Source organism: Pelomonas sp. Root405 (genome assembly GCF_001425165.1).
Lineage (GTDB): Bacteria > Pseudomonadota > Gammaproteobacteria > Burkholderiales > Burkholderiaceae_C > Pelomonas.
The window spans coordinates 902,187-1,345,529 of record NZ_LMDU01000001.1; the positions used below are offsets into that span (position 1 = coordinate 902,187).

At 68.5% G+C, this 443,343-nt stretch carries 427 protein-coding genes, 7 tRNA genes, 1 pseudogene and 1 riboswitch (2 of these 436 running past the window's edge); of the genes and pseudogenes, 215 read left to right on the forward strand and 220 right to left on the reverse strand.

The window, feature by feature from the left end; genetic code table 11:
• The 10 genes from accC to ASC81_RS04025 form a co-directional block, all read right to left on the reverse strand.
• On the reverse strand, positions 1–894 hold the 5' portion of the coding sequence (accC, locus tag ASC81_RS03980) for an acetyl-CoA carboxylase biotin carboxylase subunit (protein ID WP_056262971.1). The gene continues 456 nt to the left of window position 1, outside the view; only the first 894 of its 1,350 coding nucleotides appear in the window; its start codon is at positions 892–894; its stop codon lies off the left edge, out of view.
• A gap of 125 nt (positions 895–1,019) precedes the next feature.
• Positions 1,020–1,484 carry an acetyl-CoA carboxylase biotin carboxyl carrier protein gene (accB, locus tag ASC81_RS03985; RefSeq protein ID WP_056262974.1) on the reverse strand — a complete coding sequence of 155 codons (465 nt, stop codon included), beginning with the start codon at positions 1,482–1,484 and terminating at the stop codon, positions 1,020–1,022.
• A 58-nt stretch (positions 1,485–1,542) separates the two neighbouring features.
• Positions 1,543–1,992 carry a type II 3-dehydroquinate dehydratase gene (aroQ, locus tag ASC81_RS03990; protein WP_056262976.1) on the reverse strand — a complete coding sequence of 150 codons (450 nt, stop codon included), beginning with the start codon at positions 1,990–1,992 and terminating at the stop codon, positions 1,543–1,545.
• Between the two features lie 135 nt (positions 1,993–2,127).
• Positions 2,128–2,649: a TlpA disulfide reductase family protein gene (locus ASC81_RS03995; RefSeq protein ID WP_056262979.1), complete on the reverse strand. Its 522-nt coding sequence runs from the start codon at positions 2,647–2,649 to the stop codon at positions 2,128–2,130.
• Positions 2,646–3,242 (reverse strand): hypothetical protein, encoded by a 597-nt coding sequence (locus ASC81_RS04000; protein WP_056262982.1) that lies wholly within the window; start codon positions 3,240–3,242, stop codon positions 2,646–2,648. Before ASC81_RS04000 ends, ASC81_RS03995 begins: the two co-directional genes overlap by 4 nt.
• Positions 3,239–3,955 carry a monofunctional biosynthetic peptidoglycan transglycosylase gene (mtgA, locus tag ASC81_RS04005; protein ID WP_056262984.1) on the reverse strand — a complete coding sequence of 239 codons (717 nt, stop codon included), beginning with the start codon at positions 3,953–3,955 and terminating at the stop codon, positions 3,239–3,241. Before mtgA ends, ASC81_RS04000 begins: the two co-directional genes overlap by 4 nt.
• A complete protein-coding gene (aroE, locus tag ASC81_RS04010; protein ID WP_056262987.1) occupies positions 3,955–4,779 on the reverse strand; it encodes a shikimate dehydrogenase in 825 nt (274 codons plus the stop codon). The genes mtgA and aroE overlap by 1 nt, the downstream gene beginning before the upstream one ends.
• Entirely contained in the window at positions 4,776–5,630 is an 855-nt protein-coding gene (locus tag ASC81_RS04015; RefSeq protein WP_056262991.1) for an energy transducer TonB, read from the reverse strand. The genes aroE and ASC81_RS04015 overlap by 4 nt, the downstream gene beginning before the upstream one ends.
• 2 nt (positions 5,631–5,632) lie before the next feature.
• Entirely contained in the window at positions 5,633–7,657 is a 2,025-nt protein-coding gene (locus ASC81_RS04020) for a ribonuclease catalytic domain-containing protein (RefSeq protein WP_056262992.1), read from the reverse strand.
• An 18-nt stretch (positions 7,658–7,675) separates the two neighbouring features.
• Entirely contained in the window at positions 7,676–8,266 is a 591-nt protein-coding gene (locus ASC81_RS04025) for a YqiA/YcfP family alpha/beta fold hydrolase (protein WP_056262995.1), read from the reverse strand.
• Between the two features lie 124 nt (positions 8,267–8,390).
• Between ASC81_RS04025 and ASC81_RS04030 the strand changes: the two genes are divergently transcribed.
• Positions 8,391–11,081 carry a zinc-dependent metalloprotease gene (locus ASC81_RS04030; protein ID WP_235533563.1) on the forward strand — a complete coding sequence of 897 codons (2,691 nt, stop codon included), beginning with the start codon at positions 8,391–8,393 and terminating at the stop codon, positions 11,079–11,081.
• A gap of 69 nt (positions 11,082–11,150) precedes the next feature.
• Here ASC81_RS04030 and ASC81_RS04035 read toward each other — a convergent pair whose 3' ends face one another.
• Positions 11,151–12,071 carry a DUF707 domain-containing protein gene (locus tag ASC81_RS04035; protein WP_056263001.1) on the reverse strand — a complete coding sequence of 307 codons (921 nt, stop codon included), beginning with the start codon at positions 12,069–12,071 and terminating at the stop codon, positions 11,151–11,153.
• Positions 12,072–12,165: 94 nt separating this feature from the next.
• On the opposite strand from ASC81_RS04035, the gene ASC81_RS04040 reads away from it, so the two are divergent.
• Positions 12,166–13,632, forward strand: coding sequence for an MFS transporter (locus ASC81_RS04040; RefSeq protein WP_162245853.1), 1,467 nt, complete (start codon positions 12,166–12,168; stop codon positions 13,630–13,632).
• 8 nt (positions 13,633–13,640) lie between these two features.
• Here the strand turns inward: ASC81_RS04040 and ASC81_RS04045 are convergent, their stop codons facing one another.
• The 3 genes from ASC81_RS04045 to ASC81_RS04055 are packed head-to-tail and all read right to left on the reverse strand — an operon-like array spanning position 13,641 to position 16,875.
• Positions 13,641–14,354 carry an HAD family phosphatase gene (locus ASC81_RS04045; protein ID WP_082536241.1) on the reverse strand — a complete coding sequence of 238 codons (714 nt, stop codon included), beginning with the start codon at positions 14,352–14,354 and terminating at the stop codon, positions 13,641–13,643.
• A complete protein-coding gene (locus ASC81_RS04050) occupies positions 14,345–15,985 on the reverse strand; it encodes a mannitol dehydrogenase family protein (RefSeq protein WP_056263005.1) in 1,641 nt (546 codons plus the stop codon). The genes ASC81_RS04045 and ASC81_RS04050 overlap by 10 nt, the downstream gene beginning before the upstream one ends.
• The gene (locus ASC81_RS04055; protein ID WP_156391724.1) at positions 15,985–16,875 is read right to left on the reverse strand and encodes a DUF707 domain-containing protein; all 891 of its coding nucleotides are present in this window, start codon (positions 16,873–16,875) and stop codon (positions 15,985–15,987) included. Before ASC81_RS04055 ends, ASC81_RS04050 begins: the two co-directional genes overlap by 1 nt.
• Before the next feature lie 186 nt (positions 16,876–17,061).
• On the opposite strand from ASC81_RS04055, the gene ASC81_RS04060 reads away from it, so the two are divergent.
• The gene (locus tag ASC81_RS04060; protein WP_056263010.1) at positions 17,062–17,463 is read left to right on the forward strand and encodes a PaaI family thioesterase; all 402 of its coding nucleotides are present in this window, start codon (positions 17,062–17,064) and stop codon (positions 17,461–17,463) included.
• On the opposite strand, the gene mpl is transcribed toward ASC81_RS04060, so the two are convergent.
• Genes mpl through ASC81_RS04075 form a run of 3 tightly spaced genes read right to left on the reverse strand, consistent with a single transcriptional unit; the run spans position 17,464 to position 21,101 of the window.
• On the reverse strand, positions 17,464–18,825 hold the full coding sequence (gene mpl / locus ASC81_RS04065; protein WP_056263012.1) for a UDP-N-acetylmuramate:L-alanyl-gamma-D-glutamyl-meso-diaminopimelate ligase: 1,362 nt from the start codon (positions 18,823–18,825) through the stop codon (positions 17,464–17,466).
• A 26-nt stretch (positions 18,826–18,851) separates the two neighbouring features.
• Complete coding sequence (gene hemL / locus ASC81_RS04070) at positions 18,852–20,138, reverse strand: glutamate-1-semialdehyde 2,1-aminomutase (protein ID WP_056263015.1); 1,287 nt, start codon at positions 20,136–20,138, stop codon at positions 18,852–18,854.
• Positions 20,139–20,156: 18 nt separating this feature from the next.
• Positions 20,157–21,101, reverse strand: a complete 945-nt coding sequence (locus tag ASC81_RS04075) for a bifunctional hydroxymethylpyrimidine kinase/phosphomethylpyrimidine kinase (RefSeq protein ID WP_056263017.1) — start codon at positions 21,099–21,101, stop codon at positions 20,157–20,159.
• Positions 21,102–21,283: 182 nt separating this feature from the next.
• Here ASC81_RS04075 and ASC81_RS04080 point away from each other — a divergent pair, with 182 nt between their 5' ends.
• From ASC81_RS04080 to ASC81_RS04110, 7 genes are all read left to right on the forward strand, one after another.
• A complete protein-coding gene (locus ASC81_RS04080) occupies positions 21,284–21,436 on the forward strand; it encodes a rubredoxin (protein ID WP_056199756.1) in 153 nt (50 codons plus the stop codon).
• Positions 21,437–21,512: 76 nt separating this feature from the next.
• Positions 21,513–21,917 carry a PleD family two-component system response regulator gene (locus ASC81_RS04085; protein WP_056263019.1) on the forward strand — a complete coding sequence of 135 codons (405 nt, stop codon included), beginning with the start codon at positions 21,513–21,515 and terminating at the stop codon, positions 21,915–21,917.
• Between the two features lie 11 nt (positions 21,918–21,928).
• A complete protein-coding gene (locus tag ASC81_RS04090) occupies positions 21,929–22,294 on the forward strand; it encodes a response regulator transcription factor (RefSeq protein WP_056263022.1) in 366 nt (121 codons plus the stop codon).
• Between the two features lie 9 nt (positions 22,295–22,303).
• Entirely contained in the window at positions 22,304–22,834 is a 531-nt protein-coding gene (locus tag ASC81_RS04095) for a chemotaxis protein CheW (protein ID WP_056263025.1), read from the forward strand.
• Positions 22,835–22,906: 72 nt separating this feature from the next.
• Positions 22,907–25,279 (forward strand): methyl-accepting chemotaxis protein, encoded by a 2,373-nt coding sequence (locus tag ASC81_RS04100; protein ID WP_056263028.1) that lies wholly within the window; start codon positions 22,907–22,909, stop codon positions 25,277–25,279.
• Positions 25,280–25,317: 38 nt separating this feature from the next.
• Positions 25,318–31,359, forward strand: a complete 6,042-nt coding sequence (locus ASC81_RS04105) for an Hpt domain-containing protein (protein WP_056263031.1) — start codon at positions 25,318–25,320, stop codon at positions 31,357–31,359.
• 8 nt (positions 31,360–31,367) lie between these two features.
• Positions 31,368–32,405: a GGDEF domain-containing protein gene (locus ASC81_RS04110; RefSeq protein ID WP_056263033.1), complete on the forward strand. Its 1,038-nt coding sequence runs from the start codon at positions 31,368–31,370 to the stop codon at positions 32,403–32,405.
• A gap of 10 nt (positions 32,406–32,415) precedes the next feature.
• Here the strand turns inward: ASC81_RS04110 and ASC81_RS04115 are convergent, their stop codons facing one another.
• A complete protein-coding gene (locus ASC81_RS04115; RefSeq protein WP_056263036.1) occupies positions 32,416–33,858 on the reverse strand; it encodes a deoxyribodipyrimidine photo-lyase in 1,443 nt (480 codons plus the stop codon).
• Between the two features lie 23 nt (positions 33,859–33,881).
• Between ASC81_RS04115 and ASC81_RS04120 the strand changes: the two genes are divergently transcribed.
• From ASC81_RS04120 to ASC81_RS04145, 6 genes are all read left to right on the forward strand, one after another.
• The gene (locus tag ASC81_RS04120) at positions 33,882–34,460 is read left to right on the forward strand and encodes a YqgE/AlgH family protein (RefSeq protein ID WP_056264300.1); all 579 of its coding nucleotides are present in this window, start codon (positions 33,882–33,884) and stop codon (positions 34,458–34,460) included.
• 159 nt (positions 34,461–34,619) lie between these two features.
• A complete protein-coding gene (ruvX, locus tag ASC81_RS04125) occupies positions 34,620–35,015 on the forward strand; it encodes a Holliday junction resolvase RuvX (protein ID WP_056263038.1) in 396 nt (131 codons plus the stop codon).
• A complete protein-coding gene (gene pyrR / locus ASC81_RS04130; RefSeq protein ID WP_056263040.1) occupies positions 35,012–35,500 on the forward strand; it encodes a bifunctional pyr operon transcriptional regulator/uracil phosphoribosyltransferase PyrR in 489 nt (162 codons plus the stop codon). The genes ruvX and pyrR overlap by 4 nt, the downstream gene beginning before the upstream one ends.
• Before the next feature lie 79 nt (positions 35,501–35,579).
• Positions 35,580–36,542 carry an aspartate carbamoyltransferase catalytic subunit gene (locus ASC81_RS04135; RefSeq protein WP_056263041.1) on the forward strand — a complete coding sequence of 321 codons (963 nt, stop codon included), beginning with the start codon at positions 35,580–35,582 and terminating at the stop codon, positions 36,540–36,542.
• A 70-nt stretch (positions 36,543–36,612) separates the two neighbouring features.
• The gene (locus ASC81_RS04140; protein ID WP_056263043.1) at positions 36,613–37,917 is read left to right on the forward strand and encodes a dihydroorotase; all 1,305 of its coding nucleotides are present in this window, start codon (positions 36,613–36,615) and stop codon (positions 37,915–37,917) included.
• Positions 37,914–38,633: a 1-acyl-sn-glycerol-3-phosphate acyltransferase gene (locus ASC81_RS04145; RefSeq protein ID WP_056263046.1), complete on the forward strand. Its 720-nt coding sequence runs from the start codon at positions 37,914–37,916 to the stop codon at positions 38,631–38,633. The genes ASC81_RS04140 and ASC81_RS04145 overlap by 4 nt, the downstream gene beginning before the upstream one ends.
• Here ASC81_RS04145 and ASC81_RS04150 read toward each other — a convergent pair.
• Together ASC81_RS04150 and ASC81_RS04155 are read right to left on the reverse strand one after the other, a co-directional pair.
• Positions 38,617–39,378 carry a hydroxypyruvate isomerase family protein gene (locus tag ASC81_RS04150; RefSeq protein ID WP_235533564.1) on the reverse strand — a complete coding sequence of 254 codons (762 nt, stop codon included), beginning with the start codon at positions 39,376–39,378 and terminating at the stop codon, positions 38,617–38,619. The two genes, ASC81_RS04145 and ASC81_RS04150, sit on opposite strands and share 17 nt — an antisense overlap.
• Positions 39,375–39,998 (reverse strand): DUF4254 domain-containing protein, encoded by a 624-nt coding sequence (locus ASC81_RS04155; protein ID WP_056263048.1) that lies wholly within the window; start codon positions 39,996–39,998, stop codon positions 39,375–39,377. The genes ASC81_RS04150 and ASC81_RS04155 overlap by 4 nt, the downstream gene beginning before the upstream one ends.
• 41 nt (positions 39,999–40,039) lie before the next feature.
• Between ASC81_RS04155 and ASC81_RS04160 the strand changes: the two genes are divergently transcribed.
• Positions 40,040–40,990, forward strand: coding sequence for a glycosyltransferase family 9 protein (locus tag ASC81_RS04160; protein WP_056263052.1), 951 nt, complete (start codon positions 40,040–40,042; stop codon positions 40,988–40,990).
• On the opposite strand, the gene gpmA is transcribed toward ASC81_RS04160, so the two are convergent.
• On the reverse strand, positions 40,975–41,718 hold the full coding sequence (gene gpmA / locus ASC81_RS04165; RefSeq protein WP_056263055.1) for a 2,3-diphosphoglycerate-dependent phosphoglycerate mutase: 744 nt from the start codon (positions 41,716–41,718) through the stop codon (positions 40,975–40,977). The two genes, ASC81_RS04160 and gpmA, sit on opposite strands and share 16 nt — an antisense overlap.
• A gap of 88 nt (positions 41,719–41,806) precedes the next feature.
• Here gpmA and ASC81_RS04170 point away from each other — a divergent pair, with 88 nt between their 5' ends.
• From ASC81_RS04170 to ASC81_RS04185, 4 genes are all read left to right on the forward strand, one after another.
• A complete protein-coding gene (locus tag ASC81_RS04170) occupies positions 41,807–42,217 on the forward strand; it encodes a rhodanese-like domain-containing protein (protein WP_056263058.1) in 411 nt (136 codons plus the stop codon).
• 25 nt (positions 42,218–42,242) lie between these two features.
• Entirely contained in the window at positions 42,243–42,503 is a 261-nt protein-coding gene (gene grxC / locus ASC81_RS04175) for a glutaredoxin 3 (RefSeq protein WP_056263063.1), read from the forward strand.
• Between the two features lie 126 nt (positions 42,504–42,629).
• Positions 42,630–43,106 (forward strand): protein-export chaperone SecB, encoded by a 477-nt coding sequence (gene secB, locus ASC81_RS04180; RefSeq protein ID WP_056263066.1) that lies wholly within the window; start codon positions 42,630–42,632, stop codon positions 43,104–43,106.
• Positions 43,107–43,184: 78 nt separating this feature from the next.
• A complete protein-coding gene (locus ASC81_RS04185) occupies positions 43,185–44,195 on the forward strand; it encodes an NAD(P)H-dependent glycerol-3-phosphate dehydrogenase (protein ID WP_056264306.1) in 1,011 nt (336 codons plus the stop codon).
• 2 nt (positions 44,196–44,197) lie between these two features.
• Here ASC81_RS04185 and trmL read toward each other — a convergent pair whose 3' ends face one another.
• Complete coding sequence (gene trmL, locus ASC81_RS04190; RefSeq protein ID WP_056263069.1) at positions 44,198–44,668, reverse strand: tRNA (uridine(34)/cytosine(34)/5-carboxymethylaminomethyluridine(34)-2'-O)-methyltransferase TrmL; 471 nt, start codon at positions 44,666–44,668, stop codon at positions 44,198–44,200.
• 36 nt (positions 44,669–44,704) lie between these two features.
• Positions 44,705–45,460 (reverse strand): ComF family protein, encoded by a 756-nt coding sequence (locus tag ASC81_RS04195; RefSeq protein WP_056263071.1) that lies wholly within the window; start codon positions 45,458–45,460, stop codon positions 44,705–44,707.
• Positions 45,461–45,546: 86 nt separating this feature from the next.
• On the opposite strand from ASC81_RS04195, the gene ASC81_RS04200 reads away from it, so the two are divergent.
• The 7 genes from ASC81_RS04200 (at position 45,547) to ASC81_RS04225 (ending at position 51,349) form a co-directional block, all read left to right on the forward strand.
• On the forward strand, positions 45,547–46,407 hold the full coding sequence (locus ASC81_RS04200; RefSeq protein ID WP_056263074.1) for a methyltransferase domain-containing protein: 861 nt from the start codon (positions 45,547–45,549) through the stop codon (positions 46,405–46,407).
• A 214-nt stretch (positions 46,408–46,621) separates the two neighbouring features.
• Positions 46,622–47,758 (forward strand): cytochrome c oxidase subunit II, encoded by a 1,137-nt coding sequence (coxB, locus tag ASC81_RS04205; protein ID WP_056264309.1) that lies wholly within the window; start codon positions 46,622–46,624, stop codon positions 47,756–47,758.
• 27 nt (positions 47,759–47,785) lie between these two features.
• Positions 47,786–49,444, forward strand: coding sequence for a cytochrome c oxidase subunit I (gene ctaD / locus ASC81_RS04210; protein ID WP_056263077.1), 1,659 nt, complete (start codon positions 47,786–47,788; stop codon positions 49,442–49,444).
• 5 nt (positions 49,445–49,449) lie between these two features.
• The gene (locus tag ASC81_RS27720; RefSeq protein ID WP_235533565.1) at positions 49,450–49,560 is read left to right on the forward strand and encodes a cytochrome oxidase small assembly protein; all 111 of its coding nucleotides are present in this window, start codon (positions 49,450–49,452) and stop codon (positions 49,558–49,560) included.
• A gap of 1 nt (position 49,561) precedes the next feature.
• Entirely contained in the window at positions 49,562–50,176 is a 615-nt protein-coding gene (locus ASC81_RS04215; RefSeq protein WP_056263080.1) for a cytochrome c oxidase assembly protein, read from the forward strand.
• Positions 50,173–50,415, forward strand: a complete 243-nt coding sequence (locus tag ASC81_RS04220) for a DUF2970 domain-containing protein (RefSeq protein ID WP_056263081.1) — start codon at positions 50,173–50,175, stop codon at positions 50,413–50,415. The genes ASC81_RS04215 and ASC81_RS04220 overlap by 4 nt, the downstream gene beginning before the upstream one ends.
• A gap of 49 nt (positions 50,416–50,464) precedes the next feature.
• On the forward strand, positions 50,465–51,349 hold the full coding sequence (locus ASC81_RS04225) for a cytochrome c oxidase subunit 3 (protein WP_056263084.1): 885 nt from the start codon (positions 50,465–50,467) through the stop codon (positions 51,347–51,349).
• Between the two features lie 59 nt (positions 51,350–51,408).
• On the opposite strand, the gene ASC81_RS04230 is transcribed toward ASC81_RS04225, so the two are convergent.
• Positions 51,409–51,627, reverse strand: a complete 219-nt coding sequence (locus ASC81_RS04230; RefSeq protein ID WP_056263087.1) for a DUF2909 domain-containing protein — start codon at positions 51,625–51,627, stop codon at positions 51,409–51,411.
• A 30-nt stretch (positions 51,628–51,657) separates the two neighbouring features.
• Between ASC81_RS04230 and ASC81_RS04235 the strand changes: the two genes are divergently transcribed.
• Genes ASC81_RS04235 through ASC81_RS04255 form a run of 5 tightly spaced genes read left to right on the forward strand, consistent with a single transcriptional unit; the run spans position 51,658 to position 55,603 of the window.
• Positions 51,658–52,365 (forward strand): SURF1 family protein, encoded by a 708-nt coding sequence (locus ASC81_RS04235; RefSeq protein ID WP_056263090.1) that lies wholly within the window; start codon positions 51,658–51,660, stop codon positions 52,363–52,365.
• Between the two features lie 16 nt (positions 52,366–52,381).
• Complete coding sequence (locus ASC81_RS04240) at positions 52,382–53,014, forward strand: hypothetical protein (RefSeq protein WP_156391726.1); 633 nt, start codon at positions 52,382–52,384, stop codon at positions 53,012–53,014.
• Positions 53,011–54,099: a heme A synthase gene (locus ASC81_RS04245; RefSeq protein ID WP_056263095.1), complete on the forward strand. Its 1,089-nt coding sequence runs from the start codon at positions 53,011–53,013 to the stop codon at positions 54,097–54,099. Before ASC81_RS04240 ends, ASC81_RS04245 begins: the two co-directional genes overlap by 4 nt.
• A gap of 2 nt (positions 54,100–54,101) precedes the next feature.
• Positions 54,102–55,004 carry a heme o synthase gene (cyoE, locus tag ASC81_RS04250; RefSeq protein ID WP_056263098.1) on the forward strand — a complete coding sequence of 301 codons (903 nt, stop codon included), beginning with the start codon at positions 54,102–54,104 and terminating at the stop codon, positions 55,002–55,004.
• Entirely contained in the window at positions 55,001–55,603 is a 603-nt protein-coding gene (locus tag ASC81_RS04255) for an SCO family protein (RefSeq protein WP_082536243.1), read from the forward strand. The genes cyoE and ASC81_RS04255 overlap by 4 nt, the downstream gene beginning before the upstream one ends.
• A gap of 80 nt (positions 55,604–55,683) precedes the next feature.
• Here the strand turns inward: ASC81_RS04255 and rpoH are convergent, their stop codons facing one another.
• From rpoH to ASC81_RS04285, 6 genes are all read right to left on the reverse strand, one after another.
• Positions 55,684–56,607 (reverse strand): RNA polymerase sigma factor RpoH, encoded by a 924-nt coding sequence (gene rpoH, locus ASC81_RS04260; protein WP_056263100.1) that lies wholly within the window; start codon positions 56,605–56,607, stop codon positions 55,684–55,686.
• 157 nt (positions 56,608–56,764) lie between these two features.
• Positions 56,765–57,265: a chemotaxis protein CheW gene (locus ASC81_RS04265; RefSeq protein WP_056263103.1), complete on the reverse strand. Its 501-nt coding sequence runs from the start codon at positions 57,263–57,265 to the stop codon at positions 56,765–56,767.
• A gap of 46 nt (positions 57,266–57,311) precedes the next feature.
• On the reverse strand, positions 57,312–60,491 hold the full coding sequence (locus ASC81_RS04270; RefSeq protein WP_056263105.1) for a CHASE domain-containing protein: 3,180 nt from the start codon (positions 60,489–60,491) through the stop codon (positions 57,312–57,314).
• Between the two features lie 73 nt (positions 60,492–60,564).
• A complete protein-coding gene (locus ASC81_RS04275) occupies positions 60,565–63,132 on the reverse strand; it encodes an ABC transporter permease (protein WP_056264313.1) in 2,568 nt (855 codons plus the stop codon).
• Positions 63,133–63,161: 29 nt separating this feature from the next.
• Entirely contained in the window at positions 63,162–64,109 is a 948-nt protein-coding gene (locus ASC81_RS04280; RefSeq protein WP_056263108.1) for a PA2778 family cysteine peptidase, read from the reverse strand.
• Positions 64,106–64,507, reverse strand: coding sequence for a PA2779 family protein (locus tag ASC81_RS04285; protein ID WP_056263111.1), 402 nt, complete (start codon positions 64,505–64,507; stop codon positions 64,106–64,108). The genes ASC81_RS04280 and ASC81_RS04285 overlap by 4 nt, the downstream gene beginning before the upstream one ends.
• A gap of 140 nt (positions 64,508–64,647) precedes the next feature.
• Here ASC81_RS04285 and ASC81_RS04290 point away from each other — a divergent pair.
• Positions 64,648–64,721: transfer RNA gene (locus ASC81_RS04290), tRNA-Gly, on the forward strand.
• 191 nt (positions 64,722–64,912) lie between these two features.
• Here the strand turns inward: ASC81_RS04290 and ASC81_RS04295 are convergent.
• The 5 genes from ASC81_RS04295 to ASC81_RS04315 form a co-directional block, all read right to left on the reverse strand.
• A complete protein-coding gene (locus tag ASC81_RS04295) occupies positions 64,913–65,593 on the reverse strand; it encodes a hypothetical protein (protein ID WP_056263115.1) in 681 nt (226 codons plus the stop codon).
• A 16-nt stretch (positions 65,594–65,609) separates the two neighbouring features.
• On the reverse strand, positions 65,610–66,209 hold the full coding sequence (locus ASC81_RS04300) for a DUF1349 domain-containing protein (protein WP_056263116.1): 600 nt from the start codon (positions 66,207–66,209) through the stop codon (positions 65,610–65,612).
• A gap of 36 nt (positions 66,210–66,245) precedes the next feature.
• Complete coding sequence (locus ASC81_RS04305) at positions 66,246–67,184, reverse strand: diguanylate cyclase (RefSeq protein WP_369820836.1); 939 nt, start codon at positions 67,182–67,184, stop codon at positions 66,246–66,248.
• Positions 67,181–69,802, reverse strand: a complete 2,622-nt coding sequence (locus tag ASC81_RS04310) for a response regulator (protein ID WP_056263119.1) — start codon at positions 69,800–69,802, stop codon at positions 67,181–67,183. Before ASC81_RS04310 ends, ASC81_RS04305 begins: the two co-directional genes overlap by 4 nt.
• A gap of 120 nt (positions 69,803–69,922) precedes the next feature.
• Positions 69,923–71,599 (reverse strand): bifunctional UDP-sugar hydrolase/5'-nucleotidase, encoded by a 1,677-nt coding sequence (locus tag ASC81_RS04315; RefSeq protein WP_056263121.1) that lies wholly within the window; start codon positions 71,597–71,599, stop codon positions 69,923–69,925.
• Between the two features lie 411 nt (positions 71,600–72,010).
• On the opposite strand from ASC81_RS04315, the gene ASC81_RS04320 reads away from it, so the two are divergent.
• A complete protein-coding gene (locus tag ASC81_RS04320; RefSeq protein ID WP_056263123.1) occupies positions 72,011–75,346 on the forward strand; it encodes a carboxypeptidase regulatory-like domain-containing protein in 3,336 nt (1,111 codons plus the stop codon).
• An 86-nt stretch (positions 75,347–75,432) separates the two neighbouring features.
• On the opposite strand, the gene ASC81_RS04325 is transcribed toward ASC81_RS04320, so the two are convergent.
• Positions 75,433–76,917 carry an NAD-dependent succinate-semialdehyde dehydrogenase gene (locus ASC81_RS04325; RefSeq protein ID WP_056263126.1) on the reverse strand — a complete coding sequence of 495 codons (1,485 nt, stop codon included), beginning with the start codon at positions 76,915–76,917 and terminating at the stop codon, positions 75,433–75,435.
• A gap of 107 nt (positions 76,918–77,024) precedes the next feature.
• On the opposite strand from ASC81_RS04325, the gene alaS reads away from it, so the two are divergent.
• On the forward strand, positions 77,025–79,649 hold the full coding sequence (alaS, locus tag ASC81_RS04330) for an alanine--tRNA ligase (RefSeq protein WP_056263127.1): 2,625 nt from the start codon (positions 77,025–77,027) through the stop codon (positions 79,647–79,649).
• A gap of 46 nt (positions 79,650–79,695) precedes the next feature.
• On the opposite strand, the gene ASC81_RS04335 is transcribed toward alaS, so the two are convergent.
• From ASC81_RS04335 to ASC81_RS04355, 5 genes are all read right to left on the reverse strand, one after another.
• Entirely contained in the window at positions 79,696–81,825 is a 2,130-nt protein-coding gene (locus ASC81_RS04335; RefSeq protein ID WP_082536245.1) for a Cache 3/Cache 2 fusion domain-containing protein, read from the reverse strand.
• 86 nt (positions 81,826–81,911) lie between these two features.
• Positions 81,912–82,436: a chemotaxis protein CheW gene (locus tag ASC81_RS04340; RefSeq protein ID WP_056263130.1), complete on the reverse strand. Its 525-nt coding sequence runs from the start codon at positions 82,434–82,436 to the stop codon at positions 81,912–81,914.
• Positions 82,437–82,463: 27 nt separating this feature from the next.
• Positions 82,464–84,596 (reverse strand): chemotaxis protein CheA, encoded by a 2,133-nt coding sequence (locus ASC81_RS04345; RefSeq protein WP_056263132.1) that lies wholly within the window; start codon positions 84,594–84,596, stop codon positions 82,464–82,466.
• A 25-nt stretch (positions 84,597–84,621) separates the two neighbouring features.
• Entirely contained in the window at positions 84,622–84,984 is a 363-nt protein-coding gene (locus ASC81_RS04350) for a response regulator (protein WP_056199337.1), read from the reverse strand.
• A 38-nt stretch (positions 84,985–85,022) separates the two neighbouring features.
• Positions 85,023–85,490: a hypothetical protein gene (locus ASC81_RS04355; RefSeq protein WP_056263135.1), complete on the reverse strand. Its 468-nt coding sequence runs from the start codon at positions 85,488–85,490 to the stop codon at positions 85,023–85,025.
• Positions 85,491–85,688: 198 nt separating this feature from the next.
• Between ASC81_RS04355 and ASC81_RS04360 the strand changes: the two genes are divergently transcribed.
• The 7 genes from ASC81_RS04360 (at position 85,689) to ASC81_RS04390 (ending at position 93,099) form a co-directional block, all read left to right on the forward strand.
• Entirely contained in the window at positions 85,689–86,846 is a 1,158-nt protein-coding gene (locus ASC81_RS04360; RefSeq protein WP_056263139.1) for a response regulator, read from the forward strand.
• Positions 86,843–87,490, forward strand: a complete 648-nt coding sequence (locus tag ASC81_RS04365; RefSeq protein WP_056263141.1) for a response regulator transcription factor — start codon at positions 86,843–86,845, stop codon at positions 87,488–87,490. Before ASC81_RS04360 ends, ASC81_RS04365 begins: the two co-directional genes overlap by 4 nt.
• 199 nt (positions 87,491–87,689) lie before the next feature.
• Positions 87,690–88,907: an efflux RND transporter periplasmic adaptor subunit gene (locus ASC81_RS04370; protein WP_200960043.1), complete on the forward strand. Its 1,218-nt coding sequence runs from the start codon at positions 87,690–87,692 to the stop codon at positions 88,905–88,907.
• The gene (locus ASC81_RS04375) at positions 88,904–89,602 is read left to right on the forward strand and encodes an ABC transporter ATP-binding protein (RefSeq protein WP_235533566.1); all 699 of its coding nucleotides are present in this window, start codon (positions 88,904–88,906) and stop codon (positions 89,600–89,602) included. Before ASC81_RS04370 ends, ASC81_RS04375 begins: the two co-directional genes overlap by 4 nt.
• 13 nt (positions 89,603–89,615) lie before the next feature.
• A complete protein-coding gene (locus ASC81_RS04380) occupies positions 89,616–90,785 on the forward strand; it encodes an ABC transporter permease (RefSeq protein WP_056263150.1) in 1,170 nt (389 codons plus the stop codon).
• Between the two features lie 2 nt (positions 90,786–90,787).
• The gene (locus ASC81_RS04385; protein WP_200946688.1) at positions 90,788–92,104 is read left to right on the forward strand and encodes an ABC transporter permease; all 1,317 of its coding nucleotides are present in this window, start codon (positions 90,788–90,790) and stop codon (positions 92,102–92,104) included.
• A 128-nt stretch (positions 92,105–92,232) separates the two neighbouring features.
• On the forward strand, positions 92,233–93,099 hold the full coding sequence (locus ASC81_RS04390) for a DUF4394 domain-containing protein (protein ID WP_056263151.1): 867 nt from the start codon (positions 92,233–92,235) through the stop codon (positions 93,097–93,099).
• Between the two features lie 172 nt (positions 93,100–93,271).
• On the opposite strand, the gene fliR is transcribed toward ASC81_RS04390, so the two are convergent.
• The 13 genes from fliR to fliF all read right to left on the reverse strand — a co-directional run bounded on the left by fliR (position 93,272) and on the right by fliF (position 104,353).
• Positions 93,272–94,036, reverse strand: coding sequence for a flagellar biosynthetic protein FliR (fliR, locus tag ASC81_RS04395; protein ID WP_056263153.1), 765 nt, complete (start codon positions 94,034–94,036; stop codon positions 93,272–93,274).
• A gap of 12 nt (positions 94,037–94,048) precedes the next feature.
• Entirely contained in the window at positions 94,049–94,318 is a 270-nt protein-coding gene (gene fliQ, locus ASC81_RS04400; protein ID WP_056263155.1) for a flagellar biosynthesis protein FliQ, read from the reverse strand.
• A gap of 1 nt (position 94,319) precedes the next feature.
• Entirely contained in the window at positions 94,320–95,069 is a 750-nt protein-coding gene (gene fliP / locus ASC81_RS04405; RefSeq protein ID WP_056263157.1) for a flagellar type III secretion system pore protein FliP, read from the reverse strand.
• Positions 95,059–95,382: a flagellar biosynthetic protein FliO gene (locus ASC81_RS04410; protein WP_056263160.1), complete on the reverse strand. Its 324-nt coding sequence runs from the start codon at positions 95,380–95,382 to the stop codon at positions 95,059–95,061. The genes fliP and ASC81_RS04410 overlap by 11 nt, the downstream gene beginning before the upstream one ends.
• A gap of 64 nt (positions 95,383–95,446) precedes the next feature.
• Positions 95,447–95,893, reverse strand: a complete 447-nt coding sequence (gene fliN, locus ASC81_RS04415; protein ID WP_056263162.1) for a flagellar motor switch protein FliN — start codon at positions 95,891–95,893, stop codon at positions 95,447–95,449.
• Complete coding sequence (gene fliM, locus ASC81_RS04420; RefSeq protein ID WP_056263165.1) at positions 95,883–96,887, reverse strand: flagellar motor switch protein FliM; 1,005 nt, start codon at positions 96,885–96,887, stop codon at positions 95,883–95,885. The genes fliN and fliM overlap by 11 nt, the downstream gene beginning before the upstream one ends.
• Positions 96,888–96,894: 7 nt before the next feature.
• Positions 96,895–97,479 carry a flagellar basal body-associated FliL family protein gene (locus ASC81_RS04425; RefSeq protein WP_056263168.1) on the reverse strand — a complete coding sequence of 195 codons (585 nt, stop codon included), beginning with the start codon at positions 97,477–97,479 and terminating at the stop codon, positions 96,895–96,897.
• 139 nt (positions 97,480–97,618) lie between these two features.
• A complete protein-coding gene (locus ASC81_RS04430) occupies positions 97,619–98,899 on the reverse strand; it encodes a flagellar hook-length control protein FliK (protein ID WP_056263171.1) in 1,281 nt (426 codons plus the stop codon).
• A 14-nt stretch (positions 98,900–98,913) separates the two neighbouring features.
• Positions 98,914–99,369 carry a flagellar export protein FliJ gene (gene fliJ / locus ASC81_RS04435; RefSeq protein ID WP_056263173.1) on the reverse strand — a complete coding sequence of 152 codons (456 nt, stop codon included), beginning with the start codon at positions 99,367–99,369 and terminating at the stop codon, positions 98,914–98,916.
• Between the two features lie 70 nt (positions 99,370–99,439).
• A complete protein-coding gene (fliI, locus tag ASC81_RS04440; protein ID WP_056263176.1) occupies positions 99,440–100,870 on the reverse strand; it encodes a flagellar protein export ATPase FliI in 1,431 nt (476 codons plus the stop codon).
• Positions 100,857–101,636 carry a FliH/SctL family protein gene (locus tag ASC81_RS04445; protein ID WP_056263179.1) on the reverse strand — a complete coding sequence of 260 codons (780 nt, stop codon included), beginning with the start codon at positions 101,634–101,636 and terminating at the stop codon, positions 100,857–100,859. Before ASC81_RS04445 ends, fliI begins: the two co-directional genes overlap by 14 nt.
• 12 nt (positions 101,637–101,648) lie before the next feature.
• Positions 101,649–102,644, reverse strand: coding sequence for a flagellar motor switch protein FliG (gene fliG / locus ASC81_RS04450; RefSeq protein ID WP_056263180.1), 996 nt, complete (start codon positions 102,642–102,644; stop codon positions 101,649–101,651).
• Between the two features lie 14 nt (positions 102,645–102,658).
• Entirely contained in the window at positions 102,659–104,353 is a 1,695-nt protein-coding gene (fliF, locus tag ASC81_RS04455; protein ID WP_056263183.1) for a flagellar basal-body MS-ring/collar protein FliF, read from the reverse strand.
• A 146-nt stretch (positions 104,354–104,499) separates the two neighbouring features.
• Between fliF and fliE the strand changes: the two genes are divergently transcribed.
• The gene (gene fliE / locus ASC81_RS04460; protein ID WP_082536246.1) at positions 104,500–104,826 is read left to right on the forward strand and encodes a flagellar hook-basal body complex protein FliE; all 327 of its coding nucleotides are present in this window, start codon (positions 104,500–104,502) and stop codon (positions 104,824–104,826) included.
• Positions 104,827–104,990: 164 nt separating this feature from the next.
• Here fliE and ASC81_RS28150 read toward each other — a convergent pair whose 3' ends face one another.
• The 8 genes from ASC81_RS28150 to ASC81_RS04500 form a co-directional block, all read right to left on the reverse strand.
• Positions 104,991–105,485: a GspH/FimT family pseudopilin gene (locus ASC81_RS28150; protein ID WP_056263185.1), complete on the reverse strand. Its 495-nt coding sequence runs from the start codon at positions 105,483–105,485 to the stop codon at positions 104,991–104,993.
• On the reverse strand, positions 105,482–106,210 hold the full coding sequence (locus ASC81_RS04470; protein ID WP_056263187.1) for a flagellar brake protein: 729 nt from the start codon (positions 106,208–106,210) through the stop codon (positions 105,482–105,484). Before ASC81_RS04470 ends, ASC81_RS28150 begins: the two co-directional genes overlap by 4 nt.
• 175 nt (positions 106,211–106,385) lie before the next feature.
• Complete coding sequence (locus tag ASC81_RS04475) at positions 106,386–106,685, reverse strand: flagellar protein FliT (protein WP_056263190.1); 300 nt, start codon at positions 106,683–106,685, stop codon at positions 106,386–106,388.
• A gap of 37 nt (positions 106,686–106,722) precedes the next feature.
• On the reverse strand, positions 106,723–107,157 hold the full coding sequence (fliS, locus tag ASC81_RS04480; protein ID WP_235533567.1) for a flagellar export chaperone FliS: 435 nt from the start codon (positions 107,155–107,157) through the stop codon (positions 106,723–106,725).
• Between the two features lie 219 nt (positions 107,158–107,376).
• Positions 107,377–108,795 (reverse strand): flagellar filament capping protein FliD, encoded by a 1,419-nt coding sequence (gene fliD, locus ASC81_RS04485; RefSeq protein ID WP_056263196.1) that lies wholly within the window; start codon positions 108,793–108,795, stop codon positions 107,377–107,379.
• A 105-nt stretch (positions 108,796–108,900) separates the two neighbouring features.
• Positions 108,901–109,779, reverse strand: a complete 879-nt coding sequence (locus ASC81_RS04490; RefSeq protein WP_056263199.1) for a flagellin — start codon at positions 109,777–109,779, stop codon at positions 108,901–108,903.
• A gap of 170 nt (positions 109,780–109,949) precedes the next feature.
• Positions 109,950–110,819 carry a flagellin gene (locus tag ASC81_RS04495; RefSeq protein WP_056263200.1) on the reverse strand — a complete coding sequence of 290 codons (870 nt, stop codon included), beginning with the start codon at positions 110,817–110,819 and terminating at the stop codon, positions 109,950–109,952.
• Between the two features lie 338 nt (positions 110,820–111,157).
• Complete coding sequence (locus tag ASC81_RS04500) at positions 111,158–112,024, reverse strand: flagellin (protein WP_056263203.1); 867 nt, start codon at positions 112,022–112,024, stop codon at positions 111,158–111,160.
• Between the two features lie 434 nt (positions 112,025–112,458).
• Between ASC81_RS04500 and ASC81_RS04505 the strand changes: the two genes are divergently transcribed.
• From ASC81_RS04505 to ASC81_RS04540, 8 genes are all read left to right on the forward strand, one after another.
• Positions 112,459–112,920: a hypothetical protein gene (locus tag ASC81_RS04505; protein ID WP_056263206.1), complete on the forward strand. Its 462-nt coding sequence runs from the start codon at positions 112,459–112,461 to the stop codon at positions 112,918–112,920.
• Positions 112,921–113,139: 219 nt separating this feature from the next.
• Positions 113,140–113,460 (forward strand): flagellar transcriptional regulator FlhD, encoded by a 321-nt coding sequence (gene flhD / locus ASC81_RS04510; protein ID WP_056263208.1) that lies wholly within the window; start codon positions 113,140–113,142, stop codon positions 113,458–113,460.
• Between the two features lie 52 nt (positions 113,461–113,512).
• Complete coding sequence (gene flhC, locus ASC81_RS04515; RefSeq protein WP_056263210.1) at positions 113,513–114,049, forward strand: flagellar transcriptional regulator FlhC; 537 nt, start codon at positions 113,513–113,515, stop codon at positions 114,047–114,049.
• A 22-nt stretch (positions 114,050–114,071) separates the two neighbouring features.
• A complete protein-coding gene (locus ASC81_RS04520) occupies positions 114,072–114,824 on the forward strand; it encodes a trans-aconitate 2-methyltransferase (RefSeq protein WP_056263213.1) in 753 nt (250 codons plus the stop codon).
• Between the two features lie 89 nt (positions 114,825–114,913).
• Entirely contained in the window at positions 114,914–115,771 is an 858-nt protein-coding gene (gene motA, locus ASC81_RS04525; protein ID WP_056263214.1) for a flagellar motor stator protein MotA, read from the forward strand.
• Positions 115,772–115,888: 117 nt separating this feature from the next.
• The gene (gene motB, locus ASC81_RS04530; protein ID WP_082536247.1) at positions 115,889–116,869 is read left to right on the forward strand and encodes a flagellar motor protein MotB; all 981 of its coding nucleotides are present in this window, start codon (positions 115,889–115,891) and stop codon (positions 116,867–116,869) included.
• Positions 116,870–116,934: 65 nt separating this feature from the next.
• Positions 116,935–117,315, forward strand: a complete 381-nt coding sequence (gene cheY / locus ASC81_RS04535) for a chemotaxis response regulator CheY (RefSeq protein ID WP_369820837.1) — start codon at positions 116,935–116,937, stop codon at positions 117,313–117,315.
• A 15-nt stretch (positions 117,316–117,330) separates the two neighbouring features.
• Positions 117,331–117,969 carry a protein phosphatase CheZ gene (locus ASC81_RS04540; protein WP_056263220.1) on the forward strand — a complete coding sequence of 213 codons (639 nt, stop codon included), beginning with the start codon at positions 117,331–117,333 and terminating at the stop codon, positions 117,967–117,969.
• A gap of 42 nt (positions 117,970–118,011) precedes the next feature.
• Here ASC81_RS04540 and ASC81_RS04545 read toward each other — a convergent pair whose 3' ends face one another.
• The gene (locus ASC81_RS04545; RefSeq protein WP_056263222.1) at positions 118,012–118,770 is read right to left on the reverse strand and encodes an ABC transporter substrate-binding protein; all 759 of its coding nucleotides are present in this window, start codon (positions 118,768–118,770) and stop codon (positions 118,012–118,014) included.
• A gap of 174 nt (positions 118,771–118,944) precedes the next feature.
• Here ASC81_RS04545 and flhB point away from each other — a divergent pair, with 174 nt between their 5' ends.
• The 6 genes from flhB (at position 118,945) to ASC81_RS04575 (ending at position 126,898) form a co-directional block, all read left to right on the forward strand.
• Positions 118,945–120,120, forward strand: a complete 1,176-nt coding sequence (gene flhB, locus ASC81_RS04550; protein WP_056263225.1) for a flagellar biosynthesis protein FlhB — start codon at positions 118,945–118,947, stop codon at positions 120,118–120,120.
• A gap of 107 nt (positions 120,121–120,227) precedes the next feature.
• Complete coding sequence (gene flhA / locus ASC81_RS04555) at positions 120,228–122,318, forward strand: flagellar biosynthesis protein FlhA (RefSeq protein ID WP_056263228.1); 2,091 nt, start codon at positions 120,228–120,230, stop codon at positions 122,316–122,318.
• Positions 122,315–123,991 (forward strand): flagellar biosynthesis protein FlhF, encoded by a 1,677-nt coding sequence (gene flhF / locus ASC81_RS04560; RefSeq protein ID WP_056263231.1) that lies wholly within the window; start codon positions 122,315–122,317, stop codon positions 123,989–123,991. Before flhA ends, flhF begins: the two co-directional genes overlap by 4 nt.
• Positions 123,992–123,999: 8 nt before the next feature.
• On the forward strand, positions 124,000–124,779 hold the full coding sequence (locus ASC81_RS04565) for a flagellar biosynthesis protein (RefSeq protein ID WP_156391728.1): 780 nt from the start codon (positions 124,000–124,002) through the stop codon (positions 124,777–124,779).
• 17 nt (positions 124,780–124,796) lie between these two features.
• A complete protein-coding gene (locus ASC81_RS04570) occupies positions 124,797–125,510 on the forward strand; it encodes an RNA polymerase sigma factor FliA (protein ID WP_056263236.1) in 714 nt (237 codons plus the stop codon).
• Between the two features lie 41 nt (positions 125,511–125,551).
• A complete protein-coding gene (locus ASC81_RS04575; RefSeq protein WP_056263237.1) occupies positions 125,552–126,898 on the forward strand; it encodes a methyl-accepting chemotaxis protein in 1,347 nt (448 codons plus the stop codon).
• Positions 126,899–127,036: 138 nt separating this feature from the next.
• Here the strand turns inward: ASC81_RS04575 and ASC81_RS04580 are convergent, their stop codons facing one another.
• From ASC81_RS04580 to ASC81_RS04590, 3 genes are read right to left on the reverse strand one after another with little or no spacing between them, the layout of a single operon-like run.
• Positions 127,037–128,884 (reverse strand): GGDEF domain-containing protein, encoded by a 1,848-nt coding sequence (locus tag ASC81_RS04580; RefSeq protein WP_056263241.1) that lies wholly within the window; start codon positions 128,882–128,884, stop codon positions 127,037–127,039.
• Positions 128,884–131,106: a bifunctional diguanylate cyclase/phosphodiesterase gene (locus ASC81_RS04585; RefSeq protein ID WP_056263242.1), complete on the reverse strand. Its 2,223-nt coding sequence runs from the start codon at positions 131,104–131,106 to the stop codon at positions 128,884–128,886. Before ASC81_RS04585 ends, ASC81_RS04580 begins: the two co-directional genes overlap by 1 nt.
• 10 nt (positions 131,107–131,116) lie before the next feature.
• The gene (locus ASC81_RS04590; RefSeq protein WP_056263244.1) at positions 131,117–131,485 is read right to left on the reverse strand and encodes an Hpt domain-containing protein; all 369 of its coding nucleotides are present in this window, start codon (positions 131,483–131,485) and stop codon (positions 131,117–131,119) included.
• A 196-nt stretch (positions 131,486–131,681) separates the two neighbouring features.
• On the opposite strand from ASC81_RS04590, the gene ASC81_RS04595 reads away from it, so the two are divergent.
• The gene (locus tag ASC81_RS04595) at positions 131,682–133,013 is read left to right on the forward strand and encodes an ATP-binding protein (RefSeq protein WP_056263245.1); all 1,332 of its coding nucleotides are present in this window, start codon (positions 131,682–131,684) and stop codon (positions 133,011–133,013) included.
• Positions 133,014–133,026: 13 nt separating this feature from the next.
• Here ASC81_RS04595 and ASC81_RS04600 read toward each other — a convergent pair whose 3' ends face one another.
• The 10 genes from ASC81_RS04600 to ASC81_RS04645 all read right to left on the reverse strand — a co-directional run bounded on the left by ASC81_RS04600 (position 133,027) and on the right by ASC81_RS04645 (position 145,296).
• On the reverse strand, positions 133,027–133,647 hold the full coding sequence (locus tag ASC81_RS04600) for a response regulator (protein WP_056263247.1): 621 nt from the start codon (positions 133,645–133,647) through the stop codon (positions 133,027–133,029).
• A 20-nt stretch (positions 133,648–133,667) separates the two neighbouring features.
• Positions 133,668–136,121, reverse strand: a complete 2,454-nt coding sequence (locus tag ASC81_RS04605) for a PAS domain-containing protein (RefSeq protein WP_056263250.1) — start codon at positions 136,119–136,121, stop codon at positions 133,668–133,670.
• A 19-nt stretch (positions 136,122–136,140) separates the two neighbouring features.
• The gene (locus ASC81_RS04610) at positions 136,141–137,325 is read right to left on the reverse strand and encodes an EAL and HDOD domain-containing protein (protein ID WP_082536322.1); all 1,185 of its coding nucleotides are present in this window, start codon (positions 137,323–137,325) and stop codon (positions 136,141–136,143) included.
• A 97-nt stretch (positions 137,326–137,422) separates the two neighbouring features.
• Positions 137,423–138,301 (reverse strand): AraC family transcriptional regulator, encoded by an 879-nt coding sequence (locus ASC81_RS04615; RefSeq protein ID WP_056263254.1) that lies wholly within the window; start codon positions 138,299–138,301, stop codon positions 137,423–137,425.
• Between the two features lie 34 nt (positions 138,302–138,335).
• Positions 138,336–139,043, reverse strand: coding sequence for a hypothetical protein (locus tag ASC81_RS04620; protein ID WP_056263256.1), 708 nt, complete (start codon positions 139,041–139,043; stop codon positions 138,336–138,338).
• A gap of 25 nt (positions 139,044–139,068) precedes the next feature.
• Complete coding sequence (locus tag ASC81_RS04625; RefSeq protein ID WP_082536249.1) at positions 139,069–139,926, reverse strand: alpha/beta hydrolase; 858 nt, start codon at positions 139,924–139,926, stop codon at positions 139,069–139,071.
• Between the two features lie 179 nt (positions 139,927–140,105).
• A complete protein-coding gene (gene flgL, locus ASC81_RS04630; RefSeq protein ID WP_056263258.1) occupies positions 140,106–141,317 on the reverse strand; it encodes a flagellar hook-associated protein FlgL in 1,212 nt (403 codons plus the stop codon).
• A 16-nt stretch (positions 141,318–141,333) separates the two neighbouring features.
• Positions 141,334–143,316 (reverse strand): flagellar hook-associated protein FlgK, encoded by a 1,983-nt coding sequence (gene flgK, locus ASC81_RS04635; protein ID WP_056263260.1) that lies wholly within the window; start codon positions 143,314–143,316, stop codon positions 141,334–141,336.
• A 10-nt stretch (positions 143,317–143,326) separates the two neighbouring features.
• Positions 143,327–144,199 (reverse strand): flagellar assembly peptidoglycan hydrolase FlgJ, encoded by an 873-nt coding sequence (gene flgJ, locus ASC81_RS04640; protein ID WP_056263262.1) that lies wholly within the window; start codon positions 144,197–144,199, stop codon positions 143,327–143,329.
• Complete coding sequence (locus ASC81_RS04645; RefSeq protein ID WP_200946715.1) at positions 144,199–145,296, reverse strand: flagellar basal body P-ring protein FlgI; 1,098 nt, start codon at positions 145,294–145,296, stop codon at positions 144,199–144,201. Before ASC81_RS04645 ends, flgJ begins: the two co-directional genes overlap by 1 nt.
• Before the next feature lie 226 nt (positions 145,297–145,522).
• Between ASC81_RS04645 and ASC81_RS04650 the strand changes: the two genes are divergently transcribed.
• Positions 145,523–145,921, forward strand: coding sequence for a hypothetical protein (locus ASC81_RS04650; protein WP_056263267.1), 399 nt, complete (start codon positions 145,523–145,525; stop codon positions 145,919–145,921).
• 128 nt (positions 145,922–146,049) lie between these two features.
• A complete protein-coding gene (locus ASC81_RS04655; protein WP_056263269.1) occupies positions 146,050–147,318 on the forward strand; it encodes an amidohydrolase in 1,269 nt (422 codons plus the stop codon).
• Here ASC81_RS04655 and ASC81_RS04660 read toward each other — a convergent pair.
• From ASC81_RS04660 to flgB, 8 genes are all read right to left on the reverse strand, one after another.
• Entirely contained in the window at positions 147,308–148,006 is a 699-nt protein-coding gene (locus ASC81_RS04660; RefSeq protein WP_056263270.1) for a transporter substrate-binding domain-containing protein, read from the reverse strand. The genes ASC81_RS04655 and ASC81_RS04660 overlap by 11 nt on opposite strands.
• Positions 148,007–148,133: 127 nt before the next feature.
• Positions 148,134–148,802: a flagellar basal body L-ring protein FlgH gene (locus ASC81_RS04665; protein ID WP_056263273.1), complete on the reverse strand. Its 669-nt coding sequence runs from the start codon at positions 148,800–148,802 to the stop codon at positions 148,134–148,136.
• Positions 148,803–148,923: 121 nt separating this feature from the next.
• Positions 148,924–149,706: a flagellar basal-body rod protein FlgG gene (gene flgG, locus ASC81_RS04670; RefSeq protein ID WP_056263275.1), complete on the reverse strand. Its 783-nt coding sequence runs from the start codon at positions 149,704–149,706 to the stop codon at positions 148,924–148,926.
• A gap of 14 nt (positions 149,707–149,720) precedes the next feature.
• Entirely contained in the window at positions 149,721–150,446 is a 726-nt protein-coding gene (flgF, locus tag ASC81_RS04675) for a flagellar basal-body rod protein FlgF (RefSeq protein ID WP_056263277.1), read from the reverse strand.
• A 25-nt stretch (positions 150,447–150,471) separates the two neighbouring features.
• A complete protein-coding gene (gene flgE, locus ASC81_RS04680) occupies positions 150,472–151,818 on the reverse strand; it encodes a flagellar hook protein FlgE (protein ID WP_056263280.1) in 1,347 nt (448 codons plus the stop codon).
• 30 nt (positions 151,819–151,848) lie between these two features.
• A complete protein-coding gene (locus ASC81_RS04685; RefSeq protein WP_056263282.1) occupies positions 151,849–152,490 on the reverse strand; it encodes a flagellar hook assembly protein FlgD in 642 nt (213 codons plus the stop codon).
• Positions 152,490–152,906, reverse strand: coding sequence for a flagellar basal body rod protein FlgC (gene flgC, locus ASC81_RS04690; protein WP_056263284.1), 417 nt, complete (start codon positions 152,904–152,906; stop codon positions 152,490–152,492). The genes ASC81_RS04685 and flgC overlap by 1 nt, the downstream gene beginning before the upstream one ends.
• A gap of 13 nt (positions 152,907–152,919) precedes the next feature.
• On the reverse strand, positions 152,920–153,333 hold the full coding sequence (gene flgB / locus ASC81_RS04695; RefSeq protein ID WP_056263287.1) for a flagellar basal body rod protein FlgB: 414 nt from the start codon (positions 153,331–153,333) through the stop codon (positions 152,920–152,922).
• Between the two features lie 144 nt (positions 153,334–153,477).
• Between flgB and flgA the strand changes: the two genes are divergently transcribed.
• From flgA to ASC81_RS04710, 3 genes are all read left to right on the forward strand, one after another.
• Positions 153,478–154,173, forward strand: a complete 696-nt coding sequence (gene flgA, locus ASC81_RS04700) for a flagellar basal body P-ring formation chaperone FlgA (RefSeq protein WP_162245854.1) — start codon at positions 153,478–153,480, stop codon at positions 154,171–154,173.
• Between the two features lie 138 nt (positions 154,174–154,311).
• The gene (gene flgM, locus ASC81_RS04705; protein ID WP_082536323.1) at positions 154,312–154,647 is read left to right on the forward strand and encodes a flagellar biosynthesis anti-sigma factor FlgM; all 336 of its coding nucleotides are present in this window, start codon (positions 154,312–154,314) and stop codon (positions 154,645–154,647) included.
• Between the two features lie 4 nt (positions 154,648–154,651).
• A complete protein-coding gene (locus ASC81_RS04710) occupies positions 154,652–155,044 on the forward strand; it encodes a hypothetical protein (protein WP_056263292.1) in 393 nt (130 codons plus the stop codon).
• A 51-nt stretch (positions 155,045–155,095) separates the two neighbouring features.
• On the opposite strand, the gene ASC81_RS04715 is transcribed toward ASC81_RS04710, so the two are convergent.
• The 5 genes from ASC81_RS04715 to ASC81_RS04735 form a co-directional block, all read right to left on the reverse strand.
• Positions 155,096–155,869, reverse strand: a complete 774-nt coding sequence (locus tag ASC81_RS04715; protein ID WP_056263294.1) for an SDR family NAD(P)-dependent oxidoreductase — start codon at positions 155,867–155,869, stop codon at positions 155,096–155,098.
• A 113-nt stretch (positions 155,870–155,982) separates the two neighbouring features.
• A complete protein-coding gene (locus ASC81_RS04720) occupies positions 155,983–156,567 on the reverse strand; it encodes a TetR/AcrR family transcriptional regulator (RefSeq protein WP_056263296.1) in 585 nt (194 codons plus the stop codon).
• Positions 156,568–156,655: 88 nt separating this feature from the next.
• Positions 156,656–157,087, reverse strand: coding sequence for a DUF1841 family protein (locus ASC81_RS04725; protein ID WP_056263299.1), 432 nt, complete (start codon positions 157,085–157,087; stop codon positions 156,656–156,658).
• A gap of 17 nt (positions 157,088–157,104) precedes the next feature.
• Positions 157,105–158,952, reverse strand: coding sequence for a glutathione-regulated potassium-efflux system protein KefC (gene kefC / locus ASC81_RS04730; protein ID WP_056263301.1), 1,848 nt, complete (start codon positions 158,950–158,952; stop codon positions 157,105–157,107).
• A gap of 73 nt (positions 158,953–159,025) precedes the next feature.
• Positions 159,026–159,676, reverse strand: coding sequence for an NAD(P)H-dependent oxidoreductase (locus tag ASC81_RS04735; RefSeq protein WP_082536250.1), 651 nt, complete (start codon positions 159,674–159,676; stop codon positions 159,026–159,028).
• A gap of 51 nt (positions 159,677–159,727) precedes the next feature.
• Here ASC81_RS04735 and ASC81_RS04740 point away from each other — a divergent pair, with 51 nt between their 5' ends.
• Positions 159,728–160,183 carry a MaoC family dehydratase gene (locus ASC81_RS04740; protein WP_056263304.1) on the forward strand — a complete coding sequence of 152 codons (456 nt, stop codon included), beginning with the start codon at positions 159,728–159,730 and terminating at the stop codon, positions 160,181–160,183.
• A gap of 45 nt (positions 160,184–160,228) precedes the next feature.
• Positions 160,229–161,134, forward strand: coding sequence for a DUF808 domain-containing protein (locus tag ASC81_RS04745; RefSeq protein WP_056263306.1), 906 nt, complete (start codon positions 160,229–160,231; stop codon positions 161,132–161,134).
• Positions 161,135–161,141: 7 nt separating this feature from the next.
• Here the strand turns inward: ASC81_RS04745 and ASC81_RS04750 are convergent, their stop codons facing one another.
• The 5 genes from ASC81_RS04750 to ASC81_RS04770 all read right to left on the reverse strand — a co-directional run bounded on the left by ASC81_RS04750 (position 161,142) and on the right by ASC81_RS04770 (position 166,263).
• Positions 161,142–161,981: a ScpA family protein gene (locus tag ASC81_RS04750; protein WP_056263308.1), complete on the reverse strand. Its 840-nt coding sequence runs from the start codon at positions 161,979–161,981 to the stop codon at positions 161,142–161,144.
• Positions 161,982–161,993: 12 nt separating this feature from the next.
• The gene (locus ASC81_RS04755; protein ID WP_056263310.1) at positions 161,994–162,197 is read right to left on the reverse strand and encodes a DUF3460 family protein; all 204 of its coding nucleotides are present in this window, start codon (positions 162,195–162,197) and stop codon (positions 161,994–161,996) included.
• A 14-nt stretch (positions 162,198–162,211) separates the two neighbouring features.
• Entirely contained in the window at positions 162,212–163,864 is a 1,653-nt protein-coding gene (locus ASC81_RS04760) for a SulP family inorganic anion transporter (protein ID WP_056263312.1), read from the reverse strand.
• Positions 163,865–163,987: 123 nt separating this feature from the next.
• Positions 163,988–166,042: a methionine--tRNA ligase gene (gene metG / locus ASC81_RS04765; protein WP_056263314.1), complete on the reverse strand. Its 2,055-nt coding sequence runs from the start codon at positions 166,040–166,042 to the stop codon at positions 163,988–163,990.
• A 41-nt stretch (positions 166,043–166,083) separates the two neighbouring features.
• On the reverse strand, positions 166,084–166,263 hold the full coding sequence (locus tag ASC81_RS04770) for a hypothetical protein (protein WP_056263317.1): 180 nt from the start codon (positions 166,261–166,263) through the stop codon (positions 166,084–166,086).
• A 613-nt stretch (positions 166,264–166,876) separates the two neighbouring features.
• Between ASC81_RS04770 and minC the strand changes: the two genes are divergently transcribed.
• The 3 genes from minC to minE are packed head-to-tail and all read left to right on the forward strand — an operon-like array spanning position 166,877 to position 168,836.
• The gene (gene minC, locus ASC81_RS04775) at positions 166,877–167,704 is read left to right on the forward strand and encodes a septum site-determining protein MinC (protein WP_056264322.1); all 828 of its coding nucleotides are present in this window, start codon (positions 166,877–166,879) and stop codon (positions 167,702–167,704) included.
• A gap of 39 nt (positions 167,705–167,743) precedes the next feature.
• Positions 167,744–168,559, forward strand: coding sequence for a septum site-determining protein MinD (minD, locus tag ASC81_RS04780; RefSeq protein WP_056263319.1), 816 nt, complete (start codon positions 167,744–167,746; stop codon positions 168,557–168,559).
• A gap of 13 nt (positions 168,560–168,572) precedes the next feature.
• Positions 168,573–168,836: a cell division topological specificity factor MinE gene (gene minE / locus ASC81_RS04785; RefSeq protein WP_056263321.1), complete on the forward strand. Its 264-nt coding sequence runs from the start codon at positions 168,573–168,575 to the stop codon at positions 168,834–168,836.
• A 5-nt stretch (positions 168,837–168,841) separates the two neighbouring features.
• Here minE and ASC81_RS04790 read toward each other — a convergent pair whose 3' ends face one another.
• Both ASC81_RS04790 and ASC81_RS04795 read right to left on the reverse strand, forming a co-directional pair.
• Complete coding sequence (locus tag ASC81_RS04790; RefSeq protein WP_056263323.1) at positions 168,842–169,081, reverse strand: VF530 family DNA-binding protein; 240 nt, start codon at positions 169,079–169,081, stop codon at positions 168,842–168,844.
• Positions 169,082–169,255: 174 nt separating this feature from the next.
• The gene (locus ASC81_RS04795) at positions 169,256–169,846 is read right to left on the reverse strand and encodes a lysophospholipid acyltransferase family protein (RefSeq protein WP_056263325.1); all 591 of its coding nucleotides are present in this window, start codon (positions 169,844–169,846) and stop codon (positions 169,256–169,258) included.
• A 124-nt stretch (positions 169,847–169,970) separates the two neighbouring features.
• On the opposite strand from ASC81_RS04795, the gene ASC81_RS04800 reads away from it, so the two are divergent.
• Positions 169,971–171,641, forward strand: coding sequence for a serine hydrolase (locus ASC81_RS04800; RefSeq protein ID WP_056263327.1), 1,671 nt, complete (start codon positions 169,971–169,973; stop codon positions 171,639–171,641).
• On the opposite strand, the gene ASC81_RS04805 is transcribed toward ASC81_RS04800, so the two are convergent.
• Complete coding sequence (locus tag ASC81_RS04805) at positions 171,625–171,903, reverse strand: 2Fe-2S iron-sulfur cluster-binding protein (RefSeq protein WP_156391736.1); 279 nt, start codon at positions 171,901–171,903, stop codon at positions 171,625–171,627. The two genes, ASC81_RS04800 and ASC81_RS04805, sit on opposite strands and share 17 nt — an antisense overlap.
• 55 nt (positions 171,904–171,958) lie before the next feature.
• A riboswitch (FMN riboswitch) is annotated at positions 171,959–172,109 on the forward strand.
• An 85-nt stretch (positions 172,110–172,194) separates the two neighbouring features.
• Here ASC81_RS04805 and ASC81_RS04810 point away from each other — a divergent pair.
• The 3 genes from ASC81_RS04810 to ASC81_RS04820 all read left to right on the forward strand — a co-directional run bounded on the left by ASC81_RS04810 (position 172,195) and on the right by ASC81_RS04820 (position 174,299).
• A complete protein-coding gene (locus ASC81_RS04810) occupies positions 172,195–172,686 on the forward strand; it encodes a 6,7-dimethyl-8-ribityllumazine synthase (protein ID WP_056263328.1) in 492 nt (163 codons plus the stop codon).
• A gap of 49 nt (positions 172,687–172,735) precedes the next feature.
• Positions 172,736–173,227: a YgjP-like metallopeptidase domain-containing protein gene (locus ASC81_RS04815; RefSeq protein WP_056264328.1), complete on the forward strand. Its 492-nt coding sequence runs from the start codon at positions 172,736–172,738 to the stop codon at positions 173,225–173,227.
• 133 nt (positions 173,228–173,360) lie between these two features.
• Positions 173,361–174,299 carry a tRNA-dihydrouridine synthase gene (locus ASC81_RS04820; RefSeq protein ID WP_056263330.1) on the forward strand — a complete coding sequence of 313 codons (939 nt, stop codon included), beginning with the start codon at positions 173,361–173,363 and terminating at the stop codon, positions 174,297–174,299.
• Here the strand turns inward: ASC81_RS04820 and ASC81_RS04825 are convergent.
• Entirely contained in the window at positions 174,287–175,525 is a 1,239-nt protein-coding gene (locus ASC81_RS04825) for an MFS transporter (RefSeq protein ID WP_056263333.1), read from the reverse strand. The genes ASC81_RS04820 and ASC81_RS04825 overlap by 13 nt on opposite strands.
• Between ASC81_RS04825 and ASC81_RS04830 the strand changes: the two genes are divergently transcribed.
• A complete protein-coding gene (locus ASC81_RS04830; RefSeq protein WP_156391738.1) occupies positions 175,524–175,772 on the forward strand; it encodes a hypothetical protein in 249 nt (82 codons plus the stop codon). The two genes, ASC81_RS04825 and ASC81_RS04830, sit on opposite strands and share 2 nt — an antisense overlap.
• A gap of 12 nt (positions 175,773–175,784) precedes the next feature.
• On the forward strand, positions 175,785–176,741 hold the full coding sequence (locus ASC81_RS04835; protein WP_056263336.1) for a LysR family transcriptional regulator: 957 nt from the start codon (positions 175,785–175,787) through the stop codon (positions 176,739–176,741).
• Here the strand turns inward: ASC81_RS04835 and ASC81_RS04840 are convergent.
• Both ASC81_RS04840 and ASC81_RS04845 read right to left on the reverse strand, forming a co-directional pair.
• Complete coding sequence (locus tag ASC81_RS04840; RefSeq protein ID WP_056263338.1) at positions 176,722–177,381, reverse strand: peroxiredoxin; 660 nt, start codon at positions 177,379–177,381, stop codon at positions 176,722–176,724. The two genes, ASC81_RS04835 and ASC81_RS04840, sit on opposite strands and share 20 nt — an antisense overlap.
• Positions 177,382–177,479: 98 nt before the next feature.
• Positions 177,480–178,172 (reverse strand): hemerythrin domain-containing protein, encoded by a 693-nt coding sequence (locus ASC81_RS04845; protein ID WP_056263341.1) that lies wholly within the window; start codon positions 178,170–178,172, stop codon positions 177,480–177,482.
• A gap of 120 nt (positions 178,173–178,292) precedes the next feature.
• Between ASC81_RS04845 and ASC81_RS04850 the strand changes: the two genes are divergently transcribed.
• The gene (locus ASC81_RS04850) at positions 178,293–180,752 is read left to right on the forward strand and encodes a winged helix-turn-helix domain-containing protein (RefSeq protein WP_056914112.1); all 2,460 of its coding nucleotides are present in this window, start codon (positions 178,293–178,295) and stop codon (positions 180,750–180,752) included.
• 391 nt (positions 180,753–181,143) lie between these two features.
• Here ASC81_RS04850 and ASC81_RS26870 read toward each other — a convergent pair whose 3' ends face one another.
• The gene (locus tag ASC81_RS26870) at positions 181,144–182,097 is read right to left on the reverse strand and encodes a hypothetical protein (protein ID WP_156391740.1); all 954 of its coding nucleotides are present in this window, start codon (positions 182,095–182,097) and stop codon (positions 181,144–181,146) included.
• Between the two features lie 211 nt (positions 182,098–182,308).
• Here ASC81_RS26870 and ASC81_RS04860 point away from each other — a divergent pair, with 211 nt between their 5' ends.
• On the forward strand, positions 182,309–183,397 hold the full coding sequence (locus ASC81_RS04860) for a hypothetical protein (protein WP_056263346.1): 1,089 nt from the start codon (positions 182,309–182,311) through the stop codon (positions 183,395–183,397).
• A 33-nt stretch (positions 183,398–183,430) separates the two neighbouring features.
• On the opposite strand, the gene ftrA is transcribed toward ASC81_RS04860, so the two are convergent.
• The gene (gene ftrA / locus ASC81_RS04865) at positions 183,431–184,426 is read right to left on the reverse strand and encodes a transcriptional regulator FtrA (protein ID WP_056263348.1); all 996 of its coding nucleotides are present in this window, start codon (positions 184,424–184,426) and stop codon (positions 183,431–183,433) included.
• A gap of 63 nt (positions 184,427–184,489) precedes the next feature.
• Between ftrA and ASC81_RS04870 the strand changes: the two genes are divergently transcribed.
• Genes ASC81_RS04870 through ASC81_RS04880 form a run of 3 tightly spaced genes read left to right on the forward strand, consistent with a single transcriptional unit; the run spans position 184,490 to position 187,460 of the window.
• Positions 184,490–184,882: a rhodanese-like domain-containing protein gene (locus ASC81_RS04870; RefSeq protein ID WP_056263349.1), complete on the forward strand. Its 393-nt coding sequence runs from the start codon at positions 184,490–184,492 to the stop codon at positions 184,880–184,882.
• Between the two features lie 26 nt (positions 184,883–184,908).
• Positions 184,909–187,119: an alpha/beta fold hydrolase gene (locus ASC81_RS04875; protein WP_056263350.1), complete on the forward strand. Its 2,211-nt coding sequence runs from the start codon at positions 184,909–184,911 to the stop codon at positions 187,117–187,119.
• Positions 187,116–187,460 carry a translation initiation factor Sui1 gene (locus ASC81_RS04880; RefSeq protein ID WP_056263351.1) on the forward strand — a complete coding sequence of 115 codons (345 nt, stop codon included), beginning with the start codon at positions 187,116–187,118 and terminating at the stop codon, positions 187,458–187,460. The genes ASC81_RS04875 and ASC81_RS04880 overlap by 4 nt, the downstream gene beginning before the upstream one ends.
• Before the next feature lie 4 nt (positions 187,461–187,464).
• Here the strand turns inward: ASC81_RS04880 and ASC81_RS04885 are convergent, their stop codons facing one another.
• A complete protein-coding gene (locus ASC81_RS04885; protein WP_082536325.1) occupies positions 187,465–189,012 on the reverse strand; it encodes a BCCT family transporter in 1,548 nt (515 codons plus the stop codon).
• 150 nt (positions 189,013–189,162) lie between these two features.
• A complete protein-coding gene (locus ASC81_RS04890; protein ID WP_056263355.1) occupies positions 189,163–189,657 on the reverse strand; it encodes a hypothetical protein in 495 nt (164 codons plus the stop codon).
• Between the two features lie 137 nt (positions 189,658–189,794).
• On the opposite strand from ASC81_RS04890, the gene dbpA reads away from it, so the two are divergent.
• From dbpA to ASC81_RS04905, 3 genes are all read left to right on the forward strand, one after another.
• Positions 189,795–191,195, forward strand: a complete 1,401-nt coding sequence (dbpA, locus tag ASC81_RS04895) for an ATP-dependent RNA helicase DbpA (RefSeq protein ID WP_056264330.1) — start codon at positions 189,795–189,797, stop codon at positions 191,193–191,195.
• Between the two features lie 118 nt (positions 191,196–191,313).
• Positions 191,314–192,171: a hypothetical protein gene (locus tag ASC81_RS04900; RefSeq protein ID WP_056263357.1), complete on the forward strand. Its 858-nt coding sequence runs from the start codon at positions 191,314–191,316 to the stop codon at positions 192,169–192,171.
• Positions 192,172–192,286: 115 nt separating this feature from the next.
• A complete protein-coding gene (locus ASC81_RS04905) occupies positions 192,287–192,514 on the forward strand; it encodes a hypothetical protein (protein ID WP_056263359.1) in 228 nt (75 codons plus the stop codon).
• A 22-nt stretch (positions 192,515–192,536) separates the two neighbouring features.
• On the opposite strand, the gene ASC81_RS04910 is transcribed toward ASC81_RS04905, so the two are convergent.
• From ASC81_RS04910 to ASC81_RS04935, 6 genes are all read right to left on the reverse strand, one after another.
• Entirely contained in the window at positions 192,537–194,306 is a 1,770-nt protein-coding gene (locus ASC81_RS04910; RefSeq protein ID WP_056263361.1) for a glutamine--tRNA ligase/YqeY domain fusion protein, read from the reverse strand.
• 61 nt (positions 194,307–194,367) lie between these two features.
• Positions 194,368–195,183 carry a hypothetical protein gene (locus ASC81_RS04915; RefSeq protein ID WP_056263363.1) on the reverse strand — a complete coding sequence of 272 codons (816 nt, stop codon included), beginning with the start codon at positions 195,181–195,183 and terminating at the stop codon, positions 194,368–194,370.
• 10 nt (positions 195,184–195,193) lie between these two features.
• Complete coding sequence (locus tag ASC81_RS04920) at positions 195,194–195,448, reverse strand: hypothetical protein (RefSeq protein WP_056263365.1); 255 nt, start codon at positions 195,446–195,448, stop codon at positions 195,194–195,196.
• Between the two features lie 51 nt (positions 195,449–195,499).
• Positions 195,500–196,288, reverse strand: coding sequence for a LytTR family DNA-binding domain-containing protein (locus tag ASC81_RS04925; RefSeq protein WP_056263367.1), 789 nt, complete (start codon positions 196,286–196,288; stop codon positions 195,500–195,502).
• On the reverse strand, positions 196,285–197,355 hold the full coding sequence (locus ASC81_RS04930) for a sensor histidine kinase (protein ID WP_056263369.1): 1,071 nt from the start codon (positions 197,353–197,355) through the stop codon (positions 196,285–196,287). The genes ASC81_RS04925 and ASC81_RS04930 overlap by 4 nt, the downstream gene beginning before the upstream one ends.
• 80 nt (positions 197,356–197,435) lie before the next feature.
• Positions 197,436–198,980: a helicase HerA-like domain-containing protein gene (locus tag ASC81_RS04935; RefSeq protein ID WP_056263371.1), complete on the reverse strand. Its 1,545-nt coding sequence runs from the start codon at positions 198,978–198,980 to the stop codon at positions 197,436–197,438.
• 76 nt (positions 198,981–199,056) lie between these two features.
• Here ASC81_RS04935 and ASC81_RS04940 point away from each other — a divergent pair, with 76 nt between their 5' ends.
• The 15 genes from ASC81_RS04940 (at position 199,057) to ASC81_RS05010 (ending at position 210,454) form a co-directional block, all read left to right on the forward strand.
• On the forward strand, positions 199,057–199,779 hold the full coding sequence (locus ASC81_RS04940) for a YebC/PmpR family DNA-binding transcriptional regulator (protein ID WP_056263373.1): 723 nt from the start codon (positions 199,057–199,059) through the stop codon (positions 199,777–199,779).
• Positions 199,779–201,065, forward strand: a complete 1,287-nt coding sequence (gene purD, locus ASC81_RS04945) for a phosphoribosylamine--glycine ligase (RefSeq protein ID WP_056263378.1) — start codon at positions 199,779–199,781, stop codon at positions 201,063–201,065. The genes ASC81_RS04940 and purD overlap by 1 nt, the downstream gene beginning before the upstream one ends.
• On the forward strand, positions 201,062–201,712 hold the full coding sequence (locus tag ASC81_RS04950) for a 1-acyl-sn-glycerol-3-phosphate acyltransferase (protein ID WP_056263383.1): 651 nt from the start codon (positions 201,062–201,064) through the stop codon (positions 201,710–201,712). Before purD ends, ASC81_RS04950 begins: the two co-directional genes overlap by 4 nt.
• Positions 201,709–202,644, forward strand: coding sequence for an oxygen-dependent coproporphyrinogen oxidase (gene hemF, locus ASC81_RS04955; protein WP_056263385.1), 936 nt, complete (start codon positions 201,709–201,711; stop codon positions 202,642–202,644). The genes ASC81_RS04950 and hemF overlap by 4 nt, the downstream gene beginning before the upstream one ends.
• Complete coding sequence (nadD, locus tag ASC81_RS04960) at positions 202,641–203,228, forward strand: nicotinate (nicotinamide) nucleotide adenylyltransferase (RefSeq protein ID WP_162245855.1); 588 nt, start codon at positions 202,641–202,643, stop codon at positions 203,226–203,228. The genes hemF and nadD overlap by 4 nt, the downstream gene beginning before the upstream one ends.
• On the forward strand, positions 203,229–203,996 hold the full coding sequence (rsfS, locus tag ASC81_RS04965; protein ID WP_056263387.1) for a ribosome silencing factor: 768 nt from the start codon (positions 203,229–203,231) through the stop codon (positions 203,994–203,996).
• Positions 203,996–204,463, forward strand: a complete 468-nt coding sequence (rlmH, locus tag ASC81_RS04970; RefSeq protein WP_056263389.1) for a 23S rRNA (pseudouridine(1915)-N(3))-methyltransferase RlmH — start codon at positions 203,996–203,998, stop codon at positions 204,461–204,463. Before rsfS ends, rlmH begins: the two co-directional genes overlap by 1 nt.
• On the forward strand, positions 204,456–205,058 hold the full coding sequence (locus ASC81_RS04975; RefSeq protein WP_056263391.1) for a nucleoside triphosphate pyrophosphatase: 603 nt from the start codon (positions 204,456–204,458) through the stop codon (positions 205,056–205,058). Before rlmH ends, ASC81_RS04975 begins: the two co-directional genes overlap by 8 nt.
• Positions 205,059–205,119: 61 nt before the next feature.
• Complete coding sequence (gene rng / locus ASC81_RS04980; RefSeq protein ID WP_056263394.1) at positions 205,120–206,607, forward strand: ribonuclease G; 1,488 nt, start codon at positions 205,120–205,122, stop codon at positions 206,605–206,607.
• Between the two features lie 77 nt (positions 206,608–206,684).
• On the forward strand, positions 206,685–207,968 hold the full coding sequence (gene tolB, locus ASC81_RS04985) for a Tol-Pal system beta propeller repeat protein TolB (RefSeq protein ID WP_056263396.1): 1,284 nt from the start codon (positions 206,685–206,687) through the stop codon (positions 207,966–207,968).
• A 99-nt stretch (positions 207,969–208,067) separates the two neighbouring features.
• Complete coding sequence (pal, locus tag ASC81_RS04990) at positions 208,068–208,607, forward strand: peptidoglycan-associated lipoprotein Pal (protein ID WP_056263398.1); 540 nt, start codon at positions 208,068–208,070, stop codon at positions 208,605–208,607.
• Positions 208,607–209,377, forward strand: a complete 771-nt coding sequence (gene ybgF / locus ASC81_RS04995; protein WP_056263402.1) for a tol-pal system protein YbgF — start codon at positions 208,607–208,609, stop codon at positions 209,375–209,377. The genes pal and ybgF overlap by 1 nt, the downstream gene beginning before the upstream one ends.
• Complete coding sequence (locus tag ASC81_RS05000; protein ID WP_056263403.1) at positions 209,377–210,168, forward strand: ThiF family adenylyltransferase; 792 nt, start codon at positions 209,377–209,379, stop codon at positions 210,166–210,168. The genes ybgF and ASC81_RS05000 overlap by 1 nt, the downstream gene beginning before the upstream one ends.
• Before the next feature lie 61 nt (positions 210,169–210,229).
• A tRNA-Lys gene (locus ASC81_RS05005) sits at positions 210,230–210,305 on the forward strand.
• Between the two features lie 73 nt (positions 210,306–210,378).
• Positions 210,379–210,454, forward strand: a tRNA-Lys gene (locus ASC81_RS05010).
• A 96-nt stretch (positions 210,455–210,550) separates the two neighbouring features.
• Here the strand turns inward: ASC81_RS05010 and ASC81_RS05015 are convergent.
• From ASC81_RS05015 to ASC81_RS05025, 3 genes are all read right to left on the reverse strand, one after another.
• The gene (locus ASC81_RS05015) at positions 210,551–211,339 is read right to left on the reverse strand and encodes a glycoside hydrolase family 19 protein (RefSeq protein ID WP_056263404.1); all 789 of its coding nucleotides are present in this window, start codon (positions 211,337–211,339) and stop codon (positions 210,551–210,553) included.
• A gap of 104 nt (positions 211,340–211,443) precedes the next feature.
• Positions 211,444–212,229, reverse strand: coding sequence for an ABC transporter substrate-binding protein (locus ASC81_RS05020; protein ID WP_056263405.1), 786 nt, complete (start codon positions 212,227–212,229; stop codon positions 211,444–211,446).
• Between the two features lie 26 nt (positions 212,230–212,255).
• Positions 212,256–213,800, reverse strand: coding sequence for a glycine betaine ABC transporter substrate-binding protein (locus tag ASC81_RS05025; RefSeq protein WP_056263408.1), 1,545 nt, complete (start codon positions 213,798–213,800; stop codon positions 212,256–212,258).
• A gap of 126 nt (positions 213,801–213,926) precedes the next feature.
• On the opposite strand from ASC81_RS05025, the gene ASC81_RS26875 reads away from it, so the two are divergent.
• The gene (locus ASC81_RS26875) at positions 213,927–214,130 is read left to right on the forward strand and encodes a hypothetical protein (protein WP_156391744.1); all 204 of its coding nucleotides are present in this window, start codon (positions 213,927–213,929) and stop codon (positions 214,128–214,130) included.
• 60 nt (positions 214,131–214,190) lie between these two features.
• Here ASC81_RS26875 and ASC81_RS05030 read toward each other — a convergent pair whose 3' ends face one another.
• The 9 genes from ASC81_RS05030 to ssuE all read right to left on the reverse strand — a co-directional run bounded on the left by ASC81_RS05030 (position 214,191) and on the right by ssuE (position 229,598).
• On the reverse strand, positions 214,191–222,692 hold the full coding sequence (locus tag ASC81_RS05030; protein ID WP_156391746.1) for a GH36-type glycosyl hydrolase domain-containing protein: 8,502 nt from the start codon (positions 222,690–222,692) through the stop codon (positions 214,191–214,193).
• 181 nt (positions 222,693–222,873) lie between these two features.
• A complete protein-coding gene (locus ASC81_RS05035; RefSeq protein WP_056263413.1) occupies positions 222,874–223,209 on the reverse strand; it encodes a thioredoxin domain-containing protein in 336 nt (111 codons plus the stop codon).
• Positions 223,206–224,204, reverse strand: coding sequence for an alkaline phosphatase D family protein (locus ASC81_RS05040; RefSeq protein WP_056263415.1), 999 nt, complete (start codon positions 224,202–224,204; stop codon positions 223,206–223,208). The genes ASC81_RS05035 and ASC81_RS05040 overlap by 4 nt, the downstream gene beginning before the upstream one ends.
• Positions 224,205–224,264: 60 nt before the next feature.
• The gene (locus ASC81_RS05045; RefSeq protein ID WP_082536254.1) at positions 224,265–225,041 is read right to left on the reverse strand and encodes an ATP-binding cassette domain-containing protein; all 777 of its coding nucleotides are present in this window, start codon (positions 225,039–225,041) and stop codon (positions 224,265–224,267) included.
• A gap of 2 nt (positions 225,042–225,043) precedes the next feature.
• Positions 225,044–225,814, reverse strand: a complete 771-nt coding sequence (gene ssuC / locus ASC81_RS05050) for an aliphatic sulfonate ABC transporter permease SsuC (RefSeq protein ID WP_082536255.1) — start codon at positions 225,812–225,814, stop codon at positions 225,044–225,046.
• Between the two features lies 1 nt (position 225,815).
• A complete protein-coding gene (gene ssuD, locus ASC81_RS05055) occupies positions 225,816–226,988 on the reverse strand; it encodes an FMNH2-dependent alkanesulfonate monooxygenase (RefSeq protein ID WP_056263418.1) in 1,173 nt (390 codons plus the stop codon).
• Complete coding sequence (locus ASC81_RS05060; protein ID WP_056263421.1) at positions 226,985–227,932, reverse strand: aliphatic sulfonate ABC transporter substrate-binding protein; 948 nt, start codon at positions 227,930–227,932, stop codon at positions 226,985–226,987. Before ASC81_RS05060 ends, ssuD begins: the two co-directional genes overlap by 4 nt.
• Positions 227,929–228,915, reverse strand: coding sequence for a sulfonate ABC transporter substrate-binding protein (locus ASC81_RS05065; RefSeq protein ID WP_056263422.1), 987 nt, complete (start codon positions 228,913–228,915; stop codon positions 227,929–227,931). Before ASC81_RS05065 ends, ASC81_RS05060 begins: the two co-directional genes overlap by 4 nt.
• Before the next feature lie 131 nt (positions 228,916–229,046).
• Positions 229,047–229,598 carry an NADPH-dependent FMN reductase gene (ssuE, locus tag ASC81_RS05070; protein WP_056263425.1) on the reverse strand — a complete coding sequence of 184 codons (552 nt, stop codon included), beginning with the start codon at positions 229,596–229,598 and terminating at the stop codon, positions 229,047–229,049.
• A gap of 139 nt (positions 229,599–229,737) precedes the next feature.
• Between ssuE and ASC81_RS05075 the strand changes: the two genes are divergently transcribed.
• Positions 229,738–229,965, forward strand: coding sequence for a DUF3606 domain-containing protein (locus ASC81_RS05075; protein WP_056263428.1), 228 nt, complete (start codon positions 229,738–229,740; stop codon positions 229,963–229,965).
• Positions 229,966–229,991: 26 nt separating this feature from the next.
• Here ASC81_RS05075 and ASC81_RS05080 read toward each other — a convergent pair.
• Positions 229,992–230,066, reverse strand: a tRNA-Arg gene (locus ASC81_RS05080).
• 101 nt (positions 230,067–230,167) lie between these two features.
• Between ASC81_RS05080 and ASC81_RS05085 the strand changes: the two genes are divergently transcribed.
• On the forward strand, positions 230,168–230,515 hold the full coding sequence (locus ASC81_RS05085; RefSeq protein WP_056263431.1) for a GFA family protein: 348 nt from the start codon (positions 230,168–230,170) through the stop codon (positions 230,513–230,515).
• A 26-nt stretch (positions 230,516–230,541) separates the two neighbouring features.
• Here the strand turns inward: ASC81_RS05085 and ASC81_RS05090 are convergent, their stop codons facing one another.
• The 5 genes from ASC81_RS05090 to ASC81_RS05110 form a co-directional block, all read right to left on the reverse strand.
• Positions 230,542–230,901, reverse strand: a complete 360-nt coding sequence (locus tag ASC81_RS05090) for a hypothetical protein (RefSeq protein WP_156391748.1) — start codon at positions 230,899–230,901, stop codon at positions 230,542–230,544.
• Between the two features lie 76 nt (positions 230,902–230,977).
• Entirely contained in the window at positions 230,978–231,313 is a 336-nt protein-coding gene (locus ASC81_RS27730; RefSeq protein ID WP_235533568.1) for a hypothetical protein, read from the reverse strand.
• A gap of 140 nt (positions 231,314–231,453) precedes the next feature.
• Positions 231,454–235,407: a translocation/assembly module TamB domain-containing protein gene (locus ASC81_RS05100; protein WP_056263435.1), complete on the reverse strand. Its 3,954-nt coding sequence runs from the start codon at positions 235,405–235,407 to the stop codon at positions 231,454–231,456.
• Positions 235,404–237,218 (reverse strand): autotransporter assembly complex family protein, encoded by a 1,815-nt coding sequence (locus ASC81_RS05105; RefSeq protein ID WP_082536256.1) that lies wholly within the window; start codon positions 237,216–237,218, stop codon positions 235,404–235,406. Before ASC81_RS05105 ends, ASC81_RS05100 begins: the two co-directional genes overlap by 4 nt.
• Positions 237,215–238,405, reverse strand: a complete 1,191-nt coding sequence (locus tag ASC81_RS05110; RefSeq protein WP_056263438.1) for a VWA domain-containing protein — start codon at positions 238,403–238,405, stop codon at positions 237,215–237,217. The genes ASC81_RS05105 and ASC81_RS05110 overlap by 4 nt, the downstream gene beginning before the upstream one ends.
• A 114-nt stretch (positions 238,406–238,519) precedes the next feature.
• Between ASC81_RS05110 and ASC81_RS05115 the strand changes: the two genes are divergently transcribed.
• The gene (locus tag ASC81_RS05115; RefSeq protein WP_156391749.1) at positions 238,520–239,797 is read left to right on the forward strand and encodes an EAL domain-containing protein; all 1,278 of its coding nucleotides are present in this window, start codon (positions 238,520–238,522) and stop codon (positions 239,795–239,797) included.
• Here the strand turns inward: ASC81_RS05115 and ASC81_RS05120 are convergent.
• The 5 genes from ASC81_RS05120 to ASC81_RS05140 are packed head-to-tail and all read right to left on the reverse strand — an operon-like array spanning position 239,794 to position 245,093.
• Complete coding sequence (locus tag ASC81_RS05120; RefSeq protein WP_056263443.1) at positions 239,794–241,428, reverse strand: M28 family metallopeptidase; 1,635 nt, start codon at positions 241,426–241,428, stop codon at positions 239,794–239,796. The genes ASC81_RS05115 and ASC81_RS05120 overlap by 4 nt on opposite strands.
• Positions 241,425–243,410 carry a S9 family peptidase gene (locus ASC81_RS05125; protein ID WP_056263445.1) on the reverse strand — a complete coding sequence of 662 codons (1,986 nt, stop codon included), beginning with the start codon at positions 243,408–243,410 and terminating at the stop codon, positions 241,425–241,427. Before ASC81_RS05125 ends, ASC81_RS05120 begins: the two co-directional genes overlap by 4 nt.
• Positions 243,407–244,015, reverse strand: coding sequence for a GNAT family N-acetyltransferase (locus ASC81_RS05130; protein ID WP_056263447.1), 609 nt, complete (start codon positions 244,013–244,015; stop codon positions 243,407–243,409). The genes ASC81_RS05125 and ASC81_RS05130 overlap by 4 nt, the downstream gene beginning before the upstream one ends.
• On the reverse strand, positions 244,012–244,239 hold the full coding sequence (locus ASC81_RS05135; RefSeq protein WP_056263450.1) for a hypothetical protein: 228 nt from the start codon (positions 244,237–244,239) through the stop codon (positions 244,012–244,014). The genes ASC81_RS05130 and ASC81_RS05135 overlap by 4 nt, the downstream gene beginning before the upstream one ends.
• Positions 244,239–245,093, reverse strand: coding sequence for a MoxR family ATPase (locus ASC81_RS05140; RefSeq protein ID WP_056263451.1), 855 nt, complete (start codon positions 245,091–245,093; stop codon positions 244,239–244,241). Before ASC81_RS05140 ends, ASC81_RS05135 begins: the two co-directional genes overlap by 1 nt.
• A 100-nt stretch (positions 245,094–245,193) precedes the next feature.
• Between ASC81_RS05140 and ASC81_RS05145 the strand changes: the two genes are divergently transcribed.
• The 7 genes from ASC81_RS05145 to ASC81_RS05175 all read left to right on the forward strand — a co-directional run bounded on the left by ASC81_RS05145 (position 245,194) and on the right by ASC81_RS05175 (position 255,357).
• Positions 245,194–245,838: a cytochrome c gene (locus ASC81_RS05145; protein ID WP_056263453.1), complete on the forward strand. Its 645-nt coding sequence runs from the start codon at positions 245,194–245,196 to the stop codon at positions 245,836–245,838.
• A 145-nt stretch (positions 245,839–245,983) separates the two neighbouring features.
• Positions 245,984–247,192: an HD-GYP domain-containing protein gene (locus ASC81_RS05150; protein WP_082536257.1), complete on the forward strand. Its 1,209-nt coding sequence runs from the start codon at positions 245,984–245,986 to the stop codon at positions 247,190–247,192.
• 78 nt (positions 247,193–247,270) lie between these two features.
• Positions 247,271–248,839: an ABC transporter substrate-binding protein gene (locus tag ASC81_RS05155; protein ID WP_056263456.1), complete on the forward strand. Its 1,569-nt coding sequence runs from the start codon at positions 247,271–247,273 to the stop codon at positions 248,837–248,839.
• A gap of 76 nt (positions 248,840–248,915) precedes the next feature.
• Complete coding sequence (locus ASC81_RS05160; RefSeq protein ID WP_056263458.1) at positions 248,916–250,835, forward strand: carboxypeptidase-like regulatory domain-containing protein; 1,920 nt, start codon at positions 248,916–248,918, stop codon at positions 250,833–250,835.
• A 143-nt stretch (positions 250,836–250,978) separates the two neighbouring features.
• Positions 250,979–252,958, forward strand: a complete 1,980-nt coding sequence (locus ASC81_RS05165) for a TonB-dependent siderophore receptor (protein ID WP_056263459.1) — start codon at positions 250,979–250,981, stop codon at positions 252,956–252,958.
• 24 nt (positions 252,959–252,982) lie between these two features.
• Complete coding sequence (locus ASC81_RS05170) at positions 252,983–253,543, forward strand: YfiR family protein (RefSeq protein ID WP_056263462.1); 561 nt, start codon at positions 252,983–252,985, stop codon at positions 253,541–253,543.
• The gene (locus ASC81_RS05175) at positions 253,540–255,357 is read left to right on the forward strand and encodes a bifunctional diguanylate cyclase/phosphodiesterase (protein ID WP_056263464.1); all 1,818 of its coding nucleotides are present in this window, start codon (positions 253,540–253,542) and stop codon (positions 255,355–255,357) included. Before ASC81_RS05170 ends, ASC81_RS05175 begins: the two co-directional genes overlap by 4 nt.
• A gap of 16 nt (positions 255,358–255,373) precedes the next feature.
• On the opposite strand, the gene ASC81_RS05180 is transcribed toward ASC81_RS05175, so the two are convergent.
• The 3 genes from ASC81_RS05180 to ASC81_RS05190 form a co-directional block, all read right to left on the reverse strand.
• Positions 255,374–257,491 carry an ATP-binding protein gene (locus tag ASC81_RS05180; protein WP_162245857.1) on the reverse strand — a complete coding sequence of 706 codons (2,118 nt, stop codon included), beginning with the start codon at positions 257,489–257,491 and terminating at the stop codon, positions 255,374–255,376.
• A 107-nt stretch (positions 257,492–257,598) separates the two neighbouring features.
• A tRNA-Ser gene (locus ASC81_RS05185) sits at positions 257,599–257,688 on the reverse strand.
• A 28-nt stretch (positions 257,689–257,716) separates the two neighbouring features.
• The gene (locus ASC81_RS05190) at positions 257,717–258,541 is read right to left on the reverse strand and encodes a symmetrical bis(5'-nucleosyl)-tetraphosphatase (protein ID WP_056263468.1); all 825 of its coding nucleotides are present in this window, start codon (positions 258,539–258,541) and stop codon (positions 257,717–257,719) included.
• A 134-nt stretch (positions 258,542–258,675) separates the two neighbouring features.
• Here ASC81_RS05190 and ASC81_RS05195 point away from each other — a divergent pair, with 134 nt between their 5' ends.
• The 3 genes from ASC81_RS05195 to ASC81_RS05205 all read left to right on the forward strand — a co-directional run bounded on the left by ASC81_RS05195 (position 258,676) and on the right by ASC81_RS05205 (position 261,598).
• Complete coding sequence (locus ASC81_RS05195) at positions 258,676–259,980, forward strand: hemolysin family protein (protein ID WP_056263469.1); 1,305 nt, start codon at positions 258,676–258,678, stop codon at positions 259,978–259,980.
• Positions 259,977–260,711 carry a SapC family protein gene (locus ASC81_RS05200; RefSeq protein ID WP_082536260.1) on the forward strand — a complete coding sequence of 245 codons (735 nt, stop codon included), beginning with the start codon at positions 259,977–259,979 and terminating at the stop codon, positions 260,709–260,711. The genes ASC81_RS05195 and ASC81_RS05200 overlap by 4 nt, the downstream gene beginning before the upstream one ends.
• Positions 260,712–260,911: 200 nt before the next feature.
• Positions 260,912–261,598 carry a long-chain N-acyl amino acid synthase gene (locus tag ASC81_RS05205; RefSeq protein WP_156391751.1) on the forward strand — a complete coding sequence of 229 codons (687 nt, stop codon included), beginning with the start codon at positions 260,912–260,914 and terminating at the stop codon, positions 261,596–261,598.
• Here ASC81_RS05205 and ASC81_RS05210 read toward each other — a convergent pair.
• The gene (locus tag ASC81_RS05210; RefSeq protein ID WP_156391753.1) at positions 261,541–262,068 is read right to left on the reverse strand and encodes a hypothetical protein; all 528 of its coding nucleotides are present in this window, start codon (positions 262,066–262,068) and stop codon (positions 261,541–261,543) included. The two genes, ASC81_RS05205 and ASC81_RS05210, sit on opposite strands and share 58 nt — an antisense overlap.
• A 61-nt stretch (positions 262,069–262,129) precedes the next feature.
• Complete coding sequence (locus ASC81_RS05215) at positions 262,130–263,563, reverse strand: phosphatidylserine/phosphatidylglycerophosphate/cardiolipin synthase family protein (protein ID WP_056263477.1); 1,434 nt, start codon at positions 263,561–263,563, stop codon at positions 262,130–262,132.
• 571 nt (positions 263,564–264,134) lie between these two features.
• Here ASC81_RS05215 and ASC81_RS05220 point away from each other — a divergent pair.
• The 4 genes from ASC81_RS05220 to ASC81_RS05235 all read left to right on the forward strand — a co-directional run bounded on the left by ASC81_RS05220 (position 264,135) and on the right by ASC81_RS05235 (position 266,764).
• Complete coding sequence (locus tag ASC81_RS05220) at positions 264,135–265,616, forward strand: sigma-54 dependent transcriptional regulator (RefSeq protein WP_056263479.1); 1,482 nt, start codon at positions 264,135–264,137, stop codon at positions 265,614–265,616.
• Positions 265,617–265,624: 8 nt separating this feature from the next.
• A complete protein-coding gene (locus tag ASC81_RS05225) occupies positions 265,625–265,921 on the forward strand; it encodes a BON domain-containing protein (RefSeq protein ID WP_056263482.1) in 297 nt (98 codons plus the stop codon).
• A gap of 70 nt (positions 265,922–265,991) precedes the next feature.
• A complete protein-coding gene (locus ASC81_RS05230; RefSeq protein ID WP_056263483.1) occupies positions 265,992–266,300 on the forward strand; it encodes a hypothetical protein in 309 nt (102 codons plus the stop codon).
• The gene (locus ASC81_RS05235) at positions 266,300–266,764 is read left to right on the forward strand and encodes a hypothetical protein (RefSeq protein ID WP_156391755.1); all 465 of its coding nucleotides are present in this window, start codon (positions 266,300–266,302) and stop codon (positions 266,762–266,764) included. Before ASC81_RS05230 ends, ASC81_RS05235 begins: the two co-directional genes overlap by 1 nt.
• On the opposite strand, the gene ASC81_RS05240 is transcribed toward ASC81_RS05235, so the two are convergent.
• Together ASC81_RS05240 and ASC81_RS05245 are read right to left on the reverse strand one after the other, a co-directional pair.
• Positions 266,761–267,537 (reverse strand): DUF2334 domain-containing protein, encoded by a 777-nt coding sequence (locus ASC81_RS05240; protein WP_156391757.1) that lies wholly within the window; start codon positions 267,535–267,537, stop codon positions 266,761–266,763. The two genes, ASC81_RS05235 and ASC81_RS05240, sit on opposite strands and share 4 nt — an antisense overlap.
• A complete protein-coding gene (locus ASC81_RS05245) occupies positions 267,534–268,787 on the reverse strand; it encodes a glycosyltransferase (protein WP_056263489.1) in 1,254 nt (417 codons plus the stop codon). Before ASC81_RS05245 ends, ASC81_RS05240 begins: the two co-directional genes overlap by 4 nt.
• Here ASC81_RS05245 and ASC81_RS05250 point away from each other — a divergent pair.
• The gene (locus ASC81_RS05250) at positions 268,782–269,972 is read left to right on the forward strand and encodes a DNA topoisomerase IB (protein WP_235533570.1); all 1,191 of its coding nucleotides are present in this window, start codon (positions 268,782–268,784) and stop codon (positions 269,970–269,972) included. The genes ASC81_RS05245 and ASC81_RS05250 overlap by 6 nt on opposite strands.
• Here ASC81_RS05250 and ASC81_RS05255 read toward each other — a convergent pair.
• On the reverse strand, positions 269,938–270,606 hold the full coding sequence (locus ASC81_RS05255) for an HAD-IIIA family hydrolase (protein WP_082536261.1): 669 nt from the start codon (positions 270,604–270,606) through the stop codon (positions 269,938–269,940). The genes ASC81_RS05250 and ASC81_RS05255 overlap by 35 nt on opposite strands.
• Positions 270,607–270,693: 87 nt before the next feature.
• On the opposite strand from ASC81_RS05255, the gene ASC81_RS05260 reads away from it, so the two are divergent.
• Genes ASC81_RS05260 through ASC81_RS05275 form a run of 4 tightly spaced genes read left to right on the forward strand, consistent with a single transcriptional unit; the run spans position 270,694 to position 274,151 of the window.
• Positions 270,694–271,866, forward strand: coding sequence for a glycosyltransferase family 1 protein (locus ASC81_RS05260; RefSeq protein ID WP_056263491.1), 1,173 nt, complete (start codon positions 270,694–270,696; stop codon positions 271,864–271,866).
• Positions 271,850–272,383 carry a phosphatase PAP2 family protein gene (locus ASC81_RS05265; protein ID WP_056263493.1) on the forward strand — a complete coding sequence of 178 codons (534 nt, stop codon included), beginning with the start codon at positions 271,850–271,852 and terminating at the stop codon, positions 272,381–272,383. The genes ASC81_RS05260 and ASC81_RS05265 overlap by 17 nt, the downstream gene beginning before the upstream one ends.
• Complete coding sequence (locus ASC81_RS05270; RefSeq protein WP_056263495.1) at positions 272,383–273,525, forward strand: putative zinc-binding metallopeptidase; 1,143 nt, start codon at positions 272,383–272,385, stop codon at positions 273,523–273,525. Before ASC81_RS05265 ends, ASC81_RS05270 begins: the two co-directional genes overlap by 1 nt.
• Positions 273,522–274,151, forward strand: coding sequence for a hypothetical protein (locus ASC81_RS05275; protein WP_056263497.1), 630 nt, complete (start codon positions 273,522–273,524; stop codon positions 274,149–274,151). The genes ASC81_RS05270 and ASC81_RS05275 overlap by 4 nt, the downstream gene beginning before the upstream one ends.
• Positions 274,152–274,165: 14 nt before the next feature.
• Here the strand turns inward: ASC81_RS05275 and ASC81_RS05280 are convergent, their stop codons facing one another.
• Positions 274,166–274,756: a hypothetical protein gene (locus tag ASC81_RS05280; RefSeq protein ID WP_056263498.1), complete on the reverse strand. Its 591-nt coding sequence runs from the start codon at positions 274,754–274,756 to the stop codon at positions 274,166–274,168.
• 101 nt (positions 274,757–274,857) lie between these two features.
• Positions 274,858–275,313: a response regulator gene (locus ASC81_RS05285; RefSeq protein ID WP_082536262.1), complete on the reverse strand. Its 456-nt coding sequence runs from the start codon at positions 275,311–275,313 to the stop codon at positions 274,858–274,860.
• A gap of 115 nt (positions 275,314–275,428) precedes the next feature.
• Here ASC81_RS05285 and ASC81_RS05290 point away from each other — a divergent pair, with 115 nt between their 5' ends.
• The 8 genes from ASC81_RS05290 (at position 275,429) to ASC81_RS05325 (ending at position 280,470) form a co-directional block, all read left to right on the forward strand.
• A complete protein-coding gene (locus ASC81_RS05290) occupies positions 275,429–275,938 on the forward strand; it encodes a hypothetical protein (RefSeq protein ID WP_056263502.1) in 510 nt (169 codons plus the stop codon).
• Positions 275,939–276,057: 119 nt separating this feature from the next.
• Positions 276,058–277,032 carry an SDR family oxidoreductase gene (locus ASC81_RS05295; protein WP_082536263.1) on the forward strand — a complete coding sequence of 325 codons (975 nt, stop codon included), beginning with the start codon at positions 276,058–276,060 and terminating at the stop codon, positions 277,030–277,032.
• A gap of 221 nt (positions 277,033–277,253) precedes the next feature.
• The gene (locus tag ASC81_RS05300) at positions 277,254–277,523 is read left to right on the forward strand and encodes a GlsB/YeaQ/YmgE family stress response membrane protein (RefSeq protein WP_056263506.1); all 270 of its coding nucleotides are present in this window, start codon (positions 277,254–277,256) and stop codon (positions 277,521–277,523) included.
• A gap of 31 nt (positions 277,524–277,554) precedes the next feature.
• A complete protein-coding gene (locus ASC81_RS27470; protein WP_200946691.1) occupies positions 277,555–277,983 on the forward strand; it encodes a hypothetical protein in 429 nt (142 codons plus the stop codon).
• A gap of 7 nt (positions 277,984–277,990) precedes the next feature.
• Positions 277,991–278,485: a phage holin family protein gene (locus ASC81_RS05310; RefSeq protein ID WP_162245858.1), complete on the forward strand. Its 495-nt coding sequence runs from the start codon at positions 277,991–277,993 to the stop codon at positions 278,483–278,485.
• Complete coding sequence (locus ASC81_RS05315) at positions 278,439–279,365, forward strand: lipocalin family protein (RefSeq protein ID WP_056263510.1); 927 nt, start codon at positions 278,439–278,441, stop codon at positions 279,363–279,365. Before ASC81_RS05310 ends, ASC81_RS05315 begins: the two co-directional genes overlap by 47 nt.
• Positions 279,352–279,900, forward strand: a complete 549-nt coding sequence (locus ASC81_RS05320) for a DUF421 domain-containing protein (protein ID WP_056263511.1) — start codon at positions 279,352–279,354, stop codon at positions 279,898–279,900. The genes ASC81_RS05315 and ASC81_RS05320 overlap by 14 nt, the downstream gene beginning before the upstream one ends.
• Positions 279,901–279,963: 63 nt before the next feature.
• Positions 279,964–280,470, forward strand: a complete 507-nt coding sequence (locus tag ASC81_RS05325) for a hypothetical protein (RefSeq protein WP_056263513.1) — start codon at positions 279,964–279,966, stop codon at positions 280,468–280,470.
• A gap of 51 nt (positions 280,471–280,521) precedes the next feature.
• On the opposite strand, the gene ASC81_RS05330 is transcribed toward ASC81_RS05325, so the two are convergent.
• The 4 genes from ASC81_RS05330 to ASC81_RS05345 form a co-directional block, all read right to left on the reverse strand.
• Positions 280,522–280,977, reverse strand: coding sequence for a PA2169 family four-helix-bundle protein (locus ASC81_RS05330; protein ID WP_056263515.1), 456 nt, complete (start codon positions 280,975–280,977; stop codon positions 280,522–280,524).
• 116 nt (positions 280,978–281,093) lie between these two features.
• Positions 281,094–283,346 (reverse strand): ATP-binding protein, encoded by a 2,253-nt coding sequence (locus ASC81_RS05335; RefSeq protein WP_156391759.1) that lies wholly within the window; start codon positions 283,344–283,346, stop codon positions 281,094–281,096.
• A gap of 154 nt (positions 283,347–283,500) precedes the next feature.
• Entirely contained in the window at positions 283,501–284,664 is a 1,164-nt protein-coding gene (locus ASC81_RS05340; RefSeq protein WP_056263518.1) for an AI-2E family transporter, read from the reverse strand.
• 143 nt (positions 284,665–284,807) lie between these two features.
• Complete coding sequence (locus ASC81_RS05345; protein WP_056263519.1) at positions 284,808–285,116, reverse strand: BON domain-containing protein; 309 nt, start codon at positions 285,114–285,116, stop codon at positions 284,808–284,810.
• 367 nt (positions 285,117–285,483) lie between these two features.
• Between ASC81_RS05345 and rpoN the strand changes: the two genes are divergently transcribed.
• Positions 285,484–286,992, forward strand: a complete 1,509-nt coding sequence (gene rpoN, locus ASC81_RS05350) for an RNA polymerase factor sigma-54 (protein ID WP_056263520.1) — start codon at positions 285,484–285,486, stop codon at positions 286,990–286,992.
• A gap of 88 nt (positions 286,993–287,080) precedes the next feature.
• On the opposite strand, the gene ASC81_RS05355 is transcribed toward rpoN, so the two are convergent.
• Positions 287,081–288,256, reverse strand: coding sequence for a hypothetical protein (locus ASC81_RS05355; RefSeq protein ID WP_056263523.1), 1,176 nt, complete (start codon positions 288,254–288,256; stop codon positions 287,081–287,083).
• Positions 288,257–288,436: 180 nt separating this feature from the next.
• Here ASC81_RS05355 and ASC81_RS05360 point away from each other — a divergent pair, with 180 nt between their 5' ends.
• A complete protein-coding gene (locus ASC81_RS05360) occupies positions 288,437–288,967 on the forward strand; it encodes a hypothetical protein (RefSeq protein ID WP_056263525.1) in 531 nt (176 codons plus the stop codon).
• A gap of 144 nt (positions 288,968–289,111) precedes the next feature.
• Positions 289,112–289,621: a hemerythrin domain-containing protein gene (locus ASC81_RS05365; RefSeq protein ID WP_056263528.1), complete on the forward strand. Its 510-nt coding sequence runs from the start codon at positions 289,112–289,114 to the stop codon at positions 289,619–289,621.
• Between the two features lie 26 nt (positions 289,622–289,647).
• Here ASC81_RS05365 and ASC81_RS05370 read toward each other — a convergent pair whose 3' ends face one another.
• Positions 289,648–290,076: a CBS domain-containing protein gene (locus tag ASC81_RS05370; protein WP_056263530.1), complete on the reverse strand. Its 429-nt coding sequence runs from the start codon at positions 290,074–290,076 to the stop codon at positions 289,648–289,650.
• Positions 290,077–290,210: 134 nt separating this feature from the next.
• Between ASC81_RS05370 and ASC81_RS05375 the strand changes: the two genes are divergently transcribed.
• The 4 genes from ASC81_RS05375 (at position 290,211) to ASC81_RS05390 (ending at position 293,874) form a co-directional block, all read left to right on the forward strand.
• A complete protein-coding gene (locus ASC81_RS05375) occupies positions 290,211–290,762 on the forward strand; it encodes a hemerythrin domain-containing protein (RefSeq protein ID WP_156391761.1) in 552 nt (183 codons plus the stop codon).
• Positions 290,763–290,974: 212 nt separating this feature from the next.
• Positions 290,975–292,822, forward strand: a complete 1,848-nt coding sequence (locus tag ASC81_RS05380) for an ATP-binding protein (RefSeq protein WP_156391763.1) — start codon at positions 290,975–290,977, stop codon at positions 292,820–292,822.
• A gap of 115 nt (positions 292,823–292,937) precedes the next feature.
• Positions 292,938–293,132, forward strand: coding sequence for a CsbD family protein (locus ASC81_RS05385; protein WP_056263534.1), 195 nt, complete (start codon positions 292,938–292,940; stop codon positions 293,130–293,132).
• A gap of 73 nt (positions 293,133–293,205) precedes the next feature.
• On the forward strand, positions 293,206–293,874 hold the full coding sequence (locus ASC81_RS05390) for an OmpA family protein (RefSeq protein WP_056263536.1): 669 nt from the start codon (positions 293,206–293,208) through the stop codon (positions 293,872–293,874).
• Between the two features lie 3 nt (positions 293,875–293,877).
• On the opposite strand, the gene ligD (ASC81_RS05395) is transcribed toward ASC81_RS05390, so the two are convergent.
• The 5 genes from ligD (ASC81_RS05395) to ASC81_RS05415 are packed head-to-tail and all read right to left on the reverse strand — an operon-like array spanning position 293,878 to position 297,926.
• On the reverse strand, positions 293,878–294,756 hold the full coding sequence (gene ligD, locus ASC81_RS05395; RefSeq protein ID WP_056263538.1) for a non-homologous end-joining DNA ligase: 879 nt from the start codon (positions 294,754–294,756) through the stop codon (positions 293,878–293,880).
• On the reverse strand, positions 294,753–295,427 hold the full coding sequence (locus ASC81_RS05400) for an HAD-IIIA family hydrolase (RefSeq protein ID WP_056263542.1): 675 nt from the start codon (positions 295,425–295,427) through the stop codon (positions 294,753–294,755). Before ASC81_RS05400 ends, ligD (ASC81_RS05395) begins: the two co-directional genes overlap by 4 nt.
• Entirely contained in the window at positions 295,418–296,185 is a 768-nt protein-coding gene (locus ASC81_RS05405; RefSeq protein WP_056263544.1) for an SDR family oxidoreductase, read from the reverse strand. Before ASC81_RS05405 ends, ASC81_RS05400 begins: the two co-directional genes overlap by 10 nt.
• Before the next feature lie 36 nt (positions 296,186–296,221).
• Complete coding sequence (locus tag ASC81_RS05410; protein ID WP_056263545.1) at positions 296,222–296,683, reverse strand: hypothetical protein; 462 nt, start codon at positions 296,681–296,683, stop codon at positions 296,222–296,224.
• 58 nt (positions 296,684–296,741) lie between these two features.
• Positions 296,742–297,926 carry a zinc-dependent alcohol dehydrogenase gene (locus ASC81_RS05415; protein WP_056263548.1) on the reverse strand — a complete coding sequence of 395 codons (1,185 nt, stop codon included), beginning with the start codon at positions 297,924–297,926 and terminating at the stop codon, positions 296,742–296,744.
• A 100-nt stretch (positions 297,927–298,026) separates the two neighbouring features.
• Between ASC81_RS05415 and ASC81_RS05420 the strand changes: the two genes are divergently transcribed.
• The 4 genes from ASC81_RS05420 (at position 298,027) to ligD (ASC81_RS05435) (ending at position 302,728) form a co-directional block, all read left to right on the forward strand.
• A complete protein-coding gene (locus tag ASC81_RS05420) occupies positions 298,027–298,362 on the forward strand; it encodes a hypothetical protein (protein WP_156391765.1) in 336 nt (111 codons plus the stop codon).
• A gap of 105 nt (positions 298,363–298,467) precedes the next feature.
• Positions 298,468–299,382, forward strand: a complete 915-nt coding sequence (locus ASC81_RS05425) for a Ku protein (RefSeq protein ID WP_056263553.1) — start codon at positions 298,468–298,470, stop codon at positions 299,380–299,382.
• Positions 299,383–299,384: 2 nt separating this feature from the next.
• The gene (locus tag ASC81_RS05430) at positions 299,385–300,173 is read left to right on the forward strand and encodes a tetratricopeptide repeat protein (protein ID WP_056263555.1); all 789 of its coding nucleotides are present in this window, start codon (positions 299,385–299,387) and stop codon (positions 300,171–300,173) included.
• Complete coding sequence (gene ligD, locus ASC81_RS05435) at positions 300,170–302,728, forward strand: DNA ligase D (protein WP_056263557.1); 2,559 nt, start codon at positions 300,170–300,172, stop codon at positions 302,726–302,728. Before ASC81_RS05430 ends, ligD (ASC81_RS05435) begins: the two co-directional genes overlap by 4 nt.
• 8 nt (positions 302,729–302,736) lie before the next feature.
• Here the strand turns inward: ligD (ASC81_RS05435) and ASC81_RS05440 are convergent, their stop codons facing one another.
• The 3 genes from ASC81_RS05440 to ASC81_RS05450 all read right to left on the reverse strand — a co-directional run bounded on the left by ASC81_RS05440 (position 302,737) and on the right by ASC81_RS05450 (position 304,727).
• Positions 302,737–303,741 (reverse strand): aldo/keto reductase, encoded by a 1,005-nt coding sequence (locus ASC81_RS05440; RefSeq protein WP_056263558.1) that lies wholly within the window; start codon positions 303,739–303,741, stop codon positions 302,737–302,739.
• Positions 303,742–303,882: 141 nt separating this feature from the next.
• A complete protein-coding gene (locus ASC81_RS26430) occupies positions 303,883–304,233 on the reverse strand; it encodes a DUF3072 domain-containing protein (RefSeq protein ID WP_082536267.1) in 351 nt (116 codons plus the stop codon).
• Between the two features lie 116 nt (positions 304,234–304,349).
• Positions 304,350–304,727 carry a hypothetical protein gene (locus ASC81_RS05450; RefSeq protein ID WP_056263560.1) on the reverse strand — a complete coding sequence of 126 codons (378 nt, stop codon included), beginning with the start codon at positions 304,725–304,727 and terminating at the stop codon, positions 304,350–304,352.
• 238 nt (positions 304,728–304,965) lie between these two features.
• Between ASC81_RS05450 and ASC81_RS05455 the strand changes: the two genes are divergently transcribed.
• Complete coding sequence (locus tag ASC81_RS05455; protein WP_056263562.1) at positions 304,966–305,853, forward strand: DUF4394 domain-containing protein; 888 nt, start codon at positions 304,966–304,968, stop codon at positions 305,851–305,853.
• 48 nt (positions 305,854–305,901) lie between these two features.
• Here ASC81_RS05455 and ASC81_RS05460 read toward each other — a convergent pair whose 3' ends face one another.
• From ASC81_RS05460 to prfB, 5 genes are all read right to left on the reverse strand, one after another.
• Positions 305,902–306,717, reverse strand: coding sequence for a hypothetical protein (locus tag ASC81_RS05460; RefSeq protein ID WP_156391768.1), 816 nt, complete (start codon positions 306,715–306,717; stop codon positions 305,902–305,904).
• Between the two features lie 614 nt (positions 306,718–307,331).
• Positions 307,332–307,407: transfer RNA gene (locus tag ASC81_RS05465), tRNA-Thr, on the reverse strand.
• 39 nt (positions 307,408–307,446) lie between these two features.
• The gene (locus tag ASC81_RS05470) at positions 307,447–308,457 is read right to left on the reverse strand and encodes a class 1 fructose-bisphosphatase (RefSeq protein WP_056263566.1); all 1,011 of its coding nucleotides are present in this window, start codon (positions 308,455–308,457) and stop codon (positions 307,447–307,449) included.
• A complete protein-coding gene (pepN, locus tag ASC81_RS05475; RefSeq protein WP_056263567.1) occupies positions 308,454–311,120 on the reverse strand; it encodes an aminopeptidase N in 2,667 nt (888 codons plus the stop codon). Before pepN ends, ASC81_RS05470 begins: the two co-directional genes overlap by 4 nt.
• 82 nt (positions 311,121–311,202) lie before the next feature.
• A protein-coding gene (gene prfB, locus ASC81_RS05480) for a peptide chain release factor 2 (protein WP_156391770.1) occupies positions 311,203–312,307 on the reverse strand; the annotation gives its coding sequence in 2 pieces (ribosomal slippage) (positions 311,203–312,225 and positions 312,227–312,307; 1,104 coding nt in all).
• Between the two features lie 96 nt (positions 312,308–312,403).
• Between prfB and ASC81_RS05485 the strand changes: the two genes are divergently transcribed.
• Both ASC81_RS05485 and ASC81_RS05490 read left to right on the forward strand, forming a co-directional pair.
• On the forward strand, positions 312,404–314,575 hold the full coding sequence (locus ASC81_RS05485; RefSeq protein ID WP_056263570.1) for a S9 family peptidase: 2,172 nt from the start codon (positions 312,404–312,406) through the stop codon (positions 314,573–314,575).
• Positions 314,568–314,819, forward strand: coding sequence for a DUF4212 domain-containing protein (locus ASC81_RS05490; RefSeq protein WP_056263572.1), 252 nt, complete (start codon positions 314,568–314,570; stop codon positions 314,817–314,819). The genes ASC81_RS05485 and ASC81_RS05490 overlap by 8 nt, the downstream gene beginning before the upstream one ends.
• A 12-nt stretch (positions 314,820–314,831) precedes the next feature.
• On the opposite strand, the gene ASC81_RS05495 is transcribed toward ASC81_RS05490, so the two are convergent.
• Positions 314,832–315,746: an alpha/beta fold hydrolase gene (locus ASC81_RS05495; RefSeq protein WP_056263574.1), complete on the reverse strand. Its 915-nt coding sequence runs from the start codon at positions 315,744–315,746 to the stop codon at positions 314,832–314,834.
• Between the two features lie 43 nt (positions 315,747–315,789).
• Between ASC81_RS05495 and ASC81_RS05500 the strand changes: the two genes are divergently transcribed.
• From ASC81_RS05500 to ASC81_RS26880, 6 genes are all read left to right on the forward strand, one after another.
• Positions 315,790–316,317 (forward strand): GNAT family N-acetyltransferase, encoded by a 528-nt coding sequence (locus tag ASC81_RS05500; RefSeq protein ID WP_056263576.1) that lies wholly within the window; start codon positions 315,790–315,792, stop codon positions 316,315–316,317.
• Between the two features lie 152 nt (positions 316,318–316,469).
• On the forward strand, positions 316,470–318,167 hold the full coding sequence (locus ASC81_RS05505) for an acyl-CoA synthetase (protein ID WP_056263577.1): 1,698 nt from the start codon (positions 316,470–316,472) through the stop codon (positions 318,165–318,167).
• A gap of 49 nt (positions 318,168–318,216) precedes the next feature.
• Positions 318,217–318,816, forward strand: coding sequence for an ECF-type sigma factor (locus ASC81_RS05510; RefSeq protein ID WP_162245859.1), 600 nt, complete (start codon positions 318,217–318,219; stop codon positions 318,814–318,816).
• Positions 318,813–321,446 (forward strand): serine/threonine-protein kinase, encoded by a 2,634-nt coding sequence (locus ASC81_RS05515; protein ID WP_056263581.1) that lies wholly within the window; start codon positions 318,813–318,815, stop codon positions 321,444–321,446. The genes ASC81_RS05510 and ASC81_RS05515 overlap by 4 nt, the downstream gene beginning before the upstream one ends.
• Before the next feature lie 65 nt (positions 321,447–321,511).
• Positions 321,512–322,294 carry a hypothetical protein gene (locus ASC81_RS05520; RefSeq protein WP_056263583.1) on the forward strand — a complete coding sequence of 261 codons (783 nt, stop codon included), beginning with the start codon at positions 321,512–321,514 and terminating at the stop codon, positions 322,292–322,294.
• Positions 322,295–322,311: 17 nt separating this feature from the next.
• Positions 322,312–323,283, forward strand: a complete 972-nt coding sequence (locus ASC81_RS26880; RefSeq protein WP_056263586.1) for a MaoC/PaaZ C-terminal domain-containing protein — start codon at positions 322,312–322,314, stop codon at positions 323,281–323,283.
• A 101-nt stretch (positions 323,284–323,384) separates the two neighbouring features.
• On the opposite strand, the gene ASC81_RS05530 is transcribed toward ASC81_RS26880, so the two are convergent.
• The 4 genes from ASC81_RS05530 to ASC81_RS05545 form a co-directional block, all read right to left on the reverse strand.
• Complete coding sequence (locus ASC81_RS05530) at positions 323,385–323,999, reverse strand: hypothetical protein (protein WP_056263587.1); 615 nt, start codon at positions 323,997–323,999, stop codon at positions 323,385–323,387.
• A gap of 3 nt (positions 324,000–324,002) precedes the next feature.
• Positions 324,003–324,722 carry a hypothetical protein gene (locus ASC81_RS05535; protein WP_056263588.1) on the reverse strand — a complete coding sequence of 240 codons (720 nt, stop codon included), beginning with the start codon at positions 324,720–324,722 and terminating at the stop codon, positions 324,003–324,005.
• A gap of 4 nt (positions 324,723–324,726) precedes the next feature.
• Complete coding sequence (locus ASC81_RS05540; protein ID WP_056263589.1) at positions 324,727–324,954, reverse strand: helix-turn-helix transcriptional regulator; 228 nt, start codon at positions 324,952–324,954, stop codon at positions 324,727–324,729.
• 122 nt (positions 324,955–325,076) lie between these two features.
• Positions 325,077–325,625: a DUF2975 domain-containing protein gene (locus ASC81_RS05545; protein WP_056263590.1), complete on the reverse strand. Its 549-nt coding sequence runs from the start codon at positions 325,623–325,625 to the stop codon at positions 325,077–325,079.
• An 85-nt stretch (positions 325,626–325,710) separates the two neighbouring features.
• Between ASC81_RS05545 and ybaK the strand changes: the two genes are divergently transcribed.
• The 5 genes from ybaK to ASC81_RS05570 all read left to right on the forward strand — a co-directional run bounded on the left by ybaK (position 325,711) and on the right by ASC81_RS05570 (position 328,201).
• Positions 325,711–326,199 (forward strand): Cys-tRNA(Pro) deacylase, encoded by a 489-nt coding sequence (ybaK, locus tag ASC81_RS05550; protein ID WP_056263593.1) that lies wholly within the window; start codon positions 325,711–325,713, stop codon positions 326,197–326,199.
• Between the two features lie 32 nt (positions 326,200–326,231).
• Positions 326,232–326,705 (forward strand): MgtC/SapB family protein, encoded by a 474-nt coding sequence (locus ASC81_RS05555; RefSeq protein ID WP_056263595.1) that lies wholly within the window; start codon positions 326,232–326,234, stop codon positions 326,703–326,705.
• 96 nt (positions 326,706–326,801) lie between these two features.
• Positions 326,802–327,134, forward strand: coding sequence for a hypothetical protein (locus tag ASC81_RS05560; RefSeq protein ID WP_156391774.1), 333 nt, complete (start codon positions 326,802–326,804; stop codon positions 327,132–327,134).
• Positions 327,135–327,170: 36 nt separating this feature from the next.
• Complete coding sequence (gene plsY, locus ASC81_RS05565) at positions 327,171–327,833, forward strand: glycerol-3-phosphate 1-O-acyltransferase PlsY (RefSeq protein WP_056263597.1); 663 nt, start codon at positions 327,171–327,173, stop codon at positions 327,831–327,833.
• Positions 327,830–328,201, forward strand: coding sequence for a RidA family protein (locus ASC81_RS05570; RefSeq protein ID WP_056263598.1), 372 nt, complete (start codon positions 327,830–327,832; stop codon positions 328,199–328,201). Before plsY ends, ASC81_RS05570 begins: the two co-directional genes overlap by 4 nt.
• On the opposite strand, the gene ASC81_RS05575 is transcribed toward ASC81_RS05570, so the two are convergent.
• Genes ASC81_RS05575 through ASC81_RS05585 form a run of 3 tightly spaced genes read right to left on the reverse strand, consistent with a single transcriptional unit; the run spans position 328,198 to position 331,832 of the window.
• The gene (locus tag ASC81_RS05575) at positions 328,198–330,204 is read right to left on the reverse strand and encodes a DEAD/DEAH box helicase (protein WP_056263600.1); all 2,007 of its coding nucleotides are present in this window, start codon (positions 330,202–330,204) and stop codon (positions 328,198–328,200) included. The two genes, ASC81_RS05570 and ASC81_RS05575, sit on opposite strands and share 4 nt — an antisense overlap.
• 55 nt (positions 330,205–330,259) lie before the next feature.
• Positions 330,260–331,462: a M56 family metallopeptidase gene (locus ASC81_RS05580; RefSeq protein WP_082536268.1), complete on the reverse strand. Its 1,203-nt coding sequence runs from the start codon at positions 331,460–331,462 to the stop codon at positions 330,260–330,262.
• On the reverse strand, positions 331,455–331,832 hold the full coding sequence (locus ASC81_RS05585) for a BlaI/MecI/CopY family transcriptional regulator (protein WP_056263604.1): 378 nt from the start codon (positions 331,830–331,832) through the stop codon (positions 331,455–331,457). The genes ASC81_RS05580 and ASC81_RS05585 overlap by 8 nt, the downstream gene beginning before the upstream one ends.
• Positions 331,833–331,965: 133 nt before the next feature.
• On the opposite strand from ASC81_RS05585, the gene ppk2 reads away from it, so the two are divergent.
• Positions 331,966–332,862 (forward strand): polyphosphate kinase 2, encoded by an 897-nt coding sequence (gene ppk2 / locus ASC81_RS05590; protein WP_235533571.1) that lies wholly within the window; start codon positions 331,966–331,968, stop codon positions 332,860–332,862.
• Between the two features lie 21 nt (positions 332,863–332,883).
• Complete coding sequence (locus ASC81_RS05595; RefSeq protein WP_082536270.1) at positions 332,884–333,228, forward strand: glutaredoxin family protein; 345 nt, start codon at positions 332,884–332,886, stop codon at positions 333,226–333,228.
• 94 nt (positions 333,229–333,322) lie between these two features.
• Here ASC81_RS05595 and ASC81_RS05600 read toward each other — a convergent pair whose 3' ends face one another.
• Positions 333,323–333,607, reverse strand: a complete 285-nt coding sequence (locus ASC81_RS05600) for a hypothetical protein (protein ID WP_056263607.1) — start codon at positions 333,605–333,607, stop codon at positions 333,323–333,325.
• A 145-nt stretch (positions 333,608–333,752) separates the two neighbouring features.
• Positions 333,753–334,388 carry an L-threonylcarbamoyladenylate synthase gene (locus ASC81_RS05605; RefSeq protein ID WP_056263608.1) on the reverse strand — a complete coding sequence of 212 codons (636 nt, stop codon included), beginning with the start codon at positions 334,386–334,388 and terminating at the stop codon, positions 333,753–333,755.
• A gap of 140 nt (positions 334,389–334,528) precedes the next feature.
• Here ASC81_RS05605 and ASC81_RS05610 point away from each other — a divergent pair, with 140 nt between their 5' ends.
• Positions 334,529–335,143, forward strand: coding sequence for a Sua5/YciO/YrdC/YwlC family protein (locus ASC81_RS05610; protein WP_056263611.1), 615 nt, complete (start codon positions 334,529–334,531; stop codon positions 335,141–335,143).
• 26 nt (positions 335,144–335,169) lie between these two features.
• Here the strand turns inward: ASC81_RS05610 and ASC81_RS05615 are convergent, their stop codons facing one another.
• From ASC81_RS05615 to ASC81_RS05625, 3 genes are all read right to left on the reverse strand, one after another.
• Positions 335,170–336,030, reverse strand: coding sequence for a 3',5'-nucleoside bisphosphate phosphatase (locus tag ASC81_RS05615; protein ID WP_056263613.1), 861 nt, complete (start codon positions 336,028–336,030; stop codon positions 335,170–335,172).
• 67 nt (positions 336,031–336,097) lie between these two features.
• Positions 336,098–337,816, reverse strand: coding sequence for a single-stranded-DNA-specific exonuclease RecJ (recJ, locus tag ASC81_RS05620; protein WP_056263614.1), 1,719 nt, complete (start codon positions 337,814–337,816; stop codon positions 336,098–336,100).
• 85 nt (positions 337,817–337,901) lie between these two features.
• Positions 337,902–338,777 carry a hypothetical protein gene (locus ASC81_RS05625; RefSeq protein WP_056263616.1) on the reverse strand — a complete coding sequence of 292 codons (876 nt, stop codon included), beginning with the start codon at positions 338,775–338,777 and terminating at the stop codon, positions 337,902–337,904.
• Positions 338,778–338,838: 61 nt separating this feature from the next.
• Here ASC81_RS05625 and ppk1 point away from each other — a divergent pair, with 61 nt between their 5' ends.
• Both ppk1 and ASC81_RS05635 read left to right on the forward strand, forming a co-directional pair.
• Positions 338,839–340,899 (forward strand): polyphosphate kinase 1, encoded by a 2,061-nt coding sequence (gene ppk1, locus ASC81_RS05630; protein WP_056263618.1) that lies wholly within the window; start codon positions 338,839–338,841, stop codon positions 340,897–340,899.
• Positions 340,900–340,904: 5 nt separating this feature from the next.
• Positions 340,905–341,366: a histidine phosphatase family protein gene (locus tag ASC81_RS05635; protein WP_056263619.1), complete on the forward strand. Its 462-nt coding sequence runs from the start codon at positions 340,905–340,907 to the stop codon at positions 341,364–341,366.
• Between the two features lie 221 nt (positions 341,367–341,587).
• Here ASC81_RS05635 and ASC81_RS05640 read toward each other — a convergent pair whose 3' ends face one another.
• Positions 341,588–341,992, reverse strand: a complete 405-nt coding sequence (locus tag ASC81_RS05640; RefSeq protein WP_056263621.1) for a GFA family protein — start codon at positions 341,990–341,992, stop codon at positions 341,588–341,590.
• 85 nt (positions 341,993–342,077) lie between these two features.
• The gene (locus tag ASC81_RS05645; protein ID WP_056263623.1) at positions 342,078–343,571 is read right to left on the reverse strand and encodes a Ppx/GppA phosphatase family protein; all 1,494 of its coding nucleotides are present in this window, start codon (positions 343,569–343,571) and stop codon (positions 342,078–342,080) included.
• 59 nt (positions 343,572–343,630) lie between these two features.
• Between ASC81_RS05645 and ASC81_RS05650 the strand changes: the two genes are divergently transcribed.
• Both ASC81_RS05650 and ASC81_RS05655 read left to right on the forward strand, forming a co-directional pair.
• Entirely contained in the window at positions 343,631–344,494 is an 864-nt protein-coding gene (locus tag ASC81_RS05650) for a dienelactone hydrolase family protein (RefSeq protein ID WP_056263625.1), read from the forward strand.
• 63 nt (positions 344,495–344,557) lie between these two features.
• Complete coding sequence (locus ASC81_RS05655; protein WP_056263627.1) at positions 344,558–345,346, forward strand: ZIP family metal transporter; 789 nt, start codon at positions 344,558–344,560, stop codon at positions 345,344–345,346.
• A 32-nt stretch (positions 345,347–345,378) separates the two neighbouring features.
• Here ASC81_RS05655 and ASC81_RS05660 read toward each other — a convergent pair whose 3' ends face one another.
• The 4 genes from ASC81_RS05660 to ASC81_RS05675 form a co-directional block, all read right to left on the reverse strand.
• On the reverse strand, positions 345,379–345,813 hold the full coding sequence (locus ASC81_RS05660) for a universal stress protein (protein WP_056263629.1): 435 nt from the start codon (positions 345,811–345,813) through the stop codon (positions 345,379–345,381).
• A gap of 66 nt (positions 345,814–345,879) precedes the next feature.
• Positions 345,880–346,713, reverse strand: coding sequence for a sulfurtransferase (locus ASC81_RS05665; RefSeq protein WP_056263630.1), 834 nt, complete (start codon positions 346,711–346,713; stop codon positions 345,880–345,882).
• On the reverse strand, positions 346,710–347,612 hold the full coding sequence (locus ASC81_RS05670) for a DMT family transporter (protein WP_056263631.1): 903 nt from the start codon (positions 347,610–347,612) through the stop codon (positions 346,710–346,712). The genes ASC81_RS05665 and ASC81_RS05670 overlap by 4 nt, the downstream gene beginning before the upstream one ends.
• Positions 347,612–348,724, reverse strand: a complete 1,113-nt coding sequence (locus ASC81_RS05675) for an aromatic ring-hydroxylating dioxygenase subunit alpha (protein ID WP_056263632.1) — start codon at positions 348,722–348,724, stop codon at positions 347,612–347,614. Before ASC81_RS05675 ends, ASC81_RS05670 begins: the two co-directional genes overlap by 1 nt.
• Positions 348,725–348,952: 228 nt before the next feature.
• Here ASC81_RS05675 and xseB point away from each other — a divergent pair, with 228 nt between their 5' ends.
• From xseB to dxs, 3 genes are read left to right on the forward strand one after another with little or no spacing between them, the layout of a single operon-like run.
• Positions 348,953–349,210, forward strand: a complete 258-nt coding sequence (gene xseB, locus ASC81_RS05680; protein WP_056263633.1) for an exodeoxyribonuclease VII small subunit — start codon at positions 348,953–348,955, stop codon at positions 349,208–349,210.
• Positions 349,207–350,106, forward strand: coding sequence for a polyprenyl synthetase family protein (locus ASC81_RS05685; protein ID WP_056263634.1), 900 nt, complete (start codon positions 349,207–349,209; stop codon positions 350,104–350,106). Before xseB ends, ASC81_RS05685 begins: the two co-directional genes overlap by 4 nt.
• A gap of 11 nt (positions 350,107–350,117) precedes the next feature.
• On the forward strand, positions 350,118–352,028 hold the full coding sequence (gene dxs, locus ASC81_RS05690) for a 1-deoxy-D-xylulose-5-phosphate synthase (protein ID WP_056263636.1): 1,911 nt from the start codon (positions 350,118–350,120) through the stop codon (positions 352,026–352,028).
• Here dxs and ASC81_RS05695 read toward each other — a convergent pair.
• On the reverse strand, positions 351,994–352,884 hold the full coding sequence (locus ASC81_RS05695) for a LysR family transcriptional regulator (RefSeq protein WP_056263638.1): 891 nt from the start codon (positions 352,882–352,884) through the stop codon (positions 351,994–351,996). The genes dxs and ASC81_RS05695 overlap by 35 nt on opposite strands.
• A 70-nt stretch (positions 352,885–352,954) precedes the next feature.
• Here ASC81_RS05695 and lysA point away from each other — a divergent pair, with 70 nt between their 5' ends.
• The 4 genes from lysA to ahpF all read left to right on the forward strand — a co-directional run bounded on the left by lysA (position 352,955) and on the right by ahpF (position 357,766).
• Positions 352,955–354,199 (forward strand): diaminopimelate decarboxylase, encoded by a 1,245-nt coding sequence (lysA, locus tag ASC81_RS05700; RefSeq protein ID WP_056263640.1) that lies wholly within the window; start codon positions 352,955–352,957, stop codon positions 354,197–354,199.
• A 50-nt stretch (positions 354,200–354,249) separates the two neighbouring features.
• Positions 354,250–355,380 carry an HD-GYP domain-containing protein gene (locus tag ASC81_RS05705; RefSeq protein WP_056263641.1) on the forward strand — a complete coding sequence of 377 codons (1,131 nt, stop codon included), beginning with the start codon at positions 354,250–354,252 and terminating at the stop codon, positions 355,378–355,380.
• 112 nt (positions 355,381–355,492) lie between these two features.
• Complete coding sequence (gene ahpC, locus ASC81_RS05710; RefSeq protein ID WP_056263643.1) at positions 355,493–356,056, forward strand: alkyl hydroperoxide reductase subunit C; 564 nt, start codon at positions 355,493–355,495, stop codon at positions 356,054–356,056.
• A 141-nt stretch (positions 356,057–356,197) separates the two neighbouring features.
• On the forward strand, positions 356,198–357,766 hold the full coding sequence (ahpF, locus tag ASC81_RS05715) for an alkyl hydroperoxide reductase subunit F (RefSeq protein ID WP_056263644.1): 1,569 nt from the start codon (positions 356,198–356,200) through the stop codon (positions 357,764–357,766).
• Here the strand turns inward: ahpF and rarD are convergent, their stop codons facing one another.
• Positions 357,767–358,642, reverse strand: coding sequence for an EamA family transporter RarD (gene rarD, locus ASC81_RS05720; protein WP_056263647.1), 876 nt, complete (start codon positions 358,640–358,642; stop codon positions 357,767–357,769).
• Positions 358,643–358,811: 169 nt separating this feature from the next.
• Here rarD and ASC81_RS05725 point away from each other — a divergent pair, with 169 nt between their 5' ends.
• Positions 358,812–359,081, forward strand: a complete 270-nt coding sequence (locus ASC81_RS05725; RefSeq protein WP_056263649.1) for a MoaD/ThiS family protein — start codon at positions 358,812–358,814, stop codon at positions 359,079–359,081.
• A gap of 3 nt (positions 359,082–359,084) precedes the next feature.
• Positions 359,085–360,161: a hypothetical protein gene (locus ASC81_RS05730; protein WP_056263651.1), complete on the forward strand. Its 1,077-nt coding sequence runs from the start codon at positions 359,085–359,087 to the stop codon at positions 360,159–360,161.
• On the opposite strand, the gene ASC81_RS05735 is transcribed toward ASC81_RS05730, so the two are convergent.
• Entirely contained in the window at positions 360,148–361,017 is an 870-nt protein-coding gene (locus tag ASC81_RS05735) for an ADP-polyphosphate phosphotransferase (protein ID WP_056263654.1), read from the reverse strand. The genes ASC81_RS05730 and ASC81_RS05735 overlap by 14 nt on opposite strands.
• 70 nt (positions 361,018–361,087) lie before the next feature.
• On the opposite strand from ASC81_RS05735, the gene ASC81_RS05740 reads away from it, so the two are divergent.
• On the forward strand, positions 361,088–361,834 hold the full coding sequence (locus ASC81_RS05740; RefSeq protein ID WP_162245860.1) for an ABC transporter substrate-binding protein: 747 nt from the start codon (positions 361,088–361,090) through the stop codon (positions 361,832–361,834).
• 12 nt (positions 361,835–361,846) lie between these two features.
• On the opposite strand, the gene ASC81_RS05745 is transcribed toward ASC81_RS05740, so the two are convergent.
• Genes ASC81_RS05745 through ASC81_RS05755 form a run of 3 tightly spaced genes read right to left on the reverse strand, consistent with a single transcriptional unit; the run spans position 361,847 to position 363,437 of the window.
• Entirely contained in the window at positions 361,847–362,536 is a 690-nt protein-coding gene (locus ASC81_RS05745) for a pseudouridine synthase (protein ID WP_235533572.1), read from the reverse strand.
• Complete coding sequence (locus tag ASC81_RS05750; protein ID WP_235533573.1) at positions 362,533–362,901, reverse strand: YchJ family protein; 369 nt, start codon at positions 362,899–362,901, stop codon at positions 362,533–362,535. Before ASC81_RS05750 ends, ASC81_RS05745 begins: the two co-directional genes overlap by 4 nt.
• A 20-nt stretch (positions 362,902–362,921) precedes the next feature.
• Positions 362,922–363,437 (reverse strand): GNAT family N-acetyltransferase, encoded by a 516-nt coding sequence (locus ASC81_RS05755; protein ID WP_056263664.1) that lies wholly within the window; start codon positions 363,435–363,437, stop codon positions 362,922–362,924.
• Between the two features lie 73 nt (positions 363,438–363,510).
• On the opposite strand from ASC81_RS05755, the gene ASC81_RS05760 reads away from it, so the two are divergent.
• The gene (locus tag ASC81_RS05760; protein WP_156391778.1) at positions 363,511–363,780 is read left to right on the forward strand and encodes a hypothetical protein; all 270 of its coding nucleotides are present in this window, start codon (positions 363,511–363,513) and stop codon (positions 363,778–363,780) included.
• A 23-nt stretch (positions 363,781–363,803) separates the two neighbouring features.
• Positions 363,804–366,176 (forward strand): UvrD-helicase domain-containing protein, encoded by a 2,373-nt coding sequence (locus tag ASC81_RS05765; protein WP_056263669.1) that lies wholly within the window; start codon positions 363,804–363,806, stop codon positions 366,174–366,176.
• A gap of 8 nt (positions 366,177–366,184) precedes the next feature.
• On the opposite strand, the gene ASC81_RS05770 is transcribed toward ASC81_RS05765, so the two are convergent.
• On the reverse strand, positions 366,185–366,997 hold the full coding sequence (locus ASC81_RS05770; RefSeq protein ID WP_056263670.1) for a class I SAM-dependent methyltransferase: 813 nt from the start codon (positions 366,995–366,997) through the stop codon (positions 366,185–366,187).
• Between the two features lie 89 nt (positions 366,998–367,086).
• On the opposite strand from ASC81_RS05770, the gene ASC81_RS05775 reads away from it, so the two are divergent.
• Positions 367,087–367,509 (forward strand): PaaI family thioesterase, encoded by a 423-nt coding sequence (locus ASC81_RS05775; RefSeq protein WP_056263672.1) that lies wholly within the window; start codon positions 367,087–367,089, stop codon positions 367,507–367,509.
• A gap of 10 nt (positions 367,510–367,519) precedes the next feature.
• Here the strand turns inward: ASC81_RS05775 and ASC81_RS05780 are convergent, their stop codons facing one another.
• From ASC81_RS05780 to ASC81_RS05795, 4 genes are all read right to left on the reverse strand, one after another.
• Positions 367,520–369,763, reverse strand: a complete 2,244-nt coding sequence (locus ASC81_RS05780) for a PhoX family phosphatase (protein WP_056263674.1) — start codon at positions 369,761–369,763, stop codon at positions 367,520–367,522.
• An 89-nt stretch (positions 369,764–369,852) separates the two neighbouring features.
• Positions 369,853–370,662 carry a BPSS1780 family membrane protein gene (locus ASC81_RS05785; protein ID WP_056263677.1) on the reverse strand — a complete coding sequence of 270 codons (810 nt, stop codon included), beginning with the start codon at positions 370,660–370,662 and terminating at the stop codon, positions 369,853–369,855.
• A 2-nt stretch (positions 370,663–370,664) separates the two neighbouring features.
• Positions 370,665–371,654: a homoserine kinase gene (locus ASC81_RS05790; RefSeq protein WP_056263679.1), complete on the reverse strand. Its 990-nt coding sequence runs from the start codon at positions 371,652–371,654 to the stop codon at positions 370,665–370,667.
• Positions 371,655–371,696: 42 nt separating this feature from the next.
• The gene (locus ASC81_RS05795) at positions 371,697–371,990 is read right to left on the reverse strand and encodes a hypothetical protein (protein ID WP_056263681.1); all 294 of its coding nucleotides are present in this window, start codon (positions 371,988–371,990) and stop codon (positions 371,697–371,699) included.
• Between the two features lie 35 nt (positions 371,991–372,025).
• Between ASC81_RS05795 and polA the strand changes: the two genes are divergently transcribed.
• The 4 genes from polA (at position 372,026) to ASC81_RS05815 (ending at position 376,689) form a co-directional block, all read left to right on the forward strand.
• Positions 372,026–374,794 (forward strand): DNA polymerase I, encoded by a 2,769-nt coding sequence (gene polA, locus ASC81_RS05800; protein ID WP_056263683.1) that lies wholly within the window; start codon positions 372,026–372,028, stop codon positions 374,792–374,794.
• A gap of 78 nt (positions 374,795–374,872) precedes the next feature.
• Positions 374,873–375,226: a type II toxin-antitoxin system prevent-host-death family antitoxin gene (locus tag ASC81_RS05805; protein WP_056263685.1), complete on the forward strand. Its 354-nt coding sequence runs from the start codon at positions 374,873–374,875 to the stop codon at positions 375,224–375,226.
• Between the two features lie 172 nt (positions 375,227–375,398).
• Positions 375,399–376,019 carry an AAA family ATPase gene (locus ASC81_RS05810; RefSeq protein WP_200946695.1) on the forward strand — a complete coding sequence of 207 codons (621 nt, stop codon included), beginning with the start codon at positions 375,399–375,401 and terminating at the stop codon, positions 376,017–376,019.
• 34 nt (positions 376,020–376,053) lie between these two features.
• Positions 376,054–376,689 (forward strand): response regulator transcription factor, encoded by a 636-nt coding sequence (locus ASC81_RS05815; RefSeq protein WP_056263686.1) that lies wholly within the window; start codon positions 376,054–376,056, stop codon positions 376,687–376,689.
• On the opposite strand, the gene ASC81_RS05820 is transcribed toward ASC81_RS05815, so the two are convergent.
• The 3 genes from ASC81_RS05820 to xdhA are packed head-to-tail and all read right to left on the reverse strand — an operon-like array spanning position 376,686 to position 381,045.
• On the reverse strand, positions 376,686–377,258 hold the full coding sequence (locus tag ASC81_RS05820; RefSeq protein WP_056263689.1) for a peptidoglycan recognition family protein: 573 nt from the start codon (positions 377,256–377,258) through the stop codon (positions 376,686–376,688). The two genes, ASC81_RS05815 and ASC81_RS05820, sit on opposite strands and share 4 nt — an antisense overlap.
• Positions 377,255–379,573: a xanthine dehydrogenase molybdopterin binding subunit gene (gene xdhB, locus ASC81_RS05825; protein ID WP_056263691.1), complete on the reverse strand. Its 2,319-nt coding sequence runs from the start codon at positions 379,571–379,573 to the stop codon at positions 377,255–377,257. Before xdhB ends, ASC81_RS05820 begins: the two co-directional genes overlap by 4 nt.
• On the reverse strand, positions 379,570–381,045 hold the full coding sequence (gene xdhA / locus ASC81_RS05830) for a xanthine dehydrogenase small subunit (RefSeq protein ID WP_056263693.1): 1,476 nt from the start codon (positions 381,043–381,045) through the stop codon (positions 379,570–379,572). The genes xdhB and xdhA overlap by 4 nt, the downstream gene beginning before the upstream one ends.
• A gap of 39 nt (positions 381,046–381,084) precedes the next feature.
• Here xdhA and guaD point away from each other — a divergent pair, with 39 nt between their 5' ends.
• The 3 genes from guaD to ASC81_RS05845 all read left to right on the forward strand — a co-directional run bounded on the left by guaD (position 381,085) and on the right by ASC81_RS05845 (position 384,631).
• Entirely contained in the window at positions 381,085–382,392 is a 1,308-nt protein-coding gene (guaD, locus tag ASC81_RS05835; RefSeq protein ID WP_056263695.1) for a guanine deaminase, read from the forward strand.
• A 97-nt stretch (positions 382,393–382,489) separates the two neighbouring features.
• On the forward strand, positions 382,490–384,418 hold the full coding sequence (locus tag ASC81_RS05840; protein ID WP_056263698.1) for a S9 family peptidase: 1,929 nt from the start codon (positions 382,490–382,492) through the stop codon (positions 384,416–384,418).
• Between the two features lie 18 nt (positions 384,419–384,436).
• Positions 384,437–384,631 carry a hypothetical protein gene (locus ASC81_RS05845; protein WP_056263700.1) on the forward strand — a complete coding sequence of 65 codons (195 nt, stop codon included), beginning with the start codon at positions 384,437–384,439 and terminating at the stop codon, positions 384,629–384,631.
• Positions 384,632–384,636: 5 nt separating this feature from the next.
• On the opposite strand, the gene ASC81_RS05850 is transcribed toward ASC81_RS05845, so the two are convergent.
• The 5 genes from ASC81_RS05850 to ASC81_RS05870 form a co-directional block, all read right to left on the reverse strand.
• Positions 384,637–384,912 carry a DUF5985 family protein gene (locus tag ASC81_RS05850; RefSeq protein ID WP_056263703.1) on the reverse strand — a complete coding sequence of 92 codons (276 nt, stop codon included), beginning with the start codon at positions 384,910–384,912 and terminating at the stop codon, positions 384,637–384,639.
• Positions 384,909–385,169, reverse strand: coding sequence for a DUF5985 family protein (locus ASC81_RS05855; RefSeq protein WP_200946697.1), 261 nt, complete (start codon positions 385,167–385,169; stop codon positions 384,909–384,911). The genes ASC81_RS05850 and ASC81_RS05855 overlap by 4 nt, the downstream gene beginning before the upstream one ends.
• 1 nt (position 385,170) lies before the next feature.
• Complete coding sequence (locus tag ASC81_RS05860) at positions 385,171–385,473, reverse strand: hypothetical protein (protein ID WP_056263706.1); 303 nt, start codon at positions 385,471–385,473, stop codon at positions 385,171–385,173.
• 204 nt (positions 385,474–385,677) lie between these two features.
• Positions 385,678–386,448 carry an ABC transporter substrate-binding protein gene (locus ASC81_RS05865; RefSeq protein ID WP_156391782.1) on the reverse strand — a complete coding sequence of 257 codons (771 nt, stop codon included), beginning with the start codon at positions 386,446–386,448 and terminating at the stop codon, positions 385,678–385,680.
• Positions 386,449–386,504: 56 nt separating this feature from the next.
• Complete coding sequence (locus ASC81_RS05870) at positions 386,505–387,059, reverse strand: NUDIX hydrolase (protein WP_056264355.1); 555 nt, start codon at positions 387,057–387,059, stop codon at positions 386,505–386,507.
• Positions 387,060–387,093: 34 nt separating this feature from the next.
• Between ASC81_RS05870 and maiA the strand changes: the two genes are divergently transcribed.
• Entirely contained in the window at positions 387,094–387,729 is a 636-nt protein-coding gene (maiA, locus tag ASC81_RS05875) for a maleylacetoacetate isomerase (protein WP_056263710.1), read from the forward strand.
• Entirely contained in the window at positions 387,719–388,450 is a 732-nt protein-coding gene (locus ASC81_RS05880) for a polyphenol oxidase family protein (RefSeq protein WP_056263712.1), read from the forward strand. Before maiA ends, ASC81_RS05880 begins: the two co-directional genes overlap by 11 nt.
• Here the strand turns inward: ASC81_RS05880 and ASC81_RS27735 are convergent.
• The gene (locus tag ASC81_RS27735) at positions 388,370–388,648 is read right to left on the reverse strand and encodes a hypothetical protein (RefSeq protein WP_082536276.1); all 279 of its coding nucleotides are present in this window, start codon (positions 388,646–388,648) and stop codon (positions 388,370–388,372) included. The genes ASC81_RS05880 and ASC81_RS27735 overlap by 81 nt on opposite strands.
• Before the next feature lie 173 nt (positions 388,649–388,821).
• Here ASC81_RS27735 and phaC point away from each other — a divergent pair, with 173 nt between their 5' ends.
• The 15 genes from phaC (at position 388,822) to ntrC (ending at position 405,527) form a co-directional block, all read left to right on the forward strand.
• A complete protein-coding gene (phaC, locus tag ASC81_RS05885; RefSeq protein WP_056264358.1) occupies positions 388,822–390,432 on the forward strand; it encodes a class I poly(R)-hydroxyalkanoic acid synthase in 1,611 nt (536 codons plus the stop codon).
• Positions 390,433–390,556: 124 nt separating this feature from the next.
• Positions 390,557–391,741, forward strand: a complete 1,185-nt coding sequence (locus tag ASC81_RS05890) for an acetyl-CoA C-acetyltransferase (protein ID WP_056263714.1) — start codon at positions 390,557–390,559, stop codon at positions 391,739–391,741.
• A gap of 31 nt (positions 391,742–391,772) precedes the next feature.
• Positions 391,773–392,510: an acetoacetyl-CoA reductase gene (phbB, locus tag ASC81_RS05895; RefSeq protein WP_056263715.1), complete on the forward strand. Its 738-nt coding sequence runs from the start codon at positions 391,773–391,775 to the stop codon at positions 392,508–392,510.
• Positions 392,511–392,716: 206 nt separating this feature from the next.
• Positions 392,717–394,651: a methyl-accepting chemotaxis protein gene (locus ASC81_RS05900; protein WP_056263716.1), complete on the forward strand. Its 1,935-nt coding sequence runs from the start codon at positions 392,717–392,719 to the stop codon at positions 394,649–394,651.
• Positions 394,652–394,791: 140 nt separating this feature from the next.
• Positions 394,792–395,244: a hypothetical protein gene (locus ASC81_RS05905; protein WP_056263719.1), complete on the forward strand. Its 453-nt coding sequence runs from the start codon at positions 394,792–394,794 to the stop codon at positions 395,242–395,244.
• Between the two features lie 115 nt (positions 395,245–395,359).
• The gene (locus ASC81_RS05910) at positions 395,360–396,181 is read left to right on the forward strand and encodes a TIGR00266 family protein (RefSeq protein ID WP_056264360.1); all 822 of its coding nucleotides are present in this window, start codon (positions 395,360–395,362) and stop codon (positions 396,179–396,181) included.
• Positions 396,182–396,300: 119 nt separating this feature from the next.
• A complete protein-coding gene (locus ASC81_RS05915) occupies positions 396,301–397,284 on the forward strand; it encodes a hypothetical protein (protein ID WP_056263721.1) in 984 nt (327 codons plus the stop codon).
• Complete coding sequence (locus tag ASC81_RS05920; RefSeq protein ID WP_056263722.1) at positions 397,281–398,057, forward strand: polysaccharide deacetylase family protein; 777 nt, start codon at positions 397,281–397,283, stop codon at positions 398,055–398,057. Before ASC81_RS05915 ends, ASC81_RS05920 begins: the two co-directional genes overlap by 4 nt.
• Positions 398,057–399,067 carry a sterol desaturase family protein gene (locus tag ASC81_RS05925; RefSeq protein WP_200946719.1) on the forward strand — a complete coding sequence of 337 codons (1,011 nt, stop codon included), beginning with the start codon at positions 398,057–398,059 and terminating at the stop codon, positions 399,065–399,067. The genes ASC81_RS05920 and ASC81_RS05925 overlap by 1 nt, the downstream gene beginning before the upstream one ends.
• Before the next feature lie 6 nt (positions 399,068–399,073).
• Positions 399,074–399,919, forward strand: a complete 846-nt coding sequence (locus tag ASC81_RS05930; RefSeq protein WP_056263727.1) for an EI24 domain-containing protein — start codon at positions 399,074–399,076, stop codon at positions 399,917–399,919.
• A gap of 5 nt (positions 399,920–399,924) precedes the next feature.
• Positions 399,925–400,716 (forward strand): molybdopterin-binding protein, encoded by a 792-nt coding sequence (locus tag ASC81_RS05935; protein ID WP_056263729.1) that lies wholly within the window; start codon positions 399,925–399,927, stop codon positions 400,714–400,716.
• 165 nt (positions 400,717–400,881) lie between these two features.
• Positions 400,882–402,297: a type I glutamate--ammonia ligase gene (gene glnA / locus ASC81_RS05940; protein ID WP_056263731.1), complete on the forward strand. Its 1,416-nt coding sequence runs from the start codon at positions 400,882–400,884 to the stop codon at positions 402,295–402,297.
• A 96-nt stretch (positions 402,298–402,393) separates the two neighbouring features.
• On the forward strand, positions 402,394–402,897 hold the full coding sequence (locus ASC81_RS05945; RefSeq protein WP_056263734.1) for a hypothetical protein: 504 nt from the start codon (positions 402,394–402,396) through the stop codon (positions 402,895–402,897).
• Positions 402,898–402,929: 32 nt separating this feature from the next.
• On the forward strand, positions 402,930–404,027 hold the full coding sequence (glnL, locus tag ASC81_RS05950; RefSeq protein ID WP_056263736.1) for a nitrogen regulation protein NR(II): 1,098 nt from the start codon (positions 402,930–402,932) through the stop codon (positions 404,025–404,027).
• A gap of 33 nt (positions 404,028–404,060) precedes the next feature.
• Positions 404,061–405,527, forward strand: a complete 1,467-nt coding sequence (gene ntrC / locus ASC81_RS05955; protein ID WP_056263738.1) for a nitrogen regulation protein NR(I) — start codon at positions 404,061–404,063, stop codon at positions 405,525–405,527.
• Here ntrC and ASC81_RS05960 read toward each other — a convergent pair.
• The 5 genes from ASC81_RS05960 to ASC81_RS05980 all read right to left on the reverse strand — a co-directional run bounded on the left by ASC81_RS05960 (position 405,524) and on the right by ASC81_RS05980 (position 412,358).
• Positions 405,524–407,245: a bifunctional protein-serine/threonine kinase/phosphatase gene (locus ASC81_RS05960; protein ID WP_082536278.1), complete on the reverse strand. Its 1,722-nt coding sequence runs from the start codon at positions 407,243–407,245 to the stop codon at positions 405,524–405,526. The two genes, ntrC and ASC81_RS05960, sit on opposite strands and share 4 nt — an antisense overlap.
• Positions 407,245–408,057 carry a formate/nitrite transporter family protein gene (locus tag ASC81_RS05965; RefSeq protein WP_056263740.1) on the reverse strand — a complete coding sequence of 271 codons (813 nt, stop codon included), beginning with the start codon at positions 408,055–408,057 and terminating at the stop codon, positions 407,245–407,247. The genes ASC81_RS05960 and ASC81_RS05965 overlap by 1 nt, the downstream gene beginning before the upstream one ends.
• A gap of 162 nt (positions 408,058–408,219) precedes the next feature.
• Positions 408,220–408,549, reverse strand: coding sequence for a nitrite reductase small subunit NirD (nirD, locus tag ASC81_RS05970; RefSeq protein ID WP_056263741.1), 330 nt, complete (start codon positions 408,547–408,549; stop codon positions 408,220–408,222).
• Positions 408,550–408,569: 20 nt separating this feature from the next.
• Positions 408,570–411,104 carry a nitrite reductase large subunit NirB gene (nirB, locus tag ASC81_RS05975; protein WP_056263743.1) on the reverse strand — a complete coding sequence of 845 codons (2,535 nt, stop codon included), beginning with the start codon at positions 411,102–411,104 and terminating at the stop codon, positions 408,570–408,572.
• A gap of 297 nt (positions 411,105–411,401) precedes the next feature.
• Positions 411,402–412,358, reverse strand: a complete 957-nt coding sequence (locus tag ASC81_RS05980) for an MBL fold metallo-hydrolase (protein ID WP_056263745.1) — start codon at positions 412,356–412,358, stop codon at positions 411,402–411,404.
• 60 nt (positions 412,359–412,418) lie between these two features.
• On the opposite strand from ASC81_RS05980, the gene def reads away from it, so the two are divergent.
• Both def and ASC81_RS05990 read left to right on the forward strand, forming a co-directional pair.
• Entirely contained in the window at positions 412,419–412,958 is a 540-nt protein-coding gene (gene def / locus ASC81_RS05985; protein WP_082536279.1) for a peptide deformylase, read from the forward strand.
• A gap of 73 nt (positions 412,959–413,031) precedes the next feature.
• Positions 413,032–414,942 (forward strand): DUF6600 domain-containing protein, encoded by a 1,911-nt coding sequence (locus ASC81_RS05990; protein ID WP_056263748.1) that lies wholly within the window; start codon positions 413,032–413,034, stop codon positions 414,940–414,942.
• A gap of 12 nt (positions 414,943–414,954) precedes the next feature.
• On the opposite strand, the gene ASC81_RS05995 is transcribed toward ASC81_RS05990, so the two are convergent.
• On the reverse strand, positions 414,955–415,599 hold the full coding sequence (locus ASC81_RS05995; protein WP_056263751.1) for an arylesterase: 645 nt from the start codon (positions 415,597–415,599) through the stop codon (positions 414,955–414,957).
• Between ASC81_RS05995 and ASC81_RS06000 the strand changes: the two genes are divergently transcribed.
• The gene (locus tag ASC81_RS06000) at positions 415,598–416,269 is read left to right on the forward strand and encodes an ABC transporter ATP-binding protein (RefSeq protein WP_056263753.1); all 672 of its coding nucleotides are present in this window, start codon (positions 415,598–415,600) and stop codon (positions 416,267–416,269) included. The genes ASC81_RS05995 and ASC81_RS06000 overlap by 2 nt on opposite strands.
• A 44-nt stretch (positions 416,270–416,313) precedes the next feature.
• On the opposite strand, the gene ASC81_RS06005 is transcribed toward ASC81_RS06000, so the two are convergent.
• The 4 genes from ASC81_RS06005 to msrB are packed head-to-tail and all read right to left on the reverse strand — an operon-like array spanning position 416,314 to position 418,500.
• Entirely contained in the window at positions 416,314–417,117 is an 804-nt protein-coding gene (locus ASC81_RS06005; RefSeq protein ID WP_056263754.1) for a peptidylprolyl isomerase, read from the reverse strand.
• A 59-nt stretch (positions 417,118–417,176) separates the two neighbouring features.
• Positions 417,177–417,452, reverse strand: a complete 276-nt coding sequence (locus ASC81_RS06010) for a BolA family transcriptional regulator (RefSeq protein WP_056263756.1) — start codon at positions 417,450–417,452, stop codon at positions 417,177–417,179.
• Complete coding sequence (locus tag ASC81_RS06015) at positions 417,449–418,081, reverse strand: septation protein A (RefSeq protein WP_056263757.1); 633 nt, start codon at positions 418,079–418,081, stop codon at positions 417,449–417,451. Before ASC81_RS06015 ends, ASC81_RS06010 begins: the two co-directional genes overlap by 4 nt.
• Positions 418,078–418,500: a peptide-methionine (R)-S-oxide reductase MsrB gene (gene msrB, locus ASC81_RS06020; protein WP_056264366.1), complete on the reverse strand. Its 423-nt coding sequence runs from the start codon at positions 418,498–418,500 to the stop codon at positions 418,078–418,080. The genes ASC81_RS06015 and msrB overlap by 4 nt, the downstream gene beginning before the upstream one ends.
• Before the next feature lie 183 nt (positions 418,501–418,683).
• On the opposite strand from msrB, the gene ASC81_RS06025 reads away from it, so the two are divergent.
• The 6 genes from ASC81_RS06025 (at position 418,684) to ASC81_RS06050 (ending at position 425,550) form a co-directional block, all read left to right on the forward strand.
• On the forward strand, positions 418,684–420,330 hold the full coding sequence (locus ASC81_RS06025) for a 3-(methylthio)propionyl-CoA ligase (protein WP_056263759.1): 1,647 nt from the start codon (positions 418,684–418,686) through the stop codon (positions 420,328–420,330).
• Between the two features lie 86 nt (positions 420,331–420,416).
• A complete protein-coding gene (locus tag ASC81_RS06030; RefSeq protein WP_056263761.1) occupies positions 420,417–421,670 on the forward strand; it encodes a branched-chain amino acid ABC transporter substrate-binding protein in 1,254 nt (417 codons plus the stop codon).
• A 136-nt stretch (positions 421,671–421,806) separates the two neighbouring features.
• The gene (locus ASC81_RS06035; RefSeq protein ID WP_235533588.1) at positions 421,807–422,766 is read left to right on the forward strand and encodes a branched-chain amino acid ABC transporter permease; all 960 of its coding nucleotides are present in this window, start codon (positions 421,807–421,809) and stop codon (positions 422,764–422,766) included.
• Positions 422,766–424,061 (forward strand): branched-chain amino acid ABC transporter permease, encoded by a 1,296-nt coding sequence (locus ASC81_RS06040; RefSeq protein ID WP_056263764.1) that lies wholly within the window; start codon positions 422,766–422,768, stop codon positions 424,059–424,061. Before ASC81_RS06035 ends, ASC81_RS06040 begins: the two co-directional genes overlap by 1 nt.
• Positions 424,058–424,843 (forward strand): ABC transporter ATP-binding protein, encoded by a 786-nt coding sequence (locus ASC81_RS06045; protein WP_056263766.1) that lies wholly within the window; start codon positions 424,058–424,060, stop codon positions 424,841–424,843. Before ASC81_RS06040 ends, ASC81_RS06045 begins: the two co-directional genes overlap by 4 nt.
• A gap of 11 nt (positions 424,844–424,854) precedes the next feature.
• On the forward strand, positions 424,855–425,550 hold the full coding sequence (locus tag ASC81_RS06050) for an ABC transporter ATP-binding protein (protein WP_056264370.1): 696 nt from the start codon (positions 424,855–424,857) through the stop codon (positions 425,548–425,550).
• Positions 425,551–425,766: 216 nt separating this feature from the next.
• Here ASC81_RS06050 and ASC81_RS06055 read toward each other — a convergent pair whose 3' ends face one another.
• Positions 425,767–426,804, reverse strand: coding sequence for a LacI family DNA-binding transcriptional regulator (locus ASC81_RS06055; RefSeq protein WP_056263768.1), 1,038 nt, complete (start codon positions 426,802–426,804; stop codon positions 425,767–425,769).
• Positions 426,805–427,106: 302 nt separating this feature from the next.
• On the opposite strand from ASC81_RS06055, the gene kduD reads away from it, so the two are divergent.
• From kduD to istB, 8 genes and pseudogenes are all read left to right on the forward strand, one after another.
• The gene (gene kduD / locus ASC81_RS06060) at positions 427,107–427,868 is read left to right on the forward strand and encodes a 2-dehydro-3-deoxy-D-gluconate 5-dehydrogenase KduD (RefSeq protein ID WP_056263770.1); all 762 of its coding nucleotides are present in this window, start codon (positions 427,107–427,109) and stop codon (positions 427,866–427,868) included.
• A gap of 8 nt (positions 427,869–427,876) precedes the next feature.
• On the forward strand, positions 427,877–429,682 hold the full coding sequence (locus tag ASC81_RS06065) for a hypothetical protein (protein WP_156391786.1): 1,806 nt from the start codon (positions 427,877–427,879) through the stop codon (positions 429,680–429,682).
• A 53-nt stretch (positions 429,683–429,735) separates the two neighbouring features.
• Positions 429,736–432,318, forward strand: coding sequence for a TonB-dependent receptor (locus ASC81_RS06070; RefSeq protein ID WP_056263772.1), 2,583 nt, complete (start codon positions 429,736–429,738; stop codon positions 432,316–432,318).
• A 2-nt stretch (positions 432,319–432,320) separates the two neighbouring features.
• A complete protein-coding gene (locus tag ASC81_RS06075) occupies positions 432,321–433,508 on the forward strand; it encodes an alginate lyase family protein (protein WP_056263774.1) in 1,188 nt (395 codons plus the stop codon).
• A gap of 26 nt (positions 433,509–433,534) precedes the next feature.
• Positions 433,535–435,271, forward strand: a complete 1,737-nt coding sequence (locus ASC81_RS06080; protein ID WP_056263776.1) for a transporter — start codon at positions 433,535–433,537, stop codon at positions 435,269–435,271.
• Between the two features lie 443 nt (positions 435,272–435,714).
• A pseudogene (locus ASC81_RS26445) lies at positions 435,715–436,116 on the forward strand (IS21 family transposase); the annotation flags it as partial.
• A 97-nt stretch (positions 436,117–436,213) separates the two neighbouring features.
• A complete protein-coding gene (locus ASC81_RS27335) occupies positions 436,214–436,381 on the forward strand; it encodes a hypothetical protein (RefSeq protein ID WP_162245831.1) in 168 nt (55 codons plus the stop codon).
• Positions 436,374–437,165, forward strand: a complete 792-nt coding sequence (gene istB, locus ASC81_RS06090) for an IS21-like element helper ATPase IstB (protein WP_056263780.1) — start codon at positions 436,374–436,376, stop codon at positions 437,163–437,165. The genes ASC81_RS27335 and istB overlap by 8 nt, the downstream gene beginning before the upstream one ends.
• Positions 437,166–437,609: 444 nt before the next feature.
• On the opposite strand, the gene ASC81_RS06095 is transcribed toward istB, so the two are convergent.
• From ASC81_RS06095 to infC, 8 genes are all read right to left on the reverse strand, one after another.
• A tRNA-Pro gene (locus ASC81_RS06095) sits at positions 437,610–437,686 on the reverse strand.
• A 35-nt stretch (positions 437,687–437,721) separates the two neighbouring features.
• A complete protein-coding gene (locus ASC81_RS06100) occupies positions 437,722–438,252 on the reverse strand; it encodes a MerR family transcriptional regulator (RefSeq protein WP_056263783.1) in 531 nt (176 codons plus the stop codon).
• Between the two features lie 35 nt (positions 438,253–438,287).
• Positions 438,288–438,659, reverse strand: a complete 372-nt coding sequence (locus ASC81_RS06105; RefSeq protein ID WP_056263785.1) for an integration host factor subunit alpha — start codon at positions 438,657–438,659, stop codon at positions 438,288–438,290.
• Between the two features lie 22 nt (positions 438,660–438,681).
• Positions 438,682–441,111, reverse strand: a complete 2,430-nt coding sequence (pheT, locus tag ASC81_RS06110; protein WP_056263787.1) for a phenylalanine--tRNA ligase subunit beta — start codon at positions 441,109–441,111, stop codon at positions 438,682–438,684.
• Between the two features lie 10 nt (positions 441,112–441,121).
• The gene (pheS, locus tag ASC81_RS06115; protein ID WP_056263789.1) at positions 441,122–442,165 is read right to left on the reverse strand and encodes a phenylalanine--tRNA ligase subunit alpha; all 1,044 of its coding nucleotides are present in this window, start codon (positions 442,163–442,165) and stop codon (positions 441,122–441,124) included.
• A gap of 87 nt (positions 442,166–442,252) precedes the next feature.
• The gene (rplT, locus tag ASC81_RS06120) at positions 442,253–442,609 is read right to left on the reverse strand and encodes a 50S ribosomal protein L20 (protein WP_025564000.1); all 357 of its coding nucleotides are present in this window, start codon (positions 442,607–442,609) and stop codon (positions 442,253–442,255) included.
• Between the two features lie 27 nt (positions 442,610–442,636).
• Positions 442,637–442,840, reverse strand: coding sequence for a 50S ribosomal protein L35 (gene rpmI, locus ASC81_RS06125; RefSeq protein WP_056263791.1), 204 nt, complete (start codon positions 442,838–442,840; stop codon positions 442,637–442,639).
• 120 nt (positions 442,841–442,960) lie between these two features.
• Positions 442,961–443,343, reverse strand: partial view of a translation initiation factor IF-3 gene (infC, locus tag ASC81_RS06130; protein ID WP_082532663.1) — the 3' portion only. It continues 163 nt past the right edge of the window; only the last 383 of its 546 coding nucleotides appear in the window; the start codon falls outside the window, past its right edge — the gene reads right to left on this strand; it ends in the stop codon at positions 442,961–442,963.

The following is a 443,343-nucleotide window of genomic DNA, read 5'->3' on the forward strand; positions in this document are numbered from 1 at the left end:
CGGATGCTCGACCTGCACGCGCGTGTTCATCTCGATGAAATAGAACTCGCCGTTCTCGTACAGGAACTCGAAGGTGCCGGCCCCGCGATAGCCCATCTTCTTGCAGGCGGCGGCGCAGCGGTCACCGACGCGCTCGATGCTGCGGCGGGGAATGCCGGGTGCCGGCGCTTCCTCGATGATCTTCTGGTGGCGGCGCTGCATGGAGCAGTCGCGCTCGCCCAGCCAGACGGCGTTCTTGTAGGTGTCGGCCAGGATCTGGATCTCGACATGGCGAGGGTTCTCGAGGAACTTCTCCATGTAGACCTCGGGATTGCCGAAGGCCGCACCCGCTTCCGCGCGGGTCGTCTGCACCGCGTGCACCAGGGCTGCCTCGGTGTGCACGACGCGCATGCCGCGACCGCCGCCGCCGCCAGCCGCCTTGATGATGACGGGGTAGCCCACCGAGCGGGCGATCTTGATGATCTCCTTCGGGTCCTCGGGCAGGGCGCCCTCTGAGCCCGGCACGCAGGGCACGCCGGCCCGGATCATGGCCTGCTTGGCCGAGACCTTGTCGCCCATCAGGCGGATGGACTCGGGCGTGGGACCGATGAAGGTGAAGCCGCTGCGCTCGACGCGCTCGGCAAAGTCGGCGTTCTCGCTCAGGAACCCATAGCCGGGGTGGATGGCCTCGGCGTCGGTGACCTCGGCCGTCGCGATGATGGCCGGCATGCTGAGGTAGCTTTGCGCCGACGGCGCCGGGCCGATGCAGACGGCCTCGTCGGCCAGTCGTACATATTTGGCGTCGCGGTCGGCCTCGGAGTAGACGACGACGGACTTGATGCCGAGTTCACGGCACGCCCGCTGGATGCGCAGCGCGATCTCGCCTCGATTGGCAATAAGAACTTTTTTGAACATGGTCACTCGGCGCGATCGCCCCCGTTCGCTGCGCGAACTGCGCGATTTGCCGTGCCTGCGGCACGTCCGCGCTGCGCGCGACCGCCTCGATTGGCGATAAGAACTTTCTTGAACATCAGAAGTCCTTACTCAATCACGAACAGCGGTTGTCCGAACTCGACCGCTTGGCCGTTCTCGCACATGACCTTGGTGATCGTGCCGCTCTTGTCGGCCTCGATCTCGTTCATGATCTTCATCGCTTCGATGATGCAGATGGCCTCGCCTTCCTTGACCTGCTGGCCGACGTCCGCAAACGGCTTGGCGTTGGGGCTGGATGCGCGGTAGAAGGTGCCGACCATGGGCGACTTGACGATGTGGCCGGTCTCGACAGGCGCGGTCGGCGCCGCCGCTGCGACGGGGGCGGCCGTGGCGACGGGTGCCGCCGACGTGGCGACCGGCGCGGGGGCGGGCGCATAGACGGTCTGCGCGACGGCGGCTGCCGGGTCGGCCTTGACGATGCGGACCTTGCCGTCTGCCTCGGTGATTTCCAGTTCGGAAATGTTGGATTCCGAGACCAGGTCGATCAGGGTTTTGAGCTTGCGCAGGTCCATCTTGGCTCCAGGCTGTTGTTGTTGTGGTGGAAGAAAGAAGGCGGAGGCCCGCGGCCGGTCAGGCGCGGGCAGCTGCCAACGAATCGAGAGCGTGGCGCAGCGCGAGGCGATAGCCGTTCGCGCCGAGGCCGCAGATGACGCCCACCGCCAGCTCACTCAAATAGCTGTGATGGCGGAAGGCCTCGCGGCGGTGGATGTTGGACAGATGGACTTCGATGAAGGGCAGGTTGACGGCCGCCAGCGCGTCGCGGATGGCCACGCTGGTGTGGGTGTAAGCCGCCGGGTTGATCAGGATGAACGCCGTGCCGTCGCTTCGGGCGGCCTGGATGCGATCCACCAGAGCCCCTTCATGGTTGCTTTGAAAGCTGCTCAGCGTGGCGCCAGCTTCTTGAGCGATCTTGCTCAGTTCAGCATCGATCTGCGCCAGAGTCTGCGCGCCGTAGACCTCCGGCTCGCGGCTGCCGAGCAGGTTGAGGTTGGGGCCATGCAGGACGAGAACTTGCATCAAACGCGTGTCAGCACATCAACCCGGAGGTTAGAGAACTGCCACTAAATTGAGGAAGGGCGAACTTTACGCGTTTTACCGCCGGATTCGCGGCGGATTGGGGAATTCTCGGGCGGCGCTGTCCGGCGCCGTCAGCGCTCAGCTGCTCGCCAGTTTGCGCAGATCTTCCAGCGTCGTCACGCCCAGGCGCCGCCAGCTGATCTCGCCGGTCTCGTCGAAAACGACTGAGAAGGGCAGGCCGCCGGCCGGGTTGCCCAGTTCCCGCACCAGCCCCAGACCCTCCGGGCCGGCCAGTGCGACGGGAAAGTCCAGCGGCGTCTTCTTCAAGAAGGTGCGGACCGGATCAGCCTGGTCCACTGCCAGGCCCAGCACCTGCCAGCCCTTGCCTTGGGCCTCCTTGTAGAACTGATTGATCTCCGGCAATTCCTTGATGCAGGGCGGGCACCACGTCGCCCAGAAATTGATGAGCAGCGGCCGGCCGCGCCAGCGCGCGACGTCCAGCTCGTTGCCGTCCAGACCGGCGAAGCGCCGCGTCCAGAAGGCCTGTGCAACGGCCGAGGCGACCGGCGGATTGAGCTGGCGCCAGGCGAAGCCGGCACCCAGGGCGGCAGCGCCGACGCCGGCCCCGGCCAGGATCAGGCGGCGGGTGACAGGGTTCATGTCTCGGAGGACTCCAGCAGGTTCTGCAGCGCGGCCAGGTCGCCGCGCTCGGTCAGGCCACGCGAATCCGGCTTGAGGGCGCCGCGCAGGTCATCGAAGTCCAGGACGGTCAGGCACAGCGTGACCCGCTCGCCGAGGGCGGCACAGGGCGCATCAAGAATCAGCATGTCCACCGACCGGCCCGTGCCCCGGCCGGCCGTCGTTTCCGCCACGTCGAAGCTGATGCCGCGGTCCAGCAGGGCGATCTCGGCGGCCTTGCTGTCGTCGCAATAGAGCTGCAGGTGGACGTTGGACAGGCGCGTGGCCGTGCCTCGCCAGGCGGCGCCGGTCAGGTGAGGGCGGAACTCGGCCAGCCGTGCCATCCACTGGGCGGCCAGTTCGCGCAGTGCGCGCAGTTCGGCCGGCTGGGTGTCGGCATGGAAGATGGCGATGTGCTCGCGCACGGCGTCCTCGACCTCGTCGTTGCCGGGCAGGGCGGCACGCGGCGCACCCAGGTCACGGGCAGCGCGCTGCTTGGCGGGACCCCAGTCCATGCCCTCGTCGACGATGAGGCGGGCGGCCACGGCCGCGATCTCTTCGGTGATGTCATTCATGGCAGTTGCGCATCGTTCATGCGCCCGGTGATGACGGCAGCCCGGCCCATCACATAGGCCGACCCCGGCTGGCGCTCGAAGCGCTTGGGCGCCGGCAGCATGACCGCCAGCCGCGCCGCCTCGAAGTTGCCAATGCGGGACACATCCATGCGGAAGTAGTGCCGCGCCGCCGCCTGGGCGCCGAACAGGCCTTCGCCCCATTCGACGCTGTTCAGGTAGATCTCCAGGATGCGCTGCTTGCTCAACAGCCCTTCCAGCATCAGCGTCAGGATGAGTTCCTGCCCCTTGCGCAGCAGCGTGCGCTCGCCGGACAGGAACAGGTTCTTGGCCAGTTGCTGCGTGATCGTCGAGCCGCCGATGACCTTGGGCGGCCGCTTGGCCTTGCGGGCCTCTGCCCGGGCCTGCGCCTTCTCGTTTTTCTGCCAGGCGCCCTTCAGCGCATCCCAATCGACGCCGCCATGCTCGGCGAAGCCATCGTCCTCACTGGCGATGACGGCGCGCTTGAGCGTCCTGGGCAACTGTTCGTCGTCCACCCAGGCCTGGGCCCAGGCGACCTGCTGTCGCTCACCCAGCAGCCGGATGGCCTCGCTGCGCTGGAAGCTGGTGGACTGCGGCGCCAGCACATTCATCAGCGCGATGCGGCCGGCAAACCAGAGCTGCAGGCACAGCACGGCCAGCGCCAGCACGGCGAGCAGGCGGCCGGCGTGGCGCATCACAGCGCGGTCCTCATGGCCTTCAACACCGGTGCCGTGTCCGGCCGCACGCCGCGCCAGAAGAAGAAGGCTTCGGCGGCCTGCTCGATGAGCATGCCCAGCCCGTCGCGGGGCTCGGCGCCGTGGGTGGCGGCCCAGTCGAGGAAGCCCTGCGCTTTCGGGCCGTACATCATGTCCAGCGCCAGCGCGCCTCGTGCCAGCACGCGGGCGTCGACCGGCGAGCCGGCGCCGGCCAAGCTGGTGCTGGTGGCGTTGACGACGATGTCCTGCGCGGCCGGGGCGTCCGTCAAGGTGCCGGCGGACAAAGGCACGCCGAGGTGGGCATGGTTGGCGACCAGCGCCTGCGCCTTGTCGAGCGTGCGGTTGACGATGGTGATGCGTGCCGGCGCGGCGGCGATCAGGCTGCCCAGCACGCCCGCCGCTGCACCGCCGGCGCCGACGAGCAGCACCTGCACCCCGGCCAGCGAGCGCCCGGCGTTGCGCTGGATGTCGTTGACCAGGCCGGCACCGTCGGTGTTGTCGCCGGTCCAGCCTCCAGCCGAGGTCTCGTCGAAGCGCAGCGTGTTGACCGCGCCGCCCAGCTGTGCGCGCTCGGTGCGCTTTGCCGCCAGTGCGAAGGCGTCGAACTTGAAGGGCACGGTGATGTTGCAGCCCCGGCCGCCAGCGGCGGCGAAGGCGCGCAGCGTGGCCTCGAACGCGTCCAGCGGCGCAAGCAGCCGCTCGTAACTCAGGCGCTGCCCGGTCTGCTCCGCGAACATCGCGTGGATGTCGGGCGAGCGGCTGTGTGCCACCGGGTTGCCGACGACGGCGTATCTATCAGTCATTGCACTTGTCCCTGCAAGGTCGTTTCCAACCCGTCGTCGCGCGTGAACTTGAAGCGCGACGTGATGACCAGCACCTCGGCGCCGCGCAGCATCTCGCTGCTGAAGTTGCCAAAGGGCGAAGCGGCCTGCACGATGGCAATGGCGCGGCGGTCCAGCGTCGCGTTGCCGCTGGACGCCACCACTTCGGTCTCGATGACACGGCCCTTGTGGTCGATGTGGATGTTCATGGTGAGCTCGCCATACAGCTTCTTGCCGCGGGCCTCGGGAAAGTCCCGCGTGCCGCGTTCCTCGATGCGGCGCCGCAGGCCGTCGTAATACTGCGCATAGACCACCTCGCGCGTGGCGGGGCTGACGTAGCGCTTGCGTGGCCGGGCGCTCTCGTCGTTGACGCGCTTCTCGATCTCGGCCAGCAGGTCGACCAGTTGGCGGCGCTTCTCGGCCAGCGCGCGTTCGGCCTCGTCGGTCTTCTCGCGGCGCGGGTCGGGCGGGGGCAGCAGGGCCAGCTCCCGCCGCACCTGGGTCAGCAACTGCTGCTGCTGCTGTTGCAACTGGGCGATCTGCGAGTGCTGGGCCTCTGCTGCATCACCGATCTCGCTGTGTCGTGCGGGTGGCAGCGGTGACGTGGCCCGACCGGTCTCCACATTGCCGCCGCCGGCCAGGTTGGCCTGGGCCAGCGCCTGGGCCTTGACGGGTGCCTCGTTGGAGCGCGTGTTGACGAGCACGACTTCCAGCGGCGTGTCCTGGAAGATGCGGTTGAACGCCTCGGGTGCGGCGACGCGCAGGCTGAGCAGCGAAGCATGCGCGCCGAGCGAAATGCCCAGCGCGATCTGCAGCGTGGTCAGCTTGCGCATCGTCAGGGCGCCGGAGCCGCTTCCGCCTCCGACTCATTGACGTCGATGGCCAGCGCGATCGGTGCCGCGGCCGCCTCCAGTTCGTCCTCGTCAGCTTCGGGCTCCTCGGCTGCGGGCGCCTCATCCAGCCGCTCGACCAGCGTGGCGTGCACATCCAGCGTCATCTCGTCCAGGCCGGTGATGCGCACCTTCACATGACTGCCGCGCGGCAGGCTGTCGCAGCCCAGCGCCTTGAAGACCAGCGGAAGGTCGTCGGCGCGCACCAGGCCGTCCTTCATGACCGTCGCGGTCAGCTCGGTCGTGCTGTTCTGCTGCAGCCAGCGCAGCGTCCAGAAGCGCTCGATGCCGTTCTGGAAACCGTTGTAGGCCGCATAGGCCGCCTCGAACTGAGAAATGATGGAGAAGAGCTGGGCATCCTTGGGCTTGAACGGCGCGGCGAGCGCGGCAGTGCGGCCATGGCGGGCGCAGGCAATGATCTGCCACTGGTTCACCAGGTCGACATAGCGGCGCAGCGGTGAGGTCGCCCAGGTGTACTGCGCCACGCCCATGCCGGCATGCGGCAGGGCCTTGACGCCCATGCGCACCTTGATGCCTGGCGCGAGGCTGGCCTGGCTGCGGTAGATGCCCGGCAGGCCCAGCTCGGCCAGCCAGCCGCCCCAGGCGGAGTTGGCCAGGATCATGGCTTCGGCCACGATCAGGTCCAGCGAGCTGCCGCGGGCGCGCATCGTGATCTCGACCGATTCGGTGCCGTTGGGCGCTTCCATGCGCTCGCCGGCCAGGCGGAAGTTGTAGTCCGGCCGGTTGAAGTTCTCGGGCTTGCCGCGAACGACCTCGCGCTGCGCCTTCAGATGCCTGGCCAGGCGCCAGGTGAAAGCCAGTTCCGGCGCGAAGGCGTAGTCGGCCGCTACCTCGCCCGACAGCGTGGCGTCGGTGACGATGCCGTCGAGCTTGTCGTGGCGCAGGTTGGCGGCGATGTGCACGCGCTCCAGCCGGGTCTCGCGCGCGGTGATCTCCAGGGTCGCCTCGTCCAGCGTGAAGTAGATGGACACGGCCGGGCAGTCGCGGCCTTCGATCAGCGTGTAGGCCTGCACCACCTCGTCGGGCAGCATGGTCAGCTTCCAGCCCGGCATGTAGACGGTGGACAGGCGCTCGCGGGCCACCTTGTCGACGGCCGAATCGGGCGTGATGGCCAGGCCGGGTGCGGCGATGTGCACGCCGAAGGTGACGGTGCCGGTGCCGAGGCCCTGCACCGACAGGGCGTCGTCGATCTCGGTCGTCTGCGAGTCGTCGATGGAGAAGGCCTGCGCGGTCGACAGCGCCAGGTCGTCCTTGACCTCCGGCGCGGTCAGCGCGGGGAAGCCCGTGCCCTTGGGGAAGTTCTCGAACAGGAAGCGCTTCCAGTGGAACTGGTAGGCGCTGGTGATGGCGCCGGCGCCCTGCAGCAGGTCCAGCGGCGCCTTGTGCGCCAGCTTGCTGGCCTCGACGACGGCCTTGTATTCGGGCCCGTTCTTGTCGGGCTTGAAGAGGATCTTGTAGATCTGCTCCTGGATGGGCGCCGGGCAGCTGCCGGCGGCCAGTTCCTGGGCCCAGCCCTCGATCTGCAGCGCCTGCTGGCGTTTGCGCTCGATGCCGAGCAGGGCGGCCTTGACCGTCTCCTCGGGCGCCTTCTTGAACTGGCCCTTGCCGGCGCGGCGGAAGTAATGCGGCGCCTCGAACAGCCGCATCAGCGCAGCGGCTTGCTGCACGACGCCAGCCTTGGCGTCGAAATAGTCGCGCGCCAGGTCGGCAAAGCCGAACTCGCCTTCGGGCGCGAACTCCCAGGCGAGGTCGAGATCGATGTCGTCGGCCATCGCGCGTGCCTCGCTCAACAGCGCGGCGGGCGCCGGCTTGTCGAACTTCAGCAGCACATTGGCAGACTTGACCTTGACCCGCTTGCCCGAGTCCAGCTCGACCTGCAGCGAGGCATCGGCCTCCGACATCACCCGGCCGGCGTGAAATTTCCCGGCGTCATCAAACAGCGCAAACATAGGAGGGCGATTGTCGCCTCAGGCTTGCAGGTGTCTGAGCAGACCAGGCAGGTGGTCTTCGAAGTCGGTGAGGCCATGGTCGCTGCCTTCCAGCACCTCGCCGTCGCAACCGGCGTATCGCGCCAGCATCTCGCGCCAGTCCAGCAGTTCGTCGCCCTTGGCGATCAGGGCGTAGTAGCGCAGCGGATGGGTCAGGCGCGCCGGTGGCGCGAGCGCCGCCAGCTCGGCGACATGCTGGGCGGTGAACTCGAACTTCAGCTCGGGGTCGTGCCAGGCGGTCAGCGTGCCGATGTGGCGCGCCAGGTCGCGAGCGGGGTCGACGGCCGGGTTCAGCACGGCCACGCGCCAGCCGCGGTGGGCGGGCTGCTCGGCGAGGGCGGTGGCATAGAAGCCACCGAGCGAGCTGCCGATGACGGCGGCGCCCGAGGCAGGCCAATCGGCGACCAGGCCGGCGACCAGGGCCATCGCTTCGAGCGGGGAGGGAGGCAGCTGCGGGCAGGCGAAGGTGAGGCCGGCTTGGGTGGCCGCCCACTCGGCCATTCGACGCGCCTTGGCCGAGTTCGGCGACGAGCGGAAGCCGTGCAAATAGAGCAGATGCGTGAAGTCCATGACGGAAGTTTTGAGTGAAGTTTTGTGCGCCCACGACGGGGGCGGAATCCGATTGACGCCAGTGTCGCCGCCGTCCACAGTGCCTGCCTTTTAGCAATCCCTCGGACCGTCACACATGATCCCGATGCACCGCACCGCTCTGGCCGCCGCCACCCTGCTCGCGCTGGCCGCGGTTGCCCAGGCCCAGACTCCGCCCGCGCCCAACGGCGCCGCCTCGGCCCCCGCCGGTGCCGCAGCGCCCGGCGCGGCGGCCCGCCCGCCGGCCGATCCGACGGCGCCCAAGCCCTTTGCCGACATCATCAAGGGCGCGAAGGAACAGCCCGGCCTGTTCCCGATCTGGCGCAAGGACGACAAGGTCTGGATCGAGATCCCCAAGGAAGCTTTCAACAAACCCTTCCTGTTCAGCGCCAACGTCGCCAACTCCATCGGCGAGCGTGGCCTCTACGCCAGCCAGATGCTCGGTGACGAGATCGCCGAGTGGCGCCGCATCGGCAACCAGATCCAGCTGATCGCGCTGAATACCAAGTTCCGCTCCGACGACGCGTCAAGCAAGCTGGCCATCGAGCAGTCCTTCTCGCCCAGCCTGATCGCCGGCGCACCGGTGGCCAGTGCCGAGCACCCCGACCGCAAGTCCGTGCTGGTCGACGCCAGCGGCCTGCTGCTGGGCGACATCCCCGGTTACTCGACGCGCCTGGAGATGGCCTTCCGCCTGCCCTACGCGCCCGACCGCGCCAACTCCTTCATCCAGGACACGCGGGCCGACGCCAAGGTCACGACGCTGACCTCGCGCGTGCACTTCGCCACGCCGCGCATCCCGGCGCCGTCGCTGGTGCCGGCCCCCGTGCCCGTGCCCACGCCGCCGCAGGCCACGCCGGACCCGCGCTCGATGTTCTTCAGCTTCGTCTACAGCTTCCGGGCCCTGCCGGAGCAGCCGGCCGCCGTGCGCCGTGCCGACCCGCGCGTGGGTCATTTCATGGAGAGCTACAGCAACTTGGGCGACGACCTCAAGGCCAACCCGCGCGTGCACATGGTGGCCCGCTGGCGCCTGGAGAAGAAGGATCCGAGTGCAGCCCTGTCCGAGCCGGTGCAGCCCATCGTCTACTGGATGGACAAGAACATTCCCGCCAAGTACCGCGAGTCCGTCAAGGCTGGCATCCTGGAGTGGAACAAGGCCTTCGAGAAGATCGGTTTCAAGGACGCCATCCAGGCCAAGCAGCAGCCCGACGATGCCGACTGGGACAACATGGATTCGACGCACGCGTCGATCCGCTGGTTTACCGGCTCCGACGTCGGTTTCGCCATCGGCCCCAGCAACCGTGACCCGCGCACCGGCGAGATTCTCGACGCCGACATCGGCATGAGCGACGTCTTCGGCCGCGGCTCGCGCCGCCTGGCGACGGATGACGTGGTCGGCTTCCACGACCACAAGCATGACCACAGCCACACTGCCAGCTGGATGGGCGAGCGCAGCCGCGTTGCACTGGCCGAGCAGTCGTGCACCTACATGGCCGACCAGGCCACCGAGTTTGGCTTCGCGCTGGACCTGCTGGCCTTGCGTGACGGCATGGACATGAACGGCCCCGATGCCGAGGCGCTGGCCCAGGCCGTCATGAAGGACGTGATCATGCATGAGGTCGGCCACACGCTGGGCTTCAAGCACAACTTCCGCTCGTCCACGACCATCACCCAGGCGCAGCTCAAGGACAAGGCCTTCACCGAGGCCAATGGCATCTCCAACTCGGTGATGGACTACAACGCCTACAACCTGCCGCTCAAGGGCGAGCCCAAGGCCAGCCTCGTGGCCACCACGCTGGGCGCCTATGACTACTGGGCTGTCGAGTACGCCTACAAGCCCATCGCCCCTGAACAGGAAGCCGCCGAACTCGCCCGCATCGCCGCGCGCTCGACCGAGCCGCAGCTGGCCTTCGGCGACGACTTCGACCAGGGTGTCGGCGGCCCCTACGACGGCTTCGACCCGCGTACCAACCAGCGCGACCTCGGCGACGACCCGCTGGCCTATGCCAAGAAGCGCCTCAAGCTCAGCCAGGAGCTGTGGGACCGCGTGCAGTCCCGCAAGCCCGAGGCCGGTGAAGACCCGCTGCGCGCCCGCCGCTCGGTGGTCGAGTCCTTCCGGCAACTGGGCATGACGGCCAACAACGTCAGCAAGTATGTCGGCGGCATGCACGCCGAGCGCATCGTGCCGGGCGTCACGCCGGGCCAGGCCTTCAAGCCGGTCGCCAACGCCCAGCAGCGCGAAGCCCTGCGCTTCATCGCCAGCGGTCTGCTGTCGAGCGACTCGTTCAAGTTCCGCCCCGAGTTCATCGCCAACCAGGCGCTGGACTACAACGAGTGGGATCGCGGCCTGCCGCTGTCCATTCCCGACAGCGTCAGCGCGTTGCAGGGCCGGGTGCTGGACCGCTTGATGTCGCCCAGCACGGCACGCCGCCTGATCGACCAGGGCGGCTATCTGCCCGAGGCCGAGCGCAAGAGCGCGGTGTCGCTCAGCGAGGTCTATGCGACCTTGCAGGGCGCCATCTTCAGCGAACTCAAGACCGGTGCCGAGATTGACCGCATGCGCCGCAGCCTGCAGCGCGAGTACCTGCGTCGCCTGCAGGCCCAGCTGAACCGCTCGACCAATGGCGCGACGGTCTATGCCGACGCCTTCTCGATGGCCCGCTATCACGCGACCCAGCTGGCCAGCCAACTGCGCGTGGCCTCGGCCAAGCCCGGGCTGTCGGTCGAGACGCGCGCCCACCTGGCGGAGACGCAGGACATGCTCAACAGCATGCTGAAGGCGGCGCTCGTGCGCAGCTGAGATCGGTTCGCGCCGATCCATCAAAAAGGCCGGCAGCGATGCCGGCCTTTTGCATGGTCAGTGCACAACTCAGCCGGCGGTGGCGCGCGCCCCGGCGAGCCCGCCCTGCCGCGGCCGGTCGGCCTGCGGTGCCGGCGTCTGCGGCGCCAGCGTGCCGCCGCGGCCGAGGTGCATGGCGCCCTTGCGCGCCTCCAGGGCCTGCACCAGCGCGGCATTCACTGCAGCGGGCAGCGGCCAGCGGTAGCGGTGGCCCTGCGCCAGCGTGCGCATCGGCCCCCAGGGAGCAAAGCTGCTGTGCACCTGGGCCAGCTCCTGCTTGGGGTCGATGCCCATGCCGCGCAGGCGCTCGTAGAACGGCCCGCCGTTCACGTCCATCGGCTTGGTGTGCTGCATCGGCACGGCGTCGACGATGGCCAGCTTCTCGTCCGTGTCGGCCAGCATGGAGGACCACGCGTAGTCGATGCCCCAGGTACAGCGCGTCAGCGTGAAGGTGGGCAGCAGGCGCTCCAGCAGCGCATGCGAGAAGCAGGGCGCCATCACCTCGACGAAGTTGACGCGCCGAACCCGGCAGGCGGCGTTGCGGACGTTGACCAAGTGGTTGCTGTGGCTGCCCAGCGCGATGGCCGGCTGCGCCAGGGCCAGCTCTTCCTCTTCGCAGTACTGGAAGAAGCGCGACACCGCGCCGGGTTCGAAGATCAGGTCGTCGTCGAGCATCAGCACATAGCGGTAGGGTCGCCGTGCCATCAGCACATGATGCAGGCCCTGGTAGGCCTCGAACTTGTTGAGCCCGCCGGGGAGATGCCATTCCGCTTCGGCGCCGGGCGCCTCCTCGGCCCTCACGTCGCCCCAGGTGTTGACGCAGCAGTCCCAGTTGCGGTGCGGGTCCTCCGCCAGCAGGCGTGGGTGCAGCGAGCTGCGGCCGGCGCGCACGAAGACCAGGTAATTGCGCGCGGCGGAGGCGGTGGTGGGGCGGGGCTGGCTGTCGTTCATGGTGGTCGACCGAAGGATGCGGGACCGGGCTTCGGCAACCTGCGTGCCGCCCCGGCGCCGGAATGCCGTTTGCCGGGCGGTTCGGATGAGCTTGATGCCCAGCCCAGAGATCACCGCGCCGGCGCTGGTTGCCGGCAAGCGCGCCCTGGTGGCAGATGCCGCCTGGGCCAGCATGACGGGGGCCTTGTCGGGCGGCGTCGTGCTGGTGGCGTTTGCGTTGGAGCTGGGCGCCGGGCCGCGTGCCATCGGCCTGCTGGGCGCTATTCCCTTCATCGCGCAGGCGGCCCAGCTGCCGGCCATGTTTCTGGTCGAGCGCATCCGCCGTCGCAAGCTGATCGGCATTCCAACGATCACGCTGGCCCGGCTGCTCATCCTGCTGCTCGCCGTGCTGCCGATGCTGCCCGGCTCCGAGCCGCGGCTGGCGCTGTTGCTGCTGGCGCAGGCGCTGATCTCGGTGCTGAGTTCGGCAGCATCCTGCGCCATCAACGCCTGGTTCCACCAGCTGCTGCCGCCGTCGGAGCTGGGCGTGTTCTTTTCGCGCCGGCTGCTGTGGGCCACCGGCCTGGCCTGCATCTGCACCCTCGGGGCCGGGGCGCTGGTCGAGCACCCGCCGCTGGATTCACGCATGCTGGCCTTCACGCTGTGCTTTGCAGGGGCCGGGATCGCGGGGCTGCTGAGCTCGGCCAGCCTCTATCGCTGCCCCGAGCCCGTGATGGACGCCGGCGGGCCAATGCGCCGCATGCGCGACCAGTTGCGCGGTCCCTTCATCGACCGCGATTTCCGCGGCCTGCTGCTGACGCTGGCCAGCTGGAACCTCGCCAGCAACCTGGTGGCGCCCTTCCTGACGGTCTATCTGATGCGACAGCTCGGCTTCGGCCTCAGCCAGGTGACGGCGCTGTGGGTCATCAGCCAGGTCTGCAACGCCGCCACGCTGCTGGCCTGGGGCCGCGTGTCGGACCGTCTCTCCAACAAGTCAGTGCTGGCGGTGGCCGTGCCGCTCTGCTTCACCTGCACGCTGGGCCTGGTGTTCGTGCCGGCCAGCGCGTCGCCGCCGGTGCAGTTCGGCTTCCTGGCCGTCTTGCATGCGTTGATGGGCATCGCAGGCGGCGGCATCGGCCTGGCCACAGGCAACCTCGGCATGAAGCTGGCGCCGCGCGACCGGGCCACCAGCTATCTGGCAGCCATCGGCCTGGTCGGTGCCGTGGCCGGCGGGCTGGCGCCGCTGGCCGGGGGCTCGCTGGCGCAATGGTTCAGTGAACGCCAGCTGTCGCTGCTGGTGCGCTGGGTATCGCCGGGCGCCACGCGCGAGGTGTCGGTGTTCAGCTTCGCGCACTGGGAATTCCTGTTCGCCATCTCCGCGCTGCTGGGCCTTTATGTGATGCACGCGGTGTCGCGCATCCGCGAGGGCACGGAGGTCAGCGAGCGCCGCGTCATCCAGGAATTCGGCCTGGAGGCGCTGCGCACGGTGAACCAGGTCTCCACCGTGGGCGGCGTGCTGGGCAACCTGTTCCCGTTCGGCCGCCTCTCCGAACGCCGACGCCGCCAGCGCGAAGCGCCCTGACGGAACGGTCAGGCGGCGGCTGCCCCGCCGGCGCGGCTGCGCTCGGCCAGGCAGGGCAGGATCTCGCGCAGCGAGCCGATCACCATCACCGCCGCGGCCTGCATCTCCGCTGTGGCGGGCAGCAGGTCGGGCACCATCACCACCGGCATGCCGGCGGCGACGGCGGCACGCACGCCGTTGTAGGAATCCTCGAACGCCAGGCAACGATGCGGCGCGACGCCCAGGTGCCGGGCCGCCGCCAGATAGAGGTCGGGATGCGGCTTGCCGCGCGCCACGTCGTCACGCGTGAGCACGGCGTCCAGCCGTGGCAGCAGGCCGGCCACGTCCAGGTGGTGATGCGCGCGGCGGTGGCCAGAGGAGGTGGCGACTGCCCGCGGCAGGCCCAGGCGATCGAGTTGGTCGAGCACGGCGCCGACGCCGGGCTTGCGCTGCAGCCGCCCGGCGGCCACGGCGGCCTCCAGCAGCTGCGTGGCGCCGGCGAACAGCGGCTCGACGGGCTCGGTCGAGCCATAGTGGGCGGCCACCAGCGAGCGGCAGACGTCGGCAGGCACGCCAATCATCTGGCGCCGCAGTGCCACCGGCATGTCCAGGCCCAGCGCCTCGGCCGCGTCCTTCATCGCGTCGAGGGCCAGCGTCTCGCTGTCGAGCAGCAGGCCGTCCATGTCGAAGATGACGGCGTCGAAATCGGGCAGGCTGGCGGAGGCAGGCGTGGTCAATGGCATGGCGTCAATTCTGCGTCCAGAGATCCTGCAAGGGCAGCGCGCACGGTGGCCAGCGCGCCATCGCGCTGCAGGCGTTGCACGGCTTCGCGCAGGCCGGCCACCACTTGCGGCTGGCGCGGCAGGTCGTCGCCGAATATCTCCCGCAGGCCCAGCAAGCGATTCACCAGGCGGGCCGCGTCATCGCCGGCTTCGCGGCCGATGCGGCCCAGCGTGTCGCCCAGGCTGTCTGACTTCAGCAGGACGCCGCCTTGCGGGTCGCCCAGGCTGTCTGACTTCAGCAGGACGCCGCCTTGCGGGTCGCGGCCGCTGGCACACCACATCCACGCGGCCACGGCCAGCAGGGTCAGCGGTGCAGGCCGGCCGCTTTCGAGGTTGAGGCGCAGGCCGGCGAGCAGGCGCGAGGCCAGCTTGCCTGAGGCGTTGCGGCCGACGCGTTCCAGTTGGTGGGCGATGCGCGGGTTGCGCCAGCGCTCGACCAGCTCATGCGCATAGACGCGGATGTCGGGGCCGCCGGGCGGCAGCGTCGGCCGTTGCTCGTCGATGAGCAGGCGCAGCGCGTAGCGGCGCATCAGCGGCTCGGCCATCACCTCGGCCACCGTGGCGCAACCGGCCAGCAGGCCCAGGCAGGCCAGGGCCAGGTGACCGCCGTTGAGCAGGCGCAGCTTCGCGGCCTCCCACGGCGCGACGTCGTCGACGAAGACGGCACCGGCCGCTTCCCACAACGGGCGCGGGCCCTCGAAGTGCTCGATCACCCATTGGCTGAACGGCTCGGTGCTCACCGGTACCGCATCGGTCAGGCCGAGCATGGCGTCGGCACTGCGGCGGTCCACGTCGGTGGTGACGGGCACGATGCGGTCCACCATCGAGGATGGGAACTGCACGTTGCGTGCGATCCATTCGGCCAGGCCGTCGTCCTGCGCCGCCGCCATGTCCAGGCAGACCTGGCGCAGCTGCCGGCCGTTGACGGGCACGTTGTCGCAGGAGACCAGCACCGGCGGCGCCAGCCCCGCCATGCGCCGCATCGCCAGCCCGCGGACTAGCAGGCCCGGCACGGTGCGCGGCCAGGGGCGGTGGCAATCGGCGCGCACCGCGTCGTCCTGCCAGTCCAGGCGACCGCTGCGGGGATCTGCGCAGTAGCCCGTCTCGGTCACGGTGAGCGTCACCAGGCGCAGCTGCGGGTCAAGCAGCACCTGCCGCAGGCGCGCAGCATCCCATTGGGCATGCACGGCCTCGCGCAGGCTGCCCACGACCTCGGCCCGCAGGCCCTGGGGGCTGCGCACCAGCACGGTGTAGAGGCCTTGCTGCTGCTTGAGCGCCGGCAGGGCGCTGCCGGTGCGCAGGCTGGCCGCGACGATGCCCCATGCGGGCAGGTGCACAGCGGTCATCTCGGCCTCGATGGCGCGCTGCGTCAGCACCGCCTGGTGGGCGCGGTGGAAGGCGCCGCAGCCCAGGTGCAGGATGCCGGTGCGCAGTTCGCCCACATTAAAGCGTGGCCGTGCCACGCCCGCCGGCAGCCTGCCGAGCAGCGCGGGTGAGAGCCGGGGGCGCAGCAGCAGCGGTGCCCGCGGCGGGCGGATGGCGTCCTGGAGCTCGGCTGCGGAACGGGGTTGGTAGACGGGCAGGGCAACCATCACACGCCCTCCTGCAGGGTGCGCCCGCGCGTGGCGTGCGCCGGCGTGCCGGCGACCGGGTAGGCCGGCCAGCCGTCGGCAGGGGCCTGCGCCTGCACCATCCAGGGCAGCAGCGCCGGGTTGCCGGGCAGCAGGTACTGCCAGCCGTCGACGAGCAGGGCGGTCAGCTCGGACGGGCCGAGCAGCAGCGGCTTGAGATCGGGCCCGAAGGCCTGGAAGACGCGGTGCACCTGCTCGCAGCCGTACTCGGCCAGCAGCCGGTCCGATTCAGCCAGCACCCGCGCGGCCAGGGTCGCGTCGCGGAAAGCGCCCACCGGTCGGGTGTGGCACACCGGCGTGGCATCGATCACGCCCATGTTCTGGTAGTCCAGCAGCCGCGGCCAGACCGAGTCCAGCCCCCAGCCCCAGCCTGTCGTGCTCAGCGAGAAGGTCGGCAGCAGCCGGTCCAGCGTCGGGCCGGAGAAGCAGGGCGCCATGATCTCCACGAAACCGGTGCAGCGCGCCGTGCAGCGCCGGTTGCGCATGGTGCTGTAGTGGGCGTAGTAGGAGTCCTCGTCGAGCGCCGGGGCGGACAGCGACCAGCCCAGGGCGGCCGTGGTGGCAAAGAAGCTGTCGATGTTGCCGGCATCGGTGAGCAGGTCGTCGTCGGGCAGCCAGATCTGCTCGTAGTCCCGCCAGCCATCCCAGCGCGTCAGCAGCTCGTTCAGGCCGGCCCACTTGGGGCCGACGATGACGTCGCTGGTGCTGCAGCCCTCCAAGGCTGCCTCGGGCAGCGGCTCGAAGGGGCAGAGGTGCAGGTCCCAGCTTCGCTCCTCGGCGCCGTCGAGCCAGCGCGGGTGCAGGGAATTGCGGCCGACACGGGCCACGACCAGGTGTCGTCGTCGTCTCATTCCAATCCTTGGCAGTCTTGCTGCTGCTGCCATGGCAAGCGCTGTTCCAGCGGTCTGCGCCGCCATCGCGCAGGCAAGCGGCCTCGCTTGCCGCAAGACTTGCGGTCTGGATGTGTATCGGCAGGGTGGGTGCCTGGGCCGCTGCTACGCTTTGACGCGTTAGACGACTCGCTGGAGGCGAACCCTATGAAAGACTTCAACCAGCTCGGCGCTGCTCATCTGCCGGGCTATCTGGGCATCGTCATCGTCAGCACGGAAGGTGCCGAGGTCCAGGCCGAGCTTGCCGTGCGCCAGGAACTGATGGCGCCGAACGGCTACCTCCACGCAGGCAGCATCGTGACGCTGGCCGATACCTGCGCCGGCTATGGTTGCCTGGCCAACCTGCCCGAGGGAGCGGTCGGCTTCACCACCATCGAGCTGAAGTCCAACCATCTCGGCACCGCACGGGACGGCACCGTGGCCTGCACGGCCAAGGCCGTGCACCTCGGTCGCACGACGCAGGTCTGGGATGCGGTTGTCACCCACAAGGACACGGGCAAGACCATGGCCTTGTTCCGGTGCACGCAGATGGTGCTGTACGGGAAGTGACTAGCGAGTCAGGGCAGCCAGCAGCTTCTGGTGGATACCGTCGAAGCCGCCATTGCTCATGCAAAGCAGATGGTCGCCGGGCTTGGCGACCTTGACGACCGCGGCGATCAGCGCATCGACATCGGCGCCGACGAAGGCCTGCGCACCCATCGGCGCCAGCGCTTCCTTGGCATCCCAGCTCAGACCCTGCTGATTGCAGAAGGCCAGGTCCGCCTCTTCCAGTGCCCAGGGCAACTGGGCCTTCATCGTGCCGAGCTTCATCGTGTTGGAACGCGGCTCGAAGATGGCGAGGATGCGCTCGGCCGGCGCGATGCGGCGGCGCAGGCCGTTGACGGTGGTGCGGATGGCGGTGGGGTGATGGGCGAAGTCGTCGTAGACCTTGATGCCGCCCGCTTCACCGCGCAGTTCCATGCGACGACGCACGTTCTGGAATTCGGCGAAAGCTGCGGCCGACTGCTCGGGCGACACGCCGACATGCTCGGCCGCGGCGATGGCCGCCAGTGCGTTGAGCTGGTTGTGCTCACCGATCAAGCTCCACTCGACCCGCGCCACCTTGAGGCTGCCGCGCAGCACGTCGAAGGCTTGCGGCTCGCCGCGGGCGCGCAGCATGCCAGCTTCTTCCTTCTTGGCGCCGAAGCGCTGCACCTCGCTCCAGCAACCGCGCGCGATGACGCGCTGCAGCGCCTCCTCTCGCGCGTTGACGACCAGGCGGCCGCTGGCCGGCACGGTGCGCACGAGGTGGTGGAACTGGGTCTCGATGGCGGCCAGGTCCGGAAAGATGTCGGCGTGGTCGTGCTCGAGGTTGTTCAGCACGGCCGTGCGCGGCCGGTAATGGACGAACTTGCTGCGCTTGTCGAAGAAGGCGGTGTCGTACTCGTCAGCCTCGATCACGAAGGCCTGGCCTTCGCCGAGTCGCGCGGAGACACCGAAGTTCTGCGGCACGCCGCCGACCAGAAAACCGGGCTTCAGCCCCGCGTGCTCAAGGATCCAGGCCAGCATGGACGTGGTCGACGTCTTGCCATGCGTGCCGGCGACCGCCAGCGTGTGGCGGCCCTGCAGCACATGCTCGGCCAGCCATTGCGGGCCGGAGGTGTAGGGCAGGCCCGCGTCGAGGATGGCTTCCATCAACGGGAAGCGCTCGCCGCGCGTGACGACATTGCCGATGACGAAGACGTCGGGCTTGAGCGCCAGCTGCTCGGCGCCGAAGCCGGTGATGAGCTCGATGCCCAGGGCTTGAAGCTGGGTGCTCATCGGTGGGTAGACGTTGGCGTCGCAGCCGGTGACCTTGTGGCCGGCTTCGCGCGCGAGTGCCGCCAGACCGCCCATGAAGGTGCCGCAAATGCCGAGGATGTGAAGGTGCATGTCAGTGGCGCCGCGGGCGCGAAGGATCAGCGCAGGGCCGTGCGCGCCGCCGCGAGCGTGGCGTCGATGTCGGCCTGGCTGTGGGCCGCCGACACGAAGCCCGCCTCGTAAAGGGCCGGCGCCAGATAAACGCCGGCGTCCAGCATCGCGTGGAAGAAGCTGTTGAAACGGGTCTTGTCCGTGGTCATCACGGTGGCGTAGTTCTGCGGCAGCTCGGGCATCAGGAAGAAGCCGAACATGCCACCTTCGCTGTCTGCGCTGAACGGCACGCCGTTCTCGGCGGCGACTGCGCTGAGGCCGTCAATCAGCTGGCAAGTCTTGGCAGACAGGGCCTCGAAGAAGCCGGGCTTCTGGATCTCGCGCAACGTCGCCAGTCCGCAGGCCGTGGCCACCGGGTTGCCCGACAGCGTGCCGGCCTGGTAGACGCCGCCCAGCGGGGCCAGGTGTTGCATGACCTCGCGCCTGGCACCGAAGGCGGCGAGCGGCATGCCGCCGCCGATGACTTTGCCGAAGACCGAGATGTCCGGTGCGAAGCCGGGGATGAGCCTGGCGTAATGCGCCTGGGCACCGCCCAGGGCGACGCGGAAGCCGGTCATCACTTCGTCCAGCACCAGCAAAGCGCCATGCGCCGTGCACAACCGGCGCAGCGCGCTCATGAAGGGCAGGGACGCGCGCACGAAGTTCATGTTGCCGGCAATCGGCTCGACGATGACGCAGGCGAGCTGGTCGCCGTATTGCGCGAATGCGGCTTCGAGTTGCTCGACGTTGTTGTATTCGAGGACGACGGTGTCGGCGGCGGCGCCCGGCGTGACGCCCGCGCTGGTGGGGTGGCCGAAGGTCGCGAGCCCCGAGCCCGCTTTCACGAGCAGCGCGTCGGTATGGCCGTGGTAGCAACCCTCGAACTTGATGAACTTGGCCCGACCGGTGGCGCCGCGCGCCAGGCGGATGGCGCTCATCGTCGCCTCGGTGCCCGAGCTGACCAGGCGAACCTGATCCATGCTGGGTACGAGCTTCAGGATCTCCTCGGCCAGCTCGATCTCGCGCTCGGTCGGCGCGCCGAAGGAAAAGCCTTCGGCCGCGGCCTTGGTCACGGCTTCCAGCACGGCCGGGTGGCCGTGGCCCAGGATCATTGGCCCCCAGGAGCCGATGTAGTCGACATAACGCTTGCCTTCGGCGTCATAGATGTAGGCGCCTTCGCCGCGGGCGATGAAGCGGGGCGTGCCACCGACGGCGCGGAAGGCGCGCACGGGCGAGTTGACCCCGCCGGGGATGACGCGCGAGGCGCGTTCGAAGAGCTCGGTATTGCTGGCCATGAAGAACGAATCAAGAGGTCAATGCATGCGGCGCGGCGTCTTCGGCGGCGCCTCGGGCTCGGGGTCGGGCTCGAAGTCTGGGGGCTCGCCGCCTTCCTCGTCCGCCCCGGGCAGGGCCCAGAAGAAACGGTCGGGGATGACATTGCCCATGCCCGGCCGGAAGCCGGCGTCGAGCGACTGGTCTAGGAAGGAGAGGGCCTCGCTGACGGCGGAGTGCAATTCAGCCCCGACCGACAACAGGGCCGCCAGCGCCGCCGACAGCGTGTCGCCGGCACCCACGAAGGCGGTCTCGAAGCGCTCGAACTTTTCGCCGGTGATGGGGCCCTGCGCGTTGGCCAGCACGTTGTCCACGTACTGGTTGGGCAGCTGCATGCCGGTCACCAGCACATGCTGGGCGCCGGCCTGCGCGGCCGCCACCGCCAGCTCGCGCGCCGAGGGCGCCCGCTCGTTGTCCCAGTCTGGCAGCAGGAAGTCGGTCATCGTTTTGTGGTTGCCCACCAGCACGGCCGTCTGCGGCAGCACCAGCTCGCGCAGCGCGTCCAGGTATTGCTGCTGCTCGTCCTCGTCGATCCAGGCGACCGAGGGCAGATAGGTGACCAGTGGCACGTCCGGGTAGTCGCTGAGGACCTCGGCGACGGCGCTGACGGCTTCTGCATTGCCGAGGAAGCCAACCTTCCAGGCCGTGATGGGCACGTCCTCAAGGATGTGGCGGGCTTGCTCGGCAACGGTGTCGGCGTCGAGGTTCTCGTGCTCGAAGACCTCGGCGGTGTCGCGCAGCACGACCGCGGTGACAACGGGCAGGCAGTGCGCGCCCATGGCCGCGATGGTGGCCACGTCGCCAGCCAGGCCACCGGCACCGGACGCGTCGCTGGCGTTGAAGCTCAGCACGCAAGCCGGCGGCGGGCTTTCCTGTTCGGATTCATCGACCACGGGGTCGGCGGGTAGGGGGGGTGTTGGGCTCATGGGGAGGTCGTCGCGGGCGCGGCCTAAGAGCTGCCGCAAAGCGTGGAGTCTGCCGCTAAAAGGGCGCTTCTGAGGCGCTGGGCACAGGCGTTTGCCCTCAGCATTGCGCTCTCGGGCCCTGGCTAGAATGATTCGATTGTAGTGAGCAAACTCTAAGCACCGTGAGCGAACCCAGTACCTGGATGTGCCTGATCTGCGGATGGATCTATGACGAAGCCGCAGGCGATCCGGAGCACGGCATCGCGCCGGGCACCGCCTGGGCCGATGTGGACATGAACTGGACCTGCCCCGACTGCGGTGCCCGCAAAGAGGATTTCGAGATGGTGCGCATCTGACTCTGACTTGGCCTCGCAAGCCTCAAAGGGGGCCGAAAGGGCCGGGCCCCGAGCTGAAGTTCCGAGGAGACGACGTTTGAACGATCAAGTTTCCGGTGCAGGACCCACGCGTATCCTGGTCATCGACGACAGCAACACCATCCGCCGCAGCGCGGAAATCTTCCTGAAGCAAGGCGGCCATGAGGTGGCTCTGGCCGAGGACGGCTTCGACGCGCTGGCCAAGCTGGGCGACTTTCATCCCGATCTCGTGTTCTGCGACATCCTGATGCCGCGCCTGGACGGCTACCAGACCTGCGCCATCATCAAGCGCAACCCGGAGTTCTCGGGAGTGCCGGTGATCATGCTGTCTTCGAAAGATGGCCTGTTCGACAAGGCCCGCGGGCGCATGGTGGGCTCGCAGGACTACCTGACCAAGCCTTTCACCAAGGACCAGCTGCTTCAGGCGGTGCTGCAGCACCGCCGCCAGGAAGCACGTACCTAGAGAGAACTGCCATGAGCATCCATAACATCCTGCTGGTTGACGATTCCAAGACCGAACTGCATGCGCTGTCGGAAATGCTGGTCAAACGCGGCTTTGACGTGCGCACCGCCGAGAACGCCGAAGAGGCGATGAAGCGCCTGGCCGAGGCCAAGCCCGACCTGATCCTGATGGACGTCGTCATGCCCGGGCAGAACGGCTTCCAGCTGACCCGGGCCATCACGCGCGACGAGCGCTATGCCGGCGTGCCCATCATCATGTGCACGAGCAAGGGCCAGGAGACCGACAAGGTCTGGGGCATGCGCCAGGGCGCGAGCGACTACGTCGTCAAGCCCGTCAAGGCCGAAGAACTCCTCGCCAAGATCAAAGCCCTCGGCTAAGGCACTCGCATGGCCAACAAGACCGCCCTCCGCGAACTCCAGCAGCGCCTTGCCGAGCGCATGCAGGCTGCGCGTGAGCAGACGCTCATCGCGAACTGGCTGGCTGTGGAGTGCGCGGGCGTCGGCCTGCTGTTTTCGCTGAAGCAGGCCAGCGAGATCTTCGCACCCGTGCCGATCAAGCCCGTGCCTTATGCCAAGCCCTGGCTGGCCGGCGTGGCCAACCTGCGCGGTGGCCTGTTCACGGTCGTCGACCTCGCCGTCTACCTCGGCCTGCGCGAGCCGTCTTTGAACCGCGGCGTGGCCGCACAGAGCCGCTTGGTATCGCTGGGCAGCGACCTGAATCTGAACTGCGCGCTGCTGGTTGACCGGCTGGCCGGTCTTCGCAGCGACGAGCAACTGCCGCTGGCGCCGCAGCAGCCGGCCGGGCCGCTGCCTCGTTTTGCTGGCGCCCTGCGCCGCGACGAGGCCGGCCGCAGCTGGCAGGAAATCAATCTCGAAGCGTTGGCGCGGCAGGAAAACTTCCTGCACATCGTTGCGTGATGGACGCTTCGTTTTCAAACTTCAAGCCGCGTGCAGACGCGGACATCACAAACACTGAAGGACGAGGGTGAGATGAGCCTGCTGGACAAAATCAGGGGAAAGTCCGAAGCCGATGAGCTGCCGCCGGCAGCACCGGAGGCTGTCGACACGACCATCGATTCGCGCAGCGGTATCGGCTTCGATGCGCCCCGCAACATGGACTCCACGCTAGCCGGCGTCGACCTGCCCACGCGCAGCGAGGCGTATGCGCGCACGGAGGCGCCGTCCATCATCTCGCCGGCGGTGCCGACCGAGCCAGGCCCGAACAGCGAGTTCCCGCCCAGCACGACGATGAATTTCGCGCCGACGACGCAGGCCGCCGACCCGACGATGCTGCCGCCCCCGCCAGCCACCGGGGCCGAGCAGTTGGGCGACCTGTTCGGCCGCCACCGCCAGCGCGTGCTGACGGGCCTCGTCGTTGCCGGCCTGATTGGCACGGCCGTCTCGGTCAGCATGGTGCTGGTCAGCTCCAACCGCAGCGCCGCCCAGGTGCGCGCGACCGGCCAGGCGCTGATGCATTCTCAGCGCATGGCCAAGTCCGTCTCCGCCGCGCTGGTGGGCAACCCCGCCGCCTTCGCCGAGCTGCGCGAGTCGGTGGGCACGCTCAGTGGCGTCGTCAACAACCTGCGTACTGGCGAAGGTGAGCTGGCCGTCGCGCCCGCTGCCGTGCTGCCGACGCTGGAGGCCCTGACGCCCCTGGTCGAGCGCGCCGAGAAGAACGGCAAGGTCGTGCAGGCCCAGGAAAAGATCCTGACCCAGGTCGGCACGGCGCTGCGCGCCATCAACCGCCAGTCCAGCGACCTGCTGGAAAGCGCCGAGGCCGTGTCATCTCAGGCCCTGCAGATCGGCTCTTCCGCGGGCGAGGTTTCCGCGGTCGGTCAGCTCGTCATGCTGACCCAGCGTATCGGCAAGAGCGCCAACGAGTTCCTGACCCAGGAAGGCGTCAGCCCCGAGGCCGTGTTCCTGCTGGGCAAGGACCTGAACTCCTTCAAGCTGATCACCGAAGCGCTGATCAGCGGCAGCCCCGAGCTGCGCCTGAACGCTGCCCGCGACCCGCAACTGAAGGAACGCCTGCAGACGCTGCTGACGCAGTACGAGCAGACGCGTACCCAGGCCTCCGCCATTCTGGGCAACCTGCAAGGCCTGGTGTCGGCGCGTGAAGCACAGACGGCCATCCTGAACGACTCGGAACCGCTGCGCAAAGGCCTGGAGCAGGCCGCGGCCGACCTGGAAAAGTCCGGCGGCGGCGGCTGGGGTCTGTTCCTCTTCATGATCGCTTCGCTGGCCGCCCTGCTCGGTGGCGCGGTCGGTTTCCTGCGCCTTTACGTGGCCGACCAGTCCGAGCGCGCTGCGCTTGCCGAAGCGTCGCGTCGCGAAGCCGAGGCGCAGGAGCAGGAAGCCAAGCGCGTCAACGACGCCAACCAGGCCGCGATTTTGCGTTTGATGAACGAGCTGGCCAGCGTCGCTGAAGGTGACCTGACGCAGCAGGCGACGGTGACGGAAGACATCACGGGCGCGATTGCCGACTCGGTGAACTACACGGTGGAAGAGCTGCGCAACCTCGTGGGCCAGGTTCAGGCCACGGCGGCCCGCGTGACCGACACGACCGGCGCCGTCGACCAGACGTCGACCGACCTGCTGGCGGCATCCAAAGAGCAGCTGCACGAGATCCGCGCGACCGGCGAGGCCGTGCTCGGCATGGCGAGCCGAATCACCGACGTGTCCGCCCAGGCGCAGACAACGGCCGAGGTGGCGCGCCAGAGCCGTCAGGCCGCCGAGCAAGGCCTGTCGGCGATGCAGAACAACATCGCCGGTATGAACGCCATCCGCGACTCCATCCAGGAAACGTCCAAGCGCATCAAGCGCCTCGGCGAGTCGTCTCAGGAAATTGGCGAGATCACCGAGCTGATCTCAGACATTACCGAGCAGACCAACGTGCTGGCCTTGAACGCGGCCATTCAGGCAGCGTCCGCCGGTGAAGCAGGCCGTGGCTTCTCGGTCGTTGCGGAAGAGGTGCAGCGCCTGGCCGAACGCTCCGGCGACGCGACGCGCCGGATTGCCGCGCTGGTCAAGACCATTCAGACCGACACCCACGACGCCGTCGCCGCCATGGAGCGTTCGACGCGCGGTGTGGTGGAAGGTACGCAGCTGTCCGACGCGGCCGGCAAGGCGCTGGAAGACATCGACAGCGTGTCTCGTCAGCTCGACGAGCTGATCGGCAAGATCTCGTCCCAGGCCCAGCAGGAAGCCGCATCCGCCAACGAGGTGGCCTCCAACATCCAGCACATCTTCGCGGTGACGGAGCAGACATCCGAAGGCACGCGCTCCACCGCCCAGATGGTGCATGAGCTGTCCCGCTCGGCCGAAGCCCTGCGCACGTCCGTGTCCCGATTCAAGGTCGCCTGACCGGCCCCGAACAGCGCATCGAGCGAGAAAGCCCACGCATGGACAGCTCCCTGCGAGACTCCGAACTCCCGGCCGACCTGAGCCCACTGGCCTGGGTTCAGGAGGAATTGCGCCGCTCCCTGGAGACGGTGCACAAGACCCTGCGGCGCCTGGTGCGCGAAGGCAGTGACAACCGGCTGTCGGCCTTTGGTGGAGATGCCCAGCCCAGCCTGCCCCTGCAGCAGGCGGCGGCGCAGTTGCACCAAGTCAGCGGCGTGTTGTCCCTGGTCGGCCTGCCGGCTGGCGCCACGGTGCTGCGTGCCGCCGAGGCGGCCGTCACCCGTTTGGCCGAGCGGCCGCTCGAGGTCGAACTGAGTACCGTCGAGACCATCGAGCGCGCCGACTTTGCGCTGCTGGCCTATGTCGCCCGGCTGCTGGCCGGCAACAAGACCTCCTCGCTGGCCCTCTACCCCAGCTATCGCACGCTGCAGCAGCTCAACGGCGCCGAGCGCATCCACCCGGCCGACCTCTGGCAGTACGACTGGGCCTGGCGCAGCATCGCGCCCGAAACCGGCGTGCTGCCGCGCGCGGTCGACGCCGTGCGCGCGCCCTTCGAATCGGCCCTGCTGCGCCATATGCGCGAGCCCAGCTCCGCACATGCGGCCAACCTGTCCGGCCTGTGCGCCGGCCTGGCCGCCACGCTGCCTGCGGGCAGTTCGCGCACGCTGTGGCAACTGGCCGCTGCGGTCTTTGAGGGCCAGGCGCTGAGGCTCATCCCCAGCGACGGCTACACCAAGCGCCTGGGTTCCAAGCTGCTGCATGAGCTGCGCGTCGTCGAGCAAGGCGATCAGGCCGATCCGCAGCGGGAACGCCTCGCCCAGGACCTGCTGTTCTTCTGCGCCCAATGCCGCCTCACCCGCGGCGCTGGCCCGCGCCTGACGGCCGTGCACGAGGCCTATCGCCTCAGCGACGAGCAGGCCGGCGACTATGAAGACGCCAGCCTCGGCCGCATCGACCCCGCCTGGGTGGCCCAGGCCAAGCGCCGCGTGATCGCCGCCAAGGAAAGCTGGTCCAGCGCCGCCGAGGGCGACCAGCACCGGCTGACCGGTCTGGACGAACAGTTTGCTGCGCTGTCCGACTCCCTGACACGCCTTTTCCCCAGTGGCGAGGTGCTGGCGCAGACGCTGCAACGCGCCGTTGTCGCGACGCTGCGTTCCCGCAGCACGCCGCCGCCGGCGCTGGCGATGGAAGTTGCGACCAGCCTGCTCTATGTCGAGGCCGCACTGGAAGACGCCGCTTTCGACCAGCCCGAGCAGGCCGACCGCGTGCGCCGCCTGGCGCGCCGCGTCGAGGCCGTTGCCCACGGTCAACCGGCCGAGCCGCTGGAAGACTGGATGGAGGATCTGTACCGCCGGGTCTCCGACCGCCAGACCCTGGGCAGCGTCGTCCACGAGCTGCGCGCCAGCCTGTCCGAAGTCGAGAAGCAGTGCGACGAATACTTCCGCGACCCGGCGCGCCGTGAACTGCTGATCCCCGTGCCCGGCCAATTGCAGGCCATGCGCGGCGTGCTCAGCGTGCTGGGCCTGGACCAGGCCGCCCAGGCAACCGTGCGCATGCGTGACGAGGTGGACAGCCTGGCCGGCACGGAGATCGATTTCGAGCGGGCTGGCGCCCGTGGCGTCTTCGAGCGCCTGGCCAACAACCTTGGCGCCCTCGGCTTCCTCATCGACATGCTCAGCGTGCAGCCCCAGCTGGCCAAGCGCATGTTCCAGTTCGATGAGGCCACTGGCCGCCTGGACGCCGTCATGGGCCGCCGTGAAGGCGCCGTCGAGCTGCCTGACTTCGAAGCCAGCGGCTTCCATGTCGATCTCGAGCCGGAAGTCGCGCCCGCGATGGACAAGACGCAACCTCTGCGCATCGACTTCGGCAGCCTGGACCTGCCCGATCTCAGCCTGCCCGACGTCGACCTGTCCCAGCCTGCGCCCGCCCCGGCGCCCGCCCTGGTGTCCGTCTCAGCGCCCGCGCCTGCCGCGCCCAGCGTCGCCGACGACCCGGAGATGCGCGAGATCTTCCTGGAAGAAGCCGACGAGGTCATCGCCAACGCGCGCGCCGCGCTGGCGGAACTGCGCGAGCAGCCTGCCGAGCACGGCCAGCTCACCATCGTTCGCCGTGCCTTCCACACGCTCAAGGGCAGCGCCCGCATGGTCGGGCTTGACCCCTTCGGCGAAGCTGCCTGGGCCTGCGAACAGCTTTACAACGCGCGCCTGTCCGAGGCCTCGCCGCTGGCCGACGCCGCCCTGCTCGATTTCACGACCGAGGCGCTCGACTACTTTGCCCACTGGCGTGACCAGATCGCCGGCACCGAGGCAGGTCACAGCCTGCCTGACCCGGTGCGCCGCAGTGCCGACTCGCTGCGACTGCACGGCCAAGCCCTGCCGCTGGGCTGGCCCGTCGAAGCCGACGGCATGGACGTTGCGGACGGCGCGGCCCTGCCGGACGTCGTCGAGCACGCGCCCGAAGCCCTGGCCGAAGCGGCCGCGCAGCCCGTTGCTGCCGCCAAGCCGGTGGAATTGGAAGAGGCCCCGGCGCTGGTGCCGGACTTCGTCCTCGAACTGGGCGAGCCGGCCACCGTCGAAGAGATCGCGGCCCTCGGCCTGCCCGACGTCACGCTCGATTTCGCTCCGACGCAACTGCCCGAAGAAGAGACCATCGACTTCGGCACCCATCCGCCGACCGAACCTTTGCCGCTGGCTGCCACTCCGCACGAGGAGCAGACGCTGGCCAACTTCGGCCTGACGCTGGACCTTGACGAGCCCGAGATCGTGCTGCCGGCCGAGCCGTTGGACGACCTGGGCGATCTGCCCAGCCGGCCCGAGGAGTCGACGCTCGCCCTGCCCAGGCTGGTCGTCGACAACGAATCTGCGGCGTCCCAGGCGTCGCCTGAGATTGAACCGGACGACCCCGACACCGACGAAGGCTTCAAGCTCATCGGTCCGCTGCGCATCAGCATCGCCCTGTTCAACATCTTCCTGAACGAAGCCGACGAGCTGTCGCGCAAGCTCTCCATCGGCCTGGCCGAGTGGGCTGCCGAGCTGAGTGAGCCCGTGCCCTCCAGCTGCGAGGTGCAGGCCCATGCCTTGGCCGGCAACGCCGCCACGGTCGGCTATGAGGAGCTTTCCAGCCTGGCTCGCGAGCTGGAGCACGCCCTCGGCCGCGCCCAGCGCGCCGTGCGCTACGAGGCGGCCGACGCCGAGCTCTTTGTGCGCGCGGCCGACGACATCCGCCGCCTGTTGCATCAGTTCGCTGCCGGCTTCCTCAAGCCCCACGATCCCGAGTTGATCGTCCGCCTGCACGCCTACGAGCCGCAGGAAGAAGCTTTCACCGCGGACGCGTCGCTGGACGACGACCTGCCGGTGCCCGCCTTGCACGACACCGTGGCCGGTGGCCTGGACGCGCTGCCCACCGAGCCGGGTCAACTGCTAGAGCCGGTCGTCGATCTCAGCGATGCCGCGCCCGCCGAGCCATTGGCTGAACCGGTTGCCCTGTTCGAAGCCGAAGCGGCACCCGAACCAGTGCCTGAGGCCGTGGCCGAACCCGAACCTCAGCCTGAGCCGGTCGTCGAGCCCGAGCCAGAGCCCGTGCTTGCCGTGTTGCCCGACCTGGGGCCCGAGCCGGAGCCCGGACTGCCGGACAACATCGAGCCGGAGCTCTATCCGATCTTCGAGGAGGAAGGCCGCGACCTGCTGGAGCAGCTGCACGGTGCGTTGCGCGACTGGCTGGCCCATCCTGGCGAGCTGGGCCGCTCCGACGCCTGCATGCGGGCGCTGCACACCTTCAAGGGTGGCGCTCGCCTAGCCGGCGCCATGCGCCTGGGCGAACAGGCCCATCACCTCGAATCCGCCATCGAAGCGCTGCTGCGTGCCGGCAGCGCCGACCGCGCGCAGGTGCAGGCCTTGCAGCACGAGGGCGACGCGCTCGAGCATGCCTTCGAGGCACTCGGCCGCAGCCTGACGGCCGCCGCCGCGCCGGTTCCCGAGGTTGTCGTCGCCCCGCCGCCGGCAGCGGCCGTCGCCGAGGTGCCGGCCGCCAAGGCGCCCGAGACCCTGGAAGCGCGCGCGCCTGTGGCCGCTCAGCCAGCTGCGCCTGCCGTCACCGACAAGCCAGTCGAGCCGGTCCGCGAGATCGATTGGAGCCGCTTCACCGACACCGCCGAAGTGGCGGCCGGTAGCGACAACCTGGCCATCGGCCAGGCCTTGGTGCGCGTGCGCGGCAGCTTGCTGGAACGCATGGCCACGCAGGCCGGCGAGGTCAGCATCCGCCGCGCGCGGATGGAGTCCGAGCTGGCCCAGATGAAGGTCGCGCTGCTCGACCTGGACGACAACCTGGAGCGCCTGCGCGCCCAGTTGCGCGAGCTGGAACTGCAAGCCGAAGCCCAGATGCACACCCAGCAGGAGCTGGCGCAGCAGGGTGGTCGCGAGTTCGACCCGCTGGAGTTCGACCGCTACACCCGTTTCCAGGAACTGACACGCATGCTGGCCGAGTCGGTCGGCGACGTGGCCACGTTGCAACGCACGCTGGGCCGCAACGTGCAGACCGGCGAAGACGAGCTGGCCGCTCAATCGCGGCTGACGCGCGAACTGCAGGACGACCTGCTGCGCACTCGTCTGGTGGACTTCGATTCCATCGGCGAGCGCATGCACCGCGTCGTGCGCCAAGCCGCGCGCGACAGCGGCAAGCAGGTCAAGCTGGAGATCACCGGCGGCCAGACCGAGCTGGACCGCTCGGTGCTGGAGCGCACGGCGGGCGCCTTCGAGCACCTGCTGCGCAACAGCGTCGCCCATGGCATCGAGACACCCGAGGTGCGCACGGCGGCTGGCAAGGACCCCGTCGGCACGCTGCGCATCGAGGTCAGCCAGCACGGCAATGAAGTGCTGCTGAACTTCGCGGACAACGGCGCCGGCCTCAACCTGCAGCGCATCCGCGAGCGCGGCCTGCAGCTGGGCCTCATCGCGGCTGACGCCGAGCCGGATGACGCCTTGCTCAAGCGCCTGATCTTTGCGCCCGGCTTCTCGACTGCCAGCCAAGTCACCGAGCTCAGCGGCCGTGGCATCGGCATGGACGTCGTGCGTGCCGAGGTCGGCACGCTCGGCGGCAGCATCGAGACCACGTCGACGGCCGGTCAGGGCACCAGCTTCCTGCTGCGCCTGCCGCTGACCACGGCGCTGACCCAGGTCGTGCTGCTCAAGAGCGCCGACCAGGTCGTCGCCGTGCCCGCGGCGCTGATGGCCTCCGTGCAGCGCGTGCCGGTCGACGCCGTCGAGGCGGCCTACGCCACCGGCAAGCTGCAGCATGGCGGCGCCGAGATGCCGTTCTACTGGCTGGGCGGCCTGCTCGGCCACGCCGGCCGCGGTTACGTCCATGGCAAGCACACGCACGTCGTGCTGGTGCGCAGCGCCCAAGGCGCGCTGGCCCTGCACGTCGACGAAGTCGTTGGCAACCAGGAAGTCGTCGTCAAGAACCTCGGCGCCCAGCTCAATCGCGTGCCCGGCCTGGCCGGCATCAGCCTGCTGGCCTCGGGCGAAGTGGCGCTGATCTACAACGTCGTGGCGCTGGCCGACTGGTATGGCATCGACGCCCAGGCGCGCTTGGCGGCCGCGCACGTCCAGTCGCAGTCACCGACAGCGCAGATCGCCGCGCCGGTCGTCGAGACGGTCTCGCAGGCGCCGCTCGTCATGGTGGTCGACGATTCGCTGACGGTGCGTCGCGTGACCCAGCGCCTGCTGGAGCGCGTCGGTTTCCGCGTCCTACTGGCCAAGGATGGCCTGGATGCGATGGAGAAGCTGTCCGGTGACGAGCTGCCGTCGGTGGTACTGTCGGACATCGAAATGCCCCGCATGGATGGCTTTGACTTGGTGCGCAACATGCGCGCCGATTCACGCCTGGCCCCGCTGCCCGTCATCATGATCACTTCGCGCATTGCCCAGAAGCACCGCGACTACGCCGCCCAGCTCGGGGTCGACCACTACCTCGGCAAGCCGTATGACGAGGAACAGCTGCTCGGTCTGATTCATCAGTACACGCAGCAAGCATTGGCGGCCTGAGCACCGAGATGTCACAGGTTGTCGACCACCTCGCCGAGCTGACCGGTTTTCGCGACAGGGACGTCATGGACGTCACCCTCGTCATGGCGTTGCGCGACCTGCTCGAACCCGAGTCGGTCGCCATCTACCGAAGCATTGGCGAGCCCGGCGAGGAACGCTGGCTGACCCGTGCCCATCTGCGCGCTGGCGACGCCGTTGCATCCGCCGATCCCCTGTGGGCCAAGCCCGCCAACCTGCCCAAGGGGACCGACCACCCACTGCGCCTGGAGGCCATGCGCACCCGCAGCGTGACCCAGGTGGCCCAGGGCGGCCAGTGGCTGTATCTCTTCCCGATTGCCACCGACCGCGATGTCGTTGGCGTCATCGAGATCCTGTCCACGCGCCGCCTCGGTACGGGCGCTCAGCGCATGGTCAGCAGCGTGCTGCGGATTTATCACAACTTCCAGGGCCTGCTCGACTACTCCGAGCGCGACACGCTGACCGGCCTGCTCAATCGCAAGACCTTCGACGAGAGCTTTCTCAAGGTCCTGTCGGACATCCCGACCCGCCCCGACGCGAAGCACGAGGCCGAAGACCGCCGCCACGAGACGGCGGTGCAGCACTATGTGCTCGGCGTCATCGACATCGACCATTTCAAGACCGTCAATGACCGCTTTGGCCACCTGATTGGCGATGAGGTGCTGCTGCTGCTGTCGCGCCTGATGCGCGGCTCCTTCCGCTTCCACGACATGCTCTACCGCTTCGGCGGCGAGGAGTTCGTGGTGCTGATGCGCTGCGACGAGGAAATCCACGCCGGCGAGGCCTTCGAGCGCCTGCGGCTGAATACCGAGCGCTACGCCTTCCCGCAGGTTGGCCGCATCACCGTCAGCATCGGTTTCACCGAGGTGCGGCCGGGCGACGGCCCTGCCGACGCCTTCGAGCGCGCCGACAAGGCCGTCTATCACGCCAAGGGCCATGGCCGCAACCAGGTCCACAACTACGCGGCCCTGGTGGCCAGTGGCGTGATCAAGGAATCGGCCCAGCTCAGCGACGTCGAGCTGTTTTAAGCCGGCCGGCTCAAGACGAGCGGCTCTTGACGACGGCGTAGCGGGCCAGCGTGCGTTCCCGCGCGACGGCGTGGTCGACGATGGGGCGCGGGTAGGCGTTGCTCTGCATGGCCAGCGGCGCGCGCGCCCATGGCTCGTGGATGGCCTTGGCCGGCAGCTCGGCCAGTTCGGGGCAGTAGCGGCGGATGAAGCGACCCTCGCTGTCGAACTTCTCGCTCTGGCTGACGGGGTTGAAGATGCGGAAATAGGGCTGGGCATCACAGCCGCTGCTGCTGGCCCATTGCCAGCCGCCGTTGTTGGCCGCCAGGTCGAAGTCGATAAGCTGCAGGGCGAAATAGGCCTCGCCGCGCCGCCAGTCGATGCCAAGGTCCTTGGTCAGGAAGCTGGCCGTCACCATGCGCAGGCGGTTGTGCATATACCCGGTCTGGTTGAGCTGGCGCATGGCCGCGTCGACCAGCGGATAGCCGGTGCGGCCCTCGCACCAGGCGGCGAACATGGCGTCGGCCTGCGCACCCGTCTCCCAGCGGATGGCGTCGTACTCGGGCCGGAAGGCGCCGGTCATCGCATGCGGATGGTGGTGCATGACCTGGTGATAGAAGTCGCGCCAGATCAGCTCCGACAGCCAGATCTCCGCGCCATGGTCGCCGCCCTGCATCAGCTGGTGGGCGATGCGCGCCAGGCGGCGGATGGACACGGTGCCGAAGCGCAGGTGCACGCTCAGATAACTCGGCCCCTTGACGGCGGGGAAGTCGCGCGCCTTGTCGTAGTCGGCGATGCGGTCGAGAAAATCGTCCAGCAGCGCCTCGGCGCCGCGGCTGCCCTGGCCGACGTGCCCGGTCAGCCCGGCCGGCTCGAAGCCGATGTCTTGCAGCGCCGGCACGCCGGCGGCCAGCGCGGTCTTGGCGAGCGCCTGCGCATGGCGCTCGACCGGGTAGCTGCTCAGGTAGAACCCGTCGACCTTGCGCAGCCAGGCATTCTTGTAGGGCGTGAACACGCCATAGGGCCCACCGGCGGCCGTCATCACCTCGCGGCGCTCAAAAATGACATGGTCCTTGAAGGTGCGCAGTTCCGCGTTCGTGGCCTTCAACAGGTCGGCCACCTGGGCATCGCGCATCAGTGCCTGCGGCTCGTCGTCATGGTTGGCGAACACCGCCTGCACGCCCAGTTCGGCGGCCAGGCGCGGCATCTCGTCCGCTGCAAAGCCATGCCGCACGATCAGTGCGCCGCCAAGCTTGCGCAGGTCCTCGTCCAGCACCTGCAACGCACCGAGGATGAACTCGACACGCCGGTCCGCGCGCGGCAGGGCGTCGAGGATGTCGCGGTCCAGGACGAAGGCGCAAAACACCTGCCGCGCGCTTTTCAGCGCTTGGTAGAGGGCCGCGTTGTCGTCAACGCGGAGGTCGCGACGGAACCAGACCAAGGCACGGTCGAGGCGGTCAGGGGAGGAATTCATACCCAAAGAATAAAATGCCGCCCATGCCTGCCGACCGGATCGTCCTGACCAACCAATTCCTCATCGCCATGCCTGGCATGGCCGACGAGGCCTTCGCAGGCACGGTGGTCTACCTCTGCGAGCACAACGACAACGGCGCCCTCGGCCTCGTCATCAACAAACCCATCGCGTTGACGCTGGGCAACCTGTTCGAGAAAGTCGAGCTGAGCCCGCCGGCCGACCCGCTCGCGGGCAGCCCGGTCTTCTACGGTGGCCCCGTCCAGACGGATCGCGGTTTCGTGCTGCACGAGCCGCTGGACGAGGAGGGCGGCCACTACAACGCGACGCTGGCCGTGCCCGGGGGCCTGGAGATGACCACCAGCCGCGATGTGCTGGAGGCGCTGTCCAACGGCGCCGGGCCGAAGAAGATCCTCGTCACGCTGGGCTACAGCGGCTGGGCCGCCGGCCAGCTCGAAGAAGAAATCGGCCGCAACGGCTGGCTGACCGTGGACGCCTCGCCTGCCATCATCTTCGACACGCCAGCAGAACTGCGCTACGAGCGCGCCTTGGCGCTGTTGGGCGTGGACCCGCGCATGCTGAGCTCGGACGCGGGGCATGCATGAGCCCCTCGCCCGGTCTTGCCCCGCTGAACGCGGGCCAGCCCAGTCGGTCCCCCGAGGGGACGGCGATTGACCGGGCTCGGAGCCCGGTCAACATCGCCCAACGGGCCGGCTTGGGGCGGCCCGGCGCTCGGCCCCAATCCAGCCGTCTGGGCTGCTGAGATGGCAGCAACCCTCTCTGCGGCCCATCAGTCCTTTCTTGCTTTTGATTTCGGCACCCGCCGCATCGGCGTGGCGTCCGGCACGCGCCTGCTGGGTGCCGCTGAGCCCCGCGCAACGGTCAAGAGCGGCGACTTCGCGGCAATCGCCGCGCTGATCGAGACCTGGCAGCCCGACGCCCTCGTCATCGGCGTGCCGCGCTACCCCGACGGTGCGCCGCATGTGATGACGACCAAGGCCCAGAACTTCGGCCGCCGCCTGGCCGGGCGCCACCATCTGCCGGTCTTCGAGGTGGACGAGCGCTACACCAGCGTCGAGGCCGAGGCCGAGGGCGCCCACGATGTGGACGCCGCCGCCGCCGCCCTCATCCTTGAACAATTCTTCCGGGAACACCCATGAGTGAACTGCTGCTTGACGCCGAGGCCCTCTACCTCGAACTCAAACGCGGCGTGCAGCGACTGCTGACCGCCGACACCGCCTTGGTGGGCATCTGGAGCGGCGGCGCCTGGCTGGCCGAGCGGCTGGCCGTGGACCTGGGTCTGGCGGACGCCGGGGTCATTTCCAGCGTGCTGCACCGGGACGACTTCGGCTCGCGCGGCCTCGCCAAGGCCGACCACACCTCGCTGCCCTTCAACGTGAACGGGCGCGACATCCTGCTGATCGACGACGTGCTCTACACCGGCCGCACGACGCGCGCCGTCATCAACGAGCTGTTCGACTTCGGCCGCCCGGCCAGCGTGCAGCTGGCGGTGCTGGTGGACCGCGGCGGGCGGCAACTGCCCATCGAGCCGGCGTTCTCGGCCGCGCGTGTCACGCTGTCTGCCGACCAGCATCTGCGCCTGGCGCGCACCGACGACGGTCGATTCGCATTCGAGGTGAAGTGATGGCCCCCATGTTCACTTCATTCACTGCCCCCCGAGGGGGCGTCGGCCTCCTTTGGGGCGGCCCTGCAGGAGTCCGCTGATGCTGTCCAAACGCAACCCCCAGCTCAACAAGCACGGCGAACTCATCCACCTGCTGTCCATCGAAGGCCTGCCGCGTGCGGTCATCGAGCAGATCCTCGACACGGCGGGCAGCTTCCTGTCGGTCAATGACCGCGAGGTCAAGAAGGTGCCGCTGCTGCGCGGCAAGTCGGTGTTCAACCTGTTCTTCGAGAACAGCACGCGCACCCGCACCACCTTCGAGATCGCCGCCAAGCGACTGTCTGCCGACGTCATCAACCTCGACATCGCACGCAGCTCCACCGCCAAGGGCGAGACGCTGCTGGACACGGTCGCCAACCTCAGCGCCATGCATGCCGACATGTTCGTCGTGCGCCACAGCGAGAGCGGCGCGCCTCATCTGATCGCCCAGCACTGCGCACCCCACGTGCATGTCGTCAACGCCGGCGATGGCCGTCATGCCCACCCGACGCAAGGGTTGCTGGACATGCACACGATCCGGCACTTCAAACAGGACTTCCGCCAGCTGACGGTCGCCATCGTCGGCGACATCGTGCATTCGCGCGTGGCGCGCAGCGACATCCACGCGCTGAACATCCTGGGTGTGCCCGAGATCCGCGCCGTCGGCCCCAAGACCCTCGTGCCCGGCGACCTGCGCGACATGGGCGTGCGCGTCTGCCATGACATGGCCGAAGGCGTGAAGGGCGCCGACGTGATCATCATGCTGCGCCTGCAGAACGAGCGCATGAACGGCGGCATGCTGCCCAGCAGCGGCGAGTTCTTCAAGCACTTCGGCCTGACACCCGACAAGCTGGCGCTGGCCAAATCCGATGCCATCGTGATGCACCCGGGGCCCATCAACCGCGGCGTGGAGATCGCATCCGAGGTGGCCGACGGCAAGAGCAGCGTGATCCTGCCTCAAGTGACATTCGGCATCGCCGTTCGCATGGCCGTGATGGCCATCCTTGCAGGGAACGAAGCATGAGCGGCGCCGGGCCGCTCCCAAGCCGCTCGCTCCCCCTCGGGGGGACGGCGTGTAACGCCAAGGGGGCAATATGAAAATTCTCATCAAGGGCGGCCGCCTCATCGACCCGGCCTCCGACCTCGACCGCCTCGGCGACGTCGCCATCGCCAACGGCCGCATCGTTCACCTCGGTGACGTCAGCGAGTTCACGGCCGACCGCACCGTGGACGCCAGCGGCCTCATCGTCGCGCCCGGCCTCGTCGACCTTTGCGCCCGCCTGCGCGAGCCCGGCCACGAGCACGAGGGCCTGCTGGAAAGCGAACTCGCGGCGGCCGCAGCCGGCGGCGTGACCAGCCTGGTCTGCCCGCCCGACACCGACCCGGTGCTCGACGAGCCCGGCCTGGTCGAGATGCTGAAGTTCCGCGCCCGCAAGCTCAGCCGTTGCCGCCTCTTCCCGCTCGGTGCGCTGACGCGCCAACTGGGCGGCACCGCGCTGACCGAGATGGCCGAGCTGACCGAGGCCGGCTGCATCGGCTTCTCCCAAGCCGAGGTGCCGATCAAGGACACGCTGGTGCTGAGTCGCGCGCTGCAGTACGCGGCCACCTATGGCTACACGGTCTGGCTGCGCCCGTTGGATGCCTACCTCGGCGGCGGCGTTGCGGCCAGCGGTGCGGTGGCCACGCGGCTGGGGCTGTCGGGCGTTCCTGTCAGCGCCGAGACCGTGGCCCTGCATACCCTCTTCGAGCTGGTCCGCGCGACCGGTGCCCGTGTCCATCTGTGCCGCCTGTCCAGCGCCGCCGGGGTCGAGATCGTGCGCGCCGCCAAGCGCGAGGGCCTGCCCGTGACGGCGGATGTGTCCATCAACTCGCTGCACCTCAGCGATGTCGACATCGGCTACTTCGACTCCGCCATGCGCCTGACGCCACCACTGCGCCAGGGTCGCGACCGCGATGCGCTGAGGGCAGGCTTGGCGGACGGCACCATCGACGCCCTCGTGTCCGACCACATGCCCGTGACGACCGATGAAAAGGCCGTGCCCTTCGCCGAGGCCACGCCGGGCGCGACCGGGCTGGAGCTGCTGCTCAGCCTGGCGCTGCGCTGGGCGCACGACTCCAAGCTGCCGCTGCAGCGCGCGCTTGCCGTCGTCACCGCCGAGCCGGTGCGCGTGCTCGGCAGTGCGCTCGGCTCGCTGTCGGCCAGCGCGGGTCGCCTGGTCGAAGGCGGCGTGGCTGATGTCTGCGTCTTCGATGCGGCCGCGAGCTGGGCGGTCACGCCCGGGGCGCTGGCCAGCCAGGGGAAGCACACGCCATTCGCATTCTCGTCCAGCGGCTTCGAGCTGCCGGCGCGCGTGCGCTGCACGTTGGTGGCCGGCCACATCGCCTACGAAGCCGCATGAGGGCCGTCTGGCGTCTCGTGCGCCTGCTGCCCCACGTGCTGCACGGCCTGTGGATCGTGCGCCGGCACTTCGGGCATATGACGGCTGCGCAGCGCCATGAGCGCATCCAGTGGTGGTCGGCCAGGACGCTGCGCATCCTCGGCATCGAACTCAAGGTCTCGGGCCAGGCCTTGCCTCACGGTCATCTGCTGGTGGCCAACCACGTGTCCTGGCTCGACATCGCCGGCGTGCACGCGGTGCTGCCGCAGGCGCGCTTCGTGTCCAAGGCTGACGTCAAGCATTGGCCGGTCGTCGGTGCCCTGGTCGTGGGCGCCGGCACCCTGTTCATCGAACGCACCAGCAAGCGCGATGCGCTGCGCGTCGTGCACCAGACGGCCGAGGCGCTGCAGGCGGGTGACTGCGTCGCCGTCTTCCCCGAAGGCACGACCGGTGCCGGCCCCGAACTGCTGCCCTTCCACGCCAACCTGCTGCAGGCGGCCGTGGCCACGGGGGCGCCGGTGCTGCCGGTCGTGCTGCGCTGGCATGAGCCGGGCGAGCGCTTCAGCACCTCGGCGCGCTTCATCGGCGACATGACGCTGGGGCAGAGCCTGTGGGCCATTGCGTCGGCACGCGGGCTGGGGCTGGACGTGCAGATCCTGCCAAGCGTGTCGACCACCGGCCAGGATCGCCGCGCCTTGGGCGAAACGCTGCGCAGCGCGATCAGCGCGCGGCTTTGAGCCAAGCCAGGCCGGCCGAGGTCGCGCCGCGGGGGCGGTACTCCAGGCCGATGGCGCCGGGCCAGGCGCGCTCATCCAGCAGCGCGAACTCGTCCGCGTATTCGCCGGCCAGCGGTTCATGGCGGCCGGCCACGCCGGCGACCTGCACATGGCCCAGCCGGCCAAGGTCCAGCGCCCGCGCCAGATGGCTCAGGGACTCGCCGCCCTCGGCGACGCGGCAGTGGTAGAGGTCGAGCTGCAGTTGCACGCATCGCGAATTGAGCTCGTCGAGGAGCGCCAGCGCCTGCGCCTGGCGGTGCAGGAAGTAGCCCGGCATGTCGCGCCGGTTGATCGGCTCGACGATCAGCGGCACCGGTGACTGCCCGGCCGCCCAGGTGAGGTTTGCCAGCCAGGTGCTGCGCGTTTCAGGCGTGTCGTCGGCCAGGCCCGACAGCAGATGCACCCTTGCTGCGCCCAAGCGGGCAGCGAGATCGAGGCCGCGCAGCGTCGCGTCGCGGAACGCGGCCTCGCGGCCGGGCAGGGCCGCAAAGCCGCGCTCACCCGCCGCCCAGTCGCCGGCGGGCGCGTTGATCAGCACGACGCTCAGGCCGGCCAGCCGCGCGGCCAGGGCGTCGATGTCATGCAGATGCGGTTGCTGAAGCTCGACCGCGGCAAAGCCATCGGCGCGTGCGGCCTGCATGCGGTCGAGGTAGGCGTGCTCGGTGTAGAGCCAGTCGAGGTTGGCCGCAAGCTGTCGAGCGGTCACTGCGATTCGGCCACCAGCGCCGGATTCAGGCGCGGGTCGTTGTACATCTTGAACTGGCGGTAGACCTTGAAATAGGCGCGGCCTGCGCGGGCGTCGGCCAGCAGCTCGTCGTAGCAATGGCCGAGGTCGGCGCGCTGCTGGATGAGGCGCACCAGGCGTTCGCTGCAGGCCTGGCGATGCGTGTCGTCGAGGTCGTCGCGTTGGGTCAGCTCGCGCATCGCGGCGATCTTCAGGCCGAGGATGGAGATGCGGTCCAGCATCGAGCCGGCCGTCTCGCTGTTCAGCCGCGCGCCCGGCGGCACCATCGAGCGCGGCAGCGCGCTGGCGAGAGTCGCCGGGTCGACCAAGCCGAGGGCCGACAGCAGCAGCTCGTCGATGCGCTCGATGGCGTCGTTACGGGCCTGGTTGTGGCGGTCGATGGCGCGCTTGTTCGCGACGATCTCCGCGTCCGCAGCCTGGGTGCGCCGGGCCAGGTCTTCCTGGGCCCAGAGACAGCGGTTGTGGAAGTGGTTGGCGGCAATGCAGCCGCGCAGACCGCGGGGGTCGACGGGCACAGGCGCGGTGACAAGGGCCGCGTCGTGGGTGGCGATGACCTCGGCAGAGGAGGGCAGTGAATTCATGATTGAAGTGGAAAATCTCGTGCCACTTGGATGATCTGCCGATGATAGAAGCCCGCCCGTTGATCGTCCGCCTGCGCAATTTCGTCGGCGACACGGTGCTGAGCCTGCCGGCGCTGCGCTTGCTGGCGCAGCATGGCTACAGGCTGGAGCTGGTCGGCAAGGGATGGGCGCGAGAACTGCTGGAGGCCGAAGGCTGGGCGTTGCACGTGCGGCCCAAGGACTTGCGCGGCCGCATCGCCCAGCTGCGCGAATTGCGGCGGCGCTGTCGGGCCGGGGACGCTGGCTTCGACCAGCGCTCCAACACCTTGCTCTTGCCCTATGCCTTCTCGGCCGCACTGGATGCGCGCCTGGCCGGGCTGCAGGCCGAGGGCCATGCGAGCGATGGCCGCAGCTGGCTGATGAAGCGCAGCCACCCGCGCCGCGAGGACCGGCACGTGCTGGTCGAGTATTGGGAGCTGGCCTGCGACTTCCTCGGCATCGAGGCCGAGCCGCCCGGCGACATCGGCATGCAGGTCAGCGCGGCGCAGCGCGAACAGGCGCGCGCACTGTTGGCGGCCCATGGCATCGCACCGGGGCGCTTTGTGCTGATCTGCCCGTTTGCGAACGGCCGCGTCGAGTTGCTCGACCGCAGCTGGCCGGCCTTTCCGGACTTCGTGCAGCGCTTGCGGGCGCGCGACCAGCAGGTTGTCATCGTGCCGGGGCCGGCGGAGGTGGAGGGCGCCAGGCAGCTGTATCCGGAGGCGACCCGGCTGGAGGAGGTTGCGCTGGGCGTCTACAACGCGCTGCTGCAAGAGGCCGGCGTCGTCGTGGCCAACGACACCGGACCGGCCCATATGGCTGCCGGCGTCGGCGCCAGGCTGATCAGCGTGCTGGGGCCGACCGACCCCGCTCGCTGGGCGCCCTGGGGCTCGACGGTGACCGTCCTGCGGCGCTGGCCGGAATGGCCCGGCGCCGCAGAGGTTCTGTCAGCCGTGGATCAGGCCTTGCCCTGATTGGCCACCGCCGCAGCGGCCTTGGCTGCCGCTTCGGCGTCGCCGAGGTAGTAGCTCTTGATCGGCTTGAGGTCGGCGTCCAGTTCGTAGACGAGCGGGATGCCGTTCGGAATGTTGACGCCCACGATGGCGTCGTCCGCGATGTTGTCGAGGTACTTGACCAGCGCGCGGATGCTGTTGCCGTGGGCGGCGATGACGACGCGCTGGCCGCTCTTGATCGTCGGCGCAACGGTCTCGTTCCAGAACGGCAGCACACGGGCCACGGTGTCCTTCAGGCATTCGGTCAGCGGCACGTCGTTCGGGTCGAGTTGGGCATAGCGCACGTCGCTGCGCTCGCTGCGCGGGTCGGTCGCCTCCAGCGCCGGCGGCGGCGTGTCGTAGCTGCGGCGCCAGATCAGCACCTGCTCATCGCCGTACTGCTTGGCCATGTCGGCCTTGTTCAGCCCCTGCAGGGCGCCGTAGTGGCGCTCGTTGAGGCGCCAGGCGTGGCGCACTGGCAGCCAGGTGCGGTCCATCTGGTCCAGGCAGTGCCACAGCGTCCAGACGGCGCGCTTGAGCACCGAGGTGTAGGCGATGTCGAAGTCATAGCCCGCTTCCTTCAGCAGCCGGCCAGCCGTCTTGGCCTGTTCGACGCCGGTCGGCGTGAGGTCGACATCGGTCCAGCCGGTGAAGCGGTTTTCCAGGTTCCAGGTCGATTCGCCGTGGCGGATGAGGACGAGCTTGTACATGGGCTGATGGCACGCAGGTGGTGGGAGGCGCCGGATTATCCGACCCAGCGATAATCGCCGGCTTCGTTGAATTACACGGGATGCTTGCTTGAACTTCCTGATCGAGAACTGGTTTTTGATCGTCGCCGCGCTGGTCTCCGGCGGCTTGCTCATCTGGCCCCTGGTGGTGTCGGGCTCACAGGGCGCGGCGGTCGCCCCCGCGGAAGCGGTGCAACTGATCAACCGCGAGAAGGGCGTGCTGATCGATGTCAGCGAGCCCGAGGAATTCGCCAAGGGGCATGCGGTTGGCGCGCGCAATATCCCCTTCGGCCAGATCGAGGGCCACAAGTCGCTGCCCTCCAACAAATCCCTGCCGCTGGTGCTGGTGTGCCCCACGGGCGCACGTGCCGGCCGTGCTGCGGGCATGCTGCGCAAGCTGGGCTACGAGAAGGCCCGGGTGCTTGCCGGCGGCCTCAGGGCCTGGCGGGAGGCTAGTTTGCCGGTGGAAAAAAGCGCATAGGCGCGTTCCGCCCGAGGAGATCGAGATGGCTGCCGTGAAGATGTATACGACCCTGGTTTGTCCGTTCTGCGTGCGCGCCAAGATGCTGCTGAAGCAGCGCGGCGTCGACCAGATCGAGGAGATTCGTGTCGACCTCAACCCCGGCGAACGCCAGGCCATGATGGACCGGACCGGCCGCCGCACGGTGCCGCAGATCTTCATCGGCGACACCCATGTCGGGGGGTGCGACGACCTCATCGCGCTCGACCAGAAGGGCGGCCTGCTGCCCTTGCTCCAGGCCGCCTGATTTCAAGCCCGGGCAAGCCCCCACATTCCGGGATCAGGCTTGTCACGAGGCCTCGCCCATAATCCGCCACCGCCCGCAGCGCGCCGCCTGCGGGCTTTTGTTTGACGCTCCGTTCGAAAGAATCCCATGGCCGACGAGATCCAAGCCGCCGCCCCCGAAGGCACCCCCGTGTTCCAGATCCAGCGCATGTATCTGAAGGATCTGTCGCTTGAGCAGCCCAATGCGCCCCACATCCTGCTGGAGCAGCAGCAGCCGCAGGTCGACATCAACCTGGCGCTGTCGGCCGAGAACGTCACCGACGGCATCTTTGAAGTCTGCGTGACGGCCACGGTCAACACCAAGGTCGGCGACAAGACGCTGTTCCTGGTGGAAGCCAAGCAGGCCGGCATCTTCGAGATCCGCAACGTGCCCCAAGACCAGGTCGAGGGCATCCTCGGCATCGTCTGCCCGCAGATGGTCTACCCCTATCTGCGCGCCATCGTGTCGGACGTCTGCACCCGCGCCGGCTTCCCGCCCGTGCTGCTGACGGAAGTGAACTTCCAGGCCATGTTCGAGGCCCAGCAGGCCCAGCGCGCTGCCCAGGGCGGCCAAGCCGTCAACTGAGGACCGAGGCCCTGCCTCGCGACGACGCCCCGCCCGTGCGGGGCGTTTTACTTGGGTGAAACTCCGCGCATGACCACGATGAAGATCAGCGTGCTTGGCGCCGGGGCCTGGGGCACGGCCCTGGCCATTCAGGCGGCCAATGCGGGGCATGCGGTGACCCTTTGGGGCAGGGATGCGGCGGCCATCGAGCGGATGAGCGCCAGCCGCCGCAACTCGGCCTATCTGCCCGACAGCGAACTGCCAGCCTCCCTGGCGCTGACGGCCGACCGCGCGCTCGCCGTTGCGCACGCCGCCGACGGCCTGACCATCATCGCCACACCGATGTCGGGCCTGCGCGAGACGCTGGCGGCGCTGCCATCGACGCAGCGCGTGCTGTGGCTGTGCAAGGGCTTCGAGGCGGGCACCGGCCGACTCGGCCATGAGATCGCGCGTGAACTGCGCCCCGCGGGCCAGGGCGCATCGCATGTGGGCGTGCTGTCGGGCCCCAGCTTTGCGCAGGAGGTGGCCGCCGGCCGACCGACGGCGCTGGTTGCTGCCAGCGAGGACGCGGCGCTGGCCCAGGCCGCCGTCGACGCCTTCCACGGCGACAGGCTGCGCGTCTACACCTCCAACGACCCGGTCGGCGTCGAAGTGGGCGGCGCGGTCAAGAACGTGCTGGCCATCGCGGTCGGCGTCTGCGACGGGCTCAGCGCGGTTGCGCCCGATGCGCCGGGGCTGAACGCGCGTGCCGCGCTGATCACCCGCGGCCTGGCCGAGATGCTGCGCCTGGGCCTGGCGCTGGGCGCCCGGGCCGAGACCTTCATGGGCCTGTCCGGCCTCGGCGACCTGGTGTTGACGGCGACGGGTGACCTGTCCCGCAACCGCCGCGTTGGCCTGATGCTGGCGCAGGGCCTGGCGCTGCCGCAGATCCTGCAGCAGCTCGGCCATGTGGCCGAAGGTGTCTACAGCGCGCCGACGGTGCTGGCGCGCGCTCGCGACGCGGGCGTGGAGATGCCCATCACCGAAGGCATGGTGGCCCTGCTGCAGGGTCGCCTGCGCGCGGCCGAGGCGGTCGAACTGTTGATGGGGCGTGACGCCCGCGCCGAATAGGATCAGGCCCCGCCGGCGTAGCCGTTCTGCCGCCAGGCTTCGAACACCGCGACCGCGACGCTGTTGCTCAGGTTCAGGCTGCGCTGGCCTTCACGCATCGGCAGCCTGACGCGTTTTTCGAGCGCAAAGCCGTCGCGCAGCGCCGAGGGCAGGCCAGTCGTCTCGCTGCCGAAAACCAGCCAGTCGCCGGGCTGCCAGGCCACCTCGCCAAAGGGGCGGCTGCCACGCGTCGTGAAGGCGAACATCCGCGCCGTGTCGGGCGACTCGGCGGCGAGGAAGGCGGGCCAGTCCGCATGCCGCTGCACGCGGGCGTACTCGTGGTAATCCAGGCCGGCGCGTTGCAGCAGCTTGTCTTCCATCGAAAATCCTAACGGTTCAATCAGATGCAGACTGCAGCCGGTGTTGGCCGCCAGCCGGATGACGTTGCCGGTGTTGGGCGGGATCTCCGGGTGGACAAGGACGATATGGAACATGGGCCGCAAGTATCCCTGTGGCCTGCGGGCGAGGCTTTACCCGTCTCCCGGTTCCGGCGTGCGCGCGACCACCCAGGCCTGCACGCTCATGACGCCCGCCTGCAGCAGCACGGCGGCCAGCTCGAACATCGTGGCGCCGCTGGTCATGACGTCGTCGAGCAGGGCGACGCTGCTGCCTCTGAGCCGCGCTGCGCGCAGCGGTTCCACGGCGAAGACGCCGCGGACATTGGCGGCGCGAGCTTCCAGCTTGAGCCTCGCCTGGCGTTCGTTGTGGCGCACGCGCAGCAGCAACTCGGGGTCGCAGCGCAGGCCGCGCCGCCGCGCCAGCGCCCGCGCCAGCTCATGGGACTGGTTGTAGCCGCGCTCGCGCAGGCGCTCGCTCGACATGGGCACCGCCAGCAGCCAGTCGGGCTCCTGGACCTCGGCCGCGTTCAACGCCGAGTTCAGCCGCTCCAGCAAGCTCTCGCGCAGGTCCAGTGCCTGGTGGTACTTGAAGTGCTGCAGCAGGCCGTCCCAGGGAAAGCGGTAGTCCAGCGCCGCGACGCTGCGGTCCAGCGGCGGGGGCTCGCGAAGACAGCGCCCGCACTGCGGCCTGGGCCTGTCGGCGAGTTCGGGCGGCAGGCGCGCCGCGCAGGTCCAGCAGCGCGCCTGCGGGGCAGCGTAGAGGGCCAGGCAGCCCTCGCAGATGGTCTGGTGACTCCAGGCGCGGCAGACGGCGCACTGGCCGGCGCAGCGCAGCAGCACTTTCTCGATCAATGCGGGCTTCATTGCCGGCAGGGCGCGCTCGGGCATCGCCTCAATATACTGACCGGCCCATGAGCGAGCCGGCATCGACCCCTACTTCAAACAAGGGGCCAAGGCCTCAGGACCTCGATGCCGTGGCACTGCGTCATCAGGCCCGGCGCCTCGCGCTGGCGCCGCAGCCGCCCTGGCTGCATGCCGAGGTCGCACGCCGGATGGCGGAGCGGCTCGGCTTCATCAAGCTGCAGCCGGCGCGCGTGCTGGATGCGTCGCCCGCACTGGGCGCGAGCGGGGAGCTTTTGCGCCAGGCCTACCCCAATGCGCAAGTGCTGTGGCATGAGGCCGATGCCACGCTGGCGGCGCGGGCTGCACAGAACTGCCCGCAGAGTTGGTGGCAGAAGCTGCGCGGCAGCCCATCTGACCAAGTCGACAGGTTGCCGGCGCGGCCCGAGGTCGACCTGCTGTGGTCCAACATGGCGCTGCATGCCAGTGCCGACCTGCCCGCGCTGCTCGGCGCATGGCAGGCCAGCATCGCCGTTGGCGGCTTCGTCATGTTCTCCTGCCTGGGGCCGGACAGCTTTGTCGAATTGCGCCATGTCTATGCCCGTACAGGCTGGGGTCGGCCTGCGCCGGACTGGTGGGACATGCACGACATCGGCGACCTGGTGCTCAAGGCCGGCTTCGCCGACCCGGTGATGGACCAGGAGACGCTGCGGCTGACCTGGACCAGCCCCGAGAGCCTGCTGGCTGACCTGCGCGCGCTGGGCGGCAATCTCGCGCCGACGCGTTTTGACGGCCTGCGCGGGCGCGCCTGGCATCAGCAGGTGCTGGCCGAACTCGGCACACTGCGCGACGAAACCGGGCGGCTGGCGCTGACGTTGGAGCTGGTCTTCGGCCATGCCTTCAAGACCGCGCCGCGGCTGGCCGTTGCCCCAGAAACCCATGTGTCCATCGATGCAATGCGTGCCACGCTGCGCCGCGGAAAGACCAGCGGCTGAAGGCTGTGCGCCGCCCCGAGCCGGGCGTCTCGTAGGCTGGGCTAAAATCCCGCGCCGCATAGAGAGACGGGCGCAAAACCCGGCTCAATCCACGGATCTTGCTTCCGAAATCCGACCTTTGGGCTGGACGAGCAAGGGCCGCTCTTCAAAGAACCAAGTGACAACCATGACGATGATGAACGCACGAGTGCAGGGCGCCTCACGCGCTTTGGCCATGTGGGCCACGGCGGCGTTGGCCCTGGCAACGGGCCCGGCCTTCGCGGTGAACGACCTCAAGGGCGGCCCGGGCGTCAATCAGCTCGATCTGCACGAGCCGGTCACGCGCATCGCTGCCGAGCAGATGTGGTTGCACAACTTCGTGCTGATCGTCTGCGTCGTCATCTTTGTCGCGGTGTTCGGCGTGATGTTCTATTCGATCTTCAAGCACCGCAAATCCAAGGGCGCGGTGTCGGCCAACTTCCATGAAAGCGTGGCCGTCGAGATCGCCTGGACCGTGGTGCCCCTGCTGATCGTCATCGCCATGGCCCTGCCGGCCACCAAGGTGGTTGTCGCGATGAAGGACACCACCAACGCCGACCTGACCATCAAGGCCACCGGCTACCAGTGGAAGTGGGGCTATGACTACCTCAAGGGCGAGGGCGAGGGCATCGGCTTCCTGGCCACGCTCGACGCCGCGCAGCGCGAAGCCTCGGATTCCGGCCGGCCCGAGCCGGTGGACGACTACCTGCTGAAGGTCGACAACCCGCTGGTCGTGCCGGTGGACAAGAAGATCCGCATCATCACGACGGCCAACGACGTCATCCACGCCTGGATGGTGCCGGCCTTTGGTGTGAAGCAGGATGCCATCCCCGGCTTCGTGCGTGACACCTGGTTCAGGGCCGAAAAGGTTGGCGACTTCTACGGCCAGTGCGCCGAGCTGTGCGGCAAGGAGCACGCTTACATGCCCATCCACGTCAAGGTCGTGTCCGCCGAGGACTACACCAAGTGGGCGGAAGGCAAGCTGAAGGAAATCGCGGCCAAGGCCGATGACCCGAACAAGGTCTGGGAGCAGGCCGCCCTGATTGCCCGCGGCGAGAAGGTCTACACAGCCAACTGCGCGGTCTGCCACAAGGCCGACGGCACGGGCGCTGGCCCGATCAAGGCACTGGCCGGCTCACCGGTCGTGCTGGACGCCGACAAGTCCAAGCAGATCGCCATCCTGCTCAACGGCATCGTCGACAAGGGCATGCCGGCCTGGAAGCAGCTCAGCGACACCGACATCGCCGCCGTGATCACGTACACGAAGAACAGCTGGTCCAACAAGACGGGTCAGATCGTGCAGCCCGCCGAAGTGCTGGCCGCGCGCAAGTAAGTCGAACACCGAAAAAGAGGAATCCAAATGAGTGCAGTGCTTCCCCCCCACGGTGTTCACGCGGGCCATGACGGCCACGCCCACGACGATCACCACGACCACCACGACCACCACGCACCTGCCGGCTGGCGCCGCTGGGTCTTCGCGACCAACCACAAGGACATCGGCACGCTCTACCTGCTGTTCTCGTTCGCGATGCTGATGGTCGGCGGCATCCTGGCCTTGTGCATCCGCGCCGAGCTCTTCCAGCCGGGCCTGCAGTTCTTCAACCCCGAACTCTTCAACCAGTTCACGACCATGCACGGTCTGATCATGGTGTTCGGCGCGATCATGCCGGCCTTCGTCGGCTTCGCGAACTGGATGATCCCGCTGCAGATCGGCGCGGGTGACATGGCCTTTGCGCGGATGAACAACTTCAGCTTCTGGCTGCTGATCCCCGCAGCCCTGATGCTGGTCGGCAGCTTCTTCATGCCCGGCGGCGCTCCCGCTGCCGGCTGGACGCTGTACGCGCCGCTGACGTTGCAGATGGGCCCGTCGATGGACGCCGGCATCTTCGCGATGCACATCATGGGCGCCTCGTCCATCATGGGCTCGATCAACATCATCGTCACCATCCTCAACATGCGCGCCCCTGGCATGACGCTGATGAAGATGCCGATGTTCGCGTGGACCTGGCTGATCACGGCCTACCTGCTGATCGCCGTGATGCCTGTGCTGGCCGGCGCCATCACGATGACGCTGACGGACCGCCATTTCGGCACCGCCTTCTTCAACCCGGCGGGCGGCGGCGACCCGGTCATGTACCAGCACATCTTCTGGTTCTTCGGCCACCCCGAGGTCTACATCATGATCTTGCCGGCCTTCGGCATCATCAGCCAGATCGTGCCGGCCTTTGCCCGCAAGCGCCTGTTCGGCTATGCGTCCATGGTGTACGCGACGGCCTCCATCGCCATCCTGTCCTTCATCGTCTGGGCCCACCACATGTTCACCACCGGCATGCCGGTGACCGGTCAGCTGTTCTTCATGTACGCGACCATGCTGATCGCCGTGCCCACGGGCGTGAAGATCTTCAACTGGCTGGCGACCATGTGGCGCGGCTCGATGACCTTCGAGACGCCGATGCTGTTCGCCGTCGGCTTCATCTTCGTGTTCACGATGGGCGGCTTCACCGGCCTGATCCTGGCGATGGCGCCGGTCGACATCCAGCTGCAGGACACCTACTACGTCGTGGCCCACTTCCACTACGTGCTGGTGGCCGGCTCGCTGTACGCGCTGTTCGCGGGCGTCTACTACTGGGGCCCGAAGTGGACCGGTGTCATGTACTCCGAGACGCGCGGCAAGATCCACTTCTGGGGCTCGTTGATCTTCTTCAACGTGACCTTCTTCCCGATGCACTTCCTGGGTCTGGCCGGCATGCCACGTCGCTATGCCGACTACCCGATGCAGTTCACCGACTTCAATGCCCTCGCGTCGGTCGGCGCCTTCGGCTTCGGTCTGATGCAGGTCTACTTCTTCCTGTTCATCGTCGTGCCGATGATGCGCGGCAAGGGTGAGAAGGCAGCGCAGAAGCCTTGGGAAGCTGCCGAGGGCCTGGAGTGGGAAGTGCCGTCGCCGGCGCCGTTCCACACCTTCGAAGAGCCGCCCAAGCTGGACGCCTCGGCCACCAAGATCGTCCACGGTCACTGATCGCGATGACACCCGAGCAGCGCAAGAGCAACCGCCGGCTGGGCCTGATCCTGCTGACGATCGCGCTTGCGTTCGGGGTCGGGTTCATTGCCAAGATCGTGCTGCTCTCACCCTGACATGCGTCTTCTGGCCGCCCTGCAACGCGACAACCATCAGCTGCTGAAGAAGCTGGCGGTCATCGTCGTGCTGATGTTCGGCTTCAGCTACTCGCTCGTGTATTTCTACGATGCGATCTGCAGGGCGCTGGGCATCAATGTGCTGTCGCTGGCCGAGCGTCAGGTGGTGTCGGCGGACAAGGGGCTGGCCAACGGCAATGGCCAGGTCGACTACAGCCGCGAGATCACCGTCGAGTTCGACGCCAATGCGCGCGGTCCCTGGGACTTCAAGCCGGCGGTGCGCCACATGACGGTGCACCCCGGACAGCTGAGCCAGGTCATGTACGAGTTCCGCAACAAGCAGGACCGCACGATGGCCGCGCAGGCGATCCCCAGCTACGCGCCCATGCAGGCCAGCGCGCATTTCAACAAGCTGGAATGCTTCTGCTTCAACGAGTACACGCTGAAGCCGGGCGAGACCAAGCAGTGGCCGGTCGTGTTCGTCATCGACCCCAAGCTGCCCAAGGATGTGAAGACCATCACCCTGTCCTATACCTTCTTCGAGGTGGCGGGCAAGGGCGGGTTCAAGGTTGGCGAAGCGCAAGGATTGCGTTCAGGTGCGGGAGCCGCGCTGTGAGCAAGCCGGGCCAGGATTTCAAGGAGGCACTGGGCCGCAAGGCCTCGTTTCGCCAGACGATCTCGGCCGTGGCCTGGAGTTTTTTCGGCGTGCGCCGGGGCAAGGATCATGAGCAGGACATGGCCAAGCTCAACCCCGTGCACGTGATCATTGCGGGCGTGCTTGGCGCGGCCCTGTTTGTATTGGTGCTGGTGCTGCTGGTCCGTTGGGTCATCAGCAGCGGCGTGGCCGGGGCCTGACGGCCCGGTCGCAACAGAGTTCAGAACGAGCGAGTACTAGGAGAACAACATGTCGGCAGCGACTACCCCGGGCAAGACCCCGTACTACTTCGTCCCGGCGCCCTCGTGGTATCCGGTGGGGGCCGCCATCGGCCTGTTCTTCGTCATCCTGGGCGCGGGCCAATGGATCAACGGCCATGGCTGGGGCATGTATTCCCTGTTCGCCGGCCTGGCGGGCTGGGCCTTCGTGCTGCAGCAGTGGTTCCGCGAGGCCATCCACGAGAGCGAGACAGGCCTTTACAGCGACCGCATCGATGTCTCCTTCCGCTGGAGCATGGGGTGGTTCATCTTCTCGGAGGTGATGTTCTTCGCCGCCTTCTTCGGCGCGCTGTACTGGGCGCGGGTCTACTCGGTGCCGTCGCTGGGCAGCCTGGAGAACGCGCTGCTGTGGCCCGACTTCAAGGCCATCTGGCCGAGCACCGCAGCCGGTTTCACCGCCGCGCCGGGCGGCACCGTCGAGCCCTTCTCGACCATCGGCCCCTGGCCGCTGCCGACCGTCAACACCGCGCTGCTGCTGACCTCGGGCGTGACGCTGACCATCGCCCACCATGCGCTGATCGCCGGCCACCGTGCCAAGACCATCAGCTTCATGTGGATCACCGTGGCGCTGGGCATGATCTTCCTGTTCGTGCAGGGCTTTGAGTACGCCCACGCCTACCAGGACCTGAACCTGAAGCTCAACTCCGGCGTGTTCGGCTCGACCTTCTTCATGCTGACCGGCTTTCACGGCTTCCATGTGTTCGTCGGCATGCTGATGCTGCTGTTCATCACCATTCGCCTGCACAAGGGCCACTTCACGGCCGACCGCCACTTCGGCTTCGAAGGCGCGGCCTGGTACTGGCACTTCGTCGACGTGGTCTGGCTGGGCCTCTACGTTGTCGTCTACTGGATGTAAGTCGCGCGATCCGCGGCACAAAGACAAAGCGCCGCGAAAGCGGCGCTTTTTTGTTGGCTTCAGCGGCTCAGCGGCACGCCGGTCGGCTGTATCCAGCCCATCCACCAGCAGAACAGAATGATGAGAAACAGCGCGATCGACACGGCCACGCGGACCGCCAGCGCACGCGCCATGTTCGGGCTGCGCTTGTCGCCGCGCCCCTTGCGAAGCATGAAGAAGCCCGCCGTGCCCAGCGCGCCGAGGATGCCGATGAAGGCGATCAGGATCACGAAGTTCATGGGCGGGCATTATCCGCTCGGGGCCTGGCCATGCTGAGCCGCCGCGGCTGGCTGGTGTTAGTAGCGGCCGTGCTGAGCGCCGCACTGACGGCGCGCCTGGGCTTCTGGCAACTCGACCGCGCCGCCTACAAGCTTGAGCTGCAGTCGGCCATCGACGCGCAGGCCGAGCGGCCCGCCCTGGGCAATGCCGAGCTGGACGGCGCCGAGTTGCACCGCCGCGTCGTGCTGCGTGGTACCTGGGCCACCGATCACGCCGTCTGGCTCGACAACCGTCCCATGGACGGCCGCGTCGGTTTCTTCGTCGTGACGCCGCTGCGCCTGGCCGGCCGCGCCGATGCCATCCTCGTGCAGCGTGGCTGGGCGCCGCGTCATTCGGTCGACCGCAAGCTGCTGCCGCCGCTGACAACGCCGACGGGCGAGGTCGAGGTCGTCGGCCGGCTGGCGGCGTCGCCGTCGCGGCTATATGAGCTTGGAGAGGGCTCGGTCGGGGCGATCCGGCAGAATCTCGACCCTGTCGCCTTCGGCGCCGAGGCGGGCCTCAGCTTGCTGCCGCTGACGGTCGTGCAGACGTCGGCGAGCGTTGACGACGGGCTGTTGCGCCACTGGCCTGCGCCGGAACTCGGCCTTCACAAACACTATGGCTATGCCTTTCAATGGTTTGCGCTCTGCGCGCTGATCCTGGTCCTCTATGTCTGGTTCCAAATCGTCCGCCCCCGGCTCCGCCAGCAGCAGCCCTGAACCGCTGAGCTTCTCGGTGCACAGCCTGCCCGACCCGCGTGCTGTGCCTCAACAGCGCGCCGGCCGCTGGAAGATGCTGCTGGTGCTGGCGATGTGCGCCGCGCCCGTCGTGGCCTCCTACTTCACCTTCTACGTCGTCAAGCCCAGCGGTTCGGCCTATGGCGAGCTGATTGCGCCGGCGGTCGACATGCCCTCCGACCTGCCGCTGACCGACCTCCAGGGCCGCACGGTCACGCCAGCCTCGCTGCGCGGCCAGTGGTTTCTGACGGTGGTCCAGGGCTCCGACTGCCCGGCGGCCTGCGAGCGTCAGCTCTTCGTGCAGCGCCAGCTGCGCGAGATGCTGGGCAAGGAGCGCCCGCGCGTCGACAAGCTCTGGCTCCTCCCCGACACCGGCACGCCGCGCGCCGAGGTGCTGGCCGCCGTTGGCCAGAAGGGCGCCGAAGTCACCGTGCTGCGCGTGCCGGCCGACCGGCTGGCCGCATGGCTCAAGCCGGCCGAGGGCCGCAGCCTGTCGGACCATTTCTTCATCATCGACCCGATGAACCGCTGGATGGAGCGCGCGCCGGCCGAGCCTGAGCCCAAGAAGCTGCAAGCCGACCTCAGCAAGCTGCTGAAGGCCAGCGCCAGCTGGGACACCGCCGGCCGATGAACGACATGCTCCTTCCACTGGGCCAGGTCGCAGCCATCGGCGGCGCGGTCGCGCTCGGCCCGCTGATCTGGTGGCGCCAGCGTTCGCGCAGCGCCACGCCCGCCGGCCGCCTGCGCGCGCTGACGGCGTTGACGCTGTTCCTGACCTTCGACCTCATCGTCTTCGGCGCCTTCACGCGCCTGAGCGATTCCGGCCTGGGCTGCCCGGACTGGCCCGGCTGCTACAGCTCGGCCAGCCCGTTCGGCGCGCGCGAGCATATCGACGCCGCGGAGGCCGCGATGCCGACCGGCCCGGTCACCCATGGCAAGGCCTGGATAGAGATGATCCACCGCTACCTGGCCAGCGGCGTGGGCCTGCTCATCCTCGTCATGACGGTGCTGAGCTGGCGGCTCAAACGCCACGGTCGCGCGCGTGCGCCTTCGGCATGGCTGCCGACGCTGACCCTCGTCTGGGTCTGCGTGCAGGGCGCGTTCGGTGCGCTGACCGTGACGATGAAGCTCTTCCCGGCCATCGTCACGCTGCACCTGCTGTTTGGCATGGGCCTGTTGATGCTGCTGGCCTGGCAGCACGAGGCCTATGAGCCGCGCCCGCTCTCCGTGCCGGCGCAGCTGCGCGCCGCCGTTCTGACGGTGCTCGTGTTGACGCTCCTCCAGGTCGGCCTGGGCGGCTGGGTCAGCACGAACTACGCGGTGTTGGCCTGCGACGAGTTCCCCACCTGCCACGGCGGCCAATGGTGGCCGCAGATGGACTTCGCCCAGGGCTTCCAGCTCTGGCGCGAGCTGGGTCAGCGCGCCGACGGCAGCTGGCTGGGCTTCGAGGCGCTGGCCGCCATCCACATGGCCCACCGCATCGGTGCAGCGGTCGTCTTGTCGGCCATCCTTGCGCTGGCCTGGGCGCTGCGTCGGCGGGCGCCGGGTTGGGCCAAGCTGCTGCTGGCCGGTGCCGGCTGGCAGCTCGCCTCGGGCCTGTCCAATGTTGTGCTCGACTGGCCCATCATCGCGGCCCTGGCCCACACCGCCGGCGCCGCCGTGCTGCTGGCCCTGCTCACCACCTTGTTCGCGCGCCTGCAGAAGGCCTTGCCCTGACCATGTCGACCTCCACCGCCAGTGCCCTGATGCACAGCCCGCGCTGGCAGCAGTTCTACCAGCTGACCAAACCGCGCGTCGTCCAGCTCATCGTCTTCTGCGCCGCCATCGGCATGGCGCTGGCCGTGCCCGGCCTGCCCGACCTGCCACAGGCGCTGACCATGCTGGCCGCCGTCGCCGGCATCTGGCTGGTGGCCGGCGCGGCCGCGGCTTTCAATTGCCTCATCGAGGACGGCATCGACGCGCGCATGAAGCGCACGGCCTGGCGCGCCACCGCCAAGGGCGAACTCAGTCGCACGCAGACGCTGGCGTTCTCCGCGCTGCTGTGCGCGGCCGGTATGGCGCTGTTGGGGGTCTATGTGAACGCGCTGACGATGTGGCTGACGTTTGCCACCTTCGTCGGCTACGCGGTTATCTACACCGTCATCCTGAAGCCGATGACGCCGCAGAACATCGTCATCGGCGGCGCCTCGGGCGCGATGCCGCCGGTGCTCGGCTGGGCTGCGCTGCGCGGCGACCTCGGCCCCGAGCCCTGGCTGCTCTGCCTCATCATCTTCCTGTGGACGCCGCCGCACTTCTGGGCGCTGGCGCTCTACCGCGTCGAGGACTACGCGCGCGCCGGCCTGCCGATGCTGCCCGTCACCCATGGCAACGACTACACGCGGCTGCAGATCCTGCTCTACACCTGGGTGCTGTTCGCCGCCACGCTGCTGCCTTTCCTGAGCGGCATGAGCGGCTGGTTCTACCTGGTCAGCGCTGTTGTGCTGGGCCTGGGTTTCTGCGGCTATGCCTTCCGGCTGTGGCGCGCATATTCGGAGGCGCTGGCAAGGCGGACCTTCTGGTTCTCCATCTGGCACCTGTCGCTGCTGTTCGCAGCCTTGTTGATCGACCACTACCTCCCATGAGCACTCGTCGCTTCGCTGTTGCCGCGCTGGGCGCCCTTGCCTTGTCGGCCTGCCAGAAGGCCGGGCCTGACAAGCTGGCATTCAAGGGCATCGACCTGACCGGCGCCGAGTACGCCAAACAGCTCAACCTGACTGACCAGGACGGCCGTGCGCGGTCCCTCGCCGACTTCAAGGGCAAGGTGCTGGTGGTTTTCTTCGGCTACACGCAATGCCCCGACGTCTGCCCGACGACGATGGCCGAGGTCGCCGAGGTGAAACGCTCGCTGGGCGCTGACGGCGACAAGGTGCAAGGGATCTTCGTCACCGTTGACCCGGAGCGCGACACAGCCGCCTTGCTGAAGGCCTACCTCGCCAGCTTCGACCCCGGCTTCATCGGCCTGCGCGGCAGCGAAGAGCAGACCAAGGCAGTCGCCAAGGAGTTCAAGGTCTTTTACGCCAAGGTACCGGGCAAGACGCCCGACACCTACACGATGGATCACACCGCCGCGAGCTTCATCTTCGATACCGAAGGCCGCGTGCGCGTCTACGCCCGCTACGGTTCGGGCGCGCAGCCGCTGGCAGACGACATCAAGCTGTTGCTGGCTGAACGCAAAGTTTGAGCGGGGTCGGCCTGACCCGCATTCGCCCAAAAGCAAACGGCCCCGCGGGGCCGTTTCTCATGGTGACGCTGAAGTGGAGGTCAGGCGGTAGCGACCTCGGTCAGCGCCTTCTTCATCTTCTTCATCGCCGCCACTTCGATCTGGCGGATGCGTTCGGCCGACACGCCGTACTCCGCCGCCAGCTCGTGCAGCGTCATGCCGCCCGAAGAATCGTCATTCACCTTCAGCCAGCGCTCCTCGACGATGCGGCGGCTGCGCGGGTCCAGCACGTCGAGCGCGCGGTGGATGCCGTCGCCCGCCAGTTCGTCGCGCGAACGCGCCTCGATGACGCGCGTCGGCTCATGGCTTTCGTCGGCCAGATAGGCAATCGGCGCAAAGCTCTCACCGTCGTCGTCCGTCTGCGGCTCAAGAGCCACATCGCCGCCCGACAGGCGCGTTTCCATCTCCAGCACCTCTTCCCGCTTGACGTTCAGCGTGCTGGCGACATGCGCCACTTCGGCGTCGGTCAGCGTGTTGCGGTGCGTGGCAGGGTTGCTCTCGGCGGCCTTGAGCTGATGCTTCATCGAGCGCAGGTTGAAGAACAACTTGCGCTGTGCCTTGGTCGTGGCGACCTTGACCATGCGCCAGTTCTTCAGGATGTACTCGTGGATCTCGGCCTTGATCCAGTGCATGGCGTAGCTCACCAGACGCACGCCTTGGTCCGGGTCGAAGCGCTTGACGGCCTTCATCAGGCCGATGTTGCCTTCCTGGATCAGGTCGCCTTGCGGCAGGCCGTAGCCAACGTACTGGCGGGAGATGGACACCACCAGGCGCAGGTGCGACAACACCATGCGACCGGCAGCTTCCAGGTCGCCCTTGTCACGCAGGCTGCGTGCCGCAGAGTCTTCCTCTTCGGCGGTCAGCAGCGGCAGGCGGTTGACGGCGGAGATGTAGGCGTCCAGATTGCCCAGCGAGGGCACGAGGGCCCAAGGGTCGCGGACGGCAATGACAGAAGAAGCAGACATCGGCTTGAATCCTTGCAAACCGCAGCGCGAAATGCCGCGGTGAGAGGATATTAGCACTCCAATCCATCGAGTGCTAAGGCCGGCGCTGTCGGTGCTGCAACGCAGTGTTTCTAGGGCTGAAACAGTTTGCGGGCGCTAACTTGAGTAGCCGCCCCGCTCAGTCAACCAAGCCGAAATCCGGGCTGCGGATCATCGCCTCGATATCCAGCAGGATCAGCATGCGCTCGCCGAGCTTGCCCAGGCCGGTGATGAAGCGGGCGTCCAGTGCGGCGGGCACCTCGGGACGGGGCTTGATCTGGTCGGCGGTCAGCTCCAGCACGTCGGACACGGAGTCGACGACAACGCCGACGATGCGGCCGCCAACGTTCAGCACGATGACGACGGTGAAGGCGTTGTACTCGCCGGCCTGGCCCAGGCGGAGGCGCAGGTCCAGGATGGGCACGATGACGCCGCGCAGGTTGACGACGCCCTTGACGAAGGCGGGGGCGTTGGCCACACGGGTGGGCGGCTCGTAGGAGCGGATCTCCTGCACGCGCAGGATGTCCAGGCCGTACTCTTCCTCGCCGATGCGGAAGGTCAGGAACTGACGGCCGTTGGTGGATGCCTGGGCCTGCACGGCCTGGCCACCTTGGCTGGGAACGAGGTCTGTGGAGCTCATCGGGCGCTGCTGCGTATTTAGGGCTGGGGACTGGGGGGCTGGGGCTTCATTCTGCCCGCTTGCCCTCCGGGGCCTGTGCCAACAATTCGTCAACCAGGGCGAGCAATTCGCGCACGTCGAGCGGCTTGGTCAGGTAATGCTGCGCGCCTGCAACCTGGGCTGCGGCGATCTGCTCCGGCTGGGCGTTGGCAGACACGACGACGACCGGAGGCAGCGCACGGCCGAGCTCGCGCATGCGGCTCAGCAGGGTCAGCCCGTCACCGTCGGGCAACTGCCAGTCCAGCAGCAGCAGCGCCGGCGGTCGCTGCAGCAGCGCGCGCACGCCGGCCTCGACGGTCGGCGCCACCTCCAGCTCGATGCCGGGGCGCTGGTCCAGGATGCCGCGCATGACCTCGGCATTCAACGGGTTGTCTTCCACATAGAGCAGATGGCGCTGCGGCCCGGCGCGCGGGCCGGTCGGCTCCTCAGGACGCACCTCCTCGTTGACGGGCGCGGTGGCGCTGGCTGCGGGCAGCCGCAGCACGAAGCAGGCGCCCTCGTCGACCGCCTCGGCGCGCAGGCCGCCGTCCATCATCTCCGCCAGGCGCTGGCTGATGACCAGGCCGATGCCGGTGCCCGGCAAACCGCTGCGTTCGCGACCCAGGCGGTTGAACGGCTGGAACAGGCCGGCCCGTTGCTCGTCGCTCAGGCCCATGCCGGTGTCGCGCACGGCGATCTCGACCCAGCCCGGCTCGGGGCTCGCCGCTTCGATGCTGATGCTGCCGCCGGCGCGGTTGTACTTGACCGCGTTGCTGAGCAGGTTGGTCAGGATTTGCGTGACGCGGGTCGGGTCGCCGACGAGGCGCGTGGCGTCGGGGTCGATGCGCTGGCTGACCACCAGCCCGCGCTCCGACGCCAGCCCCTGCAGCAGGGCCAGCGACCGCGCCAGCAGCGGTGGCAGCTCCAGCGCCACCGGCTCCAGTCGCAGCGAGCCGGCCTCGATGCGGGAGAGGTCCAGCGTGTCGTTGATCATCTCCAGCAGATGCCAGCCAGCCTGGGCGATCTGCTGGGCGCGGCTACGCTGGCCCGGCGCCAACGGCTCGCTGGTGTCCATCTGCATCAGCTGCGTGAAGCCGAGGATGGCGTTCATCGGCGTGCGCAGTTCATGGCTCATGCGCGACAGGAACTCGTTCTTCGCCTGGTTGGCCGCGACGGCGGCCTCACGAGCGCGGTCGAGCTCCTCGATGCGCAGCTGGTCGGTGATGTCCTCGACGACGCCGACCAGCCGGTGCGGCCGGCCGTCCGCGCCGCGCAACAGACTGACGAGCACGCGTGCGTGGGCGTGGCTGCCGTCGGGGCGGACATAGCGCTTCAGGCGCCGGTAGAACGGGATTTCGCCGCGCATCAGCCGGCGCGCCAGGCGGATGTCCTCGCGGCGGTCATCGGCATGGGTCACGTCGATGGAGCGCCTGCCGATCAAGTCCTCGGCCGAATAGCCCACCAGTTTGCAGAAGTGCGCGTTGACCTCCTGAAAGCCGCTGTTCAGGTCGGTGAAGGCGATGCCGATGGGCGCTGTCTCGAAGATGCTGCGGAAGCGCTGCTCGCTCTGGCTCAGCGCCCGCTCGCCCAGCGCCCGGTTGGCCACTTCACGCTCCAGCGCCGCCGTGCGCTCGCTCACCAGCGCCTCCACATGTTGGGTGCGGCCCGACATCAGCAGCAGCAGCGCGCCCACCATCGCCGTAGCCACCAGGCCGACGAGGGCAAACGCCCAGCTGCGGCCCGCCGGCTGCAGCAGGCCGGGCAGGTCGTAGACGCGCACCTCCCACTGGCGGCCGCCGAAGTCCAGTGGCAGCTTGACCAGCGGCAGCCCCGTACTGCTGCCGCGCTGCACGGCTTCGCAGCCGAGGCGGCCGCCCAGGCGCGGGAAGGCCGCGCCCGGCTCCAGGTCGACGAGGCAGGCGCCCAGGTGCTCCGGCCACTCCGCCGCCAGGCGCGACAGCAACAGGTCGGGCCGCAGCGTTGCAAAGACGACGCCGTCCAGGGACTGCTGGCTGGGTGCTGCCTGGCCGCGGTACAGCGGCTGGTAGACGACGACGCCGACGGTGGTTTCCTTGTCTTGCGACAGCTGGAAGCCCGCTGACGCCACCGGCCGACCCAGCGGCGCGGCCTTTTCTATGGCGGCGCGCGCACTCGGAATCGCGCGCACATTGACACCCAGCGCGCCGGCATTGCGCGACAGCGGCTCGATGAGGCGGATGGCCAGCATGTCCTCGTCCGTCGGCGGGCGCAGGTCACCCGCGCGCAGCCGGTCCCGAGCCCGGTAGCCACCCGGGAAGGCGTCGGCCGCAGCGGCGGCGTTGAAGCGCTCGACGTCGGCACGGGGCACGCGCAAAGTCAGCCCCAGCGCGATCAGCGAGCTGTCGCCCGTCAGGAAGCCGCTCGTGGCGCGCGCGAACTCTTCGCGCGTGGGCCGCGGCTTGACCTTGACCAGGCCATGCACGCCCTCCAGCGCCAGCAGCGGCTCGCGCAGCCGGCCGGCCAGCGACTGGGCCGCGCTGGTCGCATCACGTGTGAAATCGGCGCGGTTGCGCTGGCGGTCCCATTCCAGCGTCGCGGCCACGCCCAGGCCGACCAGCAAGGTCGTCAGCAGCATCGGCAGGGCCACGCTGAAACGCCGCGACGCCCAAGCGGAGCGCGGCTGGCCGATCAGCGCCAGCGTGATCGGCGTGGCGATCAGCATGCCCATCACGTCGCCCGTCCACCAGACGGTCCACACCAGGCCAGTCTGCGCGGCGGCGATCACGCCGGTGGCCTTCAGCAGCAGCGTCGCGCAAGTCGGGCTGATGACACCGGCCAGGGCGGCGGCCGCCAGATAGGCCAGGATCTCGCGGGGCGAGGCCAGCACCAGCGGCCGGCCGCACCAGCGCCGCAACAGCAGCGTGCCCGCCGCCGCCTGGGCCGCCGCGCCGCAGCCGATGCCGATGCCCAGCAGCAGCGCGCTTTGGCTCATGTCGGCCAGCATGGTGGCCTGCACGACGAAGGAGCCCAGGGCCACCGCCGGCAGATAGCGCAGGCCCCAGACCAGCAGAACGGCCAGGCCCCAGCCGGCGGCCGGGTAGATGGGGGCCACCTCGTAGGGCGGCAGCACCATCAGCAGGCCGAGCCGGCCGAGCAGGTAGTAGACGAGCGTGACGCCCGCCGACAAGGCCAGGTAGCGACCCGCCGCGCGGGCGTCCACAGCGGTCACTGGTGCACCCTTCGGCCTGCGGCCTTGCCCGCCAAGCGGGAGCGAGCTTGCTGGGGGCGACCCGGCGCCGCGCTCATTCGACCTGCGCCTCCCGCAGCGTCTGCACGACCGGCCGTTTCAGCACCCCGCGCAGGCTCCACCAGCCCGCGCTCCAGGCCAGCAGCGCGCCGCAGAGGGCACTGACCACCGGCACCCAGGGCTTGATCTGCCAATCGAACTCGAAGACATAGCGTGCCAGCAGCGCCGCCAGCACCAGTGCCACCCCGCCCGCCAGGAAGCCGGCCAGCGCGCCGACACCCAGCAGCTCGGCGCGCTGCACCTGGGCCAGCAGCGATGACGGCGCGCCCAGCGCCCGCATCAGCGCGAACTCGCGTGTGCGCGCCTCGCGCGTGCTGCCCACGGCGGCCAGCAGCACGACCAAGCCGGTCGCCAGCGTGAAGCTGAACAGGAACTGCACGGCCTGGATGACCTGGTCCAACACGCGCTGCACCTGGTTCAGCTGCGCCGACACGTCGATGACAGTGAGGTTGGGGAACTGTCGGGCCAGCGCACGGTCCAGCTGGCTGTTGACGGGCGTGCGGTAGGCGGCGATCTGCGTGGCCGGCAGGTCGGGCAGGGCGGCGGCCTCGAACAGCACGAAGAAGTTGACCCGCATCGACGACCAGTCCACCTTGCGCAGATTGGTGATGCGGCCCTGCACCGGCTGGCCGGCGATGTCGAAGGCCAGCTGGTCGCCGAGCTTGAGCCCCAGCGTCTGCGCCAGGCCTTCCTCGACGCTCATGCCCATCTCGCCGGGTGCCGCCGAGCCCCAGCGCCCGCTGACGATCTCGTTGTGCACCGGCTGTTCGGCGGTGTGGCTGAGGTTGAACTCGCGCTCGGCCAGGCGCTGGGCACGGTCCTCGGAAAACTGCTTGCCCTGCACGGCCTCGCCATTGATGGCGGTCAGGCGGCCGCGGATCATCGGATACCAGTCGAAGTCCTTCACGCCGGCGTCGACCAGCGTCTGGCGCACGGCCTCGCGCTGGTCCGGCTGGATGTTGATGATGAAGCGGTCCGGCGCGGCGGCCGGCGTGGCCTGACGCCAGCTGTCGATGAGGTCGGTGCGCAGCAGCACCAGCAGAGCCAGCGCCAACAGGCCGACGGCCAGCGACGAGACCTGCATGACGGCGAAGCCTGGCCGCGCCGCGACCTGGCGCGTGGCCAGCAGCAGCCAGCGCGGCACGCCGGCGCCGCTGACATTGGTCGGCACGATGCGGCGCAGCAGCTTGACGGCGACGAACGCCAGCAGCGCGAACAGCAGCATCGCACCGGCAAAGCCGGCCGCTGCGATGGCGCCCAGCTTCACGTCGCCGGCCAGCACGACGAGGATGGCCGCCAGCCCCGCCACGCCCGCGGCCAGTACCAGCACCGAGCCGGCCTTGGGGGCGCCAAGGTCGCGGCGGATGACGCGCAGCGGCGGCACGGCCGCCAGCTGCAGTACTGGCGGCAGGCCGAAGCCCAGCAGCAGCGACAGGCCCAGGCCCAGGCCGAGCAGCGCCGGCCAGATGCTGGGCGCCGGCAGCGCCACATTGATCAGGCCGGCCAGCAACGACACGAAGACCTGGTGCAGGCCCAGGCCGATCAACACGCCGGCCAGGCTGGCAGCCAAGCCGGCGAGCAGGAACTCCAGCCCATAGGCCCAGGCGATGCGCCGCTGCGGCTGGCCCAGCACGCGCAGCATCGCGCAGGCATCCAGGTGGCGTGCCGCAAAGTCGCGCGCGGCCAGCGCCACGGCCACGGCCGCGAGCAGGGCCGACAGCATGGCCACGAGGCGCAGGAAGCGCGCGGCGCGGTCCAGCGTCTGGCGCATTTCGGGGCGGCCGGATTCGAGCGACTCCAGGCGCACGCCGCGCAGCTTGTCCCGTTCGACCAACTCCTCGGCGCCGCTGACGAAACGCTTGACGGCGTCAGCCGTTGCGCCCGGGCCCGGCACCAGGGCCAGCCGGTAGGTGAGCCGGCTGGCCGGTTGCACCAGGCCGGTGGCGGGCAGGTCGGCCTCGGTCAGCATGACGCGTGGCGCGAAGTTGATGAAACCGCCGCCGCGGTCGGGTTCGGTCTCGATAAGGGCGGTCAGCTTGAGGCGGCTGTCGCCGAGCAGCAGCATGTCGCCGAGCTTGAGGCCGAGGGTGTCGGCCACGGCCGGGTCGGCCCAGACCTCGCCGGCGGCCGGTGCGCCGCTGCGCCCCGGCAGGGACTCGCGCAGCGTGATGCGGCCCCGCAGCGGATAGCCCGCGCTGACCGCCTTGACCGACACCAGGCGGCTCTCGCCACCCTGCGCCTCGTCGGCGCGCGCCATGCTCGGGAAGGCCGCGCTGCGCACGGTGGTCAGCTTGAGCTCATTCGCCAGGTCGACGATGGCCTGCGGCGTCGGCTGGTCGCTGGCGACGACGGCGTCACCGCCAAGCAGCTGGGCAGCGTCGCGGCGCAGGCCCTGGTCGAGGCGGTCCGACAGGAAGGCGACCGCGCAAAGTGCCGCGACCGCCAAGGCGACCGCCAGCATCAGCAGGCGCAGTTCGCCGGCCCGCCAATCCCGCAACAGCTGTCGCCAGGCGATCAACAGGGTGGCGGGCGGACGTTGGGCGGCTACAGCAGGGGACGTCATGCGCGCGACTGTAGCCGCGCGCGGCTGCGTCACTGCGTCTCGGTAGCGGCCAGTGTGGCGCGTGCCGCACTGCGCCAAGCCGGCTCGGCGGCGTCCGCCCGCTGCACGGCCCGCTCGGCCGCCGCGCGGGCGCCCGTTCGATCACCGGCGGCCAGCCGCAGCCGCGCGAGGTTGTTCCAGGCCACGGCACTGCCGTGCTGCCGCGCGACGGCCTCGAAGGCGTTGCTGGCGCCGGCCGCGTCATCGGCCGCATGCAGGGTGTTGCCCAGGCCGATGCCGGCAAGCGCGTTGCCCGGCCAGCGCGCCAGCAACGTGCGATAGGCCAGGGCCGCCCGGCCCGGCGGCGCGACACGCTCGAAGCCGACCGCGGCGTCCAGCGCGTCCGCCTCGGTCGCCGTGGCCGGCAGCCGGTCCGGCGGCAACACGGCGATGGCCCAGCGGCCGGCGCGCGCCCACGTGTATTCGAAGGTGCGCAGTGGCAAGGTCTGGCGTCGCGTCGTGCCGCTGCGCAGCACCAGTTCGCGCTGCGCCAGGTCATAGCCCACAACGACCGCGTAATGCCATCGCGGCGCGAAGTCCAGGCCGAGGTTCTGCAACACGATGACGGCATGGCCAGCGGCCACCTCGCGCAGCAGCGCCTGCAGTTCGGGCGGCAGGCGCGTTGCGACAGCGCCCTGGCGGCGCGCGCCGCCGAGCATCTCCAGCTGCAGGCTGCCGGCGCGTGAAGGCAGGAAGACGGCATCGGCCAGCCGGTTCGGGTCGGCGGGCAGGCCGGCGTCGGCCAGCACGGTGGCAAGGGCCGCCGGGCCGCAGTGGTCACGCGTCTGCGCGTAGAACGGCACCTCGTCGCGCTCGGCGGTGAGCGGCAGGTCGGTGGGGCGCTCGGCCAGCAGGGCGGCCGTTTGCGGCGGCGTGAAGAAGGCCGCGCAGCCGCTCAGCAGCAGCGCGGCCAGTGCAGCTGCCAGCCGGGCGATCAACGCACCGAGCGCGTGAACGGGAAGATCTTCGTCAGGCCGAGGATGTCGGTCACCAGCAGGATGATGAAGACCGTGAACAGCACCCCCACGATGTCGGCACTGCCGGCAGGGGCCTCGTCGATCTGCGTGAGCATCTGCTGCGCCTCGGCATCGGTCAGCGCATCGACGCGGGCGCGCATCTCGTCGGTGGACACGCCGCGGGCCTGCAGCATCGCGGCCAGGTCGGCGCGGTCCAGCGCCTCATGCAAGCGGGCATGCGCGGCGCTGCGCTCGGGCTGAAGTGCTGCAGCCGCCTGCTCGGTGCTGATCAGCGCCGTCGGCGCGGCCTGGGCCATGCTGCCAAAGACCAGGGATGCAGCCAGGACCGAGGTGAGGATCTGTCGTGCCTTGTTGTTCATATCGATGTCCTGCCGTTCGGCGGTTGTTGGGGCACGGATGCTAGAGCGCGCCCGCCCTGCGGCGCAACGCTGCGGACAGGTTGCGGCTTCGTCCTACAACGGCTGACCGGCTTGGCCATCACGTAAACTCGCGCCCCATTGCGGGTGTAGTTCAATGGTAGAACTTCAGCTTCCCAAGCTGACTACGTGGGTTCGATTCCCATCACCCGCTCCAAATGCGAGACGGCCCCTTCAAGGGCCGTTCCGCATTTGGAAAGGGTCTTGGGATGAGAACCCACCGGGGTTCGTTCAAGGACAGCCAGTGGCTGTCCTTGAACGTGCCGCAGGCACGGGCCGAGCGCGAGCGAGGCCGAGGAATCGGTCACAGCCGATTCCGCGCATTCCCTTCACCCCCGCCGAACCCGCTCAAGGCTGGCCCTGCCCATCCCGCCCAGCTCCCACAGTACCACCCTCCGTCAAGCCGCCGCCCAAGCCGGAACCGCCGTCGGCTTGCCTTGCCCCCCTGGCTTTTCCGGCCGCATCCCCGGCGCCGCTCCTTCCGCGCGCGTTGCCCGTCGCGGGCCGCAGCGGCCCCTGCCGGGGCACGAGCACATCGGCCGGAACCGCATCAAGGTCCAGCACCTCCCGGATGAAGGTCCGCAGCGACACCACCAGCGCGCCAGTCTCGACGTTGCGACCCGCCACCATGTCGCCGGCAACCTGCGCCGCCAGACGCACCTGCTCAGCCGTGCCAAGCAGGATGACATCGGACAGGGCCGCTTCGACCGCGTCACGCAGGCGCCGGCGCCGCTCGGACCCGGGTGAGTCGATCCCGGGTGTCCCGCGTTCAAGCTGTGCGGTCCGCAGCTCCCGGAGGTGACTCGGGTCGACGCTCAAGTCACCGGTGAATGAGCCGCCAAGCGTTTTGTAGGCCGCGATGAGCGTCTTCAAGCGTTCGTTGATCTGGCGGTTTGCGCGTTCACGCCGCTGCTGCACGGTCTGCATCAGCAGCAAGCGGATGCTGACGGCCACAAGTGACACCACGGCAAGACCGATGAGCGTGGTCAATGCGCCTTCCCAAGAGCTGAAGTCCAGGATGCCTTTCATTTAGAGGGTCCGAGCCTCATGTGCCCATCGCGCGCCAGTCGTTCGCCCCGAACTGCAGCGCCTGTACCCGACACCCGAACCCCGGCCCGACCGGGCTGCAGGCATACACGCCCACGTCGATCTCATCGGGGCAGTCGTGCAGATGCGCGATGCGCAGCTGCTGCCACGTCGTGCCGTTCGCCGAAGACTCGACGCAAAAGTCGGCGCCGCGTCGACTGAGGCGATACCAGAGCCGGTTCAGCGTCGAGTCAACGTCTTGAGTGGCCCAGTCGGAGTAGCCGAGATTCGTCACGACCGAGCCGAGGCGGCTGGGGCCGTCGGGCTCGTATTCCACGGAGGCCTTGATCCAGGTGTCAGCGCTTGCCCGGCACATGACGCCGCATTGGTCGTACTGGGCATTGGGCGTGAACCAGAGCCAGGCGGTCAGGCTGAAGTCGCCCGTCACCGCCACGAAGAAGAAGTGGCCGTTGTCGCGCCTGAAGCCGTAGTGCGTGCGCTGCCAGTAGTCGGTGTCGGGGCGTGTCGTGATTTCGAGGGCGTCGCCCACATGCCAGGCGGCTGGCTCGTTGGACCATCTGAATGGGGCGAGCGTGTCGCTCAGAAGATGCTGGACCATGCGCGGTTGAGAGGGTTGCAGACGCTTGGTCTATTGTCAGCCGTCCACCCAGCTCACACGCCCGCGCCCCGCCGCCTTGGCCAGATACAGCGCCCGATCCGCCGCCTCGACCAGCCCCTGGGCCTGCGTGCCCGCGGCCACACCGAGGCTGATGGTCAGGCAGCCTTCCACGCCCGGATGCGGCAGCGCCTGCGCGCGCACCGTGTCCTCCATCAACTGCGCCACGCCGATGGCGCCGGCCAGGTCGGTGTCGGGCAGCAGGCAGACGAATTCCTCGCCGCCATAGCGCGCCAGCAGGTCGCTGGGCCGGCGCAGGCAGGCGCGCAGGGCGGTGGCAACGCGGCGCAGGCAGTCGTCGCCGGCGAGGTGCCCCAGCGCGTCGTTGTAGCGCTTGAAGTGGTCGACGTCGGCCAGCACGATGGCCAGCGGCGCGCGGGTGCGCTGGGCGCGGCGGGCCTCGGCGACGAAGCGTTCGTCGAAGTGGCGCCGGTTGTGCACGCCGGTCAGGCCGTCGATGAAGGCGAGCTCGCGCAGCAGGTCGGACTGGGCCTTCAGCGTCAGCTGGGTGCGCACCCGGGCACGCACGATGCTGGGATTGAAGGGCTTGGTGATGAAGTCGGCCGCGCCAGCGTCCAGGGCGCGGGTCTCTTCGTCGGGATGGTCCTGCGAGGTGACGAAGATGACGGCGATGGCGCGCAGCAGCGGGTCGGCCTTCATCTCGGCGCACAGCTGGTGGCCGTCCATGCCGGGCATCTGCACGTCCAGCAGCACCAGGTCGGGCTGGCGGTCGCGGCAGAGCTGCAGGGCGCGTGGCCCGTCGGTGGCCATCAGCACCTGGCAGTCGGCCGCGAAGACGCGGTGCAGGGCCTGGATGTTGACGGGCTGGTCGTCGACGATGAGCAGGCGCGGACGGCGGCCGCTGGGTGCATGTCCCGGCTGCAGCGGGCTGCGGTCGGGCAGGGACAGCTGCATCATGGCCGGGCCTCCAGCGTGGCGCGCAGGCGGCGGCACAGCGTCAATGCGGTCGGAAAGTCGAGGGCGGCCATGGCGTCGTCCAGTTCGGCGGCAGGCTCGGCCGGCAGCTGACCGCGCAGAGCCTGATGCGCGTCCAGGGCTTCGAGATCAGCGCCATCCAGCAGCGTGGCGAGCGTATCCAGGCGCTGCGTCAGGCTGCCCGGCGCGGCGGGCTTGTCGGCCTCGGCATGACTGTCGTGCAGGGCCTGGCGGGCAGACAGGTTCGCGGCCAGGCGGTCCAGCGCGGCGAGGTCGACCTGACGGCGTTCGAGAAAGCGGCTGCGCCAGTCGGCATCGGGCTCAGCGGCGTGTTCACCTTCGGCAGCCAGTGCGGCCAGTTCGCCTGCACCCAACATGGCCGCCAAGCCGCGGTAGCCGTGCAGGCCGCGCGTGGCGGTGCGGCCGCCCTCGGCCAGCGCCCGGGCCAGCTTGCGGTCCTGCTCGTGCAACGCGGCGAGCGTGCGCTCGAAGAGTTCGACCCGGCCCGACATGCGCGCCAGCGCCTCGGCCAGCGCGATGCCGGCGCGGCCGGCGTCGGCCAGCAGCGCGGGCGGCAGCGTCGCCGACGCAGCCTTGCCTGGCACCGGCGCGGCGCCGCAGCGGCGCCTGAGCACGGCGACCAGGGTGTCGGGGTCGAAGGGCTTGCCGATGTGCTCGTCCATGCCAGCGTCCAGACAGGCCTGGCGTTCGGTGTCGAGGGCGCCCGCCGTCATCGCGACGACGGGCAGGCTCAGGCCGAGCTGGCGGCGCAGCAGCCGGGTGGCAGTGATGCCGTCCATGACGGGCATCTGCACGTCCATCAGCACGGCGTCGAAGCCGCGCTGGCCGCGCGTTTGCGCCAGCAGCGTCAGCGCCTGCTGGCCATCGCCAGCGAGCGTGACGGCGGCACCTTCGAGTTCAAGCAACTCGCGGGTGACCTGCTGGTTGCCGGGGTTGTCTTCGACGACAAGCAGTTGCAGGCCAGCCAGGCGCTGCTGCGCCGGTTCGGGCGGACAGCCGTCGTTGCTGCGCGCCTGCAGGGCGGCGTCGACGGCCTGGCTGAGCATGGCCGCGGTGACGGGCTTGACCAGAAAGCCGTCGAGCAGGGCCTGCTCGGTGGCGCTGCGCTGCGCCAGATGCTCGCGGTCATGACTGGTGACCATGAGGATCAGCGGGCCGGCGCCGAGCTGCTGGCGCAGGCGCACGGCGGTCTGCCAGCCGTCCATGCCGGGCATGACCCAGTCGAGCAGGATGACCTCAGGCGGCTGCGCTGCGGCCAGCGCCAGGGCCTCGGCGCCGCCGGCGGCCGAGCGGACCTGCCAGCCGAGCGACCCGGCCAGGCTGCCGATGACGCGGCGCGCCTCGGCGTGGTCGTCGACGACGAGGGTTTGTCGCGCTTGAAGCGGTGCCGGTACAGCTTCGTCGGCAGGCAGCGGAAAGCTCAGTGAGAAGCTGAAGCAGCTGCCGCGGCCGGGCGTGCTTTCGACATGGATGTCGCCGCCCATCAGCCGCACCAGGCGGCGGCTGATGGCCAGGCCCAGGCCGGTGCCGCCAAAGCGCCGTGCAGTCGAGGCTTCCGCCTGCGTGAAGCCCGAGAAGATGCGCTTCAACTGGTCGGGCGGGATGCCGATGCCGGTGTCGCGCACGGCAAAGTCCAGCACGACGCCGCTGGCTGTCTGCGAGACGCGGTTGATGCGCAGCACGACCTCACCGGCCTGCGTGAACTTGAGCGCATTGCCGGTCAGGTTGATCAGCACCTGCTGCAGGCGCAGGGCGTCGGCCAGGATGACGGGCGGCAGCGCGGGGTCGAGGTCGAAGAGCAGCTCGATCTCGCGCTTGTCGACGTTGGCGGCAAGGATGACGGAGAGGTCGCGCAGCAATTCGTCGAGCCGCGTGGGGTGCGGGTCCAGCCCGAGCCGGCCGGCCTCGATCTTGGAGAAGTCGAGGATGTCGTTGAGCAGGCCCAGCAGGCCGCGCGCGGCGCCCTCGCTCTTGACGGCATAGTCGCGCTGGCGGGCGTCCAGCGGCGTCTTCTGCAGCAGCCGCAACATGCCGAGCACGGCGTTCATCGGCGTGCGGATCTCGTGGCTCATGTTGGCCAGGAAGTGCGTCTTGGCCTGCGATGCGCGCTCGGCGGCGAGGCGGGCCTGGGCCTGGGGCGTCAGGTCCAGGCAGGTCAGCACCAGGCCCCCGTCGGGCAGTGGCGCGGTGCGGGCTTCGATGAGGCGGCCGCCGGTCCGATACGTTTCCAGGCGATTGGCCCGCTGGTCGCGGCCCAGGGCCAGCGCAGCATCGACCGAGGCGCGAGCCTGGTCGCCCTCGCCATAGTCGCCGCGCGCGGCGAAGAAGAGCACGAGGTCGTCGAAGCGCAGCGGTGGTTCTTCGAACAGCGAGGCCGGGACGTTCAGCAGGCGCTCGAACTCCGCGTTATGCACCAGCAGCCGGCGCTCGGCGTCGAAGACGGCCAGGCCGCATGGCAGGTGGGCGATGACATCGCGGATCAGCGGACTGGCTGCGCCCCCCGGGCCCGACAAGGACGTGCCCGCACCAGGGCCGGGCCGCGGCTCGGCATCAGCGCCACCCTGCATGTCCCATGCCATCGCTCCCCCGAACTGCTGGAGCCCGGCGAGCAATGCCAGGCGCTTCGAGTCTAGGACGGGCTCGCCAGGCGGCTGATGCGGGGTAGCTACAAGGGGTTACAGGTTTGCCCTAGGACCGACTCATTCGCGAACGATGCGGCCCGGCGCGGTCTGCAAGATGGCGTCGGGCGTGTCGCGCAGCATCTGCACGAGCGCGTCGATGTCGGTGCCGAGCACGGCGCGGTCCTTGCCATGCTTGAAACCGGCCTGGTCGTCACCGCCCTCCGACAGGAAGTTGTTGACGACGACGCGGTAGTTGCGTGCCGGGTCAATCGGCTCGCCGTTGATGCGCGGGTTCACCAGTTCGCCCATGCCGCCTGGGCCCTTGCGCCATTGGTAGCGCAGCGTGGACGAAGGTTGCAGCATGCGCGGCGCGGCGTTGCCCTTGGGCAGCTGGCGCTGAAGGATGTCGAGCAGTTGCTGGCCGGTGAGCGTCAGCGCGACCAGTTCGTTGCCGAACGGCTGGATGGCCAGCAGGTCGCTCATCGTCGTGGGCTTGCCGGGCGTGACGATCAGGTCGGTGCGAATGCCACCTGGGTTCATGAAAGCGACGTCGGCCGGGCCCTGCTTGCGCGCAAAGGCGAGCTGGCTGTCGGCAATCAGGTTGCCGAGCGGGGCGTCGCCGTGGGGCTCCTTGGGGAAACGGACTGCACCGTGGGGCAGCGTGGCGACCGGCTTGTTGCGGGTGGCCTCGGTCAGCGCCGCGGCTTGTGCGACGAGCGCGGCCAGTGCGGGGTTGGGCGCGTACACCGACTGCAGCACCGGGTGATTGACGGCCTGGGCGTCGAGCACGCGGCCGCTGGCGTCGAGCTTGAGGCGGCTCTCGGTCACCCAGCCGCCATAGCTGCCGGCCTGGACGACGAGGCGGCCATTGATCTTGCAGGTGTAGGCCTGATGTGTGTGGCCGCCGATGATGACGGCGTAGGCGGGGTCGAGGCGCTTGGCGATGTCATGCACGCGGCCCGTCAGCGTTGGACAGGCATAGGTGGGGTCGTTGGCGCCGGCGTCGCGGCCCTGCACGCCGCCCTCGTGCATGACGGCGACCAGCACCTCTGCGCCCTCGGCCTTGAGCTGGGGTACCAGGGCGTTCAGCGTGTCGACCTCGTCGGCGAAGCGAATGCCCTGGATGGCCCTGGCGACGATGACCTTGGGCGTGTCGCGCGTCGCGACGCCGGCGATGGCGACCTTCCAGCCGCCGGTCTGCTTGATCACGTGGGTCGGCAGCAGCGGCTTGCCAGTGTTGGCGTCCAGCACGTTGGCGCCCAGGAACGGGAACCCCGGACCCTTGTAGCCCGGCCACAGGCAGCCGTTCGCGCCGCATTCGCCGCGCGCCTGACGCAGCAGTTCGGGCAGCCCGGCATCAAGCTCGTGGTTGCCCAGGGCACTGGCCGCGATGCCGAGTTCAGACAAGGCCGCCAGCGTCGGCTCGTCGCGCAACAAATTCGAGATCAGCGGCGACGCGCCGATCAGATCGCCACCGGCAACGAGGAGGGCGTCGGGGTGCTTGGCTTTCAACTGGGCCAGCGCGGTGGCCAGGTGCGCGACACCGCCCGCCGCCTGGGGCTTGACCTCGCCCGTGGCGGGGTCGGGCAAGCGCGGCATCAGTGGCGTCGGCTTGGCCGGCTGGATGTGACCGTGGAAGTCGTTGATGGACAACAAAGTCAACTCGCCGGTCTTGGCCGGCTGCTGCGTGGCGCAGCCGGCCAGCAAGGCGGCCAAGGCAACGGCGCCGAGATGGAAGTAGTGAGTCGAGGCCATGGCAGAGGTCATTTGGGAGGGCGCGATCTTAGAAGTGCGCGCATGCGACCAGTTTGTCGCGGTTTTGCGACAGCGCGGCGACGACGTTCGGGCGTTTACATGCGCAGTTAGGCGCACTAGATTGGTGCAGGGCGGGCCAACATCACGGTAATTTCTCCTGCCGCGGCGAATTAAGTCACCGAACGGAATGCACCCCCGCGGTGCGCCGGCTGGGAGCGGACGTCTAGAAATGGCCACTTCTGACTTACCCGTAAAGTTCTGTCACGGAAAGTCATGACAATTCGCTGATCGTTGCGGCGGCGTCTTCTTGCGCGCTTGCCACGCAACCACGCCCACGTCGCATGACGTTTGCATGACAACTTTCGACACATCAGCCGCGCCGCTGCTGCGCGCACAACAGGAGTGATTGGGATGAGCAACAGGTTTGGGTCCGGATTCCCGCTGTCGGCGCTGTGCGCCGCCGTCGCTATCGTGGCCGCAGCGCCGGTGATGGCGCAGAACACGACGGCCGCCATTGGTGGCCGGGTGCTCGGCTCTGGTGGCGTGCCGGTGGCCGGCGCCACGGTGACCATTCTTCACCGCGAGTCGGGTTCGTCCAGCACGCAGGTGACCGATGCAGATGGCCGCTACTCCGCGCGCGGTCTGCGCGTCGGCGGCCCGTACACCGTCACGATCAGCAAGGGTGCGGACCGTGACGTCCGTGAAGACGTCTACCTGCAGCTCGCCGAAACGACTGCGGTGGACTTCATGCTCGGCGGTAACCAGCTGGCGACCGTCGTCGTGACGGGCAGTGCCTCTGCCAACAGCAAGTTCAGCAGCGACACGATGGGCAGCGGCACCCAGCTGGGTCGCCAGGAACTGGAGGCCTACGCCTCCATCCAGCGCAGCCTGCAGGACTACGCGCGGCTGGACCCTCGCCTGAGCCAAACCGACAAAGAACGGGGCGAGATCTCCGCCGCCGGCCAGAACTCGCGTTTCAACTCCATCACTGTCGACGGCGTGTCGATCAACGACAAGTTCGGCCTGGAGGCCAACAACCTGCCGATGAACAAGCAGCCGATCTCCATCGAGGCGATTCAGGCGGTGCAGATCAACCTGTCGAACTACGACACGACCCAGAGGGGCTACACAGGCGCCAACATCAACGCCGTCACCAAGTCGGGCACCAACGAGTTCAAGGGCAGCGTCTATTACGTCTTCCGCGATGACAGCATGGCGGGAGATCGGTACACCCGCACCAACGGCGGCAGCTACTCCGGCCCACCGGCTTTTAAGGAAGAAACGAAGGGCGCCAACCTGGGCGGTCCCATCATCAAGGACAAGCTGTTCTTCTTCGCCAACTACGAAGAATTGAAGAGCAGCCGCAATGCCCCGAGCTTCGGCCCCAAGGGTAGTTCGCTGACCAACATCGACATTTCCCCCGAGCAGATCAAGGCTGCCCAGGACGCCGGCAAGGTCTACGGCATTGATATCGGCAGCACAGACGTGCCGTCCGACGTCAATCTCACGTCAAAGGACCTGGTGCTGAAGCTGGACTGGAACATCAGCGATTCGCACCGCTTCAACATCCTCTACACGAAGTCGGAGGAGTCGGAGCCGCAGTTCACAACCTTCAGTGCTTCCACGCTGTCGATGTCCTCGCGCTTCTACAGCCAGAACAAGACGCTGGAGAACGTGACCGCTCAGCTGTTCTCGGACTGGACCGACAACTTCAGCACGGAGCTGAAGCTTTCGTCGAGCGACTACACGTCGGCGCCGCAGAACAACAGCAACATGCCGCAGGTCAGCCTGACGTGGACCACGCCGTCGACGATCGGCAACCCCAGCACCTTCCGCACGCTGATCTTCGGTACGGAGAACAGCCGCCACTTCAACAACCTGGCGACGAAGACGCAAAGCGCGTTCTTCGCGGGCACCTACTTCATGGGTGACCATGAGATCAAGTTCGGCTTCGACTACGAGAAGAACGACATCTTCAACGCCTTCTTGCAGAACACCAAGGGCACCTACGTCTTCCAAAGCGCAAACCCGGTGGGCGACTGGCTGGCCGGCACACCGTTCAGCTACACGCTGCAGTTCCCTCTTGCCGGCAAGACGCTGCAGGACGGCGCCGCAAACTGGACATTGAACACGCTGGGCGTTTTCCTGCAAGACACCTGGAAGGTCAATCGCAACCTGAACGTGACTGGCGGCGTCCGTGTCGAGCGGGTCGACACGCCGGATGCGCCCATTGCCAACCCGACCGCCAGCACGCTGTTCGGTCGCAGCAACACCAACGTGCTGAACGGTACGCAGCTTGTTCAACCGCGCGTGGGCTTCAACTGGAAGCTGGACCTGTTCGACAAGAAGAAGTCGCAGGTGCGTGGTGGCGCGGGCTTGTTCCAGGGCGGTGCCATGAACGTGTGGCTGACCAACCCGTTCCAGGGTACTGGTATGGCCACGGTCAACCTGTCGTGCGCCAGCGGTGGCAGCAACCCCTGCCCGACCACGCTGAAGTACTCGGCGAACCCCGACGCACAGCCTAACGTGCAGGGCACGACGCCCGCGGCCAAGGTCGACTTCATCGATCCCGATGTGAAGCAGCCCTCGGTCTGGAAAGCCAACCTGGCCTTCGACACCGAATTGCCTTGGTACAACCTGACCTTCGGTGTGGACTGGCTGCATACCAAGGTCAAGGACGCCATTTACTACAAGTCCCTGAACCTCGGCGCGCCTACCCGAACGGCGCCGGACGGCCGCAACATGTTCTGGAACGCGTCGGGTGTGAACCCTCTGTGCTGGGCTGCGGGCAGCACCACTGTTGCATGCCCGACCGGCACACCCGCCGCGCGTTTCCAGGACGGAGCCAACCGTGCTTATGTGACCGAGCCGACCAGCCACATCACCTCGGTGGCGCGTACGACCAAGGGTGGCGGCAATGCCGTGACGCTGTCGCTGTCGCAGCAGGTCTCTCCAGCGTTGAGCTGGAACCTTGCCTATACCCGCACGTCGGCCACGGAAGTCAGCCCGCTGACCTCGTCGACCGCGCATTCGAACTTCCGCGGCACCGCGGTCTTCAATCCGAACGAGGACGTTGCATCTGACTCGTCCTACCTGATCCGTGAGCGCGTCAACGCCGGCGTCAACTTCAGCAAGGCCTTCTTCGGCAAGTACAAGACCACCTTCGGCGCCTTCTACGAAGGCCGCGACGGCAAGCCCTACAGCTGGACCTATGGCAGCGACTACAACGGTGACGGCATCGCCGGCAATGACCTGATGTACGTTCCCAAAGCCCCGGGTTCGGGCGAGGTGCTGTTCCGCTTGCAGGGTACGGGCAGCAGCAACACGGTGGCCAACTCGTCGGCCGCCGCTGAAACGCTGTTCTGGAGCATCGTCGAGGGTGACGCGGGTCTGAGCAAGTACAAGGGCCGTGTGGTGCCGCGCAATTCGGCGCGTTCCAAGTTCAGCAACACCATCGACGTGCGCCTGAGCCAGGAAGTGCCCGGCTTCTTCTCCGGACACAAGGGCATCATCTCGCTGGACATCCTGAACTTCGGCAACCTGGTCAACAAGCGCTACGGCCGCATTGACGAAATCACCTTCACCAGCAACGGCGGCAACCGTCGCGCCTTCGTCAACACCGCTGGCATCGACCCCACCACCGGCAAGACCATCTACGCCGTCGGTACGCCGTTCGACTACGTCACCAAGAACAACAAGGGCGAGTCGGCCTGGGCCATGCAAGTCACGGCCAAGTACGAGTTTTAAGCACCGAGCAAGAAAGACAGGGCCGCCTCATCGGCCCCGTCAATGCAAGGGGGCCCCACAAGGGCCCCCTTTTTTGGTGCGGTCCCCTATTTCTGAATGTCGCCCAGGCAGATGTACTTCACCTCGACATAGTCCTCGATGCCTTGGCGAGCGCCCTCACGGCCCAGGCCGGATTGCTTGACGCCGCCGAACGGCACCTCGGCGGTCGAGATCAGCCCGGTGTTGACGCCCACCATGCCGTACTCCAGCGCCTCGCTGACGCGGAAGATGCGGCCGATGTCGCGGCTGTAGAAGTAGCTGGCCAGGCCGAACTCGGTGGCGTTGGCCAGCTGGACGGCATCGGCCTCGGTCTGGAACTTGAACACCGGCGCCACCGGGCCGAAGGTTTCCTCGCGCGAGCACAGCATCTGCGGCGTCGCGTCGGCCAGCAGCGTGGGCTCGAAGAAATGGCCGACGCCGCCTTCGACGCGCTTGCCGCCGGCCAACAGCTTGGCGCCGAGCGCGATGGCATCCGCGACGTGGGTCTCGACCTTCTGCAGCGCCGCTTCGTCGATCAGCGGGCCGACGTTGACGCCACTCTCGAAGCCGTTGCCCGTCTTCAGCGTCGCCACCTTGGCCGCCAGCTTGTCCAGGAAGGCGTCGTAGACACCCGCCTGCACATAGATGCGGTTGGCGCAGACGCAGGTCTGGCCGGCGTTGCGGTATTTGCTGGCCAGCGCGCCATCCACCGCCGAATCCAGGTCGGCGTCGTCGAAGACGATGAAGGGCGCATTGCCGCCCAGCTCCAGGCTGAGCTTCTTGACGGTCTGCGCGCACTGCCGCATCAGGATGCGGCCGACTTCGGTGGAGCCAGTGAAGGACAGGTGGCGCACGACGTCGCTCTCGCACAGCACCTGGCCGATCTCGATGGACTGCTGCGAATCAGCGGTCAGCACGTTCAGCACGCCGGCGGGCATGCCGGCGCGCTGGGCCAGCTCCGCGGCGGCGAGCGCCGTCAGCGGCGTCGCCTCGGCGGGCTTGATGATGACGGTGCAGCCGGCGGCCAGGGCCGGTGCGACCTTGCGCGTGATCATCGCCAGCGGGAAGTTCCAGGGCGTGATGGCCGCGCAGACGCCGACCGCCTGCTTGATGACCAGGTAGCGCTTGGTCGGGTCGGTCGTCGGGATGGTTTCGCCGTAGACGCGCTTGCCTTCCTCGGCAAACCAGTCGAGAAAACTCGCGCCGTAGATGACCTCGCCGCGTGCCTCGGCCAGGGGCTTGCCCTGCTCGGCCGTCATCAGCCGCGCCAGGTCGTCGGCGTGCTTGACCAGCAGCTGCTGCCAGCGCACCAGCACCGCAGCCCGCTCCTTGGCGGGCTTGGCGCGCCAGGCGTTCAGCGCGTTGGCGGCGGCAGCGATTGCTTCTTGGGCGTCCGCACGGCCAAGATTGGGCACCTGGGCCAGCTCGCGGCGGGTGGCAGGGTCGGTCACGGCAAAGCTGGTGCTGCCGCCCACCCATTCGCCATTGATCAGCGCCTGGCTGCGCAACAGGCCGGGGTCGTCCAGTGCATCCAGCGGGGAATTCGCGTCCATCGGGGCTCTCCAGTCGAATTGCCCGGCACTCTAACGCTGGCCAGCCATGCCCCCTCCCTACAATCGCCCCTCTTTGTCACCGACCATTTCACCCAGGAAGCCCCGGAATGAAAGCCGCCGAGATCCGCCAAACCTTTCTGAAGTTCTTCGAGTCGAAAGGCCACCAGATCGTCGCGTCCAGCCCTGTCGTGCCGGGCGATGACCCAACGCTGCTGTTCACCAACGCGGGCATGAACCAGTTCAAGGACGTGTTCCTGGGCTTCGACAAGCGTGCCTACTCGCGCGCCACCACCAGCCAGAAATGCATCCGCGCAGGCGGCAAGCACAACGACCTGGACAACGTCGGCTACACCGCGCGCCACCACACCTTCTTCGAGATGCTGGGCAACTTCAGCTTCGGCGACTACTTCAAGAAGGATGCGATCAGCTATGCCTGGGAGCTGCTGACGGTCAACTTCGCGCTGCCGGCCGACAAGCTCTGGGTCACCGTCTACAGCGAGGACGACGAGGCCTACGACATCTGGAACAAGACCGTGGGCGTGCCCGCCGAGCGCATCGTGCGCATCGGCGACAACAAGGGCGCGCGCTACATGTCCGACAACTTCTGGATGATGGGCGACACCGGCCCCTGCGGCCCCTGCACCGAGATCTTCTACGACCACGGCCCCGACGTGGCCGGCGGCCCCCCGGGCTCGGCCGAGCAGGACGGCGACCGCTACATCGAGATCTGGAACAACGTCTTCATGCAGTTCAACCGGACCGAGGACGGCGTGATGCACCCGCTGCCCAAGCCGTCGGTGGACACAGGCATGGGCCTGGAGCGGCTGGCGGCCGTGCTGCAGCACGTGCATTCCAACTACGAGATCGACACCTTCGTGAACCTGCTGGCGGCCGCCAAGTCGGCTGTTGACGCAGCTGGTGGCGGCGACTGCGACAAGGACAGCCCGTCGCTGAAGGTCATCGCCGACCATATCCGCGCCTGCTCGTTCACGGTCGTCGACGGCGTCATTCCCGGCAACGCCGGCCGTGGCTACGTGTTGCGTCGCATCGCCCGCCGTGCCATCCGCCACGGCTACAAGCTGGGCGCTCGCACGCCGTTCTTCCACAAGCTGGTGGCCGCACTCAGCGCCGAGATGGGCGAGGCCTATCCCGAGTTGCGTCAAGCTCAAGGACGCGTGACCGAAGTGCTGAAGGTGGAGGAAGAGCGCTTTTTCCAGACCATCGCCACCGGCATGGAGATCCTCGAAGCGGCCCTCGCCAAGGGCGGCAACGTCGACGGCGACACCGCCTTCAAGCTGCACGACACCTACGGCTTCCCGGTCGACCTGACCGCCGATGTCTGCCGCGAGCGCGGCGTGGCGGTGGACGAGGCGCGCTTCAACGAGCTGCTTGAAGAGCAGAAGAACCGCGCCCGCGCTGCCGGCAAGTTCAAGATGGCCCAGGGGCTGGCCTACAGCGGCGCGCCGACCGAGTTCCACGGTTACGACGGCCTCGTCGTCGAGACGGCAACGGTCACGGCCGTCTACGTGGATGGCGCGCAGGTCGAAGAAGCTCGCGCCGGCGACGACGCCGTCATCGTGCTGGACCGCACGCCCTTCTATGCCGAAAGCGGCGGCCAGGTCGGTGACGCCGGCGAGCTGCGCAACGGCACGACGCGCGTCGTTGTAGGCGACACGCTGAAGATCCAGGCCGATGTGTTCGGCCACCATGGCCAGGTGGTGGAGGGCTCGGTCAAGGTCGGCGATGTGCTCGTCGCCCGCGTCGACACCGAGCGCCGCGCCAAGACCGTGCGCAACCACAGCGCGACCCACCTGATGCACAAGGCCCTGCGCGAAGTGCTGGGCGCCCACGTGCAGCAGAAGGGCTCCCTCGTGAACGCCGAGCGCACGCGCTTCGACTTCGCGCACAACGCGCCGGTGACGGCCGAGCAGATCCGCGAGATCGAGGCCATCGTCAATGCCGAGATCCTCGGCAACGCTGGTGCGCAGGCGCAGGTCATGGCGCTGGACGACGCGCAGAAGTCGGGCGCCATGATGCTGTTCGGCGAGAAGTACGGCGACACGGTGCGCGTGCTCTCCATCGGCAGCTCCAAGGAACTTTGCGGCGGCACGCACGTGAAGGCGACCGGCGACATCGGCCTGTTCAAGATCGTGGCCGAAGGCGGCGTCGCTGCGGGCATCCGCCGCATCGAGGCCGTCACCGGCGACAACGCGCTGGCCTATCTGCAGTCGCTCGAAGCCACCGTCCAGTCCGCCGCACAGGCCCTGAAGACGGCCCCGAGCGAACTCGAAAGTCGCCTGCATGCGGTGCTTGACCAGATCCGCGCGCTGGAGAAGGAACTCTCGGCCGCCAAGAGCAAGCTGGCGTCCGCCCAGGGCGACGAGCTGATGGCCCAGGCCGTCGACGTCAAGGGCATCAAGGTGCTGGCCGCCAAGCTCGAAGGCGCCGACGCCAAGACCCTGCGCGAGACCATGGACAAGCTCAAGGACAAGCTGAAGACGGCGGCCATCGTGCTGGCCGCCGTGGACGGCGACAAGGTTCAGCTTGCGGCCGGTGTGACGGCCGACAGCATTGGCAAGGTCAAGGCCGGCGAGCTGGTCAACTTCGTTGCCCAGCAGGTGGGTGGCAAGGGCGGCGGCAAGCCCGACCTCGCCATGGCCGGCGGCACGCAGCCGGCGGGCGTGGCAGCTGCGCTGAACAGCGTCGCTGCCTGGGTGGCCGAGCGGGCCTGAGGCGCGCAGCCGGACGAAGCAAGGCCCGCATCAGCGGGCCTTTTTTCTAGAAGGTCTCCCAGTCGCCTTCCGCGGTGGCTGGGGCCGGAGCCGGTGGGGCGGGTCGAGGCGCGGCGACGGGGGCTGGCTTCGCAACCGGTTTCGGCGCCGGCGCAGCAGCGCGCGGCGCGGTGGTGGCTTTGGGCGCCGGCTTGGGTGCGACGGTAGGAGCGGCCTTGGGTGCTGGGGCGCGCGGCGCCGATGCGCGGTGCGGCTCGCTGCCCTCGACCCGGAACACGGCCACCGCCTCGACCAGGCGCTGGGCCTGTTCCTTCAGGCTCTCGGCGGCCGCCGCAGACTCCTCCACCAGCGCGGCGTTCTGCTGCGTCATCTGGTCGAGCTGCACGACGGACGTGTTGACCGAGGCGATGCCCTCGCTCTGCTCGGTGGCGGCCGAGCTGATCTCGCCAATGATGTCCTGCACCCGCTGCACGCTGGAGACGATCTCGCCCATCGTCGTGCCCGCCGTCTGCACCAGTCGGGCGCCGTTCTCGACGCGCTCGACGCTGTTGCCGATCAGGGCCTTGATCTCCTTGGCTGCCTCCGCGCTGCGCCCCGCCAGCGAACGCACCTCGCCGGCCACGACCGCAAAGCCGCGGCCCTGTTCGCCGGCCCGGGCGGCTTCCACAGCGGCGTTGAGCGCCAGGATGTTGGTCTGGAAGGCAATGCCATCGATGGTGCCGATGATGTCGGCGATCTTCTTGCTGGCCGTGTTGATGTCGTCCATCGTCGTGACGACCTGGCCGACCACCTCGCCGCCGCGCGTTGCCGCCGACACGGCCGACTGGACCAGCTGATTGGCCGTGCGGGCCGAGTCGGCCGTCTGCCGCACGGTGCCCGTCAACTGGCTCAGCGATGAGGCGGCGTTCTGCAGATTGCTGGCGGTCTGCTCGGTGCGCTGGCTGAGGTCCAGATTGCCCGTGGCGATCTCGCTGCTGGCGGTGCCGATGCTGTCGACCGAATTGCGCACGGTGCCAATGGTCGTGGCCAGCCGCTCGCGCATGCGTTCGGTGTCCTGGATCAGCGCGCCGATCTCGTCGTTGCGGCTGCTGCTGACCGACTGGCTCAGGTCGCCCTCCGCAATGGCGCCGACGCCGCGCTGCAGCGAAGCCAAAGGCTGCGCGACCCAGCGGCGCATCATCCACAGCAGTCCGAAGCCCAGGCCCACGGCCGTCAGCGCCAGCGCACCGCAGAAGAACCACAGCATGGTGCGGCCGGCCGCACCCGCCTCGCTGTGCGAGACCTGGGCGACGACCCAGTAGCCGGTCTTCTCGCTCTTGCGCGCGATGGCGAAGTTGTCGCTCTGGCCATTGCCGAGCACGTCCGGCACATCGTCAAGCACCACGGCATTGGCGGTCTGTTCGGCCAGCAGCTTCTCGAAGCCCGGCGCGACGCTGGACAGCAGCTTGCCCTTGGCGGTCGGATGGGCCGCGAGCAGGGCCTTGGACGGGTCCTTGGGCATGGCGACGATGTAGGTGCCGCCGTGCTTGAAGAACTTCGCGCTGGTGGCCATGCGGTCCATGGCGGCCTCGAAGGCGTCGAGGTCGTAGCCAACGAAGAGAAGGCCCACGACCTTGCCCGCGTCGCTCTTGATCGGCTCGTAGTGCGTCATGTAGGCGCGGCCAAAGAGCATGGCGCGCCCCGTGTAGGGCTTGCCGGCGGCGACGGTGGCATAGGCCGGGTGTTGCTTGCCCAGCAGCGTGCCCATGGCGCGCTCGCCCTTCTCGTTCTTCAACGAGGTGGTGATGCGCTCGAAGTCCTCGCCCTTGGAAGCAAACACCGTGGCCACGCCGCCGGTCACCGCCGTGAACTTGTCGACCTGCGTGAAATTGGCATTGAGCTTGGGGCCCCAGTCACGCAGCTCGCCGGTGGCCTCGTCCAGGGTGAAGCTGGGCCCGAATTCCTGGCGAAATGACCCGAAGCTGCGCTGGATCTGTTTGGCAGCGACATCGTCCATGGCCTGCATCGCGTCGACGAGAGAGGCGGCCTTGTCGCCCACCCAGGTCTGCACCTGTTCATTGGTCGAGCGCTTGAGCAGTGTGCCGACGACGAGGCTGACGCCGAGCAGCACCGCCGCCACGGCGACGGCGCCGGTCAAGGAAACCTGGCGGGCGATGGAGTTCACGGACTGGCTCATGCGTTTTTCTCCAGAAGCCGAAGCGGGCAATGCTGCGCGGCCCCGCGCCGTTGCGGGGTACGTTCAAAGGAATCGGTCCAGCGTCGTCAGGCGGCGATGGCTGCGTCCATCAGGCCCATCTCGGCGCTGCTCATCAGGCCCTCGATGTCCATCAGGATCAGCATGCGGTCGGCCACCGAGCCGATGCCGGTGATGAAGCTGGTGTCCACCGAGGCCGAGCTCAGTTCGGGCGCCGGCTTGATCGCGTCGCGGCTCAGTTCCAGCACGTCGGATACCGAGTCGACCACCGCGCCGACGACGCGGTTCTTCACGTTCAGCACGATGACGACGGTGAAGCTGTTGTACTCGGCGCTCGGGCAGTTGAGCTTGAGGCGCAGGTCGACGATGGGCACGATGACGCCGCGCAGGTTGACCACACCCTTGATGAAGTCCGGCGCATTGGCGATGCGCGTGGGCTGCTCGTAGGAACGGATCTCCTGCACCTTCAGGATGTCGATGCCGTACTCCTCGGAGCCGAGGCGGAAGGTCAGGTACTCGCCGCTCTTCGGGCCGTGGGCCTTGGTGCTGACGGCGCCGGCTTGGCGCAGGGCGGGAACGTTGCTGGCTTCCATGCGGACCTCTTCAGTTGTTGTTTGGGTTCAGTGGCGCGAACGGCGCACCAGGCTGCCGACGTCCAGGATCAGCGCCACGCGACCGTCACCCATGATGGTCGCGCCGGAGACGTCGTTGACCTTGCGGTAGTTGGCTTCGAGGTTCTTCACGACGACTTGCTGCTGACCGAGCAGTTCGTCCACCAGCAGCGCGACGCGGCCACCTTCAGCCTCGACGACGACCATGATGGAGCTGACGTGCTCGAAGTCGAAGCGCGGCACGTCGAAGACCTTCTCCAGCTCGATGACCGGCATGTACTCGTCGCGCACCTCGACGACGCGGCCGGAGCCGGCCACCGTCTTGATGGTGTCGGACTGCACCTGGAAGGACTCGACCACCGAGGACAGCGGCAGGATGTAGCACTCGTCGCCGACGCCCACGCTCATGCCGTCCATGATGGCCAGCGTCAGCGGCAGTCGCACGGACACCTTCATGCCATAGCCCTCGGCCGAGTCGATCTCGACCGTGCCGCCAAGCGACGTGATGTTCTTCTTGACCACGTCCATGCCGACACCGCGGCCGGACACGTCGGTGACCACATCGGCCGTCGAGAAGCCGGGCGCGAAGATCAGGCTCCAGCATTCGGCGTCGGTCATGCTGTCCGGCGCATCGATGCCCTTCTCGCGTGCCTTCTTGATCAGCTTCTCGCGGTTCAGGCCTCGGCCGTCGTCGCGCACCTCGATGACGATGCTGCCGCCCTGGTGGGAGGCGACCAGCGTGATGGTGCCCTGCTCGGGCTTGCCGCGCGCCTCCCGGTCCTCCGGCATTTCGATGCCGTGGTCGCAGCTGTTGCGCACCAGGTGGGTCAACGGATCGGTGATCTTCTCGACCAGGCTCTTGTCCAGCTCGGTGGCTTCGCCCTGGGTGACCAGCTCAACCTTCTTGCCCAGCTTGGCGGCCAGGTCGCGCAGCATGCGCGGGAAGCGGTTGAAGACCGTCGACATCGGAATCATCCGGATCGACATGACCGACTCTTGCAGGTCGCGCGTGTTGCGCTCCAGGTCGGCCAGGCCCGAGGTGAGTTGCTGGTACAGGCCGGGGTCCAGCTCGCGGCTGTTCTGGGCCAGCATGGCCTGGGTGATGACGAGTTCGCCGACGAGGTTGATGAGCTGGTCGACTTTCTCGATGGACACGCGCAGCGTCGTCTGGTCCATGGCCGCAGGCTTGGAATCCGCCTTGGCAGCGGGCGTGGCTGCGCGGGTCGGCACGATGGCCGCCGACGGGGCTGCCTCGGGCGCAGGTGCGGCCGTGCTGGCGGCGTCGGCAGGCACGCCGGGGGCGTCGTCAAAAAAGCCATAGCCCGGGTCGACGGAGGGCGCCTCTGCCGGCGGTGCGCCGGGCGCGCCGTCATAGAAGCCGAAGCCCGGGCCGAGGGGGATCAGCTTGACCTGTTCACGGGCGACGTGGAAGGTGAAGAGGTCCAGCAGGTCGTTGTCGGTCGAGCTGGTCAGCACCTTGAAGCGGCGCATCCCGTCGGAGCTCTGGCCGGCGTCGAGCGGCTCGATGTTGCCGAGGTCGGTGATTTCCTTGAACAGCTCGACGAGGTTGTCGGCCAGGCTCAGGTCGGTCAGCGGGCCGACTTGCAGTTCCAGCAGGCGCGCGCCGGGCTTGCCGGCCGCAGCGGGTGCGGCGGCTGCGGGTGCTGGTGCCGCAGCGGCCTTGGGTGCGGGCGCGGCTGCGGCCGGCGCGGTGCCGCCACCGCCTTCGACAAAGCTCTTGATGTTGACCAGCAGGTCGGTCGTGTCGATGAGGTCGCCGGCCGAGCCCTGATGGCGGGCCAGCTGGGCGCGCAGTGCGTCGCCCGACTGCAGCAGCACGTCGACCATCGCCGCATTGGGCTGCAGCTCATGGCGGCGCAGCTTGTCCAGCAGCGTCTCCATCTGGTGGGTCAGCTCGGCAACGTCGCTGAAACCGAAGGTCGCCGCGCCGCCCTTGATGGAGTGGGCGCAGCGGAAGATGGCATTGAGTTCTTCGTCGTCGGCCGCTTCGACGTTCACGTTGAGCAGCAGCTGCTCCATGTTGTCGAGGTTCTCGCCGGCTTCCTCGAAGAAGACCTGGTAGAACTGGCTGAGGTCGATGCCAGCACTGATGCTGGCGCCTTCGGTGGTCATGTCGCCCATGGCTGATGCTCCCGGTGAACGAACTTCAGCGAATGACCTTGCCGATCACTTCGATCAGCTTGGCCGGGTCGAAAGGCTTGACCAGCCAGCCGGTGGCGCCGGCAGCACGCCCGGCCTGCTTCATCGCGTCGCTGGACTCGGTGGTCAGGATCAGGATGGGCGTGGTCTTGAACTTGGGGTTCTCGCGCAGCTTCTTGGTCAGGCTGATGCCGTCCATGCGCGGCATGTTCTGGTCCGTCAGCACCAGGTCGAAATCACGCTGGCCGGATTTTTCCCAGGCGTCCTGTCCGTCCACTGCTTCCACGACGTTGAAGCCGGCGTTCTTGAGCGTGAAGGCCACCATCTGGCGCATCGAGGCCGAGTCGTCGACAGCGAGGATTGAGTGCATTTGAGTTTTCTCCGAGGGGACGTGTTGCCTGGGGGGATTCAGAAAAGTTCGATGGAGCCAGCGTCCATCTCGTCTTGCGTGACCGGGTTGGGGCGCAGCGGCGCGATCTCGACGACGGCCGCGCCGTCCTCGTCGTCCATGCCGAAGGTGTCGCGCGCCAGTTGGTCGGCGCAGTTGCGCAGCCGCTGGCTGGTGTGGGCGATCAATTGAGTCGCCATGTCCTGGAATTGCAGGGCCGTGATCGCGCCGGCGATGTCCTGCATGATCTGCTTGAGCCCTTCGGAGGCGGGCGTGCCGTCACTCGTGCTGAGCAGCGTCATGGCCTGGCCGGACGCGCTGTAGAAATGGGTGGAAAGGGCTTCACCGGCGTCGTCGAGCAGGCGCTGCAGGCGCTCAAGGTCGTTGGTCACCGTCATCAGGTGATCCTGCAGTTCCGCGGCCGCCAGCAGCGGCATGGCGGCCACGGCTCCATCGAATTCGGCGGCGGTGGATTGTTCTGTCTGCATCGTGGCTCCGCGAGGGGATGCTGCTTCTTTTCCCAATGCCCTGTAGATACTCTCAGGGCAAATGCATCATGGCATGTTCACCCGTTTTTCGGCGGCTGTCGACCTGGAGATGTCGCGAGAACGAGCCGTATTACCGGTCTGAACCGCGTTGACCGTGGCGCCAACCTTGAGCCCTGGCGCGCGGCATACTGCGGCCCCATGACGATTTCTGGTGTGGAGCAGGCGTCCCGCGTCCTGCGCGTGCTGCATGTCGAGGATTCCGATCTCGACCATCAACTCATCTTGGCCCAGCTGACGCGCGGCGGGCTCAAGGTCGAGATCGAACGGTTGGACTCGCTGCCCGCCGTGCTGGCGGCGCTGGACCGGCCACGCGACGCCATCATCTCGGACTACAACCTGCCCGGCTACACCGGCCTGGACGTGCTGGAGGCCGTGAAGGCGCGCCAATTGACGACGCCCTTCATCCTGGTCTCGGGCGAGATCGGCGAGGACACGGCCGTCGCGGCCATGCGCAATGGCGCGTCGGACTACCTGCTGAAGAACAACCTGAACCGCCTTGCGCCGGCGCTGCTGCATGCCATCGACGCCGCCGAGAACGAACGCGCCCGGCGCTCGGCCGACCTCGAACTCGTCAAGTCCAAGCAACGCCTGCACGAACTGGCTGGGCACCTGCAGACCAGCGTCGAGCTGGAGCGCGCGGCCATCGCCCGCGAGATCCATGACGACGTCGGCGGGTCGCTGACAGCCGTCAAGTTCGACCTGGCCTGGATCGACCGGCATGCGCAAGAACCCGAAGTGCGTGCACGGGTCGCCGCGGCGCTGGAGACGGTCAACTCGGCCATCGACGCCAGCCAGCGCATCATGCACAACCTGCGGCCCGCCATCCTGGAGCAGGGGTTGGTCGCGGCACTGCAGTGGATGACGGCGCGTTTCGAGCGCCGCACCGGCATCGAGGCCGGCCTGCGCCTGGGGGACGAGCGCCTGGCTCTGCCGCCCGGTGTGCCGCTGGTGGCCTACCGGACCGCGCAGGAGGCGCTGACCAATGTGTCCAAGCATGCGCTGGCGACACGCGTCGACGTGGAGCTCAGCCTGGACGCCGGCGTGCTGACGCTGGAGATCCGGGACAACGGCCGGGGCATGGCGCCCAAGGACCTGGCCAAGGAGAGATCCTTCGGCATCCGCGGCCTGCACGAACGGGCCGCGACCGTGGGCGGCTGGGTTGACCTGGCCAGCCCGCCGGGCGGCGGCACCAGCCTCATCCTGACCGTGCCGCTGGCGCAGGACGCCATCGATGCGCTGGACGATTCGACCGACTTCGGCAAGGACGTCGGCAACTCCATCTGGGGTCGTGTGTGATCAAGGTCATCCTCTGCGACGACCACGGCCTGATCCGCCGCGGCATCCGCGACACGCTGGCCGATGCGCAGGACATCGAGGTCATCGGCGAGGCTGGCGACTACACCGAGCTGCGCGGCCTGCTGCACACCCTCGGCAAGGACAACCCCTGCGACGTGCTGGTGCTGGACATCAACATGCCTGGCCGCTCGGGGCTGGATGTGCTGCATGTGCTCAAGGATGAGGGCAACGCGGTGCGCACCCTCATCGTGTCGATGTACCCGGAGGACCAGTACGCGATCCGCGCGCTGAAGGCCGGCGCCTATGGCTATGTCAACAAGGGCGGCGACCCGGCAACGCTGGTGCAGGCCGTGCGCACGGTGGCCCAGGGCCGCAAGTACGTGACGCCCGAGATCGCGCAGATGCTGGTCGAAAGCCTGACCGCCCCCGTGACCGAGCAGGCCCACCACAAGCTGTCCGACCGGGAGCTGCAGACCCTGGTCATGATCGCCTCGGGCAAGCGCCTGTCCGACATCGCCGAGGAGCTGATGCTCAGCCCCAAGACCGTCAGCGTCTATCGCGCCCGCATGCTCGAAAAACTCGGCCTGACGAACAACTCCGAGCTGACGGTCTACGCCATCCGCAACGGCCTGGTGTCCGACTGACACCCGGCGCCCCCCGCCGTTCATCCGGCTGGATGTCGATTCGCCCGAGCCGGCTGCCACTCATCGATTGATGTCATCCGGTGGCAACAGCCGCTGCACAATCGCGCCGGTTTCCAGCTGGCGGCCGTTCTGGCCGGTGTTCGCAGACCCTTGAGGTCGGGCGGGCGAGACTTTCAGGGGGCGTGTCATCGATACCGGATTGTTGAAGGAGCTGCGCATCGACGGTGCGCATCGCGAGGACCACGACGGCGGCCCGCCCCGGTGGATCTGGGGCCTGATTGCCACCATCGCCGTGCTGGCCCTGCTGGCCGGCGCGGCCTGGTGGTATTGGGCAGGCAACAAGCCCGTCGCCGTGCAGACCACCACCGTGCGCGCCAACGGCCAGGGCGCCTCGCCCAATGCCGTGTTGCAGGCCACCGGCTATGTGACGGCGCGCCGCATGGCCACGGTGTCGGCGCAGATGACCGGCACGCTGACCGAGGTGCTCATCGACGAAGGCGTCAAGGTCAGAAAGGGTCAGGTCTTGGCCCGGCTCGACGACACCGGCCTGCGCGCCGGCCTGGCCGCCGCCGAGGCGCACATCCGCACGGCCGAGGCCAATCTCGGCCAGCTGCGCGCCCAGCTCGCCCAGGCCCAGGCCGACGAACGCCGCCAGATGGAGCTCAACGCCAGCGGCATGACGACGCGCCAGTCCCGCGAGCAGGCGGCCACGGCCGTCAAGACCGTGGCCGCGCAGTTGGAGGCGGCGCAGCGCCAGGTCGAGGCCGCCCAGGCCCAGGCGCGCCAGGCCAAGGTCAACTTTGATTACGCCACCGTGCGCGCGCCCTTCGATGGCGTCGTCACGGCGCGAGCCGCGCAGGTCGGCGAGATCATCTCGCCGCTGTCTGCGGGCGGCGGCTTCACGCGCACCGGTGTGGGCACCATCGTCGACATGGACTCGCTGGAAGTGAGCGTCGATGTCAACGAGGCTTACATCGCCCAGGTCAAGCCCGACATGCCCTGCGAGGCCGTGCTCGACGCCTACCCGGACTGGAAGATCCCGGCCCGCGTCGTCACCGTCATCCCGAGCGCCGACCGCGGCAAGGCGACGGTCAAAGTGCGCGTGGCACTGGAGCACAAGGACGAGCGCGTCGTGCCCGACATGGGCGTGCGTGTGAGCTTCCTGGCCGCCAAGCCCAAGGTCGACGCCAAGCCGGTGCCCGGCGTGCTGCTGCCGGCCGAAGCGGTCGTACAGCGTGAGGGCGCACAGGTCGTGTTCGTCGTGCAAGAGAACCGCGCCGAACAGCGTGCGGTGCAGCTGGGCGCGGACGTGGGCAAGTTCAAGCTGGCAACCGCCGGCGTGAAGGCGGGCGAGGCGGTGGTCCTCGCGCCGCCCGCCGAGCTGAAGCAGGGTTCAACCGTCTCCAACAAGGAATGAGCATGAGCACGTTGATCGAAGTCCGCGACCTGTCCAAGGTCTACATCCGCGGCAAGCAGAAGGTGGAGGTGCTGCACCACATCGACCTGGACGTGCAGCAGGGCGACTTCCTGGCGCTGATGGGCCCGTCAGGCTCTGGCAAGACGACGCTGCTCAACCTGATGGGCGGCCTGGACGCGCCCACGGGTGGTGCCATCACCGTGGGCGGCGAGCGCATCGACCAGCTCGGCGGCGCGGCGCTGGCCAAGTGGCGTGCGTCCACGGTCGGTTTCGTCTTCCAGTTCTACAACCTGATGCCCATGCTGTCGGCGCAGAGGAACGTCGAGCTGCCGCTGCTGCTGACCAAGCTGTCGGCGGCGGAGCGCAAGAAGCGCGCGGCCATCGCGCTGCAGCTCGTCGGCCTGGCCGACCGCGCGGCTCACAAGCCGACCGAGCTGTCGGGCGGCCAGCAGCAGCGCGTATCCATCGCGCGGGCCATCGTGTCCGACCCGACGCTGCTGGTTTGCGACGAACCCACCGGCGACCTGGATCGCCAGTCCGCCGAGGACGTGCTGACGCTGCTGCAGGCGCTCAACCGCGAGCATGGCAAGACCATCGTCATGGTCACCCACGACCCGCGCGCCGCGGCGCGTGCCAGCCGCACGCTGCACCTGGACAAGGGCACGCTGGTCTCGGCCGCCGAGGCCATGGCCTGAAAGGCTGGACGCCATGAAATACCTCCACCTCATCTGGGCGGCGCTGTTCAGGCGCAAGCTGCGGACCTTCCTGACGCTGGTGTCCATCGTGACGGCCTTCCTGCTGTTCGGCCTGCTGGACGCCGTGCGCGTCAGCTTCGACCAGGTGGGGCAGAGTGCCAACGGCGCGCAGCGCCTGCAGACGGGCGCCAAGCTCAGCTTCATCCAGCTGCTGCCGATGTCGTTGGGCGGGCGCATCACGCAGATCGACGGCGTCAAGGACACCACCTTTGCGAACTGGTTCGGCGGCGCCTACCAAAAGCCCGAGAACCAGGTCTTCAGCTTCGCCGTCGCGCCCAACTACCTCGATATCTATCCGGAAATGGAAGTCTCGGCCGAGCACCGCAAGGCCTTTGCCGAGACCAAGGATGGCGCCCTTGTCGGTGAGGGCCTGGCCAGGCGCTTCGGCTGGAAGGTGGGCGACCAGGTACCCATGCAGTCCACCATCTTCCCGGACAAGAACGGCAGCCAGAACTGGCCGTTCAAGATCGTCGGCCTCATCCATGTGTCCGACAAGAAGGCCGGCGCCTGGTTTGACCAGATGTTCCTGCTGAACTGGAAGTATTTCGACGACACGACGCCCTGGAACCAGGGCCAGGTCGGCTGGTACGTGACGCGCGTGAACGACGTCAACCAGGCCGACCGCGTCGCCAAGGCCATCGACGCGATCTCGACCAACTCCGCCCACGAAACCCGCACCCTGACCGAGCAGGCCGCGACCGCCGCCTGGGTGAAGCAGCTGGCTGACATCAACCTCATCGTCACGTCCATCATGGGCGCGGTGTTCTTCACACTGCTGCTGCTGGCCGGCAACACCATGATGCAGGCCGTGCGCGAGCGCACCAGCGAGATCGCCGTGCTGAAGACGCTTGGCTTCTCGGGCCAGAGCGTGCTGGCCATGGTGCTGGCCGAGGCGGTGCTGCTGCTGCTGATCGGCGGCTGCATCGGCCTCGGGCTGGCCAGCATCGTCGGCCCGGCGGTGGGCGCGGCCAGCAATGGCGCGTTGAACCTGCCCGCGGCGGGCGCGGCGAGTTGGGGCATAGGCGTCGGGCTGATGCTGGCCTTCGGCCTGCTCGTCGGCGCGCTGCCGGCGCTCAATGCGATGCGGCTGAACATCACCGATGCGTTGGCGGGGAGGGCCTGATCATGAAATTCCTGAAGAACGTCGGGCTCGTCCTGCTCACCCTCATCGTGCTCGCCGGCTGGGTGGTGCTGCCCTGGCAGGGGGCAGTCGGCATCGCCGTGCTGCTGGCGCTGTGGCTTCTGCTGTTCCGCAGCGGCGCGCAGACGCGCTCCGTGGCGTCGGTGGGCATCAGCACGCTGAGCCAGCGCATCGGTTCATCGGCCGTCATCGTCGTCGGCATTGCCGGCGTCGTCGGCGTGCTGGTGGCACTGCTGGCGATGGCCGAGGGCTATGCGCAGACGCTGCGCAACTCCGGCTCGCTGGACACGGCCATCGTCATGCGTGGCGCGTCGGCGGCCGAGGTGACGTCGTCGCTGAGCCGCGAGGACATCGTGCTGATCGAGCAGGCCCCCGGCATCGCCCGCAACGACAAGGGCGAGCCTGTCGTCTCGGCTGAAACCGTCGTGGCGGCCAACCTGCCGGTCAAGGGCGCCAAGGCCGACGAGGAGGGCAGCGCCCAGGTGCGCGGTGTCAGCGCGGCGGCCTTTGCGGTGCGGCCGCACATGAAGATCGTCGAGGGGCGGATGTTCCAGCCGGGCCTGCGCGAACTCGTCGTCGGCAAGGGCGCGGCGCGCCAGTTCGCGGGGCTGGGCGTCGGCGCCACGCTCAAGCTCGGCAACCAGCCGTGGACGGTGGTGGGCGTGTTCGCGTCGGGCGATGCGATGGAGTCCGAGCTCTGGGCCGACGCCAACGTCGTCAACGACACCTACCAACGCGGCAGTGGCCGCAACTCCGCCACCGTGAAGCTGGCCAGCCAGGCCGCTTTCAAGGACTTCAAGGCGGCGCTGGAGGCCAATCCGCAGCTCAAAGTCACGGCCAGCACGACGCTGGACTTCTTTGCCAAGCAGTCCGAGGGCATGACCAAGATGCTGCGCATCATCGGCATGACGGTCGGCGCCATCATGGCCGTGGGCGCGGTGTTCGGCGCGCTGAACACCATGTTCGCCGCGGTCGCGACACGGGCGCGCGAGATCGCCACGCTGCGCGCCATCGGCTTCCGCGGCCTGCCGGTCGTCGTCGCGGTGATGCTGGAGACGACCTTGCTGGCCCTGCTCGGCGGGCTGATCGGCGGTGCCGTGGCCTGGCTGCTGTTCAACGGCTTCGAGGCGTCGACCATGGGCGCCGGTGCGGTCGGCAAGCTCAGCTTCAACCTGGCCGTGTCGCCGGCCTTGCTGTGGGAGGGCATCAAGTGGGCGCTGGCCATCGGCTTCGTCGGCGGCCTGTTCCCGGCCGTGCGCGCCGCCACGCTGCCGGTGACGACGGCGCTGCGAGAGCTGTGACGCGCCGATGACGCCAAGCCCCTGACTTGCAAGTTAGGGGGAGGGCGCCGGATCGTGCATCCGTCACGGCCCGGGGTTCCGTATGCGTGTGGGTTTCGTCCCACCCCATTCCCAACCCTGGAGCCACCATGACTTCCACCGTACGCACCGCCCTTGCCGCCGCGGCCCTCATCGGCTGCGCCGCATCTTCCCAGGCCGTCACATTGATCGGCCTGAACAGCCAGAACCAGCTCAGCCGCATCGATACCGCCAACATCGGCGGCGCGATGAACATGGACATCACCGGCCTGATGGCCGGCGACCGCCTGGTTGGCATCGACACCCGTCCCAAGGACGGCAAGGTCTACGGCGTCAGCCTGTCCAACCAGCTCTACACGGTTGACGAGATGACCGGTGCGGCGACCCTGGTGGCCGCCTTGAGCGCGCCGGTCATCCAGGCCAACCTTGGCTATGGCATCGACTTCAACCCGGTGGCCGACTTCGGCACCGCCGCATCGCTGCGCCTGGTCAGCTCGGCTGGCGACAACTTCGCCGTCAACGCCGCCACCGGCGCCGTCGGCAACGCGGCCAACAAGATCGCTGCCGGTTTCACCGGCGTGTCCTACACCAACAGCATGCTGATGCCCACGGCCGCGCCGGCCAGCACGGCGCTGTACTACATCGACAGCAATACCGACATGCTGGCGATGGCGCCGTCGGCCTTCAATACGCCGACGATCACGATGGTGGGTTCGCTCGGCGTGGACGTGCTCAAGGCCAACGGCTTCGAGGTACTGGGCAACGGCATGGCCTATGCCGCGTTGACCGTCGACGGCGCTTCGCTGACCACCGGCATCTACAGCATCAACCTGGGCAGCGGCGCCGCCACGCTGATGGGCACCTACAACGGCACGCTGTCCGGCTTGAGCGTCAGCGCCGTGCCGGAGCCGGGCACCTACGCCATGATGGCGCTGGGCTTGCTGGGCTTGACGGTGCTGCGCCGCCGCCGGTCCTGAACTTTGCATTGGCACGGCGCGGCCGTCGTGCCTTCACTGGGCCGATCGCCGGGCCGCTCCCAAGCCGGCCCGTCTGGCGATGTGCTTGCGGCTCGACGCCGCAAGCATCCCCGTCCCCTCGGGGGACCGACTGGGCCCGCCCGCGTTCAGCGCAGCGGGGGCAGACGAGGGGCTAGCTGAAAGCGGCCAGCAGGCGCTCCAGCGCCACCGTGAAGGGCGTCTGCATCAGCGGCAGCGTCGCCACCATGCCGATCAGACCGACGCTGACGGTCAGTGGGAAGCCGACCGAGAAGACGCCGATCTGCGGCGCGACGCGCGAGATCACACCCAGCACGAGGTTGACGAACATCAGCATCGTGATCAACGGCAGCGCGATCCACAGACCGATGCTGAAAATCTCGGCGCCCCATTTGTGCGGCGTGGCCGCGCGCAGGAAGGCAAACGGCTCACCGCCGACCGGAAAGGCGTGGAAGCTCTGCACCAGCGCGTTGATCAACAGCAGATGGCCGTTGATCGCGATAAACAGGAAGGCCACCATGCTGCCGAAGAAACGCGCGCTGGCCGTCCCCTGGGCGCCGGTGCTGGGGTCGAAGAAGCCGGCGAAGTTCAGGCCCATCTGCAGGCCGATCAACTCGCCCGCGAACTCCAGCGCGGCAAACACGATGCGTACCGCAAAGCCCATGGCCAGGCCGATCAGGAGCTGCTGGGCGACCAGCAGGGTCAGCGCCGGCAGCGAATCCAGCGGCGTGACCGGGATGGGGGGCAAAGAGGGCTGGGCGGCAAACGCGATGAAGAACGCCAGGCCGATGCGCAGCCGCAGCGGGACGTTGCGCTGGCTGAACGTCGGCATGCCGGCGAACAGGGCCAGCGTGCGGATGAAGGGCCAGAGGATGGGAGTGAGCCACTCCAGCAACTGGGCTTCGGTGACGCTGAACATCGCGAGCCGAGGTCAGCCGACGACGGACGGAATCGTCATCAACGTCCGCTGGATGTACTCCACCAGCGTCGTCATCATCCACGGCCCCGCGATGGCCAGCGTCAGCACCGTGGCAACGACCTTGGGCACGAATGACAGCGTCGCCTCGTTGATCTGCGTGGCGGCTTGGATGACGCTGACGACCACGCCGACGAGCAGCACGACGATGAGCACCGGTGCGGCCACCAGCATCAGCATGTAGAGGCCTTGCTGGCCGAAGGTGAAAACTTGTTGTGCGTCCATATCAGGTCACGAAGCTCGCGGCGAGCGAGCCGAGCAAAAGGTTCCAGCCGTCCGCCAGCACGAACAGCATCAGCTTGAAGGGCAGGGCGACGAGCACCGGCGACAACATCATCATGCCCAGGCTCATCAGCACGCTCGCCACGATCATGTCGATGACGAGGAAGGGGATGAAGATCAGGAAGGCGATCTGGAACGCGCTCTTGAGCTCGCTGGTGACGAAGGCCGGCACCAGCACCTTGAAAGGCACGTCCTCGGCCTTGACGCTGGCATCCAGTTTGGCCAGCCGCGAGAACAGGGCCACGTCGGCCTGGCGCGTCTGCTTGAGCATGAAGCTGCGCATCGGCACCTCGGCGCGTGTCAGCGCCTGGTCGAACTGGATCTGGCCGGTGCTGTAAGGCTGCCAGGCCTCGGCATACACCCGGTCCAGCGTCGGGCTCATGACGAAGAAGGTCAGGAACAGCGACAGGCCCACGATCACCTGGTTGGGCGGCGCGGCCTGCGTGCCGAGGGCCTGGCGCATCAGGCTCAGCACGATGGCGATGCGCGTGAACGCCGTCATCATCAGGATGACCGCGGGCAGGAAGCCCAGCGCCGTGAAGAACAGCAGCGTCTGGATGGGCACCGAGTAGCTCGCGCCGGCGCCCTGACCGACCAGCAGCGGCAGCGTGGCCGGTGGGGGTGTCTGGGCCTGGGCCAGGGCAGCGCCAGCCGCGACCAGCAGCGTGGCGCCAAGCAGAGACTTAAGCCGCATCGCCGCGCTCCTTGCTGAGCAGCTTGGCAAAGGTGGCCGGTGCGACCGGCTCGGCCTGCGGCGGCATGACATGCAGCGTGGTGATGTTCTGTGCCGTGGCGCCCAGCACCAGCCAGCGGCGGTCATCGCCCTGGCCGACTTCGACGACAAGCAGGCGCTGGTTGGGCGCAGTAGGCAGCTGGGCCACGACGCGCAGCACGCCGGCCGCTGCCGAGCCGCCCAGCGGCGTGCGCTTGAGCAGCCACAGCGCGACCGGGATCAACGCGACGATGCCGAGGAACCACAGAAACGGAAGCAGGCCGGAGGTGTTCATGCCTCGGCATTCTGCGGACGGACTTGAGGCGCCGAACCCCCTAAGTGGCGGCAAAAACCCGTGGTTATGCGGCCTTGCTGAGGCGGCGCATGCGCTCCGAAGGCGTGACGATGTCGGTCAACCGGATGCCGAACTTGTCGTTCACGACCACCACCTCGCCCTGGGCGATCAGGTAGCCGTTGACCAGCACGTCCATCGGCTCGCCGGCCAGCGCGTCCAGTTCCACGACCGAGCCCTGCGCCAGTTGCAGGATGTTCTTGATCGGGATGCGCGTCCGGCCCAACTCAACGGTCAGCTGGACGGGGATGTCCAGGATCATGTTGATGTCGTTGCCCGGGCCCATGCCCGTGGTCGGCGTGAAATTGGCGAAGCTGGGCGTGGACACCTGCTCGGGCGCCACCTCGGAGACGACTTCGTTGGCGGGCGCGGGCGTGGAGGCTTCGGCCAGGGCCGCAGCCCATTCCGCCGCCATCGCGTCCTGTTCTTCTTGGCTGGGTGAATCAGGGCTCATGTTTGGCTCCCAACCAGCTCTCTTGAGAACCGGTCAGCATCTTGTCGATCTTGAGGGCGTAGCGGCCGTTGGAGGTGCCGTAGTGGCAATCAAAGATGGGCACCCCATCCACCTTGGTCTGGATCATCGGGTCAAGGTCCAGCTCGATGAAGTCACCCGGCTTGAAGGCCAGCAACTGCTCGACGGTGGCCGGCGCGCTGCCCAGTTCGGCCACCAGCTCCACCTCGGCGGACTGAATCTGCGTCTTCAGCAGGTTGATCCAGCGGCGGTCGGGCTCGGAGGAGTCGCCGACTGTCGTCGAATACAGCACGTCGCGGATGGGCTCCAGCGTCGAGTAGGGAATGCAGAAGTAAATCGTTCCGCTGGTTTCGCCGATCTCCAGCGTGAAGGACGTCGACACGACGATCTCGCTTGGCGTGGCGATGTTGGCGAACTGGGGCTGCATCTCCGAGCGCTGGTACTCCAGCTCCAGCGGATAGATGCCCTTCCAGGCCTTGTGGTACTCGGCGAGGATGACCTCGACGATGCGCGTGATGACGCGCTGCTCGGTGGGCGAGAAGTCGCGGCCCTCGATGCGCGCGTGGAACTTGCCGATGCCGCCGAACAGGCTGTCGATGACGGCGAACACCAGCGTCGGGTCGCAGACGATCAGCCCGCTGCCGCGCAGCGGCTTGACCGACACGATGTTGAAGTTGGTCGGGACGACGATCTCGCGAAGAAAGGCGCTGTACTTCTGCACCTTGATGCCGCCGATGGCGACTTCCGGGCTCTTGCGGATGAAGTTGAACAGGCCGACGCGGATGTTGCGTGCGAACCGCTCGTTGATGATCTCCATCGTGGGCATGCGCCCACGAACGATCCGTTCCTGGCTGGCGAGGTTGTATTCGCGTATGCCGCCGACCTGCTCCTCTTCGGCTTCGAGCTTCTGGCTCTCGCCGGTGATGCCCTGGAGCAGTGCATCGACTTCGTCTTGCGAAAGGATCTGCTGGTTCATGGATCGCTTACTGCACGATGAAGTTGGAGAACAGGACTTGCGTCACCGGGCTTTCGACCCGCGCCTTCTTCTTCTTTTTCTTGGGCGCGCTGGCGGCGCCTTCGTCGTCGTCATCCAGCTCGATGCCCATCGGGCGCACGGCCTCGCGCATGATGTCCTTGGCAAGCTTGTCCTTGCCCTCGCGGGTCAGCAGCTCAGCGGCCGTCTTGTGCGCCAGCACCATCAGCACATTGCTGCGGATGGCCGGCATGTAGGCCTTGATCTGGTCGGCGACCTTGGGGTCGTCGACCTGCAGCGTCACGCCGATCTGGGCAAAGCGGTCCACATCCTTGTCGGCCAGGTTGACGGTGAAAGAGTCCAGCGGCACGAAGGTGGGCGGGTGGTCGCTCTTGGGCTTGGCCTTGGACGCGGGCGCTTCGACCTGCTCGCTGCCGTCCTCGCTGTCCTCGTCCACAGGCTTCTTCTTGAGCAGCATCAAAGCCGCAGCACCGCCGACCAGCACGAGCACAAGCACGGCGGCCAGGATGATGATCAGCTTCTTCTTGCTGCCCCCTTTGGGCGCGGCAGTTTCAGCAGCCGGCGCAGTCGCCATGAGCACTCCTTGAGACTTCCATCGCCCACTGCAGGCAATGGGCACCTTTGCGCTGGATTATTGACCCGGCATCCGTCGCGCAAGCCTCGATCAGCGAGCGCCAAGCGTGCCTAATCCGGGTTAAGCGCCGGCATCAGCTTCAGGCAAAGGTGTCGAGCAGGCCCACGCTGCGCCGGGCGGGTGCCGCGCCACGCGTTGCGACACCGTCGCCGTCGCTGCGGCCGGCACGGCGGTCCGCACCGTCAGCACTGCGGGATTCAGCGTCGCCGCGCTTGTCCTCACCCTTGGCGGCCTGCTGGAAGACGCCGCCGCCCGACAGCGTCAGGCCCTGGCCCTGCAGTGCCGCGGCCAGGTCGGGCAGGCTCTGCTCCAGCGCCTGGCGCGTCTCGGCCTCGGCGGCGTGGAAGGAGACATGCGCCTGGCTGCCGTCGACCACGATCTGCACCGATACCGGGCCCATGTCGGCCGGGTTGAGCTGCAATTCGGCCTGCTGCACACCGTCCACGGCCAGCAGGCTCACCTGGGCGCCGAGTTCGGGCGCGAAGGCGCTGCTGTGCACGGGCGCCTGCACCTGGCCATTGGCGCCGACCGGTGCAGCCGTGGGCGCAGCCACCGGCAGGGCCTGGCCCAGCACGGCGGCAAAACTGAGGGTGGGCGCTTCGCCGGCCTGCGGTGTGCTGGGCCCGGCGCCGGAGCCGTTGGACGAGGTGGCCTGCAGCGCGTCGTTGCCGGCGCTGCGTGTGGCGGTCTTGTCGGCAGCGGCAGCGGCCAGGTCGACGCTCTTGGCGCGAGGTGTCTCCGCGGCGCGTGCCGCGGGCGCATCGACAGGCCTGCGCTCGCGCGCTTGATCGTCGGCTGTGGCGTTGCCGTCGCGGTCCATCGGTGGGCGTTCTTCGTCGACCACGCGGCCGGTGCGAGCGGCTTGCAGGCCATGGATGGCAGCGTCGGCGTCGTGCGCCAACTGCGGTGCCGGCACGGCCAGGCCGATGAGCTGGGTGAATTCGGCCAAGCCTGCCGTGGCCATGGCCGTGTCCTGGGTGGCGTCGACCGCCACGGTGGCGTCGTCGTTGTCGTCGCTGACCTTGGCCTCATCGGCCGGCTTGGCCGCCTCGGGCGCGCGGCTTTGTGCCGGCGCGGCTGGCTTGGGTTGTGCGGCGTTGGCCTGCGCGCGCCGCGCGGCCATGGCAGTGGCCGATGTCGCGCTGCGGTCGGTGGCGGGTTCATCGGCCGCGTCGGGCCGGGTCGGCACCGGGTCGGTGTGCTCGGCCGGCGGCGGCAGGTCCGGCTGGATGTTCAGGATCTGCGCAAACGTGGGGCCGGCGCTGGCGGCGGTGCCTGACAAGGCGGGCATGGCGGGTTGCGGCGCTGCGGGCGGCAGGCCGGCCGGCTTGGGCGTGAGGGCAGTGGTATTGCTGAGCATGAGTCCCCAACTCCTCAGGCGTGGGCCATGCGGCGCAAGTGGGCGCGCGCGGCGAACTCGTCGTTGGCGCGCTGTTCGCGTCGCTGGTCCAGCTTGGCCGCCTCGGCCTGGCGGCGCGCGATCAGCTGGCGCAGCGCGGCCACGCGCAGTTCGGCCAGGCGCAGCGCCTCGCGGGCGCGGTCCTGGCGCTGGTCGGCATGCTGGGCGACACGGCCCTGCGTGTCGACGGCCTGGTTCAGGCGCTGTCCAAAGCTCTGGTAGCAGCCGACGATGTCCATCGTGGCGGATTGCGTGAAGCTGTCCGTCCAGCGTTGCTGGTAGTCCTGGCGATAGCCAGACAGCTCACCATGCTGCGCGCGCGCGGCTTGCGCCTGGCTGCAGGCGGCATGCAGAACCTGTGCGGCGGTGTCGCGCTCGCTTTCGGCGCGTTCCAGCAGCAGGCCCAGGGTGTCTTTGGCGGGTGCACTCATCTCAAACTCCAGCGCAGCACCCGGCCGGTGGCTGGGTGCTCAGTCGATATCGGCCGCCCGAAGGAAAAGTTCAGGCGCCTTGGACCACGGCCTGCAATTGGCTGACGCTGGCGTGAAGAAGTGCCGGGCTGTGCATGTCCTGCTGCAGCAGCCGCGTCATGTCGGCATGCAGGCGAACGGCCGTATCCAGCTCGGGGTCACTGCCCGGGGCATAGGCGCCAAGCTGGATCAGGTCGCGGGCCTTGTTGTATTTCGCCAGAAGCTGGCGAAACCGACGCGCGGAATCGACCTGGTTTTGGGGTGCAACACTGGTCATCACCCGCGAGATGGAGCGCTCGATGTCAATGGCCGGGTAGTGGCCGGCCTCGGCGAGGTCGCGTGACAGCACGATGTGCCCGTCGAGGATGCCGCGTGCCGCGTCGGCAATCGGGTCCTGCGGGTCGTCGCCCTCGGTCAGCACGGTGTAGAAGGCCGTGATCGAGCCCTCGCCCGGCAGGCCGTTGCCGCTGCGCTCCACCAGCTGCGGCAGTTTGGCGAAGCAGCTCGGCGGATAGCCCTTGGTGGCGGGCGGCTCGCCGATGGCCAGCGCAATCTCGCGCTGTGCCATCGCATAGCGGGTCAGGCTGTCCATCAGCAGCAGCACGTGGCGGCCCTGATCGCGGAAAAATTCCGCAATTGCGGTGGCGTAGTGCGCGCCCTGCATGCGCATCAACGGCGGCGCGTCGGCGGGCGCTGCAACGACGACGCTGCGCTTGAGGCCCTGCTCGCCGAGGATGTCCTCGATGAACTCCTTAACCTCGCGACCGCGCTCGCCGATCAGGCCGACGACGATGACATCGGCCTGCGTGTAGCGCGCCATCATGCCCAGCAGCACCGACTTGCCGACGCCAGTGCCGGCAAACAAGCCCAGGCGCTGGCCGCGGCCGACGGTCAGCATCGCGTTGATCGCGCGCACGCCGGTGTCCAGCGGCACGCGCACCGGGTCGCGGTCCATCGCGTTGATGGGGCGCCGCACCATGGGTTCGTTGTGGATGTTGCCAAGTTCACCGCCGCGGTCCAGCGGATGGCCGTGCGGGTCGACGACGCGGCCGAGCAGGCCGTCGCCCATCGGCAGGTGCAGGCCACGGTCCTCGCCGCGGCGCCAGGGGTGCAGCGGCTGGCCCAGTTGAGGGGCCAGCGGCGGCAGGTGGCGCGGCACGACGCTGGCGCCGCTGGACAAGCCCTGCACCTCGTCGGTGGGCATCAGGTAGGCACGGTCGCCCGAGAAGCCCACCACCTCGGCGTTCACCGGTGCCGAGCCGCGGCGCGGGTTGTTGCCGCTGCTCGGCATCTGGATGCGGCAGACCGAGCCCAGCGGCACCTTGATGCCTGTGGCCTCAAGCACCAGGCCGGCCACGCGCACCAGCTTGCCGTGGCACTCCAGCGGCGCGGCGTTGGCGGCCAGGGTTTCGAGGTCGGCGAGGTGGCGCTGCCAGCGCTCGATGCGCTCAGTCGTCGCCATCCTCGCCTCCGCGGCGGTCTTCCCAGATCGAGGTCTGGCCGATGGCCGACACGGCCTGCAGCCAGCGCGCGGCGATGGTGGCGTCGACGCTGGCGATATCGGCATCGACCTTGACGCCGCCGCGCGCCACCTCTGCGTCGGGAATGAGCTGGGCCTCGCGGGCCTGCAGTTCCGGGCCGGCGCCTTGCTGCACGAGGGCGAAGTCATCGGGATGCACGCGCAGCCGGACATGGCGGGCCGACAGCTGCAGCGCCTCCACGGCGTCATGCGCGACGCGGGCGATCAGCTCGGGGCGCTGGGACAGCTCGCTGCGCACGACCTGGCGCGCCAGCTCGACGGCGATGCGCGCGATCGACGCCGCCATGTCGCCCTCAAGCGCCTGCATCTCCGCATCGAAGTTGCTGACCACCGCCCCGATCTGCCGGCTCATCTGCTGGGCGAAGCTTTGCTTGAAGGCATCCAGCGCGGCCATGCCGTCGCGGTAGCCGTCCTGGTAACCGCTCTGTCGGGCGGCGTGCAGCAGCTCCTGCACGCTGGGCTCGGGCGGCGGCGGCTGCACCGGCGCCGCGCTGGGTGCGGCCGCCGGCGCGGGGCCGGGGCGCATGGGCGCGAAAGGCGACGGCGCGGTGTTGCCGAGGTTGTCCAGGTTCCAGGCCTTGGCGCCCTGCAGCTCCTCGCCGGGAATGAAACGGGCGTAGGTGCCGCGGCGGTCGGTCTCGCGGCGGTCGGGCGGCGGGACTTGCCTGGGAGGAGGGCGGGTGGCCATAGGCGACTGAGCTTAGACGAACTGGTCGTCGCCGCCGCCCGCCAGCACGATCTGGCCCTCGTCGACGAGGCGCCGCACGATCTTGAGCATTTCCTTCTGCTCGGCCTCGACCTCCGACAGCCGCACCGGGCCGCGGGTTTCGAGGTCTTCGCGCAGGGTTTCGGCGGCGCGCGTGGACATGTTGCGGAAAATCTTCTCGCGCAGGTCGGCGCTGGAACCCTTGAGCGCGACGATGAGGCTTTCGCTCTGCACTTCCTTGAGCACGGCCTGGATGCCCTTGTCGTCGATCTTGTTCAGGTCGTCGAAGGTGAACATGTTGTCCATGATCTTCTGCGCCAGGTCGGAGTCGGCCTCACGGATGTAGTCCAGCACCGAGGACTCCACGCTGGAGCCCATCATGTTGATGATCTCGGCCGCCGTCTTTGCACCGCCGAGCGAACTCTTCTTCATGCGCTCGCCACCGGCCAGGATCTGGCTCATGACCTCGTTGAGGTCCTTCAGCGCAGTTGGCTGGATGCCATCCAGCGTCGCGATGCGGATCAGCACCTCGTTGCGCCCGCGCTCGGGGAACAGCTTGAGCACCGAACTGGTCTGGTCGAAGTCCAGGTGCGCCAGGATGGCCGCGATGATCTGCGGGTGCTCGTTGCGCAGCAGCTCGGCCACGCTGGCGGCGTCCATCCACTTCAGGCTTTCGATGGACGACACATCGCTGCCTTGCAGGATGCGGTCCAGCAGCAGGTTGGCCTTGTCTTCGCCAAGGGCCTTGCGCAGCACGGCGCGCACGTACTCGTCGGTGTCCGTGACCAGGGTGCTCTGGGTCTCCGCGACAGTGTCGAACTTGTCGAGCACCTCTTCGACCTGGGCGCGCTTGATGACCTTGAGCTTGGCGATCTGCTCGCCCAGGGCTTGCACTTCCTTGGGCGACAGATGCTTGAAGACCTCGCTGGCTTCTTCTTCGCCCAGCGACATCAACAGGATTGCTGCGTTCTCTATGCCCTTGTCGTCCATGGTTCAGCCCTGAATCAGCTGGCGGTCTGCCCCGCCATCCAGTCGCGCATGATGTTAGCGACTGCGACTGGATTGTCGCGGGCCAGCGAGCGAGCGCGGTCGAGCTTGGCGTTGTGCAGTGGCGCTTCCAGCCTGGGCATGCCCGTGGCGCCCGGCAGCAGTTCGGTGTCGTCGACCACTTCGTCGACGGTTTCGGGCTTTTCCTCCGGCGGCAGCGGCGCAGCGGCCTTGATGGCGGGACGGATCATGCCGAACACGGCAATCAGCGCGATGGCGACGAAGGCCAGCGGCACGATGGCACTGCGGGCGATGTCCAGCAGCCACGGCTGCTTCCACAGCGGCACGTCGGCCGGCTCGGTCTTGTCGACGACGAAGGGCGCGCTGATGACCTTGACCGAATCGCCGCGCTCGGTGTTGAAGCCCATGGCTTCCTTGACGAGCTCGGTCAGGCGCGTGACCTCCTCGGGCGGCACCGGCTGGGTGCTGGTCTTGCCCTTGGCGTCGGTCACCGTGCGGTGGTTGACGACGATGGCGGCGTTCAGGCGCTTGACGTTGCCCACGGCGCCGCGCGTCACGCGCACGGTCTTGTCGACTTCGTAGTTGGTGACCTGCTCGCGGCGCGTGTTGCCGTTGTTTTGCGCACCCTGGGCAGCTTGCAGCGGTGCGGCGGCGCCGTTGATGGGAGCGGCGGCCGGCACCGGCGGCTGGTTGGTGGCAGCGCCCGGCACCCCGGTGGGTTGGGCGGCGTTGGCGCTGTTGGACTCGTTGCTCTGGCTGGAGCGCACGGCGGCCTGGGCGTTCGGGCCCTGGTTGGGGCGGTATTCCTCGGCGGTGGCCTCGGTCTGCGAGAAGTCGACGTCGGCGGTGACCGTGGAGCGCAGGTTGTCGCGGCCGACGACCGGCTCCAGCAGCTCGAAGATGCGCTTGTTGAAGCCGGCTTCGACCTGTTGCTTGTATTGCAGCTGCTGGCCGTCCAGGCCGGTGGCGACATCGGCGCCGGTCTGGGAGAGCAGGGCGCCGCTCTGGTCCAGCACGCTGACGGCCTTGGGCGTCAACTCGGGCACGCTGCTGGAGACGAGATGCACGATGCCGGCGATCTGCGCACGGTCCAGCGCGCGGCCGCCGCGCAGCGTCAGCATGACGCTGGCGCTGGGCTTTTGCTGCTCGCGGAAGAAGCCGTTCTGTTGCGGGATGGCCAGGTGCACGCGCGCATCGGCGACGTCGGACATGGCGGTGATCGTGCGGGTCAGCTCGCCTTCGAGGGCGCGCTGGAAGTTCAGGCGCTCGTTGAACTGGGTCTGGCCGATGCTGGATTTGTCCATCAGCTCGAAGCCGACCGTGTTGCCATTGCCGCCCTTGGGCAGGCCCAGTGCGGCCAGCTTCATGCGCAGCTCATACACCTGGCTGGCCGGCACGAGGATGGTGCCGCCGGCCTCATGCTTGTAGGGCACCTGCAAGGCCGCCAGCTGGCCGATGACGGCGCCGCCGTCCTTGTCGGCCAAGCCGGAGAACAGCGGCCGGTAGTCGCCCTGCGACGACCACAGCGTGATGGCCAGCACCGCGCCGGCCAGGGCGGCCAGGCCGGCGCCCATGCTCAGCTTGCTGCGCATCGGCAGGCCGGAGAGGCGCTGGACGAAGTTGGGCTGCGCGTCGACCGGTGTGATCATCACCGGGGCGGCGGCTGGGGGGGCGCTCAGGGCGTTGTCCATCGAGGGCGAGACTGCAGGGGAGGCCGGGGATCGGCCGATGCCGCAAATTATTCGTGCCGGCCCCCTCAAGAAAGCGCCGAAGTGGCCGACTGCGCCCATGCATCTCCGCGCTTCTGGCGCGCGACTCGGTGCCAAAGTTCGGCCCCATGGACATGAAGCTGCGCCCCTTCGACTTTGCCCAGGCCGCCGCCCGTGCAGGGCTGGCGGTGAACGGGCAGCCCTTGTCGGTCAAGCCTCCCGCTACATCAGGCGCCAGCTTCGGCGATGCGATGACGCAGGCGCTGAAGAACGTCAGCGCCCAGCAGTCCGAGGCGGCGCGCATGCAGCGCGAGGTGCAGCTGGACAACCCGACCGTCAGCCTGGAAGAGACCATGGTCTCCATGCAGAAGGCGCAGATCGGTTTCCAGGCGACGCTGCAGGTGCGCAACCGCCTGGTGTCGGCCTACTCTGAAATCATGAACATGCAAATCTGACGGCTATTGGCCAAGCGGTTATCGGGCCGAGCGCCGGGCCGCTCCCAAGCCGGCCCGCCCTGGCGATGTGCTTGAGGCTCAATGTCGAAAGCATCGCCGTCCCCTCGGGGGACCGACTGGGCCGCCCGCGTTCAAGGCGGCAGGACCAGGCGAGGGGCTCACATTCAGCAACTGCTGTTTTTGCGGGAGTCGGTCCCGCAGATCTGCGGCCGGCCCAGCGGGTTGAGGTCGATGCGCAACTGCTGGTTGCGGTTGTTTGACAGGCCGATGCGCGTCCAGTCCAGCGCGCGGCCCATGCCGGCCTGGAACGTGACGCTCTGGCCAGACTGCAGCAGCGTGCCCTTGTACTCGTGGTGGGTTTCGCCACCCAGCTCGCAGCGCGGCTGGCCGGTGGCGCAGTCGCAGGGCGTCTGGCGGCTGACGCCCCAGCACCATTGGGCGCCGCTGCTGAAGCTCACATACATGTTGCGCCCTTCGTCGACACTCAGCGTGCGCGCGCGGCGCAGGTCCAGCTCCAGCAGGCTGGCCACGTGGCGCAGGCGCTCGCGGGCCAGGTAGTCGACATAGCTCGGTACCGCAGCTGCCGCCAGGATGCCGACCACGGCAACGACAAACACCGCCTCCAGCAGCGTGAAACCGCGCGCGCGATCCGCCCTCATGGATCCAGCTTCAACAAGCGACGGCGCTTTTGCGTCTGGTCTACGTAGACTTGCAGCGAGCGCGCAGCGTTGGCATCCAGTTCGACGAACGAGCAGCCGAGCTGCTGTGCGCCGCTGGCATCGCCGCTGATCGGGCTGACATGGTGGGGCAGCAGGGCGATGCGCAAGGCGCTGATGCGGTCCAGCTCCAGCACCAGGCCATGGGCAACCTGGCCCACTGGCGGCCCGGCGAAGTCGGCCGGCAGGGCCAGCGCGAGGCCGCCGATGCTGATGTCAAGCACGCGTGCCGCATGCCCGGCGTGCGCGCCGCCCGGCAGGATGACGCGCGGGTAGGCGCTGCCGGCGGGCTGCACACGGTAGGACTGGCGGCGCTGGAAGCGGTAGAGCCGGCTTGGCATGGTGCCGCGCAGCACGGTGCCTTGTTCGCCACTGACGAGGACGGGGGCCTCCAACTCGAACTGCAGTTTGATGGTGCCCAGGTAGGCCACGGCCGTGATCTCGGCGCCGGCGACCAGCGTCTGGCTGATGCCTTCCGGGTCGGCGCCGATTTCCAGGCCGATGAGGTCGGCCTCGGCATCCACTGCGCAGATGCGGCTGGACAGGCTGCCTTGCGGGCCGCTCAACAACACGCCGGCGCCCTCGCGCTGCAGCTGCTGCAGATAGGCCGCGATCTCGGCGGTGGAGGTGACGCGCAGGTCCTCGGGAGTGGCTTCAGTGGCGCTCATGCAGGCGATGGTAGCCGCGCGCAGGCGGTATCAGGTATTCGGGCCGAGCGCCGGGCCGCTCCCAAGCCGGACCGCCGGGCGATGTGCTTGCGGCTCAATGCCGCAAGCGTCGCCGTCCCCTCGGGGGACCGATCAGGCGCGCCCGCGTTCAGCGCGGCGAGACTGAGCGAGGGGCTCAATGGACCAGTCGGCTGCTGCCCTTGAGCACATGGTCCAGATCCTCCAGCCACGGCTCGGCCAGGTGGCGGATCTCGGCGTCGTTGAGCAGGATGCGCTGCATGATGCGCGTCTTCAGCTGCGACTCGTTGCCGCCCAGCTGGTTGTGGTTGGCCGCGGCCTTGAGCTGGGAGATCAGCAGCACGCAGGCACCTTCGAGCTTGACGACTTCGTCCCAGTTGCCCGTGCGGGCGGCGGACAGCATGTCGGCGCTGGCTTGCTCGATGGCTTCGTAGTAGTTCAGAAGTTCAGAGTTCATGTCGGGGGCACCGGCTAATTCTTTGGGAAACGGGGGCTCAGGCGGCGCGGGCGGCGTCGCTGCCGAGCGCGGCCGGTGTCTGGGCGATGGCGCCCCAGGCTTCGCGCACGGGGCTGAGGAGGCGCTGGCACTCCTCGATGGCGGCCAGGTCGCCGTGCAGGTTGGCCTGGGTCAGGCGCATGCAGACATAGCCATAGAGCTCGCGCAGGTCGACGGCCAGCTGGCCGGCGGACAGGTCCAGCCCGGCACGCAGGCCTTCATCGAGGATGCGCACGGCGCGCGACAGCGAGCGGTTCTTCAGCTCGACGTTGCCGGCGGGAATGGCTTGGGCGGCCTGGTTCATCGCGTCGAACACGCCGTCGAACAGCATGGCGACGAGGCGATGCGGGCTGGCGGCCTGGACATCGGTCTCCAGGCCGACTTTGGCGTAGAGGGTGGCGCGCTGGTTGCGGGCTGCGAAGGGGGAGGACATGTTGCCGTACATGGGGTGTCTGGGTTGGCGTCGTCGTGTTGACTGTTTTTCGGCCTTCCCGGGGGTGAACTTGAGCCGGCCTTCGCCGGAACTTGCCACGAACTGTGCGGCTATTCCGCCCTATTGCAAAGCCCGGCTGCGCTGTGCGGGCCCAGCGCACAAACGACAACGGCGACCGAGGTCGCCGTCATGGGTTTTTGCGGCGGCTGCCGCGCGGCCTCACTTGTTCAACAGGGCCAGCTGCTGGGTGACGTAGTTGGACAGGCCGTTGAGCTTGCCCATCTGCGTGTCCAGCGCCGAGTAGCGCGCGCGCAGGCGGGCCTCGGTGATGGCCGCCCGGTCTTCCAGCCGGTCCATGCTCTTGCTGTTGTTGTCGATCAGCTTCTGCAGCCCGGCCTGCTTGCTGGTGATGCGGCCATCGGTGCTGAGCGCGCCGTCGACATAGCTGCGGATGCGCTGCGCAAAGCCGTCGTTGCCGCTGTTGGTCCCGTCCAGGCCCATGAACAGGGTCTTCAGGCTGTCGAGGTTGCCCAAGGCGGTGTTGAGCTTGGTTTCCGAGGTCTTGAGATTGCCGTCGCTGCCGGGCTCCAGGCCGATCTCGGCCAGGCGGCCGATGCTGCCGGCCAGCGAGGTGGTGCCACCGATGATGCTGCGCAGCTGGTTCTGCAGGCCCACGGCGGTCGCGTCGCCCTGCAGCGTGCCGGCGGTCTTGGCGGCGGAGTCGTACTTGGTCTGTTCGCGCAGCAGCGCATTGACGGCGTTGTAGGCCGTCGTGAAGTCGCTGATGATCTTCTTGATCGAGTCCTTGTCCTGGCCGACGGACACGCTGGCCGGGATGGTGGTCGTCTTGAGCAGCGTGATGTTGAGGCCGTCGATGGCCTCCTTGAGCGTGTTGGACTCGGAGCTGATGTCGATGCCGTTGATCAGCGCGCGGGCGTTCTGCGCCGGCAGCGTCTGGATCAGCGATGTGACGCCGATGCGTGGGTCATAGCCCAAGTCGGCCAGGCCGGGGTCGGCGTCGATGCGGAAACCGTTGGTCTCGCCGGTGGCGGTGGAGCGCATGGTCAGGCGGGAGCCCGACGCATCATTGACGATGGAGGCGGTGACACCGGCGCCCGCCGCGTTGATCGCGTCACGGATGCCGGCCAGGGTGTCCTGGCCGGGGCCGATATTGATCGTGACCGGCGTGGCGCCGGCCTTGTCGGTGAACGTGGCATCGCCGTTGCCGTCGGTGCCCCAGGCGCCGAGGGTGATGGTCAGGCTGCCCTGGCCGACGGTGGTGGTCGAGTTGGCATAGGGCGTGCCGCTGACCAGCGTCTGCGCGTTGGCCAGTTGGTTGACCTGCACCGTCACGTTGCCGATGGCTGCACCGGCGCCGGCGCTGACGGCGACGGACGTCGTGTCGCTGGAAGTGGCCAGGGTGCCGCCCCAGGTGGCCGGTGCGGTGAGCTTGGACGCGGCGTCGCGCAGGGCGGCCAGCGAGCTTTGCACCTTGCCGAAGACGGACAGTTCGGTCCGCAGGCCTTCCGTGCGCCTGGCAAGCTGGGTGATGGGGGTTCGTTCGGCGGCGACGAGCTTGCTCACCAGCGACTCGACGTCGAGGCCGCTGCCGATGCCGGCGGAGGTGATGGTTGCCATGCTGCTGAAGGAAGTAGGAAAAGCCGATATGCAAGAGCGATATCGGCTTGGGTTTCCGGAACTTTAGGCCCCGGAGAGAATTTTTTGTCGAGACCCTTGCGGGCCTCAACGTTGCAGCAGCGACAGCACCTGCTGCGGCAGCTGGTTGGCCTGGGCCACCATCGCGTTGCCGGCCTGCTGCAGGATCTGGGCCCGACTCATGTTGGCCGTTTCCTGCGCGAAGTCGGCATCCATGATGCGGCTGCGGGCGGAGGTCTGGTTCTCGACGGCCACCTGCAGGTTGGAGATTACCGCGTCGAAACGCGACTGGATCGCACCGTAGGTCGCCCGGGTGTTGTTGATCGTGTCCAGCGCCAGGTCGATGTTGTCCATCACGACGCCCAGGGCGGTGAAGTCCGCGGTGTTGTCGATCAGCGCCGGGAAGGGCGCCGCACCGGCGCCGAGCAGCGCGACGACCGTCGGGTCCTGCGTCAGGTCCAGGGCCGCGACCGTGATGGAGTCGTTGCTCGTGGTGTTGGCGCCGATCTGGAAGGTCTGGCCGGTGCCCGCCGCCACGCCTGCCGTGTCGGCCAGGATGGGTTTGCTGTTGAAGGTGGTCGCATTGACGATCCGCCAGATTTCCGAGCCGAGCTGCTCGAATTCCTTGTTCAGCGAATCCTTGTCGGAATTGCTGTTCGTGGAATTGCGGGCCTGCACGGTCAGCTCTCGCATTCGCTGCAGGTTGTCGCCGATCTTGCCCAGCGCCCCTTCTGCGGTCTGCGCCAGCGAAATGCCGTCATTGGCGTTGCGGATGGCAACGTTCATGCCGCGGACTTGCGTGTTCATGCGCTCGGCAATGGCCAGGCCCGCCGCGTCGTCCTTGGCGGAATTCACCCGCAAGCCGGACGACAGGCGCTGCATCGACACCGCCAGCGATTGCTGGGAGGAGTTGAGGTTGCGCTGAGCGTTCAGCGAGTTGATGTTCGTGTTGATGGTTTGTGGCATCGCGCACTCCTGGATTCGGTCGCCGAGCCGGCTAAGTGGTGCCGAGACTCGATGGACCGAATTCTGAAAGTGCGCCGGTTTGCCGAAAGCCCGATCAAAGGCCTAAACCACCGCCAATCCGAAACGCCGCGCCGCCACCTTTTGAGGTGCGGCGCGGTTTGCTGCGGGCTTCAGCCGCGCAGCAGGGCCAGCACCTGCTGGGGCAGCTGGTTGGCCTGCGCCACCATGGTGTTGCCGGCCTGCTGCAGGATCTGGGCGCGGCTGAGGTTGGCCGTTTCTGCCGCGAAGTCGGCGTCCATGATGCGGCTGCGCGAGGCGCTCTGGTTCTCGACGGCGACCTGCAGGTTGGAGATCACGGCGTCGAAGCGGTTCTGCGATGCGCCGAGCGTGGCGCGCTCGCCGTTGACCTTGTCCAGCGCCAGGTCGATGTTGGCGATGACGGTGTCGATCGTCGCGCCCACGGCGGTGTTGTCGATGACGGCCCGGCCCGCGCCGGTGTTGTCGGTGCCGGCGACGGTGGTGATCGTGGCATCGGTCGTCATGTCGGTGGTGACGATGTCGATGCGGTCATTGCCGGTGGTGTTGGCGCCGACCTGGAAGGTCTGGGTGCCGGCGGCGGCGGTGGCCAGCACGGCCTTGCCGTTGAAGGTGGTGCCGCCCAGCACGCGCTGGATTTCCTTGGCCAGTTCGCCGAACTCCTTGTCCAGCGAGTCCTTGTCGGCGTTGGTGTTGGTCGCGTTGCGGCCCTGCACGGCGAGTTCGCGCATGCGCTGCAGCGCGTCGCCCACCTTGGACAGCGCGCCTTCAGCCGTCTGCGCCAGGGAGATGCCGTCGTTGGCGTTGCGGATGGCGACTTGGGAGCCGCGGACCTGGGCGTTCATGCGTTCGGCAATCGCAAGGCCTGCCGCGTCGTCCTTGGCCGAGTTGACACGCATGCCGGAGGACAGGCGCTGCATGGAAACGGCCAGGGACGACTGCGACATCGCCGTGTTGCGTTGTGCGTTCAGGGAAGCGATGTTGGTGTTGATGATTTGAGGCATGACTCAATCCTTTCGTTGACGAACAAGTCCGGTGCGAAGCCGGTCAAAAGCGGTTGCAACTGGCCTCCCCAAAGGGGAAAGCCACGTCCGCGTCCTGCCCTGTGCGCCCATGCGCTGATCGGGGCCGGCTGACCGGACCACGTGGTCCTCGAATGTTTTCGCGAACCCGTTGGACTGGTTATCGTCGACTGATGGATTGACTTGAATCCTTTTGCATGTCGCTCCGAAAAACGCCACCCGCGGCGGCGGGCGTGCGTCAAGGAGCTTGTGCTGGAGGGGTGAGGATTTCTGCCTTCGTGACGGGCAGTTCACTCAGGGCCAGCGGTGCTGGCCCGGCGTCATCGAAGCAAGGAGAGGACCTGCGACGGGATCTGGTTGGCCTGCGCGATCATGGCGTTGCCGGCCTGCTGCAGGATGCTGGCGCGTGACATATTGGCCGTTTCCTGGGCGAAGTCAGCATCGGTGATGCGGCTCTTGGCGGCGCTCTGGTTCTCGACCGAAATCTGCAGGTTGGAGATGACGGCGTCGAAGCGGTTCTGCGAAGCACCCAGCGTAGCGCGCTCGCTGTTGACCGTGTCCAGCGCGGAGTCGATGTTGGTGATGACCGTGTCGATGGCGGCGCCACCGGCGGTGTTGTCGATCACGGCACGGCCAGCACCGGTGTTGTCGGTGCCGGCGACGGCAACGACATCGGCGTCGGCCGTCATGTCGGTCGTGACGACGTCGATGCGGTCATTGGAGGTCACGTTGGCGCCGACCTGGAAGGTCTGGGTGCCGGCAGCCGAGGTAGCCAGGATGGCGCGGCCGTTGAAGGTCGTGCCGCCCAGCACGCGCTGGATTTCCTTGGCGAGTTCGCCGAATTCCTTGTCGAGCGAGTCCTTGTCGGCGCTGGTGTTGGTCGCATTGCGAGCCTGCACTGCCAGTTCACGCATGCGCTGCAGCGAGTCGCCCACCTTGGCCAGCGCGCCTTCAGCCGTCTGGGCCAGCGAGATGCCGTCGTTGGCGTTGCGGATGGCGACGTTGGAGCCACGCACCTGAGCGTTGAGGCGCTCGGAGATGGCGAGGCCGGCGGCGTCGTCCTTGGCGGAGTTGACACGCAGGCCCGAGGACAGGCGCTGCATCGAGACGGCCAGGGAGGCCTGCGAGGTGGACGCATTGCGCTGCGCGTTCAGCGACAGCAGATTGGTGTTGATGACCGAGGCCATGATGTTTCCTTTTGCTAGATATACCGGCAAGCCGCCGGACGAAGACTCGAGTGCCCGGGTTTGGCACCCGTGCTATCCACTCCGGCGCACCTTGGCAGGCACGCCGTTGCAGCGACGCCCGACGCCAGTCAACCTCTGAAGCTGTGCCACCACCAGGGGGCGGTGTCACAACACTTCGGCCTTCTAGCCGGACCACGAGGCTGAGTAGCCCCGTTGCAATGGCTATCGGTGCGGCGCAGAAGTTTCTTTAGCGCGATTTGTCAAGAGCGTGATCTTTTGAATAAAAGGAGTTGCAGGTGCCTGTTCGTTGGATCGACCGCCGGCGAGAAAAGCGGCGGTGATTGACCAGGCTTTTCATCAGATCGACCGGCCCGGCGCTTCCTAAAGTGCGTTCCATCCCGGCCGAACCCCTGCGCCGGACCTGGAGCCCCGCCATGCGCGCCTCGTCGACGACAGCCCGACCCAAGAACGCCCACCGTCCCGTCGCGGTCCCGGACAACTCGCCGGCCATGCTGCTGGCGCGCGCCCGCAATACCGCCTTCGCCGAGGCGGCCAAGGGCAACCTCGGCGGCGGCCTGGGCGTGCTGTATGACGCGCTGCAGGATGAGCCGATGAGCCACGACCTGCTGTCCGACATGGCGGCGCTGCTGCTGGCGGCCGGCAAGCTGGACCACGCGGTGGCCTATGCCGAGCGCGCGCTGCAGGCCAGCTCGCTGCACGGCCCCAGCCTCTACACGCTGGCCTTTGCGCTGTCGGGCCGCGGCGAACATGATCGCGCCATCGGCGTGCTGACCGAACTGCAGTCGGGCGCCGGCCGCGTCAGCCTGCAGGCCGAGGCGCCCGAGCTGGTGCCCGTGGCCATGATCGAACTGGAACGCCTGCGTCGCGAGCGCTGATTTCCGCGACGCTTTTCACACCCGGGGCCCCGGCCAGCGCAAGCTGCCGGGGCTTCTGCTTTTGGCGCCGACGCGCTTGTAGGAATTTCGCTGACAAGGCCTTCATGCCGCGGTGACAGCGCGTACCGACGCAGCCTGATATCGGGAAAGAAGAGGGGTCAACACAATCCGTTTCACTGATCCGCAACACCCCATCACCTCTCTGAAACGGAAGCCGCCATGAACACCGACCAAATGCTCGCCGAGATCCGTGAAGCCAATCTGTCCTATCTGATGCTGGCCCAAAGCCTGATCCGCGCCGACCGCGAGCAGGCCCTGTACCGCCTGGGCGTCAGCGAAGACACGGCCACGCTGATCGGCACGCTGAGCCCGGCGCAGATCATGAAGATCGCTTCCGGCAACACGCTGCTGTGCGCCTTCCGCATGAGCGATGACCTGGTGTGGGGACTGCTGACCAACCACAGCAAGCCGGGCGCCAACGAATCGGTTTCGCGCCTGCATGCATCGATCCTGATGGCCGGCCGCCACGAGCACGCCTGATCCATCGCCCGATTCGCTGCCAACCCGTTCACAGATTCCCCGGAGCCACACCATGCGCGTCAAGAGCATCCTCACCGAAGCCAAGCAGATCGACCGTGCCGTCCAGCTGATCCACCTCGGTGCGCGCCTGCAGGTGCTGGAATCGGAAACCGACCTGTCTTACGAGCGCCTGCTGCGCCTCTACAAAGAAGTGAGCGGCAAGTCGCCGTCCAAGGGCCAGTTGCCCTTCTCGACCGACTGGTTCATGACCTGGCAGCCCAACATCCACGCCAGCCTCTTCCTGAATATCCACGAGTACCTGAACAAGGCCGCCGAGATGGATGAGATCGACACCGTCATCAAGGCCTACCAGCTCTATCAAGAGCAGACCACGGCCCAGGGCCTGGAAGCCATGCTGTCCGTGACGCGTGCCTGGCGCCTCGTCAAGTTCGTCGACAACGGCATGCTGACGCTGACCAAGTGCTCCAAGTGCAACGGTCATTTCGTCACCCACCCGCATGAAGTGGCGCGCCATTACGTCTGCGGTCTGTGCAACCCGCCCGCCCGCGCCGGCAAGGGCCGCGCGCAAGGTTCCATTCAGATGCACTGATCGCCGGGGCGAAACTCTCGCCATGTGGATCACCCGTTGGCCGCTGCCCGCTCTGTTGAGCTGGCTGGCGGCCTGGTTCGTTTATGCGGCTGCGTTGGCGGCGGGGTTGTCGCCCGGCCCGGCGCTCGCCGCGGGCGCTGCCGTCGGTGGCGTGCTGGGCTGGCTGCAGCAACAACGCTGGCGGCGGCTCATCGTCGCGCTGGGTTTTCCGGCGTCGGTTCTGGCCCTGGGCTGGCAGGGCGGCACCTCCGGACTGCTGTGGCTGGTGCCACTGGCGCTGCTGTGGTGGTTGTACCCGCGCCGCAGCTGGTCTGAAGCGCCCCTGTTCCCGACACCGCGTGGCGCCCTTGAGCGACTGCCGAGCCTGGCGCCGCTGCCGCCCGGCGCTCGCGTGCTGGACGCCGGCTGCGGCGTGGGCGACGGCTTGCGTGAACTGCTTCACGCCTATCCGCAGGCGCGCGTCGAGGGCGTGGAATGGAGCCGGCCGCTGGCCTGGCTTGCAAGCGTGCGGGTGCGCAGCGCCACGGTGCGCCAGGGCGACCTGTGGGCCGACGACTGGGCGCCGTTCGCGCTGGTCTACGTCTTCCAGCGCCCCGAGTCCATGCCGCGCGTCTGGGCCAAGGCCTGCGCCGAGCTGGCGCCGGGGGCCTGGCTGGCCAGCCTGGATTTCGCCGTGCCCGACGTCACCCCCGCGGCCAGCTGGCAGTTGCCCGGCGGCCAGTACGTGCGGCTTTACCGCCCTGCGCGGAAAGCAGCGTCAAAGCCGCCCAATTGACACGTTCACCCCGGGCACGGCGCGGCATACTTTCTTCAGCCCCCCGGCATCGGGCCGATATGGCCTGAAACCTCCCAACGCCTCACCCCATGTTCGTTCTCATCGGCTGGGCCATCCTGATGGTCTGCATCTTCGGCGTGTTCATCGGACACGGCGGGAACATCAGCGTCATCCTGACTGCGCTGCCGTTCGAGATGATCACCATCTTCGGCGCCGCCCTCGGCGCCTTCCTGGCCAACAACCAGATGAAGGTGATCAAGGCGACGGTGGCCGGCCTGGGGCGTTGCTTCAAGGGCAGCAAGTACAGCAAGGCGCGCTACATGGAGCTGATGGCGCTGATGTACGACATCCTGCAGAAGGCCCGCAAGGAAGGCCTGATGTCCATCGAGAAGGACGTCGAGGACCCGCACAACAGCCCGCTGTTCCAGAAGTACCCCGTGGTCGGCAACGACCACCACGTCACCGAGTTCATCACCGACTACCTGCGCATGATGGTGTCGGGCAACCTCAACGCGCACGAGATCGAATCGCTGATGGACAGCGAGATCGAGACCCACCATCAGGAAGAACACGCCGCCGTTGCCGCGCTGCAGCGACTGGCCGGCGGCCTGCCGGCCTTCGGTATCGTGGCCGCCGTGCTGGGCGTCGTGAACACCATGGGCTCGGTCGGCCAGCCACCGGCGGTGCTGGGCGGCATGATCGGCTCGGCCCTCGTCGGCACCTTCCTGGGCATCCTGCTGGCCTACGGCTTTGCCGAGCCGCTGGCCGGCCTGCTGGAGCAGAAGGTGGAAGACGCCGGCAAGGAATTCCAGTGCATCAAGACCACGCTGCTGGCCAGCATGCAGGGCTATGCCCCCCAGGTCGCCATCGAATTCGGCCGCAAGGTGCTGTTCTCCGATGTCCGGCCGTCGTTCACCGAGCTCGAGAGTCACGTGAAAAAGAAGTGATGGAGCCAATGAAATGCAACCACGGAGGCACGGAGGCACAGAGGCAATGCGTCTTTGTCTTTCTCCGTGCCTCTGTGCCTCTGTGGTTGCATTTGCCTTTTGCAAAGGCTGATCCAGATGGCCGGTGACGCGAAAAAGCTCCAGCCCATCATCATCAAGAAGGTGAAGAAGGGCGGCCATGCGGTGCATGGCGGTGCGTGGAAGATCGCCTACGCCGACTTCGTCACGGCCATGATGGCCTTCTTCCTGCTGATGTGGCTGCTGGGCTCCACCACCGAGGGCGACAAGAAGGGCATCGCCGAGTTCTTCCAGTCGCCGCTGCGCGTGTCCATGCTGGGCGGCTCGGGCTCGGGGGACTCCTCCAGCGTCGTGCGCGGCGGTGGCAAGGACCTGACGCGCGAGACCGGCCAGGTCAAGGAAGGCGAGAGCGCCGCCCGGCGCGCCAGCTACACGCTGCGCGCGCTCAAGGAAGAGCAGCGCAAGGCCGAGAAGTCCCGGCTGGAGCAGCTCAAGGCCAAGGTCGAGGAAGTGCTGGCCGAGAACCCCAAGCTCGCCGCATTAGGCGGCCAGATCCGCCTGGACATGACCAAGGAAGGCCTGCGCATTCAGATCGTCGACGAGGGCAACCGGCCGATGTTCGACAGCGGCAGCGCCGTCGTGAAACCCTATATGCGCGAGCTGCTGCGCGAGCTGGGCAGCGTGCTGACCGAGGTGCCCAACCGCCTCACCGTCGAGGGCCATACCGACGCGCAGCCTTTCTCCGGCGGCTCTGCGGGCTACAGCAACTGGGAGCTGTCGGCCGACCGCGCCAACGCGTCGCGTCGCGAGCTGGTGGCCGGCGGCCTGTCGGAGGCGCGCATGCTGCGTGTGCAGGGGCTGGCCGCAAGCAAGCTGCTCGATGCCAAGGACCCCAACGGCGCGCTGAACCGCCGCATCAGCATCATCGTGATGAACCGCGATGCCGAGGATGCCGTGCTGAAGAACGTGCCGGACGACCCCGAACCCGAGCCCGACACCCCGCCCGCGGAGGCTGGCGCCACGCAAGTGCCGCCTCCCGGGAAAATGCCGCAAACTCAAACACCGGCGCCGGCGCGCTAGAACTAGACTGCGCGCTGACCCCTGAATACCGCCAGCTCTGAGAGAGGACCGCCATGAGCGCTGACATGAAATTTCTGGTCGTCGACGACTTCTCGACCATGCGCCGCATCGTGCGCGGCCTGTTGAAAGAGATCGGCTACAACAACTGCGAAGAGGCCGAGGACGGCGTCGAAGCGCTGAACATGCTCAAGGGCGCCAAGTTCGATTTCGTCGTCAGCGACATCAACATGCCCAACATGACGGGCTTCCAGTTGCTCAGCGCGATCAAGGCTGATCCCAACCTCAAGCACCTGCCCGTACTGATGGTCACCGCCGAGGCCCGCAAGGAAGACATCGTGCTGGCCGCCCAGTCGGGTGCCGCGGGCTACATCGTCAAGCCTTTCACCAAGGCGACGCTGGAAGAAAAAGTCCTGAAGATCATGCAGAAGCTGGCCGCTGCGGCCTGACCCGGGAGCACAGCCATGTCGATGGAACAGTTGGCCAAGTTGGCCGCCGGCAACAACGATCCGTTGCTGGTCTCGCCCGAGGTCTTTCAGCAGCTCGGCACCATCACCCGGGTGCTGCACGACACGATGCAGCAGCTGGGTGTCATGCCCAAGCTGCAGCTGGCGACCGACGGCCTGCCCGACGCCCGCAGCCGCCTGAGCTACATCGCCACCAAGACGGCCGCGGCCGCCGAGAAGGTGCTGAACTCCGTCGATGCCGCCAAGGCTGACCATGCCGAGATCTCGGCCGCCACGCGCGCCATGGCCGATGCCATCGTCGCCGACCCGGTCAAGGCCGTCGCCAGCGGCATGGTGCTCAACTTCGTCAAGGAAGTCGAAAGCCGCACCGCGCGCATCGACAACCACCTGACCGACATCATGATGGCGCAGGACTTCCACGACCTCACCGGTCAGGTCGTCGCCAAGGTGGTCACGCTGGCCAACGACCTGGAAGACAGCCTCGTCAAGCTGCTGGTGCAGGTCGTGCCGCCCGAGCAGCGCGAAAAGGTCGACCCCAGCATCCTGCAGGGCCCGGTCGTGAACCCCGCGGGCCGCACCGACGTGGTGGCGGACCAGGGCGAGGTCGACGACCTGCTGGCCAGCCTCGGCTTCTGACGCGCCGCGTCCCGTCCAAAGCCGGCCTTGTGCCGGCTTTTTTCATTCGGCCGGCGCGTCGGTCGGCAATTCGCGGATGGCCTGGTTGAGCCTGTCCATCATTTGGGGCTCGACCTGCTGCGAGCAGGCGAGGTAGCGCAGCTCGCCGCGCGGCATGTCGGCGAACTCGATGCGCACCAGCGGCAGCGGCGCGAACTCGGCGTCCTTGCGCAACCAGCCCAGGTCCTCCTCGTCAATCAGCATGTAGTCGACGCGGCGCGCACTGACCATGCGAGCCAGCTGCAGCGGCGTCAATTGCGCGCGCACGACCGGCCTGGCGGCGGCGGTGAGGTGCTGGTCCAGTTGCTGGCCGTAGGACACGCCGTCCAGCATGCCCGGCTGCAGCGTGCTGTCTGAGAACAGCTGGGCCACGCGCGGCAGGCTGCGGATTTGCGCGGCCACGCTGGCGTGGGCCAGCACCACATGGGGCCTGTCGCGGTGGATGGGCAGCGAGAAGCGCGCGAAGGCCGCGCGCTCCGGGTTCTTGTACAGACCCGGCGAGCACAGGGCCGCCTGGTTGGCCTGCAGATGCTGCAGGGTGCGCCGGATCGGTACCTCGGCATAGTGCGCGGCGATGCCGGCACGCTTGAGCAACCGCGCCGTCCGCTCCATCAGGAAGCCTGCCGGCTTGCCATCCTGGGTGTAGCTGTAGGGTGGCTTGTCGCGGTACTCGATGACCAGCGGCGCCTGCGCTGCGGCGTTGCCCACACCGGCGCAAGCCGCGGTCAACAGCGCGAGCGGGCGGATCCAGTGGCGGGGCATGCGTGAAGCGTAAACCTGCCCGTCCGGGTGTTGGCGCCTTGAAGGCGGCAATCCTGCACACCTCGCCCCAGTGGAAGGGCCAGGGCCACGATCAGGCGGCCAACCACACCGCTTTTCTCGCTCAAGTCCCGGGCGCGGCCTCGAACAATCCTGCCCTAGCGCAGCAGTAGCAACATGGCCGACCAAGACGCACAGGATCGCAACTTACCCGCCTCGCCCAAGAAGATTGAAAAATCGCGGGCCGAGGGCCAAGTGCCGCGTTCTCGCGACCTGCCGCATTTCGCGATGATGGTCGCGGGCGGCGCGGCCTTGGCCGTGGGCGGTCCGCAAATGATCGAGAAGCTGCGTCAAACGCTGATCACCGGCCTGCACTTCGACGCCAGCCTGCTGGCCCGCCCGGGCTTCATGGGCGAGCGCATGGTCGAGATGACGCTGGCCTTTGCGCTGGTGGCGGGCCCGATCGCTGCGTTGCTGATGCTGGTGGGCATTGCCAGCAACCTGGCCAGCGGCGGCTGGAACTGGACGATGAAGCCGCTGAGCCCGAAGTTCACCAACTTGAATCCGCTCACCGGCATTGGCCGGCTGTTCAGCGGCCAGGGTCTGGGCACCGCAATGAAGGCCGTGCTGCTGGCGCTGGTGCTGGGGGTCGTCGGCGCCATGGTGCTCAAGGACAGGCTCGCCGCCTATGTGAGCATCATGTCCGTGCCGCTGCCGTCGGCGCTGGCCTACGCCGGGCAGCAGCTGATGGGCGCCCTGGGCGTGCTGGCCATCGCGCTGGCGGTATTTGCCGCCATCGACGTGCCGCTGCAGCGCCAGCTCTGGCTGCGCCGCATGCGCATGAGTCGCGAAGAGGTCAAGCAGGAGATGAAGGAGGTCGAGGGCAACCTCGAGGTCAAGGCCAAGATGCGCGCCATCATGCGCGACATGGCCAAGCGCCGCATGCTGGCCGCCGTGCCGCAGGCCGACCTGGTGGTCATGAACCCGACCCACTATGCCGTTGCCTTGAAGTACGAGGAAGGCAAGATGGCCGCGCCCAAGGTCATCGCGAAGGGCGCCGACCTGCTGGCCATGAAGATCCGCGACCTGGCCAAGGAGAGCAAGGTGCCGGTGCTGCAGCAGCCCGTGCTGGCCCGCGCGCTCTACGCCCACGCCAAGGTCGACCACGAGATCCCCGCCGCGTTGTTCGGCGCCGTGGCCCAGGTGCTGGCCTATGTCTACCAGTTGCGCGCCGCGATGGCCTCGCGCAATGCGCCGCGCCCCGATGTACCGCATCCGCACGTGCCGCCGGAGCTCGACCCGCACAACAAGCCGGGCTGGTCGCCCGACCCTGAGCAAGACTTCACGGCGTGAGCGCGGGACACCCGGCCGGGTGAGAACAGCCCGGTTTTCCCGCCGCTTCTCCGCCTCAAGTTTTGCGGGCAGCCACGAAGAATGGCGGTGACACCGGACCCGCCCGCATGAACCAGCTCACCGCCAAACTCCAAGCCCTGCTCGGCCCGCGCGCCGGCATCATCGGCGCGCTCGGCGCGCCCATCGCCGTGCTGCTGGTGCTGGCCATGATGGTGCTGCCGCTGCCGCCCTTTGTGCTGGACCTGCTGTTCACCTTCAACATCGCGATGGCGGTGATGGTGACGATGGTGGCGGCCAACATGATCAAGCCGCTGGACTTCGCGGCCTTCCCGACCGTGCTGCTGCTGACCACGTTGATGCGCCTGTCGCTGAACGTCGCGTCCACGCGCGTGGTGCTGCTGGAGGGCCACACCGGCACGGGCGCGGCGGGCAAGGTCATCGAGGCCTTCGGCCACTTCCTGATCGGCGGCAACTTCGCGGTCGGCCTGATCGTGTTCGCGATCCTGGTGGTCATCAACTTCATCGTCGTCACCAAGGGCGCCGAGCGCATCGCCGAAGTCGGTGCGCGCTTCACCCTGGACGCCATGCCCGGCAAGCAGATGGCCGTGGACGCCGACCTGAACGCCGGCCTCATCAACGAGGCGGAGGCCAAGCGTCGCCGCTCCGAGCTGGGCGACGAGGCGGACTTCTTCGGTTCCATGGATGGTGCCAGCAAGTTCGTGCGCGGGGACGCCATCGCCGGCATGCTGATCCTGGTCATCAACATCGTCGGCGGCTTCATCATCGGCGTGGCGCAGCACAACCTGTCCGCCAGCCAGGCCGCCAACAGCTACATCCTGCTGGCCGTCGGTGACGCGCTGGTGGCGCAGATCCCGGCGCTGCTGATCTCGGTCGCCGCCGCCATGGTGGTGTCGCGCGTCGGCACCGACAAGGACATCGGCAGCCAGATCGGCAAGCAGGTGTTCGGCTCGGCCAAGTCGTTGGCCATCACGGCCGGCGTCATCGGCGCGCTGGGCCTGATCCCGGGCATGCCGCATGTCGTCTTCCTGCTGATCGCCGCCGGCCTGGGCTACCTGGCCTACTGGCTGCGCAGCAAGGAGCAGGCCGCAGAAGCCGCCAAGGCCGTCAAGCCCATCATGCCCAGCAGCGAAGGCGCGGGCGAGGCAAGCTGGGAAGACCTGGTGCCGGTGGACACGCTGGGCCTGGAAGTGGGCTACCGCCTGATCACGCTGGTCGACAAGAGCAAGGAAGGCGACCTGCTGAGCCGCATCAAGGGCGTGCGCCGCAAGTTCGCGCAGGAAGTCGGCTTCCTGCCGCCACCCGTGCACATCCGCGACAACCTGGAGCTGCGCCCCAGCCAGTACCGCATCTCGCTGCGTGGCGCCGTCGTCGGCGAGGCCGAGGCCTTTCCGGGCATGTGGCTGGCCATCAACCCCGGCCACGCGACGCAGAAGCTGCTGGGCACCCAGACCACCGACCCCGCCTTCGGCCTGCCGGCGGTGTGGATCGAGGAGCGGCAAAAGGAGATGGCCCAAATGAGCGGGTTTACGGTGGTTGATTGCTCGACTGTCGTGGCCACCCATCTTTCACACTTGATGCAAGTGCACGCGGCCAAGTTGTTGGGCCGCGTGGAGACGCAGGCACTGGTCGAACACCTCACCAAGCAGGCGCCCCAATTGATCGAAGACGTGATTCCCAAGATGGTCAGCATCGCCACCCTGCAACGCGTTCTCCAGCTGCTGCTGGAAGAGGGCGTGCATGTGCGCGACATGCGCTCCATCGTCGAGTGCCTGGCCGAGCATGCGCCGGGCGTCACCGACCCGCAGGAGCTGGCCCGCCGCATCCGCACCCATATCGCCCCGGCCATCGTGCAGCAGATCTACGGCAGCACCAAGGAGCTGGACGTCATCGCGCTGGAGCCCGAGCTGGAGCGCCTGGTCACCCAGGCCCTCAACTCGCCGCATGGCGCCGCGCTGGACCCCGGCGTGGCCGACACGCTGGCCCGCAGTGCCGCCGACAACGCCCAGAAGCAGGAAGACCGCGGTGTGCCCGCCACGCTGTTGGTGCCCGACCTGATCCGCGCGCCCATGGCCCGCCTGCTCAAGCGCGCCGCGCCCCGGCTCAAGGTGCTCGGCCACAGCGAGATTCCTGAGACCCACACCATCCGCATCGGCTCCATCATTGGAGGTACAGCATGAACGTCCGCAAATTCACCGCGAGGACATCGCGCGAAGCGCTTGCCCTCGTCAAGCAGGCCTTCGGGGCCGACGCCGTCGTGCTGTCCAACAAATCGGTGCCGGAAGGCGTCGAGGTGCTCGCGATGGCGCCGGAAGGCATGGGCCAGATCGAGCAGATCGCCCACACCGCGCCGCGCACGGTGGCCCGCCCGGCCGCCCAGCCGCAGGCGGCCGCCCCAGCGCAGCTGCCGCAGCGTGCGCCGTTCTCGGAGCGCGCCCGCCAGGAACCCAGCTTTGGCGCCCCTGAAGTGCAGGGCGACGTCGAGCAGCTGGCCATGAGCACGCTGAGTTTCCAGGACTATGTGCGCGAGCGCGTGCTGCGCCGCCGCCAGGCCGAGCTGAGCGGTCAGCCGGATCCCGTCAGCGCGCCTGCGCCGCTGCCGCAACGCCAGCAGCCGCCCGCTGCGTCGCTGGACGCTGCGCGCGCCCAGCGCGAGCAGCGCGCCGCCGAAGCCATGGCCGCGCTGGCGCCCAAGCGTGCCGCCCAAGCGCCGGCCCAGCCTCAGCCGCAAGGTCGACAGTCCCGCCCCGTGCCGCCGGTGCTGCGCGACGAGATCCGCATCCCGACCGCCGCCGCGCAACAGCGCACCGTGCCCCAACTCAGCGACATCGGCGGCATGGTCGCCGAGCCCCTGCCGCTGCCCGGCCAGCCCACGCAGGTGCAACGCAGCCAGATGGACATGGCCGACGAGCTGCGCCAGATGCGCGGCCTCATCGAGGAGCGCTTCTCCTCGCTGGCCTTCATGGAAAAGCTGCAACGCCAGCCCGTGCAGGCGCGCCTGACGCAGAAGCTGCTCGAGATCGGCTTCAGCCCGGCACTGGTGCGCAAACTGGCCGAGAGCTGCCCGTCCGACTTCAAGGCCGGCTCGGCCACCGACCCGGCGGATGAGACTGCCTGGGCCGCCCATGTGCTGTCGCGCAACCTGCAGACCGACGAGGCCGCCCCGGCCATCGAGGACCGCGGCGGCGTGTTCGCGCTGATCGGCTCCACCGGCGTCGGCAAAACCACGACGACCGCCAAGCTGGCTGCCCACTTCGCCACCAAGTACGGCGCCGGCCAGCTCGGCCTCATCACGCTGGACGCCTACCGCATCGGCGCCCATGAGCAGCTGCGCGCCTATGGCCGCATCCTCGGCGTGCCGGTGCACACCGCCCACGACCGCGCCTCGCTGGACGACCTGCTCGACCTGCTGTCCAACAAGAAGCTGGTCCTGATCGACACCGCCGGCATGGCCCAGCGAGACAGCCGCACGCAGGAACTGCTGGAGATGCTGGCTCACCCCAGCATCAAGAAGCTGCTCGTCATCAACGCCGCCCAGCAGGGCGAGACCATTGAAGACGTCGTCAACGCCTGGAAGGGCGCCGCCTGCGAAGGCGTCGTGCTCAGCAAGATCGACGAGGCCGTCAAGCTGGCCCCGGCGCTGGACACGCTGATCCGCCACAAGCTCAAGGTGCTGGGCGTGGCCAACGGCCAACGCGTGCCCGAAGACTGGCACCGCCTGCCCAGCGTGGCCCTCGTGCAGCGCGCGCTCAAGAGCGCCGCCTCGGGCGCCTGGCGCATGGACAACGCCGACGTCAACCTCATCTTTGCCGGCGCGCCGCTGGCCAACGCTGGTCTGAGGGCGGTCCACTGATGTCGTCGATGCTGCAAGACCAGGCACATGGGCTGCGGCGGCTGTTCGCCGCGTCCAAGACGCGCTTCGTGCCCGTCGTCAGCAACCCGCGCGTCATGGGCGCCGGCGTGCTGCTCGAAGGCCTTTGCGCTGCCTTTGCGGAACTGAACCTCAAGACCCTGGTGGTCGACGCCGGGGTGCATTCGCCGCAGCCCTCGGAGCTGGCCCAGGTCGACCTGTCCAACTGCATCGAGCGTCTGTCGCCGAAGGTGTCCTACCTGGCCGCGCGCGGCCTGCCGCTGCGCCACATCAATGCGAACGGCTCGGCCGCGGCCTTCCTGGAGGCGGTGGCCGCGGCGGCGCCCGACGTCGACGTCATCCTGCTGCATGCGCCGGCCGCCGAGCTTGCACGCATCGTCGCGCAGCGTGAGGTGCGCCCGCTGCTGCTGGCCGATACCGACCCGGCCAGCGTCACCGAAGCCTATGCCGGCATGAAATGGCTCACACAACGCGCGGGGTTGATGGTCTACAGTCTGCTGATGGCCTGCCACCCTCAGTTGCGCGTGGCCACCCGCATTGCGCAACAGCTCCATTCCTGCGCCGATGGCTTCCTCGGCTCGGTATTGCGTGACTGGGCCTGTCTGGACCCGCGGGCTTCCCAACATGCTCCGCTCACCCCCGAGCTGCGTCATCTGGCTCGCGAGCTCTTGCTTGCGGCCCCCCCGGGCGCGGCTGTCGACGCCGCCTCCGACGCGATCCCGCTGCGCCCGGCGCGCACGGCGTCCAACCCATTCGTTGCAGCGCATTGAACTCGCCGGAGTCTGTCATGTACACGCCCAAAGGCCGCCTCGACAACAACACGCTGATCAAGCAGTACAGCCCGTTGGTCCGACGCCTGGCGCACCAGATGATTGCCAAGCTGCCGGCCAACGTCGAAGTGGACGACCTGATCCAGGTCGGCCTCATCGGCCTGACCGACGCGTTGTCGCGCTTTGACGCCGAGCAGGGCGTGCAGTTCGAGACCTTCGCCACCCAGCGCATCCGCGGCGCCATGCTCGACGAGCTGCGTGGCGGCGACTGGATGAGTCGCGGCACGCGCCGCCAGCAGCGCGAGATCGAATCCGCGGTGCACAAGGTCGAGCAGCGCCTCGGCCGTGCGCCGCGCGAGGACGAGATCGCCGCCGAGATGGGCCTGCCATTGGCCGAGTACCAGGACCTGCTGTCCAAGGTGCGCGGCACCCAGCTGGTCTATCTCGAAGACATGTCCGGCGACGACGGTGACAACGACTATCTCGACCGCCATGTGGCCGACGACAACGCCAACCCCGTCGCGCAGTTGCAGGACCACCGCATGCGCGAGGCGCTGGTGGCGGCCATCAAGAACCTGCCCGAGCGCGAGCAGTTCGTGATGAGCATGTACTACGAGCACGACATGAATCTCAAGGAGATTGCGGCCGTGCTCAAGGTCACGGAGTCCCGCGTCTGTCAGCTGCACAGTCAGTCCATTGCAAGGTTGCGCGTTAAGCTGCGTGACTGGTAATTTGCGGGGCTGAGCCCCGCTATACAAGCGGGGACAAACGCATGTTCGGATGGATCAAGGGGGGCGCATCGCCCGCCGTTGCCGTGGCCGAAGAGCCGAGCCGGCGTGAGGACGGTGCAGCGCTGAACGTCGTCAAGCGCCTGGCCCGCTCCATCTCCACAGTGGGCAAGGACGCCGCCGAAGTGCGGGGCGCCCTCGAAGACACGCAGCGCGTCGTGCAGGCCCAGGGCCAGGCGATGCAGGCCCTGGCGCAGCAGCTCAACCAGATCGGTCAGGCCCAGGCGGCCATCGCCACCGCCACCGCCCAAAGCGCGGCCGCCGTGCAGCGCGCGCGCGGTGCCCTCGGTGTCGTTGGCGGCGAGGTCGTCGGCATGGCCACCACGCTGGCCCAGGTCTCCGACGCGGCGGCCGAGATCACCAAGATTTCGCTGCAGACCCGGCTGGTGGCCTTCAACGCCGCGGTTGAGGCCAAGCATGCCGGCGATGCGGGCCGCGGCTTCGCCGTCGTTGCCGAGGCCGTCAAGGCGCTGGCCGGCCAGGTCGAGTCCTCGTCCAAGGCCATCGTCAGCGCGATCTCCAGCCTGCAGGACCGCATCGACCGCTTCAGCGCCGAGCTGACCGAGAACAAGGACAAGCCCAGCCCCATCCACGCCGCCTTCCATGAAGTCGAGGAGGATGTGCAGCGCATCTCCGTGTCGGCCGCCGAGAGCGGCCAGCAGATGAGCCTGCTCAACGAGCGCGCGCATGAGCTGGAGCGTGAGGTGATGGAAGCCTCGCACGGCCTCAAGGTGGCTTTCGACGGCAGCGACCGGTTCCTGCGCATGTCGGAGGAGCTCGTCGAGCAGATCGCCGAAAGTGGCGTCGAAGTCGACGACATGCCTTTCATCCGTGCCGCGCAGCAGGCGGCCGAGGAGATCAGCGCGCTGCTCGAAGACGCGCTGCGCAGCGGTCAGATCAGCCAGGCCGATCTCTTCGACGAGAACTACCGCCCCATCGAAGGCACGAACCCCCAGCAGCACGCGACGCGCTTCTGCCAGCTGACCGACCGCCTCTTCCCCGCCGTGCAGGAAAAGACGCTGGCCTTCAGCGACAAAGTGGTGTTCTGCATTGCGGCCGACCGCAAGGGCTATATCGCGACGCACAACCGCAAGTATTGCCAGCCGCAGCGCCCGGGTGACACGGTCTGGAACACGGCCAACAGCCGCTACCGCCGCATCTTCAATGACCGCACCGGCCTCGCGTCGGCGCGCAACACGCGGCCCTTTCTGCTGCAGACCTATCGCCGCGACATGGGGGGTGGCCGCTTCGTCATCCTGAAAGAGGCGGCGGCGCCGATTGTTGTGGCCGGCAAGCACTGGGGCGGCCTCCGCCTCGCGTTCAACTTCTAGACACGGCCGCTCGGCTGGCGCTTCGGGCCGCTGGCTGCGTTGCTCGTCCTTGCGGGCGCGAGCCCGCGGCGTCCTCGCGCCTTGCCAGCGACCCGCCTCGCCAGCCGCTCGGCCGCGTCTATCGGCAGTCTTCGGCTCTCACTCGGCCACGCACGCCCGGTTCTTGCCGGTGTGCTTGGCTTCGTAGAGGGCCACATCGGCGCGGTCGAGTGCGGCTTCGAGGGTCTCGCCCGGGCGGTACAGGGTCACGCCAGCCGAGAAGGTGACGAAGACGTCCTTGCCCTCGTGGTTGAACAACGCCGCCGACAGCGAACGCTGCAGGCGCAGCAGCACGGCCTGGGCTTCGTCCAGCGGCGTGTTGGGCAGCATCAGCACGAACTCCTCGCCGCCGTAGCGCGCCACCATGTCGCCGGGGCGCAGCGAGGCCTGGGTGCGCTCGGCCAGCGACTTGAGCGCGATGTCGCCGGCATGGTGACCGAGGCTGTCGTTGAGCTTCTTGAAGTTGTCGATGTCCAGCAGCGCCAAGGCGACGCGGGTTGACTCGCGCTCGGACTTCGCTTGCTCGATGCCAAAGGCCTGGATCAGGCCACGGCGATTGGCGACCTGGGTGAGCTGGTCGGTGTGGACCTCGTTGGACAGCCGGCGAAGTTCGCCCTCCAACTCGTCCACGCGCTGGGTCAATGCGGCGGCGCGGTCGTGCTCCAGCGTCAGGCGTTGCTGGGTCTGCGCCACGAGCCCCTGCACGCTGCGGCTCTCCTCGACCATCTCACGCACGGTGCCAGCCAGGCTTTCCAGCGAGTCGGCCTGTTCGATGGCCTCGGCGTAGCGGCCGACGCTGGTCTGGAACCGGTCGGTGTGCTGACCCAGCTCGCCCAGCTCGGCCAGCATGCGCTGGATCAGGCCCTTGAGCGAGTCGCGTGCCCGCGATCGCTCATCACGCAGCGCGCGCTGGCGCTCGCGCGTGCCGGTCAGCAGCTCGGACACGGTGCGCACGCCGCGACCCGACAGGCCTTGCGACAGCGCGTTGTTCATCGCTTCGGCCTGCCCGCGGGCCCAGGAGTCGTCCTCGGCCAGGTCGACCAGGCTGGCACTCAATTCGCGGCACAGGCCGCCGAGTTCGTCGAACAGATGGCGGCGGTGGTCCAGCAGGTGGCGGGCACGCAGGCACAGCGCGGCCATCTGCGTGGCGCGCTCGGGGTTGGCGCCGCCGCTCTTGAGCTCGGCCTGCGCGGCCTCCAGCTCGCGCATCAGTGCGTCGGCCGGCGTGGCCTCGGTCTGTGGCGAGCGCAGCGCGTGGCGTACGGTGGCATTGAGTTCGCCGCTGACATCGGCCCAATGCGGGCTGGCGTCAGCCGGCGTCGGCGCGTCGCGCAGGTCGGTGCGGCTCAGCTCTCCGAATCCGGTGCTTTCGCGGAACCCCGACTCGGCGAAGGTGCTCTCCGAGAAGAACTGGCTGGGCGTGCCGCCTTCCTCGTCGGTCTCCACGCCGCTGCCGTCGCCGTCCTTGTCCCAGCTGGCCACGAGCTGGCCCAGCCGCTTGACGAGCTTGCCGCTGTCACTGCGGCCCAGCTCCAACACGCGCTGGATGCCGTCTTTCTTGCGCGCCAGCGTCCAGTGCTTGCCACCCCGCTCCAGGCCGCGCACCAGGCGTTCGATGGCCTGGGCCAGCGTCTCGGCCTGGGCCGCGGGGCCGGCGACGTCAAGCAGCTTGTCGATCTGGCGCTGCAGCTCGTCGAGCTTCTGGTCGCGCAGTGCGGTCTGCAGATCCTGGCGAGCGGCGCCGGAGGGCAGGGCCAAGGCGATCAGCTTGGACATCAGCTGCTGCAGGCGTTCCGGCACGGCGCCATTGGGCGCGGCCGCGGGTTCGCCGCCGCCCTCGATGGCGTAGGCCCGCGCATAGTTCTCGGGGGTCGGTTCCAGCCGGGCCTGCGCGAGGCGTTGCAGCGCGGCCTTGGCCAACTGGGCCGGCGGCAGTTGCGAACGCATCAGCGTTGCCCGCGAGACGCCGCGTCAGTGCTGCCGTCGGCCTGCGTGATCCAGGGCGCCTTGCGCGGCAGCACGGTCTGCGCGATCCAGCGCTCCAGCTCGTCGGCCGGCAGCGCCTTGCTGAACAGGAAGCCCTGCATCAGCGAGCAGCCCAGGCGGTGCAGCACTTCCATCTGGCGCAGCGTCTCGACGCCTTCGGCGATGACACGCAGGCCCAGCGCTCGGGCCAGCGCGATGATGGCGGTGACGACCGCCGAACTCTGCGGCGTGATGCCGAGATCGCGCACGAAAGTGCGGTCGACCTTCACTTCCGAGATCGGCAGCGTGGTCAGGTAGGCCAGCGACGAGTAGCCGGTGCCGAAGTCGTCGATGGAAATCTCGACGCCGACTTCGTTGAGGCGGTGCAGAGACGGGATGACGTTCTGCAGGTCCTTCATCAAATTGTTCTCGGTGATCTCGAGCTGGATCGACCGGTGCGGCACGCCGTAGGCGCTGACGCACTGGTGGATGTGCTCGACGAGATCGGTGCGTTCGAACAGCCGGCTGGGCAGGTTGACGGCGATGGAGTCGCTGAAGCCGAACTGCAGCTGCCACAGCTTGGCCTGGCGGGCGGCTTCCTTCAGTGCCCATTCGGACAGCGGCACGATGAGGCCGGTCTCCTCGGCCAGCGGGATGAAGTCGGCCGGCGGCACCAGCACATTGCCGCGCTGCCAGCGCATCAATGCCTCGGCGCCCACCATGCGGGCGGCGCGCACATCGATCTTGGGCTGGTAGTGCAGCACGATCTCGTTGCGCTCCAGCGCCTTGTGCAGCGCGCTTTCCAACTCCAGCTTCTGCTTGCCGTGCCCGGCCAGCTGCGGCGAATAGATGGCCGAGGCATTGCGGCCCTGGCTCTTGACCGCGTACATCGCCACGTCGGAGTTGCGCAGCAGGTCGGCCATGGTCTGGCCATCGCGCGGATAGATGGCGATGCCGACGCTGGCGGTGACGAAGCATTCCTGGCCGCCGACGAAGATCGGCTCGCGCAAGGCGTCCAGCACGCGCTGGGCGACGCGCTCGGCGTCGCGCTCGTCGGTCACTTCGGGCAGCAGGGCGACGAACTCGTCTCCACCCAGGCGACCGACGGCTTCGAGGCCGCGGTGGCTGCGGTTGCCCATGCCGTCGAGCACGCCTTCGAGGATCTGGTCGGAGTGGCGCACGCAGCTGCGCAGGCGGCGCCCGACCTCGACGAGCAGCTCGTCGCCGGCCGCATGGCCCAGGGTGTCGTTGATGACCTTGAAGCGGTCCAGGTCGATCAGCAGCAGGCCGACCTCGTGGCCGCCGCGGCGTGCGCTCTCGATGGCACGCTCCACGCGGTAGATCAGCTGGCGGCGGTTCGGCAGGCCGGTCAGCGCATCGAAGTGCGCAAGCTGGCGGATGCGGTCCTCGGCCTGGCGGCGGTCTGTCACGTCCTGCAAGATGCCGGTGTAGCCGTTGACGCCGCCCTGCTCGTTGAATTCCGGCTCGGCCTCGATGTGGACGACGCGCTGGCGGCCGTCGGGCAGCGTCAGCGGCAGGTCGGTGACCAGCACCGACGTGTGGGCGACCACGTCGCGCAGCAGGCGCAGGAAGACATGGCGGTCATCGGCCGGCACCATGCGCATGACGCCGATGAAATCCAGCCTGTCCTGTGGGCCGCGGCCAAACACGCGCAGGCCTTCCGCGGAAATCGCAAAGCTGGCCTTGGTGTCGCGCCACCACTCGAAACTGCCCATGCGGGCCAGGTCCTGGGCGCGGGCCAGCTTGGCCTTGCTGCGCTCCAGTTCGATCCGCGTGCGCGAGCTGCGCAGCAAATAGCGCAGCCGGCCGTCAAGCAGGCTCCATTGCGGCGACTTGACGAAGAAGTCGGTCGCACCGGCCTGGTAGGCGCGGTTGATGGAGGCCTCGTCGTCCAGGCCGGTCAGCATCAGTACAGGCAGGGATTCGAAGCCGGGCGTGGCGCGCAGCAGCGAGCAGGTTTCAAAGCCGTCGAGCTCGGGCATCAGCGCATCCAGCACGACGACGTCGGGTGTGCGTGCGGACAGCAGGCCAAGGGCCTCGCTGCCGCTGGCGGCCTCGGTGACTTCGAAGCCGCGTTCGCGCAGGGCCGCGGCGGTCAACAACAGATTGACCTCGTCATCGTCCACCAGCAGCACACGCGGGCGCGGCGGCAGATCGTCGAGGGCTTGACCGGGTGGCAGCATGAGGCTGTTCTTAAAGCAGCGCGGCCAAGGCCGTGCGTACCTGTTGGATGTCTTGGAGCATAGCGTCCAACTGTTCGGACAGACCCTGGACCTGGCCGTCGCGGACCATGGTTTCGATCTCTGCACAACGCGCAGACAGTGCCATGGCGCCAAGGCTGGCCGATGACGACTTCAGCGTGTGGCTGACATGCCGCACGACTGCGAGGTCAGGGGTGGCGCCTTCGCGGGCACGGGCAAGGTCGGGAAGCAAACGGTCCAGTGAGTTGGAGAAGGCGATCACGACGCGCTCCAGCAGCTTGTTTCCACCACTCGGGTCAAGCTCCCGCAGGCGGCGGATCGCCTCGAGATCGAGCAGGGCTGCGGGATGGGGGGCGGTCATGGGCAAGCGGCGGGTCTAGGGACTCGGCATGCTGCAAATGTAGCTTGGCTGGGTGGGGGGGCAAACGCGAAGGAATGCACAGATATGGCGGGCCGCTAGGTGCTTATTGACATTCGGGCGCCACGGCCGGCGCAAGCGTTGCGCGAGCGCCGTCTCGACGCTCGATGCGCGAGATGCGCTGCCTACAATGCCGCGCATGAACAGCCTCAGCGACGACAGCGCGCTCTCGCCGCGCGGCCCCGAGCGGCGTCTGCCGATGAGGCTGCTGGTGCTGGGGCTGGCGGCGGTCTCGCTGCTGATGCTGGTGCTGGGCGGGCTGGTGGTGCTGGCCCTGATGCGGGTCTGGGGCGGTGATGTCGGCATCGTGCACGCCGCCCTGGTGCTGACGGCTTTCTTCACCGGAGTCATGGTGCTGGTCGCGGCAGCTCTCGGTTGGCATGTCGGCGTGCGCCTGACGCGCCAGCGACTGGCCGAGCCACTGCGCGACGCACGCCAGCAATTGCTGATGCAGGCCCAGCTGCAACGCGACTGGCAATGGGCCACCGATGCCGAACATCGCCTGGTGCGCTGGCAGGCGCCCCAGGGTGTGCCGTCGTCCAGCTGGGTGGGTGCCGGTGCCAGCACCCAGCAGCTATGGGACCGCTTCGAGGCCGCCGAGCCTGCCGCGCAGCTGCGCGAGCGCCTCGACGCCCATCAAGCCTTTGCCGACCTGGAACTGGCGGCCCCCGACGGCGCCACGCGCTGGCGATTGCGCGGCCTGCCCTGCATCGACGCCCATGGGCGGTTCGCCGGCTACCAGGGCACGGCCCGGCCGGACGAAGTCGCTGCGCTGGCGACGACAGTACAGACGCCGCCCGATCTCGCCGCCGAGCACGAGTCCTTCAGCTACACGGTCTCGCATGACCTGCGCGCGCCGTTGCGCGTCGTCGAGGGCTTTGCGCGCATCCTGAAAGAGGACTACGGCGGTCGCCTGGACCGCGTTGGCAACGACCACCTCGACCGCGTCATGGGTGCTGCGGCGCGCATGAACAGCATGATCGACGCACTGCTGTCGTTGAGCCAGCTGTCGACGCGGCCGCTGGCCAGCCAGCCGGTCAACCTCTCCCAGCTGGCCGAGTATGTGATGGAGGAGTTGAGGCGCGCGGCGCCGCAGCGCGAGCTGGTGCTCAACATCGAGCCGGGCCTGAGCGTGCAAGGCGACCCGACGCTGCTGCGCATGGTGCTCGAGAACCTGATCGGCAATGCCTGGAAGTACAGCGCCAAGGTGCCATGCACGGAGATCAGCTTCGGCTGCGTGCAGCAGGCCGGCCGGCGCGTCTTCGTCGTCAGCGACAACGGGGCCGGTTTCGACATGCGTTTTGCCGAACGTTTGTTCGGCGTCTTCCAGCGCCTGCACAGCGCCAGCGACTTCCAGGGCACCGGCGTGGGTCTGGCGCTGGTGCGGCGCATTGTGCGCCGCCATGGCGGCGACATCTGGGCCGAGTCGGCCGTCGGCGAAGGATCGCGCTTTTACTTCACGTTGGGCTGAGCGAGCCGAGGGCCTACTTGGCGCCGGGGCGGGCCAGCAGTTCGACGGCGTCGACGATGCGCCGGGCCTGCTCGGGCAGGCTGTGGCCATCGGCCGATGCCAGGCTCATCAGGCGGGCCAGCGCTTCGTCGCGCGGCAGCGAGTAGCGGTGCATCAGCACACCGACGGCCAGTGCCGTCATGTCCAGCTGCTGCGGCAGCTCGGAGGGCGCGGCAAAGGCTTCTGCGAGCGCCGCAGGCGCGGCCGGCGGGCTGGTCATGACCGGCGTCGTCGAGCGCGCAAAGGCGGCCTCCACGGCGGGCACGATCTGCGAGATGTCCAGCGGCTTGACGAGGTAGGCGACGGCGCCGAGCTCCTTGACCTTGGCCACGGTCGCCTCGTCGGCGAAGGCGGACAGGAACATGAAGGGCGTCTGCAGGAACTCGCGAAGATAGGCGGCGACGTCGAACCCGGTCAGGCCTTCCATGCGGATGTCGAGCAAGGCCAGTTCGGGCCGGTGTTCGCGCGCCAGCAGGATGGCGTCGTCGCCGTTGTCGGCGTCGATGACCTCGAAGCCCGCCTGCGTGAGCCCGTAGCTCAGCGTCGCCAACACCAGACGGTCGTCATCGACGACCAGGATCTTGCCCTTGCTCACCGCGCCCCTTCAACCGTCAATCAAGAACTTGATTTTGTGGCCGGATTGTGAACCACGCTCGGCGGAATCAGCTCCAGGCGGCAGACGACGTCATCGCCCTGCTGTTCCAGGCTCAGGATGGCGCTGCGCCGCGGCAGCAGGGCGCGCACCAGGCCCAGGCCCGACACACCGCTCTTCACGTTCTGCAGCATGAAGCCCTCGGGCAGGCGGCCCGGGTTGACGATCTCGACGGTCACGCCAGCCGGGTCGCAGATGAGCTGGCAGCGCACCTGCGCGCCGTTGCTGTGGCGCAGCGCATTACCCAGCAGCTCGTTCAGGCTCAACGCGATGGGAATGGCCTCGGCCTCGGGCAGGCACCAGTCGTCCATCAGCGCGCCGCCCTCCGCTGTGCTGGTAATGACGCGGCCCTGCATGCGCTGCACCGAGCCGACGATGGCGTCGAACACGCGCTTGAGCACCAGCGGGCCCGTGGCACCGACCTGCAGGCCGTAGACCTGGGCGATGGCCTGCACCTGGCCGACGGCCTCCTTCAGCACGCCCGCCACCTCGGGCCGGCGCGCGGCGATCTGCTGCAGCAGGCCGGCCACGCCCTGCAGGTTGTTCTTGATGCGGTGGTGCACCTCACGCACCAGCAGCTCGCGCTGGGAGATGGCCGCCTGCAGCCGCGCCTGTTCGGCGGCGCGCTGTTCGGTCACGTCGCTGGCGACGAGCAAAAGCAGCTCGGGCGTGTCGTCGCCGCTGACGCCGGCCAGGTGCAGCAGACGCGCATCCCAGATGCGCGTCGTGGCGCCGGCGGGCACGTGGTACTCGCGCTGCACGACCGCCTGCGATTCGAGCGCCTCGCGCATGTCGGCGACGACCTGCGCGCCCTGCTCGGCGCCGAACAGCTGGGCCGGCGTGCCACCCAGCAGTGCGGCTTCGGGCCGGCCGGCCAAGGTGGCTGCGGCCTGGTTGAGCTTGACGACGCGCAGGCTCTGCGCCTCGTGCAGCGTGATGGCCAGCGGCGCGCCCTCGATGATGCGGGCCAGCGAGGCCTGGGCCATGCGGCTCTGCGCCTCGGCCTGGCGGCGGCGGTCGATGTCGAGCAGGGCATAGGTCAGCTGGGTGCCACCGTCCTCGCGCGGCGTCTGCACTGCATTGCCGATGACCCAGAACTCGCGTCCGTCGCGGCCGCGCAGCTTGCACTCGAACACCTCGGCGCCCGGCTCGGCATGGAAGGCATGTTCGTTGTCCTCGGGCGCCAGCACACCCATGGGCTGGCCCTGCACGTCGTCCAGCTCGCAGCTGAACATGCGGCGCGCCGAGCGGTTCATCCATTCGATACCGTCCGGGCCGACGGTGACGATGCCCACCAGCACCGAGTCCAGCACGGCGCGTTCGCTCTCGGCGCGCAGCAGCAGTGCGCTTTCGGCCTGGGCCTGTGCCGTCACGTCCAGCGTCACCACCGACGTCGAGCGGCGGCCGCCGGCCAGCAGCCCGGGCGCGACGCGCGTCAGCAGCCAGCGCCGGCCCAGCTCGGGGTGGCGCACGGCGTAGCGCACCTCGACGGCGTCGCCGCGCTTGAGCGCACGCTGCAGGCGCTCGAATTCAGGCAGCGAGGTCGGCTCGACGATGTCGCGGCTGATGCCCTGCAGCGAGCCGGGGGCGCCACCGGGCTGCTTGGCACCGGTCTTGAACGGCGAGCCCTTGCGATGGGCCTTGAGCCAGCCAGCCTCGGGCTGGAAGGTGGCCAGGCCGACAGCGGCCGTGTCCATCAAGGCGTCGAGCTGCTGGTGGGCGAGGTCGCGTTCATGCAGCGTGCTGTGGTCCTCCAGCACCGCCAGCAGCAGCGAGCGGCCGGCATTGCGCCACAACCGCAGCCGCGCCTGCAGCCAGCGCGGCTGGCCGTGGGGGTCGACGAACTCGGCCTCGGTGATCAGCGGCCCGTCCTGCAGGCGCTGTGCAGTCAGCGCCGGCAGCGGCGTGCCATGGTGCCAGCCGAGCAGGGCCTGCAACAGGTCGGGCAGATCGTTCAGGTGCCGTGGCGAGCCCGGGCACAGGGCGGCGAAGGCGGCGTTTTGGCGCAGCATGCTGCCGTTGCCGGCGTCCGCGAGCAGCGCCGGCAGCGGCATCAGGGCCAGCCATTCCTGCAGCGGCGGCTCGCCGGGGTCGGCGGCGTTCAGGCGCGCGTGCAGCAGCCAGTTGGGGCGCTCGCGCAACAGGTGCAGCGTGACACGCTGGCCGTCCGCGAGCTTGAGCGGCGGCGCGGGCGGCGGTGCTCTGCCGGCGTCGATGGCCTGGGCGGCCTCGCGCAGCCAGCCCTCCAGCCGCGCGCCCGCCGCATGCCGCAAGAGCCGCCAGCCTTCGGCGGCGTCAGCGCCAAGCCAGTCGCGTGCCGCGGGGTTGGCGCGCAGGGCCGACAGGTCCGACCGCAGCGTCAGAACCGGGTCGGCGACGAGGTCGAGCAGGGCGGCGGAGGCGGGCGGGCCGAACATGTTCAGCCGGGACGCAGGCTCATTCGAGCTGCGAGGCCTTGTGCAAGGCCCTCAGCACGCAGGCATTGATCTCGCCCGCGCCCAGCATCAGCGCCTCGGCGCAGTCGCGGTAGTCGAACACCGACCCCGACTCCAGCGCGCGCACCAACTGCAGATAGGGCTGGTAGGGGCCCTCGTCCTCGACCAGCGCCTGGCGCACGCGGTCGGGCACCGGAATGCTTTGCAGCAGCTTCTCGAAGGGCTGCTTAAGCATGTGGTCAAGCAGCGAGAACAGGCCGCAGATGAACATCTCATCGCGCTGCTCGCGCTCGCTCATGTTCTGCGCGAACTCTTCCATCAGCAGGCCGCGCCGCAGCGCGCCGAACATGATGGGTCGCATGCTGTGGTCCTTGCTGGCCGTCGTCAGGAGCAGGGCCAGCCAGCGCTTCATGCGCGCATAGCCCAGCAGCATGATGGCGTGGCGGAAGCTCGACACCTCGACCGGCAGGCCGAAGGCGGCGGAATTCAGGTAACGCAGCAACTTGAAGGCCAGGCTGGGGTCGCGCTTGAGTGTCTGCTCCAGGCGCTCGACGTCTTCACCCTGGTCCACGCGCGACATCAGCTCGACGATGACCTGCAGGTCGGCGGCCACCTCGGGCTTGGCGGCATTGGGCACGGCCTCGAAGGGGCCGTCCATCGGCCAGCCGATGACGGCGCTGGCGCCGGCGTTGAAGCTGGCATCGATGGCCTCGGCACCGTGCACGCCGGCGTGCACCGGCAGCATGCCGGCCGGGGCCGCCTGGCCGGGTTCGACCACCACCTGCTTGAACACGGTGGCAATCTCGGTGGGCAGGGTCGCCTGGGGCAGGCCCTTGAGCAGGCCGCTGTGGCCGGCGGCCTTCAAGGCGGCCAGCGAGGCGCCGTGCTCGGGGTCGGCCGCGATGAAGGCGGGCACCTCGATCTGCGTCGGCTCAGCCGGCGGCTGGGTCAGCAGGGCGGCCAGCAGGGCCTCGCCCTGGGGGCTGATGACGGCGCCACCCTTCGGCCAGGTGGCGGCCAGCGCGCCGAGCAGCTCGGCATGGTCGACCTTGGCGTCAGGCCGCAGCGGTACCAGCGTCAGCCGCGTGCCGGCAATGGCGCGCTGCCGGTCGATGACGGGCGCATAGCCCAGGGCGATGCCGGGCAGGATGGCGTGATCGAGGGCGGCTGGGATGTTGTCGGACATGGCGCGGCGCTGGGTGCGATGAATGCGGCAGTCTGCCATGAGCGCTGCCGGGCCATGGCGGCGATTCGTGACGAATTCGACCCCCTGGGCCCAAGGCTCAAGGCTGCGTGGGCCTGTCCAGGCCGTGCGCGCCGCTGCCGCCGAGTGGTGGGCCGCTGCGCTCGGCCAGCTCGCGCCAGCTGACTTGCTGGCGCCAGGCGTGGTCGATGCGGCCTTCCTGGACGCTGCTGTGCTCGGCAAAATAGCGCGATGGCGAACCGCCATAACAACGGCGCCAGACCTTGGCCAGGTGCGACGAATCGCTGAAACCGGCGATCTGGGCCACCTCGGTCAGCGAACGGCCGCTGCCGTACAAGGCCGCTGCCCGCTGGATCTTCACCGCCAGGCTGAACTGCCGGACGCTGATGCCCAGGGCTTCGACAAAGCGGCGCGAAGCAAGCGTTGCGGACATGCCCACCTGCCGGCCCAGCGCGGCCAGGCTCTGGCCCGGGTCGATCCGCAGCGAGGCCATCATTTGCAATGCGCGCGCGTCGGGCGGCAGGTAGCGCGCCACGCCGTCGGCCAGGCTGCTGATCTGAAGCTGCATGGCCGCGTGGAGTTGCCGCCCCGTCAGTGCGCGCATGGCAAAGGCCTGGGCGCACGACAGCAGCCCGGCGAACCGGTGCTCATCGAGAACCAGCACCGGCTCGGCCAGCGCCCCGCGGCTGAAGGTGCTGTAGCGCGTGTGCGAAGGCTCCAGGTCGACCAATGCCGCCGGGCGCGCGCCGGAATCCATGCGCCGCGCCACGAAGGGCCGCACGGCGAGCAGGCGACCGCGCCACTGCTTCGCGCCGACCGACACGGTCAGCGGTTCTTGCGTGAGCGCGCAGGCAATCGTCACCGAGTGCCGGCAGACGTGGGAGTGGATGGCCGGCGCGGTGTAGATGAAGCAGTCGCCCAGCAAGCCCAGGCGTGTCTGCGATTGAGGGTCAGGCATGGGGCGCCGATGCTCGGGCAGTGCGCGGCATGTGTCAACGCCGCACGGCACCGCGCTCGACGTCGAAGCGTGCCTGTGCGCGCATGGCCTTCTGCTCCATGCTGAGCGATGCGGTCGTCTCGTCGCGCATCAGCTCCAGCAGCCGACGCGCGACGGCATCGTCCTCGGCATAGAGCTGTCGGCCCGCTTCGGCCCCGAAGTGGCTGGTCCGCAGCGCCTGCAAGGTGGTCAGCTGGGCCAGCCCTTCCTCGGGCACCAGCGGCGCCTCGTCGGGCGGGAATGCTGCCCGTTGCGCGGCCTGGTAGTCGTCCATGCGGGCGAGCAGCTCGCGGGCGCGCGCCGCAGCGGGCGCGGGCAGCCCGGCCAGCTCGGCGTCGAGGCGCGCGGTGCGGTCGGCCCCCTCGTGCAGGGCGAGCAGCTCCTCGATGCGCAGGCGCAGCAGCTGGTCTTGCACCAGCCGGCCGTGGGCGTCGACTCGGAACGCGCCCTGGCTCGCGCCGGGTGTTGCGGCGGCCAGGCCCGCTGCCGGAGCAGGGGGCTCGCTGGTCAGCAGCAACGGGGCCGACCCCGTCGCTTGCTGCGCTGCCACCGCGCTGGCGGCCGGCGGAGCGGCGGCTGTTGCGGGAGCGGCAGCTGACTGTGGTTCGTCGGCGTCCCGGGCTTGCCAGCCCAGCACGCCCAGAACAGCAGCGGCGACCGCAACGGCGAGGATCAGCGGCCGTCGAACATGCTTTTCAAGCATCGAGCATCACCCGCTGCCGGGGCCGTCAGTACGGGCAGTTGTCGTTGTAGCGGTCGAAGACCGCCGACGTGGCGTAGGCGTCATGCGCGGCGCCGCACAGGAAGGGCGAATAGCGCGTGTCGGCATCGACGAAGCGCTTCATCCAGGCCACGCCGTAGCGCCCGATGGGCGTGTTGGTGCTGTTGGGCGCGAAGTGGCTGGCGCCGTTCAGTTCCGCATAGGCCTTGAAGGTCGTGGCCGGCAGGCTGGCGTAGAACGGCCGGGCGTGGCTGGCGACCCGCGCGACGCTGTCGCCATCGGCGCCGACGATCAGCGTCGGCACACGCACGCCGTCAAAACGGGTCGAGGTGTTCCACGGGGTCAGCGGCAGTGCGGCCTTCAGCGTCGGGTTGTTCTGCGCTGCGATCAGGGCGCCGCCGCCGCCCATGGAATGCCCGGCCACCGCCAGCTTGCTGCTGTCGACCCGGCTGCGCACGGTGCTGCTGGCGCTGTTGAGCACGTGGTTGAGCGCCGCCATCAGCTGCGTGGCGCGGCTGGCCGGCTGGTCATACGTGCTGTTGGTGTTGATGGTGATCACCACCAGGCCGTGCGTGGCCAGGCGCCGGCCCAGCCAGGCGATGGACGACTCGGTCGCCGTGAAGCCCGGGCTCATCGCCACCACGCCGTATTGGCCGCTGGTGGTCGGGTAGTAGATGGTGCCGCCACCGAACCCGCGCGGTGAGAACACGCGGCTGCTCGATACCGCGAAGGGGCCTGCGGTGACGTTGAGGCTGGACGACGTCGGGGTCGGGCCGACCTGCGCCGAGGCCGCGGTGGCCAGGGCGCTGACGGCGGGAACGATGACGGCACGCAGAACGCGTCCCAGCAGGGCTTGCGGTTTCATGAAGTCTCCTAGGGTGGTGTGGCGGCCAAGGCGAGGCAAGGCAAGGCGCAAAGCCCGGCACGCGCCGGCAGTCTAGGAATCGACCACCGCATCGCCTTGTACGGAACGCACCCGCGTCCCCCTAGAAGTGCCTGAGAAAAACCCGCACGGCCGCCCCGCACCGGGGGCCGCGCGCTGGCTCAACCCTGGATGTACTGGAACAGCGACATGCGCTGCACCAGCGCATACGTCTTCAGCGCGGTGTCGTAGCCGGTTTGCTGGTTCTGGAACTCGGAGATGCCCTTGACCATGTCCAGGTCCTCGGCGGCGCTCTTTTCCTCGGCGTTGTATTGCTTGAGCGCGGCCAGGCGCGTCTCGGTGCCATCGAGGTTGTTCAGCCGCTCACCGATCTGGCTGCGCACGTTCTGCAGGCTGCCCATGGCGGCATCGATGTCGCGCATCCGGCCGGTGTTGCTCTGTGCGATCTGGGCGTTGTTGCGCAGCGGCGTCTTCAGCTCGGTGATGGCGCGGTCCAGCACGTCGAAGAGCTTGAGCGAATTGGTGGCGGGTGCGACCGAGAAGTTGTCGCCGTCGGCCGGCGTGCCCGTCACGGCCAGGCTGATGCCGTCGAAGACGATGTTCTGGCCCGACTTATAAGGGCCGCCCGCCACGCCCGCGCCGGTGTCGGTGTTGGTGACGCTGTAGGTCTGGGCCGGCGCGGTGCCGGCGATGTCGATGCGGTAGTTCTGGCCGGTGACCAGCGTCGGGTTGGTGACGCGGCCGGAGTCGATCCAGGCCGAGGCCGGCTGGCCGGTGATGGCGTTGGCGTTGGCGTCGGTGACGAAGCTGCCGTTGCCGCTGCGCGCCTGCTCCCAGGCGGCGCGGCCGTCGATGCTGAGCTGGAAGCTGTCGATGTTGCCCGTCTGAATGCTGCCCGCCACGCCGACGTACGTGACGCCGCCGGCCTGGTCCAGGAAGGGCGGATTGGCCGAGCCCTGGCCGGAGAACAGGTAACCGCCACCGCCGTCCGGGCGGTTGGCGATGGACAGCAGCTGGTCACGGATGCCCTGCAGCTTGTTGGCCAGGCCCTGGCGCTCGGCGTCGGAATAGCTGGCGTTGCCGGCCGAGACCATGGCCTCGCGCGCCTGCTGCATCAGCTCGTTGGCATCGCCCAGGGCCGACTCGGCCAGCGTCATGCTGTTGCGGCTGGCCTCCAGCGCGCGCTGGTTGGCGTCGACGCGGCCCATGGTGGCCAGCGCCCGCTCGGCGCGCGCGGCGCCCGTGGGGTCGTCGCTGGCCATGGCGATGCGCTTGCCCGAGGTCAGCTGCAGCTGCTGGTGCTGCAGCGTCTGCTGGCGGCGCTGCAGGTTGGCGATGGACGCGTCGAAGAGGTTGGCGGTGGCGAGTCTCATGGTTTACCTCGGGCGTTCATCGGGCGGCAATGCGCATCAGTTCATCAAACAGCGTCTGCGCTGTCTGCAGCACCTTGGCGGCGGCCTGATAGCCCTGCTGGAACTGCATCAGCCGCGCGGCTTCCTCGTCGAGGTTGACACCGGCCTGGCCAGCGCGAATGGTCTCGGCGTCGCTGGCGACACTGACCGACACGCCGGACAGGTAGTTGGCGCTCTGCACGCGGGCGCCGATGTCGCTCATCGCCGCTGCGTAGGCATCGTTGATCGTCGAGCCGGCCGTGATGCCGCCGCCGGCCAGCAGCTGGCGGCCGACGAAGCCCTCGGTCTGGATGTTGAGGAAGGCCTTGGCATTGCCGTTGTTGGTGCTGACGTAGACCGTCGGGTCCAGCGAGATCCGGTCGCCCAGGCGCGGCACGCCGTTGGTGCGCAACTCGAAGCCGAGGTCGATGCCGGCCGCCGGTTCGTTGCCGATGGCCTGGCCCGGGCTCCAGCTGCCATTGAGCACGGTGCCGTCGGCCAGCGTGAGCGTGTACAGCACATTGGCCGGGTTGGCCGGGTCGGGGCCGCCGAAGTCGAGGGTCAACGGCGCCTTGGTCGCGTCGAAGCTGCCGTTGACGGCATAGATGCTCTCGACGCTGACCGTGCCGGTGTTGTTGACCGCGGCCGACGCCGTCAGCGGCGCCGCAGCGGCGATGCCGGACGGGTTGTCGAGCACGCGGCGCATCTCGATGGCCGCGGCGCCGACGGGCTCGATCAGGAAGCTCTCGCCCGGGTTAGGCGGCCCCGGCGTGAAGGCGATCTGGAAGCCGTCGATGGTGTCGCCATCGGCGACGGTGCGCACCAGGCCGTCGGACAGGCGTGTCAGCTCGTAGGCGCCGGGCGCGCTGGAAGTCAGCTTGTAGCTGCTGGCCTGCAACTGGCTGGCGTTGACGATGGTGGCCTGCACGCCATTGACGAAGCCGCCGCCGGGGTTGCGCAGGTTGCTGGCTGCCGGCATGACCTTCGGCGTCGCGACATTGAAGATGTTGCCGCCCTTGCCCGGCGGGTTGGACAGGTCCAGGCCGAGGCCGTTCTGCTCGTTGACGCGCGTGCCGATGGCGGCGGCGAGCTGGCCGAGCAGGTTCTTGGCGTCCTGCAGGTCCTTGTTCTGGAAGGCGAGCAGGGCGGTCATCGAGCCGCCGGTCAGCACGCTCTCGTCCAGCGGCCGGCTCAGGCCGCCTTCGTTCAGGGCCAGCACGGCGCGCTGCGGGTCGTAGGCATCGCCGGAGATCTGCAGCGATGAGGCCTGGCTGCCCAGCACCAGGCGCTGGCCGCCGCCGATGAATACGCCGACGGTGCCGTCGTCGGCCGCCAGCGTCGTCACGGCCACATGCTCGCCCAGCTGGGAGATGAGCAGGTCGCGCCGGTCGAGCAGGTCGTTCGGCGTGTGGCCGGCGCCGCGCGTCTTGGAGATCTGGTCGTTGATGCCGGCGATCTGCTGGGCCAGTTGGTTGACGATGCCGACGGTGGCCTTGAGGTCGCTGACAACGCCGGCCTGGATGTCGGCGAGCTGGGCGCCGGCGTTGGCAAAGCGCACGGCCATCTCGTTGGCGCGGCCCAGCGCCACCTGGCGGGCGGCGGGGTCGTTGGGCCGGCTGGTCACGTCGACCATGGCGTTGAGGAACTGGCTGGCCGCATAGCCCAGGCCGTCGGTGCCGGGCTGGAAGACCTTCTCCATGCGTGAGAGCTGCTCGGCGCGCGTCGCGTCGGCCGAAGCGGTGGCCTTGGAGCTGGCGGCTTCCTTGGTGAGGAACTCGTTGTGCGAGCGCACGACGGTCTTGACGTCCACGCCTTTGCCGAAAAAGCCCGCGCCGGTGAACTGGCCGGCCGACGGCGTCAGCACGACGGACTGGCGCGAATAGCCTGGCGAGTTGGCGTTGGCGATGTTCTGGCCGATGGTCTGCAATGCCGCCTGATTGGCGAACATCGCGCGGGCGCCGAGGGTGAGCAAGCCGGCCATCGTGTCGTCCTTATGCCATCAACGTGCTTTGCACGCGTTGGGTGGTTTGGATGGTTCTCGCAATCTTTTCGGCATAAGCCGGGTCGGTCGCGTAGCCGGCCTGCTGCAGGCCGCGCGCGAAGCCGGCGGCGTTGCCGTTCTGGGCTTGGGCGACGACCTTGGCATAGCGGTCGTTGCTGCCCAGCAGCTTGGCGTAGTCCTTGAAGGCCTCGTCGTAGCTGCCGTAGGCGCGGAACTTGGCCGTGACCTTGACCGCCTGGCCGTTGATGACCTCGGTGGTGCGCACGTCGACGGTTTTGCCCTTCCAGCCTGGCGTCGCCTTGATGCCGAAGATGTTGTGGCTCTTGGTGCCGTCGGCGCCCGTGATCTCGCGCTTGCCCCAGCCGCTCTCGTGCGCCGCCTGGGCCACCATGAAGCTGGCCGGGATGCCGGTGGAAGCCGACGCCGACTTGGCCGCGGCGTCGTGCTGCTGGATGAAGCTCTGCACGTGGTTGGGAATGCCCTTGGTGGCCAGCGCCGGCAGGGCCTGGGCCAGCGTCGTCCGGCTGGCTTGCCGAACCTTCTCGGGCGACAGGTCCTGGATGCCCATCTGGCGGGCCAGCTGCTTCTGGATGGCCTCCGACAGGCCGCCCGGCAGGCCGCTCATCTTGCCGGCGAACTGCGTGTCCAGCATCTCGCTGCCGAGCTGCGTCGCGTTGTTGTCGAGCATGCCGCTGGCCAGCGTCGAGGCGCGCATGCTCTTCATGACTTCCTGCATGAACAGCGATTCGAACTGCTTGGCGGTCTCGCGGATCTGGGCCTTGGGATCGCGCGAGGCGGCGGCCTTGAGCGCGTCGAGGCTGCCAAGGCCCTGGCCGGCAATGGACTGGAAGGACGAGGACATCAGATCACCTCAAGCTCGGCATTCAGGGCGCCCGCGCTCTTCATGGCCTGCAGGATCGCGAGCAGATCCTGGGGCGTGGCGCCGAGCGAGTTCAGCGCCTTGACGACATCGGCCAGGCGCGCGCCGGCGGCCAGCTGGATCAGGCTGCCGGGCTCCTGGCGGATGGAGATGTCGGCCTTCTCGGCCACCGTCGTCTGCCCACCGGACAAGGCATTGGGCTGGCTGATGATGGGCGTGGAGCTGATGGTCACCGACAGGCTGCCATGGGCCACGGCGCAGGCGGACAGCGTGACGGCCTGGTTCATGACGATGGAGCCGGTGCGGGCATTGATGACGATGCGGGCCGCGGCGGGTGCCAGGTCGATGGCCAGGTTCTCGACGTCGGCCAGGAAGGCGACGCGGTCGTCCGGCGTGGCGGGCGCCTTCACGCGCACGACGCGGCCGTCCAGCGCCTGGGCGATGCCGGCGCCCTTCGCCTTGTTGATGGCCTGGGCAACCGCGCGGGCGGTGGCGAAGTCGCTGCTGTTGAGGTCGAACTGGATGCTGTCGCCCTGGGCCAGCGGCGTCGGCACCGAGCGCTCGACGAGGGCGCCTGCCGGGATGCGGCCCGCGCTGAGGTGGTTGATCTGCACCTTGGACCCGCCGGCCGAGGCGCCAGCGCCGCCCACCACCAGGTTGCCCTGGGCGATGGCGTAGACCTGGCCGTCGGCGCCGCGCAGCGGCGTGGCGATCAGCGTGCCGCCGCGCAGGCTCTTGGCGTTACCGATGGACGAGACATTGATGTCGAGCTGCTGGCCGGGCTGCGCAAACGCCGGCAGCGAGGCCGTCACCATGACGGCGGCGATGTTGCGCGGCTGCATGGTCACGCCCTGGGGCAGCAGCACGCCGAACTGCTGCAGCATGGCGGTCAGGCTCTGGCCGGTAAAGGGCGCCTGCGTCGTCTGGTCGCCAGTGCCGTCCAGACCGACGATGAGGCCATAGCCCGTCAACGGGTTGGAGCGCACGCCGGCGATGGACGCGACTTCCTTGATGCGCGCGGCTTGCACCGGGGAAACCGGGGCCAGCACGACGGCCAGGGCGAGGAGGAGGGCTTGCAGGTACTTCACTCGGCAGATTCTGCGGATGCTTGAGCCCGCCGAGCCATGGAAAAGGCCGCAGACAGCCCCGCTTTTCAGAACCCTGGCCAGCCGGTGCCGGGAGGGCAGGGCATTTTTCACGCTGTAAGGGTGGGCGCCGCTGCACGACCACTGGCCACCTGTGAAGCGCTGAGGGCCCCAGTCAGCACAGCAACCCTGTCACTACCCAACTCTTTGGAGATTTGAAATGAAACGTCTTTCACTGCTGACCCTCGTGCTGGCCACCACGCTGACCGCCCTGTCCCTGCCTGCCCAGTCCCAGGGCCTGACCCGCGAACAGGTCAAGATGGACCGCGACAGCTTCCTGGCGCTGATGCGATGGGACGAACTGACCGGCATGTGGGTACTGAAGTCCGGCATGGAGCCGCCGAAGGGCGTCATGTCGCGCGCCGAAGTCCTTGAGATGCGCGACCAGTTCCTGCGCATGAATGTCTATGACGACACCGTCGGCAGCTGGGTGCCCCTGAAGGCGCCGCGCAATATGAGCATGCTGACACGTGAGCAGGTCAACATGGAGACGCTGCGCTTCTTGATGATGTATCGCTACGACGAATCGCGTAACGAGTGGATCAGCCGCATGCGCTGAGACGCCGCGTTCGCACCCCGTCGGGCAGCCCCTGCCGGGGCCCGATATGCAACGCCGCGTAAGGCGTCTGTTGGGTCGCCGAGACGACCCATGCACAGGCTGGCCGCCGAGGTCTACCATCGACGGCCATGAGCCCCCAGCCCTCACTGAGCGACCGAATCGCCGCGCTGACGGCGGCGCTGGAATCCCAGGTCATCGCCTGGCGGCGCGACCTGCACCAGCATCCCGAACTGGGCAACCGCGAGTTCCGCACCGCGTCCCTCATTGCCGAGCATCTGCGCTCGCTCGGCTTTGACGATGTGAAGACCGGCGTGGCCCACACCGGCGTCGTCGGCCTGCTGCGAGGCGGCAGGCCGGGCGGCGTGGTGGCGCTGCGGGCCGACATGGACGGCCTGCCGGTCACGGAAGAGGTGGAGCTGCCCTTTGCCTCAAAGGCGCGTGCGGTCTGGAACGGCGAGGAGGTGGGCGTCATGCATGCCTGCGGGCATGACTGCCATGTCGCCATCCTGATGGGCGTGGCCAGCATCCTGGCCAGCCTGCGCGCCGACATCCCCGGCACCATCAAGTTCATCTTCCAGCCCGCCGAGGAAATGCCGCCCGAGGGCGAGGAGGGCGGCGCGGCGCTGATGATCAAGGAAGGTGTGCTGGAGAACCCGACGCCCAGTGCCATCTTCGGCCTGCACGTCACCTCGCGCCAGCACTCCGGTGTCATCGGCTACCGGCCGGGGCCGACGATGGCGAGTTCCGACAAGCTCAAGATCACCGTGCTGGGCAAGCAGACGCATGGCGCGGCGCCCTGGCTGGGCATCGACCCCATCGTCACGTCGGCGCAGATCGTGCTGGGCCTGCAGACCATCGTCAGCCGCACGCTGGACCTGAACCGCGAGCCGGCCGTCGTCACCATCGGCGCCATCAAGGGCGGTGTGCGCGAGAACATCATCCCGGACTCGGTGGAGATGCGCGGCACCATCCGCAGCTTCGACGAAGGCATGCGCGACGCCATCCACGAGCGCATCACGACGCTGGCGGAAGGCATCTCGGCGGCGTCGCGCGCGACCTGCAAGGTTTGCATCACGAAGAACTATCCCGTCACGCGCAATGACCCGGTGCTGACCGAGCAGATGGTGCCCACACTGACGCGCGTCGCGAGCACCGGCCCGCGACCCATGGGCATCGAGGTGGTGCCCAAGGCGACGGGCGCGGAGGACTTCTCGTTTTTCCAGCGCCTCATCCCGGGCCTGTTCTTCTTCGTCGGGGTGACGCCGCCGGACATCGAGCCGACCAAGGCTTATTCCAACCATTCGCCGCGCTTCGTCGTCGACGAGCGCGGGCTGGAAGTGGGCGTGCGGGCTCTGGCCAACTTGGCTGTCGACTATCTCTCGGCCGTCAAGGCTTGACGGCGCTGGCCGCCCAGGGCGAGCTGCGCAGCCTGGCGGACTCACCGCTGGCCTCCATCTGTTGCAAGACCCGCGTCAGCTGCGGCAGCAGCGCGCGGTGGCGGCCATTGAGCAGCGCGTAAAGCGGCATGGCGTGCAGGGCGGCCGGCAGACGGGTGAGGCCCTGGAGGTGGTGCGCGTCGATGTCGGGCTCGCCTGTCGTCGATGCGAACAGGGCCAGGTCGATGGCGCCCATGCGCAGCAGCCGCAGCAGGTCCAGCCGGGTTGTGGCCTCGACGCGGCGTGGCGCGCCGGCCAGCAGCTTTTCGAGCGCGACGACGCCGCGCGGGAAGCCGACACGCCAGGCCACGGCCTCGGCGAGCCCGATCGGCGCCGCCTCGCCTCGCCGCACATAGCCGATGACCTCCATCGTGGCCAGCGGCACGGGCACGAGCAACAGGGAGGGGTGTTCCTCGGCTACCGCGCGGATGCGCATCACCTCACCGTCCAGCAGACCTTGCTCGGTCATGACCAGCGAGCGGCGCAGCGGCAGAGGCTCGAAATGCACCTCGTGGCCCAGCGACGCCAGTGCCTGCTTGAGAAGCGCGCGGGCGGCAGGTGACAGGCCGCTGTGGTCGTTCGCATCGGTGGCGAAGCGCAGCGGCGTCGGCGCGGCCACACCGCGCGGGGCGGCCAGGAGCGCAAGCATCGCCGCAGCGGCCTGACGACGCCGACAACCCGCCATGGCTGCCCCCCGCTACTCGGCGCCTATGGGCGCTCTCGACTCCCCGCTCTGATATTAGGAGGTCTCTTCCGGCAGCGGCGCGATAACTCGCTCAGCTCGGCGCAATATTCAGGAAGAAGCGCGACAGCCAGCCCACGGCGTGGGCGTCAGCGGCGGCGCCGCGGCCGCGTTGCTCGATGCGGACATTGGCGACCGACGTGGACGAGACCGCATTGCCCTGGCCGATGGAGCGCGGGTCGACCTGGCCGGAAAAGCGCAGCACGTCGACGTTGCGGTTCACGCCGATCTGCTTCTCGCCGCTGATCATCAGGTGGCCGTTGGGCAGCACGCCGGTGACGACGGCCGTGATGGCGCCGGTGAACTCGTTGGTGTTCTGATTGCTGCCCTTGCCCTTGTTGTCGTTGGCCGAGGTGGCCTCGGCGGTGGCGCGGGCGAAGGCCTTGGGCGAGATGCCGGGCACGGCGCTGATGCCGGCGGACAGGCCGCCGCTCTTGCTCAGCTCGCTGCTGCTGGTCTGCGAGGCCGACACGCGTTCGGTGATCTGGATGGTCAGCGTGTCGCCGACCAGGCGGGCGCGGTGGTCCTCGAACAGCGGGCGGTAGCTGGCGCCCTGGTAGATGGCGCCGTTGCTGGCGGCGACGGGCTGCACCTGGGGCAGGTTGACGACAGGCGTGTGCGCCAGCTGGACCTGGGGCTCGGGGTAGGGCGTGGCGCAGCCGGCGAGCAGGGCTGGAAAAAGGATGGCGGCAAGGTACTTCATGACGGGTTCTCCGTGGATCAGGCCGCGCAGCCGGCCGCTTCTCGAGCGGCAGCCATGGAACCGGCTTTGCCGGGCCATCGGCTGCGCCCCCTGGGGGGAGCGCGCGAGCGCAACGGGGGGGTCAAATCTGGGCCAGTTTTTGCAGCATCTGGTCCGACGTCTGCACCGCTTTGGAATTGAGCTCGTAGGCGCGCTGGGTCTGGATCATCTGCACCAGCTCCTCGACGACGTTGACGTTGGACGTCTCGACAAAGCCCTGCTGCAAGGCGCCGATGCCGTTGTTGTTGGGCGAGCCGGTGTTGGGCGTGCCGCTGGAGGCGGTCTCGGCGAACAGGTTCTGTCCCTTGGGGTCCAGGCCGGCCGGGTTCACGAAGGTGGCGAGCTGCACCTGGCCCACGGTCTGCGGCGCGGTCTGGCCCGGCAGCGTGACGCTGACGGTGCCGTCGTTGCCGATGGTCAGGCTCTGGGCGTTGTTCGGGATCGTGATGCCGGGCAGCACGGTGTAGCCATTGCTGGTGACCATCTGGCCGTCGGCGTTGAGCTGGAAGCTGCCGTCCCGCGTGTACGAGGTCGTGCCGTCGGGCATCTGCACCTGGAAGAAGCCGTCGCCCTTGATGGCCAGGTCGAGGTTGTTGCTGGTCTGCTGCAGGTTGCCCTGGGTGTAGATGCGCGCGGTGGCGACGGGTCGGACGCCCAGGCCGACCTGCAGCCCAGTCGGCAGCGTGGTCTGCTCGGTCGTGTTGGCGCCGCTCTGGCGCATGTTCTGGTAGATCAGGTCCTCGAACACCGCGTGCGAACGCTTGTAGCCGTTGGTGGCGACGTTGGCGAGGTTGTGGGAGATGTTGTCCAGCTGAACCTGCTGGGCTTCCATGCCGGTCTTGGCAATCCAGAGCGAGCGCATCATGGTTAAGTACCTCTTTACTGGCTGCCGAGCAGCTTGGCGGATTGCTGTCCCTGGGTCTGGGCGATCTGCAGCAGCTTCATCTGCTGCTCGAATTGGCGACCGGCGGCGATCATGGCGACCATGGTCTCGACCGGGCTGACGTTGGAGCCTTCCAGCGCACCGTCCTGCACCCGCGCGGCCGGGTTGGCGGGCAGGTCGCCCTCCTGGGCACGGAACAGGCCGTCGTCGCCGCGGGTCATCGGCACCTCTGGCGTGACCAGCTTGAGCCGGCCCACCGTGGTGGGGCGCTGGTTGGGCTGCTTGGCGCTGATGGTGCCGTCGCTGCCGATCTCGACCGAGCTGTTGGGCGGCACATTGATGGGACCGCCGTCGCCCAGCACCGGCATGCCGTTGCGCATGACCAGCAGGCCTTCGGCATTGACGTCCAGCGAGCCGGCGCGGGTGTAGGCCTCGGTGCCGTCGTTGGCCTGCACGGCCAGCCAGGCATTGCCCTGCATGGCGACGTCGAGGCTGCGACCCGTGGGCGTCAGCGGCCCTTGCGCGTCGTTGTAGCCAATGGTGGTTTCCAGCGCGAAGGCGCGCGTGGACGCGCCGTCGCCCTGCACCGGCACGGCGCGGAAAGCCTGCAGCTCCGCCCGAAAACCATTCGTGGTGACGTTGGCGAGGTTGTGCGAGAGCACGTCCTGCCGCTGCATGGCGGCTTTGGCGCCGGCCATCGAGAGGTAGATCATGCGGTCCATCGCGCGTCCTCAGCCGTTGTCGTGATCAGCGCAGGTTCACGATCGTCTGCAGGACCTGGTCCTGCGTCTTGATCGTCTGCGCATTGGCCTGGTAGGCACGCTGGGCCGTCACCATGTTGACAAGCTCGGCGGTCAGGTCGACGTTGCTTTCCTCCAGCGCGCCGGATTGCATCGCGCCCATGTTGCCGTCACCCGGCACGCCGACGACGGCGTCGCCCGAAGCGACGGTGCGGATCCAGACGTTGCCGCCCATGGTCTGCAGTCCTTGCGGGTTGCGGAAATTGGCAAGCTCGATCTGGCCGGCCGGCTTGCTCTGGCCGTTGGAATAGCGGGCCTGGACGATGCCGTCGTTCGCCACCTGGATGCCGGTCAGCTGGCCGGGCGCGTAGCCGTCCTGGGTCAGGTTGGTCACCGCGAAGCTGCTGCCGTTCTCGGTGGCGCCGGCCAGGTTGAGCTGGATGCCGGGAATGGACAGGGTCGGGTTGCCGCGTGAGCTGACGCCGGCGGGCACCGTCATCGTGATGTCGCCGGGTGGCGTCGTGGCGCTGCCGGTGATGCCGGAAGGCGCGCCGCCGGTGGGCGGGAAGGTGATGGTGGTGAAAGGCGCCGTCGGGTTGCCGAAGGCGTCCAGCGCGATGGCGCCGCCTGCGGCGTCGGTATCGAACGGCGTGCCATTGGCCGTCGCATAGACGTTCCAGACGTCGTTGGGCGGCACGGCGCCACTGGGGTCGGCCGCGCGCTGGAAGTAGAAGGTCACCGCGACGTCCTGGCCCTTGGCGTCGTAGACGGTCATCGACGTGGCGTTGTTGTAGGTGGCGCTGTCTTTCAGGTCCATGCCCACGCCGGTGCCGCCGCCGGGGGCGGTGCTCTTCAGGCGCGAGTCGAGGTTGAACTCCATCGTCACATTGGCGGTCGTCGCCGGCGGGATGCCACCGGTGGGCAGCTGCAGCGGCTGGGCGGTGCCCGGCTGGATGACGCCAGCGCCGTTGGCCGGGTAGCCCATCAGCTTGAGCTGGTCGTTGTTGACGATGAAGCCGTCTTTGCTGACCTTGAACTGGCCGTTGCGGCTGTAGCGCGTCGGGTTGACACCGTCGCTGACCTGGAAGAAGCCGCCGCCGTTGATGGCGAGGTCCATCGGGTTCTCCGTCACCGTGATGTTGCCCTGCGTGAACTGCTGGGCGACGGACTGCAGGCTGGTGCCGATGCCGATCTGGTTCTGTCCTGCACCGTTGAGCGCGGCCGCATAGACGTCGGAGAACTCGGCCCGCGAGCCCTTGGCGCCGTAGGTGCCGGAGTTGGCGATGTTGTTGCCGATGACGTCCAGGTTCTTGGAGGCGGCATTGAGACCGGAAAGGCCTTGCTGGAAGCTCATGGGGAGTCCTTGCTGTCGTGCGGGGAAAAGTTAGTTGACTGCCGAGACGGCCGTGTAGTCCACGGGGCCGAGGCGCGCGAGGTTCAGCTTGAGGTTGCCGCCCTCGCTGTAGACGGCGTCGACCTTGTCGTAGGCATAGGTCGTTGCCGCGACGGCGGCGGTGCCGTTGGTGGCGGTGATGCGGTACTTGACCTCGGCGCCCTCGGCGGCAGCCGAGCCGGCGTTCCAGGCGAAGGTCTGGCGGCCCGAGCCTTGCGCGCCGAGCTGCTTGGTGTCGATGACATTGCCAGCCGGGCCGAGGATCTCCAGCTTCACGTTCTGCGCCGCACCGGCGAGTTCATAGCTGCCCTCGGCGATGCCGGCGTCGACCTGGATCTTGTCGCTGGGCACGCTGACCTCTCGGCCGACGAGGGAGATGGACTGCAGCGCCTGCATCTGGCCGAGCTGGCCGCCCAGGCTCTTGATGCTGGTGTCCAGCGTCGACAGGCTCGTGACCTGCTGGATCTGCGCCATCTGGCTCGTCACCTGGGCGTTGTCCATCGGGTTGAGCGGGTCCTGGTTGTTCATCTGCGCGACGAGCAGCTTCAGGAAGCGGTCCTGGGTCTCGGCGGCGTTCTTGGCGGAGACGGTGGGCGCGCCCGTCGTGCTGCCGTTGAGTGCGGTGATGTCCATCAGCTTTGCCCAAGTTGCAAGGTCTTGAGCAGCAGGCTCTTGGCCGTGCTCATCACCTCGATGTTGTTTTGGTAGGAGCGCGAGGCCGAGATCATGTTGACCATCTCTTCCACCGTGTTCACGTTGGAATAGGTCACGTATCCGTCGACGTCCGCCTGCGGATGCTTGGGATCGTGGATGCGGCGTCCGGGCGTCTGGTCCTCGCTGATGTTGGTCACGCGAACGCCGGCGTTGCCGCTGTCGTTGCCCGCGCCCATCAGCGCCGTCTGGAAGACGACCTGGCGTGCCTTGTAGGCCTGACCGTCCGGCCCGGCCACGGTGTCGGCGTTGGCCAGGTTGCTGGCCACCACGTTGAGGCGCTGGCTCTGCGCGCTGACCGCGCTGCCGGCGACGTTGAAGATCTGGAACATCGACATGGTCTAGTTCTCCTCAGCCCTGGTTGTGCGACTTCATCGCGTCGAGCGTCGTGCGCACCGAACCGCTGATGAAGCGCAGCGTGGCCTCGTACTTCACCGAGTTGTCGGCAAAGCTGGCGCGTTCACGGTCCATGTCGACGCCGTTGCTGTCCAGGCTGGTCTGGGACTGCAGCGCGTACTGCTTGCCGCTCTCGCCGCGGGCGCCGGCCAGCGGGGCCATGTGGCCGCGCTGCGTCGTCTGCAGCGCGCCAGGCGTGCCGACCTGACCGGTGGCCTCGCGCAGCGCGCGGGCAAAGTCGATGTCGCGGGCCTGGTAGCCCGGTGTGTCGGCATTGGCGATGTTGCTGGCGAGCAGGCGCTGGCGCTCCGCCCGCAGCGTCAGGGCCTGGGTCTGGAAGTTCAGCGTGTCGGTCAGTCGGTTCAGCATCTGGGGCCTCTTTCGAGGTTGGTGGCCGGGATGGCTCTTGCGCAAATTGTCTGGAGCGGGCCGGAAAACATGAGCGGGATTAGCGGGTGCAAAGCCGCTCATTTCCGATCTAGCAAAGCCGGCCCCATCTCTAGAGTGGCGGCCATGCTTCGCGCCACCCTGCTCCTTGTCTGCCTGCTCGCTGCCCTGCCTGGGTGGGCGCAGACCGTGCTCGATCCAGCCGTGCTGGAACGCGTGCGCGTGCTGGCCGAAACGGCCGCCCGCGTGGCTGCACCGCCCAATACCCGCGTCGCTGTCGAGATCGGCGCGCTGGACGCCCGCCTGCGCCTGGCGCCCTGCCGCCAGGTCCAGCCCTATCTGCCGCCGGGCATGGCCGTCTGGGGCAAAAGCCGCATCGGCCTGCGCTGCACCGACGGCGTGGCGCGCTGGAATGTGACGCTGCCCGTGCGTGTGGCCGTGCTCGGCCGCGCCGTGGTGGCCGCCAGCCCGCTGCCGGCTGGCGTGAATTTGTCTCAAGAACATCTGGCGCTGGCCGATATCGACATTGCCGCCGAACCCGGCGCCGTCTTTACCGACCCGGACGTGCTGATCGGGCGCACGCTGGCCCGGCCGCTGGGCGCCGCCGACGCCGTGCGTGCGCCGGCGCTGAAGTCCCGCCAGTGGTTTGCCGCTGGCGAGACGGTGCAGGTTCGCGTCGCCGGCGAAGGGTTTGCCGTCGCCTCGGAAGCCAGGGCCATGAGCGCCGGCATCGAAGGGCAGGACGTCAAGGTGCGCTTCGAGAGCGGCCGCGTCGCCAGCGGACGGGCTGTCGGCGAGCGCCGGGTGGAGCTGCTGTTGTGAGCAAAGCACCACGAATCTCGGCAACTGGCCGGAAAAACCCGCCAGTTCCCGCTCAAGTTCCTAGGCCAGGGGCCGATACAAGGGGAAACTCCCCTGCAATGCCCCATGCGGGGTCTGCCCCGCACCCTGGAGAAGCTCATGAAAATCGGTAACAGCCCTGACGGCAGCGCCAGCCCCACGAAGGCCGAGCAGCGCCCCGCCGCGCGCAAGCCCGAGGCCGCCGGGTCGAACGACATCGTCCGGCAGACCCCGACCGCCGCCGCCCCGGCGCCCAGCGCCCAGGTGGCCATTTCCAGCACCGCCAAGCTGGCCGCCAGCGGCGCCGGCGACGACGGCAGCTTCGACGCCGCCAAGGTCGACCGCATCTCCAAGGCCATCAGTGAGGGCAAGTTCACGATCAACGCGAACGCCATCGCGGACAAGCTGGTCGCGAATGCGCAAGAATTGCTCAGCGCGCGCGCCAACAAGCACTAATCCAATGACCGCCATTGCCTCGCCCACACCGCTCAGCCCCGAACTCGAACAGCCTTTGCTGGCTGTCGAAGCTGCGCTGAACCAACTCGGCGACGCCCTGGCCCGCCGCGACGCTGGCGCGATCGAGCAGCACGCGGCCGAGCTGCACCAGCACCTGGCCCGCGCCGTTCAGACCTTCAGTGAAGCCGCCCGCACCGGCAGCGTGCCGGCCGCGCTGCGCAACCGCCTCGTGCGCGCCGGTGGCTTGCTGGCCGCCCAGCGCGAAACGCTGGCCCGCGGCAATGCCTCGCTGGACCGCGCGCTGGATGTGCTGATCCCGAGCGAACCGACGGGCCTTTATGGCGCCGGCGGCAAGGCCGAGCGCCGCAGCACGGGCGGCGGCAGCTTCCAGGCCTGAGCGCCTACCGCCCCCGACAAGGCCACCTCGCGAGGTGGCTTTTTCACGCCCTCAATTTCGGCCGGCCATCACACCGCCGTCCACATCCCAGACCACACCCGTGATCCAGCTCGCCTGCCCCGACAGCAGGAAGCCGATGGCGCCCGCCACATCCTGCGGCTGGCCGACGCGGCCGAGCGGGTGGAAGGCGTCGAAGCTGCGCAGCGTCGGCTCGACCTGGTCCTTGGCGATGAAGCTTTCGTAGATCGGCGTCGCCACGACCGCCGGCGCCACCGCGTTGACGCGGATGTCGTGCGGCGCCAGCTCCATCGCCAGATGCTGGGTCAGTGCATGCAGGCCGGCCTTGGCCATTGAGTAGGCCGACGACGGCGTGGCCGCGATGGCCTGCTTGGCCCACATCGAGCCGATGAAGACCATGGCGCCCGGGCGCTTCGTCTCGACCCACTGGCGTGCGATGGCCTGCGTCAGGAAGAAGCTGGCGCGGTTGAGGGCGTGATAGGCGTCGTAGTCGGCCGCCTCATGGGCAAGGAAGGGCTTGGGCACGAACACGCCGGCGGCGTTGACGAACAGGTCGACGTCGCGATGCGCGCCCTGCAGCGCCTCGGTGACGGCCGCCAGGCCGGCGGGCGTCGTGATGTCCGCGGCAATCGTCGCCACCCGGTCCGCGGCGTTCAGCCGCTCGGCGACAGCCTGTAGCTTGGTGGCGCTGCGGCCCACCAGCACCACGCGGGCGCCCTGACCGAGCAGGTCGGACGCGACCTGGGCGCCGATGCCGCTGCCGCCGCCGATGACGAGGAGCTTGCGACCTGTGAACTGTTGAGTCATGGAATCTCCTTTAGCTACCTACCAATTGGTAGGTATACGGGGCGGAAAAAGCCCGTGACGGCACCCCCGCCGCCAACGGGTGCCAGGCTGGATCGGGAAAGGGGCCGGGGCGCCTAGCGCCAGCAGAGGTCGAGCATGGCGCGGCCGACGGTGGATGGGCCCTGGTCGTTGGCCAGGCCGCGGCCGACGACCATCGCGCCTTCCAGCGCGCAGAGGTAGGCGCGCGCCAGCGCTTCGGGCTGTGCCGCCGGGTCGAGCGCGCCCTCGCGCTGGCCGAGTTCGAAGCCCTCCTGCAGCCAGCGCAGGTTGATGCCGAAGAAGCGCGCCACCTCGTCGCGCACGCTCTCCGGCAGGTCGTGCGCCTCGGCGCCCAGCATGCCGCAGACGCACAGGCGCCGCTCACGCGCGAAGGTGCGGTCGAACAGCTCGGCATAGGCCACCAGCCGATCGCGCGCGCGGGCATGGTGGCCTTCGATGCGCAACAGCTCCTCGCGGAAGCGGTGGGTGTAGCGCTGCACCACCATCGTCGCCAGGTCGGCCTTGGCCGGGAAGTGGTGATGGATGCTCGGCTTCTTGATGCCGATCAGCTGCGCCACATCGTCGTAGGAGAAGCCGTTGTAGCCTTGCTGCTGCAGCAGGCCTTCGGCGGCGTCGACGACACGTTCGGCGGCAGGGCTCAGTTCGGAGAAGTGCTTCATGGCGGGCCGGCGATCAGCCGGCACAGAGTCGATGGCGGCAATTTACCTACCAATTGGTAGGTTCGTCAAGCGACTTTGCGAAGCGAGTTCAGGTGGTGGCCTTGCGCCGCACCGAGTCCAGGTAGGCATGGCCGTCCGGCGGCAGGCCACTGCGCTGCGAGGCCCAGATCATTTCGCCTAAAGCGTCCATGGCCGCGTGGTGCGCCTCGTGGCGTGAGTTGCGCTTGGCGCTCAGCAGGTCGACCGCCTGGCGGATGCCCGACGGCTGGTCGATGGCGTGCTGTTCGGTGATGGTCAGGTGCATGGACAGGTGCAGGAAGGGGTTGGTGCGCCCTTCCTCCACCGTGTAGACCTTCTCCAGCGCGGCGGCCTCGTCGGCGAGTTCCTCGTGGTACTCCGGGTGCTCGGCGATCCAGTCGGCCGCGATGGCCTCCATCGGAATCAGCGGCAAGCCATCGCGCCATTTGCGGTAGGTGGCGCAGAAGAAGCGCCGGACTTCGAGCTGGGACGGGGCGAACATGGTCTCAATTGTCGCTTCTAGGTCGGGCCGGCGTCCTGCCTGTCCCAGCCGCCGCGCTGGGCTTTGCGGTGCGCATCCTCGGCCTCGCGTTCGGCGGCCATCAGTTCCTCGAACTGCTGGCGACCCAATCGGGCGGCGGCGATCAAAGCGCCTTCGTCGCCCTGCAAGGGCACCATGCGGTCGAGCACCTCGATGTTGTGGCGCCTGAAACGCATGGCCTGCCGGCGCGCGGCATGCGGTTCCATGCCGGTCAGCTCCAGCACGCTGCGGGCGCTCATCAGCGCGGCGTCGAAGGTCTCGCGTTCGATGTGGCGAACGCCGGCTTCATGCAACTGGTAGTAGTGCTGCACATTGCGTGCGCGGGCCACGACGGTGAGTTGCGGAAAATGCTCGCGCGCCATCTCGGCGAGCTTGATGCTCTGGGCAATGTCGTCGATGGCGATGACGAGGATGCGCGCCGTCGCCGCACCGGCGGTCTTGAGCATGTCCAGCCGTGTCGCATCGCCGTAATAGACCGTCCAGCCAAAGCGGCGCAGGCTTTCGATGGCCTCGGAGTCATGGTCCAGCACGGTGGCCTCGATGCCATTGGCGCGCAGCATGCGGGCCACGACCTGGCCGTAGCGGCCGCTGCCGGCAATGATGATGGGCGAGGGCGGTGGCGGCGGCGCCTCGGCGCGCTTGTTGAGCCCGCGGCGCGCGAGTTTCTGCGACATCAGCCGGTCGCCGCCGGTCAGCAGCAGCGGGGTCAGCGCCAGCGACAAGGCGACGGCCGCGACCAGCGCCGAGTTCTGCGCCGCGTCGATCATGCCGTTGCCCTGCGCGAGCTGGAAGACGACAAAGCCGAATTCGCCGCCCGGCGCCAGCAGGATGATGAAGGCCGGCCGCTCGACCAGCGGGATCTTCATCAGCTTGGACATGACGGCCAGCACGACGATCTTCAGGCTCAGCAGGGCCAGCAGCAGCGCGGCGACGAAGCCGGGCTGAGCGGCCACGGCCTTGAGGTCCAGCCCCATGCCGACCGCGATGAAGAACAAGCCAAGCAGCAGGCCCTTGAACGGCTCCAGGTCGGTCTCCAGCTCGCGCCGGTATTCGCTCTCGGCCAGCAGCACGCCGGCCAGGAAGGCGCCCAGCGCCATCGACAAGCCTGCCACCTGCATCAGCGACGCCGTGCCCAGCACCAGCAGCAGCGCGGCGGCCGTGAAGATCTCGGGCGTCTTGCTGTGCGCAATCCAGCGCAGCGCCGGGCGCAGCAGCAGCCGGCCGCCGAAGATGATGACGACGATGGCGCCGATGGCCTTGGCCGCGGCCAGCCAGGTCTGCCCATCGCCATCGTCCGGCGCGCCGCTGATCGCCAGCACGGGCACCAGGGCCAGCACGGGAATGGCAGCGATGTCCTGCAGCAGGGCGACGGACAGGATGCTCTCGCCCGCGGTCGTGCGCCCGAGATTGCGCTCTGCCAGCACCGCCAGCGCCACCGCGGTCGACGACATCGCCAGGCCCAGGCTGACGACGACGGTCAGCCGCCACGGGTAGCCCAGCGCGATGCCGACCGCCGCCAGCGCCGCCGCGCAACCCAGCAGCTGCACGCTGCCCCAGCCGAAGATCGGCCGGCGCATGGCCCACAGTCGCTTGGGCTCCAGCTCCAGGCCGACGAGGAAAAGCATCAGCACGACGCCCAACTCGGCCACCTCCGCAATGGCTGCCGATTCGGGCACCAGCCCCAACACAGGTCCGACGACAAGGCCGGCGACGAGATAACCCAGGATGGACCCCAGCCGAAGCCAGCGCGCCAGCGGGACGGCGACGACGGCGGCGCCGAGAAAGACGAGCGGCAGCTGTAGCCACGCGCCGTGGCCGGCGCTCATTGGTGCACCCTTCGCGCTGCGCACTGTCCCGCCAGGCGGGAGCGAGCTTGCTTGGGACGGCCCTGCGCGGCGCTCATACCGCACCTCCCAGCGCCGAGAAGAGCGGCGGTCGTTCGTCGAGCTCGACGTCGTCCTCGTCTCCGACGGGGGCGGATGCGACGTGCTCGCACCATTCGGGGTAATGCGCCAGCCGCTTCACGAACAGCTCGGCATGGGCGGTGATCTGCGCATCGGTTGCGCGGTGAGCGGCGTGCAGGATCTGCGGCGGCAGGTAGTTCATGCCGCAGGTGCGCGCCGACTGCAGATACGGCAGCAGGAACTCGTCGATGGCATGGTGGTTGTGGCCGCCCGGCGCATAGGCCTCCGCGCCGCCGCCGGTGGATGCCACCAGCCAGAAGTCCTTGCCATGCAGGGCCGTGCCGCCCGGCCCGTAAGCCCAGCCCAGGCGCGGCACTTCGTCCAGCCAGAGCTTTTGCAGCGCCGGCATGCTGTACCAGTAGATGGGGTGCAGCATGACGACCAGCTTCGCCGTCTCCAGCGCCCGCTGCTCAGCGTCGATGTCGATGTGGAAGTCCGGGTAGAGGCGGTAGAGGTCGCGCAGCTCGACCCGCTCCGCTGCAGGCGAGGCGCGCAGCGCGTCGAGCACGGTGCGGGTCGCATGGGAGCGGGCCAGGTCGGGATGGGCGGCGAGGACGAGGATGTCGCGGGGGCTACTGTCAGGCATGGTCGGCTAGGGTAACTTCAGCGCACGACAGCTTCATCGTGATCAGCCCCAATGCGCATCTTCGAGACCCTTGCCGATCTTCAAGCCCTGATCGGCCAACCGCTGGGCCACAGCGACTGGATCACCGTCGACCAGGCCCGCGTCAACGCCTTCGCCGAGGCGACGGAGGACCGGCAGTGGATCCACGTCGACCCCGAGCGCGCCAAGGCGGGGCCGTTCGGCGGGCCCATTGCGCATGGCTTCCTGACCTTGTCGCTGATTCCGTACTTCTTCGAAACCGGCTTTGCGGTGCGCGAGACGCGCATGGTCGTCAACTACGGCCTCAACAAGGTGCGCTTCACGAAGCCGGTGCCGGTTGGCAGCCTGCTGCGCGCGGGCTTCAAGCTGCTGGCGATGGATGACGTGGCCGGCGGCGCGGTGCAGCTGACGGTGGAAGTGGCCGTCGAGGCCGAAGGCGCGGCCAAGCCGGTCTGCGTGGCGGAGAGCCTGGCGCGGCATTACCGGTGAAATAGCGGGATAGCATCGCGGCCGTTCCAACGACCGCACTGCACCATGGCCTCCAGCCTGCTCGTACTGCTCGACGACATCGCCACCATCCTCGACGACGTGGCGGTCATGACCAAGGTCGCCGCCAAGAAGACCGCCGGCGTGCTGGGCGACGACCTGGCGCTCAATGCCCAGCAGGTCACCGGCGTCAAGGCGGACCGCGAACTGCCGGTGGTCTGGGCGGTGGCCGTGGGCTCACTGCTGAACAAGGCCATCCTCGTGCCGGCAGCGCTGGCGATTGCGACCTTCGCGCCCTGGGCGATCACGCCGCTGCTGATGATCGGCGGCGCCTTCCTGTGCTTCGAGGGCTTCGAGAAGCTGGCGCACAAGTTCATGCACAGCAATGCCGAGGACAAGGCCCACCACCAGGAGCTGGTGCAGGCCGTGGCGAATCCTCAGGTGGACATGGTCCAGTTCGAGAAGGACAAGATCAAGGGCGCCGTGCGCACCGACTTCATCCTGTCGGCCGAAATCATCGTCATCTCGCTGGGCACGGTGGCCGACAAGCCGTTCATGTCGCAGCTCGCCGTGCTGGTGGCCATCTCGTTGGCGATGACGGTGGGCGTTTACGGTCTGGTGGCCGGCATCGTCAAGCTGGACGACGCGGGGCTGTGGCTGTCGCAGCGCGCCAGCGCCGCCTCGCGCGCCCTTGGCCGCGGCCTGCTGGCGATGGCGCCGTGGCTGATGAAGACGCTGTCGGTGGTCGGCACCGCGGCGATGTTCCTGGTGGGCGGCGGCATCCTGGTGCATGGCATCCCGGCGCTGCATCACGTGGTGGAACAGTGGGTCGCAGGTCAGTCCTGGGGCGTGGCCGCGCTGATCGAGAACGCCGCCAACGGCCTGGCCGGTATCGTCGCCGGCGCGCTGGTGCTCGCCGCCTGGACCGGCGTGCAGAAACTGCGCGGGAAGTAAGCCGCGCTCAGTTGGCGCTGTAAGCCAGCCGCACGTAGATCGGCGCGAAGGCCTCGGCCTGCGTGATCTCCAGCAGGCGCTCCTTGGCCAGCTCCAGCATGGCAATGAAGGTGACGACGAGAACGGCCTGGCCCTTCTCGACGTCGAAAAGCTTTTCGAACTCGACGAAGCGCTGGCCCTGCAGGCGGCGCAGCACGATGCTCATGTGCTCGCGCACCGACAGCTGCTCGCGGCTGATCTTGTGGTGCTGGTTGAGCTTGGCGCGCTTGAGGATGTCCAGCCAGGCGTCGCGCAGGTCGGCGGTGGACACGTCGGGAAAGTTCGGCGCCAGCGACTGTTCGATGTGCACCTGCGCACGCAGGAAGTCGCGACCCAGCTGCGGCAGGCGGTCCAGCCGCGCGGCGGCCAGCTTCATCTGCTCGTACTCCAGCAGGCGCCGCACGAGTTCGGCGCGCGGGTCTTCGGCCTCCTTGCCGTCCTCGCTCTTCTTGGGCGGCAGCAGCATGCGTGACTTGATCTCGATCAGCATCGCGGCCATCAAAAGGTACTCGCTGGCCAGCTCCAGGTTGTGGCGGCGGATCTGCTCGACATAGCTCAGGTACTGGCGGGTCACATCGGCCAGCGGAATGTCGAGGATGTTGAAGTTCTGCTTGCGGATCAGATACAGCAGCAGGTCCAGCGGGCCCTGGAAGGCTTCGAGGAAGACCTCCAGCGCATCCGGCGGGATGTAGAGGTCCAGCGGCATCTGGAACAGCGGCTCGCCGTACAGGCGCGCCACCGCCACCGCGTCGACCACCTCGGGCATGTCCGAGCCAGCCGATGCAGCCTGGCTGGATGCCTCAGCCATGACCGTCAAGGCTTACTTGCCGGAGGTCTGGTAGACGTAGGGCTGCTGCGGCACCTTGGCGTCGTTGAAGCCGGCCTGGGCGGCGCGGTCCTGGGGCTTGTCCCAGAGCAGGGCGCGGCCGGCGCGCTGTTCGGCTTCCAGCGTGGGGCGCTGGGCCTTGAGCTGGTCGATGAACTGAGTGATCTCGGACTTGTAGGGCTTCCAGAACAGGGGCATGGCGGTCTCTTGGGCTAAGGCGGGGATTTTAGATCGGCGATGCCGGGCACGATCGCCGCATCGCCCAGCTCGCCGGCCAGGCCGCTGCGGTGCAGCAGATCAAGCGGTTGGGCGTTGACATGGGCCAGCACCAGCGCGGTACCGCGCTTGAGCAGTGCGCGGTGCAATTCGCGCAGCGCTTCGGCGCCTGAGCTGTCGATGATGACGAGACGGTGCATCTCCAACACCAGGGCCCGTGTGCCGGCGGGCAGTTGTTCGGGCAGCGGCTCCAGCTTGCCGACGGCACCGAAGAACAAGGCGCCGTAGAGCTCGTAGGCCACCACGCCCTCGGGCAAGGGCTGGTCCAGCACCGGTTTGAGCGTGAACAGTTGGCCCATGCGCCAGACGAAGAAGACGCAGGCGCTGATCAGCCCCACCTCCACCGCGACGGTCAGGTCGGCCATCACGGTCAGCACGAAGGTGCCGAGCAGCAGCGCTCGGTAGGTGGCATGGAAGCGCCGCAGCCGTGCGAACTCATGCCATTCGCCCATGTTCCAGGCCACCACGAGCAGGATGCCGGCCAGCGCGGCCAGCGGCACATGCACCGCCAGCGGCGCGGCGGCCAGCAGGATGAGCAGCAGCGTCAGCGCGTGGACGATGCCGGCCACCGGGCTGCTGCCGCCGGCGCGGATGTTGGTGACGGTGCGGGCGATGGTGCCCGTGGCCGGCAGGCCGCCGAACAGCGGTGCGGCGAGGTTGGCCAGCCCTTGCGCCATCAGCTCCTGGTTGGGGTCGTGGCGGGGCAGGTCGGGCGTGAGCTTGTCGGCCACGCGGGCGCAGAGCAGCGACTCGATGGCGCCCAGCAGCGCCAGCGTCACCGTCGGGATGACCAGTTGCTGGGCGGCGGCCCAGCTCAGCTCGGGCCAGGCCAGCGCTGGCAGGGTGCGCGGGATGGCGCCGAAGCGGCTGCCTATCGTTTCCAGTGGCAGATTGAGCAGCGCCGTCACTACCGTGGCGCCGCCCAGTGCGACCACCGTGCCGGGCAGCAGGGCCAGCCAGCGGCGCGTGCCGGTGAGTGGGCGCTCGCGGTCGATGTTCTTGGGCCAGAGCAGCACGACCGCCATGCACGCCAGCGCCAGCGCCGGGGCCCCGGGGTTGAGCGTGGCGGCGTGGGCGTACAGCGCGCCGATCTGCCCGAAGAAGTCGGCCGGCATGGCCGCAATGCGCAGGCCCAGGAAATCCTTCAGCTGTGCCAGCGCGATCAGCACGGCGATGCCGTTGGTGAAGCCGGTGACGATGGCCACCGGGACATAGCGCACCAGCCCGCCGAGACGCAGCGCGCCCATCGCGAACAGCAGCACGCCCGCGCCCATGGTGGAGAGCAGCAGGCCCGCCAGGCCGTGGCGCTGCAGGATGCCGTAGACCACCACGATGAAGGCGCCGGCCGGGCCGCCGATCTGCACGTTGGAGCCGCCCAAGAGCGAGATGAGCAGCCCGGCGACGATGGCCGTGGCCAGGCCCTGCTCGGGCCGCAGCCCGGAGGCGATGGCGAAGGCCAGGGCCAGCGGCAGCGCGACGATGCCGACGGTCAGGCCGGCGCCGATGTCGGCGATCAGCCGTTCGCGCGGATGGCCCCCCAGCAGCGCGAGGCTGCGGGGACGGAAGGGGTGCAGTCGGGGCAGGGGCATGGGGTCTCCGAAGTGGGGGCGGACGCGGTGGGCGTCGCCTTCGGAGGGCCGCAGTGATGGCGCTGCGCGATGAAGCGCCGGCGCCGCGACAAACCCAGGGGTCCTCGCGGCGCGTGCATGGGTTCAGCGCACCCGCATGCCGGGTTGGGCACCGGCGTGGGGCTCAAGGACAAAGATGCCGGGCGTGGTTTTCTCATCGGCGTGGCTCGCAGCAAGGACCATGCCCTCGCTGATGCCGAACTTCATCTTGCGCGGCGCCAGGTTGGCGACCAGCACGGTCAGCTTGCCTTCCAGGTCTTCGGGCTTGTAGGCGCTCTTGATGCCGCTGAAGACATTGCGCATGCGGCCTTCGCCGGCGTCCAGCGTCAGGCGCAGCAGCTTGTCCGAACCCTCGACATGCTCGGCCTTGACGATCAGCGCGATGCGCAGGTCGACCTTGGCGAAGTCGTCGATCTTGATTTCGGCGGCGATGTCTTCGCCGCCGGGGATGACGGCGGGTGCCGGCGGTGCTTCGAACAACAGCTCGACCTTGGCGAGGTCGACTCGCTGCATCAGATGCTGATAGGCGCCGATCTGGTGCCCGCCCAGCGCCCGGGCGCTGTCGCTCCACTTCAGAGGCTCGACCTTCAGGAAGGCCTCGACCTGCGCCGCCAGCGCGGGCAGCACCGGCTTGAGGTAGATCGTCAGCAGCCGGAAGGCCTCGATGCAGACGCTGCAGACGTCGTGCAGGGCCGCGTCCATGCCCTCCTGCTTGGCCAGCTCCCAGGGTTTGTGCTGGTCGACGAACTCGTTGACCTTGTCGGCCAGGGCCATGATCTCGCGCAGGGCCTTGCCGAACTCCCGGGCCTCGTACAGCTCGGCGATGGCGCCGCTGTGGCCGCGCAGTGCGTCCAGCAGCATGCGGCCTTCCACACCCAGGTCGCCACTCAGATGGCCGCCGAAGCGCTTGCTCAGAAAACCCGCCGCGCGCGACGCAATGTTGATGTACTTGCCGACCAGGTCGCTGTTGACGCGGGCCGCGAAGTCCTCGGGATTGAAGTCGATGTCCTCGACCTTGGCATTGAGCTTGGCGGCGATGTAGTAGCGCAGCCATTCTGCGTTCAGGCCGAGGCCGAGGTACTTCAGCGGGTCCAGGCCGGTGCCGCGGCTCTTGCTCATCTTCTCGCCGCCGTTGACGGTCATGAAGCCGTGCACGAAGACGTGGTTGGGCGTCTTGCGGCCGCTGAAATGCAGCATCGCCGGCCAGAACAGCGTGTGGAAGTAGGTGATGTCCTTGCCGATGAAGTGCACCTGCTCGACCGACTCGTCCGCCATGAAGGCGTCGAAGTCCTTGCCAAGCTTGCCGAAGTAGTTCTTCAGCGAGGCCAGGTAGCCGATGGGCGCGTCCAGCCAGACGTAGAAATACTTGCCCGGCGCGTCGGGAATCTCGATGCCGAAATAAGGTGCGTCGCGGCTGATGTCCCAGTCGCTGAGGCGGTTCTTGCCTTCCTCGTCGGGCTCGAACCACTCGCGGATCTTGTTCAGCACCTCGGGCTGCAGACGGCCGGGTTCCTGCGTCCACTGCGTCAGGAAGTCGACGCAGCGCGGGTCGCTCAACTTGAAGAAGTAATGCTCGCTGCTCTTGAGTACCGGCGTCGCGCCCGACAGTACCGAATAGGGGTTCTTCAGCTCGGTGGGCGCGTAGACCGCGCCGCAGACCTCGCAGGAGTCGCCGTACTGGTCCTTCGCACCGCATTTGGGGCACTCGCCCTTGATGAAGCGGTCCGGCAGGAACATGGACTTGGCCGGGTCGAAGAACTGCTCGATGGTCTTGGTGGTGATCAGCTCGTTGTGCCGCAGCGCGAGATAGACGGCCTTGGACAGTTCATGGTTCTCGGGCCCGTCGGTGGAGTGCCAGTTGTCGAAGCTGATGTGGAAGCCGTCGAGGTACTGCTGGCGGCCGGCCGCGATACCGGCGACGAAGTCCTGGGGTGTCTTGCCGGCCTTTTCGGCCGCGATCATGATCGGCGCGCCGTGGGCGTCATCCGCGCAGACGAAGTGCACCTGCGAACCTGCCATGCGCTGAAAGCGAACCCAGATGTCGGCCTGGGTGTACTCCATGATGTGGCCGATGTGGAAACCGGCGTTCGCATAGGGCAGGGCGGTGGTGACGAAGAGCTGGCGGGGCTGACGGGACATGGGACGCTTGGTCGACAGGAGCGGGCGGGGAACCCGGAATTTTAGGTTTGCGGCGCGGCGGGGTCGGTGGGGGCGGGTGCAGCCTCGCCATCGGCCTGGGGTTCGTCGGGGCTGCCGTCGTCGGGCTTGCCACTGGCCTTGCGCTGACGCTTCTCTTCAGCCTTGCGTTTCTTGGCCAGCTCGCGCTGGCGTTTTTCATAGCTGTAGTTCGGTGCGGCCAAGTGCGATCTCCTGCAAACGCCCGCACGTGCGGGCCAGGCCAATGTAACCCGCAGCCCTCGCTCCGAAGCGCCCCTACTTGGCAGCGAAAGCTACACAGGGCCTCAAGGACCGCCTCTAAGTCACTGATCCGTAACACTTCTGTAAGCTATCCACCGAGTCTGTGGAAAACTTTGTGGAGAACTCCCCTCCATCGAAGCCAAGCCCTTGTGTGATGCGGCTCCCCTTAGGTTGCTGAATTTTTGAGCACCCACAACTGTCCTATATGAATCAACCACTTAGCGTGAGACCCTTCGCCAGTGAAAGCGTTGTCGGACCAAGGGTCCAAAACGCTTGACGCTTGCCAGATTTGGGGATAAGTCAAGCCGCCTCGTGCGGATGTCACGGGTCTGGATGACAGGCAGCGGGCGTTTGTCCCCGCCAACTGTGGACAAGTCTGTGGGCCGCATGACGACAGCGCCGCTAAGTGCTTGATCGGCCAACGTCGCCGCTGCGCTGCCCGTTTTTGAGGCGCTGCCCGAGCGCCCGTTGCGGGCAGGCCCCGAGAAGGCGCTGCGAGGCCGGCGGCTAAACTCGCGCCCTTTTGAAGAGGCGGCAGCGGCGCAGATGGTGGACATGACGAGGGAAGGTGGCGGGCGCAGGAGCGCCGCGCGTACCGGCACTTTCGAATTGAAGTCGCGCCGCTTCAGCCTGCTGGGCTTGGTGCTGCACAGTGCCGACATCGCCGAAATTGCCGCCGACTGGGCCGCGCGCGCCGGTGCCGGCGGCTTCGAGCATGAGCCCGTCGTCATCGACCTGAGCGGGCTGCCCCGCGCCGCCGCCCCCGCGACCGCGCCGCCGGTGGAAGGCCAGGCGCCGCTGGCACTGGACGGCCCGGCGCCGGTCGACCTGCGATCTATCGTCGAGCTGCTGCGCGCCAGCCAGCTGCAGCCAGTGGCAGTCGCCGGCGCCACCGCCGAAGAACTGGCCCTGGCCCTTGAGCTGGGCCTGGCCGATGCGGCCGACGAGCCCGCCGCCGAGCGCGCTGTGCCGGCGCCTGCCGACACCGTGCGCGAAGTGGTGCGCGAAGTCATCGTCGAGAAGATCGTCGAAAGGCCGGCCGCGTCCGCGCCGACCTTGATCGTTGATAAGCCGCTGCGCTCCGGCCAACGCATTTATGCCAAGGGCGGCGACCTCGTCGTGCTGGCTCTGGTCAACCATGGCGCCGAAGTCATTGCCGACGGTAGCGTGCACGTCTACGCGCCGCTGCGCGGCAAGGCGATTGCCGGTGCGCGCGGTGATACCTCGGCGCGCATCTACGCCCAAAGCCTGGAGGCGGAGCTGCTGTCGATTGCCGGCATCTACCGCACGACCGAAAACCCGCTGCCGGCCGACGTGGCGGGCAAGCCGGCCCAGGTCCTGCTGGATGGCGAGAAGCTTCTGATGCTGCCGCTCGCTCTCTGAACACCGATTGAACCGAACGAACACACAGGAAAGCTCCAGATGACCAAGATCGTCGTCGTCACCTCCGGCAAGGGCGGGGTCGGCAAGACCACCACCAGCGCGAGCTTCGCCACCGGCCTCGCGATGCGTGGCCTCAAGACCTGCGTCATCGACTTCGACGTCGGCCTGCGCAACCTTGACCTGATCATGGGCGTCGAACGCCGCGTCGTCTACGACCTGATCAACGTCGTCAACGACGAGATCAAGCTGACCCAGGCCCTGATCAAGGACAAGCAGCTCGACAAGCTCTACATCCTGGCCGCCTCGCAGACGCGCGACAAGGACGCGCTGAAGCAGGAAGGCGTGGAGCGCGTGCTGAACGAGCTGAAGGCGATGGAGTTCGACTACATCGTCTGCGACTCCCCCGCCGGCATCGAGACCGGCGCGCTGATGGCCATGCACTACGCCGACGAGGCGCTGGTGGTGACCAATCCCGAGGTCTCCTCGGTGCGTGACAGCGACCGCATCCTGGGCATGCTGAGCAGCAAGACCAAGCGCGCCATCGAAGGCGGCGATCCGGTCAAGGAGCACCTGCTCATCACGCGCTACAACCCGAACCGGGTCGAGGGCGGCCAGATGCTGAGCCTGGACGACATCCACGAGATCCTGCGCACGCCGCTGATCGGTGTCATCCCCGAGAGCGAGAGCGTGCTGCAGGCCTCCAACCAGGGCACGCCGGCCATCCACCTGCAGGACACCGACGTGGCCGAGGCCTACAAGGACGTCGTTGCGCGCTTTCTGGGCGAAGACAAGCCGATGCGCTTCACCGAGGCCGTGAAGCCCAGCTGGTTCAAGCGCGTCTTCGGCGGCAAGTGAGGGAGGCCGCACCATGGGATTCCTGAACTTTTTCCTCGGCGAGAAGAAGAGCTCGGCCAGCGTGGCCAAGGAGCGCCTGCAGCTCATCCTCGCGCACGAGCGCAATGGCCGCAGCAGCAGCCCTGACTACCTGCCGCAGCTGCAGCGCGAGTTGGTGGCCGTCATCAGCAAGTACGTGTCGATCAACCCCGACGACATCAAGGTGCACATGGAGCGCCAGGGCGACTTCGAGGTGCTCGAAGTCAAGATCGAGTTGCCGGAGACCGGCGGCCGCTAACGCCTCTACCGCGCGGCACGGGCCTGCTCGCGCCGCATGAACAGGTAGAGGCCCTCCACCTTCGCCCGCGCCCAGGGCGTCTTGCGCAAAAACTTCAGGCTGGATGCCACGCTCGGGTCGATGCGAAAGCACTTGATCTCGATGCGCTGGCCCAGTTCTTCCCAGCCGAAATGCTCGACCAGTGCAATCACGATGGCCTCCAGCGTGAGGCCGTGCAGCGGATCTTTGGAAGGGTTCGTTGGCATAGGCTGTACTGCGCGAAGTAGGTGGTTTCTGTATTCGGGCCGAGCGCCGGGCCGCTCCCAAGCCGGCCCGCTGAGGCGATGCTTGCCGGTCGATCCGGCAAGCATCGCCGTCCCCCAGGGGGACCGACCAGGCTCGCCCGCGTGCAGCGGTGCGAGACTGGGCGAGGGGCTCGTCTATTCGTGGGTGAACTGGTCAGAGTTCTTGCCCCTGTACTGCGCGTAGTAGCGCTTGATCTCCGCCATGTCGGCGTCGACGTCGCCGGTCGGCCGGAAGATCGGACCGAGGCCGGCGAGCTTGCGCGGGTAGTCCATGTAGGCCATGACGATGGGCAGCTCCGCCGTGACGGCGATCCAGTAGAAGCCGGTCTTCCAGTAAATGGTCTTGCTGCGCGTGCCCTCGGGCGGCACGATGAGTTGCACCGGGCCGTCGGCGGCCCGCAGTGCCGCTGCAGAAGCGTCAACGAGGTTGTTGGACTTGCTGCGATCCACCGGGATGCCGCCCAGCCAGCGCATCAGCCCGCCGAAGGGGAAGCGGAAGATCGACGCCTTGCCCATCCAGTAGGGTGTCAGCCGCAGCGCGAACGCGGTGAACAGCGTGTACGGCAGGTCCCAGTTGCTGGTGTGCGGCGCGGCGATGAACACGCTCTTGCGCGCCTCGGGCAGCAGCTCGCCCTGTACGGTCCAGCCCGCCAGCTTCAGCCAGGTGACCGAGAGGCCCCGCAGCACGGTGCTGACGACCGGCGTCGTGAAGATGGTGCGGTGCATGCGCGCAATTATCCGGGGCCCATGCCGCTCATGCCCCGTATCGTGCAGCCTGTCGCAGCGATGTTTGTCACGGCTCAAGGCTGCGGCGATGCTGCGACGGTTTCAACCCACTGACGAAGAGAGCATGCGCAACCCAAACCTTCCCGTTGCCGTCCTGTTGGCGCTTTTGATCGGTGCGGCTCAGGCAGGCCAGCCCGCCACGCCGGCCGCGATGGCGGCCTATGCCGACAAGCTGCTCGATGAGAGCAAGATCAATCGCGACGGCCCAGGCCTCACCGTGCTGGTCGCGCGCGGCGACCAGCTGCTCTACAAGGGGGCGCGCGGCATGGCGAGTATCGAACTCGGCGTGCCCATGCAGCCGGACCAGCTGCTGCGCATCGGTTCGGTCACCAAGCAGTTCGCCGCGGCCACGCTGCTCAAGCAGATCGACGAGGGCAAGGGCAAGCTCGACGACCCGCTGTCGAAATACCTGCCCGACTATCCCAACGGCAGCAACATCACCCTGCTGCAGCTGCTCAACCACACCTCCGGCGTGAAGAGCTATACCGGCATCTCCGGCTATATGCGCAACCAGATCCGCCGCGACCTCAGCACGGCTGAGCTGATCAGCGAGTTCAGGGACCAGCCGGTCGACTTTGCGCCGGGAGAGAAGTGGGCCTACAACAACTCCGGCTACGTGCTGCTCGGCGCCGTCATCGAGGCCATCTCCGGCAAGACCTGGCACCAGGCGCTGGACGATGCGCTGCTCAAGCCCGCCCAGGTTGGCAACATCCACTACCAGGCGGGGGACAAGCTCTTCAAGGGCATGGCCCAGGGCTACACGCTGAACGGTCAGCGGGAGGTCGCGCCCGCCGGCATCCTCAGCATGACCCAACCGCATGCCGCGGGCGCGCTGATCGGCAATACCGAGGGCCTGTGGCGCTGGAACCAGGCGCTGCACGGCGGCAAGCTGATCAGCAAGGCGAGCTACGAACGCATGGTGACGCCCGAAGGTGTGGCCAAGCCGCGCCACTACGGCTTTGGCATTGGCACCGGCACGCTGCGCGGCCAGACCATGCTGGGCCACGGCGGCGGCATCCATGGCTTCGTGTCGCAGCTGAGCTATCTGCCGCAGAGCCAGACGACGGTCGTCATCCTGCGCAACAGCGACGGTTCCGGCCAGCCGCTGGACACGATCGCGCGCAAGCTGGCCGCCTTCGCCATCGGCGAGCCTTTTGCCGAGCCCAAGGCGGTGGCGGTGCCCGCCGAGCAGCTCAAGGCGGCCGAAGGCGTCTATGCGCTGGACGACAAGCAGACCCGGACGCTGCGCGTGAAGGACGGCGCGCTGACCAACCGGCGCAGCGGCGGCGGCATTGCTGCGCTGATCCCGCTGGGCAACGACCGCTACGCCTTCCCCGACTCGCTGACGCAACTGCACCTGGAACGCGGCGCCGACGGCAAGGCCGTGGCCGTGCGCTTGCTTAACAACGGCGAGACCGAGGGCGCGGAGCGTTGGGCGCGCAGCGGCGATCTGCCCGCGGACCAGGGCTTCATCACACTGAGCCCCGAGCAGCGGCAGGCCTTGCTGGGCGACTACAGCGCGCCGCAGTTCGCCATCAAGGTCTTCATCGACGACAAGGGCGTGCTGCGAGGCCAGGCGCCGGGCCAGCCGTCCTTCGCACTGCAGGCGCGCACGCCGCGACAGCTCTATGTGCCCGAGGTCGATGCCGTGCTCGACTTCAGTGCCGAAGACGCCAAGGCTGGGTCGGTGACGCTCATCCAGGGCGGCAACAAGCTCGTCATGCCCCGCAAATGATCGTCACGTCGCTGCGCGCCTCGGCGACGCAGGGCAGGATGAAACCGTCGGCCTTCTCCTCGGCCGACAGGCCCGGCCAGGGGATGCGGTGCTCGATGCGCCCCTGGACCAGCCGCGAAATGCAGCTGCGGCAGGTGCCCGTGCGGCAGGACCAGGGCAGCTTGATGCTGGCGGCCAGGCCGGCCAACAGCAGCGTCTGGTCAGCCGCAGCAGTGAAGGTCTCGCCGCCGGGCTGCAGCGTCACCAGGAATGTCTCGGACATGACCGGCATCATGCCGCCCCGCCGTTAGCATGCGCGCGCTGACCCGCAAGGTCAGCAGCGTTCTCAGGGCGGGGCGGAATTCCCCACCGGCGGTATGTGCGCAAGCACGAGCCCGCGAGCGCCTTTACCGCCTCGGCGGCGAAGGGTCAGCAGACCTGGTGCGATGCCAGGGCCGACGGTCACAGTCCGGATGAAAGAGATCGCGTGGCAGCGTCGCGCCTGTGCAAGCAGGGGCGGCGCTGTGGCGTGCGCTTGCCCTGATTCTGGAAAACCGTCTGTCTAGAGGACACCATGAATCAGACCCTCAACCCCACCTTCAAGCTGACCCGCCTGCCGCGCGTGGCCATCGTGGCTGCCAGCTGGCACAAGGACATCGTCGGTGTCGCCGTGTCGGCCATCCGCCATGAATTCGACCGATGTCGAATCCCTGCGGAGCAGGTCAGCGTCATCGACGTGCCCGGCGCCTTCGAGATCCCGCTGCATGCCAAGCGGCTGGCGCTCAGCGGCCGCTTCGACGCCGTCATCGCCTGCGGCCTTGTCGTCGACGGCGGCATCTACCGGCACGATTTCGTCGCCCAGGCGGTCATCAGCGCGCTGATGCAGGTGCAGCTCGAAACCGATGTGCCGGTGTTCTCCGCCGTGTTGACGCCGCATCATTTCCACGAGCATGGCGAGCACAAGCGCTTCTTCGCCGAGCATTTCTCCACCAAGGGCGTGGAGGTGGCACGCGCCTGCCTCGCGACAATGGCGAGCCTCGACCAGTTGAACGCGCTGGCCGCCTGACCTCGCTCCGAGCGCGGTGCCCGCCTGCGGCGCCGCGCCTTTTTTCTTGATGCTTGCTTCCCGTTATCTCGCCGGCTACCCGCCCGAACTGATCGCCCAGGCTGAGCAGTTGCGCCTGGACGGCCGGCTGTCCGACCACCTCGCCCGCCGCCTGCCCGAGCGCCACGAGGTGCGCAGTGACACGGCCCTGTTCGATTACGTCCAGGCGCTGAAGAGCCGCCACATGCGCAATGCCGGCCCGCTGCAATACGTCGGCTTCGACGCCAAGCTGCGCGTGCTGCAACAGGCCCTGGGGACACACACCCGCCGCACACAGGTGCAGGGCACCAAGCTCAAGACGCGCCGCGAGATTCGCGTCGCCACGCTGTTCAAGGAGGCGCCGGCCGCGCTGTTGAACATGATCGTCGTGCACGAGCTGGCGCATTTGCGCGAGCTGGAGCACAACAAGGCCTTCTATCAGCTGTGCCAGCACATGGAGCCGGATTACTTCCAGCTGGAGTTCGACCTGCGGCTCTACCTGATGAACCAGGAGGGACAGTGAAGCCCCTCGTCCAAGGCGTACCTTGGCCGGCCCCCCGAGGGGGCGGCGATGCTCGCGGCGTTGAGCTGCGAGCACATCGCCATGTCGGGCCGGCTTGGGAGCGACCCGGCGCTCGGCCCGCAGGAGCGCCGAGATGATTCTTCTCGCGCCGATGGAAGGCCTGCTCGACCACATCCTGCGCGACGTGCTGACCCGCGTCGGCGGCGTGGACCGCTGCGTGTCCGAGTTCATCCGCGTGACCGACCAACTGCTGCCGAGCCGCGTGTTCACGCGCATCGTGCCCGAGCTGCGGAATGGCGGCCGCACGGCGGCCGGCGTGCCGGTGCATCCGCAGCTGCTCGGCTCCGACGTGACCTGCCTGGCCGAGAACGCCGCGCGCCTGGCCGAGCTGAAGCCCGAAGGCATCGACCTCAACTTCGGCTGCCCGGCCAAGTGCGTCAACCGCCACCGCGGTGGCGCCGTGCTGCTGGACGAGCCCGAGCTGATCCACGAGATCGTGTCTGCCGTGCGCCGTGCGGTGCCGATGGACGTGATGGTGTCGGCCAAGATGCGCCTGGGCTACATGGACGACAGCCGCACGCTGGATGTCGCCCGCGCCATCCACGCGGCAGGCGCGCAGGAGATCGTCGTCCATGCCCGCACCAAGGCCGATGGCTACAAGCCGCCGGCCTACTGGGAGCGCATCGCCGCCGTGCGCGAGGCCGTGCCGCTGACCATCATTGCCAACGGCGAGATCTGGACCGTCGAGCACGCGCAGCTGGCCCGCGAGCGCAGCGGCTGCGAGCACCTGATGCTGGGCCGCGGCATGGTGGCCGACCCCGGGCTGGCGCTGCGCGTGGCGGGCCAGCGGGCCGAGCCGGTGCCGTGGCGCGAGCTGCTGCCGCTGATGCAGGTCTTCTTCGACCAGGTCCGCGGCCATGTTGCCGCCAAGCACCAGGGCGGGCGGCTCAAGCAATGGCTGCACTATCTGAAGCGCGCCTATCCGGAGGCCGAGGCGGCCTACGCTGAATTGCGCACGGTCAACGATGCCGAAGAGCTGGCGCGCCGGCTGTTCGGACCTCAGCAGGCCTGAGCCTGTGCCGCCGCAGCGCGCGTGGCGCGCACGGCATCCTTGCGCACGCTGATCCAGGCGACTGCCAGCCCGCCCAGCGTCAACGCCGCGGCGGCCCACGGCACGTGAGACAGCCCCGTGCCGTCGGCGATGACCACGCCGCCCAGCCAGGCGCCCAGCGCATTGCCCAGGTTGAACGCGGCGATGTTGAGGCTGGACGCCATGCTCTGGCCGGCGCCGCTGGCCTTGTCCAGCACGCGAAGCTGCAGCGGCGCGACGGTGGCGAAGCCGGCGGCGCCCAGCAGGCCGATGAACAGCACGGCCAGCGCCTGGTTCTGCAGCGTGAAGCCCATCAGTGCCAGCACGCCGGCCAGCACGGCCAGCGAGCCCAGCAGCGTAGGCACCAGCGCACGGTCGGCCAGTCGGCCGCCGATGACGTTGCCGATGACCATGCCGACGCCGAACACCAGCAGCACCGCCGACACGCCGGCGTCACTGAAGCCGCTGAGGCGGGTCAGCAGCGGCTGCACGAAGGTGAAGACCGTGAACACGCCGGCAAATCCCAGCACGGTGGCGCCCAGGCCCAGCAGCACGTGCCCGCGCTTCAGCACCTTGAACTCCTCGCGCATGGACACGGCGCTGCCGGCACCCGCCTCGCGGGCCGACACGAACAGCGCGACGACGGTCATCGCCAGCAAGCCGATGGCGCTGACGGCCCAGAACGTCGAGCGCCAGCCGTAGTGCAGGCCCAGCCATGCGCCGGCCGGCACGCCCAGCAGCGTGGCGACCGTCAAGCCCGTGAACATCGTCGAGATGGCCGAGGCCTTGCGGTCGGCCGGCACGACGCTCGTGGCCACGACGGCGCCCACGCCGAAGAAAGTGCCGTGCGCCAGCGACGTGACGACGCGCGCCACCATCAGGACCAAGTAGTCGGGCGCCAGCGCGCAGGCGATGTTGCCCAGCGTGAAGATGGCCATCAGTGCCAGCAGCGCGGTCTTGCGCGGCACGCGGCTCAACGCGGCCGTCAGCAGCGGCGCGCCGACGAACACGCCCAGCGCATAGCCCGAGATCAGCAGCCCGGCCATCGCGACGCTGACCTGCAGGTCGCCGGCCAGCTGCAGCAGCAGGCCCATGATGACGAATTCGGTCGTGCCGATGCCGAAGGCTCCGACGGTCAGCGCGTACAGCGCCCAGGGGCGCTTGGTGGGTGTGGCTGCGGCGGGCGCAGCGGAGGAGGGGGAATGCATGGTCGGTCTGTCGAATGCGGCGATGGACGAGGAGATGACCGTTGTGCCGATGCCGAAGGCGCCGGCGGTCATCGCGTACGCCCACGGGCGCTTGGTGGGTGTGGCTGCGGCGGGCGCAGCGGAGGAGGGGGAATGCATGGCCGGTCTGCCGAATACGGCGATGGACGAGGAGATGACCGGCAGGTTAAGGATTTGCATTCGATGTAAAAACCACCAGGTCGCTGAATCAGTTTCAACGTTTCATTGAAAGGTGCCTGGCATGAGCAGCCGCGTCGACGATCTGAATCTCTTCCTGCGCGTGTTCGACGCAGGCTCCATCAGCGCGGCGGCGCGCAGCCTGGACCTGTCGGTGGCGGTGGCCAGCCAGCGGCTGCGGTCGCTGGAAATTTCGCTGGGCGTGCGCCTGTTTCATCGCACCACGCGCAGCCTCACCTCCACCGACGAAGGCCTGGCGCTGGCTGCTCAGGGCCGCCCGCTGGTGGATGACCTGCAGGCGCTGATGGCGGGGCTGCGTCAGGCGGGCACGGGCGTCAGCGGCACGCTGCGCATGACGACCTCGGCCACGTTCGCGCGGCAGTACGTATCACCGCTGCTGCCGGAATTCATGCGGCAGCATCCGCAGCTGCGGCTCAGCCTGGATGTTTCCGACCAGGTGCACGACCTCGTGACGGCCGGCTTTGACCTGGCGCTGCGCATCGGCGCGCTGGAAGACTCCAGCCTTGTGGCGCGGCAACTGGCCGTGAACCGGCGCGTGCTGTGCGCGTCGCCCGACTACCTGCGCCGCCGTGGCCCTCCCGCGCGACCGGAAGAGCTGGCGCAGCATGACTGCCTCATCCTGGTCGGTAGCCAGGGCCGCGCGGATGTCTGGCGCATGAAGGACAAGCGCGGTCGCGAAGTGGCCGTGCGTGTGGACGGGGCGTTGGAAAGCAGCCAGGGCGAGGTGCTGCGGGACGCCGCGGTGGCCGGCATGGGCATCGCCATGCACTCGACCTGGCATGTGGCGGACGACCTGCGCGCCGGGCGCCTGGCGGTGGTGCTGCCGGACTGCAAGCTGCCCGAGACCGGCATTCACGCGGTGATGCCGCAGCGCCGGCTGGTGCCGGCCCGCGTGACCGCCTTCGTCGACTTCATGGCCGAGAAGATCGGCGGTGTGTCGCCGTGGGAGCGCGACGAGAAGCCGCCGCGCTCCAGGAAGATCAGCCCGGCTGCTTCGTGATGCGCAGATAGGGCTTCGGCGCCTTCCAGCCGCCGGGGAACAACGTCTTCGCGTCCTCATCGCTCACCGACCCGGCAATGATGACGTCCTCGCCCTGCTTCCAGTTCACCGGCGTGGCCACCTTGTGCTTGGCGGTCAGCTGCATGCTATCCAGCACGCGCAGGATCTCGTCGAAATTGCGGCCCGTCGTCATCGGGTAGGTCAGCATCAGCTTGATGCGCTTGTCCGGGCCGATGACGAAGACCGAACGCACGGTGGCGTTGGTGGCGGCCGTGCGGCCCTCGGACGTGCCCTCGATGTCGGCCGGCAGCATGTTGTAGAGCTTGGCGACGTTCAGGTCGTGGTCGCCGATCATGGGGTACTTGGGCAGGTGGCCCTGGGTCTCCTCGATGTCCAGCGCCCACTTGTGGTGGTTGTCCACGGGGTCCACCGACAGGCCGATCAGCTTGGCGTTGCGCTTGGTGAACTCGGGCTCGATCTTGGCCATGTAGCCCAGCTCGGTCGTGCACACCGGCGTGAAGTCCTTGGGATGCGAGAACAGCACGGCCCAGCTGTCGCCGATCCAGTCGTGGAACTTGATCTCGCCTTGCGTGGTCTGGGCGGTGAAGTCGGGGGCGATGTCGTTGATGCGCAGGGACATGGTGGCTCTCCTTGATTGGCTTGGGGGCGGGGGGTGAATGATAGGAACGAAGCAAAGGCTTGTTCCGCATGAGCTTCATCGAAACAGGTCTATGGGTTTCAGCTGGCGAGGCTGGGCACTTCGGCAAGCACCGCCGCCCACACGTCGACCGGCGCCGCACGGCGGGCGACAGGCCCGTAGCGCGCCCACTGCTCGGGCGTGCAGACGGTCTTGAGCGAATGCACGAACACCCGCGTCGCGCCGACGGGCGAGTTCTTGGTGCTGCCGAAGGCGGCCAGCGAAGCGACGCCGTGGGCCACCAGATGGTCGAAGCCGCCGTGCGCGATGCCGGCCGACACGCACCACTGGGCGAAGAGGGCGGCCTTGCCTTCCCTGGGCAGGCGGTTCACCAGCGGCATCATGATGTCCTCCTCGTGCAGCAGGTGCGCCTCGGCGCAGCTCCGGTAGGCGGCGAAAGCATCCCGCAGCGCGCCGACGCCCATCGGGAGGGCGCGCGTCACGGCGGCCTGCAGTTCGTGCTCTTCGACATGCTCGGCGCGGAACAGGGCCGCGTTCGCGGCGCCGTCGAAATGCAGATCGAGCATGGCCGTGATGCCACCGCCCGCGCCGTCCACGCCATCTTCCATGGCCGCATGCACGGCGATGGCGTCGACATAGGCGCCCCAAGCCGGCGCGAAGCCGGCCAGGTCGCCGCGCTCGGCCAGCGGCGCCAGCACCTTGGCCAGGTCGTTGCGCAGCACCTCGTGGTAGTTGCGCATGATGGCGGGCACGGAGACTTCGGGTTCGGTCATGGTCGGCTCCTGGTGGTGTGTTGCTGTGGAACGAATGCTCGCGGCAGGTGCCGTTCGGTGGTTGTTCAACGTTGTTAAACCGGCGGCTTTACAGTGCCCGGCGCGATGAATGGAGCCGCCTTGCCCGCCACTGAATCCGCTCTCCCGGCCAAGCCGCTGCGCTTTGGCGCTAACGGCCGCTTCGAGCTGCGCCCGGCCGAGTACCGGCTGCTGGTGGACGGCGAACCGTCGGCCCTGGGTGCCCGTGCGCTGGACCTGTTGTTCACGCTGGCCGGCCGGCCCGCCGAGCTGTTCACCAAGGCGGAGCTGATCGAGCGCGTCTGGCCGGGGCTGGTGGTGGAAGAGGGCAACCTGCGCGTGCAGGTCAACGCGCTGCGCCGCCTGCTCGGAGAGGACGCCATCGCCACCGTGCCCGGGCGCGGCTACCGCTTCACGGCCGCGCTCCTCGACGACGCGCTGGCCGCTGCAGCGCCGCCGCCCGCGCCCGGCACGACCACGCTGTTCGGCCGCGACGCCGACCTGGGCCGGCTGCGCGATGCGCTCGCCGCACCGGGCTGCGTGAGCCTCGTCGGCAGCCCCGGCGTCGGCAAGAGCAGCCTGGGGCGCGAGGCGCTGGCGCGCTGGCCGGGGCGCAGCGCCTGGGTTGACCTGGCGCCGCTGACATTGCCCGAACAGCTGCCTGACGGCATCGCCCGCGCCTTTGGCGGCCAGCTGAGCCGGGGCGAGGCGCTGCCGCAGCTGCTCAACCGCATCCCGGCCGACGACGACCTGCTGCTGGTGCTGGACAACGCCGAGCACCTGGCCGCAGCCTGCGCCGAATGGGCCGTTCAACTGGCTGCGCTGCCCCGCTTGCGCCTGCTCGTCACCAGCCAGCTGCCGCTGGGCGTGGACGGGGAACGCCTGCTGCGCCTGGAGCCGTTGCAAGTGGCCGAGGGCGTCGACGGCCCAGACGCGCGCGAAGGCGCGCTGGCGCTGCTGGTGGCCCGCATCCGCGCGGTGGATGCGCGCTTCGACGTGTCGGCCCGGTCACTCCCGCTGCTGGCCGCGCTGTGCCGCCAGCTCGACGGCCTGCCGCTGGCGCTGGAGCTGGCCGCCGCGCGCGTGCCGCTGATGGGCCTGCAGGCCGTGCACGACGCACTGGCCGAGCGTTTCGCACTGCTGTCCCGCGGCCGGCGCGATTCGTCGGCCCGGCACCGCACGCTGCTGGACGCGCTGGACTGGAGCCACGGCCTGCTGGAGCCGGCCGAACAGCGCCTCTATCGCGCGCTCGGCGTGTTCGCCGGCGGCTTCACGCTGGACCTGGCCGTCACGCTCAGCAGCGACGAGCACACCAGCCGCTGGGATGTCGTCGACGGCCTGGCGACCCTGGTGGAGCGCTCCCTCGTCAGCGTTGCCAGCGAAGACCCGCCGCGCTACCGCCTGCTGGAAACAATGCGCGCCCATGCGCTGGCGCGGCTCGGCGATGCCGACCGCCATTCCGCCCGCCGCCGGCATGCCGCGGCCGTGCTCGCGTTGATCGCACCCAGCGACGACACGGCGCTGTGGCTGGCCGACATGCAGAACGTCCGCGAGGCCTTCCTGTGGGCGCGCGAGCACGACCTCGCCACCGCCGCCCAGATCGGCGCCCGCGCCGCCCGGGTGATGGTGTTCACCGTCTGGCGCCACGAGGTGACGGAATGGATGCTGTCGCTGCTTCCGGCGATGGAGGCGCGTGCTGAAGCGGTGCCAGCGCAGGTGCAGGCGCTGTGGTGGTCCCTGCTCGGCTACCTGCTGCTCGTCCGCAACGACCCACGCGCCGTGCCGGTCGCACGCAAGGCCGTCGACCTCTGGCGGCCGCTCAGCAATCCCGCCGAACTGCTCATCGCCGCGGCCCACTGGGTGCGCGCCTTCACCGAGGACGCGCCCGAACTGGAAGAGGCCTGCACGCTGCTGCGCGAGCTCGCCGCGGGCGACGACTCGGCCGCGACGCGGCTGCGCCTGAACGGCGCGCTGGCCGTGGCGGCCCGCCTGCGCGGCGACACGGCCGAACTGCTTGCCTGCATGGAGCGCGAACAGCTGGCCGCCCGCGAACTCGGCGAGTCACAGCGCGTGCAGGTGGCCGAGAACAACATCTGCCTGACGCTGGTGCGCCTGGGCCGCTTCGAGGAGGGCGCCACGCGCACCCGCGCCCTGCTGGAGGTGCTGGACGCCGACGGCAGCGGCAGCAACGGCAGCCTGCCCTGGGTGCTGAACGCCCTCGTCGAAGCCCTTGTCGGCCTCGGGCGGCTCGACGAGGCGCAGGCCCTGCTGCCGCGGTCGCTCGCCGCGCAGTGGCGCTTCGGCACGACGGTGGCCTGGCTCGGCATCCTGCCGCTGCTGGTGGCCCAGGGCCGCATCGAAGCCGCCTGCCGCCTCGCCGGCCATGTGCGCGGGCGGTGGACGGCCAACGACACCGCGCTGGACGTGCTGGAGCTGCGCGCGTTGGACGGCGCGCTGGACGCCGGCCGGGCTTTGCTGGGCAACGACATCACCGCAGCGTTGGAGGCCGAGGGCCGGGCGCTGGGGGATGAGGCGGTGGAGGGGTTGGTGTTGCGGCGGTAGGGGGCGTGTCGGCCAGCGGACCACTTTGTAGCGATCAGCGGCTCGTCGCTGCATGCCGCGCTTACGGTAGTAGGCCCTTTCCGGTCATCGGGGCGCCGGTTGTGGCACTGTCTCAGCGACCGGTCTGCGGGGTTGCGCTATGTCGGCTGGGACTCACCGGAGGAAGTGACGCCGACCTCATCGAATGCTTGCCACTGGTGACCGCGAACTCACGCAATCGACCCGAAGCCGCCGATCAACTAGGGCCCGTAACTCGCGTTGAAGCAGTCGCTCAACGTTAAGCTCAGCTGCGCTTCTGAGTGTGGTGATGCAGCCGGCACTGAGGCAGTACGGCGAGTACCTGAGGTTGGGCTTGCAGCGCCTGCCCTAGCGCATCAACTTTAGAGAGGAGTTATGCATCGGTGAGCTTTGCCAGGTGCGGAAGCGTTGCTCGAATGGTTGCCACAAGCTGATGCCCAGCCTCCTCGGGCGAAGCGGAATCCCACACGATCGTCAGGTGATGGTTCGTGTCAAAGTGGGTTCTCGTTGCCTGGAACTTATCGCGCTCGCATGTGTAGATCACCGGCTTGCCCAGTCCTTCCGCATACCCGGCTTCCCAATAGGCTCCGAGGTTGTCGTGCGACAAATCCGCGACCACGAAGTCGGAGGCCCGAATCTCCACGCGCATGCGGTCATCTATAAGGCCTGCCACAGGTCGATCATCAAGCTTGAATAGATCGAACCCAGCACGCTGTGCCGCAGGTTTGAGCACTCGATCAAGCAGCGAGTTCAGGGTCGGGTCTCCGAACTTCATTGCCATGAAGGCCTTACGGTACGTTGCGTTGCCGGATCGCAGCGATTCGTAGTAGTCCCAACCGGAGAAGGTGAGCGCTACGTGAGCGACGGACTCTCCAGACAGGTAGGTTTCATGCGGGCCGGTGACAAGACCTGCATTCTTCAGATGCTCTATGAGCATCGAGAAGCCTGCATGGGATTTGGCACCGACGACAGCGCCTTGCAGGTCGTAGTTGAGCTCGACGGATTCGCCGGGCCCCGGAGAGTGGCGGGCCAGCCATTGAACGAGTAAGTCTGCCTGTTCTCTTGGACGCGGAAGTGGATTCTGAAGAATGGCCTCGGCGGTGTACGAGTTCAGCAGCAGTTGCTGCTCTGCCTCATGAGCCTTGCGGACGACATGGCTTAGCTTCGGCGCGCTATCCCTTGCAAGGAGCAAGTTCGAAAGAGTTGCTGCCAAGGTGCCAGTGATGCCGAACTTCCCACAGTGCGGGCAGTCGACAAGGGTGCAATCCCGACCGGAGGCATCTGGTCCGACGACAGCTGCCGCGTTTCCACACAGGGCGCAATTCATTGGGTGGATTCCGATGCCTGACGAGTTGTTGGAAGATCGTTAACGATGGCTGCTCAACATTTGAGCATGTGATCATGGCCAACGATCGGCATGCTGACGACCTGATAGCCGACTCTCACGGCCGGCCGCTCCTGGCCGGGACCACGCATCGAGCACCTGCCTGCTAGGCTGCACGCGTTCGCTTTAACTCCAAACTCCCGCCGCAGTTTGAATGACACACCATGAGCGTTTAGCGAGGTTTGCGCACCTCTCGACCGCGCTGGCCCTCCAAAGCGACCCGCAACTGGCTCAGCTGGTGGATGAGGCTGAGCAACTGGCGTCAGGCATCGGCGGAACCACGCTGACGTTCGCGCTCGACGGACACCAGGTGTTTGCCAAGCGCGTGCGGTTGACCGATTTCGAGCTGCATCCGGCGCACCGGATGTCGACGGCAAATCTCTTCGGACTTCCTACGTACTGCCAGCGCAACGTCGGGTCGGCGGGCTTCGGCGCGTGGCGGGAACTGGCCGCCAACGTCATGACGACGGGCTGGGTGCTGACGCAGCAGCTGGAGTGCTTTCCGCTCATGTATCACTGGCGTGTGCTGGAAGGCCCGTCTTCACCAAGCGCCGCACCGCGCCCGGTCGAATGGACCGACGTAGAGCGCATGACCAGCTATTGGGGCGGCGCTGACGCCATGCGAGCCCGCCTTGTGGCACTCGCCGATGCCAAGTACAGCCTCATGATCTTTCTGGAGCACGTTCCCTGGACGCTCAATGCGTGGTTGGAGCGCCAGTTCGGCGCGCAGCCAGCGGCGGTGACGTCGGCCTTGGAGATGGTCGAACGCGGCCTGACCGTCGACATTCCCTCGATGAATTCGTTGGGCTTGCTCCATGGCGACGCCCACTTCGAGAACATCTTGACCGATGGGCAGCGGCTGTACTTTGCTGACCTCGGCCTAGCCACATCCGCGCGCTTCGCACTTTCGACGGATGAAGAGGACTATCTGCACCAGAACGCGAGCCTGGATCGCGGGTACGCACTGGCCAAATGGGTCAATGGCCTGGTCAAGGCCTTCGCGCCGGCGGTAGACGACGTGCTTGGTCGTTTCGAATTGGTCCGTGCCGTCGCACAGGGTCAGTCCGTACGCCAGCTGGTGCCCGGCATGCCCACCTACGCGGCTGAGATCGTTCACCGCCACGCGCCGGTTGCCACTCGCGTCAATGACTTCTACGTCAAGCTGCACAGCGAAGACAGACGCGCACCCTATCCGGGCGATGCAATCGCAGCCTTGCTTTCGGAGACGGCAGCGGCGATGTAGCAGATGACGCGAGCCAACTTGCAGGCGGACTGACTACCGCCCCACCCCAAAACTGCTCCGATACGCCCGCGGCGCCAGCCCCAGCCGGGCCTGGAAGTGATGCCGCAGCGCCTGCACGCTGCCAAAGCCGGCCTCGGCCGCGATGCTCTCGACGGGCAGGGTGCTGGCTTCCAGCAGCCGCTGCGCCTCGGCGACGCGCTCGGCGATGAGCCAGTCGCCGGGGGACTGGCCGGTCGCCTCGGTGAAGCGGCGCAGCAGCGTGCGCGGGCTCATGGCGCTGGCCGCGGCCATGCGTTCCAGCGTCCACGGCGCGCGCAGGTCGGCGCGTACCTGGTCCATCAGGCCGGACAGCCGGTTCGTGCGGTCACGCGGCACCGGCCGTTCGATGAACTGCGCCTGTCCCCCGCCGCGGTGTGCGGGCATCACCAGCCGGCGGGCGACGCTGTTGGCGGCGTCCACGCCGAAGTCGCTGCGCACGAGGTGCAGCATCAGGTCGATGCCGGCGGCGCTGCCGGCCGACGTGAAGACGCGGTCCTCTTCGACATAGAGCACGCTCGCGTCCACGTCGATGGCCGGGTGGCGCTCGCGCAGCGTGTCGGCATAGCGCCAGTGCGTGGCCGCGCGGCGGCCGTCCAGCAGGCCGGTGGCGGCCAGCACGAAGGCGCCCGAGCAGATCGACGCCAGCCGCGCGCCGCGCTGCCAGGCCTTGCGCAGCCGCTTGGCCAGCACGTCAGGCACCGGCACGTCGGCGCCCTTCCAGCCGGCCATGACGATGAGGTCGGCCTGGTCCAGCAGCTCGACGCCGCCGTCGCTGCTGACCGTCAGCCCGCCATGAGCGCGCAGCGGCCCCGGTTCGGTAGCAGCGCTGGCAAAGCGGTACCAGCCCGGCCCCATCTCCGGCCGCGCCAGGCCGAAGACCTCGGCGGCGATGGCGAACTCGAAGGTGCACAGGCCGTCGTAGACCGGCGCCACCACCAGCGGTCCAGCCCGCGGACCGGTGTTTGGCGTGATCTTGGCGGTCTTGGTCATTGGCGCCAATTGTGGCCCGTGCGGTACAGCGCGACCATGACTCGTCTTGCAACGGAACCCACCATGCCCTCTCACGTGACCGCCATCCCTGCCGCCCCGCCCGCTGAAGCCGAGGCCCATTTCGCTGCCGAGTTCAGCTTCGAAACCGACTGCTGGGACGTGCACGACGCGCTGTCCGGCACGCCCGACTTCGTGCTGCTGGACGTGCGCTCCGCAGAACTGTTCGCGCGCGGCCATGTGCCCGGCGCGGTGCACTTCCCGCATGGCAAGCTGGTCGAGAGCAAGCTCGCCGCCTGGCCGATGGACACGCTGTTCGTGACCTACTGCGCCGGCCCGCATTGCAACGGCGCCGCGCGCGGCGCGCTGCGCCTGGCGCGGCTGGGCCGGCCAGTGAAGATCATGGCCGGCGGCATCACCGGCTGGGTGGACGAGGGCTTCGCGCTGGCGACGGGCTGAGCTGCAGGCGCGGCTAGCATGTCGCGATGAAGATCCTCCTGACCCTGTTGGTCGCGGCCTGCGCCACAAGCGCCGCCGCGGCCCAGCCGCCCGCCCTCACGCTCGAACGCATCACCGCCGACCCGCCGCTCGCCGGCCGCCTGCCGCGCCAGGCCGAGATCTCGCCCGGCGGGCAGTGGGTCAGCTTCCTGCGCCCGTCCGCCGCCGACAGCGAGGTGCTGGAGCTGTGGGCACAGCCCAGCAGCGGTGGCGAGCCGCGCAAGCTCGTCGCCGCCGCCGACCTGCTCGGCAGCGCCGCCCAGCAACTCAGCGAGGCCGAGAAGATGGCGCTGGAGCGCCAGCGCATCACGCAGCGGGGCATCACCGGCTACCAGTGGTGCGGCAGCGATGACAGCGCGCTGCTCTTCCCGCTGTCCGGCGACCTCTACCTGGTGCGCCTCGGCACCAACGGGCCGCAAGCGCTGCGGCTGACGAACACGCCCGACGCCCCCAAGCGCGATCCGCGCTGCACGCCCGACGGCAAACGCCTGGCCTATGTGCAGGGCGGCAATCTCTTCGTGCTGCCGCTGAGCGAGGGCAGCCAGCCGCGCCAGTTGACGGCGGACGGCAGCGACACGCTCTCCTGGGGCCTGGCTGATTTCATCGCCGCCGAAGAGCTGGCGCGCCAGCGCGGCTACTGGTGGAGCAAGGACGGCCAATCGCTGCTGGCGTTGCGTGTCGACGAGTCGGCCGTGGCGGTCAAGACGCGGGCGCAGATCTTTGCCGACCGCACCGCGATGACGGCGCAGCGCTACCCGGCCGCGGGTGCTGCGAACGCCAAGGTCAGCGCCTTCGTCATCGACGCCGCCACCGGCCAGCAGCGCGCGCTGCCGCTGCCGGGCACGGCCGAGTACATCTCACGCGCCGGCTGGTTCGCCGACGGCACGCCCTGGCTGCAGTGGTTCACGCGTGACCAGACGCGGCTGACGCTGACCGAGTTCAAGCCAGGCGGCGCGCCGCGCGACATCACGGTGGAGACCGATGCCGCCTGGGTCGAGACGCATGACGACTTGGCCGAGACGCCGCGCGGCCTGCTGTGGTCCAGCGAGGCGTCGGGGCGCCGTCAGCTCGTGCTGATCGACCGCGCCAGTGGCAAGCGCAGCCCGCTGACGCAACAGGCCGAGCCAGTGGCGCAGCTGGTCTGCGTGGGCGAGCGCAGCGTCGTCTTCACCGCTGCGACCGACCGCGGCAAGGGCCAGGAGCTGTACGCCGTGCCATTGACTGGCGGGCAGGCGCAGGCGCTGCCCGGCGCGGCCGAACGCCACAAGCGCGAAGCCAAGGCGGATGTTGGTTGCAAGTCTCTGCTCATCACGCGCTCTGCCTGGGGCCAGCCGCCGCAGCTGGAACTGCGCACGCTGGGCCGCGACGGCGCCATCGCGCTGGCCGGCGACGCACCCGCCGCCGAACTGAAGGCCTACGCCAACACGCCGCGGGCGGTCGACCTGCTCGCCGCCGATGGCCGCACGCCGCTGAACGCCTTCTTCTTCGCGCCACGCCGCGAGGGCGCCAGGCATCCCGTCATCGTGCTGGCCTATGGCGGCCCGGGCGCGTCCACCGTCCACTGGGGCTGGGGCCGCGACATGCCGCTGATCGCCTACTGGCAGCAGCGCGGTTACGGCGTGCTGATGCTGGACACGCGCGGCATGGAGCACCGCGACCGCGAGTTCACGCGCGCTCACCACCGCGCCTTTGGCCAGGTCGAAGTGGCCGACCTGTTCGCCGCTGCGCGCCAGCTGCCTGCCCGCGTGCCAGGGGTCGACCCGGCGCGCATCGGCTTCTTCGGCTGGAGCTACGGCGGCTACCTCGGCGCGCGGGCGATGCTGGATGCCGACACGCCGTTCGCGGCCGCCGTCGCCGTCGCGCCGGTGACCGACTGGACGCTCTACGACACCGCTTACACGGAGCGTTATCTCGGCATGCCCGATGGTGGCAAAGCGCCCACCTATGCCAGCGCCAACCTGCCGCCGCGGGCATCGCTGCTGAGCAAGCCGCTGCTGCTGGTGCACGGCACCGCCGACGACAACGTGCTGTTCGAGCACACGCTGCGGCTGGTGGAAGCCCTGCAGAACGCCAGCAAGACCTTCGACCTGCAGATCTACCCCGGCAAGGCCCACGGCATCGCCGGCCGCGCGGCGCGGCTGCACCTTTATCGCACGATGGATGCCTTCTTCGAGCGGCACCTGAAGCCGGCGCCATGAGCCTGGTCTATTCCACCGACGTGGGGCGCGTCTGCCCCGGGTGCAGCCAGCCGGTCGCGCAGTGCACCTGCAAGGCCAAGACGCGCCCGGCCGGCGACGGCATCGTGCGCGTCAGCCGCGAGACGGCCGGCCGCAAGGGCAAGGGCGTCACCGTCATCAAGGGCCTGCCGCTGGACGATGCGGCGCTCACCGCCTGCGCCAAGCAGCTCAAGGCGCTGTGCGGCAGCGGCGGCACGGTCAAGGACGGCGTTGTCGAGATCCAGGGCGACCACCTCGACAAGGTGCTGGCCTGGCTGAAGGCGCGGCCCGAGGGCTGGACGGTCAAGCGCGCGGGCGGTTGAGGGATCAGGGCGCGTCGCGGGGTGCTGCGGGTGGTTCTTCTCGGGCCAGCTCGCGCAGCCTGCGGCGAAGCCGGCGCTCCTCGCGCTGCGACGCCTGCCAGTCTTCGCGCACGCCGCGCCACAGCGCCAGCACGAGCAGGCCGATCACCGCCGTGAAGGGCAGGGCAAAGACGATGGTCGCCGTCTGAACCGCCTTGAGCCCGCCGCTGAGCAGCAGGGCCGCCGCGACGCCCGCGACCAGCAGCCCCCACAGCAGCTTGACCCTTGCTGCCGGGTTCGGGTTGCCGCGCGTGCTCATCATGCCGAGCACGAGCACGGCGGAGTCCCCCGACGTCACGAAGAACACCAGCACCAGCAGCGTCGCGACCACGGCCAGCAGCGTGCCGCCGGGCAGCGCGTCGAAGAGCGCGAACATCGCCGTCGAGGGGTCGGCCCGCGCCGCGCTGGCCAGGTCGATGCCTTGCAGGATCTCGACATGCAGTGCGGCGCCGCCGAACACCGAGAACCACACGAAGGCGGCGGTCGTGGGCGCCAGCACGGTGCCGATGACGAACTCGCGGATCGTTCGCCCGCGGGAGACGCGGGCGATGAACAGGCCGACGAAGGGCGACCACGAGATCCACCAGGCCCAGTAGAAGATGGTCCAGCCGCCGACCCAGCCGCTGTCGCGGAAAGGTGTCGTGCGCAGGCTCATGCGCACCAGCTCGCTGAGGTAGCCGCCCAGCGTGTTGGTGAAGGTGTTGACGATGGCGATCGTCGGCCCGAGCAGCAGCACTGCCACCGCCAGCGCTGCGGCCAGCAGCAGGTTGGCGGACGAGAGCCACTTGATGCCGCGGTCCAGCCCGCTGATGGTGGACGTCAGGAAAAGGGCGGTCGTGGTGGCGATGATCGCCAGTTGCGCAGGTGTGCCGACCGCGATGCCGAACACCGAAGCCAGGCCGCTGTTGATCTGCAGCGCACCGATGCCCAGCGAGGCCGCCACGCCGAACGCCGTGGCGATGATGGCCAGCGTGTCGAACAGCGGCCCGAGCCGGCGCAGGGCCGGCCAGGGCAGCGATTCGGTCGCCGAGCTGACGAGCCCGCTGCGGCCGCGGCGGAACTGGAAGAACGCAATCGCCAGCGCGACGACGCTGTACACCGCCCAGGGGTGCAGGCCCCAGTGGAAGAAGCTGTAGCGCATCGCCGCGTTGGCGGCCTCGGGGGTGGCCGGCGCAATGCCCGGCGGCGGGTCGGCGTAGTGCGAGAGCGGCTCGGCAACGCCCCAGAACACCAGGCCGATGCCCATGCCGGCGGCGAACAGCATGGCGAACCATGCCGCCGACGAGAACTCCGGGTCCTCGTCCTCGGCGCCAAGTTTGAGGTTGCCGTAGCGGCTGAACGCCAGCAGCAGCGCAAAGACCACCAGCCCCAGCACCACCCACAAGTAGAGCCAGCCGACGTTGCGTGTGATGAAGGCCAGCGCGACGTCGAAGACGGCAGCCAGCGACTGCGGCATCAGCAGGCCCCACAGCACGACGGCGCCGATGACGCCGGCCGACAAGATCAGCTGCATGGCGACGGCTTCGGGCGCAGGCGGCCAGGCCATGTGGCCTTGGCGACGGCGGTCTGATCTGCGGGCATGGGGCTCCCCGGGGTGGACAGATCAGCGGGGCAAGCGCCGTTCCAGCGCTTGAAGACCGGTGCGCTAGGTCGCGGGCGCGCCTCAGTGCGCCTGTTGCCGGGCCCGCTGGCGTGCCATGTAGCTGGCCTCCGCCTGGTCGCGCTCGCGCTGCTTGCGGGCCTCGCGAGTTTCCCAGTCGCCGCAGCTGAAGTAGGAGCCGCTGAACAGCCAGCCGACGACGCTGGAGCCGTCGACGGCGCGGCCCTGGCCGCCAGTACAGACCATGGCGGCCTTGGAGTTGCTTTCCGCCATCAGCGCCGACTGCACCAGCATGGAGCGCGACATCAGCACCGACGCCGGCATGCCCACGGCCAGCAGCAGGCCGCCGATGACGACGCCCTTGGCCCAGCGCGGCACGGCCTGCGCCACCGGTGCCGGCGTGGCTGGGGCCTGCGTCTGAGGCCGGGTGAAGGGGACGGTGGCCGTGAAGCTGGTGGCCTCGTTGCCGGTGCGGGTTCGCGTGTCGCCGCCGCGGCCACCTGCACCGCTCAGTAGTCGCGGCTGGGCGGGCGTGGATGCGGGCGTGGCGGTGGGCATGGCGGAAGGTCTGCGCGTCGCGAGCGATGCTAGGGAGGCGGCCTTGGCGTGATCGTGACCAATTGCAAGCGCGGACGTCCGCGGGCTGCGCAGCCGTGCAGAAATCACGCTATGCAGCCAGCCGCGACAATCCCGCGATGACCGATACCGCTTTTTCTTCCCTGCCGCTGAGCCCCGCCATGCTGGCCAACCTCAACCAGCTCGGCTACGCGCAGATGACGCCCATCCAGGCCGCCAGCCTGCCGCTGGCCCTCGCCGGCAAGGATGTCATCGGCGAGGCGCAGACCGGCTCCGGCAAGACCGCCGCCTTCGCCGTCGCGCTGCTGCATCGGCTGGATGCCGCTCAATCGCGCGTGCAGGCCCTGGTGCTGTGCCCCACCCGCGAACTGGCCGACCAGGTCACGCAGGAGATCCGCCGCCTGGCCCGCGCGGCCGACAACATCAAGGTGCTGGCCCTGTGCGGCGGCAGCCCGATGAAGCCGCAGATCGAGAGCCTGTCCTTCGGCGCGCACATCGTCGTCGGCACGCCGGGCCGCCTCATCGACCATCTGGAGCGCGACACGCTGGACCTGAGCGGGCTGAACACGCTGGTGCTGGACGAGGCGGACCGCATGCTGGACATGGGCTTCCTCGACGACATCAAGGCGATTGCGAAGCGCGCGCCGGCCAAGCGGCAGACGCTGCTGTTCTCGGCCACCTTCCCCGACGGCGTGACCGAGATCGCCGCCAAGTTCATGCGCGAGCCGCAGACGGTCAAGGTGGCCGGCTCGACGAGCGCGGCAGCGTCCACCATCCGGCAGATCGCCTTCGAGGTCACCGAGGACCAGCGGCTGGACGCCGTGCCGCGCCTGCTGCGCGCCTTCCGGCCCGAGTCGGCCATCGCCTTCTGCAATACCAAGCAGCAGTGCCGCGACCTGGAAGCGGTGCTGGCCGGCCAGGGCTTCATCGCGCTGGCCCTGCACGGCGACCTGGAGCAGCGCGACCGCGACCAGGTGCTGATCCAGTTCGCCAACCGCAGCGCCACCGTGCTGGTGGCCACCGACGTGGCGGCGCGCGGCCTGGACATCGCCAACCTGGCCTGCGTCATCAATGTCGACATCAGCGCCGACGTCGAACAGCATGTGCACCGCATCGGCCGCACCGGCCGCGCCGGCGCCGAGGGGCTGGCGCTGAGCCTGGCCAGCCTGGACGAGATGGGCCGCATCGGCCGCATCGAGCTGCTGCAGGGCGAAGAATTCAAGTGGCAGCCGCTGGCCGACCTGACCGACGCACCCGGCGGCCCGCTGCTGCCGGCCATGGACACGCTGCAGATCCTCGGCGGCCGCAAGGAGAAGATCCGCCCCGGCGACATCCTCGGTGCGCTGACCGGCGAGGCCGGCTTTGCCGGCACGCAGATCGGCAAGATCAATGTCACGGACTTCCACAGTTATGTTGCGGTGCAGCGCGGCATCGCCGCCGAGGCCGTGCGCCGTCTTTCGGCGGGCAAGCTGAAGGGTCGCAAGGTCAAGGTGAGAAGGCTGGCGGACCTGGCGGACTGACCGCTCGCTAACGCCGCAACCTAGGGAGAGTCCAGCATTCCCGAGGCTGCGCGGCAGGGCTACATTGGGCTCTCGCCCGGCTCTTGTCCATATGCACAGACGCTGCCTGCTCAAAGGGATGCCTGCCTTGCTGGCCGCCATGGCCGGGCCGGCCCGCGCGCAGGAGCTGGCACTGACGCTGCGCGCACCGGACAGCGAGACCGACCTGCGCAACGTGTATATCCGCGACGCGGTGCAGCTCGCGCTCGACAAGACCCGCGCCAGCGACGGCCCCTACCGGCTGCAGCTGTCAGCGCCCATGAACAAGCGCCGCGCATTGCTGGAGGCCGCGCAACAGGCGTCGCCCAACTTCCTGGTCGTCACCGGCCCCGAGGCCGGCCGCGCCGCCGGCCTGGTGCCGGTGCTGTTCCCCATCCACCTCGGCGTCAACCGCTACCGCGTCTGCTTCGTGCATGCGCCGCAGCGCGACCTGGTGCGCGAGGCCGGCACCCTGAGCGCGGTGGCCAGGCTCCGCCATGTGCAGGGCCGCGGCTGGGCCGACGCCGACATCCTGCGCGCCAATGGCTTCACGGTGGCGGAGGCCAACGGCTACGAGGCGCTGTTCCAGATGGTGGCCCTGGGCCGCGCCGATCTGTTTTGCCGCAGCGTGCTGGAAGTGGGCCAGGAGGTGCAGGCCCATCTGGGCCTCAAGGGACTGGCGCTGGATGACAGCCTGCTGCTGGCCTACGACCTGCCGCAGTACATCTACACCCACCCGGGCAACCATGTCGCCATCGACCGCATCTCGCGTGGCCTCCGCCTGGCCCATGCCGATGGCTCGCTGCAGGCGCTGCTGCGCATGCACCTGCAGCCCTCACTGGCGCTGCTCAATCTGTCGCAGCGCCGGCTGATGACGCTCAACGTGCCCAATCCCGCCGTCGTCGAGATGAACGACAGGCCCTTCCAGATGGATGTGCTGCGCTCGCCATTCCGCTAGCCGTGACATCTTGGCGCATGGCCAGTCAACCGAGGGGGCGGCCGCCACGGTTGCGACCTTTTCACGCGCAATGGGGCAGGGCGGCGCCTAGTCTGCAATCAAGACGAGGTGCCCCATGAACTCACGCCCCATGCCCTTGACGAGCGACAACTACGAGTTGCGCTTCGAGTCCCTGTTCCAGGCCGGCCGCGGCTTGGCCTTCCCGTGCGACGCGCATGGCGGCGTGCGGCTGGACTCGCTGAGCGACCGGGCGCGGCAGAACTACCTGTTCGCCCGCGCCGTCGTCGGCCGCGAGTACGCCACGCCCATCGTCCTGCGTTGCGGTGGCGCGCAGGACAACTGAAAGCGCTGTGCGCTTGGCCGGCCTACTTCGAGAAGCCGTCCTTCAGCCCGGTGATCTTGTTGAACACCGGCTTGTCGGCGCGGTGGTCGACGCGGTCCGTGACGAAGTAACCATGCCGCTCGAACTGCCAGCGCTGGTCGGCCGCGGCGCCCGCCAGTGAGGGCTCGACGAAGCCCTGCACGATGCGCAGCGAGTTGGGGTTGAGGAACTCGATGAAGTCGCGGCCGCCGGCATCGGGCTGGGGCTCGGCAAACAGTCGCTCGTACAGGCGCACCTCGGCGGCGACGGCCTCATGGGCACCGACCCAGCCGATGGTGCCCTTGACCTTGACGGCGTCGGCGCCCGGCGTGCCGCTCTTGGTGTCCGGGATGACGGTAGCCAGCGCGGCGGTGATGTTGCCGCTGGCATCCTTCTCGGCGCCGGTGCATTCGATGATGTAGCCGGCCTTCAGCCGCACCTTGTTGCCGGGGAAGAGTCGGAAGTAGCCCTTGGGCGGCACCTCGACAAAGTCCTCGGCTTCGATCCACAGCTCGGGGCCGAGCGAGAACTTGCGTTGGCCGAGTTCAGGCTTGTGCGGGTGGGCGGCGGTCTCGCAGGGTTCGCGATGGTCGGCGCTGCCGAACACCTCGGCGTAGTTGGTCAGCTTCAACTTAAGCGGCTGCAGCACGGCGAACGCGCGCGGCGCCTGCGGCTCCAGGTCGGCGCGCAGGGCCTGGTCGAGCACGGTGTCGTCGATCCAGGCGTTCTGCTTGCTCGCACCCGTGGCTTCCACCATGGCGCGCACGCTGGCCGGCGTGAAGCCCCGGCGGCGCAGGCCCACCAGCGTGGGCATGCGTGGGTCGTCCCAGCCGCTGACATGACCCTCTTCCACCAGTTGGCGCAGCTTGCGCTTGCTGGTGACGACGTAGTTCAGGTTGAGGCGACCGAACTCGATCTGTTGCGGCAGCGGCCGGGCGAGCAGGCCGAGGTCGGCGAGCTGGTTCAACAGCCAGTCGTAGAAGGGGCGCTGGTCCTCGAACTCCAGCGTGCAGATGCTGTGCGTGATGCGCTCCAGCGCGTCCTCGATGGGGTGGGCATAGGTGTACATCGGATAGATGCACCACTTGTTGCCGGTGGCATGGTGTTCCGCATGCTTGATGCGGTAGAGCGTCGGGTCGCGCAGGTTGATGTTGGGCGACGCCATGTCGATCTTGGCGCGCAGCACCATGGCGCCGTCAGCATGCTGGCCGTCGCGCATCTCGCGGAAGCGGGCCAGGTTCTCCGCGGGCGTGCGGCTGCGGAAGGGGCTGTCGACGCCCGGCCGGCCGAAGTCGCCGCGGTTGGCGCGCATGTCCTCGGCGCTCTGCTCGTCCACATAGGCGTGGCCGGCGTTGATGAGCGCCTCGGCGGCGGCGTACATGAAGTCGAAGTAGCTGCTGGCCTCAAACAGGTTGTCGCCCCAGCTCCAGCCCAGCCACTGCACCATCTCCTTGATCGCGTTGACGTACTCCAGCTCCTCCTTCTCGGGGTTGGTGTCGTCGAAGCGCAGGTGGCAGGCGCCGCCGAAGTCGCGCGCGAGGCCGAAGTTCAGGCAGATGCTCTTGGCATGGCCGATGTGCAGGTAGCCGTTGGGCTCGGGCGGGAAGCGGGTGCGGATGCGCGCCTCGTCCAGCGGGCCGGCCGCGTGGTGGGCGGCGTCGCCGGGCGTGCCAGCGAAATGACGACCCGCGAAGGCGCCGGTTTCGAGATCGTTCTCGATGCGTTGGCGCAGGAAGTTCGTCGCGGGGGCGGCGGGGGAGGCGGGCTGGGTCATGGGGGGCTTTAAAACAGAACCGGGCCAAGTGATGAGCCTGGCCCGGCAGATGGCGGCGATTCTACGGAGCCGGCGGCCGCGCCCGCAGCGGCAGCCGCACATGGGCCAGACCGATGCTGATCCAGACGGCGACGCTGAAGTAGAGCGTCATCCAGACGACCTCGCTGCGCCAGTGTGCCCAGTCGTGCGACACATGCCAGCGGCTGGCCGCGTCCGCCACCCCGGCGGCCACGGTGGTGTAGCTGCGGCCGGCAGCCTCGTCGGCCACCCAGCGGGCCCAGTACATCGGCACGTCGATGAAGAACATGTAGGCCGCATACAGCACGCCCGCTGTCAGCCCCACGGCCAGCCAGCGCCGCCCGCGCGCCGTGGCCTGCGGCCAGAGGCCGCCCATGGCCACGACGGTCAGCACCGCGGCCGTACCCCAGAGCACTTCCTCCACGACGTGCCCGATGTTGCGTGTGGTCAGCACGGCATACCAGGAATTGATCTCGGCGATGGCGATCAGCGGCACCACCGCATAGGCCACCCACAGGCTGAAGCGCTGCCCCGTGGCCAGCGCCGCGCCGCGCAGCAGGAGCGCCCATTGCGCGGCGAAGCTCAGCTCGGCAATCGTGGCCACCGTGCGGCCAACGAGCACGCTGGACGCCCATGAGTCGACCATGACGACACGGGGCACGTCGAACACGGGCAAGAAGCTGCGGTAGCCGCAGCCCAGCACATACAGGGCGGACAGCAGCAGTTGCAAACGCTGGTGTGGCCAGGTCGTGCCATCGGGCCGGTTGCGGTGCAGCCAGGCGGTCGAGGCCGTCCAGATGATCAGGTTGAGGCCGGCGATGGCGCACAGCAGCTGCCACCATGGGGTTGCGTCCACCATCTTGTTCTCCTCAGGTCGGTTTGCGCGGCCGCCCCGTCTTGACCGGCTCCAGCCGGTCCAGCGCAGCCGCCAGGGCCTTGGCGTCCAGCAAGGCGAGTGCCTGCAGCCCCGCGCGCAGCAGCTCGCTTTTCTTGGCCTCGCGCTTCACGCCGTGCAAGCGTTGCTTGAGTTCGGCGAGCAGGGCGTAGTCGGCCTCGGGCATGGTGAAGCCGTCGCGCACGAGCTTGGCGCGTACTTCTGTGGCGGGTTTGCGTGCGTGGGGCATAACGATGAAAACCGTTTATACGGTTTTCATCGGGCGGCTTCTAGCGCGCCGCTACAGGGCTTTGAAACGATTTGCGTGCACGCGGCTCACCGTCAGCTTCTCGGGCCGGCGGCGCAGCTCCAGCAGCACGGTGCCGTTCTCCTGGCGCAGCGCGCGGGCGACGGCGTCGATCTGCACGACGGTGGAGCGGTGCACCTGCCAGAAGCGCTCGGTGTCCAGCTGCGGCAGCAATTCGCGCAGCGACACCCGCACCCAGTAGTCGCGCTCGGCCGTCACGGCGCGCACGTATTTGTCGGCGGCCTCCAGGTAGACGATGTCGTCCATCGGCACCAGCTCGATGGCATCGCCGACGGCGGCCTGCAGATGACGCAGCCGCGGCACGGGCGTCACTGCCTGGGCAAGCAGCTGGCGCAGCGAGGCCAGCGTCGCGTCGCCCGCTTCGGCGGTCTTCGGCTGGGCCAGGCGCGCCCGCAGCCGCGCGACGGTCTGCGCCAGGCGCTCGGGCGTGACGGGCTTGAGCAGGTAGTCGGCCGCCGCGGTATCGAAGGCCTGCATCGCGTACTGGTCATAGGCCGTCACGAAGACGAACAGCGGCAGCTCGCCGGCATCGTCGGGCCAGTCCTCGCTGATAGCTTGGGCGGCTTCCAGCCCGGTCATGCCGGGCATGCGGATATCGAGGAAGCAGACCTGGGGCCGGTGCTGCAGGGCCAGCTCGACGGCGGCCGTGCCGCTGCCAGCCTGGGCGGTGACCTGCAATGCGGGCCAGGCAGTGGCCAGCTCGGCGCGCAGGTTCTCGGCCAGCAGGGGCTCGTCTTCGGCGATGAGGGCGGTCGGATTCATAGCTGAATCTCAATGCGGGCGACGCTGCCGCCGCCGGGTTGGGGTTTGAGCTCGAAGCGCGCCGCCGCGCCATAGCGGTGGGCCAGGCGTTCGCGCACCTGCGCGAGACCGAATCCCGTGCCCACGCCGGCCAGCTCGCCGGGCGTGGCCAGGCCCGCGCCGCTGTCGGCCACTTCGAGCACCAGCCGCCCGTCATCCCGGCCGGCGCTGACGCGCAGTTCGCCACCGTCCACGTGCGGCTCCAGTCCATGCTTGACGGCGTTCTCGACCAACGGTTGCAGCAGCAGCGGCGGGATGGCGATGCCGCCCAGTTCGGCCGGCAGGTCCAGCTTGACGCGCAGGCGCTCCCCCATGCGCAGCTGCATCAGCGCAAGGTAGTCGGACAGGCGCTCGAATTCGTCTGCCAGCGGATGCTCGGTGGCGCGGCTGGCCTGCAGCGTGGCGCGCAGATAGGCGATGAGCTGGTCCAGCATGCGCTGGGCCTCGTCGGGCCGCAGCTTGATCAGCACGCGCAGATGGGCCAACGTGTTGAACAGCATGTGCGGTTCGAGCTGGCTCTGCAGCAGCGTGAGCCGGGCTTCGGCCGCCTGCCGCTCGGCTTCGACGCGCTCGATGCGGGCCGAGTTGAGCTTGAACAGGGAGAAGAAGAACCACGTGGCGACCACCGATACCAGCAGCGTGAAGCTCATCGACAGCGCGACGCGCCGGTCGGTGACATGCCAGGGCTGCAGCGAGCGGCCGCCGCTGAGGAGGTCGCCGAGCCAAAGCCCGCCGCTGTAGCCGGCCAGCGAGCCGAGCAGGATGCAGGGCAGCATCCAGCCCCAGCCTACCCAGCCATGGCGCAGCGCCGCCGAGTCTGCCTGGCGTCTCCGCAGCAGCGCTGCCAGCCCGTAGGTCAACAGCGAGATATAGGCCGAGATCTGCACGCCGACGGTGAACGAATACAGCATGCCGTGCCAGAACTTCCCGCCGCGCATCATGTAGTTCAGCAGGCCGACCACCAGGCAGATGGCGACGGTGCCGCCCACATAGGTCGGCCAGTCGCGGCGGGATTGGGCAGAGGTCATGAGCTCAGCATCGTGCCGCCCCTGCCTTGGCGCCAGCCGGGTGCGACGAGCGGGCCGGGCAGGGTGCAGGAGGCATGGCGTCAGCGCCGGCGGCTGCCGCCACCCAGGATGCTGCCGAGCACGCCACGGATGATCTCGCGGCCGACGGCCGAGCCAATGCTGCGCACGGCCGACTGCGCGGCCTTCTCGGCCAGCCCAGGATGGCGCCCACCGCGAGGGCCGGTGGTGCCGAACAGCACGTCCTTGAGGCCGCCGAGCATGCCGCCGCCGTCCTGCGCCGGCGCAGGTGCAGCCGGGCCGCCCTTGAACACGGCGCCGCCTTCGGCCGCCATGCCACCACCGGCGGGCGCGGCGTGCTGGGCGGCCAGCCGCTCGTAGGCCGATTCGCGATCCAGCAGCTTCTCGTAGACGCCGGCCACCAGCGAATTGGCCAGCAGCGCCTGGCGCTGCGCCGGCGTGATCGGCCCGATCTGGCTACCCGGCGGCAGCACGAAGACGCGCTCGGTGATGCTGGGCCGGCCCTTCTCGTCGAGCAGGCTGACGAGCGCCTCGCCAACGGCGAGTTCGGTGATGGCCGTGGCAATGTCCAGCCCGGGCTTGGCGCGCATGGTGTCGGCCGCGCTCTTGACGGCTTTCTGGTCGCGCGGCGTGAAGGCGCGCAGCGCATGCTGCACGCGGTTGCCGAGCTGGCCCAGCACGGCGTCGGGGATGTCGAGCGGGTTCTGCGTCACGAAATAGACGCCCACGCCCTTGGAGCGCACCAGGCGCACGACCAGCTCAATGCGCTCGACCAGGGCGTCGGGTGCATCCTTGAACAGCAGGTGGGCCTCGTCGAAGAAGAACACGAGCTTGGGCTTTTCCAGGTCGCCCACCTCCGGCAGGGTCTCGAACAGCTCGCTCAGCATCCATAGCAGGAAGGTCGCGTACAGGCGCGGCGCGTTCATCAGCTTGTCGGCGGCCAGCACGTTGATGACGCCCAACCCGCCGTCGGTCTGCATGAAGTCGGCGATGTTGAGCATGGGCTCGCCGAAGAACTTGTCGCCGCCCTGGGCCTCGATCTGCAGCAGGCCACGCTGGATCGCGCCCACGCTGGCGGCCGACACATTGCCGTACTGCGTCGTGAACTGGCTCGCGTTGTCGCCCACATGCTGGAGCATCGCCCGCAGATCCTTCAGGTCCAGCAGCAAGAGCCCGTTGTCATCGGCGATCTTGAAGACCATCTGCAGCACGCCAGCCTGGGTCTCGTTGAGCGCCAGCATGCGGGCCAGCAGCAGCGGGCCCATGTCGGACACGGTGGCGCGCACCGGGTGGCCCTGCTCGCCGAAGACATCCCACAGCGTCGTCGGGCAGGCCAGCTTCTCGGGCGGGTCAATGCCCCGGTCCTTCAGCACGGCAAGCAGCTTCTCGCTGGGGTTGCCGGGCTGGCTGATGCCGGTGAGATCGCCCTTCACGTCGGCCATGAAGACGGGCACGCCGAGCTTGGAAAAGCTCTCGGCGAGCTTCTGCAGGCTGATGGTCTTGCCGGTGCCGGTGGCGCCGGTGATCAGGCCGTGGCGATTGGCCAGCGCGGGCAGCAGCAGGCACTCGATGTCGCCATGGCGGGCCAGCAGGATCGGGTCAGTCATGGTGCGTCCTCTAAAATCGCAAGCTTGCCAACGATAAATCAGGCGGCCTTCGATGCCGCCTCCAGGAGCCAAACATATGGCCGGTCATTCCAAATGGGCCAACATCCAGCATCGCAAAGGCCGCCAGGACGAGAAGCGCGGCAAGATCTGGACGCGCATCATCCGTGAGATCACGGTCGCCGCGCGCCAGGGTGGCCCGGACATCAAGGACAACCCGCGCCTGCGCCTGGCCGTCGACAAGGCCAAGGCCGCCAACATGCCGGCCGACCGCATCAAATACAACATCGACAAGGCCAGCGGCAACATCGATGGCCTGACCTACGAGGAAATCCGCTACGAAGGCTATGGCATCGGTGGCGCGGCCATCATGATCGATACGATGACGGACAACCGCGTCCGCACCGTGGCCGAGGTTCGCCACGCCTTCAGCAAATACGGCGGCAACATGGGCACGGACGGCTCGGTGGCCTTCCAGTTCAAGCATTGCGGCCAGTTGCTGTTCGCGCCCGGCACGTCGGAAGACAAGGTCATGGAAGTGGCGCTGGAAGCCGGCGCCGAGGATGTCGTCACCGGTGACGACGGCGCCATCGAGGTGCTGACCTCGCCCGCCGACTACGAGGCCGTCAAGGCCGCGCTTGAAGCCGCCGGCCTGGTGCCCGAGCTGTCCGAAGTGACGATGCGGGCCGAAAACACCATCGAGCTGACCGGCGAAGACGCCGAACGCATGCAGAAGCTGCTGGATGTCATTGAAGATCTGGACGACACGCAAGCCGTCTATCACAACGCGGAACTGAATTGATGCGAGTGCTGGTCATTGGCAATGGGGGCCGCGAGCACGCGCTGGCCTGGAAGCTGGCCCAGGGCGAGCGCGTCAGCCAGGTGTTTGTTGCGCCCGGAAACGGCGGCACGGCGCGCGATGAGCGGCTGGAGACGGTGCCCATCGGCATGACCGATGTGAAGGCGCTGGCCGACTTTGCCGTCGAGCAGAAGATCACGCTGACCGTCGTCGGCCCCGAGGCGGCGCTGGCCGCAGGCGTGGTGGACGAGTTCCGCTCGCGGGGTCTGCGCATCTTCGGCCCGACCAAGGCCGCGGCCCAGCTGGAGAGTTCCAAGGCCTTCGCCAAGGACTTCATGAAGCGCCACGGCATCCCGACGGCCGCCTACGAGACCTTCTCTGACGCTGCGGTGGCCCACGCCTACGTCGACGGCCGCGGCGCGCCCATCGTCATCAAAGCCGACGGCCTGGCGGCGGGCAAGGGCGTCGTCGTCGCGATGACGCTGGCCGAGGCGCATGAAGCAATCACCTGGATCCTGGAAGACAACAAGCTGGGCGTCACCCACAACGAAGGCGGTGCGCGTGTCGTCATCGAGGATTTCCTGGAGGGCGAGGAGGCCAGCTTCATCGTCGTCTGCGACGGCAAGCAGGTCGTGTCGCTGGCCACCAGCCAGGACCACAAGCGCCTGCTCGACGGCGACGTCGGCCCCAACACCGGCGGCATGGGCGCCTACTCGCCCGCGCCGGTGGTCACGCCCAATGTGCATGCCAAGGTCATGCACGAGATCATCCAGCCGACCATTGCCGGCATGGCCAAGGACGGCCTTCCCTTCACCGGCTTCCTGTATGCCGGCCTGATGATCGACGAGCACGGCCAGCCGCGCACCGTCGAGTTCAACACCCGCATGGGCGACCCCGAGACCCAGCCCATCATGATGCGGCTCAAGAGCGATCTCTTCGAGCTGATGATGCATGCCACCGACGGCACGCTGGATCAGGTGGAGCTGCAATGGGACCGCCGCGTGGCGCTGGGCGTCGTGCTGGCCGCCGAGGGCTACCCGCTCAACCCGCGCAAGGGTGATGCCATCACCGGCCTGCCGGACGACGAGGAAGAGGCCATGGTCTTTCATGCCGGCACGGCGATGCAGGACGGCAAGCTCGTGACCAGTGGCGGACGCGTGCTCTGCGTGACGGCGCTGGGCGAGTCCGTGCGCCTGGCGGCGCAGCGCGCCTACGAGCTGTGCCCGTCCATCCAGTTCGCCGGTCGCCAGTACCGCAGCGACATCGGCCACCGGGCCATCAAGCGTTGAGCCCGACGCCCGCCCTTCGACCCGCCGTCCTGACCGGGCCGCTGCGGCCGCACCGCCGCCCAAGCGATCTGGCGCGCCGGCTGCTGGGCCTGTTCGGCTGGACAGTGGACGCGCCCGGCGTGCCGGCGGAGCAGGGCGTCATCCTCGTCTACCCCCACACGTCCAATTGGGACTTCGTCGTGGGGCTGATGGCCAAGTGGGCCGTCGGCATCGAGTTGCGCTTCTGGGGCAAGGACAGCCTGTTCAAGGCGCCATTGCTTGGCCATTGGATGCGCTGGATCGGCGGTGTCGGCGTCGACCGCAGCAGCCCGCATGGCATCGTGGCGGACACCGTGAGCCAGATGCAGGGTGCCGCGGCGCGGGGCGAGCGCTTCTGGCTGGCCGCCGCACCCGAAGGGACGCGATCGCTGAAGAGTGGCTGGCGTACGGGCGCCTATCAGGTGGCCGTGCAGGCCGGCGTTCCGGTCGGGCTTTGCTATTTCGATTTCCAGCAGCGGGTCGTCTCGGTGACGCGCTTCGTCATGCTGACCGGCGATGTGCAGGCGGACTTCGCCGCGTTTGCCGACTATCTCGGCCCGCGCGTCGGCAAGCGTCCCGAACTGGCCAGCCCCATCCAGCCACGCTCCGTGCCGGGCCCGCGCCTATGAATACCCAAGCCGTCCGCGACTATCTGCTCGGCCTGCAGCACCGCATCGTCGCGGCGCTGGAGACGGTCGACGGCAATGCCTTCCTCAGCGACGGCTGGACGCGCGAACCCGGCGGCCGGCTGGAGGGCGACGGCCTGTCGCGCCTCATCGAGGGCGGCGCGGTCTTTGAGCGCGGCGGCGTCAACTTCTCGCATGTGAAGGGCCGCGTGCTGCCGCCTTCGGCCACGCAGCATCGCCCCGAACTGGCGGGCGCGCCCTTCGAGGCCATGGGCGTGTCGCTGGTCATGCACCCGCACAACCCCTTCGTGCCGACGGTGCACATGAATGTGCGCGCCTTCATTGCCTTGCCTCCTGATGCGCCGGCCGTCACCTGGTTCGGCGGCGGCATGGACCTGACGCCCTACTACGGCTATGAGCGCGACGCGCAGCACTTCCACCGTGTCTGCCGCGAGGCCCTCGTGCCGCACGGGCCGGCACTGCACCCTAAGTTCAAGGCCTGGTGCGACGACTACTTCTTCCTGAAACACCGCCAGGAGCCGCGCGGCATCGGCGGCATCTTCTTCGATGACTTTGCCGAAGGCGGCTTCGATGCCGGCTTTGCGCTGATCCAGTCGGTCGGCGACGCCTTCCTTGGCGCCTATCTGCCCATCGTCGAGCGCCGCCAGGGCTATGCCTATGGCGAGCGTGAGCGCGACTTCCAGGCCTATCGCCGGGGCCGCTACGTCGAGTTCAACCTGGTCTGGGACCGTGGCACGCTGTTCGGCCTGCAGTCCGGTGGCCGCACCGAATCCATCCTGATGTCCATGCCGCCGCAGGTGAAGTGGCGCTACGACTGGGCACCCGAGCCGGGCACGCCCGAGGCCCGGCTGTACAGCGACTTCCTGCGCCCACGCGACTGGGCCGACGAACCACCAACCGCACTGTGGCTGTGAAACTCGCGCTCTTTGGCGGCAGCTTCGACCCGCCCCATCTCGGCCACCTGGCCTTCGCCCGTTTTGCGCTGGACGCGCTGGCGCCCGACCGCCTGGTCTGGCTGCCCGCCGGCCGGCAATGGCAGAAGCCCGACCAGGTCATGGCTGCGGCCGTGCACCGCGCCGGCATGGTCAAGCGCCTCATCGCCGGCGAGCCGCGCCTGGTGATCGACGAGCGCGAACTGCACCGCCGGGGCCCGAGCTTTACGGCCGACACGCTGCGTGAGTTCGCCAAGCAGAATCCGGGTGCCGAGCTGATGTTCCTGATCGGTCAGGACCAGTACACCCGCCTGCCGACCTGGTACCAGGTCGAGACGGTCGCCGCCCTGGCGACGCTGGTCGTCGTACCGCGTGCCGGCCAGCAGGTCGTCACGCCGCCGGGCCTGCCGGCGCATCGTCTGCAGGTGCTGGCGATGCCAGAAAACCCCCTTTCGTCCACCGCCGTGCGCGACGCCGTCGCGCACGGCGAGGACATCAGCCCCATGGTGGGCGCCGAGGTGGCGAGCTATATTGCCTCGCACCGCCTCTACGAGAAGAAGTACTGAATGGACATCCGCAAGCTGCAACGCGCCATCGTCGATGGTCTCGAAGACGTCAAGGCCCAGAACATCGTCGTGTTCAATACCGAGCATCTGTCGCCGCTGTTCGAGCGCGTCATCATCGCGTCGGGCACAAGCAACCGGCAGACCAAGGCCCTGGCGTCCAGCGTGCGTGAAACCGTCAAAGGCCGGGGCATGCAGGTCATGCGCACCGAGGGCGAGGACAACGGCGAATGGATCATCGTGGACTGCGGCGCCGCCGTCGTGCATGTGATGCAGCCCGCCATCCGCGACTACTACCACCTCGAAGAGATTTGGGGCGGCAAGCCGGTCAAGCTCAAGCTGGGCAGCGCCGAAACCAAGCTCGTGAAGGCCTCCGAGGAGCCCGTTGCTGCACCGGTCAAGACGGCGCGCAAGGCCACGGCTTCCAGGCCGATCACCGCCAAGGCGGCGCCCAAGCCGGCACCTAAACCGGCATTGAAGACGGCATCCAGCGGCACCAAGAAGGCCGTGCCGTCCGCAGCGGCCAAGAAGGCGGTCGCCAAGAAGGCTGCGGTGGGCACCCAGGCGCCCAAGAAGGGCGTGACCCGCAGCGTGGGCGTGAAGATGGCCGCACCGGTCAAGACCTTGAAGGTTGGTGCCGGCCAGGGCGTGGGCAAGGCAGCGGCCGCAAAGCGGGCTGCGCCGGCGAAATCGCCCAGCAGGACCGTCGCCAAGGCCGCCCCGCGCGCCGCCGCCAGGCCAGCCGGCCGCGCGGCCCCCAAGAAGGGCTGATGCGCCTTCTCCTCGTCGCTGTGGGCCTGCGCCAGCCGGCCTGGGCTGATACCGCCTACGACGACTATGCCAAGCGCTTTCCGCCCGAGCTCAAGCTCGAACTGAAAGTCGTCAAGGCCGAGACGCGGGGCAGCAAGACGGCTGAGCAGTTGATGGCCGCCGAGGCCGCACGCATCGAGGCGGCCCTGCCGAAAGGTGTGCGCCGCATCGTTCTGGACGAGCGCGGCGAGCGTCGGACGTCGGTGCAACTGGCCGAGCGGTTGAAGCTGTGGATGAGCGAAGGGCGCGACGCGGCGCTCATTATCGGCGGGCCGGATGGCCTGCACCCCGACCTGAAGGCCACCGCGGACGAGACGCTGCGCCTGTCGGACCTGACGTTGCCTCACGCCTTCGCCCGCGTGCTGTTGGCCGAAGGCCTGTATCGCGCCTGGACCGTGACGACCGGCCATCCCTATCACCGTGAATAGCTTGATCTACCTCGCCTCGCAAAGCCCGCGCCGCAGCCAGCTGCTGGCGCAGCTTGGCGTCAGGCATGAGTTGCTGCTGCCCGGTGCCGAGGAGGACGCCGAGGCACTGGAGGCGGTCGAGGCCGACGAGGTGCCCGAGACGTATTGCGCCCGCGTCACGGCCGCCAAGCTCGACGCTGCAATGGCGCGACGTTCCACGCGTGGCCTGGCTGTGGCGCCCATCCTGTGTGCCGACACGACGGTGGCCATCGACGGCCTCATCCTCGGCAAGCCCGAGGACGACGCCGATGCGGCGCGCATGCTGGCCCTGATGTCTGGCCGCACGCACCGCGTCATCACGGCCGTCGCCGTGGCCGATGCCACGCAGCGCATGGCGAGGCTCAACGTCTCGCAGGTCGAGTTCGCGACGCTGTCTGCCGCTCAGATCGAGCGCTATGTCGCCAGCCGCGAGCCCTTCGGCAAGGCCGGCGCCTATGCCATTCAGAGCCAGGCAGCGGCCTGGATCGTGAAGATTGCCGGCAGCTACAGCGGCATCATGGGGTTGCCCCTCTTTGAGACGGCGCAGCTGTTGGAGAAATTCGGCTTTGAGTTTTGACGTCGAGTTCTGATGCGTGCCGCTTCGGCCGGCGGCACGCATCAGCATTCAAAGGTTCGCGATGGAAGACATCCTGATCAACTGGTCACCGCAGGAGACGCGGGTGGCCGTGGTCGAGAACGGCGCCGTGCAGGAGCTGCACATCGAGCGCACCCTGGAACGGGGCCTGGTGGGCAACGTCTATCTCGGCAAAGTCGTGCGTGTGCTGCCCGGCATGCAGTCCGCCTTCATCGACATCGGCCTGGAGCGCGCCGCCTTCCTGCATGTGGCCGACCTGCACAGCGCCTCGCAGTTCGGCCATGGCCGCCACGCGCAGAGCCCGGACACGCCGCCGACGCCCATCGAGCGCCTGGTTTTCGAGGGGCAGCCGCTGACGGTGCAGGTCATCAAGGACCCTATTGGCACCAAGGGCGCCCGCCTGTCCAGCCAGATCAGCATCGCCGGCCGCATGCTGGTCTACCTGCCGCAGGACGAGCACATTGGCATCAGCCAGAAGATCGGCTCGCCCGAGGCGCGCGAGGCACTGCGTGCGCGCATGGTGACGCTGGTGGGCACCAAGGAGCAGGGCGGCGGTGGCGGCTTTATCCTGCGCACGAATGCCGAAGATGCCAGCGATGAAGAGCTGGCTGCCGACATCGCCTATTTGCGCAAGACCTGGCAACAGATCCGTGCGAAGGCGCTGACGACGCCGTCGGCCAACCTGCTGCACCAGGACCTCAGCCTCGTCGAGCGCGTGCTGCGCGACTTGACGACCGAGCGCACCGGCTCCATCCGCATCGACTCCAAGATGCAGTACGACGTGCTGCGCGAGTTTGGCGAGACCTTCATGCCGGCCGCCACCGCCAAGCTGGAGCATTACCGCGGCGAGCGGCCGATCTTCGACCTGTGCAATGTCGATGCCGAGATTGCGCGCGCGCTGCAGCGCAAGGTCGAGCTGAAGTCCGGCGGCTCCCTCGTGTTCGACCAGACCGAGGCGATGACCACCATCGACGTCAACACGGGTGGCTTCGTCGGCGCCAAGAATTTCGACGACACCATCTTCAAGACCAACCTCGAAGCGGCGGGCTCCATTGCGCGCCAGCTGCGCCTGCGCAACCTGGGCGGCATCATCATCGTTGACTTCATCGACATGACGCGCGAGGAGCACAAGACGGCGGTGTTGGCCGAGTTCCGCAAGCAACTGGGCCGCGACCGCACCAAGGTCACCGTTGGCGGCTTCACGCAACTGGGCCTGGTCGAGATGACGAGGAAGCGCACGCGCGAGTCCCTGTCGCGCATGCTGTGCGAACCCTGCCCCACCTGCGAGGGCCGCGGCCAGGTGAAGACGGCCCGCTCCGTCTGCTACGACATCCTGCGCGAGATCCTGCGTGAAGCGCGCCAGTTCTCGCCGCGGGAGTTCCGCGTGGTGGCGGCGGCCAATGTCGTCGAGATGATGCTCGATGAAGAGAGCGCCCACTTGGCGGGACTGTCCGACTTCATCGGCAAGCCGATCTCGCTGACCGCCGAGCCGACCAACCAGACCGAGCACTACGACATCGTGCTGCTTTGAGCCGTTCCGGCGGTGCCAGCAGCGACGCGGTCTTGTCTGACGTTACAAGTTGCGCCGCTGCGGCAAAATCGCGCGCCATGCTCGATTCCGTTTCCCGCCGCCTCAGCCTCGCCGCCCTTGCCGCATTCGGCGCCAGTCTCGCTGGTACCACGCTCGCCCAGGTCCGCATCGACATCTCCGGCGTGGGTGGCACCCGTGTGCCGGTGGCCATCGTCGACTTCCGCGACGAAGCCAAATCGCCTCAGCCCATCGCCGCCATCGTGCGGGCTGACCTGGAGCGCAGCGGCCAGTTCCGCAGCGTCGACGCGCCCGCGGGCCTCAACGAGAGCAGCAGCCCGGCGTGGGCGGAGTGGCGGGGGCGCCAGGCCGATGCGCTGGCCGCAGGGTCGGTCACTCGCCTTGCCGATGGCCGGCTCGACATCCGCTTCAAGCTCTGGGATGTTGTCAAGGGCACCGAGCTGGTGGGCGAGGCGCATGCCGTCCATCCGGACGACGCGCGACTCGCGGCCCACCGCATCGCCGACACCATCTACCAAAAGCTGACCGGCGAGCGCGGCGTGTTCGCCACGCGCATGGCCTATGTCACCAAGGCCGGCCCGCGCTACAGCCTGGTCATCGCCGATGCCGACGGTGAAGCCGCCAAGGTCGCGTTGACCAGCCCCGAGCCGATCATCTCGCCCGCCTGGGCGCCGAATGGCCGCGAGCTGGCCTATGTCAGCTTCGAAAGCCGCAAGGCCACCGTGCGCATCCAGGACGTGCAGACCGGCGGTCGCCGCGTGCTGGCCGACTTCAAGGGCACCAACAGCGCGCCGGCCTGGTCGCCCGACGGCCAGCAGCTCGTGCTCAGCCTGTCGCGCGACGGCGGCACGCAGCTCTTCGTCATCAACCGCGATGGCTCAGGCCTGCGCCGCTTGACCCAGAGTGGCTCCATCGATACCGAGGCGACCTATGCGCCGGATGGCAGCAAGATCTACTTCGTCAGTGACCGCGGTGGCGGCCCGCAGATCTACCGCATGCCCGCCAGCGGTGGGGCGGCCGAGCGCGTGACTTTCAACGGCAGCTACAACATCAGTCCCGCCGTCAGCCCCGACGGTCGGACACTGGCCTACATCACGCGGTCAGGCGGCGCCTTCCGCTTGTCCGTGATGGACCTCGCCACCGGCCAAACCCAGCAGATCAGCGAAGCCAACGACGACGAAAGCCCGGCCTTCGCGCCCAACGGCAAGCTCATCGTCTATGCCAGCCGCGCCGGCGGCAAGGAGGTGCTGATGACGACAACGCTCGACGGCAAGATCAAGACGCCGCTACTGGTCACCCTGGTGGAAGTTCGCGAACCCACTTGGGGTCCATTTACGCGCTAGTAACTTGATGTTTCGCCCCATGTTGGACAATGGCGGGCTTGCACCGCTGTCTGCCGTGCCTCTGTTTCTTGCCCCCCGTCTGTTGTGGAGACTATTCGAATGAAACTGACCCGCTTTGCGTTCACCCTGATTGCCGCAGCTGCCTTGGCTGGCTGCGGTTCCGCTGTCAAGCTCGACGAGCCGGCACCGGTCGAGACGCGTCAACCTGCGACGCCGCCGGTGACCACGACGCAGCAGCCGGCCGAGCCTGCCGTGACCACCGTGCCGACGGTCGACCTGTTCACCCAGCTCACGCAGGAAGTCAACAGCAGCGGCAAGCGCGTCGTCTACTTCGACTACGACAGCGACGTCGTCAAGGAAGAGTACCGCCCGCTGGTTGAACTGCACGCCAAGCGCCTCAACGCCAACAAGCGCGCCGCGCTGAACCTGGAAGGCCACACCGACGAGCGCGGCGGCCGTGAGTACAACCTGGCTCTGGGCCAGCGCCGCGCTGAAGCCGTCGCCAAGTCGCTCACACTGCTGGGCGTCGGTGCCGCTCAAGTCGAAGCCGTCAGCTTCGGCAAGGAGCGCCCGGCCGCGCAAGGTGGTGGCGAAGAAGTCTGGGCCAAGAACCGTCGCGTCGAGCTCAAGGACAAGTGATGCGTCTGTCGCTGTTGGCGCTCTTCGTGGGCGCCCTGTTCGCGCAGCCGGCCGCTGCCGGCCTGTTCGAGGATGACGAAGCCCGCAAGGCCATCATCGAACTGCGCGCCAAGGTGCAGGCCAACGAGGACGTGGCCAAGCAGCGGGCAGACCAGCTCAATGCCCTGGTTCAGGACCAACTCCAGCCGCTGCGCCGCAGCATGCTGGACCTGAACGGCCAGATTGACGTCCTGCGTGCCGAGATCGCCAAGCTGCGTGGCGCCAACGAGCAACTGGCCCGCGACTTGGCCGACACCCAGCGCAAGCTGGCCGATCAGTCGCAGTCCGTCGAAGCGCGCTTCAAGCCGCTTGAGCCGCAAAAGGTTGCCCTCGATGGTCGCGAGTTCCAGGTTGGGCCGGACGAGCGCAACCAGTACGAAGCCGCCATCGGTCTGGTACGCCGCGGCGACTTCGCCGAGGCGGTTGCCGCGTTGAATGCGTTCCTGAAGCGTTACCCCGCCAGCGGCTACACCGACTCGGTGCGCTTCTGGCTTGGCAATGCACAGTACGGCAAGCGCGACTACAAGGACGCCATCGCGACTTTCAAAGCCTTCATCGCCGGCAATGCCGACCACCCGCGCGCCGGGGAAGCGCTGCTCGCATTGGCTAACTGCCAGATCGAGCTGAAGGACAACCGGGGTGCGCGCCGGAGCCTTGAGGATCTCATCAAGGCCTACCCCGGTACCGAGGCCGCTCAGGCCGGTAAAGAGCGCCTCGCAGCTCTGCGCTGATGACAGGTCAGCTCGATGCTGATCTGGAGCGCCGCTTCGGCGGCCTGCGTCGGCTGCACGGCGACGCCGCCTACCAGCGTCTGCGCACCGCGCGATTCGCAGTCGTTGGCCTTGGCGGCGTCGGTTCCTGGGCCGTCGAGGCACTCGCGCGCTGCGGTGCGGCCGAGCTGACGCTGATCGATCTCGATCAGGTTTCCGAATCCAACATCAACCGCCAGATCCAGGCGCTCGGCTCCACCGTCGGCATGGCCAAGGCTGAGGCGCTGCGTCAACGCATCGCTGACATTCACCCGGACTGCGCGGTGCGCGTCATCGAGGAATTTGTGGAGCCGGACAACTGGCCAGCGCTGGTCGGCGGCGTCGAATTCGACGGCCTCATCGACTGCTGCGACCAAGTTCGTGCCAAGGCCACGCTGGCCGCCTGGGCCACATCGCAAGGCCTGCCTTTCGTGACCGTGGGTGCCGCCGGCGGCAAGCGCGAGCCGCATCGGGTTCAACTCGACGACCTTGCCGAAACCACGCACGACCCGCTGCTTGCTTCGCTTCGGCAGCGCCTGCGCAAGCACCACGGCGCGCCGCGTGTCGCCAAGATGGGCGTGGCCTGCGTCTACTCGCGCGAGCCGGTGCATCTGCCTGCGCAGGAAGCAGGCGAGGCCTGCGATATTGACGGCAGCCTGAACTGCCACGGTTATGGGTCGAGCGTCGCGGTGACGGCGACTTTCGGTTTGTGCGCCGCCGCAGAGCTGCAGCGGCTGCATGTTGAGCGCACTCAAACAAAAGTCGATCAGTAACAGCAGAAAATCTTGCAGAGAATCAAAAAAGCTGCCTACAATGGCGGGCTCTGCTTGACACGGGACGTTAGCTCAGTCGGTAGAGCAGCGGACTTTTAATCCGTTGGTCGCAGGTTCGAATCCTGCACGTCCCACCAGGTTTTCCAGCGCTGATTCGACGGAATCGACGCTACAATTACTGGCTTAGCTCGGTCTCACCGAGTTGAATCAGGGCTCTTAGCTCAGTTGGTAGAGCAGCGGACTCTTAATCCGTAGGTCGAGTGTTCGAGTCACTCAGGGCCCACCAAATTTAAGAAGCAACAGGCACTTAGCGCTTTTCAGCTGCTAGGTGCCTTTTGCTTTGCACGCCTGAGAAGCGCTCGTGATAGTCGCTCGTCGGGCGTCAGAGCACCAACAGCGCCTTTGCGCGAGCCAGATGCTCAAGGCGATCGTCCAACCCGTTGTAGCCACCATTGATCCGCTTGGTGACCGCCTTGGCGTCGTCGGCGTCGGCCAGCGGGCCGATCTTGCGTGACTGCCAGAACCAGCAAGCGACATCGACGCAGGCGAACGGGTCCAGCGCCACGCGCGTGGGGTCGCTGATGTAGTCGACGCCCGTATGGCGGCTGTACTGCGTGTAGTTGGCGCGGCCGGTCAGCTGAATCAGGCCTCGTCCCTTGAACCGTGGGCCATCGCCGGGTTCGCTGTTGCCGAGGTCCGTGCGGCCGTTGTAGGCGCTGCCATCGGCGAGCTCTTCGGCGTACAGCAGCGACCCGGACTCATGGGCAAGCTGGGCGATGAAATGCGCGATCTGCCGCGGTGTATCGATGCCGTAGCGGGTCATGCCCTGAACCAGGGGCTCGTAGTAGAGTTCAATGCGCTTTTGCATGGCGCGCGGCATCACGACCGTGAGCTTCTCTTTCGTCGGACCCGGGGGCAGCCCCGATAGCAGCCGGGCCATCGTGGCATCACCGGGGGCCACCAGACCATCCGACTCCGGCAGTCCCATCGCGCGGGTTTCAAAGGCGCGGATCGCATCAATCGTGCTCGGCCCGATGCGCCCGTCCACTTCCAGCTTCCGGTGCGAGTCGCTGCTCCAAGCTTCGCTGTTGAGGTTCAGCAGCACCTGGATGATGCGGACATCCGCCACATCATTGCGGGCACCCAATCCGACGCTTTTCGTGATGCACATGGCGGCTCGTCCTTGACGGTTGACACAACCGCCGACGTTAGGCCGAGGTTCCCGGCCGCGAATCCCCAATCGGCATGAGGCGCGGCGCCCGCGCCGTCAAGGCGTCATGGTGTCAACGGCCGGATGCTGCCGGCGAGGCTTCCCGGCGGATAGTTGTCGTTGAAGAGTTGCCAGACTCTCCCCGACTTGGCCAGCTGCGAGAACGCCTGGCGCAGCAGGCGGCGGTCGGCATCGCCGAGCGTGTGCCGGGACAGGTAGACGCCGCTTTCGGACCAACCCAGCTCATCCAGTGCGTCGCTCCGGACCTGCGCGACGAGCGGCGCGAAGTCGGGCTCATTGACCAACGTGCCGATGAAGATGGACGCTGTCATGACCGACGCCTGTGCCAGGCCCCGGCGCAGCGCGCGCGCGACGCCGGCTGCGTCGGGCTCCTCGACGAGGCGCCTCTGCGCCCGCAAGGCCGCCACCGCGTTGTCATAGGCCGGGCCGAAGGTGAAACCGCGCACCACGGCGATCTTGAGACCCGGCTGGGCGACCAGTTCGGCCAAGGAGCGCGGCGGGGGCCGGTCACGCGCGAGCGTCAGCAAGCTGGCACGGACCTGCACCAGCGCAACAAACTCACCGTCGACATCGCGTGACGGGTTGCTCGACGCGGGCATCAGCAGGTCCGCCTGCCCGGACTCGAACATCTTTTGCAGCCGGGCCCGCGGCACGCGGTGCACCTGAAATTCGCAGCCGGCACTCGCGCCCAGTTCGCGCAGCAGCGTCGGGTAGAGGCCAACACCGCGCTCGCCCTCGAAGCTGACGCTCAGCCCGACCGGTGCCATCGGCACGCCGATGGGGCGCGTGCAGCCGGCCTCGGCGGCCGAAGCCGCCAGCCAGCAAGCCATCCACAAGCCTGATCGCGCACCTGCTCTCATGCCACTCCGCCCGGATCACCCTGGACCCGATTGTGCTGCGGGCCAGGCGTAACCCGGCGTTCCAGTGCATCGAAGGCCAGTTGCACGACGACGGCGAGCGCGGCGGCAGGCAGCGCGCCGGCCAACATCAGCGTGCTGTCGTTGACGGCCAGGCCGGCCACGATGCGCTCGCCCAGCCCGCCGGCGCCGACGAAGGCGGCCACCGTCGCCGTGCCGACATTGGTCACGGCGGCGGTCTTCACGCCGGCCATCAGCGTCGGCAGCGCCTGCGGCAACTCGATGGCGCGCAGCGTCTGGCCGCGGTTCAGGCCCAGCGCCATGGCCGCCTGGGTCTGGCCCGCCGACACGGCTTGCAGGCCGGCATGCGTGTTGCGCACGATGGGCAGCAGCGCATAGATGAACAAGGCCAGCAGCGCGGGCAGGAAGCCGATCCGGCCCATCAGCGCGATCAGCACCGCCAGCACGGCCAAGGAGGGCAGCGTCTGCAGCAAGCCCGCCACCGCCATGACCGGAGGCGCCAGCCGCGGCTGGCGATGCGCTGCAATGCCCAGCGGCACAGCAACGGCTACCGCCAAAGCCAGCGAAGCCAGCACCAGCGCCACATGCTGCCCCAGCAGCTTGGCCAGGTCGGGCGCGAACATCCGTGCCATCAAGCCGTCGCGTTCACTGAACGAGCTCGGGCCGGCCTGCAGAAAGCCGCGCGCCACGTCTGCAAACGGCCGACCTTCCAGTTCCGCCGCCGCGTTGAGGCGAATCATCTCGGCCTCGGGCAGCCGCCCGGCCAGGCTCTGCAGCGGCCCGTCATCGACGGTGGCGCGCATCAGCAGCACCGCGTCGTAGCGGGGGAAGAAACTGCGATCGTCGCGCAGCACCCGCACCGGCTGGCGGGCCAGCTGCGCATCGGTCGTATAGACATCGATCAGGTCGACCTGGCCCCCGGCCAACGCGCCGTAGGCCAGGCCATGGTCGAGGCCAGCCCCCGGCGCCAGCTTCAGGCCATAGGCACGCTGCAGGGCCGGCCAGCCGTCAGCGCGGGCGATGAACTCGTGTGACAGGCCGGTCCTGAGCGTCAACCCACTCTTCTCGATGCCAGCCGCCAGTTCCGAGATCGTCGAAATCCCCAGCCGCGCCGCATCGGCCTCGCGCATCGCCAGCGCATAGCTGTTGTTGAAGCCCAGCGGCACGCCGGCCTTCAGCCCGAGCGGTTTCAGCCAGGCGTTGATCTGCGTCAGCGAGGCCTGCGCGTCGGCGCTGGATTCGCGCTTGAGCAGCTCCCGCACGATGGTGCCGGTGTACTCGGGATAGACATCGATCTGCCCCTGCTGCAGCGCCGCAGCCAGGATGGCCGTGTTGCCCAGGCCCTGCCGATGCTCAGCGACGATGCCCTGGGCAACGAGGGTCTGCTTGACGATTTCACCGATGACATAGCTTTCAGTGAAGCGCTTGGAGCCGACCTGCACAGCTGGCGATGCATGCGCTGCCCCGGCCAACCACGCCGTTAGCAGGGTCAACAGGAGTTGGAGTTGCCAGCAGTTCCGCATGGGCGCATGGTGCCTGATCAGGCGGGCCGCCGTGTCGGACGCCGCCTACATGTAAGCACCCCCAGGTCCGAGTGCAACACCGCTCACGCCTGCCTACAGTTGGAGACAGTTCTCAAGGAGGTCTTCATGTCCCGCGCTACCGATCATCTGCTCCGTCAACATCGCGACAGCCTTGGCCTTCACCTGCGCCAGTGCCGCACGATGTCCGACCGCCAGCAGCGCATGCTGTGCTCGCTGGAAGCCCTCGATGCGGCAGTGGGCGAGCGCATGTTCACGACCGTCGTCATCGGCAGCGCGCTGATGGCGCTGGTGCTGAGCTTCATCGTCTAGATCGCGTTTCGCCTCCAGAAACAGCGGCTTTTGGGCCGCTGTTTTCTTTTGTGCGCTGCTTCAAAGCACAGACGCGGGCTCGGGCAGGCGGACCGTCGCCGCCTGCGTGACGGGCACCCACAGCAGCAGGTCCCCGTCGATCTCGCTCAAGGCCAGCGAAGCACCGGGTACCAGCGTTCGGTAGCCGGGCGGCGGCGCGGCGCCGGCGCCGGGGGGCGCGCGCTGCACCAGCACGTCGATGCGTCGGCCCTGCCGCAACAGCCGCACGCGGGCCTGCGGCCAGTGCGGCGGCAGGCAGGGCTGCACGCGCAACTGGCTGTCGCTCAGCTTGACGCCGCAGATGGACTCGACCGCCGCGCGCAGCAGCCAGCCGGCCGCGCCCGTGTACCAGCTCCAGCCACCTCGGCCCGCGTGCGGCGCGGCGGCCTCGATGTCGCCCGCCACGGCGAACGGCTCCAGTCCGTAGTCGGCGCCATGCGCGCCGCGGTGGGCCGGGCTGATGGCCGTGAAGGCCGCCCAGGCGCGCTCGGCTTGGCCTAGGTGGGCGCTGGCCATCAGCGCCCAGGTGGCGCCGTGGTTGTACTGGCCGCCGTTCTCGCGCACGCCGCCGGGGTAGGCCTGGATGTAGCCGGCCGGCGGCTGGTGGTCCTTCAACGGCGGCCACAGCAGGCGCAGCAGGTGGGCATCACGGTCGTGCAGCTCGCGCCAGGCGCTGTCCAGCGCCTCGCGGGCGCGCTCGGGCCGGGTGGCGCCGGTCAGCACGGCCCAGGCCTGCACGATGAGGTCGATGCGGCATTCGGTGTCGCTGTGGGTGCCAAGCACGCTGCCGTCGTCGAACCAGCCGCGCCGGTACCAGCGGCCGTCCCAGGCCTCAGCATCCAGCGCGGCAGACAGTGCCTTGCGCGCTTGCTGCCAGCGCGTGGCGCGCGCCGACTCGCCCCGCGCCAGGGCGAGCGGCCGCAGCGCGTCGATGACCGCGCACAGGAAGAAGCCCATCCACACCGACTCGCCGCGGCCCTCGGCGCCGACGCGGTTCATGCCATCGTTCCAGTCCCCGGTGCCGAACAGCGGCAGGCCGTGGGCGCCCACCGGGAGGCTGACATCGATGGCGCGCGCCGCATGCTCATAGATGGTCGCTGTCTCGTCGCTGACGGCGGGGATCTCGTAGACATCCTCCTGACCCTCGGGCACCGGGCGGCCCTGCAGGAAAGGCAGCACCTCGTCGGCCAGCGCGGTGTCGCCGGTGCGCTCGATGTAGAGGGCCAGCCCCAGCGCAAGCCACAACCGGTCGTCGGCGAAATGCGTGCGCACGCCGGCGCCGGCCGGCTCGTGCCACCAATGCTGCACATCACCGGGCGGGAACTGGCGCGCCGCATGCTTGCGGATCTGCGCGGCCAGCCGCTCCGGCGCGTGCGCCACCAGCGACATCGCGTCCTGCAGCTGGTCGCGGAAACCGAAGGCGCCGCCGGCCTGGTAGAAGCCGGCACGGCCCCAGATGCGGCAGCCCAGCACCTGCGTCGGCAGCCAGTGGTTGACGAGGGCGTCGAAGGACGGATCGGGTGTGTCCACCTGCACCGGCGCGCTCAAGCGCCGCCACACCTCGCGCTGCTCGGCCAGCCGGCGCAGCGGGTCCGCTTGCCAGGCACTTGCGGCCTGCTCGCGCGCAGCGGCCAGGCTGGGCGCATGTCCCAACAGCACGGTGCAATGCCAGGCATGGCCGGCCTCCAGGCGCAGCGGCACGGCCAACAGGGCGGCGGGGTCGGTGGCCGGGCCCGCCAGGCCATCCAGCGCATGCGGCATGACGAGGCGGCCTTCGTCGTCGAACAGCAGGCGGCGGTCGCCGCTGGCCTCGACGGCGGCCGTCCAGGGCCGCGGCACGTTGAGGTCGGGCGTAAAACCGGCGTCCACCGGCCAGGGCCACAGCGCCTGGTCGCCCGAGAGGGCCTCGATGTGCTCGGCGGTCACGTCGCCGGCCCGTACCGGGCGCAGTGCCAGCCAGGCCGTGTGGCCGCCGAACCCGTTGAGACCGTCGGTTTGCGTCGCCAGCGCCAGCAGCGGGCCGTCGCCGGCCGCCGGCTCCAGCCGCGTGACGACGCTGCGGCGCGCGCCGCTGTCCATGCCCAGCTGCCACTGCGCGGCCGCCAGCAGCCGCATCGGGCGCGGCGGGCGGCCGGGCGCGGCATGCAGCTCGACCTGGCATTGCTTGACTGCGGTCATCGCGTCCACCGTCCAGCGCAGCCGCACGACCATGCCGGGCAGCATGAAGCTCATGGCCGACGCGCCGGGCGCGTGGGCCACAGTCTGTTGCGGGCTGGAGCGGCCCAGCAGCCAGGCCTTGCCACTGGCCAGGCAGTGCAGCACCAGCCACTCGCCCGGCGAATCGAGCAGTGCGTCGTTGGACCAGGGCGTGATCTGGTGCAGGCGGCTGTTGCCGGCCCAAGCCGTGCCGGCGCCGCGCTCCGACACCTGGCAGCCGAACTGCTCGTTGGCGATGACGTTGATCCACGGCCGTTGCGGCTGTGCGCCCTCGTCCAGCTCGAAGACGCAGGCGCCGCTGTCGGGCTCGAAACGGCTCTCGGGCGTTGTCGTGCCAGGCCGCGCCGGCACGGTGGACACCAGCGTCGCGCCGTGACCGCGCCGCGCCTTGGCGGCCTGCTCGTGGCTGATGCCCAGTCGCTCCAACTGCTGGCCCAGCGGCCGGCCATCGGCAAACCAGCGCACGCGCGCCAGCAGGTTGAGCGCAAAGCGCGTGTCCGGCCCCACCGTCTCATCGGACAGAACGTGCACCCGGCAGCGGCCGTGGGCCTGCTGCTCGGCCAGCGAGCGCAGCGCACGCGACACCGGCGCCAGATAGGACGGCGGTTCAGCGTCCAGCACGACCACGTCGACGGGCAGCGGGCTGCCCTGGGCCTGCAGCAGCGCGCACAGCTCCCGCACCATGACCACGCCGGTCGCATCGGCCACGCGGATCAGCACGATGGGGTCATCGCCCGAGATGCCGTGGCGCCAAAGCGCGTCCCGTTCAAAGCCGGTCTCCGGCACCGGCAGCGGCTCGCGGGCGGCCTGAGAGGTCAGCAGCGTCTGCAGCGTCAGGCCGGCGCGCCAGGCGCCCGGCGCCAGCGCCGCGCCCTGCGTGCGCACGCCGGCCATCGTGTGCGCCAGTGTCAGCGCGCGCTCGCACAGGGCCGGCTGGCGCAACTTGTCCAGCATGTGGTTCAGCGTCTGCGGCTCGCGTGCGGCTGCCGTGGCCAGCGTCAGCGTCACGCTGGCGCCGGGTGGCAGCTCCAGCATCAGGTGCAGCAGCGAGATCGGGTCGTTGCCCGTGTCCAGCATGCCCGCCGCGTTGTTCAGGCCGGCCACCTCGCCGGCCTGCAGCGCCGCGGTGGCCGCATGGGCGATGACGCCGCCCGGCTGGCCCGGCGTGCCACCGCGCGCCAGCCAATGCGCGCGGTCGGCGCTGGCACGCACGCGGTTGACCCGCGCGCCGCCGTCCAGCTCCACACCCACCAGGGCGTGCACCGCATGCAGGCCCGACTCGTTCGGGCTGCGCGGCAGCCGTTGCCAGTGCAACGCGTGCTGGCCGGGCTCCCAGCGCGCCTGCAGGAAGAGCTTGCCGAACGCGGGGTGGGCCAGGTCGGCGCGTGCCGGCGCCAGCACGGGCTCGAAGCTCGACACCAGCGCCAGCCGGCGTGGCCGCTCGGCGAGGTTGCGCAGCGTGATGCGGCGCAACTCGACGTCGTCTTCCACCGCCACCCAGGCCTCGGTGTGGGCATGCAGCTCCTCGCCCTGGGCGGTGAACTGGGCGCTGGCCGGATGCAGGCGCACGCCGTAGCGCCACTGCGGGCCCGGCGTGGGCTTGAGCGTCAGCGAGCGCCAGGGGCTGGTCTCGGGGTTACCGTTCCAGGGCAGGTCCAGGTCGCGCAGGTGCAGATGATGGCCCAGCAGGTCCTGCGCCAGGTCGTCGCGCCAGCGGCTCACCAGCACCTGGCTGCCCGGCTCCCCCCAGACCAGCGTGCCGCCGCCGTGCTCGCGCACCATGACGCTGAGCTTGCCGTGACCCAGCCAAGCCGTGGCAGGCAGGGCGCGGCCGTGCAACTCCGGCACCACCAGCGAGATGCTCGCGCGGCGCGGCGCGCTGCGCCTGGGCTGGGGCGGCGGCTCGCGCAGCGGCGCCACCTTGTGCGGCGCACGCTCGTGCAGCAGCCAGCGCACGGCGCACAGGCGCGGCTCGGCGTCGGCCCAGCGCTGCGGCGCGCCGCCGCACAGCACCTCGGTCAGGGCGACCAGCGACATGCCCTGGTGATGGCTCATCGCCGTGCCGATGCGCTGGAAGCGTGGGCCGGGCGGCGCGCCCGCGGGCGGCTCGGGCTGGCGGCTGGCGGTGTAGTCCAGCGCCTCGACGAAACCGCCCTCGTGGCGCGCGCCCAGCGCCTGCAGCGCACGCAGGTTGGCCACGGCAGCGCGCGGCATCACCATGGTCGCCATCAGCGTGGCGTAAGGCGCGATGACGAGCTCATCGGGCGGCGTGTCGCGCAGCGCGAGGCTGGCCACACCTTGCGGGCCGTACTGGTAGGCCAGGCTGTTGTCGCGCTTGGCATAGGCGCTCTCGGACACGCCCCAGGGCAGGCCCGCTGCGCGCCCGGCGCGAATCTGCTCCATCACCGTCGCGCGCGCCGCGTCTGCCAGCGCGCTGCCCGTCGGCTCGTCCAGCACCAGCGACGGCATCAACATCTCGAACATCGAGCCCGACCAGCTCTTCAGCCCGGTCACGCGGCCGCGTGAGAAGAAGGGCCGTCCCAGCGCGCCCCAGTGCGCGGGCGGGATGTCGCCCTTGGCGATGGCGACGAGGCTGGCCAGCCGCGCCTCGGAGGCCAACAGGTCGTAGTGGTTCTGGTCCAGCCGCTCGGTGCCGTGCTCGGCATGGACGTTGGCGACGGCACCGATGTGCAGCAGGTGGCGCTGCCGGTCGTAGAGCCAGCTGAAGTCATGCGCCAGTGCCAGCGCGCGGCAGCGCGCCGCCACGGCGTTCAGCGCCTCGGCCACCGCAGGCGGCGGCGGCATGCCTTCACCGCCGCGCGCAAAGCCCTCGCAGGCGGCCGCGACGACCAGCAGGTGGGCGCAGAGGTTGCCGCTGTCGACGGTGGACAGGTAGTGCGGCTCCAGCACCGTCAGGCGCTCGGTGTCGATCCAGTTGTAGAAGTGGCCGCGATGGCGGGGCAGCTTGTCCAGCGTGTCCAGCGTGCGGCCGATCCGCTCGGCCAGGCCCACGTCATGCAGCCAGCCGAACTCGCGTGCGCAACAGGCCGACAGCAGGTACAGGCCGATGTTGGTCGGCGAGGTGCGGTGGGCGACGGCAATGTCGGGATCGAACTGCACGTTGTCGGGCGGCAGGTCGTTGTCGTCCTTGGTCACCCAGCGCTCGAACCAGCGCCAGGTGTCGCGCGCGATGCTCAGCAGGTACTGGCGTTCGTCGTCGTCGATGGCCTCGCGGCGCGGTCGCGCGCGCGGCCGGCTGGCCAGGCCTATCCACAACGGCGACAGCGCCCAGGCGGCCAGCAGCGGCAGGGCGATGTCCCAGGCCACGGGCTGGCCGATCAGGGCCGGCGTCATCAACAGCAGCGCCAGCACGCCGCTGGCGAAGGTCAGCCGGCGGTGCTGGCGCCACAGGGACTTCCAGTCCGTGCGCGCAGCCGCCTCGGCGGCGTCGGCGGTCGTCCACTCCAGCAGATGCTGGTGGCTGACGCGCTGCCGGTACAGAGCGCGCCCGATGGCGTCGAGGTTGAGCCAGCTGGCCGCCGGCAGCATGGCGATGTGCCAGACGACGCCGCCGAACACACGGCCCAGTTCGGTGGCGGCATGGCGGTAGAAGCGCGGCAGCGAGATGTGCTCGCGTGCCGGTGCGCAGGCGGCCAGCGCGCCCATCAGCGGCCCGGCGCCAAAGGCGGCGGCCACCAGGCCCAGCGCCCACAGCGGCGTCAGACCCACGCCCACCCACGACGCCACCAGCAGCAGCAGCGCGGCCGGCGCGACAAGCGAGCGGCGCAGGTTGTCCAGCATCTTCCAGACATGGATGCCGCGCAGGCCCCATCGCCTGGGGTTGCCGAGGAAGGGCAGCAGCTGCCAGTCGCCGCGCGTCCAGCGATGGATGCGCGACGCGGCGACATCGGCATGCATGGGCGCGGGCTCGACGAGGATGACATCGCTGACGCCGGCACAGCGCATCAGCGATCCTTCCAGCAGGTCGTGGCTCAAGACCTGACCCTCGGGGAAGCGGTGGCTCAGCACCTGGGCCGCAGCGTGCACGTCGATCAGGCCCTTGCCGGTGCCGCTGCCCTCGTCGAACAGGTCCTGGTAGACCTCGGAGCTGGCGGCGCTGTACGGGTCCAGCCCCGGCTGGCCGGCGAACAGGCTGTGGAACCAGGTGCCGTGCACGGTGGAACTGCCGGCGGCCGTGGCCAGTGGCGTGGCCACGCGCGGCTGCAGCATGCCGTGGCCGCGCACGACGGTGATGGCGCCGGTGTCCGAGCGGTGCAGGCGCGGCCGGTTCAGCGGGTGGGCGGCGATGGCCACCATTTCGCGCAGCGCGCCCGGCGGCAGGGCCGTGTCGGCGTCCAGCGTGATAATGTGTTGGATGCCCGGCGCCGGCGTGGACAGCTCACCGAGGTCGACGAAGCGGTCAGGCAGCAGCTCCGCCGACTGGCCCGCCAGCAGCGCGGCCAGCGCCTCGGTCTTGCCGCGCTTGCGCTCCCAGCCCATCCAGCGCTGCTCGGTCTCGCTCCAGCGCCGCGCGCGGTGCAGCAACAGGAAGCGCGGCCGGCCGTCGCAGGCCGTGCCGTGGCGCTGGTTCAGCGCCTCGATGCCGGCACGTGCATGGGCCAGAAGGCTCTCGTCCTGCGGCAGCTGCTCGGCCTTGGCGTCGGCCCAGTCGCTCAGCAGAGCGAACTGCGCCTCGGCCTCCAGGTTGGCGAGGTGGTGGCGCTCCAGTTGGGCCAGCAGCGTCGCGATCCCTTTCGGGCGCGTCAGCATGCACGGGATGACGACGATGCTGCGCGCCGTGGGGGGGATGCCGTGCGGCCAGGCCAGGCGCGGCAGGCGCGCCGGCGGCGCGGACTCGCTGATGAGCCGGTTGGCCAGGGCCACGACGGCCTCGCTGGCCGGCAGGTGGGCCAGCAGCACCGCCAGCACTGCCATCGGCCAGCCGGCCTCGGGCGGCAGGCCCAGCCGCATCAGCGCGAACAGGACCAGGCCGAACAGGGCGGCCAGGCTCGTGAGATAGAAGGCGGTGCGGTGGCGAGCCAGCGCCGCCGTGCTGCGCTCGCCGAAGGTCGGGCGCAGCTGCAGCGCCGCCAGCAGGCGATCACGGCCGGCGCCGGTCAGCCAGTACAGCGGGGCGCGCTCCTCGGCATCCTCGGCCCAGGCCGGGTCGTTGCAGAGCGTGCTCAACGCCTGGGCGACGTCGGACTCGGGCACGTTGTGACGCTCGGTCAGCGCCTCGATGGCGTGCATGGCCATGTCGCGCGTCGCCTCGTGCTCCTGGCGATACACGTCGATGCGGCCGAGCGCCCGCAGCGTCGGGTGTACGGCCTCGAACAGGCCGCCCCAGTCCGCCGCGCCGAGATTGCGCAGGCCGCCGATGGCGTTGCGGATGCTCTGGTGATCGGCGGCACTTTCCGCCTGCTCGGCGGCCTGCATGGCGGCGGGGTCGGGCAGCATCTCGGCCAGCCAGACGCTGGCAGCTGCCCACGACGAATCCTCAGGGTCGCTGTGCTCAGGCTGGCCCATGGCACGGTCGGTCAGCCGCTCGTGCAGGCGCTGAGCCAGCGCACTGACGGCCGGGTCGCGCGGCCAGGCGGCTTGCCACTGCTGCAGCTGGCTGCGAGTTGCAGCGGCGTCGAGATTCGGCAGGGCCTCGAACAGGCGCTGCGCGGCACGGCGCGCGAGATGACGCCAGGCGGCGCGCTCGGCCAGCCGGCGCAGGTTCTCCACCAGCACGACGCGCAGCGTGGACGGCAGCGCCCACAGCTCGCGCAGCGTCAGGGCCTCAACCTCATGGTGGCCGGCCAGGAAGTGATGCAGCAGCGTCAGGTCCAGCGAGCTGTCCGAGTGCGCCACCCAGGCCCAGGCGACGCCATACACGCGCGGCAACCCCTGCAGCGGGTCGTCCGCCAGCCGGGGCAGGCGCTGGAAGTAGCTGCGCGGCAGGTCATGCAGCACCTCGTCGAGCTGCTGCTGCACGATGCGCGCGTTGTCCAGCAGCCAGGCGTGTGCAGGGTCGATGTCGGCTTGCAGGCCTTCTTCGGACAACACATCAAGTGCGGCCCCCCAGGCGCGCAGATTGCTGCGCAGGCGCGGTGAGAACGGCCGCGGCTGGCTGCGCAGGTCGTCCACGCGCTGCGCGGCAGCCAGGCTGCGGCCATGTTCGGCAAAGCGCTCGGCACCGAACTGCACGGCCCGCACCGGGGACGCCGCGGCTTCCGGGCCGCTGGTCAGACGAAGAAAAGCTTGGGCAACACCCGTGGGCGTCAGGTCGTGCGGAGAACGGTGAGGCGGCGATGCAGACATGCATGGACTTTGGGCGGTGAGCCCAGGTCGGCACAGCGGCTCGGGTCGCGTGTCACTGTCGGTGCAGTCCTACATTCCTCCGGCAGGACGGCTGATCTGCCGCATCGTGAAAAATTGTGACGAAAACGCCCGGTCGAGCACGTTGTTGCGCTCAGTTAGGGGGTTCGCACCAAGCCGGTGCTCAGCGACCGCGCAGGCGGTTGGCGAGTGCCTCGAAGGCTGCATCCACTGCCGCCGGCTGAGCATCTGCCAAGTGCGCCCGCAGCACGCGCCGCAGCGTCTCGGGCTGCGGTGTCAACGGGCCGGCAAACCGCACGCGGGTGTCGTCGGCGATCAGCAGCGTAGGAAAGGTCTCGATGTCGAGGTCGTCGATCAAGTCCGCCTCGTCCTCGATGTCGATCCAGTGCACCCGCAGGCCGGCCTGCGGCAACTCGGCGCAGGCGGCTTCAAAGACTTGTTGATACGACTCGCAGGTGCGGCACCAGGCGGCGCAAAGGCAGGCGACGTGGACGGTCATGGGCCGGCATGGTGCCACGCGCTTCCCTGACCCTGCCGCGCGACGGTCCAATCCGCGCGCCCGATGCGGCGCGGCCGGGACTGGCCTTTGCGGTGGAAGAAGCGCACCTGCACCTCGCCGGCAAGCACCTCGGCGATACCGAAGTTCTCGATCTCGTCGCCGAAAACCACGGCGTCCCGTATTGCGGCGCCGGACGCGGTGGCTTCATGCAGCGCCAGGCCGTCAGCATCGCCGTGCGAGGCGAAGACGTTGTAGTGGACGTCGCCGCTGAGCATCAGCAGGCGGTGCCCGTCGGCAATGGCATTCAGCGCGGTCCAGTCGTGCAGGTACTTCTTCCAGCCGGCGCTGGTCGAGCCGCTGGCGACGAGATGCACCGCGCCGGGCGCCGCGGCGGCCACGGCTGCGGCCATGGCGGCGAGCTGCGGCTGCCCGAGGATGGCGCGACTGCGCTGTGGCACCAGCCAGGTTTCGGTGCGGCAGGTGCGGCCATCGGTGAGGTGCAGCCACAGGTCGTCCTGCAGTGGCACGGCCTCGTACATCGGCCCGTCGTCGCCCGCGGCCGGCGGCTGCGTCTCATGGAACGAGGCCGGGAAGCTGCCGACCTCGGTCAGCGCCTGCCGGAACGCGCCGAACAGCACGCGGCTTCGCGGGATCTTGTCGCGGTGTTCGGGGATCTCGACGATGGCGGCACCCGCGGCATCGTTCCACAGGAAATCGTGGTCGTCCCAGATGGCGAACACCCGGCGCCCGCCCTTGGCGGCCATGTGGCGCAGCAGCGCATCGAACTCCGGCACGGCGAGCTGCGCGCGGTAGAGCGCATGACAGTGCTCGCCGAACTCGTCGTCGGACATGCGGCGCGGCGCGACGTCGATGTCCAGGTAGATGGCGTCGCCCAGCAAGAGCAGGTAGTCGGGGTCCGCAGCCTGGATGCGCTCCCAGACGGGCTGGCGGTCGAAGCGTTGCGCCAGCATGCAGGACGTGAAGGCGATTTTCATTCTCGGCTTCCATCGGTGTCGAAAGCCGCAGGATGCCGCAACGCCGCACGGGCCGGAAGCTCAGTGGCCGACGATATGCCGCAGCACCCGCTCCTCCAGCTCGGCGAAGCCCGCTGCAGTGCGTGAGCGCGGGCGGGGCAGGGCGACGGTTGCATCCAGCGCGATTCCGCCCCGGTCGATGAGCAGCACGCGGTCGGCCAGGGCCACCGCCTCGGCCACATCGTGTGTGACCAGCAGGGCCGTGAAGCCGTGCCGGCGCCACAGCTGCTCAATCAGGCGGTGCATCTCCAGCCGGGTCAGCGCATCCAGCGCACCCAGCGGTTCGTCCAGCAGCAGCAGGCGCGGGCGGTGCACCAGCGCGCGTGCCAGGGCCACGCGCTGGCGTTGGCCCCCGGACAGCGTCGCCGGCCAGTCGTGGCCGCGGCCGGCCAGGCCGACCTGGGCGAGGGCTTCCAGCGCCCGGTCCTTCGCATCCACACCCGCCAGGCCCAGCGCCACGTTGTCGGCCACGCGCTTCCACGGCAGCAGGCGCGCGTCCTGGAACATCAGCCGGCGCTCGTGCGAGGCGCCGGCATCGATGCGGCCGGCGGTCGGTGCGTCCAGCCCGGCGATCAGACGCAACAACGTGCTCTTGCCGCAGCCGCTGCGACCCACCAGCGCGACGAACTCGCCGGGCGCCACCGTCAGGTCCAGGTCTTGCAGCACATGCCGTGCGCCAAAGGACTTGGCGACGCCGCTCAGTTGCAGGGCCAGGCCATGTGAGGTGTCGCGCCCGGGTGCGCGGTCGGCCACGGGTTGTCGTGTCGGCAGGGGCGCGTCGATCTCGGTCAGCCACATGGTCAAGCTCCTTCTGCGGCATAGCCGCGGTGCCAGGGAAGCCAGGCGCGCTCCAGGCCGCGCGCAACGACGTCAGCCAGCTTGCCCAGCAGCGCATAGAGCAGGATGCCGACGAGCACGATGTCGGTCTGCAGGAACTCGCGCGCATTCATCGTCAGGTAGCCGATGCCGGCCTGGGCCGACAGCGTCTCGGCCACGATCAGCAGCACCCACATCAGGCCGAGCGAGAAGCGCAGCCCGACGAGGATGGACGGCAGCGCGCCCGGCAGGATGACCTGCCGGTACAACTGCCAGCTGTTGAGGCCGTAGCTGCGCGCCATCTCGATGAGGTCGCGATCGACGCCGCGGATGCCGTGAAAGGTGTTCAGGTAGACCGGGAAGAACACGCCCACCGACACCAGCACCAGCTTGGCCGCCTCGTCGATGCCGAACCACAGGATGACGAGCGGGATCAGCGCCAGCGCCGGAATGTTGCGCAGCATCTGCAGGGTGGTGTCGAGCAGGGCCTCGGCGCGGTGCCAGGTTCCGGTCAACAGGCCCAGCAGCAGGCCCAGCCCGCCGCCGATGGCCAGCGCCGAGAAAGCCCGCGCGGCGCTGACGCCGACGTGATGCGCGAGTTCGCCCGAGCGCAGCAGCTGCCAGAAGGCCGCCAGCACGGCCGCCGGCTCCGGCAGGATGCGCGCCGACAGCAGGCCGCTGCGCGAGGCGATCTCCCAGCCGACGAGGATGGCTGTGGGCAGCAGCCAGGGGGTGAAGCGGCTTGTGATCGTCATGTCAGCTCGCGGAGACCGCTTTTGGGACGTAGCTGTTGGCCACGACTTCACCGAACGGCCCAGTCAGCGCCGGGGCGCTGAGCTTCTCGCGTACCGCCAGCGGCAGCAGCGGGAACACCAGCTCGGCAAAGCGGTGCGCCTCGTCCAGATGCGGGTAGCCGCTGAAGATGAAGTATTCGAGGCCGAGGTCGGCGTACTCCTTGATGCGGTCGGCGACCTGCTGTGGGTTGCCGACCAGCGCCGTGCCGGCGCCGCCGCGCACCAGGCCCACGCCGGCCCACAGGTTGGGCGAAATCTCCAGCCCGGCGCGGACGTCGTTCTTATCGAAGCGTCCGCCATGCAGCTCGGCCATGCGGCGCTGGCCGACCGAGTCCATGCCCTTGAAACGCGACTGGGCGGCGGCGACGGTCGCTTCGTCCAGCTCGGACAGCAGCTCGCCGGCGGCGCGCCAGGCCTCGTCCTCGGTCTCGCGCACGATCACATGCAGGCGGATGCCGTAGCGCAGCTCGCGCCCGCGGGCGGCGGCACGCTCGCGCACGTCGGCCAGCTTCTTCTGGACCTCGGCCGGTGGCTCGCCCCAGGTCAGGTAGGTGTCCACCTGTTCGGCCGCCAGATCGTGCGCCGGGCCCGAGGAGCCGCCGAAGAACACCGGCGGGTAGGGCCGGCTGATGGGCGGGTAGAGCACCTTGCCGCCCTTGACGCTGAGGTGCTCGCCGTCGAAGTCCAGCGGCTCGCCGGTGTGCGAGCGGGCCAGCAGCTCGCGCCAGATGCGGATGAACTCGGCCGACTGCTCGTAGCGCGCGGTGTGGTCGAGGAATTGCCCGTCGCCCGCCAGCTCCTCGGCATCGCCGCCGGTGACGAGGTTGACGAGCAGGCGGCCGCCCGAGAGCCGGTCCAGCGTGGCGGCCATGCGGGCGCTCTGCGAAGGCGCGACGAGGCCGGGCCGCAGTGCGACGAGGAACTTCAGGTGCTTGGTCGCGTCGATGAGGCTGGCCGCGACGACCCAGGAGTCCTCGCAGCTGCGGCCTGTGGGCAGCAGCACGCCCTCAAAGCCGAGGCTGTCGGCCGCGATGGCGATCTGCTTGAAGTAGGCATGGTCAGCCACGCGCGCGCCGCGCGAGCTGCCGAGGTAGCGGCTGTCGCCGTGGGTGGGGATGAACCAAAAGATTTTCATGCTTTGACCTGGGCAAGCGCATCGGCGATGCGGATGGGGCGGGGGATGAGGCCGAGTTCGGCGAAGGCGTCGGCGACCTGCTGCTGGTCGCGGATGAGGTCGGCCGTCAGCGGGCCGACCGGCGCAGGGCCGCGCCGCTCGACCATGCGTTGCACCGTGGCCGCCGGCAGGCCGGCGAAGTCGGCATAGCGCTGCACCGCCTCCCGCTTGTCGGCCCGGGCGCGCGTGTCGGTGTCGGTGAGGGCCTGGAACAGCGTTCTCAGCAGGGTTGGCTGTTGGCTCAGCGAGCGCGATGCGAGATAGAAGGTGTTGTTGTTTGTCAGGCCGCGGCTGGTCACCAGCGCGCGCAGTTCGCCGGTGACCTCCGCCGCGGCGTAGTAGGGGTCCCACACCGCCCAGGCATCGACCGAACCGCGCTCAAAGGCGGCGCGCGCGTCGGCCGGGGGCAGGTGCACCGGCTGGATGTCGCTCCAGGCCAGGCCGGCGCGCTTGAGCGCCTGCACCGTCAGGAAGTGCGCGCTGCTGCCCTTCTGGAAAGCCACGCGGCGGCCCTTCAGGTCGGCCAGTGTCTTCAGCGGCGAGTCGGGCTTGACGAGCAGTGCCGAGCTATCGGGCTTGGCCGGCTCGGCGCCGACGTAGACGACGTCCTTGCCCGCTGCCTGTGCGAACACGGGTGGCGAGTCGCCGGTGGCGCCGAGGTCGACGCTGCCCAGCGCCAGTGCTTCGAGCAGCTGCGGGCCGGCGGGGAACTCGGTCCACTGCACGCGCGTGCCGGGCAGGCGCTGCGCCAGCAGGCCGTAGCTCTTGAGCAGCGCGAGGTTCAGCGAGCCCTTCTGGAAGCCGATGCGCAGCTGGGCGGACGCGTCGGCACGGGCGCGCGACCAGACCGCTGCCGTCGTGGCGAGGATGGCGACCGCGGCGCGGCGGGTGGTGTGGGCACTCATCGCGCCGCCTCCGCGAGCCTGGCCGTGCCGGCAGCGTTGGCGGGGATGGCGTCGGCCACGCGGATGGGCTTGGGAATCAGGCCGAGCGCATGGAAGGTGTCGGCGATCTTCTGCTGCTCGGCGGCGACGGCGGGCGTCAGCGGCTTCACGCCGAACTCGTAGCGCGTCAGGCTCTTCTCGACGACCTCGGGCTGCAGGCCCTGTAGCGGCGCGATGACTGCGGCCGCGGCCTTGATGTTGGCCTTCAGGTAGGCCGCCTGGGCCTGGGTGTCGTCGAACAGCGCCTGGATCACCTGCGGCTGCTGTTGCGCATAGCTGCGCTCGGCCAGGTAGTAGGCGTAGTTGTTGACGAGGCCGCGGCCGTCCTGCAACTGGCGGGCGCCGCTCTGCTTCTCGACGGCGGCGAGGAAGGGGTCCCAGATCGCCCAGGCATCCACCGCGCCGCGCTCGAAGGCCGCGCGGGCGTCAGCCGGCGGCAGGTAGACGGGCTGGATGTCGCTGAACTTCAGGCCCTGCTTCTCCAGCGCCTTGACGAGCAGGTAATGGACATTGCTGCCCTTGTTGAACGCGACCTTCTTGCCCTTGAGCTCGGCGACCGACTTGATCGGCGAGTCCTTGGGCACCACGATGGCCTCGGCTTCGGGCGCGGCGGGATCGAAGCCGATGTAGGCGAAACGCGCGCCCGCCGCCTGCGCAAAGATGGGCGGCGCCTCGCCGACGAAGCCCACGTCGACGGCACCGACGTTCAAGCCTTCGAGCAGTTGCGGGCCGGCGGGGAACTCGACCCATTTGACGGTGACGCCGAGCGGGGCCAGGCGTTTTTCAAGCGAGCCGCTGGACTTCTGCAGCGTCAGCAGGCTGGCGGATTTCTGGAAGCCGATTCGCAAGGTGCCGGGCAGCGAGCTGGTCTGCGCGGTGGCGTGGAGGCCGGCGGCGGTCAGCAGCAGCGGTGCGGTCCAGCGGAGGAAAGATCGGAAGAGCATGTGTTGTCCTGTTCAAAAAGATCCCGGCGCCGGGGCGCACCCGATCAGCACCCGTGGCGCCGGGATGAAGTCGCCGATCCCGCAACGGGGGGCGAGGAGACAAGGGGTGGTGGAGACTCAGCCGGCCGGCATCAACAGCTCAGCGCCGGCTCGGGCTGCGCCCGCATTCGCGACGACAGCGGCGCCAGCGCGCGGTCCAAGCGGGCAATCAGGTCGGGCTCGGGCAGGAAGCCGCCGGACTCGTGACGTCGCAACTGAGCGTCAGTGGCGAACACGCCGTCCAGCACATGGCGGGCGCCCAGTGCCGACAACACCGGCTTGAGCGCGTAGTCGAGCGCCAGGAAATGCGCCGGGCTGCCGCCGGTGGCCAGCGGCAGCACCAGCTTGTCGCGCAGCGCGTCGGGCGGCAGCAGGTCGAGGAAGACCTTGAGCAGGCCCGAATAGGCGGCCTTGTAGATGGGCGTGCCGACGACGACGAGGTCTGCCTGCTCGATCGCCCGCACGGCGGCGGCGATGGCCGGCTCCTGCACGTCGGCAGTCAGCAGGCCGGCGGCGGGCAGGTCGCGCACGAGGATGGCGACGGTCTGCGAGCCGCGGCCCGCCAGGCGCGTCAACGCGAACTGGGTGAGCCAGGCGGAACGCGAGTGTTCGCTGGGGCTGGCGGAGAGGCTGGTGATGTGCATGGCGGCCTGTTGGGGTTCAGGCTTTGCACGATAGGGAACGGCGCATCTTCGGTGAACGAAGGAAAGCGGCAATGTTTATTCGCGCAGCGTTGGCACGCCGCCTGCCACGCTGGGCCATTGCCCTCTTTGAAAGCCCGCCATGCCCGACGACACCCCACAGCACAGCGGCCAGGCCCGCGACCAAATCGACGTCCAGCTGGACGACGACCTGCACTATTGGGCGAAGAAGTTTGACGTCACGCCCGACCAGATCAAGGAGGCGGTGGACGCGGTCGGCAGTCGCGCGTCCGAGGTCGAGATGCACCTCAAAGGCAGCCGTGCCTCGACCAACGCGGATCAGGAGGCCCGCGGCGCCGCCGCGTCCTGAATTGCCATCGGTGCGCCAGGTAGGGCTGGTCCCTCCGGCGGGAATCGAACCCACATTTGCCGCTTAGGAGGCGGCCGTTCTATCCATTGAACTACGGAGAGCACCGGGCGTGGAGCCACGCCATCAGGGCGGCGCGCATTCTCGCATGGGGTAGGGCGGGCTTTCTGGCAGCATGCGCCGTCCTTCAATCGCGGAGCGCGACATGACTCACCAAGGAAGCTGCCACTGCGGCCACATCAAGTTTGAGGTCGACGGCGAGATCGACTCCGCCCTGGCCTGCAACTGCTCGATCTGCCAGCGCAAGGGTTCGCTGCTGTGGTTCGTGCCGCGCAGTGCGCTCAAGCTGCTGACGCCCGAGGGCAACGCCAGCACCTACACCTTCAACAAGCACGTCATCCAGCACCGTTTTTGCCCGACCTGCGGCATTCATCCCTATGGCGAGGGCAAGGCGCCCAACGGCGACGTGACGGCGGCGATCAACATCCGTTGCCTGGACGGCATCGACTTGCGGGCAGTGCCCGTCACGCACTACGACGGACGGGCGATGTAGGGGCGTGGCGCCGGCTTCACGTGGCTTCAGGCGGCTTCGAACTGCGTGACCAGGTAGGGCCGGCCGGCGATCTGCGTCAGCACGCGGCGCGGCAGTCCTGCGATGGCATGCCTGCTGCCGCCGCGGGTGGCGCGTGCGACGGCGGCCTGCACCGCGTTCAGCAAAGCGGTGAGCAGCGGTCGTTCACCGCGGCATTGCGACCGGGGGATGACCAAGGCCAGCTCGACGCTGCGGCGGCCGGCCTCGCCGGCCTCCAGCTCAAGGCTGGCGTTGACGACCAGCGTGGATGGCGTGCTGAGCGAGACGTCGAGGTCGGCGTCCACGTGCTGGTCATCGGCCACCGGAAGGGGTGGCAGGGAGAGGATTGGAAGCGATTCTTGGGACATGGCGGCATCTTCGAAGACGCGTCGGGCGTGCGTTGTCGGGCGCGCCGTGGCTTGGCTGTAGGACGGTGCCTAACGATCAGGCGCGCATCAGCGGCATAGCCTGCTTGACGGTGGGACGCGCGAACACGCAGCCGATCAGGGCGCGCGCAAAGAAGTAGTCGTTGCGTGCCTTGTCGCCCAGCGCGTCGAGACCGACATGGCCTTCGGGATCGCAGGGAATGTCCAGGCCGGCGCCTTGCGCGGCCAGCGGCTCGAAGTGCAGCAGGTGCGTGGCCTGGGCCTGGGTCGGCAGGGCGTCGGCAACGGGGGCCAGCGGCGCGGCCGCGGGCACCGACAGCAGCGTGGGCGCCGCCGTTGCGGGCGTCTGGGGCAGATCGTCGGCAGTGAGCGCGGTGGACCGAAGCTGGGTCATGCTGAACCTCCGTGGGAATCAACAGCGATGAGTCAACTTTGGCCGCTGCTGGCGCCTGCGCTTGTAGGCCGGTCCGGGAAGCGGGGCTCCGTAGCGGCGCGTTCGCGCGTAGGAGGGGGCTGGCAGCGCGGAGCGGGTCCTCAGTTCCACTTCCATTGCCAGATCAGGTCCAGCGCGGTGTCGTCGCCGCTTTGCGCCCGCAGCGTGAAGCGCTGGGCGATGCGGTAGATGAGCTGCCAGGAGCCGGTCGTGGCATTCAGGCTGCGCTCGTAGCCGACATACCAGCGCCGCGAGATCTGCTTGCCCAGCCGCACGATGGTCGAGCGCGTGTCGTCATCGCTCTGCGACAGCGACAGCTCGTCCAGCCCGATGTTGCGCAGCGCGCGGCCGGTGGCGCCTTCGCCTTCGCCGCTCAGCAGGGCGACAGCGGCACGTTGCAGCAGGGCGGTGTCGGTGCGACCGAGGCCGTCGGGCTCGCGGCCGAGCAGCAGCCAGGAGAGCTTGTCGGTGTCGCTCATGTCAGGCTCGGAATACAGGCTGACGCGCGGTGCCAGCGCCGTGCCGCCGACATACACGCCCACGCGGATGTCGAGGTTGGGCCGCACGGCCAGCAGGTCCAGCGAGGGGTTGTTGAGCGTGCCGGTGAAGCTGATGTCGCCGCGCTCGATCTCCAGCTTCTGGCCGTAGGCGGCGTACTGGCCGCCATCGGCGTCGAGCTTGCCGGTCACGCGCAGCGGGGCATCGTCCTTTTGCGAGATCTGCAGCTGGCCGCGCAGCGTGGTCGCCAGGCCGCGGCCGCGCACCTTGAAGTCGCGGCCGAAGTCCAGCGCGACATTGACGGTCGAGCGGCGCACGGCCTCAGGGGGCGGTGGCGTCGATGGTGACTGAAGGCCGCTGTTGCGAGAGCTGCGCACCACGGTCACGTCATCGGCCAGCGTCGGCGCATCGGCCTGCGTGAAGTCGATCAGGCCCTCGTCGGCGCGCAGCTTGCCGGCCAGCTGCAGGCCCTGGTCGTCGAGGTCCAGCTGGGCCTCGCCGCTGGCGACGATGCGGCGGTCCACGCGCGACAGCATGCGCAGCTTGTCGGCCTTGAGCTCGACATGGGCAGTCGGCTTGGCGCCGAAGTCGGCGCGGCCGGTGGCGCGCAGCCAACCGTCGCCGCCGCGGGCCTCCAGCCGCGTCAGCTCGGCATGCTGGCCGTTCAGCGCCAGCGAGAAGCGGCCTTCCGTGAAGTCCACGCCGTACAGCAGGTGGCGCAGCGCCAGGCCGTCGCCATCGACCGTGCCGGTCAGCTGCGGCGCTCCGGCGCGGCCCGCCAGCTGCACCGTCGCGCCCACGCGCCCGGCCAGGCGCCAGCCGGCCGGCACCCAACTGCCCCAGTTGGCGAGCTGGGCCACGTTGGCCTGCAGCACGCCCTGCACCGGCGTCTGGGCGTTCGGCCACAGCCCCGTGGGCCGCAATGCGATCGCGCCGCCGAAGCTGCCCAGCTCGCTGCCCGCCAGGCCCTGCGCGAACTGCCAGAGGCCGTCCTGCACATTGAGCGCCAAGCGCAGGTCGGTGAGGCCGAGCGGGCGTGAGCCGAACTCATCGGTCACCCGCAGGTCGCCGCTCTTGCGCTCGATCAGCAGTTCGGCCGTCAGCTTCTCATTGAAGAGCAGCGAGGCGTGGCCTGTCACGCGCAGATCGCCGCTCCAACCGAAGTCGGGTTGCCAACGCGCCAGCAGCGGCGCGGCGGCCAGGTCTTCCAGCTGCAGCTGCGCGCGCGCTTCCGGTCGCTCGCCGCCCCGCCAGCTCAAGGCCTGCCAACGCACGAAGGCGCCGCCGACCTCGGCGCGGCCGGGTTCCGCGACGACGCTCAGGCCCGGGCCAATCTTCAGGTTCACGCCGGTGGCGGCCAGCATGGCGGGCGTGTTGGGCCGCAGCGGCGCCATGTCCAGCGTGGCGATACGGCCGGCCCAGGCCTGGCCGTCCCAGCGGCCCTGGGCCTGCAGGGTGGCGCCGAGGTTGAGGTCCTGCTCCGGCGCGGGCCGCGCGCGGCCGGCGAGCTGCGCCTTGATCTCGTGGTTGCTGCGGCGCCCTTGCAGGTCGACCTTGGCGGTCTTGATGTCCGCGCGTGGATGGCGCAGGCCATTGACTTCCAGCGCCAGGGCCAGCGGGCCGTCGCCGTCGGCGCCCGGCAGCGGCAGCGTCCAGCGGCCTCGCGCATTGCCGACCGCGGTGCCGCTTGCATTCACGCCCGTCAGCGTCAGGCGGCCATTGCCGCCGATGCGCCAGGACGGCGTCGCCGCGGCCTTGCCACGGGCGGCAGGCGCGCGCTGCAGCTGCGCATCGCCCTCGCCCTCGGCCTGGCCGGCAACGGGCGCTTGCTCGAACAGCGCCAGCAGCGGGTTGAGTTCGGCCAGCCTGGGTGCCTGCAGCGCCCATTGCGCCGAGGCGGCCGTGGTGCGCGCCTCCCCCTTGGCTTGCGCGCGGTTGCTGCCCAGGCGCGCATCGGCGTCGAAGGCCGCGGCGTCGGCAGCCCGTGCGCGCTTGACGCTGAACTGGCCCTGCAGCGGCAGGCCGCCGAGCTGGCTGGGCAGCACCTTGGCATCGACCGTGCCCGTGGCGTTGTCGAGGCTGCTGCCGCGCACGTCCAGCTGCGCATCGGCGTTGAGCTGGGTGGCGGCCAGGCGTGCCCAGGCGGTGCCTGGCTGGCCGCGCCAGAGCAGGCGCGGGTCGAACTGGCGCAGCCTGGCGTCCAGCCGGGCAGCGAGGCCGTTCGCCGCGGTGGCGTCGACGCGGCCGCTGGCCTGCAGCGCGGCGTCGCCGCTGCTCAGGCGCGCTTCCTCGATGTCCCAGCTGCTGCCTTGTTCATGCAGCCGGCCCTGCACGCGGGCCTGCAGGCGCAGCGGCTTGGCCTGCACCGTGCCGCGCAGGTCCAGCCGGGCGGACAGGGGCTGGTCGGCGCCGCCGCCGGACAGTAGCAGCGGGCCGTCCAGCCGCGCCGGCGTGGCACGCGCATCCAGTGCCTCGGGGCGCAGGCCTTGCACGCGGGCATCGAGCTGCCAGCGGCCGTTCGTTTCGCGCGCGCCCTTGCCCTGCACGCGGCCACCGCCACTCAGCTCGGCGTCCAGTGCCGACAGGCGCAGGCTGGTGAGTTGGTCGGGCCGGCCGGCCACTGTCATGACCAGGCGCCTGACGGGCAGGGCGCCCTGGTCCCAGCGGCCAGCGGCGTCGTTGCGCAGGTCGGCCTGCAGCGTGGCCTCGGTATTCAGGGCCGGTGCGTCGAGCGTGGCGGTGCCGGTCAGCGCCGTGCGCGGCAGGCCGGGCACGAGGCTGCTGAGGGCGGCGAGATCGAATTTGTCGGCCTGCAGCTTCAGCGCGTTGACGGGCCAGGGCGCGAACGGGCGGACCTGGCCCTCTGCCTTCAGCGTCTGCTTGGCCGCCTCCAGCTCGGCCTTGGCGGCCAGCCTGGCCAGCGGCCCGCGTGCGGCGGCCACGGCCATCCAGGGCAGGTCGGTGGCTTCGTTCTGCTGCACCGTCAGCGTCGCCTCGGTGTGCAGCGGCGCGGCGCTGTCGACCTTGGCCTCGCCAGTGAGCAGCAGGTGCTGCCAGCGTGCGCCGGTCAGCTTGACGTGGTGGGTGCCGCTGCGCGGCAGGTTGATCTCGGCGACGATGTTCTGCAGCGGCGGCTGGGTGGCCGACCACGTCAGCCTGCCGATGTGCAGCTTGGCGATGCGCACGCCCAGCGGCAGCGACAGCTCGGGCGGCTCGACCGTGGGCCCGGTGCTGGGCTGGGTGCGGACGATGACGTCCTGGACCGACACCTCGGACGCTCGCAGCAGGCGCTGGCCAGGGCTGGCTCCCAGACCCGACCAGCGCAGGCCTATCAACTCGGCCTCGCCGCCGGCCCACTTGAGCAGCAGGCGCTTGGCGCGGAAGTCGCCCAGCAGCGAACCCTCCGGCGCCTCGACCTGCACGCCCGGCAGGTGCGCCATCAACCAGGCGCCGCCCGAGGGGCGCTGCAGCAGCCAGGCGACGAAGGCCGCCGCCAGCACGAGGACGGCGGTCAGCCCGATCAGGGCGTTACGCAGGATGCGGACGGAGCGCCTCACAGCGTGATGCCTACGGAGAAGTGCAGCCGCCACTTGCCCGTCTCATGGGCACGCGCGAAGTCCACACGCAGCGGGCCGACGGGGCTGCGCCAGCGCACGCCGGCACCGTAGCCCACGACGGGCTTGAAGTCGTTCCAGCGCGAAGCGGCATTGCCGGCGTCGACAAAGGCTGCGCCCCAGAGGCTGGGGAAGCTGGCCAGGATGGGCCGCGCGATCTCGACGCTGCCGGTGGCCATCACGCGGCCTCCCACGGTCAGGCCGTTCTGCACCGGCCCGAGGCTGCGGTAGGCATAGCCGCGGACCGACTCGTCGCCGCCGGCCAGGAAGAGCAGCTTCTCCGGCACACCGACCTGTTCGCGCGTGACGACCTGGGCCAGCTCGGCGCGGGCCGAGCCGAACCAGCCACCGATGGGCTTGTAGTAGCCCAGCTTGAACTGCATGCGGCCGAAGGGGCCGCTGTCATCGGTGCCGCCGCCACGTACGTGGCCCAGGCCAATGAGGGCCAGGGCCTGGTGGCCGTCGGTCGGCAGCAGGTTGCTGTCCAGGCGCCGGCGTATCCACTGTTGGTTGATGGAGATGGCCAGGTTGGTGTTGACGACATTGCCGGCCGTCTCGCGGGCGCGCAGCAGTTCGACATAGCTCAGGCGCTCGTTCTGCGTGGCCTCGTAGATGCGGCCCAGGCGCAGGCCCAGGTTCTGGGCCGTCTTGTCACTGCTGCGGTCATGCTCGAACTGCAGCGAGGCGAGGTTGCGCTTGAGGTCGGGCTGGGGGTGGGAGCTGAGCTCCAGCTCCAGGCCGCTGAGGTCGCGGCTGACCTGTACCTTGGAGCGCGCGCGCACGGGCAGGTCGAAGGGCCGGCGGTGCAGGTGCTCGACGCTGATGCTCTGGCCGTTGTTGGCGTGGTAACCGACGGCGACGGTGGCCTGCTGCAGCGAGCTTTCGGTCAGCGTCACGAGGACCGGGCTGGTGCCATCGGCCTCGACCGTCTCGGGCTGCAGCTGCACGCGCACGGCGTCGAAGAGCTGGGTCTTGGCCAGGCGCTCCTGGAAGTCGGCGAGCTGCTGCTCGGTGTAGACGCCACCGCGCTTGAAGCCGGTCAGGCGCTCGACGGTCTGGCGGGTCTGGCGGTTCAGGCCTTCGATGCGCAGCGTGCCGAACCTGGCCCGGTTGCCGCTGGCCACGACGAGGCGCAGCTCGGCCGTCTGCGTGTCGGGATCGACGCGGGCATTGGTTTCGGCCCAGCGCGCCAGCGGATAACCGCCGGCGCGGACGCGCACCAGCAGCTCGTTCTTGCCGCTGGCCCACGCGGCCTGGGTAAAGGTGTCGCCCTCGCCCAGCGGCCAGGCGCGGCGCAGGCTTTCGCGCAGCGCCTTGGCGTCGTCATTGGCGTCGGCCAGGCCCTCCTGGAAGTCGATGCTGACGCTGGCAACGCGGGTACGCGGCCCCGGCGTGACGTGCAGGCGCAGCTGCGAGGCGTCATCCGGATCGCGCTCGACCCGCGCGGTCGCGTTGAAGAAGCCCGCCGTCTCCAGCAGCGTCTGGGCCTGGGCCGGCGCCGCGGCCGCGAGGCGAGCCAGCTCGACGCGGCTCAGCGCTGCCTCGCTGGCGCGGTAGCGGGCGATGTCCAGGTGCTGCCGCAACAGGTTGCGCAGCCGGTTGTCGCGGAAGTCGTCCTCAACCTCGATGTCGAGGCTGTAGACGGCGGGCGCGTCGGCTGGCACGTCGGGGACCGGGACGGGCGCTGGCGTCGGGGCGGTTGTCGCACAGCCAATCAGCAGCACTGCAGCAAGCAGTGCGAGAAGACGCCTCATTTGCTCAGCAGCCGCATCGCGCCCTCAAGCCCGGACAGGGTCAGCGGAAACATGCGCTGCTGCATCAGCTGCTGGATCAGCGCGATGCTCTGCCGGTACTGCCAGACGCCTTGCGGCTCGGGGTTGATCCACGCATACCGGGGGAAGGCGTGCGTGAGGCGCTGGATCCATTCCGCGCCGGGTTCTTCGTTGTTGTATTCGACGCTGCCGCCGGCCTGCAGGATCTCGTAGGGGCTCATCGTCGCGTCGCCAACGAAGATGAGCTTGTAGTCGCGGTTGTACTTGCGGATCAGGTCGAAGGTGCTCAGCTTCTCGGCAAAGCGGCGCCGGTTGTTCTTCCATACGAAGTCATAGACGCAGTTGTGGAAGTAATAGAACTCCAGGTGCTTGAACTCGCTCTTGGCGGCAGAGAACAATTCCTCCACGCGGCTGACGTGCTCGTCCATGGTGCCGCCGACGTCCATCAGCAGCAGCACCTTGACCTTGTTGTGGCGCTCGGGCTGCATGCGGATGTCCAGCATGCCGGCGTTGGCGGCGGTGCCGTGGATGGTGCCGTCCAGGTCCAGCTCCAGCTCCGACCCCTCGCGGGCGAAGCGGCGCAGGCGGCGCAGCGCGACCTTGATGTTGCGCGTGCCGAGTTCCAGCGTGTCGTCGTAGTCGCGGTAGGCGCGCTGCTCCCAGACCTTGACGGCACTCTTGTTGCCGCCGGCGCCACCGATACGGATGCCCTGCGGGTTGTAGCCGCTGTTGCCGAAGGGGCTGGTGCCGCCCGTGCCGATCCAGCGGTTGCCGCCCTCGTGGCGCTCCTTCTGCTCCTCGAAGCGTTTTTTGAGCGTCTCCATCAGCTCGTCCCAGCCCATCTTCTCGATGGCGGCCTTCTGCTCGGGCGTCAGGTTGATTTCGAGGTTCTTCTTCAGCCACTCCAGCGGCACCTCGGCCGTGAAGTCGGTCAGCATTTCCACGCCCCTGAAGTAGGCAGCGAAGGCGCGGTCGAACTTGTCGTATTGGGTCTCGTCCTTGACGAGGCTGGTGCGGGCCAGGTGGTAGAAGTCGTCAATGCTGGCGGTGCCGCCGTTGTCGGGGCCGCCGATGACGCCGGCCTGCAAGGCCTCCAGCAGCGTCAGGTACTCGGGCACTGTCACCTTGAGCTTGGCGGCACGCAGCGTATAGAAAAACTGGATCAGCATGGCGACGCGGTCAAGTACAGCGGAGTCGAAAACGATTATGCAGTGCGATATTCCCGCGACTTTGTAGGAGGGCGAGCCTAGTATGGGCCGCATGTCGCTGCTGCAGGGCCCGCCTTGAAAGCCGTCGCGCCGCCCGGTGCCGATGCCATGCTGCTGCGGCTCATCGAGTCGCTGGAGATGCAGGACGGACGCTGGCGGGCGCGCCAGGGCGACTGGCTGCTGGACAGCAGCTTCCAGCCGGTGTTCAGCTTCCCGCACCGCCGCGCGGTGGGCTACGAGGCCTTGCTGCGGGTGGCAGACGCGGCCGGCAACGCCGTCTCGCCGCTGCAGTTCTTCGAGCAGCTGCGCAGCTTCGAGCAGCAGTGGGCGGCCGACCGCCTGTGCCGCCTGCTGCATGTCCACAACTTCGTGCACCAGGCCGATGACGACAGCTGGCTGTTCCTGAACATCCACCCCACGGTCTTCGTGCACGGCGGGCAGCAGACGCAGGCGCTGGATGCGTCGGTGCGGACCATGCAGGCCCTGGGCCTGCCCATGCACCGGCTGGTGCTGGAGGTCACCGAGGACATCATGGCCCAGGAGACCGACTTCGAGCGCGCCGTGGCCAATGTGCGCGAGACCGGCTGCCTGCTGGCGCTGGACGATTTCGGCGCGGGTCATTCCAACTTCGACCGCATCTGGCACATCCACCCGGAGATCGTGAAGCTGGACCGCAGCCTGCTGCGCCGTGCCTGCGATTCACCGCGCATCGCGCGCGTGCTGGCGCAGATGGTGTCGCTGCTGCACGAGTGCGGGTCGCTGGTGCTGCTGGAAGGCGTGGAGACGCGCGACGAGGCGATGCTGGCGCTGGACGTGGACGTCGACATGGTGCAGGGCTTCGCCTTCGGCAGGCCGGTCCCCGGCATGCTGGGGCCGCAGGGCGTGTCGGACGAGATCGAGGAGATCTGGGAGCTGCTGGACGGGCGCCATGCCGACACGCGCCGCGTTCATGCCATGCATGTCGCACCCTATCGTCAGGCGCTGCGGCAAGCGCAGGCGCGGCTGCAGGACAGGCCCTTGGCCGAGGCCTGCGTCGAGCTGCTGGCCTTGCCCGGCGTGCAGGTCTGTTTCCTGCTGGACGAGCAGGGCCGGCATGTGGCTGAGCCGCTGCTGCCGGCGGGCGTGCCCGACCGGTCGCAGGACCCGCGCTTTCGGCCGCTCGGCCTGGCCAGCGACGCGCGCTGGGCGCGGCGGCCTTACTTTCGCCGCGCGCTGGAGGAACCCGGCGTCACGCAGATCACGCGGCCCTATCTGAGCCTGCACGGCGCACGCATGTGCGTGACGCTGTCGGTCGCCTGCGCCACGCCGGCCGGCCTGCGCGTGCTGTGCGCGGATATCGACTGGACGAGCTAGCGACCGTACAAGTCGCCGAAGAAGTCGCCTGGCAGCCAACGTGGCCGCTCGGGCTGCTGGGCGATCTCGCGGGCCAGCCCCCATTGCAACTGGGCAAAGCGCTGGACTGCGGCCCAGTGGAAGGGCTGGCCGAGGTCGTCGCCGGGCTGGTGGTAGCGCTGGCGGCGGAAGTCGCGCATCAGCGCGTTGCCGTCTTCCTTGGTGTCGAAGGAGGCGCCGCCCGGCCCGAGGATGACGGCGGGAATGCCTTGACGCACGAAGCTGTACTGATCGGAGCGCGTGAATCGGCTCTGCTCGGGTTGCGGGTCGGGCGCCACACCCAGGCCCAGATCGGCCGCGGCACGAGCCACCGCGTCGCCCAGCGTCGAATGTTCCGCGCCGAGGGCGACGACGTCCTTGAAGTCGTGCAACAGGATGGGCATGTCAATGTTGACGTTGGCCACCAGGCGGGCCGCTGACACGGGCGGGTTGCGCGCGAAGTAGGCGGAGCCGAGGTAGTTCTTCTCCTCGGCGGTCAGCGCGACGACGAGGACGGATCGGTCGGGCGCGGCGCCGTGGGCCAGCAGCCGGAACACCTCCAGCAGCGTGGCGATGCCGAGCGCGTTGTCCATCGCGCCGGGGTAGATCGTGTCGCCCTTCTTGCCGAGATGATCCAGGTGGGCCGACAGCACGACCACTTCATCCTTCAGGCGCGGGTGGCGGCCCTCGATGAGGCCGGCGATGTTGTGGCTGCGGGCCTGGCCGTGCACGCTGTGCCGTACCAGGCGGGCGACGAGGCCGAGGTCGCCGCGTGGCAGCGGGCGGCCGGCTTCGGCGTCGGACACGAGGGTTGCGTAGTCGCGGCCGAGCGCGGCCAGCAGCTTCGGAGCGGCCTGGACGCTGACGGTGGCGGCGGCGCGCAGGCCGGGGATGTCGCTGCCGCCGCGGCCGTCTGGGGTCTGCCAGTCCATCGCGACGTTGTCGGCAAACTGGCGGTTGAGATGGAAGGGCGCGACGATCTCGCTGCGCGGCGTGGCCAGCGTGATGACGCCGACGGCGCCGTGGCGCGCGGCCAGTTCCGCCTTGGTGCGCCCGTTGCCGAAGTGGGCGCCTTCGGTGGACGGCATCTGCGGCGGCCGGCCGGACAGCACGACCGCAATCCTGCCCTTGACGTCCAGGCCGGCGTAGTCGTCCAGGCCGAAGCGCGGCGCGGTGATGCCGTAGCCGGCGAAGACCAGCGGCGCCTTCACGTCGCTGTGAAGTACCGACAGGTCGGGACGGGTGCTGAACTCATCCAGCCAGGCCAGGCGCTCACAGGTCTCGCCACGGCAGAGGTCGAGCGACGGCGCCGTGGCCGCCAGCCGGCTGGTTCTCAGCGGCACGGGCAGGGCGTAGCTGCCCGCATCGCCCATGGGCTTGAGGCCGAGCTGCGCGAACTGGCTGGCCACGTAGGCGGCGGCCAGGTCGTAGCCGCGCGTGCCGGTCTCGCGGCCTTCCAGCAGCGGATCGGCCAGAAAGTGCAGATGCGCCTGCAAACGGCGCAGGTCGGCCTGCGCGCGATGCATCAACGCCACCGTTGAGTTCGCCGCCGCGGGCAGGGCGGCTGCCGCTGCCGCGGCGACCCAGGTCTCCAGCAGGTCGCGCCGCTTCATCGGGCCAGGTGCTTGTCGAGCCAGGCGAAGAACTCGCCATACCAGACGCGGCTGTTGCGCGGCTTCAGCACCCAGTGGTTCTCGTCCGGGAACCACACCAGCCGCGACGGCACGCCCAGCGACTTCAGCGTGTTGTAGTAGGCCAGGCCCTGGGCATCGGGCACACGGTAGTCCATTGCGCCGTGGATGACGAGGGTGGGGGTCTTGAAGTTGGCGGCGAAGGCATGCGGGCTCTGGGCCGCGACCTTGGCCGGGTCGTCCCAGTAGGCGGCACCCAGCTCCTTGCGATGCCAGCTGTAGGCATCGTCGGCATACATGGCCTGCCAGTCGTAGCAGCCGGCGTGGCAGACATAGGCCTGGTAGCGGCCCGCCGGCACCTGGCCGTTCATCCACGCCACCATGAAGCCGCCATAGCTGCCGCCCGTGGCGACGATGCGCTTCTTGTCGACCCAGCGTTTTTGCAGCAGCCAGTCGGTGCCGGCCTCGACGTCCTGCAGTTCGTACTCGCCCCAGTGGCCGGTGATGCTGTCGAGGAACTCATGACCGAAGCTGGAGGAGCCGTGGTAGTTCACGCAGGCGACCACGTAGCCTTGCGCCGCGAAGGCCTGATGGTTCCAGCGCCAATGCCAGCTGTCACCGAAGGCGGTGTGCGGGCCGCCGTGGATGACATGCATGACGGGCCATTTCTTCTTGGCGTCGAAGTCCGGCGGATAGGTCAGCCACATCTGCACGTCGTCGCCGCGCGCGCCCTTGATGGTCACTTCCTCAAAGCGGCCGAAACTGTGGGCTGCCAGGCGCGTGTCGTTCAGCGCCTCGATGCGGCGCAGGCCGTCTTCGCCGAGCACCGACAGCCGCGGCGGGAAGGCCATGCCGTCGTGGTTGATGACGACGAAGTCGGCGGCACAAGCAAAGCTGCCGACATGGCCGCCTTCGAAGATGGGCTCGGCCACGCGCTCGCTAAGCATGAACTGCCAGAGGTGGCGGCGGCCGCGGTCCTCGGCGGCGAACAGCACCGACTGGTCGTCCGCCACCCAGCGCAGCGGCGCGCTGACCTCGTGGTCCCAGTCGTCGCTGAAGACGGCCCAGCGGCCCTGCTGGTCGAGCACGGCCAGCTGGTTCGGGCGGTTGTGGCCCAGCGCCTGGTGGCTGGCCAGGAACGCGAGGTGCTCGCCGCCATGGCTGTAGCGCGGCGCGGCGAAATCCCAGTCGGCGTCTTGCAGCAGCGTCAGTCCCCGGCGCGTCTTCACGTCGATCTCGGCCAGCGCGAAGCGGCCGTCCAGCTTCTTCTCGGCTGCCGGGTCGAAGGCGAAGGCGATGCGCCGGCCGTCGGGCGAGATGTCGAACGTGATGGCGTCGGGCTCGGCGCGGCTCAGCTCCCAGGCACTGCCCTCGAACAGGTCGCGCGCCCGGCCGGTGGCCACGTCCATCACATGCAGATGCGGCACCCGGCCCATCGGAATGTGGTGATCCCAGAAGCGGTACAGCGCCTCGTCGGTGACGTAGGCGGTTTCCTTGCGGTTCTTGAAATCGCGCAGCGCCTCGGCCTGCGCATCGGCCTTGCGGTCGGGCCAGACCCAGGAGACAAAGGCGATGCGCTGGCCATCGGGGAACCACTTGAAGGCCTCGACACCGGTGGGCACCTGGCCGACGCGCCGCGCCTCGCCGCCATCGGGCGGGATGACGTAGAGCTGAGGCTCTTCATCCCTGACACCGGCCTGCTCGCGCTTGGCGGTGAAGGCGATCAGGTCGCCGCGCGGGCTCCACTGCGGGTTGCCGTCCTTCTCGCCGGCCTCGGTCAGGCGGCGGGGCTCCCCGCCCAGCGTGGAGAACAGCCACAGGCTGCTCTGCGCCCGGTTGGTCTGCATGGAATGGCGCGTGACGCCGGCGGCGGCCTGGGCGCCGTCGGGGCTGAGGCTGGGTTCGCCGATGCGATCCAAGGCCCAGAGTGCATCAACGTCGAAGGCCTTGGATTTGTTGTTCATGGTCTCTGTCGGGTCAATTGCCAGTTCAGGTGTGCCCTGACCTCGGGCCATTCGCCCACGGTCAGGCTGTACATCACGGTGTCGCGCACCGTGCCGTCGCGGCGCAGCGCGTGGTGGCGCAGCACGCCGTCACGCTTGGCGCCGAGGCGCTCGATGGCGCGCTGCGAGGCGTGGTTGAAGTTGTCGGTGCGCCAGCCGACGAGCTGGGCGCCGAGCGTCTCGAAGGCGTGCGTCAGCATCAACAGCTTGGCCGTCGTGTTGACCGCGCTGCGCTGCACGCGCTGGGCATACCAGGTGTAGCCGATCTCGACGCGGGCGACCGCCGACACGATGTCGTGAAAGCTGGTCGAGCCCAGCACCTCGCCGCTCGCCGCGTCCAGCACGGCGAAGGGCAGGCGGTGGCCGGCGGCCTGGCCGGCGAGCGCGGTCTCGATGTAGGCCTGGGTCTCGTCCGGCGCGGGCACGCTGGTGAAGCGCAGGTTCCACAGCTGGCCGTCCGCCGCCGCGGACTGCAGCCCGGGCGCATGCGCCAGCGTCAGCGGCACCAGTCGGATCGGCCCGGCGGCCAGCGTGACCGGCCCGACGGGCCGGAGCGCCTGGTTCAAGGCTTGTCCTTGAGGATCACGCGCCGGGCCGCCCAGCGGCCCACGCCGCAGCCGACGACGATGAGGACCAGGGCTCCCATCTGCTGGGCGTTCCAGTCGGTGCTGGCGATGAAGTCCACGCCGAGCAGCCGGCCCAGCCCCCAGCCGGCCAGGGCGCCTCCGACAAAGCCGATGGCATCGGCAAAGCCCTCGCGCATCGCGCGGTCGAAATCATTGGTAGCCATCAGCGGTTGTTTCTCTGCATGAATACGAGCTTCTCGAACAGCGTCAGGTCTTGCTCGTTCTTCAGCAAGGCGCCGACCAGCGGCGGGATGGTGACCTTCTCGTCCTTGGACTGCAGCGCCTCGACGGGCACGTCCTCGGCGACCAGCAGCTTGAGCCAGTCGATCAGCTCCGAGGTGCTGGGCTTCTTCTTCAGGCCGGGCAGGTTGCGCACGTCGTAGAAGTTCTTCAGAGCTGCGGCCAGCAGGTCCTTCTTGAGCGTCGGGAAGTGCACGTCGACGATCTTCTGCATCGTCGCGGCATCGGGGAACTTGATGTAGTGGAAGAAGCAGCGGCGCAGGAAGGCGTCCGGCAGTTCCTTCTCGTTGTTGGACGTGATGAACACCAGCGGCCGGTGCCGGGCCTTGATCAGCTGGCGCGTCTCGTAGACATAGAACTCCATGCGGTCGATCTCGCGCAGGAGGTCGTTCGGGAATTCGATGTCGGCCTTGTCGATCTCGTCGATCAGCAGCACGACCGGCTGGTCGGCCTCGAAGGCCTGCCACAGCACGCCCTTGACGATGTAGTTCTCGATGTGGCGGACGCGGTCGCTGCCCTCGATGCCGGCGAGCTGGCTGTCGCGCAGCCGGCTGACGGCGTCGTATTCGTACAGCCCCTGCTGCGCCTTGGTGGTGCTTTTGATATGCCACTGCAGCAGCGGCATACCCAGGGCGGTGGCGACCTCTTCGGCCAGCATGGTCTTGCCGGTGCCGGGCTCGCCCTTGATCAGCAAGGGGCGCTGCAGCTTGGCCGCCGCATTGACCGCGAGCATCAGATCGGCGGTGGCGACGTACTGGTCGGAGCCTTGGAATTTCATGGGGCGTGCAGAGGGGAAAGGGCCTGGGCCGGGGGTGCCGAGCCAGTATAGGTGGGCCCCTATAATCGCCGCCGCTCACGACAAGACACCTCCCGGGACCATGAAAAAACTGCTGCAGATCTCGCTCGCCCTGGCCACTGCCCTGACCGCCTTGGCCGCCCAGGCCCAGGATGTGAAGGCCGGAGAGAAGAAGGTCGCGATGTGCATCGGCTGCCATGGCATTCCGGGCTACCAGGCCAGCTTCCCCGAGATCCACAAGGTGCCCATGATCGCGGGCCAGAACGCCAAGTACATCGTGGCGGCGCTGCAGGCCTATGCCAAGGGCGATCGCAAGCACCCGACGATGCGCGGCATTGCCGCCTCGCTGACCGATCAGGACATGGCCGACATGGCCGCCTTCTACGAGCAGCAGGCCCAGCGGCCGGCCGCTGCCGACAGCGTCCCCGCGCCGGCGGCCAATGTGGCCGAGCTGCTCAACAAGGGCGCATGCATCTCCTGCCACGGCGCCAATTTCAGCAAGGCCATCGACCCGAGCTACCCCAAGCTGGCCGGCCAGCACGCCGACTACCTGACGGTTGCCCTGAAGGCCTACAAGACCGAGCGCAATGCCAACGTGGGGCGCAACAACGCCATCATGGTCGGCCAGGTCAAGCAGTTCAGCAATGCGGAACTGAAGGCCATCGCCAAGTACATCAGCACGCTGCCGACCGAACTGGCGACGGTGCCGCAGCCGAAGCTGCGCTGACCGGCCGAACGCGCCGGTTCGTCACAAGCCGCCCGCCCGGGCGGCTTTTTCATGCCTGTAACGGAAAGCGTGCAGGCTGCACGTTCGCCGGCACGCGTGCCCACGGGGCGGCGCGGATACTCGGCGCCAGCAAGACGGCGCTGTCATGTTGAAAAAAATATCCACGGGCGAGGTGAGGTTGGGCATGTATCTCCAGGCGATGGAGGGTGCCTGGTTGTCACATCCGTTCTGGAAGACGAAGTTCGTGCTGACCGCCGCCGCTGACCTTGCCGCCCTGCAAGCCAGCGGCGTGCCGGCCGTCTGGATCGACGTCAGCAAGGGTGGTGACGTGGTGCCGCCGGCCGTTGCCGTGCCGCCCCCGGCTACGCCGGCCGTGGCTGCCACCTCGGTCACGTCGGCTGCGCGTGTCGGCATGGAGGACGAGCTGGGTCGGGCCGCCGAGGTGATCGGCCGCGCCAAGGTCGCTGTCATCGCGCTGTTCGGCGAGGCGCGGCTGGGCAAGGCCATCGATAGCGAGGTCTGCCTGCCCATCGTCGACGAGGTCACGTCCACATTGGCGCGCAACCCGTCGGCCTTCCTGAGCCTGGCGCGGCTCAAGAACAAGGACGACTACACCTACATGCACTCGGTCGCGGTCTGCGGCCTGATGGTGTCCTTGGCCCGCCAGATGGGGCTGAGCGATGCCGAGCAGCGCGAGGCCGGCCTGGCCGGGCTGCTGCACGACGTGGGCAAGATGCAGATGCCGCTGGAGGTGCTGAACAAGCCCGGCGCGCTGACGGACGCCGAGTTCGGCGTCATGAAGAGCCACCCGCAGCGCGGCTGGGAGCTGCTGCACGAGGGCGCCAAGGTGCCGGCAGCGGCGCTGGACGTGTGCCTGCACCACCACGAGAAGATGGACGGCACCGGCTACCCGCACAAGCTGGCCGGTGATCAGATCAGCCAGCTCGCCCGCATGGGCGCCGTCTGCGATGTCTACGACGCCATCACGTCGACGCGGCCCTACAAGTCGGCCTGGGACCCCGCCGGCTCGCTGCAGCGCATGTCGCAGTGGAAGGGCCAGTTCGACCCGGTCATCTTCCAGGCCTTCGTGAAGAGCGTTGGCATTTATCCGACCGGCACGCTGGTGCGCCTGCAGTCCGGCCGCCTGGCGGTGGTCGTTGACCAGAACCCTGCATCGCTCGTCTCGCCACAGGTCAAGGTTTTCTATTCGACCAAATCGGGCATGCCCATCCCGCTGCAGCTCATCGACTTGGCGGCCCCCGGCACCAGTGACCGCATCGCCGGCCGCGAGCCGCCGGAGAACTGGAACTTCCCCCAGCTCGACGAACTCTGGAACCCGCTCGGCAAGCGCTGAGGCGCGGCTGACGCGGGGCTGAGGCACGGGCTTTGCCGGCCTCCTAAACTGCATGTTCAAGCAGTTGGGAGATCAGCGATGAAGCGGTGGATGGGTGTAGTTTTGTTCGTGGCCGCCTGTGGCGCGTCCGCCCAGACATTGCGTTGGGCCAGCCAGGGTGACCCGCAGACCATGGACCCGCACTCGCAGAACGAGAGCCTGACCAACATGGTCAACGGCCAGGTCTACGAGCGCCTGACCAATCGCGACGCCAAGCTGGCCATCGTGCCGGGGCTGGCGATGGAATGGAAGCAGACCGGGCCGCTGGCCTGGCGCTTCAAGCTGCGCCCTGGCGTCAAGTTCCACGACGGCACGCCGCTGACGGCGGATGACGTCGTCTTCTCGGTGCAGCGCGCCAAGGCGCCCACTTCGCAGATCGCCGTCTGGGCCAATGCCGTCGGCACGGCGAAAAAGGTCGACGACCTGACGGTGGACTTCCAGCTGACCACCTTCAACCCCATCTTCCTGCAGCACATCGACCAGCTCTGGATCATGAGCCGCAGCTGGTCCGAGAAGCACAAGGTCACCAAGCCGCTGGACTTCAAGAACAAGGAAGAGAGCTATACGGCGCTGCACGCCAACGGCACCGGCCCGTTCATGCTGACCAGTCGCCAGCCCGGCATCAAGACCGTGCTCAAGCGCAACCCGAACTGGTGGAACAAGTTCCAGGGCAATGTGCAGGAGGTCGTCTACACGCCCATCGCGACCGACGCGACGCGGCTGGCGGCGCTGGTATCCGGCGAGATCGACTTCGTGCTCGACCCCGCGCCACGCGACATCGCACGGCTGCGCAACACGGCCGGCGTCAAGGTCATCGAAGGCCCCGAGAACCGCCTCGTCTTCATCGGCATGGACCAGGCGCGCGACAAGCTGCTGTACGGCAATGTCGCGGGTGACAAGAACCCGTTCAAGGACGTGCGCGTGCGCCGCGCGCTCTACCAGGCCATCGACGTCGAGGCGCTGAGGACCAAGCTGATGAGCGGCCTGTCGGTGCCGACGGGCGCGTTGACGCCGTCCAGCACCGCCTCCTTCGACGACCCGGCCCTGCAGACCCGCCTGCCCCACGACCTGGCGGCCGCCAGGAAACTGATGCAGGAGGCCGGTTTTGTCGACGGCTTCGAGGTGACGCTGGACTGCCCCAACAACCGCTACATCAACGACGAGGAAATCTGCACGGCGCTGGCATCGATGTGGGCGCAGCTGAAGATCAAGGTCCGGGTCAACGCCATGCCGCGCGTCATCTACTTCCCCAAGCTGGAGAAGTACGACACCAGCCTCTACCTGTACGGCTGGGGCGGCTCGGTGACCGATGCCGACAGCATCCTGACGCCGCTCTACCGCAACCGCGGCGATAAGGGCGTGGGCAACTACAACTTCGGCGGCTTCCGCAATGACAAGGCCGACGCGCTGGCGGCGCAGTCGAGCGTCGAGGCCGACGCCGCCAAGCGCGAGCAGCTCATCCGCGGCGCGCTGACCGAACTGCGCGAGCAGGTCAACGTGATCCCGCTGCACCGCCAGGTCGTGCCCTGGGGCGCGCGGGGGAATGTCACGGCGGTGCACCGGCCCGACAACTGGCTGGAGCTGGCCTGGGTGCAGATCAGCCGTTGATTCCGGGCCTTTTACGGCCCACTGCCAGATAGGCGGGCGCGGCAAACTGGACAAAGCCCAGTTCACCGCCCGCGCCATGCTGTACCGCCTTGCTGCCCTGTCCCTGACCCTGCTCCTCGCTGCCTGCGGAGGCGGCGGTGGCGGCGATGGCGGCACGCCGCCGCTGGAGAAACCGCCCACGCTGCGCGGTGTCGCCGCCACCGGCGCGCCCCTGGTCAATGCCCAGGTCAGCGTTGTTGACGGCCAGGGCAAGGCCGTTGGCACGGCAACGACCCATGCAGCCGACGGCAGCTACAACCTGACGCTGTCGGTCAACAACCCCGCCGCGCCGCTGTTCATCCAGGCCCGTGGCCTGGACGCCGCCGGCACCATGCAGGTGCTGCATTCGGCGGTGCCGACGATCACGGCCGCCATGGTGGGCCATGTGACGCCGCTGACCCAGGCGATCGTCGCGCTGTCGCTCGGCACCGAGCCGGCACCCGTCTTTGCCGCCGCCGCCACCAGCGCCAGCCAGCTCACGCAGATGGCCAGCGCCGTCCCCGCCGCCGGCGACTTCCTGAAGACGCTCGTCAAGACCCAGCTGACCGACCTGAAGTTCACCGACCCCAAGACGCTGGACCTGCTGGCCGACGCAAACTTTGCCGCCAACAAGAGCCCGCATGACCTGCTCATCGAGGCGGTGCGCGTCAATCTCGCCCGCTCGCGGCTGAACGTGCCGCTGCTGCAGATCGGCAACAAGTTCCTCGCCGCGCCAACGGCCGAAGTCGTTGTCGAACTGCCGAAAGCCCACACCGAACTGCTCAAGACCAGCGACGCCGCGCCGGCCACCGCCATCACGTCGACGCTGAAGGCTGCGACGAGCGCCTCGACCCTGCTGGCCAACCTGCCGGGCCTGGACGACCTCGGCGCCGCGCTCAACCAGCTCATCGCCCAGGGCCAGGACGTCAGCCGGCTGCTGGACTCGCCGCTGCTGGCCGGCTACGACAAGCACAACGGCCGCTCCAAGGTGAACATGGCCGGCATCCTGTCCACTTACACGACCGCCAACCGCCAGTTCGGCCGATTCCAGTTGCTGGGTTGCGCCGACGACGCGCCGGCCACGGGCAATTGCGCCAAGGTGATGGTGGGCGCCGTCATCAGCGACTCGACCGGCACCGTCGTCGAACTGTTCAGCGACGTCGTCAGCTTCAACAAGGCGGCGACCACCACCAACAAGTGGAACCTGGTCGGCAACGGCAAGAAGCTGGCCGTCGCCGTGCAGCCGCTGGGCTTCATGGCGCTGAACGCCGACGGCACGGCCAGCACCGCCGTCGTCCCCAACCCCGGTATCGGCCTGCAGGTCGAGATCCAGGCGCAGACGCCCGACCCGCTGCCAGGCAACCCGCCCATCCCGCTGATCAGCGCCGCGACCGTGCAGTTGCCTGGCGGCTTCAGCATCCCGTTCGGCTATTGCAACCGGCCGCAGCTTTGCGTGTCGACGACACCGGGCGCCACCAACCTGATCCCGACGGGCGGCGTCGGTGACCTCGCCATCCAGCGCTCGGCGGTTGGCTGGATCGGCAGCGTCGACAGCGTGCGCGGCGCCAAGTACCTCATCAACTACAGCTACGCCGGCGTCGCCGAAACGCGCAGTGCCTGGCTGCGCGCCGATGTGTTGGGTGAGCCGGGGGCGGCGCGCTTCCCCGTCATGGACGGCGTGTCGGTGGCCAACCCATTGGCAGGCGCCAGCCTGCAGAGCGGCACGCTGACCATCAACTGGGCCACCTGGGCCGCAGCCAACCCTGACCTGCGGGTCATCGAGGTCAAGCGCGTCTTCACGCCCGCCGCCGGCGGCGCGCCGACGGTGATGGACACCGCGGTCCCGCTGCCCCCGCGTGCGTCAGTCACGCTGGGCTCTGCCTTCACGCCCGTCGGCGCGGTCGCGTCCGAGCTGTGGCTGCAGGCGACGGATTTGCAGGGCCGGCGCTTTCACACGCGCTACACGGCCAAGCCTTGATGCGTCGGTCGGGATAGGGAGCCCTCCCCAAAATAGGGCGTCCGGGCGCGCCTGTGGCGCCGCGCCGTGAAATCTGACAAGGCTTGCAAAGGGGCTGAAAGCTAAGCTCCCAGCACCTTCAAAAACGACAGCCGTGCCGCAGCATGGCGACAGACCTCATGGTGTACCGACCTCTGGCGCTGGCCGCGCTGATTTGCCTGGTACTCCCACTTGCTGCCCAGGCTTCGCCCGCCGATGCCGACGATGACGCCCTGCAAGCCTTGCTGAAACGCGAGGTGCAGGGCCCGTCGCGCTATGCGCAAAGCCTGATGGACGCGCCGGCCGCGGTCACCGTCATCGGCCGCGAAGAGTCCAGCCGGCTCGGCCACCAGACCATTGGCGACATGCTGGCGCGGCTGCCCGGCGTCTACATCGGCAACTCGCGCACGTACAGCACGCTGGGACTGCGCGGCTTCAACCGCCCTGGCGACTACAGCTCGCGCACGCTGATGGCCGTCGATGGCCAGCGTCTCAACGATGCGATCTACGACCAGGGGCTGCCGCAGCTGGAGCTGCCGGTCATGGCCGAGTGGGTCAAGCGCGTTGAACTCGTGCAGGGGCCGGGCTCGTCGATCTATGGCAGCAATGCGCTGCTTGGCGTCGTCAACATCGTCACGCTGGACGGCGCCGACGCGCCCGGCTTGTCCATGACGGCCAGCCTGGGCGAACACCGACAGCGCCGCGCCGAGATGCACTACGGCGCCAGCAGTGCCAGCCACGGCGACTTCTTCATCGGCCTCAACGCCCAGCGCACCGACGGAGAAAACCTCTATCTGCCCGAACTCGGCACGCCGGACGGCTGGGTGCGCGGCCTGGACGGCGAGCGCCAACTGGCCCTGCTGGCCAAGTACCGCCTGGGCGCCTGGCGTGCGTCCCTGAGCGCCGTGCGGCGCGAGAAGGATGCCGCGACGGCGCCGTACGGCACGCTGGCCGGCGTGCCGGGCACGACCTATGTCGACAGCCAGATCCTGGGTGAGGTGGCCTATGACGAAGGCTGGGTCAACGACCTGCGGCGCAACGTGCGCCTCAGCGTCGCCCACTACAGCTACACCGGCAGCTACGTGTTCGGCGAACCGGCGGCGCAACTCATCAACCGGGACGACGCGCATGCGCGCTGGTTGACGCTGGAGGGGCGTGTGCTGTGGCGTGGCCTGCGCAACCACGAGCTGATGGTTGGCGCAGAGCTGCGCACGGCGCCTCATGTGGTGCAGCGCAACTACGACCTCGACCCCTACCAAGTCGTTCTCGATTCGACGGTCTCGCAGGATTTCGCTGCCGTCTACGCGCAGGACCAGTGGCGCCTGACGCCGACGCTGCAGTTGACATCGGGTCTGCGTCTGGACCATGTGCGCGGCTTCTCGCCGGCGGTGTCGCCGCGCGCCGTGCTCGCCTTCCGTCCCGACGAGAGACAGTCGTTCAAGCTGATGTGGGCGCGCGCCTTCCGCACGCCTAACGCCTATGAGCGCTTCTACGACGACGGCGGCATATCGCAGGTCGCCAACCCCGCATTGACGCCGGAGCGGCTGAACTCGGTGGACGCCGCCTGGGAATACCTGCTGCCCAGCGGCCAGGCGCTCAGCGCCAACGCTTACTACACGCGCATGCGTCGCCTCATCGAGCTGCAACCGCTGAGCGCCGAGCCCGACGCCGTCCTGCAGTCGCGCAACGTCGGCCGGGTCAGCCTCAAAGGGGTGGACCTCGGGCTGGAGCAGCGCATGCCCGGCGGCTGGCTCTGGCGCGTCAGCGCCTCCTGGGTGGATGCGCACAACGACGCCGGCGAACGGCTGACCAACGCGGCCAGCTGGATGTTCAAGGGCCATGTCATCTCGCCCGAATGGCAGCGCGCGCAGCTCGGTGTCGAGTGGTCGCTGCTGGGGCCGCGACTGGGTCGCGTCGAGGTGCCGTCCACGGTCATCGTCAACGCCCACCTGCGCTGGCGCATGGCCGAGCAGCAGACGCTGGCCCTGCACGTCGACAACGCGCTTGACCGGCGCAACCTCGACCCCGCCACGCCCGACACGCCGCTGAGCGCCATCCCTCAGCCCCGGCGCAGCCTGCGCGTCGACTGGACCGTCTCGTTCTGACGGCATGCGGTGATGCGGCTTTGCATGCTCATTCCCCGCCCGGGCTGGCGCACGCGCCGGACCGCGTGGTGGATGCTGGCGTTGTGCCTGCTGCCGGTCCAGCAGGCAGCGGCGCAGGCGGCCAGTGCCGAGATGCTGAAGGCCGAGGTCATCTATCGCGCGCTGATGTTCGTCACCTGGCCCGCGGGGCGTGAAGCTGCGGGCCGCAGCCTGCCCGTGTGCACGCTGGGCGAAGGGCGCGTCGAGACCGCGCTGCAGGCGCTGCAAGGCCGGCCCATCCGCCACCTCAGCGTCGAAGTGCGCCGGCTTGCCAAGCTGGACCAGGCCGTCCATTGCCAGCTGCTCTATGTGTCCACGCCCACGCCCATGCCCGCGCTCAAGGCCGCCCTGGCGGACGCGCCCGTGCTGGTGGTCTCCGACGCCAGCGCCATGCTGGACCACGGCGCCATGATCAACCTGCAGATCGAAGACGGGCGTATCGTCTTTGACGTCGAGCTGGACGCCACACGCCGCGCCGGCCTCGACATCAGCACCAAGCTCCTGCGCCTGGCCCGTTTCGTCCGCCACCAGCAGCCCGCGTCATGAAGCCAGCGTTGATCGACGTCCTCGACCGTCGCCGCGAATTCGTGCTGGCGCTGGCCACGCTGCTGATCTTCGCCGTCGTGCTGAGCCTGCTGCAGTACGCCCGGCTGCAGGACCGCCAGTTCAAGGACCTGCGGACGCAGACCAGCATCGTGGCGCAGACGGTCTCGGCCGCGCTGGTGTTCGAGAGCCAGGCCGATGCCGCCGAAAGCCTGGCCGCGCTGGCCCAGAGCCCGGCCGTGCTGAACGCGCGGCTCATCAACAGTGCCGGGCGCGAGTTCACGCGCTATTCGCGCCCGGCATCCGCAAGTTCCGGTCTGGCCGGCATGGCCGGTGTGGCCGAGGTCGAAGTGCCGGTCGTGGCCAACGGCCGCCGCGTTGGCGCGCTGATCGTCGAAGCCAGCCGCATGCCGATGTGGGTGGACCTCGCCCAGTTCCTGGTGGCCACTTTCGGCACGCTGCTGGCCACCGCCGGCCTGGCCTGGCTGTTCTCCAAACGCCTGCGCGCCCAGATCAAGGAAGTCGAGCGCCGAACCCGCTATCTGGCCCGCTTCGACGCGCTGACCGACCTGCCCAACCGCGAGCACATGCGCGGCCTGCTGGAGCGGGCGCTGCAACAGGGCGAGGGCGCCACGCTGCTGATCCTCGACATCGACAACTTCAAGCAGGTCAACGACCAGTACGGCCATGCCGCCGGTGACGCGGTGCTGCAGGCCACCGGCCTGCGCCTGCGCCAGCTCTGCCGCCCCGGCGATCAGGTGGCGCGCCTGTCCGCCGACGAGTTCGCATTGCTGTTCAGCCCGGGCCTGACGGAAGAGGCGCTGCGCGAGGAGGTGCAGCGCCTGCACGCCAGCCTGACCCAGCCCGTGCTGCACGATGCCCAATGGCTGAACGTGCACTTCTGCACCGGTGCGGCCTTCCTGCCTGAGCATGCCGGCGACTCCAGCGAAGCCCTGCGCTGCGCCGACGCGGCCATGCGCCATGCCAAGCGGCTCGGCACCCACAGCTTCCAGCTCTTCACGGCGCAGATCGGCGCAGCATTGCACTCGCGGCTCGCGCTCGAGAACGACATGCGCACGGCGCTGGCCGAGGGGCAGTTCTCGCTGGCCTACCAGCCGCAGTACGACGCGCAACGCCGCATCCACAGCTTCGAGGCACTCGCGCGCTGGCACCACCCCGTGCGAGGCTGGGTATCGCCGGCCGAGTTCATTCCGGTGGCCGAGAGTTCCGGGCTCATCGTCGAGCTGGGGCTGGCTGCGCTGTCCGTGCTGCGGCGCGACCTCGACACCTGGCGGGCCGCCGGGCTCAGCTGCCCCACCGTCGCCCTCAACCTGTCGTGGGAGCAGTGCCGCAAGGCCCAGCACCGCGAGCGTTTCCTGCAGCAGTTGCGCACGCTGCGCCTGGGGCCGCAGGAGGTCGAGTTCGAGCTGACCGAAAGCGCCGATTTCGAGGATATCGACAAGCCCGACTCCTTCGTCTTCACGCTGCAGGGCCTGGGCTACGGCCTGGCCATCGACGACTTCGGCACCGGCTACAGCTCGCTGGCCTATCTGCGCCGCTTCCGCTGCCGCAAGCTCAAGATCGACCGGCTGTTCGTGCATGGGCTGTCGGCCAATGCCGAGTCCCACATGCTGGTCGAGTCGATGGTGCGGGTGGCACATGCGATGCGCATGGTGGTTGTTGCGGAAGGTGTCGAGCTGCCTGCGGATGAGGCGGCCCTCATCGCGATGGGCTGCGACCTGATGCAGGGCTTCGGCTTTTGCAAGCCGGTGCCGGCTGAGCAGGTGCCCGCGTTGCTGGCGGGGCGGATGCCCTGAGGCCTGCGCCGGGCGCTCAGCTCTGGCCGCCGTGGATGGCGTTGTCGATGGCGTCGTCGATGGCCCGCAGCAGGTCGTCTCGGGCGAATGGCTTGGTCACGCGGCGGAACCAGCGGGCTTGCTCCTCGGCCGTGCCGGGCATGGCCTCGGCCTCGGTGCCGGCGCTGATGGCGATGACCGGAATGCTGGCGGTCCGCGCGTCCTGCGCCAGCAGCTGGAGGGCTTGGCGGCCGGTCAGCTCGGGCATGCCGTTGTCCATGACGATGACCGCCGGCGCATGGGCCAGCGCCAGCGCGACGCCCTCGCGCCCATTGGCCGCGGTGATCACGCGCAGGTCCGGCCGGTGCTGCAGCTGCGCTTGCACCAGTTCCCGGCTCGGCACGTCGTCCTCGACCAGCAGCACCGTGTGGTGCGGCGGCTGGCCGGCCGCTGCCTGCGGCCGCTCCGCACCCGGATGGGCCGGCGACGGCGGCTGGGCTTCCACACCGCCCGCCAGCTCGACCCAGAAGCAGCTGCCCACGCCGGGCGTGCTGTCAACGCCGATGCGCCCTCCCATGAGTTCAACCAGATGCTTGCTGACCACCAGCCCCAGCCCCGTGCCTTCCACCGCGTCAGCGCCGGTGCTGGCATGGCCCAGGCGATTGAAGGGTTCGAAAAGCTGCCCCAGCTCCGCCGGGCTCAGGCCGCGGCCGCCATCGATCACCTCGACGCGCACTCGCGCGTTCTCCGGTGTGGCGATGCGTAATTCCAGCGCGCCGCCCGGGCGGTTGTACTTGATGCCGTTGGACAGCAGGTTCAGCAGCACCTGCTTGAAGCGGGTGCGATCCGCCACGACGGCCAGCGTGTCAGGCGCTGCCGCGATGCGGGTCAACAGGCCACGGCCCTCGGCCAGGGGCGTGATCATGGCCTCGCACTCCGCCAGCACCTCGCGCAGCGGCAGCCGCTGCATGTCCAGGCTGATCTTGCCGGCCTCGACCTGGGCCAGGTTCAGCAGGTCGCCGATCAGCACCAGCAAGTGTTCGCCGGCCTTGAAGATGTGTGTGTTGTAGGCCGCCTGGCGCTCCGCGGCGAAGCCGTGGCCCGGTGTGGCGAGCAGCTGCGAGAAGCCGATGATGGCGTTCAGCGGCGTGCGCAGCTCATGGCTCATGCGACTCAGGAACTCGCTCTTGGCCTGGTTGGCCCGTTCGGCGGCGCGGGTCGCGGCGAGCAGCTCCCGGTTCGACGCTTCCAGCTGCGCGGTGCGCAGCGCCACGCGGCGTTCCAGTTCCTCGTTGAGGCTGCGCATGGCGGCCTGTGCGGCCTTCTGTGTCGTCACATCCTGCAGCGTGGAGAACCAGCGCAGGCTGCCGATCTGCGTCGTGTCCTCCAGCGGCTCCATGACCTGGGTCACCTGCACCACCTCACCGTCCGGGCGCACCAGGCGGTACTCGACTTCGACCTTGGCCCGTGTCCGCGCCGCCTCCAGGCAATGGCTGCGGAAGCCGTCCCGGTCCGCCGGGTGCACGAAGCGGTTCATCCAGCTGCGCGTGTCGAGGGGCATCGCCTCAGGCGCACAGCCGGCGAGCTGCGGCAGGGTGTCCGACCAGCTCTCGAAGGCGCCGTCGAGGCGCGTCACCACATGGCTGAGCCGGGCGAGGCCCTGCGCGCGCCGCAAGCCGGCCTCGCGTTCGCGCAGCGCCGCCTCGGCTTGAACGCGCTGCGTCACGTCCAGCGGCGCGACGAAGCGCGCCGGTCGCCCCCGGTAGACCAGCTCGTGCGACGTGATCTCGACGTAGATCAGGCGGCCGTCTCGCAACAGGTGCCGCCAGACGCCGGAGTTGAAAACCTGCGTCGGCGTGAGGCGCACGGACTGCTCCATCGCGGCGACATCCTCGGGCGGGCGGATGTCGCGGATGGTCATGGTCAGGAACTCGTCGCGCGTGTAGCCGTACTTCTGGCAAGCCACCTCGTTGACGTCAAGGAACTGCAGCGTCTGCAGGTCATACACCCACATCGGCAGGGGGTTGGCCTCGAAGAGTTCCTGATACCGGTGCGCGTCGGCAGGCTTGAACGTGGTCAGCCCGGTCAGCGGCGCGCGCCGGCGGCGCAAGGCCTGCTTGCCCCGTCGTCTGACCTTGCTGGATTGGATGCCCATCCTGTTCGCTCCTGCCGGCGCCGCCTCGACCTTGGCGCGAGGCACGCCCATGCAACTCTAAGCCGGAACAACGAAAAACGGCCCTTGCGGGCCGTTGAGCTTGAGACTGGCGGAAGCGGTGAGATTCGAACTCACGGAAGGCTCACACCTTCGGCGGTTTTCAAGACCGCTGGATTAAACCACTCTCCCACGCTTCCGGGGGCTGCGCATTCTAAGCGTGTTGCCTCATGAGCCCGGGCGCTGCGCCTGCTCGCAATCGACCTGGATGATCTCGCGCTGCAGGCCGTCCACGCGTGCGGCGGTCAGCTGGCCGCCCCAGATGCAGCCCGTGTCCAGGCCGAGCAGATGCGGCCGGTCGAGCAGGCCGAGCGTGGACCAGTGGCCGAAGGCGATGGGCGTGTCCGCAGTGCGCCGGCCCGGCACGTCGAACCAAGGCATGAAGCCTTCGGGGGCCGCGCCGGCGCCGTCCTTGGTCTTGAAATCCATCTCGCCGTCGGCGCTGCAAAACCGCAGCCGTGTCAGCGCATTGACGGTGAAGCGCAGCCGCTCGGTGCCGGCCATGTCGGGGTCCCAGCGCGCCGGTTCATTGCCGTACATGGCGCGCAGGAAGTCGGGCAGGGCGGGCCCGCGCAGCACGGTCTCGACCTCGGCGGCCAATGCCAGCGTGTCCTCGCGGCTCCATTGCGGCACGACGCCGGCATGCACCATCAGCCAGCCGGCCTCGAAGACGGCTAGTCGCTGGTGGCGCAGCCAGTCGGTCAGCGTGTCGCGGTCGTGGGCGGCCAGGATGTCGTCCAGCGTGTCGCCCCGGTGCGGGCGGCGCACGCCATGGGCGGCGGCCAGCAGGTGCAGGTCGTGGTTGCCGAGCAGGCAGGTGGCTGCTTCGCCCAGGGCCGCCAGCCGCCGCAGCGTGGCCAGCGAGGCCGGGCCGCGGTTGACGAGGTCGCCAAGCAGCCAGAGCCGGTCGCGTGATGGCGAGAAGTCCAGGCGTTGCAGCAGGCGCTCCAAGGCGTCGCAGCAGCCTTGGACATCACCGATCAAATAGTTCATGACCCGATTGTCCCGGCCGCGAAGGCCCGGAAGCGAGGGATCGCACGATGGGCCGTGTCATGGCCTTCTGATAGTCTCCCGGGCTTCGTTTTTGACCTGCGCTGCCTGGGGTTTTCCCGGGTCTGGCGCGACCGATGGACACCGCACTCGTTCTCTTCCTGATCTTTCTCAACGGCCTGTTCGCGATGTCGGAGATGGCACTGACCGCCAGCCGCAAGGCCCGGCTGCAGGTGATGGTGGAAAGCGGCGAGAGCGGCGCGCAGGCCGCGATGGACCTGCACGACAACCCGACCAAATTCCTGTCGACGGTGCAGATCGGCATCACCGGCATCGGCGTGTTGAACGGCATCGTCGGCGACGCGGCCTTCTCGGGCCCGCTGTCCCATTGGCTGAGCCAGACCTTCGGCCTGCATCCCGAGGCGACGCAGATCACGGCGACGGCGCTGGTGGTCGTCATCATCACGCTGCTGACCATCGTGTTCGGCGAGCTGGTGCCCAAGCGCGTCGGCCAGATCTACCCCGAAACGGTGGCCCGCCTGGTGGCGCCGCCGATGAATGTCATCTCGTTGCTGACGCGTCCGCTGGTGCGGTTGCTCAGCATTTCCACCGAGGCGACGCTCGGGCTGATTGGCCTGCGCGACCGGGCCCAGCGCGGCGTGACCGAGGAAGAGATTGCTGCCAGCCTGGAGGAAGGGCGCGATGCCGGTGTCATCGAGGAGCATGAGCACCAGATGGTGCGCAATGTCTTCCGCCTCGACGAACGCCAGGTCGGCTCGATGATGATCCCGCGTGCCGAGATCGCCTGGCTGGATGTCGACGCGACGCCGGCCGAGGTGCTGGCGGTGCTGCGCGAGCATGGCTTCAACCGCTACCCGGTTTGCCGCGGCGGCCTGGCCGAGGTGCTCGGCGTGGCCAATGCGCCGGCGCTGCTGGCCGGCATGCTCGAAGGCCTGCCGCTGGACCTGACGGTGGGGCTGGAACCGCCGCTCTTCGTGCCCGAGACGCTGTCGGGCATGGAGCTGCTGGATCATTTCCGCGTGTCGGACGCGCCGCTGGTCTTCGTTGTCGATGAGTACGGCGAGGTGCAGGGCGTCATTGCCGTGCGCGATGTGCTGGAAGCCATTGCCGGGGAGTTCAATGCCCCGAGCGATGGCGATGCCTGGGCGGTGCAGCGCGAGGACGGGAGCTGGCTGATCGACGGCCTGATCCCCGTGCCCGAGCTGAAGGACCGCCTGGGTCTGAAGGAACTGCCCGAGGAGGACCGTGGGCGCTACAACACCCTGGCCGGCATGATCATGCTGCTGCTGGGGCGCTTGCCGCGCACGACCGATGTGGTGGAGTGGGACGCCTGGAGATTCGAGGTCGTGGACCTCGATGGCAAGCGTGTGGACAAAGTGCTGGTCAGTCGTCTGGCCGAACCTGGAGAGAAAGAAACATGAGCAACCCCCCGATGTACGGCGAACTGCTGCCGCTGGACCGTGAAGTCCACAAGAACCTGAAGCTGGACACCGACAAGGCCGTCGTCAGCCGCGTTGCCGACCAGAACTCGGTTTTCCTTGCTGCCGTCGAATTTGCCGACGCCTGCAAGGAATACCCCATCGTCTTCGTGCGCGCCGGCAGCGCCGGTGAGGACAACAAGCCCGCCGTCGCGCCGCTGGCCGTGCTGGGCCTGCGCGCCGGCTCCAACCTGTTCGTCGACGGCGACAAGTGGACCGGCAGCTATGTGCCGGCCTATGTGCGCCGCTACCCGTTCGCGATGGCGCGCCTGGATGGCAGCGAGACCAATCTCGCGGTTTGCTACGACCACAAGTGGCCGGCCTTCAATGACACCACGGGCGAGGCGCTGTTCAAGGACGGCCAACCGACCGAGTTCTTGCTGAATGCCAAGGCCTTCCTTGAGAACTTCGAGCAGGAAGCCGAGCGCACCCGATTGATCTGCAACCTGCTCGTCGAGATGGACCTGCTGCAGGACATGCGTTTCGAGGCCACGCTGCCCAACGGCGAGAAGTTCGACGTCGAGGGCTTCCTGGCCTTGGACGAGAAGAAGTACGCCGAACTGGCCGACGACAAGGTGCTGCAACTGCACCGCAACGGGCTGATCGCGTTGATCGAGATGCACCGCCTGTCGCTGACCAACATGAACCGCTTGGTGAGCAAGTACGTGGCCTGATTTGGTCTGCCGCAGACCGAACGGCCGCGCCCTGGCGCGGCCGTTTTCCGGTTCTCAACCGTTCTGTCCCTGATCTGGGTGACGGAAAAACCCAAACCCGACGCGGACTTAGATGTATCCGTGTGTGTGAGTCACGGGAATGGGTCATTTCAATCCCTAGACTCCGCGGCTCAGCGCGTTGGGCGCCAAGGATGCTGTCGATGATCCCGTTTTTTGAAGAAAGCCGCCGTACGCCACTCAACCCCAATGGCGGCCCGCCCTTGGAGCTGGACAGCGATTTCGGTGCGCTGGATGGCGATGCCTACGACCTGGTCGAGCGTCGCTACGGGGACCGCGGCCTCATGGTCACGCGTGAGCGTTACAGCAGCCGCAACGAGGATGGCGACATCGTCTGCACGGCGCGCAACGGCGAGCAGATCGTCGGCACGCTGTCGGTGCGCTTCGATGGCAAGGGCGGCCTGCATGCCGACGCGCTGTTCGGAGCCGAACTGGCCGACTGGCGCGCCGCCGGCATCAAGCTGTGCGAATTCGGCAGCTTGGCGGTTGACCGCCATTCGCACAACGCCAAGCGCGTGCTGGCCCAGGTCTTTCACCTTGGGTATCTGCATGCACACCGCAAAGCGCGTTGCGAGCGCCTCATCATCGAGGTCAACCCTCGCCACGTCGCCTTCTATCGCCGTTACCTGGGACTGCTGCCTTTCACCACCGCCCGGCACAACCCGCGCGTGAACGCGCCGGCCGTGCTGATGAGCATCGAATTCGCGACCGTACGCGAGCAGATCGCGCTCTGGGGCGGGCGCCCCGAGCTGCTGACGCAGGCGCGCTGCCTTTACCCGCTCGCCTGGGACGAGGCCACCGAGGCGTCCATGTTGGCCAAATTGCCCTGAACGGCCGTCGCCGGCAGGGTGTGGCCCGGCTGCAGGCGGCCGTCCAGCGCGCCGCTGGCGACCTGGGCGGCAATATGCGGCGCGGTGGCGAATTCCTCGCGCAGGCGCTTCAATAGATCATCGCGGTCGGGCAGGGGCGCCCCGCAGGAGATGCGCGCCGCGATGGCGCGGTCCAGCGCCCCTTCAAGCCCGTTGCATTGCACCGAAAACGACGTGTGGTGCGGCTGGCCGTAATGATCCGTCCAGGTCGCCACGACGCGCAGCACCGGCCCGACGGTCCGCAACACCCACTCGAACCGGATGCCGGCCGTGCGCGTGCGGCTGCGGCGCATCAGCCGGCCCATGGTGCTGCCGCCTGGGCGACGGGGGCGCTCCAGGCGCATTGAATTCAGAAAGCGTTCCGCGGCTGCGGCGTTGGCCGCGTTTGCCGTGTTGGCCATGGAGGTGGAATCCATGGTGTCAGTGTTCATGGTGTGACTCCAGAGTAAGGCTAAGAATCCGCGCTCTTACGGCAGGTGACGTGCCTGCCTTTCAAAGCAGCGGTTCGACCAAGCGGCCGAAACCCTGCAGCAGGCGCTGCCCAAGCCCGCGGCGTGACCACTCGCCAACCTCGATACGCTGGGACACCGCCAGATCCCGTGCGAACAGCGTCTGCATCTGCTGGCCGAAGTCGTCGCCCAGCACGATGACGTCGACCTCGTGGTTGCCGACGATGCTTCGCCAGTCGAGGTTGCTGGAGCCGACGCTGGAATAGACGCCGTCGACGACGGCCGTCTTGGCGTGCATGACGGACTGCTTCATCTCATGGATCTGCACGCCCGCCTCCAGCAGCTGCGCATAGCGCGCGCGGGCGGCATGCAATACCAGCTTCACGTCGCTGCGCCCGGGCAGCACCAGGCTCACGGCGACACCGCGCCTGGCGGCGTCGCACAGCGCCTTGATGAACTCGGAGCCCGGTGCGAAATAGGCCATCGTCAGCTGCACGCTGCGCTCTGCAGCGCCGATGGCGTGCAGCAGGTGGGTGTAGCTCGGGTTGATGCCCTGTCGCGGGTCGCCGGCCACCAGCTTGACGACGCGCTGGCCCGGCGAGGCGACCAGGGGCGGCGGCGCGGGCGGGACGCTGCCCTCGCAGCCCTGCTTGATCCAGGACTCGCGGAACATCAGCGACAGGGCCGACACGACGGGGCCGCGCAACTCGACCTGGGTGTCTCGCCAGCCCTGGGTGTCGGCGTCCGCTGCGTCCGCAGCCGGGCGGCTGGGGCTTCCGCTGCCGAAGGAGCCCTTGGCGTAGACATTGCTGAGATTGATGCCGCCCGTGAAGGCCACATCGCTGTCCACGGCCACCAGCTTGCGGTGATTGCGCTCCACCAAGCTCCAGTGACCGGGGCGCGCCAGCGGGTTGATCGGGTTGAAGGCGCAGACCGCGACGCCGCCTTGGCGCAGGCGCTCGAAAAACGCTTCGTCGGTGCCCAGCGAACCGACGCTGTCGTACATCAGGGCCACGCCGACGCCCTCGGCGGCCTTGCGCAGCAGCAGCTCGCCCACCTCGGCCGCCACGCCCTCGTCCTCGACGATGTAGAACTCCACCAGCACGCGATGGCGCGCCGCGGCGATGGCCGCCTTCATCGCCGCGAAGGTGGCCGGCCCGTCGATCAGCAACCGCGCAGCGTTGCCGCGAAGCAGCTGCGTTTCTCCTTGGGCGGCAAGCACGCCGAGGTGGCGTTCAAGCAACGCCCCATTGCCCTCGGCGCGCACCCGCGCCAGGTCGCGGGCCTCGACGGTCGCGCTCACCGGACCGTCGCGACCCTGCATGGTGACGCGCTCCGCGACTTGGCGTCTGGCCAGGGGTTCCGGCGGCGGCCCTTGTTCGGCCAGGCTGCTGCAGGCCACCGTGCCTGCGAACAGGCACAGGGCTGCCAAGCCCCGGACCCGGCTGAAACGGCGCCAGCCGTGGGATTGCGTCATAGGCCTCCGTTGATTCGCCAGATGACCAGCTTGGCAATCGACGTGCCTGGCCGCCCTGAGCCGTGACGGCTTGCCTATTCAAGGCGCGAGCAAATCGAGCGGCCCCGCACAAATTGCGGTAAATCCTGCCGATGCCTCAGCCGCGGGGTGTCGACAGGGCGGTTGCGCGCTCCTCCGGCACGGGCCTGCCCCCTTCGGCTTCCCACGTTTGAACGGGCGCTGGCAGGCGCGTCGAACGGCCGCTGCGACGATGCTGATGCCTGCTGCCGCAAGCGCCCCACGCCAGCCACAGCACGGCGGCCAACGCGGCGGCGTCGAGTAGTCGGCTCAACGTTGGAACCGCAGACCGGTCGTCACCGCAATCAGTGGCAGGCAACATGGGATTGAACATGATTCAGCATGTAGCTACGGTTCACACTGCTCAATGAGGAGCAGGCGGCATGCCCGATGCCATACAGGCCGATACCCTTTGAGAGTCCGGCATTTTTTTCCTGCGTCCGCCGAATCTGTTCAAAATGACTCTCCCCGATGCAGGCCATCTCAGTAACAAAGCCGGAAGGAAACGAATCGCATGCCACACGCCCTCGTGGTGGACGACGACCATGACTCCGCAGCCTCGCTGCGCGAACTGATTGCGGGCGAAAAATTCACCGTTGCCGTGGCCCACAACCTGCGCGATGCCCGCCGGCAGATCGCGCTGCAACAGCCGGACATCCTGCTGCTGGACCTGCGCCTGCCTGACGGCAACGGCATGGACCTGCTGGCCGATCCCAAGCTGGTGGCCAATTCAGAAGTGGTGCTGTGCACCGGCCACGCCAATCTCGAAACCTCCATCCAAGCGCTGCGTTTGGGGGCGGCCGACTACCTCGTCAAACCCGTCAACCTGAAACAGCTGCAAGGCGTGCTGTCTCGCATCATGAAGCCGGCAGCACTGCAGGCCGAGGTGCAGGACCTGACCGCCAACCTCGACGAGTCCGGCCACTTCGGCCACCTGTGGGGTCGCAGCGCGCCGATGAAGCGCATCTACGAGCAGATCTCGCGCGTGGCCGGCACCAGCGTGTCGGTCTTCATCACCGGCGAATCCGGCACCGGCAAGGAGGTCGTCGCGCAGACCGTGCACGACCTCAGCCGCCGCCGCAAGCGCCCCTTCCTGGCCGTCAACTGCGGCGCAATCAGCCCCAACCTGATCGAGAGCGAGATCTTCGGCCACGAGAAGGGCAGCTTCACCGGTGCCGAGCGCCAGCACCAAGGCTTCTTCGAGCGCGCCAGTGGCGGCACGCTGTTCTTGGACGAGATCACCGAGATGCCGCTGGAACTGCAGGTCAAGCTGCTGCGCGTGCTGGAGACCGGGCGCTTCATGCGCGTGGGCAGCACGACGGCGCTGGAGACCGACGTGCGCATCGTCGCGGCCACCAACCGCCTGCCCTACCAGGCCGTCGCCTCCGGCAAGCTGCGCGAAGACCTGCTCTACCGCCTCAACATCTTCCCGATCTCGTTGCCGCCGCTGCGCGACCGCTCGGCCGACATCCCGCTGTTGGCCAACCACTTCCTGGCGGCCATCAGCGAGCAGGAGGGCACCGTGCGCCGCTTCTCGCCGGCTGCGCTGGCCTCGCTGGTGGACTACGGCTGGCCCGGCAATGTGCGCGAGCTGCGCAATGTCGTGCAGCGCGCCTATGTGATGGCCCAGGGCGACACCATCGACGAGACCTGGCTGCCAAGCGCGAATGAAGCGGGGGTCACTTCGGGCTGGGGCAGTCTCGCCAGCATGCAGGAGGCCGCGGCAGCGCCGCCGGTCAGCGTCGCACCCGCCCCGGTCCGGCCGGCCGAGGTACCAGCTGCCGATGCCGACATGCCCTTCATCACGCTGCCCATCGGGTCCAGCGTGGCGCAAGCCGAGCGCGCCCTGATGCTGGCCACGCTGCGTCACTTCAACCACCACAAGGAACGCACGGCCGCCGTCCTCGGCATCAGCCTGAAGACCTTGTACAACCGGTTGAAGGAATACGCGGCCGAGGGCGCCACGGCCGCCGACGGCAACTCGCCAGCCGACTAGCTGCCGGCATGCTGCTGAAGTGCAAGGCGCTGCTGGCCGCGCTGGCGCTGCTGGTCGCCTGGCAGCCTGGCGTCGCCGCGCCGGCCAGCCCCCAGGCCGTGGCCGCCGCGGTGCGGGCGCGGCTGGCGCTGGACGACCAGCTCGCGGGGCTGGCCATCAGCGTCGACGTGGCCGGTGGCCGTCTCAGGCTGCGCGGCGTCGCACCCAGTACCGCCGTGCGCGCGCGCATCACGGCGGTGGCCCGCCAGGCCGGCAGTGCGCTCGAAGTGGTCAACGAAGTCAGCGTCCAGCCACGCGCCGGTTGATCGGACCGGGGGGCTGGCGCGCCGTTTGCCTGAGGGGGTGTCCCCGACAACTTCAACAAGGAACACCACCATGGGTCACTCTGATCTGTACAGCGAAACGACCGAAGCCACCCGCCATGGCCTGCAGAAGGCCGAGAGCGCCGCGCGCCGCGGCCTCGACCACCTGGGCGAAAGTGTCAGCGGCGTGCGTGATGCCGTCGCGCCGGTGATGCGTGACGTGCGTGCGCGCGTCGTCAATGCGTCCGATCGGACGATCGGTTACGTGCGCGACGAGCCGGTCCGTTCGGCCCTGGTCGCTGCCGCCGTTGGCACCCTGGTGTTCGCGGTCTGGCACATGCTGGGCTCGCGCAGCAGCTCCAGCAGCCGCAACTGGCGTTGATGGCCGTAGCCCACCCGGCGCCGCGTCACGTGCTGACGCGGCTGGCCGAGTTCCGGCGGGTGTTGAACGACCAGTTCGACGCCTGCCGCCGCGCGCCCAAGGAGCGCCGTGGCCTCGCGCTGCGGCGCGCCTGCGCGGGCGTCGAGCTGCTCTGCCATTTGCAGCAGCATTTGCTGCAGCCCGTGCTCGGCCAGGCGCCGGATGGGCTCGACGCACTGCATGACCTGACCGCGCTGAGCGGTCGCACCGCCGACGACGCCCAGCAGCGCGCTGTCGCGGCCCTGCTCGAAGGCTTGGTGCAATTGCAGTTCGCGCAGATCGACGAGGCGCTGGCCGACGCCAACCTGCCTGCTGCACGTTGGGCAGAGCTCGACACCGCCGTCGCGACCGTGCTGGCCGAGTGGCCTGCCCCAGCCGCACCTCGCCAGGACCTCAGCCGCAGCGCTTCATCCGCGCGGGTCTAAGCCTGGAAACGCCGCGCCATCTGTGCCGCCTCGGCCAGCCGTAGCGGCGCGCGCGTGCGCAGCGCTTCGCTGAGCAGGCCCGTCCAGCAGCGCACCACGGCACGGTGGTCGCCGTCGCCCGGGTGCAGCTCCAGCCGCAGCAGTGGCGCGCGGCGCGCCCGACGGGCCACCAGCGGGTTCCACGCCAGCGACAGCCCGCGCCGCCAGGCGGCACGGGTGCTGAACACGAGGCTGGGTGCCGGCATGGCCTGCCGGTGGGGCAGGGCGATGACTTCGTTCAGCGTGCACGTGTGTGCAAAACCGGCATCCGCCGCCGCCTGCAGGCCGCTCTCGCCCAGCAGCCATGCGGGCGCGACAAAGCCGCTCATCGGCAGCCCATGGGTCTGCGCCCAGGCCCGGCCTTCGTTCAGGCGGCGGGTCGCGTCGGCGTGGGACAAGGCGGCGAACTCACCCTCGCCGGCGGTGTAGTGGCGGCGCAGCAGATAGTCGCGCAGGCCGCGCAACGGCGGGCCTTCGTCGCGGTGGGTCAGCCCATGCAGGGCCAGCTCGTGGCCAGCGCCGGCCATGCCGTGCAGCCAGTGCAGGTAGCGCGCAGGCAGTGCGGCGTCGCCATGCATGCGGGGCACGACGAGCAGCGTCAACGGCAGGGCGACACCGGCATCGGCAGCACAGCGGCGCAGCTCCTTGATCACGCGCTGGCAGCCCTCCCAGCGCGCCGGCGACACGTCATGCAGCACGACGCAGACCGCGCCGGCCATCCGGGTCGTCGTCAACGCTGCCGGGCCAGCTGCCCCGCTGCCCAGGGCCGCATCGGCAGCTCGCGGGTGGCGATGGCGGGCAAGGCTGGCATGGTGTTGCGGCCGATCAGAACGGCGTAGCGCCGCGTCATCTGCGCCAGCACGCGCGGCCAGTCCTGCGCCTGCGCGCGGGCCAGGGCGGTGCGGCGATGCGCGCTGTTGTTGCTGCTCAGGCTGGCCTCCATGGCCTCGGCCCAGGAGCCCGCGCGCTGCCGGTCCACCAGCAGGCCGGCGCCGCCCGCCAGCTCGGCCAGGCCGGCCGCGTCGGCGGCCACCACTGGGGTGCCGCAGGCCATGGCTTCGAGCAGGCCCAGGCCGAAGGTCTCCTGGTTGCCGGCGTGCACATAGGCGTCGCAGCTGGCGACCATGCGGGCCAGCTGCCGGCAGTCGTGTTCGGGCGGCAGCACCAGCACCTGCTCGCCGACCGGCGCGGCCGGGCCATTGCCCACGGCCACCAGCACATGACCGCGGCCGAGCAGGGCGACGGCATCCGCCAGCAGCTGCAGGTTCTTTTCGGGCGCAAAACGGCCGGTGTAGATCAGCAACCGCGTGGACGGCGCGAGGCCATGGTCGCGGCACAGCTGCTCGCGCCAGGCCTCGTCCTTGGCGCAGGGCGTGAAGACCGAGCAGTCCACGCCCAGCGGTTGCACCGTCACGCGCGGCACGCCCCAGGCCTGGAGCTGCCGGGCCAGGCCAACGCTGGGCGCCATCACCACGTCGAACTGCCGATAGAGGTTGACGAGATAGCGCCGCGCCCAGCGCTCGGCTGTCCGGCCCAGCCGCGTGGCCGTGGCAGTGGGGCCGCCCACCAGGCGCGCCATCAAGTCGGGCAGGTTGCTGTGGCAGAAGGCCACGGCCGGTATGCGCAATTGCTCGGCCGCCGCCAGCGAGGCCCAGGCCAGCATGTAGGGGTCGGCGGATTCGATCAGGTCGGGCGCGACGAATTCCATCTGGCGCAGCGCGCGGCCGCGATTGACCACCAGGCGGTAGCCGCCGGTGCGCGGCATCAGGATGCCGCCGCTGTCCAGCATGCCCGGGCCGTCGGCGCCGGGCGCAATGATGGTGTGGCGCCAGCCCAGCGTGCGCAGCCGCTCATGCTTGGCCGTCAGCACACGTCGCACGCCACCCGTGGCGCCCCAGAACATCGACACATCCAGCAGATGGGGGCCCGGCGCAGGACGGCTGTCCTGGGCCTGCTGTTGGGGCCGCGAATAGGTCACATGCATTTACAAGTTTTGGCAATTGGCGTGCCCGCGGGCTGGCATGCCGTCTGCTTTGGCGCGGTGATGGCATCCATTCCCGTACCGAGCGTTCAGGAGGCGCGCCGCGCCGGGCTGCGTTGGCTGGACGACGCCAGCCCCGGCATCACGCGCAAGCCCGGCCGCGGCGGCTTCAGCTATCGCGATGCCAGCGGCCGGCCGCTGCGCGACGAGACCACGCTGGCGCGCATCCGCAAGCTGGCCATCCCACCGGCCTGGACCGATGTGTGGATCAGCCCGCATGCCGACAGCCACCTGCAGGCCACCGGCCGCGATGCGCGAGGCCGCAAGCAATACCGCTACCACGCCGACTGGATGGCCGGGCGCGGCGAAACGAAGTTCAACAGCCTGCTGCGCTTTGGCGCCGTGCTGCCCAAGCTGCGCCGCCGCGTGCAGCGCGCGCTGGCCGGACGCGCCGAGCCCACGCGCGAGCGCGTGCTGGCCACGCTGGTGCGCCTGCTCGATGCCACCTGGCTGCGCATCGGCAACAGCAGTTATGCGCGCGAGAACGGCTCCTACGGCCTGTCGACGCTGCGCAACCGCCACGCCGGCATCAAGGGCGACGCCATCGAGCTGTCTTTCGTCGGAAAAAGCGGCGTGCGCCACCAGGTACGCCTGGCCGACCGCCGCGTGGCGCGCATCGTGCGGCGCTGCCGCGAGCTGCCGGGTCAGGAGCTGTTCCGCTATGTCGACGAGGACGGTGTCAGCCACCCGGTCGGCTCGGCCGATGTCAATGCCTGGCTCGCCGAGGCCGCCGGCCAGCGTGTCACGGCCAAGGACTTCCGCACCTGGCATGGCAGCGTACTGGCGCTGCAGCTCACATTGCAGGCCTGTGCCGACGGCGCCGACCCGTGCCGGCCGCAGCAGGTCGTCGAAGGCGTGGCGCAACGCCTGGGCAACACCGCCGCGGTTTGCCGCAAGGCTTACATCCACCCGCGCGTGCTGGCGCTAGGCGAGGCACTCAGCGACGCATCGGCCCGCGCCGCGCTGCGCGGCCAACCCTGGGCCGCGGCGCCGGGCGCCAAGACCGGCCTGGCGGCTGCGGAGCGCCAGCTGATGGCGCTGCTGCGGTCGCGCGCTGGCAAGTCGGCCGCCAAAGCGGGTGTCAAGGCCGACGTCAAGGCAGGGAAGGCGCCGGCTCGGGCGGCGTGAGCAGGATGTGCCGGGCCACGCCGGCCCAGTCGTGGCACACCGCCTCAGGCGTGCGCAGCGGCGTGCGCCGCCATTGGCTTTCGTCGCCATCCGACAGCAGCAGCGTGCGGCAGCCGGCGCGTTGGCCGGCCTCGACGTCGTCCTGCAGGCCGCCGACCATCCAGGAGCTTGCCAGGTCGATGCCATGCCGTCGGGCGGCGCGTCGCAGCAGGCCCGGCGCCGGCTTGCGGCACAGGCAGGCCGGCCCGCCGTCCGGCGCTGGCGCATGCGGGCAGACGAGAAAGTCCAGCAAGGCCACATCGGCCGCTTGCTGCAAGCCTTTCTGCAGCCCCTCCTGCAGGCGCGCGAACTGGGTGCGCGTGAAGTAGCCGCGCGCCAGGCCGCTCTGGTTGGTGACGACCAGCAACGCCCACCCGTGCGCCGCCAGCGCCGCCAGCGCTTCGGCGGCACCCGGCCTGAAGCGCAGCAGCGCCGGGTCGGTGTTGTAGGGAACGTTCTCGACCAGCGTGCCGTCCTTGGCGATGAAGACGGCCGGGCGAACCGCGGTCGACGTGCGCGCCGGCAGCGGTGTTTCGTCATGCAGCGGGGTGCGGCGCCAGCGCAAGGGCCCGCCGGCCAGCGTGGGTGTCGGCATGGGGACGCGCAGCAAGCCACATGCCCAGCAGGGTGGCGGGCATCCGGCTTGCCATGGGCGGGGCTTGCAACCGTTGGAGTCCTGTTCGTGCGCATTGCCTATGTCAGCGAGACCTTTCCGCCGGAGATCAATGGCGTTGCCCTGACTGCCGAGCGCACCGTGCGTCATCTGCGCGAGGCGGGCCATGCCGTGCAGGTGATCCGGCCGCGTCAGGCTGGCGAGGCGGCGCGCCGTGATGCCGACGAGTGGCGCTGCGGCGGCGGGCCCATTCCGATGTATCCCGAGCTGCGCTACGGCTTTGCCACGCCGGCGGCGTTGCGGACCTTGTGGCGCGAAGAGTCGGCCTTGCCCGACCTGGTGCATGCGACGACACCCGGGCCGTTGGGCTGGGCCGCGCTGCGCGCCGCGCGCAGCGAAGGCATCCCCACCAGTGCCGATTTCCGCACCAACTTCCACGCCTACTGCGGCCATTACGGTCTGGGCTGGCTGGAGCCGGTGGTGCTGGGCTATCTGCGGCGCCTGCACGCGATGGCCGACTGCAATTTCGTGCCGACGCCCGAGATGCAGCGCCAGCTGGTGGCGCATGGCTTCGAACGGCTGCAGGTGCTGGGCCGCGGCGTCGACGCCCGGCTCTTCAGCCCCGAGAAGCGCGACGCCCGGCTGCGCCGCGACTGGCGGGCCAGCGCCGACCACCGCGTCATGCTCTATGTCGGCCGGCTGGCGCCTGAGAAGAACGCCGGCCTGGCGCTGCAGACCTTCGAGCGCCTGAGCGCGCGCCGCCCGGGCCTGCGCATGGTGGTGGTGGGCGACGGGCCGATGCGCGTCAAGCTGGAGCAGGCCCACCCGACGGCTCGCTTCGTCGGCATGCAGACCGGCGTGGCGCTGGCGCGGCATTACGCCAGCGCCGACGTCTTCCTGTTCCCCAGCCTGACCGACACCTTTGGCAATGTCACGCTGGAGGCGCTGGCCAGTGGCCTGGCCGTGGCCGCCTTCGACACCGGTGCGGCGGCCCAGCATGTGCGCGACGGTGTCAGCGGCTGCCTGGCGCCGCCCTGTGGCGGCCAGGCTGCGGCCGACGCCTTCCTGGACGCCACCACCCGCGCGCTGGACGCCTCGGCGCCCGACGGCCTGCTGCGCCTGGAAGCGCGCCTGACCGCCATGCAGGCCGACTGGCCGGGCGTGCAGCGCCGCTTCGAACAACAACTGATGCGGGTGGCCGAGGCCGGCCGCACGGTGCCACGCCATGCCGCCCTGGCTTGATGCCGGCCGCCTGCGCAGCGCCGAACTGGATCTGCGCGGCGCGCAGGCCCTGCACCGCGCGGCCGCAAGGCCGCTGCTGTTGCAGGGCCTGTCGCTGTGCAGCCGCCTGGCCGACGGACCCTTGTGGGTCGGGCTGATGCTGCTGCAACCTTGGGCAGGGGAGGGTGGCTTGCGCCAGGCGCTGCTGATGCTGCTGTTGGGCGCCCTCAACCTCGGTCTGTACTACGGCCTCAAGCGCAGCACGCGGCGCCAGCGGCCGTTCGAGCGCTGCGGCGACATCCGCGCCTGCGCCAAGGTGCCCGACGCTTTCAGCTTCCCCAGCGGCCACACGCTGCACGCCTTCTCGTTCGCGCTGCTGCTGTCGGCCTTCTACCCGACGCTGGCACCACTGCTGTGGAGCTTTGCGGTGCTGGTGGGCCTGGCGCGTGTGGTGCTCGGCCTGCATTTCCCGAGTGACGTGCTGTTTGGCGCGGCCATCGGCACGGCCACGGCCAGCCTGGTGCTGGTGCTGGCCTGATGGTGCCCGTCGCTGCCATCCCTCACGCCGTGCCGCCGCCCATGCTGGCGCGCGCCTACAGCTGCGCCTGCGGCCGGCCCGTGTTCTTCCGCAACAGCGAATGCCTGGCCTGCCACCGACCGCTGGGTTATGACGCCCTGCGGGGCCGGATGGTGGCGCTGGATGCCGCGCCGTCGCGTGGCCGCAAGCCGGGCTGGCGCGAGGCCGGCGTGCCGGTGCGCCGCGCACTGCGCTATGCCCGCTGCGCCAACCTCGATACGGCGGCGGCCTGCAACTGGCTGCTCGATGCGGGCGAGATCGCGGCCGGCCAGACGCTGTGCCGCTGCTGCCGGCTGACCCGCACGCTGCCCGACCTGAGCCTGCCCAACGCCGGCGCCTGGTGGCGGCGCGTCGAGCAGGCCAAGCGCCGCCTGGTGTCGTCGCTGATCGGGCTGAAGCTGCCGGTCATTTCAAAGGCCGAGGACCCCGAGCGGGGCCTCGTCTTCGACCTGCTGCTGGCCGCGCCTGGCGCGCCGCCTGTCATGACCGGCCATGCCGACGGCGTCATCACGCTGGATGTTTCCGAGGCCGACGACTCGTGCCGCGAGCAGCGCCGCGACCAGCTCGGCGAGCCCTACCGCACGCTGCTTGGCCACCTGCGCCACGAGAGCGGCCACTATTACTGGCAGCGCCTGGTCGAGCCCACGGCGTGGCTGGAGCCCTGCCGCGAGCTGTTCGGCGACGAGCGCGAGGACTACGGCGCCGCACTGCAGCGCCATTACGCCAACGGCGCCCCGGCCGACTGGGGCCAGCGTTTCGTCAGCGCCTATGCCAGCGCTCACCCGTGGGAGGACTGGGCCGAGACTTGGGCGCATTACCTCCACCTGGTCGACACGCTGGACACGGCGCGCAGCTTCGGCCTGGACGGCGAGCGCGTCGAGCTGAGCTATGAGCGCTTCGACGCCGAGCTGCTGCGGGACGCGGGTGATGCCGATGCGACCGGCTTCCTGCAGCTCATCAACAGCTGGATGGAACTGACCGGCGTGCTCAACGAGCTGTCGCGCAGCATGGGCATGGCCGACTTCTATCCCTTCGTGCTGTCCGCCCCGGCGGTGCGCAAGCTGCACCTGGTGCACCGCATCGTGCGGAGCGCCAGCGCATGAAGGCGCGGGGCTTCGCCGCGGCGCTGGCGCTGGCCGCGCCGCTCTGGGCTGCAGCGTCCGCGCCGCCGCCTGCGGCGGTGCAGTCCTTGCTGCAATGGCTGCAGCAGTCCGAGGACAACGAGGGCGCACCCTTCGCCGTCATCGACAAGCGCGATGCGCGGCTGTGGCTGTTCGACGCCCAGCGCCGTCCTGTCGGCGCCACCCCGGTGCTCTTGGGGCAGGCACAGGGCGACGCCTCGGTGCCCGGCATCGGCGAGCGTGAGATGAGCCAGATCCAGCCGCACGAGCGCATCACGCCGGCCGGCCGCTTCGTCGCCGAGCCGGGGCGCAATGCCGCAGGCGAGGAGATCTTCTGGATCGACTACGACGCGGCGGTGTCGCTCCACCGGCTGCGGCCCAGCGACCCCGCCGAGCGGCGCCCGCAGCGGCTGGCCTCGGCCACGCCGGCCGACAACCGCATCTCCTACGGCTGCATCAATGTGCCGGTGGCCTTCTTCACCCAGCAGCTGATGCCGCTGTTCGCCAGCGGCCGCGGCGTGGTGTACCTGTTGCCGGAAATTCTGCCGACCGGCCTGTTGTTCACACCAGGACAGCGGCCCCTCGAAGGGGCCGCTGCGTCGGACTGAGTGATGGGTCAGGCTCAGTTGCGGTCGCGGCGCGGTGCGCGCGTGCCGTCGGCATTCCAGTCGCCGCTGTTGTTCGACATCGTGCCGCTGTTGTTGGACGACGTGCCGCTGTTGTAGCTGCTGTTGCCCGTGGTGCTGCCGGTCGTGCTGCCGCTGTTGTAGCCGGTGCTACCCGTCGTGCTGCCCGTCGTGCTGCCGCTGTTGTAGCCAGTGCCCGACGTGTTGTTGGCGTTGTTGGCGTCGGTGCCCGAGGTGCTGCCGGTGGTGTTGGCGTTCATGCCGGTACCGGACGTGCCGGTCGTGTTCGCCGTGCTTCCGGTGGTGCCGGTGGTGTTCGTGCCCGACGTTCCCGACGTGGTACCGCTCATGCCACTCGTGCTGTTAGTGCCGCTCGTGCCGCTCGTCGTGCTGCCGCTCGTCGTACCACTCGTGCTGCTGGTGCTGCCCGTGCCACTCGTGCTGTTGGTGTTGCTGCTGCCGGTACCCGTACCGCCAGCACCACCGGTGCCACCGGTCCCGCCGGTGCCCTGCGCGTAGGCCAAGCCGCCCGCCACGGCCATGCAAACAGCGGCCATCGTGGCCACGCGGGTGAAAGTCTTGCTCATGTCGATCTCCTAAGTAAGTTCAATCGCCCGCCGCCCATGTGAATCATGAAGACGGGTGAACCACTACAGGCAACGGCGATGCCTGCGGAGCGGCGAAATTGTCAGCGGCAGTGTTGTGTTAGGGCAGCCGCCGCGGGCTGCATCGACAACAGCATGTCGCGCGGCAGCTCCGGCGGCGGCGACGGGCGCGTGCCGATCAGGGCATCGAGCCGGCTCAGCACCTCGTCCACGTACAGCGGCTTGGGCCACAGCTCGTGGAAGCCCCAGGCGTAGATGTCGAAGCCGAGTTCTGCCGTGACGGCGACCGCCGGCACCTTCTCGCAACCGGGCAGCGAGCGCAGCAGGCCAAGCAGACGGCTGCCGTGGCAGTCGGGCAGGCCCAGGTCCAGCAGCAGCAGCGCAGGGTTCAGGCCGGCTGCCAGGCACAGCGCCTCCTCGCCGTTCGTTGCGACGACGAGCTCCAGCTCCGGTCGTCGTTCGAAGATGGCGGCCATGAGCAACGCATTGACCGGGTGGTCCTCCACATAGAGAACAGGTCGGCGAGCAGGGCTGGGCATGGATCCTCCGGTGATTGATCAGCGCCGTTGGCAATCGGCGTGCCCGTGGCAATCCCGGAGGCCGGGCACCCCGTTTGCCGCGCGGGCGTGATCTATCCACGAATGAGGGTTCGCCATGTCTACTGATGTCATCACCGACGCACCGCGCAGCTTCGGCGTCTTCAAGCCCGTGGGCCATGTCGTCATTTCATTCCCCAAGGCCGATCAGGCCCAGGCGGCCGCCGAGGCCATCGGCAAGCTTGGCGTGGTGTCCAGCGCGGTGCATGCGTACAGCGACCGCGAGATGCTGCGCCAGATCGATGAGGACATCGCCCACGCCAGCCCGCTGGCGTCCGTTGGCCAGGAGATGAACCTCGTGCTGTCGCACCGGGCACTGGCCGAGAAGGGTTACCACTGGCTGGTCGTGCGCGCCACCAGCGACGAGCAGGCGGTGCAGATTGCCCAGGCCGCCAAGGCGGCCGGTGCCGAGCGTGCCCAGCAATACGGCCACTTCATCATCGAGGAGCTCATCGAGCGCCCGGGCAATGAACCCCAGGTGGCCGAGTCGCCCGACCGCGGCCTGGACGCACAGACGCCCTCGGGCAAGGAAACCGAGGCGGCCGAGCTGAAGAAGGCCGGCGCCTGAGCCGGTAGGGGCTGCCGACCGGGGCAAGTCTTGCCGCAGCGTCTGCAGCGCCAGCAGAAGGCGCGCTGGCACGCCGACTGCTGGCCACGGGCCCCGATCCGCTTTCCGAAAGGCCCACCATGAGTTCCGCCGACGACACCCTCCAGACCCAGCGCAGCATCCAGCAGCGCCAGGACGCCGCCGATGCGCAGCAGCAGTCCAAGAGCGACAAGGACAGTGGCGCCGTACAAGCCGGTGCCCGCAAGCAGCCCGAGACCCTGCCGGCCCAGCACCTGGAGAAGCCGGGCCTGGAAGCCGACCTGGCGCTGGCGCCGCGCTTCATGGCGCCCGACTACGTCGGCAGCGGCAAGCTGCAGGACTTCGTCGCGCTGATCACCGGCGCCGACTCCGGCATCGGCCGTGCGGTGGCCGTGCTGTTCGCACGCGAGGGCGCCGACGTCGCCGTGGCCTATCACTCGTCGACCCAGGACGCCGAGGAGACGCAGCGCTGCATCGAGGCCGAGGGCCGGCAGTGCCTGCTGTTGCAAGGCGACGTGAAGGACAGCGCCTGGTGCGAACGCGCGGTGGACGAGGTCATCGAGCGCTTCGGCAAGCTCGACGTGCTGGTCAACAACGCAGCCTTCCAGGAGCACGCGTCCTCGCTGGAGGAGCTCGACGACGAGCGCATGCTGGAGACGCTGGACACCAACATCGGCGGCTACATGCGCATGGCCCGCGCAGCCCTGCCGCACCTCAAGGCCGGGGCGTCCATCATCAACACCGGCTCGGTGACAGGCTTGCAGGGCAGTGCCAAGCTGCTGGACTATTCCGCCACCAAGGGCGCCATCCATGCGCTGACCAAGTCGCTGGCCAGCAACCTCATCGAGCGGGGCATCCGTGTCAATGCGGTGGCGCCCGGTCCGGTCTGGACGCCGCTGAACCCGGCCGACTCGCCAGCCGAGAAGGTGGCCGAGTTCGGCAAGAAGACCGACATGAAGCGCGCCGCCCAGCCCGAAGAGCTGTCGCCGGCTTACGTCTTCCTCGCCTCACCGGTGTGCGCCGGCTACATCACCGGCATCGTGCTGCCCGTCACCGGCAGCGTCGGAGCCATCTAGCGCCCCCGCGCGCGCATTGCGGACCGAGCGCCGGGCCGCCCCAAGCCGGCCCGCCTTGGGCGATGTGCTTGCGGCTCGATGCCGCAAGCATCGCCGTCCCCCGGGGGACCGACCAAGCTTGCCCGCGTCCAGCGCGGCAAGACTGGGCGGGGGGTCAACAAGCCTGGCATCTCGATTGCCCTATGCCTCGGCGGCCTTGCCCGTTTAACCAGGAGAACTCCATGAACTTGATCATCTGGCTCATTGCCGGCGGTGTGATTGGTTGGGTTGCCAGCCTGCTGATGAAAACCGACGGCGAGCAGGGCGTCATCCTCAATGTCCTCGTCGGCATCGTCGGCGCAGCCATCGGTGGCTGGCTGATCTCGCCCATGGTGGGCGTGCCCAGCATCAACGATGGTTCCCTCAGCATCGGCGCCCTCGTCGTGTCGTTGCTCGGCGCCGTCGTGCTGCTGGCCATCGTCAACCTGATCCGGCGCGGCACCACGCGTTGACCTTTTCCCTTCACTTCTAGCAAGGACCATCATGGCCACCACCACCGGCACCACCACTCCCTTCCCGACCTCTTCGGGTTCGTCCACGGCTTCGGGCTCCGGCTCGTCGGGCTCCGCCAGCTCGGCCGGCGGCGGCAGCGCCAGCACGCCGACGGCCACCAACTCGGACACGTCCTCCAAGGCGAGCGGCAATGGCCAGACCGCCGACGTGCTCGGCCGCGTCGTGCAGGGCGCCCACAGCGCCATCGACCGGCTGGCCGAGTCCGCCGCGCCGGCCGTGCACCGGCTGCAGGACGGTGTGCATACGGCCAGCGACGCATTGACCCAGCGCGCCCACGACGCCCGCGAGATGGGCGACGAATGGGCCGAGAGCCTGCGCTCTACCGTGCGTGAGCATCCGCTCGCCGCCGTGGCCACGGCCCTGGCAGTCGGCGTGCTCGTCGCCCGCCTCGCGCGCTGAGGCGGCCTTGGCCGACCGACCCGCCCACGAAGGTCCACCACCCGGCACGCCCGGGCCTGACGCGCGCCCGGTGCCTGCACCGCTGCTGGAGCAGCTGCAGGCGCTGTGGCACGAGTTGCCGGGCCTGGTCAGCGACCGCGTCGAGCTGCTGTCGCTGGAGCTCAAGCGTGCGGTGCAGGCCCTGGCGCAGATCGTGGCGCTGCTCGTCGCCGTGGGCATCCTCGGCGTCACGGCCTGGCTGTTGCTGTGGGCGGGCGTGATCCGCCTGCTGGTGGACGCGGGCCTGCCGATGTCGGGCGCGCTGCTGCTGTCCGTCGCCGTCAACGTGCTGGCCGTCGTGCTGGTGCTGCAGCGCGTGCGAAGCCTGCTGCCCCAGCTGAGCCTGCCGGCCACGCGCCGCCACTTGATGATCTCGCCCGATCCGACGCCTCCCAAACCGCCCGAGGAGGGCCCCGATGAACGCAACGCGGCCCCCACTGCCGGCCAGCCTGTCGCACGCTGAGGCCGCTGGCGATATCGACGAGCAGATCCGGCTCATCGAGCACCGGCTGATCGCCCGCGAGGAAAACCTGCGCCGCGGTGTCGCCAACTTCGGCGGCCAGCTGCGCGAGACCCTGAGCCCGAAGCGCCTGCTGGTGCCTGTCGGCGGCGCGCTGCTGGGCGTGGTGGCCCTGGCGTCCCTGTGGCGTCGGCCGCGGCACCGCCCGGCCGCGGTCCACCTGCCGCCCGAGGCGCCGCCGGGGCCGCCGCCGCCGCACATTCCCTGGATGCAGCTGCTGGGGCTGGCCTGGCCCATGCTGCCCGAGCGCTGGCGCCACCGCGTCAACCCGGCCATGGTCAGCAGCCTGGTTGTGCTGGGCCAGCCCCTCATCGACAGCTTGCTCGGCCAGCGCGAGGCCGGCCCGCTGGAGACCATGCCCGAAGTCGACCTGACGCGGTTGAGCGGCCGCTGGTTCCTGGTCGGCGAGCTGCCGGCGCCGCTGCAGGCCGAGGCCGCCGAGCCGCCCGAGCTGGGACTGCTGCCGCGCGACGATGGCCACTTCGACCTGCTCCAGCGCCGCATCGACGCCGACGGCATGCATGGCAGCGAGGCCCGCGTCCAGGCCGTGCCCGGCAGCCATGGGACCAGGCTGCGCATGAGCCGCTGGCCCGAGCCCCTGCAGTGGCTGAGTTATGCCTGGTCGGACCTGGCCGTGCTGCATGTCGACGCCGGCTATGACGAGGCCCTCATCGGCAGCCCCGGCCGCGACACGCTGTGGGTGCTGTCACGCCGTCCCGAGCTGGACGGCTTGCGTCGGCAGGCCCTGATGCTGATCGCGCGCGACCGTGGTTTTGCGGTGGACAAGCTGCGCTTCCACGGGGCCGGCGGTGAGCCTGCCTGACCTGGGCGAACTGCTGCGCTTCAGCGTCTCGCCGCTGGAGCTGATGCTGCGGGGCAGCCTGATGTATTGGGCGCTCTTCCTGATGCTGCGCTTCGTGCTGCGGCGGGACACCGGCTCCATCGGCATTCCTGACATTTTGCTGCTGGTGCTGATTGCCGATGCGGCGCAGAACGCCATGTCCGGCGGCTACGAGACGGTCGCCGAGGGCGTGGTGCTGGTGGCCACGCTGGTGGGCTGGAACTGGCTGATGGACTGGGCGAGCTTTCGCTACAACCGTGTGCGCCGCTTCGTCGAGCCACCGCCTCTCGTACTGATCCGGCATGGCCGCATGATCCCGCGCAACCTGCGCCGCGAGTACGTCACTGTGCCCGAGCTGATGGCCAGCCTGCGCAGCCATGGCATCGACAAGCTCGCCGACGTCAAGATCGCGCGCATGGAACCCGACGGTGGCATCAGCGTCATCCGGGAATCCAAGGGCAGTGGCAGCGATGACGAGGACAAGGGCAAGGGGCGGCGGCAGCCGCTGCCCACCTAGGGCACATCCCTTGCCTCCCTGAACTGCGGGGCCGTCCCGCGTTCAACACATCGGAGGTTCCCCATGGCACGCAGCAGCCTGCTCGGTATCGACCCCGCCGCGGCCGAGCCCGCTGGCCGCGACAAGGCCAGCCTCGGCCCAGGCGACAACTCCGACAGCGGCAGCGACGTCGTCGGGCTCGACAGCGAGGATGACGATGCCGACCCCGGCCTGCCGGTGGACGTCGCCCTGCGCGATGACCAGGCCGCCCCGTTGCCGCTCGGCGAGTCGCTGGCGTCCAGGGAGGATGGTGCCGGCGTCCGCGACGGCGCCGACATCGGCGTGGACCGGATCTTCACGCCGGGTGAATCGGAGGGCGACTTCGACGACGAAACGCTGGCGCCCGCGCTGATGGAGGATGCCGCGACCGATCCCGAGGACGAGGAGACCGAGGAGGACGGCGTGAGCGCTGAGGACGCGCCCACCACGCGCAGTGGCCGGCGTGCGCATCCGGTCGGCGAGTCCGCCAGCGAAGAAGCCCTGCCGGGCGCGAGCGACCCGGCAGAGCGTCGTCCTGGCCGAGGCGACTAGCCGCCAGGGCCAGGGATTGCGGGGCCGCAATGCGGCGCCCGCTTCAGGTCATCAGGCCGCAGCGGCGCGGGCCTGGTCGCGCAGCGTGCGCACAGCCAAGTGGTTGCGCTTCACGCCTTCGTATTGGCGCTCCACGATCATGCGCACATCGGGCGGCAGCGCCTCTTCCAGGGCCTCGCGGTAGGAAGCCAGTGCGGTGTCTTCGCCGCGCTCGGTCTCTTCCAGGATGGCCTTGTCGGTGTAGCCGGCCAGCGTGCCCTTCACGGCCACCCAGCCGCGGTGCATGGCACCGGCAGCCGTGCCGCTATCCTCGGCCTTGCCGCCCAGACGCACCACCTGGGCCTGCAACTCGGCCGCAGCCTGGCGGCATTCCTCGGCGCGGCGCACGAACGACTGCTTGACGGCCGGGTCCTTGATGTATTCCGCAGAGGTGCGGAAGCCGTACTCGCCATCCTTCGAGGTTTCGATGAGGTCGTTCAAGGTGTCGATAATGTCGTCATTGCTCATGGCAGGTCCTTTCGCGGGTCGATGAAGACGCCGGCGCGGCGGCGCGGCGGCGGCGAGTCTTCTCCATGGCAACCGGCGTGCCCGCCTTGTGACAGGCGCTGGCGCCCCTGCGGGAATCAGCCGGTCGCCGACGCCGAGCGCCTGGCGCGCGCGGTGACGATGGCGGCCTGCAGCGTGGCCAGCATTTCATCGGGCGCGCAGGGCTTGCGCAACTGGACGAATTCGCCTTCGGCGATCACCGTGTTGCTGAAGCCGCTGATCAGCACGACCGGCAGGCCCGGTCGCTGCTCGCGCAGGCGGCGGGCCAGCCCCACGCCGTCCATCGCGCCGGGCATGACGACGTCGGTCAGCACGACATCGGGCCGGCCGCCACCCTCCAGCAGCACCAATGCGGCCGCGGCGTCGGCGGCGCGCAAGACTTTGGCGCCATGCGCCACCAGCAGGGCTGCGGTCACGTCGGCCAGCGACTCATCGTCCTCGACCAGCAGCACGGTCGAGCCGGCAATGCTCTGTTCGGCGGCCTCGAAAGCCAGGGCCGGTGCGTCTTCCTGGCTGCGGGCCACCGGCAGCAGCAGCGAGACCGTCGTGCCCACACCGGGCGTGCTGGCCAGGCGCGCCGTGCCGCCGGCCTGCGTCGCAAAGCCGTAGACCTGGCTCAGGCCCAGGCCGGTGCCCTGGCCCACGCCCTTGGTGGTGAAGAAGGGCTCGAAGGCATGCTCGACCAGGCTCGGGTCCAGCCCCATGCCGTCGTCGCCGACCGTCAGCAGCACGTAGTCGCCCGGGGCCAGGTTGTCGAGGCCTTCCTTGTCGTGCGGCTCGGCGTTGCCGGCCCTGAGCCTGAGCTCGCCGCCGGCGGGCATGGCATCGTGGGCGTTCAGCGCCAGGTTGACCAAGGCCAGGTCCAACTCGTTGGTGTCCACGCGCACCGGCCAGATATCGGGCGAGACGTGCACCTGGATCTCGATGCGCCGGCCCAGCACGCTGCGCATCAGTTCCTGAACCTCGGGCAGGTAGCGCGCCAGCGACAGCGTCTGCACCCGCACCGGCCGCCGGCCGGCAAAGCGCAGCAGGTGTTGGGTCAGCTGGCTGCCCTTGTCGACGGAGCGCTGAGTCGCACTCAGCGGCCCCTGCAGCTCGGCCGCGCTGGGGTGGCGCTGCATCAGGTGCATGCTGTTGCTGATGACGCCGAGCAGGTTGTTGAACTCATGCGCCACGCCGCCGGTCAGGCGGCCCAGCGCCACGACACGCTGGCTCTGCGCGCCGCGCTGCTCGACCTGGCGCGTGCGCTCGATGGCCTCGGCCACGCTGTGCTCCAGTTCGGCCCGGGCGCTGCTCATGCTGCGCCCCGCCTCGGCCAGCGCCGCGGCCACCTCGTCCGCCTCGACCATGCCGGTCGGCCGGGCTTGCACCGGTCGGCCGGCTTGCAGATCCTGGGCCAGGCGCTTGAGCGCCCGCACCGGCCGCTCGATGCGGCGCGACACCCAGATGGCGCCGGCCATCGCCAGGCCCAGCAGCACCAGGGCGCCAACGATGACGCGCTGCACGGCCTCCGGCAGACGGCCCGCGAACTGCGGGCGCGGCATGGCGCTGACATAGCTCCAGCCCAGCGGCGAGGTGCTGTAGTAGCCCGTCGTCGGCACGCCATCCAGCGACACCGACTCGAAGCGGCCCTCGGAGGCCTCAGCCATGCGCTGGCGGATATCCGGGCTGGCCTCGCGGCCCACGTAAGCCGTGCCACCCGGCAGCCGGGCGACGAGGCGGCCGCTGCTGTCGACGACCGAGCCTATCCAGCCGGGCCGCGGCGCCTGGGCCTGCACGACGCGCTGCAGCTCCGACGGCCGCACGGTGACGACTAGGTTGTAGACCAGGTGGCCATCGCGCGTGACCGGTTCCACCCAGGCGGCATGCAGTTCCAGCGGCTCGCCCGGTCGCGCGGTGGCCAGGGGCATCAGCGGCAGCATGACGGCCTTGGCGCTGAGTTCGGCCGGGCCGGGCCCCTCGCTCGGCACGCCCTCGGCCTGGCGGGTGCTCAACAGCACGCGGCCGGGCGCGCGCAATTCGACCCAGCCATCCATGCCCTGCAACGCGCGCCGCGCCAGCCGCTCGAAGCTCTGGCGTTGCTCGGGATCGGACAGCGCGGCGCCGTCCAGCGCAGGCGACTGCGCCAGCACATGCGCCACGGCGGCACGGCGCAGCAGTTCGCCATCCACCAGCATGGACAGGGCCGTCGCGGTGTCGCGCAGCGAGCGTTCGTGGGTATCACGCTCTGCCGCGTAGCTGTCGGCGATCAGCCAGGCAACGCCGAGCATGCCGGGCAGCAGCACGGAAAGTACGAGCAAAAGCAATCGAGAGCGGATGGTGACCGGCATGGCAAGTCCAGGACGCGCAGGCCCACGCAAGACAGGGCGGATTCGCAGGACGCAACCATAACAATGACGGACATGCCGCAACGTCGCGGCCCGGCCCCGGCCCACGGAACGATCTTGTTTTCAGACGGCGGGCGGCAAGCGGCGTGCCCGGACCCTAGGTGTAGCGTTTCCCAGTCGGCGGCCTCGCGGGCACGCGCAGCAGCGAGCGCAACGATGGCGACGGTGCGCGCTGGTTGCCTTCCAGGAAGAGGCGCAGCAGCCTCAGGCCGCGCCGGCGCCGGCAGACGCTGCGCAGCCCGATCAACAGCGGCACGGCAATGATGGCGCCGACGATGCCCCACAGCCAGCCCCAGAACAGCACCGACACGAACACCGATACGGCGCTGAGCGACAGCCGGCGCCCGACGACCACCGGGCTGACGATGTTGCTCTCGATGCCGTGGATGATCAGGAAAGCCAGCATCGGGCCGAACACGGCGGTCCCGGTTTCAAAGGCGCTGATGCCGGCCAGCAGCAGCAGCACCGCCAGCGCCAGCGGGCCCAGATAGGGAATGAAGCACAGCAGCGCCGTCAGCGCACCCCACAGCGTCGGGTTGGGCAGGCCCAGCATCCACAGCACCAGGCCCATGATCACCCCGACCACGCCGTTGATGAAGGCCACCGCGGCGAGGTAGCGGCTGATCTCGCGCTGGGCCGCGCGCAGGCCGCCCAGCATCAGCGCGCGCGTGCGCTGCCGCGGCATCGCTTCGACGAAGCGCGACAACAGCCAGTGCTCCGACGCCAGCAGGAAGTAGGTGAGGATGACTGTCGCCGCGGCCGCCAGCACGAAGGAGAAGCCGCGTGCCAGCACCAGGCCGGTCAGGGCGACGCCTTCGCTGGCCAGCCGCTCCCTGATCGGGTCGGGCGCGGGCGTCGGGGCGGGCGCTGGGCGGCCGGCGCGCGTGGGTGGCGGCGGGGGGCGGCCCAGGCCCGGCACGGCATTGCGCAGCTTCTCCAGCTGGTCGAGCAGCTGGGCCACCGTTTGCGGAGCCTGCTGCCACCAGCTGGCGGCCGGCCTTGCCAGGCTGGCGGCCAGCGTCACCGTGCTGAGCAACAGCGCCAGCACCAGCAGCAGCGCGCCGATGGATGCGGGCACGCCGCGGCGACCCAGCCAGCGCACGGCAGGCGCCAGCGCGAAGGTCAGCATCACGGCCACCAGCATCGGGGCCAGCAGCGGCCTGGCCTCGCGGAAGGCGAATACCAGGCAGATCAGGAACAGGCCACGCAGCGCCCAGGCGCTGCGTGGGGAGGAGATCGGGGCGGTGTCGTTGGCAGGCATCGTGCATTTGCGGGCCGAGCGCCGGGCCGCCCCAAGCCGGCCCGTCTGGCGATGTGCTCGCGGCTCAATGCCGCGGGCACCGCCTTCCCCCCGGGAGACCGGCCGGACTGCCCGCGTTCAGCGCGCGGGCTGGACGAGGGGTGTCAGTTCTTCACGATGATGTTGTTGCGCACCTCTTTCACATCGGGCACGGCGCGCGCGAGCTGACCAGCGCGGTCCTTCTCGGCCTGCGATGTGGCGAAACCGGCAAGCTGAACGGTGCCCTTCATGGCCTCGACCTGGATGCGCATGGCGCTGACCTGCGTGTCTTCGGCGAAGCGTGCCTTGACGCGCGTGGCGATCGTGGCGTCGTCGACGTACTGGCCCACGGTGCTCTGGCCGCTGGTGACGGCGCAGCCGCCGGTGGCAAGCGCGGTCAGCACGACCATTGAGGCGATGACGATCTTCTTCATGGGTGTTCTCCTTGCGCGAGGTATCTCGCTTGGCGGCTAGGGCAACGGGCGTGCCCGGTGCGCGTCGCTGGCGGGCGACATCCAGCCGGCTTCTCGGCAAACCCGTCTGCCGCTGACAGTTGGTGACAGACGGCACGCTTTGCCGCAATTGCCGATGGCCTGTCCTGTAATCGGTAAATCGTGCAATCGGCGTGCCCGCTCTGTCATGGCGGAGCGGTGGCAGGACAGTTGTTGCCCCTGGGAATGACGCCGGTTTGTATCGGGATGCGTTTCATACGGCGCGCCGGCACGGAGGTTGCATTGAGTGGCTTCGGGCCGCGCGCGCTGCAGCGCTGCGGCTGCCACGACCGACTCCGAGAGACGAGATATGCCTTCCATGGATCTCCGTGCCGACCACCGGCAAACCCAGACCTTGTCGCCCCGGCTGCAGCACGCCGTCCGCCTGTTGCAGATGTCCTCGCTGGACTTCGCCGCGATGCTGCGCGAAACGCTGGGCAAGAACCCCTTCCTCGAAGTCGAGGACAACGACGGCGGGGACGGTGGCGACGCCGGTGAGGCCGCGCTCCCCCTGGCCGCCTTGCAGGACGGCGGCGCCGACGCCGGCGTGCTGGCCAGCGTGGCTGCCAATGACGCCAATGCGGAACTGGTCGACACGTCAAGCGACGACCTGGCCAGCCCGATGGACGGCGCCGACAACGGCGAGAACGACCGCGACCTGTGGGCAGCGGACGGCGGTTCCGGCCTCAAGCGCGCCGAGGACGGCGAGCTGAGCGCGCTCGACATGATGGCCGTCGAGGCATCGCTAACGGCCCATTTGCATACCCAGCTGAACGTGATGCCGCTGTCCGAGCGCGACCTGGCCATGGCCCGCACCATCGTCGAGTCCCTGGACGACGACGGCTACCTGCGCACGCCGCTGGAGGAGCTGATCAGCGTGGCCAGGCTCGACCCCGCGCCCGACCTGCAGGAGATGCAGATCGCGCTGAAGCTGGTGCAGTCCCTCGACCCGGCGGGCGTCGCGGCGCGTGATGTCGCCGAATGCCTGCTGCTGCAACTGCCAGGCATCACCTGCCCAGATACCCGCACGCTGGCCCAGACCATCGTCACCAACCACCTGTCCGCGCTGGCGGCGCGCGACGTGTCATCGCTGGCCCGCCAGCTCGGCGAGCCGCCGGCGCGCGTCGAGGCGGTGTGCGACCGCATCCGCCGGCTCGACCCGCGGCCGGGCTGGCGCTTCGGCTCCTCGCATGTGGCCTATGTCGTGCCCGACGTCATCGTCAAGAAGGTGCGCGGCCAGTGGACGGTGCAGCTCAACCCGGCCATCGTGCCCAAGGTGCGGCTCAACCAGGTCTATGCCAAGCTGTTTGCACGCCATCGCACGCCGGCGAATGCCGAACTGGGTGCGCATCTGCAAGAAGCCCGCTGGACGCTGCGCAATGTCGAGCAGCGCTTCTCCACCATCCTCGACGTGGCCGAGGCCATCGTGCGCCGACAGCACAATTTCCTGGACTACGGGCCGATGGCGATGAAGCCGCTGGGCCTGAAGGAGATCGCCGAGGAAGTGGGCATCCACGAGAGCACGGTCTCGCGCGTGACCAACAACAAGTACATGTCGACGCCGGTCGGCGTGCTGGAGCTGAAGTACTTCTTCAGCCGCGCGATGATCAGCGCCAACGGCAGCGCCTGCTCGGGCACGGCCATCCGCGGCCTCATCAAGGACATCATCGAAGCCGAAAGTGCCGATGCGCCGCTGTCGGACGCCGAGATCACGCGGCAGCTGGCCCAGCAAGGCCTGGTCGTTGCGCGACGCACGGTCACCAAGTACCGCCAGATGCTGAAGATCGAAGCCGTGGACCGCCGCCGCCGCGTGGCCTGAAGCCGCGCGTCGCCATGAGAAGGGCCGCCCCGCGGGGCGGCCTTTTTGCGTCGAGGTGCCGCCCGTGATGGCGGCACCCGGGCAGCACTTACTTGGTCTTGGAACTGGACGAGCTGCCCGACGATCCACCGGACGAGCCGGTCGTCGACGAACCGCTGGACGATTCGTTGCCGCTGCTGCTGCTCGAACCGCCGCTGCCGCTGGCGCTGCTGCCACTCATGCCGCCGCTGCTTCCGCTGCCGCTGCTTAGGCTGCTGCCACTGCTGCCGCTCTGGCCGCTACCGCTGCTGCCCTGACCGGAGCTGCCCGACTGCCGGCTCTGCCGCCAGGTCGAGAAGTCGTCCGAGAACTTCTTGTAGCGGTCCTGGCGCCAGTTCTGATAGTCCTCGTCCAGCGAGCGCAGCTGCTCGCTGCGCCATTGGTGGTAGTCGGGGTCGTAGTGCGGGTTCTGGCTGGCGCCGTAACCACCGCTCTGCTGGCCATAGCCGCTTTGCCCGTAGCCGCTCTGGCCACTCTGGCCACCCTGGTAGCTGCCGCCGCCTTGATAGCCACCCTGGCTGCCGCCACCCTGATAACCGCCACCCTGATAGCCGCCGCCTTGCCCGCTCTGGCCGCCCTGGTAGCTGCTGCCCTGATAGCTGCCGCCTTGATGGCTCTGGCCCGAGCCGGGGCTGCCGAAGCCACCCTGTCCGCCATAGCTGCCCGAGCCACCGTAGCCCTGGCCGCTCTGGCCACCGTAGCCGCCTTGGCCACCGTAGCTGCCCGATCCGCCGCCGCCTTGATAGCCGCCCTGGCCGCTGCCGCCCTGGTAGCTCTGGCCCGAGGCCGGGCTGCCATAGCCACCCTGGCTACCCTGGCCGCCGTAGCTGCCCGATCCGCCGCCTTGATAGCCGCCCTGGCCGCTGCCGCCCTGGTAGCTCTGGCCTGAACCCTGGCTGCCATAGCCACCTTGGCTGCCATAGCCACCCTGGCCGCCTTGGTAGCTCTGGCCCGAGCCCTGACCCCCGAAGCCGCCCTGGCCGCCATAGCTGCCGCCACCTTCGCTTTGCTCGCGGAAGGTGCCGCCCTGGTAGTAGTCACGCGAATCGCTGTAGCCGCCCTGGCCGCCTTGCTGGCCGCCGCGCAGGCCACCGCTCTGGGCGTAGTGCTGGCTGGTCTCGTTCTCGTAGCCGCCCTGCTGGCCGCCTTGGCGGCTGCGTTCGTTGTCGCCGTAGTTGGCTTGCTGGCCGCCGGAGCGGCGGCCTTGTTCGTCATGTCGTGACATGGAAGAGTCCTTTCAAGCTGAGTCGTCGTCGTGTCTGCAGGCGCGGCCTCGCTGCCGGGACGCCTGTACTTTTTTGCGGCAATGCGCATACCCGTGTCGCCCTCGAACCCGGGCCCCGCGCTTGCCCTGTCAAGGCACCCGCGCATCCGCGCCGGGACCATTTATGGAGTGGACAAAGCTATGGCCAACACCAACACCTCCCACCTGACCGGGCTGTTCCCCGACCGCGACAGCGCCGAGCGCGCCTACCAGGGCGTGGTGGACCGCGGGTACACCTCCAAGGACATCGACGTCGTCATGTCCGACGAAACCCGCAAGCGCCATTTCGGCAATGAGGCGGGCCGCGAGACCGAGCTCGGCAACAAGGCCGCCGAAGGTGCCGGCATCGGCGCCGGCATCGGCGGCACCATCGGCGCCATCGCCGCAGCCGTTGCGGCCGTGGGTACCAGCGTGGCGCTGCCCGGCCTCGGCCTGGTCATCGCCGGTCCGGTCGCCGCAGCGCTCGCCGGCGCGGGCGCTGGCGGTGCAGCCGGCGGCCTGGTCGGCGCTTTGATCGGCTGGAACATTCCGGAAGAGCGCATCAAGGAGTACGAGAGCGGCCTGCGTGAAGGCGGCATCCTGATGGGCGTGCGCCCGCGTGACGACGCCGATGCAGCGCATCTGGAAGAGCATTGGCGCACCCAGGCCGGCGGCCAGAACGTCTACCGCTGACGGACCGTCGTGCGCCGTGCCATCGGGCATGGCGCACGACTGGGACGGCGCTTGGGGCGCCGGCCTGAATTGCGGCAGTCTTTGCGGTAGCACGCACCAGCCACGCCGCACCCCTGGGGCTGCACATCACGAAGGGCGCCGCTGATGAAGATCGATGAAGACGTGGTGGCGGTGCTGACCCGGCAGCACCGCCAGCTGGAGAGCCAGCTCAAGGGTCTGCTCGACGCGGCCGAGGCTGCCGACCCGGTGGCCAGCGGGATGATGTTGGCGGCGGCCGGCGATGAGCTGTCGGTGCACATCCTGGCCGAGGAGCACATCGTCTACCCGGCCGTGCTTGCGGCGCGCACCGAGGGCATCCTGCTGGAGTCGCTGGAGGAGCACCTGTCGCTCAAGCGGCTGCTCGCCGACCTGCTGGCGCTCGCGCCGCAGGACACCACCTTCCTGCCCAAGTGCAAGGTGCTGGAAGAGCAGGCGCGCCACCATCACAAGGAAGAGGAAGAACACCTCTTTCCGGCCATGCGGCGGCTGCTCGACGAGCCCTCCCGCCGGGCGCTCGGCGCATCCGTCGTTGCGCATGAGCATGCCCTGCACGCCAAGGGCGCGCCCCGCGAGCGGGTGCTGAACGAAACCGCCGCGGCTGCGCCGCTCGTCTGAACGCAAGCGCGCGCGGCGGCCTGCGGTCAGCGGGCTTCCTGGCCGGGTTCCGAGATGTCGCGCAGGGCCTTGTCGATGTGGCCGGAATCGCGCACCGCCAGGTCGCCCAGCGACACGATGCCGACCAGCTTGCGATCAGCGTCGATGACGGGCAGGCGCCGCAACTGCCGGTCGCCCATCATGCGTTTGGCTTCGCCGACGTCCTGGTCGGCCGTGAGGTAGACGATGTCGGGCGTCATGATGTCGGACACGCAGGCGTCGTCGGGGTTGAGCCCGTCGGCCACGCCGCGCACGGCAATGTCGCGGTCGGTCAGCATGCCCAGCAGGCGCTCGCCGTCGCAGACGGGCAGGGCGCCGACGTCCAGTTCCTGCATGCACTGCGCGGCCCGGCGCAGGCTCTCCTGGGGCTGGATGGTGCGGACATCGGTGGACATGATTTCGGCAATGGTGGACATGGCAGTCTCCTGTGTGGGTGAGCCACCTTGTGGCAAGGCGGGTGCCGGGCACACGGCCTGCCTTGCTGCGTCATGGACGATCCTGCCCTCCCCATGCGCTGCGTATCTGGCCTCGCCATCACCGCCAGCCTGCCTTGCCGTTGACGCGCGCCGGGATGCAGAACGCCAGCCTTTCCGCGCTCTCCATACTCACTGAAGATCACCTGGCATTCCGCCGCCTGTTCGCCCGCTTCGAGCAACAGCGGGCGGCGGGCGCTGACGCTGCGGCGCGCCTGCAGCTGGCGCGCGAGCTCTGCCGGCGGCTGATCGTGCATGCGGTGGTGGAAGAGGAGTTGTTCTACCCGGCGGCCTTCGATGCGCTGGAAGACGAACGGGTCATCACCAACGCAGCCAACGACCACCGCGAACTGCATGCGCTGATCCTGCAGATCGAGGGCATGGACGCGCGTGACCGTGAACTTGATGCGCGCATGACGGCGCTGGCGCGGCGGGTCGCCGAGCACGTGCAACAGGAAGAAGGCCCGCTCTTCACGCGCCTGGCCTTCACCAGCCTGGACATGGAGGACCTGGGGCAGCGCATCGTCGCGCGACGCAAAGAACTGATGGGCGAACCGGGCTTGCTCGACCAGCGCCCGCCGACCCTCAGCAGGCCGGCGGGGCACAGGCTTCAGTTGAAGAAGAGATAGACCAGCAGCAGCACGATGCCGGGGACACCGAGAAGCCAGGCTAGAAAGTATTTACCCATGGTGATCTCCTGAAGTGGTGTGGCCAAGCATGGCCGCGTTAGGTCCCCCCAAGAAGCGGACGAGACCCGGCTCGCGCGTAGGAAGAGCGGCACGCCCCGCCGGGCTCGTGTCTTGCCGACAGGCGCGAACTGTCAGGAGATCTCATCGAGGCTGTGCCGACATCAGTTCAACGCACTTCCATCAAGCACCGGCTGCTGCGCGTCGTGATGACGACCACGCTGGCCGCGCTGTTGCTCAGCGCCACGGTGCTGTTGCTTTACGAGCTGCGTGTGCAGCGCGACAGCTGGCTGCAGGACCTGCAGGCGCAGGCCGACCTGGTGGCGCGCGCCAGCCTGCCGGTGCAGGGCGCAGCGCAGCTGCGGGCGTCGCGCGAGAACCTCGGCTTGCTGAGCGACAAGCCGCATGTCGACGCCGTCGGTCTGTACGACGCCGCCGGCCGCCTGGTTGCCGGGCGCATGGCGCCCTCGCAGGCGCCGCTGCCGGCGCGGCTGTCCGCCAGCGCGGACCACACCCGCTTCGACGGCCGGCGCGTCGAGCTGCTGCTGCCCGTGCGCGAGGGCGGCGTGCTGCACGGCAGCCTGCTGCTGCGGGCGCACTATGACGCGCTGCCGCGCCTGCTGGACTACCTGGCCATCCTCGGCATCGTCACGCTGGCCAGCCTGATCCTGGCGGCCCTGGTCGCGCAGCGGCTGCAGCGCACGATCACCGAACCGATCGTCGCCATCGCCGGGGTGGCGCGCGAGGTCGTGCAGACGCGGAACTACGGGCTGCGCGCGCCACGCATGACACGCGACGAGGTCGGCGCGCTCGTCGAGGCTTTCAACGACATGCTGGCCGAACTCGGCGGCCAGGCCGAGGCCCTGCAGAAGGCCGACCGGCGCAAGGACGAGTTCCTGGCCACGCTGGCGCACGAGCTGCGCAACCCGCTGGCGCCCATCATGACGGCGCTCGCCATCCTGGCCCGCCCGGACACCGACCGGGCGACGCTGCTGCGCATGGTGGACATGATGCAGCGCCAGATGCAGCACCTGGTGCGCCTCATCGACGACCTGATGGAGGTTTCGCGCATCACCACCGGCCGGCTGACGCTGCGCATCGAGAAGCTCGACCTGGTGGCGGTGGTGCGCGCTGCCGTCGAAGGTACCGCGCCGCTGCTGCTGGCGCGCCAGCATGCCCTGCAGGCCGACTGGCCGGCGCCGATCTGGCTGCTGGGCGACCGCACGCGGCTGGTCCAGGTGTTCGCCAACCTGCTGAGCAATGCCGCCAAGTACACCGAGCCGGGCGGGCGTATCGCGGTTGACTTCATCACGCAGCCCGGCAGCGTGGCCGTGCAGGTGAGCGACAACGGCATCGGCATCGCGCCGGAGCGCCAGGCCGACATGTTCGAGATGTTCACGCGCATCGACAACGCGGCCTCGGGCGTGCACGCCGGCCTGGGCGTCGGGCTGGCGGTGGCGCGCCAGCTGGTGGCCATGCACGAGGGCCAGTTGCTGCTGCGCAGCGCCGGCCTCGGCCAGGGCTCGGTCTTCACGGTGCTGCTGCCGCGACCGGCGGGTGACCACGTCGAGGCGCCACCTGCGCCTGTGGCCGCACCGGCGCCGCTGCCGTCAAGGCGGCGCGAGCGGCCAGAGCGCGCCGGAGAGCCGTTGTCGGTGCTGGTGGCCGACGACAACGTCGACTTCGCCGACAGCCTGGCCGCCGTGTTGCAGGGCGAGGGCTATCGCGTGCGCGTGGCCCACGATGGCCAGCAGGCGCTCCAGCTGGCACGCGAGGCGCTGCCCGACGTCGGCTTGTTCGACATCGGCATGCCGGGCCTGGACGGTTTCCAGCTCGCGCGCGCCGTGCGGGCCGAGCCCGGCGGCGCCACCTGCATGCTGGCCGCCATCACGGGCTGGGGCCAGCAGGCCGACCGCCAGCGTGCGCGCGAGGCTGGCTTCGACGAGCACCTGGTCAAGCCGGTTGACATGCAGGCGGTGCTGGGCCTGCTCGCGACAGCGTAGGACTTCACCCACTGGCAGACAGGGCCGACGCTGGCGGTCAGGGGCCGCTCCCCTCGGTAAATTGACTGCAGCCCCACAGGCATCCCGTCACAAGGGCAGTTAAAGGAGTACGACCATGAACAGCGACCAAATCAAGGGCAGTGTGAAGGACGTGGCCGGCAAGGCGCAGCGCAAGCTGGGCGAGGCCGTCGGCAGCACCGAACACCAGGTCAAGGGTGCCGCGACTCAGGTCGAGGGCAAGGCCCAGAAGGCCGTGGGCGATGCGCGAGAAGCCGTCAAGGACGTGCGCGACGCCAATCGCAAGATCTGATCGACATTGATCCCCTATCACGCCGCCGGGCTGCAAGGCCCGGCGGCGTGTACCCACGAACAAGAGGTAAGCCATGCGTCCCTACAACAACTCCCATCACTCCCTGCGCCGCGGCGCCACGGTGGCGCTCATCACTGCCGCATTGGCGGCGGCGGGCTGCTCGTCCATGAGCGAGCGTGAGCAAGGCACGGCCAAGGGCGCCGGTGCCGGTGCGGTGGCGGGCGCCATCATCGGCGCGGCCACCGGCGGCAATGCCGGGCGCAGCGCCGTCATCGGGGGTGCCGTCGGGGCTATCGCCGGCAACCTTTGGTCCAAGCGCATGGAAGACAAGCGTGCCGCGCTCGCCCAGGCCAGCCAGGGCACGGGTGTCGAAGTGGCGCGCACCGAGGACAACCGGCTGCGCCTGAACGTGCCGAGCGACGTCTCCTTCGACACCGGCCGTGCGGACATCAAGCCGCAGATGCGCCCGGTGCTCGACGAAATCGCCCGCAACCTCGACCCCAATGTGCGCGTGACCGTCGTTGGCCACACGGACAGCACCGGCAGCGATGCGATCAACGAGCCGCTGTCGCGCGATCGCGCCGCCGCGGTGCGCGACTACCTGACCGCGCGTGGCCTGTCGAGCCAGCGCGTCAGCATCGCCGGGCGCGGCTCGCATGAGCCCGTGGCCAGCAACGACAGCGAGAGCGGTCGCGCGGCCAACCGGCGCGTCGAGATCTTCCTGTCGGAGCAGCAAGGCTGACGCTCAGTCAGCGCGCCAGCCCAGGGCCTGCATCGGCGCCACGAGCGACTGCTTGTAGGCGTCGAGCGCGGCCCAGGGATCGGTCTTGCGCGCCGCCAGGTGCTGGGGCGCGTTGGCCAGCGTCCAGTGCGCCGCGCCGGTCAGCGCGGGCAACTCGTCCCAGCTGATCGGCATGGCCACGCCCAGGCCGGGCCGGGCACGCAGGGAATAGGCGGCCACCGCTGTTGCGCCCTCGCCGTTGCGCAGCCAATCGACAAAGATGCGGCCGACGCGGTTGGCCGGCCCGCTCTTGGCCACGAAGCGGTCGGGATGCTCGTCCGCCAGGCGCTGCACGACGGCCTGCGAGAACCCACGCACGACATCCACCGGCCAGCGCGCTGCCAGCGGTACGACCACGTGCAGGCCCTTGCCGCCGCTGGTCTTGAGCCAGCTGCGCAGCTGCAGCTGCTGCAGCAGATCGCGCACGAGCAGGGTGCCGTCGCGCACCTCGGCCCAGCCAACGCCTTCGCCGGGGTCGAGGTCGAAGACCATGCGGTCCGGCTTGCCCAGCAGCGCGTGGCGAGCGTTCCAGGGGTGGAACTCCAAGGTGTTCATCTGCACGGCGCTAAGCAGCGCCTCGTGGCTGGTCACTTCCATCAGCGCCTCGTGACCCGGCCAGAGGTCGGCGTCGAGCACCCGCACGCCGGCCAACGCTGACTTGCCCGGGTGCTTCTGGAAGAAGCCCGCCGCGCCCACGCCTTCGGGTGCGCGCAACAGCGCCACTGGCCGGCCCTTGAGCTGGGCCAGCAGCAGCGGCGCGACGGCCTCGTAGTAGCGTGCCACATCGCCCTTGGTCGCGCCGCTCTCGGCGTCGACGATGCGTTCGGCGTGGGTCAGCTTCAAGCCTGCACCGCGCCGTGCAGGCTCTGCGACGGCCAGCGCGGCGGTTCACGCTCGGCGCCACCGGCAAGCTTCTCGACGTAGGTGGCCAGCGCCCCCCAGTCAAAGAAGCGCGCATCCGGCTCGCGCAGCGGCGAGCGGCGCCAGACGGTCTCGCTGCCGTTGTCCAGCAGCAGTCCGGCAGCACCGGCGCGGTGGCCGGCTTCGACATCGTCCAGCGTGTCGCCCACCATCCACGAGCGCGACAGGTCGATGCCATGGCGGTGCGCCGCGCGGGTCAGCATGCCGGGCGCCGGTTTGCGGCACAGGCAGGCCGGGCGGCCCTGGCTGTCGGGGCTGTGCGGGCAGACCTCCACGCCGGTGATGCGCACGCCAAACTCGTCCTGCAGGCGTTGCAGCAGAACCTGCTGCAAGCGTGCGAACTCGGCGCGGGTGATGCGGCCATTGGCCAGGCCGGCCTGGTTGGTGACGATGACCAGGGCCACGCCGGCGGCCTGCAACTGCGCGAGTGCCTCACCGGCACCGGCGCGCAGGCGCAACAGCAGCGGGTCGACGCGGTTAGCGGCGTGCTCGACCAGCGTGCCGTCCTGGTTCATGAACAGGCAGGGCCGCCCCGGCGTGCGCGGCAGGCCGCGCGCCGCCGGCAGGAAGTCGAACGGGGACATCAAGGCCATGAGCTCTCCCGTGTGGGCAGCACGGTCAGTTCGGGGATGACGGTGCCCTGGGGCTGCTGCAGCACGTAGCGCACGGCGCAGGCGACGTTGAGGGGGTCTTGCAGCTTGGTCTCGTCGATGCCGGGGAAGCGGTCCAGCAGGAAGGGGGTGCGCATGCCGCCGGCGACGATGGCGCTGACGCGCACGTTCTGCTCGCGCAGCTCGGCGTGCAGCGCGTGTGACAGGCCGAGCAGCCCCCATTTGGTGGCGTGGTAGGCGCTGGCATTGGGCCAGGCGCGCTTGGACGCGGTGGAGGCGATGTTGACGACGTGGCCGCCGCTGCTCTGCTTGAACATCTGCGCGGTGGCGAACTTGGTCATCAGCAGCGGGCCCGACAGGTTGGTGTTGAGCACACGCTGCCAGTCCTCGACGCTGAGCTCGGCCAGCGGCGCGGTCACGTCGATGGCGGCGTTGTTGATGAGGGCATCGAGCCGGCCGAACTGTGCGGCGGTGGCGTCGACGACGCGCTGGCATTGCGCCGGGTCGCCGACGTCCAGCGCCATCGCGACGGCTTCGATGTCGCGCTCGCCCAGCATGGCGGCGCAGTCCTGGGCGCGCTGCAGCTCCACGTCGGCCAGCACGACGCGCATGCCGGCTTCACCCAGGACCTGGGCAATGGCTGCACCGAGGCCGCGGCTGCCGCCGGTGATGAGGGCGACCTGCCCGCGCAGTGAGGGCGGGTCGGCGGAGCAGGTGGCGTCGAAGGCGGTGTTGTTCATGGCAGGAGGCTTGTTGGTGTTGAGAGTTGGCGGGGTTCAGCGCGCGCCTTGTGCGGCCTCCCAGGCGCGGGCGCGCAGCTGGGCGGCGGTCATCAGCGAGAAGCATTCGTCCCAGATCGGAAAGGCGCCGCTGGCGGCGACGACCAGGCCGTCCAGCCAGACGCCGCCCCACAGCAGGCAGTCGTCGGCCTGCAGGCGGTGCGGCTCCAGCAATTGCAGGCGCCGGCCATCCATGCGGTGGCGCCAGCAGACGGCGGCCTTGCGGCGCGCGTAGTCGGCGTAGTCGACATCCCAGCGGTCGCGGTCGCCGATGGAACGCTCGTAAAGGATGCGCGGCTCGCCCTCTGCTGGGGCGGCCGGGTCGAGCACGACGATGTGCAACACACCCAGGCCGCTGACCTCCGGCGCCCCCAGCTGCGCCTGGATGGCGGGCGCCAGCGCGCTGATGGCAGAGCGGGCGAGGTCGGCGGTGAGGAAGCGGCTGCTGGCGGGCGGCATTGTGTTCGCGTTGACGCCGCGAAACGGCGGCCAGCCCAGTGGCAAACCGCGTGCCTGCTCAGACCGCGAGGGGGTTGGTGCCAGGCGTCAGGATGATCTTGCGGCAGTCGTCCTGCTTCTTGTCGAACATCTCGTAGCCGCGCGCGGCCTCGCTCAGCGCGAGCTGGTGGCTGACGATGACCTCGGGCTTGAGGTCACCGTTGCCGATGTGCTCCAGCAAGGCGGGCATGTGGGTTTGCACATGCGTCTGGCCCATGCGGAACTGCAGGCCCTTGTCGAAGGCGTCGCCGAACAGGAAGCCGTGGATGAAGCCGGCATAGACGCCCGGGATGCTGACGATGCCGCCGCGGCGCGTGGCGGCGATGGCCTGGCGCAGCGCCTCGCCGCTGCTGCCTTCGAGCTTGAGCGTGGTCAGCACGGTCTCGACGGTGCTGCCCTTGGCCTCGAAGCCGACGGCGTCGATGCTGGCGTCGACACCGCGGAACTGGGTCGCTTCGATGATGGCCTCGGCCGGGTCGTCGACCTTGTCGAAGTTGATGGGCTCGACGCCATAGGTGTCGGCGGCGAACTTGAGGCGGTAGTTATGGTGGTCGACCATGAAGATGCGCGCGGCGCCCAGCATGCGCGCGCAGGCGGCGGCCATCAGGCCGACCGGCCCGGCGCCGAAGATGGCCACGGTGCTGCCCGGGCCGACCCCGGCATTGACGACGGCCTGGTAGCCCGTGGGCAGGATGTCGGACAGGAACAGCACCTGGGCGTCGGTCAGTGCATCCGGGATCACGAGCGGACCGGTGTTGGCCATCGGCACGCGCACGTATTCGGCCTGTCCGCCGGGCACGCCGCCGTACAGGTGCGTGTAGCCGAACATCGCCGCGCCGGGCCGCAGGCTTTTCTTGTTGAGGATGGCGCCGCGGCCGTCGTTGGTGGTCTCGCAGGCCGAGAACAGGTCGCGCTCGCAGAAGAAGCAACTGCCGCAGGCGATGACGAAGGGGATGACGACGCGGTCGCCGCGTTTCACACGCGTCACGTCTGGGCCGACTTCCTCGACGATGCCCATGAACTCGTGGCCCAGGATGTCGCCGTCCTTCAGCCCCGGCACCTTGCCGCGGTAGAGGTGCAGGTCGGAGCCGCAGATGGCCGTGGCCGTCACGCGCAGCAGGATGTCCTGCGGATGCTGCAGGACGGGGTCGGGCACGTTGTCGACACGTACGTCGTGGCTGCCGTGGTAGGTGAGTGCGCGCATGGTGGGGCTCCTTGAAGATCCTCTGTGCGGGCAACCGACGTGCCCTGGGCGTGGGCATGGGCCTTGCCGCGCTTCGTGCTCCGACTCAGCAGGAATGGCCATGACCCACGATCCCGATCAACGCCTGCCCCACGTCTATCCCGACGTCGACGGCGAGCGCAGCACCGCGGGCAGCAACTACGGCGACTGGCGGCCCGAGCAGCCACGCGGCCCGCACGGCTATGACTTCGAGGCGCGCTTCACACCGCCCGAGCAGGACCCTGACTTCGCCCGCCTGCGCGCCGAGTACGAGCGCGAACTCGACGCCCGGCACCCGAACTGGCGCGACGATCCGCACCACCGGTTTGCCGACGACTTCGGCCGCTGGCGAGAGCTGCGCGCGACCACCGGCCAGGGCGGCAACGACCCGCGTGACGACCAGGGGCTGCAGCGCTGAGCAAAGCGGCGGCCCTCGGCGGCCTCCTACAGCCCGACGCGGCGCCGGCCCCGCCCGGCCAGGACGTTAGCGGCGTAGCTTCGGCGGCAGCAGACAGGAGACCCCATGGCCACCGCTACCCGTTCCATCGCCTCGCTGACGCTGAGCTTCGGCCTGGTCAACGTGCCCGTGCGGCTGTTCTCGGCCACCGAGTCGGGCAGCGAGATCCGCTTCAACATGCTGGCCAAGGACGGCTCGCGGCTGAAGCAGCAATATGTCAACGAGCGCACCAAGGCGGTGGTGGAGCGCAAGGACATGGTCAAGGGCTATGAGGTCGAGGACAACCAGTTCGTGCTGTTCACGCCCGAGGAGCTCAAGCAGCTGGAAGAGGGCAGCAGCCATGTCATCGAGATCGTGAGCTTCGTGCCGCTTGAATCCATCGACCCGCTGTTCTACGACAAGAGCTATCTGCTGGCGCCCGACAAGCGCGGCGAGAAGCCCTATGCGCTGCTGGCCGAGGCGCTGCGCCAGTCGGGCCGCTGCGCACTGGCCAAATGGGCCTGGAAGACCAAGCAGTACGTGGCCCAGGTGCGCGCCAACGACGACGGGCTGATCCTGCAGCAGCTGCGCTACGCCGCCGAGGTGCGGTCGCTGGCCGACCTGGACATTCCGAAGGCGCCGGTGTCCAAGCCCGAGCTGCAACTGGCGCTGCAGCTGGTCGACCAGATCGCCGCGGACAGCTTCGACCCGACGCTGTTCCGCGACGAGGAGAAGGAGCGCGTGCTGGCGGCCATCGAAGAGAAGGTTAAGGGTCGCAAGATCGTCGCCTCGTCCCGCGAGGAGCCGGGCGCGACGGGTGGCGGCCAGGTCATCGACCTGATGGATGCCTTGCGCGCCAGCCTGGGGTCCAAGCCGGCGGCCAAGCCCAAGGCGGAGAAGCCGTCCGCCAAGGTGACCGCCCTGCCGGCGCGCAAGAACGCCAAGCGTGCCGTCGCCGAGCCCGAGGCCGCGCCGGCCAAGCGGGCGCGCGCGCAGAAATAACCATGGCGGAGCCGGCGGCCTACACCCTCAGCCAGGTGCGCCGCCTGGCGGTGCTGCCACGCGGCTTCATCGCCACGCTGGTGGAGCTGGGCATCCTGGAGCCGCAGGAGGGCCTGCGCTTCACGCACCAGGACCTCGTCGTGCTGCGCACGGCCAAGATGCTGCGCGACGCCGACGTGCCCGCGCGCAAGATCGTTCAGGCGCTGCGCAACGTAAAGGCCAACCTGACCTCGGTCCACCTGGCGAGCGTGCGCTTGCGCGCCAATGGCGGCGCCGTGGAAGCCAGCGCAGGCCCGCGCCGCTTCGATGCGCTGTCCGGCCAGCTGCTGCTGCCGCTGGACGATGCGGAGCCGGGCGGGCTGCACAGCTTTGCGGCGTCTAGCGAAGCCAATGCCTGTGTGGCGCAGGCGCTGCAGTTTGAATCGAGCGATGACGACGCGGCCGAGGCGGCCTACCGGCAGGCGCTGCAACTGGACCCGTCCTGCTGCCCAGCCTACGTGAACCTGGGTGCGCTGCTGTGCGAGATGGGCCGGCATGCCGAGGCGCTGGCGTTGTACGACGAGGCGCTGAGGTGGTGCGAGGGCAGTCCGCTCGTCCACTTCAACCGCGCCATCGCACTGGAGGATGCGCAGCGGCCCGACGAGGCCGTGGCGGCCTACGAGCGCTGCCTGCAGATCGACCCGGCCCTGGCCGACGCCCACTTCAACCTCGGCGTGTTGCTGGAGCGCCTGGGTGAGGCCCAGGGCGCGTTGCGACACTTCAGCGCCTTCCGGCGCTTTGCCCACGCATGAGCAAACCCGCACCGGTCGACGTGCCCCTGGCCCGCTACAACGCCAAGCGCGACTTCAGCGCCACGGCCGAGCCGGAGGGCAAGGTCGGCCGCAAGAAGGCCGAGGCGATGGCCTTCCTGGTGCAGAAGCACTGGGCCTCGCGCCTGCACTACGACTTTCGCCTGGAGCTTGACGGCGTCATGCTGAGCTGGGCCGTGCCTAAGGGGCCGAGCTTCGACCCGGCCGACAAGCGCATGGCGGTACGGGTGGAGGACCATCCGATCAGCTACAACCGCTTCGAGGGCGAGATCCCCAAGGGCCAGTACGGCGCTGGCCGCGTGATCATCTGGGACCGCGGCAGCTGGACGCCGGTGGGCGACCCGCACGAGGGCCTCGCCAAGGGCAAGCTGATCTTTCATCTGCATGGCGAGAAGCTGGCCGGCCTGTGGGAGCTGGTGCGCATCGCCAAGCCCGGCGAGAAGCAGGAGCCCTGGCTGCTGCTGAAGAAGCGCGGTGACGCCTGGGCCCGGCCGGGCAGCGAATACGACGTGCTGACGGCGCTGCCCGACAGCGTCGTGGCGACGCCGCTGGGCCTGGTGGAGGAGCGCGAGCCGCGTGGCGCCGCCGCGTCCTCGCCGCCCGCGGCGGCGGGGCCGGACCTGTCCAAGGCGGTCAAGGCCGCGCTGCCCATAACCTTGGCGCCGCAGCTGGCCACGCTGGCCTCGGGCGTGCCGCCAGGCGGCAACTGGGTCGTCGAGAACAAGTTCGACGGCTACCGCATGCTGGTGCGCATCGCCGCCGGCAAGGCCCGCCTGATCACCCGCAATGGCAACGACTGGACCGACCGGCTCAAGCACCTGGCCGCCGAGCTGGCGCAGATCGGCATCACCAAGGCCTGGCTGGACGGCGAGATCGTCGTCATGAACGAGCGCGGCGTGCCGGACTTCAACCGCCTGCAAGACGCCATCGACGGCGCCCGCAACGAAGACATCGTCTTCTATCTGTTCGACGTGCCCTTCCTGGGAGACCGCGACCTGCGCGAGGTGCCCTTGCAAAGCCGACGCGCCGTGCTGCAGGAATTGCTGAAGGACCACCCCGGCCCGCGCATCCGCTTCAGCGACGCGCTGCAGGCCGCGCCCACCGAGGTGCTGGAGGCCGCCTGCCACCTGGGCCTGGAGGGCGTCATCGTCAAGCGCGCCGACGCGCCCTATGTCGGCCGACGCAGCGACAGCTGGCTGAAGCTGAAATGCCAGCGCCGCCAGGAGTTCGTCGTGCTCGGTTTCACCGACCGCAGCAATTCGGCCGCGGAGGTGGGCGCGCTGCTGCTTGGCTATCACGATGGCGGCAAGCTGCGCCACGCGGGCGCGGTTGGCACGGGCTGGTCGTCGACGCAGGGGCGTGAGCTGCACAAGCAGCTGGTGGCGCTGGAAACGAAGAAGCCGGCCGTCCACCCCGAGGCGCCGCCGCCCAGCCGCCGCGGCGGGCGTGCGCGTGGGCCCGAGCGTTGGGTGAAGCCCGAGCTGGTCGTGGAGGTCGCGTTTGGCGAGTGGACGCCCGACGGGCACATCCGCCATGCGAGCTTTCGCGGCGTGCGCACCGACAAGCCCGCGACGGCCATCGTGCGCGAGGAGGGCGCGCCAGTTGCGGCCAAGGCCAAGCCCAAAACCAAGCCGCAGAGCGCGCCGGCCATCAAGGTCTCCAGCCCCGACCGCGTCGTCGACCCGGCCTCCGGCGTAAAGAAGCTGGAACTGGTGCGCTATTACGAAAGCATTGCCGAATGGATGCTGCCGCATCTGCGCCGGCGGCCGGTCTCCTTCGTGCGGGCGCCGCAGGGCATCACCGGGCAGCTCTTCTTCCAGAAGCATGCCGAGAACGCCATCCACGGCGTCAAGGAGCTGGACGCCGCGCTGTGGCCGGGGCATGCGGCGCTGCTGGTGGTCGACAGCGTCGAGGGTCTGCTGGGCGCGGCGCAGATGAACGTCGTCGAGTTCCACACCTGGAACACCACGGCCAAGCGCATCACCCAGCCCGACCGCGTCATCTTCGACCTCGACCCCGGCGAGGGCGTGCCCTGGGCGCACCTGCAGGAGGCTGCCGTGCTGACGCGCGCGCTGCTGGAGGAGCTGGGCCTGCAGGCCTGGCTGAAGACCAGCGGCGGCAAGGGCCTGCATGTCGTCGTGCCGCTGACGCCCAAGCTGGACGACGCCGAGGTCAAGGACTTCGCGCATGCGGTCGTCGCCCACATGGCCCGCCACATCCCGCAGCGCTTCGTCGCCAAGAGCGGCCCGGCCAACCGGGTCGGCAAGATCTTCATCGACTACCTGCGCAACGGCCACGGGCAGACGACGGTGGCCGCCTTCTCGGCCCGCGCACGGCCCGGGCTGGGCGTGTCCGTGCCCATCGCGTGGGAGCAGTTGGCCGAGCTCAAGAGTGGCGCGCAATGGACGGTGCAGACCGCGCGCGATCATGTGTCGCTGCAGAAGACCGACCCCTGGGCCGACTACTGGAAGAAGCGCCAGTCGATCAAGCGCTGGCCGCCTGGGTCAGCGCCCAAGACCGACGTGCGAAAGCGCTGAGCGATCGCTCAGCCAGCCGCCTTCTCAAGCGCCAGCGCGGCATCCACCGCTGCCAGCTCGCCATCGGTCAGCGGCGCCGCCGCGACGATGCCGAGCGCGTCGTCGATCTGCGCGAGCCGGCTGGCGCCGACCAGGATGGACGTCATGCCGGGCTGCCTCAGCACCCAGGTCAGGGCCAGCTGCGCCAGCGTCTGCCCGCGCGCATCCGCCAGCTCCTTCAGTGCCCGCAGCGCGGCCAGCCGGCCCGGCGTGATGTCGGTCGGCTTCAGGAAGCCGCCCAGCGCGGCGCGTGAGTCGGCCGGGATGGACGCGAGGTACTTCTCCGTCAACAGGCCCTGGGCCAGCGGCGAGAAGGCGATGCAGCCGATGCCCTCTTCGGCCAGCACGTCCAGCAGGCCGCCTTCGACATGGCGATCCAGCATGCTGTAGCGCGGCTGGTGGATGACGCAGGGCGTGCCCAGCCGGCGCAGGATGGTGCTGGCTTCACGGGTCTGCGCGGCCGAGTAGTTGGACAGGCCGACGTAGAGCGCCCGCCCGCTGCGCACCGCGTGGTCCAGCGCGCCCATCGTTTCCTCCAGCGGCGTGTCGGGATCGGGGCGGTGCGAATAGAAGATGTCGACATAGGGCAGGCCCAACCGCTTCAGGCTCGCATCCAGGCTGGCCAGCATGTATTTGCGCGAGCCCCATTCGCCGTAGGGGCCGGGGTTCATGCGGTAGCCGGCCTTGGTCGAGATGATCAGCTCGTCGCGGTGGGCCTGCAGGTCGTCGCGCAGCACGCGGCCCAGGGTCAGCTCCGCCGAGCCCGGCTGGGGGCCGTAGTTATTGGCCAGGTCGAAATGCGTGATGCCACGGTCGAAGGCGCCCAGCAGCATCGTGCGGGCGTTGTCGTAGCGGTCGACGTCGCCGAAGTTGTGCCACAGGCCGAGCGACAAGGTCGGCAGCAGCAGGCCGCTGCGCCCGCTGCGGCGATAGGGTTGACGGTCGTATCGCGATGGATCGGGGGTGTGGCTCATGCGTGGGGCAGGGTGGTGGAAGGGCGGGGTGCGGATGGTAGTGGGGCGCGCTGTGCCCCACGAACGCGCCAACACCGCGCCCACTCACACCGCGCCCGGACGCAGGCGTTCAGGCCGCCGGGCAGTAAACGTCGGCCCCGGTCAGCCGCCGGTCCTGCGCGTGCCGCCGTTGCCATCGGGCTCCGAGCCGAGCACGGTGTCAGACACCGCCTCGCCCAAAGACTCCAGCGCGCCCTCTGGTTCTTGACGCTCGTCAGCCGTGCCGGGCTTGCGTGCGCCCGCGACGCCGGTGCGGGTCTGCAGCTCATCGATGCGGCGCGACGCTTCGGCCTTGGTCAGCGATTCGTCGAAGGGCTCGTGAGCTGCTTCGCTCAGCGTCTTCAGGTACGAGCGCTGGGCGCCCGTCATCGGCTCGTTCCCGGTCACCCAGTCGTCCGGGTCTTTCTCGGTGTTGTCGAGAGGAGGATTGGCGGGAAAGCGTTTCTCGTTCATGGCGATGATCCCTTCAGCCAAATGGGGGCAAGCAGCGTTCCCTTCGTGCGGCCTCCGCGTCGACACCGGGTTTCTGACCTGCGCGACGAGGCCCGTGCCGCTGGAAAAGTTTGCCGTCAGCCCGGCTGGAGGCGGTTGCCCGCGCCGCCGCCATCGCCCGCGTCGCCGTCGCGCAGCAGCAGCGTGACGAGAACGGCAGAGTCGACGCGGGCGCTGAGCGAATGGCGCTGCCTGGCCGGCAGCACCACGAGCTGGTTGGGGCCAAGCCGCCGGGTGCCGCCCGGCATGCGCACCTCCACGTCGCCTTCGAGGCAATGGACCGTGCACTCGTCGTCGACGTCATGCTCCGGCTGGTCGCGATGCGCCGGCAGCACGAGATGCAGCAACTGCAAGCGCCTGGTTTTCAGCAGGCTGGTGCTGACGGCGTCATGCAGCGACGAACCGAGTGGGCCGACGCCAATGACGTCGAGGAGCTGGGCGTGCGGCAGTGCCATGGTGGTGCTCTCCGTTGCGGGACCAGCTCTGGACGGCATGCGGGGTGCCTGGCCACCAAGCGCGGTGCGGTCCGCGCTGCCGTCGGCCGCGGCATCAGCGACCAGTGTTGGCGCCTGATCGGGCGCGTGGGTTGACGGCTGCCTGGCGCGGCGATGATCGTTTCAGGCGCGCTGCATCCGGTCGGCCCTGTGTTGCGTACAACGTCCGGCAACTCCACAACTTGACCAAAGGCCTGTCATGAACACCTTCTCCTTCAAGCGCGCAAGCCTTGCAGCACTCACGCTGGCCAGCCTGGCTGCGTGTTCCACCATGACGCCAGAGCCTGAAGGTGCGGTGCGAGATGAAAAGGCCGTCGCGGTGACCGCCTCGAACAAGCTGCTCAAGTTCAATGCCGGCCGCCCGGGTCGCATCCTGGCCACGCTCAACATCACCGGCCTGCAGGCTGGCGAAACCTTGCTGGGCATCGACTACCGCGTGTCCAAGGAGCAGCTCTACGCGCTGGGCAGCACGGGTCGCCTCTACGTTCTCGATGACGAGACCGGCGCAGCGAGCATCGTGGGCAGCCCGTTCTCGGTGAAGCTGGAAGGCGCGCAGTTCGGCTTTGACTTCAACCCGGCGGTGGACCGCATCCGCGTGGTCAGCAACACCGGGCAGAACCTGCGCCTGCACCCCGACACCGGCGCCGTCGTGGACGGCAACGCGACGCTCGACGGCGTGCAGACCGACGGCAAGCTGGCCTATGCGGCGGGCGACAGCAACGCCGGCAAGTCGCCCATCGTCGTGGGCGCGGCCTACAGCTACAACAAGGCCGATCCCAAGATCACGACCAACTTCGCGCTCGACGCAGCCACGGGTGCGCTGGTGACGCAGGGGTCGCGTGAAGGCGTCGCGCCCGCTGTGTCGCCCAACACGGGTCAGCTCATGACCATCGGTGCCCTGGGCGCGGCGTTCTCGAGCGCAGCCTTCGACATCCAGGCCTTGAGCGACGTGGCCTTCGCCGCATTGAACAGCGATGGCACCACGGGCAGCCGCTGGGTCACGATTGACCTGAAGACCGGCGCCGCCAAGTCGCTTGGCACCATCGGCGGCGGTGAGCGCGTGGTGGGCATTGCGCTGGAGCCCTGAAGCGAGCGTTCTTGCGCAGCCCTTTCGAGAAGCGCTCGATTCACCGAGTCAACTCGGGCCGCCTTTGGAGAGGGGGATCTTCCGATCCCTCTTTTCGGCTGAACCGGTGTCCCCGGTTTTGGCGAGACTGTTGCTGCGACAGCCAACGGTCGACAAACCGTACCGTCCCAACGCCGCGGTCCAACCGGAACCGCAAGCGGTTTCCGCAATCGCATCCAGCATCTCCTGCGCACCGCCGTCCGTTGACATCCGAACCAGGACGCGTCGAACGATGACTTGAGGTTCAGGGAACGCTGTTGGTCTGAAGGCGTGCGCACAGCGGACATGGGGAAGTGTTCCGGCGAGTTCCGATCTGCTGATGACCACGAAATCGATCCGCCCCAGGCATAGCTTGTGCAGATTGCTGATGTGGTCCGTCGTGTCCTGTCGCTCCACCTTTGCCGCTTCCAATGCGGGGGCAAGCATGCGGTAGATGTGCCCGGAAATGGCCCCGAATCTCAGGCCGTGCAAGTCATCGAGCGTGGACATCTTCAACGGCCGAACGCTGACCAGCATGTTTTCGTCGACCATCACCGGAACCGACCACGCACCACCTTGCTGGATTGGCGCCGCCAGGAATTCGGGAGCGAGAAACAGCGCGACGCCAGAGAAGGTGCGACTCGTCAGAGCCAGCTCCAAACGGCGTCGAGGGAGAGTTTCCAGCCTGAGCTGCGCGCCGTCGGGCAATGCGGCGTTCAGCAGAGCCACGAACGTTCCGGCGAGGCCGGCGCCTTGTTCATTGCCGGCCGCAACGAAGGGCGGTTGACCATAGCTGTTGACGGCCGGCAGCGTGGTGTCAGCCGAAACTTGTTGAGCGGTGATCACCAAGGCAAGCGTTGCCGTTCGCATCGCTGCTGGACCCAAGGACAGCCTGACTGTTGGCATTCGGGATCAGTTCCTCGTTCAGTCGCGTCCATCACGTTCTGAAGCTGATGGTTGATCGTTAAACCCGCGACAAGCCAAGCTTTTGGCGGAAGCCAGGCTTGGCTTCGATCACGCTGTTCACGACCTCCTCCATGACCGACATTGGGCCCGCCCTACCTGCAGATGAGAAGGTCGCCAGTAAGGGGGGCGTAGAGCCTGTGTGGGCCTGCTGTGACTGTCAACGCACTGGGTCGAAGCCTTCTTCGACGGGAGATACGTCCGCGCTTCAGAGGGGTACACAGAGGGTCTACGCCCCAGCCCCACTGTAGGGAAGTGCTCAAGGAGCGGTGTAGGACCAATCCGCATTGACCTTGAAGTTACGCGTCGGTCGCGATGGCGTCACTTAGATGGGCCATTCCGCGACGAACACGGCGGCCTTGATCGCCGGTCCCTGACGCTGCGCGTGTGGGCGTGCGTGACGAGGCTTATTCGTCCGGCTGCGTCCCGCATAGCCGGCCATGAAGCGCCAAAAACAAAGGGCTCGACCGAAGCCAAGCCCTTGTCATGCTGAATTTTGGTGCCGGCAAGAGGAGTCGAACCCCCGACCTTCGCATTACGAATGCGCTGCTCTACCAACTGAGCTATGCCGGCCGTGACGGTGAAGTCAGCCCAAGAGTATAGCGGCTCTTTTTAATCGGCTTGCTGGTGGTAGCGGGCGATGCGCTCTACTTCGTTCTTCGAGCCCAGCGCCACGGCGACGCGCTCGTGCAGCTTGGCGGGCTTCAAATCCATGATGCGTTCCGTACCGTTGATGGCCGCGCCGCCCGCCTGCTCGACGAGGAAGGCCATGGGGTTCGCCTCGTACAGCAGACGCAGCTTGCCGGGCTTGTCGGGCTCGCGCTGGTCCCAGGGGTACAGGAACACGCCGCCGCGCGTGAGGATGCGGTGCACGTCGGCCACCATGCTGGCAACCCAGCGCATGTTGAAGTCCTTGGCGCGCGGGCCGGTGCTGCCGGCCAGGCATTCCTCGATGTAGCGCGTTACCGGCGGCGCCCAGTGGCGCATGTTCGACATGTTGATGGCGAACTCCTTGGTGTCGTCCGGAATGCGCACCTGGTCCTGTGTCAGCACCCAGGAGCCCGTCTCGCGCTCCAGCGTGAAGACGGCCACGCCATCGCCCACCGTCAGCACCAGCATGCTCTGCGGGCCGTAGACGCAATAGCCGGCGGCCGCCTGCTGCTTGCCGGGCTGCAGGAAGTCTTCCTCCGACACGCCGCGCGAATGGCCGACCTTGCGCAGCACGCTGAAGATGGTGCCGATGGAGACGTTGACGTCGATGTTGCTGGAGCCGTCGAGCGGGTCGAACAGCAGCAGGTACTCACCCTGCGGGTAGCGGTTGGGCACGACGTAGATGCCGTCCATCTCTTCGCTGGCCATGGCCGCCAGGTGGCCGCCCCATTCGTTGGCCTCGATCAGCACCTCGTTGGCGATGATGTCGAGCTTCTTCTGCACCTCGCCCTGCACGTTTTCGCTGCCGGCGGTGCCGAGCACATCACCCAGCGCGCCCTTGTTGACGGCGATGGCGATGCGCTTGCAGGCACGCGCGACGACCTCGATCAGCAGGCGCAGTTCCTGCGGGATGTGGCCGTGCTCGCGCTGCTGCTCGACGAGGTACTGGGTCAGGCTGGTCTGGCGGCTCATGCCAAGGCCCTTTCAACGATTTCGCGGACATCACTGGACAGGTCCGGCTTGGCGGCCACGCGCGCCACGGCCTCGCGGGCGGCGCTGCGGTAGGGCTCGGCCAGCACCGACCAGCGATCCATCGCGCGGGCGATGCGACTGGCCAGCTGCGGGTTGATGGCGTCGATGGCCAGCACCTGCTCGGCCCAGAACACATAGCCCGCCGCGTCGGCGCGGTGGAAGGCGGCGGGGTTGAACATGCACAGCGAAGCCAGCAGGCTGCGCGCGCGGTTGGGGTTCTTCAGGCTGAAGTCGGCATGCTTCATCAGCGACCTGACCCGGGCGAAGACGCGGCCATCGGCCTCGGGCGCGCGGGCCTGCAACGCAAACCACTTGTCCACCACCAGCGCGTCGTCCTTGAACAGCGCGTGGAAGCGCTCGAGCGCCGGCGCGGCCAGCGGGGCATTGGCATTGACCAGCGCAGCCAGCGCACCCATGCGCTCGGTCATGTTGGACGCGTCCTTGAAGCGCTGGTAGGCCTTGCCGGGCCAGACGGTGTCGCCGGTGGCCTGCGCGTCCAGCACCAGCATGGACAGCGCGAGGTTCGCCAACGCGCGCTTGCCCGACGACACGGGGTCGGGCGTGTAGCCGCCCTGGATCTGATGCGCCTCGAAGGCGGCGGCCCAGTCGTCGCGCAGCGCGCTGGCGAGCTGCTGCTGCGCGGCCATGACAGCGGCGTGGATGGCCTGCGGGTCGACGACATCGAGCTGCTCGGCGATATAGCTCTCGCCGGGCAGTGTCAGTGCCAGTTCCTTGAAGGCGGGGTCCAGCTCGGGGTGGTTGAGCACGCCGCGCATCGCGTCGATGAAGACGGGGCTCAGCAGCAGCGGCTGGCCGGCGCGCAGTGCCGACAGGATGCGGTTCAGCGCCAGGCGCTGGCCGGCCTCCCAGCGGTTGAAGGGGTCGCTGTCATGGCGCATCAGCACCAGCAGCGCGGCGTCCGACAGGCCGTCCTCCAGCACGACGGGCGCCGAGAAGCCGCGCAGCAGCGAGGGCACGGGTTCGCTGTCGATGTTCTGGAAAACGAACGTCTGCTCGGCCTGGTCCAGCACGAGCACGGTCTCGACGTCACCGTTGCCGTTCAGCGGCAGCGCAGCGCCGTGTCGGTCCAGCAGCCCCATGACGATGGGGACGACCTGCGGCTGCTTGTCGCTCTGGCCCGGCGTCGCCGGCGTCTGCTGGGTGAAGCGCAGCGTGAAGGTGCGGGCGGCGGCGTCATGCTCGCCGTGCGCAGTCACGCGCGGTGTGCCGGCCTGCGAGTACCAGCGCTTGAAGGTGTCCAGCCGCGTGCTCAGCGGCGAACCGGGGTTGGCGTCGGCGATCGCCTGCGCGAAGTCGTCGCAGGTGACGGCCTGGCCGTCGTGGCGTTCGAAGTAGAGCTTCATGCCCGCTTCGAAGCCGGCGCGGCCGACGAGCGTCTGGTACATGCGCACCACCTCCGAGCCCTTCTCGTAGACGGTGGCGGTGTAGAAGTTGTTGATCTCGCTGTAGCTGTCCGGGCGCACCGGGTGGGCCATGGCGCCGCTGTCCTCTGGGAACTGCATGGCGCGCAGCTGGCGCACGTCCTGGATGCGGCAGACGGCGCGGGCCGACGGCGTGCCAGCCATGTCCATGCTGAATTCCTGGTCGCGGAATACCGTCAGGCCCTCCTTCAGCGACAGCTGGAACCAGTCGCGGCAGGTGACGCGGTTGCCGGTCCAGTTGTGGAAGTACTCGTGCGCGACGATGGACTCGATGCGGTTGAAGTCGGCGTCGGTGGCCGTCGCGGGCGAGGCGAGCAGGGCGGCCGTGTTGAAGATGTTCAGGCCCTTGTTCTCCATCGCGCCCATGTTGAAGTCGGACACGCCGACCACCATGAAGCGCTCCAGGTCCAGCGGCAGGCCGAAGCGCGCCTCGTCCCACACGATGGAGGCGATGAGGCTGTTCATCGCATGCTCGGTCTTCTCCAGGTCGCCCCTGCGCACATAGACCTGCAGCAGGTGGTCCTTGCCGGCGCGGGTGCGCACGCGCTGCTCGCGCGCGACCAAGTCACCCGCGACCACGGCGAACAAATAGCTTGGCTTGGGGAAAGGGTCGTGCCAGACCGCGAAATGACGCCCCTTGTTGCCGGGCTCGTCCAGCTTGCCGCTGTCGACCAGGTTGCCGTTGGACAGCAGCACGGGGAACCTGGCCGCGTCGCCGCGCAGCGTCACCGTGTAGACCGCCATCACGTCGGGCCGGTCCAGGAAGTAGGTGATGCGGCGGAAGCCCTCGGCCTCGCACTGCGTGAAGAAGCTGCCGCCGGACGTGTAGAGGCCGGACAGGGCCGTGTTCTTGTCGGGGCAGCAGGTGTTGCGGATTTCGAGCGCGAAGTCGGCGTCGGGTGCGCCTTCGATGATCAGCTCATGGCCTTCCTGGCGGAAGGACACCGAGGCGCCGTCGATCAGCACGCGCAGCAGGTTCAGCTCCTCGCCATGCAGGCGCAGCGGGCCATGCGGCACGGCGCGGTTGCGCTCGACCTGCATCTTGCTGGTGACCAGGGTCTTGGCGGGGTCGAGGTCGAAGGTCAGGTCGACCTTGCGGATCCAGAACGCTGGCTGCTGGTAGTCCAGGCGTTGGATCAGGGTGGCAGTGCCTTCGCGCATGAGGGGCTTCCTTGGGTGAGGAATGGAAAGGGCCGCCGTAGCGGCAAAAAGAGCAAGGGGCCGCACTGGCGGCCCCGGGGCGTCAGACGCCTTGCTTGAGGGACTCGGTGATGAAGGGGTCGAGATCCCCGTCCAGCACCTTCTGCGTTGCGGACGTTTCGTAGTTGGTGCGCAGGTCCTTGATGCGGCTCTGGTCCAGCACGTAGCTGCGGATCTGGTGGCCCCAGCCGACGTCGGTCTTGGTGTCTTCCAGCTTCTGCTGCTCTTCCTGGCGCTTGCGCATCTCATGGTCGTACAGGCGCGAGCGCAGGCGCTTCCAGGCGACGTCGCGGTTGCTGTGCTGGCTGCGGCCGTCCTGGCATTGCACGACGATGCCGGTCGGGATGTGCGTCAGGCGCACCGCAGAGTCGGTCTTGTTGATGTGCTGGCCACCGGCGCCCGAGGCGCGGAAGGTGTCGGTGCGCACGTCGGCCGGGTTGATGTCGATCTCGATGCTGTCGTCCACCTCCGGGTAGACGAACAGCGACGCGAACGACGTGTGGCGGCCGCCCGAGCTGTCGAACGGGCTCTTGCGCACCAGGCGGTGCACGCCGGTCTCGGTGCGCAGCAGGCCGAAGGCGTACTCGCCCTCGACCTTGATGGTCGCGCTCTTGATCCCGGCCACGTCGCCGGGCGTCTCGTCTTCCAGCGTCGCCTTGAAGCCCTTGCGCTCGCAGTACTTGAGGTACTGGCGCAGCAGCATGCCGGCCCAGTCGCAGGCCTCGGTGCCGCCGGCGCCAGCCTGGATGTCGACAAAGCAGTTGAGCGGATCGGCCGGGTTGTTGAACATGCGGCGGAACTCAAGCTCCTCGATCTTGGCGCGCAGGTTCGCCGCGTCGGCCTCGATGCCCAGCATGCCGGCCTCGTCGCCTTCCTCGCGGCTCATGTCGAACAGTTCGATGTTGTCGGCCAGCGAACCGGTCAGCATCGTGATCGTCTCGACCACGGCCTCCAGCGTGCGCTTTTCCTTGCCGAGTTCCTGAGCGCGCTTGGGGTCGTTCCAGACGTTGGGGTTCTCCAGCGACGCGTTGACTTCGTTCAGGCGCAGTGCCTTGCGGTCGAAGTCAAAGATACCCCCTTAGCGCGTCGGTGCGCGCTGAGAGGTCGGCCAGGGAGTTGCCGATTTGGTTGATGTGTTCGATGTCCATGAGGGGTACAGCGGTGCAAAGGGGGCGATTTTTGCATGGACACTTCTGCCTGCCGGGGCCCGCTGCCGATGGCGGCGCCCGGCGGAGAACAATCACATGCCCTTGATGCACTCCTGGCGCGCACTTGCTCAGACGGCCGCGCTTGCCGCCAGCCTGCTTTGCGCCGCCGGGCCCGCGTCGGCCGACAGCCTTGCCGCGCCGGTCGCCGCCAAGAAGCCGCGCGACGTCAGCGTCCACGGCGACCGCCGCATCGACGACTACTTCTGGCTGCGAGAGAAGGACGATGCCGAGGTGCAGGCCCATCTGCGGGCCGAGGCCGCCTACGCCCAGGCGTGGTTCAAGCCCTATGCGGCCGCCGAGGAGCGCTTGTTCGACGAGATGAAGGCCCGCGTGCAGCAGCGCGACCAGGACGTGCCGCAGCGCGAGGGCCGCCACTGGTACGGCAGCCGCACCGAGGTCGGCCAGCAATACCCGATCTTTTTCCGCCGCCCGGCCAAGGGCCCCGAGCGCGCGGACGACCCGCAAGCGCCCGAGCAGTTGCTGCTGGACCTCAACGAGCTGGCCCGCACGCGCAAGTTCGTCAACCTGAACGCCATGGCCGTCAGCCCAGACAGCCGGCTGCTGGCCTATGGGCTGGACAGCAGCGGCGCGCGCGACTTCGAGCTGCACGTTCGCGACATCGCCAGCGGCGAGGACCGCGTCGTCGCCACCACGCCGCATGCCGACGCGTTCGTGTGGGCGGCCGACAGCCGCACGCTGTTCTACATCCGCCACAACGAGGCGCGCCGCTCGCACCAACTCTGGCGCCACCGCTTGGGCGCCACCGCCGACGTGCTCGTGCACGAGGAGGCGGACGAGCTGTTCAACCTGCAGCTGGGCAAGTCGCTGGACGGCCGCACGCTGATGCTGGGCGCCGTGGCCAAGGACACGCAGGACTGGCGCGTGCTGCCGGCCGACCAGCCCGAGGGCCGCTGGCGCGAGGTGTTGCCGCGCGCGGCTGGGCAGGAGTACGCCGTCACGCCCTTCGGCCGCGAGTTGCTGCTGCGCATCAACGATCGCGGTCCCAACTTCCGCCTGCTGCGGCTGCCGATGCGGCCGGGCGCGGGGTCGCTGTTCAGCGCCCGGGACGTGAAGCGCGCGCCGGAGCTGATTCCGCACCGCGACGCGGCGATGGTCGAGCAGGTCGCCGCGTTCAAGACCCATGCCGTGGCGCAGATCCGCGAGGGCGGCTCGGTCAAGCTGCGCCTGTACCCCATCGCGGGCGGCGCCGCGCGCGAGGTGGCGTTCAAGGAACTGGCCTACAGCGCCGTGCTGGCCCCCCAACGCGAGTTCGACGCGACGCGCGTGCGCTTCGCCTACAACTCGTTGACCACGCCGACGAGCACCTACGAGGCCGACCTGGCCACCGGCCAGCCGCACCTGCTCAAGGTCCAGCCCGTGCAGGGCGGCTACGACGCCAGCCTCTACGCCAGTGAGCGGCTGTGGGTGACGGCGGCCGACGGCGTCAAGGTGCCGGTCAGCATGGTTTACCGCAAGGACAAACGCCGCGCCAGCCCGCAGCCGCTGCTGCTTTACGGCTATGGCAGCTACGGCTTTCCCACCGACCCGCGGTTCTCCAGCGCCCGCCTGTCGCTGCTGGACCGCGGTGTCGTCTACGCCATCGCCCATGTGCGCGGCGGCGGCGACCTCGGCCGACGCTGGTACCAGGACGGCAAGCTCGGCAAGAAGATGAACACCTTCACCGACTTCGTCGCCTGCGCCGAGGCGCTGGTGTCCCAGGGCTACACGCTGCCGGGCCAGCTCATCATCCACGGCGGCAGTGCGGGCGGCCTGCTGGTGGGCGCGGCCACCAACCTGCGGCCCGATCTCTTCAAGGCCGTCGTCGCCCAGGTGCCCTTCGTCGACGTCATCAACACCATGCTCGACGCCAGCCTGCCGCTGACCACCGAGGAATACATCGAGTGGGGCAACCCGAATAAGGCCGACGAGTACGCCTGGATGCGCGCCTACAGCCCCTACGACAACCTGAAGGCGGGCGCCTATCCGGCCCTGCTGGCCAAGACGGCGATCAACGACAGCCAGGTGCCCTACTGGGAGGCCGCCAAGTACGTCGCCCGGCTGCGCAGCCTCAACACGGCGGGCAGCCCGGTGCTGTTCGACATCAACATGACCGCCGGCCACGGCGGCGCCTCGGGGCGCTTCGACGCGCTGCGCGAGACGGCGCGCACCTACACCTTCATGCTGCAGCAATGGGGGCTGAATGAGTGAACCGCTGAAGCAAGGCTATTGGCGCCGCACCCGCCGGCTGACAGCCTGGCTGCTGCTGGCTTGGGGCCTCGTCGCCTTCGTACCCGTGTATTTCGCGCGGGAGCTCAGCATCGAGCTGTTCGGCTGGCCGCTCGCCTTCTGGCTGGCGTCGCAGGGCGCGCTGCTGGGCTTCTGCGCCATCGTCATCGTCTATGCGCGGGCCATGCGCCGGCTGGATGAAGAGTTCAGCGAGCCGCGCGCCTGAACAGCGGCTTCTTCAATCGCTGGCGAGGAAGGGCTCCAGCACGGCGGCCAGCGCCTCGGGCTGGTCATGGTGAAGCATGTGGCCGGCATCCTGCAGCACAGCGCGCGCAAGACTTGGCACCACGGCCAGTCGCGACTCGAACTCATCGCGCGGATAGCGGCTCCCCCAAAAGCGCGTCAGCTGGTCGTCGCTGCCCTCGACCCACAGCGTGGGCGCCGTGATGCGCTGCCAGCAGGCCAGCACCTCGGCCTTGCGGTAGAGCATGGGATTGGCCAGCTTGTGGGCCGGGTCGGCATTGAGCTGGAAGCCCTCGGGCCCGTCACCCGTCACCTTGCGCGCCCAGTGCTGCGCCAGCCACGCCGCCTTGTCCCGGGCCAGGCGCGGGTTGTTCTTCATCAGGCGCTCGGCCACGTCGACCAGCGTCGCGTAAGGGCGCAGCGATGGCGGGTCCTTGAGTTCGTCCAGCCACTTGACCAGCCGCTCGGGCGCGGCGGCGGGCGAGATGTCGGGCATGCCGAAGCCTTCGAGATTGACGAGGCGACGTATGCGGTTGGGACGAACCCCGGCATAGCTCATCACCACATTGCCGCCCATGCTGTGGCCCAGCAGATCCACGGGCGCAGCGGGGCTGAGCGCATCCAGCAGCGCGTCCAGGTCGCCAAGATAGTCGGGGAACCAGTAGCTGTCGGCGCCGGTCGTCTCGCTGAGACCAAAACCGCGCCAGTCCAGGGCAATCACCTCGCGCTCGCCCTGCAACGCGTCGACGACGAACTGGAAGGACGCGCCGACGTCCATCCAGCCATGCACCATGACCAGCGGTGCGCGGCCGGCCTTGGGGGCACCCCAGCGAAGAATGTGATGGCGCAGGCCGCGCAGGCTCAGAAATTCGCTGCGGTGGACGCGGTGAGCGGGATAGACATCGGGCATACCGCACTGTAGGACAAGGGCCTTGTCAGCTGACAATCGGTTTATGCCTTCACGTCCCATCCTGCGCGCCGCCGAGCCGCGCGACCTGCCCGCCATCGTCCAACTCATCTCGGAGCTGGCGGAGTTCGAGAACCTGACGCATCTGCTTGAGGTGACGCCCGCCAAGCTGGCGCCGCATCTCTTCGGCGACACGCCCGTGGCCGAATGCACTTTGGGCGAGGTCGACGGCGAGGTGGTCGCCTTTGCGCTGTACTACACCAACTTCTCGACCTTCCTGGCCAAGCCGGGGCTGTATCTGGAAGACCTCTACGTCCGCCCCGCCCACCGCCGCAGCGGCCTCGGCCGCTCGCTGCTGGTGTATCTGGCCCAGCTGGCCTGCGAGCGCGGCTACGGCCGCTTCGACTGGACGGTGCTGAACTGGAACGAGGACGCCATCCGCTTCTACGAGAAGCTCGGCGCCGAGGTCATGCCCGACTGGCGCATCTGCCGGCTGACCGGTGACGCGCTGGAGCGCTATGCCGATGGCGACCGGCCCAGCATGTGGTCGCCCTCGGCCTGGTTGGGGATTTGAGCCCCTCGCCTTGCGGCATCGAGCCGCTCGCACATCGCCTGACGGGCCGGCTTGGGGCGGCCCGGCGCTCGGCCCAGACTCGGGCAATCCATGAGGGCTGCGTGCGCCGCGCTGGCTAGCATTCGCCCCCTTGTCCCAACCCGGGGTGGCCCATGGTGGAAGACCGTTACGCGCAGCTGCATGCCGACTTCCGCTGGCAGGTGCCCGACGACTTCAACATCGCCGAAGCCTGCTGTGGGCGGTGGGCGCGCGACACGCCCAAGGCCACCGCCATTCATTTCGACAGTGACAGCGGCTGCCGCGCGCAATACAGCTATGCGCAGCTGCAGCGTGCGGCCAACCGCCTGTCCAACGCGCTGCTGAACCAGGGCGTGCGGCGCGGCCACCGCGTCGCCATCGTGTTGCCGCAGCGCTTCGAGACGGCCGTGGCCCACATCGCCATCCAGCAAATCGGCGCGGTGGCCATGCCGCTGTCCATGCTGTTCGGCGCCGAGGCGCTGGAGTACCGGCTGCAGGACAGCGGCGCCGTGCTGGCCATCGCGGCCTGCGAGGCGCTGCCCGGTCTGCGCGAGGTCAAGGCCCGCTGCCCGGCGCTGCGCCGCATCGTGGTCGTCGGCGAATGTCCGGCATCCATCGACCCCGCGTGTGATGAGCTGCCCTGGATGCAGGCCCTGCAGGCCGAAGAGGCGCGCTTCAAGCCGGTTGCCACCCAAGCCGACGACGCCGCCATCCTGATCTACACCAGCGGGACCACCGGCAACCCCAAGGGCGCGTTGATCCCGCAACGTGCGCTGATGGGCAACCTCACGGGCTTCGTCGCCAGCCAGAACTGGTTCGGCTTCGACCCCTTCGATGCCAGCCAGCCGAGCGACGCCGTCTTCTGGAGCCCCGCCGACTGGGCCTGGACCGGCGGGCTGATGGATGCGCTGCTGCCGACGCTCTACTTCGGCCGGCCCATCGTGGCCTTCCAGGGCCGCTTCGCGCCGGCCAAGGCCTTCGAGCTGATGGCGACGTATGGCGTCACGCACGCCTTCCTGTTCCCGACCGCGCTCAAGGCCATGATGAAGGCGGAGCCGCGTCCTCAGCGCCACAAGCTCAAGCTGCGCGCGCTGATGAGCGCCGGTGAGGCCGTCGGCGACGCGGTGTTCACCTGGTGTCGCGATGCGCTCGGCGTGCCCGTCAACGAGATGTTCGGCCAGACCGAGGTCAACTACGTCGTCGGCAACTGCCAGGCGCTGTGGCCGGCCCAACCCGGCAGCATGGGCCGCGCCTACCCCGGTCATCGGGTGGCCGTCATCGATGACGACGGCCAGGAATGCGCGCCCGGCCAGACCGGCGAAGTCGCCGTGCATGCGCGCGACCGGCATGGCGTGCCCGACCCGGTCTTCTTCCTCGGCTACTGGAACAACGAGGCGGCGACAAAGGCGAAGTTCACCGGCGACCCGGCCGACAGCTGGTGCCGCACCGGCGACCTCGCGCGCATGGACGCCGACGGCACGCTCTGGTACGAAGGCCGCGCGGACGATGTCTTCAAGAGCGCCGGCTACCGCATCGGCCCGGGCGAGATCGAGAACTGCCTGCTCAAGCACCCGGCCGTTGCCAACGCGGCCGTTGTGCCCAAGCCCGACGCCGAGCGCGGCGCGCTGGTCAAGGCCTATGTCGTGCTGGCCGAGGGCCACAAGGGCGACGCGGCGCTCGTCGCGGCGCTGCAGGGCCATGTGAAGGCCCGCCTGGCACCTTATGAATACCCAAAGGAGATCGAGTTCATCGACGCCTTGCCGATGACCACCACCGGCAAGGTGCAGCGCCGCGTGCTGCGCCTGCGCGAGCAGGCGGCAGCAGTCGCCTAGCTTGCAGCGCATGGCCGGGCGGCTGGCCCACTTATGGCAGCATGAAGCCATGGAGAGCCTGACCCCCGACACAGCCGGCGAAGCCACCGTCACCCGCTTGCTGCACGCCTGGAAAGCGGGCAATCGCGACGCGTTCGCCCGGCTCGTCGGCCAGCTCGAAGGCGAACTGCGCCGTATGGCCGCGTCGCGGCTGCGGGGCGTCGAGACGCCTTCTCTGGCCGCGGGCGACTTGCTCCAGGACGCGTTGATGAAGCTGATGGAGAACCCGCCGGCCTGGCAGGACCGGGGTCATTTCTTTGCCACCGTCAGCACGGCCATGCGCAGCGTCATGGTCGACCATGCCCGCGCCAGGCAGGCCGACAAGCGCGGCGGCCAGGGCGAGGCGGCCTGGCGGCGCGTCACCTACACGCTGTCGGCGCACGGCGAAGACAGCTGGATGGCCGACCTGCTGACGCTGGACCAACTGCTCACCCGCTTGCTGGCCGAGGACCCGCGCGCCCATGAGGTGCTGGAGCTGACCTATTTCGGCGGCCTGCAGCGCGACGAGATCGCCGAGGTGCTCGGCGTGTCCGTGCCCACCGTGGACCGCGAACTGCGCTTCGCCCGCGCGTGGCTGGCCGAGCAGCTTGGCCGCTCGCTGGAAGCGTGAGCAGCCTCGGCCGCATCAAGTCGCTGTTCAACACGGTCGCCGACGCCGCCGACCCGGCGCGCGCGTTGCGCGAGCAGACCGACGCCACGCCCGAGGAGGCTGCCCGCGTGCTGCGCCTGCTGGGCCATGCCACGGAGCCGACGCGCTTCTCGCTGCCGCTGGCTCAGGCCGCCCAGGCGCTGCAGGCGCCCGAGCTGCATCCGGGCGACCGCCTCGGCGCCTGGCTGCTCGGCGAGCCGCTGGGCGAGGGCGGCATGGGCCTGGTGTTCAGCGCCGAGCGCGACGACGGCCACTACCGCCAGCGCGCGGCCGTCAAGCTGCTGCGCGGCTGGAGCGGGCAGGAGGGCCTGGCGCGGCTGGCGCGCGAGCGGCAGATCCTCGCGTCACTGAACCACGCCCACATCGCGCGGCTGCTCGATGGCGGCACGACGCCGGCCGGGCAGCCCTATCTCGTCATGGAGTACGTCGACGGCCAGCCCATCGATGCCCATGCCGACGCGCAGGGCCTGGGGCTGGATGCACGGCTGCGGCTGTTCGAAGAGGTGTGCGGCGCGGTGGCACATGCGCATGCGCGCCTGGTCATCCATTGCGACATCAAGCCCGGCAATGTGCTGGTCAACAGCGAGGGCCAGGTGCGCCTGCTGGACTTCGGCATCGCGCAGCTCGCCGGGCAAGGCGATGCGCAGGACTTCAGCCCCGCGGCCACGCCGGGCTTTGCGCCGCCGGAGCAACTGGCGGGCGACCACCCCGCGCCGGCCTGGGACGTGTTTGCGCTGGGCCGCCTGCTGGAGCGCCTGACCGCCGCCCAGGCGGGGCGCCGCGCGGGGGAACTGCGCGCGCTGATCGACTGCGCCTGCGCCGCCGAGCCGGCGCGGCGCTACGCCGGCGTGCCCGCCCTGCTGGACGACCTGCAGCGGCTGCGCCACCACGCGCCGCTCGCGGCGCTGCGCGCCAGCGGCCCGGCGTACCGGCTCGGCAAGTGGCTGCGGCGGCGCTGGGCCTGGGCCTTGACCGGCGCCCTGGTGCTGACCGGCAGCGCCGCCTTCACGCACCGGCTGGTGCTGGAGCGCGACCGCGCGCAGCAGGAGGCGGCCACCACCCGCGAGGTCAGCGAGTTCGTCGTCTCGCTGTTCGAGGGTGCCGACCCGGGCCAGGGCGGCAGCCGGCATGACGTGACTGCCCGCGAGCTGCTCGACCGCGGCCGCGCGCGCCTGGAAGCCCAGCTCAAGGAGCAACCCGCCCAGCGCGGCCGGCTGCTGGAGGTGCTGGGCGATGTCTATGAGCGCCTGGGCGCCTTCCCCAAGGCGCTGGAGGCCTTCGATCAGGCCGTGAAATTGGGCGGCCTGCCGCCCGACCGCGAGGCCCGCCTGCAGGCCCGGCGCGTGCTGATGCTCGCCAACAACGGTCGCAACGACGAGGCCATCACGGCCGGCCAGCGCGCCCTCACGCTGGCGCAGGCGCTGCAGCCCGCCGACGATGCGCTGCTGGCCACCATCGAGAACCGGCTCGGCGTCGCGCTGACCAACGTTGGCCGGTTTGCAGAGGCCCAGCCGATGCTGCAGTCTTCGCTGGCGCGCTATCTCAAGGCGCCGGTCCAGCCGAACGCCAGCACCGGCTCGCTGCTGCACAACCTGGCCCGCCTGGCGGTCAAGCGCGGCGACCTGGCTGGGGCCGAGGACTTCTTCCGCCGCGCGCTGGCGGTCATGCAGCAGACCCTCGGGCCGCGTGCCGACAACGCGCTGGACACCCAGACCCAGCTCGCCCGGCTGCTGGCCGACCGACGCCAGTTCCCGGAAGCGCTGCGCCTGATGCGCGAGGCGGCCGCCACGCGCGAGGCCGTGTGGGGCCCGCAGAACGAGCACCTGGCCTTGGTGTTGAACGAGCTGGGCACGGTCGAGCTGGATGCCGGCGAGACGGTCGCGGCGGGGCTCACGCTGCGTCGCGGCCTGGCGATGGAGGAGCAGCTCGCCGGCGGCAAGCCGAGCCGCCGGCTTGCCTTGCTCCAGCACAACCTCGGCAGGCTGCAAATGGCGTTGGGCGACGCCGAGGCCGGGGGGCTGTTGCGCGCGGCGGTGGCCGAACGCTTGCGGCTGTCCGGCGGCAGCGAGACGGCCTTTGTGCAGATCGCGCGCGTCAACCTGCTGCGCTGGCTGCTGCTGAAAGGCGAACTGACCGAGGCGCAGGCGGTGTTCGACGCGCTCTGGGCCGAGCGGGGCAGCCGGCCAGCGGCCGACAGGGATCGGCTGCTCGCCGAGCTTCTTGGGCTGGAGTTGGCACTGGCTCGCGCGCCCGGCATCGCCGGCCTGCAGCACCGGCTCGACGCGCTGCAGCGCCAGCCGCTCAACGAGAGCCAGCAGGCGCACGCCCTGCGGCTGCGCGCCGCGCTGGCCGAGCGCGCGGGCGACGCCCCGGCGGCGCTGCGCTGGAGCCGGGAGGCCTGGACGGCGCTGCAGGCAAGCCTGGTGCCCGGCCATGCCGGGCTGCTGCCCTTCGGCCTGACGCACCAGAGGCGCCTGCGCGAGGCCGGCCTGGCCGACGAAGTGCAGGCCCTGCGGCGCCTGCTGGCGCCGGCTGCGGCCGCCCACGCCGCCGCGTCGCCCTGGCGTCGTCAATTCTTGAACGACGGCTGATAGGCGCGCGGGCCGCAATCCGTTGAGTCATCTGAGGGCTGTTCACGGGCCCCAGGGAGATCTCGATGGACCTGCTGCTCAAAGCCCTTGCCACGGCAGCCGTCGTCGCCGGCCTGCTGGTGCTGCTGCGGCGTGCCGGCCCGCGCTTCGGCGGCCTGGCCGCTGCGTTGCCGCTGACGTCGGCGCCCGCGCTGTTCTGGCTGGGCGTGGAGCAGGGCGCGCCCTTCGCGGCCGAGGCCGCCACCTCGGCCTTGCTGTGCACGGCATTGACGCCGCTGCTGGTGCTCGTCTACGGCCGCCTGAGCCTGCGCCATGGTCCGTGGCGCTGTCTGGCCGCCGGCCTGGCGGCGGGCGCGCTGGGCGTCCTGGGGCTGCAGCCCTGGCTGGGCGGCAGCGTGATGGGCGGGCTGGTGCTGGCCGCGACCTTGAGCGTTATTGCCGTGCGGCTGATGCCCAAGCCCGCCGCCACCGCGCCGCGGCCCGGCCGCTGGCATCGAGAGCTGCTGCTGACTGCGGGTGTCTCTGCGCTGCTGACCGCGCTGATCGGCCCGTTGGTGCAGATGGGCGGGCCGAGCCATTGCGGCCTGCTGGCGGCCCTTCCCGTCGTGGGCATGAGCACCCTGCACGGCCTGCATGGCCGGCAAGGCGCGGCCGTGGCCTGCCGCTTCCTGGGCGGCTACCTGGACGGCACGGCGGCCAAGGCCGTCTTCCTGGCCGTGCTGGCCGCCGCACTGCTGGCGCTGCCGGCCGCCACCGCCTGGGCGCTGGCGCTGGGCGCCGCCCTGTTCACGCTGGTGCTGCTGCGCCAGCCGCCCCTGCGTCGCCGCAGCGCGGCCCTCACCACTTGAGCCTTCAAGGAGCTGCCATGACCGCCACCCATCCGCTGCCCGGCATCGCCACCCAGGCGCCCGTTGTGCCAGCCCGCGCGCTGCGTCTGCCCGGCTGCGACCGCCGGCTGGCCTATGCCGCGCACTACTGGCCGGCCACCGTGATGAACCTGCTGCGCCGGCACCGATTGCGCGCCACGGTGGACGAGCCGCGCCTGTCGGCGCCGGTCAGCATCCCGCCGGCGCTGCGGCGCGATTGGCAGGCGCTGTTCGACGCCGACGCCGCCTGCCCGCTGCTGGTGAACCAGAGCGTCGGCACGCTGCTCTATACCCGGCTGTTCGGCCAGCTCGGCCTGAACTTCCGGCGCCTGCTGCATGTGCAGCACCGCACCGAGTACCGCGTCGGTCCGGAAACCTTTGCCGCGGCCGCGCAGCAGTCGCTGGTCTGCGAGTTGGACGGCTGCTGGCGGCTGGCCGAGGACAAGGGCCTGGTGGTGTTGAGGACGCAGATCCACCTGCCCGCGGCCGAGGGCGGCGGGCTGCTGGCGGCGGTGGAGGACCGCTTCGTCATCCGCCACGTGCCCACGCACGATTGGGCGCAGCTGCCGCCACTGGACGACCGCCACGCACAACGCGACCTGTCGGGCCTGCGCAGGCGCCGGCCTGGGATCGATGTCGCCGCAGCGGGCACTCGGGTGCTGCCGCTGCAGCTGCCGGCTGACCTCGGGCGTCGTTACGGCCGGGTGTCGGGCGACCACAACCCGGTGCACACCACGGCGCTGGCCGCGCGCCTGTTCGGCCTGCCGCGGCCGTTTGCGCAGGGGCTGGCGCTGCGCAATCTCATCGTCAGCGAACTGCACCGGCTGCAGGCGCCGCTGCAGCGGCTGCAGCTGACATTCGCCCAGCCGGCCTACCTCGGCCAGACGCTGCGCCTGGTGCTGCGCGGCGACGCGCTGGAGCTGCTGGACGAAGCCGGCCGGGTGCTGGTGTTCGGTCGGGCGCAGAACTGACGCCGCGCCTCAGGGTGCTGCGCGCCGATAGTTGAATCGCCAGATCAAGGTCCAGGTCTTGCCATCGCCGGTCAGCGCGAAGCCGGGCTGGCGCGCGGCGATCACTGGCACTTGTAGGTCTGGCCGGTCATGGGCGCAGCGCGTGGCGCGACGTTCTGGTTGAAGCGGTCGATGCTGGCGATGCGGGATTCCTGAGTCTCCACACAGGTGTCGCCGCGACGGCGGCGTGTGCGGCCGTCGCTGGTGCGCTCCTCGACCCACTCGCCGGTGACGGCGGCAGCGTTGGCGATGCGGCTTTCGAGCGTCGGCTTGGGCGAGTTGCTGCGCGGGTCGCTGAGCGCCGGATTGCGCGCCGCAGCGGTCGAGGCGGCATAGCCAGGCGGCAGGGTCAGACGCAGCGTCGTGCGCGGTGGTTCGGCGGGCGCGGACTGCGGTTCAGCGGCAGTTGCCGGCGGGGCCGCCGCGCCATCCGGCTCGGCCGCGTCGGGACTGATGACCGGCGGCCGCATGATCGGCGGCGACGTCAGTGGCGGCGCGACCGGACGCAGCGGGTCGGGCGGGGCTGGCCGCGGCCGCTGCGGCTCGATAAGCCGGATGGCTGTGAGGCGCCGCTCGCCCGGCTCGGCCAGGCGCGGCGGCCGGTACGCCAACAGCGCCAGCAGCGCCGCCGCATGCAGTGCGACGACGACGCCGCGTGCGAGCCAGCGGTGGTTCATGCGCTAGAACTTGATGCTCAGCTTGCTGCCCGGGGGTGGCAGCAGTCGGGCCGTTTGGGGCCAGTTCTCCTGGCCGGTCAGCAGCGTGCAGGGCCGGCTCGCCTCACCTTTCTTCGTGCCCGGCTCGCGCGTGTCGGCCGGTGGCAGCCGCAGGCCCATCAGCTGGCCGTTCTCGCGCCATTCCAGCTCCCAGGTGGGCGTGTCGCTGCAGATGCGCACGGCGTCGATGCGCGGGAACAGCCAGCGCAGGTAGAAAGGCAGCAGCTCCTCGCGCAGCGTGCGCGCCACGCGCATGACCTGGCGCACCTTGGCCATGTCGAGCTGCTCGGGCGGCGTGGTCAGCTCAAGGGTGCCGCGCACGGCCATCTGGCCCTTGGCCGCATTGGTGGCGAAGTCGGCGGTCCTGGCTTCGACCTCGGGCAGCAGCGGCAGGTCGAAGCGTCCTTCGCCGTCGACCTTGATGGGGTAGTCGTTGTCGTCGCTCCGCACGGCCAGGCGCACATCGGCCAATGGCATCTTGGACTTCTCGGTGTCGACTTTGAAGTCCATGCGGAACAGCCCCTCGCCGTGCGCGCGCAGCTTGGTCAGCAGGCTGTTGATCTGGCCATAGGGCAGCACGCTGCCGTCGCGCTTGAGCTCCGTCTTGACGGGGGGCAGGACTTCGTTCTGGGCCTGGGCGGTGGAGGTGGCAAGCAGCCAGCAGGCAAGCAGGGGGCGCAGCATGGGGTCAGGTCTCTTCAGGGGGCTCGGGGCCGGGTTCCCAGGCGAGCAGGTCGCCCGGCTGGCATTGCAGGGCGTCGCAGATGCGTGCCAGCGTGTCGAAGCGCACGCCGCGCACCTTGCCGCTTTTCAGCAGCGACAGATTGGCCTCGGTGATGCCCACGCGCTCGGCCAGCTCGCGCGAGCGCATCTTGCGGCGCGCGAGCATGACGTCGAGGGTGACGATGATGGGCATGTGTCAGCTGGCTGGATGGGGCAGCGCAGGAATGCAACCACAGCGGCACAGAGACACAGAGACCGTGCGTTCTTGGAGCTGCCTCTGTGCCTCTGTGCCTCTGTGGTTGCGTTTGGCGTTCATCAGACGAACTCGGCGTTCTCGTCAGCGACGCGCGCTGCTTCGTGCAGCACCTGCGCCAGAGCCAGCAGCAGCAGGCCGAACAGCAGCACCAGGTAGTGGTCCGACGAAAGGCTGAATGCGATCCGGCGCTCGCCCTGAGGGTTGCCCAGGGTCAGCGCAAGGATGGCGAAGGTATGGCCCAGCGGCTGGGCTGCCGCCAGGGCGCACAGCCCAAAGCCGAGTCGGCGCAGGTGCAGGGCGGGGCGGCGCGCCAACAGCTCGCCCTGGGCAAAGCAGCCGAACAGCGACCACATCTGCCACAGCGCGAACAGGCTGACCGAAGTCGGCAGCAGCGACGCGGCCAGCCCACCCAGCCGGGCGCCCATGTCGAGCTGCATCCGGTCAAGGTTCCAGGTGCGCGTCGCGATCTCGGCGACCCACATCGGGTCAGCCCAGAAGATGAAGGGCAGGGTGCCGATGACGACGACGCCGAACAGGCAGAGCAACCGCACGACCCAGGCCAGGCGGCGGATGCGGCGCAGGCCTTCGGCGGAGAATGAGTCGGGCATGGCGGCGGCTGGCTTCAAAAAACTTACTGTAAAACAATAATTACTTGCCGCACAACAGAATCAATCACCTTCCAGATCCGAGCAGATGAGCAAGAAGAGCACGCATGTCAGCGAAACCCCGGCAACCCAGGCACTGAAGCGGGCCGGCGTTGCGTTCACCGAGCATGTCTACGACTACGTCGAGCACGGCGGCACGGCGGAGTCGTCCAAGCAGCTCGGCGTCGAGGAGCATGCCGTGGTCAAGACCCTGGTCATGCAGGACGAGAAGGCCGAGCCGCTGATCGTGCTGATGCATGGCGACAAGACGGTCAGCCTGAAAGAGCTGGCACGCCAGATTCCCTGCAAGAAGGTCGAGCCCTGCAAGCCGGACGTGGCCCAGCGCCACAGCGGCTACCAAGTCGGTGGTACGTCGCCGTTCGGCGTGCGCAAGCCCATGCCGGTATTCGTCGAGGCCAGCATCCTGGCGCTGCAGAAGATCTGCATCAACGGCGGGCGGCGCGGCTATCTTGTCGGCATCTCACCCCAGGTGCTCACCGAGCTGCTGGGCGCCCGGCCCGTCAACTGTGCCAACTGACCCCGGCACGCCCTTTGCCTGAGAGACCGCTCATGTGGGACACCATCGTTGCGACGCTGCAATCCGAGTTCTCCGATACGCCCGACGTCGAGCAGGTCACGCGCATCCTGACGCGGCTGTTGCTAGCGGCCCTGCTGGGCGGCGTGCTCGGCTATGAGCGTGAAAGCCAGGGCAAGGCTGCCGGCATCCGCACTCACATGCTGGTGGCGATGGGCGCGGCGCTGTTCGTGCTGGTGCCCGAGCTTGACGGCATGGCCATCGCCGACATGAGCCGTGTCATCCAGGGCATCGTCACCGGCATCGGCTTTCTCGGCGCGGGGGCCATCATCAAGCGCAACACCGAGGAAGACACCCAGGGCCTGACGACGGCGGCCGGCATCTGGATGACGGCCGCCATCGGCGTGGCCTGCGGGCTGGGCCGCGAGACCACGGCGCTGCTCAGCACCTTCCTGACACTCGCCGTGCTCGCGGTGTTGCCCCGGCTGCTGAGCCGTGGCAAGCCCTGACCTGCCGGTGCTGCTGCCCGGCATGCGGCCTCGTCCTACGAGCGCAGCGCGCCACCCCTGATCGGCGTGCCGGCAGCAGCTGCCACACTGGCCGCGATGTCGACGCAAACCCAACGCATGACGGGCCGCGAGACGCTGGACCTGGCGTTCGCGCAGCTCACGGACGTGTTGCCCGGCCGTGCCGCCCGCTGGCTGGCGTGGTTGCGCAGCCCGAAGGCGATCTGGCTGCGCATCCCGGCGGGGCTGCTGTGCATCGCGGCGGCGGCCTTCTGGTTCATGCCCATCATCGGCATCGAATGGCTGCCGGTCGGCCTGCTGTTGCTCGCCGAGGACGTGCCATTCCTGCGCAAGCCGGTCGGCAAGCTCATCCTCTTTCTGCTGGCGCGCTGGCGGCGCCTGCAGCTGTGGTGGCGGGCGCGCCGGCGTTAGCGCCTGGCGCCTCGGGCTGCATGACAATGCCGCCCCATGCAAACCGTCCTTCCCCTGCTTGCCGCGCTGGTCGGCTACCTGATCGGCTCGCTGTCCTTCGCCGTCATCATCAGCCGGGCCATGGGCCTGTCGGACCCGCGCTCGTATGGCTCGGGCAACCCCGGCGCCACCAACGTGCTGCGCTCGGGCAACAAGGCTGCCGCCGTCCTGACGCTGGCCTTCGACGCGCTCAAGGGCTACCTGCCCGTGCTGGCCGTGCTGATCTGGGGAGCGCGCTTCGGACTGGGCGAGGGCACGGCCGCGCTGGTCGGGCTGGCCGCCTTCCTCGGCCACCTGTGGCCCATCTTCTTCAAGTTCAAGGGCGGCAAGGGCGTGGCCACGGCGGCCGGCGTCATCTTTGCGCTCAACCCGGTGCTGGGTCTGTTCACGCTGGCGACCTGGCTCATCATTGCCTGGTTCAGCCGCTACTCGTCGCTGGCCGCCATCGTGTCGGCCGCGTTCGCGCCGATGTATCAGTTGCTCATTTGGGAAGCCGGCCCCACCGCGCTGGCCCTGATCATCATGGGCCTGCTGCTGGTCTGGCGCCACCAGGCCAACATCAAGAAGCTGATGGCGGGCACCGAGAGCAAGCTTGGACACAAGGCCGCGGCGCCCGCACCCAAACCCGTCAAACCCGCCAAGAACCGGAAGAAAGCATGACCGCCTCCACCCCTTCCTCCTCCGCTGTCGAACGTTTCGACATCGGCGCCCGCCTGTCCGAGATGGCCGTCTACAACGGCGTTGCCTACCTGGCCGGCCAGGTGCCCGAGGACGCCAGCGCGGACATCACCGGCCAGACGGCCCAGGTGCTGGCCGCCATCGACAAGCTGCTGGCGCGCGCCGGCACCGACAAGAGCCGCATCCTGCGCGCCCAGATCTACCTGGCCGACCGCGCCGACTTCCCCGGCATGAACGCCGCCTGGGACGCTTGGGTCGCCACCGGCCACACGCCGCCGCGCGCCACGGTGATCGCCGGCCTGGCCAGGCCCGAGTGGAAGGTCGAGATCGTCGTCACGGCTGCCGTCTAAGCGCCGCTGGCGCGCTGGCGCCAGAAGTCGGTGTCGAACACCTGCTGCGCGCCGGTGCTCGCGTTGATCAACCAGAACTGGCTGCCGTCGGCACTGACGCGCGCGACTTCGCCGCTGTGCCGCCCTGCGGTGACACGACGCCCGATGGCATTGGCCGGAAAGCCAGGCTGGCGTGCCAGCTCGATCAAGGGCTGGGCGGTGCGGTCGTCCGCCGCCAGCCGCAGTTTCTGAACCAGCGGCGCCAGGAACGGGCTGGTCGCGTCAGCGCCTGACACGAACACCACCAGCTTGGCCTGCGCGCGGCTCAATGCGACATTGAGCAGGCGCTGCGCTTCCTCGCCCTGCAAGAAGAGCTGGGCGCCGTCGGCCGGGTCGAACAGCACGACCGGCGCCTCGCTGCCCTGGGCCCGGTGCACCGTGCTGACCCGCAGCGAGTCGGGCAGGCCCCGCGCCTGCAGGCAGCGCCGGATGAGTGCCCGCTGGGCGCGGAACGGGGTCAGCACGATCAGCTCGTCAGGGCGCCAGGCGCCGCTGGTCAAGGAGCCCGCAATCAGTTCGGCGATCGCCTCGGCCGACTCGCGCCGCACCGGCCCGCGCGCCTGCGCCGACCAACCGCCGTCGTGCTGCATGCGGTGCACCTGCACATGTTCATCGGGGCCGATGGCGCCCAGGGCACGGCGGCGCGCCGCCTGCCAGTCGGCCGTGGTGTCGGTCGCCACGCGCAAGGCGCCGTCGTAGAACAGCTGGCTGACCAGGTCGCCAATCGGCGCCGCCATGCGCGACTGCTCGTCCAGCAGCGCGACCGATGCGCCCTTGCGCGGCATCTCGCCGAATGCCGACCGCCCCAGCCAGCGCCGCGCGCCACGGTCCTCGCTGCGCAGCACCGGCGACAGTTGCTGCGGGTCGCCCGCGAACAGCCGGGCGTGACCCAGCGGCATCAGCACCAGCGCGTGCGCCAGGCTGACCTGGCTGGCCTCGTCGAACACCACCAGGTCGAAGGGCGGCTCGTCGTCGGCGCTCAGCTCGCGCAGCGACTTCAGCGTGAAGGCCGCGCGCGTCGTCGTCATCGCGGCCAGGCGGCAGCGCCGCAGCACCTTCAGCGACGCGGCGCGCAGCTCGTCACGCAGGGCCGCCACGCGGTCGGCCCAGGCCTTCAGCGCGTTCGCGTCACGCGCCGACGGACGCTGGCTTTCGGCGCGGGCCAGCCGCGCGATCAGGTCGGCGTCCTCGGTCGGGATCAGGTGCTCGCGGCCGGCATAGGCCGCCGCATCGAAGCGCGTGCCCAGCCGTTGCACGCACGGCCGGTGCTGCTCGCGCCGGCCCTTCTGCAGCGCCTTGTCGACCGCCAGCGTCGCGAGGTCCACCGCGTGGTTGGTCGTCGACAGCAGCAGCACGCGCGCGTCGGGCCGTGTGTCCAGGTACTCGGCCAGCAGCACGCCGAGCGTCGTCGTCTTGCCGGTGCCCGGCGGGCCCCACAGAAAGGCGCTGCTGTGGCCGACGAGGGCGAGCGCCTCACGCTGCGCTGTGCGCAGCCAGCGAAAGGGCGCGCCGGTCAGCGCCGGCCCGGCGTCGACGCGCTGCGGCCGGCTCAGGTCCGGCAGGCAGGCCAGCGCACGCTCCGCCCACGGGGTGTCCCACCAGGCGTCGGCGACCGCGTTCAGGAAGCGCGTCGGATACAGGCGGATCAGGTGGTCTGGCGGTGGTGGGGCGCTGCTGGCGTTCTGCAGCACCAGCTGGTCGTCCTCGGCGACGACGGCCAGCACGCTGGCCCCGCCTTTGGCCGGCGCGCCCCACCAGGCGCTGGCGCCGTCCAGGCTGTCGTCCAGCAGCGCCTGGGCCGACGCCGCGCCCGGCCGCTGGCCCTCGGCGAACACGTAGCCCGGCTCCAGCGTCACCCGCCAAAGCGCGCCGTCGCGCTCGGTGTGAAGCACCTTGAAGTCGTAGAACTCGGGCGTGGCCGACAGCTCGGCAGTCAGCGCCGCGCGGACGTCGGCAAGGCTCATCGGCGGGAAAGGGGCGGGTACGGGAGGGCGGCACTTTAGCCGCCGCCCGCTGCCATCACGGTGGCATCTTGAAGTCGGCCGGCAACAGCTTGACGACCCGCGTCATCTGCAACGTGGGCACATCGTTGCCGCCGACCCGGTGGGCAACGCTCTTGCCCGACGCAACGTGGCCGGTGTGGCGCGCCAGCGGCTTGTCGCCGTAGCGGGGTTCGGTCACGACCTGCAGCTGGCCGTCCGGGTCCTGGGTCACTGTGAAGTCCAGCCGCCAGCTGCTGGCCGGCGTGGCGCCCCACTGGATGCTGGTGCGCGCGCCGAGCGTCGTGATCAGGCGCGGCGACGCCTTGAATTCACCGGTGGACACCTGGAGCTGGATCTCGATCTTCTGCGCGCTGGCCGCCACCGGCGCGTCGGGCTCGCTGCCCTGCGCGGCATAGGCGGCGCCGATGATGCCCAGCAGCGCGGCACAGAGCACGGCGGCACGGCGGCGTGGCAGCAGGCGGGGGTGGTTCAGCATTTCAATCCTTTCGACGAGTGGGTGGGTGGTGCCCCAGCGGCTGGCCAGCGGCGCGCCGAGGCTGTTGAGCCCATGTGCCGCGAGCAGCGCGCGGGTGTAGATGGCGGTGGCCGCGGGTCGAGTGGCGAGCACCGCGGCATCGCAGGCCAGCTCCTGGTCGGCCTGCATGCGTCTCGCAGCCCACCAGGCCAGCGGGTTCCACCAATGCAGTGCCGTGATCGCGCAGGCGAGCAGGTTCCAGAGGTTATCGAGTCGGTCGCGGTGCACCTGCTCATGGGCAATGACGAGCTCTCGCTCCGCTACGTCGAAGCGTGATTCGAAGTCCGCCGGCAGCGCGATGCGCGGGCGCAGCAAGCCGACGAGCGCGGGACTGGTGCCCGCTGGCAGCCGATCTCCGAAGCGCGCGAGCCGCCTTTGCCGACGCGCCTGCACGGCAACGACGACGACGGCGCCGCCCAGCCACAACAGCAGCCAGAGGGGTGCCTGGCTGGACAGTGGTGCCGGCAGCGCGGGCAACAGGCCGGCTTGGCCGCCGGCAGCGGCCTGCAGCACCACGGCGAGCGGCTCCTGCTGTGGGCGTGGCAGCGCCGGCGTTAGAAGCAAAGCCGGCAGCAGCAGCCAGGCCGCATAGGTGGCACCGGCGCTCAGCCGCTTCAGCAGCGGGCGCAGCGCCCGCAGCAGCGCAATGCCGAGGCAGAGGAGCAGCGACTGCTGCAGCAGGACGGTGAGCATCGCGTCAGTCATGCCCCTGCTCCTTCAGCAGCGCCTTCAGCGCCGCGATGTCGTCGGCATTGAGCTTGCGCTCGGAAGCGAACTGCGCCACCAGCGGCGCCAGCCGCCCGCCGAAAAGCCGGTCGATCAGCGACAGACCGGTGTCGGCGACCCATGCCTCTTCAGGAATGGCAGGCGCGTACAGGAAGCGCCGGCCGTCTCGCTCGGCGGTCACGGCCCCCTTCTTCAGCAGCCGGTTCAACAGCGTCTTCACGGTAGCCGGCTGCCAGCCCTGTCTGGCGCCCAGCGTGGTGGCGAGGTCTTCGGCGGTCTGCGGCGAGCGCTGCCAGAGCTGGCGCATGACCATGCTCTCGGCATCGCTGATGGTGGGTGGCGTCGTCATTGATTACGTCTGTAAACGATGGTTAATGATTACGCTTGTAAACGATGACGTCAAGCCCGGGTTGTCACGACGTCGCCACATTGTTGATCGAGCATCCCGGGTTCGGCCGCCGTCGCGGCCCGGAGCCGCTGTAGTGAGCCACATCGAAGACGAACTGGTGAAGCGCATTCACCGCGACCTGCAGGACGATTTCGACGAGGAGCTGGAGCTTGAACTTGAGGACCGCGAGCCCGGCGTCGTGGCCAGCGACGACGCGTCGGCCGAGCGCAAGCGCTATTTCCGTGAGCTGTTCCGGCTGCAGAGCGAGCTGGTCAAGCTGCAGGACTGGGTGGTGCACAGCGGCCACAAGGTCGTCATCCTGTTCGAAGGCCGCGACGCCGCCGGCAAGGGCGGTGTCATCAAGCGGATCACGCAGCGGCTCAATCCGCGCGTCTGCCGCGTGGCAGCGCTGCCGGCGCCCAACAACCGTGAGCGCACGCAGTGGTATTTCCAGCGCTATGTGTCGCACCTACCGGCGGCTGGCGAGATCGTGCTGTTCGACCGCAGTTGGTACAACCGCGCCGGCGTCGAGCGCGTGATGGGCTTCTGCACCGACGACGAGTACGAAGAGTTCTTCCGCTCGGCGCCGGAGTTCGAGCGCATGCTGGTGCGCTCGGGCATCCAGCTCATCAAGTACTGGTTCTCGATCAGCGACGACGAGCAGCGCGTGCGCTTCCTGGGTCGCATCCATGACCCGCTCAAGCAATGGAAGTTGAGCCCCATGGACCTGGAGTCGCGCCGCCGCTGGGAGGCCTACACCTCGGCCAAAGAGGTGATGCTGGAGCGCACCCACATCCCCGAGTCGCCGTGGTGGGTCGTCAAGGCCGACGACAAGAAGCGCGCACGGCTGAACTGCATCCACCACCTGCTGGGCCAGATGCCCTACCAGGAGGTACCGCATGCCGACATCGAGCTGCCCGCGCGTGAACGCCGTGAGGACTACCTGCGCAACCCGGTGCCGGACAACATCGTCGTGCCCGAGGTCTATTGAGCGGCGTCTAGCATTGGGTCCATGAAATGGCCTCCTCTCTCCTTGCTCGTCGTCGTCGGTGTGACCGTGCTGGGTTCGTGGGCCTGGCGCAGCCATGTCTCCGCCGCCGACGGCGAACTGCTGGCGCAGCGCGTGAAGCCGGGCGACATCCGCATGATCTCGTCGGAGACCTGCGGCTGGTGCACGGCCGCGCGGCGCTGGATGAAGGCCGAAGGCGTGCCCTTCAGCGAATGCTTCATCGAGCGCGATGCGCAGTGCCTGGCGGACTACCAGGCGCTGGGCGGCGCCGGCACACCGACGCTGGTCGTGCGCGGCCAGCGCGTGCTGGGCTTTGACCGCGCCCGCATCATCGAAATTCTGGAATAGGCCGAGCCGAGTCGGCAACGCTGACTCAGCAGCGCTGGCGACTCGGCTCGGCGGCGGTGGACGTTGGCGTCGTGGGCATTGCAGACGACGCCGTTCAGATGCGCTTGGTGCTGGTCTTGGCGGCGGCCAGCGTCGTCTGGCGCAGCAGCGTGGCGTCGCTGTAGCCGGTGACGACGACGCGCGGCAGTTGGGCCACTTCACGTTGGGCGTAGCCGGTCACGACGACTCGCGGCAGTTGAGCCACTTCGCGCACGGCCTTGCCGGTGACGACGACGCGTTCGAGCTTGACGGTGGCTTGCGGGGCGGCTTGCACGGCGAAGGCCGAGAAGGCGAGGGCAGCGGCGGCAAGGGCACTGAAGAAGGTGGTTTGCTTGCTCATGATGGACTCCGTTCGGTGGGTTTCGAACCGCGTGATTGCTTGTTCGATGGAGTCAGTTTCGGCAATGAGCCCGGCCGCTTCCAGGCAGCTGCGATCAATCGCGGGTCGCGCCGGATGAACTGCAAGAACGATGGATGAGCTGCGGCTAGTCGAGCTGCAAACCCAGCCGCGCCAGCTCGCCGCGCCCCTGGCGCACCAGTACCGGCTCGTCGCCCTGGCTCATGTCCAGCACCGTGGTCGGCTGGGCCGGGCAGGCGCCGGCGTCCAGCACGAACTGCAGCTGCCGGTCCAGGCGCGCGCAGACGTCGGCCGCGTCGTTCATCGGCTCGCTGTCACCCGGGGGGATCAGCGTCGTCGACAGCAGCGGCTCGCCGAACAGGGCCAGCAGGTCTTGCGTGACCTTGTGGTCGGGCACGCGCAGGCCGATGGTGCGTCGGCTCGGGTGGGAAAGGCGCCGCGGCACTTCCTTGGTGGCCGGCAGGATGAAGGTGTAGGCGCCCGGCGTGGCCAGCTTGAGCAGGCGGTACTGTCGGTTGTCGACCATCGCGTAGTTGGCCAGTTCCGACAGGTCGCGGCACAGCAGCGTGAGGTGGTGCTTGTCGTCCACGCCGCGCACGCGGCGCAGCGCCTCGGCAGCGGCCTTGTCGTCCAGGCGGCAGACGAAGGCGTAGCTGGAGTCGGTCGGTATCGCGCCGATGCCGCCGGCCTGCAGCATTTGTGCTGCCTGGCGCAGGAAGCGCGGCTGCGGGTTGTCGGGGTGGACTTCGAAGAGCTGGGCCATGGGGGATTGCGGTGGGCGGCGTTCGCGAGCGTATACCGGTCGGGCGCTGAATCCGGGCAACCGGTATGCCGACCTCCGCTGGCGCGGCATGGTGCTGTTGTCTGACGAGTGCCGTGCCCTGCCCGGTTTACTGTTTCGCCATGGCACGTTTTCTTCGCTACGAGGTCCATCCCGACAACCCGCAGAGCCGGTTGCTGCAAAGCATCGCCTTGCAGTTGCGCGGTGGGGCCGTGGCGGCGCTGCCCACGGCGGCGGGCTATGGCCTGGCCTGCCGGCTGGACGACAAGCTGGCGTCGGACCGATTGCGCCGCCATGCCGATCGGGCCGGGCGGGCGCCGGTGGGCTTGCTGTGCCGCGACCTGGCGCAGGCCGCGAACTATCTGCAGATCGGCAACCACGCCTTCCGCGTGATACGGGCGGCGCTCGATGGCACCCAGTCATTTGCGCTGCCGAGCACCCGCCGCCTGCCGCGTCGCCTTGTCGGCTCACCCGGCGCGGTGAGCCTGCTGCACTTCAGCGGGCATGTTGCTGCCCAGGGGCTGATGGCGCTGCTCGACGAGCCGCTGTTGATCGGGCTGCCGAGCACCGTCGCCTCTGACATCGAGCAACTGCCCAGCGCATGGCAGCTGGACGTCGCCCTCGATGTCGGCGCACTGCCCGCGGCCGGAGCCGTCGAGGTGGTGGACCTGCACGGCTTGCTGCAGCCGCGGCCCGGCCTGTCGCGCTGGCAGTTCCTCGAACCTGCGCTGGCTTGAGAGGCGAGGCCTCAGCGCCCTGGCGCTCAGTGGATGCGGTCGGCGAGCTCGGCCCAGACCGGCGTCAGCCGCGCCGACAGCGGCGGCAGCGTGCCCAGGTCGGTGCGGCTCTCTTGCGGGCAATGGAAGTCCGAACCGCGCGAGGCCAGCAGGCCGAATTCAAGCGCCGTGTCGGCGTACTGAACAAACTCGGCCGTGGTGTGGCTGCCGGTGACGACCTCGATGCCGCGGCCGCCATGGCCGATGAACTCGGTGATCAGCGCGTACTCCTCGGTCGGCGTGAAGCCGTAGCGGCCCGGATGGGCGATGACGGCCACGCCGCCGGCGCGCTTGATCCAGCCCACCGCGTCGCTCAGGCGCGCCCACTTGTGCTCAACGAAGCCCGGTTTGCCCTCCGTCAGGTAGCGGCGGAACACCTCGGACACGTCCGAGCAATGGCCGCCGTCGACGAGAAAGCGGGCGAAGTGGGTGCGCGAAATCAGCTCGGGATTGCCGACGTACTTCAAGGCGCCCTCGAAGGCGCCCGTGATGCCGACCTGGGCCAGCCCGGCCGCCATTTCGCGGGCGCGCGCCTCGCGGCCGCCACGGGTGGCGCGCAGGCCGTCGCGCAGCTCGGCCGATTCGTGGTCGAAGCCCAGGCCGACGATGTGGACCACGCGGCCGGCGAAGGTCACGGAGATCTCGGTGCCGGTCAGGTAGGGCAGGCCCAGGGCCTGGGCCGCGGCGATGGCGCGGGCCTGGCCGCCGATCTCGTCATGGTCGGTCAGCGACCACAGTTCGACGCCAGCCGCCTTGGCGCGTTCGGCCAGCGCCTCGGGGGTCAGCGTGCCGTCGGAAATGACGGAATGGCAATGCAGATCGGCGTTGAGCGTGGGGTCGAGGTTCACGTCGCAATTGTGTCAGCCTCGTCTTGCCGGAGCCGTTACCAGTGGCACTCGCACGCCACGAGCGCCTTCAGGCTGCCGCTTCGATGACGTACTGCACACGCTGCTGGCCCTGCCATTCATCCAGGCTCAGCCGATAGGCCAGCGTGACGCGCTCGGGCAGCATGTCGATATGGTTGAACCAGATGGCGTCGATCAGCCGGCCGTCCTGGCGCAGCCTCAGCTTGAGGTGCTTCTCCCCCACCAGGCGCTGCGAGATCAGCTCGAAGCGGTCGCAGAACACCGGCGCCTCGAAGCCTTGACCCCAGACCTGCGCGTCGAGCAGCCGCGCCGTCTCGGCCGTCGCTGCGCCAGGGGGCAGCGCGCCGTCATGGCGCAGCGTGCGGGTCAGGTCCTGCTCGTTGAGCCATTCCTCCGCAACGCGGGCGAAGGCCAGCGCGAAGCGGTTCACATCATCGACCGCCAGCGTCGCGCCGGCCGCCATCGCGTGGCCACCGAACTTGGCGAGCAGGTCCGGGTCGCGCTTGCTGACCAGGTCGAGGGCGTCGCGCAGATGGAAGCCGGGGATCGAGCGGCCCGAGCCCTTCAGGTGGCCATCGGCACCGCGCGCGAAGACGAAGGTGGGGCGGTGCACGCGGTCCTTGATGCGCGAGGCGACGATGCCGACGACACCTTCGTGGAAGTCGGCGTCGAACAGCGCGACGGCTGGGGGCAGGGCGCCCGACAGCGCCTCGACGAGGGCGTCCAACCGCGCCTCGGCCATCTCGCGCATGCCGCTCTCGATCTCGCGGCGCTCGCGGTTGATGGCGTCAAGCTGGACTGCCAGCGCCAGCGCCCGCTCCGGGTCGTCGGTCGTCAGCGCCTCGATGCCGAGCGTCATGTCGGCCAGCCGCCCGGCGGCGTTGATGCGCGGCCCGAGCGCGAAGCCCAGGTCGAAGCCCTGGGCCTTGGATGCATCGCGCTTGGCCGCGCTGAACAGCGCCATGACGCCGGGCTGCGCGCGGCCGGCCCGCATGCGCTTCAAGCCCTGTGCGACAAGGCGGCGGTTGTTGGCGTCGAGCTTCACCACGTCGGCGACGGTGCCGAGCGCGACGAGGTCGAGCAGGCCGTCCAGCCGGGGCACCTCGGCGATGAACAGGCCGCGCGAACGCTGCTCGGCGCGCAACGCCATCAACACGTAGAAGGCCACGCCGACACCGGCCAGTGATTTGCTCGCGAAACCGCAGCCGGGCTGGTTGGGGTTGACGATGGCGTCGGCATCCGGGACGACGACGGCGCCGTCGACGAGGGCCGGCAGATGGTGGTCGGTGACCAGCACCTTCAGGCCGCGCGCCCGCGCATGCGCCACGCCGGCGAGGCTGGCGATGCCGTTGTCCACCGTGACGAGCAGCGCGGGTTGCTGTTCCAGCGCCAGGTCGACGATGGTGGGCGTGAGGCCGTAGCCGTGCACGGCGCGGTCGGGCACGACGTAGCCGACATGCTGGGCGCCGAGCAGCTTGAGGCCGCGCAGCATGACGGCGCAAGCGGTGGCGCCGTCGCAGTCGTAGTCGGCCACGATGACGATGCGCTCACCGGCCTGGATGGCGTCGGCGAGCAGGCGGGCGGCTTCGGGCAGACCCTTCAGGCCGGTGGGTGGCAGCAGCTGCTGCAGGCTTTCGTCCAGTTCCACGGCTTCGCGCACACCGCGGGCGGCCAGCAGGCGGGCCAGCAGCGGTGCGATGCCGGCCTGCTCCAGCGCCCAGGCGGTGCGGGGCGGCACGTCTCGCTCGACCAGCCGGGGCGATGTCATGTCTGCCCCTCGTCCGGCGAGTACACCGACCGATCCCCCAAGGGGATGCGGTCCGGCTCAGGAGCGGCCCAGCGCTCGGCCCGCTTCACAGCGCCTCCAGCACGGCAGCCACGTCGGACGACTGGAAGCGGCGCCTGAGCCTGGCCAGCAGCGACAGCGGCTGGGCCGTGAAACGACGCGCGAAGCGCTCGCCGCACAGCGTCAGGTTGGTCAGCGGCTGGCTCAGCGGGCCGGCGTCCAGGCGCTGCCAGGCCTCAACCCAGGCGGCCAGGTCGCCGTTCTGCAGCGGCTCGGTCAGGCGCGCATCGACGGTCACGTCGGCAGCCCGGCCGCTGCTGCGGCCGATATCGCCGATCCAGACCGAGTTGACGGCCGGTTCGCCGCGGGCTTCGCGCTCGAGGTTCAAGGCGTGGCCGTGCAGCAGCATCTGGGCCTCGTTCTGCCAGCGGCGCAGCACGCGGCTGTCGGGCAGCCAGGGCTCGATGGGCCGGCCGGCGGCGCGCTCGATGCTTGCGGCGCTCAGCCCGTCCAGTGCGCTGGCATGGCCGATGGCCCAGCGGGTTGCGTCCAGCAGCCGCCATTGCCAGCCCTCGGCTTCGGACCACAGCTCGCGCAGCACGCCGACGATGCGGGCCGCATCGGATTCCGAAAGCTGCAGGGCCGCGGGCGGCAGCACGTCGACGCCATCGGTCCCGACGGCCAGATGCACCGGGCTCATCAGCGCCCAGGCCAGCTCGGGACCGGCGTCCACCGCCCAGGCCGCCGCGCTGGGTGCGGCCTGCTGTCGCAGCGCGGCTTCGGCGAGGTGGTGGGGCGGCTGGGCGGAGAGTTCGTCGCTGCCCCAGGTCTCGGCCGGGCTCAGCCGGGCCAGTTGCGCGGCCAGGTTGGGCAGGGCCAGGCTGGCCAACGCATGCCGCGCGGCTTCGTCCAGCGCGCTGGCATTGGGGATCATCAAATGCATGGGGCGATTATCCAAGCCCGAATTCAAGGCGTTGTCACACAAGCTTCATACACTTTTCAACATGACCGACCCGACCCCGCTGAAGCTGCTCAACCGCGAACAGGCCATTCTTGAATTCAACCGGCGCGTGCTCGCCCAGGCCCAGCGCGAGGACGTGCCGCTGCTGGAGCGGCTGCGCTACATCTGCATCGTGTCGAGCAACCTCGACGAGTTCTTCGAGGTGCGCTTCGCCGACATGCTGGAGGCCGCGCGCGACCCGCTCAGCACCGTCACCAGCCAGGATGTCGAGCGCGTCGGCCGCGCAGCGCACACGCTGATCGACGAGCAGTACCTGATCTTCAACGAGCAGGTCATGCCGCTGCTGCTCAAGCAGCGCATCGTCGTGCTCAACCACGCGGACCGCGACGAACCGCAGCGGCGCTGGGTGGCCAAGTTCTTCGAGCGGGAGGTCAAGCCGCTGCTGGTGCCCGTGGGCCTGGACCCGGCCCACCCCTTCCCGCAGGTGGCCAACAAGTCGCTGCACTTCATCATGCGGCTGTCGGGCAAGGACGCCTTCGGGCGCGACAACCGCATCGCCATCGTCAAGGTGCCGCGCGTGCTGCCACGCGTCATCAAGCTGCCCGCCAATCTGTCCGACGGCCGCCAGGCCTTCGTGCTGCTGACCAGCGTCATCCGCGCCCACCTGGAGGAGCTGTTTCCCGGCCGCAAGGTGGAGGCGTTCTCGCAGTTCCGCGTCACCCGCGACTCCGACCTGGAGGTCGACGAGGAGGAGATCGCCAACCTGCGCCATGCGCTGCGTTCGGGGCTGACCACGCGCCATTTCGGCCGCGCGGTACGGCTGGAGGTGGTCAACACCTGCCCGGCCGAGCTGTCGGAGTTCCTGCTCGAACAGTTCGGCCTGCCCACCGCGGCGCTCTACCGCGTCAACGGCCCGGTCAACCTCGTGCGCCTGAACGAGCTCATCGACCTGACCGACGCGCCCAACTTGCGCTTCAAGCCCTTCGAGCCCGCGTGGCCGACGCGCCGCCTGCCGCGCCACAAATCCATCTTCGACAAGCTCAAGAAGGGCGATGTGCTGCTGCACCACCCGTTCGAGAGCTTCGATCCCGTCGTGCAGATGCTGCGAGAGGCGGTCAACGACCCCGACGTGCTGGCCATCAAGCAGACCATCTATCGCACCGGGGCCAAGTCCGAGCTGATGGACCTGCTCATCGAGGCGTCGCGGCGCGGCAAGGAGGTGATGGCGGTCGTCGAGCTGAAGGCGCGCTTCGACGAAGAGGCCAACATCAACTGGGCTGAGCGCCTGGAGGCCGTGGGCGCCCAGGTGGTCTACGGCATCGTCGGCTACAAGACCCATGCCAAGCTGCTGCTGATCACGCGCCGCGAAGGCGGCAAGCTGCGCCGTTATGGCCACATCTCCACCGGCAACTACAACCCCAAGACCGCGCGGCTGTACACCGACCTGGGCCTGCTGACCGCCGACCCCGACCTGACCTTCGATGCCGATGCGGTGTTCCGCCAGCTCGCCTCGCTGGGCAAATTCAAGGTGTCGCGGCGCATGCTGCTGGCGCCCTTCAACATGCACAGCCGCATGCTGGAGCTGCTGGCCCAGGTGGAGAAGGCGGCGCTGACCGGCTACAAGGGCGCGCGCATCGTCGTGAAGATCAATGCGCTGACCGACGCCGAGCTGATTCATGGCCTGCTGCGCACGGCGCAGGCCGGCGCCAAGGTCGACCTCATCGTGCGCGGCGCCTGCATGCTGCCGCCAGGCCTGCCGGGGGTCAGCGACAACATCGTGGTGCGCTCGGTGGTCGGCCGCTTTCTGGAGCACTCGCGGGTCTGCTATTTCCGCTGGGCCCCGCCGACCGAGACCGACCCGGGCGAGGCCCTCTTCCTGTCCAGCGCCGACTGGATGAGCCGCAACATGTTCCGCCGCATCGAAGTGGCCTGGCCGGTGCAGGATGCGCGGCTGCGCCAGCGCGTCATCGACGAGGCGCTGCAGCCCTATCTGCACGACACCATGGACGCCTGGCAGCTCGGGCCCGACGGCCGCTCGGCGCGCGTCGATGTCAAGGGCACCGTCAGCGCGCAGCAGGCGCTGATGCGGCGCTATTCGGAATAGTCGCGATGGACTTGATCCTCTGGCGCCACGCCGAAGCCGAGATCGCCGCCCCGGGCCAGGACGACCTGCAGCGCGCGTTGACACCCAAGGGGGAGCGCCAGGCGCGGCGCATGGCGGCCTGGCTGAACCACCGCCTGGCGGCAACGACGCGTGTCCTGGTCAGCCCGGCCCTGCGCTGCCGCCAGACGGCCGAGGCGCTGGGGCGCGAGGTGCGCATCGTGCCGTCCATCGCGCCGGACGCCCCCTTCACGGACCTCATCGAGGCCTCACGCTGGCCCAGATCGGCCGAGCCGGTGCTGCTTTGCGGCCATCAGCCGACGCTTGGCCAGCTGGCCGCGCACTTGCTGGCTGGCGTCGACCAGGACTGGGCCGTCAGGAAAGGCGCAGTCTGGTGGCTGCGCTGGCGCCAGCGCGATGGCGAGCCCGAGGTGACGCTGCACGCGGTGCAGGGGCCGGACTGTCTCTAGCTGAGATTGCGGGCCGAGCGCCGGGCCTGCCATGGGCCAGAGGCCCATGGCCTTCCGTAGGCACAAGCAGTCCGCAGGGACTGCTTGTGTCCGACTCCAGTTCACCAAGCCGGCCCGCCTTGGGCGATGTGCTTGCGGCTCAATGCCGCAAGCATCGCCGTCCCCTGGGGGGACCGACCGGGCGTGCCCGCGTTCAGCTGGGCAAGACCGGGCGAGGGGCCTCAAAGATGCCGAGTCTCTTCCGGCTTGTTCCACCAGTTGTTGTGCAGACCGTCGAAATACTGCACCGGCGCGCTCACCAGTTCCTCAGGCGTGACGTCGTCGAGGCAGTTGACCTTCACTGACACGAAGGCGCCGCCCATCTCCTCGATGTGGCCGTGGCCGTGGGTCCTGACGCCGCAGGTCTTGCAGAACGGGTTGTGGATGCTGTTGGAGCCGAACTGGTAGTCGGTCTGTGCATCGGCACCGGCCAGCAGGCGGAAGGCCTCGGGCTTGACGCTGGCGCTCCAGTTGCGTGTTTTTGTGCAGATCGAACAGTTGCAGCGGCCCGTGCCGGCGGCCAGGTCGAGGTCGACTTCAAAACGGACGGCTTTGCAGTGGCAGCTGCCGGTGTAGGTCTTCAGCATGGCGGTGTCTCACGCAGGGTTGGAGGGATGCATCCTCGCGAGCATCGCTGTCAGCCCGTGACAGCAGTCAGCTTGTTGCGAGCCGTTACGCCAACGCCAGCTCCATGACACCGGTGCGCGCCCAGGCCTCGGCCTCTTCCTTGAGCAGATAGCGGGTGCGCGCATGGCCCGAGGACCAGCTCTTGGGACAGCGCAGCGTCAGCTGCCTGCCGCGGCGCTCCAGCAGCAGGCCGTCTCCCGTCACCGGCGTGCGCGCGTGGCAAAGGATGACCGCCAAGCGCAGCGCGATCAGTTGCGCCAGGAGGCTGGTGTCGGCCAGCTGGGCCTCCATCTTGCGCAGGCCGCCGCGCTGGCCCAGTGCCAGTGCCGCCAGGCGCTGCAGCTGGTTGGTGGAGAAGCCCGCCGCGTCGACGTGGGCGAGCAAATAGGCGCTGTGGCGGTGGTGGTCGTGGTGAGAGACCAGCATGCCCATTTCGTGCAGCGCCGCGGCCCAGCGCAGCTCGCGCAGCAGCTCGGCCTGCGGCTTGGGTTCGAGCTGGTGGTACAGGCGATCGGCCTGCTCGGCCACGCGGTCAGCCTGGGCGATGTCGACGGCAAAGCGCGCCTGCAGCTCGCTGACCGAGGCCGCCCGAGGGTCGGCGGCGCCGCTGGGCTGCAGACGCTCGGCCAGGTCGAAGATGACGCCCTGGCGCAGCGCGCCCTTGGTGGGCAGAAGTTCCTTGATGCCGAACTGCGTCAGCAGCGTGTAGAGGATGCACAGGCCACCGGCGACGACGGGGCGGCGGTCGTCCTTGAGCCCGGGCAGTTGCAGCTTGTCTTGCGAGCCTGCGGCCAGGCATTGCTCGACGCACCAGCGCAGCGCGTCCTGCGTGATGCGGCCATCGGTCTGGCCCGAGGCCGCCAGCAGTTGCGACACCGCGCCGACCGTGCCCGACGAGCCCAGCGCTTCCTGCCAGAGTTCGGGACGGAACAGCGTCAGCGCTTCCTCCAGCTCGGCGCCGGCAGCGACCTGGGCCGCGCGGAATGCCTCGGCCGTGTAGCGGCCATCGCCAAAGAAACGCAACGACAGCCCGACGCTGCCGACGCCGAAGGACTCGGCCAGCATGGGCTTGCGGCCGGTGCCCAGGATCATCTCGGTGGAGCGCCCGCCGATGTCGATGACGAGGCGCGGCTTGACCGACGGCTGCAGGCGCGCCACGCCGGCAAAGATCAGCCGTGCTTCCTCGCGGCCCGCGATGACCTCGATGGGATGACCCAGCACGGCTTCGGCGCGCGCCAGGAAGGCATTGCGGTTGCGCGCCTCGCGCAGTGTCTGCGTGGCGACGGCGCGGATGCGCTCGGGCGGGATGCCGACCAGCTGTTCGCCGAAGCCCTTCAGGCAGGCCAGGCCGCGCTGCATGGCCGCCTCGGTCAGCATGCCCTGGGCATCCAGGCCGGCGCCCAGGCGCACGCTCTCCTTGGTGTAGCTGACGCGCTGATAGCGCTCGCCGGAAAGCCGGGCCAGTTCGAGTCGAAAGCTGTTGGAACCGATGTCGATGGAGGCCCAAAGGCTGGTGACTGAGTCAGGGCGCGTCGTCATGGGCGCGGATTGTCGGGGCAAAATTTGACGCCCCCGCCATCGTCATTTCAGGAGTGCCCATGTTGAAGGAAGAGATCGACAGCCTCGCGCCCGGGCGCGACTTCAGCCGCCGCGGTTTCGTGCAAACCGCCGTGGGCAGTGGCTTCGCGGCTGCCGTTCTGCCGGTGACGGCGCAGACCCTCACGACCGACACGGCGGGCCTGGAGGCGGGCTCGGTCAGCATCCCGGTGGGCGACTTCAAGATGCCGGCCTACCGCGCCCAGCCCGCCGGCAAGAAGAACCTGCCGGTAGTACTCGTGGCCAGCGAGATCTTTGGCGTGCACGAGCACATCGCCGATGTCTGCCGGCGCTTCGCCAAGCTGGGCTATCTGGCCATCGCGCCGGAGTTCTTCGTGCGCCACGGCAATGCCGGCGCCTACACGGACATTCCCAAGCTCATCAGCGACGTCGTCAGCAAGGCGTCGGACGCCCAGGTCAACGGCGACCTCGACGCCGCCGTTGCCTGGGCCGCGGCCAACGGCGGCGACACGGCCCGGATGGCCATCACCGGCTTTTGCTGGGGCGGCCGCACGAGCTGGTCTTATGCCGCGCACAACCCCAGGCTGAGCGCGGCGGTGGCCTGGTACGGGCCGGTGGCGCGCAACTACTTCGCCGGTGACAAGACGATCATCGAGCGCGCCGCCAGCATCAAGGTGCCGGTGCTGGCCCTTTATGGCGCGGCCGACACCGGCATCCCGGTCGAGACGCTGACCCAGCTCGAAGCCGCGCTCAAGGCCGCCGGCAACACCCGGAGCGAGTTCGTCGTCTACCCCGACACGCCGCATGCCTTCCACGCCGACTACCGGCCCAGCTACCGCAAGGCCGCGGCCGATGACGGCTCGGCGCGCTGCCTGGCCTGGTTCAGGAAGCACGGGGTCGTTTGACGGCTCTGCTACGCTGACCGCCCTCGGGCCGCAGCAGCGGCCCGTTGCTTTCCCGCCTTTTCCATGACCCTGACCTATATCGTGCTCGCCACCTTCGCGGGCGGGCTGCTGTCGGTGCTCGTCGCCGCGAGCCTGACCGTGACTGTGCTGACCCGCCTCGTGAAGAGCCTCGTCAGCCTGTCGGCCGGCATCCTGCTGGGCACCTCGCTGCTGAACGTGTTGCCCGAGGCCTTCGAGGGCCACACCGCGCCGCCGCAGACGCTCTTTGCTGTGTTGCTGGGCGGCCTGCTGTTCTTCTGGCTGCTGGAGAAGGTGGAGCTGTATCGACACGTCCACCACCACGAGGGCGACGGGCACCATCACCATCACCATTTCGACGCCGAGCAGGCGGGCCGCGGCGGGCTGACCGTGCTGGTGGGCGACAGCATCCACAACTTCTGCGACGGCGCGATCATCGCCGCGGCCTTCTTGGCCGACACGCGCCTGGGCTTCGCGACGGCGCTGGCCATCGTCGCGCACGAGATCCCGCAAGAGGTGGGTGACTACATCGTGCTGTTGAATGCCGGCTTCAGCCGTGCCAAGGCCCTGCTGTTCAACGCCATCTCCGGCATGGCCGCGGTGGTTGGCGGCGTGCTGGGTTACTTCCTGATCGGCAGCTTCGACGGTGTGCTGCCGTATCTGCTGGTGCTGGCGGCCAGCAGCTTCATCTACATATCGGTGGCCGACCTCCTGCCTCAGTTGCAGCAACGCCTGGCCTGGCGCGAGACCTTCGCCCAGGTGGCCTGGCTGGCCGTGGGCCTGGGTGTGGCCTTCGGGGTGTCCACCTTGCTGCACGGCTCCCACGCGCATTGAGCGCGCTGCCGGTGCAAGGCAGGGCCGGCTGCCTACTTGACGATCAGCACCGGCAGGTCGGTGTGGGTCAGCACCTTCTGCGTCTCGCTGCCGAGCAGCAGCGCGGCGACACCGCGGCGGCCGTGTGAGGCCATGACGATGAGGTCGACGGACTCGGCCTTGGCGTGGTCGATGATGGCCTCCCAGGCGTGCAGGGCCTCGATGGTGTGCGCCTTGCACGACAGGCCCTGTGCGGCTGCGGCCGCGCTGACGGCCTCGACGCGCTGCGTGGCGACGCGCAGCTGAGCGTCGATGAACTCCTGCGGCGGTACGGGCTGGATCTCGGAGACCGCGCTGTAGGGGAAGGGCTCCATGACGCTCAGTGTCAACAGCTGGGCGCCATGCGCCTTGGCCAGCTCGATGGCGGTGTTGACCGCGTTGATGGTGATGTCAGAGCCGTCCGTCGGGACGAGGATGCGCTTGAACATTCGGTCCTCCAGTCGTTGCGGAGGACCACAGTGTGGACGATCAGGCCAAGGATTGCTTGTCGGAGATCAAGCCGTAGCGATTGGGCGTGCCGGGTCCGCAGACCATTCGCTCCATGAGCCGGGATAGAGCAGGCCCCCGAGCGGCTCGCCGAGGCCGGCATGCGCCATCGCCAGAAGGTTGTGGCAGGCCGTGACACCGGAACCGCATTGGTGCACGACCTGGTCGGCCGGGTAGGGCGCCAGCAATGCGGCGAACTCGGCGCGCAGGTCGGCCGCGGGCTTGAAGCGGCCGTCGGCGGCGAGGTTGTCCTTGAAGAACCGGTTGCTGGCGCCCGGGATGTGGCCGGCAACCTTGTCCAGCGGCTCGATGTCGCCGCGGAAGCGTTCGGCCGCGCGGGCGTCGATCAGCCGCACGCGGCCCAGCTTCGTCAGCAGTGTGGCGGCGTCCATCTGGCCGGCCAGCGGAGGGCCCGGCTGCCAGTCGGTGGGCGTGGCGGCCGGGACTTCGGTATTGAGTTCGCCGTCCCAGGCACCGTCGAGCACGGCCACCTCGGCGTGGCCCAGCCAGCGCAGCATCCACCACAGGTGGGCGGCATACGGCGCGCCCTGGCGGTCGTAGGTGACGACCTGCCGGCCTGCGGCCAAGCCGATGCGGCGCATCAGCGCGGCAAAGGTCTCACGCTGCGGCAACGGGTGGCGACCGCGAAAAGCGCCGTCGGGGCCGAGCTTGTCGCCGCAGAGATCGCGGTCGAGGTGAAGGTAGAAGGCGCCGGGGATGTGACCCGCCGCGTAGGCGCGTTCGCCGGCATCGGTGTCGGCGAGGTCGAAGCTGCAGTCGACGATGAGCGGGTTGTCCAGTTCGCGCAGTTCGGCGGGAGTGATCAGCGTGATGTAGGTCATGACTCAGCGGGGTTGAACTGGCTGTCCTTGGGAGGCGGCGCGACCTTGTTGCGCAGCAGCGTCGCGGCGAGGCCGGCGCCGATGATGAGCAGCATGCCGATGGTCGCGTGCCAGGTCAGCGGGTCCTTGAACAGCAGCATGCCGTAGATGAAGGAAAAGACGATGCCCAGGTATTGCAGGCAGGCGTTGACCAGCGGCTTGCCGGTGCCGTAGGCGCGCGTCAGGCAAACCTGGGCGGTGGTGGCAAGCACGCCGACCGCGAGCAGCAGGGCGGCGCCCCACAGCGAGTGGCTTTGCAGCCCGCCCTGGGTGACGGCGGTGATGACGGCGCCGGCCACGCAGCCACCCACCGAGAAATAGAAAACGACGCGCAACTCGGGCTCACCGGCACGGCCCAGAGCCGTCACCTGCAGATAGGCCATGGCCGCCAGCATGCCCGACAGCAGGCCGGCCATGCCGTGCCAGAGCTGCTGCTGGTCCAGCGTCGGCCGCAGGATCAGCGCGACGCCCGCAAAGCCGAGCAGCACCGAGGCCATCAGCCGCCAGTCGAGCTTCTGCGCACCCATCAGCACGGCGCCGCCGAGCAGGAAGAGGGCCATCCAGACCGACGACATGTAGTTCAACGTCATGGCCGTGGCCAGAGGCAGTTCGGCGATCGCGTAGAACCACAGGCACAACGACGTGACGCCGGAGATGCTGCGCCACAGGTGCATGCCTGGCAGGCGGGTCTTGAGGCTCATGCGCTGCTGCCGGCAGAGCGCGGCCATCATCAGCATGCCGACCAAGCCGCGGTACATGACGATCTCGCTGGCCGCGTAGAACTCGCTGGCCAGCTTGACGCAGACGCCCATGGTGGCGAACAGCAGCGTCGCTGCCACCATGAGCACCGGCGCCGGCATCAGTCGATGCGTCCCATCTGCTGGCGAAACCACTCATGGAAGTGCTGCATGCCGTCTTCCATCGGGCTCTGGTACGGGCCGGCCTCGTTGTCGCCGCGCATCATCAGCGCCTTGCGGCCGGCATCCATGCGCTCGGCGATCTCGTCGTCCTCCACACAGGTCTCCATGTAGGCGGCCTGGTGCGCCTCGACGAAATCGCGCTCGAAGGCGGCGATCTCCTCGGGGTAGTAGAACTCGACGAGGTTGAGCGTCTTCTGTGGTGACACCGGATGCAACGTCGACACGACCAGCACGTGCGGGTACCACTCCACCATGATGTGCGGGTAATAGGTCAGCCAGATTGCGCCGGCCTCCGGCGGGCGGCCCTGGCGGAACTTCAGCAACTCGTCGTGCCAGCGCTGGTAGACCGGCGAGCCGGGGCGCTCCAGTTCGTTCTGCACGCCGACGGTCTGCACCGAGTGGTGCTTGCCGAACTCCCAGGCCAAGTCGTCGCAGCTGACGAAGCCGCCGAGGCCCGGGTGGAAGGGACCGACGTGGTAGTCCTCAAGGTAGACCTCGATGAAGGTCTTCCAGTTGTAGTTGCACTCATGGACCTGGACCTTGTCGAGCACGTAGCCCGTGAAGTCCAGCTGCGCGCGCGGGCCCAACTGGGCCAGTTCGGCAGCGACGTCGTGGCCGTTGTCCTCGAACAGCAGGCCGTTCCATTCCCGCAGCGGGTAGCGGTTCAGGTTGAGGCAGGGGTCCTGGTCGAAGTGCGGCGCGCCGATCAGCTCGCCCTGATGTGAATATGTCCAGCGGTGCAGCGGGCAGACGATGTTGGCCCGGGTGTTGCCGCGGCCCTTCAGCATCAGCGCTTGGCGGTGGCGACAGACGTTGGAGATCAGCTCGATGCCTTGAGACGACCTCACCAGCGCGCGGCCTTCGCCTTCCTGAGGCAGCGCATAGTGGTCGCCGACTTCAGGGACAGCCAGTGCATGGCCGACGTAGCGGGGCCCTCGCTGAAAGATGCTGGCCTGCTCGCGCTGGAACAGATCGGTATCGAAATAGGCGCTCACCGGGAGCTGGGTCTGGCTGCGTTGTAGCGCCGAGACGGGAAGGCTCAGGTCGGACATGATCCAGGCGGGTCTTTCAGACGAAATGGGGTGCTGCGTCCCTCCGGCGCATCTCGGTGTTTGCCGAGTCGGCCAGGTTGCTTGTGGTGGAAAAGGGAGCGGCGCGGGCGCGCGCTCGGGCGTGAGGTTGGGGATTCTACGCATGGCAGTGGCGGCCGGCCGACGGTTACGCCTGGTGGCGAGGAATGTCAAAACCCGCTGACTACAATCGCCGTTTCGCGTTTTGAAATGACCAAGACTTCGTCCCGCACCAAGGCCGCCGCGACAGATGGCGATGAACTCAGCTACGAGCAGGCGCTCGGCGAGCTGGAGCGTCTGGTGGCGGCGATGGAGGGGCAGCAACTGCCGCTCGACCAGCTTTTGCACGGCTACAAGCGTGGCGCCGAACTGCTCGCCCTGTGCCGCGGCCGGCTGCAGGCGGTCGAACAGCAGGTCCGGCTGCTCGATGGCGCCGAACTGAAGGCCTGGGAGGGCCACGAATCTTGAATGCACAGGACTTTGAGCGCTGGACACAGGCGTCGTTGAACGCCTTCGAGTCGGCGTTGGACGATTTGGTGCCGGCTGGCGCGCCCGCCGGGTTGGGTGAGGCCATGCGCTATGCAGTGCTGGGCGGCGGCAAGCGTTTGCGCCCGTTGCTGGTGCTGGCCAGCTGCGCGGCCGTCGGGGGTGACAGCTTTGCAGCGATGCGCGCGGCCTGTGCGGTCGAGCTCATCCACGCCTATTCGCTGGTGCATGACGACATGCCCTGCATGGACAACGACGTCATGCGCCGCGGCAAGCCGACCACGCATGTCGCCTTTGGCGAGGCCCAGGCCATGCTGGCGGGCGATGCGATGCAGGCGCTGGCCTTCGAGGTGCTGACCCCCCTGGAATCTGAAGGCAGCGGCATCGCGCCCGCGTTGCAAGCCCGGTTGTGCTCGCTGCTGGCGCGTTCGGCCGGCCACGACGGCATGGCCGGCGGCCAGGCCATCGACCTCGCCAGCATCGGCAAGCAGCTCAATGAGGCCACGCTGCGTGACATGCACCGCCGCAAGACCGGCGTGCTGCTGCAGGCCAGCGTGATGATGGGTGCGGCCTGCGGGCCGGCGTCGCCCCGGGCGACCCAGGCGCTGTCCGACTACGGCGCGGCGCTGGGCCTGGCCTTCCAGGTGGTCGACGACATCCTTGACGTGACCCAGGATTCCGAAGTGCTGGGCAAGACGGCCGGCAAGGATCAGGATGCGAACAAGCCGACGTATGTGAGCGTACTTGGCATCCATGCGGCTAGGACGTTGGCGCAGCAGCTGCGCGCTGAAGCCAAGGCCGCACTGGCCGCCAGTGGCCTGGCCGACGTGAGCCACCTGAGCCTGCTGGCCGACTCCGTCGTCGAGCGAGACAACTGAAGGGCCGAGCCATGGACTACACCCTGCTGAACGGCATCAACAGCCCCGCCGACCTGCGTCGCCTGCCGCGCACCGAACTGCGCAAGCTGGCCGACGAGGTGCGCGCGTTTGTGCTGGAGAGCGTCTCCAAGACCGGCGGTCACCTGGGCTCCAACCTGGGCACGGTCGAGCTGACCGTGGCGCTGCACTACGTCTTCAACACGCCGGAAGACCGGTTGGTGTGGGACGTGGGTCACCAGACCTATCCGCACAAGGTGTTGACCGGCCGGCGCGACCGCATGCCCGGCCTGCGCCAGATCGGCGGCATCAGCGGCTTCCCGCGCCGTGACGAGAGCGAGTACGACACCTTCGGCACCGGCCATTCCTCCACCAGCATCTCGGCTGCTCATGGCATGGCCATGGCCGCCAAGCTCAAAGGCGAGGACCGCAAGGCCGTGGCCATCATCGGCGACGGTTCGATGACGGCAGGCATGGCTTTCGAAGCGCTGAACAATGCCGGCGTGGCCCACGGCGGCCTGCTGGGCGATGTGCTCGTCATCCTGAACGACAACGACATGTCGATCAGCCCGCCGGTCGGTGCGCTGAACAAATACCTGGCGCGGCTGATGAGCGGCAGCTTCTACACGGCGGCGCGCGAAGGCGCCAAGAGCGTGCTGAAGAACACGCCGCTGTACGAGTTCGCGCGCAAGTTCGAGGAGCACACCAAGGGAATGGTCGTGCCGGGCACCATCTTCGAGGAGTTCGGCTTCAACTACGTCGGCCCCATCGACGGCCACGACCTGGAGTCCCTCATCCCGACGCTGGAGAACCTGCGCGAGAAGAAGGGCCCGCAGTTCCTGCACATCGTGACCAAGAAGGGCTCGGGCTACAAGCTGGCCGAGAACGACCCGGTCAAGTACCACGCGGCTTCCGGCAAGTTCGATCCGGCGGTGGGCTTCGTCAAGCCGGCGACGCCGCCCAAGACGACCTTCACCCAGGTCTTTGGCGAATGGCTGTGCGACATGGCCGAGGCCGACTCGCGGCTTGTCGGCATCACGCCCGCCATGCGCGAGGGCTCGGGCATGGTGGACTTCCACAAGCGCTTCCCGCAGCGCTATCACGACGTCGGCATCGCCGAACAGCATTCGGTCACCTTCGCCGCCGGCCTGGCCTGCGAAGGCATCAAGCCGGTCGTCGCCATCTACTCCACCTTCCTGCAGCGCGCCTACGACCAGATGGTGCACGACGTGGCCATCCAGAACCTGCCCGTGCTGTTCGCGCTGGACCGCGCCGGCCTGGTGGGCGCTGACGGCGCCACGCATGCCGGCAACTACGACATCGCCTACACCCGCTGCATTCCCAACATGGCCGTGCTGACGCCGGCCGACGAGGACGAATGCCGCCAGGCGCTCTACACCGGCTTCATGCACGACGGCCCGGTGACCGTTCGCTATCCGCGCGGTGCCGGCGCTGGCGTCACGCCCGTCAAGGCGATGACGGCGCACGCCTGGGGCAAGGGCGTCTTGCGCCGTGAAAGTCACAGCAGCGGCCAGCGCATTGCCATCCTGGCCTTCGGCACCTTGCTCTACCCGGCGCTGGAAGCGGCGGAGCGGCTGGACGCGACGGTCGCCAACATGCGCTTCGTGAAGCCGCTGGATGTCGAGCTCGTGGCCGAACTGGCGCGCACGCACGACGCCCTCGTCACCGTGGAAGACGGCTGCATCATGGGCGGCGCGGGCAGCGCCGTCTGCGAGGCGCTGAACGCCGCCGGCCTGAGCGTGCCGGTGCTGCAGCTGGGCCTCCCCGATGAATTCGTCGAGCATGGCGACCCGGGCAAGCTGATGAGCCTGTGCGGGCTGGACGCCGCCGGCATCGAGGCCAGCATCGTCAAGCGCTTTGGCACCAAGCCTACGGTGGTTGCCGCGCGCTCCGCAGCGCGCTGAGCAGGGCTTCGACCAGCGGTTGCGCCGGCCGGTGCAGCGGCAGCAGGGCGCTGACGCGGTACGGAATCGACACCGCCAATGGCCGCACGACAAGACCCGCCCCCGCGCAGGCCGCGGCGGTCAGCGGATTGACGATGGCCAGGCCGAGCCCGGCTCGCACCAGCTCGCAAACGCCCACCGCACTGTGCGTCTGCACGCGCAGCCGCCGCACCACGCCCGCGGCTTCGAAACGCGCATCGATCTCACGGCGATAGGGGTCGTCCTCGGCCAGGCTGATGAAGTCCCGACCTTCAAAATCCTTCAGACCCAGCCGCTTGCGCGACGCCAGCGCGTCGTCCGCGGGCAGCACGGCTACTTCATCGGCCTCCAGCACGGGCTCGACACGCACGCCGGGCAGCGGCGTCGCTTGCTCGGCCAGGCCCAGGTCGAAACGCTGTTCGCTGATCCACGCATCCAGCAGCGGCGGCTCGGCCGGTGTGATGGACACGCGGGCCGTCGGATGCCGGCTCAGCAGCGTGGCCAGTGCGCCGGGCAGCAGCGCATGCGACAGGGCTGGCAGGCTCAGCAGGCTCAGCTCGGCGTCCTCCGAGCGCCCCAGCGCCTCGGCGCGCTCGATCACCCGGGCCAGGCCCTGGAAGCTGCGTTCCACCTCGTCGAACAGCGCCCGCGCCCGCGCCGTTGCCTTGAGCCGGCCTTGCTCGCGGTCAAACAGGGCGTAGCCCAGCAGCTGCTCAAGCCGCGCCAGGTCGCGGCTCAATGTGGGCTGCGAGGTGTGCAGCAGCGCCGCGGCGCCGGTGACGCTGCCGGCCGTCATGACGGCGCGGAAAACTTCAATGTGGCGGTGTTGGATGTCCATATCAGGATTGAATTGTCTCCGCACAAACTTCAATTTGATTGAATGGGCGGCGGCGGGCATCCTTCAACCCATGACCAAGCCCCTGCCTGCCGCCCTCAACCCCGCCCGCCTTTCCACCCTGGCCGCCGAGCACGGCACGCCGCTGTGGGTCTATGACGCTGCCACCATCCGCGAGCGCGCCGCGTCGCTGCGGCCCTTTGACGTCATCCGTTTTGCGCAGAAGGCCTGCTCCAACATCCACATCCTCAAGTTGCTGCGCGAGGCCGGCGTCAAGGTCGACGCCGTCTCTCGCGGCGAGATCCTGCGCGCCTTGGCCGCGGGTTACGAGGCCGGGGGCGACGAGATCGTCTTCACGGCCGACCTGCTCGACCACGCCACGCTGGCCACCGTGGTCGAACATCGGATTCCCGTCAACGCCGGCTCCATCGACATGCTCGATCAATTGGGTGAAGCCTCGCCCGGCCATGCGGTCTGGCTGCGCATCAACCCCGGCTTCGGCCATGGCCACAGCCACAAGACCAACACCGGCGGCGAGCACAGCAAGCACGGCATCTGGCACGCGGACCTGGGCGCTGCGCTGGCCGCCGTCCGCCGCCATGGGCTCCAGCTGGTCGGCCTGCACATGCACATCGGCTCGGGCGTGGACTACGGCCACCTGGCCCAGGTTGGCCAGGCCATGGTCGGCCTCGTGCACGAGGCGGTCGCCGCCGGCCACGACCTGCATGCCATCTCGGCCGGCGGTGGGCTGTCCATTCCCTATCGTGACGGCGACGCGGGCATCGATGTCGACCACTACTTCGGCCTGTGGGACACCGCACGCCGCGACGCCGAGACCTTGGTCGGCCATGCGCTGAAGCTGGAGATCGAGCCCGGCCGCTACCTCGTCGCCGAGAGCGCGGTGCTGTTGGCCGAGGTCCGGGCCGTCAAGAACGCCGGCGCCAACCGCTTCGTGCTGGTGGACGCCGGCTTCAACGAGTTGATGCGCCCGGCGATGTACGGGGCCTTCCATGCGATGAGCGTGATCGCCGCGACCGGGTCTGGCGGTGCGGCACAGCGCACGGTCGTTGCCGGGCCGCTTTGCGAGTCGGGCGACGTGTTCACACAAGGCCCGGGCGGCGAGGTGCTGACGCGCGAGCTGCCACCCGCCGTGGTCGGCGACCTGCTCGTCATTCACGACGCGGGCGCCTACGGCGCGTCCATGTCGAGCAACTACAACAGCCGCCCCCTGGCTGCCGAGGTGCTGGTCGACGCTGAAGCGAGCCGGCTCATCCGCCGCCGTCAGACGGTCGAGGATTTGCTCGCGCTCGAAATCTGACCCTGCCAACCGCTGGGGTCGTTAGCCCCAAGTCCGGTGATCATCCGGACATGAAGCTTGTTCCAATTCAGCAGGTTGGCGGCCACATCAAGACCGGTGCGCCGCTGCCCTTCGGGGTCCGCGATGCCGAGGGCAAGCTGCTGCTGGCCAAGGGGCAGCAAGTACCCAGCGACCAGATGCGCGAGGCGCTGTTGAACCGGGGCGTCTTCGTCGACATGGACGAATTGCGCGACGCCTCGGGCCGCGGCGGTGATGCCGGTGGCGCCGGCAGCGAGGATTTCTTTGCGCGCTGGGAGGCGTTGCAGACGCGGCTGTCGGTGCTGTTGCGCGCGCCGCAGGACACGCTCTTTCTGCCGCGCGTCAAGGAATGCGCGTCCCAGCTCATCGCCTGGGCCGAGCGTTTTCCTGACCCGTTGCTGTTCGTCGTCATCCAGCACGACCACAGCCGGCACGAGGTCTATGGCCTGGCCCACTTGCTGCACACAGCCACTGTCTGCGCGCTGCTGTCGCGGCGCCTGGGATGGCCGCCGGAGCGCCAGCGCAGCCTGGTCGGCGCCGCCTTGACGATGAACCTGTCGATCATTGACTTGCAGGGCCGCCTGGCCTCGCGTGGTGGCAAGCTGGCGCCGCCGCAGCGCGCGGCGATCGACCGCCATCCGGACGAGGCGGTGGCCTGGCTGCGCGGCGCCGGGCTGGACGATGCCGAGTGGCTGGCCGCCGTGGCCGACCACCATGAGCAACCGGGCGGCGGCGGTTATCCCAAGAACCTGGCGGAGCCGGGCGAGGCCTCGCAGCTGCTCCGCTTGGCCGACATCTTCCTGGCCAAGCTGGCCAGCCGTGGCGGCCGCGCCGGGCTGCCGGCGCCGCAGGCAGCCAAGTCGATCTACACGGGCAGCAATGGTCATCCCTTTGCAGCGCTGCTGGTCAAGGAGGTGGGCATGTTCCCGCCGGGCACACTCGTCAGGCTCGCCAGCGGTGAAATCGGCGTGGCGGTTCGCCGGGGTACATCGGGCAACACACCGGTCGTCAGCGCACTGATGAATCGTCACGGCGATGCTTTAGGCTCACCGGTCAGGCGCGACACGGCGGTGGCCGAGCACGCGATCACGGCCATCGCGCCCGCCCAGGTGCTGCGCGTGAAGCTTGTTCCGAACCAGCTCTACGACCGCTACGAGGCCTGACATCCGCCGATAGGCAATGGCAATAACGTCGATTTGATAAATGTTTTCAACTGAAAACTAGACGTCGATATAGTTCTGCCTATCCCATCCACCCCGCCAACGGAGCACTCGAATGTCCCTGATCAACACCCAAGTCCAGCCCTTCAAGACCGAAGCCTTCCACAACGGCAAGTTCATCACCGTCAGCGACGAGACGCTCAAGGGCAAGTGGTCCGTGCTGATCTTCATGCCGGCTGCTTTCACCTTCAACTGCCCGACCGAAGTCGAAGACGCGGCCGAGAGCTACGCCGAATTCCAGAAGATGGGCGCCGAGGTCTACATCGTCACGACCGACACCCACTTCTCGCACAAGGTGTGGCACGAGACCTCGCCGGCCGTCGGCAAGGCCAAGTTCCCGCTGGTGGGCGACCCGACCCACACGCTGACCAACGCGTTCGGCGTGCACATCCCCGAAGAAGGCCTGGCGCTGCGCGGCACCTTCGTCATCAATCCCGAAGGCATCATCAAGACGGCCGAGATCCACTCCAACGAGATCGCCCGTGACGTGTCGGAAACGCTGCGCAAGCTCAAGGCTGCCCAGTACACCGCCGCCAACCCCGGCCAGGTCTGCCCGGCCAAGTGGAAGGAAGGCGCCAAGACCATCGCGCCGTCGCTGGATCTGGTCGGCAAGATCTAAGCACCATGCTGTTTGCAAGGAGCCCGGGAGGGCTCCTTCCTTCCGCAGAGCCTCACAGGTTCTGCTGAAAGGGCCTCCGCTCTGCACGGGGACCCTTTCAGCAGTGGCCGATGTCGCCACGCCTCACTGAAAGGACTCACCATGTTGGACGCCGCACTGAAGACCCAGCTCCAGGGCTACCTGGACCACGTCAAGCTGCCCTTCGAAATCATCGCCTCGCTGGACAACTCGGCCAGCAGCGACGAGATGCGCGAGCTGCTCGAAGAGATCGTCGGCATGAACGACAAGATCTCGTTCCGCGCCGACGGTGTCGACGCGCACACGCCTTCTTTCCTGCTGCGTCGCACCGGCACGCAGCAATCGCTTCGCTTCGCCGCCATCCCGCTCGGCCATGAGTTCACGTCGCTGGTGCTGGCACTGCTGTGGACCGGCGGCCATCCGCCCAAGGTCGAGCAGGCGCAGATCGACGCCGTCAAGGCGCTGGACGTGGACCTCGACTTCGAGATCTACATGAGCCTGACCTGCCACAACTGCCCCGATGTCGTGCAGGCGCTGTCGCTGATGTCCATCGTCAACCCGCGCATCCGCACGACCGTCATCGACGGCGGCCTGTTCCAAAGCGAGGTCGAAGGGCGCGACATCATGGCCGTGCCGGCCGTGTGGTTGAACGGCCAGCCGTTCGCGTCCGGCCGCATGAGCCTGGAAGAGATCGTCGCCAAGCTCGACACCGGCGCGGCAGCACGCGATGCCAAGAAGCTGGATGCCGAAGACCCCTACGACATGCTCATCATCGGCGGCGGCCCGGCAGGCGCCGCGGCAGCGGTTTACGCGGCTCGCAAGGGCATCCGCACCGGCGTCGCGGCCGAGCGCTTTGGCGGCCAGGTCAACGACACGCTCGGCATCGAGAACTACATCTCCGTGTCGATGACCGACGGCCCGAAGTTCGCCGCCGCGCTGGAAGGCCATGTCAAGGACTACAAGGTCGACATCCACAACCTGCAGCGCGCTGAGAAGCTGATCCCCGCCGCCGAAGCCGGCGGCCTGGTCGAGGTGGAGCTGGCCAACGGCGCCAAGCTCAAAGGCAAGACCGTCATCCTGTCCACCGGCGCGCGCTGGCGCAATGTCGGCGTGCCCGGCGAAGCCGAGTACAAGAACAAGGGCGTGGCCTACTGCCCGCACTGCGACGGTCCGCTGTTCAAGGGCAAGCCGGTCGCGGTCATCGGCGGCGGCAACTCGGGCGTCGAGGCCGCCATCGACCTGGCCGGCATCGTCAAACATGTGACCCTGGTCGAGTTCGGGGCCGAGCTGCGCGCCGACGCCGTGCTGGTCAACAAGCTGAAGAGCCTGCCCAACGTCACCATCATCACCAACGCGCAGACGACCGAATTCACCGGCAACAACGGCAAGCTCGACGGCCTGAACTACATCGACCGCGTGTCGGGCGAAGCCAAGCGCGTCGACGTGGAAGGTTGCTTCGTGCAGATCGGCCTGGTGCCCAACACCGAATGGCTGCGCGGCACGCTGGAGCTGAGCAAGCACGGCGAGATCATCGTGGACGCCAAGGGCGCGACCTCGCTGCCCGGCGTGTTTGCCGCCGGCGACGTGACGACCGTGCCCTTCAAGCAGATCGTCATCGCCGCCGGCGACGGGGCGAAGGCGGCACTGGGTGCCTTCGACTACATGATGCGGCAGCCTGCGCTGGCCGCGTGATCAAAGCGGCCTGACCTGCAAGGCGCGGCGGGTCTGCCACAGGCCCTCCGCGCTGTAGAGGGCCAGTGCGCCCCAGATGAAGCCGAAGGCGATCAGCCGCGTCGCGTCCATGGGCTCCTTGAACAGGAACACGCCGAGCAGGAACTGCAGCGACGGCGACACGTACTGCACCAAGCCCAGCGTCGCCAGCGGCAGGCGCCGAGCGCCGGCGGCGAACAGCAGAAGGCTGCCGGCGGTGACCGGGCCGGTGCCGATCAGCCAGGCCCAGTCGACGGCGGTCTGCCCGGCCATGCTGCCGTCCTGTGACCACCAGATCAGCCCGGCCGCGGCCAGCGGCGCCAGGATCAGCGTCTCCAGCGTCAGCCCTTCAATCGCGCCTAACGCGGCGGTCTTGCGCATCAGTCCATAGAAGCCGAAGCTGACGGCGAGCACCAAGGCGACCCAGGGCAGGCGGCCGCCCGCCACCGTCAACCACAGCACGCCAAAGGCCGCCAGGCCCACGGCCAGCCACTGCACCGGCCGTGGCCGCTCGTGCAGCAAGGCAAAGCCGAGCGCCACGTTCACCAGCGGGTTGATGAAATAGCCCAGGCTGGCGTCGATGACGTGACCGTGGCCGACCGCCCAGACATAGGTCAGCCAGTTGATGGCGATCAACGTGGCCGACACCGCGAAGCGCCGCCAGGTCGCGGCGCTGACGTCCTTGAGCCAGCTCAGGTTGCGCATCACCAGCAGCACCACGGCGACAAAGGCCAGCGACCACAGCGTGCGGTGGGCGACGATCTGCAGCGCGGGAATGGCGGCGATCTGGCGGAAGTAGAGCGGGAACAGCCCCCAGCTCAGGTAGGCGCCGAGGGCGTAGAGGATGCCGGGGTTCATCGGCCGGCATTCTCATCGAGGGTTAATCCGGGTGCTGCATCAGGGTCGTCGACGTCGAATTGCGCCCGCCCCGTTCGTCGTACAGAAATGAATCAGCCCCCACGCTCGCGTCGCTCGCTGCCCCCCGAGGGGGTGCGTCAGTGGCTTCGGGCGGCCGGGCGCCCCTGATATGGCCCTCATCGAATTCACCCCCCAACTGCGCCGGTTCGTCGACACACCCGTCGTCGACACGCCGGCCGTCGTGCTCAGAGAGGGCCTGGACGCCGCGTTCGCGATCAACCCGAGGCTGCGCGGTTACATCCTCGACGACCAGGGCCATCTGCGCCACAACGTCGTCATCTTCATCGACGGCCAGCGCGTGCGTGATCTGCGCGGCCTGACCGACCCGCTCGGGCCGGAGTCACGGGTCCATGTCCTGCAAGCTTTGTCTGGAGGTTGATCAATGAGTTCACAAGACCGCGCCTGGGCCGCCACCCGCAAGGGCCTGTTCGAGCTGCGCCGCCGCGGCGGCAACTGGGGGATCGAGAACATCAGCTTCCTGGCCGAGCCGGTCAGCATGCTGCTGCCACCCGACGCATCCGGCCGCATGCTGGCCGCGCTCAACCTCGGCCACTTCGGCGTCAAGCTGCATGCCTCTGACGATGCCGGCAAGACTTGGCGGGAGGTCGGCGTGCCGATCTTTCCGCCGCAGCCGGAAGGCGCTGAAGGGCCGGAATGGAAGCTGCTGCAGATCTGGTCGATGGAGCGCGCCGGTGATGTGATCTGGGCCGGCACCATCCCCGGTGGGCTGTTCAGCAGCCGTGACGGCGGCACGACCTGGCAGCTCAATGAGGCGCTCTGGTACGAGCCGCTGCGCCTGGGCTGGTTCGGCGGCGGCAGCGACGCGCCGGCCATCCATTCCATCTGCGCGCGCGCCGACGAGCCAGACGAACTGCTGCTGGGCATCTCCTGCGGCGGCGCATGGCGCACGACCGATGGCGGGCTGACCTGGGGCCTGAGCGCCAAGGGCATGCGCGCCGAGTTCATGCCGCCCGAGCAGGCCGGCGACGAGAACGTGCAGGACCCGCACCTCATCGCCCGCTGCCGCGACGTGCCCGAGGTGCTCTGGTGCCAGCATCACAACGGCATCTTCCGCAGCGCCGACAACGGCGCCAACTGGGCCGAGCTGCAGGCCCAGCCGTCCAGCTTCGGCTTCCCCGTGGCAGCCCATCCGAGCGATCCCGACACCGCCTGGTTCGCGCCCGCCGTGAAGGACGAGAAGCGTGTGCCGGTCGACGGCGCCCTGTGCGTCACGCGCACTCGCGACGGCGGCAAGACCTTCGAGGTCTTGCGCACCGGCCTGCCGCAGCGGCATTGCTACGACCTGATCTACCGCCACGGCCTGGCGGTGGACGACAGCGGCGAGCAGCTGATGATGGGCTCGACGACCGGCGGCCTGTGGACCAGCGGCGATGGCGGCGACAGCTGGCAGACCCTCTTAGCCCATCTGCCGCCGATCTACGCCGTCAAGTTCGGCTGAGGCGTTTGCGGATCGCGGCCAGCTCGGTGGCGTCCAGCGTGGGCGGCGGGTAGCTTATCTTCAGCGCCGCCAGCACATCGACGATGACCTGCGACACGATCAGCCGCGCATTGCGCTTGTCGTCCGCCGGCACGACATACCAGGGCGCCTCGGCGCGGCTGGTGGCGCCCAGCGCCTCGCCATAGGCGCGCATGTACTTGGGCCACAGCGCCCGCTCGGTCATGTCGTCGGCGGTGAACTTCCAGTTCTTGGCCGGGTCGTCAAGCCGTGCCAGGAAGCGCTGGCGCTGCTCTTCCTTGGACAGGTGCAGGAAGAACTTGACGACGCGCGTGCCGTTGCTGTGCAGGTGCTGCTCCAGGGCGTTGATGGAGGCGTAGCGGGCCGACCAGATCGCCGGCGTCCGTGTGCTCTCCTTGGGCAGCGACTGCGCCTTCAGGATCTCGGGGTGCACGCGCACGATCAGCACCTCCTCGTAGTAGGAGCGGTTGAAGATGCCGATGCGCCCGCGCTCGGGCAGGCATTGCGTGGTGCGCCACAGGAAGTCGTGGTCCAGCTCCAGGGCGGTGGGGTGCTTGAAACTGAAGACCTGGCAGCCCTGCGGGTTCACGCCCGACATCACATGCTTGATCACGCCGTCCTTGCCCGCGGCGTCCATGGCCTGGAAGATCAGCAGCAGCGAGTAGCGGTTGTGCGCATACAGCAGGTCCTGCAGCTCGCTGAGGCGTTCGACCTGGGCGTCGAGCTGGCGCTCGTAGTCACCCTTGTCGCCGTACAGCGGCGCCACGACGGTGGGCCGCTGCGAGAGCTTGAGCTTCTGGCCAGGCGTGACCCGGTAGGCGTCGGTGGCAATTTTCATGGCGCTGTGCGGCTCGTTGGTGAGGCGCCAGCCTACGCCGATGCGCCTGGCGGTCTATCCTGCGACCGACATGCTCCAACGACTGCTGTTCGCGCTGATGCTGTTTGCGCCGCCTTTGGCCGATGCGGCCTGCACGCGGCCGCTGCGCGTGCCCTTCGAGGACTGGCGGCCCTATTCCTTCATCGCCGACGGCCGCCACACGGGCCTGGAGACCGAGTTGCTCGCCGTCGTGGCGAAGGAGGCGGGTTGCCGCGTCGTCTATGTGCGCGAGGTGCCGCGCAACCGCCGCCTGCCCATGCTGGCCGCGGGCGAACTGGACGTGCTGCTTGCCGCCACGCCCCGGGCGGGTGACCCGGCCTGGTACACGCGTCCCTATCGCGACGAGGTGTTCGGCGCCTTCATGCGCGCCGACGAGGCGCGGCTTGATGCGCGCTCGCTGGAGGAGCTGCTGCAGGCGCGCCTGCGCCTGGTCACGCACCGCGGGCCCGCCAGCCTGCCCATCATCCATGAGTTCAATGCGCGCGGACAGCTGACCTGGTTCGAGGACTATGCCAAGGGCGTGCAGCTCATGCAGCTGGGGCGCGGCGACGTGCTGCTCGGCGACAGCGTCGCCATTGCCTTTGCCGCGCGTGCGGTCGACGTGCCGCTGGTGGAGCTGCCCATTCGCATGCCGCGCGACCCGGTCACCTACAAGCTCAGCCGCAAGTCATTGACCGAAGCCGACCTGCGTGCCTTCAACCAGGCCATCCGGCGCCTGGAAGCGCGCGGCGAGTTGCAGCGCATCCGCGACCGCTGGTTACCCGAGATGCCGCGTTGAGGCGCTTGCTGCTCAGGTTGCTGCCGGCCAGTGCCCGGCCGGCAGTGCCTGCAAACGCAATGCGGCCCCGGTGACCGGGTGCGTCAGGGCCAGCGTGAACGCATGCAGCCACAGTCGTTGCAAGCCCAGATGGGCCGCCGCGGCGCGGTTCAGCGCCCCCTTGCCATGCGTGGCGTCGCCAAGGATGGGATGGGCGATGTGTTTGAGGTGGCGGCGGATCTGGTGGCGCCGGCCTTGCAGCGGCTCCGCTTCGAGCAGGGCGACGCGTGTGCTTGCAAAGCGCGCATCGGTGACGAGGGGCCATTCGATGCGGCGCAGCACGCGCCAGCGCGTCTGCGCTGCCAGCGTGGGCTGGCCGGCCGAGGGCAGTTCGGGGTCGCGGGCCAGCGGGTGGTCGATCAAACCCTCGTCGTCGCCCGGCCAGCCGCGCACCAGCGCGAGATAGCGCTTGCTGCACTGCCCGTGCTCGAACATCGGTCCCAGCAGCGACGCCGCTGAGGCCGACAGCGCAAACAGCAGCACGCCCGAGGTGCCGCGGTCCAGCCGGTGCACGGGCCAGACCGGCCGGCCGAGCTGGTCGCGCAGCAACTGCAGCGCGGCCTGGTCCTCATGCGCGGCAAGCTGGGTCCGATGCACCAGCAGGCCGGGTGGCTTGTCGATGGCGACGAGGTGGTCGTCGATGTGCAGGATGCTGAGCGTCAAGACAGCTCGCCGTCGACATAGAACCATTCGCCGTGCTCGCGCACGAAGCGGCTGACCTCGTGCAGGCGGTGCGCCCGCCCGCCGAGCTTGCTGCGCGCGACGAATTCGACCGTGCCGTGGTCGGCGTCCTGCATCGCGCTGCGCTTGACGTCCAGCCCCAGCCACTTCAGGCCGGGCTCGGGCGGCGGGAGTTCAGCCGGGCGGGTGCTTGGGTGCCAGCTGGCCAGCAGGTAGTCGCGCCGGTCCAGCACGAAGGCCGAGTAGCGCGAGCGCATCAGCGTTTCGGGTGTGGCCGCTGCCAGGCCCTCGCCGGCACCGAAGGCAGCGTGCAACACGCCGCAGCAAGCGCCGTAGCTGCGGTTCATGCCGCAGGGGCAGGGCGCCATCACAGCCGCAGTTCCCAGCGTTCGCTGATGACCTGGCGGCCAAAGCTGGTCAGCGCCTCGCTGTGCACCAGCGCATAGCCTTCGGCCGAATAGATCGCCCGTGCGGATGTCAGCTCGCTCTGGGTCCACAGCGTGATGCGCGCATAGCCGGCGCCGCGGGCGAAATCGCTGCAGCGGCGCACCAGCCGCTTGCCGATGCCCAGCCCGCGCGCCCGTGGTTCCAGCAACAGCAGGCGCAATTGCGCGACGCCCTCTCGCACGTCGCCCGTCGCCTCGTCGCGGGCTCGAACCAGCATGACGCTGCCCAGCCGCTCCGCGCCGCGCGCGGCAATCCAGCAGGCCTCGCGCTCGGCGCTCAGGCGGTCGACGAAGTCGGCGCAGATGCGTGCCACCAGCGCCTCGAAATGAACGTCAAGGGCGTACTCGGCGGCGTAGAAGGCGCCGTGCCGCTCGATGATCCAGCCCAGGTCGCCGGGCTGGGGCGGGCGCAGTTCGACGGTGGTTGGCAGCTCCATGGTCGCCATCATCGTCGAGCCGCCCGGCCGCTGCAGCAGGCGCTACGCTGGCGACCGTCAGACAGGAGAACGCATGGGCATCGTGGTGTATTGGCTGGAAGGCGACGGCGAGGCGGCTGCGCCGGTCTGTCAGCTCTTCGGCAGCAAGGAGCTGACGCAGGCGCTGGCCTGGGCGGAGGACAGGCGCCGGCAGGGCCATCGGCATGTCAGCATCTCGGCCGAACTGGAAGAGAGCGTGGGCCGGCCAGGTGTCGCCGCGGTGGAGGCCGGCCTGACGCCGGGCGGCGAGGCCTACGAATGGTCCAAGGCGGGCCGGGCCGGCAAGGTGCGCAAGGGGAGATAGAGGCGCCTCTTTAAAATGCGTCGATGAATCTCCCGCATGACGTCAGCGACGCTGCTCAGCACAGTCCCCTTCTCAAGAACCTCAACCCCGAGCAACTGGCCGCCGTGACGGCCGAACCCGCACCCGCGCTGATCCTGGCCGGTGCCGGCTCGGGCAAGACCCGGGTGCTGACCACACGCATCGCCTGGCTGCTGCAGACCGGCCAGGTCAGCCCCGGTGGGGTGATGGCCGTGACCTTCACGAACAAGGCGGCCAAGGAGATGCTGACCCGCCTGTCGACCATGCTGCCCTTCAATGTGCGCGGCATGTGGATCGGCACCTTCCACGGCCTGTGCAACCGCTTCCTGCGCGCGCACTGGAAGCTGGCCAACCTGCCCCAGGCCTTCCAGATCCTGGACGCCAGCGATTCCACATCGGCCGTCAAGCGCGTCATCAAGGCGATGAAGCTCGACGAGGAGCGCTTCGTCCCCAAGCAGGTCGGCTGGTTCATCGCCGGCTGCAAGGAAGACGCCCAGCGCCCCGGCGACGTCGAGCCGCGCGATGAGCAGACCAAGAAGCTCATCGAGATCTACGCCAATTACGACGACCAATGCCAGCGCGAAGGCGTGGTCGACTTCGCCGAGCTGATGCTGCGCAGCTATGAACTGCTGCGCGACAACGCGTCCGTGCGCGAGCACTACCAGCGGCGCTTCCGCCATATCCTGGTCGACGAGTTCCAGGACACCAACAAGCTGCAGTACGCCTGGCTGAAGATGTTCGCGCCACCTGGCCAGGACAACGGCCAGAGCCTCTTGGCCGTCGGCGACGACGACCAGAGCATCTACGCCTTCCGCGGCGCCCGCGTTGGCAACATGGCCGACTTCGAGCGCGAGTACCGCGTCAAGCGTGTCATCAAGCTGGAGCAGAACTACCGCAGCTTCGGCCACATCCTGGATGCCGCCAACGAGCTGATCAGCCGCAACAGCCAGCGCCTGGGCAAGACCCTGCGCACCGACGCCGGCCAGGGCGACCCCATCCGCGTGCAGGAGGCGCCAAGCGATTTTGCCGAGGCGCAGTGGGTCATCGAGGAGATCCAGAGCCTGCACCGGGGCGGCATGGACCGCCAGGAGATCGCCATCCTCTACCGCAGCAATGCGCAGTCCCGCGTCATCGAATCGGCGCTGTTCAACGCGGGCATCCCATACCGCGTCTACGGCGGCCTGCGCTTCTTCGAGCGCGCCGAGGTCAAGCATGCGCTGGCCTATCTGCGCCTGTTGGAGAACCCGAACGACGACACCAGCTTCCTGCGCGTCGTCAACTTCCCGACCCGCGGCATCGGCGCCAAGACGCTGGAGAACCTGCAGGACGCGGCCAAGGCGAGCGGTCGCAGCCTCTACCAGAGCGTGGGCGCCATCACCGGCAAGGGCGGCGCCAACCTGGTCGCCTTCACCAACCTGATCGACTCGACGCGCAACCTCACGCAGGGCATGACGCTGCGCGAGATCATCGAGCAGGTGCTGGAGACCTCGGGCCTGCTGGACTTCTACCGCACCGACAAGGACGGCGCCGAGCGGCTGGAGAACCTGGACGAACTGATCAACGCCGCCGAGGCCTTCGTCATGCAGGAGGGCTTCGGCAAGAACGCCGTCGGCCTGCCGGTGGACGAGGTGGCCGAGGCCGGTACGCCGGGCGCCGTGCCCGATGCCGAGACCGGCGAGATCATGTCGCCGCTGGTCGCCTTTCTGACCCATGCGTCGCTGGAGGCCGGCGACAACCAGGCGCAGGCGGGCCAGGACGCCGTGCAGCTGATGACGGTGCATTCGGCCAAGGGCCTGGAGTTCGACGCCGTTTTCATCACCGGCCTGGAGGAAGGCCTGTTCCCGCACGAGAACTCGATGTCCGACCACGACGGCCTGGAGGAGGAACGCCGGCTGATGTATGTGGCCATCACGCGGGCACGCCAGAAGCTCTCACTGAGCTTTTGCCAGACGCGCATGCTGCACGGACAGACGCGTTATCACATCAAGAGCCGCTTCTTCGACGAGCTGCCGGAGGAGGCGCTGAAATGGCTGACGCCGCGCAACCAGGGCTTCGGCTCCGGCTATGCGCGCGAGTACCAGCAGGCCTGGCAGCGCGGCTCGGGCCTCAAGGGCATGGTGGGCGCGGGCAATGTGCCCAATCGTGGAGAAAGGGCCGCCTGGGTGGAGCCACCTGTGCCAGCCAGCATGAAGCAGAAGGTGTCCGAAGAACATGGCGGCCTGCGCGTCGGCAAGGGCGTGTTCCACAACAAGTTCGGCGAAGGCGTGCTGTTGACGCTGGAAGGCAGCGGCACCGATGCGCGCGCGCAGGTCAACTTCGGGCGCCATGGCACCAAGTGGCTGGCGCTGTCGGTGGCGAAACTGACGCCCATCGACTGAGGCGCTGGCTAGCGGCCCACGATGGCGATGTGGGCCTGGATCAACGTATCCAGCGCACCCACGCCGAAGCGGGCGCCGATGGCCTTGGCCACGTGCGCGGTCAGTTCGGGCAGGCGGCCGGGCGCGCGCGCCTCGATCTCGGCGCGCAACGGCGTGCCCTGGCAAAAGCCGAGGGCCGGCTGCGATGGTGATTCCGCGCGAGCCCTCAGCGGCAGCGTGATGATGTCGGCCGGGTGCTCGAAGCCGCCTTCTTCCAGCTCGGCGCGCAGCAGGTCCACGTCATGGCAGCCGTGCGGCGTGCGTGCCAGGAAGCGCGGCGGGTCGTCCGGGAAGGCCTCGGCCAGCGCCTGCGTCACGGTGGCGGCCAGCTCGTTGCTGTCGAGGTGGTCCCACACGTTGAACAGGAAAACGCCGCCCGGGCGCAGCACGCGGCGGATCTCGGCGAACGCAGCGGGCCGGTCGGGGAAGAACATCACGCCGAACTGGCATGCAACGAGGTCGAAGCTCGCGTCGGCAAACGGCAGCAGCTGGGCATCGGCCAGCCGCCACTGCACAGCCCGGCTGGTGGCCAGCGTCGCGGCCATGTCGAGCATGGCAGGGTTGAGGTCGCTCGCGACGATGGTGGTTTGCGCGGGCAGCTCGGCCGCCAGATGGCGCGTCAGCACGCCGGTGCCTGCAGCGATCTCCAGCAGGGCAGACGGCCGCAGCGCCGCTGCGCGCGCTGCCAGGTCGAGCGCGAAGGGCTCGAAGATCAGCGGCACCAGGTAGTGCTCGTAGAGCTGGGGGATGGATCCCGTGAAGCCCCGGTCGGCGAGGTTCATGTTGGCCCCTTGCCTCGTATGAGACGGGCCGATTGTGGGTGCGGTGCTAGTCTGGTTGCCGCTACCCACGCAATTGCTTGCAACTCGCCATGACTGATCACCGCCCTTCACAATCCGAGCTGAGCGCTTTCCTGAAAGCCGAGTTCCCGCAGAACCGCTGCACGGTCGAGGACGTCGACGCGGATGGCAGCGTCGTCGTGGCCCACCCGGTGGGCGAGAGCGAACTGCGGCCAGGTGGCACGGTGTCGGGCCCGGTCATGATGACGCTGGCCGACGTGGCGCTTTATGTCGCCATCCTGGCGCGCATCGGCATCGTGCCGCTGGCGGTGACAACCAACCTGTCCATCAACTTCCTGCGCAAGCCGCGCGCCGACCGGCGTGTCGTGGCGCGCTGCCGGCTGATGAAGCTGGGCAAGTCGCTCGCGGTCGGCGAGGTGTGGATATTCTCGGAAGGCGAGGACGAGCCGGTGGCTCACGCCACCGGCACCTACGCGATCCCGCGGGACCGCTGAACCCCAAGCTTCAGCTGCCGATGCGGCCGCCGTCGTTCTTGGTGATCATCACCGTGGCCGAGCGCGGCCGGGCGGTGTCGCCGCCAGCGCCGTAGCCGCTGTTGCCCGGCCAGTGGCTGACGAACTTGCTGGGGTCGGCCAGGGCAGACACCGGCGTCTCGTCGCCCGGGTGCTGGACGTTGACGAACATCACCTTGCCATCGGGCGTCTCGCACATGCCGGTGATCTCGTTGCCCTTCGGGCCGACCAGGAAGCGCTTCAGCGTGGTCGCAGCGGGCTTCTTGCCCAGCGGCGTGGTCACCGACGTGCTGCCGTAGTTCAGCGTCAGCGGGCCGCCGTCGCCGACGGTGCCGGGCAGGGCGGCCAGCATCATGCAGTTGGTGGCGTCAGTGAAGGCGCCGTCGTCGGTCTGGATCCAGCAGATGCCGGTGCTGGGGCTGAACACCAGGCCGTCGGGGCTGGAGAAGTCCTGGTCGGCAGTCAGGCCCGACAGGTTGACCAGGCCGGGCGACGCGGTGGACTCGGCGCCGAAGAGGTAGACGTCCCAGCTGAAGCTGCTCGCAGCCGGCTCGCCACCCGTTTCCTTCAGGCGCACGATGTGGCCGTTGACGTTGCCCTGCTGGACGGTAGCGGCGTCCTTGATGTCCGAGTAGGCGCGCGGGTTGGCGGCGTTGACCTGGGTCTGCGTGCCGGTCGGCGCGAGCCGGCGGCTGCTGTTGTTGGTCATCGTGAAATAGACCTCGCCGCTGGTCGGGTGGGTGCCGCACCACTCGGGGCGGTCCATCTTGGTGGCGCCGACGGCGTCGGCGGCCAGGCGGGCGTGGATCAGCACGTCGCCGTCATTGGCGAAGGCGTAGCCTGCGTAGCCGGCCACGGCCGGGTTGGCCATGCTCAGCTCGACCCAGTTGCCGCTGCCGTCGTCGTTGAACTTGGCGGCGTAGAGCTTGCCGTTGTCGAGGTATTTGTCGCCCGTGGCGATGCGGTCTGCCGGCGTCGCGTCCGCCGCCACCCAGCTGGCGCTGGAGACGAACTTGTAGACGTACTCGCCCTGCGCGTCGTCGCCCATGTAGACCGCCAGCGGCTTGCCGGCCACGGGCTTGCCAAAGGCGGCGCTCTCGTGGGCATAGCGGCCCAGTGCCGTGCGCTTCTTGATCAACGAGGTGGCGTTGTAGGGATCGATCTCGGTGATGTAGCCCTGGCCGTTGATCTCGTGGCGGTAGTCGTCGCTGCCGTCGGCCGACACGCCGGTGACGCTGGTGTTCCAGCGCGCGTATTTGTCGGCGGTACCGGCGGTTTCCCAGCCATAGCGGCTGGCGGCGGCGGCCGTCGCGGTGGCGTTGCGGCCATAGCGGGTCAGGGCCGCGTTGGCACCGGCGCTGCGCTTGGCGTTGTCGCCGGCGGCGCGGAAGAAGTAGCCGGTCCAGTTCTCTTCGCCGGTCAGCAGCGTGCCCCAGGGCGTCTTGCCGGTGCCGCAGTTGTTCAGCGTGCCGCGGGTCTTGGTGCCCGACGGCGAAAACTTGGTGACCATCAGCGCATGGCCGCGCGCCGGGCCGGCGATCTCGATCTCGGTCAGGCCGGTGATGCGGCGGTTGAAGGCGGAGTCGCTCACCAGCGCGAACTTGCCGGCGGTCTTGCGGAACTCGGCGATCGCCACGCCGTGGGCGTCGACCTCGATGTCGGTCTCGCTGACCGGGCGGGGCAGGGCGCTGGGGCCGTTGGCATGCAGGAACTGCGGCGTGATGTATTCGAAGTTCATGCCCAGCAGCGCGCGCTCGCTGTTGGCGGCGTCGGGCGTGCCGGTGGCCGAGAGGCCGAAGTACTCCATGCCGTCATGGCAGTCGCCGGCGCGCTTGTCGAAGCCGCTGTCGGTGCCGTCGTTCTTGTAGGCCGCCACGCCGGCGAACAGCGGGTCGCCGGTGGCGAACACCACGCTGGCGGTGTAGCCGGCGGGCACGGTGATGGTGTCGTTGAGGTTCTTGGCCACGGCCGAGAAGGCCAGCAGCGTTTCCGCGGGCGCCGGCGCCGGCGCGGGGGCGGGCGTGGGGGCCGGTGTCGGAGTGGCGTCGCTGCCGCCGCAGGCAGTCAGCGCGCTGGCGCCGAAGGCGGCGGTCATCGCGGTACCGAAACTGCCGCGGAGCACGTTGCGGCGGCTCAGCCGCGCCTGCAGGACGGTTTCGAAGCGCGGGTTGTCGGAACGGTTGGAATCTTCGTCGTCGAAGGAGGTGGCAACTGGCAGGTCAGTGAGGCGGCTCATTGAAGATGACATCCCGAAGGGTTGGAATAGAGCCGATCAGACTAGGTCCCCTTCGTGAAATCGTCGTGAAACGCCTGCCGGCGCCGCGTTCAATCGTTCAGCACGTCCTGCGGGGCGCCGAACATGAAGCAGTCGACGAAGCTGAAATAGAGCGACGCGTAGAACACCGTCGACAGCATCAGGCCAATCGCCATCAGCACCATGGGCGCGAACTGAGCCAGGCCGAGCAGGCCGAAGACCAGGCTGACGCAGCTGGCCACGGCCATCAGCAGGCCGCCCCACAGCAGCATGTTCACCAGGAAGGCGCCTTTGTTGCGCCACAGCGCCAGCGTGCTGGAGAACAGCGCCTGGGCGACGCCCTGGCCACCCCAGTGCACGAGGGCCGGCGCATGCCAGTAGGGCACCGACAGCAGGCCCATCAGGCCCAGCCGCGTGGCCAGGCCCCAGAACAGGCGCGGGTCGGTGGCGGCATTGGCGATGGCCTCGTTGTCGGCGTTGTCGGCAATCAGCTTTTGCAGGTCGCGCGTGCTGCCGCCGTCCACCCAGTCGGCCAGCAGGCCAACGGTCAGCATGGCGCCGGCATAGGCAAAGCACAGCAGCAGCTGGCTGCGGCGGCGCTCGGGCGTCAGCTTCAGCGGCGCGACGAACACGCTGACCGTGGGCACCTTCTTCTGCAGCACCAGGTGGGTGGCCAGCATGAAACCCAGCGACAGCAGCGGCAGCGAAGCCATCGTCAGTACCAGCCCCACACCAGGGATGAGCATGACGGCGAAGCCGGCGAACAGGAAGAGGCCGAACAGCCCGGCCAACGCCAGCGGCTGGCGCTGGAAGACCTTGAAACCGTGGCGTATCCACAGCCGTCCATTGCGCGCCGGGACCTGCTGGAGGTGGAGTTGCATCGTCATTCGGCGACCTCGCCGTGCAAGGCATGCCAGGGCTTGGCGATGCGCTCCCGCAGCACGCGCTCGAAGTGGCCGGGGTCGTGCGCCTTCAGCAGCGAGGCCTCGCGCGGCAGGTGCAGGTCATAGAGGCGCGACACCCAGAAGCGCAGCGCCGCAGCGCGCAGCAGGGCCGGCAGCAGCCGGTGCTCGGCACCGGACAGCGGACGCTCGGTCTCATAGGCGGAGACGAAGACGCTGGCACGGTCTTCGACCAACCGGCCGTCGCTGAGGTCGATGCACCAGTCGTTCAGGCAGACGGCCAGGTCGAACAGCCATGTGTCGACGCCGGCGAAATAGAAGTCGAAGAAGCCGGTCAGGCGCTCGCGGCCCGGGCCCTCGCCGGGCTCGAACATCACGTTGTCGCGGAACAGGTCGGCATGGATGGGGCCCGAGGGCAGGTCGGCGTAACCGGCGGACGCTGCCAGTTGCTCCTGGTAGGCCAGCTCGCTGGTCAGCAGCTCGGCCTGCGGTGCGTCCAGGAAGGGCAACAGCTGTGGGACGACCTCGCGCCACCAGGCCAGGCCGCGCAGATTGGGTTGGCGCAGCTCGAAGTCGCGCCCGGCCAGGTGCATGCGCGCCAGCGTGGCGCCGACCTGGGCGCAATGGAAGGCGTCGGGCGCGAGCTGATGGCCCCCATGCAGGCGGTCGACGATGGCCGCCGGCTTGCCGGCGACCTCGAAGAGGATGTCGCCACGGGTGTCGGCATGCGGCTCGGGCACCGGGACGCCGCGGCGGGCCAGGTGCTGCATCAGCCGCAGGTAGAAGGGCAACTGCTCGGCCGTCAGGCGTTCGAACAGCGTCAGCACATAGTGGCCGGCCTCGCAGTCGACGAAGTAGTTGGTGTTCTCGATGCCGGCGCCAATGCCGCGCAGCGACGTGAGGCGCCCCAGGGAGAGATGGTCCAGCAGGGCTTGCGCCTGGGCGGTGCTGACTTCGGTGAAAACGGCCATGGGTCTAGGAAGCGGCAGTGATGGCCCGAAGGCCGCTCACCATCAGAAATTGAGAACTCGCCAGACCCGCGTGCCCGAGCCGCTCTTGCTGAGGCCCGTGCCGCTGCCACCGGCCGACTCGCGGCCCGCGTCAGTGACGACGATTTCGTAGTCCGGGGCCTTGGTCAGCTTGTTCTTGACCGTGACCTTCTTGGTTTCGCCGCGCACCTTCACTTCCTCGATGCGGACCTGGTCGTCCTCCGCCACGTTGCGCTCGACCTTGGGTTCGGGCGGCGGGTCGGCGAGGGCGTTTGCAGCACAGGCTGCAAGCAGGAGGAGTACGGCGGGGCGGAGCATGCTGTCGATTCTAGGTGGGAGGCTGCAAGACAATCATGACCATGAGCAAACCCATCCTGCTGCTGGTCGACGGTTCCAGCTATCTGTATCGCGCCTTCCACGCCATGCCCGACCTGCGCGGGCCGGAGGGCCAGCCGACCGGCGCCGTGCGCGGCATGGTGGCCATGCTGAAGAAGTTGCAGAGCGACATCGGTGCCGCGCATGCCGTCTGCGTTTTCGACGCGCCCGGCAAGACGTTTCGTGACGACCTGTATCCGGAATACAAGGCCCAGCGCTCGCCCATGCCGCCGGAGCTGCGCGCGCAGATCGAGCCCATCCACGAGGTCGTCAAGCTGCTGGGCTGGCCCACGCTGACGGTGCCGGGCGTGGAGGCGGACGATGTCATCGGCACGCTGTGCTGCATCGGCGCCAACCAAGGCCACCGCGTCATTGTGTCGACGGGCGACAAGGACCTGTCCCAGCTGGTCAACCCGGACGTCGAGCTCATCAACACGATGAGCGGCGAGCGTCTGGACGAGGCTGGCGTGCTCGAGAAGTTCGGCGTGCCGCCCAACCGCATCGTCGACTTCCTGACGCTGATGGGCGACACGGTGGACAACGTGCCGGGCGTGGTGGGCGTGGGCCCGAAGACGGCGGCGAAGTGGGTGGCCGAATACGGCTCGCTCGACGGCGTCATCGCTGCGGCGCCCACGGTCAAGGGCAAGGCCGGCGAGAACCTGCGTGCCGCGCTGGACTGGCTGCCGATGGGCCGCACCTTGGTCACCGTGAAGGTGGATTGCGAGCTCGCCGAGCACGTGGCGGGCTGGCCGGCGCTGGAAGACCTGGCCTTCCGCGAGCCGGACAAGGCGGCGCTGGCGGCCTTCTACACGCGCAACGGCTTCAAGGCCTGGATCGAGGAGCTGACCGGCGAGGCGCCCGCGGCCAAGCCCAAGGCCGCGATCCCGGCCAATCCTGGCCTGTTCGACGAGCCCGAGCCACCGGCCGGTGCCGCTGGCGTCGCCCGCCAGTACGACACCATCCTGACGTTCGAGCAGCTCGACGCCTGGATCGCTCGCCTGCGTGCAGCGCCGCTGTGCGCCCTGGACACCGAGACCGATTCGCTGGACCCGATGGCCGCTCGCATCGTCGGCATCTCCTTTGCCGACAAGCCTGGCGAGGCCGCCTATGTGCCGCTGCATCACAGCGGCCCGGACGCGCCCCAGCAACTCGATTGCGACGAGGTGCTGGCCCGCCTCAAGCCCTGGCTGGAGGATGAGTCCGCCAAGAAGATCGGGCAGAACCTGAAGTACGACCGCCATGTGCTGGCGAATGCCGGCATCAACCTCGCTGGCGTGCAGCATGACACCCTGTTGCAGAGTTATGTGCTGGAGGCGCACAAGACGCACAACCTCGAAGCGCTTGCCGATCGGCATCTTGGCCGCAAGGGCCTGAGCTACGAGGACCTGTGCGGCAAGGGCGCGCACCAGATCCCGTTCGCGCAAGTCGACGTGGCCAGGGCCACGACCTACTCGGGCGAGGACTCCGAGATGTGCCTGCACCTGCACAGCGTGCTGTGGCCGCAGATCGAGGCCGATGCCGGGCTGACGCGCATCTACCGTGACATCGAGATGCCCACGGCCGACCTGCTGGCGCGCGTCGAGCGCAACGGCGTGCTGATCGACTCGGAACGGCTGAAGGCGCAAAGCCACGAGATCGGCCAGCGCCTGGTCCTGTTGGAATCGCAGTGCTACGACATTGCCGGCCAGCCCTTCAACATCGGGTCACCGAAGCAGATCGGCGACATCCTGTTCACCAAGCTGGGACTGCCCGTCATCAAGAAGACCGCCACCGGGGCGCCGTCGACCGACGAGGAGGTGCTGAACGAACTGGCGGCCGACTTCCCGCTGCCGGCGAAGATCCTTGAATACCGCGGCCTGTCCAAGCTCAAGAGCACCTACACCGACAAGCTGCCGCTGCAGATCAACGCCCATACCGGCCGCGTGCATACCAACTATGCGCAGGCGGTGGCGGTGACGGGGCGGCTGTCCAGCAACGAGCCCAACCTGCAGAACATCCCCATCCGCACCGCGGAAGGCCGGCGGGTGCGCGAGGCTTTCGTCGCGCCCGAGGGCTGCCGCATCGTCAGCGCCGACTACTCGCAGATCGAGCTGCGCATCATGGCCCACATCAGCGAGGACCCGGGCCTGCTGCGCGCGTTCCAGGAGGGCCAGGACGTGCACAAGGCGACGGCCAGTGAGGTGTTTGGCGTGGCGCTGAACGAGGTGTCCAGCGAACAGCGCCGTTATGCCAAGACCATCAACTTCGGCCTCATCTACGGCATGGGCGCCTTTGGCCTGGCCGCGGCGCTGGGCATCGAGCAGAAGGCGGCCAAGGATTACATCGAGCGCTACTTCACCCGCTTTGCCGGCGTGAAGCGCTATATGGACGAAACCAAGGCCGGCGCCGCCGAGCGCGGCTATGTCGAGACGCTGTTCGGCCGCCGCATCTACCTGCCCGAGATCCGCGGTGGCAACGGCCCACGCCGCGCCGGCGCCGAGCGCCAGGCCATCAATGCGCCCATGCAGGGCACGGCCGCCGACCTCATCAAGCTGGCCATGCTGCAGGTTCAGACCGAGCTGGACCGCGCGGGCAAGCAGGCCAAGATCGTCATGCAGGTGCACGACGAGCTGGTGTTCGAGGTGCCCGAGGCCGAACTGGACTGGATGCGCGCCGAGGTGCCGCGCTTGATGGCCGGCGTGGCGGACCTGAAGGTAGCGCTGCTGGCCGAGGTGGGTGTGGGCAGCAACTGGGAAGAAGCGCATTGATCACCGCCCACAATCCCCTTGATTTCCTATTTTTCCCAAAATAGGGAAAATACGGGCATGCCAGTCGGGAGCCTCCTCATGTCCGCCGTCCTCGAACAAGCCATTGCCGACCAGCTGCCCAGCGTGTCGGCCACCCAGCTCGTGGCGGGCATCCAGAAGGTGGGCCGCACCGTGGCCGCCCATGGCGCGGTGCTGATCACCAAGCATGACCAGCCGGCCTTCGTGCTGATGTCGGTCGAGCGCTACCGCGAGATGCAGCGTGCCGCCGAGCCCGACCTGGGCGTCCTGGGCGGCGAGTTCGACGCGATGCTGGCGCGCATGCAGGGGCAAGAGGAGGCATTGGTCGATGCCTTTGCGATGCCGCCCGAGGCCATCGGTGCAGCGGCCGTGAAGGCCGCCAAGCCGCGCAAGCCGGTTCGCAAGGCCGCCTGAATGAGGCGGCTCCTCGCCCAGTCCAGCCTCGCTGGACGCGGGCCAGCCTGGACGGCCCCCCAAGGGGACGGCGATGCTTGCGGCATTGAGCCGCAAGCACATCGCCTGCCGGGCCGGCTTGGGAGCGGCCCGGCGCTCGGCCCGATATCTTCAGCAGCAACGGATTACTGAGTTGCCGGCCCGCCTCTTCGTGCTGGCCGGCGTCAACGGCGCCGGCAAGAGCTCGCTGGGCGGCGCGGCCATCGCCGCCAGCGGCGCCGACTTCTTCAACCCCGACATCACCGCCGCGCAGCTCCGCGAGCAGCAGCCCGGCCTTTCCGCCGAACAGGCCAATGGCCTGGCCTGGATGCTGGGGCGGCGCGGCGTCGAGAAGGCGCTGGCCGACGGTCTGACCTATGCCTTCGAGACGACGCTGGGCGGCACCAGCATGACCAAGTTGCTGCTGGACGGCGCGCGTGCTGGCGCCAAGGTGCACGTCTGGTATGCGGGCCTGGCCACGCCCGAACTGCACTTGCGCCGCATCCAGGCACGCGTGGCGGCAGGCGGCCATGACATTCCCGAGGCCAAGGTGCGCGAGCGCTTTGACGCGAGCCGCGGCAACCTCGTCAAGCTGATGCCGGTGCTGACCAGTCTGCGCCTGTACGACAACAGTTTCGAGGCCGACCCGCGGCTGGGGCGCCGGCCGCAGCCGGTGCTGCTGCTGCACATGCAGGGCGGCCGGGTCGTGTCGCATGCGCCGCTGCGCAGCGTGCCGGCCTGGGCCAAGCCGCTGCTGGCGGCAGCGCTGCGTTGACTATCATCAGCCCGCCTTGAAAGGGAGCTGAGTGATGAAGGTCTTGCTGGTCGATGCGTTTCCGATGGTGCGCGCTGCGCTCACCGGGCTGATCGAGCAGCATTTCGCCGGTGCCCAGGTGCATGGCGTCGACAGCGTCGCCGCAGCGCGTGCCGCGCTGGCGGCAGACATTCCTCGCCTGGTGCTGCTGGACCTGCATGTGGACGGCGGCTTCGAGCTGCTGCAGCAGATCCACGGCGAGCACCTGCTGCTGCCGGTGGTGGTCATCTCGGGCAGCGACGAGACCGAGGAAGCCCTGCATGCCTTGAGCGCCGGCGCCATGGGCTATGTGCCCGAACGCAGCGACCTCGACACGCTGGTGCAGGCCCTGCACCTGGTGTTGGCCGGTGGCACCTATGTGCCGCCGCTCAAGCCCCGTGCCGACGAGGTGCCGCCATCGGCCGCGCGCCCGGCCGCACCGTCACAGGCCTGGGCCGAGCTGCCGCTGACGCCGCGGCAGAAGGGCGTGCTGGACCTGCTGGCGCGCGGCCTGTCCAACAAGGAGATCGCGCGCGAACTCAATGTCAGTGTCGACACCGTCAAGGACCATGTCGCCGCGGTTCTCAAGGCGCTCGGCGCCAACTCGCGCACGCAGGCCGTGCTGATCGCGACGCAGAAGGCGGCTCGTTAGAGCTGCTTCTTCACCTCGTCCTTGAACCAGCCGGATTCAAGGTAGGCATAAAAGTTCTTGCCGGGGCAGACGGTCTGGCGGCTGTGGTCCTTGTGGCTGGCAATCGCGTCCAGGCCGAGCCGGTGTTCGCGCGCGAGCCAGGCGGTCACGTCGACGGCGGACTTCAGCTGCGCCTGGGTCGGTTGCTGCTCCTCGAAGTTGCCCACCAGCATGACGAGGGCGTGGCCGCGCGGGTCGTATTCGGTGTTGGTGTCGCCCGGCTGGGCCAGCGGCCGGGCGGCGTAGATGCGGCCATCGGGCGCGATGACGTAGTGGTAGGGGATGTCGGCCCAGCGCTTGGTCAGCCGGGACCACTGCTGCAGCCGGCGCAGGTAAGCCTCGACGTCGGCGCCTTCCTTCCAGATCTCGCCCTGGTGGTGCAGGGTGATGTGGGTGATGCGCTGCGGCGCGGCGACCGCTGCCGCCGAGCTGCCGCCCCACGTGTCGACGCTGACGATGTCGGGCGCGGGCGGCTTGCTCGCGCAACCGGCCAAGGTCAGCACCGCAGCGAGGGCAAGGGCGAGTTTCATTGGATGGCCTCGATGGCGTTCAGCACCGCTTCCGCAGTGGCCGGGGCGCGCAGCGGCGGGTCGCAATCATCGGCACCGCAGGCCGCGCAGGCGTCCTTGATGGCCAGCAGCGCGGCAAAGCCCAGCAGCAGCGGCGGCTCGCCGACGGCCTTGCTGCGGTGGATGGTTTCGCTGGCATTGGGCGCGCCGAACAGTTCCACGCGCAGTTCGGGCGGGCAGTCGTTGGCGGTCGGGATCTTGTAGGTGCTGGGCGCGTGCGTGGTCAACAGGCCTGTCGTCGGGTGCCAGACGAGCTCTTCCATCGTCAGCCAGCCCATGCCCTGGATGAAGCCGCCTTCGATCTGGCCGATGTCCAGCGCAGGGTTCAGGCTGCTACCGACGTCATGCAGGATGTCGGCGCGCGTGATGCGGCTTTCGCCGGTCAGCGTGTCGACCAGCGCTTCGCAGACGGCGCCGCCCCAGGCGTAGTAGTAGAACGGGTGGCCTTGCAGCTTGGTGCGGTCCCAGTGCAGGCCGGGCGTGGCGTAGAAGCCGTCGCTCCACAGCTGCACGCGCTTCAGGTAGGCAGCGGCCACCAGCTCGCAGAAGGCGATGCGCTGGCCGCCGCCGCTGACCTGGCCGCCGTCGAAGGCGACCAGCTCGGGCGCGCAGCCGAAGCGCTCTGCCGCGAGTGCCGCCAGCCGCTGCTTGATCTTGCGCGCCGCATCCTGCGCCGCCTTGCCGTTCAGGTCGCTGCCTGTGGACGCCGCCGTGGCCGAGGTGTTGGCCACCTTGCTCGTGTCGGTCGCCGAGCAGCGCACGGCGCTCATGGGCAGGCCCAGCTCATGCGCGACGACCTGCGCGACCTTGGTGTTCAGCCCCTGGCCCATCTCCGTGCCGCCGTGGTTCACCAGCACCGAGCCGTCGGTGTAGACATGCACCAGCGCGCCGGCCTGGTTCAAGTGGGCGACGTTGAAGGAGATGCCGAACTTGACCGGCGTGAACGCCAGGCCCTTCTTCAGTACCGGGCTGGCGGCGTTGAAGGCGGCGATCTCCGCGCGCCGTTCGGCGTAGCGGCTGCTGGCCAGCAGCTGGGCGGTCAGCGGCTGCGCATGCAGCTCCTCGACCTGCTGGCCATACGGCGTCACGTCCTGGCCGCGCGCGTAGAAATTGCGCTGCCGCACCTCCGCCGGGTCCAGTCCCAGCTGCCGCGCGATGCCGTCCAGGATCATTTCAACGGCGATGGCGCCCTGCGGCCCGCCGAAGCCGCGGAAGGCGGTGTTGCTCTGCGTGTTGGTCTTGGCGCAATAGCCGTGCATGGCCACATGCGGCAGCCAGTAGGCGTTGTCGAAGTGGCAGAGCGCCCGGGCCATCACGGGTGCCGACAGGTCGGCGCTGTGGCCGGCGTTGGCGACGAGGTCGATGTCGACGGCGAGGATGCGGCCAGCGGCGTCGAAGCCGACATCCCAGCGGTAGTCGAAACCATGGCGGCGGCCGGTGATGAGGAAGTCGTCATCGCGGTCGACACGCAGCTTGACCGGCTTGCCCAGCTTCAGCGCCGCGATGGCGGCGACGCAGGCGAACACGGCCGATTGGCTCTCCTTGCCGCCAAAGCCACCGCCCATGCGCCGGCATTGCACGGCGACGCGGTGCGCCTGCCAGCCGATGGCATGCGCCACCAGCTGCTGCATCTCGCTCGGGTGCTGGGTGGAGCAATGCACCAGCAGGGCCTCCCCGCCTTCCTGCGGCAGGGCCAGGCTGATCTGGCCCTCCAGATAGAACTGCTCCTGCCCGCCCAGGCTCCACCTGCCTTGCAGGCGGTGCGGCGCGCTGGCGAGGTGCTTGGCGGGCTCGCCGCGCGTCAGGTGCATGGGCGGCAGCACGTACTGGCCGATGGCATGGGCGTCGAGCGCCGTCAGCACGGGCGGCCGCGCCTCGGCCTGGATGACCTGCTTGGCCAGGGCCGCCGCGCGGCGCGCCAGCTCGCGGTTCGTCGCGATGACGGCGAACACGGGCTGGCCGACATAGCGAAGTTCGTCAGCCGCCAGGATCGGGTCGTCGTGCAGCAGCGGGCCGCAGTTGTTCTCGCCGGCGATGTCGGCCGCGCTCAGCACCGCCACAACGCCCGGCATCTTGCGGATGCGCGCCAGGTCGATGCCGGTCAGCCTGCCGTGGGCGATGGGCGACAGTCCCAGCGCCGCGTGCAGGGTGCCGGCGGGCTCGGGCAGGTCGTCGATATAGGGCGCGGCGCCGCTGACATGCAGGTGGGCCGATTCATGCGGCGTCGACTTGCCGACAACGGCCTCGGCGACCGGCAGGGTTTCGGGCTTGTTCATGCCGGCACCTCCTGCATCGATGGCCAGATGCCGATGGGCGCGGTCTGCGCGCCGCCGGTCTCCAGCCAGAGCTTGGTGAACAGGTTCTGCGCGACCTTGAGCCGGTAACCGGCCGAGGCGCGCATGTCGGTCATCGGCTTGAAGTCCAGCGGCAGCGCGGCGGCCGCGGCCTTCGCGGTGGCTTCGTTCCACGGCTGGCCGACCACGGCGGCTTCGGCCGCGGCGGCGCGCTTGACGATGGCGGCCATGCCGCCGAAAGCAAAGCGGGCCTCCTGCACGACGCCGGCATTCAGCCGCACGCCCAGCACGGCACATACGGCCGAGATGTCGCTGTCATGGCGCTTGGCGATCTTGTGCGCGCTGAAGCGCCAGTCGGGCGAGGGCAGTGGCACCCGCAGCGCCTCGATGAATTCACCGGGCTGCAGGTCCTTCTTCATGTAGTCGAGATAGAAGTCCTGCAGCTTGAGGCGGCGCTGCCGTGCACCACGGCGCAGGATGACGTCGGCGCCCAGCGCGATCAGGGCCGGCGCACCGTCGCCGATGGGCGAGCCGTTGGCGATGTTGCCGCCCAGCGTGCCGGCATGGCGCACCGGCGGTGACGCAAAGCGCAGCCACAGCTCGCGCAGGCGCGGCACGGCGGCGGTCAGCGCCGCCCAGCTGTCTTCCAGCGAGGCCGCGGCGCCGATCCACAGGCCGCCGTCTTCCGGCCGGATTTCGCGCAGCGCCGCAACGCGGCCAGTGTAGATAACGTCGCCGAGTTCGCGGAACTGCTTGTTGACCCACAGGCCCACGTCGGTGGAGCCGGCCAGCAACGTGGCCTGCGGATAGGTCTCGCAAAGCAGGGCGAGGTCGGGGATGCTCTGCGGCGCATGGAAGCGCGCGCCGGCGAGGCCATAGTCCAGCGGCTCGTCGGCGGCCAGGGTTTGCAGCGCCTGGACGATGGGCGCGCGGTCCAGGCAGCGGGCCGGCATGTCGAACATCTGCTCGCCCGCGTCCAGGATGGGCCGGTAGCCGGTGCAGCGGCACAGGTTGCCCGCCAGCGCATCGGCCAGTTGCTGCCGCGTGGGCTTGGTGCCCGCGGCCTGGTGGGCCTCGTAGCAGGCCGTCATGCTCATGACGAAGCCGGGTGTACAGAAGCCGCATTGCGAGCCGTGGCAGTCGACCAGGGCCTGCTGCACAGGGCTGAGCTGGGCCGGGCCGCCCAGGTCTTCGACGGTCAGCAGCGCGCGGCCGTCCAGCGTCGGCAGGAACTGGGTGCAGGCATTGACGTTGCTTAGCTGCAGCTGGCCCGACGGGTCGAGCTCGCCCTGGATGACGGTGCAGGCGCCACAGTCGCCCTCGGCGCAGCCTTCCTTGGTGCCTGTGCAGGCAGCGTGCTCTCGCAGGTACTGCAGCACCGTCGTCGTCACGGCCAGGTTGGCCACCTCGACGACTTCGCCGCGGTGGAAAAAGCGGATGGGTCTCGTGTTCATGCTGGCACCGATTGTCGAGTGTTGCCTCAGAATTGCCATATGAGTTTTACTAACCAGGAAAAATTGATCGACAGCCCGCGCCGATGGGCCTTGCGGGGCGACCTGCTCGACTTCACGAGCGCCCCGGCATGGGGTGAGACCGAGTCGCCGGCGGTGCGCTTCGATCGCGATCACTGGCTGCTGATCGAGGACGGCCGCATCGTCGGTCGCCAGGCCGCCGAGCCGGATGAAAGCTGGGTGCGCAAGGACCATGCCGGCCAGCTGGTGATGCCCGGCTTCATCGACACCCATGTGCATTGCCCGCAGCTGGAAGTCATCGGCTCCTACGGCACCGAGCTGCTGGACTGGCTCAAGCGCTACACCTTCCCGAGCGAATGCGCCTTCGCCGACCCGGCCCGCAGCCACGCGGGCGCCGAGGTGTTCCTGGATGCGCTGCTGGCCAGCGGCACGACCTCGGCGGTCGTCTTCGCCACCGTGCACAAGGTCTCGGCCGAGGCCTTGTTCGACAGCGCCGCCGCGCGCGGCATGCGCCTGATCACCGGCAAGGTGCTGATGGACCGCCACGCGCCCGACGGGCTGCGTGACGACGTCGTCCAGGCCGGAAAGGACTGCATCGACCTCATCGACCGCTTTCATGGGCGGGGCCGCCTCGCCTACGCCGTCACCGTGCGCTTTGCGCCGACCAGCACGCCCGAGCAGCTCGCCATGGCCGGCGCGCTGTGCCGGGCCGACGCCAGCCTCTACATGCAGACCCACGTGGCCGAGAACCGCGCCGAGGTGGACTGGGTCGCCCAGCTCTTTCCCCAGGCGCGCAGCTACCTGGACGTCTACGCGGACGTGGGCCTGGTGCATGGGCGCGCGGTACTGGCCCACGGCATCTGGCTGGACGAGACGGACAAGCGCCTCATCATGGACAGCGGCGCCCAGGTGGCGCATTGCCCGTCCAGCAACCTGTTTCTCGGCAGCGGGTTGTTCGACTGGCAGGGCGCGGGTTTCAACGTCAGCCTGGCGTCCGACGTCGGCGGCGGCACATCCTTGAGCCTGCCGCGCAACATGCAGGACGCCTACAAGGTGCAGGCCCTGCGCGGCGCGAGGCTGACCGCCTGGACCGCCCTGCATGCCGCCACCCGAGGCGCGGCCGAGGCGCTGCAGCTGGGCGGCGAGATCGGCGGGTTGTCTGTCGGGCAGATGGCCGACCTCTGCGTCTGGGATTGGGCCAAGGGCCCGGTGGCGCAGGCGCGCGACGCCGTCGCCCGCGAGCTGCACGAGCGCGTCTTCGCCTGGATGACGCTGGCCGACGAGCGCAACCTCGCGGCCTGCTACGTTGCCGGCGAGCAGCGCGTCTGAACCGCCCATCCCCCTGTTCCGCCGCTTCGTCACAACCCTGATGTGGCGGCGGTCGCGTCGTGGCTAGAGTGCGCCTCACTATTCCAACGGAGACGCCATGAGCCGCCCCATGCTGACCCTCGTCGCCTCTCTGGCGCTGCTAGCCGCATTGCCCGACGCCGCTGTTGCCGCCGCCAAGCCCGCGGCCACATCGCCCAAGCCGGCCAAGCGCTACACCATCGAGCAGTTCATGGCCACCGTCAACATCGGCGGCGCCAGCTTCTCGGCCGACGAGAGCCGCATCCTGTTCCACAGCAACGAGAGCGGCATCTTCAACGTCTATGCGATGCCCGTGGGTGGCGGCAAGCCGGTGCAGTTAACCGATTCCAAGAACGACGGCCACTACGCCATCAGCTTCTTCCCCAGCGACGATCGCTTCCTCTACACCCGCGACCAGGGCGGCAACGAGCTCGACCACCTCTATGTGCGCGAGCTCGACGGCAGCGAGCGCGACCTGACGCCGGGCGACAAGCTCAAGGCCAATTTCGCCGGCTGGAGCGGCGACGACAGCGCCTTCTACGTCACCACCAACGAGCGCGACCCCAAGTTCTTCGATCTTTACCGCTACGACGCCAAGACCTACGCACGCACGCTGGTCTTCAAGAACGACGCTGGCTGGCAGCTCAGCGACGTCAGCCGCGACGGCCGCTGGCTGGCACTGGGCAAGACCAACACCACTGCCGATTCGGACGTGCACCTGGCCGACCTGAAAAGCGGTGCGATCAAGCACATCACCCCGCACCAGGGCGTGGCCCGGTTCGCGTCACAGGACTTCGACCCCGAGAGCCGCGAGCTGCTGATGACCAGCAATGACGGTGGCGAGTTCACCCGCGTCATCGCCTACGACCTCGCCAGCGGCAAGACGCGCGAGGTCGAGAAGGCGGATTGGGATGTCGCCTACACCGCCTTCTCCAAGGACGGCCGCCACCGCGTTACCGGTGTCAATGCCGATGCCAGCATCGCGCTGCGCCTGTATCGCGACGGCAAGCCTATCGCGCTGCCCAAGTTGCCTGGCGGCGAAGTTCGCGGCGTGTCCTTCTCGCGCAGCGGCAAGCGCATGGCCTTCTACGTGAATGGCGACCGCTCGCCGAGCAACCTGTTCGTTGCCGAGGTGGGCTCGAACGCCGCGCCCACGCAGCTGACGCAGAGCCTGTCCAAGGCCATCGATCCGAACGAACTGGTCGACGCGTCCATCGTGCGCTTCAAGAGCTTCGACGGCATGGTCATCCCGTCGGTCTACATGCAGCCCAAAGACGCTTCGCCGACCCACAAGGTGCCGGCCATCGTCTGGGTGCATGGCGGCCCCGGCGGCCAGACGATGCGCGGCTATTCGGCGCTGATGCAGTACTTCGTCAACAACGGCTACGCGGTGCTGGGCATCAACAACCGCGGCAGCTCGGGCTATGGCAAGAGCTTCTTCACCGCCGACGACGGCAAGCACGGCCGTGAGCCGCTGTGGGACTGCATCGAGGCGAAGACCTTCCTGGCGAGCACCGGCGTCATCGACCCTGACCGCATCGGCATCGTCGGCGGCAGCTATGGCGGCTACATGGTGCTGTCGGCCATGGCGTTCCGGCCCGAGGCCTTCAAGGTCGGCATCAACATCTTCGGCGTGTCCAACTGGATACGCACGCTGGAAAGCATCCCGCCCTACTGGGAGAGCCAGCGCCTGGCGCTCTACCAGGAGGTGGGCGACCCGGTGAAGGACCGCGAACGCCTGATGGCCACCTCGCCGCTCTTCCATGCGCATGAGATCAAGAAGCCGCTGATGGTCATCCAGGGCGCCAACGACCCGCGCGTCATCAAGCCCGAAAGCGACGACATCGTGGCCGCCGTCAAGAAGAACGGCGTGCCGGTGGACTACCTCGTCTTCGACGACGAGGGCCACGGCTTCTCCAAGAAGAAGAACTCGCTGGAGGCCAACCGCCGCATGGTCGAGTTCTTGGACAAATACCTCAAGCCGGGCCTCGGCCAGCCGGCCAAGTAAGACGAATAAAGGACCGCGATGTTCAGCTTCCTGCTCTGGTGCCTGCTGTTCGTGATCTGCTGGCCGCTGGCCCTCCTGGCGCTGCTGCTGTGGCCGCTGGTGTGGCTGATCACGCTGCCCTTCAGGTTGTTGGGCATCGCGGTAGACGGCATCTTCGGGCTGCTGCACGCCGTCGTCATGCTGCCCGCGCGCGTGCTGGGCGGCGGGCGCTGACCCGTTCAGCGTCGGCGCGGGCGGTTCTTGTCCCAGATGGCCATGACGATCAGCGCGTAGGACAGCAGCCGCACCATGTAGTGCACCGGGTCGCCTTCGTTCCAGGAGGCCGTCACGGCCATGTGCACGCGGTTAGCCGCCTCGATCCAGAACGACAGCATGAAGAACAGGAAAAAGCGGTCCCGGGTGCTGCGCCAGTAGCGCAGGAAGGCCAGGCCGACGACGAAGCAGCCGGCGGCGATACCGCCGACCAGCGTGGCTGCCGCCAGGTCGTTGCTCATGCTTCCTTCTCCATGACGAGGGCGATCGCCAGCACCCAGACGGACACCAGGCCCAGCACCAGCCGGGCCGGCAGCAGGTTGATGTCGGGGAACACGATCCGGTCCAGGATGAGCAGCACGTTGTTCGCGCTCAACCCGGCAAAGCACAGCCCGCTCCACAGCAGCAGCCGCGCCTGGCTGCGCGCATAGGCACGCAGCAGCAGCCAAGTGCAGGTCAGCGCCGTCATGGCGCACAGGGTGTAGATCAGCTTGTCCAATTCAAGGCTCCCTTCTGAGCTTGAAGGCATCGGCGAACAGATGAGCGCTCTTGTGTGTGGCGCTGTGGATGATCTGCGTCACGCCAATCAGGTTGGCTGCATAGCAGGCAGCGAACTGGTCCCAGGCCTTGGCGAGCTGTTCGTCACGCGGTTGGTAGCGATAGCCGGCTGTGGTCTCTTCCAGCACCCCGGCCTCACGGGCGACCTGCAGCAGCTCCAGTGCTGCGCGTTCGGAGATGTACAGGGCGCGGGCGACATCGCTGCCGGTGCATGCCTTGTCGGCATGCAGCCTCAGCAGCAGCACCGCCTCCGCATATGGGACTGACGGCACACTGGTCAGTACAAAGCGCCTGACCTCGTCCTCGATAACTGGCCGTGTGCTCACTCAGGGCATGGCCGCGTCCGGGCGCGGCGTGATGTCGATGGGATGAAAGCCGGGCCGGGGCGGCGCAGCGCGAGTCGGTGCGACTGTAAGCCAGCTCGGCGCGTCGGTCGCTGTCGGTGGCGCCTACTGCGGCGTCGCTGGGCGCTCCACGCCCCAGCGCCGGTAGAGCTCGGCCGCCGAGCCGGTGCGCAGCCACTGCTCGAAGGCCTGGTCGTAGCGGCGCGCCAGGTCCTCCCCGCCGGCGCTGCGGGCAAACGCCATATGACCATGCAGCACGTCCAGCGGCGGCGAGCAGCGCGCCACCGTGTCGGTCAGGCTCAGGCGCTGCAGAACGGGCTGGCAGTTGCGGTCATTGGCAGCAAACAACTCGACGCGACGCTTGGTCAGCATCAGCAGTCCGGCGTCGACGTTCTGTACCCAGGTCAGCTGGCTCATCGAGGTTTTCATGCGCTCGAAGCGGCTGCCATAGGCCCAGCCCCGAACGGCCGCCACCGGCGTCTGGGCCAGCGTGCCAAACTCGCCGCCCCAGCGGGCCTCTTCGCCGCGCCGGGCGTACCAGACCATGGCGTCGGAATAGAAAGAGCGCACGCTGAACAGCATGCGCGCCTCGCGTTCGGGCGTACGGTAGGGGCCGATGAGGATGTCGGCCTCGCCCTGCTCCACCATCAGTTGCGCGCGTGACCACGGCAGCCATTCGCAGCGCAGGCTGTCGCCGAAGAGCTGGCCCAGCAGGTCGACCGCCAGGCCTTTGGGCGCCTGGCCCTCGGCGCCTTCAAAGATGCGCGCGAACTGCGAGCCCACGGCGCGCAGCGGCGTCGCGCGCGCGGGTGGCGTCATCCCGAGCCCGGCCATGCAGCCCAACCCCGCCTGGCACCACATGCGTCGTGTCGACATGCTCAGCCCCCTGTTGTCGGAGATGGGGCTGATGATGCGCGCCGGCGGCGCAAGGATCAAGGAATGTCGAACTCGTGCAGGCCGAAGCCGCGCCCCGTGCGGCGGTCGTCGAAGAAGCAGCGCAAGGTCTCGCGCGTCGTCTTGAAGGCGATGTCGTCCCAGGGGATCTCGCTTTCGCTGAAGAGCCGGGCCTCCAGCGATTCCGGGCCGGGGTTGAAATCCGGCGAGCGCAGGCGGGCGAGGTAGAAGAGGTGGATCTGGCCGACGCGCACGACATTCAGCAGCGTGTACAGCGGGCCCATCTCGATGTCGGCACCGGCTTCCTCGTGCGTCTCGCGCAATGCACCCTGGGCCGTCGTCTCGCCCAGCTCCATGAAGCCGGCCGGCAGCGTCCACAGCCCATGGCGCGGCTCGATGGCGCGGCGGCACAGCAGCACGCGGCCGTCTTCCTCCCAGACCGGCAGCGTGCCGACGACGTTGAGCGGGTTCTGGTAGTGAATGCTGTCGCAGGCCGGGCAGACGGCGCGCTCGCGGTTGTCGTCGACCGGCATGCGGTAGTCCACGGCCGAGCCGCAATTGGGGCAATGCTTGAAGCGGCTTGGGAAAGGCATGCGGGCCAGTTTAGAGGCCGCAAAATGGCCGACCATGAAGCTCTACAACTACTTCCGGTCTTCGGCGTCGTGGCGCGTGCGCATTGGTCTTGCGCTCAAGGGCCTGGACTACGACTACGCGTCCATCCATCTGGCCAGGAACGAGCAGTTCGCGGAGCCCTTCGCCAACCAGCAGGTCTCGCACTTGGTGCCGGCGCTGGTGCTGGACGATGGCCAGTGGCTGAGCCAGTCCATGGCCATCCTGGAGTACCTGGACGAGACCCACCCCGAGCCGCCGCTGCTGCCGAGCGGCGCGCTGGCGCGGGCGCAGGTGAGGGCGCTGGCCCAGGACATCGGCTGCGACATCCATCCGCTCAACAACCTGCGCGTGCTGCGCTATCTGAAGCACGACCTTGGCCAGGAGCAGGCGACCGTCGACCGCTGGTACCGCCACTGGGTGGCGACAGGTCTTGCCATCGTCGAGCAGCGCCTGGTGCAGACCGCCGGCGAGTTCTGCTTCGGCGACGCGCCGGGCCTGGCCGACTGCCTGCTCGTGCCCCAGGTCTACAACGCCGAGCGCTTTGAATGCCCGCTGGACGACTACCCGACGGTGATGCGCGTCAACGCTGCCTGCCTGGCGCTGCCGGCCTTTGCGAACACCCACCCGAGCGTCTGCCCCGATGCCGCTTGATCCGACCCGATGGCTGCGGCCCGACTGGCCGGAGGCCACGGCCTTCATGACGACGCTGGGCGCCAATTTCGGCCGCAAGGCCGGTGACCCGGCGCAGGCCATGGCCAACCGCGCCGAGCTGGCAGGCCTGCTTGGCGCACGGCCGGTCTTTCTCGACCAGGTGCATGGCGCCGACGTCGTGCGCCTGCGTGGCGACTGGCATGACGACAACGCGCCGCAGGCCGATGCCGCGGTGTCGACCGACCCCGGGCTGGCCGTGGCCATCCTGGTGGCCGATTGCCTGCCGGTGCTGTTCTGCGCGCCCGGTGGCGTGGCTGGCGCGCATGCGGGCTGGCGCGGCCTGGCGGCTGGTGTGCTGGAGAACACAGTCGCCGAGCTGTGCAAGGCCGCACGCTGCGAGCCCCATCAAGTGAAGGCCTGGCTGGGCGCCTGCATCGGCCCGGCGGCCTTCGAGGTCGGCCCCGAGGTCGTGGCTGCGTTCGGCCGGGAGCCCGTCGAGCGCGATCAGCCGGGCTTTCTCTACCGCCCCAACCCCGCGCCCCGCTGGCGGGTTGACCTGCCCTTGCTGGCTCGCGAACGATTGATCTCGGTCAATGTCACCCAAATCAGCGGCGGCCAGGGGTGCACGCTCACCGATGATTCACTTTTCTTCTCGTTCCGGGGCGAAGCCCTCGGGAGGGCCCGGGGCCGCATGGCTGCCTGCATCGCCCTCCGCGGTTGATGCGGCGGCAAGTTCGGCAGCGCGGCGCCGGCGTTTGCGCCCCGGCGTGCCGAGGATGTAGATGAGCAGGCCCAGTGGAAGGACGCCGTATAGCATCAGCGTGACAAAGGCGCCAAACAACGAGCCTTGCGGGCTCACGGCTTCGGCCGCGGCCATCATCAGCGCGACATAGGCCCAGGCGATCGCAACGAGGTACATGTCACTGGCACGTCAGCGCGTGCGGTTACAAAGCAGGGTCTGCGGGATGTGGCAAGCTTATTGCACGGACCGAGACAACACCGCTGAAGCGGTAGCTCCCCGAGGAACACATGGTCACTCGCAAGAAGAACGAAGCGCCGCCCGCCACGCAGGGGCAGCCCTTCGCGGACCTGATGCAGCAAATGACGCATCTGCCGCAGATCTCCCCCACCGCGCTGGCCGAATTGCAGGCCGACTACCTGAAGCAGGCCACCGCCTTGTGGAACACCTCGCTGGGTCAGGGCGAGGCGCCGGCCGTCGGGGACCGCCGCTTTGCGGCCCCCGAGTGGCGGGCCAACCCGGCGGCCAGCTTCATGAGCCAGCTCTATCTGCTGAATGCACAGACGCTGTCCAGGATGGCGTCGGCCGTCGAGGCCGACGACAAGACCAAGGCCCGTATCCGCTTTGCCGTGCAGCAGTTCGTCGATGCCGTGTCGCCGAGCAACTTCCTCGCACTCAACCCCGAGGCGCAGAAACTCGCGCTGGACAGCAAGGGCGAGACGCTGTCGCGCGGCCTGCAGCATCTGTGGGGCGATGTGCAGCGCGGCCATGTGTCGCAGACGGACGAGAGCGCCTTCGAGGTCGGCAAGAACGTGGCCACCACCGCCGGAAGCATCGTCTTCGAGAACGATCTCTTCCAGCTCATCGAGTACGCGCCGTTGACGGCCGAGGTGCACGCGCGGCCCTTCCTGCTGGTGCCGCCCTGCATCAACAAGTTCTACATCCTCGACCTGCAGCCGGACAACTCCCTGATCCGCTATGCGGTGTCGGAGGGCCACCGCGTCTTCGTCGTCAGCTGGCGCAACCCCGATGAATCGGTCAAACAGCTCACCTGGGACGACTACATCGACCAGGGCGCCATCCAGGCCATCCGCGTCGTGCAGGAGATTTCGGGCCAGGACAAGATCAACACCCTGGGCTTTTGCGTCGGTGGCACCATCCTCGCCACGGCCCTGGCCGTGCTGGCCGCGCGAGGCGAGCAGCCGGCCGCCAGCCTGACGCTGCTGACGGCACTGCTTGACTTTGCCGACAACGGCATCCTGGACATCTTTGTCGACGAGGCCATGGTGCGCCTGCGTGAGGCGACCCTGGGCCCCGATTCGCCCAAGGGGCCGCAGCTGCTGCACGGCCAGGAGCTGGCCACCACCTTCAGCTTCCTGCGCCCCAACGACCTGGTCTGGAACTACGTCGTCGGCAACTACCTCAAGGGTGAGGCGCCACCGGCGTTTGACCTGCTGTACTGGAACGGCGACTCGACCAACCTGCCCGGGCCGATGTACTGCTGGTACCTGCGCCACACCTATCTGCAGAACGAGCTGAAGCAGCCGGGCAAGCTGACCGTCTGCGGCGAGAAGGTGGACCTCGGGGCCATCGACGCGCCGGTCTACATCTACGGCTCTCGCGAAGACCACATCGTGCCCTGGCAGGCCGCCTACCGCAGCACGCAGATCCTCAAGGGCAAGAAGCGTTTCGTCATGGGCGCCTCGGGCCATATCGCCGGGGTCATCAACCCGCCTGCCAAGCGAAAGCGCAGCCACTGGATCGGCAAGGGCAGCGCCCTGCCGGCCGACCCGGACGCCTGGTTCGCCAGCGCGACCGAGCATCCGGGCAGCTGGTGGCCGGACTGGTCGGCCTGGCTGGCCTCGCACGCCGGCGCCAGGAAGCCCGCACCCAAGGCGCCGGGCAACCGCAAGTTCAAGGTGATCGAGCCCGCGCCCGGTCGCTACGTGAAAGTCAAAGCTTGACAACCTCGAAATGCAACCACAGAGGCACTGAGGCACAGAGAACTCAAGGTTCTGTTGTCTTCCTCCGTGACTCTGTGACTCTGTGGTTGCATCTGATTTGATGAATTTCTGAAGGAGACACACCATGAGCCAGCAAGACATCGTCATCGTCGCCGCCGCGCGCACCGCCATCGGCAAGTTCGGCGGCATGCTCGCCAAGACGCCCGCTACCGAGCTGGGCGCCGCCGTCATCCAGGACCTGCTGCGCCGCACTGGCCTGGCCGGCGACCAGGTCAACGAGGTCATCCTCGGCCAGGTGCTGACGGCCGGCGTCGGCCAGAACCCGGCCCGCCAGGCCGTCGTCAAGTCGGGCCTGCCGCATGCGGTGCCCGCCATGACCATCAACAAGGTCTGCGGCTCGGGCCTGAAGGCGGTCATGCTGGCCGCGCAGGCCATCCGCGACGGCGACAGTGACATCATCATTGCCGGCGGTCAGGAAAGCATGAGCGTGAGCGCCCACGTGCTGCCAGGCTCGCGCGACGGCCAGCGCATGGGCGACTGGAAGTTGGTCGACACGATGATCACCGACGGCCTGTGGGATGTGTACAACCAGTACCACATGGGCATCACGGCCGAGAACATCGCCAAGAAGTACGGCATCACCCGCGAGCAGCAGGATGCGCTGGCGCTGGGCAGCCAGCAGAAGGCCGCCGCGGCGCAGGACGCCGGTCGCTTCAAGGACGAGATCGTGCCGTTCAGCATCGCGCAGAAGAAGGGCGACCCCATCGTCTTCGCGGCCGACGAGTTCATCAACCGCAAGTCCAACGCCGAGGCCCTCGCCGGCCTGCGGCCTGCCTTCGACAAGGCCGGCAGCGTGACGGCCGGCAATGCCTCGGGCCTGAACGACGGCGCCGCCGGTGTCGTCGTCATGACGGCCGCCAAGGCCGCGGCGCTGGGCCTGACGCCGCTGGCCCGCATCGCCTCCTATGCCTCGGCCGGCCTGGACCCCGCCTACATGGGCATGGGCCCGGTGCCCGCCGCGAAGAAGGCGCTGGAGCGCGCCGGCTGGAAGCCCGCCGACCTGGACCTGCTGGAGATCAACGAGGCCTTTGCGGCCCAGGCCTGCGCCGTGCACAACGAGATGGGCTGGGACATGAGCAAGGTCAACGTCAACGGCGGCGCCATTGCCCTGGGCCACCCCATCGGCGCCAGCGGCTGCCGTGTGCTCGTCACGCTGCTGCACGAGATGGTCAAGCGCGATGCCAAGAAGGGCATCGCCTCGCTGTGCATCGGCGGTGGCATGGGCGTCGCCCTGACCGTCGAACGTTGATACCCTCGCCCCATCACAACAGGAGACATCCATGAGCAAGAAAGTAGCCTACGTCACCGGCGGCATGGGCGGTATCGGCACCGCCATCTGCCAGCGCCTGCACAAGGAAGGCTTCAAGGTCATCGCCGGCTGCGGCCCCAGCCGTGACTTCAAGAAGTGGCTGGATGAGCAGAAGGCGTTGGGCTACGAGTTCTATGCCTCGGTGGGCAATGTGGCGGATTGGGAGTCCACCGTCGAAGCCTTCTCGAAGGCCGTCCAGGATCACGGCAGCATCGATGTGCTGGTCAACAACGCCGGCATCACCAAGGACCGCATGTTCCTGAAGATGACGCCCGAGGACTGGCACGCCGTCATCGACACCAACCTCAACAGCATGTTCAACGTCACCAAGCAGGTGGTGCCGGGCATGGTGGAAAAGGGCTGGGGCCGCATCGTTCAGATCAGCTCGGTCAACGGCGAGAAGGGCCAGGCCGGGCAGACCAACTATTCGGCTGCCAAGGCCGGCATGCACGGCTTCACGATGGCGCTGGCGCAGGAGCTGGCCTCCAAGGGCGTCACCGTCAACACGGTCAGCCCTGGCTATATCGGCACCGACATGGTCCGCGCGATCAAGCCCGAAGTGCTGGAGAAGATCGTCGCGACCATCCCCGTGAAGCGCCTGGGCAAGCCCGAAGAAATCGGCTCCATCGTCGCCTGGCTGGCCAGCGAGGACTCGGGATTCTCGACCGGTGCCGACTTCTCCTGCAACGGCGGCATGCACATGGGCTGACGCTCAGTTTCCACTGACCCCCACAAGCCGGCTTCACGCCGGCTTTTTGTTGCCCGCACCGCTTTAGGGCGCTGTCGCCACAATTGCACGCCAGAGCGAGGAATGACGCGAGGTGGTGAATTCGTGCCCTGAAAAGGAAGCTTGGCCTGACTACATTCCGGCGTCTGCGCCGCACAGCTGGCGCATTAGCTACAGGGATGAGTCGGATGAAGACAGTCTTTCTGCCCGCCGTGAGCCTGATGCGCCGCCTGCCGATGGCGCACAAGTTTTTCATCGTCTGCCTGTGCTTTGCGGTCCCGCTGCTCTACCTGCTGGTGGCGCTGGCAGGCGACCGGTCGGACGCGCGTGCGTTCTCGGCCAAGGAACTGGTCGGCGTCGCCCAGGTGCGCCAGGTCAGCAGCCTGCTGAATGCCGCCATGGTGCTGCGCGGCACGTCCATCGGCCTGAGTGCCAAGGCGCCGGGCGCCGAGGCCAGGCGCGACGAGGCCCTTGCCAAGTTCGACGCGCAGGCCCAGTCCCTGGAAGCAGAGATCAACGCGGCGCAGGATGTGCTCAAGCTGGCACCCGGCCTGGCGGCGGCGCGCGACAAGGCCAGGGCGCTGGTCGCGCTGGGCGCAGCGGAGCCGGAGGCTGCCATCACTGCCGGCTACGCATTGACCGACACGCTGCAGACACTCATCGAGCAAGCTTCCTCCGAGTCCAACCTTGCGTTGGACCCGGACGCCGACACCTACTACCTGATGCTGACGGTGACGGACGCGCTGCCGCGCCTGCAGGACGCGATCGGCCGCATGCGCGCGCTCGGTGCCGCAGCGGCGCAGCTGGGCACGCCGCCGTCCGGCGTGCTGCAACGCCTCCACCAGGCCGACACGTTGACCGAGGAATACCTGACGCGGCTGTCCAGCGCGCTGGGCCGGGTTGCGGCCGCCAACCCCGATGCGGTCAAGGGGCTGGACCTGCAGCTCGCCGAGCGCATCCGCAAGGATTTCCGTGGGCAGTTCGGGCAAGCTTTTGTGCTGGGCGAGGCGCCCAAGGTCGATCCCGCCGCCTGGTTTGCGCTGGGTACCGCCCAGATCGCGGCAACCGACAAATTGCAGCGAGCCGCCGAGGCGCGGCTGGCCGAACTCGTCGAGGTGCGCGTCGAGCGCCTGACGCGTGGCCTTTGGATGGCCGTGGCGCTGGCCATCAGCTTTGCCGCCGTCGCCGGCTACGCGTTGGTGAGCTATTACCTGGCGTCGCGCAGCACCTGCGCCGAGCTGGGGCGGCGCATCGAGGCCCTGGGTGCCGGCGACCTCAGCGAGACCCCGGCCCTCGCCGGGCGTGATGAGGTCGTGCTGGCGACCAACGCGATGCGCGAGGCCGTGATGCGCCTGAGCCGCCTCGTGCACGAAGTGCGCAGCGGTGCCGAGCACATCTCCACGTCGGCCACGCAGATCTCGGGCGCCAACCAGGACCTGTCGGCACGCGGCAATGCGATGGCCTCCGTCGTCGAGCAGACCAGCGCCAGCACCGGCGTGCTGGAGCAGACCGTCGGCCACAACATGAGCAGCGCCCGCGAGGCCCACGGCCTCGTGCAAGGCGCGGCCGACTTGGCCGGGCGCGGTGGCGCCATCGTGCAGCGCGCGGTCAGTTCGATGGAAGAGATCACCGCGAGTTCGCGCCGCATCGGCGACATCATCCAGGTCATCGATTCCATTGCCTTCCAGACCAACATCCTGGCGCTGAACGCGGCCGTCGAGGCCGCACGGGCCGGCGAGCAGGGCCGTGGCTTCGCAGTGGTCGCCGGCGAGGTGCGCTCGCTGGCCCAGCGCTCGGCCGAGGCGGCCAAGGAGATCAAGACGCTGATCAACAACTCCATCGAGACCATCCACCAGGGCGGCGCCTACGTGTCCCAGGCCGGCGGCTCCATGGGCGAGATCGTGCAGGCCATTCACCGGGTGGCCGCCATCGTCGGCGACATCAGCAGCCAGTCGTCGTCCCAGGCCGACCAGATCCGCCAGCTGGCCGCCGCCATCCGGGAGGTCGACTCGACGACGCAGCAGAACGCCGCCCTCGTCGAGGAGACCGCCGCCTCGGCATCGCTGCTGGAGGACCGCGCCGGGCAGTTGCGCGACGCCGCGGCGCGCTTTCGCACCGCCTGAGCGGGGGCGCTGGCGCGTCCTCAAGTCTTGTAGGCAAAGCTGATGACTTCCAGCCCCGCGCCGCTGGTCAGCGCCTGTGCCGGCTTCTAACCTGGTTTGGTGCACGTGATGGACGTGCGCCAAGCACCAAGGAGGTCGCCATGTCCCGCACGTTCGCTTTCGTGCTGCTCGCCGCAGCGCTTGCCAGCTTGCCACCTGTCTGCCAGGCGCAGACCAGCCTGCCGCATGTCGACGTGAGCGCCCGACGCGCCGCGCAACTGCGGGTGGATGTGTTCAAGGTCTGCCCCGGCTACGCCGAGCACCTGCGTGAGGGCCTGCGCCTGCCGCCCGTCAGCGAAGGCACGGACATGCTCGTGAGGTTCGAGCTCAAGGCGGGGATGGTGAGCAACATCGGCTTTTCCGCCGCGCCGGTCGACTACCGCCTGCACATCCGCCGGGTCATGCGTCAGCTCGACTGCCGCAGCGACGGCCAGGCCAACCAGCGCTTCGCGTTCATGCTGCGCCACAGGTCAGCCGACGAGGCGGGCTTGCAAGCCACCGCGCTGAGCCCCGACGCGCCCTTGCTGGCGACGCTGACGCTGCCCCCCGATTGAGCCCTGGCGCACTGCGGGGCGACGGCCGGCAGGGCGCCGTCGGCCTTTGCGGCGCGCCGTCATCCGTCATGGCTATCATCCGGGCCGTTTTTCAGCCGTACACGAGGAGATGGGCATGGCCATGGATGTGGTGGATTACGAGATCAAGGGTGCGGAGATGCAGTTCGTCGAGGTCGAGCTCGACCCCGGCGAGGCGGCCATCGGCGAGGCCGGTTCGATGATGTTCATGGACTCGAACATCGCGATGGACACGGTGTTCGGCGACGGCTCGGCCAACCAGGGCGGCGGCTTCTTCGGCAAGCTGCTGGGCGCGGGCAAGCGGCTCATCACGGGTGAGTCGCTGTTCACGACGGTCTACACGAACAACGGCGCCGGCAAGCAGCGCGTGGCGTTCGCCGCGCCCTACCCGGGCAAGATCCTGCCGATGGACCTGCGCCAGCTTGGCGGCATGCTCATCTGCCAGAAGGATTCCTTCCTGTGCGCTGCCCGTGGCGTGTCTCTGGGCATCGCGCTGCAGCAGAAGCTGGGCGTCGGCTTCTTCGGCGGCGAGGGCTTCATCATGCAGAAGCTCGAAGGCGACGGCCTGGCCTTCGTGCATGCCGGCGGCACCGTCGTGCGCCGCACGCTGCAGCCCGGCCAGCGCCTGCTGGTAGACACCGGCTGCGTGGTGGCCTACACGCCCAACGTCAACTTCGAGATCCAGTACGTCGGCAAGATCAAGACGGCGCTGTTCGGCGGCGAGGGCCTGTTCCTGGCACAACTGACCGGCCCCGGCGAGGTCTGGCTGCAGAGCCTGCCGTTCTCGCGCCTGGCGTCGCGCATCTTCGCCGCAGCGCCGCAGCGCGGTGGCAGCCGGGAAGAGGGCTCGGTGCTGGGTGGCATTGCCGGCGGCGGCCTCCTCGGCGGCATCCTGGGCAGTGGCGGCGACGACGAGTAACGGAACGGGCACAGCGTCACGCACGGCCGCTCTGGCGCAGGGCGCTGCGTGAGGCCCCCGGTAAACTGGGTCATCAAGGGCGGCAGCTGCCGCCCTTTCGTTTTGTCGAGAGGCCTGGAATGTTTCGCAGCGGCGCACTCGCGCTCTTGATGTGGTGGGCGGGAATTGCAAGTGCCGAGGCGCGCCCCCCGGTTTTCGTGCTGAATTCTCTCGATGCGGACATCGCGGTCGTTGACCCGACCAGCTTCACGGTGGTCAAGCGCATCCCGACCGGCAAGGAGCCCCACCACCTCTACCTGTCGCCGGACGAGAAGTCCCTCATCGTCGCCAATGCGCTGGGCGATTCGCTGACCTTCGTCGACCCGCGCACGGCCGAGGTCCAGCGCGTGCTACGCGGCGTACCCGATCCCTACCACCTGCGCTTCTCGCCGGACATGAAGTGGTTCATCACGGCCGCCAACCGGCTGGACCATGTCGACCTCTACCGCTGGCAGGGTGCGGCCGCCGCCGAGCCGCTGCAGCTCGTCAAGCGCATTGCAGCGGCCAAGACGCCCAGCCACCTGAGCATCGACACCCGCAGCACGACCGTCTATGTCAGCCTGCAGGACAGCGACGAGCTGCTGGCCATCGACCTGGCCACGCAGGCCATCAAGTGGAAGACGCCCGTCGGCAAGATGCCCGCAGACATCTACCTCACGCCCGACGACCGTTTGCTGCTGGTCGGGTTGACGGGCGACAAGTTCGTCGAGGTCTGGGATGTCAGCGGCCCGGCGCCCAGGCTGGCCAAGCGCATCCAGACAGGCGCTGGCGCCCATTCCTTCCGCGCCTGGGGCGACAAGCGCCATGTGCTGGTCAGCAATCGCGCGGCCAACTCGATCAGCAAGATCGACCTGACGACGTTGAGCGTCGTCGACCAGTACCCGGCACCCGCAGGTCCGGACGACATGGAGCTGCTGAGCGATGGCCGCACGCTGCTGGTCACGTCGCGCTGGGCTGGCAAGCTCACGCAGATCGACACGGCCACGCGCAGGGTCGTGCGCCAGGTGAAGGTGGGCAAGTCGCCGCACGGCATCTGGACGCTCGATCACCAACCTCGTCTATGAAGGCTTTTGTCCTGCTGCTGGCCGCAGGTACGGCGGCAGCGCAACCGGCCTGCGACAAGCCGGTCTACCTGACCTTTGACACCGGTCACATGGGCGTGGCGCCGCTGGTCGCGCAGACGCTCAAGAAGCACCACGCCAAGGCGACCTTCTTCCTTGCCAGCGAGCCGACCCACAGCGGCGGCACCTCGCTGGACGACAGCTGGGCGCCGTGGTGGCGCGAGCGCGCGGCCGAAGGGCATGACTTCGGGTCCCACACCTGGGACCACGACGTCTTGCTGGCGGATATCCCCGGTGCCGACGGCAACGTCACGCGCTTCAAGTTCCGCACCCAGGCGGGCATCCAGGCGCCGGTCGTGCGCGAGCTGACTGCCGAGCAGTACTGCGCAAGCCTGAAGAAGGTGGGCGAGCGCTTCACAGCAATGACGGGCAAGCCGCTCGCCCCCATCTTCAGGGCGCCGGCCGGCCGGACGTCACCGGCATTGCTGAAGGCGGCCAAGGCCTGCGGCTTCGCCCATGTGGGCTGGGCGCCCGCCGGCTTTCTCGGCGATGAGCTGTCCAGCCAGAAGCACCCCAACGCCCAGTTGCTGGCCAAGGCACTGCGCGACATCCGGCCGGGTGACATCCTCGTTGCTCACCTCGGCATCTGGTCCCGCCAGGACCCCTGGGCGCCGGCCGTGCTGGAGCCGCTGTTGACGGGGCTTGAGCAGCGCGGCCTATGCTTTGCACCGCTGCGCGAGCATCCGCGCTACGCCTCCCTTTTCAACAAGCCGTGATCGACTGGATCTCCAACACCTTCGACAGCGTGCAGCTGGCGCTGTACGAGAGCGTCGTGCAGCCCATCGTGTTCGGCCTCGGTTTTGGCAACCTGCTCGAAGACGCCTTCGCCGCGACCGGCTGGCTGCTGCTGGGCCTGGCGCAGATCGGCTTCATCCTGCTGGGCGTGAGCCTGCTGGAGCGGCGCTGGCCGGTGGAGAGCGTCACCGACCACGGCGCCGTGCGCGACGACGTCGTCTACACGTTGATCCACAAGCTGGGCCTGGTACGCCTGGCGATGTTCTTCAGCATCGAGCCGCTGTGGGACGCCATGGCCAGCGAGATGCGCCTTGCAGGCCTGTCGACCTGGCAACTCGACGGCCTGTGGCCCGGCGTGACCGACATCGCGTGGGTCAGCCTGCTGCTCTACCTCGTCGTCTTCGATTTCGCGGGTTATTGGCTGCACCGCGCCCAGCACCAGTTCAACGGGTGGTGGGCCCTGCACAGCCTGCACCACAGCCAGCGTCAGATGACGATGTGGAGCGACAACCGCAACCATCTGCTGGACGACGTGCTGCTGGGCACGGCGCTGGCACTGCTGGCCCGGGTCATCGGCGTCGAGCCGGGGCAGTTCGTCGCCATCACCGTCATCACCCAGCTGCACGAAAGCCTGCAGCATGCCAATGCGCGCATCGGCTTTGGGCTGGTCGGCGAGCGGCTGCTGGTCAGCCCGCGCTTTCACCGCCTGCACCACAGCATCGGCATCGGCCACGAGTCCGGCGGCCGCGGCACGCTGGGTGGACACAACTTCGGTGTGCTGCTGCCCGTGTGGGACCTGCTGTTTCGCACTGCCAATTTCGAGCAGCGCTACGACCCCACGGGCGTGCGCGACCAGTTGGCCGCAGAAGGCGGCCGCGACTACGGCAGCGGCTTCTGCCAGCAGCAATGGCTGGGGCTGACACGCCTGGCCGCTGCGCTGCGCCCGCGGCGCCCCCGGCGCAGCGAACATCCCAGCGTCAACAGCCCATAGGTTCGAATGCAAGGCTTGGTCGATTCCTTCTGGCGCGCTGCCGCCTACTGCCTGCATCCACGCGTCATCGGGCTGTCGTTGCTGCCCTTTGTCATCTGCGGCGCGCTGGTCTTCGGCTTCATGTGGCTGTTCTGGGAATCGGCCATGAGCGGCGTGCGCGCGACGCTGGAGAGCTGGCTGCTCATCGAGAGCCTGCTGCAGTGGCTGGACGCGATGGGCTTGCAATCGCTGCGCAGCGCGCTGGCGGCCATGGTCGTGCTGGTCGGCATGCTGCCAGTCGTCATTTTGCTGAGCCTGCTGCTGGTCGCGCTGCTGATGACGCCTGCCATCGTTCGCCTCATCGCACAGCGACGCTTCCCGCTGCTGGAGAAGAAGCGAGGGGGCACGCTGCTTGAAAGCGCCATGGCGTCGCTGGGTGCCACGTTGATCGCCCTCGTGCTCCTCGTGCTGTCGATGCCGCTCTGGCTCATCCCGCCGGTCGTCATGGTGCTGCCGCCGCTGATCTGGGGCTGGCTCACCTACCGTGTGTTTGGCTTTGACGTGCTGGCCGATCATGCGTCGGCCGACGAGCGCCGTGAACTGCTGCGCGAGCACCGCGTTCCGATGCTCACGATGGGTGTCGTCTGCGGCTACCTGGGTGCCGCTCCCTCACTGATCTGGGCGTTGGGGGCATGGTCGTTCGGCCCGATGGCCGTCGTCCTCGCGCCATTCCTGATCCTGCTGGCGATCTGGCTCTACACACTGGTGTTTGCCTTCTCCACTGCCTGGTTCACGCATTACGCGCTGGGCGCCCTGCAGGCGCGGCGGGCAGCGGAACCGGTCGCTGAATCCGCGGTCCTCATCGAGAGCTGAAACGCATGCAAGTTGGACTCATCATCATTGGCGACGAGATCCTGTCCGGCAAACGCCAGGACTCGCACTTGGCCAAGTTCATCGCCTTGCTGTCGGAGCGCGGCATGCAACTGGCTTGGGCGCAATACCTGGGTGACGACCGTGAGCTGCTGACGGCGCGTCTGCGCGATGCCTTTGCGAGCGGCAACCTGGTCGTCAGCTGCGGCGGCATCGGCGCCACGCCCGACGACCACACACGGCAATCCGCCGCTGCCGCCCTCGGCCGGCCGCTGGCGCTGCACCCCGACGCGCGCGAGCTGATCTGGCAGCGCATCCAGCAGACGGCAGCCGAACAAGGCAAGGCGGTCACGGCCGACGAGCCGGACACGCTGCGCCGCCTGGAGATGGGCGTCTTCCCGGAAGGCGCCGGCATCATTCCCAACCCCTACAACAAGATTCCCGGCTTCTTCGTCGGCTACGTCCATTTCGTGCCCGGCTTCCCGGTCATGGCCCATCCGATGATGGCGTGGGTGCTGGACCGCTATCCGCGACTGCATCGGCAGGTCGGCCTGACGGAGCGCTCGCTGATCGTCCAGGGCGCGATGGAAGCCAGCCTGACGCCGCTGATGGTCGCCATCGAAGAAGAGTTCGCCGGCATCAAGGTGTTCAGCTTGCCTAGCGTCGACCACCCTCAGTGGGGTCGCTGCATCGAACTCGGCGTCAAGGGCGAGGCGGCGAGCCTGGCGACTGCCTACGACGCCCTGAAGCAGGGCGTGATCCAGTTTGGTGCAATCATCAGCACCGAGCTGGTGCGATAGTTCTCCCGCTGTAACGAGCCCCGCCACATAATGCCCGGCGCCGCCGGGCAGCAACCCATGTCGGTGCATCTGGCATGCAAACTGCTTTGAATCCTCTCGTGGCCGCTGGCGCGTGTGCGTCGGCGGCGGCAACCCACCCCTGATCGATCCCGCTAGGAGCTATTGATGGCCAAGACCGTCGCCGATGTGATGAACCTGGTGAAGGAAAACGAAATCAAGTTCGTTGACTTCCGCTTCACCGACACCCGTGGCAAGGAGCAGCACGTCACCGTGCCGGTTTCCCATTTCGATGAAGACAAGTTCACGTCGGGTCACGCCTTCGACGGCTCCTCCATCGCCGGCTGGAAGGGCATCGAAGCTTCGGACATGTTGCTCATGCCCGATCCCAACACCGCCAACGTCGACCCGTTCTTCGAAGAGCCGACGCTGATCCTGTCCTGCGACGTCGTGGACCCCGCCGACGGCAAGGCCTATGAGCGCGATCCGCGCTCGCTGGCCAAGCGCGCCGAGGCTTATCTCAAGGCGTCCGGCCTGGGCGACACCGCCTACTTCGGCCCCGAGCCCGAGTTCTTCATCTTCGACAGCGTGCGCTGGGGCAATGAAATGTCCGGCTCGTTCTTCAAGATCGAATCGGAAGAAGGCGCCTGGAACTCCTCCAAGGAGTACGAGCACGGCAACAGCGGCTACCGCCCCACCGTCAAGGGCGGCTACTTCCCCGTGCCCCCGGTCGACAGCGGCCAGGACATGCGCTCGGAGATGTGCCTGATCCTTGAGCAGTGCGGCATCCCGGTCGAAGTGCATCACCACGAAGTGGCGAACGCCGGCCAGATGGAAATCGGCACCAAGTTCAGCTCGCTGGTCCAGCGCGCCGACTGGCTGCAGCTGCAGAAGTACATCATCCAGAACGTCGCCCACGCCTATGGCAAGACCGCGACTTTCATGCCCAAGCCCCTGGTTGGCGACAACGGCAGCGGCATGCACGTTCACCAGTCCGTCTGGAAGGACGGCAAGAACCTGTTCGCCGGTGACGGCTATGCCGGCCTGAGCGAGTTCGCCCTGTACTACATCGGCGGCATCATCAAGCACGCTCGCGCGCTGAACGCCATCACCAACCCCGGCACGAACTCGTACAAGCGCCTGGTGCCTGGTTTCGAAGCCCCGGTCAAGCTGGCCTACTCGGCCAAGAACCGCTCGGCTTCCATCCGCATCCCGTACGTCGGCAACCCCAAGGGCCGCCGCATCGAAGCGCGCTTCCCCGATCCTTCCGCCAACCCCTACCTTGCCTTCAGCGCACTGCTGATGGCCGGCCTGGACGGTGTGGAGAACAAGATCCACCCGGGCGAAGCCGCCACGAAGGACCTCTACCACCTGCCGCCGGAAGAAGACGCGAAGATCCCGACCGTCTGCCACAGCCTGGACCAGGCGCTGGACTACCTGGACAAGGACCGCGCCTTCCTGACCAAGGGCGGCGTCTTCACCGACAGCTACATCGACGCCTACATCGAGCTGAAGATGCAGGAAGTGACCCGCTTCCGCATGGCGACCCACCCGGTCGAGTTCGACATGTACTACGCGCTGTGATGGTCACGGGCAGCACTCCCGCTGCCTGGTCATCCCCGGAGAGGGGCCGCCCGCGCGGCCCCTTTTTCGTTTACATCTCTGCGCGACAATCCCGCCATGCTGAATCGACTGCTGGCACCGTTGTTCATCCTGGCCAGCCTGGGCGCGCAAGCCCAGGGCACGGTCTACCGCTGTCCTGGCCCGCCGGTGCTCTACACCGACGCGTTGAGCGCCAAGGAAGCCAACGAGAAGGGTTGCCGCACCATCGAAGGCACGCCCATCACCGTGCTGCAGTCGCCCAGGCCGCGTGCGAACGCAGGTGCCGCGCCGGCTGCGCCGGTCGCCGAGGGGCAGCGCGGTGCTGACAGCCGTGTCGACGCCGGCCAGCAGCGTGTGCGCGATGACGAGCGCCGCCGGGTGCTGCAAACCGAGCTGCGCGCGGCCGAAGAGCGCCTCGCCATGGCACAGAAGGAATTCGGCAACGGCCAGGGCGAGCGCCGCGGCGACGAGCGCAACTACCAGAAGTACCTCGACCGCATGGCCGAGCTCAAGGACAACATCGCGCGCTACGAGGCCGATGTGCAGGCGCTCAGGCGCGAGATCGCAAAACTCCCCTCCTGAGACGCGCGGCGCCTCGGGAGTTCCCAGGCGCCATGACTGATACCTCTCTCCTGCCGGCCGAATTTGCCGGCCTCGACCTGCTTGCCACCATGGTCGTCGTCGTCGGTGCCGACGGCGAATGCCTGTTCGCCAACGCCGCCTTCGAGAACGTCATGCGGCTGTCGCGCCGCGCTGCGCAGAAGGCCCAGCTGCCCGACTGGATCGACGACGTGCAGCGCCTGACCGAAACCCTGGCCGGCGTGGCTGCCAACCATTACTCCAGCAGCCGCTTCGATGCGCTGCTGCGCCGCGGCGCCTGGGCGCATGAAGACGGCTTGCCGGTTCACGTCATCGTGTCGCAGATGGACCCGGCCGACGACGGCGCGCCGCGCGTGCTCGTCGAGCTCATCGAGATCGCCCAGCAGGCCCGGCAGGACCGCGACGAGCGCAACCTCGACCAGGTGCAGGCGACCAAGGAGCTGACCCGCAACCTGGCCCACGAGATCAAGAACCCGCTCGGCGGCATCCGCGGCGCCGCGCAGCTGCTGGCGCTGGAACTGCAGGACAGCGACAACGGGCTGACCGAATACACCCAGGTCATCGTGCACGAGGTCGACCGGCTGCAGAGCCTGGTCGACCGGCTGCTGGCGCCGCACCGCCGCGCCCAGGTGGTCGGCGACGTCAACATCCACGAGATCTGCGAGCGGGTGAGGGCGCTCGTGCTCATCGAATATCCCAAGGGCCTGGACATCCCGCGCGACTACGACACCTCGCTGCCCGACTTCCGCGGCGACCGCGAGCAGCTGATCCAGATGGTGTTGAACATCGTGCAGAACGCCGCCCAGGTGCTGGGTGCGCGCATCTCCGCCGGCGACGCCCACATCGTGCTGCGCACGCGGGTCGCCCGGCAGGTGACCATCGGCAAGCAGCGCTGGCGCTTGGCACTGGAATTGCATATCGAGGACAACGGTCCCGGCGTCCCCGCCGAGATCCGGGATCGCATCTTCTTTCCCCTGGTCTCAGGGCGGGAGGGCGGCTCGGGGCTCGGACTCACGCTCGCGCAGACGATTGCCCAACAGCACCAGGGGATGATCGATTGCGAGAGCGAGCCGGGCCTGACGAATTTCCGAATCACGCTGCCGTTGCCCTAACTCACAAGGTGAGGGGCGCGGCTGAGGAACCGCATGAAATCCATCTGGGTTGTTGACGACGACCACTCGATCCGCTTTGTGCTCGAGAAGGCCCTGGCCCGCGAGGGGCTGCCGGTGCGCAGCTTCAGCAATGCGCGCGACATGCTCGCCGCGCTCGAGGACGATTCACCGCAGGTGCTGGTGTCCGACATCCGGATGCCCGGCGGCTCGGGGCTTGAACTGCTGGCCAAGGTCAAGGCGCGCCTGCCGGCGCTGCCCGTCATCATCATGACCGCCTACTCCGACCTCGACAGCGCCGTGTCCGCCTTCCAGGGCGGCGCCTTCGAATACCTGCCCAAGCCCTTCGACCTGCCGCGCGCCGTTGAACTCATCCGCCGCGCGCAGGAAGAAAGCCAGCGCGAGGCCGGCGAGCAGGAGGCTGCGGCGCAGGTGCCCGAGATGCTCGGCCAGGCGCCGGCCATGCAGGACGTGTTCCGTGCAATTGGGCGGTTATCGCAAAGCAATGTCACCGTGATGATCACCGGCGAAAGCGGCTCTGGCAAGGAGCTGGTGGCCCGCGCCCTGCACAAGCACAGCCCGCGCGGCGAAGGCCCGTTCGTCGCGATCAACACGGCGGCCATCCCGAAGGACCTGCTGGAAAGCGAACTGTTCGGCCATGAGCGCGGCGCCTTCACCGGGGCGCAGGCCTCGCGGCGCGGCCGCTTTGAGCAGGCCGACGGCGGCACGCTCTTCCTCGATGAAATCGGCGACATGCCTTTCGAGCTGCAGACGCGGTTGCTGCGTGTGCTCTCCGACGGCCAGTTCTACCGGGTCGGCGGCCACAGCCCGATGCGCAGCAATGTGCGCGTCATCGCCGCCACCCACCAGAACCTGGAAGACCGCGTGCGCCAGGGCGTGTTTCGCGAGGATCTTTTCCACCGCCTCAACGTTATCCGCCTGCGTCTGCCACCGCTGCGCGAGCGCAAGGAAGACATCGCCTCGCTGGCCCGCCACTTCCTGCAACGCAGCGCGACCGAGCTGGGTGTGGAGCCCAAGCGCCTGTCCGATGCGGCGCTGGTCGTGCTGACCAACTTCGAGTTCCCCGGCAACGTGCGGCAGTTGGAGAACATCTGCCACTGGCTCAGCGTGATGGCACCCAGCCAGACCGTCGAGCCCAAGGATCTGCCCGACGAAATCCAGCCCGGCTACGTCGCCGCGCCGTCACCGGGCCAGGTCACCAACGGGCTGCCCAATGTGGCCGCCGCCGCGCCCGTTGCTGCGGCACCGGCCAGCACCAGCAGCGGCGAAGGCTGGCTGGCCGACATGGCCGCCGACGCCCGCGCCCGTCTCGCGGCCGGCGAGACCGACGTGTGGGACGCGCTGACTAAGCGCTTCGAAGCCCAATTGATCCTGACCGCGCTGGACATCACCCGCGGCCGCCGCATCGAGGCGGCGCAGAAGCTCGGCATCGGCCGCAACACCATCACGCGCAAGATCCAGGAACTCGGCCTGGACGTTTAATGGCCGCCCCAGCGCAGTGCCAGCAACACCACCGTCGCCAACCCAAACACCACCGTCAACCCGCGCCAGAACAGCAGCGGATGCCGTTGCTGCAGCGGCGTGCGGTCGCGCTTCATGAACTCCGGCCCCGGCGCATGCAGGTCATGCAGGAACTCCGACAACGCCTGCTGCCGTCGCGCCGCCTGGGGCTGCAGCGCCTTGCGCAGCACGCGGTCCAGCCATTCGGGCAGGTCGGGGCGGCGCGTGCGCAGCGGCACGTATTGCAGCTTGTGCAGGTCGCGCGCGCCGCGCACCTGCGGAACCTGCAGGCCGTACGGCAGGGCGCCGGTCAGCATCTGGTAGACCAGCACGGCCAGTGCGAACAGCTCGGCCACCGGTGAGCCGCCCTCGCCCGTGAAGTACTCCGGCGCCGTGTATTGCAGCGTGCCGGCCAGTTCCAGCGCGCGTGCGTCGCCCAGGCCTTCGCTCAAGCCGGCCACATGCGCGGAGGCGAGGTCGATGAGGATGACGGTGCCCTGCCGGTCGATCATCAGGTTCTCGGGCCGCAAGTCCTGGTGCAGCATCTCCTTGCGGTGCAGCGCCTGCAGGCCGCGGGCGATCTGGTCGGCGATGCCGCGCACCTCGTCCAGGGATGGCTTGGGGTGGTCGGTCATCCATTGCGCCAGCGTCTGGCCATGGATGAACTCGACGGCGGTGAACAGGTGCTCGCGCTTCTGTTCGGCCGGCGCGGCCTTGATGACGTGCGGGCTGTCGATGCGCCGGGCCACCCATTCCTCGGTGGAGAAGCGGTCCAGCTCGCGCGCGTTGCCGACGAGGTCGGCCGTGGGCAGCTTGAGCGCCCATTCGCGCCCAGCTGCATCGACCGCGAGCACGACCTGGCTGCGCGCGGTCTGCTGCAGCTCGCGCACGACGCGGTAGCCCTCGAAGGTCTGCCGTGGCGACAGAGGGGGTGGCAGGCGCAGTCCGTCGCGGCTCAGGGGCGAGGTGAGCGGGCTTGGCAGGGACTCGACGCGCGCCAGCATCACGGTGACGTTGTCTTCGCTGCCGCGCGCAAGCGCCGCCGCGACGAGGGCTTCGGCCGCCGCCTGCATGTCCGGGCCATGCCGGGTCAGCGTCTCGTTGATGACGGCGACGTCCAGAAACTCGTAGGCGCCGTCGCTCGCCAGCAGGAAGGTCTCGCCGACCTCGGTGGGCCAGCTGGCGTAGTCGATGTCCAGGTGCGCATTCACGCCCAGGGCGCGGCCGAGGTAGGTCTGGCCGCCGTAGACACGCACCCGGTGGTCCTGGCTCAGCTGCTCCAGCGCGTTGGCGTGCACGCGGTAGACCCGCGTGTCGCCCACGTGCAGCAAGTGCACCTCGCGGCCCTTGAACACCAGCGCGCTGAAGGTGCAGACGTGGCCGCGGTCCTTGTCGAAACGCCCGTCACCGCGCTGGCTCTCGGCGTGCAGCCAGCCGTTGGTGGCGGCCAGCACGCAGTGCGCGGCGCGGCGCACCGTCCAGGCTTCGGAGGTGCCGTAGTAGTCCTCCAGGAAACCGCGCACGGCGGCCGCGCTGGCAACCTGGCTGACCGCGCTGCTGCTGATGCCATCGGCAATGGCCAGCGCGATGCCGCGCGAGCGACGCTGCGCATCGGTCGGCTGCGCGACGCCGTGGAAGTCCTGGTTCAGCGGCTTGCGGCCGGCCTCGGAATGCTGGCCGACGATCAGCCGCAGCGTCATCAGCTCAGCGCGCGCTTGGGCGCGGTCTTGTAGTGAGTTGCGTAGAGGGTGAGACCGACAAAGGTCAGGCCGCCGACGAGGTTGCCGATGACGGTGGGGATCTCGTTCCAGATCAGGTAATCCATGATCGTGAAGTTGCCGCCCAGCATCAGGCCCGAGGGGAACAGGAACATGTTGACGATGCTGTGCTCGAAGCCCATGTAGAAGAACACCATGATCGGCATCCACATGCCGATGGCCTTGCCGGAGACGGAGGTCGACATCATCGCGGCGACGACGCCGGTGGACACCATCCAGTTGCACAGCACGCCGCGTACGAACAGCGTCAGCATGCCCGCCGCGCCGTGCGCCGAGTAGCCCACCGTGCGGCCCTCGCCGATGTGGCCGATCTTCTGGCCTACCGCGTTGGGCGCCTCGCTGAAGCCGAACGTGAAGATGATCGCCATCAGCACGGCCACCGTCATCGCACCGGCGAAGTTGCCGAAGAACACCAGCGTCCAGTTGCGAAAGCACCCGCCCCAGGTGGCGCCGGGGCGCTTGTCCAGCACGGCCAGCGGCACCAGCGTGAACACGCCGGTCAGCAGGTCGAAGCCCATCAGGTAGAGCAGGATGAAGCCGACCGGGAACAGCATGGCGCCGATCAGCGGGTTGCCGGTGTTGACGGTCACCGTCACCGCGAACGCGGCGGCCAGCGACAGGATGGCGCCGGCCATGTAGGCGCGGATCAGCGTGTCGCGGGTGGACATCAGCAGCTTGGATTCACCGGCATCCACCATCTTGGTGACGAATTCGGTTGGGACGACGTAGGCCATGGTTGTCTCGTGTTGAGGTTGAGGCGAAGGGGTGTCCAAAGCACAGACGCCCCCAGCCAGTCCGGCTGAGGGCGTCTGCAGTTCGATGAGATTCGTGGCGTCGTTGCCACGTGGAGCGACCCTCCTGGCGGCGCTCGCAGGCCGCCAGAAAGGCGAGGGGTTTCAGGCCAGCGCGACGAGCACGCGGCCGTCCTGCACCTGCACGGCATGGGCACGCACCGATTGCTCGGGCGCCTCCAGGCATTCGCCGGTGGTCAGGTCGAAGTGGTTCTTGTAGAGGGGCGACGCGACGACGACGCGCTCGCCGAGGTTGCCCACCAGGCCGCGCGACAGCACGCTGGCGCCGGAGCGCGGGTCGATGTTGTCGATGGCGTGGAAGCGGTCGCTGCCGATGCGGAACACGGCCACATGGCGGTCGCCCACGCGGGCGGCGACGCCGGTGTCGGGCAGGATGTCGTCAATGTGGCAGACGGCGGTGAAGTGCTGGCTCATGCGGTACTCCTTGGCTGGGCTCAGGCGGGTTGCGCTTCGCGCTCTTCGGCGCGCTCTTCCGGGCGGGCGGGGCGGATCTGGCCGCGCTCCTCGACGAAGACGATCTGCTCGTCGCGCTGGTCGCTGTTGACGAAGGAGCGGAAGCGCTGGCGCACTTCGGGCGTGTTGACGGCCGTCTTCCATTCGCACTGGTAGGTGTCGACGACGGCCTGCATCTGCGCTTCGAGCTCGGCGCCCAGGCCCAGGCTGTCGTTGATGACGACGTCCTTCAGGTAGTGCAGACCGCCTTCGAGGTTGTCGCGCCAGGTGCTGGTGCGCTGCAGGCGGTCGGCCGTGCGCACGTAGAACATCAGGAAGCGGTCGATGAACTTGATCAGGTCGGCCTTGGAGAGGTCGCTGGCGATCAGCTCAGCGTGGCGCGGCTTCATGCCGCCGTTGCCGGCCACATACAGGTTCCAGCCCTTCTCGGTGGCGATGATGCCGACGTCCTTGCCCTGCGCCTCGGCGCATTCCCGCGTGCAACCCGACACGCCGAACTTGATCTTGTGCGGCGCGCGCAGGCCCTTGTAGCGGTTCTCGATCTCGACGGCCAGGCCGACCGAATCGTCCACGCCATAACGGCACCAGGTGCTGCCCACGCAGCTCTTCACCGTGCGCAGCGACTTGCCGTAGGCGTGGCCGGATTCAAACCCGGCGGCGATCAACTCCTCCCAGATGAAGGGCAGCTGCTCGACGCGGGCGCCGAACATGTCGACGCGGGCGCCGCCGGTGATCTTGGTGTACAGGCCGTATTTCTTGGCGACCTGGCCCACGGCGATCAGGCCGTCGGGCGTCACTTCGCCGCCCGGCATGCGCGGCACGACGGAATAGCTGCCGTCCTTCTGGATGTTGCCGAGGTAGTAGTCGTTGCTGTCCTGCAGCGCGGCCAGCTTGGGTTCCAGCACGAACTCGTTCCAGCAGGACGCGAAGATGCTCGCGGCGGCGGGCTTGCAGATGTCGCAGCCCAGGCCCTTGCCGTGCCTGGCCATCAGGTCGCTGAAGGTCTTGATGCCGCCCACGCGGATGAGGTGGTACAGCTCCTGGCGCGAATGCGGGAAGTGCTCGCAGATGTGGTTGTTCACGGCCATGCCGCGCTTCTTCATCTCGAACTTCATCACCTGCGTGACCAGCGGCACGCAGCCGCCGCAGGTGGCGCCGGCCTTGGTGCAGGCCTTGATCTCGCCCATCGTCGTGGCGCCCTCGCCGACGGCCGCGCAGATCTGGCCCTTGGTGACGTTGTTGCACGAGCAGAGCTGGGCGCTGTCGGGCAGTGCGTCCGGGCCGATGCCCACCTTGGCCTTGCCGTCGCTGCTGGGCAGGATCAAGAACTCCGGGTCGGCCGGCAGCTTGATGCCGTTCAGCTGCATCTGCTGCAGCGTGCCGTACTCGGCCGCGTCGCCCACCAGCACGGCGCCGAGCAGGAACTGGCCGTCCTCGCTGACGACGAGCTTCTTGTAGACCTGCTTGCGCTCGTCGACGAACTGGTAGCTGCGGCAGTTGGCCGTTTTGCCGTGGGCGTCGCCGATGCTGGCGACATCCACGCCCATCAGCTTGAGCTTGGTAGACAGGTCGGCGCCGGGGAAGGCGGCGTCGGCATCGCCGGTGATGTGGCGCGCGGCGACGCGGGCCATCTCGTAGCCGGGGGCCACGAGGCCATAGGTCATCTCGTTCCAGGCCGCGACCTCGCCGATGGCGTAGACGTTGCGGTCGCTGGTGCGGCAGTGGTCGTCGATGACGACGCCGCCGCGCGGGCCGATCGCCAGCACGCATTGGCGCGGCAGTTCGTCGCGGGGGCGGATGCCGGCGGAGAACACGATCATGTCGGTCTCCAGCCAGGTGCCATCGGCGAACACCATGCGGTGGCGGGCCGTCGCGCCGTCGGTGATCTCCAGCGTGTTGCGGCCGGTGTGCACCTGCACGCCGAGATCTTCGATCTTCTTGCGCAGCACGCGGCCACCGCCCTCGTCGATCTGCACGGCCATCAGCCGCGGCGCGAACTCGACGACATGCGTCTCCAGCCCCATGTCGCGCAGCGCCTTGGCGCATTCCAGGCCCAGCAGCCCGCCGCCGACGACGACGCCCGTCTTGGACACCTTGCCGCTGGCCTGCATGCCTTCCAGGTCCTCGATGGTGCGGTAGACATGGCAGTGCGGCCGGTCGCGGCCCGGCACCGACGGCACGAAGGGATACGAGCCGGTGGCGAGCACCAGCTTGTCGTAGGGGACGACCTCGCCGTTCGCCAACGTGACGGTGTTGTCACGCCGCTCGACGGCCACGGCCTTGGCGGCCAGGCGCAGCTGGAAACCGGGGTGCTTCTCGAAGAAGCCCGGCGGCACCAGCGACAGGTCCTCGGCTGACTTGCCCGAGAAGAACTCGGACAGGTGCACGCGGTCGTAGGCCGGGCGCGGCTCCTCGCACAGCACCGTGACCTGCACGTCGCCGGCGGCGGGGCCCTCGGCGAGGGATTCAAGAAATTTCTGGCCCACCATTCCGTGGCCGATGAGGACGATGTGCATGTGTTTGATCGAAGCAGGCTGCGCCGACCGGACCGGGTGCGGCCAGGTCGGAGGGACCAGTAAGAAGGCCCCGAGAGCAGCGGGCTGCTCGGTCGGGGCCGGAAGAGGAGGTTCGCCGCCTTTGGCGATGCTTCTGCGGAAGCAAAGGGCGGCTTCAGCGCAGCACCTCAGGCAGGACTTCGCAAGACGCATGCCTGCGCCGCTGACGTGCATCGCCCGGGTGGGGGCGCCGTGTTCACGGCGCGGCGGCACTGCAGCGGTGCGATGCGGCGCACCGCCGCGGGGCGCGTCGCCCCGTCAGCGGGCCGGGCGGTCCAGCATCACTTCCAGGCCCTGGGCGTTCAGCTCGGCGTCCAGCGCCAGCCATTCGGCGGCTTCCAAGCCGGCGGCATGCCCATGAGCGCGCAGCCGCGCGAGATAGCCGTCCAGCAGGCCGGCCTTGAGCCTGTCGTGCCGGTCCGGCGCGCTGCGCAGCAACTCGGCCAGCGCGACCATCTCGTCGACCTGTTCCAGCATCACCGCGGCCAGGCGCCGCACCTCGGCGACCGAGCCGCCGATGCGGCCGTAGTGCGTCACCTGCATCGCCACCGGTTCGGCCGCCAGCAGGCGCGCGACGGTGGCCTTCAGCGCCTCGGGCTCGAACTGCACCGGGGTGCTGGTCGGCAGGATCCAGGCGCGGCCGTCGACGTCGAAGGCGCGGTAGGACAGGCCGAAGGTATCGCCGGTGAACCAGCTGCGGCTCGTCTCATCCCAGATCGCGTGGTGGTGCTTGGCGTGACCGGGGCTGTCGATGAGGCGCAGCGGCCGGCCGGCCAGGTGGACGACCTGTTCATCATGGCTGGCCTCGGCGCGCTCGGCCGGCACGGGCACCAGCTTGCCGTAGCTGCGCTGCATCTCGTCTTCGCCATAGACGGCGAGCGCGCCCAGCCACAGCGCCTTGGGATCGACCATGTGGCGCAGGCCGCGCGGGTGCACCAGCGCGCGGGCGCGGGGCAGGGCCTCCATCAACAGGCCGACGCCGCCGGCGTGGTCGAGGTGCACATGAGTGGGAATGACCCAGTCCACCGCTTCTGTCGTCAGCCCCAGCGCATCGAGGGCGGCCAGCAGGCGTGGCACCGCGTGGTTGGTGCCGGTGTCGATGAATGCCGCGCGGCCGTCCTCCACCATCAGGTAGGCCGCGTCGAAGCGCGGGCGCTGGAAGCCGGTGTCGATGGCGTAGATGCCGTGGCCGAGGTCTTCGATGAAATCAAGCATGCAGCGTGGGGAAGGGGGGCTTCCTAGAATCACCGGTCACGATAGCCGAAGGAGGCCCCGGTGGCCGTTCACGAGATTTTGAAGATGGGGGACCCACGCCTGCTGCGGGTCGCCAAGCCGGTGACCGAGTTCGGCACGCCCGAGTTGAAGGCGCTGATCGCCGACATGTTCGAGACCATGGCCGCAGCCAACGGCGCCGGGCTGGCCGCGCCGCAGATCGGCGTGGACCTGCGCCTGGTCATCTTTGGCTACAGCAAGAACGTGCGCTATCCCGAGGCGCCGCCCGTGCCGCCGACCGTCCTGATCAACCCGCAGATCGAAGTGCTGGACGGCGGAAGGACCGAGGGCTGGGAGGGCTGCCTGTCCGTGCCCGGCCTGCGCGGCGTGGTGGCACGCGACGAGCGCATCCGCTACACCGGCTTCGATGCCGATGGGCAGCCCATCGATCGCGTCGCCGATGGCTTCCACGCCCGCGTCGTCCAGCATGAGTGCGATCACCTGGACGGCATCCTCTACCCGATGCGGGTCACCGATTTCACGCGTTTCGGCTTCACGTCTGTGCTTTTCCCCGAACTGGACCCGAATAGCGACGACGATTGATTGCAAAGTTTGTAAACGTCGTGCACCGCGCCATGGGCCGCCGCGTTAGCTTGCCGCAAAGGAGCCTCCCGATATGGCCACGCTCGCCGATTCCAAGCTTGTCCTGATCCGCAGCCGCTGGCGCATCCTGGCGATGACCCTGCTGCTTGCCCTGGCCCCCGCGGCCAAGGCGGAAGACGCCGACCGCGACCCGCCGTCGCGTGCCGCGCGCGTTGTCGAAGTCGTCGGTGACGCCTGGCTGTTCGATCCGGACACGCGCGAATGGACGCGACTGACGCGCAACCAGACCGTCGGCGAGGGCGACCGCCTGCGCACCGACGAGCGGGCCCGCATCAGCCTGCGCACCGGGTCTACGACCATCTGGGTCGATGAGCGCAGCGACCTCGAGCTGAGCCAGCTCGATGACGGTCGGACGCTGCTGCAGCTGGACCGCGGCGACGTCGCTTTGCGGCTGCGCTCGCCCGAGAACGCGGCCGAGACACAGCTGCGTACTCGCGAAGGCTTGGCCCAGCCCGAGCGCGAAGGCCTCTACCGTGTCGAGCAGCTGGACCGGGGCAGCAAGGTTTACGTCTGGCAGGGACGCATGCGCTTCGACTGGACGCGCAGCGCCTCGCCGGTGCACCTGGGTGCGGGCGAGCAGATCGAACTCTGGTGGCCCGATGGCCCGCGCGCCGAGCGCTCGCCGCTGTACAGCGACGGCTTCGGCGACTGGGTGCTGGCCGAGAGCCGCGAGGAGGGCGACCGCGCCGTCGCGCGCTATGTCTCGCCCGAGATGACCGGTGCCGAGGACCTGGACCGCTATGGCCGCTGGGAGACCGCGCCCGAGTACGGCACCGTCTGGATCCCGACCACCGTCGTCGCCGCTGATTGGGCCCCTTATCGCCACGGCCGCTGGGCCTGGTCTCGCCATTGGGGCTGGACCTGGGTGGACGACGCGCCCTGGGGCTTCGCACCCTTCCATTACGGCCGTTGGGTCAGCTGGGGCGGGCGCTGGTGCTGGGCGCCGGGTCCTTACGTGCACCGCCCCGTCTACGCACCGGCCCTGGTGGGCTGGGTGGGTGGCGGTTCGGTCAGCGTGGGCATCAGCATCGGGCACCGCCCACCACCGCCGCGCTACGGCTGGTATCCGCTGGCGCCGCGCGAGGTCTACCGGCCCGGCTTTCGCCACAGCCCTCGCTATGTCCACCGCGTCAACGACCCGCGCGACCTGCGCGACCCGGTGACCGTGCAGCGCCCGCACCGTTATCGCGACGTACCCCAGGCCGTCAGCACGCTGCCGGCGCCGGGTGCGGCGATCCAGCCCATGCCCGTGCGCGGCCCCGACCGCCGGCCCGAGCCGGGCTGGAACCGCCCGCTGCCGACGGCACCTGGCCGCGGCGACCTGGCAGCCGTGCTGCCCGCGGCGCCGACACGCCCGGTCGAGGCGGGCCTGCCGCGCCAGCGAGACCGCGAGCGTGAGCCCGGCATGGGCTGGCGCAGTGAAAGCCAGCTGCCGTTGCGACGCGAGGTCCAGCGCGGGCCCGATGCGCCGAACCCGCAGCCCGCCATGCCGGTGGCCCAGCCGCAGCAACCGCAGATCCAATCGCCGGTGCCGACCGTGCAGCAGCCGCGCCCAGCGTTCGAGTCGCCGCGTGGTGGTGGCGACAACATGCCGTGGCGCAACAACCCGCAGCAGCGCGAGGAGCGCCGAGACGAACGCCGAGAGGAGCGCCGCGAAGAGCCGCGCCGCGTCATGCCGCAGCCCATGCCCCAGGCGGAGCAGCCGCGCAGCATGCCGATGCCAGAGCGCCCGCAGGTGGTGGAGCAGCCGCGCCGTGTCGAGATGCCGATGCGCCAGCCCGAGCCACCGCGCATGCAGATGCCGCAGCCCCAGCCGCAACCTCAGGTCCAGGCGCCGCCGCGCAGCGAAGGCCCGCAGCGCGGCCGCCAGGACGGCGTGCCGGTGCGCGACAAATCGCCGCGTGAGCGGCAGCAGGAACGCTGAAGCGCGAGCCGCCTAAAGAAGCGGCTTCAGCGCAGGCCAGACGTTGTCCAGCATGGCTGGATGCGCCTTGGCCAGCGGATGGATGCGGTCGGGCTGGAACCATTCCAGCGCATCTTCCCGGTCCGCGACGCCCTTCAACAGGAAGGGCACCAGGCTGGCCTTGGCCTGCTTGGCCACCTCGGCGAACAGGCCTTCGAACTCCCGGCCGTAGGCGCCGCCATAGTTCGGCGGCACCTGCATGCCGACGACGATGACCTTGGCGCCGGCCGCCTGCGAAGCACGCGCCATGGCAAGCAGGTTGTCGCGCGTGCTGGCCAGCGGCAGGCCGCGCAGCGCGTCGTTGCCGCCCAGCTCCAGGATGACGATGGCCGGCTTGTGCGTGCGCAACGAGGCAGGCAGCCGGCTGCGGCCGCCCGAGGTCGTGTCGCCGCTGATGCTGGCGTTGACGACGCGGTGCGGCTTCTTCTGCGCAGCCAGGCGTGCCTGCAGCAGCGCCACCCAGCCGGCGCCGGCCTTGAGTCCGTATTCGGCCGACAGGCTGTCGCCAACGACCAGGATCACCGGTGCCTCGGCCGCCGCGCTCGACCCTGACGTCCAGCCGGCCAGCAACCCCAAGCTAAAGTGCGCCACCATCGCCCGCCGCCGCAGTCCCGACATGCCAGAAGTCCTCGTCAAAGTTGATCAGATCACCAAGCGCGTACGTGACGCGACCGGGGAGCTGACGATTCTGCATGACATCAGCTTTGCACTGACCGCACAGGAGTCCGTTGCCATCGTCGGCGCCTCGGGTTCTGGCAAGAGCACGTTGCTGGCCATCCTCGCCGGCCTGGACACACCGAGCGACGGTACGGTCAGCTTGCGCGGGCAGGATCTGTTCAGCCTGAGCGAAGACGAGCGCGCCGCCGTGCGCGCACGCGAACTCGGCTTCGTGTTCCAAAGCTTTCAACTGTTGCCCAATCTGACGGCGCTGGAGAACGTCATGCTGCCGCTGGAGCTGCGCGGCGACCGCGAGGCCCGCGAGCAGGCCGCGGCGATGCTGGGCCGTGTCGGGCTGGGCGAGCGCCTCGGGCACTATCCTCGCGTGCTGTCGGGTGGCGAGCAGCAACGCGTTGCACTGGCGCGTGCCTTCGTGCTGCGCCCGGCGCTGCTGCTGGCTGACGAGCCCACGGGCAGCCTCGACTTCGCGACCGGCGCCCAGGTCATGGCGCTGATGTTCGAGCTGAACCGGGAGGCTGGCACGACGCTGGTGCTGGTGACCCACGACCGCGAGATCGCGACGCGCTGTGAGCGGCAGCTGCGCATCGAGGCCGGGCGCCTCGTGCAATAAAAAAGCCCGCCGGGTGGCGGGCTTGGTCGTCGCAGCGGGACGGCTTACTTGCTGAACTTGTAGTCGGTCTTGGCCTTGTCGACCAGGCTCTGCTGGAACTCGCCCATCTTCTGCTGTTCGATCCGCTGCTTGATCTGCGCCTTGACGTCGTCGAACGCCGGGAAGGTCGCGGGCCGCGTGTCTTCAAGCTTGATGATGTGATAGCCGAACTGGCTCTTGACCGGCTCTTGCGTCATCTCGCCCTTTTGCAGCGCCGTCATGGCCTTGCTGAACTCGGGCACGAAGTTGTTCGGGTTGGCGAAGTCCAGGTCGCCGCCATTGGTCGCCGAGCCGGTGTCCTTGGAGTTCTTCTTGGCCAGTTCCTCGAAGTTGCCGCCGGCCTTGATCTGGGCGATCAGCGCCTTGGCGTCTTCTTCCTTCTCGACCAGGATGTGGCGGGCACGGTATTCATTGCCGGTGTTGGCGGCCTTGAACTTGTCGTACTCGGCCTGCGCCTCCGCGTCACCCACCGGGTTCTTGGCCTTGAAGTCTTCCATCAGGCCACGGATCAGCAACATCTGGCGAGCCAGGTCCAGCTGCGTCTTGTAGTCGGCCGTCTGCGGGATGCCGCGCTGCTCGGCCGCCTGGATGAAGATCTCGCGGCGCACGACCTCGTCCTTGACCTGCGCTTCGAGTTCGGGCGAGCGCTGCTGCTGGCCGCTCTTGGTGACCTGCTGGATCAGCGTCTCGACGCGCGCCTTGGGCACGGGCTTGCCGTTGACGGTGGCGACGTTCTGCGCGATTGCGGCAGCCGGCAACAGGGCCGAGATGGTGGCCGCGACGACGGCGGCGAGCGCAAACTTCTTCATGAGGGTGGGGGTGTGATTCAGGCTAAAAAAATCGCGCCCAAAATGGGCGCAGGGTTCGATCACGCTTGACCTGATCCGGACTCGCCCGGTGTTCGGGCATCAATTGCCAGCGCGTGTATGCCACGCTGCATCAGGTCAGACAAAGCATGATAAACGAGGCGGTGCCGGGCCAGCCTTTGCAGGCCGGTAAAGCGATCCGACACGACGGTCACGTGAAAGTGGCCGCCCTCGCGGGCCCCGGCGTGGCCGGCGTGCTGGGCGCTGTCATCGCGGATGTCGAGTTGCACCGGCGCCAGTTCAGCGCGCAGCCGCCTTTCGATCTCCACAGCGATCATGGCTTGGTGTCCTCTTCCTGCGGCAGGTATTTGCTCAGGAAGAGGCCCTGCGCCAGCGTGAACAGCAGGATCAGGCCGGTGACGCCAAAGACCTTGAAATTGGCCCAGGCCGACGTCGAGAAGTTGTAGGCGACGTAGAGGTTGACGATACCCATCGCGGCAAAGAACAGCACCCAGGCGCGGTTGAGCTTGAGCCAGATGGCATCGGGCAATGGCAGTTCGGCGCCAAGCATCTTCTGGATCAGGTTCTTGCCGAAGGCAGCCTGCGCGATCCACAGCGTCAGCGCCATGGCCCAGTACAGGCCGGTGGGCTTCCACTTGATGAAGGTCTCGTTGTGGAACCAGACCGTCGCGCCGCCGAGCACGACGACGAGGGCCAGGCTGATCCACAGCATCAGGTCGATCTTCTTGCCGCGCAGCTTGAGGATGGCGGCCTGCGCCAGCGTCGCGATCATGACGACGACGGTGGCCAACAGCACCGGCGCCTCTTGCGGGCCGACGATGCCACCCTGGACGAGGAAGCCGAAATGCTCCGTCGAAAACCCGGCCGCGGCGTCGGGGTTGCCTTCAGCGAACTTGAACGCGGCAAAGAAGAGGATCAGCGGAAGGAAGTCGAGCAGCAGCTTCATGCGCCGGGATTGTCCTTGACGAAATCGATGGAGGCCGAGTTGATGCAGAAGCGCTCGCCCGTCGGCTCGGGGCCGTCCGGGAAGACATGGCCGAGGTGGCTGCCGCACTTGTTGCATCTGACCTCGACGCGCACCATGCCGTGGCTGCGGTCGACGATGCGCTCGACGACCTCGCTGTTAACTGGCGCCCAGTAGCTGGGCCAGCCGCAGCCCGCATCGAACTTGGTGTCCGCCTCGAACAGCGGCGTGCCGCAGCCGATGCAGTTGTAGTGACCGCTGTCGAAGTGGTCCCAGTACTTGCCGGTAAAGGCGCGCTCGGTGCCAGCCTGGCGGGCGACTTGGTATTGCATCGGGTCGAGCTGCTCGCGCCACTCGGCGTCGGTCTTCTGGACGGGGTAGTTCTTGCTGGATTCACTCATGATGAACAAGGCATTCAAGGCTTTGGGTCAGCCGGGCCGGCAGTGTTTGATGGTGGAGTCTAGTGAGCGGGGGCTGGCCCTGGCTTTCCTGGGTGTTTCCCCGGGGTCCGAAGGTCGCGGTTGTGACGTTCATGGTCTGAAACCGCGGGCTAGACTGAATCGATAAGACGCCAGGAGACAAGCATGGCATTGATGGGCCGGATGATGTCGGATCCGCTGCTGATCTCGTCGCTGCTGAAGCACGCCGAGCGGCATTCGGGCGAGACCGAAATCGTCAGCAAACGGGTCGAGGGCGACCTGCACCGCAGCAATTGGCGCGAGCTGGCGCGCCGTTCGCGCCAGGCCGCACAGGCTTTCGCTCGGCTGGGCTGCGAGCCGGGCGACCGCGTCGCGACGCTGGCCTGGAACGGCCATCGTCACGTGGAGATCTACTACGGCAGCTCGGGCTCGGCCCTGGTCTGCCACACGATCAATCCGCGCCTCTTTCCCGAGCAGATCGTCTGGATCGCCAACGACGCCGCGGACCGCGTGCTCTGCTTTGACGCGACTTTCCTGCCGCTGGTCGAGAAGATCGCGCCGCTACTCAAGACGGTGCAGCACTTCGTGTTGATGACCTCGCGGGCCCACATGCCGGCGAACTCCGCCATTCCGAATCTGCTGTGCTTCGACGAGCTGCTGGACGCCGAGGCCGGCGACTACGCCTGGCCGCAATTCGACGAGAACACGGCGTCCAGCATCTGCTACACGTCCGGCACCACGGGCAACCCCAAGGGCGCTGTCTACAGCCATCGCTCGACGGTGCTGCATGCCTATGCCGCCGCACTGCCGGATGCGATGGACTGCTCTGGCCGCGACGTCATCCTGCCGGTCGTGCCGATGTTCCACGTCAACGCCTGGGGGCTGCCCTACAGCGCGGCCATCGTCGGCTGCAAGCTGGTGCTGCCGGGGCCGCACCTGGACGGCAAGAGCCTGTACGAGCTGTTCGAGGGCGAGAAGGTGTCTTTCAGCGCCGGCGTGCCGACGGTGTGGCTGGGCCTGCTGAATTACGTCAAGGCCAACAAGCTCAAGTTCTCGACCTTCAAGCGCACCGTCATCGGCGGCTCTGCCTGCCCGCCGGCCATGATGAAGTCGCTGCAGGAGGACTTCGGCATCGAGGTCATCCACGCCTGGGGCATGACGGAGATGTCGCCGCTGGGCACGCTGTCCAAGCTGACGACGCGCCAGCTGGACCTGCCGGCCGAAGCGCAGCAGCGCCTGCTGGAGAAGCAGGGCCGCGTCATCTACGGCGTCGACATGGCCATCGTCGACGACGACGGCCGCTCGTTGCCCTGGGACGGACAGAGCGCCGGCAATCTCGTCGTGCGCGGGCACTGGGTCATCTCCCAATACTTCAACCACGACGACTCGCCGCTGGTCAGCGTGGATGGCGAGCCAGGCTGGTTCCCGACCGGCGACGTGGCCACCATCGATGCCGACGGCTTCATGCAGATCACCGACCGCAGCAAGGACGTCATCAAGTCCGGCGGCGAGTGGATCAGCTCCATCGACCTTGAAAACATTGCGATGGCCCACCCGGCCGTGCACGAGGCCGCCGTCATCGCGGCCAGGCATCCCAAGTGGGACGAACGGCCGCTGCTGGTCGTCGTCAAGAAGCCCGAGGCCACGGTCACGCGGGAGGAATTGCTTGCCTTCTACGACGGCCGCATCGCCAAGTGGCAGATTCCCGACGACGTTGCCTTCGTCAGCGAGATTCCGCACACGGCCACCGGCAAGGTGCAGAAGCTCAAGCTTCGCGACCAGTTCCTGAACCACAAGTTGCCGGGCGCCTGACGGTCGCGGGTAAGCCCGCAACTTCAGCGCGAGCCGGCTGCATTAAGTTCCGTCCGCATCAAAGCCATAACCCCTAGGAGACAAGCATGTTCGACAACACTTCGGTCCGCTTCACCTTGCGCACGCTTTCGGCCGCCGCAGCCCTCGTGCTCGCGGCCGGCGCCGCCCATGCCCAGAAGGGCGAGACCGTCAAGCTGGCCTACATCGACGCGCTGTCGGGCCTGATGGGTCCGGTCGGCCAGAACCAGGTCAAGACCTTCCAGTTCCTTGGCGAGAAGTTCAACAAGAGCAACCCCGCCGGGGTGAAGTTCGAGGTCGTCACCTTCGACAACAAGCTCAGCCCGGCCGAGTCGCTGAACCTGCTGAAAGCCGCCGCCGACCAGGGCATCCGCTACATCATGCAGGGCAACGGCTCCAGCGTGGCACTGGCGCTGAGCGACGCGGTCACCAAGCACAACGAGCGCAACCCGGGCAAGGAAATCGTCTACCTGAACTACTCGGCGGTGGACCCCGATCTGACCAACAGCAAGTGCAGCTACTGGCACTTCCGCTTTGACGCCGACACGTCGATGAAGATGGAAGCGATGTCCTCCTTCATCAAGGACCAGCCGGACGTCAAGAAGGTCTTCCTGCTGAACCAGAACTACGCCCACGGCCACCAGGTCGCTAAGTACGCCAAGGAGACGCTGGCTCGCAAGCGCCCGGACATCCAGGTGGTCGGCGAGGACCTGCACCCGCTGGCCCAGGTGCGCGACTTCGCGCCCTACGTCGCCAAGATCAAGGCCAGCGGTGCCGACACCGTCATCACCGGCAACTGGGGCTCGGACCTGGCCCTGCTCGTCAAGGCCGCCAACGAGTCGGGCTACAACGGCAAGTTCTTCACCTACTACACCGGCGTGACCGGCACGCCGACGGCGCTGGGCACCGGCGGTGCCGGCCGCGTCTACCAGGTCGCCTACAGCCACTACAACATGGGTGGCGAGACGCAGAAGATGGCCGAGGAGTACAACAAGCGTTTCAACGACGACATGTACACCAACAGCATCCAGCACATCTACACGATGCTGAGCCAGGCCATGGCCAATGCCAAGTCCACCGACCCGGTCAAGGTGGCGGCCGCACTGGAAGGCCTGACGGTCAAGAGCTTCAACGGCGAAGTGACGATGCGCAAGAGCGACCACCAGCTGCAGCAGCCGCTGTTCATCTCGGTCTGGCAGAAGGCCGATGCCAAGCATCCCTACAGCCCCGAGAAGACGGGCATGACGCTGGCGCCGGTGAAGCAGTTCGACAGCTACGTCTCGTCCACGCCCACGTCCTGCCAAATGAAAAGGCCCGGCTGATCACCCGATCGCCTGAGCGCCTGACTCGCCGCGCCGCCTTTACCGGCGGCGCGTTCTTCTGACTTTGCCGGCCACCGCCTTGGATCAAGTCTTCATCAACCTGCTGAACGGCCTGTCGTCCGGTCTGCTGCTCTTCATGCTCAGCTCCGGGCTGACGCTGATCTTCAGCATGATGGGCGTGCTGAACTTCGCCCACGCCAGCTTCTACATGGTCGGCGCCTACGTCGCCTACTCGCTGGTGGGCATCGTCGGCTTCTGGCTGGCGCTGCTGTTCGCGCCATTGGCGGTCGGGCTGTTGGGGGCTGCCTTCGAACGGCTGGCGCTGCGGCGGGTGCACAAGTTCGGGCATGTGCCCGAGCTGCTGATCACCTTCGGCCTGTCCTATGTGATCCTGGAACTGGTGCAGCTGATCTGGGGCCGCACGGCGGTGCCTTTCACGCCGCCGCCCGAGCTGCAAGGCTCGGCCTTCACCATCATTTCGCACCCGGTCGAGGGCATGTCGCTGATGCTCGGCAAAGCCGCGCCGGAGATTTGCGCGGCGGCGTCCTGCTCCAACTTCCCGCTGACCAAGGCCTTCATGATGGTCGTGGCGCTGTTGATGCTGGTGGCGCTGTGGTTGCTGCTGACGCGCACTCGGGTCGGCCTGGTCATCCAGGCCTCACTGACCCATCCGCACATGGCCGAGGCGCTGGGCCATAACGTGCCGCGCGTGCTGATGCTGGTGTTCGGCAGCGGCTGTGCCCTGGCCGGCCTGGCCGGCGTGGTCGGCGGCATCACGTTCGTGACCGAACCCAACATGGCCGCCTTCATCGGCGCCATCATCTTTGTCGTCGTCGTCGTGGGTGGCATCGGCTCGCTGGCGGGTGCCTTCGTCGGCTCCATCGTCGTCGGCTTGCTGCAGACGCTGCCCCTGGCGTTGAACGGCTCGCTCGCCACGCTGCTGAGCGGTTGGGGCTTTGCTGTCACGCAGAGCACGCCGGGCTATCCGCTGCTGCGCCTGACGATGGCCGAGGTCGCGCCCATCTTGCCCTATCTGCTGATGGTTCTGATCCTGATCTTCCGGCCGAAGGGCCTCCTGGGCACGCGGGAGGACTGATGAAGACCCAAGAATTCCATTTCAAGCCCTACAACGTCGGGCGCTGGATCGTCTGGGGCTTCTTCGCCCTGATCCTTCTCGTCGCGCCGCGCATCTGGACCAGCGGGCTGGCCCAGACCATGCTCACGCAGATGGGCATCGGCATCATTGCCTGCCTGGCCTACAACATCCTGCTGGGCCAGGGCGGCATGCTGAGCTTCGGCCACGCCGTCTACAGCGGCATGGGCGCCTTCCTGGCGATCCACGCGCTCAACAAGGTCGGAGCCGGCACGCTTGGCATTCCGGTCAGCCTGATCCCGCTGGTGGGCGGCCTGGCAGGGCTGGTCTGCGCGGTGCTGCTGGGCTATATCTCGACAAAGAAGGCCGGCACGCCGTTCGCGATGATCACGCTGGGCATTGGTGAGCTGGTGTTCGCGCTGGCGCTGATGCTGCCCGAGTTCTCGGGTGGCGAGGGCGGCGTGTCCAGCAACCGCGTCATCGGCAAGCCGGTCATGGGCATCAGTTTCGGGCCGCAGATCCAGGTCTATTACCTGGTTGCCGTCTACTGCTTCATCTGCACGGCGGCGATGTTCGCGCTGACGCGCACGCCGCTGGGCCGCATGCTGAACGCGGTGCGCGACAACCCCGAGCGCGTGGAGTTCGTCGGCTACAACACGCATTGGGTGCGCTTCATGGCCTTCACGATCTCCGGCTTCTTCGCCGGCATCGCGGGCGGCCTCGGCGCCATCAACACCGAGATCGTCAACGGCGCCGATGTGCTGCACGCGGCGCGCTCGGGGGCCTATCTGCTGTTCACCTTCCTGGGCGGCGCGATGTTCTTCTTCGGTCCCATCCTCGGTGCCGTGCTGATGGTGTTCTGCGGCGTGATGCTGGCAGAGCTGACGAGCGCCTGGCTGCTCTACCTCGGCTTGCTGTTCCTGTTCATGGTCATGTATGCGCCAGGCGGCTTCGCGAGCCTGATCCTGATGAACCTGCGCGTCGCGGCCTTCGGCAAGCTGAAGAAGCTCTGGACCTCCTACCTCGCGCTGGCGGGCACTGCCTTCGCGGCGCTGGTGGGCGCGGCCGCCATGATCGAGATGCTCTACCACCGTCAACTCAACGAGGCCCTGGGCCCGCAGATGAAGTTCATGGGTGCCCAGCTCGACAGCGCCGGCCTGGACGCCTGGTTCGGTGCCGCCTTCCTGATCATCATTGGCGTGGCCCTCTTCGAGCTCGTGCGCCGCCACTACGTGCACGAGTGGGGGGAGATCCAGGAAGACATCGAGAAGGAAATCAAGCGGAGGGAGGCGCTGTGACGGCGACGACTTCCGGCTTCGCCGTCGAGTTGCGCGACGTGCGCAAGAGCTTCGGCAAGAGCGAGATCATCCGCGGCGCCAACCTGGCCGTGCAGGCCGGCGAGCGTGTGGCCATCATCGGTCCCAACGGCGCGGGCAAGAGCACTTTGTTCAACCTGATCAGCGGCCGCTTCGGGCCGACATCGGGTGAGATCCATCTGCATGGCCAGCGCATCGACGGCAAGAAGCCCTTCGAGATCAACCGCCTGGGCCTGTCGCGCAGCTTCCAGGTCTCCAACCTGTTCACGCGGCTCTCGGTGTTCGAAAACATCCGCTGTGCCGTGCTGTGGAGCCTGGGCCACCGCTACGCGTTCTGGAAGTTCCTGGCCGACCTCGACGACGCCAACGACCGCACCGACCAGATCCTCGAGATGATCAAACTCGACAAGCGCCGCGACGTGCTGGCGATGAACCTCACCTACGCCGAGGCGCGGGCGCTGGAGATCGGCATCACCATCGCTGGCGGCGCCAGCGTCGTGCTGCTGGACGAACCCACGGCCGGCATGAGCAAGAGCGAGACCAAGCGCTTCATCCAGCTCATCCGCGACGTGACCGTCGGCAAGACGCTGCTGACCGTGGAGCACGACATGGGCGTCGTTTTCGGGCTGGCCGACAAGATCGCCGTGTTGGTCTACGGTGAAGTCATTGCCTTCGACACGCCCGACGCGGTGCGTGCCAATCCGCGCGTGCAGGAGGCCTACTTGGGTTCCGTGCTGGCGGATCAACAAGCGGCGGCAGCATGACCCAGGGGCGCATCCTCAAGCTGGACAACGTCCATGCCTTCTACGGCAAGAGCCATGTGCTTCATGGCGTCAGCATGCAGGTCAATCCGGGCGAGATCGTCAGCCTGCTGGGTCGCAACGGCGCCGGTCGCTCCACGACAGTCAAGACCATCATGGGCCAGGTCGACGCCAAGGGCTCGGTGCGCTGGGGTGACGCGGAACTGGTCGGCCGCCAGGCCTACGAGATCGCTCACATGGGCCTGGGCTACGTGCCGGAGAACCGCGACATCTTCCCCAAGCTCACGGTGCATCAGAACCTGATGCTGGGCGAGAAGTCAGGCGCCAAGAACCCGCGCTGGGGCTTCGAGGACATGTACAAGATGTTCCCTCGGCTGCGCGAGCGCCAGCACACCGAAGCCGGCGTGCTGTCGGGCGGTGAGCAGCAGATGCTCACGCTCTGCCGCACGCTGATGGGCGACCCCGACCTCATCATGATCGACGAGCCTACCGAGGGCCTGGCGCCCAAGATCGTCGAACTGGTCGCCGAGTACCTCAAGGAATTGAAGAACCGTGGCATCGCCGTGCTGCTGGTCGAGCAGAAGCTGGCCATTGCCATGGAGATTTCCGAGCGCTGCTACGTGATGGGCCATGGCCGCATCGTCTTCGAGGGCTCGCCCGACGACCTCCGCGCCAACGCCTATATCCGCAAGGAGTGGCTGGAAGTCTGATTGCGAACGGCGCATCAGGTCTGGGACGCCGCAGCACGAACTGCGCGCCGTGCTTGAGCTTCCTGAAGTCGCCCACCGTGGCGATCAGCGCCTAGACGGCCTGTGCGCACCAAGAGAAGCGGGCAACCTCGCCGGCTTCCTGCAGCCCTATGGCGTCACTTCCCGCGGCGCTGTCCGACCGTCAGGCCGGCCCATGTGATGGCAAGAAGCGCAACGTCAGAGCAATCGCGAACCTGCGGGTGCATTCGTAGACAACGCCTTTGCGGCCGTGGATTGGCGCAACACCAGGCGTGGCTTGAGCATCTCTTCGCTGGCGTCGAGGGTTCCATCTATCAGCTCAATCAGTCGCTCCAGCGCCAGCTCGCCCATGGCTTCGCTCTGCATGTCCACCGTGGTCAGCGTGGGTGTGCTGAACCGGGCAAACGGAATGTCGTCAAAGCCGGCGATTGAGACTTGCTCGGGAACGCGCACGCCCGCAGCCTGCGCCTGTTTCATGAAACCCAGCGCCAGCATGTCGTTGTAGCAAACGACGGCGTCTGGCCGCGCACTGCCCATCAGCACCTCGCCGACGGATTTCTCGCCGGCCTCCAGCGTGGGCGAATCGGCCGAGAAATAGAGGGGCTCCAGCCCGGCCTCGCGCAGCGCCTCGGTGAGGCCAGCCTTGCGCTCGGAGTCCCAGCGCGCGGCGCCATAGCCGAGATAGGCGATGCGGCGGTGACCCAGGTCAATGAGATGGCGGCCCAGCATCGCGGCGGCCGAGCGCCCGTCGGCGCTGACGCTGTGGACGCCGACCTGGCTGGCGCGGCCGAAGAAGACGACCGGCTTGTCCAGGTCGCGCAGCGTCGACAAGTCGGCGTCGGGCATGCGCGAGCTGACGATGAGACCGTCCACGCGCCGACTCAGGTCGCGCAGCATGCCGGCCTCGGCGTTCTGGCGCTCTCCCGTGTCGACAAACAGCAGGTTGTAGCCCAGCTGCTGGGCCTTGCGGTTGGCGCCCTTGACGATGCCGGTGAAGTGCGGGTTGCGGATGTCGAGGATGACGACGGCCACGGTGTGGGTGCGGCCCGTGATCATGCTGCGCGCGACCGGGTCAACGCTGAAGCCCAGGGTGGCGATGGCTTCGCGCAGTCGGGTCTCGGTAGCCTCGGTGAAGCGCTGCAGGCCGTTGACGTAGCGCGACACGGTGGCCGTGGAGACGCCTGCCGTGCGGGCCACGTCGCGCATCGTCGGTGGGCGGGGATTGGTGGGGGCCATGGTTGTCAATCTACGTTGCGTCGGGCGGCGCAGGCGCCTCGCGCTGGGGCGGCAAACGGGTCTCGAGCAGCGTTGGAGTACTGCTTCCCTTCGTCGGGAAGGCAAACGATTGCCTGAATTGTCGTGGCCATTGCTTGGTGATTTATAAGCGTTTACCCTTGGGTAATGGACGGGTATCTAGCTGAGTAGTGACTTTCCCTTGATCCTGCATCGACCTATTTGCGCAACGCTAGTTAATCGTTTAACTTTTGTTCTATCGATCAACCCAGGCGACCGACGGCGCCTCGAAAGAAGAGTTACGGATGAAGTTCGATCTGTTCGAGTTGGCGGGCCAGGTGGCCGTCGTCACCGGCTGCAATACCGGCCTTGGCCAAGCCATGGCCGTCGCGCTGGCCGAGGCAGGCGCCGACATCGTCGGCATCAACAAGAGCGCGCCAGTCGACACCTGCAGGGCGGTGGAGGCGCTGGGCCGACGCTTTCTGGACCTGCGCGCCGACCTCGCCGACATCGCCGTCATCCCGCGCCTGATCGCGGAGGCGCAGACGCTGACCGGGCACGTCGACATCCTGGTCAACAACGCCGGCATCATCCGCCGCGAGGACGCGCTCCACTTCCGGGTGAGCGACTGGGACGAGGTCATGGCTGTCAATCTCAAGGCGGCCTTCTTCCTCGCCCAGGCCCTGGCGCGGCTGTGCATCGAACAGGGGCGCGGCGGCAAGATCATCAACGTCGCGTCGATGCTGTCCTTCCAGGGCGGCATCCGCGTGCCGTCGTACACAGCGTCCAAAAGTGGGGTGATGGGGCTGACCAAGGCCCTCGCCAACGAGTGGGCCGCGCATGGCATCAACGTCAACGCCATCGCGCCCGGCTACATGGCCACCAACAACACGGCGGCGCTGCAAGCCGACGAGGCGCGCAACGCGGCCATCACCGCGCGCATTCCTGCCGGCCGCTGGGGCAAGCCGGCCGACATGGCGGGGCCGGTGGTGTTCCTGGCTTCGCAGTCGTCCAACTACGTCAACGGCTACACGCTGGCCGTGGACGGCGGCTGGCTGGCGCGTTGAGGATGAGCATGCAACGACACACACCGTACGTGCCGCCGCTTGCTGGCATCGCGATGGACACGCTGGTGCATGAGCGCCTGTACCCGCAGCTGCGCTACTTCTTCGAGAAGCTGCGCCGCGAGCGCGGCAACATCGTGCTCGACGGCGTCCCCGCGTTGCGCAGCAACGACCTCTTCCTGCCCGGCAAGATCGCCCTCGGCATGGGCCATGTCCTGCTGGCCACGCCAGCGGGCTCGGCCGAGCTGCCGCAGGCGCTGCAGACCTACCGCGACATCGCCGAGATGACGCTCGACATGGAGAACCAGAGCTGGGGCATCTACTACTACCTCCTCGCGCTGACCAAGCTGCAACAGGCCGGCCTGCTGGAGCAGGCCCTGGCAGCTGAGGCGCTGGCCGCGCTGCGCCTCAAGCTCGACTGGCGCACCTTCGTGCGCGAGGCCGACCTGACCTTGATCGACCTGCCCACCAACTACTACGGCGTCGCCTTCGCCGTGGCGCGGCTTCGCATGATGCTGGGCTGGGAGGACGAGCGCCAGGCGAGCCGACTGTTGGACAAGACGCTGGCCCACTACGACCGCTATTCCGGCGAGTTCGGCTTCTCCGACGAGACCGAAGGTGAGGGTCGTTTCGACCGCTACAGCATCCTGCTCATCGCCGAGATCTGCCAGCGCTTCGTGCTGACCGGTCTGGCCGTGCCCGAGCGGCTCAGGCAGCTGCTGCGCCGCGCGGTCGACGTGGTGCTGAATCTGGCCAATGTGTCGGGTCATGGCTTCGGCTTCGGCCGCAGTATCGGGCCCTATGGCGATAGCGCCGCCGTCGAGATCCTCTCGGTCGCAGCCTTCCTCGATGTGCTGAATCCCGAGGAGAAGGGCTATGCCTACACCTACGCCTGCCGCTGCGTCGCCAAATACCTGGACGTCTGGTTCGACCCCGCCATGCACTCGGTGGACATGTGGGGCAAGGGGCGGCGCACCGACCTCTACCGCGCCAAGCACCGCATCCTGGGCGAGAACTTCACGCTCATCCACCAGTTCATCTCCAGCAACCAGCTCTGGAACGACGCCGGCTTTCGTGGCCGCGCACCGCTTGCCGACCTGCAAAGCTGGCTGGCGCGCACGCGGCCGGCGTTCTCGCTGACCTGGTTCGCCCGCGGCCGCCTCGACCGCGCACTGGCCATCGTTCGCGACGGCGCCGACGTGTTCGCGCTGCCGCTCATCAACGGCGGCAAGAGCCAGCACGGCAACAGCCCCTACTACCCGCTGCCATTCGCCGAGGACATCGTGGCCGGCATCGCCGACAGCGGCCCTGCGCATGCCCAGCTGCTGCCGAAGTTCTGCCTGTCCGATGGCTCGGAGCTGCTGGCCACATCCTTCATGCAGCGCATTGCCCACGGCAGCGAAGGCCGCCGCCACTGGGTCAGCTACGAGCAGGCCGCGCTGAACCGGCTCGGTGGCCATGCGCCGTCGGAGGACGCCCGCATCAGCGTGCGCACGCGCTACGAGTTCGAGCCCGGCCGCATCACGCGCATCGATGTGTACACGCCGGCCCAGCCGCTGGACGTGCGCGAGCTGAGCCTGACCTTTTCGTCGTTCTCCCAGCAGCCCCGCACCGAGGCCGGCTCGACCCATTTTTCGCAAGGCCGCGTGCAGTGCTTCGAGGCCCGTGGCTTCGACCACTGCAGCGCCACGCCCACGCGTGGCGACGACGGCTTCAAGTCGCCCAGTGGGCCGATGACGACCGTGGTGCGCTGCAGCCGTGCGGCCTTCACCTTCAGCGAGCCCATCACGCTCACCTGGGTCATCACCTACGGCTAGGCCGCAGGGCCACCGCTCTTCACCCACAAACAAAATAGCCTGGAGACAAGACCATGAACCGCAACCCCTCCCTCAAGCCCGTGGCCGCCGCCGTGCTCGTGCTGGCCAGCGCCGCGCACGCGCAGACACGGCCCGCCGAACCCGCCGATCCCAAGAATGAGCTGGGCACCGTCGTCGTGACCGGCATTCGCAGCGCGCTGCAACGCGCCAATGAGATCAAGCGCGAGGCGCCGCAGGTGATGGACGTCATCACCTCCGAAGACGTCGGCAAGCTGCCCGACGCCAACGTGGCCGAGGCCCTGCAGCGCGTCACCGGCGTGCAGGTGACGCGCGTGTTCGGCGAAGGCCAGTCGGTCTCCATCCGCGGCTTGCCGCTGGTGCGCGTGGAGGTGGATGGCCGCACGCTGCTGGGCTACTCGGCCCGCCTGTCGCCGCCCGAGAACGAACAGCTGGGCCGCAACTCCGGACTGGACACCGTGCCTTCGGGCCTGTTCGGCCGGCTGGAGGTACGCAAGTCGCCCATCGCTGCGCAGGTGGAAGGCGGCCTGTCGGGCTCGGTCAACCTCGTCACGCCCGACCCGCTGGACTTCCGCGGCCTCACGGTCGCGCTGCGCGGCTCCGCCGAGTACTCGCAGGAGGCGGGCGAGACCAAGCCCGTGTTCTCCGCGCTGATTGCCCAGCAGTTCGCCGACAAGCAGCTCGGCGTGCTGCTGGCGGTGGACTACACGCAGCGCATCACCCGCACCCAGGCCTTCGAGCGCAACAACTTCTTCAGCCGGACCGGCGCCACCGCCGACCTCAACGGCGACGGCTCGGCTGACATCAGCGGCGACCGCACGCAGTACGAGCAGTTCACCGTCGACCGCTCGCGCTTCGGCGCCACCGCCGAGGCGCAGCTGCGCCTGTCGCCCGAGCTGGAGTTCAAGCTCGAAGGCATCTACTCCAAGCTCAAGACCGAGCGCCAGCAGGACTTCATGTCCTGGCGCTATGCCGGCAAGGCCATCACCAACCCTGAGTTCGACGGCAACTTCATCGTCGCCGGCAACTCGCTGGGCGCCCTGCAACACGCCGGCCTGCGCCGCGCCGAGCCCACCGAGAGCATGCTGAGCGCGCTCAGCGTCAAGTGGCGGCCGACGAGCAATCTGACGGTGCGCCCAGAGTACAGCGCCAGCCGCGGCACGCTGGAGCAGACCATCCAGCAGATGACGCTGGACTCCCTCAATGCCAACGTGCCGGGCCGGTTCGACTACCGCGCCGGCCCCGTGCCCAGCCTGGACCTCGGCGCGTTCAACCCTGCCGACCCGGCCAACTACAAGCTTGCCACCAACGGCGTGCGCGCGAACCTGCTGCTGGCACAGATGGATGAGAAGGTGGGCAAGCTCGACGTGGCGTACGACTTCGATGACGGCGTCCTGAAGAGCATCTCCGCCGGCGTGCGCGTGCGCGACCTGCATGCCGTCTCCAATGCCTACCGCAGCCAGGTCACGGCGCCGCTGGCCGAGGTGCGCCCCTACTGGACGACGACCGATGCCGCCAGCTTCCTGCCCGGCATCAGCGGCGCCTTCCCGCGCTCCTTCCTGACCGCCAACATCGACCCGGGCTACATCATCGAGCGCGCCTCCGGCGGCCTGCCGCTGCTGCCCAACAGCGCTCGCGACTACGACCTGAAGGAGAAGGCCACGGCGTTCTACCTGATGGCCGATTTCGAAGGCACGCTGGGCGGCGTGAGCTACAGCGCCAACACCGGCGTGCGTCACATCCGCACCGACTTCGGCGTGGATACGCTGACCCAGGGCGCCACGCTGATCCCCACGCATGACGAGAACAGCTACGCCAACACATTGCCCAGCGCCAACATCGTCTTCAACATCACGCGCGACTTCATGGTGCGGCTGTCAGCCAGCAAGACCCTGCAGCAGGCCGGCATCGCCGAGCTGGCGCCGTCCACCTTCGTCAACATCAGCAACCGCACGGCCACTGGCGGCAACGCGACGCTCAAGCCCACGTTGTCCAACAACCTTGACGCGTCCTTCGAGCTGTATGGCACGCGCAGCGCGCTGATCTCGGGCGCCGTCTTCAGCAAGAAGGTCAGCAATGTGCAGGCCGACAACACGGTGCTGCAGACCTTCGTCGGCTTCGAGCAGCTGGGCGCCATCCCGTACACCCGCCCGGCCAACATCGGCAGCGCCCGGGTCAAGGGCTTCGAGTTCGGCGTGCAGCGCTTCTTCGACTTCCTGCCCGCGCCGTTCAACGGCTTCGGCGTGATCGCCAACTACACCTTCTCTGACGGCCAGGGCGACGGCGGCGTGCCGCTGATCGGCGTGTCCAAGCACAGCTACAACCTGATCGGTCTGTACGAGAGCGGCCCCTTCAGCGCCCGCGTCGCCTTCAATGCGCGCGACAAGGCCGCCTTCGCGTTCACGCAAGGCCGTCCGGACTACATCGACAAGCGCCAGCAGCTCGATGTGCAGTTCGGCTATGAGTTCAGCAAGTCGCTGTCCGTCAACTTCAACGCACAGAACCTGAATCCGAAGAAGTCCGCCACCGTCGAGTTCAGCCAGATGGGGCCGGTCGCGCTGAACAGCTATGCGTTGTCGGAGCGTCGCTTCTCCATCGGCGTGCGCGCCAAGTTCTGATCATGAAACTGCTGATCTGCCTTCTCGCGCTGGCCCTGCAAACGGCGCCTGCCGCCGCCCAGCTGCTCGTACCCACGACCGTGACGACGCCGCAGGACGTCACGGCCTACAAGGCCCTGATCGCCAAAGCCGACACGGCGCTGGCGATGAAGCCGGAGTCCGTGTTGAACAAGACGCTGACCCCCGCCAGCGGCGACAAGCACGACTTCCTGAGCTTCGGCCCCTACTGGTGGCCGGACCCGGCCAAGCCCGACGGCTTGCCCTACATCCGCCGTGACGGCAATCGCAACCCCGACATGGCCAGGGGCAGCGACAGCCTCGCCCTGGCTCGCCTTGGCGCGGCCGTGGAGACATTGGGCCTGGCCTACCGCTTCAGCCGCGACGAGCGCTACGCGACCCAGGCGGCGGCGCTGGCGCGCGTGTGGTTCCTGGACCCGGCCACACGCATGAACCCCAACTTCCAGCATGCCCAGGCCATTCCCGGCATCACGACAGGGCGGGGCATCGGCCTCATCGAAGCGCGCTGGCTGATCAACATCAATGAGGGCCTGGCCATGCTGGGCTCGTCCAAGGCCTGGACCGCGCAGGACCGCAGCGCGATGAAGGACTGGAACGCCGCCTTCTACACCTGGCTGCGCACCAGCAAGAACGGCCGCGACGAGGAGGGCGAGCACAACAACCATGGCAGCTGGTACGACGCGCAGGCGGCTCATCTAGCGCTGGTGCTGGGCCGCAGTGACGACGCCAGGGCCATCCTGGAGCAAGGTCTGACGCGTCGCCTCGCGGCCCACATTGCACCCGATGGCAGCCAGCCACACGAACTGGCCCGTACGCGCTCGCTGGACTACTCCATCTTCAATCTGGAGGCGCTGCTGATATGCGCTGAGTTGGCAGACCATGTTGGCCTGGACTGGTGGCGCTACGCGACGCCCGATGGTCGCAGCCTGCGCGGCGCGCTGGCCTACCTCGCCCCGTACGCCGACCCGGCCAAGCCCTGGCCGAAGAAGGACCTCCACGAAGGAGACCGCAGCAGCCTGCTGCCGCTGTTGGCGCGCTACCTGCGGCATCGCGAGGACGCATCGCTGCGTCAGATCCTCGATGCCAATGCCGCATCGTCTGGGAAGGACTCGACGTATCGGCTATTTGGGGCCGGTGCACTGGCGGCAGACGCCGGCGCAAGCAGCCGTTGAATTGAGCGGCGCGCCTGCGCATCACCATGACCCACTACGACTACGCCGTCATCGCTTTCTATTTCCTGTTCATGCTGCTCATGGGCGGGTTGGCTTCTCGCTTCATCAAGAATTCCAGCGATTACTTTCGCGGCGGCGGGCAGATGATGTGGTGGCTGGTGGGGGCAGCTGCCTTCATGACCCAGTTCAGCGCCTGGACATTCACCGGGGCCGCCTCCAAGGCCTACAGCGAAGGTTGGCCCATTCTGGTCATATTCTTTGCCAACGCAGTCGGGTTCATTGCCAATGCGGCCTACTTTGCGCCACGCGCCCGGCAAATGCGCGTCATCACGGCCATCGAGGCTGTGCGGCAGCGCTTTTCCCAAGCCAACGAGCATGTCTTTACCTGGTTGCAGATTCCCCTGGGAACCCTGTATGCAGGTATTTGGCTGAACGGGCTGTGCGTGTTTCTTTCGGCCGCCTTCGGCTTCAACCTTGAGCACACCATCCTGTTGACCGGGCTCGTCGTCGTGGCAATGACCCTGCTGGGCGGGAGTTGGGCCGCCATCGCTGGCGACTTCATCCAGATGCTGGTGTTGATGCCGGTCACGGTGGTGGCGGCCTTCCTCGCCCTGCGCGAGGTGGGTGGGGTCCAGGCCTTTATCGAGCGCCTGCCGGCGGGTCACCTGGATATTGCTGCGGCGTTTGACTCTCCCTTGATGCTGGTCTGGGTTGTGGCGATCCTCGTCAAGCAGTTCATTTCCACCAACAATATGTTGGAGGGGTCTCGCTATCTTTGCGTCAAGGACGACGTGCACGCCCGCCGCGCCGCGCTGCTAGCCGCCGCATTGTTTCTGGTTGGCCCCATCATCTGGTTCATTCCTCCGATGGCCGCGAGTATTTTGCATCCCGACCTCGGCGCCGTGTTTCCATCTCTCAAGAACCCGTCTGAAGGTGCGTTTCTCGCAATCAGCGTCACCACGATGCCTGCCGGGATGATCGGGTTGCTGCTGTGCGGAATACTCGCCGCGACCATGTCATCGATGGACAGCGGGCTGAACAAGAACGCAGGATTTTTCGTCAAGAATTTTTACCACACGGTAGTGCGGCCGCACGCCACGGAAAAGGAACTCGTCACTGCCGGTAAATGCGCCACTGCAGTTCTCGGTATCCTGGTCATCATCGCGGCGATCAACTTTTCGCGCATGGAGGACATCGGGTTATTCGATCTGATGCTCCAGTTCGGCACACTGATTGCGGTGCCCTACACCATTCCCCTGGTTTTGTGCGTATTCATCAAACGCACACCGTCTTGGTCGGGGTGGTCTACCGTGATTGTTTGCTTGGTCGCCTCGCTACTGACGACGCGATATCTCGACGCCCGTTGGCTTGAATCTGTATTGCAGTTGGTGCAACCACTGACCAACAGCGAAGCAGGCTACTGGACGATCGCTGTGGGTTTGTTTGTCAATGTGCTTGTGGGTGTTGCATGGTTTGTGGGCACCATGGCGTTCTGGAAGGCGACACCCTCAGCAGAACGTGATCGCATCGAGGCGTTTTATAGCCGGATGCTCACTCCCGTGGACTTTGCGCGCGAAGAGGGCGCCAACAGTGACCATGCGCAGGCCCGCCTCTTGGGGAACCTCTCCCTCGCCTATGGTGGATTCATTTCCCTGCTGGCGTTGATACCCAATCCGATGGCGGGCCGCCTGGGTTTTGTGTTCTGCGGCGTCGTCGTTGTGGCGGTCGGCGTGGCTCTCAAGCATTCAGCGCGCAAGCGGTAGAGCCGCGCGCATGCCGCGAGGCGGCGGATGCACCGGTACCTTGGCATCGAGGTGGATGACGCAATCGAGATTCCTGAGCAGACGGAATTCTGAGAAGCCAACCGGCAGCTGCTTTCTGCCAAGGGGGCCTCTTGCAACGCGGCTTGCGGGTACCAGGGCATGTCGAAGCTCCCGGCCAGCTCTCCTCTTCGCTGCAGCGCCGCGAATGTCGCCTACGCGAGCCAGTCCGAGGACGGCATGGGGCGGGCCGGATCAAGCAGCGCAAGCTAGAGCGCCGGCTCGATGACAACTGGCGCCGGCCCAAGGGAATGCACGGAGCCACCTATGAGTGTTGATTTCCTCCGAAACCTGACCCACCCCATTCAGTGATTTCCGTTCGAACCTGACCCACGTATGAACCCTAGCCTGCCGCTATTTGCGGCAGGAGCACTGGAGTGATTGACGTGGCGACACTGAGTGTCATCAGGCGGTGGGCCCTGCGAGAGCAGTTGTCCATCCGCGAGATAGCCCGACGCACCGGCCTGTCTCGCAACACCATCAGGAAGTACCTGCGCGCCGGCGACCAAGAGCCGGCCTATGCCAAGCGGGCCAGCAAGAGCCGGCTCGACCCGTTTGCCGAGAAGCTGACCCACTGGCTCAAGACCGAGGCGGGCAAGAACCGCAAGCAGCGGCGCACCTTGAAGCAGATCCACGCTGAGCTCGTGACGCTCGGCTACGACGGCTCCTACAACCGCGTGGCCGCCTTCGCGCGCGACTGGGCCCAGAAGCGCCAGGAGGCCAAGCAGACGACGGGACGGGGCACCTTCGTGCCGCTGGTCTTCGACGCCGGCGAGGCCTTCCAGTTCGCAGCACGGCCAGGTAGTGGCGCCAGTCGTAGATCGGGTTCTGCACCACGAGGAGCAGGCGGTGCTGGCGGCTGTCGAGATGGCGCTGGAGGTGGGTGTGCCGACCAAGATGTACGTCATCAACGTGCTGCACCGGCTGCTTGATGGCAAGGCCGATCCACCGCCGGTGGACGCGCCACAGGCCCTGCGCCTGACGACCGAACCCCAAGCCAACGTGACGCGCTACGACGACCTGCGCGAGGAAAGGAAGGTGCGCCATGCGTGACACCAGGATCAACGCCCTCGTCGTCGCCCTGCGCGAGTTGAAGATGTTCGGCATGGCCCACGCCGTGAGCGAGTTGGCTGAGCAAGGGGCGCCGGCCTTCGAGGCCGCACAGCCGCTGCTGGCGCAACTGCTCAAGGCCGAGACAGCCGAGCGCGAAGTGCGCGCGGTGGCCTACCAGCTCAGGCAGGCGCGCTTCCCTGTCTACCGCGACCTGGCCGGCTTCGACTTCAGCCACAGCGAGGTCAACGAGGCGCTGGTCAGGCAGCTGCACCGCGGCGACTTCATGGACCAGGCGCAGAACGTCGTGCTCGTCGGCGGGCCGGGCACGGGCAAGACCCACCTGGCCACGGCCATCGGCGTGCAGGCGCTGGAGCATCACCGGCGGCGGGTGCGCTTCTTCTCCACGGTCGAGCTGGTGAACCAGCTCGAGCAGGAGAAGCTCTGCAACAAGACTGGCCAGATGGCGCACCGGCTGGCCCACATGGACATGGTCGTCCTTGACGAGCTGGGCTACCTGCCGTTCAGCTCCTCGGGCGGCGCGCTGCTGTTCCATCTGCTGAGCAAGCTCTACGAGCGCACCAGCGTCGTCATCACGACGAACCTGAGCTTCAGCGAATGGGCCAGCGTCTTCGGCGACGCCAAGATGACCACGGCGCTGCTGGACCGGCTCACGCACCACTGCCATATCCTTGAGACCGGCAACGACAGCTACCGCTTCAAGAACAGCTCAGCTCAACCCACCACCAAGAAGGAGTCCAAACCGAGGAAGTTACCCACAACCTGAGCCCGAAATGCTCGAACAAGGGTGGGTCAGGATTGGACGGAAACGGTGGGTCAGGATGGCGTGGGAATCAACAGCCCTTGCCTCAGAAGACGGCCGCGCCGCTTGGTAGCGATTTCCTTGATCAGCCGAAGCTGCTCGGGCTGGAAGCATCCAGAAGATTTTTGATCAAGCGCACCGGGTGGGCGGACGTTTGAAGTGGCTGCTACGGCCGTTGATCGGGCATGAGTGGGGGTCCTGGGGCATGTGATCCTCCTTTGATGCGGTCTAGACCATTGGGGATGCTGAACATGCGCGAATAAAACTGCGGTCGGGCGGGGGGGCTTGCATCCCACAGCCTTTTGCCGGTGGACCCCTGGGTGGACCCCCTAAGAATTTTTCGCCGCCAGAATGGAAAAAGGACTTAGAGGCTTTCGCTTCTAAGTCCTTGATTTCTCTTCTTATTTTTGGTCGGGACGGCGGGATTCGAACTCGCGACCCCTTGCACCCCATGCAAGTGCGCTACCAGGCTGCGCTACGCCCCGACTGAGCCAAACAGTATAGCTCAGGAATGCCGGCTTCAGCTCAGCAAGCTGGTACGGATCGCTAGAAGTTCCGCGCGGACCTGCTCCATCGTGGTCAACGGATCAACGGCCAACACCGGCATCGTCATGGATGCCTCGGCCGCTTTCAGCGGCTGAGCGTGGGCATGCGACGACATGGGACGCGTTGCAGGCAGATGTGCCAGCTCAGCAGGCATGCCGACCTCGTCCTCGGGGTCCGTCTCGTGCCCCATTGCATCGAGGGCCTGAGCAGCTTCGGCCTCGTCGTGGAAGTTCTGGGCCGCGGCGGGCGGCAGGCCCTCGCTGAGTTGGTTGCGCGCACCGCTGATCGTGAATCCCTGGTCATAGAGCAGGTCGCGAATGCGGCGGATGAGCAGTACCTCGTGATGCTGGTAATAGCGGCGGTTGCCGCGCCGCTTCATGGGCTTGAGCTGAGTGAACTCCTGCTCCCAGTAGCGCAGCACATACGGCTTCACGCCACACAACTCGCTGACTTCACCGATGGTGAAGTAGCGTTTGGCGGGGATGGCCGGAAGCGCCTTTTCCATTGCAAATCAATGAGTTCGAGAGGGGAGGGGAGACTCTACTCGAAGTCTTCGCCGGCCGGCGCGTCGCCTTGCACCTGACCCTTGAGTTTGTGGCTGGCGTGAAAAGTCACAACGTTCCGCGCCTTGATTGGAATCGACTCGCCGGTGCGCGGATTGCGGCCCGGGCGCGGCGCCTTGCGGCGGATGTTGAAGTTGCCGAACCCCGATAACTTGACGTCCTCGCCCTTGACGAGGCTGTCGTGCAGGATGTCGAAGAAGGCCTCGACCATGTCTTTGGACTCGCGCTTGTTCAACCCGAGCTTGTCGAACAGCAACTCGGCCAACTCGGCCTTGGTCAGAGTGGGCGTTTCCAGGCTGCCGATGACCACGGCAGCCGCTGCTGGTTTCCTTGCGTCGTTCGCGTCCATTGAGTGTTCCTCCTCCTGAGGGTCAGCCGCGCAGGCGGGCGCCAACTTGATTGCTGGCCGCGGCGACGATGGCTGCAACAGCAGCTTCGATGCGCTCATCGGTCAGCGTGGCTTCGTCATCAAGCAGCTCCAGGCGGACGGCCAAGGAACGCTCGTCGGCCTGAAGGTCGGTCGTCGAACCGACCGCGGGCTTGAAGACGTCGAAGAGCTTGGCCGAGCGCAGCAGCGCGCCGCCGGCAGTGGTGATCGAGGTCATCAGCGCATCGTGTGGCGTGCTGTCCTTGACGACCAGCGCCAAGTCGCGCTGCACGGACTGCTGGCGCGGCAGCGGCTGGCCTTGCGGCAGCGTGCGCAGCAGCGCGGCGTCGAGGTTCAGCTCAAACACGACGGGCGCGCCGCCGCTGATCTCGTAGCCCTGGCGCCAGCGCGGGTGCAGTTCACCGACGATGCCGATGACGACTCCGTTCAGGCTTGCACGCGCGCTGCGGCCCGGGTGCAGGGCGGGGTGTTCAGCAGCTTCAAAGGTCAGCGCTTGCGGTGCGAACAGTGCTTCCAGGTCGCCTTTCACGTCGAAGAAATCGACGGCGCGGTCACGCTGACTCCACTGCTGCTGATCGACCGGGCCCCAGGCCAGCCCGCCCAGACGCAAAGGTTGTTCGATGCCCGCCACGCTGAGCGGTCCGCTGGCCACACCGGCATCGCGCTTGAAAACGCGGCCCAATTCAAAGACGCGCACACGTGTGGCGCGGCGCGCCTGGTTGTGTCGCAGGACCTGCACGAGGCTGCCGATCAGGCTGGTGCGCATCACCGACAGCGGCGCCGCGATGGGGTTGAGCAGGCGGATCGGTTCGGTTACGCCGGCCAGCTCGCGCTCCCAGCGCTCTTCGACGAAGCTGAAGTTGATCGTCTCGAAGTAGTCGCGCGCGGCCACGGCGCGCCGCAGCGCGTGAGTGGACTGGCGCGACTCCGAGCCGGTGCGACCGACGATGGGCGCCAGCGGGGCAGTGGACGGTAGCGAGGGGTAGCCCAGCACGCGGATGACTTCCTCGATCAGGTCTTCCTCGATCAGGATGTCGAAGCGCCAGCTCGGCGGCGTGACGGTGATGACGCCTTCCGCCGTGGCAAAAGGCAAGCCCAGGCGCTTGAACACGCCTTCGCAGTCCGCCTGTGTGACCGGCATGCCGATGACCTTGGCCGCGCGGGCGACGCGCAGCGCCACCGGCTTGCGCACCGGCACGTTCGGCGACTGGTCGTCCATCGGGCCGACCTTGGTTTCGGCCGTGCCGCAGATGTCGACGATAAGCTGCGTGATGCGCTCGATGTGCTCGACGGTTTGCGACGCATCGACGCCGCGCTCGAAGCGGTGCCCAGCATCGGTCGAGAAGTTGTAGCGGCGGCCGCGCCCCATGACGGCCTCGGGCCACCAGAAGGCGGCCTCGACGTAGATGTTGCGCGTGTCGTCCGACACGGCGGTGTGGTCGCCACCCATGATGCCGGCGAGGGACTCGACCTCACGTGCATCGCTGATGACACCGACTTTCTCGTCAACGGTGATGGTGTTGCCGTTCAGCAGCTTGAGCTGCTCGCCGGCCTTGCCCCAGCGCACGACCAATTCGCCGCTGATTTTGTCGAGGTCGAAGATGTGCGACGGGCGGCCGTACTCGAACATCACGTAGTTGGAGATGTCGACGAGCGCCGTGACCGGGCGCTGGCCGCAGCGTTCAAGACGCTGGACCATCCAAGCGGGAGTCTGGGCAGCGGTGTTGATGCCCTTGACGATGCGGCCCGAGAAACGGCCGCACAGGTCTGTGGCTTCGATGCGCACAGGCAGCTTGTCGTCAGTTGTCGGCTGGACCGGCGGGAACTCGGCCTTCAGCAGTGGAGCACCGGTCAGCGCAGCGACTTCACGCGCGATGCCGAAGACGCTCAGGCCGTGGCCCAGGTTGGGCGTCAGCTTCAGTGTGAACAGCGTGTCATCGAGGTTGAGGTGCTTGCGGATGTCTTCACCAACGACGGCATCGTCAGCCAGTTCCAACAAGCCGCCATGGTCTTCGCTGAGCTTGAGCTCGCGGGCCGAGCACAGCATGCCGAAGCTATCGACGCCGCGCAGCTTGCCGACGCCGATCTTGAAGGGCTTGGCGGCGTCGTCAGTCGGCAGCTCGGCGCCGACGGTGGCCAGCGGCACCTTGATGCCCACGCGCGCGTTCGGTGCGCCGCAGACGATTTGCAGCGGTTCCGCGCCACCAGCATTGACCTTGCAGACGCGCAGCTTGTCGGCGTTAGGGTGCTGTTCGGCTTCGAGGATCTCGGCAACGACGATGCCGTGGAAGGGCGGCGCGACGGGGCGCAGCTCTTCCACTTCCATGCCGGACATGGTCAGCAGTTCAGCCAGGGCTTGGGTGGACAGGGGCGGGTTGCAGAACTCGCGCAGCCAGGACTCGGGGAATTGCATAACGGTCTAGTTACTTGAACTGCGAGAGAAAGCGGAGGTCGCCGTCGAAGAAGGCGCGCAGATCGTTGACGCCATAGCGCAGCATCGCCAAGCGGTCGATGCCGGAGCCGAAAGCGAAGCCGATGTAGCGCTCCGGGTCCAGGCCCATGTTGCGAATCACCTGCGGGTGCACCTGGCCGGAGCCGGACACCTCCAGCCAGCGGCCCTTCAGCGGGCCGGTCTCAAACATGATGTCGATTTCGGCGCTCGGCTCGGTGAACGGGAAGTAGCTGGGGCGAAAGCGCAGCTGCAGCTGGTCGGTCTCAAAAAAGGCGGTGATGAAGTTGAGGTAGACCGCCTTCAGGTCCTTGAAGCTGATGTTGTCGCCGACCCACAGGCCTTCGACTTGGTGGAACATCGGCGAGTGGGTCGCGTCGCTGTCGACGCGGTAGGTGCGGCCCGGCGCGATGACGCGGATCTCCGGCATGGTGTCCTGGCCGGAGTAGCGTTTGGCGTGGGCCTGCGCGTAGCGGATCTGCATCGGGCTGGTGTGCGGGCGCAGGTTCAGCCAGGCGCCGTTCTCGTCCTTCATGTCGACGTAGAACGTGTCCTGCATGGAGCGAGCAGGGTGGTTCTCAGGGTTGTTCAGGGCCGAGAAGCTGTACCAGTCGGTCTCGATCTCGGGACCGTCGGCCACATCGAAACCCATGGACGAGAAGATGGCCTCGATGCGCTCCATGGCGCGCGTGATCGGATGCAGGCCGCCCGTGCCGCGCTGGCGGCCGGGCAGGGTCACGTCCAGCGCCTCTGCCTTGAGCTGCTTTTCCAATTCCGCAGCTGCCAGCGCATCGCGGCGGGCGGTCAAGGCGGCTTCGATGCCGACCTTGAGCTGGTTGATCTCGGCGCCGCGGGTCTTCTTTTCCTCGATGCTGAGGGCACCCAGACCCTTCATCAGTTCGGTCACACGACCGGACTTGCCGAGGAAGCGGGCCTTGGCGTTCTCCAGTTCGGCGGGCGTGGGCGCGGCGGCGAAATCAGCCGTGGCCGCTTGCAGCAAAGCGTCGAGATCAGTCATTCGGGAAGCACAAATAAAAAGGGGCCGACCACGATGGGCCGGCCCCTGAACAGTTGCGGCTCCGGCGCGAACCGGAGCTGATCGCAATCAGGCGAGCGCGGCCTTCACCTTGGCGAAGATGCTGGCAAAACCAGCCGGATCGTTGACGGCCAGATCGGCGAGGACCTTGCGGTCGATCTCGATCTGGGCCTTCTTCAGACCCGCCACGAACTTGCTGTAGGACAGACCCAGACCACGCGATGCAGCGTTGATACGGGCAATCCAGAGCTGGCGGAAGACGCGCTTCTTGGTACGACGGTCACGGTAGGCGTATTGGCCCGCCTTCATCACCGCCTGCTTGGCGATGCGGAAGACGTTCTTACGGCGACCCCGGAAGCCCTTGGCCAGAGCCAAGACCTTCTTGTGACGGGCACGAGCGGTTACACCACGTTTGACGCGAGGCATTGTGTTTCTCCTTGAGTCAGTGGTGGATTACAGGCCAGCAAAGGGCAGCATCTGAGCGATGTGTCCCATGTTGGTTTCGTGCACGGCGACCGAACCGCGAAGCTGACGCTTGTTCTTGGTGGTCTTCTTGGTCAGGATGTGGCGCTTGAACGCCTGACCGCGCTTGACGGTGCCACCCGGACGAACGCGAAAACGCTTTTTCGCGCTGCTCTTGGTCTTCATTTTGGGCATGTTGATGCTCCTTCTAAGTGTGTCCCTGGGGCGATACCGGTGAGCCCGGCATGCTTGTTGGCCTCAGGAGACTTGTGAACTGGCCGGCGACCAAACCGACCAGTCAAACCTGTTTGGGTCTCAGCGCTTTTTCGGTGCCAGGACCATGATCATTTGCCGACCTTCGAGCTTCGGCATGTTCTCAACGATTGCCACGTCGGCCAGCTCATCGCGAATCCGCTCCAGCAGGCGCATGCCGATGTCCTGGTGGGTAATCTCGCGGCCCCTGTAGCGCAGCGTGACCTTGCCTTTGTCGCCGTCTTCGGCGATGAAGCGGCGCAGATTGCGCATCTTGATCTGGTAGTCGCCTTCGTCCGTGCCCGGGCGGAACTTGACTTCCTTGATCTCGATGATCTTCTGCTTGGACTTGGCTTCGGCAGCGCGCTTTTGCTCCTGGTACTTGAACTTGCCGTAGTCCATCAACCGGCAGACCGGCGGATTGGCAGTGGCAGAGATCTCGACCA

Excerpts from the sequence above, each read along its gene's own strand:
- accB (WP_056262974.1), bottom strand. The coding sequence starts at position 1,484 with ATGGACCTGCGCAAGCTCAAAACCCTGATCGACCTGGTCTCGGAATCC.
- ASC81_RS03995 (WP_056262979.1), bottom strand. The coding sequence starts at position 2,649 with ATGAACCCTGTCACCCGCCGCCTGATCCTGGCCGGGGCCGGCGTCGGC.
- ASC81_RS04000 (WP_056262982.1), bottom strand. The coding sequence starts at position 3,242 with ATGAATGACATCACCGAAGAGATCGCGGCCGTGGCCGCCCGCCTCATC.
- mtgA (WP_056262984.1), bottom strand. The coding sequence starts at position 3,955 with ATGCGCCACGCCGGCCGCCTGCTCGCCGTGCTGGCGCTGGCCGTGCTG.
- aroE (WP_056262987.1), bottom strand. The coding sequence starts at position 4,779 with ATGACTGATAGATACGCCGTCGTCGGCAACCCGGTGGCACACAGCCGC.
- ASC81_RS04015 (WP_056262991.1), bottom strand. The coding sequence starts at position 5,630 with ATGCGCAAGCTGACCACGCTGCAGATCGCGCTGGGCATTTCGCTCGGC.
- ASC81_RS04020 (WP_056262992.1), bottom strand. The coding sequence starts at position 7,657 with ATGTTTGCGCTGTTTGATGACGCCGGGAAATTTCACGCCGGCCGGGTG.
- ASC81_RS04025 (WP_056262995.1), bottom strand. The coding sequence starts at position 8,266 with ATGGACTTCACGCATCTGCTCTATTTGCACGGCTTCCGCTCGTCGCCG.
- ASC81_RS04030 (WP_235533563.1), top strand. The coding sequence starts at position 8,391 with ATGCACCGCACCGCTCTGGCCGCCGCCACCCTGCTCGCGCTGGCCGCG.
- ASC81_RS04035 (WP_056263001.1), bottom strand. The coding sequence starts at position 12,071 with ATGAACGACAGCCAGCCCCGCCCCACCACCGCCTCCGCCGCGCGCAAT.
- ASC81_RS04040 (WP_162245853.1), top strand. The coding sequence starts at position 12,166 with ATGCCCAGCCCAGAGATCACCGCGCCGGCGCTGGTTGCCGGCAAGCGC.
- ASC81_RS04045 (WP_082536241.1), bottom strand. The coding sequence starts at position 14,354 with ATGCCATTGACCACGCCTGCCTCCGCCAGCCTGCCCGATTTCGACGCC.
- ASC81_RS04050 (WP_056263005.1), bottom strand. The coding sequence starts at position 15,985 with ATGGTTGCCCTGCCCGTCTACCAACCCCGTTCCGCAGCCGAGCTCCAG.
- ASC81_RS04055 (WP_156391724.1), bottom strand. The coding sequence starts at position 16,875 with ATGAGACGACGACGACACCTGGTCGTGGCCCGTGTCGGCCGCAATTCC.
- ASC81_RS04060 (WP_056263010.1), top strand. The coding sequence starts at position 17,062 with ATGAAAGACTTCAACCAGCTCGGCGCTGCTCATCTGCCGGGCTATCTG.
- mpl (WP_056263012.1), bottom strand. The coding sequence starts at position 18,825 with ATGCACCTTCACATCCTCGGCATTTGCGGCACCTTCATGGGCGGTCTG.
- hemL (WP_056263015.1), bottom strand. The coding sequence starts at position 20,138 with ATGGCCAGCAATACCGAGCTCTTCGAACGCGCCTCGCGCGTCATCCCC.
- ASC81_RS04075 (WP_056263017.1), bottom strand. The coding sequence starts at position 21,101 with ATGAGCCCAACACCCCCCCTACCCGCCGACCCCGTGGTCGATGAATCC.
- ASC81_RS04080 (WP_056199756.1), top strand. The coding sequence starts at position 21,284 with ATGTGCCTGATCTGCGGATGGATCTATGACGAAGCCGCAGGCGATCCG.
- ASC81_RS04090 (WP_056263022.1), top strand. The coding sequence starts at position 21,929 with ATGAGCATCCATAACATCCTGCTGGTTGACGATTCCAAGACCGAACTG.
- ASC81_RS04095 (WP_056263025.1), top strand. The coding sequence starts at position 22,304 with ATGGCCAACAAGACCGCCCTCCGCGAACTCCAGCAGCGCCTTGCCGAG.
- ASC81_RS04100 (WP_056263028.1), top strand. The coding sequence starts at position 22,907 with ATGAGCCTGCTGGACAAAATCAGGGGAAAGTCCGAAGCCGATGAGCTG.
- ASC81_RS04105 (WP_056263031.1), top strand. The coding sequence starts at position 25,318 with ATGGACAGCTCCCTGCGAGACTCCGAACTCCCGGCCGACCTGAGCCCA.
- ASC81_RS04110 (WP_056263033.1), top strand. The coding sequence starts at position 31,368 with ATGTCACAGGTTGTCGACCACCTCGCCGAGCTGACCGGTTTTCGCGAC.
- ASC81_RS04115 (WP_056263036.1), bottom strand. The coding sequence starts at position 33,858 with ATGAATTCCTCCCCTGACCGCCTCGACCGTGCCTTGGTCTGGTTCCGT.
- ASC81_RS04120 (WP_056264300.1), top strand. The coding sequence starts at position 33,882 with ATGCCTGCCGACCGGATCGTCCTGACCAACCAATTCCTCATCGCCATG.
- ruvX (WP_056263038.1), top strand. The coding sequence starts at position 34,620 with ATGGCAGCAACCCTCTCTGCGGCCCATCAGTCCTTTCTTGCTTTTGAT.
- pyrR (WP_056263040.1), top strand. The coding sequence starts at position 35,012 with ATGAGTGAACTGCTGCTTGACGCCGAGGCCCTCTACCTCGAACTCAAA.
- ASC81_RS04135 (WP_056263041.1), top strand. The coding sequence starts at position 35,580 with ATGCTGTCCAAACGCAACCCCCAGCTCAACAAGCACGGCGAACTCATC.
- ASC81_RS04140 (WP_056263043.1), top strand. The coding sequence starts at position 36,613 with ATGAAAATTCTCATCAAGGGCGGCCGCCTCATCGACCCGGCCTCCGAC.
- ASC81_RS04145 (WP_056263046.1), top strand. The coding sequence starts at position 37,914 with ATGAGGGCCGTCTGGCGTCTCGTGCGCCTGCTGCCCCACGTGCTGCAC.
- ASC81_RS04155 (WP_056263048.1), bottom strand. The coding sequence starts at position 39,998 with ATGAATTCACTGCCCTCCTCTGCCGAGGTCATCGCCACCCACGACGCG.
- ASC81_RS04160 (WP_056263052.1), top strand. The coding sequence starts at position 40,040 with ATGATAGAAGCCCGCCCGTTGATCGTCCGCCTGCGCAATTTCGTCGGC.
- gpmA (WP_056263055.1), bottom strand. The coding sequence starts at position 41,718 with ATGTACAAGCTCGTCCTCATCCGCCACGGCGAATCGACCTGGAACCTG.
- grxC (WP_056263063.1), top strand. The coding sequence starts at position 42,243 with ATGGCTGCCGTGAAGATGTATACGACCCTGGTTTGTCCGTTCTGCGTG.
- secB (WP_056263066.1), top strand. The coding sequence starts at position 42,630 with ATGGCCGACGAGATCCAAGCCGCCGCCCCCGAAGGCACCCCCGTGTTC.
- ASC81_RS04185 (WP_056264306.1), top strand. The coding sequence starts at position 43,185 with ATGAAGATCAGCGTGCTTGGCGCCGGGGCCTGGGGCACGGCCCTGGCC.
- trmL (WP_056263069.1), bottom strand. The coding sequence starts at position 44,668 with ATGTTCCATATCGTCCTTGTCCACCCGGAGATCCCGCCCAACACCGGC.
- ASC81_RS04195 (WP_056263071.1), bottom strand. The coding sequence starts at position 45,460 with ATGCCCGAGCGCGCCCTGCCGGCAATGAAGCCCGCATTGATCGAGAAA.
- coxB (WP_056264309.1), top strand. The coding sequence starts at position 46,622 with ATGTGGGCCACGGCGGCGTTGGCCCTGGCAACGGGCCCGGCCTTCGCG.
- ctaD (WP_056263077.1), top strand. The coding sequence starts at position 47,786 with ATGAGTGCAGTGCTTCCCCCCCACGGTGTTCACGCGGGCCATGACGGC.
- ASC81_RS27720 (WP_235533565.1), top strand. The coding sequence starts at position 49,450 with ATGACACCCGAGCAGCGCAAGAGCAACCGCCGGCTGGGCCTGATCCTG.
- ASC81_RS04215 (WP_056263080.1), top strand. The coding sequence starts at position 49,562 with ATGCGTCTTCTGGCCGCCCTGCAACGCGACAACCATCAGCTGCTGAAG.
- ASC81_RS04225 (WP_056263084.1), top strand. The coding sequence starts at position 50,465 with ATGTCGGCAGCGACTACCCCGGGCAAGACCCCGTACTACTTCGTCCCG.
- ASC81_RS04230 (WP_056263087.1), bottom strand. The coding sequence starts at position 51,627 with ATGAACTTCGTGATCCTGATCGCCTTCATCGGCATCCTCGGCGCGCTG.
- ASC81_RS04235 (WP_056263090.1), top strand. The coding sequence starts at position 51,658 with ATGCTGAGCCGCCGCGGCTGGCTGGTGTTAGTAGCGGCCGTGCTGAGC.
- ASC81_RS04245 (WP_056263095.1), top strand. The coding sequence starts at position 53,011 with ATGAACGACATGCTCCTTCCACTGGGCCAGGTCGCAGCCATCGGCGGC.
- cyoE (WP_056263098.1), top strand. The coding sequence starts at position 54,102 with ATGTCGACCTCCACCGCCAGTGCCCTGATGCACAGCCCGCGCTGGCAG.
- ASC81_RS04255 (WP_082536243.1), top strand. The coding sequence starts at position 55,001 with ATGAGCACTCGTCGCTTCGCTGTTGCCGCGCTGGGCGCCCTTGCCTTG.
- rpoH (WP_056263100.1), bottom strand. The coding sequence starts at position 56,607 with ATGTCTGCTTCTTCTGTCATTGCCGTCCGCGACCCTTGGGCCCTCGTG.
- ASC81_RS04265 (WP_056263103.1), bottom strand. The coding sequence starts at position 57,265 with ATGAGCTCCACAGACCTCGTTCCCAGCCAAGGTGGCCAGGCCGTGCAG.
- ASC81_RS04275 (WP_056264313.1), bottom strand. The coding sequence starts at position 63,132 with ATGACGTCCCCTGCTGTAGCCGCCCAACGTCCGCCCGCCACCCTGTTG.
- ASC81_RS04285 (WP_056263111.1), bottom strand. The coding sequence starts at position 64,507 with ATGAACAACAAGGCACGACAGATCCTCACCTCGGTCCTGGCTGCATCC.
- ASC81_RS04295 (WP_056263115.1), bottom strand. The coding sequence starts at position 65,593 with ATGAAAGGCATCCTGGACTTCAGCTCTTGGGAAGGCGCATTGACCACG.
- ASC81_RS04300 (WP_056263116.1), bottom strand. The coding sequence starts at position 66,209 with ATGGTCCAGCATCTTCTGAGCGACACGCTCGCCCCATTCAGATGGTCC.
- ASC81_RS04305 (WP_369820836.1), bottom strand. The coding sequence starts at position 67,184 with ATGATGCAGCTGTCCCTGCCCGACCGCAGCCCGCTGCAGCCGGGACAT.
- ASC81_RS04310 (WP_056263119.1), bottom strand. The coding sequence starts at position 69,802 with ATGGCATGGGACATGCAGGGTGGCGCTGATGCCGAGCCGCGGCCCGGC.
- ASC81_RS04315 (WP_056263121.1), bottom strand. The coding sequence starts at position 71,599 with ATGGCCTCGACTCACTACTTCCATCTCGGCGCCGTTGCCTTGGCCGCC.
- ASC81_RS04320 (WP_056263123.1), top strand. The coding sequence starts at position 72,011 with ATGAGCAACAGGTTTGGGTCCGGATTCCCGCTGTCGGCGCTGTGCGCC.
- ASC81_RS04325 (WP_056263126.1), bottom strand. The coding sequence starts at position 76,917 with ATGGACGCGAATTCCCCGCTGGATGCACTGGACGACCCCGGCCTGTTG.
- alaS (WP_056263127.1), top strand. The coding sequence starts at position 77,025 with ATGAAAGCCGCCGAGATCCGCCAAACCTTTCTGAAGTTCTTCGAGTCG.
- ASC81_RS04335 (WP_082536245.1), bottom strand. The coding sequence starts at position 81,825 with ATGAGCCAGTCCGTGAACTCCATCGCCCGCCAGGTTTCCTTGACCGGC.
- ASC81_RS04340 (WP_056263130.1), bottom strand. The coding sequence starts at position 82,436 with ATGGAAGCCAGCAACGTTCCCGCCCTGCGCCAAGCCGGCGCCGTCAGC.
- ASC81_RS04345 (WP_056263132.1), bottom strand. The coding sequence starts at position 84,596 with ATGGGCGACATGACCACCGAAGGCGCCAGCATCAGTGCTGGCATCGAC.
- ASC81_RS04350 (WP_056199337.1), bottom strand. The coding sequence starts at position 84,984 with ATGCACTCAATCCTCGCTGTCGACGACTCGGCCTCGATGCGCCAGATG.
- ASC81_RS04355 (WP_056263135.1), bottom strand. The coding sequence starts at position 85,490 with ATGCAGACAGAACAATCCACCGCCGCCGAATTCGATGGAGCCGTGGCC.
- ASC81_RS04360 (WP_056263139.1), top strand. The coding sequence starts at position 85,689 with ATGACGATTTCTGGTGTGGAGCAGGCGTCCCGCGTCCTGCGCGTGCTG.
- ASC81_RS04375 (WP_235533566.1), top strand. The coding sequence starts at position 88,904 with ATGAGCATGAGCACGTTGATCGAAGTCCGCGACCTGTCCAAGGTCTAC.
- ASC81_RS04380 (WP_056263150.1), top strand. The coding sequence starts at position 89,616 with ATGAAATACCTCCACCTCATCTGGGCGGCGCTGTTCAGGCGCAAGCTG.
- ASC81_RS04385 (WP_200946688.1), top strand. The coding sequence starts at position 90,788 with ATGAAATTCCTGAAGAACGTCGGGCTCGTCCTGCTCACCCTCATCGTG.
- ASC81_RS04390 (WP_056263151.1), top strand. The coding sequence starts at position 92,233 with ATGACTTCCACCGTACGCACCGCCCTTGCCGCCGCGGCCCTCATCGGC.
- fliR (WP_056263153.1), bottom strand. The coding sequence starts at position 94,036 with ATGTTCAGCGTCACCGAAGCCCAGTTGCTGGAGTGGCTCACTCCCATC.
- fliQ (WP_056263155.1), bottom strand. The coding sequence starts at position 94,318 with ATGGACGCACAACAAGTTTTCACCTTCGGCCAGCAAGGCCTCTACATG.
- fliP (WP_056263157.1), bottom strand. The coding sequence starts at position 95,069 with ATGCGGCTTAAGTCTCTGCTTGGCGCCACGCTGCTGGTCGCGGCTGGC.
- ASC81_RS04410 (WP_056263160.1), bottom strand. The coding sequence starts at position 95,382 with ATGAACACCTCCGGCCTGCTTCCGTTTCTGTGGTTCCTCGGCATCGTC.
- fliN (WP_056263162.1), bottom strand. The coding sequence starts at position 95,893 with ATGAGCCCTGATTCACCCAGCCAAGAAGAACAGGACGCGATGGCGGCG.
- fliM (WP_056263165.1), bottom strand. The coding sequence starts at position 96,887 with ATGAACCAGCAGATCCTTTCGCAAGACGAAGTCGATGCACTGCTCCAG.
- ASC81_RS04425 (WP_056263168.1), bottom strand. The coding sequence starts at position 97,479 with ATGGCGACTGCGCCGGCTGCTGAAACTGCCGCGCCCAAAGGGGGCAGC.
- ASC81_RS04430 (WP_056263171.1), bottom strand. The coding sequence starts at position 98,899 with ATGCTCAGCAATACCACTGCCCTCACGCCCAAGCCGGCCGGCCTGCCG.
- fliJ (WP_056263173.1), bottom strand. The coding sequence starts at position 99,369 with ATGAGTGCACCCGCCAAAGACACCCTGGGCCTGCTGCTGGAACGCGCC.
- fliI (WP_056263176.1), bottom strand. The coding sequence starts at position 100,870 with ATGGCGACGACTGAGCGCATCGAGCGCTGGCAGCGCCACCTCGCCGAC.
- ASC81_RS04445 (WP_056263179.1), bottom strand. The coding sequence starts at position 101,636 with ATGGCCACCCGCCCTCCTCCCAGGCAAGTCCCGCCGCCCGACCGCCGC.
- fliG (WP_056263180.1), bottom strand. The coding sequence starts at position 102,644 with ATGGACGACAAGGGCATAGAGAACGCAGCAATCCTGTTGATGTCGCTG.
- fliF (WP_056263183.1), bottom strand. The coding sequence starts at position 104,353 with ATGGACAACGCCCTGAGCGCCCCCCCAGCCGCCGCCCCGGTGATGATC.
- fliE (WP_082536246.1), top strand. The coding sequence starts at position 104,500 with ATGGACATGAAGCTGCGCCCCTTCGACTTTGCCCAGGCCGCCGCCCGT.
- ASC81_RS28150 (WP_056263185.1), bottom strand. The coding sequence starts at position 105,485 with ATGAGGGCGGATCGCGCGCGCGGTTTCACGCTGCTGGAGGCGGTGTTT.
- ASC81_RS04470 (WP_056263187.1), bottom strand. The coding sequence starts at position 106,210 with ATGAGCGCCACTGAAGCCACTCCCGAGGACCTGCGCGTCACCTCCACC.
- ASC81_RS04475 (WP_056263190.1), bottom strand. The coding sequence starts at position 106,685 with ATGAACTCTGAACTTCTGAACTACTACGAAGCCATCGAGCAAGCCAGC.
- fliS (WP_235533567.1), bottom strand. The coding sequence starts at position 107,157 with ATGTCCTCCCCCTTCGCAGCCCGCAACCAGCGCGCCACCCTCTACGCC.
- fliD (WP_056263196.1), bottom strand. The coding sequence starts at position 108,795 with ATGGCAACCATCACCTCCGCCGGCATCGGCAGCGGCCTCGACGTCGAG.
- ASC81_RS04490 (WP_056263199.1), bottom strand. The coding sequence starts at position 109,779 with ATGCCACAAACCATCAACACGAACATCAACTCGCTGAACGCTCAGCGC.
- ASC81_RS04495 (WP_056263200.1), bottom strand. The coding sequence starts at position 110,819 with ATGCCTCAAATCATCAACACCAACATCGCTTCCCTGAACGCACAACGC.
- ASC81_RS04500 (WP_056263203.1), bottom strand. The coding sequence starts at position 112,024 with ATGGCCTCGGTCATCAACACCAATCTGCTGTCGCTGAACGCGCAGCGC.
- ASC81_RS04505 (WP_056263206.1), top strand. The coding sequence starts at position 112,459 with ATGCGCGCCTCGTCGACGACAGCCCGACCCAAGAACGCCCACCGTCCC.
- flhD (WP_056263208.1), top strand. The coding sequence starts at position 113,140 with ATGAACACCGACCAAATGCTCGCCGAGATCCGTGAAGCCAATCTGTCC.
- flhC (WP_056263210.1), top strand. The coding sequence starts at position 113,513 with ATGCGCGTCAAGAGCATCCTCACCGAAGCCAAGCAGATCGACCGTGCC.
- ASC81_RS04520 (WP_056263213.1), top strand. The coding sequence starts at position 114,072 with ATGTGGATCACCCGTTGGCCGCTGCCCGCTCTGTTGAGCTGGCTGGCG.
- motA (WP_056263214.1), top strand. The coding sequence starts at position 114,914 with ATGTTCGTTCTCATCGGCTGGGCCATCCTGATGGTCTGCATCTTCGGC.
- motB (WP_082536247.1), top strand. The coding sequence starts at position 115,889 with ATGGCCGGTGACGCGAAAAAGCTCCAGCCCATCATCATCAAGAAGGTG.
- cheY (WP_369820837.1), top strand. The coding sequence starts at position 116,935 with ATGAAATTTCTGGTCGTCGACGACTTCTCGACCATGCGCCGCATCGTG.
- ASC81_RS04540 (WP_056263220.1), top strand. The coding sequence starts at position 117,331 with ATGTCGATGGAACAGTTGGCCAAGTTGGCCGCCGGCAACAACGATCCG.
- ASC81_RS04545 (WP_056263222.1), bottom strand. The coding sequence starts at position 118,770 with ATGCCCCGCCACTGGATCCGCCCGCTCGCGCTGTTGACCGCGGCTTGC.
- flhB (WP_056263225.1), top strand. The coding sequence starts at position 118,945 with ATGGCCGACCAAGACGCACAGGATCGCAACTTACCCGCCTCGCCCAAG.
- flhA (WP_056263228.1), top strand. The coding sequence starts at position 120,228 with ATGAACCAGCTCACCGCCAAACTCCAAGCCCTGCTCGGCCCGCGCGCC.
- flhF (WP_056263231.1), top strand. The coding sequence starts at position 122,315 with ATGAACGTCCGCAAATTCACCGCGAGGACATCGCGCGAAGCGCTTGCC.
- ASC81_RS04565 (WP_156391728.1), top strand. The coding sequence starts at position 124,000 with ATGCTGCAAGACCAGGCACATGGGCTGCGGCGGCTGTTCGCCGCGTCC.
- ASC81_RS04570 (WP_056263236.1), top strand. The coding sequence starts at position 124,797 with ATGTACACGCCCAAAGGCCGCCTCGACAACAACACGCTGATCAAGCAG.
- ASC81_RS04575 (WP_056263237.1), top strand. The coding sequence starts at position 125,552 with ATGTTCGGATGGATCAAGGGGGGCGCATCGCCCGCCGTTGCCGTGGCC.
- ASC81_RS04580 (WP_056263241.1), bottom strand. The coding sequence starts at position 128,884 with ATGCGTTCGCAACTGCCGCCGGCCCAGTTGGCCAAGGCCGCGCTGCAA.
- ASC81_RS04585 (WP_056263242.1), bottom strand. The coding sequence starts at position 131,106 with ATGCTGCCACCCGGTCAAGCCCTCGACGATCTGCCGCCGCGCCCGCGT.
- ASC81_RS04590 (WP_056263244.1), bottom strand. The coding sequence starts at position 131,485 with ATGACCGCCCCCCATCCCGCAGCCCTGCTCGATCTCGAGGCGATCCGC.
- ASC81_RS04595 (WP_056263245.1), top strand. The coding sequence starts at position 131,682 with ATGAACAGCCTCAGCGACGACAGCGCGCTCTCGCCGCGCGGCCCCGAG.
- ASC81_RS04605 (WP_056263250.1), bottom strand. The coding sequence starts at position 136,121 with ATGTTCGGCCCGCCCGCCTCCGCCGCCCTGCTCGACCTCGTCGCCGAC.
- ASC81_RS04610 (WP_082536322.1), bottom strand. The coding sequence starts at position 137,325 with ATGTCCGACAACATCCCAGCCGCCCTCGATCACGCCATCCTGCCCGGC.
- ASC81_RS04615 (WP_056263254.1), bottom strand. The coding sequence starts at position 138,301 with ATGCCTGACCCTCAATCGCAGACACGCCTGGGCTTGCTGGGCGACTGC.
- ASC81_RS04620 (WP_056263256.1), bottom strand. The coding sequence starts at position 139,043 with ATGCTTGAAAAGCATGTTCGACGGCCGCTGATCCTCGCCGTTGCGGTC.
- ASC81_RS04625 (WP_082536249.1), bottom strand. The coding sequence starts at position 139,926 with ATGAAACCGCAAGCCCTGCTGGGACGCGTTCTGCGTGCCGTCATCGTT.
- flgL (WP_056263258.1), bottom strand. The coding sequence starts at position 141,317 with ATGAGACTCGCCACCGCCAACCTCTTCGACGCGTCCATCGCCAACCTG.
- flgK (WP_056263260.1), bottom strand. The coding sequence starts at position 143,316 with ATGGCCGGCTTGCTCACCCTCGGCGCCCGCGCGATGTTCGCCAATCAG.
- flgJ (WP_056263262.1), bottom strand. The coding sequence starts at position 144,199 with ATGTCCTCGTCCTTCCAGTCCATTGCCGGCCAGGGCCTTGGCAGCCTC.
- ASC81_RS04650 (WP_056263267.1), top strand. The coding sequence starts at position 145,523 with ATGAAACGTCTTTCACTGCTGACCCTCGTGCTGGCCACCACGCTGACC.
- ASC81_RS04655 (WP_056263269.1), top strand. The coding sequence starts at position 146,050 with ATGAGCCCCCAGCCCTCACTGAGCGACCGAATCGCCGCGCTGACGGCG.
- ASC81_RS04660 (WP_056263270.1), bottom strand. The coding sequence starts at position 148,006 with ATGCTTGCGCTCCTGGCCGCCCCGCGCGGTGTGGCCGCGCCGACGCCG.
- ASC81_RS04665 (WP_056263273.1), bottom strand. The coding sequence starts at position 148,802 with ATGAAGTACCTTGCCGCCATCCTTTTTCCAGCCCTGCTCGCCGGCTGC.
- flgG (WP_056263275.1), bottom strand. The coding sequence starts at position 149,706 with ATGATGCGCTCGCTCTGGATTGCCAAGACCGGCATGGAAGCCCAGCAG.
- flgF (WP_056263277.1), bottom strand. The coding sequence starts at position 150,446 with ATGGACCGCATGATCTACCTCTCGATGGCCGGCGCCAAAGCCGCCATG.
- flgE (WP_056263280.1), bottom strand. The coding sequence starts at position 151,818 with ATGAGCTTCCAGCAAGGCCTTTCCGGTCTCAATGCCGCCTCCAAGAAC.
- ASC81_RS04685 (WP_056263282.1), bottom strand. The coding sequence starts at position 152,490 with ATGGACATCACCGCACTCAACGGCAGCACGACGGGCGCGCCCACCGTC.
- flgC (WP_056263284.1), bottom strand. The coding sequence starts at position 152,906 with ATGTCGATGTTCCAGATCTTCAACGTCGCCGGCAGCGCGGTCAGCGCG.
- flgB (WP_056263287.1), bottom strand. The coding sequence starts at position 153,333 with ATGCTGAACCGACTGACCGACACGCTGAACTTCCAGACCCAGGCCCTG.
- flgA (WP_162245854.1), top strand. The coding sequence starts at position 153,478 with ATGCTTCGCGCCACCCTGCTCCTTGTCTGCCTGCTCGCTGCCCTGCCT.
- flgM (WP_082536323.1), top strand. The coding sequence starts at position 154,312 with ATGAAAATCGGTAACAGCCCTGACGGCAGCGCCAGCCCCACGAAGGCC.
- ASC81_RS04710 (WP_056263292.1), top strand. The coding sequence starts at position 154,652 with ATGACCGCCATTGCCTCGCCCACACCGCTCAGCCCCGAACTCGAACAG.
- ASC81_RS04715 (WP_056263294.1), bottom strand. The coding sequence starts at position 155,869 with ATGACTCAACAGTTCACAGGTCGCAAGCTCCTCGTCATCGGCGGCGGC.
- ASC81_RS04720 (WP_056263296.1), bottom strand. The coding sequence starts at position 156,567 with ATGAAGCACTTCTCCGAACTGAGCCCTGCCGCCGAACGTGTCGTCGAC.
- ASC81_RS04725 (WP_056263299.1), bottom strand. The coding sequence starts at position 157,087 with ATGTTCGCCCCGTCCCAGCTCGAAGTCCGGCGCTTCTTCTGCGCCACC.
- kefC (WP_056263301.1), bottom strand. The coding sequence starts at position 158,952 with ATGAGCGCCGGCCACGGCGCGTGGCTACAGCTGCCGCTCGTCTTTCTC.
- ASC81_RS04735 (WP_082536250.1), bottom strand. The coding sequence starts at position 159,676 with ATGCCTGACAGTAGCCCCCGCGACATCCTCGTCCTCGCCGCCCATCCC.
- ASC81_RS04740 (WP_056263304.1), top strand. The coding sequence starts at position 159,728 with ATGCGCATCTTCGAGACCCTTGCCGATCTTCAAGCCCTGATCGGCCAA.
- ASC81_RS04745 (WP_056263306.1), top strand. The coding sequence starts at position 160,229 with ATGGCCTCCAGCCTGCTCGTACTGCTCGACGACATCGCCACCATCCTC.
- ASC81_RS04750 (WP_056263308.1), bottom strand. The coding sequence starts at position 161,981 with ATGGCTGAGGCATCCAGCCAGGCTGCATCGGCTGGCTCGGACATGCCC.
- ASC81_RS04755 (WP_056263310.1), bottom strand. The coding sequence starts at position 162,197 with ATGCCCCTGTTCTGGAAGCCCTACAAGTCCGAGATCACTCAGTTCATC.
- ASC81_RS04760 (WP_056263312.1), bottom strand. The coding sequence starts at position 163,864 with ATGCCCCTGCCCCGACTGCACCCCTTCCGTCCCCGCAGCCTCGCGCTG.
- metG (WP_056263314.1), bottom strand. The coding sequence starts at position 166,042 with ATGTCCCGTCAGCCCCGCCAGCTCTTCGTCACCACCGCCCTGCCCTAT.
- minC (WP_056264322.1), top strand. The coding sequence starts at position 166,877 with ATGACGAGGGAAGGTGGCGGGCGCAGGAGCGCCGCGCGTACCGGCACT.
- minD (WP_056263319.1), top strand. The coding sequence starts at position 167,744 with ATGACCAAGATCGTCGTCGTCACCTCCGGCAAGGGCGGGGTCGGCAAG.
- minE (WP_056263321.1), top strand. The coding sequence starts at position 168,573 with ATGGGATTCCTGAACTTTTTCCTCGGCGAGAAGAAGAGCTCGGCCAGC.
- ASC81_RS04790 (WP_056263323.1), bottom strand. The coding sequence starts at position 169,081 with ATGCCAACGAACCCTTCCAAAGATCCGCTGCACGGCCTCACGCTGGAG.
- ASC81_RS04795 (WP_056263325.1), bottom strand. The coding sequence starts at position 169,846 with ATGCACCGCACCATCTTCACGACGCCGGTCGTCAGCACCGTGCTGCGG.
- ASC81_RS04800 (WP_056263327.1), top strand. The coding sequence starts at position 169,971 with ATGCGCAACCCAAACCTTCCCGTTGCCGTCCTGTTGGCGCTTTTGATC.
- ASC81_RS04805 (WP_156391736.1), bottom strand. The coding sequence starts at position 171,903 with ATGTCCGAGACATTCCTGGTGACGCTGCAGCCCGGCGGCGAGACCTTC.
- ASC81_RS04810 (WP_056263328.1), top strand. The coding sequence starts at position 172,195 with ATGAATCAGACCCTCAACCCCACCTTCAAGCTGACCCGCCTGCCGCGC.
- ASC81_RS04815 (WP_056264328.1), top strand. The coding sequence starts at position 172,736 with ATGCTTGCTTCCCGTTATCTCGCCGGCTACCCGCCCGAACTGATCGCC.
- ASC81_RS04820 (WP_056263330.1), top strand. The coding sequence starts at position 173,361 with ATGATTCTTCTCGCGCCGATGGAAGGCCTGCTCGACCACATCCTGCGC.
- ASC81_RS04830 (WP_156391738.1), top strand. The coding sequence starts at position 175,524 with ATGGTCGGTCTGTCGAATGCGGCGATGGACGAGGAGATGACCGTTGTG.
- ASC81_RS04825 (WP_056263333.1), bottom strand. The coding sequence starts at position 175,525 with ATGCATTCCCCCTCCTCCGCTGCGCCCGCCGCAGCCACACCCACCAAG.
- ASC81_RS04835 (WP_056263336.1), top strand. The coding sequence starts at position 175,785 with ATGAGCAGCCGCGTCGACGATCTGAATCTCTTCCTGCGCGTGTTCGAC.
- ASC81_RS04840 (WP_056263338.1), bottom strand. The coding sequence starts at position 177,381 with ATGTCCCTGCGCATCAACGACATCGCCCCCGACTTCACCGCCCAGACC.
- ASC81_RS04845 (WP_056263341.1), bottom strand. The coding sequence starts at position 178,172 with ATGACCGAACCCGAAGTCTCCGTGCCCGCCATCATGCGCAACTACCAC.
- ASC81_RS26870 (WP_156391740.1), bottom strand. The coding sequence starts at position 182,097 with ATGAATTGCGCCCTGTGTGGAAACGCGGCAGCTGTCGTCGGACCAGAT.
- ASC81_RS04860 (WP_056263346.1), top strand. The coding sequence starts at position 182,309 with ATGACACACCATGAGCGTTTAGCGAGGTTTGCGCACCTCTCGACCGCG.
- ftrA (WP_056263348.1), bottom strand. The coding sequence starts at position 184,426 with ATGACCAAGACCGCCAAGATCACGCCAAACACCGGTCCGCGGGCTGGA.
- ASC81_RS04870 (WP_056263349.1), top strand. The coding sequence starts at position 184,490 with ATGCCCTCTCACGTGACCGCCATCCCTGCCGCCCCGCCCGCTGAAGCC.
- ASC81_RS04875 (WP_056263350.1), top strand. The coding sequence starts at position 184,909 with ATGAAGATCCTCCTGACCCTGTTGGTCGCGGCCTGCGCCACAAGCGCC.
- ASC81_RS04880 (WP_056263351.1), top strand. The coding sequence starts at position 187,116 with ATGAGCCTGGTCTATTCCACCGACGTGGGGCGCGTCTGCCCCGGGTGC.
- ASC81_RS04885 (WP_082536325.1), bottom strand. The coding sequence starts at position 189,012 with ATGCAGCTGATCTTGTCGGCCGGCGTCATCGGCGCCGTCGTGCTGTGG.
- ASC81_RS04890 (WP_056263355.1), bottom strand. The coding sequence starts at position 189,657 with ATGCCCACCGCCACGCCCGCATCCACGCCCGCCCAGCCGCGACTACTG.
- dbpA (WP_056264330.1), top strand. The coding sequence starts at position 189,795 with ATGACCGATACCGCTTTTTCTTCCCTGCCGCTGAGCCCCGCCATGCTG.
- ASC81_RS04900 (WP_056263357.1), top strand. The coding sequence starts at position 191,314 with ATGCCTGCCTTGCTGGCCGCCATGGCCGGGCCGGCCCGCGCGCAGGAG.
- ASC81_RS04905 (WP_056263359.1), top strand. The coding sequence starts at position 192,287 with ATGAACTCACGCCCCATGCCCTTGACGAGCGACAACTACGAGTTGCGC.
- ASC81_RS04910 (WP_056263361.1), bottom strand. The coding sequence starts at position 194,306 with ATGACCCAGCCCGCCTCCCCCGCCGCCCCCGCGACGAACTTCCTGCGC.
- ASC81_RS04915 (WP_056263363.1), bottom strand. The coding sequence starts at position 195,183 with ATGGTGGACGCAACCCCATGGTGGCAGCTGCTGTGCGCCATCGCCGGC.
- ASC81_RS04920 (WP_056263365.1), bottom strand. The coding sequence starts at position 195,448 with ATGCCCCACGCACGCAAACCCGCCACAGAAGTACGCGCCAAGCTCGTG.
- ASC81_RS04925 (WP_056263367.1), bottom strand. The coding sequence starts at position 196,288 with ATGAATCCGACCGCCCTCATCGCCGAAGACGAGCCCCTGCTGGCCGAG.
- ASC81_RS04930 (WP_056263369.1), bottom strand. The coding sequence starts at position 197,355 with ATGACCTCTGCCCAATCCCGCCGCGACTGGCCGACCTATGTGGGCGGC.
- ASC81_RS04935 (WP_056263371.1), bottom strand. The coding sequence starts at position 198,980 with ATGACTGACCCGATCCTGCTGGCCCGCCATGGCGACATCGAGTGCCTG.
- ASC81_RS04940 (WP_056263373.1), top strand. The coding sequence starts at position 199,057 with ATGGCCGGTCATTCCAAATGGGCCAACATCCAGCATCGCAAAGGCCGC.
- purD (WP_056263378.1), top strand. The coding sequence starts at position 199,779 with ATGCGAGTGCTGGTCATTGGCAATGGGGGCCGCGAGCACGCGCTGGCC.
- hemF (WP_056263385.1), top strand. The coding sequence starts at position 201,709 with ATGAATACCCAAGCCGTCCGCGACTATCTGCTCGGCCTGCAGCACCGC.
- rsfS (WP_056263387.1), top strand. The coding sequence starts at position 203,229 with ATGGACATCCGCAAGCTGCAACGCGCCATCGTCGATGGTCTCGAAGAC.
- rlmH (WP_056263389.1), top strand. The coding sequence starts at position 203,996 with ATGCGCCTTCTCCTCGTCGCTGTGGGCCTGCGCCAGCCGGCCTGGGCT.
- rng (WP_056263394.1), top strand. The coding sequence starts at position 205,120 with ATGGAAGACATCCTGATCAACTGGTCACCGCAGGAGACGCGGGTGGCC.
- tolB (WP_056263396.1), top strand. The coding sequence starts at position 206,685 with ATGCTCGATTCCGTTTCCCGCCGCCTCAGCCTCGCCGCCCTTGCCGCA.
- pal (WP_056263398.1), top strand. The coding sequence starts at position 208,068 with ATGAAACTGACCCGCTTTGCGTTCACCCTGATTGCCGCAGCTGCCTTG.
- ybgF (WP_056263402.1), top strand. The coding sequence starts at position 208,607 with ATGCGTCTGTCGCTGTTGGCGCTCTTCGTGGGCGCCCTGTTCGCGCAG.
- ASC81_RS05000 (WP_056263403.1), top strand. The coding sequence starts at position 209,377 with ATGACAGGTCAGCTCGATGCTGATCTGGAGCGCCGCTTCGGCGGCCTG.
- ASC81_RS05015 (WP_056263404.1), bottom strand. The coding sequence starts at position 211,339 with ATGTGCATCACGAAAAGCGTCGGATTGGGTGCCCGCAATGATGTGGCG.
- ASC81_RS05020 (WP_056263405.1), bottom strand. The coding sequence starts at position 212,229 with ATGGCTTGCTGGCTGGCGGCTTCGGCCGCCGAGGCCGGCTGCACGCGC.
- ASC81_RS05025 (WP_056263408.1), bottom strand. The coding sequence starts at position 213,800 with ATGCGGAACTGCTGGCAACTCCAACTCCTGTTGACCCTGCTAACGGCG.
- ASC81_RS26875 (WP_156391744.1), top strand. The coding sequence starts at position 213,927 with ATGTCCCGCGCTACCGATCATCTGCTCCGTCAACATCGCGACAGCCTT.
- ASC81_RS05030 (WP_156391746.1), bottom strand. The coding sequence starts at position 222,692 with ATGTCTGCATCGCCGCCTCACCGTTCTCCGCACGACCTGACGCCCACG.
- ASC81_RS05035 (WP_056263413.1), bottom strand. The coding sequence starts at position 223,209 with ATGACCGTCCACGTCGCCTGCCTTTGCGCCGCCTGGTGCCGCACCTGC.
- ASC81_RS05040 (WP_056263415.1), bottom strand. The coding sequence starts at position 224,204 with ATGAAAATCGCCTTCACGTCCTGCATGCTGGCGCAACGCTTCGACCGC.
- ASC81_RS05045 (WP_082536254.1), bottom strand. The coding sequence starts at position 225,041 with ATGTGGCTGACCGAGATCGACGCGCCCCTGCCGACACGACAACCCGTG.
- ssuC (WP_082536255.1), bottom strand. The coding sequence starts at position 225,814 with ATGACGATCACAAGCCGCTTCACCCCCTGGCTGCTGCCCACAGCCATC.
- ssuD (WP_056263418.1), bottom strand. The coding sequence starts at position 226,988 with ATGAAAATCTTTTGGTTCATCCCCACCCACGGCGACAGCCGCTACCTC.
- ASC81_RS05060 (WP_056263421.1), bottom strand. The coding sequence starts at position 227,932 with ATGAGTGCCCACACCACCCGCCGCGCCGCGGTCGCCATCCTCGCCACG.
- ASC81_RS05065 (WP_056263422.1), bottom strand. The coding sequence starts at position 228,915 with ATGCTCTTCCGATCTTTCCTCCGCTGGACCGCACCGCTGCTGCTGACC.
- ssuE (WP_056263425.1), bottom strand. The coding sequence starts at position 229,598 with ATGCACATCACCAGCCTCTCCGCCAGCCCCAGCGAACACTCGCGTTCC.
- ASC81_RS05075 (WP_056263428.1), top strand. The coding sequence starts at position 229,738 with ATGCCCGACGACACCCCACAGCACAGCGGCCAGGCCCGCGACCAAATC.
- ASC81_RS05085 (WP_056263431.1), top strand. The coding sequence starts at position 230,168 with ATGACTCACCAAGGAAGCTGCCACTGCGGCCACATCAAGTTTGAGGTC.
- ASC81_RS05090 (WP_156391748.1), bottom strand. The coding sequence starts at position 230,901 with ATGTCCCAAGAATCGCTTCCAATCCTCTCCCTGCCACCCCTTCCGGTG.
- ASC81_RS27730 (WP_235533568.1), bottom strand. The coding sequence starts at position 231,313 with ATGACCCAGCTTCGGTCCACCGCGCTCACTGCCGACGATCTGCCCCAG.
- ASC81_RS05105 (WP_082536256.1), bottom strand. The coding sequence starts at position 237,218 with ATGAGGCGTCTTCTCGCACTGCTTGCTGCAGTGCTGCTGATTGGCTGT.
- ASC81_RS05110 (WP_056263438.1), bottom strand. The coding sequence starts at position 238,405 with ATGCTGATCCAGTTTTTCTATACGCTGCGTGCCGCCAAGCTCAAGGTG.
- ASC81_RS05120 (WP_056263443.1), bottom strand. The coding sequence starts at position 241,428 with ATGAAGCGGCGCGACCTGCTGGAGACCTGGGTCGCCGCGGCAGCGGCA.
- ASC81_RS05125 (WP_056263445.1), bottom strand. The coding sequence starts at position 243,410 with ATGAACAACAAATCCAAGGCCTTCGACGTTGATGCACTCTGGGCCTTG.
- ASC81_RS05135 (WP_056263450.1), bottom strand. The coding sequence starts at position 244,239 with ATGGCTACCAATGATTTCGACCGCGCGATGCGCGAGGGCTTTGCCGAT.
- ASC81_RS05140 (WP_056263451.1), bottom strand. The coding sequence starts at position 245,093 with ATGAAATTCCAAGGCTCCGACCAGTACGTCGCCACCGCCGATCTGATG.
- ASC81_RS05145 (WP_056263453.1), top strand. The coding sequence starts at position 245,194 with ATGAAAAAACTGCTGCAGATCTCGCTCGCCCTGGCCACTGCCCTGACC.
- ASC81_RS05150 (WP_082536257.1), top strand. The coding sequence starts at position 245,984 with ATGTTGAAAAAAATATCCACGGGCGAGGTGAGGTTGGGCATGTATCTC.
- ASC81_RS05155 (WP_056263456.1), top strand. The coding sequence starts at position 247,271 with ATGAAGCGGTGGATGGGTGTAGTTTTGTTCGTGGCCGCCTGTGGCGCG.
- ASC81_RS05160 (WP_056263458.1), top strand. The coding sequence starts at position 248,916 with ATGCTGTACCGCCTTGCTGCCCTGTCCCTGACCCTGCTCCTCGCTGCC.
- ASC81_RS05165 (WP_056263459.1), top strand. The coding sequence starts at position 250,979 with ATGGCGACAGACCTCATGGTGTACCGACCTCTGGCGCTGGCCGCGCTG.
- ASC81_RS05170 (WP_056263462.1), top strand. The coding sequence starts at position 252,983 with ATGCTCATTCCCCGCCCGGGCTGGCGCACGCGCCGGACCGCGTGGTGG.
- ASC81_RS05175 (WP_056263464.1), top strand. The coding sequence starts at position 253,540 with ATGAAGCCAGCGTTGATCGACGTCCTCGACCGTCGCCGCGAATTCGTG.
- ASC81_RS05180 (WP_162245857.1), bottom strand. The coding sequence starts at position 257,491 with ATGGGCATCCAATCCAGCAAGGTCAGACGACGGGGCAAGCAGGCCTTG.
- ASC81_RS05190 (WP_056263468.1), bottom strand. The coding sequence starts at position 258,541 with ATGAACTATTTGATCGGTGATGTCCAAGGCTGCTGCGACGCCTTGGAG.
- ASC81_RS05195 (WP_056263469.1), top strand. The coding sequence starts at position 258,676 with ATGGACACCGCACTCGTTCTCTTCCTGATCTTTCTCAACGGCCTGTTC.
- ASC81_RS05200 (WP_082536260.1), top strand. The coding sequence starts at position 259,977 with ATGAGCAACCCCCCGATGTACGGCGAACTGCTGCCGCTGGACCGTGAA.
- ASC81_RS05205 (WP_156391751.1), top strand. The coding sequence starts at position 260,912 with ATGATCCCGTTTTTTGAAGAAAGCCGCCGTACGCCACTCAACCCCAAT.
- ASC81_RS05210 (WP_156391753.1), bottom strand. The coding sequence starts at position 262,068 with ATGAACACTGACACCATGGATTCCACCTCCATGGCCAACACGGCAAAC.
- ASC81_RS05215 (WP_056263477.1), bottom strand. The coding sequence starts at position 263,563 with ATGACGCAATCCCACGGCTGGCGCCGTTTCAGCCGGGTCCGGGGCTTG.
- ASC81_RS05220 (WP_056263479.1), top strand. The coding sequence starts at position 264,135 with ATGCCACACGCCCTCGTGGTGGACGACGACCATGACTCCGCAGCCTCG.
- ASC81_RS05225 (WP_056263482.1), top strand. The coding sequence starts at position 265,625 with ATGCTGCTGAAGTGCAAGGCGCTGCTGGCCGCGCTGGCGCTGCTGGTC.
- ASC81_RS05230 (WP_056263483.1), top strand. The coding sequence starts at position 265,992 with ATGGGTCACTCTGATCTGTACAGCGAAACGACCGAAGCCACCCGCCAT.
- ASC81_RS05235 (WP_156391755.1), top strand. The coding sequence starts at position 266,300 with ATGGCCGTAGCCCACCCGGCGCCGCGTCACGTGCTGACGCGGCTGGCC.
- ASC81_RS05250 (WP_235533570.1), top strand. The coding sequence starts at position 268,782 with ATGCATTTACAAGTTTTGGCAATTGGCGTGCCCGCGGGCTGGCATGCC.
- ASC81_RS05245 (WP_056263489.1), bottom strand. The coding sequence starts at position 268,787 with ATGCATGTGACCTATTCGCGGCCCCAACAGCAGGCCCAGGACAGCCGT.
- ASC81_RS05255 (WP_082536261.1), bottom strand. The coding sequence starts at position 270,606 with ATGCCGACACCCACGCTGGCCGGCGGGCCCTTGCGCTGGCGCCGCACC.
- ASC81_RS05265 (WP_056263493.1), top strand. The coding sequence starts at position 271,850 with ATGCCGCCCTGGCTTGATGCCGGCCGCCTGCGCAGCGCCGAACTGGAT.
- ASC81_RS05270 (WP_056263495.1), top strand. The coding sequence starts at position 272,383 with ATGGTGCCCGTCGCTGCCATCCCTCACGCCGTGCCGCCGCCCATGCTG.
- ASC81_RS05275 (WP_056263497.1), top strand. The coding sequence starts at position 273,522 with ATGAAGGCGCGGGGCTTCGCCGCGGCGCTGGCGCTGGCCGCGCCGCTC.
- ASC81_RS05280 (WP_056263498.1), bottom strand. The coding sequence starts at position 274,756 with ATGAGCAAGACTTTCACCCGCGTGGCCACGATGGCCGCTGTTTGCATG.
- ASC81_RS05285 (WP_082536262.1), bottom strand. The coding sequence starts at position 275,313 with ATGCCCAGCCCTGCTCGCCGACCTGTTCTCTATGTGGAGGACCACCCG.
- ASC81_RS05290 (WP_056263502.1), top strand. The coding sequence starts at position 275,429 with ATGTCTACTGATGTCATCACCGACGCACCGCGCAGCTTCGGCGTCTTC.
- ASC81_RS05295 (WP_082536263.1), top strand. The coding sequence starts at position 276,058 with ATGAGTTCCGCCGACGACACCCTCCAGACCCAGCGCAGCATCCAGCAG.
- ASC81_RS05300 (WP_056263506.1), top strand. The coding sequence starts at position 277,254 with ATGAACTTGATCATCTGGCTCATTGCCGGCGGTGTGATTGGTTGGGTT.
- ASC81_RS27470 (WP_200946691.1), top strand. The coding sequence starts at position 277,555 with ATGGCCACCACCACCGGCACCACCACTCCCTTCCCGACCTCTTCGGGT.
- ASC81_RS05315 (WP_056263510.1), top strand. The coding sequence starts at position 278,439 with ATGAACGCAACGCGGCCCCCACTGCCGGCCAGCCTGTCGCACGCTGAG.
- ASC81_RS05325 (WP_056263513.1), top strand. The coding sequence starts at position 279,964 with ATGGCACGCAGCAGCCTGCTCGGTATCGACCCCGCCGCGGCCGAGCCC.
- ASC81_RS05330 (WP_056263515.1), bottom strand. The coding sequence starts at position 280,977 with ATGAGCAATGACGACATTATCGACACCTTGAACGACCTCATCGAAACC.
- ASC81_RS05335 (WP_156391759.1), bottom strand. The coding sequence starts at position 283,346 with ATGCCGGTCACCATCCGCTCTCGATTGCTTTTGCTCGTACTTTCCGTG.
- ASC81_RS05340 (WP_056263518.1), bottom strand. The coding sequence starts at position 284,664 with ATGCCTGCCAACGACACCGCCCCGATCTCCTCCCCACGCAGCGCCTGG.
- ASC81_RS05345 (WP_056263519.1), bottom strand. The coding sequence starts at position 285,116 with ATGAAGAAGATCGTCATCGCCTCAATGGTCGTGCTGACCGCGCTTGCC.
- rpoN (WP_056263520.1), top strand. The coding sequence starts at position 285,484 with ATGCCTTCCATGGATCTCCGTGCCGACCACCGGCAAACCCAGACCTTG.
- ASC81_RS05355 (WP_056263523.1), bottom strand. The coding sequence starts at position 288,256 with ATGTCACGACATGACGAACAAGGCCGCCGCTCCGGCGGCCAGCAAGCC.
- ASC81_RS05360 (WP_056263525.1), top strand. The coding sequence starts at position 288,437 with ATGGCCAACACCAACACCTCCCACCTGACCGGGCTGTTCCCCGACCGC.
- ASC81_RS05365 (WP_056263528.1), top strand. The coding sequence starts at position 289,112 with ATGAAGATCGATGAAGACGTGGTGGCGGTGCTGACCCGGCAGCACCGC.
- ASC81_RS05370 (WP_056263530.1), bottom strand. The coding sequence starts at position 290,076 with ATGTCCACCATTGCCGAAATCATGTCCACCGATGTCCGCACCATCCAG.
- ASC81_RS05385 (WP_056263534.1), top strand. The coding sequence starts at position 292,938 with ATGAACAGCGACCAAATCAAGGGCAGTGTGAAGGACGTGGCCGGCAAG.
- ASC81_RS05390 (WP_056263536.1), top strand. The coding sequence starts at position 293,206 with ATGCGTCCCTACAACAACTCCCATCACTCCCTGCGCCGCGGCGCCACG.
- ASC81_RS05400 (WP_056263542.1), bottom strand. The coding sequence starts at position 295,427 with ATGGCCTTGATGTCCCCGTTCGACTTCCTGCCGGCGGCGCGCGGCCTG.
- ASC81_RS05405 (WP_056263544.1), bottom strand. The coding sequence starts at position 296,185 with ATGAACAACACCGCCTTCGACGCCACCTGCTCCGCCGACCCGCCCTCA.
- ASC81_RS05410 (WP_056263545.1), bottom strand. The coding sequence starts at position 296,683 with ATGCCGCCCGCCAGCAGCCGCTTCCTCACCGCCGACCTCGCCCGCTCT.
- ASC81_RS05415 (WP_056263548.1), bottom strand. The coding sequence starts at position 297,926 with ATGCGCGCACTCACCTACCACGGCAGCCACGACGTACGTGTCGACAAC.
- ASC81_RS05420 (WP_156391765.1), top strand. The coding sequence starts at position 298,027 with ATGACCCACGATCCCGATCAACGCCTGCCCCACGTCTATCCCGACGTC.
- ASC81_RS05425 (WP_056263553.1), top strand. The coding sequence starts at position 298,468 with ATGGCCACCGCTACCCGTTCCATCGCCTCGCTGACGCTGAGCTTCGGC.
- ASC81_RS05430 (WP_056263555.1), top strand. The coding sequence starts at position 299,385 with ATGGCGGAGCCGGCGGCCTACACCCTCAGCCAGGTGCGCCGCCTGGCG.
- ligD (WP_056263557.1), top strand. The coding sequence starts at position 300,170 with ATGAGCAAACCCGCACCGGTCGACGTGCCCCTGGCCCGCTACAACGCC.
- ASC81_RS05440 (WP_056263558.1), bottom strand. The coding sequence starts at position 303,741 with ATGAGCCACACCCCCGATCCATCGCGATACGACCGTCAACCCTATCGC.
- ASC81_RS26430 (WP_082536267.1), bottom strand. The coding sequence starts at position 304,233 with ATGAACGAGAAACGCTTTCCCGCCAATCCTCCTCTCGACAACACCGAG.
- ASC81_RS05450 (WP_056263560.1), bottom strand. The coding sequence starts at position 304,727 with ATGGCACTGCCGCACGCCCAGCTCCTCGACGTCATTGGCGTCGGCCCA.
- ASC81_RS05455 (WP_056263562.1), top strand. The coding sequence starts at position 304,966 with ATGAACACCTTCTCCTTCAAGCGCGCAAGCCTTGCAGCACTCACGCTG.
- ASC81_RS05470 (WP_056263566.1), bottom strand. The coding sequence starts at position 308,457 with ATGAGCCGCCAGACCAGCCTGACCCAGTACCTCGTCGAGCAGCAGCGC.
- pepN (WP_056263567.1), bottom strand. The coding sequence starts at position 311,120 with ATGCGCGAAGGCACTGCCACCCTGATCCAACGCCTGGACTACCAGCAG.
- ASC81_RS05485 (WP_056263570.1), top strand. The coding sequence starts at position 312,404 with ATGCCCTTGATGCACTCCTGGCGCGCACTTGCTCAGACGGCCGCGCTT.
- ASC81_RS05490 (WP_056263572.1), top strand. The coding sequence starts at position 314,568 with ATGAGTGAACCGCTGAAGCAAGGCTATTGGCGCCGCACCCGCCGGCTG.
- ASC81_RS05495 (WP_056263574.1), bottom strand. The coding sequence starts at position 315,746 with ATGCCCGATGTCTATCCCGCTCACCGCGTCCACCGCAGCGAATTTCTG.
- ASC81_RS05500 (WP_056263576.1), top strand. The coding sequence starts at position 315,790 with ATGCCTTCACGTCCCATCCTGCGCGCCGCCGAGCCGCGCGACCTGCCC.
- ASC81_RS05505 (WP_056263577.1), top strand. The coding sequence starts at position 316,470 with ATGGTGGAAGACCGTTACGCGCAGCTGCATGCCGACTTCCGCTGGCAG.
- ASC81_RS05510 (WP_162245859.1), top strand. The coding sequence starts at position 318,217 with ATGGAGAGCCTGACCCCCGACACAGCCGGCGAAGCCACCGTCACCCGC.
- ASC81_RS05520 (WP_056263583.1), top strand. The coding sequence starts at position 321,512 with ATGGACCTGCTGCTCAAAGCCCTTGCCACGGCAGCCGTCGTCGCCGGC.
- ASC81_RS26880 (WP_056263586.1), top strand. The coding sequence starts at position 322,312 with ATGACCGCCACCCATCCGCTGCCCGGCATCGCCACCCAGGCGCCCGTT.
- ASC81_RS05530 (WP_056263587.1), bottom strand. The coding sequence starts at position 323,999 with ATGAACCACCGCTGGCTCGCACGCGGCGTCGTCGTCGCACTGCATGCG.
- ASC81_RS05535 (WP_056263588.1), bottom strand. The coding sequence starts at position 324,722 with ATGCTGCGCCCCCTGCTTGCCTGCTGGCTGCTTGCCACCTCCACCGCC.
- ASC81_RS05540 (WP_056263589.1), bottom strand. The coding sequence starts at position 324,954 with ATGCCCATCATCGTCACCCTCGACGTCATGCTCGCGCGCCGCAAGATG.
- ASC81_RS05545 (WP_056263590.1), bottom strand. The coding sequence starts at position 325,625 with ATGCCCGACTCATTCTCCGCCGAAGGCCTGCGCCGCATCCGCCGCCTG.
- ybaK (WP_056263593.1), top strand. The coding sequence starts at position 325,711 with ATGAGCAAGAAGAGCACGCATGTCAGCGAAACCCCGGCAACCCAGGCA.
- ASC81_RS05555 (WP_056263595.1), top strand. The coding sequence starts at position 326,232 with ATGTGGGACACCATCGTTGCGACGCTGCAATCCGAGTTCTCCGATACG.
- ASC81_RS05560 (WP_156391774.1), top strand. The coding sequence starts at position 326,802 with ATGTCGACGCAAACCCAACGCATGACGGGCCGCGAGACGCTGGACCTG.
- plsY (WP_056263597.1), top strand. The coding sequence starts at position 327,171 with ATGCAAACCGTCCTTCCCCTGCTTGCCGCGCTGGTCGGCTACCTGATC.
- ASC81_RS05570 (WP_056263598.1), top strand. The coding sequence starts at position 327,830 with ATGACCGCCTCCACCCCTTCCTCCTCCGCTGTCGAACGTTTCGACATC.
- ASC81_RS05575 (WP_056263600.1), bottom strand. The coding sequence starts at position 330,204 with ATGAGCCTTGCCGACGTCCGCGCGGCGCTGACTGCCGAGCTGTCGGCC.
- ASC81_RS05580 (WP_082536268.1), bottom strand. The coding sequence starts at position 331,462 with ATGACTGACGCGATGCTCACCGTCCTGCTGCAGCAGTCGCTGCTCCTC.
- ASC81_RS05585 (WP_056263604.1), bottom strand. The coding sequence starts at position 331,832 with ATGACGACGCCACCCACCATCAGCGATGCCGAGAGCATGGTCATGCGC.
- ASC81_RS05595 (WP_082536270.1), top strand. The coding sequence starts at position 332,884 with ATGAAATGGCCTCCTCTCTCCTTGCTCGTCGTCGTCGGTGTGACCGTG.
- ASC81_RS05600 (WP_056263607.1), bottom strand. The coding sequence starts at position 333,607 with ATGAGCAAGCAAACCACCTTCTTCAGTGCCCTTGCCGCCGCTGCCCTC.
- ASC81_RS05605 (WP_056263608.1), bottom strand. The coding sequence starts at position 334,388 with ATGGCCCAGCTCTTCGAAGTCCACCCCGACAACCCGCAGCCGCGCTTC.
- ASC81_RS05610 (WP_056263611.1), top strand. The coding sequence starts at position 334,529 with ATGGCACGTTTTCTTCGCTACGAGGTCCATCCCGACAACCCGCAGAGC.
- recJ (WP_056263614.1), bottom strand. The coding sequence starts at position 337,816 with ATGACATCGCCCCGGCTGGTCGAGCGAGACGTGCCGCCCCGCACCGCC.
- ASC81_RS05625 (WP_056263616.1), bottom strand. The coding sequence starts at position 338,777 with ATGCATTTGATGATCCCCAATGCCAGCGCGCTGGACGAAGCCGCGCGG.
- ppk1 (WP_056263618.1), top strand. The coding sequence starts at position 338,839 with ATGACCGACCCGACCCCGCTGAAGCTGCTCAACCGCGAACAGGCCATT.
- ASC81_RS05635 (WP_056263619.1), top strand. The coding sequence starts at position 340,905 with ATGGACTTGATCCTCTGGCGCCACGCCGAAGCCGAGATCGCCGCCCCG.
- ASC81_RS05640 (WP_056263621.1), bottom strand. The coding sequence starts at position 341,992 with ATGCTGAAGACCTACACCGGCAGCTGCCACTGCAAAGCCGTCCGTTTT.
- ASC81_RS05645 (WP_056263623.1), bottom strand. The coding sequence starts at position 343,571 with ATGACGACGCGCCCTGACTCAGTCACCAGCCTTTGGGCCTCCATCGAC.
- ASC81_RS05650 (WP_056263625.1), top strand. The coding sequence starts at position 343,631 with ATGTTGAAGGAAGAGATCGACAGCCTCGCGCCCGGGCGCGACTTCAGC.
- ASC81_RS05655 (WP_056263627.1), top strand. The coding sequence starts at position 344,558 with ATGACCCTGACCTATATCGTGCTCGCCACCTTCGCGGGCGGGCTGCTG.
- ASC81_RS05660 (WP_056263629.1), bottom strand. The coding sequence starts at position 345,813 with ATGTTCAAGCGCATCCTCGTCCCGACGGACGGCTCTGACATCACCATC.
- ASC81_RS05665 (WP_056263630.1), bottom strand. The coding sequence starts at position 346,713 with ATGACCTACATCACGCTGATCACTCCCGCCGAACTGCGCGAACTGGAC.
- ASC81_RS05670 (WP_056263631.1), bottom strand. The coding sequence starts at position 347,612 with ATGCCGGCGCCGGTGCTCATGGTGGCAGCGACGCTGCTGTTCGCCACC.
- ASC81_RS05675 (WP_056263632.1), bottom strand. The coding sequence starts at position 348,724 with ATGTCCGACCTGAGCCTTCCCGTCTCGGCGCTACAACGCAGCCAGACC.
- xseB (WP_056263633.1), top strand. The coding sequence starts at position 348,953 with ATGACCAAGACTTCGTCCCGCACCAAGGCCGCCGCGACAGATGGCGAT.
- dxs (WP_056263636.1), top strand. The coding sequence starts at position 350,118 with ATGGACTACACCCTGCTGAACGGCATCAACAGCCCCGCCGACCTGCGT.
- ASC81_RS05695 (WP_056263638.1), bottom strand. The coding sequence starts at position 352,884 with ATGGACATCCAACACCGCCACATTGAAGTTTTCCGCGCCGTCATGACG.
- lysA (WP_056263640.1), top strand. The coding sequence starts at position 352,955 with ATGACCAAGCCCCTGCCTGCCGCCCTCAACCCCGCCCGCCTTTCCACC.
- ASC81_RS05705 (WP_056263641.1), top strand. The coding sequence starts at position 354,250 with ATGAAGCTTGTTCCAATTCAGCAGGTTGGCGGCCACATCAAGACCGGT.
- ahpC (WP_056263643.1), top strand. The coding sequence starts at position 355,493 with ATGTCCCTGATCAACACCCAAGTCCAGCCCTTCAAGACCGAAGCCTTC.
- ahpF (WP_056263644.1), top strand. The coding sequence starts at position 356,198 with ATGTTGGACGCCGCACTGAAGACCCAGCTCCAGGGCTACCTGGACCAC.
- rarD (WP_056263647.1), bottom strand. The coding sequence starts at position 358,642 with ATGAACCCCGGCATCCTCTACGCCCTCGGCGCCTACCTGAGCTGGGGG.
- ASC81_RS05725 (WP_056263649.1), top strand. The coding sequence starts at position 358,812 with ATGGCCCTCATCGAATTCACCCCCCAACTGCGCCGGTTCGTCGACACA.
- ASC81_RS05730 (WP_056263651.1), top strand. The coding sequence starts at position 359,085 with ATGAGTTCACAAGACCGCGCCTGGGCCGCCACCCGCAAGGGCCTGTTC.
- ASC81_RS05735 (WP_056263654.1), bottom strand. The coding sequence starts at position 361,017 with ATGAAAATTGCCACCGACGCCTACCGGGTCACGCCTGGCCAGAAGCTC.
- ASC81_RS05740 (WP_162245860.1), top strand. The coding sequence starts at position 361,088 with ATGCTCCAACGACTGCTGTTCGCGCTGATGCTGTTTGCGCCGCCTTTG.
- ASC81_RS05750 (WP_235533573.1), bottom strand. The coding sequence starts at position 362,901 with ATGAACCGCAGCTACGGCGCTTGCTGCGGCGTGTTGCACGCTGCCTTC.
- ASC81_RS05755 (WP_056263664.1), bottom strand. The coding sequence starts at position 363,437 with ATGGAGCTGCCAACCACCGTCGAACTGCGCCCGCCCCAGCCCGGCGAC.
- ASC81_RS05760 (WP_156391778.1), top strand. The coding sequence starts at position 363,511 with ATGGGCATCGTGGTGTATTGGCTGGAAGGCGACGGCGAGGCGGCTGCG.
- ASC81_RS05765 (WP_056263669.1), top strand. The coding sequence starts at position 363,804 with ATGAATCTCCCGCATGACGTCAGCGACGCTGCTCAGCACAGTCCCCTT.
- ASC81_RS05770 (WP_056263670.1), bottom strand. The coding sequence starts at position 366,997 with ATGAACCTCGCCGACCGGGGCTTCACGGGATCCATCCCCCAGCTCTAC.
- ASC81_RS05775 (WP_056263672.1), top strand. The coding sequence starts at position 367,087 with ATGACTGATCACCGCCCTTCACAATCCGAGCTGAGCGCTTTCCTGAAA.
- ASC81_RS05780 (WP_056263674.1), bottom strand. The coding sequence starts at position 369,763 with ATGAGCCGCCTCACTGACCTGCCAGTTGCCACCTCCTTCGACGACGAA.
- ASC81_RS05785 (WP_056263677.1), bottom strand. The coding sequence starts at position 370,662 with ATGCAACTCCACCTCCAGCAGGTCCCGGCGCGCAATGGACGGCTGTGG.
- ASC81_RS05790 (WP_056263679.1), bottom strand. The coding sequence starts at position 371,654 with ATGGCCGTTTTCACCGAAGTCAGCACCGCCCAGGCGCAAGCCCTGCTG.
- ASC81_RS05795 (WP_056263681.1), bottom strand. The coding sequence starts at position 371,990 with ATGCTCCGCCCCGCCGTACTCCTCCTGCTTGCAGCCTGTGCTGCAAAC.
- polA (WP_056263683.1), top strand. The coding sequence starts at position 372,026 with ATGACCATGAGCAAACCCATCCTGCTGCTGGTCGACGGTTCCAGCTAT.
- ASC81_RS05805 (WP_056263685.1), top strand. The coding sequence starts at position 374,873 with ATGTCCGCCGTCCTCGAACAAGCCATTGCCGACCAGCTGCCCAGCGTG.
- ASC81_RS05815 (WP_056263686.1), top strand. The coding sequence starts at position 376,054 with ATGAAGGTCTTGCTGGTCGATGCGTTTCCGATGGTGCGCGCTGCGCTC.
- ASC81_RS05820 (WP_056263689.1), bottom strand. The coding sequence starts at position 377,258 with ATGAAACTCGCCCTTGCCCTCGCTGCGGTGCTGACCTTGGCCGGTTGC.
- xdhB (WP_056263691.1), bottom strand. The coding sequence starts at position 379,573 with ATGAACAAGCCCGAAACCCTGCCGGTCGCCGAGGCCGTTGTCGGCAAG.
- xdhA (WP_056263693.1), bottom strand. The coding sequence starts at position 381,045 with ATGAACACGAGACCCATCCGCTTTTTCCACCGCGGCGAAGTCGTCGAG.
- guaD (WP_056263695.1), top strand. The coding sequence starts at position 381,085 with ATGAGTTTTACTAACCAGGAAAAATTGATCGACAGCCCGCGCCGATGG.
- ASC81_RS05840 (WP_056263698.1), top strand. The coding sequence starts at position 382,490 with ATGAGCCGCCCCATGCTGACCCTCGTCGCCTCTCTGGCGCTGCTAGCC.
- ASC81_RS05845 (WP_056263700.1), top strand. The coding sequence starts at position 384,437 with ATGTTCAGCTTCCTGCTCTGGTGCCTGCTGTTCGTGATCTGCTGGCCG.
- ASC81_RS05850 (WP_056263703.1), bottom strand. The coding sequence starts at position 384,912 with ATGAGCAACGACCTGGCGGCAGCCACGCTGGTCGGCGGTATCGCCGCC.
- ASC81_RS05865 (WP_156391782.1), bottom strand. The coding sequence starts at position 386,448 with ATGTCGACACGACGCATGTGGTGCCAGGCGGGGTTGGGCTGCATGGCC.
- ASC81_RS05870 (WP_056264355.1), bottom strand. The coding sequence starts at position 387,059 with ATGCCTTTCCCAAGCCGCTTCAAGCATTGCCCCAATTGCGGCTCGGCC.
- maiA (WP_056263710.1), top strand. The coding sequence starts at position 387,094 with ATGAAGCTCTACAACTACTTCCGGTCTTCGGCGTCGTGGCGCGTGCGC.
- ASC81_RS05880 (WP_056263712.1), top strand. The coding sequence starts at position 387,719 with ATGCCGCTTGATCCGACCCGATGGCTGCGGCCCGACTGGCCGGAGGCC.
- ASC81_RS27735 (WP_082536276.1), bottom strand. The coding sequence starts at position 388,648 with ATGTACCTCGTTGCGATCGCCTGGGCCTATGTCGCGCTGATGATGGCC.
- phaC (WP_056264358.1), top strand. The coding sequence starts at position 388,822 with ATGCAGCAAATGACGCATCTGCCGCAGATCTCCCCCACCGCGCTGGCC.
- ASC81_RS05890 (WP_056263714.1), top strand. The coding sequence starts at position 390,557 with ATGAGCCAGCAAGACATCGTCATCGTCGCCGCCGCGCGCACCGCCATC.
- phbB (WP_056263715.1), top strand. The coding sequence starts at position 391,773 with ATGAGCAAGAAAGTAGCCTACGTCACCGGCGGCATGGGCGGTATCGGC.
- ASC81_RS05900 (WP_056263716.1), top strand. The coding sequence starts at position 392,717 with ATGAAGACAGTCTTTCTGCCCGCCGTGAGCCTGATGCGCCGCCTGCCG.
- ASC81_RS05905 (WP_056263719.1), top strand. The coding sequence starts at position 394,792 with ATGTCCCGCACGTTCGCTTTCGTGCTGCTCGCCGCAGCGCTTGCCAGC.
- ASC81_RS05910 (WP_056264360.1), top strand. The coding sequence starts at position 395,360 with ATGGCCATGGATGTGGTGGATTACGAGATCAAGGGTGCGGAGATGCAG.
- ASC81_RS05915 (WP_056263721.1), top strand. The coding sequence starts at position 396,301 with ATGTTTCGCAGCGGCGCACTCGCGCTCTTGATGTGGTGGGCGGGAATT.
- ASC81_RS05920 (WP_056263722.1), top strand. The coding sequence starts at position 397,281 with ATGAAGGCTTTTGTCCTGCTGCTGGCCGCAGGTACGGCGGCAGCGCAA.
- ASC81_RS05930 (WP_056263727.1), top strand. The coding sequence starts at position 399,074 with ATGCAAGGCTTGGTCGATTCCTTCTGGCGCGCTGCCGCCTACTGCCTG.
- ASC81_RS05935 (WP_056263729.1), top strand. The coding sequence starts at position 399,925 with ATGCAAGTTGGACTCATCATCATTGGCGACGAGATCCTGTCCGGCAAA.
- glnA (WP_056263731.1), top strand. The coding sequence starts at position 400,882 with ATGGCCAAGACCGTCGCCGATGTGATGAACCTGGTGAAGGAAAACGAA.
- ASC81_RS05945 (WP_056263734.1), top strand. The coding sequence starts at position 402,394 with ATGCTGAATCGACTGCTGGCACCGTTGTTCATCCTGGCCAGCCTGGGC.
- glnL (WP_056263736.1), top strand. The coding sequence starts at position 402,930 with ATGACTGATACCTCTCTCCTGCCGGCCGAATTTGCCGGCCTCGACCTG.
- ntrC (WP_056263738.1), top strand. The coding sequence starts at position 404,061 with ATGAAATCCATCTGGGTTGTTGACGACGACCACTCGATCCGCTTTGTG.
- ASC81_RS05960 (WP_082536278.1), bottom strand. The coding sequence starts at position 407,245 with ATGACGCTGCGGCTGATCGTCGGCCAGCATTCCGAGGCCGGCCGCAAG.
- ASC81_RS05965 (WP_056263740.1), bottom strand. The coding sequence starts at position 408,057 with ATGGCCTACGTCGTCCCAACCGAATTCGTCACCAAGATGGTGGATGCC.
- nirD (WP_056263741.1), bottom strand. The coding sequence starts at position 408,549 with ATGAGCCAGCACTTCACCGCCGTCTGCCACATTGACGACATCCTGCCC.
- nirB (WP_056263743.1), bottom strand. The coding sequence starts at position 411,104 with ATGCACATCGTCCTCATCGGCCACGGAATGGTGGGCCAGAAATTTCTT.
- ASC81_RS05980 (WP_056263745.1), bottom strand. The coding sequence starts at position 412,358 with ATGCTTGATTTCATCGAAGACCTCGGCCACGGCATCTACGCCATCGAC.
- ASC81_RS05990 (WP_056263748.1), top strand. The coding sequence starts at position 413,032 with ATGGCCACGCTCGCCGATTCCAAGCTTGTCCTGATCCGCAGCCGCTGG.
- ASC81_RS06000 (WP_056263753.1), top strand. The coding sequence starts at position 415,598 with ATGCCAGAAGTCCTCGTCAAAGTTGATCAGATCACCAAGCGCGTACGT.
- ASC81_RS05995 (WP_056263751.1), bottom strand. The coding sequence starts at position 415,599 with ATGTCGGGACTGCGGCGGCGGGCGATGGTGGCGCACTTTAGCTTGGGG.
- ASC81_RS06005 (WP_056263754.1), bottom strand. The coding sequence starts at position 417,117 with ATGAAGAAGTTTGCGCTCGCCGCCGTCGTCGCGGCCACCATCTCGGCC.
- ASC81_RS06010 (WP_056263756.1), bottom strand. The coding sequence starts at position 417,452 with ATGATCGCTGTGGAGATCGAAAGGCGGCTGCGCGCTGAACTGGCGCCG.
- ASC81_RS06015 (WP_056263757.1), bottom strand. The coding sequence starts at position 418,081 with ATGAAGCTGCTGCTCGACTTCCTTCCGCTGATCCTCTTCTTTGCCGCG.
- msrB (WP_056264366.1), bottom strand. The coding sequence starts at position 418,500 with ATGAGTGAATCCAGCAAGAACTACCCCGTCCAGAAGACCGACGCCGAG.
- ASC81_RS06025 (WP_056263759.1), top strand. The coding sequence starts at position 418,684 with ATGGCATTGATGGGCCGGATGATGTCGGATCCGCTGCTGATCTCGTCG.
- ASC81_RS06030 (WP_056263761.1), top strand. The coding sequence starts at position 420,417 with ATGTTCGACAACACTTCGGTCCGCTTCACCTTGCGCACGCTTTCGGCC.
- ASC81_RS06035 (WP_235533588.1), top strand. The coding sequence starts at position 421,807 with ATGCTCAGCTCCGGGCTGACGCTGATCTTCAGCATGATGGGCGTGCTG.
- ASC81_RS06040 (WP_056263764.1), top strand. The coding sequence starts at position 422,766 with ATGAAGACCCAAGAATTCCATTTCAAGCCCTACAACGTCGGGCGCTGG.
- ASC81_RS06055 (WP_056263768.1), bottom strand. The coding sequence starts at position 426,804 with ATGGCCCCCACCAATCCCCGCCCACCGACGATGCGCGACGTGGCCCGC.
- kduD (WP_056263770.1), top strand. The coding sequence starts at position 427,107 with ATGAAGTTCGATCTGTTCGAGTTGGCGGGCCAGGTGGCCGTCGTCACC.
- ASC81_RS06065 (WP_156391786.1), top strand. The coding sequence starts at position 427,877 with ATGCAACGACACACACCGTACGTGCCGCCGCTTGCTGGCATCGCGATG.
- ASC81_RS06070 (WP_056263772.1), top strand. The coding sequence starts at position 429,736 with ATGAACCGCAACCCCTCCCTCAAGCCCGTGGCCGCCGCCGTGCTCGTG.
- ASC81_RS06075 (WP_056263774.1), top strand. The coding sequence starts at position 432,321 with ATGAAACTGCTGATCTGCCTTCTCGCGCTGGCCCTGCAAACGGCGCCT.
- ASC81_RS06080 (WP_056263776.1), top strand. The coding sequence starts at position 433,535 with ATGACCCACTACGACTACGCCGTCATCGCTTTCTATTTCCTGTTCATG.
- istB (WP_056263780.1), top strand. The coding sequence starts at position 436,374 with ATGCGTGACACCAGGATCAACGCCCTCGTCGTCGCCCTGCGCGAGTTG.
- ASC81_RS06100 (WP_056263783.1), bottom strand. The coding sequence starts at position 438,252 with ATGGAAAAGGCGCTTCCGGCCATCCCCGCCAAACGCTACTTCACCATC.
- ASC81_RS06105 (WP_056263785.1), bottom strand. The coding sequence starts at position 438,659 with ATGGACGCGAACGACGCAAGGAAACCAGCAGCGGCTGCCGTGGTCATC.
- pheT (WP_056263787.1), bottom strand. The coding sequence starts at position 441,111 with ATGCAATTCCCCGAGTCCTGGCTGCGCGAGTTCTGCAACCCGCCCCTG.
- pheS (WP_056263789.1), bottom strand. The coding sequence starts at position 442,165 with ATGACTGATCTCGACGCTTTGCTGCAAGCGGCCACGGCTGATTTCGCC.
- rplT (WP_025564000.1), bottom strand. The coding sequence starts at position 442,609 with ATGCCTCGCGTCAAACGTGGTGTAACCGCTCGTGCCCGTCACAAGAAG.
- rpmI (WP_056263791.1), bottom strand. The coding sequence starts at position 442,840 with ATGCCCAAAATGAAGACCAAGAGCAGCGCGAAAAAGCGTTTTCGCGTT.